Source organism: Brevundimonas sp. (assembly GCF_035998205.1).
GTDB lineage: Bacteria > Pseudomonadota > Alphaproteobacteria > Caulobacterales > Caulobacteraceae > Brevundimonas.
Window position 1 is genome coordinate 552375 of record NZ_DASYHT010000004.1, and the last position, 337048, is coordinate 889422.

Sequence of the window (337048 nt, forward strand, 5' to 3'; positions counted from 1 at the left end):
CGTCGCTGGGCCAAGTCTCACAGTGGCTGGTCAACGACAGCATCCCCGCGGGCTGGTTCGCGCCAATCGAGCGAGCCGCCAAGACGCGCGGGTTCACCGACATCACGGCGGCATACCTCGCGTATCTCGCCGAGCTGCGCCGGCTGGACCGGCCGCACACTCGCCGCGCCCGCGCCGGAGTCGCCGCCTGACATGGCGACCGGGGGCATCATCATTCAGCTACGCGCGGCGGACACCCCGCCCCCCCGACCCGTCGCGCGTGGGGAGGGGGTGGCCGGGCTGAACACCGGCCGCCCCCGTCTCCGCATACTCTCGCACCAGCGCCGTTGCCGCGGCGCTCCGGTGCCTGGCCAGACGCATGAAGCGCTCGGCCACAGTACGGCCCTCGCAACGGGCCGCGTAACGCCAGCGGGAAGCCGCCACGGCGTGTTCGATCGCCAAGCCTATCCGGGTGTCTGCCTCCATGTCTCCGCGCCTCCGTGCGCCCTCGCTCTCCGGGTTCTTCAATGACCTGTACGAGTGAGATTTTCATGGGGCTGGATACCCACGAACCGCGAGGACGCCTCGCGCTGTACCTGCGCCGGCAGTACGCCGATGGCCACGCCGTCAAGCGGCTGGCCCGCGACATCGAGTGCACGCCGAAGACGGCGGAAAACATCATCGGCGGGTGCTGGCCGAACTCCCGACACTGGGCGGCGATTGCCCGGCGCTTCGGCGCCGACGTGCTTGATGCCGTCTTTGCTCCCGAGATCGACGACACGCTCGCCCGACTGGAAGCGGAAGCGAATGCCCTTGAGCGTGCTCTTGAAGAGAAGCGGGCGGCTGCTCGCCAGATGGCGGGCCGTCGCGCTCGCGTTGCGGGTCGCATGGCTCCGGGCTCGGAGGGCATGGAGCCGTGACCACTGACGCCCTGTCGAACGAACTGCCCTCGGCCGTGATCGCCGTGCACACGCACCGGGTCCACGTCGCCCGGGCCGCGGTGCAGCGGGCCAAGGCCGAGATGCGGCTGCGCGAGGCCCATGCACAGGCGGCCGGCGTCCCCATGGGCGGGCTGAAGCGGGCCCTGCGGATGATCAGCGCAGATCCCGAACGCCTCGCCAGACAGGAAGCCGAGACGGCCATGATCCTCGCGGCCACCGGGTGCGGGGTCCAGGTCGAGCAGCCGACCCTGTTCGACACCACCACCGACGAGTCCGAGGAAGTGCGCGCCAAGCGGCTGCGCGCCGAGGGCTACTCGGCCGGCGTTTACGACATGGGCCTGAGCGCCTGTCCCTACGACGACGGGCCCGACCGCGCCGCGTGGCGTGCGGGCTTCGACGCCTTCGCCGCCGATCTGGCGGCCTACGAGCTGACCGAGAAGAGGAGAGGCCGCCGATGAGCGGACGTGCTGACAACGCCAAGTCGCCGCGCTGGACGCCCGAGGAGGTCGAGAGCGCGCGGCGCATGTGGCAGGCTGGCAAGTCAGCCCGCATGATCGCTGGCCACCTCGGCAAGACCCGCAACGCCGTGATCGCCAAGGCGTCGACCTCAGGCTTCGGCGTGCACCCGGCCAAGCGCGGGTGGGTGTCGTGACCGAGATCGTCGCCTTCACCTACTACGGCGTGGCCGTGCCGAAGAAGCGCCCGCGCGTGACCATGGTCGGCGGGTTCGCCCGCGCCTACACCCCGAAGGTCACGGCCGCGTTCGAGGGCAAGGTGCGCGCGGTCGCGGCCGAGGCCATGATCCGCGCCGGCGCCGACGTGTGCCCGGACGCGGTCATGGTCGAGATTGCGTTCGACCAGAAGATGCCGAAGTCGTGGTCGCGCAAGAAGAAACTGGCCATGCGCGGCGAGCCGGTGGTCACCCAAAGTGACACGGACAACCTGGCCAAAGCTGTCCTCGACGCCCTGAACGGCATCGTCTGGGAAGACGACCGGCAGGTGTCCGACCTGCGCGTGTCCCGCCGCTGGGCCGACGAGGACGCCTTCCGCATGCGCGTCAGCCTCGCCTCCGGGCCGGGCGAACTGGCCGAGGTGGCGTGATGCTGCAGTTCACGCTTTCGCGCCGGCTCGTGCTCGGCGGGCTGGCCGCGTTCGCTGGCGCGCATGAGTTGGTCAAGACTCGCGTCGAGCTTCCGACGCTCTGGGGCGACATGCTGCATGACGACGCGCCTGCCTTGAACGCGTTGTTCAGCGGGAAGCCGGTGCGCATCGTCAGTGGCCGCGCCGTATCTGGCGCTGCGCCGGCGCTACTGGACGCGCGGTGCCTGATCGCCTCGACAGTGCACGTGACGGTCGATGACGCGCTCCTCGCGCGGGTCGAGCTCAAGGCGGCGCCCGGGTTCTGCGGGCACAACCTCATTCGGTTCACTGGTGATCGAGTGGTCCTGACGAACTCACACTTCAACATGGGCGCTTCGGTCGCGGCGCTGGGGGGGGGGCGCATGACCCCCCGCGAGGAAGTCGTCGCCTCCATGCCGGGCGCGTGGATATGGCGCCAACTCTGCGCGGGCCGGTCCATGGCCGAGATTGCCGAGGGTGTGCGCGTCACAGTCGAGGAGCTGGACATCGCCGTCTGGCGGTATCGCACCGAGCGGACCGGATCCCGAGCGCCGACGCGGCAACCGAAAGCGTCACCGCCCCGCCGCTTCAGCTGGCAGCAGCCCGAACAACGAGCCTGACCCCATGTCCACGCCCGAACCGCGCGGCACCGTCGCCCGCGTGTACTCCAACCGCGACGGAAACCTCGTCGCCGTCATCACCTGGAAGCGCGGAGACGGCCCCGGCTCCGTCGTCGCAGACCTGCGCGAAGGCCAGCTCGTCACCGTCCGAGGCGGGAAGGTGGTGGCGGTGTGACGGCAACCGCCGACATCGCCCCTCCGCACGCACTGGAGGCCGAACAGGCGCTCCTCGGCGGGCTCATGTTCCAGAACGACGCGCTCGCCAGTGTCGCCGGGATCCTTGACGCCGAGCACTTCTACGAGCCGCTGCATCGCGACCTGTATGGCCTGATCCGCGACCGTGTCGCAGAGGGCAGGCTGGCCGAGCCGACCACGCTCATGGCCTCGCTGCAGGCGCACCCGGCATTCGCGCCCATGGGCGGCCTGCGATACCTGGCCGAGCTCGTCGACCGATGCCCGCCGCCGTCCAACGCGCCGGAGTATGCGCGGCTGATCGTGGAGGCATGGACGCGGCGGCGCGCCTGCGAGATCGGTCTTTCGCTGCGCACGCTGGCCGCCACCGAGCCGGACCCCGTGAGCCTGCTGTCAGCCACGGCCGAGACGATCGGCGGGCTCATCCAAGGCGCGGCGCCGGACGGCCAGCACCTCGTCGACGCCAGACAGGCGGCCGGCGAACTGGTCGACGAGCTGGACGAGCAAGCGGCGTCCGGACACTCGCCGGGCCTGCTCATCGGGCTGGACTGTGTCGACAAGGCCCTCGGCGGCCTGTTCCCTAACGAGCTCATCGTGCTGGGCGGCCGGCCGGGCATGGGCAAGTCCGCCCTCGCGCGCAACATCGCCTTCGCCGCGGCCCGCCGTCACCCCGGCCTGCTGTTCCCGTTCTTCGCCTTGGAGATGGACCGGCGCCAGATCAGCCGGCGCAACCTGTCCGCCCTCTCGCACGAGATCAGCGGGCAGGGCGTCGCCTACCAGTCGATGAAGCGCGGCCGTGACCTCACGTCCGAGGAGCGCGCGCTGCTGTCTCAGGCCAAGGCGCGTGTGCCGCAGAACCTGCTGCTCGACGACACGTCCGTGCTCACGCTAGACCATGTGCGCCGGCGCCTCATCGCCCTGTCCCGCCGCGGCCGCATCGGGCTGGCCGTGATCGACTACCTGCAGATCATGGAACTGCCCCGCCTCGGCGACGGCATGAACCAGACCATCGCCTTGGGGCAGGTCACGAAGGGGCTGAAGCAGCTGGCCAAGCAGTTGGCCTGCCCCGTGCTGCTCCTGTCGCAGCTCTCCCGCCGGGTCGAGGAGCGCGACAACAAGCGCCCGACACTGGCCGACCTGCGCGAGTCCGGATCCATCGAACAGGACGCCTCGGCCGTCCTCTTCACCTACCGCGATGCCTACTACCTGCAGCGCGAGGGGCCCCGTCGCGGCACGTCCCGCGAAGATCACGAGATGGCCGTGCACGACGCCCTGCGCGTCATGGAGGTCATCTGCGCCAAGAACCGCGAGGGCAGCGTCGGCACGACCCGCCAGCGGTACCTGGCCGAGTTCGACATCATCGAAAATGAGGAGAGGTACTGATGGGCAAGACCGACGTGTGGATGCCCCTCTACGTGTCCGACTACCTGCGCAAGACGATGCACCTGTCGACCGTCGAGCACGGCGCGTACTTGCTGCTCATCATGCATGCCTGGACCAACGACGGCATGATCCCGTCAGACGATGCGCAGCTGGCGCGCATCACGCGGATGCCCCTCGCGCAATGGCGGAAGATCAAGGCCGAGGTGCTGTCCTTCTGGACGATGCCGGGCGGCGCCGGCGCTCCGATCTACATGCACGACCGCATCGAGGAGGAACTGAAGCGAAGCCGGGAGGTGAGCGAGAAGCGTCGCAAGGCCGGTGCCAACGGTGCGGCAAAGCGGTGGCAGGACGATAGCAAATGCTATGGCGATGCCATCGATTTGCCAGTGGCCGACGCATCGCAAATCGATAGACAGTCACAGTCACATAACTCTCCTTCGGAGAGTAAACGCGCGCGAGGCGCTGCGCTCCCCGATGGATTGATCGACAAGGTCTGGTCGTCTGCCCCCCAGAAGGCCCGGGAGAGGTCCAGCCGAGCCGACACGACCAAAGCGCTCGCTGCAGCCATCAAGCGCGGCGGCGACCCCGACGAGATCGTGGCCAGCCTGAACCGCTACTGGCAATCACCGGACGCCTCGAAGGACGGCGGCGCCTACGCCAAGGGCGTGCACCGCATGATCGCCGAGGACAGGTGGCGCGAGTGGTCGACCGGGCAGGCGGCCAAGTCGGAGAGCGATGACGCCGAAACCGACGCCGACTGGCGCCGACGCCTCAGCTGGTGGCAGGCCGACCGCTCATGGATCGAGGCGATGTACGGCCCTCGCCCTGGGGAGCCGGGGTGCCGCGTGCCGAAGCACCTGCTGGAGGAGGGCGCGGCATGAAGCGCCACCACCGCGACGCACTCGCCGTCATCGCCGGCATGCTGGAACCGCGGGGCCTCGTCTGCACCTTCCAGCACGGCCGCACCCATGCCGCCGTCGTCGTCACCACACGGTGCGGCCAGCTGCGAGCGAAGTTCCCGATCAGCGGATCCCCGCGTGACCCGGACGCCCAGCTCAACCAGGTCCGCCAGCAGGTCGCGCACTGGATGGACGAATGCGGCATGGGCTCACGGCGAGGCAGGGCAGGGAAGCGCGCCGACAAGCGCCGGCCGATCGCACGGGGAGCCACAACGCAGACGCCCCCGCAGCTCGTCGAGCGCTGCGAGGGCGGGCCGATGCGTGATCCGTGGGCGGTGCTGGCGGCGTGGCGCGGATGACATGGGCGAGCCCAGTCAAAGCGCCTGTGCGCCTATGCGGGCGGCGCGACTCCGGCCGCGTTCTGCAGCCGCTGCGCCATGTCCCGGCATTCGTCCGAGCGCCTGGCCAGCAGGCCGGCCACCTCGGCGAGCATGGTCGCGGGCGGCTGGCGAGCGTCGGCGGCGTAGTACTGGACCCGGCGCAGGCTGACGCCGAGGGTTCGAGCCAACTCCGATTGCCAGGCTGGCCCGAACAGCAGCCGCCCCGCTTCGCATAGCAGGGCGGCGTTAGAGGGTTGATCGGTCAAAACAGGCTCCCTTGGTTGATGGCGGTTTCATCCCATAGCCCGCCGCATGGCAAGGCGGCATGGCCGCGGCGAGCCTCACGGCGCCGGCGTTCCTGTTCGCACTGGCGCGCCGTGAGAGGGACGGGAGCGACGCCGGGTATCAGGGATTGATCTGCGGCGCCGTCTGCGAGGGTGACGGGTTCGGAGGCCAAGCGGGCCAGCCATTGCCCCTCAATCCAATGGCCTGGGCCGCATGATGCGACCATGTCGCGGGCGTGCCTCATGGCCTCGGCATGGGCGCCCCAGTAGTGGCAAACCACGCCGGCCCGTCCGGGCTCGATCCATGCCATGACGCGACAAAGGAACTCGGAGCCGCGGGCGCGCTCGATCATGTCAGGGGCAAAGGGGGCGCGGACGTACATCAAGCGGCCTCCGCATAGAACGGGTCGTCGCCCGGAAACGCGTAGTCGATCGGCGGCGCCCATGGATCGTCCAGCGCGTCCAGCTCCGGCGCCTCGCACGCATACACCGGGCGGCCGGCCAGCTCGCGCCGGATGGCCTCAAACAGCATGGCCGGCGTAACGGCGTGCATGTTCTCGGATCCGCTCCAGGTCGGCGCCGGGACGTGGTCGAAATAGCCCCGTTCCCATGCCGCATCGCACGCGGCGTCGTACGTCATGCCGTCGGCCCGGATCAGCCGACGCCGAAACGCGCGGTCGCGGTGCCATAGCTGCGCATCCATGCGCGCCAGCTCGCCACCCTCGTCGCGCATGCCCGCAACGGCCAGAAACTCGACCAGGGAGGGGCCTTGCGTGGTTCGGACGGGTGCGGATACCGGACGGGCCGCCTCGGCCATCTGGCGGCCCTCCAGAGCCGCCGCAAGGGCACGGGCCGCTAGACGCCAGTCATGGCGCTTGTGAGAGGCGCAGGCCGTCGCATAGGCGACCTGTGCAGCGGCGTCGTCTGTGAGCGGCGCCAGGGCATGCGCGGCCATGCGCCAGCGCTTGCGGCTCCCCTCTTGCCCGGCCATGGCCTCGGCCTTGCGATAGAGGGACAGGGCGGCTTGTTTCGTCATCGTCTTTCGCTCCATAGCGTTCGCCCCGCTCCATTGCGGGACGCGGTCTAACCGACCGGCAAGCCCGCCAGCGCATCGGCTGGCGGGTAAGCGGGGCGGTCAGGCGGCTTTCAGCACTCGTTCAGCAGCCCAGCGGCTCGCGTTGTTGAGGTGGCGTTGCCATGCGCCCTCCCGCGGGCTCCAGCGAAAGCCGTTCTCTTTCAGCTTGGCGATCGTCGCGGCGTCAGGCTTGCCGGGGAAGATCAGCTGAAGGCGGGCCGCCTCGGCATTCTCGACAATGCGGACGCCCTCCGCTTCGCGCTCCACAGTCCCGCGCGCCTTCATGCGCTCAAGCCCGGCGATGCGATCTTCAATCCGCTTGACGCGGGCGAGGCTGTTCGCCGTGTTGAGGCCCCACGGCTTTCCGTTGGGCGCCAGCCACATCGCCCGCTCAATCACGTCGGCGCGAATGCCGGCGGTCTGCAGGTGGGGGCGTGCATCTGCGCCGTGCTTGCGCAGAATGACATTTGCGGCCTTGGCCATGTCGTGCCACTGGCGCGCATCGGCGAGCTCAGCGCGCAGCTTGTCCAAGGCGTCAGGATCGGCCGATCGGATGGCGTCGCCAATGCCATGCGGGAAGGCGATGCGCTCCAGTCGACGCTTTGCGGCCTGCAAGTGCGCCTGCACTTCGTTCATGCGCTTGTGCGCCACGTCCAGGCGCTTCTGGTTCCGCGCCACAGGGAAGTTGGCCGGGCCCGTGATCATAGAGGACATGCACCGGCCTTCGGCGGCCCAATAGGCACGCGTGGCCGTGATGTGACGATCGCGCAGGTTCGCGACGATGTCGGCGCCGATCTCGCCGGCCCCGGGCATCGCCTGCAGCTCGGCCGCCCTTGCGCTGATCTCGTCAAGGCGGCGGTCCAGCTCCTCGCATTCCAGCTTCGCGCGACGGTCAGGGTAGAACGTCAGCGCGTGAAACAGCGGCTCAATGGATTTGGGGTCAATGGTGGTCACTTCATCGTCTCCATGCGTTCCCCGCCGCTCCATGCGGTCAGGGTGAGGGTCTAGCCGCTCAATGGACCGGAGGCGCGCGGCGTCCGGTCGGTTGAGGGGTTAGGCTTTGATCGGCTCGACGCGGGCGTTCGGATGCGCCAGCATGTAATCGAGCACCGCGCGCGGCGTCATGGTCGCGCCGATCTTGCGCTTCGTGCTGCGGGCCATGAGATAGCCGCCCTGCAGCTGGCCAGTGAAGGCGTTGAAGTGCGCGACTAGGGTTAGGTCCGACATGGTCAATATCCCGCCCAGGCTTTGAGGTCGCGCGAGTTGGTGAACGTCGGCCGCTCCACCGTGCTGGAGCCGTCGCGGTGCGACACCAGACAGGAAACGCCGGTCAGGCGGCCGTCTTCCGTCATGCGGGCATTGCGCCCCCAATCGTGCTCGCGGGCCCACAAGAGCCAACCCAGGCGGGCGTTCGCGGTCATGTCGGAAAAGAGGGTCATGGTTTCGTCTCCATGCGTTCCGGCTCGCCCCGTGGCGAACCATGCGCAACACTACGCACAAGCCCCGCGCCCTGTCAAGCGCCTTGTGCGCATTTTTCCGCACAAGCCCGCGGCCCTACATGGCGCCGCATGCCCGTACATAGGGCCGCGCGCGTGACACACAGGCCGAACAGCGGTAGCGATGCGCCATGGCCCTGAACTGGACCCGCGCCAAGCCGCTGAAGCCGAGTGACGCCGCTCGCCCGGTCGGCGCCGTCGTGGCCGGCGCATGGACACACACCAAGCGCCAGCCCGCCCGCGTCATGTCGCCGGAGGAGCGGGCCGCGTTTCTCGCGAGCCGTCCGGACCTGCGATAGGCGCCACCTTCGCCCGCCTGTGGCGCTTCCGGGTCGGCTGCACCGGCGCCATCGCCTCCGCACTGGCCATGAGTGTCGCCACCGCCTCGGCCAGTCTCTCCGCAACGTCAGCCGCCCTGGGGTGCTCGCGGCCCTCTCTGGCCGCCTCGCGGATCCGCTGCACCGTCCGAACATGGGCGCCGGTCAGCCGCGCCACGTTCGCCGCCCACACCGGCCCGAACAGGGCTTCGGAGAACGCCGCCAGCGCGACTGATTTGGGCGCTCGGGGGGCCATAGTGTCCGATCAGGCGACATTCGCAGACCGCGTGTCAACCCCGCCTGATCCGGCTCAAACCCAGTAGCGGCGGGCATTTGGCCAGAGTGCATTGTCGCCGCTTCGAAAAATCGCGCATCCTTCGCGAAGGCCGCCCGACCCACGCCTCGCGCGCCCCCGCCATCCACCACGGCAACCGCACCCACAACACCACCAGCAGGCACCGCAACCCATGGCCGGCCGACCCCTCGCACAAGCCAGAGCACAAGCCGCCCTGGAACGCATCCGCGAGGCCAACACCACACCGACCGAACGACGCGCCACCCCCGTCACCTACACCCCCGACCTCTGCGACGAAGCCATCCAGCTCGCCGCAATCGGAATGACCTTCGTCGAACTCGCCGACCACTGGGCACTCTCCGAAGAGGGGCTGGCAGAGATGGCGAAGGCGCATGCCGACTTGCAAACCGCGCTCCAACGCGCGCGCACGACGGCCAAGGCCTGGTGGACGCGGCAACCCCGGCTGGCCATCGGCGAGAAAGACAACAAGTTCCCCGCCGGCGCGTGGTCGCAGCAGGTCCGCGCGCTGTTCCCGGAGTACGACGACAAGGCGTCGGTTATGATCAACGTCGGCAACGCGGATCGGCTGGTGATCGTGACCCGGCGCGACCCGTACGGCGAGCAACTGACAGGCGGTCAGTCTCCCTGCGAGGCTAAGGTGTTGATCGAAGGCGAGACATCCCGACTGGATACGGGTCCGGAGGCGTCAGGGAGGCCAGCCGGCGGGTTCATCGCGGGCCCTGACGGCGACCAGTGACCGGCGCGGCCTCGGCGCCCCGACACCCCCCCGGGGGGGAAAAGCCGGGCCCATGACACACCAACGGGGGTCCCGCGCAAAACTCTGCCCCCCTACCCCTCATGAGGGCGGTCTGGATGTCTGGAGGGGTGTCGCGGATTTTTTGTGCGCCCCCACCCCTGATGCGCGGTCGGTCTGGCGGTCTGGCGGCGGTATGGTAGGGTGATCGCGCTGAGAGCGGCGTGGAAAGCTGCCAGCGCACCAGTCCCGGTCGAAGAGCGTCCGGGCGCGCGAGGCTGGAGACACGCGGAAAGACCCCCGACCGGCAGTCCTGTGCCGAGCGCAAAGTCGGGGAACGATGAACAGGACAGCCGGAGTAGCGCCCGGCCTCTCAGCGACCTCCCCCTCGGTGCATTCAGGGCGCCGCGCTGACCGCGCATGTTGGGCTGAAGGAGGCTCCCATGCCGATTGTCAGCTTCACGCGCCCTGCGGACACGACCGCGTACGCTTCGGGTGATCTGGTGGCGAACAGCACGACCGCGGGGTCTGTGCAGCGTCTGGTGCTTCGTCCGGCGCAGGAGGCGGGTGGTTCGCAGCTGATCCGGCGGGTGCGGCTGGTGAAGAGCACGTCGGGTCTGACGGGTGCGGCGTTCCGGGTTCACTTCTACGCGCTGGTGCCGGGTGTGGGGCTGACGTTTGCGAACGGGGACAACGCCGCGTGGTCGACGAACCGGGCGCTGGGGTACTTCGGGGCGTCGGACATCACGATGGACCGGGCGTACACGGACGGGGCGCTTGGGATCGACGTGCCGCTTCGGGGCGGCGAGATCGTGACGCCGCGGGATCTGGACCTGGTGGTGGCTCTGGAGGCTCGCGGCGCCTACACGCCTGGGAGCGCCGAGGTGTTCACGATCGACGTTGAGACGGTGGAGCTGTGAGGTCGGCGTCGCTGAGGTATGCCGCCCTCAACCCTGGCAAGGGCGGGGGGGCTCAGACGCCCGTCTCCGTTCTCGGCGCTGCGCTGAAGGGATGGTGGTCGAGCGACAACCCGGCGCGCACGACGGTATCGGGCGTTTCAGTTACCGCGTGGGCCGACGAGGTCGCCGGGTACGTCGTCAATCCTGGCACATCGTCGACACGGCCCGCCGTGAGCGATGCGGGCTTCGGCGGTGCGCGCGCTATCCAGTTCGACGGCGTGGACGACTATCTGAACATGTTCGCGCCGACGACCTTCCCGGCCGGGGGCAGCGCGTCCGAAATCTGGTTGATCGGCCAGAACACGGCGCTCGTCACCGACGCTGGCGCGCGCGTGGGGGCCTCATACGGCGACGGTGTTTTCAGCTCTGACCGCCGCCTGCGGCGCAACACCTCGACCACGAACATCCTGCAAGCCACGTCGGGCAACATTTCCGTAGCTGGCGGTGGCGCGGCACTGACGACGCGTCACGTTCTTCGCGCGATCTTCGGCGTAAGTAGCATCGCCGTGGAAGTCGACAATCTGTCCCGAGACACTGCCGCCGCGACGCTTTCGACCAATCGAAATCAGTTCGCCATCGGCGCGATCCCCAACGGGTCGTTGCAGTTCTGGCAGGGCCTGATCCGAGACGTGCTCGTGACCGATCCGCTCACGGCCGAGCAAGCCGCATGGCTTTATCAATGGGCGCTTCCGCGAAGGAACCTGTGACCATGTCCAAGATCGTACTGTTCCCGTCGACCCGGCAGGCCGAGGCGACCGCCTACAAGGACGCCGCCAACGCCCACTATCAGGCCAACATCGAGCCGGGCACCGACTACGCCTACATCCGCAACGACGCCTTCGGTCAGTGGGCTGTGCCCTACTACGGCGAGGTCGTGAACGGCCTGCCGTTCGAGGAGCCGGCGTCGATGGTCCCGCTTCGGGCCGAGGGCGTCCTGGTCGACGGCCTCGGCGTCGTCTGGTCGTTCGGGGAGGAGTAACCCCCTCACCCCCAAGTATTTTGTGGGGGTCTCCTGTGCCCGGTGGTGATCCCGCCGGGCACAGTGCATTCAGGGCGCCAGTGCGCCGCGCCAGTGTGCGGCCATGGCAACGCGCAGGCAGTACGAGCCGGACGGCATCAACCTTGAGCGCTACCTGGCCAGCAACCCGTACACCGCGGCGCCGGGCCGGGCGAAAGACCTGTCGTGCATTCAGGGGCCGATCCGCTCCGGCACGTCGACCGCAAGCATCATGCGCATCTACGAGGCCATGCAGGCGGTCCCGCCGGACGATGACGGGATCCGCCGCTCGCGGTGGCTGATCGTCCGGAACAGCTACCCGGACCTTGAGGCGTCGACGATCCCGACGTGGTTGAGCTGGTTCCCCGAGAAGGTCTACGGCCGGTTCTACTGGACGGCGCCGTTCAAGCACGAGCTGAAGTTCGGCGATGTCGAGGCCGAGGTGACGTTCGAGTCCTTCGCCGGCGAGGAGGACATCCCGAGCCTGATGTCGCGGGAGTACACCGGCGCCTGGATCAACGAGGCGCAGTTCTACACCCGGCGCTTCTGTGTGGTGCTGCTGTCGCGGACGGGCTGGTACCCGCGGCCGGACGGGCCGAAGTTCCTGCAGCTGGACATGAACGCGCCGCCGCTCGGCCACTGGGTGCCGATCATGCGGGGCGACACGCCCATGCCGGAGGAGTGGACGGACAGCGAGCGCAGGGCCCACGAGAAGCCGGAGGAGTGGGAGTTTCTGATGCAGCCCCCGTGGTTCATCGAGGAGGTGGACCCCCAGGGCAACGTCGTCGACTACCGGATCAACCCGGCGGCCGAGAACCTGAAGTTCATCGGCGAAAAGGCGGTGCGGGCGCTGCTGGCCGGCCGGACCAAGGACGAGATCGACGCCGAGCTGATGAACCGGGTGCTGATCCAGCAGTCGGGCCGGCCGGTGTTCCCGCAGTTCGTCCGCGACACCCACATCGCGAAGCAGCCGCTGCGGGCCATGCCGGACGTGCCGCTGCATGTGGGGCTGGACTTCGGGCGCCAGCCTGCCGCGGTGGTGATGCAGAACGTCGGCGGTCGCTGGTTCGTGCTGGGCGAGAAGGTGGCGCAGAACATGGCGGCGGTGGAGTTCGCGCCGATCGTGAAGCGCTGGCTGACGCAGAACTGGCCGGCGTGGATGCGGCCGGACGGCCCGACGATCGAGTTCTGGGGAGACCCCTCGGGCGAGGCGAAGCGCAGCGAGGTCGACGACCGGACCGCGTTCGATGTCTGGAAGGCCGAGGGCATGTTCGTGCGCAAGGCGGACAGCGGCAACCGGCGGACACCGCGGATCGAGACGATGACGCACCTGCTGAACCGCATGGTGCATGGCCAGCCGGCGATCCTGTACGACCCGAAGGCGTGCCCGGTGCTGACGACCGGCATGGGCGGCGGCTACTGCTACCGGCGCAAGAAGGTGTCCGGCGCCCCGGTGTACGAGGACGAGCCGCACAAGGGCCCGTTCTCGCACCCGGTCGACGCGCACATCGAGGTGCTGATGGGCGCCGGGGAGAGCCGCGCCATGGTCGGCCGGGACGTGCGGCCGAAGCCGGTGAACACGCTGGCCAGCGCGAACGTCTATGCGAGGGGCGCCGCCCGGCCCGGCCGGTATCAGGTGCTGCGCCGGTGATCACGGACGCCGTCGAGCGCATCGGGCCGCTGAACTGGTACGTGGCCATCCGCCCGGCCCGGACGCCGTGGGGCCATGTGTTCGCGTTCGCCTTCGACGGCCGCAGCTGGATCGTGGTGGACCCGCACCTGCGCTTTACCGAGGTGTTCACCCTGGCGCCGGGCGCCGAGTTCGACGCGTGGGTGGCCGGGGTGCGGCAGGTCGCCGAGGTGTGGAAGCTGGCCGGCCGGCGCGAGGCGAGCGTGCTGACGCCGGGCCTGTTCTGTGTCGGCACGGTGAAGCGGCTGGTCGGTCTGAGGTCCGGTGCATTCACGCCGAGGGGCCTGAGGCGCGACCTTGTACGGGCAGGCGCAGAACAGGTGTTCCCCCGTGGTCCGAGCGAAAGCCCCAGCTGAAGATCCGTCGCTGAAGGCGGCTCGTGAGCGCGAGGAAGCTCGTGCCGAGTCCGCGTTCGTGACTCAGACCCAGAGCGTGCTGGACGACGAGACGCGCCGGCGCACCCGGCGTCTGGGCCGTCGCGCCGCGCTGTCGGGCGTCTCGCCGGGCGGCGGCAACGCGACTGTCGGCGGCGGCTCGTTCGTGCCGCTGTCCAGCTACTCCGGCGGCGGCTCGTTCTTCGGCGGCGGCTCCAGCGGTGACTTCGGCTCGTACGAGTCGGCGAGGGTCGTGGCCTGATGGCGAAGATGCCCCCCGATCTGGCGGCGCACGTCACCCGGGCGAAGAGCGACCGGCGTAACCGTCAGGAGCAGATCAACCGCTTCCTGCAGCTGGCCGACCCGTCGCGCCCCCGTATCGGAGACAACCTCGTCACGGCCAACGACCGCGGCGAGGAGATCGACGACCTGTTCGATACGACGCTGCAGGAGGTCTACGAGGACTTCGGGTCGGACCTGATCGGCAAGCTGATGCCCCGGCATGCGGACTGGCTGACGTATGCGCCGCTGGAGGGCCTGCGCGACGAAGAGAAGAAGCGGCTGAAGGAGCCGCTGAAGGAGCGCTCGACCGCGATCTTCGACGCCATCCGCGGTTCCAACTTCTACGACGAGGCGGCCGGGGAGTGGGCGCTTGATCAGGCGCATGGCACGTCCGGCCTGATCATCACGGACCCCGGCGCCGGCCAGCCCATCTACTGCGAGGCCATCCCGCCGTCGCAGCTGCTGATCGGCCGCGGCGCCAAGGGCGTCAACTTCCGGGCCCGCGAGTGCGTCTGGACGATCGCCGAGGCGGTGGCGTTCTGGCCGACCTACAACTGGTCGCCGAAGGACCGGAAGGACGCGGCGAACCCCGAGCAGGGCCAGCGCAAGGTCCGCATGCTGCTGTCCGCGACGCTGGTGCCGGACCCGGGCGACGAAATCTGGCTGTGGCGCGTCTGCGCCGACGACGTGCTGGTCTACGAGGAGAAGCTGAAGGGCGTCGGCTCCTGCCCCATCCTCGTCAGCCGCTGGCGCACGCACTCGGCCTCGGCTTGGGGGCTGGGCCCGCTGCTGAAGGCGGTGCCGGACGCCCTGACGCTGGATCAGGAGCGCTATCTGGTCCTGAAGAACCTCGGCAAGGTGGTCGACCCGCCGACCGTGTACGACGACGACGGCGTGCTGAACCCCGAGGGCGGCGTCGGCGCCGGCATGTGGATCCCGCGCCTGCCCGGGTCGAAGCTCGACCGGCTGGAGCCGGGCCGGATCGAGGCGGCCTACTACGAGCAGGGCTACTTGCAGGACAGCATCCGCCGGGCCGGGTTCCAGTACGGGCCCCGCCAGCGCGGCAAGACCCCGCCGACCCTCGGACAGTGGATGGACGAGAAGGCCGAGGAGGGGCGCCGGCTGGAGATGCCGACCGGCAAGCTCTACTCCGAGGGCGTCATCGCGATCGTCCAGCGGTTCGAGTACCTGCTGGTGAAGCGCGGCTCGATCGAGCCGTACATCGCGCTGGACGGCCGGGCGCCGGTGCGGGTCCGCCCGCAGAACCCGCTGTCGCGTCAGCAGGACTTTGAGGAAATCCAGACGGCGCAGCAGCTGCTGCAGTTCGGCAACGCCGTGTTCGGCCCGCAGGTCATGGCCGCGTATGTCGACGGCGCGCAGACGCTGGAGCAGATGCGCTCGCGGCTGAACGACAAGCTGATCGTGGTGCGTGAGGCTGAGGCGGTCGACCCGCTGCTGGGCGCTGTGCTCGGTCAGGCTGACCCCGCCGCTGCTGGTGCGCCTGCCGGCCCGCCGCCCGGAGCCGCCTGATGCCGAACCGCCTCGACGAGATCAAGGCCAGCCGGCGCCAGACCCCGCCGCCGGTGTTCGACGACAAGATGCTCAACGCCCTGGTGCGCCTCACGTCACACCCGGAATGGGACGACCTGCTGGCCTATTTCGGCGAGCGGATCGACGGCGAGACGGTCGACCGGGCCGCGCCGAACGTGAGTGCATTGTTGATGATCGAGGGTCGCCGCACGCTTTTCGCAGAGCTCAAGAAGCTCCGAGAAAAGGTGAACGATGACCGACGCCGCCGCGAACCCGACGAGTGAAGCCGCCCCGGCCGAAGCTGTCGCCGCGCCCGTCGCAGCGGTCGAGGGAGGCGCGGCTGAAACCGCCGCCGCCGCCCAACCCGTACAAGCCGAAGCGTCCGCCGCCGCTGCCGGCCCCGTCCGCCCCGAGCGACTGCCCGACGAGTTCTGGGATGACGCCGCCGGCGTGAAGGTCGCCGACCTGCTGGACGCGCATCTGACGCTGAAGGCCGAACTGGACGCCGCCCGGGCCGACGTGCCGGAAGCGGCCGATGGCTACGAGCTGGCCCTGTCCGAGGCCGTGACCGTGCCGGAGGGCTTCAAGGTCGACCTCGACGCCGACGACCCCTTCACCAAGGAGATCCGTGACTGGGCGCACGAGCACAAGCTGCCGAAGACCGCGTGGCAGAAGCTGCTGGACGCCGAGGCCCGCCGCCGGATCGGCGAGCAGCAGGTCGCGGTCAACGAGTTCGTCGAGGACAAGAAGGCCCTCGGCGAGAACGCCGACCAGCGCATCGCCGCCGTCCAGAACTGGGTGAAGGCGAACCTGCCGACCGACAAGGCCGGCGCGCTGCTGGACAACATCGGCCTGCGCGGTGTCGCGGCGCTGGAGGCGATCATCGCCCTGCGCTCCGACCCCTCGGCGCCCGGTGGCCTCGCGGCCGCCAAGGCCAGCGAACTCGACAACACTTTCGGCCTGTCCCGCCTTGAGGCGATCAGGCGCAACAAGGCCGCTTAAGGAGACTCCCAATGGCCACCGCCATGACCCTCGGCGAATACGCCAAGACCCTGCCCGCCGACTCTGTCCAGCGCGCCTATGTCGAGCTGTATGCGCAGTCGTCGGACCTGATCGCCGCCATGCCGTGGGAAACCGTGGCGGGCGGCCTGTACCGCTACAGCCGCGAGGACACCCTGCCGGGCATCGCCTTCCGCGGGATCAACGAGACGTACACGCCGACCACCGGCGTCATCAACCCGCTGATCGAGCAGACCTTCATCGCCGGCGGCGAGATCAAGGTCGACAAGGCGCTGGTGCGCCGCCACGGCGAAAGCCAGCGGTCGCGTCAGGAGCGCATGCAGGTCAAGGCCCTGACCCGCGGCATCACCACCGCGATCCTGTCGGGCAACAACGCCACGAACCCCAAGCAGTTCGATGGCCTGCGCCGCCGCATCACCGGCACCGCGCTGCGCCACAACACCGCCTCGTCGGGCGGCGCCGCGCTGTCGCTCTACAACCTCGACCGCTCGATCGACACCTGCACCGAGCCGACCCACCTGCTGATGTCGAAGGCGCTGCGCACCCGGCTGACGCAGGCTGGCCGCAACACCGGCGTCGGCGGCTACGTCGACCAGACCAAGGACGACTTCGGCAACCTGATCACCTCGTACCGCAACCTGCCGATCCTGGTGGGCTACGAGAACGAGGCGGACGGCGCCCTGCTGCCGTTCGACGAGGTCGCTCAGGGCGGCGGTTCGGCCGTCACCGGCTCGATCTACGTGCTGTCGATCAAGTCCGGCATGTTCTCCGGCTTCCAAGCGGCTCCGCTTGAGGCCGAGGATCTGGGCGAGATGCAGACCGAGCCGAAGTTCCTGACCCGCACGGAGTGGGACTGCGGCATCCGCCTCGAACACCCGTTCTGCGCCATCCGCCTCACCTCGATCACCGACGCCGCGATCACCGCCTGATCGCCCGACCACAGGAGACAGGGCCATGCCCATCCAGTACCCCTACGACGCGTCGCTGCTGCTGCACGATGGCGCCGCTGCCGTGACCTCGTCGGCGGCCGGCGTCGTCGCCAGCGCGGCCCGCATCTTCGACACCGAGTCGACCGCCTCGCCGGTCGGCCGGTTCCCGGTCGCGGTCGTCATCAACGTGTCGGCGCTCGATCTGGCCTCGACCGATGAAACCTACGACTTCATCTTCGAGGGCTCGAACAGCGCGACCTTCGCCTCGGGCAACCAGCAGCTCGGCTCCATCGCCGTGGGCGCGACCGGCCGGTACACCATCCTCGCCGACAACGAGCAGGGCGGCACGGTCTACCGCTATTTCCGCATCCGTGCGGTGCTGGCGGGCACGACCCCGTCCGTCACCTATGTCGCCTTCATGGCGCCGGCGGTGGTGGCCTGAGCCATGCACGTCAAGGTCTATGATCGCGTCACCGGCGAGGTCTGGCTGACGACCGAGCTGAACGCCGAGGACATCGTCGCCCGCGGCGATGGTCGCTACGGCATCGGCGAGTCCTGCCCGGCCGATGAGCGGATCGAGGAGGCGGACTGGCGCAAGCGCGCTGGTCTGCCGGCCCCGGTCGCTCCGGCGCCCGAGGTCAACAAGGTCATGGCCGGCGAGGGCCTGCCCATGCCGGTTGATGATCTGGCCGACGCGCGCACCGTCCCTGGTGGCGGCACCGAGAAGCTGGAGGCCATCGAGCGCGAGGTCGACGAGGCCAACGGCAAGCTGACCCCGGCCCAGGTCGAGGCGCTGGACCGCGACGGCGACGGCAAGCCCGGCGGCTCCAAGAAGCGCACGCCGGAGGAAGAGGCCGAGCGTGCCGAGATCATCGCGTCGCTGCGCGAGAAGGGCGTGACCTTCTTCGCCGGTGCGTCGACCGAAAAGCTGAAGGCCCTGCTGGCCGAAGGCTCCCCCGAGTAAGCGTCCCTCCCTCCCTGAAGACTGGCCCGCTGGTTCACGCCGGCGGGCCTTTTTCGTGGGCGCGGGTGCATTCCCGCATGTGCGGCCATGCGTGAGGGTGCTGACATGGCCACCTCCAAGATCGAGATCATCAAGCGCGCGGCCTCCATCACGGGCAACGGCGCCCTCGTGTCGATCGACGACAACGAGGAGGTCGCCCGCCTGACCGATGAGCACTACGAGGCCATCGTCGAGGAGATGCTGTGCGAGCACACCTGGCCGTGGGCGCGCCGGGCGGTGGCCATGACGGCGATCGAGTTCACGCCGGAGCGGCCGTGGCGGAAGGCGTGGGGCAAGCCGGTGGGCCTGCTGGCGCTGACCTATGTGCAGGACGCGAATGGCCTGCGGGTCGATCACGAGGAGCGCGACACCGACACCATGGCCGCGGTGCTGACCATGGTCGAGGACGACGTGGTGTACGCGCTGGGCACGTACCGGGTGGACGAGGACCGTTGGTCGGCGGACTTCGCCATGGCGGTCCAGAAGCGCATGGAGGCGGTCTTCCGCAAGGCGATCGCCGAGCAGACGACCGAGGGCAACCGCGACGAGCAGGCCGGCATGGCCAAGGCGCAGAAGGCGCGGGTCCGGTCGCAGCGGTCCAGCACCTCGCCGGACGCGAGCGAGTGGGATCTGACGCGGGCCCGGATGCGCAGCCGCTCGTGGGACATCGGGCGCTGACCGATGCAGTATGAGCAGCGGACCTACGAGAGCGGCGAGGTCAGCCCCGACCACCTGTGGCGGGCGGACCTGAAGGCGCGTGCGACTAGCGCCAAGCGCATCCGCAACATGCGCATCACGATCGGCGGCGCGCTGGAGAACCGGCCGGGCTCGTCGCGCTTGGCCACGCTGGACGGCGACGGCTGGGTGGTCGACATGACCGTCGACGATGTCGCCTACATGCTAGTGCTGACGGCCGAGAACCTGAAGGTCTACCGCCGCAGCGACCGGACGCAGATCGCCAACCTGACCGCCGCATGGACCGCGGGCGTCGTGCCGGGTCTGGTGGTGGCGCCGTACGGGTCGGAAGCGTTCGTGACGGCGCTGGGCATGCCGCCGCAGAAGATCACGCGCTCGCCGGCCGGTGTCTGGAGCGTGGGCGCCGCGACGTTCGGCTCCGGCATCGGCGGCTCGATCCGCCAGCTCTACTACCGCTTCGCCGATCCGGGCGTGACGCTGACGCCGAGCGGGGTCACGGGGTCGATCACCCTGACGGCCAGTGCGGCGACGTTCGTGGCCGGGCATGTGGGCACGCGGTTCCGGCTGCAGAAGCGCGAGGTTGAGATCACGGCGGTGGCGTCCGGCACGTCGGCGACGGCGACTGTGATCCAGCGCCTGCTGCCGACCGTGACGCTGCCGGTCACGTCCAGCGCTGGGTTCAGCGTCGGCGAGGTGGTGACGGGCAAGGACAGCAGCGCCGAGGCCGAGGTGGTCGGCGTGCCGAGCGGCACCAGCCTGACCCTGCTGCTGCAGAAGTTCACCGACTTCCTCTGGGACGGAACCAAGGGCGAGACGATCGTCGGCCCGTCCGCCACCACGACGAACACCGCCGCCCAGACCACCACGACCAACGCGGCCGTGCTGGACTGGGACGAGCAGGCGATCAGCGCGGTGCGGGGCTATCCCGGGACCGCGGCCGTGCACAAGGGCCGGCTGTGGCTCGGCCGGTTCCCGCAGGTGCCGTTCGGCATCGCGGCCTCGGCGCAGTTCGCCCTGGACGATTTCTCGGTCGGCGAGAACGACGCCGATGCGTTCTTCGAGGAGCTGGGCAACGAGGCGGCCGGCGCGGTGCGGCACATCATGCCGTCCGAGCAGCTGCTGGTGATGACCAGCCGCAAGCTGTTCTACTACCCGGAGTCGGAGTCGAACCCGATCCGCCCGACCGCCTTCCAGCTGATCGAGGTCGGCCCGGACGGCGCGAACAACTGCCGGCCGGTGGCGATCAGCGAGGGTGTCGTCTACGCGGAGGAGGGCGGCGGCTCGCTGCTGGGCGCGTTCCCGACCGGCGACGTGCGGCGTTCCTGGCGGACGGCGGACGTGACGCAGCTGTCGGCGCATCTGGTGTCTGAGCCGCGGTCGCTGGCCTATGTCAGCGGGCAGGCCATTGGGCCCGAGCGCTACGTCTATGCCGTCAACGACACCGGCGAGCTGGTGGTGGTCTACTACAGCGACGGCGCCGAGGTGTTCGGCGTGGTGCGGTGGGAGACGGACGGCGACTATCGGTCGGTGGCGGCGGCGGATGGCGAGGCGTGGGCCATCGTGCGCCGCAGCGTCAACGGCTCCGATGTCTACTTCCTTGAGGTGATCGACCACACCCGGTTCATGGACGCGGCCGTGACGGTCGGCTCCGGCGCCTATCAGGGCCTCGCCACGACGGAGACGATCCTGACGCCGTCCGGGCCCATCCCGGCCGACAAGGTCTATCGCTTCGCCGCGCTGGCGAACGCGACGTGCGACCTGATGATCGGCGACTCCTACGTCGGACAGGTCGAGCTGGACGGTGACGGCGACTTCGGCGTGCCGGACGTGGCCGGCGCCATCCAGATCGGCCGGCGCTGGGAGAGCGTGGTCGAGCCGTGGCCGGTGATCGACGCGTCCGACGACCGCAACCGCCGGCGCAAGATGCGGATCACCCGGGCGCACGTCCGCTGGAAGGGCCGCTATCTGGCCGTCGACGGCAAGCTGCAGCCGGTCTACCGCGGCGGCGAGGACGCCAACGCCGCGCCTCCGCTGCGCGACGAGCTGACCAGCGCCCCGTGCTTCCGCGGCTGGGCCTATGAGCCCTTCGTCGCCTTCACCCATCCCTATCCCGGCCCGTTCACGCTGCTGGGCCACAGTCTTGAGGTCGCCCGCTGATGGCCTTCATGATCCCCCTCCTCGCCGGTGCGTCGTTCGTCTCCAGCGTTCTGGGCGGCGTGCAGCAACGCCGTGCCGCGCTGGCGCAGGAACAGGCCGCGCGCATCGAAGGCCAGATGGCCGGCATCCGGTCCAACCAGATCGGCGAGCAGTCGCGTGCGGCGCTGGCCGCCACGCTGGGCAACATCGACACGATCCGGGCGGCGCGAGGGCTGGCCGAGAGCAGCCAGACCGGCGACGTGATCCGGCGCGTCACCATGGATGACGCCTACCGCGCCGAGGCCATCGCGCGCCTCGGGGAGATGAACCGCCAGAGCTCGGCGAACATGGCGGCCCGCGGGTACCGCAGCGCGGCCCGGTGGGCGGTGCCGATGTCGGCGCTGGAGGGCGGCATCAGCGCCGGCCGTATGTTCGCGGCGGGCAGGGGGAACTGACATGGCGATCAGGCAGGGCACCGGCCTCCCGGGCGGCACCGCTGGCGGTTCGCTGACCCCGCTGGCGGACTTCAGCGGCTCGGCCGGCATCGGCGAGCGCGCGGCTGCGGAGGCGCTGGAGCGTGTCAGCCGCATCACGGAGTCGGCGTTCGAAGAGTTCGTGATGCCGAACCTTCAGGAGGCGGCGGCGCAGCAGGCCGAGGCGGATGCGGCGGCCGGCCGGTTCGAGCGTCGCATGGCCATCACGGGCGTCGGCCGGGAGTACAACCGGGCGCTGGAGCGCGGCGCCGCGGCCAAGTTCGACAACGACATCGAGCGCGAGCTGGACGCCCTGCGGGTGGCCAACCCCTTCGACCCGGACGCCTTCCAGCAGCAGGCCGAGGCGCGCCGGGCGGCCCTGATCGAGCAGTCGCCGGAGTGGCTGGTGGGCAACGTCGCCCAGACCTTCGATCGCCGTGCGACCGCCAACCTGGGGGCCATCCAGAGCGCCCGGGCCGAACGTGACCTGACCGAGGCCCGCAATGGCATCGACGCCCGGCTGGACCGGCTGGTGTCGGAGGCCGTCGCGTTCGGGCAGACCACCGACTTCGCCACCGCCCTGAACAGCGATCAGGTGCAGGGCAACATCCTGCAGGTGCGCCTCCTCATTGATGAGCTGGAGAGCAACCCGGCGTTCGGCCTGTCCTCGGAGGAGGCGCTGGCCAAGCGCGAGGAGATCACCGGGCGGCTCAAGGCGGGGCTTATCGCGCAGGACGCGCTGCAGGCGCTTCGCACCGGCGGCGCCGATGCCGCTCTGGCGCGGGTGCAGTCGCTGGTGGCGGACCCCGAGATGGCCCTGACGCCGCAGGAGCGCCAGCTGGCCGTAGCGCAGGCGACCGAGGCGGTGCAGCGCGAGACGCAGCTGGAGCGCGCCCGGGCCAATCTGGCGGCCGAGGAGGAGAACCGCCGCCAGCGCGAACTGAACCGCATGATCGAGGAGGACGCCGCCAGCATCGAACTCGGCGAGGGCGGGATCGGTCTAACCGAGGAGCAGGTGCGCCAGATGGGCGGCGCCCCGGCGGTAGCCCGCTGGTACCGCGCCCGCGCCGATGCCGCCGAGTTCAACGGGCTCGTCGGCGACCTGTCCGGCCTGTCGCCGGAGGCGGCGGCCGAGCGCATCCTGACGCGGACCGCGGCGCGCGGGTTCAACGCCATGCCGGTGGTCGCCGGCGACGAGGATCTGGACGCCCTGACGAATGCGGTGATCCAGGTGGAGTCCGGCGGCCGCACCGGGCTGGTGAGCGCGGACCCGGACGGCCCGGGCCCGGCTGGCGGCGGCGCCGTCGGCATCATGCAGCTGCTGCCCGAGACGGCGCAGCGCATGGCCGAGCGGCTGGGCGTGCCCTACGACCGCAACCGCCTGTTGAACGACGCCGATTACGGCCGCCAGCTGGGGCAGGCGTACCTGTCGGAACTGCTGGACCGCTACAACGGCGACACCTTCCTCGCCGTCACGGCCTATCACGCCGGACCGGGCAATGTGGACGGCTGGCTGCGGAGCGTCGGCGACCCGCGGTCGGGAAGCATCACGCGCGAGGCGTGGCTGGACGGCGTCGAGGCGCGCGGCAATCCCCGCTCGGCCGAGTACCCGCGCAAGGTGCTGGAGGCGCTGAACGGCGGCCGGGCGACGCGGGCGTGGGACGCGTACCGCGGTCAGCGTCAGGCGCAGCGGAATGACCCGGCCGGGTCGGTCCTGCGGGACACGGCCGTGCGCGCGGCTGGGCAGGCGTGGGCGTCCCGCGTGCAGCAGCTGCAGGCCAACGGCGGCCGTGCGGTCAGCGCGGCGCGGGAGGGCGAGGCGTACGTGAGCGCCCTGCTGTCGGCGCAGGACCGGGCCGGTGTCCGCCAGGGCGACCGCCGGGCCCTGCCGGTCAACATGCTGGTGCGGTATGCCGGCGAGCTGGAGCGCTACGAGCAGGCCAACGACATGGAGTCGTGGCGGGCGGTGTCGCAGGACATCGTGCGCCAGTTCGGCCGGTACGGCGATCGCGTGCTGCAGGACGTGCTGGAGATTGGCGGCTCGACCCGCTACGCCTCGCAGGTGGCGGCGGCGGCCACGCGATCTGCGGCCACTGGCGCCGCACCGCCGCGGCCGGCCGAAGTCCAGACGGCGCAGCGGACGCAGGCGATCGCCGGGGCCGCGACGGGCCAGCGACCGGCCGTGCGCCAGATGAGCGATGAGGAAGTTCTGCGCGCGGCGGGTCTGCAATGAGCGAGCGTCAACAGGCCCTGGCCGAAGCCTACCGCCGGGGCATCATGCAGCCGGAGCAGAAGGCGGCCTATGAGGAGGCCATGCGCCGCGGGCTGGTTCAGGGGCCGGAGCGCTCGCTGGGCCAGCGGTTCATGGACAACGCCGCCGAAGGGTTCGGGCGCTCGATCTTCGGCGCCGCGGCGCGCTCGCTGGACTCCGAAGGCGACGGCCTGCTGAACGTGCGCGACCTGACCCGCGTCCGGACCGACACGTTCCTCGGCCGCCAGTTCGACCGCGCGCTCGACGCCACGGTCGGCGAGAACCGCAGGTGGTTTGAGGGCGTGTCGCGCGCCGACACCGTCGCCTCTCGCCGGGAGCGCCAGCGCCGCGAGCTCTACAGCGCCCGGGCAGCGGCTGACCCGATCGACAATCCGGCCGAGTTCGGCGCGTTCCTGGCGGGGCAGGTGGCCGGTGGCGGCCTGTCGCCGGAAAACATCGTCGGCGGCGGCGTGGTGCGTGGCGGCTCGCTGGCGGTCAGGCTGGCGCGAGGTGCTGGCCAGCAGGCCCTGATCGCTGGCGCTGTGGACGCTGGCCTGCAGGTGTCCGACATCAACGCCGGCATTCAGGACGAGTTCAGCGCGGCGCAGACCGGCGGTGCGGCGCTCCTCGGCGGGGGCATCAGCCTGACGTTCGGGCTGGCGCGCCCCGTGGCCGACACCGTGCGCCGGGCCTACACCGACCGCGTGCCGCCCCGCGTGGAGCCCGTTTCCGATGGGCCCGGATCGCGCACGACGGTCGAGATCGACGGAGAAACCGTCGTGGACGTTCGCAGCGGCTCCATGAGGGATACAAGCGACACCCCGGTCATCCCCGCCCGCCCCGACAACAACATGGACGTGGTGGTGCCGCTGGAGCGCCGCGGCATGATCGCCGAGGGCTCGCGCATCGTGAAGGAGCGTCGCGCCGGCCGGGCCATCGCGGACTGGTTCGCGCGGCGCTACACCGACGTGATCGACGCCCGGCACCCGCTGACGCGCCTGCAGTCGCAGATGCAGGAAGCCATCGAGGCCGCCACCGGGAGCCCGCTGGACATTCGCCCTGGCGACGACGCCGCCAAGCTCGCCCGGGCCGGGTTCGACGCCTACAACATCGGCATGCAGAACATCCTGCATGGCGTGCACGGCTACCGGAAGCTGGCGCCCGAGACGCCGGCACTGGCCGACGCCCTGACGGCGGTGGTGGTGCGCGAGACGCGGGCCGGCGCCAAGCCCGAGGCGGCGCTGCAGATGTTCGACCAGTACCTCGTCGCCCGGCGCGCGGTGATCGAGTGGGACCGCTTCGCGAAGGGAGAGCTGGAGAACCCGCCGCTGGCCCGGACGCGCGAGCAGGCCGAGGCGTTCATCGCCCGCATGGACTCGGAGCGGCCGGAACTGCGCGAGCTGTCCGACCAGATCAACCAGTACGCCAGCGGCCTGCTCAAGCTGCGGCTGGACTCCGGCCTGATCTCCCGCGAGACGTACGACGCCGCGCTGGCCGGGCGGGACTTCTACGTGCCGTTCCGCCGCGAGATGGATGACCGGCCGGCTGGCGTGTCCCGGTCAGGGGCCAACGCCGGGCCCGAGGTCAAGCAGTTCCGCGGGTCCGACCGCAACATCCTGAGCCCGGTCGAGGTGCTGGCGCAGGACAGCCTGCGACTGGCGCAGCGTGTCCGGCAGAACGACATCAACCGCTCGATCGTCTCCATGGCCAAGCGGCTGAACGCCCTGTCGCCCGACGGCGAAAACCCGTTCATGCGCAAGGTGAAGGCCCCGATGCGCAAGACCGTCGTCGCCAACGACGAGCTGGCCGCCCAGGCCCGCGGCACGCGCGACGATGTCGACGCGCTGTTCGACGACGACGTGGAGGTCTGGCGCCCGGGCGAGGTCAACGCCAACGGCCGGCCGATCATCTACGTCTGGGAGAACGGCCAGCGCGAGGCGTGGGAGCTGCTGGACCCGGAGTGGGGCCAGCTGACCTACGAGGCGATCACGAACATGACGCCGGCGCAGGCGGACGTGTTCGGGGCCATCGTGGGCGCCGTGACCAACTTCGTCGCCCGGACCGTCACCACCACGCCCGACTTCATCCTCGCGAACCTGATCCGCGATCAGGTTGCCAGCGCCGCGTATGTCCGCGGCTTCGTTCCGGGCGAGGGGCTGGCCGGCTCCGTCGACGAGGCGGTGTCCCGCGCCACCGGCCGTGTCAGCGAGGCCGGCCGCCTCTACAACGTCGCCGGGGGCATCAGCGGCGGCGCGACGACCGCCCAGATGAGCGAGCTGCTGATCCGCCAGGACGCGCTGGAGCTGACCCGGCGCGGGTGGAAGGCCCGCTATTTCGAGGACTCGCGTGGCTTCCTGCGGGCCTTCGAGGACGTGGCGCGCTGGACCGAGCTGACCGAGGTCGGCAACCGGCGCACCGTGTTCCAGAAGGTGCTGAAGCGCATGAAGGCCGAAGGCTTCGACGACTGGGACGCCATCACCGAGGCCGCCTTCGCCAGCCGCGACCTGATCGACTTCGGCCGCAAGGGCTCGCGCGTGCACGGCGCCGTGCGCGTCTTCATGTTCCTGAACCCGTACCTGCAGGGCCTCGACAAGCTGGTGCGCACGGCGATCACGGATCCGGCGTCGGCGGTCGGCCGGGCCCATGCCGCTGGCGGCAAGGAGGCGGCGCTGAAGGCCATCGTGGCGCCGCTGTTCCAAGGGCAGGCCGCGCCCGGCCAGCGTGTCGCCGACCGGCAGGCCATTCAGGCGGCGGCCCGGGCGTGGACGACCATGGCCGCCATCGGCGCGTTCGGCTTGTCCCTGAGCGCCATGTTCATGGACGACCCGGAGTATCAGCAGGCCAACGAGATGACCCGGTCGACGCACTGGATCATCCCGGTGGGCGACTACATCGTGAAGGTGCCCAAGCCGTTCGAACTGGCGTGGATGTCGAACGTGCTGGAGCGCTGGTGGGAGGCGACCAACGCGGCCGCCGGCGAGGACGCCGAGGTGGCGTGGGGCCGCATGTGGAACGGCGTCGGCACCCTGTTCGCCCCGCCGACGAGCATCCCCCTGCTGGCCGGCGCAACCGGGCTGGCTACCGGCGTCGATCCGCGCACCGGCCGGCCGATCGTGTCGGAGTCGCTGGAGGCCCTGCCGCCGCAGCAGCAGTACAACGCCTGGACCTCGAACTTCGCCACGTGGCTGGGCGAGAACACCGGCATGTCGCCGGCCTACATCGACTACGTCATCCGCACCTTCGGCGGGCCCATCGGCACCTACGCGCTGGCGGCGGGCGATGCGGCGGACCCGGACCGGCCGAGCGGATCGTGGGTCGACGCGCCGGTGGTGCGCCGGTTCGTCACGCCCTCGTTCCGCGGATCGCAGGACAAGCGCGACTTCTACGCCCGCGCCGGCGCCCGGACTTCGGAGCTGGAGCGGGCGCTGAACGGCGTCGAGTCCTTCATGGACATGGGCCGCCTTGCCAATGCCGAGCGCGACCTTGCCGCTCTCGACGAGTCCGGCCGCCTCTACGTCCTGTCGCAGCTTGGCGAGGTCGCGACCAAGCGCCTGCACCCGCTCGCCCGGGCCAAGGTCGTCGGCACCGAGGCGTCGCGCATGATCGGCGAGCTCAACGGCGCCCTGCCGAAGGACGACGGCGTGCCCCTGCCGGCCATGAGCCGCAACCGTCGCCAGATGGTCGAGGACGCGCTGGAGCGGGTGGCGCTGGCCGAGATGCGCAACGCCATGATCGCCAGCAACCAGCCGGGGTTCCAGGGGCGCGCCATGATGGACCGCGACGCCATGTGGTCGGAGCTCAACGACCTCGCGCCGGAGGTGGCCGCCGAGTTCGACCGCCGCCTCGCGACTGGCCGCGATCGGACCTACAGCTACGAGGCCGTCATGACGGCATGGCCGGAGGCGCAGCGCCGCCTGCAGGCCGAGGGCACGGCGGCCTATCTGGACGACCTCGCCGACAGCGCGGCGGCCAGCACGCCGCTGTGGGGCGACCGCATCCATGAGGAGGACGAGCTGCCGGTGACGCTGCGGTTCTAAGTGCGCGGCCGGGCGACGACCCCGACCCCGCAGACGACGGACGCCACCGCCCATGCTATCGCCATCCACCGGACCACGTGGCCAGACCATGCCGCCTCAGGCGCCAGCCAGAAGAGCAGGGCGGCGACCGGCAGAAGCGCAGTGCCGAAAATCACCGCAGCGAAGAAGGTCATGACACAGCCGAAGGAGATGACGAGCGCGCCGTCGCGAACGATCTCGGCGGCGCTCGGCATGTTCACGCCCCCGGCTCCTTGAGGCCCATCTTCTCCAGCGCCTCGGCGACCAGACGGCGCACGGCGTCAGAGCGGGTCATCGGACGGCCCAGCGCGGCCTCCTCCTTCATCCACCGGTCAACTGCGCCGAGGAGGTCGTTGTGCATTCGAACCGTAACGGTCACGCCCTGGCCAGTGGCCGGGCGGCCTCGCTTTTTCGTGTTCGTTAAATCTTGCCCGCCCATTGCCCTTCATGGTAGCGGAAGGGCGGCCCGGAGGGAAGTTAGCAGCTTCCGCACCGGGCCTAACCGCCACGCGACCTACAGAGGAGGATCGCCATGCCGGCTGACCGGGCCGATACCACAGGCGAGGATCGCTCGCCCATCCCCCATCACGTGCGGAGTCTCGCCGATGCTGCGGTCGCCGCCGCCTCGACGCCGGGCTCGCACCGCGTCATGGGCATCTACCTCGCCTGGCTTGAGGCCGAGGCCGCTACCGTCCGCAGGGCCATGGGGCTTGATGTGCCCCACGTCACCAAGGACGGCCGCGAGCTCTACTTCACGCCCGTCCACGGCTCCGTCCATCGCATGATGAACTGGGAGCCCAGCCCCGTCGCCCGCGGCGTGGGCACTCTCGCCCTGATCGACCTGCTCCCTACCGCCTGACAAGGCCGCCGCGCTCGGTCTGTAGCGGCAGTCCCGAGCAGGTGAACCCGATGTGCCGCTCCCGGTCTGGCAGGCTCCCGTCCCCAAAGCCCGCCGATGTCGCCCCCGCGAACTTTGCCCGCAAGCCAATGCGGGATTTCCGAGCGCCCGACTGGCCCTGCGGCTTGAGGGACAACCTGACCAACGACCCCCTCTTGCGGCCTGGGCATATCAGGCAGGGGACGGCTGGCCCCCGTTATCGGGCAGTCAGGCTATAGGGGCGAGGAAGAGCAGGCTCCCAACCGCGTCCTCCCGTAGGGGAGGGGAGATCGCGGAAAGCGGACTATTGCCTGTTGAAAAGACGGGTGCATTCAAGCCCGCCGCCGTTGCGCCGAACGTGCGCCCATGGCCCGCCACGTCCAGATCCCTGAGTTGGTCGACCCGATCACGTACGTGGTGGGCGCGACGCCGCAGTCTGCGTTCGCGATCACCTTCCCGTTCTGGGCGGCCGAGGACATCATCGTGTCGGTCGACAATGTGGTGGTGGCGCCGTCCGAGTATTCGGTCGAGGGCGCGTTCCTGCAGGACGGCGACACGGTCGAGGGCGGCTACGGCTCCGGCACGCTGACGCTGGACGCGGCCGTGAGCAGCACGACGGTCACGATCGACCGTCTGGTGCAGCCGCTGCGTGAGACGGACCTGTCGGCGACCGGGCCCCTGCCGACCCGCGTGCTGAACAGCGACCTCGACAAGCTGACCGCGCGCGATCAGGACATCCTGCGCATCGCCCGTCGTGGTGGTGGTGGCGGCGGAGGTGCAGGCTCTGTGCTGTTCGCCTCGCAGGATGAAATCCAGGCTGGCCTTTCGTCCACCAAGGCCATCGCCCCGGATCAGGCGTTCCTCGGGATGCCGGTGGTCAACCGCTACATCACCTGCGACGAGCGCCCTGACCCGCGTGTGGCCAACGGTGTAGGCGGCATCGCCGCGGCGTTTAATGGCGACCAGAGCTACAACGCCGTGCGCGTTCGGTCGATCCTTACGGGGGACGTGCTCGGCGCGCCTGAGACCGGATACCTCTACACGGAGGAGACGGTTCCCTGTCGCATCTACTTCGTGAACCGCTCGGGTCACAACGAGGAGACTGACGGCAACGACGGTCGAACCGGGGCGGCGGCGATGCGTATTTCCGTCACCGCCAACCAGACGGTGCAGGGCGACACGATGGCGTTCAACGTCACGGCGTCGGTGGGGGGCGCCAAGGACGGGGCCACGCACTTCCTCGCCAACCCGGCAGTGGGCATGTTCGCGGGCGATGCGGTCGCCCTGAACGCCGGCGTGTACCTGAACCCGCGCGAGATCATCCTGCGGGATGGCGGCTACGACGTGGCCGCGGCCGGCGACGTGGTGAACATGGTGCGCGACAACGCCACCGGGGCCTTGGGGGCCACCTGGTTCGGCTATCGCGTCCAGAACCAGGGCACTCAGGCGATCGATGCCGGGTACTCGCTGGCGGGCACATTCAAGACCGGGGTCGACTTCACGGCGACCACCTTCACCGGCGCCGCCATTGCCCTGAAGGCCGGGCAGGCGATCCACATGAACGCCACCAACTCTGACGCCCTGAGCTTCCCGAACGGAGTGCTGGCTGGCGATGAGTTCTTCCGGTGGAACGCCAGCACGTCGGCCTTCGAGTTCGCCATCGACAACACGGTGCGCGCCAGCCTGGGGGCGACTTCGGCGCTGGTGGGCGGCATTCAGTTCTCGACCGGAACGGGCTCGCCAGAGGGTGTCGTGTCCGGCGCGCGCGGCGACCTGTACGTCGACACCTCCGGGGCTGTTGGCTCGACCCTGTGGGGCAAGCGGGACGGCACCCGCGCCTCGCCCACGACGACCAACTGGGAAACCCTCGGCGCGCAGCCGTCGCGCGCCCTGATCGCCAAGGCCGGGATCATCGTTGACGACAACCAGACCCTGAACGGCCGGGTCAGCGGTACGGCGCGGCGAATGCTGTCCTACTTGGCGGACGGGTTTCTGCAGCTCGGAGACTCGCTCGCATCGAACCCGATTGCGGTATTCCAATCGATGGTGCCAGACACGGCGTCGGGCGCAAAAAACCTCGGCGGCAACAGCACTGCGCTCCGCTGGGGTACGATCTATCTGACCAACGCCCCGAACGTCTCGTCGGACGCCCGGCTCAAGACGGACGTGCAGGCGCTGGACGGCGCGGAGTTGATCGACGGGGTCGCCGCGGTCAGCTTCCGCCGCACCGACGCCGAGGACACGGAGCGCCGCCACTACGGCTGGCTGGCGCAGGACGTGGATGCTGCGGCCGAAGCGGCCGGGCTCCCGGACATCACGGGCGTTGGCGACGACGGCATGTACAGCCTGACGCCCGACGCCATGCTGGCCGTGCTGTGGAACGAAGTCCGGGTGCTGCGAGCGCGGGTGGCTGAACTGGAGGGCGCGGCATGAGCGACAAACGAACCATCGCCGGAGCTTACCAGAAGATCGAGGCCCACGAGGATTTGTGTGCGGAGCGCTACCGCAACATCAACTCCTCCATTTCGGACCTGAAAGGCCTGCTCAAGTGGGCCCTTGGCTTCGTCGCTTCCACATGCGTGGCCGTGATCGGCTACCTCGGACATCAGGTGATCAGCGGATGAGCGAACTTAACCGCAAGCTGCTGGAGCATGTGGACGCCATGCGCGCCCTGCTGACAGCGCCGCAGCCCCCGGCGACGCCCGCTGCACCGCCGCCGGCGGCCGGTCGCCTCTCCGAGAACTTCACCCTCGCGGAGATGACGCACAGCAACACCGCCGTGGCGCGCGGCCTGAACAACACCCCGCCGGCCCAAGTGCTCGACCAGCTGTATCTGACGGCCGACCGCATGGAGCGCGTCCGGTCGATCCTCGGCAACAAGCCGATCCGCGTCACCTCCGGGTATCGCAGCCCCGAGGTCAACCGGGCGGTCGGCGGCAGCGCGAACAGCGCGCATGTGACCGGCCACGCCGTCGACTTCACCTGCCCGGAGTTCGGCACGGTGGCCGAGGTGGCGCGCGCCCTGGCGAACGCCGGCACGGCGCTGGGCCCGTTCGATCAGATCATCGAGGAGTTCGGCTCGTGGGTGCACATCGGCTTCGGCCCGGGTGATCGCCGCCAGCTGCTGACGGCCCGGAAGGTCAACGGCAAAACCGTCTACAAGCCGGGGATCGCCTGATGACCGCGCGGATGACCGGCGGCTGGCACTACCGGCTGCTCAACGAGGCGAAGAACGGGCTGGAGAAGGTCGAGACGCTGGAGGATCTGGTGTGGGGCGTCGAGGGCCCGGACGGGCCGACCTTCGTCGTTGTGCCGGCCGGCGAGGTGACGGACTTCGCAAGCATGCCGTGGGCCGCGCGGCGCGTCCTGCCGTCGTTTGGCCCGTGGGCGCGCGCGGCGGTGCTGCATGACTACCTGTACCGGACGCGCGGGGAGGGCGGCCGGTGGACCCGGAAGCAGGCCGACGACATGTTCGCCGAGGCCATGGCCGCCATCGCCGCCACGCGCTCCGACGGCCAGCCGGACGCCTTGAAGCGCGCGATCATCCACCGGGCCGTGCGGGCCTTCGGCGCGGGCGGCTGGGGCTCCTGAACCTCCGGACCTGCGCCGTCCGCCCGTGACATTTCAGGGCCTTAGCTGGCCGGAACTGGCCGTGAACGGTCGGGGCTCGGCAAGCGATTTCAGGCGCTTGGCACTCCCTCTTAATCAGCGGGTCGTAGGTTCGAACCCTACATCACCCACCATCGTCCTTTCCTGCACAGCCGCGACCAACTGACGGGGAGCCTTTGCGGCTCGGGTCCGCTAGGGACCGCGCATGTTCCAGGACGTCCCGCCCCCCGTTCCCTCCGCCACGCCCACTGTCGAGCAGGTGGTGATCACCGGCGCGCGCCTGCCCACCGCCGCCTCGGAGGCGGCCTTCGCCCGGATCCGGCTGGACGCGGCCGATCTGGCGCGAACCCCGCGGCTTGACGAGGCGCTGCGGCAGGTCCCGGCGGTGTCCCTGTTCCGGCGCACCACCAGCCTGTCGGCCAACCCGACCACCCAGGGGATCAGCCTGCGCGCCATCGCACCGTCGGGGGCCGGTCGCACCCTCGTCACGCTGGACGGGGCGCCGCTCAATGATCCCTTCGGCGGCTGGGTGATCTGGTCCCAGGTCCCGCCGGAGAGCCTGCAGGCGGTCGATCTGGTGCGGGGCGGCGGCTCGGGGCCGTGGGGCGCGGGGGCCCTGACCGGGGTGATCCGGCTGGCCGAGCGGGACCGGGGCGCGGTGTTCGACCTGTCGGCCGGGGAGGATGGCGGTCGGCGCGCCGTCGCCTCGGGCGGGACGACCGTCGGGCCGCTGCGGGTCGTGGCCACGGTCGCCGCCGAGGACAGCGACGGCTATCTCGCGGTGCGGGGGGCGCGGGCCGGGGCGGCGGATCAGCCGCTCGACTTCACCAGCCGCAGCGCCGCCGCGCGTCTGGAGGCCCCTGGCCCGCTGGAGACGGTGATCGCCGCCCGCGCCGGAATCTATGACGAGACCCGCGGCGGCGGCCTGGCCGGGGTCGGCTCGGCGGTGCAGGGCACACTGCTGAGCCTGGCGGCGGCGCGGGCGCCGGCCGCGGGGCGGCCCGGCTTCCGGGCGCTGGTCTGGCGGCACGACAGCGACCTGTCCAACCGCTTCGCCGCGGTGGCGGTGGACCGTTCGGGCACGACGCCGGCCTCGGTGCAGTTCGGCAGTCCGGCGACCGGCTGGGGCGCGACCCTCGCGGGCCGCTGGACCGGAACCCAGTGGGAAGCGGAGGCCGGCGTCGACGCTCGCCGCTTCGAGGGCGAGACGCGCGAGCTGTTCCGCTTCATGGGCGGGGCCTTCACCCGCGGCCGTGTGGCGGGCGGCGAGAGCGCCGTCACCGGGGCGTTCATCGACGCCTCCTGGCGCGGCGGGCCCTGGCTGCTGGTCGGGGGGCTGCGCGCCGACCACTGGAGCACCGGGGCGTCGCTGCGCCGCGAGACCGACCTGACCAATGGCGCGACCGTCCTCGACCTGCGTCCGGCGGACCGGTCCGGCGAGATCGTGACGGGCCGGGCGGCGCTGCGGCGCGACCTCGGCGAGGCGCTGGCGCTGCGGCTGGCGGCCTATTCCAGCTTCCGTCCGCCGACGCTGAACGAGCTGCACCGGCCGTTCCGGGTCGGCAACGACATCACCGAGGCCAACGCCGCGCTCGAGCCGGAGCGGCTGGAAGGCGTCGAGCTGGGGCTGGAGGGCGACGGCGCCCTGCGCTGGACGGCGACGGTGTTCGCCACGCGCCTGAGCGACCCGATCACCAATGTCACGATCGGGCAGGGGCCCGGAACCTTCCCCGTCGCCGGCTTCGTGCCGGCGGGCGGCGTCCTGCGCCAGCGCCAGAATGCGGGCCGGATCGAGGCGGTCGGGGTCGAGCTGTCGGCGCAGCGCGATCTGGGGCCGCTGTCGTTGCGCGGTGCGGCGGCCCTGACTGATGCCGAGGTCGACGGCGGGGCGGCGGCCCCGCAGCTGACCGGCCTGCGCCCGGCCCAGGCACCCGAATGGAGCGTCACCTTCGGGGCCGACTGGCGCGCCACGGAGCGGCTGACCCTGTCGCTGGACGGCCGGTACGAGAGCCGGCGCTTCGAGGACGACCTCAACAGCCGCGTGCTGGACGCGGCGACGACGGTGGACGCCCGGGCCCGCTACCGGCTGTCGGGCGCGGCCGAGGCCTGGGTGGCGGCGGACAACCTGTTCGACGCGGATGTGCCGACCGGCGTCACGGCGGACGGGGTGGAGAGTCTCGTGCCGCCCCGCACCCTGCGGCTGGGCGTGACCCTGACCTATTGAGCTTGGCGCCGCCGCCGCGAGCGGGCATCGATGGACGATGAGTCCCGACGCCCCTCTCGAGGATCGCCTGTTCATCCCGGCCGTGGGCACCCCGCCGCGGCCAGCGCCCGGGCGTCTGGTCTGGACCTTTGAGGATTCCCGGGCCCAGGTGCGTCTCGTCCCGCCGCCGGGCGCTCTGGAGCGCCCGTACCGCGAGACGGTGACGCGGGTGCTGGACGAGACGTTCGCCCTTCTGGACCGGCGCTCGCCCGCGTCGGAACTGGCGCGCTTCAATGGCGCTCCCGCGGGGACCTGGCGGCTGTCGGATCCGCTGTGGGCGATGCTCAACAGCGCTCTGGACCTTGCAGACGAGGTGAACGGGGCCTGGGACCCGACGCTCGGCGCCCTGACGGACTTCTGGATCGCCGCCGGCCGGGCCCTGTCGCTGACGCCGCCGGACGAGGCGGCGATCGCACCGGTGCGGGCCGTTTCCGGATGGCAGGGCCTTCGTCTGCACCGGCCGGGGCAGGCGGCGGTGCAGCCGGGCGGAACGGTGCTGGATTTTGATGATGTGGCCGCAGCGCTCGCCTGTGACCGGGTCATGGCCGCGCTGACGGAATCGGGCGTGGAGGCCGCCTGCATCCGCAGCGGTGACAATGCGCTCGGGCGCGGGCTGCTCTGGGATGGCCAGCCCTGGTGGGCCGATCTGTGGCCGGCCGGCGCGCGGAGCGAGCCGCGGCTGGTCGGCGCCCTGCTGAACCTCGGTCTGGGCGTCAGCGGCCTCGATCCGGACGCGCCGTCGCCGGTGGACGGCGCCGCCGGCCGGCGCGTGGCGCACGGGCTGGTGGGGGTGGCGACGCTGGATCCCTCCTGTTTCCGGGCCCAGGCCCTGGCGAGGGCGTTGCATGTGCTTGGCCCCTATGAGGGGCCGGCCTTCGCCGAGGCCATGGACCTGCCGGCCCTGTTCGTCGAGCGCGGACCGGGCGGGCTGCTGTACCGGCTCTCGCCGGCGCTGGCGGCGATGGAAGGCTAGTCCGCCGCCCCGTCGCCGGGATCGCGTTTCGCGCCGTCGAGCCGGCGGGTTTCCAGCTCCGAGGTCCGCGCCGCCTGCTCGCGCTCGGCCTTGCTGCGTCCGAAGGCGGCCCGGTTGGCGGCGGCTCCGGCCTTGTCCGCCGCCCGCGCCTTCGCCTTGCGCGCCCGGTTCAGGTTGATGATTTCGGCCATCCGGCGCTCCTGCGACGCTCCGAGGCCCTGTCTAACGCGCCTTACGCCGAATTCACACCGGAGCCGCGCGGCCTCGCGTATCCATGGGCCTCGGCCCGGTCCGGGAGAGCGCGTCCATGATCCGTCTGATCCTCAACATCCTGTGGTTCATCCTCGGCGGCTGGCTCAGCGGCCTGCTGTGGCTGCTGGGCGGGGCGCTGCTGGCGCTGACCGTGGTCGGTCTGCCCTGGACTTTCGCCGCCTGGCGGATCGCCAGCTACTCCTTCTGGCCGTTCGGGCGGGAGGTGGTCTGGCGCGAGCCGGACGCCACAGCCCTGGGGGCCGGATGTCTCGGCATCGGCCTGAACGTGATCTGGTTCGTCTTCGCCGGCTGGTACATCGCCCTGTCCCACGTGCTGATCGCTGTCGCCGAGGCCATCACCGTGATCGGCATCCCCTTCGCCATAAAGGATCTCGAGCTGGCCAAGCTGGCGCTGGCCCCCATTGGCCGGACGATCCGCGACAAGCCGTGAGGCCCTCAGTCGGGCTTCAGCAAGACCTCCAGCATTCTCTCCCGCCGGGTCAGGAAGCTGCGCGTGACCCGATAGTGGTCCGTGTCTTCATAGGCGACCCGCTGAAGGCCGGTGTCCGAGGCCTGGTAGATCCAGGCATGGGGGTACGCCAGTAGAATGGGCGAGTGGGTCGCGATGATCAGCTGGGAGCGCGCGAGGACCAGCTCGTGCATCCTCGCCAGGAACGCCAGCTGCCGCGTTGGCGACAGCGCCGCCTCGGGTTCGTCCAGAATATAGAGCCCGTCGCCGATGAAGCGGTTGTCGAACAAGGCGAAGAAGCTCTCGCCATGCGACTGTTCGTGCAGGGATTTGTCGCCGTACCGACTGGCCCCGGCGCCCTCGAGGTAGCTGGCGACGGTGAAGAAGCTCTCGGCCCTGAGGAAGAACCCGTCCTGGAGGCGTCCGGACGACCGGATGGGGCGAACGAAATGATGCAGCGGGGAATGCGAGGGCCGGGTGCCGAACCGATGCTCGCGTCCCCCACCCTCGGCGTTGAAGCCCCAGGCCACGGCCAGGGCCTCGATCAAGGTTGATTTGCCCGAGCCGTTTTCACCCACGAGGAAGGTGACGTTCGGGTGGAACGCCAGCCGCTCGAGCCCCTTCAGGACTGGAAGGTTGAAAGGGTAGGCGTCGGCGTCCCAGCCGTCCCGCCGCTCGAACACGGCCTCGGTCCAGTAGGGACGCTCCAGCGCCGTCATGGCCTCAGCCCGGCGAGATCATCTTCTCGGGGCGGACGTACTGATCGAATTCCTCGTTGGTCAGATAGCCGCCGCCGACCGCCTCCTCGCGCAGGGTGGTGCCGTTCCTGTGCGCCGTCTTGGCGATCTTGGCGCAGGCGTCGTAGCCCAGCTTGCCGTTCAGGGCGGTGACCAGCATCAGGCTGTTCTCGACGCCCTTGCGGATGTTGTCGACGCGCGGCTCGATGCCGACCACGCAGTTGTCCGTGAAGCTGATCGCCGCATCGGCCATCAGGCGCACGGACTGCAGGAAGTTATAGGCCATCACCGGGTTGAACACGTTCAGCTCGAAGTGGCCCTGCGAGCCGGCGAAGGTGATCGCTGCGTGGTTGCCGAACACCTGGACGCACACCTGGGTCAGGGCCTCGCACTGGGTCGGATTGACCTTGCCGGGCATGATCGACGAGCCGGGCTCGTTCTCCGGCAGGGACAGCTCACCGAGACCGGCGCGCGGGCCGGAGCCGAGGAAGCGGATGTCGTTGGCGATCTTGAACAGGCTGGCGGCCACCGTGTTGATCGCCCCGTGGCTCATCACCATGGCGTCGTGGGCCGCGAGGGCCTCGAACTTGTTCGGCGCGGTCGTGAACTTCAGGCCGGTGATCTGGGCGATCTTGTCGGCGACCCCTTCGGCGAAGCCGACCGGGGCGTTCAGGCCGGTGCCGACGGCGGTGCCGCCCTGGGCCAGCTGCATCAGGTCCGGCAGGGTCGCCTCGATCCGCTCGATGCCCTTGGCGACCTGCTGCACATAGCCGGAAAACTCCTGGCCGAGGGTCAGGGGCGTGGCGTCCTGGGTGTGGGTGCGGCCGATCTTGATGATCTCCTTCCACGCCTGCGCCTTGTCGTTCAGCGCGTTGTGCAGCTTCTGCAACGCGGGCAGCAGCCGGTGCACCACCTCCTCGGCGCAGGCCACATGCATGGCCGTAGGGTAGGTGTCGTTCGACGACTGGCTCATGTTGACGTGGTCGTTGGGATGGACGGGCTTTTTCGAGCCCATCTCCCCGCCAAGGATCTCGATTGCCCGATTCGAGATCACCTCGTTGGCGTTCATGTTCGACTGGGTGCCCGATCCGGTCTGCCAGACCACCAGCGGGAAGTGGTCGTTGAGCTTGCCCTCGATGACCTCGTTGGCCGCCTGGACGATGGCGCCGCCGAGCGCCGGGTCGAGGCGGCCGAGCGCCATGTTGGTCTCCGCGGCGGCGCGCTTGACGATCCCGAGGGCGCGCACGATCGGCAGGGGCTGCTTCTCCCAGCCGATGCGGAAGTTGCCGAGGCTGCGCTGGGCCTGGGCGCCCCAGTAGCGATCGGCCTGGACCTCGATCGGGCCGAAGGTGTCGGTCTCGGTGCGGTGCGCGCTCATCGAAATCCTCCGCTTGGATGGCGCCCGCCCTGTAGCATGGCGGGCTTTTCGAACAAGGCGCGTTTGCCTCGTCCGGGGGGCTGTGCGAACGGGGCGTGAGCCGCCTCTTCTGAGCTCGGAGTCCCTGATGCTGGCCCGACCCGCCCCGACCCTCGTGAAGTACGATCCAGCCCGTCCGCTGATCTCCCTGCACGTGCCCAAGACGGCGGGAACCAGCCTGAGGCGTCATCTGGAGGCGTGGTTCCGTCCGGAGGACCTGCACTTCCACTACCGCGGCTGGAACGGCGAGGCTCCCGAAGCGACTAGGCCGAGGCCCGGCCTGTGCGTCCACGGCCACTTCAACCGCCTGCGCGGCGTGGGGGCGCTCCAGTACTATCCCGACGCCTCCCAGTTCATCATCTTCCTGCGCGACCCGTTCGACCGGTTTGTCTCCCTGTGGCGCTATCTGCACTACCAGCTGCAGTCCGGGATGACGGTCGACGGCTTCGAGGACGCGCCGCCGCTCGAGGCCTGGCTGGATCGTCGCGCAGCCGCTGACCCCGCCGCCGATCCGTTCTCCTTCCTCGCCCAGTTTCCGGAGGCGCCTGACCTGTCGGACCCCGGCAGTCCGTTTCGTTCCGGGTTCGTGTCGATCGGGGTCATGGAGGCCTATGCGGCCTCGCTGGATCAGCTCGCGCGCCGACTCGGTCGCACGCCGCCGGAAGAGCCGGCCCATCTCAATGTGGGCACGGGACCGACCGGCGACTTTGCCCATTTCCGCGGCCGCCACGAGGCGGCGTTCGCCTTCGAACATGAGGTCTACGCCCGGGCCGCCAGTCTCGTCCGGCAGGCGACGCCGGCGTGATCCGCGTCAGGGCATTCCGGCGATGACCGGCGGCTGGATCGGCGCCGGCAAGGTGAGGGCGCGCGAGGTCGGCCCCGCGGTCGAGATCACCATCGACGGCCTGACCACCCAGGCGAAGTACTACAAGCCGCTGGTCTATGAGTTCATGCGCAAGGAATGGCGCGGGGCGCGGCCAGCGTGGGGCGACCATGTGGTCGAGATCGTCATGGAACACGTCGGGGAGCCGCCGTGGATGGACCTCGACAACCTCGCCAAGGCGCTGCTGGACGCCATCAAGGGCTATCTGTTCCACGACGACTCGCAGGTCGCCCGGCTGGTGGTCGAGCGCCGGCCGGGTGAGCGCGAGCGCATCACCATCCGCGCCTTTCCGCGTCAGGCGTCCGGCGGCCCGCCGGGATAGCGTTCGAAGCTGGGCAGGTGCTCAAGCCGGTTCATCCAGGCGATGCGCTCGGCGGTCTGGATCTGGCCCTGCAGCGGGATGGCGTCGGGATCATCGAGCGTGGCGCTCTGCACGTCGATCTGGCCGGGGAAGATCTCGGCGTTTGTGTAGAACAGGCCTGTGCCGCAGCGACCGCAGAAGCCTCGCCGGCCATGTTCGGACGAGGCGTACCAGACCGGCTCGCCGGTGATCTTCACCTGGTCCGCCGGGGCGAGGGCCCAGGCGACCGCGGGCGCGCCCGACGCCTTGCGGCAGTCGAGGCAGTGGCAGAGCGCGTGATGGATCGCCTCGTCGGCGGTTTCGTAGCGGATCGCGCCGCAGTGGCAGCCCCCGGTGAGCATGGTTCCCTCCCAAATGTTGCCGGTTTGTTCTATACGGCCTGTGGCCGTGCGGCAACCTCAGGGCGCGATCGGGGGGAAGCGCAGCGTCGGGGCGAGCAGCTGCAGGGTGGCGCCGACCCGTAGCTGGGGCTCCGACGGCGGCGTCGCCCCTTCCTCATCCTCCCGACGCGCGACGCACGTCCGGGTCAGCCGGGCCAGGTCGAGGAGGTCCCCCGCCGCCGGCAGGCTCTCGATGAGGCAGCCGTCGAAGAAGGGATAGACCTGGTCCTCGCCGCAGCCGAACGAGTTGCGGTCGGGACGGGCGGCGGTCAGGACCATGCGGTTCGGGCCGGACAGGGCCCCCAGGAAGACGCCGGAGTAGCAGGCCGAGATCACGGCCACGGTCGGTCGCTCGCCGCAGGTCCGGCGCAGCAGGATCGCCAGCTGGCCCGGCGTCAGCTCGCCGTCGCCGAAGACGACGCCGTCGGTCGAGCCGTGGGAGGTCAGGTAGAACAGGCATCCGCCCCGCTCGGCGGGCGTCCCGAGGGCGGTCGCCGCGCGCAGCAGGGCGGCGTCCGGGGTGATCTTGGGCCTGGCGTCGGGGCGCAGGGTGAAAACATCGACCTGACCGAGCCCGCGCGCCTCGAGCCCGGCGGCGACATCGCGGATGGCGTTGTCGAAAGCGCGGATCGGCCGACCGTCCGTGGTCCGCCAGTCACCGGCGATCACCACCGCCCGCCAGTCGGCAAAGGGCGAGGGGCGGAGCGGCGAGGTCTGGGCGGCGGCAAGCGGGGCTGTCAGCAGCCAGATGAGCAGGATCGCCGCCAACCCCCGCATCGTCTCGCCCTACTTCTTGCGGAACTGGTCCAGCGAGATGACCTTCGGGCCTTCGTCGGCGGCGTCCCCGTCGGCGGCCGGCACAGCGGCTTCGGCGGCCGGCGCGACGGCCGGGGCGGGCGCGGGCGGCGGCGGCTCGAACTGCAGCAGGAACTGCACCGACGGATCGTAGAAGCGGACGATGGCGGCGTACGGCGTCGACAGGGTCTTGGGCGCGCCCCCGAACTTGAGCATCACCGAGAAGCCGTCCTCGCGCACGTCGAGGTCCCAGTACTGGTGTTGCAGGACGATCGTCATCTCCTCCGGGTATTTGGCCCGGATGTCCTCGGGCACGGACACGCCCTCGGCGTCGGTGCGGAAGGTGATGTAGAAGTGGTGTGCGCCGGGGATGCCTTCCGGGCTGGCGGCCCGATCCAGCGCGGCGCGGATGACCCCGCGCAGGGCCTCCTGGGCCAGCGCCTCGTAGTGCATCTCGTCGACCGGTGGCCGTTCCTGCGCCATGTAAACCTCACCCTTGAGCGGCCACAGATAACGCTCCCGACGGCGCGGCGGAAGGCGTCATCAAGCGGGGGCGGCGAAGAGTCTGCGGGGCGGGAAAGTCCCGGGCCTCTGTTGCCAGGCGCATGAGGGAAAGTGGGGGCTTCTGTTGCCAGGCGCCCCCGGGCCCCGCCCCGGGATCTGAACCCCGAGGACTTAAGTGTTCGAAATCAACCGAACCGCATTACGCGGCGAGGCGGACTTCACCAGCGAAGTTATCGTTCGCAGTTAGAAAATGGCCCGATACGGTGGGCCAGGACGAGCGAAAGCAATCCTCTTTACACGTCCGTCGATGCTAGTCGGCCCCGCACAGTCCCGCCGATAACGCGGAAGAGATTGGTGGAGCCGCCGGGATTCGCACCCGGGTCCGGTCCGCTTATTGCAGGCGCGTTTATCGCCATAGTCCGGGCGAACCCGGACAGGGCCAATATAGGCGCGACGGCTCAGGCTTCCAAGCCCGCCGGGCCAATCCGCGCCCAGTCGGGGGTCTGGTTCCTGAACCAGGTCAGCTGCCGTTTGGCGTAGTTGCGCGTCGCCTGCTGCAGCTGGACCAGCGCCTCATCCAGCGACGCCTCGCCACGGATGACGGTCGCGAGCTCGCGAACGCCGACCGCCTTCATCGCCGGCAGCTCCGGCGACAGGCCGCGGGCTAGCAGGGCCTCGACCTCGGCGAGCGCCCCGGTCTCGATCATGGCGACGGCGCGCGCGTCGCAGCCGGCGTAGAGCGCGGCGCGGTCCGGCTCCAGCACATGCCCGCGCCAGCTGCCCCGCGACAGCAGGGGAAGCGTGGCCGCCTGCCAGGCGCTGAGCGGACGTCCGGTGCCCTCGGCCACGGCCAGCGCCCGCACCAGCCGCTGGCGGTCACGCGGGCCGATCGTCGCCTCGGCGGCCGGGTCCAGCGTGCGGAGCCGCTCCCGCACGACGCTTTCGCCGGCGTCGTCAAAGAGGGTCGCCGCCGCGGCGCGGGCGGCTTCGCCCGGCTCGGGCACCTCGGCGAGGCCTCGGGTCAGGGCGTGGAAGTACAGGCCGGTGCCGCCGACCAGCAGGACGGGGCGGTTCTCGCCCGTCGCCGCCGCGATCAGCGGCAGGGCGGCGCGGGTCCAGCGCCCGACGGACCAAGCTTCGGCCGCATCGGCGATGCCGTAGAGGGCGTGGTCGGCCGTGGCCTCGTCCTGCGCGGACGGCCGGGCGGTCAGCACCCGCAGGTCGGCGTACAGCTGCTGGCTATCGGCATTCAGGATCAGCCCGCCGTTGCGCTGCGCCCAGTCCAGCGCCAGGGCGGACTTGCCCGAGGCGGTCGGGCCGGCCAGCAGGGTGATCAGGGGCGACGTCATGGGGGCTTAAACCGCGTCCCGAGCGGCGATAGAAGCCCCTGACCCCTGCGATCCGTTCCCGGAGCCCGCCTTGCCCGACCGCGCCGCCGTCCTCGCCGCCCTCGAGGCGATCCCCGATCCGCGCACCGGACGGGGGCTGGTGGAAGCCGGTATGGTGCAGGGGCTGATGGTGGCCGACGACCGCGCCGGCTTCGTGCTGGAGGTGCCCGCAGCGGAGGCGGCGCGCTACGCCCCGGTGCGCGACGCCGCCGAGGCGGCGCTGAAGGCCCTGCCGGGGATGGCCCGGGTGTCCGTGGTGCTGACGAGCGAGGCGCCCCCTGCCGCGGCGCCCGCACGCAAGGCGGGCCTGTCGCCCGCCGCGCTCGATCAGGGCCGCGCCCGCGCGCCCGTGGCCAACGACCGACCCGCCCATGTGCGCCGGGTGCTCGCGGTCGGCAGTGGCAAGGGCGGGGTCGGCAAGTCCACGGTCGCGGTGAATCTCGCTGCAGCCTTCGCCCGGCGCGGCCTGCGCACCGGCATTCTCGACGCCGACGTCTACGGCCCCAGCCTGCCGACCATGCTGCGGCTCTCCGGCCGCCCGGATTACGTTGATGGGGCCATGGTTCCTCTGGAGGCCCAGGGGCTGAAGGCCATGTCGGTCGGCCTGCTGATGAAGGGCGACGACGCCATGATCTGGCGGGGCCCGATGGCGTCGCAGGCCCTGACCCAGATGCTGACCCAGACTCGCTGGGGGACCGAGCCGGAACCGCTCGACATTCTGGTGGTCGATCTGCCGCCCGGCACCGGCGATGTGCAGCTGACCCTGATCCAGAAGACGCCGCTGGACGGAGCGGTCATCGTCTCGACCCCGCAGGAGGTGGCGCTGGCCGACGCGCGGCGCGCGCACACCCTGTTCCAGCGCGTCAACGTCCCGACGCTGGGACTCATCGAGAACATGACCGGCCCCGTGTTCGGCCAAGGGGGCGCAGTGGCCGAGGCCGGCCGTCTGGGTGTCGATCTGCTGGGCGAGCTGCCGCTTGACGCCGCAGTGCGCGAGGCCGGCGACGCCGGCGCGCCGCTGGCGTCGGGCGAGATCGCCGGACGGTTCGACGCCATGGCCCACAGGCTCGCGCAAAAACTCGGCCTCTGAGGGTTTTCAAAGGCAACGGCAATCGCCACCTTGGCGGTTCCATTCGCTGCCCGGATTGCCCCAAGGATTGTCGATGAGCGTCGAGACCCTGTTCCGCCCCTTCACCATCAAGGGCCTGACCCTGCCCAACCGCATCGTCATGGCCCCCATGACGCGCTCCTTCAGCCCGGGCGGGATCCCGACGAAGGATGTGGCGGCCTACTACCGTCGCCGCGCCGAGGGGCAGGTGGGTCTGATCGTCACCGAGGGGACGGTCGTCGACCGTCCGGCGGCCCGCAATGACGCTAACGTGCCGGTCTTCCACGGCGAGGCGCTGCCGGCCTGGAAGAAAGTGGTCGATGAGGTGCACGCCGCCGGCGGCCTGATCGCGCCGCAGATCTGGCACGTGGGCGCCGCGCGCGGTCAGGGACCGGACTGGACGCCGCTGGGCAAGGTCGACAGCCCCTCGGGGCTCGTCGCGCCGGGCAAGCAGAAGTACGAGCCGATGACCGAGGAGGACATCGCCGACACCATCGCCGCCTTCGGCAAGGCTGGCCGCGCCGCCCGCGAGCTCGGCTTCGACGCCGCCGAGATCCACTCGGCCCACGGCTATCTGATCGACCAGTTCTACTGGCCGGGGCTGAACGTCCGCACCGACCGCTGGGGCGGCCCGACCATCGCCGAGCGCGCCCGTTTCGGCGTCGAGGTGGTCAAGGCCGTGCGCGAGGGCCTCGGCCCGGACATCCCCCTGATCATCCGCCTGTCGCAGTGGAAGCAGCAGGACTACGGCGCGCGCATCGCCGGGACTCCGGACGAGATGGCCGACTGGCTGCTGCCGCTGTCGGACGCCGGCGTCGACGTCTTCCACTGCTCGCAGCGCCGCTTCTGGGAGCCCGAGTTCGAGGGCTCGGACCTCAACTTCGCCGGCTGGGCCAAGAAGATCACCGGCAAGCCGACCATCAGCGTCGGCTCTGTGGGGCTGGATGGCGAGTTCATCGCGGCCTTCGGCGGGGCCGGCTCGCAGCCGGCCTCGCTGGACGGGCTGATCGCCCGCATGGAGCGGGACGAGTTCGACCTGATCGCCGTCGGCCGGGCCCTGCTGTCCGACCCGAACTGGGTGGTGAAGGTGCGCGACGGCCGCCACGACGAACTGGCCGCCTTCGATCGCCGTCACATGGCCGAGCTGACCTGACCGACGTGTCGGGCGAGGTCGCTTTGCGGCGATCTCGCCCCTCGTCACCGGCGCCCCGTCGCCCTAGGCTGGCGTCATGACGTTAACCGGCGTCCTCATCACCACGCTCTGGCTCAGCCTCATCATCGGGGCCCGCTACCTGTTGGTCGCCGGGGCGGTGCACGCCTGGCTGTGGCGCGGCAAGGGCGCCGGGACCCGGCTCAGCGCCACCCGGCCCTCGGCCCGGCTGATCCGCCACGAGATCACCTATTCCCTGATTTCCACGCCGATCTACGCCCTGCCGGCGGCGATCGTGCTGGAGGCGTGGAAGGCCGGCGGCACGCGCATCTACCTTGATCCCGGCCAGTACGGCCTGTGGTGGCTGCCGGTCAGCTTCCTGCTGCTGCTGATCATCCAGGACGCCCACTACTACTGGACCCACCGGCTGATGCACGACCGGCGCATCTTCGGCTGGGCCCATGCGGCGCACCATCGCTCGCGTGACCCCAGCCCCTTCGCCAGCTTCGCCTTCGATCCCGCCGAGGCGGCCCTGACCGCCTGGGTCATCCCGGCCCTGCTGTTCGTGCTGCCGGTCAATCTCTGGGTGCTGGTGGCGCTGCTGACCTTCATGACCGCCACGGCGGTGATGAACCATTGCGGCTGGGAGGTCTGGCCGGAGCGCTGGGTGCGCGGCCGGGTCGGGCGCTGGCTGATCACCGCCACCCACCACAGCCGCCATCACACTCACATGAAGACGAACTTCGGGCTCTATTTCCGTCTGTGGGACCGGCTGTGCGGCACCGACGCCATGCCGCCGGTCAGGCCTCAGGCGGGCTCGACGACCACGGCGGTGCCGTAGCACAGCACCTCGGTGATGCCGGGCATGATGTCGTTAGCGTCGTAGCGCAGGGCGATGACGGCGTTGCCGCCGGCCTCGCGGGTGTGCTGCAGCAGCGCCTCATAGGCCTCCGCCCGGCCGGTCTCGGCCAGCTTCACATAGGCCCCGACCCGCCCGCCGATCATCGACTGCAGGCCGCCGATGGCGTCGGACACGACGTTGCGCGAGCGCACGGTGATGCCGCGCGTCACCCCGATCACCCGCACGATGCGGTAGCCGGGCAGGTCATTGGCGGTGGTGGTCAGCATGCTCAGTCTCCCGGGGTTTGCGTGACGATGTCGAACCCTCGCTGCACGACCCGTCCGTCGGCGTCCAGCCAGGCGCGGCCCGAGGCCGTGCGCGAGAGGGTGGCGATCCTGAACCCGGGCCAGGGCCCGGGCACGGGGTCCCAGTCGGGGGTGATGCAGGGCACCGCCAGCCGGATCTGCTGGCCTGCGGTGTACTGGCCGCCGCGCTCCACGGCCGTGACCCTGCCTTCAACCTGACAGGTCGCGTTGCCTCGCGGACTCGCCGGCCCCGCTTCCACGGCGGCGACCTCGAGCACGATCACCGCGGCGGCCTGGGCGCGGATCTGGTCGTAGTAATGCGGGGGCAATTCGGCCGGCGGCATCAGGACAGGCATGGCGGCTCTCCTCGGTCAGCGTCGTCCGCGCTGTCAGCGGCGTTCCAGGATGCGGAAGACAAAGGCGTGATCGTCCTTCTCCCCCGGAGCATGCGCCTCCGCGGCGATCTCGACAAACTCGCCCTCGTCGAAGGGCGGAAATGTGACGTCGCCCTCCGGTTCGGCCTCGACCTCGGTGATGTAGAGCCGGCGGGCCTTGGGCAGGGTGGCCGCGAACAGGGCCGCGCCGCCGATGATGCAGACCTCGTCGACGCCGTCCTCGGCCGCCTGCTCGCGCGCCATCTCCAGCGCCTCAGTCAGGCTGTGCACCACGACGGCGCCCTTCGCCGTGTAGGACTCATCGCGGGTCAGCACGATGTTGAGCCGGCCGGGCAGGGGCTTGAGCGGCAGGCTCTCCCAGGTCGCCCGGCCCATGACGCAGGGCTTGCCGACCGTGATGGCCTTGAACCGCTGCAGATCCGACCGCAGCCGCCACGGCAGGTCGCCGTCGCGGCCGATGACGCCGTTGCGCGCGCGGGCGACGACCTGGACGAGGGCGGGGCCGGTCATGCCGCCGGCTCGAGCCAGCGCAGCCACTTGCGGCGCATGGCCTGCTCGAGGTCGACGCCGGCCCGGTCGCAGTAGATCAGCAGCATGCCGAGGACATCCGCCGCCTCGTCCGCCAGCGCCCCGGGATCGGCGGCGCCGCGCGCCCGGCCATCGGTCCTCAGATGCTCGGCGGTCAGCTCGCCCAGCTCCTCCTGCAGCTTCAGCAGCGCCCAGTCCCCCGACCGGTCGATACCGTGGCGGGCGGCGTAGAGGTCGGAAATCCGCAGCACGTCGCTCTGCAGCCCGGCGAGGGTCATCGCCATTACTTCGACACCTCGGCCTTGATGTGCGGCCACGGGTCGTAGCCCTCAAGGGCCACGTCGCCGAGCTCGTAGGCGAACAGGTCGTCGCGCTTCGCCAGCTGCAGCGTCGGGAACGGGCGGGGCTCGCGGGTCAGCTGCAGCCGGGCCTGGTCGAGGTGATTCAGATAGAGGTGGGCGTCGCCGAAGGTGTGCACGAACTCCCCCGGCTCCAGACCGACCACATCCGCCACCATGTGCGTCAGCAGGGCGTAGGAGGCGATGTTGAACGGCACGCCGAGAAAGACGTCGGCCGAGCGCTGGTACAGCTGGCAGCTGAGCTTCCCGTCGGCGACGAAGAACTGGAACAGGCAGTGGCAGGGCGGCAGGGCCATGTCGTCGACATCGGCCGGGTTCCAGGCCGAAACGATGTGGCGGCGGCTGCTCGGGTTGGTCTTGAGCCCCTCCATGACCCGGCTGATCTGGTCGATGACGCGGCCGTCGGGCGCCGCCCAGCTGCGCCACTGCTTGCCGTAGACGGGCCCCAGCTCGCCCTCGGCGTCGGCCCACTCGTCCCAGATGCTGACGTTGTGATCCTTGAGGTAGGCGATGTTGGTCTCGCCGCGCAGGAACCACAGCAGCTCGACGATGATCGAGCGCAGGTGCAGCTTCTTGGTGGTCAGCACCGGGAAGCCGCGCGCCAGATCGAAGCGCATCTGGCGGCCGAACACGCCGAGGGTGCCGGTGCCGGTGCGATCCTCGCGGCGCACGCCGGTGTCGAGGATGTCCTGCAGCAGGGCCAGATACTGCCGCTCCGGATGGTCGGCGGGCGCGGCGGCGTGGACGGCCGGATCAGGCAGGACGACGTGAGCGTTCATGGTCCCGAGCATGCCGCCGATTCGTCATGTCCGGCAGGCGTCCGATTCGCTCACCCACAGCTATTCCACGTTACGTTCCCGCCGGCGCCGCGCCGCCTCGATGCGCTGGCCGACGGCCCGCTCGCGCCGGGTGGTCAGCGGCTTGGGCAGGCCGGCCGTGGTCGGGGTGCGGCGCTTCACATTGGGCTTCAGCTTGCCGTAGCGCTTGCGCGAATAGGCGCGCGCGCACTCCATGCAGTGGCGGTAGTTCCGCGCTGCATAGGAGGCGTGCCAGTTGCGCCCCTCGCTCAGGATCACTCCGCATTCGCGGCAGCGCTGCATGTGGTCTCAGCCCTTGAAGCCTTCCTCGGCCAGCCAGGCGAGCTCCTCCGGCGTCGAGTCGCGCCCCAGCGCCGGGTTGCGGTGGGGGAAGCGGCCAAAGCGGACGATGATGCCCCGATGATGCTCGGCCCAGCGATCGTCGGGGGCGCGGGTCATGCGGGTCTGGAACAGCTCGACCTGACGGTCCTGGTCCTCCATGCCCTCGGAATGCTGCAGGGGCAGGTAGACGAAGCGCCGCAGGTCGTTCTCCAGCGCCAGATCGAGGTCCGCGGCGACCGTCTGAAGCGCTACCCGGCGGCCGAGCGGATCGGTGGCGAAGGCGTGCCCCGTGCCGCGCCAGACGTTGCGCGGGAACTGGTCCAGCAGGATCAGCAGCGCCAGCGCGCCCTCGGGTGTGGCGCCCCAGTCGTCGAGGTCGCGCCGGGCGGCCGCCAGATGCGCCGCCATGAAGCGCCGCCCGAACTCGGCATCGAAGGCGTCGTCCTTCGCAAACCAGCGCTCCGGACCGGCGGCTTTCCAGAAGGCGACGACGGCGTTTGGGTCTATATCCTGGGTCATGACCGAGACCCTGAGCCCGCCGCTTCCCGTTTTCCATGAACAGGATTGCGACCTGTCGCTGATCCGGGGCCGCCGGGTGGCGGTGATCGGCTACGGCAGCCAGGGGCGCACCCACGCCCTGAACCTGCGCGACTCGGGCGTCGCTGACATCGTGGTGGGCCTGAAGGCCGACTCGGCGACCCGGGCCCGGGCGGCGGAGGACGGGTTCGAGGTGCGGACCGCGGCGGAGGCCACGCGCGACGCCGACGTGGTGGCATTGATGGTTTCCGATGAAGCGCACCGCGACCTCTGGCGGGAGGAGATCGCGCCGAACCTGCGGCCGGGCGCGGCGGTGATCTTCGCTCACGGCCTGTCGGTGCGCTTCGGCCTGGTGACGCCCGGCCCGGAGGTCGATGTGATTCTCGCCTCACCCAAGGGCATCGGGCCGCGCATCCGCGAACTCTACGAGGCCGGGGAGGGGGTGTTCTGCCTGTTCGGGGTGCATCAGGACGCCACCGGTCAGGCTCATGCGCTGGGCCTGTCCTATGCGGCGGCGCTGGGCTGTGGCCGCAAGGGCATCCTGGAGACCACCTTCGCCGCCGAGTGCGAGAGCGACCTGTTCGGCGAGCAGGTGGTGCTGTGCGGCGGCACGGTCGAGCTCGTCGACGCCGCCTTCATGAAGCTGGTCGAGGCCGGCTATCCGGCCGAGGTCGCCTGGTTCGAGTGCTTCTACGAGCTGAAGCTGGTGACCGACCTGCTGCACCGGCTCGGGCCGGCCGGGGCCTTTGCGCGCATTTCGAACACGGCCGAGTACGGGGCCTATCTGACCGGGCCGCGGGTGATCGGTCCGGCGTCGCGGGCGGCGATGGACGAGGTGCTGGCCGAGGTGCGTTCGGGGGCCTTCGTGGACCGGCTGATGGCGGACTATGACGCAGGGTCGCCGGAGCTGACGGCGCGGCGGCAGGGCCTGTCGCAACGGCTCATCGAGCAGGCCGGCGCCCGCCTCGCGGCGGCGGCGCAGCGCGCCGACAACAGGAAAAATTGACCGGGAAAAGAATGGTCGGAGTGGCAGGATTCGAACCTGCGACCCCTGCGTCCCGAACGCAGTGCTCTACCAGACTGAGCCACACTCCGACTTGGAGGCGGGCTTATAGCCATGGCCTCCCGGGGCCGCAAGCACGCCTTTTGAGAGGACGCAAAATTTCGCGTCGTTCTGCCTGTTGCAAGCGTCCGGGGCCTGAGCTATCTGACCGCCTCCCGCCGCCGAGGCGGGTGCGCCGGACCTTCTGCTGGGGAATGGTGTAATGGTAACACTACGGTTTTTGGTACCGTCATTCTAGGTTCGAGTCCTAGTTCCCCAGCCACCGGCCGCGGTCTCTCTAACTCTCCTGAAAAACCAGGCCTGATTGATCGGACGACACGCGCGTTCCGCTTGCGGCGTCGCGGTTTTCGACGTCGTGGAACCAGACCGGTCTCCGCGCATTAGCTGTGTCCGGTACCGTACGCAGCTGTGTTGGCGATGGCGGGTCGAGTCGAGGTCGCCCCCGTGGAGAAGAACCCGCCCCTGAGAGTTCTCGTCGTCGAGGATCAGGCGCTGCTCGCGCTGCAGCTGGAGATGACCCTGCTCGATCTCGGCTGCGAGGTGGTCGGCTGCGCCATGGACAAGGCCACGGCGCTGGAGACGGCGGCCCGCGAGGCGCCGGATCTGGCGTTCGTCGACATCAATCTGAGAGACGGCTGCACCGGCCCGGAGATCGCCGCCGCGCTCGGCAGGGACTTCGGCGCCGCCAGCGTCTTCGTCACCGCCAATCCGGAGCAGGCGGCCGGAACGACCAGCGGCGCGCTCGGCGTGATCTGCAAGCCGTTCGACACCGACACCATTTCCGGCGTGGTCCAGTTCGTCGAAGTCTACCGGCGGGAACGGCGTCTCGCTGCGGTCCCGCCCCGGTTCCTCATGGACCCGGGCCTGCTGGCCGAGCGGCCGCCTGCGGATGGCGCCTGAGGTCAGCCGAGCTCGAGCCCCGCGGTCGCCGGTGGCGTGTCGCCGGGGTGAAGGTCGAGCTGCAGCAGATGCACATCGAGCCACCGACCGTGCTTCCAGCCCACGCGGGCGTAGTGGCCGGCGCGGCGGAAGCCCTGCCGTTCGTGAAGCGCGATCGAGGCTTCGCTCGTTGCGCTTTCGCTGATGGCCGCGATCACGTGCCTGAGGCCGCGCGACCTGACCCGATTGACCAGCGCCGAGAGTAGGGCCCGTCCCACGCCCTGACCCCGCGCAGACTCCTCGACATAGATCGAGCCTTCCACCCCGTAGCGATAGGCCGGTCTCGGCCGGAATGGCGAAGCGTAGGCGTAGCCGGCGAAACCTGACCCCGTCTCCGCCACGAGCCAGGGCAGGCCATGCGTCTGCACCGACTCGAAGCGGGCCGTCATGACCTCCAGCGACGGCGCCTCCAGCTCGAAGGTCGCGGTGCCGCCGAGCACCTCCCGGCCGTAGAGGGCAGTGATGGCCGGGAGGTCCTTCGGAATGGCGTCGCGGATCATGCGTCCCAGCTGCGCTCCAGCGCCCAGACGGCGAAGGCGTAGTCGTGGGCGATCTCCTTGAGATAGTCGAAGCGCCCGGAGGCCCCGCCGTGCCCGGCTTCCATGTTGATCTTGAGGAGCACCGGATTGGTCGAGGTCGTCGCCGGGCGCAGCTTCGCCACCCACTTCTGCGGCTCCCAGTAGGTCACCCGCGGGTCCGACAGACCGCCGGTCGCCAGGATCGGCGGATAGGCCCGGGCGCTGACCTGATCATAGGGGCTGTAGCTCATCATGTAGTCGTAGGCGTCCGGGTCCTCGAGCGGGTTGCCCCACTCCGGCCATTCCGGCGGCGTCAGCGGCAGGGTGGTGTCGCTCATGGTGTTGATCACGTCGACGAACGGCACCTGGGCGATGACGCCGCCCCACAGGTCCGGCCGCATGTTGGTCACCGCCCCCATCAGCAGGCCGCCGGCGGAGCCGCCCTGGGCCACGATGCGGCCGGCGCGGGTGTAGTTGCGCGCGATCAGGTGCTCGGCGGCGGCGACGAAGTCGGTGAAGGTGTTTTTCTTGGTGAAGCGGCGCGCCTGCAGGAACCAGTTCCAGCCCTTGTCCGAGCCGCCGCGGATATGGGCGATGGCGTAGATGAAGCCGCGGTCGACCAGCGACAGCCGGCTGGTCGAGAAGCTGGCCGGCATCGGAATGCCATACGAGCCATAGCCATAGAGGAGGAGCGGGGCCGACCCGTCGACCGGCGTGGTGCGACGGCGCAGCACCGTCACTGGCACCAGCTCGCCGTCGGCCGCCGGGGCGTTGAGGCGCTCGACGACATAGTCGGCCGGATCATGGCCCGACGGCACCTCCTGCACCTTGCGCAGGGTGCGGGTGCGGGTCGCCAGATCATAGTCGTAGGTCGAGGTCGGGGTGGACGGCGAATTGTAGCCGTAGCGCATGACCGTGGTGTCGAACTCCGAGGCGCCGCCCAGCGACAGGGCGTAGGCGGGCTCGTCGACGGCGATCTCGTGCTCCGCGCCGGCCCGGTCGCGGATGACGATGCGGGTGTTGGCGTCGGCGCGCTCCTGACGGGCGATGAAGTCCTTCACCAGCGCCAGGCCCTCGATGTAGCGGCCGGGGGTGTGGGGCACCAGGTCGGTCCAGTGCGCCTTGCCCGGCGTCGCCGTGGGGGCGGTGACGATCTTGAAGTCGATGGCGTCGTCGGCGTTGGTGTGGATGACCCAGCGGTCGCCCCAGTGGTCGGCGTCGTACTTGCGATCGACGACGCGGGCCTCCAGCAGGACCGGGGTCGCGGTCGGAGTGTCTCCGGGGATGTAGCGGGCTTCCGAAGTGACCTGGTCGCCGATGCCGATGATGATGAAGCGGTCGTCGGACGTGCGCCCGACGCCGATGAACATGCCCTCATCAAGCTCTTCATAAACGAGGGTGGTGTCGCCGCCGAGGGCAGGACGGCGGAAGATCTTGTCGGGGCGGCCGTTCTCGTTTCGGTTTGTCCAGAAGATCCACTGGCTGTCGGGCGAGAAGGTGAACCCCCCATAGGCCGACTCGATCGGCTCGCCGACGAGCTGGCCCGTGGCCAGATCCTTGACGAAGATGCGGTAGAATTCCGAGCCTTGGGCGTCCTCGGAATAGCCATACAGGGCGTGGTCCGGGCTGGCGCTGGCCTGACCGACCTCGGAGTAGGCCTTGCCTTCGGCCAGCACATTGGCGTCGAGCAGCACCTGCTCGCCGCTCTCCTGGCCACGCGGACGACGGCAGTACAGCGGGTGCTGGTCGCCCGTGCGGTAGCGGAAATAGTACTCCCACGGGCCGTCGGGAGAGGGGACCGAGCTGTCGTCCTCCTTGATGCGGCCGCGCATCTCCCGGAACATCTCGTCCTGCAGCGGCAGGGTCGAGGCCATCATCGCCTCGCGATAGGCGTTCTCTTCCTCGAGGTGCGCCTTGACGTCCGCCTTGATCAGGCTCGGGTCGCGCAGCACGGCCTGCCAGTTGTCGTCCTTCATCCACTGATAGTCGTCGACCCGGACGCGCCCCAGCTGCTCGATACGGACGGGGATCTTCTTGGCGACAGGCGGGACAGGCATCGAGGCTCCGGTCTGATGGGCGAGGGCGGGCGTGGCGGCGACGGCCGCGAGCGCGGTGGTGGTCTGGACGAACTGGCGACGGTTCATGGGGGGCAATCCTGTAACGGCGGCGGCACCTTGTGCGGGCGCGCGCGGCCGGTCAAATGAAAGCGCTGACAGACAGAGATGGTGGCCGCGTGCTGTTCGATCCCGCCCTGATCCAGGACCCGCCGGCGGTCGTCCGTCCGCTTGAGGCGACGCCGGCCCCGGCGCCGGCGTGGGACCTGACGCTCGGCATGATCAACGCCACGGTGATGCTCGATCAGCCGCTGGCGGATGGGGCCCGTACGGTCGGCACCGGCTTCCTCATCGCTGACGAGGCGGCCGACGGGACTCCGCGCGTCCTGCTCGTCACCGCCCGGCACGTGCTGGACCGCATGCCGGCCGACGAGATGCGGATCGGCTGGCGGGTCGCGTCGGAGGACGGCGCCTGGCGTTTCGACCCGCAGATGGTTTCCATCCGACAAGACGGGGAGCCCCTCTGGGTCGAGCACCCGCTGCAGGATGTGGCGGTGATCCCGATCACGCCGCCGCCGACCTTCGCCGCCGCCGCCATGCCGATCGGCTGGCTGGCGGACAGCGCGACCTTCGACCGGCTCGGCGTCGGGCCGGGCGACGAGCTCTACAGCCTCGGCTTTCCGCAGGGGCTGTCGGCCAACCGCGCCGGCTTTCCGATCCTGCGCGTCGGCAAGGTCGCGTCGTGGCCGGTTGCGCCGGTCGACGCCTATCCGACCTTCCTGCTCGATTTCGCTGTATTTCCCGGCAACTCTGGCGGCCCGGTGTTCTGGGCCCCGGCCGCCCGCCGTCGGCCGGACGCACCGACGCCGGAGCACCCGTTCATCGGCGGGGTGCTGACCCAGGCGGTCGAGGTCGGGGGGCAGACGCTCGGGCTGGCGGTGGTGGCCCACGCCCGCTTCGTGCGCGAGACCATCGCCCTGCTGGATCAGCCGCGGCCGTCGGAGCTGGCCGGGACCCTGCCGGTCGACTGACGTCAGGCGGCGCCGAGCGCCTCGCGCGTCATGCGGCGGAGCAGGGCGCCGCCCTGACCGATCGCCGCCAGACGACTGGACGCATGGCCGAGCACGTTCGCGGCATAGACCTCGTACAGCGCCAGCTTGCCTTCCAGCCAGGCGGGGGCGCCCTCGCCGGCCTTGAGCCGGCGCGCCGCCTCAATGGCCCCCTTGGCCAGCATCCAGCCGCCGATCACGTCGCCCATCAGCTTCAGATAGGCGTCAGCCCCGGCCAGCACGTCGTCCGCCGCGTTCGGGTCCGACTTGCGATCGAGCAGCCACAGGGTCGCGTCGCGCACGGCCTCGATGGCGGCGGCAAAGCGCTCGACGGGCTTGCCCTCGAAGACGTGCTTCAAGTCGGTGAGGGTAACGGTCATCTCGGCGATCACCGCCCGGGCCGCCTCGCCGCCGTCCTGGCCCAGCTTGCGGCCGACCAGGTCCATCGCCTGAATCCCGTTGGTGCCCTCGTAGATCGGGGCGATGCGGGCGTCGCGATAGTGCTGGGCGGCGCCGGTCTCCTCGACGAAGCCCATGCCGCCGTGGACCTGCACGCCGAGGGAGGCGACCTCGACCCCCATGTCCGTCGACCATGCCTTGGCGATCGGCGTGAACAGATCCTCGCGGCCCTTCCAGAAACGCTTGTCGTCCTCGCTCGCCGCATGTCTGGCGAGATCGGCGGCGACGCCGGTGGACAGGCAGATGCCGCGGCCGGCCTCGATGCGCGCCTTCATCACTGACAGGGTGCGGCGCACGTCCGGATGATCGAAGATCGGCGCGCCGGCCTCGCCGGTCCAGGGCGAGCGACCCTGACGGCGGTCCAGGGCATAGGCCAGCGCCTGCTGATAGGCGCGCTCGGCGATGGCGACGCCCTCGACACCCACGGCCACCCGCGCGGCGTTCATCATGGTGAACATGTGCGCCAACCCCTCGTTGGGGCGGCCGATCAGCTCGGCCGTGGCGCCCTCATAGGCCATGACGCAGGTGGGCGAGGCGTGGATGCCCAGCTTGTGCTCGATGCCGACCGGACGGAAGGCGTTGCGGGCCCCGGGATTGCCCGCGTCATCCACCATCACCTTGGGCGCGAGGAACAGGCTGATGCCCTTGGGGCCGGGGGGGGCGTCGGGCAGGCGGGCCAGCACCAGGTGCAGGATGTTGTCGGTGGCGTCGTGGTCGCCCCAGGTGATGTAGATCTTCTGGCCGGTCAGGCTGTAGGTCCCGTCACCGTTGGGGACCGCCTGGGTCGTGAGCGCCCCGAGGTCCGAGCCGGCCTGGGGTTCGGTCAGGCACATGGCGCCGGTCCATTCGCCCGAGATCAGGCGGGTCAGGTACAGGTCCTTCTGCCGGGCGTCGCCATGGGCCTCCAGCGCCTCGATGGCGGCAAGGCTCAGCATCGGGCACAGGCCGAAGGCCATGTTGGCCGAGTGCACCGGCTCGAAGGCCGCCAGCTCAAGCGCCTTGGGCAGGCCCTGGCCGCCGTGGGCCGGGGAGGCGGCCAGGCCGGTCCAGCCGCCGGCGGCGAACTCGCGATAGGCCTCGGCGAAGCCAGGCGCCGCCGTTACCGCGCCGTTGGCGTAGCGGGCGCCCTGCTGGTCCCCGACCCGGTTGAGCGGCGCGAGCAGGGTTTCCGCGACCTGGCCTGCCGCCTCCAGCACCGCGCCCATGACGTCCCGGTCGTAGTCCGGGAAGGCCCCGGTGGCTGCGACGGCGTCGATTCCGGCCACGGCTTCGAGGCTGAAGGCGAGATCGCGAACGGGGGCGCGATAGGTCATGACAGGCTCCCTTGAGCTCGGCCCCGTCGCCGGGTCCGTTTTCTTTGACCTCTCACTGCCGCGCCGCCTCGCCGGGTGCAAGGCCGGGCTTGGCGGTGGCGGGGGCATGGGGCAAGCTGCCGCGTGGCCCTCGGGCCGAGAGGGGAACGCCATGGCTGCGCCGACTGACCGATATTCCACCGTCGCGATCGCCTTGCACTGGGGGATCGCCGTTCTGGTCCTCATGCAGATCGGTCTCTACTTCGCGGCCGATGCGGTCGAGGGGCCCGCGGCGCGCACCTTCATCGACGTGCACAAGGCCAGCGGCCTGAGCATCCTGGTGCTGACCCTGATCCGGTTGCTGTGGCGGGTGCGCCATCCCGCCCCCCCGCTGCCGGCCGCGACGCCCGGCTGGCAGCGCTACCTCGCGCGCATCACCCAGGTGCTGTTCTATGTGGTGCTGATCGCCCTGCCGCTCGGCGGCTGGGCCGCATCGTCGGCGGCGCAGCGCCCGATCGACTGGTTCGGCCTGTTTAACTGGCCGCTGCTGCCGCTGCCGGCCGACCGGGAACTGGCCGGCGCCCTGATGCAGATGCACGAGAACGGGGCCAAGGTGCTCTATGTGTTGCTTGCCCTGCACGTGGCCGGGGCGCTGAAGCACCAGTTCATCGACCGGGACAGCGTCCTGCGGCGCATGCTGCCGATCCTTCCGCCGCGTTGAGGGGCCGGTTGCGGTTGCTCAGGCTGTTGCGTTGAGCAGTCGGGAGTAGCTGTCCACCAGACTGGTGTAGGTCGGCACGAAGATGACCGCCGCCGTCTCGCCGTCTGAAACTGGCGCCTTGATCTCGAAGTGCAGGTGAATGGTGGTGGCGTTGCCGCCGAAATCGTCCGAGACGCGACCCAGCCGCTGGCCCCGTGTGACGGTCCGCGACGCCAGCGTCGGGAACAGGGCGTTCACCTCGGCCATATCGAGGTGCAGGTAGCGGTAAATCCGCCCGGAGTCGCCCAGAAGGGTGAGGGTGTAGCTGCCGATCGAGCTGATGCGGCCGGCCTCGGCGGCGACGGCCCAGTGCACCCTCTTCTCGCAGGTGGCTGGCCGGATATCCTGGCCCTGGTGCCCGCGCCCGGCCGGGCACTTGCTGTTCGACCAGGAGCGGGTCTCGCAGAAATTGTCGCGCCACGGATAGGCGTAGTTGCGAGGATCGCATTGACCGCCGGGGCCGGGCGCCTGCCAGCCGCCGTAGCCGTACACCTGGGAGTTCGCGTAAGCCGGTCCGGCCTCCAGTGGAAAGCGCATGCCGGCGGCCCACAGGGTCGGATCCGTCGCGCCGCTGCCCGAGCCAGGATGCAGCGCTCCGGCGGGTTCGTGCGGCCAGGTGACCGGCTCAGGGGCCGGTGGCTCGGGAGGAAGCTCGGCCGGTGTCACGGGACCGTCCGGCCCGGCCGGGACAGGCGGCGCGGCGTCGCCGCTGCATCCGCCGGGCGCGCAGGCGGTGAGCGTCAGCAGGGCGGCGACCGTCGCGAGGCGGCGCATCAGTCGCCCCCGCCCAGCAGGACGAGGCTGGCTGCGAACCCCGTCGCCTCGGCCTCGCTGCAGCTGGCGCCGTTCGGCGCGGTGCAGATGAAGCTGACGCTGTAGACTGCGCCGTAGCGGCTGAAGGCGACGTCGACGCCGTACTCTGTACGCTCGACCTGCACATCCTGCGGCCGGTCAACTCCCGGGGCGCGAACCGCCGTGCGCGGGGCGCCGGACGGGACGCGGGGCGCGGCCCCGGCCTCAGGAGCTGCAGGCCGGTCGGGCAAGCCGGTCGATCCTGCGGCGCCCGCGGCGGCCGGCGCTCGGAAGGCCTGGGTTGAACCATAGATTTCGATGATACGGCCTGGCTGCTCGATCACCAGCATGTAGTGCCGCTCGCCGCCGAGGAAGGTCGCGGCCTGCAGAAGGGCTGGCGTCGGTGGTCCGAGAACCGGCACGTCCGAGGCCGAGATGGACGCGAGGGTCTGTTGTCCGCCCGGCGACTGGGACAGCACGCCGCGCAGGCGCGCCGTCAGCGGATCCTGCCGGGCGACGGTCAGCGCAGACCGGCCGGCGGGGGAGGGCGGCAGTTCGGCGACGGTGGCCGCGAGCGGCGGCGTGAGGGGCTGTCGCGAGCTCGCCACCCCGGCGATGCCGGCGGCGAGCACCACGACCATGGACAGCACTGTCGCGCGCAAGGACATGACCCTTCTCCCTCAAACGCAATGTAACAGCGTTCTTCGGCGGTGTCGCCCGGGAACCGTGACGCTTGCTTTCCGGCGATGTCTTCCCTAGAAGCGCGGCGCACTTCGCACGCGGGCGTGGGGCGTTCCGGGGAGACATCCCGGGTCGTTCCGTTCCGAGGGCCGGATCTTCGGCCTTTTATCGCCCGCGCCAGGATTGATCGGAAGAAGGATAGACGATCGATGGCTCTGCCTGAATTCTCCATGCGCACGCTTCTGGAAGCCGGCGCGCACTTCGGCCACCAGACCCACCGCTGGAACCCGAAGATGGAGCGCTACATCTTCGGCGCGCGCTCCAACATCCACATCATCGACCTCTCGCAGACGATGCCCCTGCTGCACCAGGCGCTCGTCGCGGTGCGCGAAGTGGCCGCCAAGGGCGGTCGCGTGCTGTTCGTCGGCACCAAGCGCCAGGCCGCTGACCCGGTCGCCGAAGCGGCCAAGCGCTGCGCCCAGTACTATATGAATAACCGCTGGCTCGGCGGCACCCTGACCAACTGGAAGACCGTGTCGGGTTCGATCCAGCGTCTGCGCGAACTGGACGCCGTGCTCGAGTCCGGCGGCGAGGGCCGCGTGAAGCGCGAGCTGCTCAGCCTGCAGCGCGAACGCGACAAGCTGGAAGCTTCGCTGGGCGGCATCAAGGACATGGGCGGCATCCCCGACATCATGTTCGTGATCGACACCAACAAGGAAGCGATCGCGATCCAGGAAGCCCGCAAGCTGAACATCCCGATCATCGCCATCCTCGACACCAACTGCGATCCGGACGGCATCACCTACCCGATCCCGGGTAACGACGACGCCGCCCGCGCCATCCAGACCTACTGCGACCTGATCGCCGACGCGGTGCTGGACGGCCTCGCCGCCGGCGCTTCGGCCCAGGGCATCGATCTGGGCGCCTCGGAAGCCCCGGTCGAGCCGGCCCTGCGTGAGGCCGCCCCGGCCGCCGCTGAACCGGCCCCGGCCGGTGCGGAAGGCGCCGCCGAGGAAATGCTGGCCGCCGACGCCGCCCCCGAGGCCGCCGCCGCCGAAGAGACCGCCGGCTGATCCGCCGCGCCCCCGTTTCGGGGCGCGTCAGAGCCGAAGCCGGAAGGGCCCTGTGTGGCGGTCGTCGCAGGACGATTGTCGCACAGGGCCTTTATCGAACACCGACCGACCCTTTCACGGCCAGGCCTCCGGGCCCGGCCGTTCCGCTACGAGACCCAATCCAGGAGAGACACAATGGCCGAGATCACCGCCGCGCTCGTCAAGGAGCTGCGTGAAAAGACCGGCGTCGGCATGATGGACTGCAAGAAGGCGCTGGCCGAGAACAACGGCGACCTGCAGGCCTCGATCGACTGGCTGCGCGCCAAGGGCCTGTCCAAGGCCGCCAAGAAGGCCGACCGCGTCGCCGCCGAAGGCCTCGTTGCGGTCGCCACCCGTCAGGACGGGAAGGGTGAGATCGGCGCCGCGATCGAGTTCAACGCCGAGACCGACTTCGTCGCCCGCAACGAGCTGTTCCAGAACGCCGCGAGGCAGTTTGCGCAGCTGGGCCTTGAGCATCACCACCTCGAAGGCCTGCACGGCGCCGAGCTGGAGAATGGCAAGACCGTTCAGGATGAGGTGACCAACCTGATCGCCACCGTTGGCGAAAACATGCAGCTGCGCCGCGCCGCCCGCCTGTCGGTGAGCGAAGGCGTCGTCGCCTCCTACGTCCACAACGCCGTGGCCCCGTCGCTGGGCCGCATCGGCGTGCTGGTGGCGCTGGAAGGCGAGGGCGACCAGACCCAGCTGCGCGAGCTCGGACGCAAGATCGCCATGCACGTCGCCGCCACGGCTCCGCTGTCGCTCAACACCGACGACCTCGACCCGGCGGCGATCGAGCGCGAACGCGCCGTGCTGATCGAGAAGGCCAAGGAAGAAGGCCGTCCCGAGAACATGATCGAGAAGATCGTCGACGGTCAGATCGCCAAGTTCCAGAAGGACGTGGTCCTGTCCAAGCAGCCGTTCGTCATGAACCCGGACCAGACCATCGAGCAGCTGGTGGCCGACACGGCCAAGAGCCTCGGCAGCGCCAACCTGAAGCTGGCCGGCTTCGTGCGCATGGCGCTCGGCGAGGGCGTCGAGAAGGTCGACGGCCCGGACTTCGCGGCGGAAGTCGCCTCGATGACCAAGGGCTGATCTCCCTTCTCGTGGATCAATGAGGGCGCGCCGGGCTTTGAAGCCGGGCGCGCCCTTCGTCTATAAGACCCACGCCGATTCCGGCGGCACCGCCTGCAAGATGGAAGACCCATGCCCGACGCGCCCAGCGAGTTCCGATACAAGCGCGTCCTGCTGAAGGTGTCCGGCGAGGTCCTGATGGGGGACCAGGGCTACGGCATCGACATGCAGACGGTCGCCGAGGTCGCCCATGCGGTCGCCGAGGTCGCTCGCGAGGGCGTCGAGATCTGCCTCGTCATCGGCGGCGGCAACATCTTCCGCGGCCTGAGCAAGGCGGCGGGCGACATGGACCGCGCCTCGGCCGACTACATGGGCATGCTGGCCACGGTCATGAACGCCCTCGCCATGCAGGCGGCGCTGGAGAAGATCGGCGTTCAGACGCGGGTGCAGAGCGCCCTCGTCATGAACGCCGTGGCCGAGCCCTATGTGCGCCGCCGCGCCCTGCGCCACCTCGAGAAGGGCCGGGTCGTGATCTTCGCCGCCGGCGTGGGCGCGCCGTTCTTCACCACCGACTCCGGCGCAGCCTTGCGCGCCGCGGAAATGGGCTGCGACGCCCTGCTGAAGGGCACCAGCGTGGACGGCGTCTATACCGCCGACCCGAAAAAGGACCCGACCGCCACGCGGTACGACGAGCTCACCTACCACGACGTGCTGGCGCGCGACCTGAAGGTCATGGATGCGTCCGCTGTCGCCCTGATGCGTGACTCGGGCATTCCGATTGTGGTGTTCTCGATTCGCGAAAAGGGATCGTTCCGCCGGACGCTGCGGGGCGAGGGCGCCTTCACGGTGATCCGCAACCCCCGGCCCGCCTGATACGTCCCGATCCCGCCGCCACCTGACCACGACGACACAAGAGATACGCTCATGGCCAAGCCCGACCTGAAGACCTATCGCGACCGCATGGACAAGGCGGTTTCGGCGCTCAAGGAGGAGTTCGCCGGTCTGCGCACCGGCCGGGCCAACGCCGGCCTGCTGGAGCCGGTGATGGTCGAGGCCTATGGCTCGACCTCGCCCCTCACCGCCGTGGCCGCCATCAGCGTGCCCGAGCCGCGCATGATCTCGGTCAGCGTCTGGGACAAGGGCATGGTGGTCTCGGTCGAGAAGGCCATTCGCTCGGCCGGGCTCGGCCTCAACCCGGTCGTCGATGGCCAGACCCTGCGCATCCCGATTCCGCCGCTGACCGAGGAGCGCCGCAAGGACCTGGTCAAGCTGGCGTCCAAGTACGCCGAGCAGCAGAAGGTGGCCGTGCGCAACGTGCGCCGCGACGCCAACGACGAGCTGAAGAAGGCTGAAAAGGCCGGCGACATCAGCCAGGACGAGCAGAAGAAGATGGAGGCCGAGGTCCAGAAGGACACCGACGCCGCCGTGAAGCGCATTGACGAGGCGCTGAAGGTCAAGGAAGCCGAGATCATGCAGGTCTGACGGACCTGAGCGCCCGGGAATGCACGCGATGACCGACGCCCCCGACGCGGGTGGCCCCGACGGGCCCGCCCACGTCGCCATCATCATGGACGGCAACGGCCGCTGGGCCGAGCGTCGGGGTGCGCCCCGCGCGCTGGGGCACCGCGAGGGCGTCCAGGCTCTGAAGCGGACGGTGCAGGCGGCCCCGGACTTCGGCATTCGCTGCCTGACGGTGTTCGGGTTCTCGACCGAGAACTGGCGTCGGCCGGCCGAGGAGGTCTCGGACCTCATGGGGCTGGTGCGGGCCTATGTGGCCAGCGACCTCGAGCGTCTGGCCCGCGAGGGCGTCCAGGTCCGTATCCTCGGGCGTCGCGCGGGTCTGCCGGCCGACATCGCCGAGATCGTCGCGCGCGCGGAGCAGCGCACCGCGCACAACGACCGTTTCCGTCTGCAGGTGGCGTTCAACTATGGCGGCCAGGCCGACCTCGTCGACGCGGCCCAGGCCCTGGTCGACCGCGCCGCGCGCGAGGGACGCTTCGAGGTGGTCGAGGACGACCTGGCGGCCGGCCTTTCCGGCGCCGGGGCCCCGCCGCTGGATCTGATCGTGCGCACCTCGGGCGAACAGCGCCTGTCGAACTTCTTGCTCTGGGAAGCAGCCTACGCCGAGCTGGTGTTTCAGGACGTGCTCTGGCCGGACTATGGCGCGGAGCCGCTTGCGGCGGCCGTGGCCGAGTATCGCCGCCGCCAGAGGCGGTTTGGCGGACGTCCGGCGCAGCCCGTGCTGGCGGCCGGTTGATGCCGGGGCGGATCGGCGACATAGGCCCGCGCGCCGTCTCCGCCCTCGTGATGGCCCCCGTGGCCGTCTTCGCGGTCTGGCTCGGCGGCCTCTGGACCGCGGCTGTCATTGCTCTGGTCTGCGTGCTGCTGGCCTCCGAATGGTCGCGCATGAGCGCGCCCTCGGCGTGGCGCGGCATCCTCGCCGCCGTGGCGGTCGCGCTGCTTGCGGCGGTCGCCGCGACCCATGCCTTCGGTCTGTCCGAGGGACTGATCGCGCTGGTGGCGGGGGCGGGGCTGGCGGCCCTGTTCGCCTGGCGGCTGGGGCGTTCGCGCACGGATGCCGCCTATGGCGTGCTCTATATCGGCTGGCCGGCGGTGCTGTTCCTGTGGCTGCGCGACGGAGCCAGCGCCGAGGGCTTCTACTGGGTCACCCTGACGTTCGCCGTGACCTGGTCGGCGGACATCGCCGCCTTCCTGACCGGCTCCCTGCTGCGGGGGCCGAAGCTCTGGCCGCGCTTCTCGCCGAACAAGACCTGGTCGGGCTTCCTCGGCGGGCTGGCGGCCGGCACCCTTGCCGGGGCGCTCATGACGGCCCTGCCCGAGCAGGGCACGGACAGCGTCGTGATCGGCGCGCTGCTGGGCCTCGCGGGCGGGGCTGCGGCCATGGCGGGCGATCTGTGGGAGTCCGCGCTGAAGCGGCGCTTCGGGGTCAAGGACGCCGGCGACATCATTCCGGGGCATGGCGGGCTGCTTGACCGGGTCGACGGGCTGATGTTCGCCATCGTCGTCATTGCCGCCGGGCGCTTCCTGATCGAGCTGGGCCAGGTCGGATGAGTTCCGTGCGTCGCGTTTCCGTTCTCGGCGCCACCGGCTCCGTCGGCGTGTCCACGCTGGAGGTGATGGCGGCCATCGAGGCGGCGGGTGGGGAGCCCTTCGAGGTCGAGGCCCTGACCGGGGCGGGCAACATCGCCCGGCTGGCCGAACAGGCGCGCCGCTGGCGTCCGCGCCTCGTGGTGACGGCCGACCCCGCGCGCCTGCAGGATCTGCGCGACGCCCTCGCGGGAGAGCCGGTCGAGGTGGCGGCCGGGCCGGAGGCGCTGGTCGACGCCGCGGTGCGCCCCGCCGATCTGGTCATGGCCGCGATCGTCGGCGCCGCCGGCCTGCGTTCGGCCTGGGCCGCGGCGGCGACCGGCGCGACGCTGGCGCTGGCCAACAAGGAAAGCCTCGTCTGCTGCGGCCCGGCCCTGCGCGCCCGGGTCGAGAGGGCCGGCGGACGGCTGATCCCGGTCGATTCCGAGCACTCGGCGATCTTCCAGGTGTTCCCGCACGACCGGCCCGACACCGTGTCGAAAGTCATCCTGACAGCGTCCGGGGGGCCGTTCCGGAGCGCCACGCTGGCGCAGATGGCGGCGGTGACGCCCGAACAGGCGGTGGCGCACCCGAACTGGAGCATGGGAGCCAAGATCTCGGTCGACAGCGCCACCATGGCCAACAAGGGTCTCGAGATGATCGAGGCGGCCTATCTCTTCGACCTGCCGGCTGACCGGATCGACGTGGTGGTCCATCCCGAGTCGATCATTCACAGCATGGTCGAGATGATCGACGGCTCGACACTGGCCCAGATGGGGCCGCCGGACATGAAGACGCCGATCGCCTGCGCCCTGGCCTGGCCGGGGCGGGCGGCGTGGGATGCGCCGAAGCTCGACCTCGCGCGGCTGGGCCGCCTGACCTTCGAGGCGCCGGACCTCGAGCGCTTCCCGGCCCTCGCGCTCGCCCGGCAGGCGCTGCAGGCCGGCGGCGCCGCCCCGGCCGTGTTCAATGCCGCCAATGAGGCGGCGGCGCGCGCCTTCCTTGACCGCCGTCTGGCCTTTCTCAATATTGCCGCAGTCGTCGATCAAACCCTGCAACGGGTGTGCGGCGCAGGGGTGGAGTGCAGCGCTGTGGATGCCTGCGAGGCGGCGCTTCGGATCGATGCTGTCGCCCGGGAGACCGCCGGGGTCGTCATCGATGCGATGGCGGCTGCGGCCTGACGGACGGGAGTTGATCGGCGCGCATGTTGGACGTCCTGGGACAGGTCCTGATCTACGTTGTGCCGTTCCTGCTGGTGCTGACGGTCATCGTCACCATCCACGAACTCGGCCATTTCTGGACCGCCCGCGCTTTCGGCGTGAAGGTCGAGCGGTTTTCCATCGGCTTCGGCCGCGCCATCCTGAGCCGGCATGACCGTCACGGGATCGAGTGGCGCCTCGCCTGGCTGCCGCTCGGCGGCTACGTCAAGTTCGCCGGCGACCTCGACGCCTCCAGCGTTCCGGACCGCAAGGGCCTCGATGAGCTGCGCGAGCGGATCGCGCGGGACGAGGGCGAGGGGGCCGTCAGCGACTACTTCCACTTCAAGCCCGTCTGGCAGCGCGCCCTGATCGTGGCCGCGGGCCCCTTCGCCAACTTCGTTCTGGCGGTGCTGATTTTCGCCGTTCTGTTCAGCGCCCTGGGCGTCCAGGTGAACCCGCCGCGGGTCGCCGGCGTGGCCCCGGACGGCGCAGCCGCCGCGGCCGGGTTCGAGACCGGCGACCTCGTGGTGGCCATCGACGGGCGGCGCATCGAGGACGCCAACGAGATGATCCGCATCGTCAGCCTCAACGCCGGCGAGGCCCTGACCTTCCGGGTCGAGCGCGACGGGCAGCCGGTCGAGCTGATCGCCACTCCCGCCCGCTCGGTCGAGCAGGACCCGATCGCCGGCCGCGTCACTGTCGGGCGCATCGGGCTGCAGCTGGGCTCGCTGCCCGGCGAGACGCGGTTTGTCCGCTATGACCCCATCGCCGCCGTTGGCCGGGGGGTGCAGGAGGTCGGCGATGTGATCGGGACGACCCTGCACTATCTCGGCCGCTTGCTGACCGGCCGCGAGAGCGGCGACCAGCTGAGCGGCCCGCTGGGCATCGCCAAGGCCTCGGGCGCGCTGACCGATCGCGCGGTCAGCGCCAATCCGGACCCGGTCTTCACCGCCCTGAATGTGCTGCTGACCCTGGTCCAGTTCGCCGCCATCCTCTCGATCGGAATCGGCTTCATCAATCTGATGCCGATCCCCGTTCTCGATGGCGGACACCTCGTGTTTTACGGCTATGAAGCTGTGGCCGGAAAGCCCGTCGCCGCTGCTGTCCAGGAGGCCGGCTACCGCGTCGGGCTTGCCTTGGTCGCGGCTTTGATGTTGTTCGCCACCTGGAACGATCTGCAAAAGCTCGATCTGTTCCGTTTCCTCGGCGGGCTCGCCAGTTGAGCCGACGCCAGCCCCCGATGGTAGACCGCATGACCCGAACCCGTTCCCGCGCTGCGCTCCGTCTGGGCGCCTACGTCAGCGTCGCCGCCCTGGTGGCCGCCGCCGGCCCGGCTCCGGAGCAGGCCGCCCCGGCGCCCCAGGATGGCGCTGCGACCGGTCCCGCGCCGGCCCAGGCCGCGCAGCAGGCGCGCGTCAACCGCATCTTCGTGCGCGGCAACCAGCGCATCGATCCGTCGACGGTGCTGTCCTACCTGCCGATCCAGCCGGGCGACGTCGTCGACCCGCTGACGCTCGATGTGGCGGTCCGCACCCTTTATCGCACCGACCTGTTCGCCGACGTCCAGATGGGCGTGCAGCCGAACGGCGACCTGATCATCGACATCGTCGAGAACCCGATCATCAACCAGGTGGTGTTCGAGGGGAACAGCGCGGTCCGTGAGGACAAGCTGCGCGAGGAAGTCACGCTGCAGCCGCGCGGCATCTTCACCCGCGCCCGGGTGCAGGAGGATGTGCAGAGCATCGTCGAGCTCTACCGTCTGCAGGGCCGCATCTCGGCCTCGGTCACGCCCAAGCTGGTGCAGCTGGAGCAGAACCGCGTCGATGTGGTGTTCGAGATCGACGAAGGCCCCCAGACCGGCGTCCGCCAGGTCACCTTCATCGGCAACGAGGCCTTCTCGGACGGCGACCTGCGCGAGGTGATGGTCACCAAGACCTCGCGCTGGTGGCAGTTCTTCTCGTCGAACGACAACTACGACCCGAACCGGCTCGACTACGACCGGGAGCAGCTGCGCAAGTTCTACACCAACCGCGGCTACTACGACTTCCGCATCCTCTCGGCGGTGGCCGAGCTGTCGCCGGACAATGACTCCTTCGGCATCACCCTGACCGTCGAGGAGGGCGATCGCTACAACTTCGGCGAAATCACCGTCGAGACGACCAGCGACCGGCTGAACGAGGACTTCCTGCGCGCGCTCGTGCCGATCCGCAGCGGCGACCTGTACGAGAGCGACCGCATCGAGAACGCGGTCGACGCCCTGACCTTCGCGGCCGGCTCGGCCGGCTACGCCTTCGTCGAGATCAACCCGACCTATCGCGCCAATCCGGAGACCGACACGGTCGACGTGGTCTTCAATGTCACCGAAGGCGAGCGTGTCTACGTCGAGCGCATCAATGTGGTGGGCAACACCCGCACCGTCGATCCGGTCGTGCGCCGGGAACTGCTGCTGGTCGAGGGCGACGCCTTCAACCGCCGCCTGATGGACCTGTCGCGCAACAACCTGCGCGCCCTCGGCTTCTTCGAGGAGGTCGAGATCGAGGAGGCCCGCGGCTCGGCGCCGGACCGCAGCGTGCTCAATGTGAATGTCACGGAGCAGCCGACCGGCGAACTGTCGGTCGGGGCCGGTTTCAGCTCGGTCGACTCCTTCGTCGTCAACCTCGGCATCTCGGAGCGCAACTTCCGCGGCCGCGGCCAGAACGTCGTAGCGCGCGTCGAGTGGGGCTCGCTGCGCCAGCAGATCGATTTCCGTTTCACCGAACCGCGCTTCCTCGGCCGCAACCTGCGCGCCGGCTGGGACCTGTTCCACTCGCGCTATGACTTCCAGCAGGAGTCGTCGTTCGACTACCGCTCGACCGGCGGCGGTCTGCGGATCTCCTATCCGCTCAATCGCTACACCCTGTTCAGCGCCCGCTACTTCCTGCGCGACGACGAGATCATCGTCCCGCGCGGCTACTGCAACGGCCAGGGCTCGCGGGCCCTGTGCGAGCAGGTCGGCGCGTCGCTCAACTCCTCGGCCGGCTACACCCTGTTCGTCGACCAGCGGAACGACCCGATCCGTCCGACCCGCGGCTGGACCACCAGCCTGCGGCAGGATTTCGCCGGCATCGGCGGCGATGTGAACTACATCAAGACCGAGGTCGAAGGCGCCTGGTACTGGGGCATCACCCCGTCGTGGGTCGTCAGCCTGCAGGGCTCGGCCGGTTATGTGTCGGGCTGGAACGGCGACGCGGTGCGGATCAACGACCGCTTCTTCAAGGGCGGCAACAGCTTCCGCGGCTTCGAGACCGCTGGCATCGGCCCGCGCGACCTGGCCACCAACGACGCCCTGGGCGGCAACTACTACGTGGTCGGCACAGCCGAGCTGACCGTGCCGAATGGCCTGCCGGAACAGTACGGCATCCGCACCTCCCTGTTCGCCGACGTCGGCACGCTCGGGGGGCTGGATGACCGTTACACGGTGAACAGCAACGGCGTGCGCGACGCCAATATCGTCGACGACACCTCGCTGCGCGCCTCCGCCGGCGTCAGCATCCACTGGCGTTCGCCGATGGGCCCGATCCGCTTCGACCTCAGCAAGATCCTGTCGAGCGAAGACTACGACGAGTCGGAAACCTTCCGCTTCTCGACCTCGACCCAGTTCTAAGGGAACCGGCCAAGCCGGACATGTAACATGAAGACGACCCTCGCTCTCGCCCTCGCGGCGCTCACCACCCTCGCCGCCGGGGCCGCCTCGGCCCAGACCGCCGGTCCCGCCAACCCCGGCCCGGTGATTCCGGGCGTGTGCGTCTACCACAACGAGCGTGTGGTCGGTCAGTCCACGGCCGGCCAGGCTCTGAACGCCGGCATGCAGCGCCTGTTCGAGGAAGTGCGCGGCGAGCTCCAGCCCTACGCCGCCTCGATCGAGACCGAGGCCCAGACCCTCGCCCAGGGCCAGGCCACCATCCCGGCGGCCGAGATGCAGCAGCGCCGCCAGGCCCTGCAGCAGCGCCTGCAGGAAGCCCAGCAGCTGGAGCAGACCCGCGATGCGGAGCTGCGCTACACCCGTGCGGTGCAGCTGCAGGCCATTGCCCAGGCCGTCGACCCCATCATCGTCGCCGTCTACCAGGAGCGCGGCTGCGGCCTGCTGCTGGACCGCGAGAGCGTCTACGTCATGAACCCGGCGATGGACATCTCGGATGTGGTCATCCAGCGCCTCAATGCCGCCCTGCCGACGCTGAGCTTCAACCGCCTCGCGGTTCCGGCCGACGTCCAGGCCCAGTAAGGCCCGCATGCCCGACCGCCGCTTCTTCGACCAGGGCCAGCCCCTGACGGTCGCTGCAGCGGCGGCGGACTGGGGCGAGGTCGTGCGCGGCGGCGAGACGTCGCTGACCGGGGTCGCGCCGCTCGATGCGGCCGGACCGGGGGACCTAGCCTTCCTGTCGGACCACCGGCTCGCGCCCCGGCTGGAGGCTACCCGGGCCTCGGCCGTCGTAGTCGCGGCCGAGATGGTCGACCGCGCGCCCCCCGGCGCCGCTTTGATCATCAGCCGTTACCCGCAGGCCCTGTGGGCGCGCGCCGCCGGCCGACTGTTTCAGCCCCTGCCGGCGCTCGATCCCGCCCTGCCGGCCGAGGCGTGCGAGGACGACAGCGTCCGGATCGCGCCCGGCGTCTTTCTCGGGCAGGGCGCCCGGATCGGTCGCGGCAGCGTGATCGGACCGGGAACCGTGATCGGGCCGGGGGTTCAGATCGGCCGCGACGCCCGCATCGGCGCCCATGTCAGCGTCTTCTGCGCCCTGATCGGCGATCGGGTGACGCTGCTGTCCGGCGCCCGCATCGGCGAGGCCGGCTTCGGGGCCGCGCCGTCGCCCGCCGGCCCCATGGACGTGCCGCAGCTGGGGCGGGTCGTCCTGCAGGACGGGGTCACGCTCGGGGCCAACAGCTGCATCGATCGTGGAGCCTATGACGACACGGTCATCGGCGAGGGCACCAAGATCGATAACATGGTCCAGATCGGCCATAACTGCCGCATCGGCCGCTTCTGCCTGATGGCCGCCCACACGGGCATCTCCGGCTCCGTGATCGTCGGCGACGGCGTGATGTTCGGCGGCCGGGCCGGGGTCGGCGATCACATTACCATCGGGGCGGGGGCGCGGATCGCCGGGGGAGCCGGCGTGCTGGCCGATGTTCCGGCCGGCGAGACCTGGTCCGGCTATCCGGCCAAGCCCCTGCGACAATCCTTGCGTGAAGCCGTCTGGCTGGCCAAACAGGCGCAGGGAAAGACTCGCAGCGGGACCGACGGGCATGGCTGAGGACACGGGCAGGATCGACTACGCCGAGGTGATGCGGCGGCTGCCGCACCGGTATCCCTTCCTGCTGGTCGACCGGGCCGAGGACTTCGTGCCGGCCACCTCGATCACCGGCATCAAGAACGTCACCCACAACGAGCCCTTCTTCCCGGGCCATTTCCCGATCGACCCGGTCATGCCGGGCGTGCTGATCGTCGAGGCCATGGCGCAGACGGGCGCGCTGCTGATGTCCAAGTCGCTGGACGTGGCCGTGGCCGACAAGGTCATCATGTTCATGTCGATCGACGGCGTGCGCTTCCGCAAGCCGGCCCGGCCCGGCGATCAGCTGCGCATGGCGGTTCAGGTGATCAAGGCGCGTGGCGACGCCTACAAGTTCCGCGGCGAGACCTTCATCGACGGCAAGCTGGCGGCCGAGGCCGAGTTCATGGCCATGGCCGTGACCGTCGAGGCGCCGGTGAGCTGAGCATGGCCATTCATCCCAGCGCCCAGGTCGACGCCCGCGCCGAGCTGGCGGCGGATGTCGAGATCGGCCCCTGGTGCATCGTCGGGCCCGGGGTGCAGCTGGCCGCCGGCGTTCACCTGGTGAGCCATGTGGTGGTCCAGCAGGACACCTCGGTCGGCGAGGGCACGGTCATCCATCCCTTCGCCGTGATCGGCGGCGACCCGCAGCACAATGGCTACAAGGGCGAGCCGGTCCGCCTCGAGATCGGCGCCAACAACGTCATCCGCGAGCATGCCACCTTCAACCGCGGCACGCCGCAGGGATCGGGCGTGACCCGCGTGGGCGCGAACAACCTGTTCATGACGGGCGCTCACGTGGGGCATGACGCGATCGTCGGCGACAACGTGGTCATGGCCAACAACGCCACCCTCGGCGGCCACGCCCAGGTCGGCGACCGGGTCTTCCTCGGCGGCCTGTGCGCCGTGCACCAGAACGGCCGGGTGGGGCAGGGCGCCATCGTCGGCGGCCTCGCCGCCGTCACCCGGGACGTCATCCCGTACGGCTCGGCCTGGGGCAATCACGCGCGCCTGCACGGGCTCAACCTCGTCGGCCTCAAGCGCAAGGGCTACGGCAAGGACGCCATCCGCCGCCTGCTGGCCGCCTACCGGGACCTGTTCGAGGGCGAGGGCGTGTTCGCCGACCGCATCGACCGCACGGCCGCGGCCTATGGCGACCTGCCGGAGATCGGCGAGATCATCGCCTTCATCCGCGAGGATGCCCGCCGGCCGCTCTGCCTGCCGGGCGAATGAGCGCGGGCGCGCCTCGCCTGGGCCTGATCGCCGGGGGCGGTGACCTGCCCCTGCGCATCGCGGCGCGCTGCGACGACGAAGGCCGGAGCCTGTTCGTCATCCGGCTGAAGGGGTTCGCCGATCCGCATCTGGCGCGCTGGCCGGGCGTCGATCTGGGCATGGCCGAGATCGGGGGGATCCTGGCGGCCCTGAAGCGTGAGGGCTGCGGCGCCGTCTGCTTCGCCGGCATCGTCGCCCGCCCGGACTTCCGCAGCCTCAAGCCGGACCTCAAGGGCGCCACCCTTCTCCCCGGCATCGTGGCGGCGGCGACGAAGGGCGACGACGCCCTGCTGCGCAAGATCCTGTCGATCTTCGAGGCCGAGGGCTACGCCATCGAGGGCGCCGACGACCTGCTGGGCGGGGAGACTCTGCCGGCGGGCGCGCTGGGCCGGGTGACGCCGACGCCGGAGCAGCTGGCTGACCTGAAGAAGGCGCTGCATGTCGCGGAAAAGGCCGGGGAACTGGACATCGGGCAGGGCGCGGTCGTGGTCGACGGCCTCGTGCTGGCGGTCGAGGCCCAGGAGGGCACCGACGCCATGCTGCAGCGAACGGCGGGGCTGCCGGCCGACCTGCGCGGCGCGGCCGGCGCCCGCAAGGGCGCTCTGGGGAAGGCCCCCAAGCCGATCCAGGACCTCCGCGTCGACATGCCGGTGATGGGCGTGCGCACCGTCGAGCTGGCCGCCGCCGCCGGCCTCGCCGGGGTCGGAGGCGTGGCGGGGCAGCTGATCCTGATCGACCGCGAGGGCATGGTGGCCGCCGCGGACCGGCTGGGCCTGTTCGTCTGGGGCGAGGACCGATGAGCGGACCCCTGACCGTCATGCTGGTCGCTGCCGAGGCCTCCGGGGATGCGCTCGGGGCCGGGCTGGCGGCGGCCCTGAAGCGGCGGCTGGGGAAAGACGTTCGCTTCGTCGGGACCGGCGGCGCGCGTATGGCCGCCGAGGGGGTTGAGAGCCCGTTCGACATCGCCGAGCTGTCGATCCTTGGCTGGATCGAGGGCCTCAAGGCCTATGGCCGCGTCAAGCGGCGGGTGGCCGAGACGGCGGCGCTGGCCGCCCGCGAAAAGCCGGACGTGGTCGTGCTGATCGACAGCTGGGGCTTCACCATCCGGGTGGCCAAGGCCATCCGCGCGGCCTCGCCGCAGACGCCGCTGATCAAGTACGTCGGCCCGCAGGTGTGGGCCTCCCGCCCGGTGCGGGCGAAGACGCTGGCGAGGGCGGTGGATCATCTGCTGGCGCTCTACGCCTTCGATGCGCCGTGGTTCGAGCGGGAAGGCCTGAAGACCACGGTCGTCGGGTCCCAGGCGCTGCATGTCGATCTCGACGGGGCCGACCCGGAGGCCTTGCGCGCCGAGCTGGGCCTCGCCCCGGAGGCGCGCGTTCTGCTGGTGCTGCCCGGCAGCCGCCCGGCCGAGATCACGCGGATGACCCCTGTGTACGAACAGGCGGTCGCCCGGCTGCGCGAGGGGCGTCCCGACCTCGAGGTCATTCTCGCCGCGGCCGGGCCGGTGGCCGAGAGCGTCCGCACGCGGGTCGCCGCCTGGCCGTTCCGGGTGCATCTGGTCGATGAGGACCGCAAGTACGCGGCCATGCGGCTGGCCGACGCGGCGCTGGCCACCTCCGGCACCGTCTCGACCGAGCTGGCCCTGGCCGGCGCGCCGATGGTCATTGCCTACCGCATCGATCCGCTGGGCTACCGGATCATGAAGCATTTTGTGACGGCGCGGCATGTGACCCTGTTCAACATCGCCGCGGATCGCCGTATCGCCCCGGAGTTCATCCAGGATGCGGCGACGCCCGAGGCCCTCGCGGGGGCTGTCGGCCGGCTGCTGGACGATCCGGCCGCCGCCGCGCAGCAGGCGCAGGACCAGACCGAGGCGCTTTCGCTGATGGGGCGGGGCGGCGCGGACCCGTCCGAACTGGCGGCGGACGCCGTGCTCGATGTGCTGGCCGCGCGCCGCGGTTGAACGCAGCGTTTGCTTTCCGGAGGCGACCCGCCTATAGGGGCCACGTCGATCTCTGTGCGTAACGCCCCGTTCTCTCTGCGCACGCACGAGTTTTCCGGCCGATCCATTCAGAACCGACACGTCGTCCGGGGTCGTCCCGGCGGCGAACGCCATGTGGAGATCTGAAATGGCGACTGGAATCGTTAAGTGGTTCAACCCGACCAAGGGCTACGGCTTCATCCAGCCGGAAGACGGCGGCAAGGACGTGTTCGTCCACATCACCGCCCTGGAGGCCGTTGGCCTGCGCAGCCTGAATGAAAACCAGCGCGTCTCGTACGAGCTGGAGCGCGACCGTCGCACCGGCAAGGAATCGGCCGGCAAGCTGGTCGTCGAAGGCGCCTGAGACGCCCGAAACGCTTCGGCGCAAGCCGGACATGAAAACGCCGGGGTCGTGGACCCCGGCGTTTTTTGTTTGGTCGTGAGGCGGGCGGCTCAGCCGCGGCGCTCGACCGGCACGTAGTCGCGCTGGGTCGGGCCCGTGTAGAGCTGGCGCGGGCGGCCGATCTTCTGCGACGGGTCGGCCATCATCTCCTGCCACTGGGCGATCCAGCCCACGGTGCGGGCGAGGGCGAACAGCACGGTGAACATGGTGGTCGGGAAGCCCATCGCCGACAGGGTGATGCCCGAATAGAAGTCGACGTTCGGATAGAGCTTGCGCTCGATGAAGTACTCGTCGTTCAGCGCGACCTGCTCCAGCTCCTTGGCGACCTGGAACAGAGGATCGTTCGGGTCGCCGACCGCGGCCAGCACCTCGTTGGCGCTCTCCTGCATGACCTTCGCCCGCGGGTCGTAGTTCTTGTAGACCCGGTGGCCGAAGCCCATGAGCTTGTACTTGCGGTCCTTCACCCCGGCGATGAACTCCGGAATCTTCTCCGGCGTGCCGATCTCCTTCAGCATGTTCAGCGCCTCCTCGTTGGCGCCTCCGTGCGAGGGGCCCCACAGGCAGGCGATGCCGGCGGCGATACAGGCGAACGGATTGGCCCCCGACGACCCGGCCAGACGCACCGTCGAGGTCGAGGCGTTCTGCTCGTGGTCGGCGTGCAGGATGAAGATGCGGTCCATGGCGCGGGCCAGGACCGGGTTCACCTCATACTCCTCAGCCGGCACGGCGAAGCACATGCGCAGGAAGTTCTCGGCGTAGTTCAGGTCGTTCTTCGGATGGATGAACGGCTGGCCGACCGAGTACTTGAAGGCGCGGGCGGCGATGGTCGGCATCTTGGCGATCAGGCGGATGGCCGAGATGTTGCGCTGGACCGGGTCATGGATGTCCAGGCTGTCGTGGTAGAAGGCCGACAGGGCCCCGACCGTGCCGACCATGATGGCCATCGGGTGGGCGTCGCGGCGGAAGCCCTCGAAGAAGCGGTCGAACTGCGAATGCAGCATGGTGTGCATGGTGATGCTGCGCTCGAACTCGGCGTACTCGCCGGCCGAGGGCAGCTCGCCGCGCAGCAGCAGGTGGCAGACCTCGACGAAGTTGGAGTGCTTGGCCAGCTGGTCGATCGGGTAGCCGCGGTGCAGCAGCGTGCCCTTGTCGCCGTCGATGAAGGTCAGGCCCGACTCACAGGCCGCCGTCGAGGTGAAGCCCGGGTCGTAGGTGAAGGCCTCGGTGGCGCCGTAGAGCTTGCGGATGTCGATGACGTCCGGACCGGTTGTGCCGGACAACACCGGCAGGTCCACCGTCTTGCCGGCGTAGGAGAGGGTCGCCGAGCCGGCGGTTTTGGTCTGGTCAGTCATCTGGCCCCCTGAGAGGTTCCGGGTCTGAAATGGCGGCGACCGGACGTCGCTCGTCTGTGTTGATGGCGATCACTTAGTCTGTTGCAACGCATCATCCAAGCGCCCGAGCGACTCTTCCCGCCCCAATGCGGACAGGGTCTTGCCCAGATCGGGCGAGGGCAGGCCGCCGGTCAGGGCGGCGCGCAGCACCGGGCCGACCTTGCCGAAGCCGACGCCCTCGGCCTCTGCAAAGGCCTTGAGGGCGGCGTCGAGCGCCGTCGGGGTCCAGTCGTCCTGGCCCGCCAGCACGGGAACGAGACGCGACAGCCGGTCGCGGGCCTCGCCGGCCAGCTGGCCCTTCGCCTTGTCGCCGAGCGCGAGCGGACGCACGGCGCGGGCGAAGGCGCTCTGTTCGGCCAGATCCAGCACGGTGCGGGCGCGGTCCTTGATCAGGGGAAGGGTGGCGGCCAGCCGGTCTGCGACGGGGCCGTCCGCCGGCTGACCGGCGCGGGTCAGGGCCTCCAGCGTCAGGGTCACGAGACGGGCGTCGTCGGCCTGACGCAGCCAGTGCGCGTTGACGTGGGCCAGCTTGTCGAAGTCCAGCCGCGCCGGCGCCTTGCCGATGCCGGTGAGGTCGAACCAAGCCTGGGCTTCGGCGTCGCTGAACAGCTCGGCGTCGCCATGGGCCCAGCCGAGCCGGGCGAGGTAGTTGCGCATGGCTTCGGGCAGATAGCCCATCTCGGCGTACTCATGGACCGCCTGGGCCCCGTGGCGCTTGGACAGCTTGGCACCGTCCGGCCCGTGGATCAGCGGAATGTGGGCGAAGACCGGCCGGGCCCAGCCGAGGGCGTCATAGATCAATGATTGACGGGCGGCGTTGTTGAGGTGGTCGTCGCCGCGGATCACGTGGGTGACGCCCATGTCGTGGTCATCGACCACCACGGCCAGATTGTAGGTCGGGGCCCCGTCCGAGCGCAGCAGCACCAGGTCGTCGAGCGCGCTGCTTTCCCAGCGCACGTCACCCTGCACGGCGTCGGCGACGATCACCGGCGTGTCGAGCGGGCGGCGGAAGCGGACGGTGTGCGGCTGGGCAGGGTCGCCCTCGGACGGGTCCCGGTCGCGCCAGGGCGACTCGAACGGCCGGCCCTCGGCCCGCGCCGCATCGCGCAGGGCGCCGGTCTCCTCGGCCGAGAGATAGTCGCGGTAGGCTGCCCCGCGCGCCAGCAGCTCGGCCACGACCTCCCGATGGCGATCGGCCCGACTGAACTGGAACACCGGCGGCTCATCCGCCGCCAGGCCCAGCCAGTCCATGCCGTCGAAGATGGCCTTCACCGCGGCCTCGGTGGAGCGCTCGCGATCCGTGTCCTCGATGCGCAGCAGGAAGCGCCCGCCGCAGCCCTTCGCGTAAAGATAGTTGAATAACGCCGTTCTTGCGCCGCCTATGTGCAGATAGCCGGTGGGAGACGGGGCGAAGCGGGTGACGACGGGGGAGGTCATGGCGTCCGGAAGCAACGGGCCCTCAGCGGCCCGGGCGGCCCTTATACCCCCCGACGGGCCGGCGCCCAGCCTCGCGTCCCGCCTGCTGCGCCGCGTCCCGGGCTGGCTGGGCGACCAGCTGGCGCGGCAGGCGGATCGCTGGCGCCTGTGGACCCCGGTAGCGCTGGGCGGCGGGGCGGCGACCTGGTTCGCCCTGCCGGTGGAGCCGCCGGGCTGGCCGCTGATGCTCGGCGCCGTCCTTCTGCTCGGCGGGTGGGGTCTGGTGCGCTGCCGGGGGGCGACGCGGGGCGTGACCCTGCCGCTGCTGCTGGCGGCCGCCTTCGCCGCCGGGCTGGCGCTGGCCGACGGGCGCAGCGCCCGGGTCGCCGCGCCGGTCGCGCCGGCCCCGGACGGTCCGGTCCGGATCGAGGGCTGGGTGGTCGACGTCGACGGCCCGGGCGCCAGTGGCGCGGCGCGTGTGCTGCTGGCCCCGGTGCGCGTTTCCGGCCTGTCACCAGAGGCCACGCCGGTGCGGGTGCGGCTGACCCTGCGCGGCCAGCCCCCGCGGCCGGGGGCGGCGATCGCCGTGACCGCCCTGCTCAATCCGCCGCCGGGGCCGGCCAGCCCGGGCGCCTATGACTTCGGGCGGGTCGCCTGGTTCCAGAGCCTTGGCGGGGTGGCCTTCGCCCTGACCCCGCCGCGCGACATCGCCTTGCCGCCGCCCGGCGCGCGCCTGCGGCTGTCGCTCTGGATCAACGCCCAGCGCTACGCCCTGGCGGAACGGATCGTGGCCCGGGTCGGGCTGCCGGCGGGCGGGGTCGCCGCCGCCATGGTGACGGGCCACGAGACCTGGCTGGCCCCGGCGGAGGTCGAGACCATGCGGGTCTCGGGCCTCGCCCACATCCTGTCGATCTCCGGTCTGCACATGGCGGTCGTCGGCGGCTTTTCCTTCTTCCTCGCCCGGTTGCTGATCGCGGCCTGTCCGCCGCTGGCCCTGCGCATCAACGGCAAGAAGGCTGCGGCCCTGTTCGGCCTCGCGGCGGTCGGGACCTATCTGGTGGTGTCGGGCGCGCCCCCGCCGGCGGAGCGGGCGGCCATCACCGCTTCGATCGCCTTCCTCGCCATCCTGCTGGACCGGCAGGCGATCAGCATGCACGCCCTGGCCGTCGCCGCTGTGGCCGTGCTGGCGCTGCAGCCCGAGGCCATCGTCACCCCGGGCTTCCAGATGTCGTTCGCGGCCACCGCCGCCCTCGTCGCCCTCGCCGAGGCCTGGCCGCGGCGGACGGCGGAGATCTCGGTGCCCTGGCCGATCGCGGTCGTCCAGCGGGCCGGCAGCTGGCTGGTCATCGCCCTGCTGGCCAGTCTCGTCGCCGGGGCGGCGACCGGCCCCTTCGCCATGCAGCACTTCAACCGCACCGCCATGTTCGGCCTGCTGGCCAATCTGATCGTCGCGCCCCTGTCGGATTTCCTGATCATGCCGATGCTGGCGCTGGGGGCGGTGTTCGAGCCGCTGGGGCTCGGCGCGCCCTTCCTGTGGGTGGCGGGCGTCGGCATCGACGCCATGCTGGCGGTCGGCGCCTGGATCGCCGGTCTGCCCGGCGCGGTCGTGACCATTCCCAGCGCGCCGACCGCGGCCCTGCCGATCGCCTTCCTCGGGGTGCTGGTCATCTGCCTGACGCGCGGGCCGCTGCGCTGGGCCGGGCTGCCGCTGGCCTGCGCCGTCCTGCTTTGGCCGCGCGCCCCGACGCCCGACCTGTGGATCGGCGAGCAGGTGGGGGCCGCGGCGATCGTCGCGGACGGACAGGCGATGCTGGCGCGCGGGACGGCGGGCAGCTTCGCCGTCGATGTCTGGAGCCGGCGGCGGGGGCTGGAGGTGAGGCCGCGGGATCCGGCCGACTGGCGCTGCGACCGCACCAGCTGCCTACCGGTTGATGGCGGCCCGCTGGCGGTATCATGGGCGCGGCGGGCGCCGGCGCCGGAACGCCTGTCGGCGCTGTGCGCGGTGGCGGAGGTGGTCGCGGTGCGGGCCGTCGTCCCAGCCTTGCCGCCGGCCTGCGACGGTCGTCTGGTGCTGGACGGCGGGGACTGGGCGCGCGGCGGCGCGGTGGAGCTGTGGCGCACCCCGGACGGCTGGCGCGCGCTCAGGGTCGCCGATCTGCGAGGGGACCGGCCGTGGAGCGGGGGCGGCGGGTAGGCGGGCGTCTCCTCAACACCCCGTCACCCTCGGGCTTGACCCGAGGGTCGAGGGCGCCGTCGCACAGCGGCGGAGGACTATGGCGCGGGACCCCGGGCTGTGCAGGCCTCTGGCGGACTGCCCGCGGACCGCCCGATCCTCGGGTCAAGTCCGAGGATGACGGATCTGGAAGGGGAACCCGTGTCCGGCTGATGCCCCCGGGGAACGACACGGTTGGGCGCCCCGCCGACGAGGCTCAGTGATACCGGCGGATCAGCCCGACCAGCTTGCCCTGCACCTCGACCTGGTCCGGGCCGAAGATGCGCGTCTCATAGGCCCGGTTGGCAGGCTCCAGGGCGATCGACTGGCCCTTCTTGCGCAGGCGCTTGAGAGTGGCTTCCTCGCCCTCGACGAGGGCGACGACGATCTCGCCCGAGACGGCGTTGTCGACGCGCTTGATGACGACCATGTCGCCGTCGAGGATGCCGGCCTCGATCATCGAATCGCCCTCGATCTCCAGCACATAGTGCTCGCCGGCGCCCAGCATGGCCTCGGGGACGGGCAGGCGGTCGCGCTCGTGCTGGATGGCGGCGATCGGCGTGCCGGCGGCGATCTTGCCGAGCAGCGGCAGGTCGCGGACGTCATTGGCCGGCTCGGCGACCGGCGCACGCGCCGCCCGGGCCCCGCCGCCCTCGATGACGTCGGGCCGGAAGCCCGCCACCCCGCGCGGGGCGCCGGCGGTGGCCTGGTCCGGAAGCTTCAGCACCTCCAGCGCCCGGGCCCGGTGGGCCAGGCGGCGGATGAAGCCGCGCTCCTCCAGCGCCGTGATCAGCCGGTGGATGCCCGACTTGGACGCCAGATCCAGCGCCTCCTTCATCTCGTCGAAGGAGGGCGACACGCCCGTCTCCTTGATGCGCTCATGGATGAACATCAGGAGCTCGTGCTGCTTGCGCGTGAGCATCGGGCGGAAACCTTCCAGAACAAGGCGTGAACCGTTGCCGATGTTCTGTAAGTGTTCTTCCTTAATGTCAACCTAACGACAGGAGGGCCCGCGTCGCCGCCGTCACGTCGGTCTGCCGCATCAGGCTCTCGCCGACGAGGATGGCCGTGGCGCCGGTCCGGGCCACCTCGGCCACGTCCTCGGGGGTGAAGATCCCGCTCTCGGCGACCAGCAGGGCCTGCGGCGGGGCCATGTTGGCGAGTCGGCCGGTCGTGGCCAGATCGACCTCGAAGGTCCGCAGGGAGCGATTGTTGACCCCGACCAGATCGCCGCCCAGTGCCGCCGCGCGGGCCATCTCGGCCTCGTCGTGGGTCTCGATCAGGGCGTCCATGCCGAATCGGCGGGCCTCGGCCAGCAGCTCGGCCGCCAGCGAATCGTCGATCATGGCCAGGATGATCAGGATGCAGTCGGCGCCCAGCGCCCGGCTCTCGGCCACCTGCCAGGGGTCGACGAGAAAGTCCTTGCGCAGACAGGGCAGGGCGGTCGCGGCGCGGGCCTGCCCCAGATAGGCGTCGTCTCCCATGAAGCTGGGGCCGTCGGTCAGCACCGACAGGCAGGCGGCGCCGCCGGCCTCGTACGCCTTCGCCAGCGCCGGCGGGTCGAAGTCGGCGCGGATAAGCCCCTTGGACGGACTGGCCTTCTTGATCTCGGCGATCAGGGCCGGGCGACCGGGCGTCGCCTGGGCGACCAGAGCCCGGCGGAAGCCGCGCGGGGCGTCCGCAGCCGCGGCGCGCGCCTCGATGACATCCTGCAAGGTCGCGGCCTTCCGCGCCGCCACATCCTCGCGCTTGTAGGCGGCGATGCGCGCCAGCACGTCGGTCACGACGAAGGCTCCTCGAAATTACGGTGACTGGCGGCGACGAGGCCCTCGAGCGCGCGGGCGGCGCGGCCGTCGTCGATGGCGGCGGCGGCCAGCCCGGCCCCGGCGCGCAGGTCGGGGGCCAGATCGGCCACGACCAGCGCCGCGGCGGCGTTCAGCAGCACCACGTCGCGATAGGGGCCGCGCTCGCCCGCCAGCAGACGCCGGATGGCTTCGGCATTGGTCTCGGCGTCGCCGCCGCGCAGGTGCTCCAGCCGGGCTTCCGGCAGGCCGGCGTCGGCGGGGGTGACGGTGAAGCGGGTCACCTTGCCCTCGCGCCATTCGGCGACCTCGCTCAAGCCCGTGGTGGTCAGCTCGTCCAGCCCCTGGCCGTGGACGGTCCAGGCGCGCACCGCCCCGAGGCGCCCCAGCACCTCGGCCAGAGGCGCCAGCAGGCGCGGGTCATAGACGCCCATCACCTGACGCCGCGCCCCGGCCGGGTTGGTCAGCGGCCCCAGCAGGTTGAACACGGTGCGAAAGCCCAGCTCGGCCCGGATCGGGGTGACGTGGCGCATGGCCCCGTGGTGCGAGGGGGCGAACAGGAAGGCGATGCCGGCCTCGGTCAGGGCGGCCATCTCCTGCCGGGCGCTGGCCTGCAGATTGACGCCCAGCGCCGCCAGCACGTCAGAGGAGCCGGACTTCGAGCTCAGCGCCCGGTTGCCGTGCTTGGCCACCTTCGCCCCGGCCCCGGCGGCCACGAGCGCGGCGGCGGTCGAGATGTTGAAGGTGTGGGCCCCGTCGCCGCCGGTGCCGCAGGTGTCGATCACCTCGAACGGCGGCTCCAGCCGCGCGGCGGCGGCGCGCATGGCCTCCGCAAAGGCGGCGATCTCCTCGACCGTCTCGCCGCGGACCCGCATGGCGGTGACGGCGGCCCCGACCTGGCCCGGGGTGGCCTCGCCGGCGAGGCAGGCGGCGGCGAAGGTGCGGGCCTGCTCCGGCTCGAGGCTGCGGCCCTCGGCGAGGCGCGCCAGAATCGGCTTCAGGGCGTCCGACACGGCCGGGTCAGGCCGCCGCGAGGCGGCGCACGCCGGCCAGGTCGAGGAAGTTGGCCAGCATGGCGTGGCCGTGCTCGGTGGCGATCGATTCCGGGTGGAACTGCACCCCGTGGATCGGTCGGGCGTGATGCATCAGCCCCATGATCTCGTTGTCGGCGGTCCATGCTGTGACCTTCAGGGTGTTCGGCAGGGTTTCGCGGCGCACGGCGAGGCTGTGATAGCGGGTGGCGGTAAAGGGGCTGGGCAGGCCGCGGAACAGGCTCTCGCCCTCGTGGTGGATCGGCGAGGTCTTGCCATGCATCAGCGCCTTGGCGCGGATCACGTCGCCGCCGAAGGCCTGGCCGATCGCCTGGTGGCCGAGGCAGACGCCGAGGATCGGCAGGTCTTCCGGCGCGTCCCGGATCAGGTCGAGACAGATGCCGGCCTCGTTCGGCGTGCAGGGGCCCGGCGACAGCAGCAACGCCTCCGGCTTCAGCGCCAGCGCCTCGGCCGCCGTCAGGTCGTCGTTGCGGATGACATGCGTCTCCGCGCCCAGCTCCGCGAGGTAGTGGACGAGGTTGTAGGTAAAGCTGTCGTAGTTATCGACGACGAGGATCATGGTCGCGCTTGTAGGCGGGCCCGGGCCTCCCGCCAAGCGGGCGCGGCGATTGGCGTTTCCTTAAGAGCTGGCGGCGAGGCTTGGGTCATGGCCGATCAGATTTCCGCCCGCCGCCTGCTGGCCGAAGCCCGTGCGTTGCTGCAGGCCCCCGAACCCGCGGTCTCGGCCGCGCCGGTGCTGCTGGCCGCCAGCCTGATGGCCGCCTCGGCCCTGCTCATGGCCTGGGTCGTGATCCTGGGAGTCTAGAGGTCGTCGCGGTCGGCCTCGCTCGCCGGCGCCGCCTCGGCCGGATCGAAGTCGTAGTCGAGCAGGTCGGCCGGCTTGCATCCCAGCGCCGCGCACAGCCGCGCCAGGGTGCGGAAGCGGATGCCCTTCACCTTGCCGGAGCGGAACAGCGACAGCTGGGTCTCGCTGAGGCCCACCTGCTCGGCCAGATCACGAGCCTTGAGGCCGCGGCGGACGATCAGCTCGTCGAGGGTGACGCGGATCGGCATCAGACCATCTCGTCCAGCTCGGACTGCACCGCCGCGGCGCGATCCATCACCCGGCCCAGCAGGAACATCGCGCCGCCGACCATGCCGAGCGTCATGCCGCCGATGTCGAAGTGCAGGTAGCCGCCGGCGCCCGGCATGACGAGGCGCATCAGATTGACCACCACGAAGACGCTGAGCACCCCGCCGACGCCCAGCGCCAGCCCGGCCCGGCGCAGCCCTTCCGCGGTGGCGGTCTGGATCAGACGCCCGCGGCCGATCTGGCCCACGGCCTCGCCAATGGCCCAGACCCCGTAGAGGTAGAACAGCGCCGGCAGATGCCAGACCAGCCCCCTCAACATGGAAGCCTCTGCGGCGCGCTCGCCCGTGGCCACGAGATAGGCCGGCCCCACCACTGTCATCAGCGCGAGAAGGCCGCCGACCGAGGCGATCATGAACCACGCCAGGAGCCGGAACTGGCGGCAGCGGCGGCGGAAGCCATCGCGTTCGAGCGACATGGTCGACCTTTCAGAACTTTAATCTTGACTTAAAGAAGCATCCCGCGCGTCTTTAGGCAAGACTTAAAGCGCGGAGGGCGGATGAACGCGATCGAAACCGAGGGACTGGCGCGGCGGTTCGGCGCGCGCTGGGCCGTTCAGGACCTTGACCTCGAAGTGCCGAAGGGCGCCGTCTACGGCTTCCTCGGACGCAACGGGGCGGGCAAGACGACCACTATCCGCATGCTGCTGGGGCTGTGTCGTCCCACCGCCGGGCAGTTGCGGGTGGCCGGGGCTGACGTGCGGACCGACCGTCTGGCGGCGGCGCGTCGGACCGGGGCGCTGCTCGAGCATCACGGCCTCTATGGCAATCTCACCGGACGGCAGAACCTCGACCTGACCCGGCGCCTGCTCGGCCTGCCGCCGAGCGAAATCGACCGGGTGCTGGAGGCGGTGGACCTCAAGGCCCGCGGCGGCGATCGGGTCGCCGGCTACTCCCAGGGCATGCGCCAGCGGCTGGGGCTGGCCCGGGCCCTGATGGGCCGACCGGAAATCCTGATCCTCGACGAACCGACCAATGGCCTCGACCCCGAGGGCATCGCCGAGATGCGGGCCTTTCTGCGCGACCTGCCGGCGCGCAGCGGCGCGACGGTGCTGCTGTCCAGCCACCTGCTGGGCGAGATCGAGCAGACCGCCAGCCATGTCGGCATCCTCGTCGCCGGCCGGTTGAAGGTGCAGGGCGCCCTGGCCGAGCTGCGCGACCGGACGCCGCCGGAACTCGAGGTGGACTGCGACGACGCGGGCAAGGCGCGGGCGCTGCTGCAGTCGGCCGGGCTGCAGTTGCTGGACGGCGATGCGGGCGTGACCGTCAGGCTGGCGTCGCGGGACGGGCCGTGGGTCGCCCAGGCCGCCGCGCTGAACCGCCGTCTGGTCGAGGCGGGACTGGCCGTCTCGCGTCTCGCCCCGCGCCAGCGCTCGCTTGAACGCCTCTACGCCGAGGCCGCCGCTTCCCCGGAGACCGCCCGATGACCGCCGTCCTGATGGTTGAACTTCTGAAGCTGCGCCGCAGCCTTGCCCTGCTGCTGGCGGTCGTCGCCCCGGGGCTGATCGCCGTCTTCCTGACGCTCAGCGCCCTGCGCGCGGACGACGCGCGGCCGTGGGAGATGTGGATGATGCAGGGGGCCGGCATCTGGGCCTTCTTCATGCTGCCGATGAGCGTGACGGCCCTGACCGCCCTGATGGCCCATATGGAGCATGGGCCGCAGAGCTGGAGCCACCTTCGCGCCCTGCCGGTGCCGCGCTGGCGGCTGTATGCGGCCAAGGCCGTGGCGACCCTCGGACTGATCGCCCTGATGTCGGCGGCGGCCCTGATCCTGCCCTGGGCGGGGCTGGAGCTGGCGGCGCGGCTCAAGCCGGCGATCGTTCCGACCGGGGCGCTCGACGTCGGGGCCATGGCGCTCATGATGGCGAAGGTGTTCGCCGCCGGCGTGCTGCTGGTCGCTGTCCAGCTCTGGGCCGCGCTGCGCTTCCAGAGTTTCGTGCCGGGCCTGACGCTGGGCATCGGCGGCACCTTCTTCGCCGTCGTCGCCACCTCGGCGAAGGAGGGGGTGTTCCTGCCGTGGCAGATGCCGGTGAACGTCTTCGCCAGCGACCCGGCGCGGGCCCAGCTGGCCCTGACGCTGGGCGGCGTCGGCGGGCTCGTGGCGCTCGCCCTCGCGATCGCTCATTTGGCAAGGCGAGACCCGGCGTGAGGATCGCGCCGGCCTGGCGGGTCAGACCTCGCCGGGCCGGTTGGCCGGGGCGCCGAGCTCGAAGCGCCAGGCGTCGTCGGCGGCCTTCATCGGCGCGCGCGCCTTGGCCACGGTCTCGCGGTACTCGGCCGAGGGATCGGAGTCGGCCACGACCCCGGCGCCGGCCTGGATGAAGATGCGGCCGTCGGCGAACAGGGCGGTGCGCAGCACGATGCAGATGTCAGCCTCGCCGCCGGCCGAGATGTAGCCCACCCCGCCGCCGTAGCCGACGCCGCGCTTGTCGCGCTCCAGCTCGTCGATGATCTCCATGGCCCGCACCTTGGGGGCCCCGGACAGGGTCCCGGCGGGCAGGGCGGCCAGCAGGGTGTCCACCGCGTCCAGCTTCGGATCCGCCGCACCCTCGACGTTCGAGACGATGTGCATCACCTGGCTGTAGCGCTCGACCACGAAGCTCTCGGTCACCTTGACCGAGCCCGGGGCCGAGACCCGGCCAACGTCGTTGCGGCCAAGGTCGAGCAACATCAGGTGCTCGGCGCGTTCCTTGGGATCGGCCAGCAGTTCGGCCTCGAGGGCGCGATCCTCGGCCGGGGTCTCGCCCCGGGCGCGGGTGCCCGCGAGCGGCCGGATGGTGACCCGACCGTCCTTGAGGCGGACGAGGATCTCGGGGCTCGACCCGGCCAGCTGGAAGCCGCCGAAGTCGAGGAAGAACAGATAGGGTGAAGGGTTCTGCCGCCGCAGGGAGCGGTAGAAGGCGAACGGGTCGCGGTCCCAGGGCGCGCTGAAGCGGTGGCTGAGCACGACCTGGAAGATGTCGCCGGCGGCGATGTAGTCGTGCGCCTTCGCCACCATGGCGCGATAGCCCGCCTCGTCGACCGGCGAGACGAAGGCCGGGGTCGGCAGGGGCTCCGGTGCGGTCCGCGCCAGCAGCGGCTTGCGCAGGTCGGCCTCGAAGGCGTCCAGCCGGACCTCGGCCGCGGCATGGGCGGCGGCCGCGTCGGAGCCGTCGGGGAAGCACGGGGCGATCATGACGATCTCGCGGCGCACGGAATCGAACACGGCGATCAGGGACGGCCGCGCCAGTTCGGCGTCGGGAAGCGCGAGAGGGTCGGGGCGCGCCGGGCCGAGCGGCTCCAGCAGACGCACCATGTCGTAGCCGAACACGCCGAAGAGGCCTGCGGCCATCGGCGGCAGGTCTTCGGGCAGGTCGAGGCGCGTCTCGGCGATGAGGGCGCGCAGGGAGTCGAGCGCCGGGCGCCCATCAGACTCGAACCGGCCGGCGGCGACGGCGTCGCGGCCGCGGGCGATCTCCGCCTTCCCGCCGCGGGCGCGCCAGACCACGTCCGGATCGAGGGTCAGGATGGAGTAGCGCCCGTTGAGCGCGCCGCCCTCGACGGATTCCAGCAGGAAGGACCAGCGGCGGCCCCGGCCGACCTTGAGGAAGGCCGACACCGGGGTCTCCAGATCGTCGACGATCCGGCGCACGACCAGCTGCGGCCGACCTTCCGCCCAGCCGGCGACGAACTCCGCCGGCGCCGTCGTCGCCGTCATCGGGCGGTCGGCGCCGGTTCGGCGGCGAGCCCCAGGGCCGACCGGGCGCGGGCCGGGTCGGACTCGGCCTTGACCCGGGCCGCGGCCGAGGCGGCGGCGCTCTGCACCATGTCCTGCACCAGCTGCTGGGTCAGGGCCGGGCGGATCTGCTCGACCAGCGGGGCGGCTTCGGCCGGCGTCGCGGCGCGGATTTCGTCGACCCGGCCGATGACGCGGCGGTCGGCGGTCTGGGCTTCGGTGAACACCTGGCCCTTGGCCTGACCGAACAGGCCGCGCAGCACGCCGCCGCCGATCTCGGTCTGGGTCTCCTGGGTGGCCTGCAGGCGCTGGCGGGACACCAGCGGCGCATTCACCGAAGCGGCCACGGCGGCGATGTCCTCGCCGCCGCGGATGCGGCCGGCAAGCTGGTCGGCGAGGGCGGCCAGACGGCGACCGTTCTCGCGCTGAACCCAAGCCTGGGCCAGCGGCGCGCGAACCTCGGCCAGCGGCGGCAGGGCGGCCGGCTGGATGCGGTCGACGCGCAGCGCGAAGTACTGACCCTGACCGGCGTCCACGACCTCGCTCTCGCCATTGGCGGGCAGGGCGAAGGCCGTGGAGAACACCTCCGGCGGGGCCTGCAGCGGCTGGCCGTTGGGCAGGGCGCCCTGGGCGGTAAAGGGCGGCAGCTGGACCAGGCGGGCGCCCGCTCGTTGGGCCGCGTCGGCCAGGTTCGCGCCTTCGTTGCGCGCCGCCTCATAGGCCTCGACGCGCTCGTAGACGGCGGCGCGCTGGGCTTCCTCGGTCAGCTCCTGCACGATCTGGTCGCGCACCTGGGCCAGCTCCGGCGTGGAACCGGGCAGGACCTGGTCGAGGCGGGCCACGACGAAGCCGACGGCGGTGCGGATCGGGTCGGACACCTGGCCCGGCTGCAGGCCGAACACGGCCTCCGCCACGGCGGCGTCGGCGATCTGCGAGCGGGCACGCGCGGAGTTGGTGGTGGCGCTCACGCCGTTGGCCTCGGCCACGGCGGTCGGGCTCTGACCGGCGCGCAGGGCCCCGGCGATGCGGGCCGCAGCGGCCTCGCTGGATGCCGGCACCGTGGTGAAGGCGCGCTGCTCGGGCATGGACAGCGACTCCCGGCGGAAAGCGTAACGCTCGGCGATCTGCGCCTCGGTGACGGCCGGGGGCTCGCCGCTGTTGAACAGCACCAGCGTCACATTGCGGAACTCGGGGCGGCGCAGCTGTTCGGCGTTCTCGTTGAGGAAGGCGTTCAGCTGGGCGTCGGTCGGGGCCGGCGCGGCGCCCGCCATGGCCTGGGTGACCTCGAACCAGCGGCCGTCGCGGCTTTCGCGCGCCTGACCGGCGGCCAGGGCGCCATAGACGCGCGGCGCGCGGATGCCGGCGAACAGGGCCGAGGTGAAGTGGCCGATGGCGACGTCGTCGCGCAGCCCCTGCTCGAAGTCGGCCACCGTCAGGTTCTGCTGGGCGAGGGTGTTGCGGTAGGCCTCCTCATCGAAGCGGCCCGTGATCTGGTTGAAGAAGTTCGGGATCTGGCGGACCTGATCAGCCACGAGGGCGGCTCCGGGGCGCACGCCGGCGTTCCAGGCCCAGGCGAGGAAGCCGAGCTCCTCGGTGCGGGCGTCGAGCATCTGCGTCAGCACGCCCTCTTCGGCCATCCGCTCGAAGGTGACCGACTGGCCCGGCGCCCGCTCTTCCAGATTGGTCCGGACGCGTTCGGCGTAGGTGCGGAACTCGGGGGCGTCCACCGACCGGTCGCCGGCGGAAATCACATGTTGCGGGCCCAGCGCGCCGAGCACGTCAACCTGGCTGCCGCCGGTGACCAGCAGGGCGATGGCCGTCAGGGCGATCAGGCCGATCGCCCAGGGCGACTTCGCGAACTTGCGGAACAGGGTGATCATGACCGACCTTCGGTAAGGGCGCGCGCCCGGACGTGGCCTCCGCCTATAGGGGAGGGGCGCCGGGGGCCGCAAGCGACCGCTTGGCTTGCCGCAGCGCCGCGCCTAAAGAGCCGGCATGAAACAATCCGTGAAGTTGATCGCCGGGAACTGGAAGATGAACGGCTCGGCCGCCAGCTTGGCCGAGATCGAGGCGCTCCGGGCCGACGCCGGCAGGGGCGAGTGGCGGGTCGAGGTCGTGGTCTTCCCGCCGTCGCCGCTGGTGGAGCGCGTGGCGCGCGCAGCCGGCGGGTCGCCGATTGAGGTCGGGGCCCAGGACTGCCGGGCCGAGGCCGCGGGGGCCTTCACCGGGTGCGTCTCGGCCGAACTGCTGCATGACGCCGGGGCGCGCTGGGTCATCCTCGGCCATTCCGAAAGGCGGCAGGGGCTGGGCGAGACCAGCGCCGGGGTCGCGGCCAAGGTCGAGGCCGCCCTGCGCGCCGGGCTGCACCCGATCATCTGCGTCGGCGAGACCCTGGCCGAGCGCGACGCCGGCGAGGCCGAGACCGTGGTCGCCGCCCAGGTCGGCGCCTCGCTGCCGGACTCCCTGCGGGACCAGACCTTCACCCTGGCCTATGAACCGGTCTGGGCCATCGGCACGGGACGCACCCCGACGCCGGCCGACATCGCCCGCATGCATGAGGTGATCCGCTCGGCGGCCGCGGCGCGTCTTGGTCCGGTCGCGGCGGACATGCGCGTGCTCTACGGCGGGTCGGTCAATCCGGCGAACGCCGCGACGATCCTGGCCACGCCCGGCGTCGACGGCGCGCTGGTCGGCGGCGCCTCGCTCAAGGCCGCCGACTTCCTCGCCATCATCCACGCGGCTTGACCTCTCAGGGTTGCCGGGCGAGCCTCCTGGCCCAAGGAGGCTGGCATGTCGGTTCCCGCTCTGGCTGAAGGAGTCTGGCGCGTCGTCATCGGTCGGGGGCGGCTGGATCGTCGCGGGTTCCTGCTCCGATGCGTCGGCTGGTACCTGGGGCTGGTCGTACTGACTTGGGCCGCCGCCTCCAGCCCCGATTTCGAGTCGGCAGGCGCTCTGTTGGACCGCGGCTTCTGGCACGGGGATGTCGTGGCCTACCTTGAGGGCCTCGGTGTCCTCGATCCTGCCGCCCAGGTTCGCACCGGCCTCGCGCATCTCCTTTTCGCCCTTTACTGCCAGCGCTGGATCGCGGCCCGGCTTCGCGATCTCGGGCAGCCGGGAGGGTTCGCCGTGCCGGTCATGGCGGCGGCCCTCGGGCTGTTCGGGCTCGGGCCGTTCGTCCTGCTGCTGGCGCTGCTGCCGGGTGATCGCGAGGCCAACCGCTTTGGCGCGCCCTGCCGTCAGGCGCGGGCGAGGTCTGCACCGTTTGCCGCGGCCGAGGTTCGGTGATAGAGGCCGCCGCTTGATCGGCGGGGTCCCTCGCCACATCTGAATGCGGCCATGCTCCAGACCATTCTCCTTGTCGTCATGATCCTGATCTCGCTGGCGATGACCGGCCTGATCCTGCTGCAGAAGTCCGAGGGCGGCGCCCTCGGCATGGGCGGCGGCCCGTCGGGCTTCATGACGGCGCGCGGGGCCGGCAATCTGCTGACCCAGCTGACCTGGTTCCTCGGCGCGGCCTTCTTCGCCTGCGCCATCGCCCTGACCGTGGTCGGCAACCTCGAGCGCCGCACCGAGTCGCTGATCGACGCTGACGCCGTCGGGGCCATCGCCCTCGACCCGCCGGCCGGCGAGACGTCGGCCCCGGCCGCCCCTGCGCCGCTGCCCGGTCAGGCCCCGGCCGCCGCCGCCCCGTCGCTCGACGACCTCGAGGCCAGCCTGCCGGCCGTGGCCGCGCCGGCCCCCGCTCCGGCGGCCGCGCCGCAGCCGGCGCCGGCGGAGTGATGTCGGGGCGACGCCCCCGTCGCCCCCTCGCACCCGAAAAGTCTTCGCTCTCCGGCCGGGATCCGTCCCGGCCGTCCTGTTTCCTGTATGCGCCGGCCCGGCTTCGTCCCGACCGGCCGAATCGTCGGTAAGGTGGTCGCCCATGGCTCGCTATGTGTTCATCACCGGCGGCGTGGTCTCCTCGCTGGGCAAGGGTCTCGCCTCCGCCGCGCTCGGCGCCCTTCTGCAGGCCCGCGGCTACAAGGTCCGGCTGCGCAAGCTGGACCCCTATCTCAACGTCGATCCGGGCACGATGAGCCCGTACCAGCACGGCGAGGTGTTCGTGACCGACGACGGGGCCGAGACCGATCTCGACCTCGGCCACTACGAGCGCTTCACCGGCGTCTCGGCGGCGAAGAGCGACAACATCACCACTGGCCGCATCTATCAGACGATCCTCGAGAAGGAGCGGCGCGGGGACTACCTCGGGGCGACGGTGCAGGTGATCCCGCACGTCACCGACGAGATCAAACGCTTCGCCATCTCGCCGGCGGTCACCGATGACGGCGAGGCCGTCGACTTCGTGCTGGTCGAGATCGGCGGCACGGTCGGCGACATCGAGGGCCTGCCCTTCTTCGAGGCCATCCGCCAGCTCGGCCAGGACCTGCCGCGCGGCCGGAGCTGTTTCGTCCACCTGACCCTGCTGCCGTTCATCAAGACGGCCGGGGAGATGAAGACCAAGCCGACCCAGCACTCGGTCAAGGAGCTGCGCTCGATCGGCATCCAGCCGGACATCCTGCTGTGCCGCTGCGAGCAGCCGATCCCGCCCGAGGAAAAGCGCAAGATCGGCCTGTTCTGCAATGTCCGCGAAAGCGGCGTGATCCAGGCCATGGACTCTGCCGACATCTACGCCGTGCCGCTGGACTATCACCGCGAGGGGCTGGACCGGGAGGTGCTGGCCCACTTCGGCCTCACCGACGCGCCGGAGCCGGACCTGTCGGGCTGGGAGGAGATCGTCCGTCGGCGCACCAGCCCGGACGGCGAGGTCACCGTCGCCGTGGTCGGCAAGTACACGGTGCTCAAGGACGCCTACAAGTCGCTGATCGAGGCCCTGCACCACGGCGGCGTGGCCAACAACGTCAAGGTCAACATCGACTGGGTCGAGGCCGAGACCTTCGAGGGCGACCGCGACGCCTGCAATGCGCGTCTGCAGGGGGCTCACGCCATCCTGGTGCCCGGCGGCTTCGGCGAGCGCGGGGCCGAGGGCAAGATCGAGGCGGCGCGCTTCGCCCGCGAGAACAACATTCCCTACTTCGGCATCTGCTTCGGCATGCAGATGGCGGTGCTGGAGGCGGCGCGGAACCTCGCGGGGATCGCGAAGGCGTCCTCGACCGAGTTCGGGCCTGCCGGCGAGCCGGTGGTCGGCCTGATGACCGAGTGGATCCAGGGCAACCAGCGGGTCCAGCGTCAGATGGGCGGCGACCTCGGCGGCACCATGCGGCTCGGCGCCTACGAATCGGCGCTGACGCCGGGCTCGCGCATCGCCGACATCTACGGAACCACCACCATCAGCGAGCGGCATCGCCACCGCTACGAGGTCAACATCAACTACCGCGAGGCCATCGAGGCCACCGGTCTGGTGTTCGCCGGCCTGTCCCCCGACGGGGTGCTGCCGGAGACGGTTGAGCGGCCCGACCACCCCTGGTTCATCGGCGTGCAGTACCATCCGGAGCTGAAGAGCCGCCCGTTCGCGCCGCACCCGCTGTTCGCCGACTTCATCCGCGCGGCGCTGGTGCAGAGCCGGCTGGTGTGACGGTCCTCGTCACCGAGCGCCTGCGGCTGCGGCCGGCCACGATGGACGATGTGGCCGCGTTTCACGCGGTGCTCTCGAATGTCGAGGCCACGCGCTACTGGTCAACGCCGCCGCACCGGACCCTCGAGCAGACGCGCACCTGGGTCGAGGCGATGATCGCCTCGCCGCCCGAGGACAGCGCGGACTTCGTGGTGGAGCTGGATGGCCGCGCCATCGGCAAGGCGGGATTCTATCGGCTGCCCGAGTTCGGCTTCATCCTGCATCCGGACACCTGGGGCAGGGGGCTGGCGCGGGAGGCGCTGACGGCCCTGTTCGACCACGTTTTCAGCGACCGGGGGCTCCCGTGCGCGATCGCCGATGTCGATCCGCGCAACGCCCGATCCCTCGCCCTGCTGGATCGGCTGGGCTTTGTGCGCACCGGATATCGCGAGCGCACCTACCGGCTCGACGACGGCTGGGCCGACAGTGTCGATCTGGCGCTGGAGCGCACCGCCTGGCTCGAACGCACGCGCCCTTGAAACCGGGCGCGAGTTCCGGCATAAGCCCGCGCTCACGAGGCGGCCCTGCGGCCGCCCCTGTCGTTTTATGGCGTGTCCGCCCGGGCAGGCCCTGACCAGAGATTGAGACGGACATGGCCGTTCCGAAGCGCAAAGTATCGCCCTCCCGCCGCAACATGCGTCGCGCCCACGACGCCCTCGGCGCCAACACCTACGTCGAGGACAAGGACACCGGCGAGCTGCGTCGTCCGCACCACGTCGACCTCAAGACCGGCATGTACCGCGGCCGCCAGGTCCTGACGCCCAAGGAAGACTGAGTCCGGTCCACGCCGACTGACACAATCTGACGGCGCGCGAGGTCGCTCGCGCGCCGTTTTCGTGCATGCTGGGCGGATATCCTTCCGGAGCCGTCCCATGATCCGCCGCCTGCTGACCGTGTCCGTCGCCGCCCTCGTCGTCGCCTGCAGCCCCGCGGCCTCGCCCGGGGATGGTGGCGAAGCCGGGGCCGATCCGGCCGCCGCGCCTGCGGCCGACGCGCAGACCCTGCGCCCGGACGGCTGGGGCTCGCTGCGCATCGGCATGACCCGCGCCGAGGTCGAGGCCGCCCTTGGCCCCGACGCCAATCCCGATGCTGTGGGCGGGGCGGACCCCGAGGCCTGTGACGAGTTCCGTCCCGCCCGGGCCCCGGCGGGTGTGCTGGTGATGGTCGAGAACGGGGTCCTGACGCGCGTCTCGGCCACCGAGCCGGGCCTGACGACCGCGGACGGCTTCGGGGTCGGGGCCGCCGCGGAGGCGGTGCGAGCAGCGCTCGGCGACCGCGCCCGCTTCGAGTCGCACAAATATGCCGAAGCCCCGGCCGGCTACATCCTGAGCTGGACCACGCCGCAGACCGCGCCCTACGTCGAGGACCCGGCCGCGCGCGGCGTCCTCTATGAGGTCGGGGCGGAGGGGACGGTTGTGGCCGTGCGCGTCGGCGGGCCGGCGATCCAGTACGTCGAGGGCTGTCTCTAGGCGGGTTGGCGGCGGAGGCGGCGCGCGCTAAAGCCCGGAGCCTGCCAAGGAGCCTCCCCATGACCGACATCGCCGACATCGTCGCCCGCCAGATTCTCGACAGCCGCGGCAATCCCACGGTCGAGGTCGATGTCGTGCTGGAGGACGGCTCGGTCGGTCGCGCGGCGGTGCCGTCGGGGGCCTCGACCGGGGCCCATGAGGCGGTGGAGCTGCGCGACGGCGACAAGTCCGTCTGGGGCGGCAAGGGCGTGCAGAAGGCCGTGGATGCGGTCAACGGCGAGATCTTCGACGCCCTGTCGGGCCTCGACGCCGAGGACCAGCGTCATATCGACGAGGTGCTGATCGCGCTCGACGGCACCGAGAACAAGGGGCGGCTCGGGGCCAACGCCATCCTCGGCGTGTCGCTGGCCTGCGCCAAGGCCAGCGCCGTCAGCGCCAACCTGCCGCTGCACCGCTACGTGGGCGGCGTCTCGGCCCGCATCCTGCCGACCCCGATGATGAACATCATCAACGGCGGCGCCCATGCCGACAATCCGATCGACATCCAGGAATTCATGATCCTGCCGACCGGCGCGGAGACCTTCACCGAGGCCCTGCGCATGGGCACGGAGATTTTCCACGCCCTGAAGGGCGCGCTGAAGGCGGCCGGTCACAACACCAACGTCGGCGACGAGGGCGGCTTCGCCCCGAACCTCGCTTCGGCCGAGGAGGCGCTGGCCTTCATCACCAAGGCGGGCCAGGCGGCCGGCTACCTCGCCGGCGAGGACTTCCACCTCGGGCTCGACGTCGCGTCGACCGAGTTCTTCAAGGACGGCAAGTACAACCTCACCGGCGAGGGCAAGATCCTCGACCACGAGGGCATGGTCGCCTACCTCGCCGACCTGTGCGAGCGCTTCCCGATCGTGTCGATCGAGGATGGCTGCGCCGAGGACGACTTCGATGGCTGGAAGGCCCTGACCGAGCGTCTCGGGGATCGCGTCCAGCTGGTCGGCGACGACCTGTTCGTGACCAACCCGGCCCGCCTGGCCGCGGGCATCGGCGAGGGCCTGGCCAATTCGATCCTGATCAAGGTCAACCAGATCGGCACCCTGTCCGAGACCCTCGATGCGGTCGATATGGCCCACCGCGCCGGCTACACGGCGGTGATGAGCCATCGCTCGGGCGAGACCGAGGACGCCACCATCGCCGACCTGGCCGTGGCGACCAACTGCGGGCAGATCAAGACCGGCTCGCTGGCCCGCTCGGACCGCACGGCCAAGTACAACCAGCTGCTCCGCATCGAGGAAATGCTGGGAGAGCAGGGCGCCTACTACGGCGACGGCATGCTGCTGCGCTGATCCGGTAACCACAAATTTACCCGTTTCCTTCAGGGCTTGCTCATCTTGAGTCGCGCTCAGAAGGAGCGGTCAGTGTGTTTGAACGGTTGAAGCCGTACCTGCCGACAGCCTGTCTGGCCCTGCTGGTGTTCTACCTCGGGGTCCAGGCCCTCACGGGCGAGCGCGGTCTGCTGAGCGGACCGGAACGGCACCGCTTGCTGGCCCAGCGCGAGGCCCAGCTGACCGATCTGGCCGAGACCCGCGCCGAACTGGAAACCCGCGTGCGGCACCTGCGGTCGGATCGGCTGTCCCGCGATCTGCTGGAGGAGCGGGCCCGGGTGGTGCTCGGACTCGTCGATCCGCGCGACGTGATCGTGCACGTTTCGGCCCCCGCGACACCGTCCGCCGCGACGAACCGCCCCCCTGAACTTTCGTAACAGCGCCGTCCGGCTCCTTTGCCAGACCGGAACGAAGGCTGCTAAAGCCCCTTTCCGTAACGACAAGAGGCCCCGTTCCGGGGCTCAGCCGGGAGATGCCGGATGGCGAGAGCCGCCGCTCAGAAGACCTCGAAACCGTCGTCCGACAAGAAGCTGCCGAACCGTCCGGCGGCGTCGAAGGAGGACCTGCTCCGCTACTATCGCGAGATGGTGCTCATCCGCCGCTTCGAGGAGCGCGCCGGCCAGCTGTACGGCATGGGCCTGATCGGGGGCTTCTGCCACCTGTACATCGGCCAGGAGGCCGTCGCGGTCGGGGTGCAGGACAGCCAGCGCCCCGGCGACGGCGTCATCACCGGCTACCGTGACCACGGCCACATGCTGGCCGCCGGCATGGACCCCAAGGCGGTCATGGCGGAGCTGACCGGCCGCATCGGCGGCTCGTCGCGCGGCAAGGGCGGCTCGATGCACATGTTCGATGTGCCGACGGGCTTCTATGGCGGCCACGGCATCGTCGGCGCCCAGGTGGCGCTCGGCACCGGCCTGGCCTTCGCCTCGAAGTACCGCAACGACGGCTCGGTCGCCTTCATCTACTTCGGAGACGGGGCCGCCAACCAGGGGCAGGTCTACGAGAGCTTCAACATGGCCCAGCTGTGGAAGCTGCCGGCCATCTACATCATCGAGAACAATCAGTACGCCATGGGCACGTCGATCGAGCGCGCCTCGGCGACGACCGAGCTCTACATGCGCGGGGCCAGCTTCGGCATTCCGGGCGAGCAGGTCGACGGCATGGACGTGCTGGCGGTCAAGGACGCCACGGAGCGCGCGGTGAAGCGCGCCCGCGAGGGCGGCGGCCCTTTCATCCTCGAGGTTAAGACCTACCGCTACCGCGGCCATTCGATGAGCGACCCGGCCAAGTACCGCACCAAGGAGGAGGTCGACGAGGTCAAGAAGACCCGCGACCCGATCGATCACATCAAGGCGCTGCTGGCCGAGGCCGGCGCCGCCGAGGACGAGCTGAAGGCCATCGACACCGACATCAAGGCGATCGTCGCCGAGGCGGTCCAGTTCGCCCAGGAAAGCCCGGAGCCGGATCCGTCCGAGCTCTACACCGACGTCTACGTGGAGGCCTGATCCGTGACCGACATTCTGATGCCGGCGCTGTCCCCCACGATGGAGGAGGGCACGCTCTCGAAGTGGCACGTCAAGGTCGGCGACACCGTCTCGGCCGGGCAGGTCATCGCCGAGATCGAAACCGACAAGGCGACCATGGAGGTCGAGGCCGTCGATGAGGGCGAGGTGCTCGAGATCCTCGTGGCCGAGGGGTCCGAGGGCGTGAAGGTCAATACGCCGATCGCGCGCCTGTCGGGCGAGGGCGGCGTGTCCGGCCCCGCTCCGACCGCGGCCGCCGAGCCGGCTGGCGAAGCCGCGCCGCAGTCCCAGGCCGCTGCGCCCTCGACGCCGAAGGTCGAGCTGCGCGACCCCGAGCTGCCCGCCGATGCGAAGATGGTCCGCACCACGGTCCGCGACGCCCTGCGCGACGCCATGGCCGAGGAGATGCGCCGCGATCCGTCGGTGTTCCTGCTCGGCGAGGAAGTCGCCCAGTACCAGGGCGCCTACAAGGTCAGCCGTGAGCTGCTGCAGGAGTTCGGCGACCAGCGCGTGGTCGACACCCCGATCACCGAGCATGGCTTCGCCGGTCTCGGCGTCGGCGCGGCCATGGCCGGGCTGAAGCCGATCGTCGAGTTCATGACGTGGAACTTTGGCATGCAGGCCATCGACCACATCATCAATTCGGCGGCCAAGACCCTGTACATGTCGGGCGGCCAGATCCGGGCGCCGATCGTGTTCCGCGGGCCAAATGGCGCCGCCAGCCGCGTCGCCGCCCAGCACAGCCAGGACTATTCGTCGTGGTACGCCCATGTCCCGGGGCTGAAGGTCGTCGCGCCCTATGATGCGGCCGACGCCAAGGGTCTGCTCAAGGCGGCCATCCGCGATCCGAACCCGGTCGTCTTCCTCGAGCACGAGATGATGTACGGGCTGGAGTTCGACGTCCCCGAGGTGGACGACTGGGTCCTGCCGATCGGCAAGGCCAAGGTCCGCCGCGAGGGCACGGACGTCACCATCACCGCCCACAGCCGCATGGTCGGGTTCGCCCTGCAGGCGGCAGAGAAGCTGGCGGAGGAGGGCATCTCGGCCGAGGTGATCGACCTGCGGACCCTGCGTCCGCTCGACATCGACACGGTGATCGAGAGCGTGAAGAAGACCAGCCGCCTGGTCTCGGCCGAGGAAGGCTGGGGCCCGATGGGCGTGGGCGCCGAAGTGGTCGCCCGGGTCGTGGAGCACGCCTTCGACTGGCTCGACGCCCAGCCGGTGCGGGTCCACCAGGAAGACGTGCCGCTGCCCTATGCGGCGAACCTCGAAGCCCTGTCGCTGCCGGGCGCCGACAAGATCGTCGCGGCCGTCAAGGCGGTGATGGCGTGACCCAGGAGCCCGCCGAGTTCCAGATCCGCACGCCGGACAGCGTCATGAACGACCCGGGCGCGGTCGAGATGCTGCGGTTCTGGTGGTCGCGCGGCGAGCCGGTCATGGCCATCAAGCCGGCCTTCGAGGATCCGGCGCGCTACGGGGCCATGCTGGCGATCGCCGCCCGCAATATCGCCCACGTCTACCATCAGTCGCGCGGCGACGATGAGGCCCAGACCTACCGCGCCGTGCTGAAAGGCTTGAACGAGGCCCTCAAGGGGCCCGGCTACGAGACGATCGCCGAACCCAGGACCGAGAGCGACGCATGACCGACATCCTGATGCCCGCCCTGTCGCCCACCATGGAAGAGGGCGTCCTCGCCAAATGGCATGTGAAGGTCGGCGACACCGTCTCGGCCGGCGATGTCATCGCCGAGATCGAAACCGACAAGGCGACCATGGAGGTCGAGGCCGTCGATGAGGGCGAGGTGCTCGAGATCCTCGTCGCGGAAGGCTCCGAGGGGGTGAAGGTCAACACCGTCATCGCCCGGCTGAAGGGGGAGGGCGGCGCGGCCGCCCCGAAGGCGCCGAAGGCGGAACCTGCCGCCCCTGCCGCCGACGCGGGGAAGGCGACGCCCGCGCCCGCCCCGGCTGCGGGGCCCTCCACCGCTTCGCGGTCTCCGTCCCCGCTGCGTGGGGAGGAAAAGAGGGTCTTCGCCTCGCCGCTGGCGCGGCGCATCGCCCGTGACGCCGGGCTCGATCTGTCAGCCATCAAGGGGACCGGCCCGCGCGGCCGGATCGTCCGCGCCGATGTCGAGGCCGCGGCGAAGGGCGGCGGCGCGAAGGCGGGTTCTGCGGCGGCGGCTTCGGCCGAACCGCGCAAGGTCCAGTCGCTCGAGCAGATGGGCATCGCCCCGGGCAGCTACGACCTCGTCCCGCTGGACGGCATGCGCAAGGCCATCGCCCGGCGCATGACCGAGAGCTTCCGCGACGTGCCGCACTTCCCGCTGAGCATCGACTGCGAGCTGGATGCCCTGCTGGCTGCGCGTACGAAGATCAACGCCGTGCTGGAAAGCCAGGGCGTCAAGATCTCGGTCAACGACATGGTCATCAAGGCTGCGGCCCTGGCCCTCAAGGCCGTGCCGGAGGCCAACGCCAGCTACACCCCCGAGGGGCTGGCCATGCATCACCACGCCGACATCGCCATGGCGGTGGCCATCGACGGCGGGCTGATCACCCCGATCATCCGCCAGGCCGAGCTGAAGTCGCTGGCCCAGATCGCCACCGAGGCCAAGGACCTGGCGAAGCGGGCGCGCGAGCGCAAGCTGAAGCCCGAGGAGTTCCAGGGCGGCACCTTCAGCGTCTCCAACCTCGGCATGTTCGGCATCAAGTCTTTCGCCTCGATCATCAATGAGCCGCAGGGCGCGATCATGTCGGTCGGCGCCGGCGAACAGCGGCCGGTCGTGAAGAACGGCCAGCTGGCGGTGGCTACGGTCATGACCGTGACCCTGACCTGCGATCACCGGGTCGTGGACGGGGCTGTGGGCGCGCGCTTCCTGCAGGCGTTCAAGCCGCTGATCGAAGATCCCATCACGATGCTGGCCTGACGAGGACCTCATGGCTGCCGAATTCGACCTCATCGTCATCGGCTCGGGTCCGGGCGGCTATGTCGCCGCGATCCGCGCCAGCCAGCTGGGCCTGAAGACCGCGATCGTGGAACGCGAGCACCTCGGCGGCATCTGCCTGAACTGGGGCTGCATCCCCACCAAGGCGCTGCTGAAATCCGGCGAGAAGTACGAAAGCCTCAGCCATCTCAAGGACTATGGCCTGTCGGCGGACAAGGTCGGGTTTGACTTCGACGCCATCATCCAGCGCTCGCGCGGGGTGGCCAAGCAGCTGAACCAGGGCGTCGGCTTCCTGATGAAGAAGCACAAGATCGAGGTGATCGAGGGCAATGCCCGCCTCGACAAGGGCAAGGACGCGCCGAAGGTGGTGATCGCCCTGACCAAGGGCGGTGAGCGGACGGTCGAGGCCAAGTCGGTGATCCTGGCGGTCGGCGCCCGCGCCCGGGCCCTGCCGCAGATCGGCCTGGAGGCAGACGGCGAGCGCATCTGGGCCTACCGCGAGGCCATGGTTCCGAAGTTCATGCCGAAGACCATGGTGGTGATCGGCTCGGGGGCTATCGGCATCGAATTCGGCAGCTTCTATCGCGCCCTCGGGGCCGAGGTGACCGTGGTCGAGGCGCTCGATCGCATCATGCCGGTCGAGGACGAGGAGATCTCCAAGGCGGCGCAGAAGGCCTTCGAGAAGCGCGGCATGACGTTCCGCACCGGGGCCAAGGTGACCAGGGTCACCAAGGGCAAGACCGGGGTCGAGGTCGCCATCGAGGTCGGCGGCAAGGCCGAGACCCTGTCGGCCGAGGTCTGCATCTCGGCGGTCGGCATCACCGCCAACACCGACGGCATCGGGCTGGAGGCGCTGGGCGTCAATCTGGACCGCGGCCATGTGAAGACCGGGCCGCACGGCGAGACCGGGGTGAAGGGGCTCTACGCCATCGGCGACTGCGCCGGCGCGCCCTGGCTGGCGCACAAGGCCAGCCATGAGGGCATCCATGTGGTCGAGCATATCGCCGGCCAGAAGGCGGCGACCCTGCACAGTCCGATCGCCGGCTGCACGTACGCCCAGCCGCAGGTGGCTTCGGTCGGCCTGACCGAGCAGGCCGCCAAGGCCGAGGGCCGCGCCGTAAAGGTCGGCCGCTTCCCCTTCCGGGTGAACGGCAAGGCCATCGCCTCGGGCGAGACCGAGGGCTTCGTGAAGACCATCTTCGACGCGAAGACGGGGGCCCTGATCGGCGCCCACATGATCGGCGCCGAGGTCACCGAGATGATCCAGGGCTATGTCACCGCGATCACGCTTGAGGCGACCGAGGAAGAGATGCACGGCATCGTCTATCCGCACCCGACCATGTCGGAGGCGATGCACGAAGCTTCGCTCGACGCCTACGGGCGGGTCCTGCACATCTGAGGCGTCAGGCCCGGTAGGGGGAGTATTCCGCCTCCAGCGCCGCCATCTCGGCCTCGACCGCCGGCCGCTCCTGGTCGAGATAGCGGGCCACCGGTGTGCGCAGGGCCGGGTCGGCGATCCAGTGCGCCGAGCGCACCCGGGCCGGGAGGTAGCCGCGCGCGATCTTGTGCTCGCCCTGCGCCCCGGCCTCGACCCGCTTCAGCCCCCGGGCGATGGCGAACTCGATGGCCTGGTAGTAGCAGAGCTCGAAGTGCAGGAAGGCGACGTCCTCGACGCAGCCCCACTGGCGGCCGTACAGGGCCTCGGCCCCGATCAGGTTCAGCGCCCCGGCGATGGGCCGCTCGTCCCGGTAGGCCATGACCAGCGCGATGCGGTCCGCCATCGTCTCGCCGATCTGGCTGAAGAAGGCGCGGCTCAGATAGGGCCGCCCCCACTTCCGGTCGCCGGTGTCCATGTAGAAGGCGAAGAAGGCGTCCCACGCCGCCTCGGTCAGATCCGACCCGGTCAGCACCCGGATGTCCAGCCCGGCCCGGGCCTCGCGCCGCTCGCGCCGGATGGTCTTGCGGCGGTTCGAGGACAGGGCGGCGAGGAAGTCGTCGAAGCTGGCGTAGCCGCGGTTGTGCCAGTGGAACTGCTGGTCCTGCCGCAGCAGCAGGTCGTGGTCTTCCAGCGCCCGCCAGTCGGTCTCGGTCGGGAAGGTGACGTGCAGCGAGGAGACGCGCAGGCTCTCCGCCAGCTGCAGCGCGCCCTGGATCAGGGCGCTGCGCACCCGTTCGCCGTCCGCGCCGGGCGCGACCAGCAGGCGCGGGCCGGTCACCGGGGTGAAGGGCACGGCCGACAGCAGCTTGGGGTAATAGCGCCCGCCGGCGCGCATATAGGCGTCGGCCCAGGCGTGGTCGAAGACGTATTCGCCCTGGCTGTGGCCCTTGAGGTAGAGCGGCACGGCCCCCAGCAGGCGGCCGTCGTCGTCGTTCAGGGTCAGGTGCTGGGCCGCCCAGCCGGTGTGCCGCACGGCCGACCGCGACGCCTCGCAGGCGTGCAGGAATTCGTAGCTGACGAACGGGTCGCCCGTCGGGTCGGCCAGCGCGTTCCACGCTTCCCGCCCGACGGTGTCGATCCCGACGTGAACCTGGACCGTGAGACTCACTTCACCGCGACGACGGCGTCGATCTCGACGGCGAAGCCGAGCGGCAGGCGATAGACGCCGACGGCCGAGCGGGCGTGGCGGCCGGCGTCGCCGAACACCTCGACCATCAGGTCCGAGCAGCCGTTGATCACCTTGGGAATGTCGATGAAGTCCGGCCCGGCCTGGACGAAGCCGCCCAGCTTGACGATCCTGGCGACCCGGTCGAGGTCGCCGCCCAGCGCCGCCTTCATCTGGGCCAGCAGGTTGACGCCGCATAGGCGGGCGCCGGCCACGGCGTCCTCAAGGCTGACGTCGACCCCGACCGTGCCCTTCAGGCCGCCCGAGGCGTCGTTCGACAGCTGGCCGGAGATGTACAGCAGCTCGCCGGAGCGCACCGCAGGCACATAGTTGGCCACGGCGGCGGCGGGTTCCGGCAGGACGATGCCGAGGGTGGCGAGACGGGCTTCAACGCTCATGAGGGGGCTCCGCAAACAGGTCTGGCGCCGATGTAGCGGCCCGCGGCGGCGCTGGCCACCGGGTCGCTTCGCCGCTAGTCATCCGGCCAAAGAAACGACATCGGGAGCAAGCGTCATGACCTTCCAGCGGATCGCCTTCATCGGCCTAGGCAACATGGGCGGCGGGATGGCCGCCAACCAGGCGAAGGCCGGGCGCGAGGTGCGCGCCTTCGACCTCAGCCCTGCGGCGCTGGAGCGCGCCGCCGCCGCCGGGTGTCGGCCGGCGACCTCGATCGCCGAGGCCGTCGCCGATGTCGACGCCGTGATCACCATGCTGCCGGCCGGGCCGCATGTGCGGTCGGTCTATGCTGATCAGGTGCTGGGCCAGGCGCCGAAGACGGCCCTGCTGCTCGACTGTTCGACCATCGACGTCGACAGCGCCCGCGCCGTGGCCGTTCAGGCCCGCGAGCAGGGCTATGTCTTCGCCGACGCCCCGGTGTCGGGCGGCACGGCGGCGGCGGACGCCGGAACCCTGGCCTTCATGGTCGGCTGCGACGAGGGCGAGTTCGCCCGGGTCGAGGCGGCGCTCGCGCCGATGAGCCGCATCACCATCCGCGCCGGCGATCACGGGGCCGGGCAGGCGGCCAAGATCTGCAACAACATGCTGCTGGGCATCTCGATGATCGGGGTGTGCGAGGCGGTGGCCCTCGCGGAGCGGCTGGGGCTGGAGCCGGAACGCTTCTTCGAGATCGCCTCGAAGTCCTCGGGCCAGTGCTGGAGCGTGACCAGCTACTACCCCTGGCCCGGGCCGGTGCCGGCGGCGCCCTCCAACCGCGGCTTCGCCGGCGGTTTCGCCACGGCCATGATGCTGAAGGACCTGAAGCTGGCCCAGGACGCGGCCGCCCGCGCCGGCGCCACGACGCCCCTCGGGGCCCAGGCCGAGGCCCTCTACGCCCTGTTCGACCGGCTCGGGCACGGCGGCAAGGACTTCTCGGCCCTGATCCAGATGCTGCGGGGGCGACTCGAGGATCTGGATTGATCCGGATCAAGGTTCCGGCAACCCGGTCGGGCCACAGTCGGGCATGGACCACGCCGCCCTTGAGAACCGTTATCGATTAAGTGGTTGCGGCCATTTGCGCGCCCCGGTTTCTGGACATTCGGTGCGGCAGGAGTCACATACGGCCGCCGGGGCCATAAACGAAAGATCACGCCCGTTGTTCGACTATAAAGCCGCCTTCGAACGCTCGGTAGAGCAGGTCCGGACCGAGGGACGCTATCGCGTCTTCGCCGACCTGAAGCGCGTGCGTGGGCGCTTCCCGCGGGCGGTGCGCCGCCGCGAGGACGGCAGCGAACAGGACGTGGTCGTCTGGTGCTCCAACGACTATCTCGGCATGGGTCAGCATCCCTCGGTGACCGAGGCCATGCGCACCGAGGTGGCCGAGACCGGCGCGGGCGCCGGCGGCACGCGCAACATCTCCGGCACCACCCGCTCGGCGGTCGACCTCGAGGCCGAGCTGGCGGACTGGCACCAGAAGGAAGCCGCCCTGCTGTTCACCTCGGGCTATGTGGCCAACGAGGCGACGCTGGCGACCCTGCAGAAGATCCTGCCGGGGCTGATCATCTTCTCCGACGCCCTCAACCACGCCTCGATGATCGCCGGCATCCGCCACGGCGGCTGCGAGCGGCATGTGTTCCGCCATAACGACCTGGAGCATCTCGAAGCGCTGCTGGCGGCGGCGCCGGCCGAAGCGCCCAAGCTGATCGCCTTCGAGAGCGTCTATTCCATGGACGGCGACATCGCCGACCTGAAGGGCACCATCGCCCTTGCTCGCAGGTACGGGGCCATGACCTACCTCGATGAGGTCCACGCCGTGGGCCTATATGGTGCGCGCGGCGCCGGGGTGGCCGAGCGCGACGGCGTGCTGGACCAGATCGACATCATCGAATGCACCCTCGGCAAGGCCATCGGCGTCATGGGCGGCTACATCGCCGCCGACGCGGTGATCATCGACGCCATCCGCAGCTGGGCCTCGGGCTTCATCTTCACCACCAGCCTGCCGCCGGCCCTGACCGCCGGCGCCTTGGCCTCGGTGCGCCACCTCAAGGCCCACCCGGAGCTGCGGGAAGCCCATCAGGAGCGCGCCGCGACCCTGAAGCGCCGCTTCGCCGAGGCCGGCATTCCGGTGATGCCGTCGGAGAGCCACATCGTGCCGGTGTTCGTCGGCGATCCGGTGCACACCAAGATGATCTCGGACATGCTGCTGGAAGAGCACGGCATCTATGTCCAGCCGATCAACTATCCGACGGTGCCCAAGGGCACCGAGCGGCTGCGCTTCACCCCGTCGCCGGATCACGACGACGGCATGATGGACGACCTGGTCCGGGCGATGGACAAGCTGTGGACCCACTGCAATGTCGCCCGCCGGCCCGCCGCGGCCTGACGCCGCCCTCGGCGAGGTGATCTTCGAGACCACGCGGCAGGGGGCCTATGTCCGCTGCGCCGCCATCCATGTCGCCACCGGCATCGAGGTCTCGGCCTTCGGGCCGGTGCATGAGCCGCATGGCGTACAGCAGGTGGCGCTGGCCAAGCTGCGCCGGGCGCTGGAACGCGCGGGCCGCCTGTGAGCCGCTTTGATCTGACGACCCGTATCGGCCGCTTCCGGGTCTGGCTGGACTATCTGCTGCACGACCACGCCTTCCTGCGGTTCGGCTTCAACAACGCCCACTGGCTGGGGCCGGACCTGGTGCGCACCAACCAGCCGTCGCCGGGCCAGCTGGCCTACTGGAAGCGACGCGGCGTGCGGACGGTGATCAACCTGCGCGGCGCGCGGGACGAGAGCTACTACGCGCTCGAGCGCGACGCCTGTGAGCGGCTGGGGCTGACCCTGATCGACGCGCCGCTCGACTCCCGCGATCCGCCGGCGGCGGACCGGGTCAGGCGCGCGGCCGAGCTGTTCCGGACCATCGCCTATCCGGCGCTGATCCACTGCAAGTCCGGCGCGGACCGGGCCGGGCTCATGGCGGTGCTGTACCGCCATGTCCATCTGGGCGAACCGATAGCGGTTGCCCGGGCAGAGCTGGGAAAGCGCACCCTCCATAGCAAGGAGGGGCTGACCGGCGTGCTGGACTATACGCTCGACCGCTACGAGGCCGAGGGGGCACCGCGGGGCCTAGATTTCCTGCAGTGGGTCGAACGGCCGGACTATGACCCGAAGAGGGTGCGCGGCGACTTCAAGGCCAGCTGGTGGGGCACGCTGCTGACCGAGCGGCTGCTGCGCCGCGAGTAGGTCGTCAGGGCTGGCCGTCGCGGTCCTGCTTTTCGCGTCGACGGTCGGCCATACGGCGGTTCAGGACCACCAGCAGATAGGCCAGCATGGCGACGCTGCTGATGGCCGCGAAGATGCGCTGGCCGTCGGCGTCAACGAGTTCCGTCATCATGGTCCTGTCGCTCTCCCACCTGGCGCTGGCCGACGGGATCGCTCCAGGCCGTGTCGGTCTCGGCGCGCTCCAACGGCGTCGGCGGACGGCGGCGCACGAACAGAATGATCGCGACGGCCGCCGCGGCCAGCATAAGGACGATCAGAACGGACGTCATGGGCCTCTCCTCTCACACTCGGGTGAGGGGAAAGCGCAGCGGGCGACCGAACCGTTCCGTATCAGCCGCCCTGGCCGTCGCCGCGCGGGTCGATCAGGCGGTGTGCATGCAGGATGAAGTAGCGCATGTGGGCGTTGTCGACGGTCGCCTGGGCCCGCGCCTTCCACGCCTTGCGGGCTTCCTCGTAGTTCGGGAAGGCGCCGACGAACTCGACCTGGGTCAGGTCGCGGAACACCGGCTGGTCGAGGTGACGGAGCTCGCCCCCGATCACCAGGTGGAGCAGTTGCGGGGACTCGGTCTCGGCCATGGGCGCACCGTGGGTCATGAGGTCAGATGGCGAGCGGGATAGACGCGACGCGCCGTACGATCAACGGGTGCAGCGCCGGCGCCGCGCAGATCAGGCTCGACTGCCGCGGATCGGGCCGGTTGAAGCGCCACGGCTGGCCGTGATGATCGCTGACCACGGCCCCGGCTTCGGCGGCGATCAGGGCCCCGGCGCACACGTCCCAGTCCCACTTCGGCGTGAGGGCGATGGCGGCGTCGAAGGCTCCGGCGGCGACCAGCGCCATGCGGTAGGCGAGGGCGTTGCGCTTCGAGAACCGCATCGCCGGCCACGGTTCGGGCCAGTCCCGCCCTTCGATAAGCCGGGCGTCGGCCAGCACCTCGGCGTCTTCAAGATCGTCAGCATCCGAGGCCCGCAGTCGCCGCCCGTTGAGCCAGGCGCCGCCGCCCCTGACGGCCTCGAAGGTTTCGCCCGTCACCGGAGCATGGATCACGGCGGCGACGGGCTGCCCGTCCTCGACGATGGCGATCGGCACGCACCACCACGGCGCGTCGCGCAGGAACGCTGCCGTGCCGTCGATCGGATCGACGACGAAGACCCGACGACGCGACAGGCGCTCCTCGCTGTCGGGCGTCTCCTCGGATAGCCAGCCATGGTCGGGCCGCGCCGGCAGCAGACGCTGGCGGAGCAAGGCGTCGACGGCGAGGTCGGCGTCCGTCACCGGCGAGCCGCCCGGCTTGGCCCGCGGCTCCAGCCCCCGGGCGCGCATTTCCAGGGCGAGGGCGCCGGCCTCCCGGGCTGCGTCGCGGATCAGGTCGAGGTCGGCGGCGAGCGCGGGCCCGGTCATCACTTCCCGGCGATCGCCACGGCGTCGATCAGCAGCGACGGCGAATCGAGCCCGCCGCGCAGCTCGAGATCCCGGCCGGGGACCAGACGCAGGTAGAGCTCGGGCAGGGCCCCGGCGACCGTCACCTCATTGACCGGATAGGCGATCGCGCCGTCCTCGAACCAGAAGCCGTTCACCCCGGCCGACCAGTCGCCGGTGTTGGGGTTCAGGGACGGGCCGAACATGCCGGTGATCAGCAGGCCGAGGCCGGCGGCTCGCATCAGCCCGTCGAGATCGAGCTCGCCTGTCGACAGGCGGCCGTTATGCAGGCTCACGCCGGAGGGGCCGGCGCCGCCGCGCGCCGCATGGCCGGTGCTGCTCAGCCCCAGTTGACGCCCGGCGGCGCTGTTCAGCAGCCAGGTCGTCAGCAGGCCGTCCTCGACCGGGGCCATGGCGCGAACCGCGACGCCCTCGTCGTCGAAGGCGGTCGAACCCAGCGCCCGCGGCGCGAAGGGGTCGTCGGTCAGGGAGACGCCCTCCGGCAGGACGCGCTGGCCCAGCCGGTCCTTGAGGAAGGAGACGCCCCGCGCGACGGCCGGGCCGGACATGGCGCCGACGAGGGGCGACAGCAGCTGGCCGGCGAGGCGATTCTCGAAGATCACCGGCGCCGTCGTCGAGGCGATCTTGCGCGCCCCGACCTTGGCGGCGGCGCGGCGGCCGATGTCGGCGCCCAGCGCCTCCGGCGTGATCAGGTCCTCGAGATGGCGGGTGGTGCGTCCGTCGCCGGAGCGCTCCATGGCCCCGTCGCGCTCGGCGATCACGCTGGCGCTCAGGGAGAAGCGGCTGCGGCGACGGAACAGGTCCACGCCGTGCGAGGTCACCAGTCGCCAGCGGCCGACCGACCAGCCCGCATCGGCCCCTTCCGAACGGCTGACCCCGGGCACGGCGACGGCGGCGGTCTCGGCGGCGCGCGCCGCGGCTTCCAGCGCTGCGGCGTCGCGCGCCGTGGGGTCGTGCTGGTCCAGCTCGGCGAACGGCGCGACCGCGAGGCTGTCGGGGTCGGCGAGCCCCGCGTAGGGATCCTCCGGGGCCAGTCGCGCCATGGCCACGGCCCGCTCGACCAGCCGGTGGGCGGCGCTGTCGGACAGGTCGGAGGTGGAGACGATGGCCTGGCGGCGGCCGACGAAGACGCGCAGCGACAGGTCGCGGCTTTCCTGCCGTTCCACATCCTCCAGCGCGCCGTTGCGCACGCCGACCGACAGGGCCTGCCGGTCCGACAGCACCGCCTCGGCCTGGTCGGCCCCGGCCTTCAGGGCGGCGGCGATGAGATCGGGCAGGCGAGGGTCGCGGGCGGCGGCGTCCGGAATGTCAGGCATGGCTGGCATATGGCCGACCGGCTCTGTCGACGCAACGCGTCAGCGGGTCTCCCGACCGACCGGGTAGAGGCGGAACCGGTCGTCGTGGAAGGGCGTCCGGGCATAGAACCACTGCAGCCGGGCGTCGCCGTCGGCGGCAAAGGCCGGCTCGGCGGCCAGCTTCGCCTCGAACTCGGCGCGCAGGGCTGGATCGGCCGCCAGCATGCGCTCGGCCAGCGGAGCGATGGCGTAGCCCTCGATGTACTCCACCCGGTTCAGCACCTCGGTGAACATGCCCCAGGCGAAGAAGCTCTCGCTGGACTGGGGTTCAAGGAGCAGGACCGCCACGTCGCCAAGCGGCTGGTCGGTGGAGACGCGGGCCGAGCCGGCCGGGAAGGTCCATGAGCGCCGCTCCGGGGTCACGGTCCTTACGGTCACCGGCACATGGCCTTCATTGCTGCGACCGGAGACTTGGGGGTCGACGAGACGAAGCATCTCGATCTCGACCGTCCGGGGGGCGTCCAGTACCTCCATGGCGATGCCATGCAGCCGCAGGCGCTCGATGATGTCCGGACGGTGGGCCGGCACCCAGTAGGCTTCGGGCCGGGTCAGGGTCAGGGTCGGGCGGGAGCCGTAGAAGGGCAGGTCCCACGGCTCGGGGTCCGGCTCGCCCAGCCAGCGGATCTCCTCGCGGCCCGACGCCGGGCTCAGATACGTCTCGTAGCGGATGCCCCGGAAGCTGCGGCGGTAGGCGGGCTCGGGGTCGGTCGTGAAGTTTGCCGGGATCGCCTGCAGCCGCAGCGCCGAGTCCTCGGCCACGGCCTGGCGCAGTTCGGCCCCGCGCTCGGCCAGCAGCCGCAGGGAGGTCTCCATCAGCACATAGGTGCCGAGCACCCGTTGGGCGAAGGGCTTGAGGCTGTGGTTCTCGATCAGCACCGTCGGCACCCGGGCGGCGGCCCCCCAGCCGTTGGAGAAGCGCTCGCCGAGGCCGCCGTCGGACAGGCCGGCGCGCGGGTTGGCGTCGTCGATCCCGAACACCAGCTCGCCGGGGATATGGCCCTGCGTCTCGAGGGCGGCGTTGAGGTCCGGCTTGTAGCGATTGTCCAGCCAGCGGGCGATGGCCGGGCTGCGCGACCAGACGCCATTTTCGCCGTTGAATCCGTAGGTAACGTCGTACTGATAATCCATGCCGTCGGTCACATGGACGTCCAGATACAGGTCCGGCCGGTACTTCAGGATCAGGCCGCGCATGGCGCGCATCTCGGCCTGGTCCAGCTTCATGTAGTCGCGGTTGAGGTTCTGGTTGGTCGCCGTGTTGCGCCAGCCCTGAATGCGCGGCCCGCGCTGGTTGGGGCGGCTGTAGGGCGAGGCGCGCTCATGGCCGTCGACCGACAGGATCGGCACGAGGATCAGGTTGACCCGGTCCAGCAGCCCGTCACGGCCGTAGAAGGCCATGTCCCGAAGCAGCATCATGCCGGCGTCCTTGCCGTCGATCTCGCCGGGGTGGATGCCGGCCTGGACCAGCAGCACCGGCTTGGCCGGATCGAGCGTGGCGCCGTCCTTCGAGGCGATCACGGCGAAGATGTCGCGGCCTTCCGGTGAGGTCCCGAACACCTCGAGGCGGATCAGCTCCGACGCCGCGTCGAGTCGCTCGAACCACGCCCGCGTGGCGGCGTAGTCGGGGCTGAAGTCGAGCTCCGGATCGCGCTCGAAGTCGGTCGCCCACGGATCGCTGGCGGGCCGCAGCAGGGCCCGGCTGGCGCCGTTCCACGCCGGAGCCGGGGGCAGGAACGCCTGATCCCAGGGCGCGACAGGGGAAGGCGACTGGGACATGGCGGGGCTCGCGAGCGAGAGGGTCAGAAGGATCGGTAGAAGGGCGCGCATGGGCCTTCCTCCACCAATGCAAGGGGGAGTTCAACCTGTCGCGCGGCGTTCCGCCACGTCAGCACAGTGGAACACGATCCCCATGTGGGGCTTCCGGCGACGGCTGTGTTCGATCGCCGACACAGTAACCAGTCAGGAGTTTCCCATGTCGAAGACTTTCGCCGCCACGGCGGCCCTCGCGGTGCTCGCCCTCGCCGGGGCGGCCAATGCCCAGACGGCCCCCGGAACCTGGACCCTTTCGCTCGAGGCCGGCTCTGAAATGGCCACCGACGGCGACGTGCATGAAGGCGCCATCGCCCCGGTCGCGGACCTCGGCCCGCTGAACCCGGCGCTGGCCGGCGTCGCCGCCGAGCTGCGGATCGAGCCGCGCAGCTATGACGACATTTATGGCGACGCCTTCAACGTTGGCTTCGAGGCCGCCTATGGCGTCAGCGAGAATGCCGAGGCCTTCGGGTCGGTCCGGTACGTCAAGTCGGACGAGGGCACGGTCCAAGTCGGCGGCGCCTTCGTGCCGGCGCTGGCCACGACCCTGCCGGTGTTCGGCACCTTCGGCGATGTCGAAACCTGGGCCGTCGAGGCGGGCTACCGTCAGTATTTCGGCGCTGGGGCCATCCGCCCCTATGTCGCCGGCCGCCTCGGCGTCGCCTTCACCGACTCGGTAGCGGCGACCTTCGCCATTCCCGACGCCAACATCCTGATCTCGGACGCGCCGTTCTATGACGGCAGCACCAGCCTGTCGGCCGGGATCGACCTCGGCGTCTCGTGGCGGGTCAACGACACCCTCAGCCTGCAGGCGGAGACGGGCTACCGCTACGTCGGCGAGCTCGAGGACGACGACAGCGCCATCGGCGGCCTCGGCCTCGCGTCGATCAACAACGTCGGGGACCGGACCTATGTGCCCGTGACCCTGCGGGCGAAGTTCGCCTTCTGACGCCGGCGCTGCGGGAGGCCCTCAAGCCTCCCGCAGCCTTCCGCGGCTCAGTCGGGACGGCGGGTGAAGTCCATGATCCAGTTCATCTCCCAGGTCGCGCCACCGTCGTAGGAGAAGGCCTGACTCCACTGTGGCGCATCGTCCGCCGGCCGCGTCCAGGTGTAGCGCGCGAGGATCGGCCGGTCGCCGTCGACATCGGGCCCCTCGAAGACCCCCACGCCATCCTCGAAGCGGCCGCGGACCGGGGGCTGCAGCCGGCCGTCAGCGTCGCTGATCCAGTAGATCGACCACTCGCGCCGGGCGAGGTCGAGGCAGCGCACCGCGGCGCCGCGCCAGCCCCGGTCAGCGCAGACCTGCTCCTCGACATTGGCCACGCCGCCCAGCAGCGGGCGGCACTCAGCGACGCTGGCGAACGTGTCCCAGTCCGTTGCGGCGATGCCGCGCGTCCTGAGGCGGCGGTGACGCACCGTCCAGCGCCCTATGAAGAAGTCGAAGTCCTGCGCCTCGGCCGGCAGGGTCGGAAGGGTCATGGCGGGCTCCTGTGATTGCCGCCGGCACCTTGCGCCCGGTAAGATGACAATCTGCGTCAGGTATTCCGGAGCTGTCGACGATGCGGGCGAGCCGACTGCTGTCGATCCTGATGATCCTCCAGACCCGCGGCGGCGCCACGGCGCGGACGCTGGCCGAGGCCTTCGAGGTGTCGGAGCGAACCATCCACCGCGACATCGACCAGCTCTCCGCGGCCGGCGTGCCGGTCTATGCAGACCGCGGTCGCAATGGCGGCTTCCGCCTGCTGGACGGCTACCGGACGCGGCTGACAGGTCTGACCGAGGCCGAGGCGGAAGCCCTGTTCCTCGCCGGCCTGCCCGGCCCGGCGGCGGATATGGGCCTGGGGGATGTCGTCGCCGACGTGCAGCTCAAGCTGCTGGCCGCCCTCCCGCCGGACCGGCAGGCGGCGGCGGAGCGGATCGGGGCGCGTTTCCATATCGATCCGGTCGGCTGGTTCCAGGCCCCGGACGAGGCCGCCCGCCTGCCGGAGATCGCCCGCGCCGTGCTGACCTGTCGCCGCCTTCGCGTGGACTACGACAGCTGGCGGGGCCGCCGGACCCGCGACCTCGAGCCGCTGGGGCTGATCCTCAAGAGCGGCCGCTGGTATCTGGCGGCGCGTCCCGGCGACGGGACCGTGGAGCCGAGAATCTATCGCGTCGGAGCCGTCGCGTCCCTGACGGTCTCGGACCAGACCTTCGAGCGGCCGGGCGACTTTGACCTCGCGGCGTGGTGGCGCGGGGCGGCGGCCCGTTTCGAGCGGGACCGCTTTGTCACCACCGCCCGGGTCCGCCTGACGGCCGAGGGACTGAGACGGCTCAAGGCGCTGGACCCCGCCTACGCGCGTCACGCAGCGACGGCCGCGAGCGAAAGTGACGGGCGCCTGACCCTCGACGTGCCGATCGAGGGCACGGAACAGGCGGCGCTCGACCTGCTGCGTCTGGGGGCCGAGGCCGAGGTGCTCGCTCCGCCCGAGCTGCGCGCCGCCATGGCGGAGACGGTGCGGGCGCTGGGCAGAGTCTACGGGGGCGCCTGACGCCTACCAGCGCAGCGGCTGGCCCGGGTCCCTGAGAGGGCCGACATAGAGGCCTGCCTGTCGGCGCCGCGCCTCCAGGTCGGTGAAGCTGTACTGGCGCCAGACCTGATCGAACCCGGCTTCATGGCTGGAGCGGGCGGCCTCGTTCATTTGCGCCCAGGTCGCCTCGTCGATCCCTTCAGGTCGTCCTGCGTGGTAGGGCAGGCGCTTCTCGAAGGCGATCGCCCGAGCGCCCGTGTCCCGCCAGGTGGCCGGATCGCTTCCCAGCCACTCGTTGATCGGCGTGCCGAGGGCGTAGGTGATCGAGCTGCGCAGCGCGGCGGCGCCGCTACCGCCGGTCTGCGCCAGGTCAGCTTCTGCCCAGGGTCGGGAGCGTGTCTGAAAGACGTAGTACCAGAAGGCCGCCTGCAGCCGGTCGCCACGCTGCCAGAGCTGGGCGATGGCCTCCACCCACTCGAACGGGTTCCGGACCTCGGGGTCGTCGAGGATAGCGTAGGGGTCGGACGCTTGCGCCAGCGCCGCACGTGGCAGGCCGAGACCGGTGAGAGCGCCCAACCCGGCGGCGATGGCGGTACGGCGCGACGGGGTCCAATGAGCTGTCGACATGGGCGGCGTTCCTACTTCCAGATCGGCTGCCCGGACCCCGGCAATCCGAGACGGTCCCACATCTCCGAGACCCGGTCGACCACGGCCTCGTCCATGCGGATCACTTCGCCCCATTCGCGCTTGGTCTCGGGCTCCCACTTGTCGGTGGCGTCGAGGCCGATCTTGGAGCCCAGCCCGCTCTCGGGGCTGGCGAAGTCCAGATAGTCGATCGGCGTGCTCTCGATCAGGGTGATGTCGCGGGCCGGGTCCATCTTGGTCGAGATGGCCCACATCACGTCCTTCCAGTCGCGAGCGTTGACGTCGTGGTCCACGACGATGACCCACTTGGTGTACATGAACTGGCGCAGGAACGACCACACGCCGAGCATCACGCGCTTGGCGTGGCCCGGGTAAGCCTTCTTCATCGACACCACGGCGATGCGGTAGCTGCAGCCTTCGGGCGGCAGCCAGAAGTCGACGATCTCGGGGAACTGCTGGCGCAGCAGGGGGATGAAGACCTCGTTCAGCGCCTCGCCCAGCACCGAGGGCTCGTCCGGCGGCCGGCCGGTGAAGGTGGTCAGATAGATCGGGTCCTTCCGCATGGTGATCGCCGTCACCTGGAAGACCGGGAAGGTCTCGACCGAATTGTAGTAGCCCGTGTGGTCGCCATAGGGCCCTTCCGGCGCGTGCTCGTCCAGCAGCACATGGCCCTCCAGCACGATCTCGGCCTGGGCGGGGACCATCAGCGGCACGGTCTTGCAGGGGACCAGCTCGGCCTTGGCGCCGCGCATCAGGCCGGCGAACTGGTACTCCGACAGGGTGTCCGGCACCGGGGTGACGGCGGCGAGGATGGTGCCCGGGTCGGCTCCCAGCACGACGGCGCAGGGCAGGGGCTCGCGCTTGCCGGCCCTCTTGTGCCGGGCGTAGTGCTGCGCCCCGCCGCGGTGGGCCAGCCAGCGCATGATGGCCTTGTCCTTGCCCAGCACCTGCATGCGGTAGATGCCGAGGTTGAAGTCGTCCTCGCGGTCCTCGGACGGCCCTTTGGTCACCACGAGGCCCCAGGTGATCAGCGGCGCCGGCTCGCCCGGCCAGCAGCCCTGGATCGGCAGGGCCCCGAGGTCGATGTCATCGCCCTTCAGCACCACCTGGTGCACCGGAGCGGACTTCACCACCTTCGGCCGCATGGCCATGACCGTCTGGGCCAGCGGCAGCATCTGCACGGCGTCGGCCAGCCCGCGCGGCGGCGTCGGGTTCTTGAGGAAGGCCAGCAACTCGCCGACCTCACGCAGCTCCGCCGCGGTCGTGCGGGTGCGGTTCTCGAGAGTCACCCCCATGGCCACCCGCTTCACCGTGCCGAACAGGTTGACGAGACAGGGGATCGGGCTGACCGAGCCGTCGGGCTTCACCGGGCGTTCGAACAGCACCGCCGGGCCGCCGTCGCGCAGCAGCCGGGTCTGGATCTCCGTCATCTCCAGATGGGTGGAGACGGGCTCGGACACCCGCACCAGCTCGCCCTCGGCTTCGAGGAGATCGAGGAAGTCTCTCAGGGACTTGTAGGCCATGGCCCGTGCTTAGGCGGGGCGAGGGGACCTGTCACCTGCGATCAGGTCGCGGGTGGCGGGGCCCCCAGGGCCCAGGCCGGCACGCCCAGCCGACGCCCCAGGGCCTCGACCTCTGGCGGGGCAAGCCGTTCGCGCCCGGCCTCGACGCGTCTCAGTCGGGCCACGGCGATGCGCGCGCCGCGGGCCAGGTCCTCCAGCGAGACATTGCGCCGCTCCCGCCAGAGCCGGAGGCGTTCGCCGACCCGGACGGCCTCGGGATCGGCCTCCGGGAAGGCTACAATGCTCACGCCGCGGCGTCCCACTGGAAAGCCGGGTCCAGCCAGTCGCCGATGCGACCGTCGGGGCGGGCCAGCCCCGAGATGCGCTGCATCTCGTCGCCGCTCAGCTGGAAATCCCAGATGTCGAAGTTCTCGCGGGCCCGGTTCTCCTTCTGCGTCCGCGGAATCGCGATGATCCCCTGCTGCACGAGCCAGCGCAGCGTCACCTGGCCCGGCGTCTTGCCGTGCGCCTTGCCGATCTCGATCAGGGTGGCGTCATCGGCGATCTGGCCCTGGGCCAGCGGCGACCAGGCGGTCAGGGTCGAGCCCAGCGTCCGCGCCGTCTCGATCAGCGGGCGGTTGGACAGATACGGGTGGTGCTCGACCTGGTTGGTGATCAGCGGCGCGTCGGAATAGCCCTGCGCCTCCTCGAAAGCAGCCGAAGGGAAGTTGGACAGGCCGATATGCCGGGTCAGACCGCGCGCCCGCGCGTCGTTGAGCGCGCGCACCGTTTCCTGCATCGCCGGTTCCCGCTTGGGCCAGTGCAGCAGCAGCAGGTCGGGGACCGTGCCGAGGCTCGTCGCGGACTCTTCGGCCTGACGCTGCAGGTCGCCGTCGGCGAAGTGCGCCACCCAGATCTTGGTCGTCAGGAAGATCTCGTCGCGCGGCACGCCGGAGTCGCGGATGCCCTCGCCGACCGCCTGCTCGTTCTTGTAGATCCAGGCCGTGTCGATGTGCCGGTAGCCGATCTCCAGCGCCGTGCGCACCATCCGGCGGGCATCGTCGGGCTCCAGCTGCCAGGTGCCGAATCCCAGCAGGGGGATCTGTATGCCAGCGGCCTCGGCGGTCACGGTCGGATTGGGCATCGGCGACTCCTTCTCGAACGGGACGCCCTATATGGGACGGCCTTGCCGGGGCTCAACCGTCGAGCCAGTCCCCGATCTCGTCCCACAGGGGCTCGAGGCCTCGCCGGAACGCGCCCTCGTGACCGATTCGCCGGACGCCGTAGTCCGAAGGCGCACGCTCCACCAGGCTGGACGGCGCGGCCGGATAGAGCGCCAGCATATCGGCTCCGGTGCGCGGCGTGGCGATCGGGTCGTCCGGAAAGATCCAGGAGCGGATCGGGGCGCTGACCGCGGCGAAGGCGTGGGGCTGCAGCGACCCGGCCAGCTCGTCGGCGAAATAGCGCGGGTTGAGGCACCAGCGCCGCCAGGTCTCGAAGACGCCCCGTGGCAGGTCGGCCCCGCGCCAAAGGTTCCCGCCCTTCACATAGCCATGGCGCGCGAGGCTCCACGGTCCGTAGCCGAACCAGAAGAACAGCTCGAGGGGATTATAGGCCCGGTGATGGTGGCCCCAGTAGCCTGACCCGACCGCGACAAAGGCGTGGCGATTGATCCGCGCGTGATTCGGCATGAAGCCGACGAAATGTCCGCCGACGCTGTGGCCGACGTGGACGAGGGGCAGGTCCGGGGCGTGGGCGGCGAGCGCGTCGAGCGCCGCCGGCATGTCGAGCCGGCCCCAGTCGGGGTAGTCCATGGTCATCGCGGCCAGATCCGCCGGGCGGGAACCGCCAATGCCGCGAAAGTCATAGGTGAGCACCGTGGCTCCCCGCGCCGCGAGGTGGCGGGCGAAGCGGTCGTAGAAGCCCTGCGGGAAGCCGGTGCCCGAACTGACCAGTACGGCCTTGCCGGGGGTCGGTCCGCGGAATAGCCGGGCGGCGAGCCGCTGGCCGTCGGCGGCCTCCAGTGTCAGATCTTCAGCGTGGACCGGGATCACGCGGCCGCCCCCATGTGCGTCTTGATTAAAAACGTACACGCGCATCCGTCAAGCGGGGCAGGGAGGCGCGCAAAGAAAAAGGGCCGCCCCCGAAGGGACGGCCCTGATCCGTGGTCCTGACGTACGAGGTCAGGTGATGTCTTCGTTCAGCAGGCCGACCTTGAGGAAGCCGTTCTCCTGCAGGGTGTTCATGACTTCCATGAACTGCTCGTAGCGGACTTCGGCCTGGGCGCGGACGAACACGCGCTCTTCCTGGCAGACGCCGCCGCCGAGGGCGGCGCAGACGTCGGCCGGCAGGGTCGCCAGCGAGGTCTGCTGGTCAGCGATGAACAGGTCGCCGCCTTCCTGGATGGTGATGTAGACCGGCTCTTCCTGCTCCTGGTTCGGCGCGGGCGGCGTGGCCGGCGGCAGGTCCAGACGGATCGACACGGTCGCGAGCGGCGCCGCCACCATGAAGATGATCAGCAGCACCAGCATGATGTCGACGAACGGCGTCACGTTGATGTCGGAGTTTTGTTCAACCGTCTTGCCGCCCTGGCCGGCCGGTCCCGAAAGCTTCGCGCCCATTCGCACTCTCCGTTCAGCCCGGACCGCTCCGGGCGTTTCCATCGTCCTTTGGCGGGACGCGCGTCGCTTGTAAAGCGCCCAGCGCCCGTGAACAGCCGTCGCCTCCCCGGATTTCTCCGGAGAGGCGAATGGCCTCAGCCCTTGGCCAGCTTGACGAAGCGTTCAACCAGCGCCGGATCGTCCTTGAAGGCCCCGGTGAAGCGCGTGGTGATGGTCGAGACGTGGCGGTGATGCACGCCGCGGGTCGTCATGCACTGATGCTCCGCATCGATCATCACGGCGACGCCGCGCGGGTCGAGGTGGGTCTCGATGGCGTTGACGATCTCCTGTGTCAGCGTCTCCTGGGTCTGCAGACGGCGCGAGAAGATCTCGACGACGCGGGCGATCTTGGAGATGCCGACGACCTTGTCCTTTGGTAGATAGGCGACATACGCCTTGCCGAGGAACGGAGCCATGTGGTGCTCGCAGTGGCTCTCCACCTCGATGTCGCGCAGCAGCACGATGTCGTCATAACCCTGCACGTCCTCGAAGATGCGCGACAGCTCCTTGCCGGCGTCGGCCGTGTAGCCGTCGAACCACTCGCCATAGGCGTCGACAACGCGCTTGGGCGTGTCCTTCAGGCCTTCGCGTTCCGGATCATCACCCGCCCAGGCGATAAGGGTGCGGACGGCCGCGAGGGCTTCTTCACGGGTCGGGCGTCGGGCGTCGCGCGCAGCGACGAGGGTGGGCTGGCTCACCTGAGCATCCATGTCATGACATCAGCGGCGAAGTAGCGCCGGAACGATGGTTCCGGATGGACGCGCGCCGCGCTCCCTTTCAGTGTCGGCAACCGGACGTTTGGGCCCGGGCGACGACCTCGCTATATGGGCCGGACCTCCTCCCCCGCAACACCCGGTGCCTGCGCGAAATGACGCTGTATCTTCACGACACCCTGCAACGCGAGAAGCGCGCCTTCACGCCGCGCGACCCCGACCGGGTGACGCTCTACGTCTGCGGGCCCACCGTCTACGACTACGCCCACATCGGCAACGCCCGCCCGCCGGTCGTTTTCGACGTGCTCGTCAGGCTGTTGCGCCGCACCTACGGGGCCTCTGCGGTCGTCTACGCCCGCAACGTCACCGATGTGGACGACAAGATCAACGCCAGGGCCGCGCGCGAGGGCGTGCCGATCGGCGAGGTCACGGCCCGCTACGAGGCCGCCTATCTGGCCGACATGGCGCAGCTGAATGTCGCGCCCCCGGACCTCGCGCCGCACGTCACGGATCACATCCCGGCCATCGTGGCCCAGATCCAGGCCCTGGTCGACGCGGGGGCCGCCTACGTGGCCGAGGGCCATGTGCTGTTCGATGTGGCCGCCTATCCGGCCTACGGAGCCCTGTCCGGCCGCAACCTCGAGGACATGATCGCCGGGGCCCGCGTCGAGGTCGCCCCCTACAAGAAGAATCCCCACGACTTCGTGCTGTGGAAACCGTCCAAGGTCGACGAACCGTCGTGGGACAGCCCTTGGGGCGCCGGCCGTCCCGGCTGGCATATCGAGTGCTCGGCCATGATCGAGGCTCGGCTGGGGCTGCCGATCGACATTCACGGCGGCGGCATCGACCTGGTGTTCCCCCACCATGAGAACGAGATCGCCCAGGGCGTCTGCGCCCACGGCCACGAGTCGCCGGATGCCTACGCCCGCTACTGGATGCACAATGGCTTCCTGACCGTCGACGCGGAGAAAATGTCCAAGTCGATCGGCAACGTCCTGCTGCTGCATAACCTCGTGCAGTCCATGCCCGGCGAAGTGGTCCGCTGGGCCCTGCTGAGCGCCCACTATCGCCAGCCCCTGGACTGGAACCCGGGCCTGCTGGAGCAGAGCCGCAAGAACCTCGACCGTCTCTACGGCGCCCTGCACCGCGCCGCCGCGGTCCCGGCCTCGACCGACGAGCCGCCGGCGGAGTTCCTCAAGGCGCTCAACGACGACCTGAACACGCCAGGCGCCATGGCGACCCTCTTCGCCCTGTCGAGCGAGATCGAGCGCGGCATGACTGCGGGCGACCATGGCGTGGTGGCGCGGGCGCGGGGCGAACTGCAGGCCGCCGCTAACCTGCTCGGCGTGCTGCAGAGCGACCCGGAAGTCTGGTTCGGCGGGGCCGACGCCGGACTCAAGGCCGAGGTCGAGGCCCTGCTGGCCGAGCGCCAGGCGGCGCGGGCGGCGAAGGACTGGCCGGCGGCCGATCGGATCCGCGACCGGCTGAATGCGCTGGACGTGGTGGTCATGGATGGACCCGACGGGGCCACCTGGCGCCGGCGCTCTTGACGCGGACAGGAGCGGGGTCCATGCGACCCCGCTTCGCGCGTGCGCGCCCGCCGGGGCGCTGATGCGGCGTGTGGTTTCACAATTGAGGGTGCGGGATGCTGGAATCCCTTCCGTTTCTGTCGGCGACCTACGTCGGCCAGCCGATCTGGCTGTGGATGGCCTTCCTGGCCTTCATCATCTTCCTGCTCTGGGTCGACCTGGGCCTCGTGAACCGCAAGGACGGCGTCGTCTCGGCCAAGAAGTCGGCGGCCATGTGGGCCTCGTTCGCCTCGCTGGCCATCGCCTTCGGGGCCTACGTCTATTTCGTCTACGAGCCTGACCCGGTCTACTACATCAGCGCCGAAAACCTGAACCAGCAGGCGGTGATCCAGTATTTCACCGGCTACCTGCTCGAGACGGCGCTGGCCTTTGACAACATCTTTGTCATCGGCATGATCTTCACCTTCTTCGCCGTGCCGCGCGAGTACCAGCACCGGGTGCTGTTCTGGGGCATCCTCGGCGCCATCGTGTTCCGGGCGATCTTCATCTCGCTGGGCGCGGCCGTGGTGAACCAGTTCACCTGGGTCCTTTTCATTTTCGCCGCGTTCCTGATCTTCACCGGCTGGAAGATGATCTTCGGCAGCGATCACGAGATGGACCTGGCCGAAAACAAGGTCCTGAAGTTTCTCAAGAAGCGCATCCGCGTCACCGAGACGATCGAGAACCACAACTTCTTCGTGAAGCGTCCGGACCCCAAGGGCAGCGGCCGGCTGGTCCTGTTCGCCACCCCGCTGTTCCTGTGCCTGATCATGGTCGAGGTGGTGGACATCATCTTCGCCGTGGACTCGGTGCCGGCGGTGTTCGCGGTCACCAAGGACCCGTTCATCGTCTACACCTCGAACATCTTCGCCATCCTCGGCCTGCGTTCGATGTACTTCATGCTCGCGGAGGCGGTCGTGCGCTTCAAGTACCTGAAGTACGGCCTGTCGCTGGTTCTGGTGCTGATCGGCGTGAAGATCATCTGGAACTTCGGCCTGTACAAGGCGGCCAAGGACCTGACCGGCGCGCCGCTGGTGCCGTATCTCGAGCCGCAGTGGTCGCTGGTCGCTACCCTGCTGCTGCTGGGCGGCTCAATGCTCTACTCCTGGATCAAGACCCGCGACCACTGAGGTCGCCACAGGTCCGTACGCTCACGGGGCGCGTCGCCAGACGCGCCCCGTTGTCGTGGGCGCGTCAGCCTGCAGCGCTTTTCTGGCCGAGGGGCGGGGCTCGGGCCCGGTCGCGCTACTGCGACGGGTCCGTCACGCCGGCGCGGCGGGCCAGCAGGATCGCCGCCTTGATCCCCAGCAGCACTCCTCCGGCCCCGGCGAGCATCGCCCAGGCCGACCCGGCCAGCAGCGCCCACGCGACCAGAGCCATCCCGGCCAAGATCGCCAGCACAAGAACAGCGGCGGGGAGTTGAGGGAGCTCACGCATGGGTGGCAGGGTGGCGCCGACAACGAGCCGGCGCAAGGCGCGGGGCGCAGGATGGCGGACAGGGTGGGATTCGAACCCACGGTGGGCGTGAACCCACGGCGGTTTTCAAGACCGCTGCCTTAAACCACTCGGCCACCTGTCCCCGGGCGCTGATCTAGCGGGCGAGGGGCGTTAACCAAAGCGGAAATCGCGCGCGCGAAACTGGGACCATGCGGTTTGTCAGGCTCATGGTCATCGGGGCGGCGGCGCTGGCGGCCTCGGCCTGCGCCAGCGTCGGCGCGCGCCCGGGAACAGGGGGCGGGCGCCCCGCCGATGTCCCCGCGCCGGTCACGGATCCGGCCCCGATCGTGCCGGGGACGCTGCGGCCCTACCAGATCCGCGGGCGCTGGTACCGGCCGGCGGAGCAACCGGACTATGACGAGGTGGGGCTGGCCAGCTGGTACGGCGACGCCTTCCACGGGCGGCCGACCGCCACCGGCGAGCCGTTCGACATGCATGCCCTGACCGCGGCCCACAAGACCCTGCCGCTGCCCGGGCTGGTGGAGGTGACCAACCTCGCCAACGGCCGGCGGGTGGTGCTGCGCATCAACGACCGCGGCCCCTTCGTCGAGGGCCGCATCATCGACCTGTCGCGCGCCGCGGCCGACGCCCTCGACCTGCGCCAGGCCGGCGTCGGACGGGTGCGGGTGCGCTACCTCGGCCGCGCCCCGCGCCTGGGCGGCGGGCAGCCCCTGACCCCGGCGACAGCCGCCGCCGCCGTGGCGCCGGCAGCTCCGACCCCGCCAGCCGCGGCCCTGATACCGGCCCCGATACCGGCCTCGACCCTGCCCGTGGCCTCGGGCCCGGTCTGGGTGCGCGGCGGGGCCTTCCTCGACCGCGCCGAGGCCGAGCGGCTGGCGGCGGATTTCCCCGGCGTGGCCACGGTGCGGCGCGACGGCGAGCTGTTCCGCCTGACCCTCGGCCCCTATCCGGACGCGGAGACCGCCGCCCGGGCCATCCGCGGGCTCAGCGACCGCGGCGTGCGCGGCGCCGAGGCGTCCGACACCCCCTAGGGGCCCGATCATCCCCGGCCGGGCGCCGCCGCGGCCGCATCGGCCCTTGCCTGACGCGCCCGCGCCGCCATTGTGCAGCGCATGACTCGTGGACGGTTCATCACCCTGGAAGGCGGCGAGGGCGCCGGCAAGTCGACCCAGGCCGCGCGGCTGGTGGCGGCGCTGGAGGCCGCCGGCCGCCGGGTGGTGCGCACCCGCGAGCCCGGCGGCTCGCCCGGAGCCGAGGACATCCGGGCGCTGGTGGTGCGCGGCGAGGCGGCGCGCTGGTCCCCGCGCACCGAGGCCCTGTTGATGTTCGCCGCCCGCTCCGACCATCTGGAGCGGACCATCCGGCCGGCCCTCGCCGCCGGCGACTGGGTGGTGTGCGACCGCTTCGCCGACTCCAGCCGAGTCTACCAGGGCGTGGCCGGGGGCGTGGACCCGGTCTTCATCGAAGCGCTGGACGCCGCCGTGGTCGGCCCCGACCAGCCGGACCTGACGCTGGTGTTCGACCTGCCGCCGGACGTCGGCCTGTCCCGCGCCGGGGCCCGCGCCGGGGAGGAGGCGCGTTTCGAGTCCAAGGGCGACGGCTTCCACGGCCGTCTGGCGGCGGGCTTCCGCGACCTGCCGCGCCGCTTTCCCGATCGCTGCGTGGCCATCGACGCCTCGGGCGACGCCGACGCCGTCTTCGCCCGGGTCTGGGCGGCGGTGACGGAGCGACTGGGATGACCCACCCGCGCGAGCGCTTCGACCTGGTCGCCGACGTCGGGGCCGAGGCGGCCTTCCTCGACGCCTGGAACCGCGGCCGGCTGCACCATGGCTGGCTGCTGACCGGGGTCGAGGGCGTCGGCAAGGCCAGCTTCGCCTACCGCGCCGCCCGCCGGCTGCTGGGGGCCGAGCCGGACGCCGCGCGCGGGCCGCTTGGGGCTTCCCCGCAGGATCCGGTCAGCCGCCTGGTGGCGGGCCGGGCCCATCCGGACCTGCTGGTGCTGGAACGGGCGGAGGAGGGGGGCCGGCTGCGCCGCACCATCTCCGTCGACCAGGCCCGGGCCCTGCCGGAGTTCTTCGCCAAGAGCCCGTCCCAGGCCCGCTTCCGGGTCGCCATCATCGATGCGGCTGACGACCTGAATCTCAACGCCGCCAACGCCTTGCTGAAGGTGCTTGAGGAGCCGCCTGAACGCGGCGTGCTGTTCCTCGTCTGCCATGCGCCCGGCCGGCTGCTGGCCACCATCCGCTCGCGTTGCCGCCGGCTGGCCTTCCCGCGCTGGTCCGAGGACGAGCTGGCCGCGCTGGTGGCCCAGCGCGCCGGGCTGGATGCGGACGCCGCCGCCCGCATCGCCGCCCTCGCGTCCGGTTCGCCGGGGCAGGCGCTGGCGCTGGCCTCCGGGCCGATGCTGGAACTGGATGCGGTGGCCGAGCGCTGGGTGGCCGAGGGCCTGACGCCGGCCGAGCAGGTCGCCGCCGCCGACAGCTTCCGGGGCGGGGAGGGGGCCGCGCGCTTCGAGGCCCTGATGGAGCGCCTGTCCGCCGCCGTGCGCCGCCGCGCCGGCGACAGCGGGCCGCAGGCCGCGGCGCGCTGGAGCGAGCTATGGAGCCGTCTCGAGGCGCTGCGCGAACAGGCGCTGGGCCTCAACCTCGACAAGGCGGACGCCCTGGCCGCCGCCGCCGCCGACCTGAACCGGACCCGCGCCGCATGCTGATCGACAGTCACGTCAACCTCCACGCGGCCCAGTTCGACGAGGACCGCGACGACGTGATCCGGCGCGCGCGCGAGGCCGGGGTGCGGCTGATGGTCGAGATCTCCGACCGCGTCTCCAGCTTCGAGACCACCCACGCCCTGGCCATGGCGCACCCGGACATCTGGTGCACCGTCGGCACCCATCCGCACGAGTCGAAGGAAGATCCCGACCTGTCGCCGGACACGCTGATCGCCCTGGCGCAGCGGGAAAAGGTCGTCGGCATCGGCGAGTGCGGCCTCGACTTCCACTATGATCTCAGCCCGCGCGAGGTGCAGGTGCAGGTGTTCCGGGCCCATGTGGCGGCGGCGCGCGAGACCGGCCTGCCGCTGGTGGTGCACACCCGCGAGGCCGACGAGGTGATGGCCGACATCCTGCGCGAGGAGCACGCCCGAGGCCCGTTCAGGTTCCTCATGCACTGCTACACCAGTGGCCCTGAACTGGCGAAAACAGCGGCGGAAATGGGCGCCTGGTTCTCGGTCTCGGGCATCGCCACCTTCAAGGCCGCCGAGGAGGTGAGGGCGCTGGTGCGCGACATGCCGGCCGACCGCATCCTCGTCGAGACCGACTGCCCCTATCTGGCCCCGGTCCCGCACCGCGGCCGGCGCAACGAGCCGGCCTACATCGGCCATGTGCTGGACAAGCTGGCCGGGCTGCGTGGCTGGTCGCGCGACGAGGCCGAACACCGCACCGCCGAGGCCTTCTTCACCCTGTTTGACAGGATCCCGCGCCCATGATGCTCGAGGCGGTGATCCTCGGCTGCGGCTCGTCCGGCGGCGTGCCGCGCGGCGACGGCGACTGGGGCGCCTGCAATCCGGACCAGCCAAGGAACCGCCGGACGCGCTGCTCGCTGCTGCTGCGCCGCGCCGGGCCGGACGGCGTCACCACCGTGCTGATCGATACCTCGCCGGACCTGCGGGCGCAGATGCTGGCGGCCGGGGTCCGGGCCGTCGACGCCGTGCTCTACACCCACGACCACGCCGACCAGACCCACGGCATCGACGATCTGCGCGTCTTCGCCATGCGGCGGCGCGCCCGGATCGACGCCTGGATGGACGCCCCGACGCGGGACGCCCTGACACAGCGATTCCGCTACATCTTCGAGCCGGTCGAGGGCTATCCGGCCATTCTGACGGCGCGTGACCTGCCGCCGCTCGGCCAGACGTTCGCGGTGACCGGTCCCGGCGGACCGCTGGAGGTCGCGACCTTCGACCAGGCCCACGGGCCGATCCGTTCGGTCGGCTACCGCATTGGCCCGGTGGCGTACTCCAGCGACGTCTCGGACCTCGATGACGCGGCCCTGGCCGAGGTGGCGAAGGCCGAGCTCTGGATCGTCGACGCGCTGCGCTACACGCCGCATCCGACCCATGCGCACCTCGACCTGACGCTCGACTGGATCGCCCGCAGCGGCGTGCGCCGCGCCGTCCTGACCAATCTGCACCTCGACCTCGACTACGACGAGCTGCGCGCCCGTGTGCCGGAGAATGTCGAGGTGGCGTATGATGGCTGGAGCGCGCACTTCGCCTGATACGCTAGCTCATATTTCGCATAATATATCTTAGGCGAGGATTGTCGACGTCTGCGCCTGTCGGTTTCCCTGAACTCTGAGAATCCCGTGAGAATGACGTTCTCACATGGGAAAGCGTACGGTCTGCGCCCGGGAATTTCCCTTAAGCCCCCTCCCGGGCTCCCGGTGCCGGCCCGCCGACGTCGCCCCTGAACGGTCCGGCGCATCGACATGCCGACCGGTTTGGCCCGCACGTACCCCTGATCCATTCGCCACCGGTCGTCGGCTGTTGAGCGCGCATGCGTCCTGGCTGCTGCCATGCCACGGCCAACCAACCTCGACTGTTGGTTGAGCTCCTCTGGCGACCGGGTTACGCAAGGCCATGCCCTCGCACGACGCCGGTCTCGACCTGTCCCGGGATGGTGCCCAACTGGCCCCGTCAGCTCTGGGCGCGGCTCGGTTGGCCGAGCTGGAGCGCCTGCTGGCGGATCAGCCGCGGGATGTCGCCGGCGTCCGGCTTTTCGGGATCGAAGGCCTCCGGCCAATGCTTAACGTCGATGGCCCGGTCGGCCGGCTTGCGGCTGAGGGTCTGGGCTCGGCGGCCCGGCCGGTGCGCGCCATCCTGTTCGACAAGACCGCGGCGGCCAACTGGGCGCTGGCCTGGCATCAGGACCGGGTCATCGCGGTACGGGAAAGGATCGAGGTCGCTGGCTTCGGCCCCTGGAGCCGCAAGCACGGTAGTGCCCCCCTTCCCTCTCCTGGAACGCATGCTGACGCTGCGCGTGCACCTCGATCCCGTGCCGGAGACCAATGCGCCGCTGCGGGTGGCGCCCGGATCCCATCGTCTCGGCCGCATCGCCGAGACGGACGTGCCCGCCGTCGTCAGCGCCTGCGGCGTGGTCCCCTGCCTCGCCGACGCCGGCGACATCTGGCTCTACGCCACCCCCATCCTGCACGCCTCCGACCGCGCCACGGCCGTCAGCCGCCGCCGGGTGCTGCAGGTGGACTATTCGGCCGACGCCCTGCCCGGAGGGCTGGACTGGCTGGGGGTCTGGGGGGCGCCGGCAGCGGACCTTACTCGGCTGCCTGAAAGCAGTTGTCTCAACGGTCGGCGAAGTTGATGAGGGCGTTAGCGACCCGTCGCCGACGTCCCCGCCCCTCGCAGATGTGCGACGCCTCCTCGAACGAGGACCGGATCACGTCGGGGATCACTCTACTCGGACTGCTTGAGCGGAGACACATTATCGTGGGTAAGCTCCACCCGTAAGTCATCCCCGATGAGCGCGAGACTCCCAAGGTTTGAGCGAGATGGAGCAAGCGTTTAGCTAGGAGATCGATGTCCTCACGAGCTCGACCAGCTTGGGGGAGAGCACGCTGTGTTCTACCTCACCACGGAGCAGACTGTAGACGATCTCGAGGACCCCGTAGCCGAGAAGAACCTGAAGCGATCCGCCTCGGCCCTGGCCCACGGTCAAGCCCTCGACGAAGTTCTCTCCGATGAAGACTGCCGTCGGCGCGGGCGGCTCCAATGCCGGATCTGTCTGCCGCGAGACCATGCTCGAACGCTCGCCGATCGCGTCACGCACTGGCTGGGCGATGTCGTTCGGTGCCTCAGCGAGGTCCACCACGTAGATGCAGAGCTCCGGTCGCGGCTTCAGAGTGCCGAAGACCTTCTTCCGTAGCTCGCCCTCGAACCCCTTAAGGAAGAAGGCCAAGGCCATAGCCGCGAATGTGATCGCCGGCTGCTCGTCCATAGCGGTGATCGACAGGACCACCGGTTCCGCCATATCGAGTTCGACAACCCAATGCAGGCCGGCGTCCGGAATCGAGCGGTGGTGCAAACCCGGGACGACGTCGCTGACCGCCTCGGCGATTACGGTCAGGTTGGCGGCGGTCAGCATTTCAGCGCCGACGGCGGCGACCGTCATCGAGGGGTACAGGATTTGCCAAGGTTTCGGCGCGGCTGAGGGCCGGAAGGCGTTCACGATGGCCTCGACTTGGCGGATGAAGAGGTTACGCCGGACCGGAGGGGGAAGTCCCTCGAACATGGCGCGCATATGCGCGCCGTAGAACGGCAGTGCGATGGCCGCAGGGATCGCCGGCATGACGTCCGACAAGGTTTTGAACATCCGCGGCGTCAGGGCACCGTCGCTTTCTGGTTCCGGTGCCAGCCCGAACACCCGACGAATACCGCGGATGTACGCGTCAGGATCGTCATCGATGGTGTTCCAGAGCGCCGTCATAAAGACGCCCTCAAGCCGGCCCCACCGCTGAAGCGTGACGATGATCTCTGCCGCCTCGAACTGAGCTTCGGCTGCCTCCTTTCCTCGTCCCTGAGCGAGCAACGCGTCGCCCAGGGCCTCCAGCGCGCGGGATAGGTGGTCGCGCGCGACCGTGCCCCTGACCAGATCGACTGCGTGGCGCGCGCTCTTTTCGGCCAGCACCGCCGCATCCTCCGGACGTCCCTCGTCGTCGGGCCATTCGTTGTAAATCTGCGCCCTCAGGTAGGAGGCGTGCGCCTCAATGTCAGGCCGTCCACAACTCCGCGCACTCGCGGCCGCGGCCTCATAGTCGCTGATGGCACCTGGGTAGTCGCCCAGATCGGATTTGACGTTCCCCTTGCTCGTCTGGTTCACGGCTATCAGCATGCGGTCGCCCAAGGCTTCGCCGATGGAGATCGCCTCTTCCGCGCGCTCGAGGGCCTCCGCCGTCCGACCGGATCGGCGCAGCTTCCGCACTAGAAGATTGCAGAGCCAGGCACGGTGTCGTTGGCGCGCGCTCGGATCGACGTTCGCGCTGAGCCCGCGAACGATCGCGTCGGCCTCCTCCTCGCGATCGGCCTGCATGAGGATCGCCGCTGCGAGGTTTCGGCTCGCGATTTCCACGCCGTAGGCATCTCCTAGGTCACGGAACGTGTCGCGGGCGTAGCGGGCGTTCGCTTCCGCGGCAGGGTAGTCCTGCGTCCCCATGAAGATGACGCACAACTCCGTCGCCGTCCGCCCGGCGACCGGCAGGTTGCCCTTGGCCTTCGCTGTCTCGTGCAGCGCCTGAATAGCCTCCACCACGCTCGGCGACAGCGTGCGGCGTGCATCAAAACCCAACCGGGTTTCCTGCACGCGCAGCGCCGTATTCTCGTCCATGGTCTCGACTAGCCGCTCGGCGTCCTCCAGCTGCGTCCTGGCCAGGTCCAGATCGCCGATCGCCTCCGCGGTCTGGGACAGGGCGAGCGCCCAATAGAGAGCCTCGGACCGGTCGGCGTGACGGAAGGCGCGTTCCCTCAGTTTGAGCTGGAGCGCCAGCGACGCCTTCTGATCTCCGGACCGACCCGCTTCGTAGGCTGCGGCCTCCAGCAGCTCGCCATCTGGATCTTCGCCGATCGGATCGAGCACCTCGAACGCCCGCACCATAGCGCCTTCGTCCGCCAGCTGGCGACCGAGGCGGGTCGCCGCGTAGCGGTAGCGCTGTTGGCTCTCTTGGACGAGCGCAAGAAGTTCGCGCCGAACCTCGTCGTGGACGACCACGTAGCCCATCGGCGTATCCGCGACCAAGCCGGAGATCCGCGCCATTTCGTCGGCCAGTTCGTCCGGCCGGCATGACGGATCCGCCCGGAGCTCTAGGAGCTGTTCGAGAGTTAGGGGAAAGCCCGCGATAACGACGTAGGACAGCAGCTCCCGCGCGGTCGGCTCCAGCGACGTGAAAGTCTGGGTAGCCGTCGCCGTTTCAAACGCGAGTTGTCTGATGCGAAGCGGCTGGCCGTGAGCGGATTGAAGCGCGCCCGAGCGAGATAGGGCGCGAAACCGGGTCGGTCCAAGCCAATCCTGAATCTGTTGGTCGGACAGGGAACCCATCTCGACGATCGTGGTGGCCTCCGCGAGGCATGGCTCGCGGGACGCCAGCACGAGCCGGGGCCCGGGTTCAGTTAGGTCGGGCGGGATAGCCTCCAGCAGAATCCTCGCGTCCTTGGGATCGTCCACTAGGACCGTCGCCGTCCCGGCAGCTCGCCACCCTTCGGCAAATGCGTCCCGCGCGCCGTCCAGCGTCGCGAACTGCAAGGCCTCGCCAGCGCCGCGGCCGGCCAACAGATTGGCAAGAACGCCGAACAGCTCCTTGGGGCTCAAATAGGTGGCGTTGACGAGGGCGCTGCTGGACAGACGTGCGTACTCGGCCAATGCCACGCTCTTGCCGCTCCCCGCTGGTCCGGTCAGCTGCACAACGCGGGCGGCTGCGAGACCTTGAGAGATCGCCGACATAACATTAGGGCGGGGTACTAGGCCGCCCACCAAATCCACCAGCCCGGATTTCGCGCGCGAGGTTTCCAGGAGGGCGGCGTCCTGCATCGAGGTGTCCAAGAACCGCTGCGTGACGAGGGCTGTGAGATCGTCGCGGATCCGGTCCGCGAGCTCGTCAGCCTCTTCATAGAACGAGACTGTCAGGCCGCCGGCGAGAATGTCCTGCACGAGGGCGGCGAGCTCTGCGGTGCGGGTGCTATCGTCTTTTCGGACGTAGGCGAGAACGGGCTTTCCCCACTGCCGGGCATGTCGATACTCGTCTTCAAGGCCTGAAACGGTCATGCCGCCCGGCTCGTCGATCCAGCCGTAGCTGTCTCGATAGATGGCGACAACGATTTGAGAGCTCCGCAGGCGGGAGAGATATAGATCGCGGGGCGGATGGGCCCGTGCCCCTAGATGCTCGAAAAGGATGGGCTCGTTGTTGGTGGCCTGAACGCCCGCACGGGCCGCCAGGCGTTCAGCCCAGCATTCGGTGATGGTCGAACTGATAAAGACCTTGAGCCGATCCTGGTCAGAAAGGGTCGCGACGAAATCAGGCATCTATCAGCCGCCGCCGCCGCAGTTCACCGAGCGTCGCCGCCACCCCGTCCCGCTTCGGTTGGTGGCCGAAAATGCGGAGGAGATCACGCCCATCGAGATCGATCTGGCGCTCGAGGATTTCGGGCGCGATGGTAAACTGACTAAGGTCTCCGTCGGCGAACTCCACGTGATTGAACGCGCCTTCCACGACCGCGCGCTTCAGCGACTTGCTCTCCAGCGGGGCATAGTGATCCTCGCCACATATCTTGCGGCTCAACACGACGTTGGCGATGGCCTGATCCACCTGCCACCGCTGGACGCCCAAGGGCGCGAGTTGTTCTATCATCCCCGCGGTCACGCCGGTCCGCTCGGCGCGGCGACGCGAAACGGTGAAGAGCGAAGCCAACACCTGCTCTCTCTTCGCCTGGATACGCTTGATGTCCGGACGCCCCGGCGCCTCTCCGCCGCCTGAACGTTTGGCGCGCCCCGGTTTGCCGGCGCGTTTGGAGGTGGCGAGCATGGCGGCCGCCTGCGCTCCCGGCTGGACCGAGTCCTCGTCCGCAAACGTGCATTGAAACTTCAAGAGAGACAGGCTCTGTTCGAGGTGATCGATCTGCGTTTGGTGCGGCCGCCGCTGATCCGGCGGAGATCCACGCCAGACCGCCGCGCTCAGGATGAACGGCGCGAACATCGCCTCGTGATATTGCTCGAAGCGCCGCATGAAAGGGTCGGTTGAATCGAGCGTCTTGATCCAGGTGGGCGCAAAATAGAGAGGATCGAGGAGCAGGTCGGCGGTCTTGGTTCGCGCGGCGAGGCGGCGAGGTTCCGGCGACAGTCCAAGAAGCCATCCGCCATTCTTCATGAAGACTACGGTCATCTCGACCGCATCACCATCGACGCCGTCGCCCCAGGACCTCAACTCGGACATCGCTGCGCGAAGCGGCTCCTCGTGGCGCGCAAGAATAGTCACTACCGGGATAGCGGTGCCCACCTCAGCCGAACGGACAAAACCGTAGGAGCAGCCTCCGACCTCGGCCTCAGCGAAATGGTCGAGATGGCCGAGACCAGCCTCCACGAAGGACGTGAGCGGTTGACCGAAGTCAAAGCCCTTTCCCCCGTTCGCCGACGAAATCTGCGATCCGGATTTTCTGCGCTTTCCCATGTGATGGTCGCACCGAATGCGATATTTGCTTGAAGTGAGGTCTACGGTTGCATGATTCTATAAGTCAGATGTTTGTCACGAAACGCCACCTTGACGGCAGATGCCGATAAGACGAACCCCGATCACCGGCTTCCGCCCGCGTGAGGAACTCAGGCGTCAGCTTCGGCGAAACATGAATGTCGGCTTGACGTTAACCGCGTGTCGTAGCTCGACGAGCGACAGGAGGGGCGCAAGGCGATGCGGAAGGACGTATTCATGGCTGATGAGCTAGAAGTCCTGCAAGGCAACGGTTGGACTTTGATCGACTGTTGCGCCGAATAGGCCATCGTTCTGGGTATCGCTAGCCGTCGCTTGCGGACGGACAAAAAGCGGCTCTTTCTGAAGGTCGCTCAAGAGCTCAATGCAGCCAATGGGGGCCGCATGCTCGAATTTCTACCCGAGGTCGCCAGACCTCCCAATCAAGAGAACGCGACAGGTTCCGCAGGTCACTCCTCGCGCCCCCTCCCCCGCGCTTCCGCCCTCAGCCGGCTGATCATCGCCTCGCTCACGTTGTAGAGCCGCGCCAGCTGGGCCGCGGTCCGGCGGCCGCTTTCGAGGTTCTCCAGGATGTCAGCCTGCTGACCGGGGGTCAGCTTGCGGCGGCGGCCCCCTACCCTGCCCTCGGCGCGGGCCGCGGCGAGGCCGGCGCTAGTGCGCTCGCGGATCATGGCGCGTTCGAACTCGGCGAACGCCCCGACCATCTGCATCATCATGCGGCCGGCAGGCGTCGTCGTGTCGATCGCCTCGGTCAGGGACCGGAAGCCGGCGCCGGCTCCCTCCACCTTCTCCAGGATATGGATCAGGTCTTTCAGGGAGCGTGACAGCCGGTCCAGCTTCCAGACCACGACCACGTCGCCGGGGCGCAGGTGGTCGACCATCCTCAGAAGCTCGGGCCGGTCCCAGCGGCCTCCGCTGGCGGCCTCCTCGAACACGCGCTCGCAGCCCGCCTCTTTGAGCGCGCGGAGCTGGGCCGAGGTCGACTGGTCGTCGCCTTTGGAGACGCGCGCATAGCCGATCAGCATGGTCGACCGCCTTTCGGAAACGGTCGTTTGTGCAAGGCTGCGGCAAGAACCGACGACGCTGGCCGCCCGGGTTGCGAAAACCTCTTGCGCAAGGCCTTCGTATGGCAACCGGATTTTGCAACGGCGATCATAATCTAGGCTCTCCGCGCGAGGGCCGCGACGACAAGGGCCGCGCCCCAGCGCTGCCGAACAGCCGAAGGCCATGCTTCCGAGCGTCGTCCGAATTCGAGCAACGCGGACTCATTCAGGGCGGCGGCGATCTCCATCAGTCTGTCGGCTGTGGCCCCGACCAGCTGACGCTGGTTGCTGGCCCCCCGGCGGTGCGTGAGTGAACGCAGCCAGCCAGGGGGCTCTGCAGCCACGAAGTCAGGGTTGCGTAGGAGCCCGGCGACCTTCCCGAGCACCTTCAGCCGTATCTGTGCCGGCTGGTGGTAGAGCCACATATGCGGAGGACGCACGCTCCCCGATGACGCCCCGCTCCTTTCCAGGCCAACGAGGCTGGCGAGCAGAGGCGCAGCTGCCCCGTTCGGTCCCGATCTCGTCGCCATCGCGTCGACTAGATCAATGACAACCCGGGCATGGTCTGGCCACGTCTCCCTGGTCGTCACCAGCAGCCGCTTGCCGAACTCCAGATCCTCATCGGAGGCCGGCCGATGAGGCGCGTCGCCAGGCGTCGGCCACCAGGGGACTACGCGGCCGCTGGCGAGGACGACCTCCCGCCCCCGCGGCCAAGCTTGGAGGTAGGCCTGATGACGCAGGCAGACGAAGGCGAACGGCTGACACCAGTCGGCTCGCAGGAACGGCTGACCTGTTTCCAGACAGCGCGGGCAGAAGCTCCACCAGTCCTGCGCCGGGACGCGTGGCGCCGCCGGGGGCATCAGACCCAACTCCCGCAGACTGTCGACTACGTGGGAGGTCGCCGGCCACCCTCGGACGGCGCTCTTCACCGCCACATACTGCATGGCGGCGTCGGCATAGCCGAGGTCCAGTTCGCTCGCCGACGAGCCGAAGTGCGTAACCAGCTCTGCTTCGGTCAGATCGTGCGACACTGCTACGCGCGCCATCCAGCCAGAGGGCGCCTCTTCCGCAAACGGGGGTGGCGCTGCCGGGAGTTGTCCTTTTCTTCGCGGCTCACGCATGGGCGTCGTCCACGCTTCGATCTGCGAGGTCTTCAAGTGAAGCCTCCGCCAGGAAGGGGGCCTCCACACTTGCTAGCAGGTGGTCGTCGATCCTCTCGCGCTTCGACTCGATGGCCTCACGGGCGGCGGCTTTCAGCAAGGCGAACACCGCACCGGGGCGCCCCCGTGTCCGGCCGAACAGGGTCGCCATGAACGCTGGCGTTACGGGACTCGGCTGACGAAGGGGGTAGCGCCGCAAGGCCGCTACGACCGTCCCAACAGCTCCCCGGTTTGGCGTCCAGGGATCGACCTTGATGACGCTGAAGCGCGCTGCCAGCTCAACCTCCTTCGAGAGCGACCGCTTCAGGTGCCTGCCCCCCGTCAGCAGGAGGTGGCAGCGAGTTTTCTCGCAGAAGGTCTGCAGGTAAAGCGCAAGGCGCGTTTGCTGTCTGCTTTCCAGCCGATCAACCTTCCGGACCATGATGAGGCGCGTGTTGCAGTCCCGCAGGGCTCCAACCGCCTTGAATTCGCTCCTCATGGCGCCCGGCGCCGGACTGCCGACGGCGTCCAGCGCGGCGCACAGGGCGTGGCTTACGCGAACGGGTTCGAACTTCGCTGGCGCGTCGATCAGGACCGCCGCGCGGACCAGGCCCGACCTTGCCATCCCCCGGCGCTCGATCTCCCGGAGCAGTGACGACACCCCGCAGCGCGGGGGGGAGATGATCGCCTGCTGGACCAACTCCTGCGAGCTATCACCCAGCAAGAACTTGTCAGCCTGATCCAGAATGCCGCTGAGCCCCGGCCAGGCGACAAAGCCCGACTTCGCGAGGAATGCGATACGAGTAGCGGCTCCTTCTACGGCGATCTCCCGCACATCGGCATCGAGATGAAGAAGGTTCATGGACGCGACTCCATGATCCGTTGCCAGACCTCAACGCTGTGGTGATCCCCGACAACGACGTGGCCGTGCCCCCGGACTCGTTCAACTCGACGCGCCTCCCTCGGACCCCGCGGCCGGCTTGTCTGGTCTTGCTGGCGCTGTCTCAGGATCTCATCGAGGGCGGCCGAGCCCCGAGGTGAGCCGAGCCGGAGTCGCCTGCGTCGCTGAAGCTCAGCCTGGACTTCGCAGAGGGTGACGCGCGGTGCGCCAGCATGCCTGAGAGGTACAGGCGCCCATGCTCCTGATCGTGCCTGGACAAACACGGCGGAAAGGTCGCCAGGATCAAACCGGAACTCGACGCTCTCCGCGCCATACCGTCGAAGCTCGGCCAGGTCTGCGCTGGCGTACTCCAGGGTCTTGAACTGGATGCCCTGCCTCTGGAGTCGAGCGGTCTTGCTCGGAAGAAAGCTGATGTAGAATTGCCCCGGATCCCTTGGAGCGCGAGGAACCAGGTTCTGCTCGCGACACATGGTGCGCCAGGCGTCGAGGGGTGAGCACCCCAGCATGCTGTGGGGGCGGCCGTGGTACTCCAGAACCTCGTTTGCAAACCATCGTTCAAGCTCGGCAATCGTCAGGGGCGCCTTGCCCGCGCTGTCATACTGCTCGCGCGCCTTCGGGTTTGAATAGGTCGTCCCGGGCAGGAAGTGTGTCCTGCCCATCATCGTCCCGATCAGCCGCTCGATATGTCCCCCCTGATGCGGTGCGCCGAGGTCCCGAAGCTGGAGGTCGATGCCGTAGTTTGCGCAGCCGCGTCGGTACGCAACGGCTTCCGAGAACTCTTTCGCATTGTCGCTGTGCAGGGCGTCGGGCAGGCCATGGATCGGCCAGTCGCCCTCCAGCCCGAGGTTGCTCAGTAAGAGCTCCTTGGGAGAGACCGCGTTCAGCAGCGCGCTGGCGACGCTATGCGATGACGGCGCGTCAAGGGACAGATGGTAGCCGGCGACCATCCTCGTCGCGACGTCGATAATCAGGGTTAGCCACGGACGCCCGATGTTGATGCGGTCGCGGGCGCTGACCAGCATTATATCCATGAGCGTGTGGTCGATCTGCCAGACGGCCATCGGCGTCCTGACATCGAAGGCGCCGGATCGGATACTAAGGCTTTCGGCCGCCACGAGTTGCCCGCGCGCGCGGGCGACCTTGCGCTGATCCAACAGGTTTAGCCGCGCCTGGACGGCCTTTCTGCTCGGCGGAGCGAGCCCTCTCGCTTCGCAGTCCGCCCCTATTCGCCGAACGGTTTCGGCCAGCGTCAGGCGCGGTTGCTTCGTGAAGTAGCGTCGCAGGCCGTCATCGATCAGGGCGCGCACCTCCGGGGATAGCCGGGGCGCCCTGGGCCGGCCGGAAGGCGAGCCAATGAGATCATCAATCTGCCCGTCATAGGCCTTTAGCCAGCGGTACACCGATGCAGGCGACGCTCCGAGCATTGCCGCTGCCTGCAGGGTTGCGCGGCTCCGCTGACGGGAGTGTGGGCGGAGCTTCGCAACAGCGCCAAGGACCCGTGCGCGCTGCTCCAGCGTCGACCAACGTTCCTCCGACAGGGGCACGTAGGCCAGCGCGGCGCCGACATAGCTCTCCGGGGACAACGCCCCCGGGGTGTCGATGAACATCGACATGGAAATGCCTCCTTGAGGCAGGCTTCCGGCCGCAGAAAATCGGGCGGCCGCGCTGGCGCGCCGCTTGACAAGCCGTCTGCTGGCAGGGAGTATAGATTTAGATGGATGTGTGATTTGACAGATGGCCTCGCCGCGCCAACGGCGGGGCCTCTTTGCGTTTGGACTCATCCGGACGGCATGCTGACCTCCAGCAAAAAACAGCCGTGATGATTCCGCGCTCAGGGCGTTTGATCAACTGGAAAGCGGCAGAGAATGATTCATCCCGGCTGAACGGATGGCTCAATAGTCTATCGACTATAGGCTTGCGGGATCTTCTATACTGACTTTAAGCGCCGATTTTGACCCCAGTCGGCCGTGCTGCTTCGGCTCGGCTACACCACTTGATTAACCTCTGGACGCGCGAAATCGTCGACAGACCCCGGAGACCTCTTCCGCGGACGGACTGCTCGGTGTGTCTCGCCAACCAGCAACGCCCTCCGCAGCCGCAGGAGCATGGTTCCGCGTCGATTTCGGAGGGCAGCGTTTCATGCGGCCATGCGAGCGGGCGGCGGCATGGCTGCCTTTCACAAGCGGCCGTCAGATGAGCTCATCGCTCCAGGATCCAGCCTACCGGGACCTCGTCCGCCACCTGGTCGCGCTCCGGCGGGGCGCAGGCGTCACCCGGAGCGCGCTGGCGGATCGGCTCGCCAAGCCCCAGTCGTGGGTGTCGAAATCGGAGCGGTTCGAGCGCCGGATTGACGTGCTGGAGTTCGCTCAGGTGGTCGAGGCGCTGGGGCGGCACCCGGTCGCCGAGCTCGCCGCCGTTATGCGCAGGCGCGGTTGAGCGGGTGGGGGCTTGAGCGCAGGGGTGGTTGCGCACATCCCGGAGCCGCACTCATGAGCACGGCGCAGGCGGAGGTTGATCACGGCCGTCCTGACCGGTTCGCCAGACCACCGACGAGCTAAAGCGGCGGCTTTTGCACTTGCAGCAGGGCCCCCGCACTTACGGCAATCGAGCGCAACCTTTAGCAAAGGCGCGAAATTGTCCCCATCAAGCGTCAGTATTTCGATGCGTCACCAGCTTTCGATTTGCGGAAGAAGCAGTCCATTTGCTCCATTAGGTCCGGCCCTCATCGAAATTTCAATCTCGGCTTCCGTGTTTCGAACTCCGATAACTCATCTCAACAACAACAGCAAAAATGGAGAGCGCGACCGCAACCAACATGGCGCCAACTTTGGCTTCTGAAGAGCCCAAGCCTGATGAAATGCGGAAAAATATCAACCCCAGAAAAAGCAGCGTCGCAAAAATGCATACGGCGACGACTTTGATTGGGCCAACATATCCGAACTCAAAATAACCAAGGCGGCGAGCCATAATCCAAATCGAACAGGCCGAAACACAGATTGAAAATGCATATATCATTGGCAGTTCACGATGTTTGATAGGCCTGCGCGCGAAGTTAGGTTTGCCATTCCGGCTTCGGCCAAACTGGAAATCTGTCCCACCATAACATCTTCGATGCCATCGGGAATAAAGTTTCTCCCTACAGGGCCGATCATACCCGTAACCGTTAGCCCTATAGCGGGGGACATATCCCCGCCAGCGAACGAGAATGTCGCTCCAGCAACCGATGCGCCCAAGGCGCCGATCGAATAAATAGAGGTCGCGATAAGTAGCTCCGGAGTGGCAACTGGCGCAACCGCTATAGACGCTATGCTAAGAGTGCCTAACGACAATGCGCCAACCTCAAGCGTATCGGCCGTACGTGAAAGTCGTTGGCCGATGTCTTGGAGGTCGCATGAGCTTGGAGTATTTATTGTGTAGGGGCCAACGTTAATGATTTCGCCTGGCAGCCCTCTGCTACCACCCGTTTCTCCGGTTTGGGGGCTAGTGGGCCGGTATCCCCAACCTAAAGATGGCGCGCCGGAGCTCCCGCCAGTGTCAACCCACACACACTCAGTAGTCATCTCTCCCGAGTCGATGATTTTCCCATCAGCAGAGGAACGAAGACCACCTCCACTGAGCGCAGAGCATTTGAGCTTTTTGGCCATCCCCGTCGGATCGACGAAGTTCACCGGATCTCCGCCGACGTAGGCGTAGAGGTTCATCCCGTCGCCGTAGCCGATGGGGTCGGGCTGCAGGAACCGGCCCAGCACCGCGTGATAGGCCCGGGCCTTGTAGTGATAGACCTGCGCGTCCGGCAGCCACAGCTGGCCGGTGTACTGGAAGCGGCCGGTGTTGGTGCCCTGGGGCACCCCGTACTCGTCATAGGCCAGCCGGTTCTGGATTGATCCGGTCGGGCTGGTCAGGGCGATGGTCGAGTTCTGCGGGTCCAGCAGGGTGTAGGTTGGCTGCCCCGTGACCGGGTGCACGGCGACCGTCTCGTCCGGCCAGGGGCCGCGGATCACGCGGTTAACCATCGTCGTGGTGCCGTTCTGGACCACGCCCGCGATCTCCGAGCCGTCGTAGAGGTAGGAGCCCGCGCCCGTGCCAGTGATCGAGAACAGGCGGCTCAGCGGATCATAGGTCAGGGTGTTGGTCGCCCCACCGCTGACCCCGCCGGAGGTCAGGCGATTGGCCTGGTCGTAGGTGTAGGTGCGGGTCAGATCGCCCAGCAGATTGCCCTTGGCGTCATAGGGCAGCGGGACAGTGTTGACCGCCGTCTGGTTCAGGCCGTTGGGCTGATACGTCGTCGTGCCGTTGGCCCCCTGCGTCCAGGCGTAGAGGTCATTGTCACGGGTCTGGCTGACGATCTGGCCGGCCGGATTGTAGCTAAAGCTCCAGCTGACATCGTTGGTCGTGCCCGACAGGTCGTGGCTGAGCGAGGTCAGGCGCGAAACGCCGTCGTAGCCGTAGCTGGTCGAGGGACCGGAGCCCCGCGTCACGGACGTGCGGCGGCCGAGGTTGTCGTAGCCGTAGCTGGCCACGACCGCCGAGCCGGTCGACGTCAGGGACGTCATCGCGTCGGTCAGGTCGTAAGTGTAATCGACCAGGTACCCGTCGGGCCACGTGAGGCGCGTGCGTCGGTCGGCGATGTCGTAATCCATCGCCATGGCCCCCAGCGGCGTCGTTTCGGTCAGCTGGCGGCCCAGCGCGTCCCAGGTCATCGACACGGTGCGCACGCCCGGCTGGACCGCTGTCAGCGGGCGGCTGAGGAGGTCGTAGGTGTAGCTGATGTCCCCGACATTGGTCGGATTGTCGGCGAAGGTCAGCCGGTTCAGCTGGTCATAGGTGTAGGCGAAGGTCTGATTGTTGCGAGTGATGTAAGTCGAGATGTTGCCCGCCGGATCGTAAGTCCAGCGCTGACGGTCCGTCGTCGAAGACCCGCCGCCATTGGGCAGCGGGTAGCGCAAGGTCACCAGCCGGTCGAAGCCGTCGTACTCCAGCGTGGAGACGTTGCCGTTGCCGTCGGTCAAGGTCTGGGTCTGGCCGTTGAGCGTGTAGGTCAGGCTCTCGGTGATGGCCTCAACCGTCCCCAGACCGGTCGTCACAGAGATTGGGCGCGAGGCATCATCATAGGTGGTCTGGCTGATCCGGTCCGGCCCGAAGCTGCCCGCGGTGGCGGCGGTGCAGGCCGAGGCAGGCGGGCTGGAGAGGGTCGCCGGGTTCATCCGCAGCGCCGTGCAGTCGGGACGACCGGCGGCGTCATAGGAGGTCTGGACCAGGCTCTCGGTGGCCCCGGCCGCCGTCTGGGCGCGGACCGCGATGGGACGGCCGTAGCTATCGTAAGTGGTCTGCTGGCGCTGCAGCACCGTGAAGGCCGCCCAGTTCGGGTCGGTGTAGCCCGTTGTCGTCCCGGCCTCGATCAGGGTCACCTGGCCGCGCGGGCTGTAGGTGTAGCGGGTCGCCCGGTTCAGCAGCGCTCCGCCACCGTCCGGATCCGGGCCCACCACGCCGATCAGCTGGCGCGCGTCATCATAGCGGTACTGGGTCGTGTCGCCCGCACCCGGCAGCGGGCCATCGACCGTGGCGAGGTCGCCATTGGGCGTCCAGGTGAAGGTGCTGACCTGATTGAGCGATAGGTCGCCCGAAGCGTTGGTCAGGCTCAAGGGTTGGAGGTTATTGGGCGTGCCATTGGCCGGATAGGCCGTGACCGACAGGCTCTCGTCGGCCGTTCCCGTGCAGCTCATGCTGCTGGCGCAGGCCGAGACAGCCACGGGCACCGTCACCGCTGTCCCGGCCGCAAAGCTGGTCGGGGAGTTGCGGAACCAGGCGGTGCGCGAGGCATAGCTGTAGCGCGTCTGGGGACGGTCACCTGAGCCCGAAGGCGCTGGCGCCGTCACCGATGTCAGGCCGCCGTGGGTCGGGTCCCAGGTGTAGTTGGTGGTGAAGCCCCGCGCGTCCGTCGTGCTGGTCGGCCGATTGCAGGTGACGACGTTGGTGCAGGCGCCCGGATAGGCGGCGGAGGTGACGATGTTGGCCAGACCACTGCCGGGCTTCGCGACCTGGGTCGTGGTCGTGACATTGCCGCGGGTGTCGTATGCGAGCTGGACATAGTCCCCTTCGGGCGCGGTGACCCGGGTGACGCGGCCCTGGGCGTACTGCCATGCCGTGGTCTGGCCTTCGGCATTGGTCGCCGAGGTCGCGCGTCCGATATTGAGGTCCGAGGAGACGGTCAGGGACTGGCTGTCCGGCCCGGTTGCGCTTGTGGTCCGGATGTTTCCGGCGTCGACATAGCTATAGTTCCAGGTCCCGATGCCGGATGTAACCTGCGAGACCTTCCCGGCCGTGTAGCTCACGGCGACATCGTCGCTGGTTGAGCCCGGAAGGCGGACCCCTGTCAGGCCGCCTGAGCCATAGGTGTAGCTCGTCGTTCGGCCGGACTGATCGGTCACCGAGTCGATTGAGCTGCCATAGGCTCCAGAGGTCACGTAGGTGACCTGGGGCCAGTTTCGGCTGCCGGTGCAGGCCCCGTCGTAGGGCGAGCAGTAGTCCACCGCCAGATTGATGCCGATGGCCCCGGTGCGCCGAAGCCACTCGTTCGTGACCTCGCCAAAGTCTTCGGGCACGGCGTCGCTGGCGTATCGGAAGTTGACCTGGAAGCCGCGGTTGCTGGTGACCCCCTCAAGACGGGTCGCGTTGGCGTAGTCGGTGCATTCGCCGTCGAGGTCGCGCAGCCTGCAATAGGTCACGCCTTCCCAAGCGTAGTCCAGGCGGTCGCCGTTCGGGCGCTGCAGGCTGACGAGCGCCGCGTTGTTGGCGGCATAGGCTACCGTCGAGCCGCTGTAGGCAGTGGAATAGACGGCGACTGTCCCGTCCGAGGCCGTGAAGGTCAGCGCCGAGCCCGTCTGGGCCAGGGTCGAGCCGTTGTTGGCGACCGAGGTGAAGGGGCCCGTCGAGCCCGCCCGCGTGAAGACCTCGCTGACGCCTTCGAAGCTGACGGTGTAGGTGTTGCCGCTGACGGCGATGGTGCCCGCCAGGGTGTCGCGCCAACCGCCATTGGTCCAGACGCGGCCGTGGACGATGCCTCCCTCGCCCGGCGGCCCTATGGCCACATCCACGGTGGAGTGGTTGAAGGTGCCGCGCACCAGATCCACGCCCTGGGCGTCGACGGTGTAGTACTCCGGCGGCGTCGGCTGCTGCTGCGCCAGCGCCGGGGTGGCCATCAGCGCCGTGGACGCCAGCAACAGGCCCTTCAGTGCGGTCTTCATGTGTCGTCTCCGGGCGCGCGCCATCGCCTCGCCGCAGAGGGGCGGCGATGGTCGTCAGATGGATCAGTGGGAGCGAAGGTGACGGCGCGCGGTCAGGCGCCGGTCGTCTGCTTTCGCGTTCGGTTGTCGGCCTTGTCCTGCTGGTACTCGACCGTCTCACCGTTGTTCACGGTGCCGGATCGCACCACGCGCACCAGCCGCCCTTGGGCGTCATAGGTGTAGGTGATGGTCTCGGTGGCCTGGACCGGCGAGCTCAGGGACAGGCAGGCGATCAGCCCGGCGGTCCCGATGGCGAGCATGAGCGTAGATCGCATGACATTCCCCTCCAACGCGAGAAGGCTCGCCTGAAAAGCGACCGGAGTCAACCGCACAGGTTGCGCTACCTTCGCGCGGGGGTGGCGCGGGGTTGGGGCGGGCGTGTTCTGGAGCACAATCAGTGGTTTGGCGCCAAATGGCCAACAATGCGCCAGACGCGAGACTGCCCCCCCTTGCCAGCGAGCCACGAAAAGAGGGGCGCCTCGGTGCGGCGTGGCGTTCGTCCATCCACCAGCGCGTTCTCGGGCACCCGGCTTGGGGGGTAATGACGCGAATCCGGCATTCTCACCCTCAAGGACAAGCCAAATGAGAAAGCCGACCTTAGGGGAAATTCAGAATCCGGAACGGCCGAAAATTCATAGGCCTAGATTCTCAGGACCAAGGGAAAACGACAGCGCCTGTCGGTTTTCCTCAACTTTGAGACTCCCGTGAGAATGACGTTCTCACATGGGAAATCGTACGGTCTGCGCCCATCTCCTGCGCACGCTTCGACGCGTGCGACAAGGCCTGCATCCGCCGGCCGGCCCCGACGGCGGCGATGGCCTCCCGCGAACGGGCCAGCGCGTCTGCGTCCGGCGGCGACGCATGGGCGCCTGGCGCGAGCGCCAGCGGGACTGCCAGGCTTATTGCCTTTGTCCCCACCCTCCCGATCCCCTGCCACGGGAGGCCGACCAGCGGCCTCCCCCGTTTTCCCCAAGCCCCGGTTCCAGCGCTCAAGGCCGGACAGGAGCCCGGTAAGCCGGGATTAATCCGACCGGCATAAGCTGTGACAACCTGTCCCTGCGATCGTCGGTGCGCGCCCTGCGCTCTGGCGGGCCGCAGCTGGCGCCGTTGACGTGCTCTGCGTAACCCGGGTCGCGTATCGTAAGACCGCCTTCCCTGCTGACCGCATGCGGCCCGCGTTCCGGGGCCTCAGCCCTTTGCGAAGTCGCGACGCATGAATTTCCGGACGTCCGTTCGTTGGCTTCTGCGGCTCCTGCGCCGCTCCAACCCGGGCACCGTGCCTTCGGCGGTTCTCAGCGCGGCCCTGACCCCCATCCTGCGCGGCTATCTGGTCGGCGCCGGCGCCTATTACGCCGTCATCACGGTGGCCCACCCCTTCTACGAGACCGGCTGGGCGCTCGTGCTGTTGCCGGCGCTCGCGGCCCTGTCGTCAGTATTCGCCTTCACGGCGTGGCGGTGGCTGGGGCAACCGGTGTCGCTGAAGGGTCTGGAGGCGGTCGCCCTGGTGATGAACGGCCTGTTCCTGGCCAATGTCGTCACCTACCAGCTGATCCATCTCGAAACGGACAAGCTGATCTATTTCGTCCTGATGGGGCTGGTGTTCGCCACCACGGCGCCGACCTTTCGCACAGCCTTCGTCAGCGTCTTCGCGGCCATGGCCTTCCTCGTCTGGATCGTCCATCGTGCACCGGAAGTCAGCCTCGACCAGTACGCCTTCATCGGACTGGCCAGCACCTTCGCGGCGCTGGGGATTTCCAACGTCATGCGCGGCGCGGTGATGCGCGAGCTCAAGGCCCGGGTCAGAAGCGAGGGGCTGACGACGGCGGCCGAGGCGGCGAACCGCGCCAAGACCGAGTTTCTGGCCAATATGAGCCACGAGATCAGGACCCCGCTGAACGGGCTCTACGGCATGATCCAGGTGCTGGAGCGCGACAGCAGCCTGACCCGGGCGCAGCGCGATCGCATCTCGGTTCTCGGCAGTTCCAGCCGGGCCCTGCTGGGCCTGATCGACAGCGTGCTCGATCTGTCCAAGATCGAGGCCGGTCGCGTCGAGCTCCAGCCGGCCCCCTTTTCGGTCAACGCCCTGCTGGACGGCCTTGCTCAGCTCTATGGCCCGACCGCACGCGACAAGGGCCTTGAATTCACCTTCACGCGGGACCGGCAGCTCGACGACTGGCGCCGGGGCGACGAGGGTCGCCTGCGTCAGGTGCTCGGCAATCTGATCTCGAATGCGCTGAAGTTCACCGACGAGGGCCGGGTCGCCGTCCACGCCTGGGCGGCGGGCGACCAGCTGTGGTTCAGCGTCTGTGACACCGGGCCGGGCGTGCCCGACGACCTGCGCCAGACCGTTTTCGAGCGCTTCTCGCAGGTCGACGGCTCGGCGACGCGGCGCGCCGGGGGCGTCGGCCTCGGGCTGACCATCTGCCGCGAACTGGTGGAGATGATGGGCGGCGAGATCACCTGCGTCCGCGCGAAGACCGGGGCGCGGTTCGAGTTCTGCATAAACGCCCCGGCCTGCGCCGCTTCAGTCGAGCCGACCGTCGAAGACCTGGCCCCCCTCCCCGCTGACAGCCTGACCGCGCTGATCGTCGACGATAACGCCACTAACCGGATGGTGCTGGGGACCCTGCTCGGCAGTTTCGGCATCGCCCACGCCAGCGCGAGCGACGGCGCCGAGGCGATCGAGGTCTGGCAGGCGGGGCGGTTCGACGTGATCCTGATGGATGTGCACATGCCGGTTCTCAGCGGCCCGGACGCGACCCGCGCGATCCGCGAGCGCGAGCAGGCGCAGGGCCGCCCCCGCACCCCCATCCTCGCGGTGACGGCGAGCGTGCTGTCGCACGAGGTCGCCCGCTACGAGGCGCTGGGCATGGACGGGATCGTGCCCAAGCCGATCGAGGTCGGGACCCTGCTGGCGGCGCTCGAGACGGTTCTGGCGGCGAAGGCGGCGGCGTAGGTGAGAGACGTCGTGCCGCATAGCGCTGCGCGTCACCGTAGTTCGCACACGGGTATCTGGCGAGTTGTCGGATGAAAGGGCCGGCTGCGGAGCCGGCGTGGTTTCCTTGCATGGCGGACTGCAGCCCCGCATTGTCAGTTTCCCGTAAAAGCGGCACGATGCCGCCGTAGGCGCGAGCTTGCTGCAACCGTGCGGGTGCCCCCCATGCTGCTGATCTCCATTTCTGCGGCCGTCCTTGCGCTGGACACCCCGGGGTGCGCCGCAGCCGTGGCCGCTGCGCCGGCGTGGCCGCGATGCGCGCAGGCCGGCTTGGGCGTCGCGCTCTCCTCGGAGCAAGCCGAGGCTGATGCGTTGATGGCCTACGCAACGGCGGCTGAGCCCCGCTTTCTTGCGCACTTTCCCACTACGCTACGTCCCTACGCCGTCCTCTATGCGCAGGCGGATGCGCCGGTGGCTGAACTCCGGGCGGCGGGCTTCGCCACCGTACTGCCGTGGGCATCGCCGCAGACCATCGCGCGCGCGATGAGGGAAGCGCTAATTCAGAACGCCAGGAGCGAGCATGGGGCGGCGCTCTCGGCCGAGGCAGAGGCGGCCCTTGAGGCCCGCGTCGCCGGCGCCGTTGAGGCGCTTACGGAACGTCAGGGAGGGGTGATCTCCCATGAGCTGGCACACCTCTGGTACATCGACGCCTATTGGCGGGGCAGCCGACTGCAATGGGACGGATACGGCAGTCCGGCCCCCGACTGGGTCGACGAAGCGGCGGCCATCCTCAGCGAACCGGCTCCAATGGCGGCCGAACTTCGTGAGCGGTTCTTTGCCAGCTGGGCAGCCGCAAGTCCGGAGGATCGGGTAGCGGCTGGCGGCATCGCTCATCTGCCGGGTCTCCTGTCAGCGAGGCGGAGTGGTCATCGCGCGGCCCCCGACGCCAGCGCAGCCGGCGGAAACGCGGAGCAGGCGGGCGTGACGGTGCGCCTTGCGCCCGGCAATCCAGTCTCGCAGCCCAGCCAGATACGTCTCCTCGCGGACTATCTCATGGAAGCCACGGGGGACCCTTACGTTTTCGCCCGCATCACCGAAGGACTCGTCGGCGGAGCCACCTTCGAGCAGTGGCTCGCCGATCAGTCCGCCTATCCGCAGCTCCCCCGGAACGTGGACGAACTTCAGCGCCGTTGGATGGACTGGATTGAAGGTCAGCCCCGGCTCTCCTCTTCCCCCGCCCGCGACCTGTCGCGCGGCGCTTGAACGGGGCCGAAAGGCGACCGCATATGGCGGTCATGTCCGCTGACGCTCCGCCGCACCCTTTGGCGCCCCTGCTGCCGCCCCTGCTTCCGCTCGAGCGCGCCTATCTGGGCGTGATGCGCCTGCGCGCGGTGATCCTGTGGACGATCCTGACGCTCCTCGCCGGCGCCGGCGATGCGGCGCTGGTCTGGCGCTTCGGGACCCTGCCCGGACTGGTCACGGGGCCGGTGCTGCTGCTGGGCCTGCTGGCGGTGTTCTGGTTGGCGCCCGGGCGCTGGAACCGCTGGCGCTACGCCTTCACCGGGACGGAGCTGCATGTGGCGCGCGGGTGGCTGTTCCGGCTGCACACGGTCGTGCCGGTCGTGCGGGTGCAGCACATCGACATCAGCCAGGGGCCGCTGGAACGCGGCGCCGGGGTGGCGACCCTGCAGGTCCACACCGCCGGCACCGAGCACAGCCTTGTGGTCCTGCCCGGACTCGCCCTGGCGCGCGCCGGGGAGATCCGCGACGCCATCCGGGCGCAGATCCGGGACACCGCCGGGTGAGCCCCCTCCCCGCGGCGCCGGACGACGCGTCGGCCCCGCCCGTCCCGGCGGTTGAGGGGCCGCGGCGGCTCGATCCGCGCACCCTGCTGCTCTACGGCGTGCGAGGCGTCGGTCCGGCTCTGGCGGTCTCGGCGCCGGCCATCATCAGCCTGTGGCGCGAGGACGACCCGCGCCGCACCCTGATCGGCTTCGCCATCGTCGGCGTTGTGGCCCTCGTCGTCCTGGCGCTGACCGCCCTTTTCACCTGGCTCAGCTGGCGCGCCTTCACCTATGAGGTGCGGCCGGGCGAGGTGGTGATCGCGCGCGGCGTGATCCACCGCTCGCGGCGTTCGATCCCGGTCGAGCGCATCCAGGACGTGTCGATCACCCGGGCCCCGCTGTCGCGGCTGCTGGGCCTTGCCGAGGTGAGGATCGAGACTGGCGGCGCGGATGCGGACGAAGGCCGGTTGAACAGCGTCAGTCTCGCCGAGGCGCACCGACTTCGGGCGGTCCTGCGGGCGCTCGGGGCCACGGCGGCGGTCCACCCGGTCGATGCCGCCGCGCCGGGGCCGGTTGCACCGGTCGAGAGCGGCCACGACGACGAGACGCTCATCTTCCGTCTGGGGATGCCGCGCCTGCTCCTGGCCGGCCTGTTCAGCTTTTCGCTGGTCTGGCTGTTCGCGCCGCTGGGCCTGCTGGAGTACGTCGGACGGGTCTTCGACCTCGACAACGCCCGCTGGGTCGACCTGCTGCGTGACGCGGGCCGCGAGGCGCAGTCGCGCCTGTCGCCCGCCATTGCGCTGGCGGTGGCGGGGACGGTGTTCGCCGCCGGCGTGCTTGCAGGCATGGGGCGCACGGTGCTGACCGACTTTGGCTTCACCCTGACCCGCGCCGACGGACGGCTGCGCACCCGACGCGGCCTGCTGACCCGCAGCGAGGTGGTGGTGGCGGTGCGCCGCATCCAGCTGGGTCTGATCGAGCGCGGCATGCTCAGCGGCCGGCTCGGCTGGCGGGTGCTGCGGGTGCAGACCCTCGGCGGCGGCGGCGAGGCCGGCTCGGGACGGCAGACGCTGGCGCCCTTCGCCCGCATCGCGGAGGTCGCCTCCATCCTGCCCCTGACCGGCCTGCCGGACTGGCAGGACGAGGACCTCCGGCCGGTGTCGCCGCGTCACGCCGTCGGCGGCGTGCTGGAGGCCCTGCCCCTGGCCGCCCTGCTGATCGCCGGCAGCGTCGCCTGGGCCCCGGCGGCCTGGGCCGGTCCGGTTCTGCTTCTGCCCCTGTGGGTGGCGCTCAGGCGGCCGTGGGCGCATCGCTACAGGCTCGCGGCGGAGGCCCTGCAGGTGCGCCGCGGCGTGCTGACCCGGCGCGACTGGATCGTGCCCTGGCATCGGATCCAGTCGGTCACCCTCTGGCGCGGGCCGATTCAGCGCCGTCTCGGACTGGCCACCGTCCGGATCGACACGGCTGGCGCGCCCCAGGGCTTCAGCGGGCCGCACATCCACGACCTTCCCCAGGCGGAGGCGGTCGCGGTCGCCTCCGCCCTGCTGGCCCGGGTGGAGGCGGCGCGCGGCTGAGTTCGGGGCGCGACCGCCATCCTCTCCGCCCCTGCCGCCCCCGCGCGCCTCGTCCGGAGGCCGCGCAATTGTCACGGGGGATTCACATTTCTTGAGGGGCTGCCGCGCGGATGCTACCTGTCGATGTCAGTGGCGCGCCCTGCGCCGCGGTCGTTACGCGGGTCTCCCGAGGCCGGGCCCCCACTTTCAAGAGCGCCTTCGGCATGTCCCTCCGTCCTTCCCTCCCGGCCGCGGCGCCGAACCATGGCGTTCCGGGTCTGGTCCGCGTCGGCGAGAACCTGCAGCGCGGTCTGCCGGCGGTGGCCATCTGCACCTTGGCGCTGGCGGCCGGTCTGGCGCTCGCGGGCCTGTTTCCGGATCAGGCGCTGGCGTGGACCGCCGAGCACGGCCCCGTGGAGACGGTCACGGTCATCGCCTACGCCCTGACGTGCGGGATCGCCCTTCTGGCCTGGCCGCGGGTGGGGGCCGTGGCCGCGCTTGTCGCGCTCCTCGCCCTGCTCATGGCCCTGCGCGAGGTGGATGCCCACGCCGCCTTCACACGCTTCGGCATCTTCAGCTCCCGCCTGTACTTCCGGCCGGATGTGCCGCTGGCGGAGAAACTCGGGGCGGCCGGGGTCGTGCTGGGCCTGGGCTTCCTTCTGGTCGCAGCGATCCGGAGCGCCTGGCCCCGTCTCGTGGCCCAAGGCGGTCGCGTCGGGATCAGCCTTGGCGCCCTGTTCCTGTTCGCGATCCTGCTGAAGCAGATGGATGCCCTGCCGCGCCAGCTGATGGCCCTGGGCGCGCCGCTCTCGCCAGAGGCCCTCGCCCTGTCAAAGGCCGTCGAGGAGACCGGAGAGGCCTTCCTGCCGGTCCTGCTGCTGCTGGCGCTGCGGCAGGCGGCGCGGCGCGCCGGATAAGACCGTCAGAAAGATGGTGCCGGTTGCAGGGCTCGAACCCGCGACCTTCGGTTTACAAAACCGCTGCTCTACCAGCTGAGCTAAACCGGCCAGAGCGCGCTTATGCGGGCGCGGGCCCGAGGGCGCAAGCGCGGGGTCAGAAGGCCGCGGCCAAGCGGGCGGCGATCGGCGAGAGCACCGCCGCATCGGCCATGCCGGCCTCGCCATGACCCGCCATGCGGCGGTCCGCCCAGCGCGGGATGACGTGGAAGTGCAGGTGGAACACCGTCTGCCCCCCGGCAGCGCCATTGAACTGCATGATGCTGACGCCGTCACAGCCCAGCGCCGTCACCGCGGCCCGGGCGGCCTGCTGCGTCACCGCCGTCAACCGGGCCAGAACGTCCGGTTCGACCCCGAGCAAGGTCTGCGCCTGGCTGGTCTTCGAGATCACCAGCATATGCCCCTCGGACTGGGGGAAGACGTCCATGAACACCAGCACGGACTCATCTTCCCAGACCCGCACCGACGGCAACTCCCCGCGCAGGATGCGGGCAAAGACGTTCTGCGGATCATAGGCGGCGTGCAGGCTCATCAGCGGACTCCCTCGAGAACGGCGAGCATAGCGTCGGCGTCGGCGCGGGAAAGGCGCCCATGGCCGCGGGCCGCATTGCGCCGTCTCACCTTCGGCGCCAGACAGGAGCCAGCCTCCCGGAGACCTCCTCATGCGCCCTGCCCTCGCCCCGTCGGTCCTGTCGGTCCTGACGATCGCCGCCGCTGCCGCCTTGACCGGCTGCGGTCAGGCTCCGGCCTCCGACGAGACCGCCGCGTCGGCCCCTGCACCTGCGGCGGCGGCGCGACCGGCCCCTACGCCCGAGGAAAAGCTGGCCATCCTCGCCACCCTGCCAGCGCCCTATGCCGAGGGGGATCTGGAGAACGGCCGGCGCGTCTTCGCCCGTTGCCGCTCCTGCCACACCCTGCCGGAAGGGGCGCCGAACATGACCGGGCCGAACCTGTGGGGCGTGTTCGGTCGACCGGCCGCCTCGCACCCGGACTACAACTATTCCAACGCCCTGAAGGACTCGGGGATCGTATGGGACGCGGCGCAGCTCGACGCCTGGCTGGCCAATCCGCGGACCTTCCTGCCAGGCAACAAGATGAGCTTCGCCGGCATCCCCGACGCCACCGACCGGCGCGACGTGATCGCCTGGCTGAAGGTCGAGACGGGCTATACGCCGCCCGCCGCCTGAGGCTTCCCCCGCCCGCAGCGCTGACGACGCGGCCTGAAGCCGCGCCGTCGGCCGCCGGTTACTCCGCCGCCAGCGGCCGGCTGTCGTTGGCGGTGACCTCCTGGGCCTCCCACTCCTCGATCCGGCGCGCCGTATACTCCGGGGAGCGGGTGAAGCGCGCCAGGGCGCCATAGATCACCGGCACCACGAACAGGGTCAGCAGGGTGGCGAAGATCGCCCCGGCGAAGATCACCACGCCGATGGTCTGGCGGCTGCCGGCCCCCGCCCCCTGCCACAGGGCCAGCGGCAGGGCGCCGAAGGCCGTGGCGATCGAGGTCATGATGATCGGCCGCAGGCGCAGGGCCGAGGCCTCGATGATCGCCTCGCGCACCGACCGTCCCTGGTCGCGCAGCTGGTTGGCGAACTCGACGATCAGGATGCCGTTCTTGGCGGCGACGCCGATGAGGATGATCAGCCCGATCTGCGAATAGATGTTCAGGCTGGACCCGGCCATGACAAGGCCGAACAGGCCGCCGGCCGCGGCCAGCGGCACGGTCAGCATGATCACCGCCGGGGTGATCCAGCTCTCGAACTGGGCCGCCAGCACGAGGAACACCAGCAGCAGCGCCAGGCCGAAGGCTGCAGCGACGGCGCCGCCGGCTTCGCGCTGATCGCGCGCCGTCCCGCCCCACTGAACGTTGACCACGCCCTGCGGCTGCTCCGCCGCCACGCCTTCGAGGAAGGCCACGGCGTCGGTGATGGTCATGCCGGGATTGAGGTCCGCCGACAGGGTGATCGCCCGCTGGCGATCGAGCCGGCGCCGGTCCGGGGTGTCGCCGCTGGTCTGGGTGTTGACCACGGCCGACAGGGGCACGAGGCCGCCGGCGCCGGTGTTGACGTACAGGGCCTCGAGGTCGGCGACATTGCGCCGGTTCTCGCGCCGGGTCTGCAGGATGACGTCGTACTCCTGACCGCCCTTGATATAGGTCGTGGCGCGACGGGAGCCGTAGAGCGTCTCCAGCGTGCGGCCGACCGACTGGGCCGAAACCCCCAGCGCCGCCGCCGTCTCGGGATCAACCTCGACCAGCAGGCGCGGGGCGTTCGGCTCATAGTTCAGGCGGGGCCGTGAAAAGCCCGGGTTGGACAGGGCGGCCGCCATGACCGGCTGGATCCAGGCGTAGATGTCCTCGTACTCGGCCCCCGTCACGATCATCTCGACCGAGTTGGACCCGCCGCCGCCGCCGCGCTGGAAGGCGCCGGGGGTCGAGGCGTTGACCTGGGCGTCCGGCTGGGCCCGCAGGGCCTGGTTCAGCTCCTGGGCGATGCTGGCCGCGTCGCGATCGCGCTCGCTCCAGTCGGCCAGGTTGAGCACGGCGTTGCCGGAATTGAAGCCGCTGCCGCCCCAGCCCGGGGCCGAGATCAGGAAGTTGTCGGCCTCGCCGGATTCCCGGTACGCCGCCAGCAGCGGCTCGATCCCGAGCATGATCTGGCGGGTGTAGTCATAGCCGGCGCCCTCCGGGCCCTGGACCCGGATCTGCACCCGTCCGCGGTCCTCGTCGGGCACGAGGGTGCTGGGCAGGGCCACGAACATGGCCGCGGCGCCGCCCATGATGGCGACCATCAGGACCCCGACCCCGATCACCGCGATGCGGCGGCCCAAAAGCATCTCGAGCGAGGCTTCATAGCTGCGGCGCACCGCGTCCATGGCCCCGTCGATCCGCCGCGCCAGCCAGCCCTCGCCCGAGGCGGGGCGCAGGATTTTGGAGGCCAGCATCGGCGACAGGCTGAGGGCGAGGAAGGCCGAGAAGCCGATCGCCGCGGCGATGGCCACCGCCAGCTCCACGAACAGCCGGCCGGTGTAGCCCGGCAGGAACATCAGCGGCGCGAACACCGACAGCAGCACGATGGTGGTGGCGACCACGGCGAAGAACACCTGCCGCGCCCCCCGCTCCGCGGCCACCAGCGGCGGCTCGCCGTGGTCGATGCGCCGCTGGATGTTCTCGGTGACGACGATGGCGTCGTCGACCACGAGGCCGATGGCGAGCACGAGGGCCAGCAGCGTCAGCAGGTTCAGCGAGAAGCCGAGCGGGGCCAGGATGATGAAGGTCGACAGGATGCAGATCGGCGCGACGATCGACGGGATAAGCGCGGCCCGCAGGGTGCCGAGGAACAGGAAGTTGACCAGCGCCACGAGGGCGAGGGCGATGCCCATGGTCACCCACACCTCGTCGATGGCGTGCTTGGTGAAGACCGAGTTGTCCGTACCGACCTCGAGCTCGACGCCCGCCGGCAGGCTGGGGCGGAGCTCCTCGATCAGGGCGCGGACGCCCTCGGAGATCTGCAGGTCGTTGGACTGGGCCTGCCGGGTGACCGCAAGGCCGATCTGGTCCAGTCCGTTGCCGCGGAAGATGCGTCGGTCCTCCGCCGGTGCCTCCTCGACCCGGGCGATGTCGCCAAGGCGGGTGACATAGGCGGCGTTGCTGAGCAGCGCGCCGCCAGCCCCGCTGGGCAGGGCCTGGATCGCCGCAGAGCCGGTCGTCGCGGTCGGGGCGGCCCCCCGGGCCGTGATCGGCAGCTGGCGGAACTGCTCCGCCGTGGCGTACTGGCGCGCCACGCGCACCGTGTAGTCCTTCTGGGTCGATTCCAGCTGCCCCGCGGGCAGCTCGACGTTCTGGGTCTGCAGGGCGCTCTCGACATCGGTCACCGTCAGGCCACGGGCGGCAAGCTCGTCCGGATTGAGCCAGATGCGCATGGCGTAGCGCTGCTCGCCATAGATCTGGACGTTGGCCACGCCGGGCACCGTCGCCAGCCGGTCGACGATGTAGCGGTCGGCGTAGTCGGTCAGCTCCATGCGGTTCAGGTTCGGCGACCGCAGGAACAGGATCATGATCGGCGCGCCGTCGGAGTCGGCCTTGGCCACCTCCGGCGGATCCGCCTGGTCGGGCAAGGCGCCCAGAACGCGCGAGATGCGGTCCCGTACGTCGTTGGCGGCGTCATCGATGTTGCGATCCAGCGAGAACTCGATGTTCACGCTCGAGCGACCGTCGCGGCTGGTCGAGTTGATGCGCTCGATGCCCTGGATGCCGGCGACCTGCTGCTCGATCGGCTCGGTGATCCGGCTCTCGATCACCTCGGCCGAGGCCCCGGCGTAGCGCGTCGACACGGAGACGATGGGCGGATCGACGTCCGGCAGCTCGCGCACCGGCAGGAAGAAGAAGGCGGCGACGCCGATCACGCACAGGACGATGGCGGCGACCGCCGCAAAGACCGGGCGGCGGACGGAAAGGTCTGAGAGCATCATCCGCGGGCGCCCCGCGGCGCGGCGTCGGCCGTGCGGATGGGCGCGCCCGGCTGGATCCGGTTCAGCCCGGAGCCGACGATGCGATCGCCGACATTGAGCCCCGAGACGATCTCGACATAGCCGTCGGCGACCGCGCCGGTTTCGACCTCGACCCGTTGGGCCACCGAGCCGTCTTCACTGGTCGCGATCCGGTAGACGAAGGCGCCCTGCCCCTCATACTGGACCGCGGCTTCGGGCACCGCAGCGGCCTCGCGCTCGCCCTGGGCCACCGCCACCCGCACGGCCATGCCAGGCCGGATGCGCGCCCCGGGGTTGGGGATCTCCGCGCGCGCCGTCACCGACCGGGTCTGTTCGTTGACGCGCGTGTCGATCAGGGCGATCCGCCCGGTGAAGGGGGCGTCGCCGTAAGCGTCCACCGTGGCCGTCAGCGGGGCCCCGACCCGCAGCACGCCGAGCAGGCGCGCGGGGACCGGGAAATCCACACGGATGACGTCGATGTCGTCGAGCGTGGCGATCACCGCGCCCGGCGCCACATAGGTCCCGGGGGTCACCGTCGACAGCCCCATCATCCCGGCGAACGGCGCGCGAATCACGCGATCGCCGCGCCGGGCCTCCGCCGCGGCCAGCAGGCCGCGGGCGGTTTCCAGCTCGGTGCGATACTGTTCGATCATCTGGGCCGGGGCGAAGCCCCGCTCCCCCAGTTCGCGATAGCGCTCGTACTGCGACTCGGCCTGGGCGACGCGCGCCCGGGCCTGCAGCACCTCGGCCTCCTCCGCGCGCGCCTGCAACTCGAACAGCGGCTCGCCCGCCCGGACGCGCTGGCCATCCCGGAAATGCACCTCGGTGATCAGCTGGCTGGTCGGCGAGGTGATGTTCAGCGAGCGCTGCCCGCGAGCCACGCCGATGACCCGAATCTCGTCCGAGAAGGTGCGGGGCTCCGCCGCCACGTCCGACACGACCTGCGCCCGTCCGCCCGGCCCGCCGGGGCCGCCCGGCCCGCCACGCCCGCCGCCATCGTCGGCGAACGCCAGACGCATGACCACAGCCACCGTCATCAGGCCGACGAGCACGGCCGCCCCGAGGAGCAGGAAATGACGCTTGATCACAATGAGGCCTCCGGTCCGCCGTGGGGCTAGCGCGGGCGCCCCACGGTGACAACACAAAGTAGCTCAAACGCGCACCCGCCCCGTGTCCGTCGCGCGCAAACGCCGCAGTCGTCTGCGGCCCTCAAAAACGACGCCAGAGCCCCACCACGGGGCCTCGTGGCGCGGGCGTGTCGCGCCCTGCGACCGCCTCGCGCCAGCCCAGCTGAACGCTCCAGTCGCCGAACTCCCGGACCACGGAGGTCTCTGCGTTGACCCAGCGCGGCCCGCCGTCCGCCGCGCCGGCATAGACCTGCGACATGAGCAGCCAGTCGCGATGGGGGCGCACGCCGACGGTAAGGTCCATGCGGGTCTCGTCGGCCAGGTCCTCGCGCCCGCGGCGCGCCAGCTGGACCTCGACGAAGCCGCCCTCGGCGGCGAGCGGGTGGAGCGGCCCGGCGACGGCGCCGAAGCTGCGTCCGGCGGCGAGGCGCACCTCCACATCCCGGCCGCCCGCGCCGGGCGCGGCGTAGCCGGCGTTGCGCCCCTCCCCGCCATCGGCCACACCGGCATAGATGGCGACCGCGGCTCGATCCGTCCGCCAGGCCTGCCAGGCGACCCCGACCTCCAGCGGCCCGCGCCCCTCGTAATCGACAAAGGCGTCCCGGCCGGACTGCCAGTCGGTCTTGAGCCGCAGGGTCCAGCGCGGCGCCAGGCCATACTCGGCGAAGACCGACGCGAATCGTTCGGCCCGCGGCGCCGGCAGGCGCACACGAGCCCCGTCAGCGTCGAACCCGCGGTTCGCCTCGACGTCCTCATACTTGATGATGACCTGCCCCTTGCCGGCCGGCTGGGTCCAGGCGCCCCCGTGGCAGGGCGTCGCGGCCGCCGCCAGCACGAGGGCGGCGGCCGCGGCTCTCACGCGTCGTATCCGGGCGAGCGGCGGTCCAGCTGGCGCAGGGCCCCGGGCCAGGCGAGCCCGGCGACGAAGCTGATCGCCTTGCCCTGTTCGCGCGTCTCCGCCTGAGCCTCGTCCGGCGCATCGAGCGCGTGCTCCCGCCCGCCCGACAGGGCCGCGACCTGCTGCCGGCACGCCCGCTCGAGAAACCAGATGCCGATCCACGCCTCCGCCGCTGTGCGGCCGACGGCCAGGGTGCCGTGGTTGCGAAGGAGCATCAGCGGCTTGTCCCCGAGGTCGGCGACCAGCCTTTCGCGCTCGTCGTGGTTCAGGGCCAGCCCCTCATAGCCGTGGTAGGCGACCTGATCGCGGATCAGGCAGGCGTTCTGGCTCAAGGGCAGCAGGCCATGCGCCTGGGCCGCCACGCCGACGCCGGCGTCCGTGTGCAGATGGATGACGAAATGGGCGTCGTCCCGCGCCGCATGCACCGCCGAGTGAATGGTGAACCCGGCCGGATTGATGAAGTGCGGCGTCTCCTGAACGACGTTACCCTCCAGATCGACCTTGACGAGGCAGGAGGCCGTCATCTCCTCGAAGTAGAAGCCGTACGGATTGATCAGGAAGTGCTTTTCCGGCCCGGGGACGCGCGCGGAAATGTGCGTGAAGATCATGTCGTCCCAGCCGTGCAGAGCGACCAGACGGTACAGGGCGGCGAGATCGACCCGGGTCGCCCACTCGGCTTCCGAGACGCGCGACTTGAGGGATGCGGCGGCGCCGTCTGCCATGACTTCCTCCGGGACTGTTGTTCTGCCGGCGAAAGCTCCTCCTGCGCGCCGTTTCCGTCAAGTCGCCCAAGTTAACGCCGCCTTCACCCTGGCGGGTCCATATGTCCACAGGCAAGCTGCACCGGAGCCCCCATTGGCCGCCGCGTTTCACCTCCCTACCGGCGCTGAGCCAGGCAATGGCCTGGACCTGCTGGATCTCGCGCGCAGCCGCGAACCGGGGGACCGGGAGCGCCTGCTGCTCGGCCTCACGAGCCTGTGTCGCGCCAGCCCCGACGCCGCCGCAGCCCAGTCCAGCCTGCTGTCCGAAGTGTTCGTCACCCTCGTCCGGCAGGCCGAACGGGACATCCGTCGCGCGCTGGCCAGGGACCTCGCGTCCGCAGACTGGGCCCCGGTGGCCCTGGTCAACATGCTGGCGCTGGACGAGATCGACATCGCGCGTCCGATCATCGCGTCGAGCCCGCTGCTGAGCGAGGAGCAACTGCTCCACATCCTGATCACGGCGACGCTCGAGCACCAGATCGAGATCGCCCGGCGGCCGTCCATCAGCGGGCGCATCGCCGACGTCATCATCGAGGACGATGAGCCGGCCGTGATGACGGCGCTCGCCTCCAATCCGACGGCCGAGATCAGCGAGGCCGGCCTCGCGCGCCTTGTGGAAAAATCCCGTCGCGTCGCGGCCCTGCGTGCGCCCCTCGTGCGCCATCCGCGGCTGTCCACAGACCTTGCCGGCGAGCTCTACGGCTGGGTCGGCGCGGCGCTGCGTCAGGCCATCGGCGAACGTTTCAGCGTCGATACCGACCGGATCGGCGCAGCCATCGATGCGGCCACCCGCGAGGCGCTTGCGCCCGCCCCCGAGGAACCGGCCCTCAGCGCCGCCCAGCGCGAGGAGATGGATCGCCGGCTCGTCGACAAGCTGCTGCAGAGCGGCCAGTTGCGCCCCGGCTACGCCATCCGCGCCCTGCGCGACCAGAACCTGTCGCTGTTCGAGCACGCCATGGCGGCGCTCGCTGACGTCACCCTGGCCCAGGTTCGCTCCGCTGTCCGCGCCGAGACGCCGGAGCCGCTCGCCCTGGCCTGCACGGCCGCGGGCATTGATCGCGCCGTCCTCCCGGCCCTGCTTGAGGCCCTGCGGCCGCTGACCGGCGGCTTCCCGGCCGGCGAGCTCCCGCCGACCCCCAGCGTGCTGCCGTCCCCGGAGCAGGCGCGTCGCCGCTTCAAGGCCGGCTTCGGGCACAACCTGCGGGTCTGACGCCCATTTCCGACCTGCGGGTTTGACAGCCGGCCGCGGCTCGGCTCGATTGCCGCCGTGACCGCCCCCCTCCGCCTCGCCTTCAGCGCCAGCGACCGTCCCGAGGCCCTTGAGGCGCTCGCTCGCCTGTCGTCGCTCTACCCCTCGGTGCCGATCGCCGAGGCCGATGTCATCGTCGCGCTCGGGGGCGATGGCTTCATGCTGGAGACCCTGCACCGCACCCTTGATCGTCCGGCGGCCGTCTACGGCATGAACCGCGGGTCGGTCGGCTTCCTGATGAATGACTACGCCGAGGAGGACCTGCCCGAGCGGATCGCCGCGGCCGGCCGCGCCCGCATCCACCCGCTGCAGATGGACGCGTGGTCGGGCGAGGCGGATCTCACCTCGGCCCTCGCCATCAACGAGGTGTCGCTGCTCCGGCAGACACGGCAGAGCGCCAAGCTACGCATTCTGGTCGACGGGCAGGTTCGTCTGGACGAGCTGAGCTGCGATGGCTGCATGCTGGCCACCCCGGCCGGCTCGACAGCCTACAATCTGTCGGCCCATGGCCCGATCATCCCGCTTGATGGTCAGGTGCTGGCGCTCACCCCGATCAGCGCCTTTCGTCCCCGCCGCTGGCGCGGTGCGCTGCTGTCGCATCGGGCGCGCGTGCGCTTCGAGGTGCTTGAAGCGGACAAGCGCCCGGTCAGCGCCGTGGCCGACAGCGTCGAGGTCCGTGGCGTCACTGCCGTGGAGGTGCACGAGCGCCGGGACATCGCCCTGACCATGCTGTTCGACGCCGGGCGCTCGTTCGAGGAACGTGTACTGGCGGAACAGTTCACAGCGTAACGTCGCGGTGAAACGCTTTCTTTAGGGGGCGCGAGGCACCCTGCAAGCCTCGGAGTATTGCAAGGAGTGCGTACGTGACCTCCCCCGTCCAGGTGATCCAGCCGCCGAACCCCCTGCGCGCCAAGCTCGGAGGCGGTATTGGCGCGGACGCTATCGCCAGGGCCGAGGAAGCGCTGCAGGCCATGTCGGCCCAGTTCGATACCTGGCTGCAGGACGAGATGGACAAGCTGGAAGCGGCTCGCGCCGCCATCCAGGCCGAGGGGTACACGGCGGCGACCGCCGAAGGCCTGTATTTCCGCGCCCACGATCTCAAGGGGCTGGGGACGACCTACCAGTATCCCCTCGTCACCCGTCTCGCCGGCTCGCTCTGCCGCCTGCTGGACAAGCCGGATCAGCGCATGGCGGCGCCGATGCCGCTCGTGGACGCCCACGTCGAGGCCATCCGCGCCGTGGTCCGGGACAAGATCAAGACGGACGAACATCCGGTCGGCCGCGCCCTGGCCGAAGAGCTCGAGCGCCGGGTCGCCGACCTCGGCGCCTGACGCGTCAGGCGGCGCTGCGGCGCGCCGCCGCCGGCTCGACCCGATCCAGCCGTTCCATGAGATAGGCCAGGTCCTCCCGCGAGGCATGCGGACGCTGGGTCAGGAACCGCTCCAGCATGCGCTGCTGGAAGGTGGCCGGATCGTAGGGCGCGCCCTCGGCCTGGAGACCGCGCCAGGTGTCCACTCCCGACCGGAAGGCCGGGAACAGACGCGGCGGCAGACCCGCGCGATCGTAAAGCGCCCGAAGGCCCAGCGGGCCGGCGTCATGCACCATCAGCCAGGCCCGGTGATGCGGCGTCCCCGCCAGCACGGCGAGGCCATGCTCGACAAAGGGCATCACGCCCGTGGCGAGGGCGCGGAGCAGCAGGGAGGCGTTGAGCGCCCCGCGGGCCTGCAGTCGGGTGGCGAACTCGGCGAGATCCTCGGCCGTCCGGGCCTGGTCCAGCAGATCCACCGTCGCCCGCTCGCGCGCGTCCCCGGCCAGGCGGATCACCGTTTCCGGCGCGACCGCATGGCGTGAGATCAGGTGCTCGCGCACCTGGGCGCTGACCAGGCCGATCAGACGCTCGCTGATGTCCAGTGGCAGGGCGGCGCGATAGGCCAGCGCCGTGGCGACCTCCGGCGAGCCGCCGAAGCGGTCGAGCATCGCGCCCATGGAGATGGGCGCGATGTCGGCATTGTCATTGGCGGCGAGGGTGCGGACAGCCGGCTCGCCGGCCTCGAAGGCGATGACTTCCGACACCTGGCGCGAGACCCGAGGGCGCGCCGCGATCGCCACCTGGCGCACGACGGAGCCGGCGCGCACGATCTCGATCAGGTCCTCGTCGGTGAACACCGGCGACCCCTCGAGCAGCGGAAGGGCGACGCTGTCCACATCAGCCGCCAGACGCCGGGCCACATCGCGCGGCAACAGGGTCGAGTTCTTCAGGGTCACCGCCATGGCCCGACGCACCATCTCGGCGGCGTCTCCGGCCATCAGCCGCAGGATGTCCTGCGCCGCTTCGCGCTCCTCGGCGCTCAGCGTCGCCGTCTCCATCGTCCGGCACAGCTTGTGCGCCGCCGTAGCGCGATCATCCTCATCCGTCGCCTTGACCAGGCGGCGGATGTCCGTGTCGGTGAGCTTCGAGCGGTAGTCGATCATGCGGCCCGGTCCTGCAGCGAGGCCGTCACGCTGGCATGGTCAACCTTAACGGCGCGTTCACTACGCCCGGTCCGGGTTCCCGAAGGCCTTCCGCCAGGCGTCGCCGGCGCCCTCCCCGTCCCGATCCATGAGCAGGCCCAGCAGCGCCTGGTCCTGGCGGATCCGGTCCAGCCGCGCCGCCAGGGCCTGGTCCTGCGGGCTTAGCGCCGGCGCAGCCGGTGACGGTCCATCGCCGGCGCCCGCGGCCGGGGCCCCGGAGCCCGCCAGACGTCCGAGGTTGGCGCTGAGCTCGCTGACGGTGATCGGCCGACCGTCGCGGTAAAAAATGCTACGGTTGGCGGCCGCGGCCTCGGGAAACAGGGCGACGGCGCTGACGCCCGGGCGGCTGGCCATCGCCTCCATCATCCGGGCGGCGCCGGCGGCGCCCAGGAAGTGGGCGGCGTAGAGGTCGCCGGCGCCCGGTTCCTGGCCGGTCCGGCCCCGCAGATAGGCGGCGTTCTGGGCGGTGAACTCGGCCGCCATGACCGAGGCGGCATGAGGATCGAGCCGTAGATCAAGGATGACGTTGCGGGCCGCGCCGCTGACGCGCCAGCGCCCGTCGGCGCCCTGGTGGATGAGGTCGGCATACTGGCCGTAGCCGTGCTTGGGCCCATGCTGCTTCAGCGTCGCCAGCCAGGTCTGCTCGATGAACTGGAACAGGCCCGCGGCGCTGGAGGTGCGGGCGCGGGCCGCCGGGTTCATGCTGCTTTCGCGGCGCGCGGTGCGAATCAGGAAGTCGGAATCGACGCCGGTCGCGCCGGCGGCACGCCGGATCGCTGCCTCCACGCCGCCCGAGCCATTGACCGCGCTGATCGTCATGACAGCAGGCTCGGTAATCATGGTTAACAAATCCTTGCCGATCTTCCGCAGGGGAAGCTGCCGCAATCCCGCCGCAACTGAAGCGCGCACTGACCTCACCGCCGGTCAGCGGCGGACAACCGGAGGAGACGCGCCATGATGATCCGCACTGCCGGCGGACCGGGCCTGATCAGCCCCATCGACCATGCCGAGCGCCGCAAGCCCCTGCCCCGATGGGTTCTGCTCGCCATCGCCGGATCCGTTCTCGCCCACGGCGCCCTGGGCGTCGTGCTCTATACCCAGAGGTTCAGCCTGCCGACGCCCCTGCCGGCCCCGCCGGAGCCGGACGCCACGATTGTCACCCTGTCCCGCCCGGTCCCGCCGCCCCTGCCGACCCCCACACCGGCGGCGCCGACGGCCAGCGTGCGTCTCAATCCCACACCGGTCCCGGCCACCCCGACCGAAAGCCTTGCAGTCATGCCGGTGGATGTCGCGCCGTCGGCCGGTCCCGTCGTCACGCTCGCCCCGGTCACGGTCCCGCCCTCGGCGTCCGGAACGGGCCCGGCCACAAGCCCCCCGGCCGCTGCCCCGGTGATCGCCAATCCAGACTGGCGACGGAGACCGACGGCGGACCAGCTGGCGCGCGCCTACCCCGAGAACGCGCTCGCCCGCGGTGTCAGCGGCGCGGCGACGCTGACCTGCGCCGTCACCGCCAGCGGGACCGTCACCGGGTGTCGCGTCACGGCCGAAACTCCCACCGGACAGGGCTTCGGGCGGGCCGCAGAGCGTCTTGCCCGCTACTTCGTCATGAACCCCCGCACGGTGGACGGCGCGCCGGTGGAGGGCGCCCAGGTCTCGATCCCGATCCGCTTCAACGCCCCGGAGTGAGAGGCGGCCGACGCGGGACCATCAGGTCCCGCGTCAACGCCCGCGGGTCAGCGCCCGGTACTCGACCAGCCGCTCCTTGTCGCGGCGGACCTGGTCAGCCACAGCGTTGTCCACGTCGAGCGAGGCGTAGCGGACCCAGCCCTCGACCCCCAGCTTCTCCTGAATGGCCTCGGTCGGCGTGCGCCAGCGCACATACGACAGCCAGCTGACCGCGACGGCGAGCCCGAGCGCCAGCAGCTGCAGCCCGCGGAACGCCAGGGCGCCTTCGGGGGCGGGCCAGAACGCAAAGGCCGCCAGCCAGACGAGGAACACCAGCGGGGTCAGGAAACGCGCCGCCCAGATGCTCCAGTAGCGTTCACGCCGGACCCGCCACAGCTCCATCTGGACGTACTTCTCGAGGTATTCCATGCGCGCGCCGATCCACATGGTCAGGCGCGTCAGATAGAGGGCGCGTCGGCCCCAGCCCTTGCCGTCCATCTGGAACTGGGTCTCGGCCTGGTCGGCCATGGCCCGCGCCGAGGTGAACAGGTTCTGCAGCTCGCGCGTACGCTGCACGATCTCGCGCGACAGCTCGTAGGAATCGTTCTCCAGCCGGAAGCGGTACTGGATGAACAGGATCGCCTGCACCGCCCACCAGGCGCCGAAGGCCGCGGCCATGCCGGCGATCGCGAGGGCCAGGCCAAGCGGCGGCGACCCCGTCCAGGCGGCGAACCAGCCCGGCCCCAGCACCGCCAGCGCGGCGAAGGCGATCATGGCCAGGCCCTGGTTCATGCGCTTGACCCAGATGTGCACCATCAGGGCCCGGAACACCCGACGGCCATAGCTGTGGATGTTGGACCGCAGGTCGCCGTCGATCGGGAAACGCTCCTCGATCTGACGCGCGAACAGCACGTGGAAGCGGTCCGGCTTCCTGCCCGTCTCCCAGAAGGGGAAAATGTCCAGCGGCTGGTTGAAGTACTCGTCGATATGGGCCGACACCATGGCTTCCGCCGCCGGATCGGTATCGAAGTACTCGCTCTCCTGGATCGGGTGCAGGATGCCGTCAGGCCCGCGCCGCACCGGATCCACAGGGCGGACCGGCGGCGCCGCGCGATCGGCGACGTCCGCTGCACCCGGCGGCGGTGCGCCTGCAGAAGGCGGAATGCCGGCCGTTTCGTTTCCGGCCCCCGACTGCTGTTCCTCGGACATGTCCCGGCCCCCGATTGGCGATGCGCAACTCTAGGCGGAACGCCCGCTTCACCGCACCGCGTTCGCCCGCTGCGCGAAGCTATCGCCATTAACCGGCCCCGTGGGCAAGTGAAGTTTCGGTCAGAACGGCCAGCGGGCCATGGCCGCGGCGAAGCTGATCAGCGGCGCCAGCAGCGCGAGTTCGATCAGCGTCCAGCGGCGGACGGCGGCCATCTGGCCCGCAGGCGGGGTCCAGGCGGCGTCCGCCCGTGCGGCCCGGCGCCACCTCAGAAAGGTCAGGGTCGGCGGGAGCGACGCGAGGCCGATCAGCAGGAAGGTCGCGATCTTGGCCCAGAAGAACGGATTGGCCTCATAGAAGGCCCACCCCTTGCCGCCCCACACGACGCGCGCCGCGCCCACCAGCAGGACCAGCACCGAGAGCGCCCCGTACATGGCGTCCAGCCGCGCCAGCCGGGCCACGTCCGGCCGATCCGCCCTGAGAAGCAGTCGCTCGCCGAACAGGGTCGCCGCGAGGCTGAACACCAGCAGGTGGTGGGCGATGGCCAGCGCCATATCCGGCATGACGAGCTCCTCGCGCCGGCTTCGCCCCGACGCAGACAGGGTGTATGGGCCCATCATGACACGACTTCTCCTCGTCGCCAGCGGCGGCGCCCTCGGCGCCCTCATGCGCTATGGCGTCGGCGCCGCGGCCGCGCGCTGGTGGCCCGGCGCGGCCTGGCCGTGGGCCACTTTCAGCGTCAACATCGCGGGCGGCCTGGCCATGGGGCTGCTGGCCGGCTGGCTGGCGCTGCGCGGCGGGCTCGGGCAGGACGCGATCCGCCTGTTCGCCGCCGTCGGCCTGCTCGGCGGCTTCACCACCTTCTCGGCCTTTTCGCTTGAGGCGGCCCTTCTGATCGAGCGACGGCAGACCGGCCTCGCCCTCGCCTATGTCGCGGCCTCCGCCCTGCTGGCGATCGCCGCCGTCTTCGCCGGGCTCTGGCTGGCGCGACGCGCCTTCGGAGGCCTCGCATGAGCCGGGAAGTGAAAACCCTGTACGTCGCCGAGGCCGAAGATGGCATCCGGCTGGATCGCTGGTTCAAGCGGCGCTGGCCGCAGCTGAGCCACATCCAGGTGCAGAAGCTGGCCCGCTCCGGCCAGATCCGCGTCGACGGGGCCCGGGTCAAGCCCGAGGCGCGGCTCACCGCCGGCGCGGCCGTGCGGGTCCCGCCCCTCCCCGACGCTCCGGCCGAGGGCGAGCGCCGCACGCCGGAGCTCAGCGACCGGGACGCCGCCTACGCCCGCTCCCTGGTGCTGCATGAGGACGAGCTGGTCATCGCCCTGAACAAGCCCGCCGGCCTGGCGGTGCAGGGCGGCACCAAGACCACGAAGCACGTGGATCGCCTGCTCTCGGCCTGGGGCGAAGGGCTGGAGCGTCCCCGCCTGGTCCACCGTCTCGACCGCGACACCTCCGGCGTCCTGCTGCTCGGCAAGGGACCGGAGGCGGCCAAGCGACTGGCGGGCGCCTTCGCCCGGCGGCAGGCGAAGAAGACCTACTGGGCCATCGTCGCCGGCAATCCGAAGCCGCCGCAGGGCATTATCGACCAGCCGCTGAAGAAGACCGGGGTCAATGACTACGAGATGATGCGCTTCGCCGACGCGGGCGATCCGCGGGCGGAGAGCGCCGAGACCGCCTACGCCACCGTCTCGCGCGCGGCGCACCGGGCGGCGTGGATGGCCCTGCGCCCCTTCACCGGCCGCACCCATCAGCTGCGCGCCCACATGGCCGGCATCGGCCACCCGATCCTTGGCGACCCCAAGTACGGCACGCCCGAGACCGCCGAGCTGTCGGGCCCGCTGAAGCTGCAGCTGCACGCCCGCCGCATCGAGCTGGACCACCCCGGCGGTGGCCGGCTGATCGTGGAGGCCCCGATCTCGCCGGAGATGAAGGCCGGCTTCGACCGCTTCGGCTTCGCCCTCGACGAGGCCGAGGGCGATCCCTTCGCCGAGCTGCGACGGCGATGACGCCCCAGGCGGTCCGGGCCCTGCTGGCGCGCGGCGACACCGCGGCGGCCCTCGCCGCCAGCACGGCTGGCGTCGCCGGACCGGACAGAGCCGCCTGGCTGATGCTGCACGCCGAGGTCTTGCGTGCTGCGGGACGCGACCTCGAGGCCGAGCCGGTGCTGCGCCGGGCGATCGCGGCCTCGCCCGAGAGCCCCGTGCGTCGGCACAATCTCGCCGCCCTGCTCGGCGACCTCGGACGCGACGCGGAGGCCGAGACCGAGGCGCGCACGGCGCTGGCGGCCGGCGGCGACGCCCCCGAGACCTGGCTGGTGCTGGCCCGGGCGCTGCAGGGCCAGAACCGCTTCGACGAGGCGGACGCCGCCTATGGCGAGGCGATCCGGCGACGCCCGGACTATCTGCCGGCCCTGCAGGAGCGGGCCCAGCTGGTCTGGATGCGGACCGGCCAGCTGGCCCCGGCGCTGGCGGTCACGCACCATCTGCCCGAGGCGGCTGCGACCCGGCGCCTCGTGGAGGCGGCGCTCTACGAGGCGGCCGGTGACCCGGACAGCGCCTTCGCCGCCTGTCGGCGCGGCCCGCTGGACGCCGCCCTGACGGTGCGCAGCGTCGGCCTCGGCACGCGGGTCGACCCGACCGCCGCCCTCCGGCTGGCCGAAGAGGCGCTGCGCGCCTTCGGTCCGCAGCGCCCCGTGCTGCTCGCCCTCGCCGAGGCGCGGCTGGCGACGGGAGACGCGGCCGGGGCCGAAGCGCCGGTGGCCGAAGCGCTCGATCAGGACCCGGCCGACCAGTACGCCCTGGCCCTGCTCACTACCATCTGGCGGCTGCGCGGCGACCCGCGCTACGCCGCCCTGCACGACCATGAAGGCCTGGTCTCGACCCGGACGCTCGACACGCCGCCTGGCTGGGCCACGCTGGACGCCTATCTGGATGACCTCGCCGCCGCGCTCGGCCGCATCCACGCCTTCGACGCCCACCCGCTGAACCAGTCGGTGAGGGGCGGATCCCAGGCCAGCGTCCGGCTGGAGAGCCATCCCGATCCCGCCGTCAGGGCCTTCTTCGCCGCCATCGACGGCCCGATCCGGCGGCATGTCGCTATGACGGGGCCAGGCGACGACCCCTTCCGTCGCCGGCACACGGGCGACTATCGCCTGGCCGGCCTGTGGAGCGTGCGGCTGACGGCCGGCGGCAGCCATGTCGACCACGTCCACCCGCGCGGCTGGATCTCTTCGGCCTGCTACATCGACCTGCCCGAGGCGGTCGCCGGCGACGATCGCCAGGGCTGGCTGCGTTTCGGCCGCTCCCCCGTGGTCACGGGCCAAGACCTGCCGCCCGAGCGCTGGGTGCAGCCACAACGCGGGCTGCTGGCCCTGTTCCCCTCCTACATGTGGCACGGCGTGCAGCCCTTCTCCGAAGGCGTGCGCCTGACCATCGCCTTCGACGTCGTGCCCGCATGAGACCGCTGGCGGTGTTCGACATCGACGGCACCCTGGTGGACAGCCGCGCCTCGATCTTCCAGGCGGCGACCGAGGCGGCGCGGGCCGTCGGCCTGCCGGACCCGCCCTACGACCGGGTGCGCCAGATCGTCGGCCTGTCGCTGCACGAAGCGCTGCGGACGCTGGAGCCGGACCTGACCGACGCCGAGCTGGCGGAGTTCGTCACCGCCTTCCAGACCAGCTTCCGCCTGATGCACGAGGCCGGCTACGAGGAGCCGCTGTATCCGGGGGCGACGGAGCTGCTGCAGCGGCTGCACCGCGATGGCTGGCGGCTGGCCCTGGCCACCGGCCAGAGCCGCCGCGGCCTCGCCCGCAACCTCGCCCGCACCGGCTGGGCCGAGATGTTTATCTCCGCCCACTGCGCCGAGGACGGCCCGGGCAAGCCCGACCCGGCCATGCTGCTGGCGGCGATGCACGCCTGCGACGCCCGTCCCGAACAGACCGGCATGATCGGCGACACCGGCCACGACATCCGCATGGCGCTGGCGGCCGGAGCTGCGCCCCTCGGCGTCGCCTGGGGCTTCCACACGCCGGACGAAATTCTCGCCGCCGGGGCTCGCTCGGTAGCGCAAGACTTCGCCGAGCTGGAGGCCGTGCTCGCCGCCTTCGCGGCCTGAGCCCGCCTCAGTCCCGGAACACCACGGTCGTCGCGCCGTTCAGCAGCACCCGCTGGTCGAGGTGGTAGCGCACGGCCCGGGCCAGAACGCGCTGCTCGATGTCGCGCCCCTTGCGGACGAGGGTGTCCGGCGTGTCCGCGTGGGTGATGTGCTCGACGTCCTGGGCGATGATCGGCCCCTCGTCGAGATCGGCGGTGACATAGTGGGCCGTGGCGCCGATGATCTTCACGCCTCGGGCGTGGGCCTGGTGGTAGGGGCGCGCGCCCTTGAAGCTGGGCAGGAAGCTGTGATGGATGTTGATGCAGCGGCCCTCGAGGTGCGCCGCCAGATCGTCCGACAGGATCTGCATGTAGCGCGCCAGCACCACCAGCTCGGCCCCTGTCTCCGCCACCAGCGCCTTGATCTGCGCCTCCTGCGCCGCCTTCGTTTCCGGCGTTACGGGCAGGTGATGGAAGGGGATCTTGCCGAAGTCCTGCACCGCCAGCCGCTCGGCCGGATGGTTCGAGACGATGCCGACGATGTCCATGTTCAGCTCGCCGACGCGGCTGCGGTACAGCAGATCGCCGAGGCAGTGGTCGAAACGCGAAGTCAGGATCAGCACCCGCATCCGGTCAGCCACGGCGCGCAGCCGGCCGTCCATGCCCAGCTCGGCGCACAGGGCCTTCACGGCGGCCTCGAGCGTCGCCGGCGCCGCGCCCGTCTCGAAGGCGATGCGCATGAAGAAGCGGCCGAACTCGAGGTCGTTGAACTGCTGGGCGTCGAGGATGTTGGCCTCGAGCTTGAGCAGATCGCCGGCGACGCGGGCGACGAGGCCGGGCCGGTCCGCGCAGGACAGGGTCAGGATGTAGCTGGGATTCATGGTCACGCTTCCGGGGAGGAGCGCCTTCTCTGACGATCCCGGCGAACGCCGTCCAGTCAGAACCGCGCCGGATCGAACGCGGCGGCGTCGTCCGGCAGGGGCCGCCCCTGCACGGCCGCGGTCAGGATCTCCGCGGCCAGAGGCGCGAGCAGCCAGCCATTGCGGCGGGGCGCGAGCGCCAGAAACAGCCCCGGTGCGCCCGCTCCGCCGACCAGCGGCAGGCCATCCGGGCTGGCGCCGCGGAGGCCCACATCGATGCGGGCCACCTGCGCCAGATCACCGAACGCCGCGCGCGCCGTGGCGATCAGGGGCGCAAGCGCCTCCGGCTCAGGGGTCAGGTCGCGCCGTCCGGCTTCCATGGTGGCGCCCAGGCGGTCCCCTCCGGCGCCTGGGGCGACATAGACCCCCGGCGCGCGCCGCACCGGGCCGTCGCCGGTTTGCCCCAGTCGGGCGATCTGGCCGCGGATCGGCGTGATGACGGCCAGACGCGCGGCGACCTCGGCCGGCAGCCCCGGCAGGGCCGGCGCGACCCCGGTGGCGAGGATCAGCCCCTCGCCCGAGAGCGCGCTCCCGCGCGCCAGGGTCACAGTCCAGCCCCCGTCCGCCCGGCTCACGGAGGTCGCCCGATCCTCGATCCGGGTGGCGCCGTCAGCCAGCCGGTCCAGCGCCGGGCCGGCCTCGATACGCCAGTCCTCGTCAGTGCTCAGCTGTTCCCCGGACGCCTCGGCGGCAAAGCCCAGGCCCTGCAGCTGCGCGGCCCGGGCAGCGGCGTCCGGGCTGACCCACACCGTCGTCGTGCGCTGAAGCGCCAGACCGTGGCGCGCCGCAAAGGCCGGCCACAGGTCGCGCGCGCGGCGCAGCAGGGCCGCATGAGGCCGGGCCACCGGGTCCAGCAGGCTCTCCATCGCCGGCGCGATCATGCCCGCGGCCACGCGCGAGGCGTTGACCCCGCCGTCATCAATCACCGTGACCGCATGACCCGCCACGGCGAGGTCTGCGGCCGCGGCGAGGCCGAGGACGCCGCCCCCCACGACGATGACGCTGGATCGGGTCGACACGCCCCGCTCTTCGGCCGCGGGGCGCGCGATTTCAAGGCCCTATTCGGCCGCCAGACGGGCGGCCCGCGCCGACTCCAGCCGCACCACGAGGTCCGCATGCTGCGCCCACAGCGCGGCCGGCAGCCGCTCGCCGAACTGTTCGAAGAAGGGCGGAATGAGCGCCGCCTCCTCCAGCCAGACCTCGGGATCGACCTCCAGCAGGGTGTCGAGCGCCGCCGGCGACAGATCCAGGCCCTCCAGATCCAGCGCCCCGGGGGCCGGCACCCGACCGACGGGCGTGTCGATCGCCGCCGCACGCCCATCCAGCCGCTCGACGATCCACTTCAGCACCCGGGCGTTCTCGCCGAAGCCGGGCCACAGGAAGCGACCGTCGGCCCCCTTGCGGAACCAGTTGACGAAAAAGATGCGCGGCAGGCGCGCCGGATCACTGCGTCCGGCCATGGACAGCCAGTGGGCGAAATAGTCGCCCATGTTGTAGCCGCAGAAGGGCAGCATGGCGAAAGGATCGCGGCGCAGCTCGCCGACCCGGTTCTCGGCCGCGGCCGTGCCTTCGGAAGCCACGGTCGAGCCCATGAACACCCCGTGGCTCCAGCCGAAGGCCTCGGTCACCAGCGGCACCGCGCTGGCCCGGCGGCCGCCGAACAGGATGGCGTCGATCGGCACGCCGCGCGGATCCTCCCACTCCGGGGCGATGGCCGGACACTGGCCGGCGGCGACCGCGAAGCGGGCATTGGGGTGGGCCGCCGGTTCGCCCGAGGCCGGGTCGTGCGGCTGGCCCTTCCAGGTGGTCAGGCCCTCGGGCGGCGTGTCGGTCAGACCCTCCCACCAGACGTCGCCGTCCGCGGTCAGAGCCGTGTTGGTGTAGATGACGTCGCGCGACAGGGTGGCGATGGCGTTGCGGTTGGTACGCAGTCCGGTCCCCGGGGCCACGCCGAAGAAGCCCGCCTCCGGGTTTACGGCGTAGAGCCGCCCGTCCTCGCCGAAGCGCATCCAGGCGATATCGTCGCCGACGCACTCGGCCTTCCAGCCCGGCAGGGCTGGCTCGATCATGGCCAGGTTGGTCTTGCCGCAGGCCGACGGGAAGGCGGCGGCGACGTACTTCGACACGCCTTCCGGGCTGGTGAGCTTGAGGATCAGCATGTGCTCGGCCAGCCAGCCTTCGTCGCGGGCCATGACCGAGGCGATGCGCAGGGCATAACACTTCTTGCCCAGAAGGGCGTTGCCGCCATAGCCCGAGCCGTAGGACCAGATTTCACGCGTCTCGGGGAAGTGAACGATCCACTTCTCGTCGTTGCAGGGCCAGGGGACATCCGCCTCGCCGGGCGCAAGCGGCGCGCCGAGGGAGTGGACGGCCGGGACGAATACGCCGTCGTCGCCCAGCTGGTCGAGGGCGGCCTGCCCCATCCGGGTCATGATGCCCATGGAGGCGGCGACATAGCCGCTGTCGGTGATCTCGACGCCCAGAGCGCTGATCTCCGACCCGAGCGGGCCCATGCAGAAAGGCACGACATACATGGTCCGGCCGCGCATGCAGCCGTCGAACAGACCATCCAGCCGGGCGCGCATCTCGACCGGGTCGGCCCAGTTGTTGGTCGGGCCCGCATCGGCGGGGTCGGCCGGGCAGATGAAGGTGCGGCTCTCGACGCGGGCGACGTCGCGGGGGTCGGACACCGCATGGTAGCTGCCGGGGCGCTTGACCGGGTCGAGCGGCCGAAGGGTTCCACGCGCCACCAGATCGCCGAGGATGGTCTGCTTCTCGCCCTCGGAGCCGTCGCACCAGTGCACGCGGTCGGGCCTTGTCAGGGCGGCGATGCGCTCGACCCAGGCGATCAGGCCGGCGTGGCGGGTGGGCGCCGGACGGAGTCCGGGCGCGATGTGGTCGGTGGACACGTCTTGCTCTCCTGAACCTCTGGCCCGGCGGTCTTGAACGCCGCCGTGACCCACTCCCCGAGCGATCACGCTCTGTAACAAGCAAGAGCATGATGTCCCGGGCAGCGTCAAACGCTGCACGATCCGGCCTGTCAGACCGCATTCGGAGAGATTTTGCGCCCCGGCCCGTCGCGATCCCGCCGGTCAGTCGCTATGTCCGCCCCATGCACACCATGGATCCGGCCACCGAGGCGCCCGACGGCGCCCGCAGCTCCCCGGCGGCGACGCGTAACGCCACGGCCATTCTCGACGTCCTGAAAGGGGCCCTGCCGGCGCGGGGCGACGTCCTGGAGATCGCGGCGGGCACGGGCCAGCATGCAGCTGTCTTCGCAAGCGCCCTGCCCGGCCTGACGTGGCGTCCCACGGACGTCAGCGACGAGGCCCTGGCCTCGATCGCCGCCTGGCGCGCCGGAGGACCGACCAATCTCGCTGCGCCGGTGCGGCTCGACGTCATGACGGCTGAAACCTGGCCGAAAGACCCGGTCGACGCGATCGTCGCCATCAACCTGCTGCACATCAGCCCCTGGGCGGTCACCGGCGCCCTGATGGACCGGGCGTCAGCCTGTCTGCCGCGCGGCGGGCTGCTGTTCCTCTACGGCCCCTTCCGCGAGGCCGGCCAGCCGCTGGCGGAGAGCAACGCCGCCTTCGACGAGTCGCTGAAGGCTCGTGACCCGGACTGGGGCCTGCGGGAGGTGGAGGCCGTGGCGGCCGAGGCCTCCGCGCGCGGCCTCGCCCTGACCCTGCGCAAGGCAATGCCGGCCAACAACCTCAGCCTGCTGTTCCGACGCCCCTAGCTGATCGCTGCAGCCGCCAGACCGAGCTGGTCCTCATCGCGGATCGGCAGGGTTTCCGCCCCGGTGAAGACGACCCCGGGGTGGTCGGCGAGGGAGCCCGGATCCACGTCGAAGGCGCGGGCGGCCTGAACCACACCCTCACCGAAGGCGAGCACCGGCAGGCTGCGGGCGCGCGCCGCCGCCATCAGCTCGGCAATGCGCCGCTCGGATTCTGCATCCGGCGCGCCGCCGGGCACGATAAGCGCCGCCAGCCTGCCCTCGGTGACGTCCCCGAGCGTCGCCGTCGGAATGACGCTGACGCCGCCCATGGCGAGACTGGCGTCGCTGGTGGCGATCGGCGCCAGCGACAGCCCCTCGCCCTGCATGACCCGCTCCACATCGCCCAGCGGCCCGAAGTTCATGGACCGGCGCATGGCCAGTCCCACGCGGGCGCGGATTGATCGGCGCTGGAAATGACCGCGGCGGTTTCCGTTCTGGCTTTTGTGGGCGCGTTGCTGTTGCAATGTTTCTCCAATCAAGGGTCAGTTTTCAGACGCAGGATTTACGCCGCTGGCCGACATCTCTGCTGTCAATGAACGGGCCGCACCCGGCGCGTGGCGGCGTCGGGGGCGAACAGGTCTCAGACATGTGGCTGTGATATCAACCTAGGACTTTGTAGCCGGCGTTTCAACCTTGGCCATTGGCGTCCTTCGCCGGACGCCGCTAGAGAGCGCCATGACCTTTCGCCGAACCTATGACGGGGCCGAGCCGCAGCGGATCAACAAGTGGCTGGCCCAGAGCGGCGTCTGCTCGCGGCGTGAGGCCGAGGCGCTGATCGCCGACGGCCTGGTGCGTATCGACGGCGAGACCGTGACCGACGCCGGCCGCAAGATCCTGCAGGGCCAGATGCTGGAACTGGCCGAACCGGCCCAGGCCGCGCTGGCGGCGGTCACCATCGTGCTGAACAAGCCGGTCGGCTATGTCTCGGGCCAGCCCGAACCCGGCAAGATTCCGGCGGCGCGGCTGCTCACCGCCGCCAACGCCGTCGGCGACCTGCAACCGCCGGGCCGTGACGCCCTGCCCCCGCTGGGTCGACTGGACGAGGATTCGCGCGGCCTGCTGCTGCTGTCCTCGGACGGGGTGCTGGCCAAGGCCGTGATCGGCCCGGAGTCGCGCCTCGACAAGGCGTACCGGGTGCGGGTGGCCGGACGCATCAGTCCGTCGAAGATCGCCCGGCTGCGCTTCGGCCTGTCGCTGGACGGACGCCCGCTGAAGCGCGCCGAGGTCGAACAGGTCGGTGACCAGGACCTGACCTTCGTCCTGACCGAGGGCCGCAACCGTCAGATCCGCCGCATGGCCGAGATGGTCGACCTGCGCGTGGTCGACCTGCAGCGGGAGCGGATCGGGCCGCTCCACCTGGGGGATCTGCCGGAAGGGCGCTGGCGCATCCTCGAGCCTGCCGAACGGGCCGCGATGATCGCCGCCAGCTGAGGCGGCTTAGCCCGGCTTGCGGAAGCGGTAGACGAACTGGTCGGTGCGGCCGCGGATGGCCGGATCAAACACGTTCAGACTCAGGTCGTCGTCCGGGTTGCGCACCGCCTCGCTGGCCCCGTCGAAGACGAAGCCGGCCGCCTCGACTTCACGCCGCAGGTAAGCGCCCTCGATGCGATGCAGGGTCTGCACCACGTCGCGGCCGGCCCCCTCGGCGGCCTCGTGGTCGATGATGACGTAGAGACCGCCCGGCTTGAGCGCCGCGAAGATGCGCCGGTTCATCTCGGCCACGTCGGTCTGGAAGCCCGGAATGTGGAAGTCGTGGTACTCCTGCGCCGAGAACACCACGTCCAGCGGCTCCGGAAAGGTCATGGCGTCCAGCGCGCCGGTGATGCGCTCGACATTGCCGTAGGTCGCCGCCAGCGCGTCGGCATAGGCGTTCTCGCGCCCCGCCGTCCGGGTCGGGACAAAGGCGTAGACCTTGCCCTCGGGCCCCACGGCCACGGCGAACAGACGGGCGAAGAAGCCTTCCTCCGGGCGGACGTCGGCGACCCGGGCGCCCGGCCGGATCTCCGAAAAGCTCAGCATCTCGGCGCTGGCGCGCACCTGATCGCGCGCCACGTCCTCGGCCGGCCGCCGGGGATCGGTCAGCGCCGCCTGGATCGGGTCGGCGGACTGGGCCATCGCCGACGGGGCGACGGCGAGCATCAGGGCGGCGAGAGCGGTCACGGCGCGCATGAAGGGTCTCCTGTGTGCGGGCGGACCCTGCGCGCCTCTCCGCGCCGGATCAACCCTCGGCCAGACCGGGCAGCGGCGTCCATTCGTCACCGGACGGCAGGGGGGCGAACAGGGCTGCGATGGCGGCGTCATCGACGGCTTCGACCGAGGCGGGCGACCACTTCGGGGCGTTGTCCTTGTCGACGATGACAGCGCGCACCCCCTCCTGGAAGTCGTGGGTCTGCACCACCCGGCCGCCGAGGCGATACTCCAGCGCCATGTTGTCGGCGAAAGACGTCAGGCGCCGCCCCTCGCGCAGCTGGCGCAGGGTGACCTTCAGCGACTGCGGCGACTTGGTCAGTAGCAGGTCGCGCTGGGCCGACGCCCAGTCGGTCCCCTCGGCCGCCAGCGCCGCGAGGATGTCCTCGACCCGGTCATGGGCGAACAGCCGGTCGATGGCCTCACGGTGCGCCGCGTGCGGCGCCTCGCCGGCAGGGGCCGCGAAATTGGCCACGACCGCCGCCGGATCGGCCGGCGCCACCGCCAGCGCCGCCTTGAGGTCGGCGATCCGCTCCGCCGGGATGAAGTGGGTGTGGATGCCCAGCGCCACCGTATCTGCCGCCTTGAGCCGCACGCCGGTCAGAGCGATCCAGGTCCCGGTCTCGCCCGGCAGGCGCGGCAGGAACCAGCCGCCGCCCACGTCCGGGAACAGGCCGATGCCGGTCTCGGGCATGGCGTAGGTGGTGCGCTCCGTGGCCACGCGTACGGTCGCCGGCTCCGAGATCCCGACGCCGCCGCCCATGACGATGCCGTCGACCAGCGCCGTGACGGGCTTGGGATAGACGAACAGCAGGTGGTTCAGCCGGTACTCGGTGTGGAAGAAGGCGCGCGCCTCGACCGCATCCCCCGCTCCGCTCTCGGCGATCATGCGGATGTCGCCGCCGGCGCAGAAGCCGCGCTCGCCGGCGTGGTCGATCAGGACCGCAGAAACCGCCGGATCGTCCCGCCAGGCCAGCAGGGCCGCAGTCATCGCCTCGCACATCGGCCGGGTGAGGGCATGCAGGGCGGCGGGGCGGTTCAGCGTCAGGCGGCCAAGGGCGCCCTCGATGCGGGCGAGGACATGGGGCTCGGGAGCGGCGGTCTCGGTCATGGGCGGCTGTCTAGACCGCCCCTGCCGGAGCGTCGAGCCGTCAGGCCGGGGCGGCCATGCCCGCCGCGCGCAGATAGTCCTCGTGCAGCGGCAGACGGGTGGTCGCCTCGGCGAAGGCCGTTTCAACCTGCTTCAGGCGCGCCGCCTGGGTCGTCGGATTGTTCAGGTCGTAGAGGGGGTTATGGGTCCGCGGCTGAACGCCTTGCCCGATCATCACCGCCAGCCAGGAGGTCGGCGAGAAATAGTCGTCGGCGCTCTGCGGCGACAGGATGCCCCGCTCCCGGAACAGCTCGACCCGCTCGGCCAGGGCGTCCGGGATCGGCATGTCCGCCACATACCGCCACAGCTCGACGTCGCGCCGCTGGGTCAGGTGGTAGTGCAGGATGACGAAGTCGCGCACCTGCTCCACATCCCGGCCGACACGGCGATTGTAGGCGGCGATGTTGCCGGGGCTGAAACCGCTGTCCGGGAAGTGTTGCAGCAGCCGGTTCAGGCCGACGTGGACCAGGTGGATGCTGGTCGACTCCAGCGGCTCGATGAAGCCCGACGACAGGCCCAGCGCCACGACATTGCGATCCCAGTAGGCCTTGCGGCGGCCCGTGACGAAGCACAGGTGGCGCGGCTCGGCCAGCAGCTCGCCGTCCAGCGTCTCCAACAGGCGCGCGGTCGCCGCCTCCTGATCGAGGAAGCGCGAGCTGTAGACATAGCCGTTGCCCGTGCGGTGCTGCAGCGGGATGCGCCAACGCCAGCCGCCCGCGTCCGCCGTCGCCCGGGTATAGGGGGTGATCGGCCCGGCCTTGGCGCAGGGCGCGGCCACCGCCCGGTCCATCGGCAGCCAGTGCGACCAGTCCTCGTAGCCCGCCTTGAGCGCCCCCTCGATCAGCAAGCCCCGGAAGCCGGTGCAGTCGATGAAAAGGTCCGCCGAAAGCGTGCGTTCACCCTCCAGCCTCACGTGGTCTATGAAGCCGTCAGGGCGCTGGGCGACATCGACGATCCGGCCCTCGACACGCTCGACCCCGCGCGCCTCGCAGAAGCGGCGCAGGTGCTGCGCGTACAGTCCGGCGTCGAAGTGGAAGGCCGCCGGGATCAGGGCCTCGGGCGAGCGCGGGTCCGGGTTCAGCGCCCCGACCCGCCCGGCGAAGGCGGCCCGGGTGCACAGCGAATAGGCGTCGAGGCCTGACGCCAGGCCGCGGGCCCGCAGCGACAGCCAGACCTGGTGGAAATCGCCCAGCTCCCGCCCCGCGCCATAGGCTCCGAACGGATGGAAATAGCTTGAGGATTCAGCACCCCAGCCGACGAACTGAATTCCCAGCTTGAGGCTGGCCTGCGTCTCCCGCATGAAGGCGACCTCGTCGAGGCCGATCATGCGGTTGAAGTCGCGGATGGTCGGGACGGTCGCCTCGCCGACGCCGACGATGCCGATGTCCTCGGACTCCACCAGCCGCACCTGGCAGTGCGGTCCGGTGGCGGTCTTCAGCGCGGCGGCCGCCATCCAGCCGGCGGTACCGCCGCCGACGACGAGGATCGACCGGATCGGTTCAGCCATGCCCGCGCCCCTCGCCTGCGCCGCCTATTGCCGCATCATCTCGCGCGCCGTGATGACGCGCATGATCTCGTTGGTCCCCTCGAGGATCCGGTGCACCCGCAGGTCACGCACGATCCGCTCCAGCGGATAGTCGCGCAGGTAGCCGTAGCCGCCATGCAGCTGCAGCGCCTCGTCGGCGATCTCGAAACCGGCGTCGGTGGCGAGGCGCTTGGCCATGGCGCACCACTTGGTCTTCTCCGGATGGCCCGTGTCCAGCGCCCAGGCCCCGCGCAGCACCATCAGCCGGGCGGCGTCCAGCTGGGTCGCCATATCGGCCAGCTTGAACTGAACATTCTGGAACTCATTCAGCGCCTTGCCGAACTGCTTTCGCGTGGCGACGTAGTCCTGCGCCGTCTCCAGCGCGAGCCGCGCCCCGCCCAGCGAGCAGGCGGCGATGTTCAGGCGGCCGCCGTCCAGGCCCATCATGGCGTAGCGGAAGCCGTCGCCCTCCTTGCCCAGCAGGTTCTCGACCGGCACGCGGCAGTCGTCGAACTGCACCACGGCGGTCGGCTGGCTGTTCCAGCCCATCTTGCGCTCCTGACCACCGAACGACAGGCCGGGCGTGCCCTTCTCGACGACGATGGCGCTGACGCCCTTCGGCCCCGCCTCGCCGGTGCGGCACATGACGACATAGACGTCGCTGGTCCCGGCGCCGGAGATGAAGGCCTTGGAGCCATTGAGGACGAAGTGGTCGCCGTCGCGCCGGGCCGTGGTGCGCAGGGCCGCGGCGTCCGAGCCGGAACCGGGCTCGGTCAGGCAGTAGCTGCCGATCTTCTCCATGGTCGCCAGGGCCGGGACGAAGCGCGCCCGCAGGGCGGCGTCGCCGAAGCTGTCGATCATCCAGGTGACCATGTTGTGGATCGAGATGAAGGCGGCGGTCGAGACATCGCCGCGCGACAGCTCCTCGAAGATCAGGGCCGCCTCGACGCGGCCCAGAGCCATGCCGCCATGCTCCTCGCCGGCGTAGATGGCGGCGAAGCCCATCTCGGCCGCCTGCCGCATCGTCTCGACCGGGAAGTGTTTGGTTTCGTCCCACTCCGCCGAGTGCGGGGTCAGCTCGGCCTCGGCGAAGGCGCGGGCCGCGTCCTGGATGGCGCGTTGGTCGTCGGTCAGGGCGAAATCCATACTCGGGCTTCCTCGTCGTTTTGCGGCGCTTCTAGCCGATGACGGCCCCGGATGACGAGACGCCCCGGCTGCGTTAAGCCGACGCGATGAGCATGCCCTTCCCGCCCGCCCCCTTCCCCCTCGCCCGGCCCCGCCGGCTGCGCGCCTCGCCGTGGATCCGGCGGCTGGTGGCGGAGACCACCCTGACCCCGGCCGATCTGGTCTGGCCGCTGATCGTCCATGACGGCGGCGAGGACGAGCAGCCGGTGCCGTCCATGCCGGGCGTCAGTCGCCTGTCCCCGAAGGCGGCCGCGCGGGCGGCGGTGCGCGCCCGTGACCTCGGCATCCCGGCGGTGGCCCTGTTCCCCAATGTCTCGACCGTGGCCAAGGACGGCGTCGGCACCGGCGCGACCGATCCCGACGGACTGGTGCCGGACTGCATCCGCGCCATCAAGGACGCGGCGCCCGAGATCGGGGTGATCACCGACGTGGCGCTGGACTGCTACACCGACCACGGTCACGACGGAGTGCTCGAGGACGGGCGCATCCTCAATGACGCCACGCTGGAGCGGCTGGCGGAACAGGCCTTCATCCATGCCCACGCCGGGGCCGATATCGTCGCTCCCTCGGACATGATGGACGGCCGCATCCAGGCTGTGCGCGAGGCGCTGGAGGCCAACGGCTTCCAGGACACCCTGATCCTGTCCTACGCCGCCAAATACGCCTCGGCCTTCTATGGGCCCTATCGCGACGCCGTGGGCTCGGCCCGGGCTCTCACCGGCGACAAGAAGACCTACCAGATGGACTTCGCCAACGGCGACGAGGCGCTGAAGGAGGTGGCCATGGACCTCGCCGAAGGCGCCGACATGGTCATGGTCAAGCCGGGCCTGCTCTATCTCGATATCGTCCAGCGCGTGGCGGAGACCTTCCGCGTGCCGACCTTCGCCTACCAGGTGTCCGGCGAGTACGCGATGATGAAGGCCGCCGTCGCCAACGGCTGGCTGGACGAGGACCGCGCCATCCTCGAGAGCCTGACGGCCTTCAAGCGGGCCGGCGGGGCCGGCGTCCTGACCTATTTCGCGCCCCGGGCGGCCGAGCTTCTGGGCGGCTAGTCGTCGCGCAGCTCGACCGCGAGGAAGGGCGCCTGCCCCCGTTCGATGCGGATCAGGTCCAGCACGCCGACGATCTGGTTCGCCCGCCAGGTCCCGAGGTAATAGGAGACCGTGCCGAAGGTCATGCCCGCCGCCGCGGCGATGACGTAAGGCGCCTGCTCGCGCGCGAACGACAGCACGCTGTCCCCGGCCACCTCGGCGATCACCGCCAGCACCGTGATCGGCACGGTCAGATAGGCGATGACGACCGCCTTCAGCAGCTGCTCGTGGCGTCGGACGTTCAGGGCCGCGAGGGCGCACAGGGCGTCAAATGTCGCGGCGTCGACGTCGGCCAGGAGCTCGAAGGCGCGCCGCGTCGAGGGATTGGCGCGAAAGCCGCTCAGGAAATCGACCCCGACATAGCCCCAGGCGCCCGGGGTGACGAAGGCCGAGGGCAGGACGCCCCAGACCGGGAAATCCGCCTTCAGAGCGCGCCAGAGCGCCCAGAGCCGCGCGTGGCCCGATCCTGCAGTCGCGCCGTCAGGCTCGACGTGTCCCATCGCGATCCCCCCATCGCCTGCACCTCGGCGTAGAACTGATCGACCAGGGCAGTGAGGGCAAGGGTTGATCCATTGCGACGGGCTTCATCGAGCACGAGCCCGAGGTCCTTGCGCATCCAGTCGACGGCGAAGCCGAATTCGAACTCGCCCTTCGCCGCCGTCTTCCAGCGGTTGTCCATCTGCCAGGACTGGGCCGCGCCCTGGGACACAGCTTCGTAGACAGCGTCGGTGTCCAGACCGGCCTGCTGGGCGAAGTGCACCGCCTCGGCCAGTCCCTGCACCACGCCCGCGATGGCGATCTGGTTGACCATCTTGGTCAGCTGTCCGGCCCCGGCCGGCCCCATGTGCCGGATCGCCTTCGAATAGGCCTCGAGCGCCGGGCGCGCCGTCTCCAGCGCCGCGGCGTCGCCGCCGACCATGACGCTCAGCTGGCCGCGCTCGGCCCCCGCCTGACCGCCGGACACCGGGGCGTCGAGGAAGCTTCGGCCGCTCGTGGCGGCCAGGGCCGCCATCTCCCGGGCCACGGCCGCCGAGGTGGTGGTGTGGTCCACAATGACGGCCGCCGCGGCGAGGTGCGGCAGGGCCTCCCCGACGACGCTGCGCACATCCTCGTCGTTGCCGACGCAGAGGATGAAGAGCTCCGCGCCCGCCGCCGCCTCGGCCACGGTGGCGGCCGCCTGCCCGCCGGCGCCTTCCGCCCACGCAAGGGCCTTTGCCGGCGAGCGGTTGAAGCCGGTGACCGCATGCCCCGCCCTCTGCAGGTGCCCGGCCATGGGCGCGCCCATCACGCCGAGCCCCGCGAAGCCGATCTTCATGCGCCCGTCTCCGTCACGCCGAACCGGCCGCGATGGAAGGTCAGGCCCTCCCCGGCCGACGCCTCATGGGTGAGGACGCGGCCAAGGATCATCAGATGGTCGCCGGCCTGGATCTGACGCTCGGCCTCACAGGCGAACCAGGCGAGCGACTCCTTCAGCCGCGGAGCGCCTTCGACGCGCCGCACCTCGTGCTCGCCGAGGGCCCAGTCGCCCTTGGCGAAGCGGGCCGCGGCGTCACGCTGATCGGCCCCGAGGACCTGGATGACATAGCGTTCGGCGGCGGCAAACAGGGGCGCACGTTCAGAACGATCATCGAGACACCACAGGAGCAGTCGCGGCTGCAGCGATACCGAGGTGAAGGAGTTGACGGTGATCCCGACCGGGCCGGAGGGCGTATCGGCCGTCACCACGCAGACCCCGGTCGCAAAGGCGCCGAGCGCCTGACGATAGGCCTTGAGATCCTCGACGGGGGGGACGGCGACTTGGGACACGGCGGCTCCTGGACCGGACCGACCTAGGCGGAGCCCGGAAACGGCGCAAGGGCGCGAAACATCGCCTTAACCTTGTTCGCCGAAGACTACGGCTCTCCATTTCCGGGGTCGCCCGAGTCGCGCATGGCCGCCAACGAACGTCCTATCCTCATCAAGAAGATCAAGAAGGGCGGCGGCCATGGGCATCATGGCGGCGCCTGGAAGGTCGCCTATGCCGACTTCGTGACGGCCATGATGGCCTTCTTCCTGTTGATGTGGCTGATCAACACGACCGATCCAGAGCAAAAGCGCGGCATCGCCGAGTACTTCGCCCCGGCCAGCGTCGCCGAGTCGACCAGCGGCTCCGGCGGCGTGCTCGGCGGCACCGCGCTGGGGGCCGATGGACCGGCCGGCCAGGGGGCCATGGACATGGTGTCGCAGCTGGCTCCGGAACCGCCCGTCGACGCGCCCGAGGACATCGGCCAGAGCCAGAACCTCGCCGCCGCCAGCGAGGAAGCCCTGCGCGAGGAGATCATGCGCCGGGAGTCGGCGGACTTCGCCTCGGCCGCGGCGTCGCTGCGTCAGGCCATGCAGTCGATGCCGGAACTGACCGAGCTGTCGAAACAGATCATCGTCGACCAGACGCCGGAGGGCTTGCGCATCCAGCTGGTCGACCAAGAGGGGCGCTCGATGTTCGAGGAGAACTCGGCCCGCCCCAACGCCCGCGCCCAGGTGCTGCTGCGCGCCGTCAGCCGGGTCATCAACCAGCTGCCCAACCGGGTCTCGATCAGCGGCCACACCAGCGCCCGGGCCGGGTCGGGCGTAGCGAGCTCCGCCGGTGACTGGACCCTGTCCGCCCAGCGCGCCAATGCGGCGCGGGAGATCCTGCAAGGCGCCGGCGTTGACGCCGACCGCGTCTTCCAGGTGGCCGGCAAGGCCGGGTCCGATCCGCTCTATCCCGACGATCCGGCGCTCGCCGGCAACCGGCGCATCGCCATCGTCCTGCTGCGGGAAGCGCCGGTGCTGCCCCGCGACACGAGCCTCTGACATGCGCTGGATGACGCCCGAAACCCTTGCAGGGACGGGCGTTTTCCCGCCTTATCAACCTATGCTGAAGCGGTCGCCGCGCGTGGGGTGGAGTGATACCGGGGGGCGTGCGTGACCCGCCACGTCCCGTCGCGCCAGCTGCGCTTCTTCATGACCGCTGCGGCCGCCTGTCCCTATCTGCCCGACCGACTGGAACGGAAGGTGTTCGCCAACCTGCCGTTCGGCGACGCGGCGCGCGTCAATGACCAGCTGACCCACGCCGGCTTCCGGCGTAGCCAGAACATCGCCTACCGTCCGGCCTGCGAGGCCTGCGACGCCTGCGTCTCGGTGAGGCTGCCGGTCGCGGACTATGTGTTCAGCCGGTCGGAGCGGCGCAGCCTGCGGCGCAACGCCGACCTGCAGCGCTGTCTGGTCGAGGCCGAGGCCACCGCCGAGCAGTTCGACCTGCTCAAGCGCTACCTCGCCCACCGGCACCCCGGCGGCGGCATGAGCGAGATGACCTGGCCCGACTATGTGGCCATGGTCGAGGACACGACGGTCCGCACCCATCTGATCGAGTATCGCCTGCCCGACCCCGACGGCCCGGGGCGGCTGGTCGGCGTGGCACTGACGGACCTGCTCGGGGACGGCCTGTCGATGGTCTACAGCTTCTACGATCCCGACCTCGCCGGGCGCGGCCTCGGCGTGTTCGCCATCCTCGACCATCTGCGCCAGGCCGGGGCGGTGGGCCTGCCCTACCTCTATCTCGGCTACTGGGTGCAGGGCTCGCCCAAGATGGACTACAAGGGGCGCTTCCGGCCGATGGAGCGGCTCACGCCGTTCGGCTGGCAGACCCTGGCCTGACGCGCCGCCTCAGAGCAGCGAAGGAAACTGCCGCTCGAACCGGCCCAGCGCCGCGGGGTGCAGGCGCACCACCAGATGGGTGCGCCCCTCGGCGTCGGTGTCGCGGAAGGTGACGCGGCCATGCTCGTACAGCCAGGCCAGCGCCTGGCTCTGGTGCGGCTCAAGGGTGAGCCGGGTCTCCGGATCGTCGTCGATCAGGCCAGCGATGGTCTGCCGCAGGACCTCGATCCCCTCCCCGGTCCAGGCCGAGACCGCAACCGCCGTGCCCTCGCGGGCCTGACGCATGGCCTGGCCCAGCACGCTCTCGCGCGCCTCGGCGTCCAGCAGGTCGATCTTGTTCCAGACCTCGAGCACCCGTCGGGTCCGGCCTTCGGGCACGGGAATCTGCTTCAGCACCGCCTCAACGTCCCGCGCCTGGGCGTCTGTGTCGGGAGAGGCGATATCGCGGACGTGCAGGATCAGATCCGCCTCCCCCACCTCCTCCAGCGTGGCGCGGAAGCTCTCGACCAGTTCGTGCGGCAGGTCCGAGATGAAGCCCACTGTGTCGGCGATGATCGCCGGCCGGCCCTGCGGCAGGCGAATGGTGCGCTGGGTCGTGTCGAGGGTGGCGAAGAGCAGGTCCTTGGCCAGCACTTCGGACCCGGTCAGCCGGTTGAACAGGGTCGACTTGCCGGCGTTGGTGTAGCCGACCAGCGCCACGGTCGGGAACGGGACCTTGCGCCGGGCCTTGCGGTGGAGGGCGCGCGTACGCCGCACCTCCTCCAGCTCGCCCTTGAGCCGGACGATGCGGTCGGCGATCAGACGCCGATCGAGCTCGATCTGGGTTTCCCCCGGACCGCCGGTCGAGCCGGTGCCGCCCCGCTGCCGCTCGAGGTGGGTCCAGGTCCGCACCAGCCGTGACCGCTCATAGTCGAGCCGCGCCAGCTCGACCTGCAGCCGGCCTTCCTTGGTCCGGGCGCGGCGGCCGAAGATTTCGAGAATCAGCCCGGTGCGGTCGATGACCTTCACCTCCCAGGCCTTCTCGAGGTTGCGCTGCTGGACCGGGGTCAGGGCGTCATCGACCACCACCACCTCGGCGTCGGCCGCCCGGATCAGGGCCGCCAGCTCGTCCACCTTGCCAGCCCCGAACAGGGTGGCGGGCGTGATCTTGCGCACGCGGACGAGCTCGGCCGCGCGCACCTCGAGGTCGAGCGCCCGGGCGAGGCCGGTCGCCTCGTCGAGTCGCTCCTGGGCCAGCCGCGACCCCGTCTCCCGGCCGTCCGGATGCAGGACGACCGCCTTGAGGACGGGAACGGCGTGGTCGATCAGTTTCTGGGTCAATCGGTCTCGTCGGCCTCGGGCTCGTACAGCTGCACGGGCTGGGCGGGCATGATGGTGGAGATGGCGTGCTTGTACACAAGCTGGGACTGGCCGTCGCGGCGCAGCAGCACGCAGAAGTTATCGAACCAGGTCACGATGCCCTGCAGCTTGACCCCGTTGACCAGGAAGATGGTCAGCGGCGTCTTCGTCTTGCGAACGCTGTTCAGGAAGGTGTCCTGGAGGTTCTGTCTCTTGTCTTGCGACATGGCAGGTTGATCCTGTCTTGGTTGGTTCGCCGCGAAGGCTGGGGCTGCGGGGCCGGATTGCGGCTCGCCGAGACCTTAGACGGCGCCGCACCGCCGTCGCAACGGTGACGTCCGCTTTTTCCAGTTGGTCGTGGCGCTTTCGGTCGTCAAGCGGGATCAGGCTGTACGACGGCCGCGAATGGACGCGCCATGGAAGCCGCCATGGTCTGTGTGGGACAGTTCCAGGTCGGTAATTCCGGCGTTGAACAGGATCGCGCAGATGACCGTGAGGTCATAGTCGAACATTACCATCTCGCCCTTCGCCAGGTCGCGGAGAGCTTCGATATTCGACACAGTGGTGAGGTCTTCGCCCATGACAATACGCCCGCCGGGCACAGAGGCGTGCCGCAGATCCCGGTAGAGGGCGAACTGAAGCGTGATGAACCCGCCGACCGCCAGTCTTGCCATCAAGGCCTTTAACAGCGGGTACCCCCGCTCGGGCGGTATGTGCTGGAAGACGATCAGGGAAACGATCCAGTCGAAGTGCCGGTCGGGCAGATCCCGCCCGAAGGTCGCGCCCTCGCACTCCTGCCGGCGGGCCTCGGCCAACATCGATTCCGCGATGTCGACCCCGAAGGCGTCGCCCGTCATCAAGGCAAGGGGGCGCGTCAAACGACCGACCCCACAGCCGAAATCAAGCGCCGACCTGGGCGCGAAGTCAGGGTAGCGTCCCCTCAGCAGACCGGCCTCGTGGTTGATCTGGTGCTCGCCTGACCGGAAGAAGTCCGCAAGGCTCTCCTCGGTAAGGTTCTCGGACCTGAAGCGAGGGTCGGTGAGGACGCCGAAGTAGGGGTGGGTCCGTCCGATCTCTTCCCAGTCCGCATCCGTATCGCGGGGCGTCTGTTCCGGCGCAGGACGCCGGTTGAAAAGAGCGTGGAACACCATTTTGCGCCTCAGACTGCGTCGCGCCGCGCTTGCTCGAGATAGAGCTGGCGCAGCTTCAGCGTGGCGGCCCCGGGCTTGCCGTCGCCGATCTTCGCCCCGTCGATCGACACCGCCGGCATGACGAAGGCTCCGGCGGCGGTGAAGAAGGCCTCGCGCGCCTGCTTCGCGTCGTCGACCGAGAACGGTCGCTCGTCGAGCTCCAGCCCCTCCTGCTCCAGCAGGTCGAGGATGGCCGTGCGGGTGACGCCCTTGAGAATGTTGGCCTGGGTGTCGCGGGTGCGGACCTTGCCGTTCTGGTCGATGATCCAGGCGTTGGTCGAGGAGCCCTCGGTCACCAGCCCCATCTCGTCGACCATCCAGGCCTCATAGGCCCCCTGCTCGCGCGCCGCCTGCTTGGCCAGCACATTGGGCAGCAGCCCGACCGTCTTGATGTCGCAGCGTCCCCAGCGGATGTCCGGCTGGGTGATCACGGCCACGCCCTTGCGCGCCATGGCCTCCGCCCTGGTCTGGTCCACGGAGCGGGAGGTCACGACCACGCTCGGCGGCGTGCCGGGCGCCGGGAACGGGTGATCGCGCCGGGCCGCCCCCCGGGTGACCTGCAGATAGACGATGCCGTCGCGCACCCGGTTGCGCCGGATGGTTTCCTTGAGAACGACCGTGAGCGCCTGGCGCGTCATCGGAATGTCGATGCGGAGCTCCGTCAGGCTGCGCGCCAGCCGGCTCATGTGGCCGTCGTAGTCGGCCATCCGACCATCGAACACGGACCAGACCTCGTAGACGCCGTCGGCGAACTGGAAGCCGCGGTCCTCCACACTGACCGCCGCATCCGACAGCGGCCCGTAAGAGCCGTTCACATAGGCCACGCGCGACATCAGTCCGCCATCTCCTCGTCGTCCTCGCCGCCCCGCGCGGGCGACACGCCCAGCGACTTCAGCTTCCGGTGCAGCGCCGAACGTTCCATACCGATGAAGCTGGCGGTACGCGAGATATTGCCGCCGAAGCGCATGATCTGGGCCGACAGATACTCCCGTTCGAACACCTCCCGGGCCTCGCGCAGCGGCAGGGAGATGACGCGCTCGGCGCCCAGTCCCCCGCCGGCGCCCGGCTGCGACACCTCCTGCGGCAGCATCTCGGCGGTGATCGGCTCGCCCGGCTCGCCGGCGGCGAGGATCAGCAGACGTTCGATGTTGTTGCGCAGCTGACGGACATTGCCGGGCCAGGGATGGACCTGCAGCACGGCGATGGCGTCGTCGCCCAGCGGTCGTCGGGGCAGCCCCTGGGACTCCGCCAGGGTCTCGACGAAGTACTCGCACAGCTCGGCGATGTCCTCGCGCCGCTCGGCCAGGGGCGGCACCCGGATCGGCACCACATTGAGCCGGTGGAACAGGTCCTCGCGGAACCGGCCCTCGGTGATCTCGGCCTTCAGGTCGCGCGAGGTCGAGGAGATGACGCGGACGTCCACCTGGACGTCCTGCTCGCCCCCGACGCGGCGGAAGCGCTGCTCCACCAGAACCCTCAGGATACGTCCCTGGCTCTCGCGCGGCATGTCAGCGACATCGTCGAGGTAGAGCGTGCCGTTATGGGCGCGCTCGAAGACGCCGATCTTGGACGGACGGCCGTCGCTGCCCTCCTCGCCGAACAGCTCGAGGTCCAGCCGCTCCGGCGTCATGCCGGCCGAGGAGATGGCGACGAAGGCGCCGCGCGCCCGCGCGCTCGCCTCGTGGATCTGCCGCGCCACCAGTTCCTTGCCCGAGCCCGGCGGACCGGAGATCAGGATGCGGCTGTTGGCCGGGGCGACCTTGGCCACCGTCGCGCGCAGCTGCTGCGCCGCCGCCGACCGCCCGATCAGGCCGCTGGGCAGGCTGGCCCGGGCTCGCAGCTGGCGATTCTCACGGCGCAGGCTGGCCGCCTCCAGCGCCCGTTCGACCACCACCACCAGCCGGTCCGACTTGAACGGCTTCTCGAGAAAGTCATAGGCCCCGCGCTTGAGGGCGCTGACCGCCGTCTCGATGTTGCCGTGCCCCGAAATCATGATCACCGGCAGGTCGGGGTCGAGGGTCTTGAGCAGGTCGAGCAGCTCCAGCCCGTCCATCCCGCCGCCTTGCATCCAGATGTCGAGCAGGACGAGCGACGGTCGCCGCGCCCGGATCGCCGCGAGGGCGGACTCGGAGTCGGCCGCGGTGCGCACCGCATGCCCCTCGTCCTCCAGCAGGCCCGAGACGAGTTCGCGGATGTCCGCCTCGTCATCCACCACCAGAATGTCAGCTCCAGACTGTCGCATGACGCCTCTCTAGTTCGCCGTCGCCGCGGGCGTCTCGGGACGGGACGCACGCCTCTCGGGACGCAAGGGAAAGACCAGACACACCCGCGCGCCCGAAAGCTCGACCGCGTCGGCCAGACGCAACGCGCCGCCGTGGTCCTCGCAGATGCGTCGAACGATCGCGAGACCGAGGCCGGTGCCCTTCTCGCGGGTCGTCACATAGGGTTCGATGAGCCGGTCCCGGTCCTTGTCCGGCAGACCGATCCCGTCGTCCTCGACCACGAAGACGGCCGCGCCGTCCTCGATCTCCAGCCCCACCGCCATGGCCCCGGCGGCGGAGGGATCAGCGGCCCGCCGTGCAAGGATCGCCTCGCCGGCGTTCTTCAGCACATTGGTCAGGGCCTGACCGACCATGCTGCGGTCGCAGATCAGGCTGGCCGCCGGCAGGGGTTCGGCCAGACGCACCTCGATGCCGGGCGCCGCCACCCTCTGGGCGAAGGCCGCCTCGCGCAGCAGCTCGGCCGGGTTGGCGGCGGCGAAGCGCGGTGCCGGCATGCGGGCGAAGGCCGAGAACTCGTCGACCATGCGGCCGATGTCCCCGACCTGTCGGATGATGGTTTCGGTGCAGCGGTCGAACACCTCGACATCCTCGGCCACGCGCGCGCGGTACTTGCGGCGCAGGCGTTCGGCCGACAGCTGGATCGGCGTCAGGGGGTTCTTGATCTCGTGGGCGATGCGTCTGGCGACGTCCCGCCACGCCGCATTGCGCTGGGCCGTGACCAGCCGTGTGATGTCGTCGAAGGTCATGACCGCCTCGCCGCCGAGGCCGCCCTGCACCCGCACCCGAAGGCGCCGGGTCTCGCCCTCCCGGGTCACGTCGACGTCTTCCTCGATCTGCGGCTCGCCTCGACCGATCAGGGCGTCCAGCTCGGGGGCCACGTCCGCCAGCGGCCGTCCGGTCAAGGCCTCGCCCGGCAGGGCCAGCAGCTCGCGCGCGCTGTCGTTGAGCGCCGAGACGCGCCCCTCGCGGTCCAGACCGATAACGCCGGCCGAGACCCCCGACAGCACCGTCTCGGTGAACAGGCTGCGCGCCTGGGCCTCGTCGCTGGCCCGGCGCAAAGCTTGCTGCTGAACTTCAAGATCGTCCGCCATCCTGTTGAAGGCGTTCGACAGAAGCGTGATCTCCGCCACCGCAGGCTGGGTTCCGACCCGGGCGCGCAGATCGCCGGCGGCGAGGGCGTTGGCGGCGGTCACGAGATCGGCCACCGGTCGGGAAATGGCGTTGGCGGCGGACATGCCGAGCCAGACCGCGCCGATCAGCACCAGCAGCGCTGTCTGGCCATAGCTGAGGACAAAGGCGGCCTGGATGCGGTCACGGCTTTCCTCCGCCTGGCGATAGGCCTGGATCGCCTGGTCGCTCTCGCGCAGCCGCGACACCAGCCCCTGCTCAAGCGGGCGCACGACATAGAGGAAGGCGTCGGGATACCCTGGCAGCAGGGTGACGGCGCGAATGGCGTCGGGGGACTCGGTCACTTCCAGAGAGACCTCCTCTCCCCCGGCGGCGCGGGTGAAGGCTTCCGGCGGTGGCGCGACATAGGGCGGCGCGCCCGCCACCTCGCCCTGGGCCAGCACCTCGCCCTGGCCGTTCAGGACATAGACGGCCGGATAGCCGAAGAAGGCGCCGATCTGGGTCAGGGCCGTGCTGAACTGCAGACGGCGGTCGAACAGGTCGCGCACCGCGCCCAGCTCGGTCGTCATGGTGGCGAGGTCGACTTCCAGCTCGGCGGAGACATCGCCGACATAGGCGCGCCCGATGTCGGCCCCGTTCTCCACCGCCGCGACGACCGTCTCACTGAACCAGCCCTCGACACCGCGATTGACCAGCACCCCGAACACCAGCGCGATCAGCACCGCCGGCACCACGGCCACGGCGGAGAACAGGGTGACGAAGCGCAGGTGCAGACGAGCTCCGGCGTCGCTGGCCCGCTCGCGGGCGAGGTCGAGCACCCGCACCCCGACGATCGCGCCCAGCAGCGCGAGTGGCGCGAGATTGAGCAGCAGAAGGAGGAGCACGACGCGACTGGCGGTAGCCCGGGCGCCCGACTCCGCCGCCACCGAGGGCGCCGCCGCCAGCAGCCAGACCGCGGCGGCGACCAGGCCAAGGGCCAAGACAAACAGAGCGAGGAAAACGTAGCGGGCCCGCTCGTCCCGCGCATAACGCCAAAGGCGCCGCCACGCGGGCGGCGTCCCGGGCGCAGCATCGGCCTCGCTGGAGCGCATGGCGCGAGCTTAGGCCGCCCTGTGACCTGAAATCAACAGGTCGTCACCCGAATGCATCAGTGGCGCTTCGACATTCCAGGCGGCGGCCAGTCCGGCCATCACCGCGGCCGGATCGTCGAGCCGGCACAGCGCGGCCTTCAGGACGCGGCGTTCGGCGGCCTCCGCCGGCCAGGGCGCGGCCTCGACGTACCAGCCGAGGTGCTTGCGAAACATCTTCAGACCGGGCCCCGCGCCGTAGAAGGCCAGGCTGTCGGCCAAGTGACGGGCGACGAGGGCAAGGCGCGCCGGAGCGTCCGGCTCCTCCAGCGGCGTGTCGCCGGCCAGCGCCGCCTCCAGCGTCGCCGGCAGCCATGGCCGACCATACACGCCCCGTCCCAGCATCAGGGCGTCGGCTCCGGATTGTTCTAGGGCCGTCCGGGCATCCTCGACCGAGCGGATGTCGCCATTCACGATCACCGGAATGCCCACCGCCGCCTTGACCCGTCCGACGGCCGTCCAGTCGGCGACGCCGGTGTAGAACTGGCTGCGGGTGCGACCGTGGACCGTGACGGCGCGTACGCCGAGACGTTCCGCCGCCTGCGCCAGCTCCGGCGCATTGATGGACGCCTCGTCCCAGCCGAGGCGCATCTTCACCGTCACCGGCCGCGTGACCGCCTCGACCACGGCGGCCATGATGGCCCGGGCGCGATCGGGCGTGCGCATCAGGGCCGAGCCGGAGGCGATGCCGGTGACCTCCTTGGCCGGGCAGCCGAAGTTCAGGTCGATGATGTCGGCCCCGGCCTGCTCGGCCATCCGCGCTCCCTCGGCCATCGCCGCCGGATCGGCCCCCACCAGCTGGATGACCGTCAGGGGCAGCCCGTCGCCCACAGCCGCGCGCCGGACCACATCCGGCCGACCGCGCGCCAGCTCCTTCGACGCGACCATTTCGGTGGCGACGTAGGGCGCGCCGAGCGAGGCGGCGAGCCGACGGAACGGCAGGTCGGTGACCCCGGTCATCGGCGCAGCCAGCACCCGTCCGGGCACACGCACGTCGCCGATCCAGAAGTCGCGGGCGGTCGAGGTCATGCGGCTCTGTAGCGCGGCTCTCGCCAGCCGCCAAAGCCCGGCCTAGAAGGCGGTCCATGGAATTTGCGGGTGTTGTGGTGGCGGCGGGCTCGGGCTCGCGCGCCGGGGCGGGCGCCGCCAAACAGTGGCGCACCCTTGGCGGACGGCCCGTTCTGCGCTGGTCGGTCGAAGCCCTTCTCGAGGCCGGCGCCGCCGAGGTGGTGGTGGTCATCCCCGCAGGCGCGGACGCCGAGGCGGCCCGGGCGCTGGACGGCCTCGTCGGCTGGCGCACCGTCGCCGGCGGCGCGACCCGGACCGCCTCGGTCCAGGCCGGCCTGGCGGCCTTACAGCTGGACGAGACGGCCGCCGTCCTGATCCACGACGCCGCCCGGCCGCTGCTGACCCGCGAGGTGGTCGACCGGCTGCTGACCGCGCTCGGGACGTCGGAGGCCGCCCTCCCCGTGCTGCCGGTGGCCGATTCGCTGAAGCGCGACGCGGGCGGGATGTCCGGCGGGGCCATTGAGCGCGAAGGCCTCGTCCGCGCCCAGACGCCCCAGGCCTTCCGCCTCGGGGCTCTGCGCGGCGCCTACGCCGCCTGGCCCGATGACGCCGCCGCTACGGACGATGTCGCCGTGTTCGAGGCCGCCGGCGGTCGTGTCGTGCTCGTTCCGGGCGACCCCGCCCTCATGAAACTGACCTATCCGGAGGATTTCGCCATGGCCGAGGCCCTGATGACCTGGGAGACCCGCATGGGGCTCGGGCTGGACGCCCATCGCTGGGGCCCCGGAGACACGGTCTGGCTGTGCGGCGTGCCGATCAGCCACGACCAGACCCTGATGGGGCATTCCGACGCCGACGCCGGGCTGCACGCCCTGACCGACGCCATCCTCGGGGCCATCGGCGACGGCGACATCGGCGACCACTTCCCGCCCACCGATCCGCAGTGGAAGGGCGCGCGATCCGACCAGTTCCTCGTCCACGCCGTGGAGCGCGTCCGCGCCCGCGGCGGTCGCCTGGTCAACGTCGATGTGACGCTCGTGTGCGAACAGCCCCGCATCAAGCCGCACCGGGCCGCCATGAAGGCACGTCTGGCCGAGCTGCTGGGGCTCCCGCTCGACGCCGTCAGCGTCAAGGCGACGACGACCGAAGGCATGGGCTTCGCCGGCCGTCAGGAGGGCCTCGCCGCCCAGGCCATCGCCGCCGTGGCCCTGCCGGTGCGCGCCGCCGGCTGAGACGCGTCAGCGGACGAGGCTACGCCACAGCGCCCCGACCAGATTGACGTAGTCGTCCGTCCAGGGCCGCACCTCGGTCTCGGCCAGCTGCCGCCAGCGGCCGTCCTCGCGGAACGGGGTGATGCCGGCTTCGGTGGGCGACAGGATCAGGGCCTCGGTCGAGGCTTCTGACAGCCCGCCGCCCGACTGCTCGAAGTAGATCTGGTGCAGGGCCGGCACCCCCAGCCTCTGCGCCGCGGCCTGGGCCGGCAGGGTGATCTCGAGGTTGCGGTTGGAGAGGTGCAGCACCACGGCGCCGTCGTCGCTGACGACGCGCAGGTACTCGGCGATGGCCTCGACCGTCAGCAGGTGCGTCGGCACCGCGTCGGAGCTGAAGGCGTCGACCACCAGCACGTCGTAGCTGTCATCCGGCACATCGCGCAGGGACAGCCGCGCGTCGCCCAGCACGGTCGTGACCGGCCCCTCGGCGCAATGGCTGATGAAGCTGAACCAGCGCGGATCCCGGGACAGACGATCGACCATCGGGTCGATCTCGTAGAAGGTCAGCCGGTCGCGCGGACCGACATAGGCCGCCAGCGCCCCCGCCCCCTGCCCGATCACCGCGATGCGCGTGTCCGGAGCCCGGGCCTGGGTCTGCTGCACCGCCTGACCGAGCGGCGTCTGCGGCGTGTAGTACAGCGTTGGCCGGCAGCGCTGCGACGGCGCCAGGGACTGGGCCCCGTGCAGGGTGGTGCCGTGCATAAGCACATGCGCCTCACCGCCCAGCCCGGCGTCCGGGGTTCGGGCCACGCGCATCACGCCGAAAAAGCTGCGCTCGCTGTACGCCCAGTCATAGCCGCGCGAGATGTGCTGCGACGACCAGCTCATCAGCCCCAGCACAAGCACGAACAGCAGCGCCCGGTCGCGCAGCAGGAAGGCGCCGATGGCGGCGCTGCCGAGGATCAGGGCCGACAGCCGCATCAGAGGCTCCCCCCGCATCTGCGGCAGAAACTCGGCGTTGTAGCGCATCATCTCGAGCAGCAGCGGCGGGGTCAGGGCGATGGGGATGGCCACGAACAGGGCGATGCGCTCGACCCGGTCCAGCGGTCCGCGGCCCCAGTGGCGGGCCAGCCCGACCAGCACCAGCACCAGTGGATACTCCCAGACGGCGTCAAACAGCACCGGGGCGACGAGCGCGGTGAAGGCGCCGCCCAGCACTCCGCCCAGCGAGATCCACAGATAGAACTCGGTCAGCCGGTCAGGCGGCGGTCGCCGGCCGGCCAGCCGCTGGTGACACAGCAGCGCCGTCAGGGTGAAGGCGGTCAGGTTGGTGACCACCAGCAGCAACCACTCGCCGGTGCGGAAGGCGATGAAGATGACCGCCACCGCCACGGCGGCCGCCTGCAGCACGAGGGTGACATGGAACGGCGGCCATGGCCGGTCGCGGAAGGCCAGCACGAAGGTCAGCAGATAGAGGGCCAGCGGCGCCACCCACAGGAAGGGCGCCGAGGCCACGTCCGTCGACATGTGCGCCGTGACGCCCAGCATCAGGCTGGACGGCGCCGCCGCCAGCAGCACCAGCATGGCCCGCTCGCGCCAGGTCAGGGGCGGACTGGACGGCGGCCGGCTGTCCGTCTCCGCCGCCGCCGACCGCCCGGGTCTCAGCCGCCAGCCCAGCCACAGGATCACTGCAACAAACCCGCCATAGCCGACCGTCCAGCCCAGTCGCTGGGCGTCCAGCGCGGCCAGCGGCTCGACCAGCAGGGGATAGGCCAGCAGCGCGAGAAAGCTGCCAAGATTGCTGGCGGCGTAGAGGGCGTAGGGATTCCGTCCCGGCTGCGCCCGGGCGAACCACGCCTGGATCAGCGGGGCGGTCGCCGACAGGATGGTGAAGGGCGCTCCGAGCGACAGGGCGAGCGTCGCCAGCAGCCAGCCGATCGGCCGGCTGGGGTCCGGATCCCCGGTCAGCCCGGTGATCGCCAGCGGCAGGCTGAACGCGGCCAGGACCAGCAAGACCAGATGCACCGCCACCTGCGCCTCGACCCGCCGGATGCGCTGCAGCAGATGGGCGTACAGATAGCCGGCCAGCAGAGCCGCCTGGAAGAACACCATGGCGGTGTTCCAGACCGCCGGCGACCCGCCGAGCGTCGGCAGCACCAGTCGCGTGGCGATCGGCTGCAGCAGAAAGACGAGGCCGGCCGAAACGAACACCGCCGCCACGAACGGCGCGACGGTGATTCCGGGGAGGTCCTTTTCGGCCGTCGCCGCTGGCGTCATGATCGGTCTCCGGCGAAGCAGCGCGGGTCAGTCTGGCCCGCCCCCCCAGGGTCGTCCGCTGTAGCCCGTTTCGCCCCGACCTGAGGAGCCCCCGCCATGTTTCCCGAGCAGATCAACAGCCTCGCGCAGGCGGTTGTCGAGGGGGCCCGACGTCGCGGCTGGACCGTCACCGCCGCCGAGAGCTGCACCGGGGGCCTTGTGGCGGCCGCCCTGACCGAGGTTCCGGGCGCTTCGGAGGTGCTGGAACGCAGCCTTGTGACCTACAGCAATGCCGCCAAGACCGCGCTGCTCGGCGTGCCCGGACCGCTGCTCCGCGCCCACGGGGCCGTCTCGGCCGCCACCGCCGAGGCCATGGCCGCAGGGGCGCGCACGGCGGCGGCGGCCGACCTGGCCGTGGCGGTCACCGGGATCGCCGGCCCCGGCGGCGGCTCTGCCGAAAAGCCGGTCGGGCTGGTCTGGTTCGCCATCGCCGACCGGGAGGGCGTGATCACCCACGAGGCCCGGTTCGACAACGCCGGTCGCAGCGCCGTGCGGCTGGCGGCGACGACCCGGGCGCTGGAACTGCTCGCCATGAGGCTGAAGGCGTGAGCCGGACCGTCGACGCCCGCGGCCATCGTTGCCCCGTACCCTCGCTGAGGCTGCGGCGCGCCCTGGCCGAGGCCGGGCCGGGCGAGACCGTGACCTTGCTGGCCACGGACCCCATGGCGCGCATCGATGTGCCGTGGCTGCTGGAAGAAACCGGCGACCGGCTGCTCGACATCCGGGAGGCGGACGGGGTGCTTACGATCCGCGTCGAGACGCGCGCCGCGCCTGCAGGCTGACAACGTCCGCCGCCGGGGCCGGACCGGCGTCCGCCTCCGACTCCGGTTCCGCGTCCCGGCGACGCGACCGCCAGATGGTCTCCATCTCGGTGGCGAAGGCCCCGCCATAGAAGACCGCATTGATGTTCCACGAGAGCCAGATCAGCAGCACCACCACGGCGCCGACCGAGCCGTAGGTGGCCCCGAAGGTCGGCATCTGCTCGACATAGATGGCGCACAGCCACGACGAGATGGCGGACAGGACCGTCGCCACGGCGCCGCCGGTGATGGCCGGCACCCAGGCGACCTTGACCTTGTGGCTCATGGCGTAGCGATAGAGGGCGGTCAGCCCGATCCACAGACCGAGCGTCGACACCACCCCGCTCAGTCCCGAGCCCGCGCCCACATCATCGACGTGCGCCGCCAGCCGCGCCGTCACGACTGCGCCGGACACCACGGTGAAGAGGGCGAAGGCGAACAGGGCGACGAAGAAGGCCAGCAGGTTGAACCTGAGAAAGCCGTGCGGCTCCTGTTCGTCATGAATGAGGTTCAGGCCCGCCAGCAACGCCTTGAACCCCCTGTGGGCGGCGTAGGCGCCGATCACCAGGGCGATGGCGCTCTGGGTCGAGATGGCGCGCGCCGAGGCCGTGGTCAGTCGGGCCACCTCGCTCTCGAACACCGCCCGCGCCGCATGGGGAATCGCGCCCGCCAGGGCAGCGACCTGCTCGGAGGCCTGACCGGTCGACAGGACCACCTTGTAGAAGCCGATCAGGATGGCGATCGCCGGAAACACGGCCAGCAGGGCGAAGAAGGCCACCCCGCCGGTGTAGAGCATCACGTCCCGCCCCCAGCTCCGCGCAAAGGCCCGCCCCGAAAGGCGCAGCCAGAAGGCGATGGAGGTCAGGTCGGGGGAGGATGCGGTCAATCTCTGTCTCCGGGCGGCCCGTCCAGTGCGACAATCTACTCCCTTGAGCGGACGAGGGAAGTCTTCGCGTTGCGTCGCCCCCGGCGGCCTCGCTATGGTCGCCCTGCGCGCGAACAGGGCGCCACCCGGGGGGATTCGAGGTTGATTGGCGAACCGCGCCTGCTGCTGCTCGGTCAGGATGACGCGCGCATCGGCCCGCTTGCGCGGGGGCTGGATGCGCTTGGCTGGCGCACGCTCACCGGCCGCACCGTCGACGCCGCCGCCATGGCCCTGACCGATCTGCCGCTCGAGGGCGCGGTCATCGACACCCGGGGGTTTGATACCTCCGCCGTGGAATCGCTGAAGCGCGCCGCCAGCCCGCGCAGCCTGCCGGTCATCACCCTTGGCCACGGCGACCCGATCGGCGGCGACCTGCACATGACCGGCGCCCCGCACCCGGTGCAGATCGGCCTGCGCCTCGAGCAGCTCATGCGGGCGGCTGTGGCCGAGGAAGAGTTCACCCTGCGGCGGGCGACCTTCTCGAATCGCGGCCAGTCTCTCGAGATCCCCCCCGACGACAGCCCGATCCGCATCCTCGCGGCGGGCGCGCCGGACCGTCGCTTCCTCGGCCTGTCGAACGCCCTGCGCGACTCAGGGGCCGAGGTCGTGGCGGCCCCGACGCCCTACACGGCCTTCGATTACCTGCACGAGGCGGCCTTCGACGCGGTGATCCTGTGGGGTGGCGAAGACCACGCCCCGGCCCTGTCCATCGCCTCGGGGATGAAGCGGAACACCCGCCTGTTCCACATTCCGGTCATGCTCTACCTGCGCCAGAGCGGCGAGATCGACCTGCCGGAGATCTTCCAGCGCGGCATCGCCGACGTCGCCAGCGCCGAGACGCCGGAGGCGGAGACGGCCCGCCGGGGCCTCGCCCTCGCCGGGTCTTTCCGGCGTCAGCAAGCCATTCGCCGCGCCCTCGACTCCGTCCGCACCTCCGACCTCACGGACCCGGCGACGGGGCTGTTCACCCGCGACATGTTCGCCGTCCACCTGTCGCGCATCGTCGAGGCGGCCAGTCGCCGGCGGCGTCCGGTCTCCGTTTGCGTGCTGCGGGTCGCCGGTTCTGACGAGGTCACGCGCGCCCGACTCGGCGGCTGGCTGGACCGGGCCCTGCCGCAGATCGGCTCCATGACCTCGCGTCTGGTGCGCTCGGAGGATACCGCCGGGCGGCTGGCCCAGGAGGTGTTCGCCCTCGCCCTGCCCGCCACCCGGGCGGAGGAAGCCCGCATTGCAGCCGAGCGGATCGCCGCCGTGATCGGCTGCACCGCCTTCGACGCCGGCCCCGACCAACCGCCGTTCGTGCTCAACTTCGACCTCGGGGTCGCCGAACTGCTGCCGGGCGAACCGGCCGCCGGCCTGCTGGAACGGGCCAGCGCCGAACTGAAGCGGCTCGGCGGCGGCGACTGATCAGCCGGCGGTCGCCACCCGGGCGAGGTCCGCGGTAATGCGCTCCGCCACCTTCAGGCGCTCGTCCGCGTCCGGCCAGTCGCCCTTGACCACGATCTTCTGGTCCGGCCGGATCTTCCAGCTGGCGTGGTTCTTCTGGATCAGACCGACCAGGCCGACCGGGTTGGGGAAGCGGTTATCCCGCAGTGACAGCACGGCGCCCTTCGGCCCGACGTCGATCTTCTCGATACAGGCCACGCGGCAGTTGGCCTTGATGCCGACGATGCGCAGCAGCTGCCGCGCCTCGTCGGGCAGCGGCCCGAAGCGGTCGATCAGCTCGGCCGCCAGCGCCTCGCGCGTGTCGGTGTTCTCGGCGTCAGACAGGCGACGATAGAGGCTCAGACGGACATTGAGGTCCGGGACATAAGTCTCTGGAATCAGGACCGCGGCCCCGACATTGATGCTCGGTGACCAGCCGCGGTCGACCAGCTCGCCAAGGCCCTTCTCCTTCAGCTCGGCGACCGCATCCTCCAGCATCTGCTGGTAAAGCTCGACGCCCACCTCGCGGATGTGACCCGACTGCTCCTCGCCCAGCAGATTGCCGCCGCCACGCTGGTCGAGGTCGTGGCTGGCCAGCTGGAAGCCGGCGCCGAGGTTGTCGAGCGACTGCAGCACCTGCAGCCGGCGCTCGGCCGACAGGGTCATCGGCTTCTCGGGCGGGGTGGTCAGATAGGCGAAGGCGCGGGTCTTGGAGCGCCCGACGCGTCCGCGGATCTGGTACAGCTGGGCGAGGCCGAACATGTCGGCCCGGTGCACCACCAGGGTGTTGGCGGTCGGGATATCGAGGCCCGACTCGACGATGGTGGTCGAGACCAGCACATCGTACTTGCCGTCGTAGAAGGCGCTCATCACCTCCTCGAGCTGGGTCGCCGACATCTGGCCGTGGCCGACCACGAAGCTGACCTCGGGGACCTGCTCCCGCAGGAAGTGCTCGATGTCCGGCAGGTCCTTCAGCCGCGGCGCGACATAGTAGGCCTGGCCGCCGCGGTACTTCTCGCGCAGCAGGGCCTCGCGTACGGTCACCGGGTCCCACGGCAGGACATAGGTGCGCACGGCCAGCCGATCGACCGGCGGGGTGGCGATGATCGACATCTCGCGGATGCCGGTCAGGGCCATCTGCAGGGTCCGGGGGATCGGCGTCGCCGTCAGCGTCAGCAGATGCACGTCGGCGCGCAGGGTCTTGAGCTTCTCCTTGTGCTTGACCCCGAAGTGCTGCTCCTCATCGACGATGACGAGGCCGAGGTTGCGGAAGCCGACCTGCTCGCTCAGCACCGCATGGGTGCCGACCACGATCTCGATCGAGCCGTCCTTCAGCCCGGCGCGGGTCTCCGAGGCGTCCTTCGCCCCGACCATCCGCGACAGCTGGCGCACCTTGACCGGCCAGCCGGCGAAGCGCTCCGAGAAGGTCTTGTAGTGCTGGCGCGCCAGCAGGGTCGTCGGGGCCACCACGGCCACCTGCTGGCCCGACAGGGCGACGACGAAGGCCGCGCGCAGCGCCACCTCGGTCTTGCCGAAGCCGACGTCGCCGCAGATCAGCCGGTCCATCGGCTGGCCCTTGCCGAGGTCCTCCAGGACATCACCGATGGCGTTGAGCTGGTCCTCGGTCTCCTCGTAGGGGAAGCGGGCGCAGAACTCGGCGAAAAGGCCCGGCGGCGGGGTCACCGCCTCGCTCTCACGCAGGGCGCGCTGGGCCGCCAGGGCGATCAGCCCCTCGGCCATGGCGCGCAGCCGCTCGCGCGCCCTGGCCTTGCGCGCCTGCCAGCCCGCGCCGCCCAGCCGGTCCAGCTGGACGCCGTCCGACTCCGCGCCATAGCGGGTCAGGAGATCAATGTTTTCAACGGGCAGGAAGAGCTTGCTCTCACCCGCATAGAGGATTTCCAGGCAGTCGTGCGGGGCCTCCTGGATGTCCAGGGTGCGCAGGCCCTCGTAGCGCCCGATCCCGTGATCGAGGTGCACCACCAGATCCCCGGTAGTCAGCGCCGAGGCTTCCGCGAGGAAGTTCGACGCCCGCCGCTTCTTGCGCGGCCGCGCCAGCCGGTCGCCGAGGATGTCGGTTTCCGAGATCACCGCGAAGCCGTCGGCGACGAAGCCATGCTCCACCGGCAGGACCGCCCGCAGATACAGGTGCGACGGCGCCGCGAGGACATCCTGCCAGTCGCGCACCGCCACGACCGGCTCCAGCCCGTGGTCCGACAGCATGGCCGCCAGACGCTCGGACGAGCCCTCGCTCCACGAGGCGAACACGACGTTGCGTCCCTCGGCCTGCAGGGCTTCGGCGTGGCGGGCCACGGCCTCGAACAGGTTGACGCTGTCCTGGGCCCGTTCAGCGGCGAAGCTGCGCCCCGGCCGTCCGGCGGTCTGTCCGGCCACCTCTTCGACGGCGAAGGGCGAGAAGCGCCGCACCGGCCGTCCGGCCAGCGCGCCGTGCCAGGCCGCCGCGTCGAGGTACAGCAGGTCCGGCGCGAGCGCCCGGTAGGCCTGCCCCCCCTTGGCCTTCGCCGCCTCCGCGCGGGTCTCCCATGCGTCGGCGATCAGGTCCCAGCGCTCGGCGCGCGCGTTCTCGACCTGATGGTCAAGGAAAACCGGGGCCGTGTCCGGCAGATAATCGAACAGGGTGTCCAGCCGCTCGTAGAACAGCGGCAGGAAGTGCTCGAAGCCCTGACGCCGGGCCCCGTCGGAAATCGCGGCATAGAGCGGATCATCCCCCGGCGCGCCGAAGCGCTGCAGATAACCGGTGCGGAACCGGCTGATCGCCGCCGCATCGAGCAGGGCCTCGGACACCGGGGTCAGCTCGACCGAGGTCAGCTGCCGGGTGGAGCGCTGGGTCTCGGGGTCGAAGGCCCGGATTGATTCCAGCTCGGCCCCGAACAGGTCGAGACGCACCGGCTCCTCGAAGCCCGGAGGGAAGACGTCGATGACGCCGCCGCGCACGGCGTATTCGCCGCGGTCCGACACCGTCGAGGCGCGCACATAGCCGTTGCGCGCGAAATAGGCCTCGAGCGCCGTCGTATCGAGCTCATGCCCGACCCGGGCCGAGAAGCCGGCGCCGCTGGTGATGTCGCGGGCGGGCGTGCGCTGCGTCGCCGCCGCCACGGTCGTGACGACGAGGAGCGGTACGTCGTCGGTCTGCCGGGCCAGGCGCGCCAGGGTCGCCATGCGCCGGGCCGAAACCCCCACGGTCGGACTCAGACGGTCGTAGGGCAGACAGTCCCACGAGGGATACTCAAGAACTTCAATGTCCTTGGCGAAGAAGCCGAACGTCTGGACGAAGGCATTCGCGTGCGCCTGATCGCGCGCGATGAACAGGGCGGGCCCGCCGCAGGCCGTCAGCGCCTCGGCCACAGCGAGGGCGTCGAGACCCTCCGGGCGGCCAGCCAGCTCGAGCTCGCGTCGTTCCATCACCGGTCCGCCGCCGTCCATCAGCCGGCGCCGTCGGCCACGGCAGCCGCCACATGGGTGCGGACATAGGCCTGCAACCGGGCCATCAGCGGGGTGTCATGCTCGGCCGGCGGCGCGTCGCGGCCGATGATCCAGCCGTAGCTGTACTGATCGTCGACATCGAGCAGGGCCTCGAAGGCGGCGAGCTCGGCCTCCTCCAGCTCCGGGCCGACCGCGTCGGCGAACGGGCCCATGGCCATGTCGGCCTCGCGGAAGCCGCGTCGCCAGGCGCGGAAGCGGATGCGGTCCAGCCGCGTCTTGGGGGTCATGGGCTCTGCGGTCACGTGGCGATCAGGCCTCTGCAACGGGGGCGTTCCCATAGCGTTCCCTGTAGCCGTACGCCAGCTATGCTGGGCGCGACATGCGGCCCGAGATTCTGTTTCCCCTGTTTGCGCCGGTCGACCGCCTGAAGGGGGTCGGCCCCAAGGTCGCGCCCCTGCTGCACAAGCTGGCGGGACCGCTGGTGCGCGACCTGCTGGCGCTGGCCCCCACCGGGCTGATTACCCGGCGGCGCACGACCTCGGCGGAGGCCATCGAGGGCGAAACGGCCATCTTCGAGGTGGTGATCGACCGACTGATCCGGCCGGGCCGCCCCGGGGTGCCGATCAAGGTGCGCGCCTCGGACGACAGCGGCTTCGTCCACCTCGTCTGGTTCCACGGCTCGCCGACCCACATCGAGCGGCTGGCCCCGCCCGGCGAGCGCCGCCTCGTCAGCGGCAAGGTCGAGCGTTTCGGCGGCGAGGTTCAGATCCCTCACCCCGACCACATCGTGCCGCTGGACCGGGCCGAGGAATTGCCGACGGTGGAGCCGGTCTATCCCCAGACCCAGGGGCTCACCAGCCGCCAGATCCGTCGCCTTGTCGAGGCGGCGCTGGCGCTGGCTCCTGAGCTGCCGGAGTGGCAGGACCCCGCCTGGCGGGCGAAGCAGGGCTGGCCCGGCTGGCGCGCGGCGCTGCAGGCCCTGCACGCCCCGACCGGACTGGCGGACCTTGCGCCCGAGGCCCCCGCCCGGGCGCGTCTGGCTTTCGACGAGGCGCTGGCGCACCAGCTGGCGCTCGCCCGCCGCCGCCGCGCCCGGCAGGTGGTCGCCGCGCCGCGCATTGTCCCGGGCGCGGTCTCGGACGCCCTGCTGGCCGCCCTGCCCTTCACCCTGACCGGCGCCCAGTCCGGGGCTCTCACCGAGATTCGCGCCGACCTGGCTTCGGGCGAGCAGATGGGGCGGCTGCTGCAGGGCGATGTCGGCTCGGGCAAGACCGCGGTCGCCGCCCTCGCCCTCGCCGACGCCGTCTCCAGCGGCTTCCAGGCGGCCCTCATGGCCCCGACCGAGATCCTCGCCCGTCAGCACGCCCTCAAGCTGATCCCGCAGTTCGCCGCCGCCGGGGTCGAGGCCGTCCTGCTGACCGGGCGCGACAGCGCCGCCGAGCGCCGCGAGACCCTCGCCGCCCTCGCCGACGGCCGCGCCGCCGTGGCCATCGGCACCCATGCCCTGTTCCAGGACGCCGTGACCTTTCGCAACCTCGCGCTGGCCGTGATCGACGAGCAGCACCGCTTCGGCGTCGGCGAGCGGCAGAGGCTGCAGGCCAAGGGCGATGCGGCCACGGGCGGCGTGCACCTGCTGACCATGTCCGCCACGCCCATCCCGCGCACGCTGGAGCTGACGCAGTACGGCGATCTCGACGTGTCGCGGCTGCACGAGAAGCCGCCGGGGCGCACGCCGGTGACCACGGCCGTCCTGCCGCAGGCGCGGATCGGCGACGTCGTACAGCGGCTCGGAGCCGCCCTCGACCGCGGGGCCCAGGCGTATTGGATCTGCCCCCTGGTGGCCGAGAGCGAGGCCATCGACCTCGCCGCCGCCGAAGCCCGGGCCCAGGACCTGTCGCGGGCGCTGCGGCGGCCCGTCGGGCTCGCTCACGGTCGTATGGCCGGGGCGGAGCGGGCCGCCGTGATGGACGCCTTCGCCCGCGGCGAGCTGCCCTTGCTGGTGGCCACCACGGTGGTCGAGGTCGGTGTCGACGTCCCGAACGCCAGCATCATGGTGATCGAGCACGCCGACCGCTTCGGCCTCGCCCAGCTGCACCAGCTGCGCGGCCGGGTCGGACGCGGCGCGGCGGCCAGCGCCTGCACCCTGCTCTACGGCGGCGAGGACGCCGGCCTTGGCGAGACGGCGCGCGAGCGGCTGGAGATCCTGCGCCGCACCGAGGACGGGTTCGAGATCGCCGAGGCCGACTTCCGGCTGCGCGGCGGCGGCGACCCGCTGGGCCTGCGCCAGAGCGGCTTCCCGGCCTACCGCTTCGTCGATCCGGTACGTCACCGCGCCCTGATGCAGGCCGCCTTCGACGACGCCCGTCTGATCCTCGCCCGCGATCCGGAGCTGACCAGCCCGCGCGGCGCCGCGATCCGGGTGCTCGAGCATCTGTTCGACTGGCGGCCGGACCGGCCGGGCGCCGACTAGCGGCCCTGCGCCGCGCGCCAGGCCGTCAGCCTGACCTCCACGTCATGCTCAAGATCGGCATAGAACAGATTGTAGGGATTGACTTTCCGGCGATCGGCCCAACCTCCCGCCGGGCGGAAACTGTCCGACTCCGGACGCGTGTGCCGCAGCAGACCGTCCCGACACTGGGCGGCCACCTGCCGGTCGAGGAAGGCCGGGCGCACGCCCCACTCCAGCTGGCTGGCGTTGGCGGCCCCGCGGTGCTGCCGCGCCTCCACCAGCGCGTCGGTGCGACCGCCGGCGAGGGGATTGACGCACAGGAGCGGACGCTCGCCGATCTCCACCAGCCGCCCCCGGGCATCCCAGGCCAGGGCCCGTTTGCGCAGCCGGTCCAGCCGGCCGCTCTCGTCCTCGGGCACGGCGACATAGGCCACGAGGCAGCCGGTCTGCTCCGGCCGCTCGCACGGCGGGACGCCGGCGCGATCCTCGGGGACCGTCGTCTGGATCAGATAGGCGGCCACCACCCGCCGGCGCAGGGCCGGATCGGGGGCGATGCGCTCGCTCAGCAGCCGGTCGGCCAGCTCGCCGCCCTGCTCGACCCCGGCGATGACGATCGGACCCTCGGGCCGGGCCGCCAGCCAGGTCTCGAAGGCCCTCTCGATATCCCCATAGGCGAAGGCGCGCGCCTCGCGTGCGTCCTGCCGGATGGTCAGCCGCGTGTAGAGGCTGGCCTCGCGGTAGCGCGGCGCGCTGACCGGACCGGCGCGGCCGAACGGCGCCGCATAGTTGGGCAGGATGACCCGCTGCAGGAAGCGCTCCGCTACCGGGTCGCCAGGCGGGGCGTTCCACTCCCGACCCCCGTCATAGGCGGTGGCGTGGACGAAGAAGACGCCGGCGTCGCCGCCGGAACCGAGGCTCGCCTCGCGCAGCGCCCACGCCGTCGGGGCGCTGTAGTCCGGCGCTGGCGGCGGGTCATAGGCCGGATAGGGGATCTCCGGATCGAGCAGCGCCTGCAGGATGTCGCTGCGCCAGACGAGGGCCGCGACCGCCACCACAGCCACCGAGGCCATGGCCACGACCAGCGCCGCGCGGCGAAGCGACCAGCGCCTCACCGGTAGGGATCCGGCCGGCTGAGGAAGTCCTGCACGTAGCGGCGCACGCCTTCCTCCAGCGGGGTCGACTGGCCGTCGTAGCCGGCCGCCCGGACCCGGCTCATGTCTGCCTCGGTGAAGTACTGATACTTCTCCCGCAGCACCTCCGGCATGTCGATGTACTCGATCCGGGGCTCGCGCCCGGCGGCGGCGAAGGTGGCGGTCGCCAGGTCGGCGAAGCTGCGGGCGCGGCCGGAGCCGGCGTTGAACACGCCGCTGATCTCCCGCGACCCCAGCAGCCAGGCGATGATGTCGACCACATCGTCGACGTAAACGAAGTCGCGCAGCTGGCCCCCGTCGACATAGCCTTCGCGGTGCGAGCGGAACAGCTGGACCGGCTCGCCCGCGGCGACCTTCGGCCAGATCTGGGCCACGACCGACTTCATGCCGCCCTTGTGGCCCTCGTTGGGGCCATAGACGTTGAAGAATTTCAGGCCCGCCCACTGGCGCGGCGCCTGCCCCCGCCCCGCCTCGCGCACCGCGTAACGGTCGAACAGGGCCTTGGACCAGCCATAGGCGTTGAGCGGCCGCAGGGCGTTCAGCGCCTCGGGTGCATCGTCGTCGACAAAGCCCTGCGCGCCATCGCCATAGGTGGCCGCCGAGGAGGCGTAGATCAGCCGCGAGCGCCGCTCGGTCGCCCAGGTCCACAGGTCCCGGCTGAGCGAGAAGTTGGTCCGCGCGATCAGGTCGGCGTCCTCCTCGGTGGTCGAGGAGATGGCCCCCATGTGCACGATGGCCGACACCCGGTCGGCGACGCCCTCCAGCTGGTCGAACAGCTCCTCGGGCGCCCACAGGTCGGCGATGTCGTGCTTGGCCAGATTGCGCCACTTGCCCGACGAGGCCGTCTCCAGACGGTCGCAGACGACCACGTCGTAATTGTCCTCGGCGGTCAGCCGGGCGACGATGTTCGAGCCGATGAAGCCGGCCCCGCCGGTGACGACGATGACGCGGCGGCTCATCGGGCGGCGATCCTTTCGAGGGTGCGGGTCGTCGAAAAGCCGTCGGTGAAGCTGGCCAGCCGCACTTCGCCGCCCCAGCTCTCGACCAGATCGGCCCCGACCACCGTCTCGCGGGTGTAGTCGGCGCCCTTGACCAGCACATCGGGACGCAGCCGCTCGATCAGCCGGATCGGGGTCGGATCGTCGAAGGCGGTGACCCGGTCGACGCTGGCCAGCCCGCCGATGACGACGGCCCGGCTCTCCAGATCATTGACCGGTCGGCCTTCGCCCTTGAGCGCCCGCACCGAGGCGTCCGAGTTCAGCGCCACCACCAGCCGGTCGCACCACGACCGGGCCTGGGCCAGATAGGCGACATGGCCGCGGTGCAGCACGTCGAAACAGCCGTTGGTGAAGCCCACCTTCAGGCCCTGACGCCGCCAGGCCTCGACTTCGACCGCGAGGTCGTCCAGCGCCATGACCTTGGCCAGGGCCGCGCCGGCATGCTGGCTGACCTCGGCCTCGATCAGCTCGGCCGGGGTGACGACGGCGGTGCCGCTCTTCCCCACCACCACGCCCGAGGCGAGGATGGCCAGCTGAACCGCCTGCTCCAGCGAGGCCCCGGCGCCCAGCGCCAGCCCCAGCGCCGCGAGGCTGGTGTCGCCGGCGCCGGACACGTCAAACACCTCGCGCGCCCGCCCCGGAAAGTGCTGCGCCGGCTCGCCGCGTCGCATCAGGCTCATGCCCTTGCCGGCGCGGGTGACGACGATGGCCTTGGCCGTGGTCGCGGCCAGCAGGGCCTCGAGCGCGGCCTCGATCTCGGCATCCGTCCCGACCGGCAGGCCGGTGGCCCCGGCCAGCTCGGACGCATTGGGCTTGATCAGATCGACCGCGCCGTAGCGGGCGAAGTCGCGCCCCTTGGGGTCGACGATCACCGGAACACTCGCGTTCTGCGCCTGCCAGACCGCCGAGCGGATCAGCCGGTCCGACACCACACCCTTGGCGTAGTCAGACAGGAGAATGGCAGAAATGCCTGAAAAGACGTCATCTCTCTCGAAGGCGCCGGCCAGAAGCTCCTCCTCGTCCAGCCGCATGAGCTGCTGGCCGCCGGAGACGTAGCGGGTCTTGACGATGGTGCCGGCGGTGGCGCTGCGGGCGATGAAGTCCTCGATCCGGGCCTCGTCGGCGACCAGCGCCGCCAATTCCGCCCCGGCCGCATCCTCGCCGACGACCCCGCCCAGCCGCGCCGTGCCGCCCAGGGCGGCGACGTTGCGCGCCACATTGCCGACCCCGCCCGGCATGGCCACCGTCCGCCGCGCCCGCAGCACCGGGATCGGCGCCTCGGGCGAGATGCGGCTGACGTCGCCATAGACGTAGCGGTCGAGCATGAGATCGCCGACGCAGGCCAGCGTCAGCCCGCGCGCGGACTCCAGCAGCGTCTGGAGCGTCGCGAGGTCGAGTCCCTGAGCCCCCACGACGGTCAGGCCGCCAGGGTCGGGGCCGCCTTGACGCCGGTCTGGCGCGCCAGGTCGTCGAAGGCGATCAGCTCGCCGGCCAGACGCTCGAACTGGTCCATCGGCACCATGTTGGGGCCGTCCGACGGGGCGCGGTCCGGATCCGGGTGGGTCTCCATGAACACGGCGTCCACGCCGACGGCCACGGCCGCCCGGGCCAGCACGGGCACGAACTCGCGCTGACCGCCCGAGGAGGTGCCCTGCCCGCCCGGCTGCTGCACGCTGTGGGTGGCGTCGAACACCACCGGACAGCCGATCTCGCGCAGCACCGGAAGGGCGCGCATGTCGGAAATCAGGGTGTTGTAGCCGAAACTTGCGCCGCGCTCGCAGGCCAGCACGTTCGGATTGCCGGCCCCGGTGATCTTGGCGACGACGTTCTTCATGTCCCAGGGGGCGAGGAACTGACCCTTCTTGACGTTGATCGCCTTGCCGGTCTTCGCCGCGGCGACCAGCAGGTCGGTCTGGCGGCACAGGAAGGCCGGAATCTGCAGCACGTCGACAGCCTGCGCGGCGATGCCGCACTGTTCCTCGGAGTGGACGTCGGTCAGGACGGGCATCCCCGTGACCTCACGGATCTCGGCGAACACCGGCAGGGCGCCTTCGAGCCCGATGCCGCGCGCCGCATTGGCCGAGGTGCGGTTCGCCTTGTCGAAGCTGGTCTTGTAGATGATGCCCACGCCCAGTCGGTCGCCGATCTCCTTCAGCGCGTGCGCGGTTTCCAGCGCGTGCTGGCGGCTCTCCATCTGGCAGGGGCCGGCGATGAAGACGATGCGGCCGCCGCCGCCGATGTGGACGGGGCGCGCGGTGTTGAGGCTGACGACGGCGTTGGGAGTCACGTTGGACAAGGTCTTCTCGATGATGGGGCGGCGAGACTGCCGCACGGCTGTGGCCTTCAGGTGGCCCGGCCCGGGCGATCATGCAAGCTACCACGGAGGCGCGCGCCATGGCCACTGAGGCCCCCGTCCTGCTGTGGTTCCGGCGCGACCTGAGGCTGGCCGACCATTCCGCCCTCGCCGCCGCCCTGGCCACCGGCCGGCCCGTCGTGCCGGTCTTCATCCTCGACGAGGCGCTGGAAGGGCGCGCCCCCGGCGGGGCCAGCCTCTGGTGGCTGGACAAGTCGCTGCGCCGCCTCGGCGAGTCCATCGCCGCCCGCGGCGGCCGGCTGATCCTGCGGCGGGGGCCCGCGGAACGCGTGCTGCGCGACCTGGCGAACGAGACCGGCGCGGACCGCATCTTCCTCAGCCGCCTGTTCGAGCCGGTCGCCGCCGCGCGGGACAGGGACCTCGCCCACGCCCTGAAGGCCGAGGGCGTCGAGGTGAAGGGCTACAACGGCACGCTGCTGACCCCGCCCGGGACGGTGCGCACCGGAAGCGGCGGGCCGTACAAGGTCTTCACCCCCTTCCTGCGCGCGCTGCTGGCGGCGACCACCCCGCCCCCGACCCTGCCGGACAGCGCCGGCGCGACCTTCGCTGGCGCCGGCGTGGCCAGCGACGACCTCGAGCGCTGGGGCCTGCACCCGACAGCGCCCGACTGGTCCGGCGGCTTTGACTGGACCCCGGGCGAGGCCGGGGCGCTGGAGGCGCTGCGCCGCTTCACCGCCGGGCCGCTGGCCGACTACGCCCGCCTGCGCGACCTGCCGGGCAAGGCCGGCACCAGCCGTCTGTCGCCGCACCTGCACTGGGGCGAGATCAGCCCGTGGCGGGCGGTGCAGGCGGCGCGCGAGGCGGGCGAGGCCGGCAAGGTAAGCGCCGCCAAGGCCGACAAGTTCATCGCCGAGATCGGCTGGCGCGAGTTTTCGGCCCACCTGCTGGCGGAGTTTCCGCACATCACCGCCGAGGCCTTCCGCCCCGAGTACGACGCGATGCCCTGGCGCGAGGATCCGGCCGGTCTCCGGGCGTGGCAAAAGGGACAGACCGGCTACCCGGTCGTCGATGCCGGCATGCGCCAGCTTTGGGCCACCGGCTGGATGCACAACCGGGTGCGGATGATCGTCGCCAGCTTCCTCGTGAAGCACCTGCTGATCGACTGGCGCCACGGCGAGGCCTGGTTTCATGACACCCTGGTGGACGCCGACACGGCCGCCAATGTGCAGAACTGGCAGTGGGTGGCCGGCTCGGGAGCGGACGCCGCGCCCTACTTCCGCATCTTCAATCCCATCACCCAGGGCCAGAAGTTCGACCCGGACGGCCGCTATGTCCGCCGCTGGGTCCCGGAGCTGGCGCGCCTGGGCGACCGCTGGCTGCATGCGCCCTGGACCGCCCCGCCCGAGGTGCTGCGCGACGCCGGCGTGCGGCTGGGGAGCAGCTATCCCCGCCCGATCGTCGAGCACGAGATCGGCCGCAAGCGGGCGCTCGAGGCTCTCAAGACCATCGGCGAGACTCGCGCCGCCGGGCAGGACGCCTAGGCCCGGGGCGCGGCCCCCAGCTCGCGGCGGCAGGCCTCGGCCTCCTCCAGCAGCGCCTGTCGCCGCGCCGGCCCGAAGCCGTCGAGGGTGCGGTAGGGCATGGCCAGGCGGGGATTGTCCCGCAGGCGGTCGCGGTTGCGCTCGAGGAAGCCCCAGTAGAGCCGGTTGAAGGGACAGGCGCGCGGGCCGGCCTTGGCCTTCACATCGTAGCGGCAGCCGCCGCAGTGGTCGCTCATCCGGTCGATGTAGGCCCCGGAGGCGGCATAGGGCTTGGAACCCACGATCCCGCCGTCGGCGAAGGTGGCCATGCCGCGGGTGTTGGGCATCTCCACCCACTCGAAGGCGTCGGCGTAGACGGTCATGTACCAGTCGTCGATCTCGTCCGGGTGCACGCCCAGCAGCATGGCGAGATTGCCGGTCACCATCAGCCGCTGGATATGGTGGGCGTAGGCGTGGGCACGCGTCTGGCGCACCGCGTCGGCGACGCAGGCCATGCCCGTCGCCGCGGTCCAGTAGAAGTCCGGGAGCGTCCGGTCGGCAGCCAGCGCATTGCGGGCGCGGTATTCCGGGACCTTGAGCCAGTAGATGCCGCGCACGAACTCGCGCCAGCCGAGAATCTGGCGGACAAAGCCCTCGACGGCGTTGAGCGGGGCCCGACGGGCCTCGTAGGCTGCCGCGGCGCGCCGGCAGACGTCCAGCGGGTCCAGCAGCCCGAGGTTCAGCGAGGTCGAGATCATGCCGTGCCACAGCCACGGCTGCCCCTCGGCCATGGCGTCCTGCCAGTCGCCGAAGCCGGGCAGGATATCCGTCAGGAAGGCGGCGAAGACCTGTTCCGCCTCCTCCGCCGTGGTCGGCCAGCCGAACTTCGCCGTCTCGCCGAAATGCTCCGGGAACAGGCGCTCGACGTCGGCGATCGCCTCGCGCGTCAGCCCATCGGGCGGGATGCGAACCCGGGCCGGCGGACGCACGTCCTTCGGCAGCTTGCGGCGGTTCTCCTTGTCGTAATTCCACTGCCCGCCGACCGGCTCGCGGCCGTCCATCAGCAGGCCGGTGTCGCGCCGCATCTCGCGGTAGAAGAACTCCATGCGCAGCTGACTCTTGCCGGCGGCCCAGCGCCGGAAGCGGTCATGGCTGCACAGGAAGCGGTCATCCTCGCGCACCTCGACCGGAACCGGAGCCGCCGCCGCGAACCCGGCCAGGGCCTCGGCCAGCCGCCATTCGCCGCATTCGGTCAGCACGACCCGCGCGAAGCGCCCGTCCCCCAGCGCCCGGTCCAGCTCGCCCGCGATCGACCCGGTGCTGTCCGGATCGTCGATCCGCACATAGCGGACTCGCACGCCACGCGCCTCGAGCCGCACCGCGAACTTGCGCATGGCGGCGAAGACGAGGGCGATCTTCTGCTTGTGATGCCGGACATAGGTGGCCTCGTCGCGCACCTCGGCCATCAGTACCTCATCCGCGGCCGGATCGAGATCGCGCAGGGCCGACAGCCCGTCGGACATCTGGTCGCCGAGGACCAGTCGGAGCGCGCCGGTGCGCGTGCTAGGTTCAGTCATGACCTCTCCCCTGATCTCCGCCGTAGAGCTGCGCGACCGTCTGGGCGCCCCGGACCTGAAGGTGCTCGACGCCAGCTGGCATCTGGACGGGACCGACGCGCGCGCCGTCCATCACCGAGGCCACATCCCCGGCGCGCCGTTCTTCGACCTGGACGCCGTATCGGATCAAGCGACCGACTTGCCGCACATGCTGCCCGGGGCCGACGCCTTTGCGGCCGCGATGGGCGCACTGGGCCTGAAGGAGAGCGACGAGATCGTGGTCTATGACACTGTCGGTCTGTTCTCGGCGCCGCGGGCCTGGTGGATGCTGCGCACCTTCGGCGCCGCGCGCGTTCGGGTGCTGGACGGCGGCCTGCCGGCCTGGATCGCGGCCGGCGGCGCGCTGGAGAGCGGCCCGGTAACGCCCGCGCCACAGACCTTCCGGGCGGCCCTCAAGGCCGATCAGGTCGCGGACGTCGACGCCGTGAGGGCCGCCCTCGCGGCCGGAACGCCGGTGCTGGACGCCCGGGGCGGACCCCGCTTCCGGGGCGAGGCCCCCGAACCGCGGCCGGGCCTGCGCGGCGGTCACATGCCGGGCGCCGTCAATCTGCCCTTTGCGGATCTGCTCACGCCTGACGGTCGCCTGCGCCCCCGGGAGGAGCTCGCGGCGCGCCTCGCGGCCGCGGCGCCGGAAAGCGCGGGCGGTCCCGTCGCCACCTGCGGCTCGGGCGTGACGGCCGCCATCCTCGTGCTGGCGCTCGAGGTGCTCGGACGCCCGGCCCGCCTCTATGACGGCAGCTGGGCCGAGTGGGGCGCCCGGGCGGACGCCCCCGTCGTGACGGGTCCCTAGCTCGCCGGAACCGGGGCGGGCTCCGGAGCCTCCGGCGGCAGGTCCTTCTCGCCGCGCGAGACCACCGTGGCGGCGACGAGGTCGCCGACCACGTTCAGCGTGGTCCGGCACATGTCGAGGAAGCGGTCGACGCCGAGCACCAGGGCGATGCCCTCGGCCGGCACCCCGACCATGACAAGGATCAGCGCCACCACCGGCAGGGAGCCTGCGGGCACCCCGGCCGTCCCGATACCGCCGAGGATGCAGACCAGCATGACCACGACCTGCTGGGTCAGGCTCAGCTCGATGCCGAAGAACTGGGCGAGGAACAGCACCGTGACGCCCTCGAACAGGGCCGTACCGTTCTGGTTGGCGGTGGCCCCGACGGTCAGGACGAAGCGGGCGATGCGCCGCGGCAGGTTGAGCTGCTCCTCCGCCGCCTTCAGCGCCACCGGCAGGGTGGCGTTGGACGAGGCGGTGGTGAAGGCCACAAGCATCGGCTCACGCACGCCGAAGAAGAACTTGAACGGGTTGCGACCCGCCAGCACCGCCACCGCCAGCGGGTAGACGATGAACATGTGGATCGCCATGGCCCCGATGGCCACGGCGGCATAGCCGGCCAGACGCACCAGCAGGTCCCAGCCGAACAGGGCGGCGAGGTTGAACATCAGGGCCGCGATGGCGATCGGAGCCAGTTTGATGACGAGGTTGATGAGCTTCATCATCACCTCGAACAGCCCCTGCAGGCTCTCCTGCAGCCGGTCGGTGGCCTTCGAGCGCGCCATGACGAGGCCGATGCCGAAGAACAGGGCGAACACCATCACCGGCAGAATCTGGTTCTCGGCGGCGGCGGTGACGACGTTCGACGGAATCAGGTCGAGGAAGAACTGGCCGGCCTCGATCGACTTCGGCGCATTGCCGACGATCGCCCCGGCGGCGTCACGGCTCTGCTCCAGCAGGGCCGCCGCGAGCGCCGGATCGACCCCGTCGCCGGGCCGGAAGACGTTGACCATCACCAGACCGATGATCACGGCGGTCGCCGACAGGATGATGGTGAAGCCCAGCGTCTTGAAGCCGACCCGGCCAAGCGTCGACAGGTCGCCCATCTCCGCCACCCCGACCGCGAGGGCCGAGAACAGCAGCGGGATGACCAGCATGAACAGCAGCTTGAGGAAGATCTGGCCGATCGGTCCGGTGACGTTCTGGGTCACCGACTGCACCCAGGGCGTCTCCGCCCCGACATAGAGGTTCACATAGAGGCCGGCCCCCAGGCCGATCAGGAATCCCAGCAGGATCCAGGCATAGAGCGGCGCGCGGCCGCGCGAGCTGGTCATGGTCGAAATTCCCCCGATAGGCGCGCCGTTCGGCGTCAGGCTGACAGTCTAGCGGATCGGCAGGGCGTACATCAGCCCCGCCGGTCGTGCGTTCCATTGTGCGTTGAGACCCCGCGCCAGGTCGAGAGGGGAATCGGGGCCCAGATGCCGGGCGAAGATCTCGCCATAGTTCCCGCCGGCGGCGATGGCGTCCCGGGCCCAGCTGTCGCGCAGGCCCAGCGACGAACCGAACTCGCCCTGGCCCCCCAGCAGGCGCCGCACCTGGGGATCGGCGGAGGTCTCGGCCAGCTCGGCCACATTGGCCTGGGTGACCCCCAGCTCCTCGGCCAGGATCAGCGCGTTGAGCGTCCAGCGCACAATCTCGGTCCAGGTGGCGTCATCCTCCCGGACCACCGGCCCCAGCGCCTCCTTGGAGATGACGTTGGGCAGGATCACGTGATCGCGCGGCGAGGCCAGGGTCGTGCGCGCCGCCGCGAGGGCGGAGACATCGGCGGTGAAGGCGTCGCAGGCTTCCCGGGCGTACATCTCGCGCGCCTGATTCTCGGAGTCCGCGACCACCGCCGTGTAGGTCAGGCCTCGGGCGCGGAACCAGTCGGCCAGATTGTCCTGGCTGGTCGAGCCGGCCTGGACGCAGATCCGCGCCCCGTTCAGGTCGGTCGCGCCGGCCAGCTCCAGCGCCCGGCGCGCGAGGAAGCCCTGGCCGTCGTAGTAGTTGACCCCGGCGAACTCCACGCGGCCGCGGACATCCCGGTCCATGGTCCAGGAGGTGTTGCGCCACAGCACGTCAATGCGGCCGGTGCTCAGGGCCTCGAAGCGCTGGCCGGCAGTCAGGGGCACGAACCGCACCGCATCCGGATCGCCGAGCACGGCCGCGGCCGTCGCGCGACAGAAGTCGACGTCGAAGCCGCGCCAGCGGCCGCGATTGTCCGTATAGGCGAAGCCAACCAGCCCCTCATGGACGCCGCAGTTCAGCCGTCCGCGCCGCCGCACAGCTTCGAGGGTGGCGCTCGCCGGCCGCTCGGTGGCCTGCAGGGGCGCCTCCACCGGCCCGGGGATTGGCGCGGGCGACGGGGCCTCGGATCGCTCACCGCAAGCCGCCAGCACCGTCAGACCGACCAGAACCGCCACGCGACGCATCGCCGACTCCACTTCACCCGTCGCCCCGGTGGCCGTTAGAACCGCTGGGGGGCCACGATGCAACCCGCCCCGGCGAGACCCGTATGACCCGAACGCCCGGCCCGCGCACCCGCCTGATCGCGACCGCCACTGCCCGCGGACGCGGGCGACGCCCCGTCAACCCGCCGCTTGAGCGCGGCTCGACGATGCTCAGCGATCGGGCCGAGGACATGCGGGACGAGACGCCGGGCCCGGTCTACGGCCTTGAGGGCCTCGCGCCGCAGCGCGCCCTGGCCGCCGCCCTCGCCGATCTTGAGGGGGCGTCGCGCACGGTCCTCGCCCCCTCCGGCCTGGCCGCCGTCACCCTGCCGCTGCTGGCCCTGCTGCGGCCGGGTGACGAGGTGCTGACCACCGACGCCCTGTACGGCCCCAGCCGCCGGTTCCTGACCCGCTTCATGGCCGCGCGCGGCGTCACCGTGCGCTTCCACGACCCGGCCCTGACCGCAGAAGAGATCGCCGGACGGATCGGCCCCGCAACCCGCCTGATCCTGATCGAATCGCCGGCGTCCCTCACCTTCGAGATTCTGGACGTGCCGGCCCTCGCCGCCCTCGCCCGCGAGCGCGGCGTGCTGACGGTGATGGACAACACCTGGGCGGCCGGCCTGACGTTCCGGCCGCTGGCGCACGGCGTCGACGTCAGCGTCCAGGCCGTGACCAAGTATGTCGCCGGCCATTCCGACGTCCTGATGGGCGCCGTCTCGGTGGCGGACCCCGGCCTCGAGCGGGCGCTGGCACACGCCGTGGAAGATCTCGGCTGGCACGTCTCGCCTGACGACGCCTGGCTGGCGCTCAGAGGCCTGCGCACCCTGCCCGTGCGCATGGCGGCCCACGCCGCCTCGGCGCTGGTGGTCGCCGCCTGGCTGGCGGCGCGGCCGGAGGTGGCCGAGGTGCTCTATCCGCCCCTGCCCGGGTCGCGCGGTCACGATCTGTGGCGGCGCGACCATGACGGGGCCGCGGGCCTGATGGGCGTGGTCACGCGGGGCTGGAGCGAGGCCCGCGCCCGCGCCTTCCTCAACCGTCTGACCATGTTCGGCCTCGGCTATTCCTGGGGCGGGTTCGAGAGCCTGATCACCCACGAGACCGGCCAGATGGCCCTGCGGCAGTCGCCGCCGACCCTGCCGGGCGCCCTGCTGCGCCTGCATGTGGGTCTCGAAGATCCGGCGGACCTCATCGCCGACCTGGATCAGGCTTTCAGCGCGACCGCCGACCTGTAAGCCGTCGCACCATGCGCTTAAACGGCCCCTTGAACCGGGAGCGTCGCGCCGGCGCCGGAGCGACCGACTCCGCCACCGGCTCCGGCGTCGGAGGCTGAGGCGCCGGAGCCTCCGACGGAGCGGCCGGCCCCAGCCAGGCGTCGATCTGGTCGCGCAGCTCGGCCATGACCCGGCGGTGGAGCTCCAGCCGTCGCGCCGCCAGCTCCGCGTCGGCGAGGCGCACGGGCCGGACCTTGCGCAGGGTGACGAAGAACTCGAAACCCTCGGTCGGGAAGCTCTGCGCCACCTCGAACTCGATCAGACCCAGCTGGCCGCACTCGAACACCAGCAACTCGAAGCTCGACGGCGTGAAATAGGACGCGTGGCAGTCGACATAGGGCGCGTCCGGCCCCGGCGGCCGGGGCCAGTCAAAGCCGGCCTCCACCCAGCGCAGATCGGAGGGCGGAGCCGCCGACGGCCAGGCGATCGCCTCGCCGTTCTTCACCGAGACCACGGACTGCTCGAACAGCGTGCGGACGCCATGGCGCTGACGGCCCTCGACATGAGCCTCGATCCACTCGCCCGCCCCCGTCACGGGCTTGAGCGCGTCGAAGCAGTAGCGCTTGTCCGGATTGGCCAGCGACAGCACGCCGCCATCGCGCAGCAGGACAGCGGCCGACTTCAGCAGGCCGATCGGGTCGGGGCTGTGCTCCAGAACATGGCTGAGAATCATGGCGTCGAACCGCCCATGAAGCTCCGCCGGCACCGCCTCATGCACCGGCCCCCCGCGCCAGACGAAGTCGACCGGCTCGATGCGGTCCAGGTCCACGCCATGACCGGCGTACTTGGCCTTCAGCTCATCGGCGTCGGCGTGATCGAGGGTCAGCACATCCCGGCCAGACGCCTTGGGCAGGATCGGCGAAAAACTCGGCCCCACCTCGAGGACGCGGGCGTCCGGCGCGACGAGGGCGAGGATTCTGGCGTTGCGATCCATGCTCCGTCTCCCTCGGGCGGCCCGTCAGTCGCGCCGGCCGCCGGTGGCGCGCCCTGCAGGACTCGAACCTGCGACCCCATGCTTAGAAGGCACGTGCTCTATCCAGCTGAGCTAAGGGCGCCCGACGGACCCCGGCCGCTCAGTGCGTCCAGGGCTGTTTGCGACCGTAGGCGAAGTTGTCGGCGTAGGCCTTGAGAATCACCGGCGGCTGCTGCGGTTCGTGCAGGCGGAAGGGGATGCCGTGCTTCTCGGCATAGGCGATCGCGTCTTCCTTGCTGTCGAAGCGCAGCCGCACCTGGCCGTTCATGTCGGTCGAGGAGGTCCAGCCCATCAGCGGGTCTAGGGCCCGCGCCGAGGCGGGTTCGAACTCCAGGATCCACTCCCGGGTCTTGGCCTTGCCGGACTGCATGGCGGTCTTGGCCGGCTGGAAAATGCGCGCGAGCATGGTCGAACCTCTTCTGCCCCGCCCTGATACAACGGTTTGGCCCCGGCTCAAGGCCTGTCGTTGCGGCGCGCCGCCGCCCGTGCCATGAGGTCCGCCCTCGGGGTGTAGCGCAGCCTGGTAGCGCATCTGCTTTGGGAGCAGAGGGTCGCAGGTTCGAATCCTGCCGCCCCGACCAGCATCCGGGCCGTGCTTGTCGGACGGAGAGGACCGCATGACGTCCGCCCTGTCAGCCGATCTGGCCGAGCCGATCGCGGCCATTCATGTCCGGGCCGGAGCCGGCGGCGACCTCACCCTCGCTCCCTGGATCGGCGGCGCCTTCTGGCAGTCCCGCACCGACCAGCCTCAACCGGTTCAGTACACGGCGGACGTTCCGGCCGGCCTTCACATCGGGGTCGGCCTCGCGCGACTGGCCAGCCATTCGGACACCCTGGGCGGCTTCGATGTGGATGGCCCGATGGTCAGCGTCGTGCGCTGTACCCGCCCCGCGCCGTTCAGCTCCGCCCTCGGGATCGGCCCGGCGCATGCCTGCGGCATCTGGATCCCCCCGGACCGCCTCGACGAGACCAGCGGATCGGCCGTGGTCGCCCTCCTCAGGGCTTTCCCGCAAGCCGACGGCCTGTGGAGCAGCGCCGCCCTCCCGGCCCGCGTGGCGCTACGCCTTTGCGCCCCGCTAGAGCCCGACATGTCGTCGACGGCGCTCGCCCTCGCCCGGCAGGCTCGCGTCCTCGATCTGATCGCGGCGGCCCTGACATGGATCGCAGAGACGGGACCAATCCTGCTCGCACCCAGCCCTGCCATTCGCGACGCCCGGCGCCAGATCGACCAGCGCCTGCAAACGCCGCCGGACCTCGACACCCTTGCGGAGTCCTGCGGCCTGAGCCGCCGCGCCCTCACCGAAGGCTTCCGGCGCGCCTACGGCATGTCGGTCGGGGCCTACATCCAGGACAAGAGGCTCGACCTCGCCGTAACCCTGCTGGCGAGCGGCCTCAGGGTGAGCGAGGTCGCCTGGCGGATCGGCTACGCCCCGGCGCACTTCGCCGCCGTCTATCGGCGCCGGTTCGGCCATCCGCCATCCCGCGCCCGGCGGTGAGCCCAAGGCTGAACCCGCGAGCGACAGGAATCCGCCCGATCGCACAAGTGATCGTTATTGTGTAACGCAGCGCCGCGGCCTAATTGCGACCGTCTCGCAATTGGAGTCCGTCTATGCGCCGCGCCACCCGCCCTCTGACCTTCTGCGCCACCGTCGCGGCCGCCGGGGGGCTCGCTTCGCTCGCCGTCGCCCAGTCGGGCGCGCCGCAGCCCACGACCGAGGTTGAAGAGATCATCGTCACCGCAACCCGCTTCGATTCCGCCCTGTCTGACGCCCCGATCGCCGCAACGGTCCTGACCGCGCGACAGATCGAGGACGCGCGCATCACCAGCCTGCGCCAGATCGATGACGCCGTGCCCAATCTGTCGTTCAACACACTCGGACAGGTCGGGGCGACCTATGTGACGATCCGCGGGATCGAGTCGAACCCGTTCATCGTCAACCGCGCCGCGGTCTATGTGGACGGGATTCCCTACCGCCGGCTGCGCAACCAGACCCTCGGGGAGATCGCCCAGATCGAGGTGCTCCGCGGGCCGCAGGGAACCCTCTACGGGGCCAACACGGAAAGCGGCCTGATCGTGATCCGGACGCGTCAGCCGTCCGACGCCTTCGAGGCCGAGGCCGAACTCGACGCCTACAGCTTCGACACCGGCGACGGCGCCGCCGGTCGGCTGTACCTCGGCGGGCCGCTGCAGCCCGGGGTCCTCAGCGCCAGCGTAACGGCCAGCCATGAAGAGGCGGACGCCTATGTCCGCAATATCGCCTCCTCGATCGGGGCGGAAGGCGCGATCCGCGAGAGCTATCTGCAAGGAAAGCTTCGCTGGACCCCTTCGGACCGCACCGCGGTCGATGTGGTGGCCGCCCGTTCTCAGCTGCGCGCCCCCGGGGTCTACGAGCAGGAGTTCCTGCCCATGAACCGGGCCGCCTACAACGCGGTCTATGCGGCGTTCAATGGCGGTCGCCTGGCCGAGCCCTATCGCCTGATCAACGATGCGCCGAAACGCACAGAAGAAGACGAAAGCCTGATCGGCGTCAGCCTCAGCCACGCCCTCGACGCCGCCACGCTGGAGGTCAATGCGTCCTGGCGCGACCTGCGGGCCGACAGCGCCGGGACCGATATCGACCTCACCGCCCTGCCCGCCGTCGCCGGCGCCAGCGACGACAGCGAGACCTCCTGGAACCTCGAGGCGCGGCTGGTCTCGCCGCGCGGCGCGCGCATCGCGTGGGTTGTCGGCGTCAACCACTACCGGGAAGAGGAGCGCCAGCTCCTGGCGACGCTCGTGGGCCCCGGCGGCCTCGACGGCTACCGGCCCGCGCCGCCCCAGACCGCCGAAGGCCGTGATCTGGCGCTGTTCGGCCAGATCACCGCGCCCGTGGGCCCCGACCTGCGACTGACCGGCGGCCTGCGCTGGGAGCGGGCGGACCGGAGCAAGCTGCAGGCGGCGGGCGTTCTCGATCTCGGCCCCTCCGGTCAGTTCAGCTTCCCGGCGGAGGACCTGGACGACAGGTATGAAGTCGTTCTGCCCCGCGTCGCCCTCGACTGGCGCCCCCACGACAATCTGCTTGTCTATGCCTCCGCCGCCCGGGGCTGGGTCCCCGGCGGCTTCAACCTCGCCGCCACCAGCGCCTCGCAGATCGGCGCACGGGACTACAGCCGCTACGGCGCGGAGACGCTGTGGAGCTATGAGGTCGGGGCCAAATGGACCCTTGCCGATCGCCGGCTGCTGCTGTCCGGCGCCGCCTTCCACATCGAGGCCGACAGCTGGCAGGAGTACAATGTGCTCGTGAACGCCCAAGGCCAGGCGATCTCGACCAACCTGATCACCTCTGACGCCGCCATCTCCAGCCGTGGCGTGGAGATCGAGCTCGTGGGCCGACCCACCGACCGGCTCGACCTCGCCGCATCGCTGGGCTGGGTCGACTCGACCTATGACCGCTACGTCTTCTCCGCCACCCAGACCTTCACCGGCAACAAGGTGAAGCTTGTGCCCGAGTACGATCTGGCCCTCTCGGCGACCTGGCGGCCCTGGCGCGGACTGGTGTTGCGCGGCGAGGCCAGCGCTACCGGCGATACCCCGCTGAACGCCGAGAACGCTGTCTTTCAGGACGCCGTCGTCCTGCTCAACGGCCATATCGGCTGGGAGACGGATGACTGGACGGCGCGGCTGTATGTGGAAAACCTGACCGACGAGCTGGTCTTCACCAGCAGCGCCTACACCAACTTCGCCTTCGGGTTTGATGGCGGCTACTACGCTGGCGTCGGCCAGCCGCGCGTGGTCGGTCTGCAACTGACCCGACGCTGGTGACGGGCTCCGGGACGGCCAGGCCGTCCCGCGCCCCTACCGCCCGAAGTGCGGGTGTTCCACGCGGTCGCCGGGCTTGGCGCCGATCTCCTCGGAGCGGCCGGCGCGCAGTTCAACCACGCCGGTGGCCGGGCCGTTCGACGGGTAGATGCCGTCCGAATAGGGCGTGGTGTGCCGGGCGATCGAGACGATGCGGCCGTCGGCGGCGACATAGATGATGTCCAGCGAGCTGGGGGTGTTGCGCATCCAGAAGCCACGCTCGGCGGCGTCGGGGAACTTGAACAGCATGCCCTGGTCGTCCGGCAGCGGCGGCCGGAACATCAGGCCGCGCTGACGCTCAGCCTCGTCGTCGGCGATCTCCATCCAGAAGGTGTGGCGACCGCTGTCGGTGACAATGGTCAGCTGTTCCATCGGCTCGCCGCGGGGATCCAGCGGCGGCTTTTCGGACGCACAGGCCGCCGTGGCCAGGGCGACCACGGCGAAGGACAGCATCAGACGACGGTTCAACGGCATACGCCCTCCAGCGGGCGGCCGGAGTCAGCCGCCCTGATCGATCTCGGCCACCACCAGGCCCTTGGGCCCGCTGGCGAAACGCACCCGGACGCCGTCGCCCGGCTGGAGGTCCTCCAGCCCGCAGCGGCGCAGCGTCTCAATGTGCACGAAGATATCGCCCGGATTGGTCTCGCAGACAACGAAGCCGTAGCCCTTGGTGCGATTGAACCACTTGACCGTGGCCGGAACGAACGGCCCCTCGGCCGCAGGCGTGTCCACCCGGGTCTTTTCCAGGGGCGCGCGGCGCAGGCTCTCGTAGCCGCGGCGCGGTTCCTGGCCGGGCCCGAGGTCGACCACCGCCACGACCTGCCAGCCCTTGGGCCGCCGGGCCACCTCACAGGTGATGGGCGCGCCCTCCTCGGCCGTGTCCCGGCCCAGGTCCCTCAGGCTGCTGATGTGGAGCAGGACATCCTTGGTGTCCGTCTGCCCCGGGTCGTCCGGTACGATGAAGCCGTAGCCCTTGCCCGGATCGAACCACTTGACGTGTCCGCTCACGCGGACCGTCGGTTGCACATCCGTCTCTCGCGAATCCAACTGACTAATCCCCTCCCCCCGTCTTTGCGGGTCGAAACGTGTTTATCACGGTTACGTAACGGGGAGGCAGGCCCAAAAAACGTCAGTTTCTGACAGAGATTCGCAGATAGATTGCGCGAACGCGGATCGCCTGACCCCGCAGCCGCGCGGCAGGCCGCGCGTCTCACGAGCGCCCGCGAGGCTCGGACAGCGCGAAACGCTGCCGCGAGGGTGCGACGCTGAAGCAGATCGGGATGTCGGGGAGAGCGCCCCGCGCTGGCAGTCCCTAGGGGAATCGAACCCCTCTTTTCAGGTTGAAAACCTGACGTCCTAACCGATAGACGAAGGGACCGCTGCGCGGGAGCCGGCGATATAGCCGCCGATTCCGAAGCGCGCAAGCGGCAATCTTCAAACGATTTTCGAGCGCCGTTCGACGAGCCGGAGGGCCCCGCGGGTCAGGCCCGGCGGGGATCGTGGACGTCCTCGATCTCCAGCTGAACGCCGCGCCGACCGTTCCAGTCATCGGCCTTCAGCCGCCCCACCACGGCCAGGCCGCCGGCCCCCGACAGCAGGGCCTCGCCCGCCGGCTGGTCGGCCAGTCGCCAGCCCACGGCGCGCAGGGCGCTGCCGTCCGGGGCGGTGAGCCGGCAGCGGACATGGCCGCCGTTCATCATCGCCGGATCGCGCGCGGTGACCCCGCTGAGGGCGAACAGCGGCTCGGGATTGCCGGGACCGAACGGCTGCATGGCGGCGAAGCCGTCGAGCAGGGCGCGGGTCGCCGCCGCCGGCTCCACCAGCACGTCGATGTCCACCGTGTCGGCCTGTCGCGCCTCGGCCTGCTGACCGGCCAGCCGCGCGTTGAGAAAGGCCTCGAGCGCCGGCAGGGCGTCGAGCGTCACGGTCAGGCCGCAGGCCATGGCATGTCCCCCGCCCGCCAGCAGCAGCCCGGCTTCCCAGGCCGCCTGGACGGCCCCGCCGAGGTTGACGCCCGCCTGGGACCGGCCCGAGCCCTTGGCCACCCCGGCGACCGGATCGACGCCCGCCACGATCACCGGCTTGCGCCAGCGCTCGCGCAGCCGGCCGGCCACGACCCCGACCACGCCCGGGTGCCAGCCCTCGCCGGCGACGACGATCACCGATCGGCTGTCGACGTCGCCCCGCGCCTCGACCTGGGCCACCGCCGCCTCGGCCACGGCCGCCTCGACCTCGCGCCGCTCGCGGTTGAGCTGGTCGAGCTGCTGCGCCAGCGCCGCCGCCTCGGCGGGATCGTCGGTGGAGAGCAGGCGCGCGCCCAGATCCGCGCGGCCGATGCGTCCGGCCGCGTTGATTCGCGGGCCCAGCGCAAAGCCGACGTGGGTCGCGGCCACGACATCGGGCAGCCCGCCGGCCACCTCCATCAGCGCCTTCAGCCCCGGCGTGCGCCACTGGCCCAGCACCCCGAGGCCCAGCCGCGTCAGGGTGCGGTTGAAGCCGGTCAGGGCGGTGACGTCGCAGATGGCTCCCAGCGCCGCCAGATGCAGCCACTGGCGCAGGTCCGGCTCCGGCCGCTCGGCGAACAGGCCGCGCCGGCGTCCCTCCCGGTTGAGCGCCGCCAGCAGGACGAACACCACCCCCGCCGCGGCGAGGTTGCCCTGCCCCGAGCCGCAGCCCGGCCGGTTCGGATTGACCACGGCGGCGCATGCCGGCGGCTCCTCGCGCATGAGATGGTGATCGATCACCACCACCTTCAGTCCGATGGCGGCGGCGTGAGCCACGGCGGCGTTGGCCGCGGCGCCGCAGTCGACGGTGATGACCAGCTCCGCCCCGGCCGCCTTGAGCCGGTCGAAGGCCGGGGCGCTGGGGCCATAGCCCTCGGTCAGCCGGTCGGGCACATAGACCGGCACCTCGCGCCCGAGCGCCCGGAACCAGCGCACCAGCAGGGCCGCGCTGGCGGCGCCGTCGACGTCATAGTCGGCGAACAGGTGCAGGCTGGCGCCGGCCTGGTGCGCGTCGAGGATCGCCGCCGCCGCCGCGTCCATGTCGAGGAAGCTGGACGGGTCGGGGAAGGAGTCCCGCAGGGTCGGCGCCAGAAAGGCGCCGGCGTCCGCCGCCGTCACGCCCCGCGCGGCCAGCACCCGGGCCAGGGGCTCGGACAGGTCGTGCCCCTGCGTCAGCGCCCGGACCTCGGCCGGATCGGGGTCGCGCCGCCGCCAGGCCCGGCCGCTCAGCGAGCGTTCGACCCCGAGGAAGGCCGTCTCCGGACGTGGCGGGGCCCCGTCGGCCATGGCTCAGACCGGCCGCGTCATGTGGATGCGCCGCACCGTGCGGCTGGCGGAGTCCATGACCAGGGTGTGGGTGGTGATGAAGCCGCGCTCCACCCGCACCCCGTCCAGCATGGCGCCCTTGGTCACGCCGGTGGCGGCGAACACCGCATCCTTCGACACCAGCTCGTGCAGGTCGTACTTGCGCTGGAAGTCGGTCACGCCCGTGCGCTCGGCCCGGGCCCGCTCGTCATCGTTGCGGAACACCAGCCGCCCCTGGAACTGGCCGCCGACGCACTTCAGCGCGGCGCAGGCGAGCACCCCCTCCGGGGCCCCGCCCTGGCCGAGATAGATGTCGATGCCCGTCTCCGGCTCGGCCGTATGGATCACGCCGGCCACGTCGCCGTCGGTGATCAGCACCACGCGGCAGCCGACCTGACGCAGGGCGGCGATCAGCTCGGCGTGGCGGGGCCGGTCCATGACGCAGGCGGTGATCCGGTCCGGGCTGACGCCCTTCGCCTTCGCCACGGCGGCGATGTTGTCCTGCGGCGCGGCGTCCAGATCGACAATACCGGCGTCATAGCCCGGGCCGACGGCGATCTTGTCCATATAGGTGTCGGGCGCGTGCAGCAGCCCGCCGCCCGGCGACATGGCCAGCACCGCCAGGGCGTTGGCCATGGCCTTGGCTGTCAGGGTCGTGCCCTCCAGCGGATCCAGGGCGATGTCGATGGCCGGGCCGGCGCCCGTGCCGACCTTCTCGCCGATGTAGAGCATCGGCGCCTCGTCGCGTTCGCCCTCGCCGATGACGATCTTGCCGTCGATCGGCAGGGCGTTCAGCGCCGTGCGCATGGCGTCGACGGCGACCTGGTCGGCGGCCTTCTCGTCGCCACGCCCGATCTGGGGATAGGCGGCGATGGCGGCGAGTTCGGTGACGCGCGCCGCGTCGGCGGCGAGGGCGGTGAAGAAGGCCGGATCGGCCATGGCGGTCTCCTGGGATGCCGGCGGTTCTGGCGACCGCGCGGTTTGGGATCGTGGCCCGTCAGGGCTGCTGTCGGCGGGGAATCGGGGGCGGCGCGCGGCCGCGCTCGCGCAGGCTCTCGGCGAAGGCCTCGAGGGTTTCGGCAGTCTGCTCGGTCGCCGGCGCAGCGCGGGCGGCGTCGACCCGCGCCCGCGTGGCCGCGGCGAAGCCTTCCGCGTCCGACAGCGTCCACGCGATCGTCGAGGTTTCCCGCGCGAGCGCCGCCTGCTCCGCGCCGAGACGCGTCACCGATCCAGCCACGACGCTGTCCGACGGCAAGGGCCCGGGGGCCGCCGGAAACTCCGCCCAACGCGGATAGGACCGGTTGGCGTCGACCAGCGCCTGCACCCGGGCATCCATCGGCGAGCCCCCCGGCGCTGGCCCGGGGCTGGCGCAGCCGGCGGCGCCCGCCGCGGCCGCGGCGCTGATGACAAGGATTTTCATGACACGGGCGTTCATCTCGCGACCGGTCATATGCCATGATCGTGACGGCAGAAAGGGCGGGTGCGACCGCCTTCGACGGAGGACGTCATGGCCACGACGCCGAAGCCCCCTTCCCGCACCGCCCCGACCCCGGCCCGGGGCGGGCGCAAGCCTGGCCGGCCGACCTCCGCCCGGACGGCGGCAAAGCCCGCTGACGCGCCCACGGAGCCGGTCGCCGGGACGCCGCCGACGCCGCGGCCGCCCCGCAAGTCGGGCCGCCCGACCTCGCGCAAGCCGCAGCCCGAGCCGACCCCGGCCGTCGAGGCCGCCGACGCGTCCCGTTCACAGGGGGCCGCCGCCGGAGCCCCGCCGCCGGAGCCCGCGGTCGAATCGCCGTTCGACCTGCTCGGGGCCGAACAGCGCCGCCTGATCGAGACCCTGTCGCTGAATCTGGCGAAGGCGGCGATGACCGCCCAAGGCGCCCTCGCCGGCGCCGCCATGACCGGCGGCGACCGCGGCGGGGCCATGTCGCCGGACCCGTTCAACGCCGCCCCGGCCATGACCGCCGTGATGTCCAGCCTCGCCGCCCGGCCCGAGCGCCTGTTCCAGGCCCAGGCCGACCTGTTCGGGCGCTACATGGACCTGTGGGCCTCGGCCACCCGCCGCGCCGCCGGCGAGACCGTGGCCGAAGGCCCGACCGACAAGCGCTTCAAGGACCCGGCGTGGAGCGAGACGCCGCTGTTCGACATGATGCGACAGTCCTACCTGATCACGGCGGACTGGATGAACGGGCTCGTCGCCCAGGCGGAAGGCGTCGATCCGCTGGTGCGCCGCCGCGCCGAGTTCTTCGTCAAGCTGCTGACCGACGCCCTGTCCCCGGCCAACTTCCTCGCCTCCAACCCCGCGGCCCTGAAGACGCTGATGGAGACCGGCGGCGAGAGCCTTGTCCGCGGCATGGAGAACTTCGCCGCGGATCTGGAGCGCGGCGGCGGCCGGCTGAAGATCAGCCAGGCCGACTACGGCCGGTTCGAGGTCGGCCGCAACGTGGCCACCGCCCCCGGCCAGGTCGTCTGGCGCGACGAGCTGTTCGAGCTGATCCAGTTCGACGCCGCCAGCGAGACCCAGCACGCCATCCCGCTGCTGATCTTCCCGCCCTGGATCAACAAGTTCTACATCCTGGACCTGCAGCCGGAGAACTCGATGATCCGCTGGCTGTCCGCCCGCGGCTTCACCGTCTTCGTCTGCTCCTGGGTCAATCCCGACGCGGACAAGGCGGACTTCGGCTTCGAGCAGTACCTGCACAGGGGGATCTACCGCGCCGTCGACAAGGTGCTGGAACAGACCGGCAGCGCCCGGCTGAACGCCGTCGGCTACTGCATCGGCGGCACTCTGCTGGGGGCGGCGCTGGCGCACATGGCTGCTCATGACGACCGGCGCATCAACGCCGCGACCTTCTTCGCCGCCCAGCACGACTTCGCCGAGGCCGGCGACCTCTTGCTGTTCACCGACGAGCACTGGCTGGCCGAGATCGAGCGCCAGATGGACGCCGCCGGCGGGGTCCTGCCCGGCGCCGCCATGGCCGACACCTTCAACGCCCTGCGCGCCAACGACCTCGTCTGGTCGTTCTTCGTGTCCAACTATCTGATGGGCAAGTCGCCGCCGGCCTTCGACCTGCTGTTCTGGAACGCCGACCAGACGCGCATGCCGAAACGGCTGCACCTCGACTATCTGCGCAGCCTGTACGGCCGCAACGCCCTGTCGCAAGGCGAGTTCGAGATTGGCGGCGAGCGCATCGACCTGACGAAGGTGCGTATCCCGCTCTATTTCCAGGCCAGCCGCGAGGACCATATCGCGCCGATGAACTCGGTCTACCGCTCGGCGCGCGCCTTCACCAACGCCGAGGTGACCCTGACCCTCGCCGGGTCGGGGCACATCGCCGGCGTCATCAATCCGCCGGCGGCGCGCAAGTATCAGCACTGGGTCAATCCGGCCCTGCCCGAGACGCTTGACGCCTGGCGCGCCGGCGCGGTCGAGCACCCCGGCAGCTGGTGGCCGCACTGGGCCGACTGGCTGGCGGCCCGCTCTGGCGGCCAGGTCCCCGCCCGCGACCCGTCCGCCGGGCCGCTCCCGCCGCTCGAACCCGCCCCCGGCAGCTATGTGAAAGTGAAGTCTTGAAGCGTCTTGATGCCAACCAGCTGCTGGCCCTGTCCACCGGCTGCGCCCTGATCGTTCTGGTGCTCTCCGCAGTGGTCAACGCCCCCGAGGGCAAGGCCGTGCGCTATCCCATCCTCGCCGGGGTCTGTTCGGTGGCCTATGTGGTGCTGAACGCCTTCTGGGCCCGTCGCACCGGGATCCGGCGCCCGCCGATGGTCCACCCGGACAACCCGGGCACAGCGGTCTGGTCCAGCCTGTTCCCGCTGGCGATCCTGATCTCCGCCGCCATCCCGTTCCTGTTTCCCGGCGTCGACTTCGGCCTGCTGGTGATCATCGGCGCCATCTTCTTCGGCGTCACCATGGAGAGCGCCATCAAGGCCGCGCGGATGGGCGACGAGTAGCGACGCTCACGCCGGCCGGAAGGTCAGCGCCAGGCCGTTGTTGCAGTAGCGCAGGCCGGTCGGACGCGGCCCGTCGTTGAAGACATGCCCCTGATGACCCAGACAGCGGGCGCAGTGGTACTCCCGGCGCGGGATGCCGATCAGATAGTCGATCTTGGTGCCGATGTTGGCCTCCATGACCCGCCAGAAGCTGGGCCAGCCGGTGCCGCTGTCGTATTTCCAGTCCGAGCGGAACAGCGGCAGGTCGCAGCCGCGGCAGACATAGACCCCGCGCCGGGTCTCATCGTTGAGGGGCGAGCTGTAAGGCCGTTCGGTCGCCTCGTGGCGCAGCACGCGCCAGGCGGGGTCGCCCAGCCGGCGTCGCCACTCCGCGTCGGAGATGCGCCTGAAGGGGTCGGCGGCGTAGCGGCCGGTGTTGGCGTCTGCGGCCTGGGGTCCGCAGGCGGCGAGGGTCAGGGCGGCGGAGCCGAGGATCAGGCGGCGGCGATCGAACATGGCCATGTCTCCAGCTACGCTGCGGGGCCCGCTGTGGTTTCAGCCGATCTTGCCGGCGGCGCGCGCGAGGCGGTCGTTGATCGCCTCGCCCAGACCGGCGTGGGGCACCGGGGCGACGGCGATCCCGGCCGGACCGGCGGCGTCGGCGCGGCGCAGCAGACGGAACAGGTTGGCCGCCGCCTCCCGCAGGTCGCCGGACGGGCTCAGGCTCCAGGCCGGATCCCCGACGCCGGGGCCGAAGCCGAGAAGGATCTCGCCGGGGCGGGCCGTCCCCGCCTCCAGCCGGACCGGCGCATCCGGGGCGTAGTGGCGGGTCAGCCGGCCCGGCGAGCGATGCCCCTCCCCCGCCTCCGTCAATGGCCCCACCACGGCAGCCAGCTCCTCGCGGGTCACGGCGCCGGGACGCAACAGGGCCACCCCGCCGTCGAGCACGGAGACGACCGTGCTCTCGACCCCGACCGCGCAGGGGCCGCCATCCAGGGCGGCTGCGACCTCGGCCCCGGTCTCGGCCAGGGCATCCTCGAAGGTGGTCGGGCTGGGCCGGCCCGAGCGGTTGGCGGACGGGGCCACGACCGGGCCGCCGAAGGACGCCAGGAGCCCGCGCGCCAGCGCATGCCCCGGCACGCGCACGGCGACGGTGTCGAGACCGGCGCGGGCGAGGTCGCACACGGCGTCCGGCCGTGCAGGCAGGACAAGCGTCAGCGGTCCCGGCCAGAAGGCCTCGGCGAGACGGCGCGCGCGGGCGTCGAACACGGCCACCCGCTCGGCGGCCGCGGCGTCGGCGACATGGGCGATCAGGGGATTGAAGCGCGGCCGGCCCTTGGCCTCGAAGATGCGCGCCACAGCCTCGGGCCGCGTCGCGTCGGCGGCAAGCCCATACACGGTCTCGGTGGGCAGCAGCACCAGGTCGCCGCGCTGCAGCGCCGCAGCGGCGGCCGTCACATCCGCCGCACGTTGGTCCGCCCGCGCCTCATCGGTCCCGTTCAGGCCGCCCATGACTCTCCGCCGTGCCCCGCACCTCCGGGGCTCAGGGCATCTGCACCCCGCGCCGCAACCTTGGCAAGGTCAGCGCCGCGGGGCCAGAGGGTGACGACTCGGTCAGCGCGCCGTGTCGAGCGCCTCGGCGCGCTCGAGGTGCGCGCGGATCCTCGGCAGAACCGCGGTGGCGTGCTGCGCCAGGGCCGTGGCGTCCCGGTTGTCGGCAAAGCCCTCATGCAGGGTCACGGCCTCCCGGTGCGCGGCCACCTGCTGGTCGATCCAGACGCCGTCGAAGGCCTCGGCCGAGGCATCGCGGAGATTGTCCAGCATCCCCTGGCGTCGCTCGTCGAGCTCGGCCGGGACCTCAAGCGTCGTCCCACCCGGGCCCTGGGTCTGGCCCGCCGCGGCGCGCAGGCGTTCGCTCGCCGCCGTGTGGTCGGTGCGGATCATCTCGGCCAGCTGGCGCACCTCGGCGTTCCGGCTGCGCTCGAGGGCGATCTCCGCCGCCCGGATCTCGTACAGATCGCCCATGGCGGCGTTCTCCACATAGCCCTCCGCCGAATTGGCCCCGAGCGTGGCGGCCGACATCTGGCCGACCGGCACGGAGGCGGCGTCCTGGACGGCGTTCACGGGGTCCTGGTCCGCGCGGTTGTCACCGCAGGCGGCGAGGAGAAGGGCCGAGGTCGAGGCGGCCAGCAGCAGTCGGGTCATGGAGGGGTCTCCCTTGTGGATGTCGCCCGCCAACCGCGACATTCCGTCAAGGTTCCCGCCGCGACCTCAGGCGTCTTCCAGCATCAGCACCCCGGGCGCGGCCTTCAGCGCCCCGCGCAGGGCCCCGTCCAGCCGGTAACGACCGGGCAACTTCAGCTCGACCTCACGGCGGCCGTCCAGCGAGGCGACCAGCGAGACCGTGCCGCCCTTGCTCTCGGCTTTCGCCCGCTCGAGCCGCGCACGGATCGAGTCCGGGTCGGTCCCCCGCGCCGAGACATGGACCCTGAGCCCCGCCCCGGTGTCGTCGAGCACAGCATCCATGCGACTGACGTCGTCGCCGAAGAAGCGCACCTCCCCGTCGGCAGCCTTGGCCCGAACCTTGACCAGCACCGAGGCCCCCGGCTCCAGCAGGTCGCGGCAGCGGCGCAGCGAGTCCGGGGTGAACAGGCACTCGAACTCGCCCGTCGGGTCGGAGAAGGCGACGAAGGCGAACTTCTCGCCGGTGCGGGCGCTGGTGCGCTCCTGCTTGCGGCGGATCACCCCGGCCATCTGGAAGGCCTCGTGCCCCTGCTCGGCCCGGACCACGGCCTCGGCCACGAAGGTCACACGCTTGCGCCGCAGCTGGCTCTCGAGGTCCTCCAACGGGTGGCCGGACAGGTAGAAGCCCACCGCCGACAGTTCCTGGTCCAGCCGTTCCGGCCCGACCCAGGGCTCGACCGGCTTGAGGCGCGGCCGGGCAGCATGGGCCTGGTCGGCGCCGAACAGGCTGACCTGGGACGAGGCGCGCTCGGCCGCCACGCTCTGGCAGTAGGCCATCAGCACATCGGCCTGCTCGACCAGCTGGCGGCGGTTGGGATGGATGGAGTCGAAGGCGCCCGCCCGGGCGAGGTTCTCCAGCGCCCGCTTGTTGACCGCGCGCGGATCGACCCGCTCGAGGAAGTCGAAGATGTCGGCGAACGGCCCGCCGGTCTGGCGCACCTCGACCACATGCCGCATGGCCTCGAGCCCGACGTTGCGGATGGCCCCGAGGGCGTAGAGCACGGCCCCCTCGCCTGCCTCGTCATACGCCACGTCGAAGTCGGCCGAGGCGCGGTTGACGTCCGGGGCGATCACCTTGACCCCGAAGCGCCGGGCGTCCTGGTAGAACACCGCCAGCTTGTCGGTGTTGGACAGGTCGAGGCTCATGGAGGCGGCCATGAACTCGACGGGATGGTTGGCCTTGAGCCAGCCGGTCTGGAAGCTGATCAGCGCATAGGCGGCGGCGTGCGACTTGTTGAAGCCGTAGCCGGCGAACTTGGCCACCAGGTCGAAGATGCCGCCGGACTGGGCCTCCGGCACCCCCTTTTCCGACGCGCCCTTGATGAAGCGGGCGCGCTGGAAATCCATCTCCTCCTTCTTCTTCTTGCCCATCGCCCGGCGCAGCAGGTCGGCCTCGCCGAGGCTGTAGCCGGCCAGGATCTGGGCGATCTGCATCACCTGCTCCTGGTAGATGATGACGCCGTAGGTCTCCTTCAGCACCTCGGTCAGCGACGGGTGCAGATAGTCGATCTCCGCCCGGCCGAACTTCCGGTCGATGTAGGTGTCGATCATCTCCATCGGCCCGGGCCGGTAGAGCGAGATCAGGGCGGTGATCTCCTCGATCGACCCGCAGCGCATCTTGCGCAGGGTGTCGCGCATGCCCTGGGATTCCAGCTGGAACACCCCGACCGTCTGGCCCGAGGCCATCAGCTCGTAGGTGCGGGCGTCATCGAGCGGCAGGCCGTTCCAGTCCGGGGCCAGCCCGCGCCGCTCCAGATACGCTCGCGCACGGTCCAGCACGGTGAGCGTCTTCAGGCCGAGGAAGTCGAACTTCACCAGCCCGGCGGGCTCGACCCACTTCATGTTGAACTGGGTGGCCGGCAGCTCGGAGCGCGGATCCTTGTACAGCGGGCACAGCTCGACCAGCGGCCGGTCGCCGATCACCACCCCGGCGGCGTGGGTCGAGGCGTTGCGGTACAGCCCCTCCAGCTCCAGCGCCGTCGACAGCAGGTGCGCCACCGCCGGCTCGGCGTCGCGCGCCTCCTTCAGGCGCGGCTCGATGTCGATGGCCTGGGCCAGGGTCACCGGATTGGCGGGGTTGGCCGGCACCATCTTGGCCAGCCGGTCGACCTGGCCCAGCGGCATCTGCAGCACCCGGCCGACGTCGCGCAGCACGGCCCGCGCCTGCAGGGTGCCGAAGGTGATGATCTGCGCCACCCGGTCCCGGCCGTAGCGCTGCTGCACGTAGGCGATCACCTCCTCGCGCCGCTCCTGGCAGAAGTCGACGTCGAAGTCGGGCATCGACACCCGCTCCGGATTGAGGAAGCGCTCGAACAGCAGGCCGAACCGCAGCGGGTCGAGGTCGGTGATGGTCAGGGCCCAGGCTACCAGCGAGCCGGCCCCCGAGCCCCGCCCCGGCCCCACCGGAATGCCGTTCAGCTTGGCCCATTTGATGAAGTCCGACACGATCAGGAAGTAGCCCGGGAACCCCATCTGCTGGATGATCCCGACCTCCCACTCGAGGCGTTCGAAATAGGTCTCGGCCGGGGCCACCGGCTCGACCTGGGTCAGGCGCGCCTTCAGCCCCTCGCGGGCCTGGTGCAGCAGCTCCTCGCCCTCGGTGCGGCCCGCCCCGGTGTCGAAGCGCGGCAGGATCGGCTTGCGCGTCTCGACCATGAAGGCGGTGCGCCGGGCGATCTCCAGCGTGGAGTCGCAGGCCTCGGGCAGGTCGGCGAACAGCCGGCGCATGGCGGCGGCGTCCTTGAACCAGTGCTGGTCGGTGATGCGGCGCCGATCGTCCTGGCCGGTGAAGGCCCCGTCGGCGATGCACAGCAGGGCGTCGTGGCTCCGCGCCTGCTCCGGCTTCGCATAGTGGACGTCGTTGGTGGCCACCAGCGGCACGTCATGGGCGTAGGCGAAGCCGACCAGCCCGGCCTCGACCGCGGCCTCGCCGGGCGCGCCATGGCGCTGAAGCTCGACATAGAAGCGGTCGCCAAAGGCCGCCTGCATGGCCGCCAGCGCCGCCCGGGCCTCGTCGCCCCGCCCTTGCGCGAACAGGGGATCGACCGGGCCATCCGGGCCGCCGGACAGCAGGATCAGCCCCTCGGCATGGGCCGCCACCTGATCCCAGGCCACGCCCGGCTCGCCGGTCTCGTCCGCGGCCATGTAGGCGGCGGTCGACAACGCCGACAGGTTGAGCCAGCCGGTCTCGTCCTGCACCACCAGACAGACGGTCGGCATGCGCGCCCAGCGCGCCTCGATGCGGCCGCCGATCCCCGTCACCGGCAGGGCGCAGGCGATCACCGGCTGCACCCCGGCGTCGCGCGCCGCCTGGCTGAACTCCAGCGCGCCGCACAGATTGGCGCGGTCCGCCACCCCCACCGCCGGCATGCCGTGGTCAGCCGCCAGCCGGCCGATCTTGCCGGCCTTGATGGCGCCTTCCAGCAGCGAATAGGCGCTGCGCACGCGCAGGTGGACGAAACCCTCGGCCATACTGGTCTTCATTCCCGTCCGGCGACAGGCCGGGCCCCCACCCTATCGCGCGCCGCCGATTCGCGGGCCAGCGGCGGGCAGCAAGGAGCTGTGGACAGGGGGGAGTCGGGAGCTGGTAGGGGTAGGCGGCAGGGTCGGATGCGCCCCCGCTCCACGACTCCCTCCCCCTCAAGGGGGGAGGGTCGGGGTGGGGGTGGGAGCGCCGCCGCTGACAGAGAAGGCGCACGCGGCGCTCCGGCAAAGATCACCCGCGCCGCGCCAACGGTCCCGCCTCCCGCGCCACGTCCGGCGCCGTGGCAGGCCCACCCCATCCCCTGCCCCTTCCCCCTCGAGGAGAAGGGGAAAGCGGATCACCTCAGGCCGCAGTGGCCAGCAGGGCCGCGTGCCACACCATCCAGACAAAGCCGCCGCACGACGCCAGCGACATCAGATCCCGAGCCCAGCGACGCATGTTGAACCTCCCGACGCTTGTTCCGGGAATGTTCTATGTTGGCATTTTGTTCCCGTCAAGGTAGGTTGGCTGGGTGGACTTGCGGAGGATACATTCCGTGTTGAGTTGGGAATCGCGCCTGCCGAGGCGCATCTTTGGTCCTCGCAGGTGCTCTTCACGGTCGGCAGCCACAGCGACCCGGCGGATATTGCTTGCCTGTCTGTCGCCCATCCTGTTGGCGGCTACCGCCTGCGCCTCCGAACGTGAGGTTGCGTCTTGCGGGTTACTGTTCCAGGAGCCACGAGGTGGAGCGGATGCGTTAGCTGCAGGCTTGACGGTTGAGTACGCGCCGGTCGGCGGGAGGGACGTTCTAACGCTGTGGCTTTGCAGTGCCCACGAGTGCATGCCTGCAGTGAGAGTGCGCGATCAATCGGGGCTGTCTTTCAGATGGCAATCCGACGGTGTTTTGTCCGTCGCTACCTTCAGTCAGGAACCCGAACTTCTACGAGGCGCGGCGTATTTCAGTCAGGAAATCGTTCTGGAAAACGAGCGGGATGGCTCTCTGGAGTTGGAGTCGAAGCTGCCCGGCACCGGTCAGATTGGTGGCTTCAGGCATAGCCGATGCGTGTTCGGCAAATCGCCTAGCTTCGCTGGCCGCGCAATTCTAGGCGAGTAAGTCTTGGGCTGATGCCTTGCAGGGCGTCGGAGCGCGCCGAAGCTCAGTATGCTCTCCCCTCCGCCGGGCGCTCCTCCAGATGGCCGTCGCGCAGGGCGAACACCCGGTCCATGTGGCCGGCCAGCTCCATGTTGTGGGTGGCGATCAGGGCGGCGACGCCGGTCTCGCGCACGGCGGCCTGAAGGGCCTCGAACACGGCCTGGCTGGTGGCCGGGTCGAGGTTGCCGGTCGGCTCGTCGGCCAGCAGCAGCCGCGGCCGGTTGGCCAGGGCGCGGGCCAGGGCGACGCGCTGCTGCTCGCCGCCGGACATCTGCGCCGGCTGGTGCAGGGCCCGGTCCTTCAGCCCCAGCGTCTCCAGCAGGGCCTCGGCGCGGGCCTGCGCCTCGCGCGCGGGCACGCCGCCGATGCGCATCGGCAGGGCCACATTATCGCGCGCGTCGAACTCGGGCAGCAGGTGGTGGAACTGGTAGACGAAGCCGATCTTGCCCAGCCGCAGACGGGTGCGGGCGCGCTCGTCGAGGCTGCCGACCGCCTCGCCCTCGATCAGGATCTCGCCGGACGTCGGCCGTTCCAGCAGGCCGGCGGCGTGCAGCAGGGACGACTTGCCCGAGCCCGACGGCCCGATCAGGCCGACGATCTCGCCGGGAAAGATGTCGAGGTCGACGCCCTTCAGCACCGTCAGCCCGCCGCGGGCGGTGGCGTAGGTGCGGGTCACGCCACGCAGGGACAGGACAGGGGCGCGCTCACTCATAGCGAAGGGCCTCCACCGGATCGAGGCGGCTGGCCCGCCAGGAGGGCGGCAGGCTGGCGACGCAGGACATCAGCAGGGACCAGAACACCACCCAGGCGACGTCGATCGGGTCGACGAGGGCCGGCACCCGCGGCAGCAGATAGACCTCGGAGTTGAACACGCTGGCCCCGGTCAGGGCCTCGATGGCCGCCTGGATCGAGCCGACGTTCCAGCAGAACAGCAGGCCGAGGATGACCCCGGCGATCGTCCCGCCGATGCCGATGGCGGCCCCCGCGAGGAAGAACACCCGCAGGATGGCCGAGGGGCTGGCCCCGATGGTGCGCAGGATGGCGATGTCGCGGCCCTTGTTCTTCACCAGCATGACGATGCCGCTGATGATGTTCATGGCGGCGATGGCCACGACGAGGCTGAGGATGATGCTCATGGCCACGCGCTCGACCTTCAGCGCCTCCCAGAAGGCCGCCGAGCGGTCGCGCCAGTCGGTGACCACGGCGCGCGGGCCGGCCGCCTGGCGCACCGGCGCGACGAGCTCGCCGACCCGGTCGGGATCATCGACCTTCATCTCGATGACGTCGATCAGGCCGTCCTTGCCGAAGAAGATCTGGGCCTGCTCCAGCGGCATCAGGATGAAGGCGCGGTCGTAGTCGGCCATGCCGGCGGTGAAGGTGGCGCTGACCACATAGGTCTTCTCGACCGGGCCGAGCGAGCCCAGCGCCGAGCCGCCGCCGGTCAGCGAATAGATGGTCAGCGGGTCGCCCGGGCGGAGGCCGAGGCTGTCGGCCAGGGCCTGGCCGATGATCACCCCGTCGCCGCCGAAACGGCCCGACCCGAAGGCGGCGAGGGCCTCGGCCGGAACGCTCTCCTGCAGGAAGGGCTGGGCCCGTACGTCCTCGGGCGTCATGCCGCGCACGATGGCGCCCAGCACCTGGCCGCGGGCGCGGATCGCGGTCTGGTTCTCGACCATGGGCGTGGCCGAGGCGACGCCGGGCACGGCGCGGATGCGCGCCAGCACCTCGTCGCGGTCCGGCCCGTTGATGGCCTCGCCCTGCACATACATGTGCCCGTTGAAGTCGAGGATCCGGCCCATCAGCTCGGCGCGGAAACCGCCCATGATGCTCATCACGCTGATCAGCACCGCCACGGCCAGCATGATGCCGACGAAGCTGATGATGGCGATCAGGGCGACCCCGCCCTCACGGCGTTTGGCCCGCAGGTAGCGCAGGGCCAGCCCCAGCTCCCAGGCCGAAAACGCGCCGGCGGGCGTCATGCGCGCCTCTCCTTGCAAGACGCGGCGCAAGAACCCCTCCACCCCTTCGGGGTCCCCCTCCCCACTCCGTGGGGAGGAAAGGCGCTCTCCTCCCCATGCAATGGGGCGGTGGATCGACGGCGAAGCCGGCGAGACGGAGGGGCGAGCAACACCACGACGTCCGCCCTCATCCGATCAGCCTTGCGAGAGCGTCTTCCAGCGGCAGGGACGTCTTCTCGCCGGTGGCCCGGCGCTTCAGCTCGACCACGCCGTCGGCCAGGCCCTTGGGCCCGATCACCAGCTGCCAGGGGGTGCCGATCAGGTCCGCGGTGGCGAACTTGCCGCCCGGACGCTCGTCGGTGTCGTCGTAGAGCACCTCCAGCCCGGCGGCCTCGAGCCGCGCCAGGGCGTCCTCGCAGGCGGCGGCGACGTTGGGATCGTCGGGCCGCAGGCTGATCAGCTGCACGTCGAACGGGGCCACCGCGTCCGGCCAGATGATGCCGCCGGCGTCGTGGCTGGCCTCGATGATGGCGCCCAGCAGGCGCGACACGCCGACGCCGTAGCTGCCCATGTGCACCTCGGTGTCCTGGCCGTCCGGCCCGGCCACCTTCGCCTTCATCGGGGCGGAATACTTGGTGCCGAAGTAGAAGATGTGCCCGACCTCGATGCCGCGGGCGGTGAGCCGGTCATCCGCCGGCGTCTCGGTCTCGAAACGGCCGGCGTCGTGCATCTCCTCGGTCGCGGCGTACATCGAGGTGCGCTCGTCGACGATCGCCTGCAGGTCGTTCCAGTCGACGTCGCCGCCGGGAGCCGGCATCTCGACAAGCCGCCGGTCGCAGAACACCTGACTCTCGCCCGTATCGGCCAGGACGATGAACTCGTGGCTCAGGTCGCCACCGATCGGGCCGGTATCTGCGCGCATCGGGACCGCCTTCAGCCCCATGCGGGCGAAGGTGTTCAGATAGGCCACGAACATGCGGTTGTAGGCCTTGCGCGCCGAGGCCTCGTCGAGATCGAAGGAATAGGCGTCCTTCATCAGGAACTCGCGGCCGCGCATCACGCCGAAGCGCGGGCGGCGCTCGTCGCGGAACTTCCACTGGATGTGGAAGAGGTTCAGCGGCAGCGCCTTGTAGCTCTTCACATAGGCCCGGAAGATGTCGGTGATCATCTCCTCGTTGGTCGGACCGTAGAGCAGCTCGCGCTCGTGCCGGTCGGTGATGCGCAGCATCTCCGGGCCGTAGGCGTCGTAGCGTCCCGACTCGCGCCACAGGTCAGCCAGCTGCAGGGTCGGCATCAGCAGCTCGACGGCCCCCGCGCGCACCTGTTCCTCGCGCACGATCTGCTCGATCCGCTTCAGCACCCGCAGGCCCAGCGGCAGCCAGGCGTAGATTCCGGCGGCCTCCTGGCGGATCAGCCCGGCCCGCAGCATCAGCTGGTGCGAGACGATCTGGGCGTCCGAGGGCGCCTCTTTCAGCGTGGGCAGGAAGTAGCGCGACAGGCGCATGCGATCTCTCGGGCAGGCAGGAACGGGCCTCCCGTTTAGCCGGGAGGTCGGGGCGAAAGCTAGGCGGTCGTGCAGGCAATCCGCCGTCGGCGGACCGGATCAGCCGATTTCCGGCAGCGGGATCAGGCCGGTGGCGAGGATGACCATGATGCCGGCCCAGACGATGCCGGAGACCCAGGTCGTGGTCAGGAACTTCTGCTTCAGCTTCGGATCCGCCGGAGCGCCCCACTGGCTGCCGTCGGTGGGGCGCTCGAGGTCCTTCTGCTCCATGCCCAGCGGCAGGACGGCGAACAGCACCACCCACCAGCAGACGATGTAGATCGCGACCGCGGTAAACCAGCCCACCGGCATCAGTGCGTCTCCCCTTTCGGCGTTTCCATCAGTTCGACCAGCACGCCGCCCATGTCCTTCGGGTGCAGGAAGAGGATCGGCGTGCCGTGCGCGCCGATGCGCGGCTCGCCCGTCCCGAGGATGGTCACCCCGCGCGCCCTGAGCGCGTCGCGGGCGGCGAGGATATCCTCGACCTCGAAGCAGACATGGTGCTGACCGCCCTTCGGGTTCTTCGCCAGGAAGCCGTGGATCGGGCTGTCCTCGCCCAGCGGCTCGATCAGCTCGATCTGGCTGTTGGGCACATCGACGAAGCAGACGCGCACCCCCTGCGCCGGCAGGTCGAACGGCGCGCCGTAAACCTTGCCGCCGAGCAGGTCGCGATAAAGCTTCAGGCTGTCGTCGATGGACGGGGTGGCGACCCCGACATGGTTGAGACGTCCGATCATGGCACCGCCGTAGCGCGCGCCTCGTCCCCTGTCGATGCGGTCTCCAGGTCGCAGTCGGCGCCGAACCCCGGCGCGCGCAGCGCCAGCAGCATGGACGACCGTCGTCCGTCGCTGATGTCGCCGGAGGCCTCGAGGATGCAGCCGATCACGGTGTTGGAGTTGGGGGCCAGCAGGCCGTAGCGGATCTGCAACCGCTCCAGCGCCGCCCGCGCGGCCTCGAGACTGGCCACCACGTCGCGCTTGTCTGCCGGATCGGTGACGATCCGGGTCATCTCGTGCAGGGCCTGACCGGAGCTGGGGAAGTCGTAGGCGTCGTAGTCGAACGGGACCATCTCCGCACGCAGGTGGTCCCCGTCGACGCCGCTCACGCCCAGCTTGTCGACCGTGCTGGCGGAGAAGGCCACCGCCCCACCCTCCCGAGGCACCACGAGGATGTAGGCGTGGCGCGGGAACAGCAGATAGTGGGCCAGATACTTGGTCACCGGCACGAACGGCAGGCCGTCCGGGCCAAGGGCATGGGCCCCGACATAGACCCCGGGCGGCACGGTGCGGGCGTCGATCCGGCCGAAGCGCCGCAGGATATGGTCGGCCAGGGCGTGGTCGAACAGGAACTCGCCGTCCCGAGCCTGCGTCTCCAGATAGGCGCGGATGGCGGCGGCGGTCGGCCGGGGGCCCAGCTCCGGATAGACGTCGGCGAAGGCGGCGTCGCTGACCGCCTGCCCGTCCAGCGGACTGTGCCACAGGGCCTTGAGCTCATGGACCATCCGCCCTGCAGGATCGTCGCCACGGAAGGTCGACAGGCTGAGCGCGAGATTCACCGCGGCGAACAGGCCCACCAGCCCGGCCAACGCCTGGCCGGCGATCACCGCCGCGCGCCGCCACCCCGTCCAAGGATGACGCGCGCGACGGAGGCGGTCGAGCAGCCGGCGACCCAGCGCTCGACCGGTCCCGGACATCAGGGCGCGAACGGATCGCTGGCCGTCGGACGGGTCGGCAGCGGCATGCGCGGCAGCGGCTCGTCGGCGTTGGCGGCGGTCAGCAGCAGCCCGGCCAGCACCACGGCGGCCTGACGCAGGTCCTCGGGCTTCAGCTTGTCATAGCTGTCGAGCGAGGTGTGGTGCAGGCGGCTGGAGTAGTCGAGCGGGTCCTGGATGAACTGGAAGCCCGGCACGCCCACGGTCTGCATGTAGACGTGGTCCGTACCGCCGGAGTTGCGCAGCGACACCGTGGTCGCGCCCAGCCCGTGGAACGGCTCCAGCCAGCGCTCGAACACCGCGGCCGCGGCGACATTGCCCTCGACATTGATGCCACGAATGCGGCCCGAGCCGTTATCGAAGTTGAAGTAGGCGACGAGGTCGTCATGGCCCTCGCGCGGCTGGATCGGCCAGCGGGCGCGCCAGGTCCGGCTGGACGGCAGGGCGTCCAGCTCGGCGTCCCCGAGCGGCGCGCGCGTGGCGAGGTGCCGCTCGACATAGGCGAACGAGCCATGAAGCCCCTGCTCTTCCCCGTTCCACAGGGCGAAGCGGATGGTCCGGCGCGGGCGCACGTCGAGGGCGCGCAGGATGCGGGCGGCCTCCATCACCACGGCGGTGCCGGCGGCGTTGTCCACCGCCCCGTCCGAGGCCACCCAGCTGTCCATATGCGCCCCGGCCATGACGTACTCGCCATTGCGCGACGTCCCCGGAATGTCGGCCAGGATGTTGTAGGCGTTGACGTCCTCGTCGTGGAAACGGACGTCGCTCATCATCTCCACGACCGGCTCGGCCCCGGCGACGACGAGACGGACGAGCCGGCGATAGTCCTCGGCGGCGACCTCCATGCCCGGCAGCTGCGGCGTGCGCCCGGCGCTATGGGTGTAGCCGGCGCCATGCACCAGGCCGCCCTCGCGGTAGGACATGCGCATCCAGCCCAGCGCCCCTTCCTCCCTCAGGAAGGCGTCCATGCGCAGCGGGAAGTCGTCCCGGGCGCCGGTGCGCACGGCGCGCTCGGCCGCAGCGGGATTGTGGGTGGGCTGCACATAGGCGGTGCGTCCGGCCAGCTCCTCGTCGGTCCAGCGGCGGAAGGCCGGCTCGGTCGGATCGGTCGGCGGGGTCGGCTGGGTGATCAGCACGATCTTGCCCGCCAGCTTGCCGCGGTGGCGCTCGAAATCGGCCGCCGTCGTCATCGGCGCCAGCACGACCGGAGCCGAGATCACGCCGTTGGTGCCCGGCGTCCAGGCCACCGGGATGGCCCGCATGTCGATCGGACGCGGCGCGATCAGGCGCGCGTCGGAGGCGACGATCGACCAGCCGCGGCCGAACTCGAAGCCCTCGGCCCTGACGTTGGACAGGCCCCAGTCGCGGAACTGCTGCTGCGACCAGCGCTCGGCCTCGCGCATCTGCGGCGAGTTGGTCAGCCGGCCGCCGATCCGGTCGGTCAGATGGGCCGCCGTGGTCATGACCTCGGAGTGGTTCATGCCCTGGTCGAGGATGCGGTTGACCGCATCGAGATCGACCTCCTGGGCCGCCGCCGCGACAGGCGCCACGGCGAGCAGGGAAACGGCGGACAGAAGAACGGCAAGACGACGCATGACACCCCCGGAGAGAATCCTGAACAGGCCGGGGATAAGAGGCGAGCGCGTCGCCGGGCGCAATGGGCGATCAGAGGCGCAGGACGATCGTCTCCACGATCGGCCGGCGGTCCCAGATGCGCTGGCTGGCCTTTTTCAGGGCCCGGGCCACCGCCTGCTCGATCACCAGCTCGTCTTCCAGCGCCTCGCCCTTGAGGGCCTTGACCGCCTGCTCGGCGCGCTCGGCCAGCTCGTCGAGGGCGTCGCCCAGCGGGCTGTCGGCGTCGCCCGGCAGGCCGATGCCGCGCACGTCGATGTCCGAGACGATGCGGCCGCGCTTGTCGAGCGCGAAGCTGACGACCAGCACCCCGTTGGTCGAGGCGTGTCGACGCTCGCGGATCGCCTCCCCCTCCTCGCTGACCAGCCGCCCGCCGTCGACGTAGAGCCGGCCGGCCGGCACCTCGTCGATGACCTGCGCCGCCCCGGGCCACAGGCGCACCAGATCGCCGTTGCGCGGCGTCACCGTCTCCGGGATGCCGAGATCGCGGGCGAGGTTGGCGTGCTCCACGAGGAAACGCCGCACGCCGTGAGTCGGCACGGCGATCTTCGGGCGCACCCAGCGGTACATCTCGCGCAGCTCCTCGCGGCACGGGTGCCCTGACACGTGGATGCCCGGATGATCCTTTTCGGTGTAGAGCCGCACACCGCGGTCCGACAGCCGGTCCTGCAGGGCGCCGATCGACAGCTCGTTGCCGGGGATCACGCGCGACGAGAAGATGCAGTGGTCGCCCTTGCCGAGGCGGACGTAGGGGTGGGTGCCGTCAGCCACCCGCGACAGGGCGGCGCGCGGCTCCCCCTGGCTGCCGGTGCAGAGGTAGAGGATCTCGTCGGCCGGCCATTCCCGCGCCTGCTGGTCCGACAGGAAGGGCTGCAGGCCGGACAGCAGCCCGACCGACTTGGCCGCGGCGGCGATGCGGTGCATCGAGCGTCCGGCAAGGGCCACACGGCGGCCCGCCGCCTCGGCGGCGCGGCAGACGCTGTCCATGCGCGCCACGTTGGAGGCGAAACAGCCGACGGCGATTCGGCCCGACAGCGAGGCGATCAGCTTGCCCAGCGCCTCGCGCACCTCGCCCTCCGAGCCGGCGCGGCCCTCGACGAAGACGTTGGTGGAATCGCACACCATGGCCAGCACGCCCTCGTCGCCGAGCGCGCCCAGCGTGGCCGGATCGGTCACCGCCCCGGTGATCGGGTCGGGGTCCAGCTTCCAGTCGCCGGTATGCAGCACCAGCCCGGCCGGGGTGCGGATGGCGAGCCCGTTGGGCTCGGGGATGGAGTGGGCCAGGGTCACCAGTGTGATGTCGAACGGCCCGAGCTGGATGTTGCCGCCCAGCGGCACCTCGATGATCTCGACCTCGTCCAGCAGGCCCGCGTCCCGCAGCTTCTCGCGGATCAGGAAGGCGGTGAACGGCGTCGCATAGACCGGCGCCTTCATGCGCGGCCACAGCCACGACAGCGCCCCGATGTGGTCCTCGTGGGCGTGGGTCAGCACGATGCCGAGGATATCTTCCCCCTCGACAAAGGCCGGATCCGGCGTGATCACATCCACGCCCGGCGTGGAGAGGTCGCCGAAGGTCACGCCGACGTCGACCACGATCCACTGGCGCTTATGCTCCGGACCGAAGCCGTACAGGTTCAGGTTCATCCCGACCTCGTCCGAGCCGCCCAGCGGCAGGAAGACGAGTTCGTCAGTGTTTTTCTTGCTCATGTCGTCCCGATATGGGGGTTGCGTCGCCAGATTTCGAGCAGCCCGCGGATGGTCAGGTCCGGATCGAACCGGTCAATGCTGTCGGTGGCGCCCTCGAACAGGCTCACCACGCCGCCGGTGCCGATCACCGTCATGGGCCTGCCCCACTCGGCCTTGATGCGCGCCACCAGCCCCTCGATCAGGGCGATGTAGCCCCAGAACACGCCCGACTGCATGTTGCTGACGGTGTCCTTGCCGATCACCGTGGCGGGGCGCTGGATGGCGATCCGCGGCAGCATGGCCGCCGCCTCGTGCAAGGCCTGAAGGCTGAGATTGACGCCCGGGGCGATGATGCCGCCCTCGAAGGCGCCGTCAGCGGCCACCACATCGAAGGTGGTGGCAGTGCCGGAATCGATCACGATCAGATCGCCGGGATAGGTCAGGTGCGCGCCGATGGCGTTGACCAGCCGGTCGGCCCCGGCCTCGCTCGGCTTGGTGATGCGCACCGCGATGCCCAGCTCGACGTTCTCGCCGATGACCCGCGGCTCGACGCCCAGGTAGCGTCGCGACAGGTTGCGCAGGTTGAAGATCGACTGCGGCACGACGCTGGAGATGATGCAGCCCTTCAGGGACGCCAGCGACAGGCCGCGCATCGACAGCAGCTGGGTCAGCCAGACCGCATATTCGTCCGCGGTCCGGCTGGCCTCGGTGGCGCTGCGCCACTGGGCGATCCAGTCCTGCCCGTCATGGACGGCGAACAGCGTGTTGGTATTGCCCTGTTCGATCGCCAGCAGCATCAGGCGGCCTCCCCGAAGAACACATCCCCGGCCGAGATCAGGCGCAGGGCGCCGTCCTCAAGCCTCAGCCGCAGCGCCCCGTCAGGCGCGACCCCCTCGGCCGTGCCGCTGAGGGTCTCGCCGGGCAGGCGCGCCACGCACGGGCCGACCGGCCCGCCGGCCCGCGCCCGCCACGCCTCCAGCACCGGCTCGAAGCCATAGGTCTCCCAGCGCGCGGTCCAGACGTCGAAGGCCCCCGCCAGCACCTCCAGCGCCGCCTCCGGCGACGGCGCATAGGCCACATCCGGGCGCAGATGCGCGCGCAGGGCGGTCGCTGGCCGCTCCGTGCCCTCCGGGGCATGGGCGAGATTGACCCCGATCCCGACCGCCAGCCACAGGCCGCCGTCGGGGCGCGCGCCGGACTCCAGCAGGATGCCCGACGCCTTCAACCCTCCCAGGGTCACGTCATTGGGCCATTTGATCGCCACCGCGCCCGGCGCCGCGAAGGCGTCGAGCAGATCGGCGACGGCGAGGGCCGCAAGGAAGCTGGCCTGGGCCGCCTCCGCCGGCGGGCGCGCCGTCGTCAGCAGCAGGGTGGCGAACAGGTTGCCGGTGTCACTGGCCCACGGACGCCCGCGCCGGCCGCGGCCGGCGCTCTGACGCCGCGCCGCAAGCCAGACCGGCCCGGTCTCGCCGGCCTCGGCGCGACGGCGCGCCTCGGCGTTGGTCGAGTCGATCTCGTCGAACCAGAGCGCCGGGGTCGTCACCCGAGGCCCGCAGCGGCCACGCGGGTCAGGGGCTCGATCCAGGTCAGACCGACGATGACCAGCGGGAAGGCGAAGGCCGCGGCGGCCCAGGCCGTCCACTGGGCCTCGACGGGCGCCGGATCGGTCGCCGCCTGCTCGGGCGCCGGGTCGAACCACATCACCTTGATGATGCGCAGGTAGTAGAAGGCGGCCACGACCGAGGCCACCAGACCCGCCGCGGCGACCTGCCAGTAGCCGGCGTCCGCGGCCGCGCCGAAGACGTAGTACTTGCCCCAGAAGCCCGAGAACGGCGGCATGCCCAGCACCGACAGGGCCAGCACCGTCAGGGCGATGGCGGTCAGCGGCCGGGTGTGGCGCAAGCCGGCGAGGTCCTGAACCGTGCGCATCGGCCGGCCATTGCGCGACAGGCTGAGCAGGATGGCGAAGAAGCCGAACTGGTCGATGACGTACAACGTCATGAACACCAGCATGGCCTGCAGGCCCGCCTCGGTCCCGGCGACGATGGCCAGCAGGGCGTAGCCGATGTTGGCGATCGAGGAGTAGGCCAACAGGCGCTGCAGGTCCTTCTGCACCAGACCGCCGATGGCGCCAACGGCGAAGCTCATCAGACAGATCAGCACCAGCACCTGGGCCCACTGGCTGTGGGCGTCGCCGAAGCCGAGCTCCATGGTGCGCGCGAACAGCACCATGGCGGCGACCTTGGGGGCGGTGGCGAACAGGGCCACGACCGGGGTCGGCGCGCCCTCGTAGACGTCCGGCGTCCACATGTGGAACGGGGCCGCCGAGACCTTGAAGGCCAGACCGCAGATCAGGAACACCAGGCCGAAGATCAGGCCCGGGGCCGGGTCGGCCGTGGCCACCGCGGCGATGTCCTCGAAGCGCATGGAGCCGGCGAAACCGTAGATCAGGCTCGCCCCGTAGAGCAGCAGGCCCGACGACAGGGCGCCCAGCACGAAATACTTCAGGCCCGCTTCCGAGGCGCGCGCGTCGTCGCGGTGGAAGGCGGCCAGCACATAGAGCGCCAGCGAATGCAGCTCGACGCCGATGTAGAGCGAGATCAGGTCGCCGGACGAGGCCATCATGGCCATGCCGACGGCGGCCAGCACGATCAGGATCGGATACTCGAAGCGGGCGATGCGGGTGCGCTGCATCCAGCCGCCGCCGAGGACGATGGCCACGGCGCTGGCCAGATAGATCAGCACCTTGGCGTAGACGGCGAAGGGATCGGCGACGAAGGCGCCGTTGAAGGCGGCGCCCAGCGGCGCGTGGGCGACCACGGCGGCCCCGGCGATCAGCAGCGCCACCGACAGGATCGAGATCAGCCGGGCGGACTTCTCGCCGATAAAGGCGCCGAGCATCAGCAGCACCATCGCCCCGACGGCGAGGGTGATTTCCGAGGCGGCGAGCGGGAGGGCTTGGGACAGGTCAGGCATGGTCTCTCACCCGCCGATCGCGGCGCGATAGGTGGTCGTCAGGGCCTCGACCGAGGCGGCGGTGACATCCAGCACCAGACCGGGCTGCACGCCCAGCCACAGGGTGCCGAGGATCAGCGGGGCGAAGATCACCAGCTCGCGCGTGTCGATATCGGTGATGGTCTTCAGCTTCGGGTTCTCGATCTCGCCGAACATGACGTTGCGGTACAGCGTCAGGGCGTACATGGCCGAGACGATGACGCCGAGCGCGGCGACGAAGGCCGTCCAGGTCGAGACCTCGTAGGCCCCGGTCATGGTCAGGATCTCGCCGATGAAGCCCGAGGTGCCCGGCAGGCCGACATTGGCCATGGTGAACAGCAGGAAGATCGCCGCGTACCAGGGCATGCGGCTGGTCAGCCCGCCGTAGAAGGCGATCTCGCGGGTGTGCATGCGGTCGTAGACGACGCCGACGCAGAGGAAGAGCGCGCCCGAGATCAGGCCGTGGCTGATCATCTGGAACACGGCGCCCTGCACGCCCGTGTCGTTGGCGGCGAAGATGCCCATGGTGACGAAGCCCATGTGGGCCACCGACGAATAGGCGATCAGCTTCTTGATGTCGGTCTGCCGGAAGGCGACCAGCGAGGTGTAGACGATGGCGATCACCGACAGGGCGAACACCAGCGGCCGGAAGGTCTCCGACGCGTCCGGGAACATCGGCACATTGAACAGCAGGAAGCCGTAGCCGCCGAGCTTCAGCAGGATGCCGGCGAGGATCACCGACCCGGCGGTCGGCGCCTGAACGTGGGCGTCCGGCAGCCAGGTGTGCACCGGCCACATCGGCATCTTCACCGCGAAGGAGGCGAAGAAGGCCAGCCACAGCAGCGGCTGCACCGCCGGCGAGAAGGCGTAGGTCTTCAGCTCGGGGATGCTGGTGGTGCCGGTCTCGAAGGCCATCCACAGCATGGCCAGCAGCATCAGCACCGAGCCCAGCAGGGTGTAGAGGAAGAACTTGTAGGCCGCGTAGATCCGGTTTTGCCCGCCCCAGACGCCGATGATCAGGAACATCGGGACGAGGGTGCCCTCGAAGAAAATGTAGAACAGGAACAGGTCCAGCGCCGTGAAGACGCCGATCACCAGCGTCTCCAGCACGAGGAAGGCGACCATGTACTCGACCACCCGGTCCTTGATGGTGGTCCAGCTGGCCAGGATGCACAGCGGCATCAGGAAGGCCGTCAGCACCACGAACAGGATGGAGATGCCATCGACGCCGAGGTGATACTCCGCGCCCGCGAACCAGGCATGGCGCTCGACGAACTGGTAGGCCGGGTTCGAGGCGTCGAAGCCGGCCAGCATCACGCCCGAGACCCCGAGGGTCGCCAGGGTGGTCAGCAGGGTGATCCAGCGCGCCGCGCCGTCGGCGGCCCCGCCCTTGAGGGCGAAGCGCGCGGCCAGGACGAGGGCGACCCCGACCAGCGGCAGGAAGGTGACGATGCTCAGGATGTGAGGCACGGGATCAGGCTCCCCACGTGGTGATGGCGAAGGCGAGCAGACCCGCCACCCCCAGCAGCATCACGAACGCATAGTGATAGACGTAGCCGGACTGCAGACGCGACAGCCAGCCGGCCGACTTGAGCGAGGTCCAGGCGGCGCCATTGGGCCCCAGACCGTCGATGATCTTCACGTCGCCGACCTTCCAGAACAGGTCGCCCAGCGCCTTCGAGCCCTTGACGAACACCGCGTCGTAGATCTCGTCGAAGAACCACTTGTTGTAGAAGAAGGTGTGCAGCGGTCCGCCGCGCTCGGCCATGCGCCGCGCCATGCCTTCCTTGAGGATGTAGACATAGACGGCGATCGCCGTGCCCAGCAGGGACACCACCAGCGGGGCCCACAGCACCCAGCGCGGCACGTCATGGCTGTCGTGCAGGACGTGGTTGTGGGCGGCGGTGTAGATGGCCCCGCGCCAGAACTCGTGCTCATGGTAGCCGACGAACTGGTCGTAGAAGGCGAAGCCCGAGGCGATCGCCCCGACCGACAGCACGATCAGCGGCACGAGCATGACCCACGGGCTCTCGTGCGGCTTCAGCGGGCCATGGTGGTGGCCGTGATCGTCGTGATGGGCATCGGCGTGGCCGTGATCGTCAGCATGGGCCTGGGCGACAGGGGCGTGGGCCGCATGGGCGTGGTCATGACCATGATCGTCGGCGTGGCCGTGCTCGTCCTTCCACACCGGCTTGTTGTGGAAGGTCATGAAGATCAGGCGCCAGGAATAGTAGGCGGTCAGGCCGGCGGCGAAGAGGCCGACGAAGAAGGCGAACATGCCGGCCGGGTTGCTGGCCCCGGCGGCGAAGGCCGTCTCCAGCACGGAATCCTTGGAGTAGAAGCCGGCGAAGCCCCACTTCAGCTCCGGGATGCCGAGGCCGGTGATGGCGATCGTGCCGATCATCATGACGGCGTAGGTGACCGGCAGCAGCCGCCACAGGCCGCCCATCTTCCGCATGTCCTGCTCGTGGTGCATGCCGTGGATCACCGAGCCGGCGCCCAGGAACAGCAGCGCCTTGAAGAAGGCGTGGGTGAACAGGTGGAACATGGCCGCCTGGTAGGCCCCGACGCCCGCGGCGAAGAACATGTAGCCGAGCTGCGAACAGGTCGAATAGGCGATGACCCGCTTGATGTCGTTCTGGGTCAGGCCGACCGTCGCGGCGAACAGGGCGGTGACGGCGCCGACGATGGCGACGATCTGGGCCGCCACCGGGGCGTACTCGAACAGCGGGCTGAGCAGGCAGACCATGTAGACGCCGGCGGTCACCATGGTGGCCGCGTGGATCAGGGCGGACACCGGGGTCGGGCCCTCCATCGCGTCCGGCAGCCAGGTGTGCAGGAAGAACTGCGCTGACTTGCCCATGGCCCCGATGAACAGCAGGAAGGCCGCCAGATCGAGCGCCGACCAGGTGTAGCCGAGGAACGACCAGCCCTCCCCGGCCCGCTCGGCGATCAACGGGAACAGCTCGGCGAACTCGATGGTGCCGAACATCCAGAACACGGTCATGATGCCCAGCGCGAAGCCGAAGTCGCCGACGCGGTTGACCACGAAGGCCTTGATCGCCGCGGCGCTGGCGGTGCGCTTCTTGAACCAGAAGCCGATCAGCAGATAGGACGCCAGGCCCACGCCTTCCCAGCCGAAGAACAGCTGCATGAAGTCGGCGGCGGTGACCAGCGCCAGCATGGCGAAGGTGAACAGCGACAGATAGGCGAAGAAGCGCGGCCGGCTGTCGTCCTCGGCCATGTAGCCCCAGGAGTACAGGTGCACGAGGGCCGAGACCGTCGTCACCACGATCAGCATGACCGCCGACAGCCCGTCGATTCGGATCGACCAGTTGGACTGGAAGTCGCCGACGTTGATGAACGGCGCCAGCGTCACGGTGAAGGGCTCGAGCCCGCCCCAGGTCCACTGCACGAACACGGTCCAGGACACGGCGCAGGCGAAGAACAGCAGGCCGGTGGTCACCGCCTGGCTGGCGAGGTCGCCGATGCGGCGGCCGAACAGGCCGGCCACGACCGCGCCCAGCAGCGGCGCGAAGACCCCGAGAGTGACGAGAAGTTCGATGGTCACGGTCAGCCCTTCATCACCGAGGCGTCGTCAACGGCGATGTCGCCGCGGTTGCGGAAGAAGGTCACCAGGATGGCCAGACCGATCGCCGCCTCGGCCGCCGCCACCGTGAGGATGAACAGCGCCATGATCTGCCCGGCGATGTCGTTCAGATAGGCGGAGAAGGCCACGAAGTTGATGTTCACGGCCAGCAGGATCAGCTCGACCGACATCAGGATGATGATGACGTTCTTGCGGTTCACGAAGATGCCGAACACGCCGATGGTGAACAGCATGGCCCCGACGGCCAGATAGTGGGCGAGCCCGATTTCCATCAGTTCAGCTCCTCGGGCGTGACGCCGGCGCCGACGGCCGGGGTGCGCACGGCGATGGCCTTGCGCCGGTCGCGGTTGACCTGGGCGGCGGGATCCTGGCGACGGATGTGCGGCTTGTGGCGCAGGGTCAGGGTGATGGCTCCGATCATGGCGATCAGCAGCACGATCCCCGACGCCTGGAAGAAGTAGACGTAGTCCGTGTAGAGCACCCGGCCGATGGCCTCGACATTGCTCATCTCGGCGGTGGGGGCGACCGGGCCGATGGCCCCGCGCGCCGCCCCGCCCTGCACCACGGCCATCGAGACGACGATCATCTCGGCCAGCAGGATGCCGGCGATGATGCCGCCGAACGGCAGGTAGCGGGCGTAGCCCTCGCGCAGCCGGACGAAGTCGACGTCCAGCATCATCACGACGAACAGGAACAGCACCGCGACGGCGCCCACGTAGACGACCACCAGCAGCATCGCCAGGAACTCGGCGGCGAGCAGCACGAACAGACCCGCCGACGAGAAGAAGGCGAGGATGAGCCACAGCACGCTGTGAACCGGGTTGCGCGCCGTCACGACGAGCAGTCCGGAGACCACGGCGGTCGCCGCCAGCAGATAGAAGGCCAGGCCTTGCAGCATGTCCGGGACGACGCCCCCTTGAGACCGTTGGCACGGCGGAATCGCCGCGCTTCTTAGACACTGATCGCTCCGAAATGAAGCGACCTCATACCCCTCGACCGTCGCCCCTCCGGCGACGGGTGACGCGCTTTACCGGTACGGCGCGTCCAGCTCCAGATTGCGGGCGATGACCCGCTCCCAGCGATCGCCGTTCGCGAGCAGGCGCTCCTTGTTGTAGTAGAGCTCCTCCCGCGTATCGGTGGAGAACTCCTGGTTCGGCCCCTCGACGATGGCGTCCACCGGGCAGGCCTCCTGGCACAGGCCGCAGTAGATGCATTTCACCATGTCGATGTCGTAGCGGGTCGTGCGGCGGCTGCCGTCCGGCCGCGGTTCCGATTCGATGGTGATCGCCTGGGCCGGGCAGATCGCTTCGCACAGCTTGCAGGCGATGCAGCGCTCTTCCCCGTTGGCGTAGCGGCGCAGCGCATGCTCGCCCCGGAAGCGCGGCGAGATGGGGTTGCGCTCGAACGGATAGTTCACGGTGGCCTTGGGCCGCAGCATGTACTTCACGGACAGGCCGATGGCGCCGATGACGTCCAGCATCATCGCGCCCTTGGCCGCCTGGACGATACGAGTGAACATCAGTCTGGGTCTCCGCGGCGCGTGCAGTCGCGCTCGTAACGTTCGGTGCTCTTGTCCATCATGGCGCAGAGGCGCCGGCGTTCGTCCTCGCGCCGGACGATCTCCTCCTGGCGCCGCTCCCACTGCCACGAGCTCTCGGGCATGCGCTCATAGGCCGGCGCACAGCCGGTCAGGCCGACGCCTGCGCCGATCATCGCCGTCATGAGCCGGGCCCCGCGCATCAGGCGCCCACCGCGAACACGCGCCAGGCGGCCGCCGCCACCACGGCCACCAGCGAGGCCGGCAGGAAGATCTTCCAGCCCAGCCGCATCAGCTGATCGTAGCGGTAGCGCGGCACGAAGGCCTTCACCATGGCGATCATGATGAACCAGAAGACGATCTTCGAGGCGAACACCAGGAAGTAGAACAGGTTGGCCAGGAAGGGCGGCCACGACTGCAGGAAGTCGGTGGGGAAGCCCGGGTGCCAGCCGCCGAAGAACAGCAGGCTGATCATGGCGCACATGAAGACGATGTTGGCGTACTCGCCGATCATGAACAGCAGGTACGGGGTCGAGCTGTACTCGACCTGATAGCCGGCGACGAGCTCCGACTCCGCCTCGGGCAGGTCGAACGGCGGACGGTTGGTCTCGGCCAGGGCCGAGATGAAGAAGACGATCGCCATCGGGAACATCAGCAGCACGGTGGGCCAGGTGTCGGCCCCGCCGCCGAAGGCGAACCAGTTCCAGATCCAGCCCTGCTGCTCGGTGACGATGGCCGTCAGGTTCATCGTGCCGGCCAGCAGGATGACGTTGATGATCACCAGGCCGATCGAGACCTCGTAGCTGACCATCTGGGCCGCCGACCGCAGCGAGCCGAGGAAGGGATACTTCGAGTTGGAGGCCCAGCCCCCCATGATGATCCCGTACACGCCGAGGCTCGAGATGGCGAAGATGTACAGGATGCCGACGTTCAGGTCGGAGATGACCCAGCCGGGCGCGAACGGGATCACCGCCCAGGCGATGAAGGCCAGGATGAAGGTGATCAGCGGCGCCAGCAGGAACACCGTCTTGTCGGCGCCGGCCGGGATCACGACCTCCTTCAGCACGAACTTGAAGAAGTCGGCGAAGGACTGCAGCAGGCCGAACGGCCCGACCACGTTCGGGCCCTTGCGCAGCTGCACCCCGGCCCAGACCTTGCGGTCGGCCAGCAGCAGGAAGGCCAGCGAGATCAGGATCCCGACGGTGACCAGCAGGATTCCGCCGGTGGTGGCCAGGGTCCAGCCCAGCGGCGAGGACCAGAAGGAGGTTTGGGCGTCCATGACTTACTCCGCCGCCAGCAGGGTCGGCCGGGCGCGCTGGGCGCTGAGCTCGGCCATGGTCGCGCTGGCGCGCTGGATGGGGTTCATCAGATAGGGGTCAGCCACCGCCGACCGGAACGCCGTATCGCCCGGTTCGCCCTTGTTTCCAAGGGCCTCGACCTTGAAGGCCGCCGCCGGCGCCAGATAGTCGATGCGCCCGAACGTCGGGTGGTCGGCCATCAGGCGGGCGCGCAGCTGCTCGAGGCTGTCGTACGGCAAGGTCTTGCCGACCCGCTCGGACAGGGCGCGCAGGATGGCCCAGTCCTCCTTGGCCTCGCCCTTGGGGAAGACCACCCGCTCGGCCATCTGCACCCGGCCCTCGGTATTGACGTACAGGCCGGACTTCTCGGTCCAGGCGGCGGCCGGCAGGATCACGTCCGCGCCGTGCGCGCCGCGGTCGCCGTGGCTGCCGAGATAGATCTTGAAGGCCTTGGTCGCCGAGGCGTCGATCTCGTCGGCGCCCAGCAGGAACAGCACGTCCACCGCGCCCTTCTTGGCCATCTCGACTGCCGACAGACCGCCTTCGCCCGGGACGAAGCCCATGTCGAGGCCGCCGACGCGGCTGGCCGCCGTGTGCAGCACGTTGAAGCCGTTCCAGCCGTCGCGCACCACGCCGGCCTTGGCCGCCAGCCGCGCCACGGCGTTCAGCAGGGCCGGCCCGTCCGGGCCCGCCAGCAGACCGGCGCCGATGATGATCGCCGGGCGCTGCGCCGCCGCCAGGGCGTCCGCCGTCGCCTTGGGCAGGCGCGACAGGGTCTTCGAACCATGGCCCACGAAGTCATAGTCGTAGGTCAGGTCGGCGCGTTCGCCGATGACGCTGACCTTCAGGCCGCCCTTCAGCCACGCCTTGCGAATCCGGGCGTTGAGTAGGGGAGCCTCGAGCCGCGGGTTGGTCCCGACCAGCAGGATGTGGTCCGCGTCCTCGATGCCGGCAAGGCTGCTGTTGAACAGCCAGCTCTCGCGCGGCCCGTCCCCGAGGACCAGGCCGTCCTGACGGCAGTCGGTGTTGGCCGAGCCCAGGGCGCGGAACAGGTCCAGCGCCGCCTTCATCGACTCGGCGTCCTGCAGGTCGCCGGCGATCACGCCCATGCGTTCCGGCTTCGTGGTCTTGAGCTTCAGGGCCACGGCGTCCAGCGCCTCGGTCCAGCTGGCGGGGCGCAGCTTACCGTTCTCGCGCAGCCACGGCCGGTCCAGCCGGCGCACGTTCAGGCCGTCGACAACATAGCGGCTGCGGTCGGCCAGCCACTCCTCGTTGATGCCCTCATGCACCCGCGGCAGGATCCGCATCACCTCGGCGCCCCGGCTGTCGGCCCGGATGTTCGAGCCCAGCGCGTCCATGACGTCGATGGTCTCGGTCTTCTTCAGCTCCCACGGGCGGTAGTGGAACGACCACGGCCGGTGCGTCAGGGCGCCGACCGGGCACAGGTCGTTGACGTTGCCCGACAGTTCGCTGTCGATGTTCTTTTCCAGATAGGTGGTGATCTCGGCGCTCTCGCCGCGGCTGATCATGCCGATGTCCGGCACGCCGGCGACCTCGCTGATGAAGCGGACGCAGCGCGTGCACTGGATGCACCGCGTCATGAAGGTCTTCACCGTCGGGCCCATGTTCTTTTCTTCGACGGCGCGCTTGTTCTCGGCGTAGCGCGAGCCGTCGCGGCCATAGCCCATGGCCTGGTCCTGCAGGTCGCACTCGCCGCCCTGGTCGCAGATCGGGCAGTCCAGCGGGTGGTTGATGAGGAGGAACTCCATCACCCCCTCGCGCGCCTTCTTCACCATCGGCGTGTCGGTGAAGATCTCCTGGCCCTCGGCGGCCGGCAGGGCGCAGCTGGCCTGCGGCTTGGGCGGCCCGGGCTTCACCTCGACCAGACACATGCGGCAGTTGCCGGCGATCGACAGCCGCTCATGGTAGCAGAAGCGCGGAATCTCGTGCCCGGCGCGCTCGGCGACCTGCAGCACGGTCATGCCGGGCTCAAACTCGGTTTCGACGCCGTTGACCTTGGCGATGGGCATTATTCGCGGACTCCGCCGTAGGGGTGATCGGCCAGCTCGAGACGCCTCTCGATCCGGTCGACGCGTTCGTCAATCCGGTCCAGCCGACGGTTCACACCGGCCAGGCCTTCTTCCACATGGGTCATGCGGACCTTCAGACCGTGGACGTCCTCGACCACGCGGTCGAGCTTGGTCTCAATGGTCGTCAGACGCATCTCCACCCGACGCAGAATCTGCAGGACGAGGTTGTCGGGTTCGTCAGCCATCGGCGCCGCCCTCCTCCACCCTCAGCATCGCCTGTTCGCGCGTCCCGTCCGGGAACGTCTGGTTCACTTCAATCTCTTCGCCGCGCAGCACGACGCGCACGACCGGATCCTCGGCAGTGTCCATCCAGCGCTCCTGCGCCGGATCCGGCAGGCCGGTCGGCCGCCAGGTCACCACATCGCCCTGCACCCGGCAGTCGGCGAACAGGCGGCCGCCGTCAACAGGGGCGCGCCAGGACGTCTTGACGATCTCGCCCTCGACGCCCTCGATCTGGATGTCGGCCACCCGCTGGCCGTGGATGGCCGCCAGCCCCGCGCGACACACGCGCGGCAGATCGGCGGGCGTCATGACCCCGGGCGCCGCCGCGGCCATATCGGCCACGGGCGCTTCGGCGGCCGTCGTCGCCTCAGCCTCGGGCGCAGGGGCTCCCTGGCCGCAGGCGGCGACAAGGGCGGCAAGGCCGATGATGGAAAGCAGGCGTCTCATCCGCAGGCCCCCTCGCGCACGCAGCGCGCGATGAGCCCGGCCCAGCGCGCGTAGCCGACCGACGTCAGGTGCAGCTCGTCCCGGGTCACGGCCGGATCAAGACGGCCGCCCTGCACCACGAAGGCGGGATGCAGGTCGACGAAGGCGGCGCCGTGGCGCGCCGCCGTCTGGCGCAGCAGGGCGTTCAGCTCGCGGATCGCGGCGTCGAACTGCGGCTGGCGCGGCAGCACGCTCTGGACCACCAGCTGGGTCCCGGGCAGGGCCGCGCGGAACCGGTCGAGGGTCGCCGATACATCCGCGTCGACCGCCGCCGGGCTGACGCCGCGCGACAGGTTGTTGGTGCCGATCAGAAGCAGGATCCGGCCCGGCCGCGCCGCCACGACCTGGGCATGGCGCGCCAGCACGCCCTCGGCCCGGTCGCCGCTGATGCCGTAGTTGCGCAGCGTCACGCCCGGGAACAGGGCGGCCCAGTCGCCGCCCTCGGTCAGGCTGTCGCCGACGAAGGCCACGCCCCCGTCGAGCGGCGGGTAATCGGCGAACAGCGCCGTGCGCGCCTCATAGTGAGTGATCACCCGCGGATTGTCCGCAAAGCTGGCCGGAGCCGGCAGGCCGCGACCGGCGGGCGCCGCCGCCTGGGGCTCGGCCGCCGCCGTCGTCTCCGCCCAGCCGGCCGCGACGACGCACGCGAAGGCGGCGACGGCGATCCGGACCAGAGGGGCGGAGAGTCCAGCCAAAAGGTCTACTCCGCGGCGATGGCGTGGCCGGCGAAATTCGCGCGGCGGCTGCGGTAGTTGGCGATCCGCTCCTCGATCTCGTGGCGGAAGTGCCGGATCAGGCCCTGCACGGGCCAGGCGGCGGCGTCGCCGAGGGCGCAGATGGTGTGGCCCTCGACCTGGCCGGCCACCTCGAGCAGCAGATCGATCTCGGACGGATCCGCCTCGCCGATGGCCATGCGCTCAAGCACGCGCCACATCCAGCCGGTGCCCTCGCGGCACGGGGTGCACTGGCCGCAGCTCTCGTGCTTGTAGAAATAGCTGATGCGGGCGATCGCCTTCACCAGGTCGGTCGACTGGTCCATGACGATGACCGCCGCGGTGCCGAGGCCCGACCGCATCTCGCGCAGGCTGTCGAAGTCCATCAGCGCCGTCTCGGCCATCTCGGCGGTGATCAGCGGCACCGAGGAGCCGCCCGGGATCACGGCCTTGAGGTTGCCCCAGCCGCCCCGCACGCCGCCGCAGTGATCCTCCAGCAGCTGACGCAGCGGGATCGACATCGATTCCTCGACGTTGCACGGCGTGTTCACATGGCCCGACACGCACATCAGCTTGGTGCCGGTGTTGTTCGGCCGGCCGAAGCCCGCGAACCACTCGGCGCCGCGCCGCAGGATGGTGCCGACGACCGCGATCGACTCGACGTTGTTGACCGTGGTCGGGCAGCCGTAGAGGCCGGCCCCGGCCGGGAACGGCGGCTTCAGGCGCGGCTGGCCCTTCTTGCCTTCGAGGCTCTCCAGCAGCGCGGTTTCCTCGCCGCAGATGTAGGCCCCGGCGCCATGATGGACGTAGAGGTCGAAATCCCAGCCGTGGATGTTGTTCTTGCCGATCAGCCGGGCCTCGTAGGCCTGCTTGATGGCCTCCTCCAGCACCTCGCGCTCGCGCACGTATTCGCCGCGGATGTAGATGTAGCAGGCGTGCGCCTGCATGGCGAAGCTGGCGATCAGGCAGCCCTCGATCAGCAGGTGCGGATCATGGCGCATGATCTCCCGGTCCTTGCAGGTCCCGGGTTCGGACTCGTCGGCGTTGACCACCAGATAGTGCGGGCGGTCCTTCACCTCCTTGGGCATGAAGGACCACTTCAGGCCGGTGGAGAAGCCGGCGCCACCGCGGCCGCGCAGGCCGGAGTTCTTGACCTGGGCGATGATCCAGTCGCGGCCCAGGGCCAGCATGTCCGGCGTGGCGTTCCAGCAGCCACGACGCTTCGCGCCCTCCAGACCCCAGTCGTGCAGGCCATAGAGGTTGGTGAAGATGCGGTCCTTGTCTTCCAGCATGCCGATCATCGGGCCGTCTCCTGAACGTCCGCCGCCGCCCAGGCCGCGACCACGCGGGCGAGACAGCTCGCTTCGCCGGTCACGGGTTTCGCGCTCGACGGGAACCGGCGTCCGGTCGCCGGGACTGGGTTTCTGGGGAGCTTGGCTGGGCGCATCAGACGATCCGGAAGTCGAGGTCGGCGAGACGGGGGCGACGGGCGCCCGCGAGGCGGGTTGCGGCGGTTGCTGCGGCTGGGCCTGGGCTCCGCCGAGGGACAGCGAGGCGGCCCCGGCCAGATTGGTCAGGAACAGGCCCGCCTGACGGGCCCCCTCGACCAGGCCCCTGCCCGGCTTGTCCTTGCGTTCCGAACTCATGACGCCGCCCCCAACGCCTGACCCTCGTGATCGCCGCGGAGCATGCCGCGCCCGTGCGAAGGGCGCGCGACGTTTCGCCTGAACGGATCATCGCGCCACCCCGTCGAGCTCGGCCATGCGGCGGCGATGGTGCCGCGTCCGCATGGCGATCGAGGAAATCACCATCACCCAGCCGGCGGCCAGCAGGCCGTAGGCCACGATCACGCCCTGCTCCGCCCAGGCCTGGGCTCCGTCGCGGGCCAGCGCCACCCAGATGGCGGCCAGCACGATCAGGCCCAGCCCGCTCCAGCGCCAGCGCCAGCCGACGCGTCGCAGTTCGCGCCGGTAGGCGGCGCGACCGTCCTCAGTGCTGAGGTCGGGCGGGGTCATGCCGGGGTCGGCTCCGCGTTCGGCAGCTTGCGGATCGGCTTCGCGGCCGAGCCGTCATACAGCTTCGGATCGGTCAGGGTCAGCGGGCCGCCGGCCGGCGCGGAGTTGGTGCGCTCGACGTACGTCCCTGCCTTCGGCGCCTTGCCCGCCGCGAAGTCGTCGATGATCTGCGCCAGGGTCTCGGGCGTCAGGTCCTCGTAGTAGTAGTCGTTGATCTGGGCCATCGGCGCGTTCACGCAGGCGCCGAGGCACTCGACCTCCTGCCAGGTGAAGCGGCCGTCGGCGCTGAGGTGGTCCTTCGGCCCGATCTTGTCCCTGCAGACCTTCATCAGGTCATTGGCGCCGCGCAGCATGCACGGGGTGGTGCCGCAGACCTGGATCAGGGCGGTCTTCCCGACCGGCTCCAGCATGAACATGGTGTAGAAGGTCGCGACCTCCAGCACCCGGATGTAGGGCATGCCCAGCAGTTCGGCGATGGCGCGCAGGGCCGGCTCGGAGACCCAGCCCTCCTGCTTCTGCACCAGCCACAGGATCGGGATCACCGCCGACTGGCGGCGATCGGCAGGATACTTGGCGATCCACCAGTCGCACTTGGCCTTCGTCGCCTTCGAGAAGGCGAAGCTGGCGGGCTGGTCCTTGGCGAGACGACGGACGGACATCGATCAGGCCTTCACGAAATCGACGCGGGCGATCTTGTCGCCGGCAAGGGTGTAGATGGCCGCGACCTCGAAGGGCGCGACGTCGGGGGCGCGGAACACGCGTTCATGGTCGATCACGGTCGAGCCGATGACCATGCGCGACAGCAACTCGACCCGGTTCTGAGGATACTGCGCGAACAGGTCGGCATAGCGTGCACGATAGGCGTCGCGGCCCTGCAGGTTCGGCGCGGCGTTCAGGTCGGCGACCGCCACATCGTCGGCGAACCAGCCGACGAAGGCGTCGAGATCCTGGGCGTTGTAGGCGTCCAGCTGACCCTGGGCGATGGCTTCGGGGCTCACCGGTCCACCTCCCCGAACACGATGTCGAGCGAACCGAGGATGGCGGAGACGTCGGCCAGCATGTGGCCGCGGTTCATCCAGTCCATCGCCTGCAGGTGGCGGAAGCCCGGCGCCGAGATCTTGCAGCGGTACGGCTTGTTGGTGCCGTCGGACACCAGATAGACGCCGAACTCGCCCTTCGGGGCCTCGACCGCGGCGTAGACCTCGCCTTCGGGCGTCTTGAAGCCCTCGGTGTAGAGCTTGAAGTGGTGGATCAGCGCCTCCATCGAGCGCTTCATCTCGCCCCGGCGCGGCGGCACCACCTTGTTGTCCTCGACCATGACGGGCGCGCCGACATAGTTGCGCAGGCGGTGGATGCACTGCTCCATGATCCGCACCGACTGCTTCATCTCCTCGATGCGCACGAGGTAACGATCCCAGCAGTCGCCGTTCTTGCCGACGATGACGTCGAACTCCAGGTCGGCGTAGCACTCGTAGGGCTGCGACTTGCGCAGGTCCCAGGCGATGTCCGAGCCGCGCAGCATGACGCCGGCAAAGCCCCAGGCCAGGGCCTGCTCCTTCGACACCACGCCGATGTCGACGTTGCGCTGCTTGAAGATGCGGTTCTCGGTGACGAGGCTCTCGATGTCCTTCAGCGCCGCCGGGAAGGTCTTGCACCAGCGGTCGATGTCATCGATCAGGTCGGCCGGCAGGTCCTGGTGGACGCCGCCGGGGCGGAAGTAGTTGGCGTGCAGGCGCGCCCCGCAGGCGCGCTCGTAGAACACCATCAGCTTCTCGCGCTCCTCGAAGCCCCAGAGCGGCGGCGTGAGGGCGCCGACGTCCATGGCCTGGGTCGTCACGTTCAGCAGGTGCGACAGGATCCGGCCGATCTCGCTGTAGAGCACGCGGATCAGCTGGGCGCGGTAGGGCACGTCGATGCCCAGCAGCCGCTCGATGGCCAGGCAGAACGCGTGCTCCTGGTTCATCGGCGAGACGTAATCCAGCCGGTCGAAATAGGGCACGTTCTGGAGGTAGGTGCGGGCCTCCATCAGCTTCTCGGTGCCGCGGTGCAGCAGGCCGATGTGCGGATCGACGCGGGTGACCACCTCGCCGTCCAGCTCCAGCACCAGACGCAGTACGCCGTGCGCGGCCGGGTGCTGCGGACCGAAGTTGATGGTGAACTTGCGGTCGTCCATGGCCCGCGCGTGATCGTTGCGGGTGTCGACAGCCCAGTCGCCGGCCGTCTGCACAGGGGGGTTGGCGCCGTCAGCCATCAGACAGTTCCTCGTCCAGAGACTCGCGCCGCCGCGTCAGCGCGACCAGCCAGCCGAGCGCGAGCGTCAGCACGCCCATGCCCGAGACCGCGGCGGTCGAGATTTCCCAGTCGCCCGTCAGCACGGCGATCGCCAGCGGCGTCGACAGCAGCACCGCCGAAGCCCCCAACAGCGCGCTCTGCAGCTCGCCGGCCGACAGCCGCCGGATGCCGGCGCCCACGGCCAGACAGACCACGGCGACCATGATCGCCACGCCCAGCGCCTGCAGCTGCTCCGGCGCCACCTCGGGCGCGCGGGTGAACCAGCCCGTGAGCCGCGCTCCGAGCGTGAACAGGAAGGCCGTCGAGAAGGTCACCAGGAAGAAGGAGGCTGCAGACCGGGCGGCGGAGCGTGTCATGGCCGGTCATCCCTTCCCCTTGCCCTTGCCCTTCGCCTTGGACGCGGCGGGAGCGGGGGACGGCGCGGGCGGCGGCGGGGCCGCCTTTTCGTCGCCAGGCAGGACCGGCGCCGGATACTCGGCGCCTTCCCAAGGCGACAGGAAGTCGAAGTTGCGGAACTCCTGCTGCAGGCGCACCGGCTCGTAGACCACCCGCTTCTGGGCCTCGTCGTAGCGCACCTCGACGTAGCCGGTCATCGGGAAGTCCTTGCGCAGCGGATGCCCCTCGAAGCCGTAGTCGGTGAGGATGCGGCGCAGGTCGGGATGGCCCGAGAACAGCATGCCGTACATGTCGAACGCCTCGCGCTCGAACCAGTCGGCGGCCGGATAGACGCTCACGGCGCTGGCCACCGGCGTGGTCTCGTCCGTCGACACCTTGACCCGCACCCGGGCGTTCCGGGTCAGGCTGAGCAGGTGGTAGACCACCTCGAACCGCTCGGCGCGGTCCGGATAATCGACGCCGCAGACGTCGATCAGCTGCTGGAAGCCAAAGCGGTCCCGCAGGGCGCCCAGCACCTCGACGATCCGCTCGCGCGGGGCGACCAGCGTCAGCTCGCCAAAGGCGACCTGGGCCTCAACGCCCAGCTCGGCGACCATTTCCGTCCCCAGCGGGGTCAGCGCCGCCTCGGTGGCCGCGATCTGCTCCAGCGCGTTCATCGCTCGATCGTCCCCGTGCGGCGGATCTTCTTCTGCAGCTGCAGCAGGCCGTAGATCAGGGCCTCCGCGGTCGGCGGGCAACCGGGCACATAGACGTCGACCGGCACGATGCGGTCGCAGCCGCGCACGACGCTGTAGCTGTAGTGGTAGTAGCCGCCGCCATTGGCGCAGCTGCCCATGGACAGGACGTAGCGCGGGTCCGGCATCTGGTCGTAGACCTTGCGCAGGGCCGGGGCCATCTTGTTGGTCAGGGTGCCGGCGACGATCATCAGGTCCGACTGGCGCGGACTGGCGCGCGGGGCCATGCCGAACCGCTCCATGTCGAAGCGCGGCATCGAGGCCTGCATCATCTCCACGGCGCAGCAGGCCAGACCGAAGGTCATCCACATCAGCGAGCCCGTGCGCGCCCAGGTGATGACGTCGTCCAGCGCGGCCGTCAGGAAGCCGTGCTCGGCCAGCTCGGTGTTGACCGCCTCGAAGAACTTGTCGTGGACGGCCGGGTCGTAGCCCTCGACCGACGAGCGGGCGCCCGCGCCATAGGGCGTCAGCGCCGAGGTCGGCCCCTGCAGTCCGGGGGTGATCACTCCCATTCCAGCGCGCCCTTCTTCCACTCGTAGAGGAACCCGACCGTCAGCACGACCAGGAAGGTGAAGCCCGACCAGAAGGCGAAGATCATGCCCTCGCGGCTCAGGTCGAACATCGACACGGCCCACGGGAACAGGAACGCCACTTCAAGGTCGAAGATGATGAAAAGGATCGACACCAGATAGAAGCGCACGTCGAACTTCATGCGAGCGTCGTCGAAGGCGTTGAAGCCGCACTCATAGGCCGAGAGCTTCTCGCTGTCGGGGTTCTTCGGGGCCAGCACCAGTGCGGCCACGATGAACAGCAGGCCCAGCACCGCCGCGATCCCCAGAAAGATCACGATCGGCAGATATTCGAGAAGGAATTCGGTCATCGGAACGCCTCGGGCCGCCGAGGGGGAGGCGGCGGATTCGGCGCTTTCTAGACCTACTCCCCGCGCCGTTCAAACCCATGCGTCGAAACGTTTTTCTTGCGATTGGCTCGCAAATTCCCGCGGAATCCCGCTTGCCAAGCCAAGCTGCTGACGTTCCTTATCTCTCCCGCCAGTTTCAGCCAGTCACGGGAGGCATGCTTGGGCATCGGCAACGGGATTCTCACCTTCGTCGAAAAGGCGGGCAACCGCCTGCCCGACCCGGTCTTCATCTTTGTCTGGCTGATCGGCGCGCTGGTGGTCGGCAGCGTCGCGGCGGCCGCCTATAATCTGAGCGCCATCAATCCGGTCGACGGCCAGGCCGTGGTCGCCCAGAGTCTGCTGTCGAGCGAGAACCTGCGGCGGCTGTTCGTCGACATGCCGAGGACGCTCACCGGCTTCGCGCCGCTGGGCTATGTGCTCGTGGTCATGCTGGGCGCCGGGGTGGCCGAGCGGACCGGCCTGTTCTCGGCGGTCATGCGCGCCGGCATCCGCGATGCGCCCAAGGCCTTCCTGACGCCGATCGTGGTGTTTGTCGGCATCGTCTCCAACCACGCCGCCGACGCCGGCTATGTCGTGCTGGTGCCGCTGGCGGGCCTGATCTTCGCCGCCGCGGGACGTCACCCGGTCGCCGGCATCGCCGCCGGCTTCGCCGCGGTCTCCGGCGGCTTCTCGGCCAACCTCTTCCCCGGCCACCTCGACGCCCTGCTGCTCGGCATCACCCAGCCGGCGGCGCAACTGATCGAGCCGGGGTGGACCGCCAACATCGCGGGGAACCACTTTTTCATCATCGCCATGACGTTCGTGTTCGTGCCGCTGGCCTGGTTCGTCACGGACAAGATCGTCGAGCCGCGCCTCGGCCCCTGGACCCCGTCCGCCGACGCCCCGATCCAGCTGAGCGAATCGGCCCTCAGCGGCGCCGAGAAGCGCGGCCTGTTCTGGGCCGGCCTCGCCACGGCACTGGTGATCGGCGCCTGGGCCGCCATGACCCTCCTGCCGGACGCCGCGCTGATCAACGCCGAAGGCCCGGCCGATGAGCGGATGAACCCCTTCTACAACTCGCTGGTGGCCGGCTTCTTCGTCCTGTTCCTCGCCGCCGGCGTCGCCTACGGCGCGGCGGCCGGTACGCTGAAGAACCATCGCGAGCTGGTGCGGATGATGACCGAATCGATGGCGGTCATGGCGCCGTACATCGTGCTGGCCTTCGTCGCGGCCCACTTCGTCGCGATGTTCAACTGGTCAAACCTGGGGGTCATCACGGCGATCACCGGAGCCGAACAGCTCAAGGCCAGCGGGCTGGAGTCGTGGCAGCTGCTGGTGGCCATCGTGCTGCTGGCTGCGGCGATCAACATTCTGGTCGGATCGGCATCGGCCAAGTGGGCCGCCATGGCCCCGGTGCTGGTGCCGATGCTTATGCTCCTCGGCGTCAGCCCGGAGATGACCACGGCCGCCTTCCGCATGGGTGACTCGGTGACCAACATCATCACGCCGCTGATGGTCTATTTCCCGCTGATCCTCGGCTTCTGCCAGCGCTGGGTGCCGGGCTTCGGCATCGGCAACCTGATGGCGACGATGCTGCCCTACTCGTTCTTCTTCCTGATCGGCGGGCTGATCATGACCGGAATCTGGGTCTATTTCGGCCTGCCTCTCGGCGGCGGCGAGGTCGTCACCTACGACCTTGAGCAGGCCCGTCAGGCGGTGGCGGCGACCGCGGCGCAGTGAGGCGAAAAAGGGCGCTTGACAGGTTCGGGCGCCCCCGCCTAAACGACGCCCCTCGCCGGGGAGAACTTGCTTCTCCGGCCGGGAAACGCGGGTGTAGCTCAGTTGGTTAGAGTGCCGGCCTGTCACGCCGGAGGTCGCGGGTTCGAGCCCCGTCACTCGCGCCACTCCCCTCCGGGGAGTGGCGCTTCGCTTTTCTGAACATCGCTGGTGTGAAGGCCCGCCGCCGGCGGGTCGGCGCGCGCCTCAGTGGCTCGCGACGTCGACCGACGGCTGGACGAAGGCGGTCTCGCCGCTGACCTCGCCGTAGACCATGAAGAGGTCCTCGAACACGCGGTTCCAGGCGAAGCGCTCCACGGCCCGCACGCGCGCTGCGGCGCCCAGCGCCTCGATATCGCGCTCGAACAGGGCCTCGATCGCCGCCGCATAGGCCGCCGGCTCGGCGGCGTCCGCCAGCTGCCCGACCGTATTGTCGACGGTCTCCGCCACGCCGCCGGCGTTGACGCCGACGACAGGCCGCCCGCAGGCCATCGCCTCCAGCACGATCAGGCCGAACGGCTCCTTGTCGTTGGCGTGCACGAAGACGTCGCAGCCAGCGATGATCCTCGCGACCGCTCTGGGATCGCGCTCGTACGGCAGGCTGATGACGCGGTCCTCGTGCGGCAGCCCCTGCCCCGCCCCCACCAGCACCAGATGGTAGGGATCGCCCAGGCGCTGAACCGCGTCGATCAGCACGTCGACGTTCTTCTCCCGCGCGGGCCGTCCGGCGAAGCAGAGCAGCCGGGCGTCGGCGCCCAGCCCCAGCTGACGTAGCAGCGAGGCGCGATCGCCGCGATCCGGGCGGAAGGTGTCGATTTCCACGCCCAGCGGCCGGATGACGATGTCGCTCACCCCGGCCTCCTCCAGACGGCGGGCGATGTAGCGGCTCGGGGAGACGACCCGGTCGAACTGTTTGAACAGCCGGGCCCAGCGCTTCTCGACCGGCTTCTTGGCCCACTCGCCGAGGTGCAGGGCGGCCAGAGCCGCCGGATCCGAGTGGCAGAAGCCTACCACGGGGCAGCCGACCCGCTGGCCGGCCTCGAGCGCCGCCTGACCGGGCGTATAGGGATCTCCGGCCTCGATGACCGCCGGATTCATCGCCGCGACCCAGGCGCTCCAGCGCCGGACGCTGGTGGGCCAGCGATAGCCGTCGCCGAAGGGCAGCTTGGTGGCGTGCAGGTGCACCGTCCCGTCCGCCGCCACCCGGTGCCGGGCTCCGGGCACCACCAGCCCGTGGCTCACCGCCGGCCGGTTTGCCGTCAGCCAGCTCTTCTTCGACATCAGATAGCGTTTGACCCCGCCCGATCGCGGCGCGAACAGCATTGTCGTGTCGACCAGCCGAGGACGAGCGTCTTCGGTCGCCCGGGTCACGGCGCGCAGGGTCGCCGACACCTCCTCGGCGCGCCCGGGAATCGGCCAAAGCTCGCTCTCGAGCGCTTCGTAGGTCAGCATGCGTTCCGTCGACAGGGGATCCATCCCCGATCCAACGGTCGACCGCGGCGACAGGATGCGACGGGCGGGCTTTCTGGGGGTCATCCGAAAGGCCCCTACGCCCGCGCACGGCGAAGCTCAAGCGCTTGCACCAGGGCGGGGCTTGCGAGGCCCTCCCGAGGGGCTAAAGCGCCCCCGCCGATGCCTTTAGCCTTGCATTCGCCTCAAATTCGCGAAAGTTGGCGACTGTCGGCTGACGCTCCGGGAGGGCCGTCGACGCCCGGCGTGCGTGTCACCTGAAGGGTTCTTCTGAATGCGTATCCTGCTCGCGACCGCGGCGGCGCTCGCTCCGCTCATGGCCGCCGCCGGGGCTCACGCCGAGGTGGTCGTCTCGACCAGCCGGACGACCGTGATCCGCACCTCCAACGCCACGGGCACGGCGCCTGACAACATCCGGCTGGCCAGCGGCGGCGCCATCAATGTCACGTCCGGTTCGGCGATCACGCTCGATTCGAATCACACGGTCGATCTCGACAGCGGTTCGCAGATCACCATGAGCAACGCCGCGAGCGGCGCGACGGCCATCGAGGTCCAGGGCGGAACCACGGGCGGCGTCACCCTCGGCGGCGCCGTCACCATCACCGACGACATCGAGAGCTACGAGGACACCGACGACGACGGCGACGCCGACGGGCGGTTCGCCAGCGGCGACAACCGCTATGGCGTGCGCGTCACCGGTCCGGGGACGTTCGCCGGCAACATCCTCGTCGAGAACACCGGCTCGATCTCGGTGCAGGGCAACAACTCTGCTGGCATCCTGGTCGAATCCGACATGGCCGGCAGCCTCGACACCCGCGGGACCATTTCGGTGGTCGGCGACAACAGCTATGGCGTGCGCACCCAGGGTGACGTGCAGGGCGTCCGCATTGGCGCAGCGGTCAATGTGCTGGGGGCCGGCGCCGTTGGCGTCGCCGTCGACGGCGATGTTTCGGGCCAGGTGAGATTGCAGGGAGCGGTGTCCGCGACGGGCTATCGCTATACCTCGCGCCTGGTGAAGGCCAACGGCGAGCAGATCCGCGACGAGCTGCTCTACTACGAAGATCTCGACGCCGACGACATCCTGCAGGGCGGACCGGCCGCGCGCGTCGCGGGCGACGTCGGCTCGGGCATTCTGCTGGATATCGCCCCGCGGTACCTTGGCGGCCTCGAGGGCGACGACGACGGCGACGGCGTCAAGAACGGCGACGAGGACGACGACGGCGACGGCACCGCCAACCGCACAGACACCGACCGTGACGGCGACGGCGTGCCCGACGCGCAGGAAACCGATTCGAGCCTCTCGGTGTTCGGCGGCGCCCCGGCCCTGCTCGTCGGCTCGGATACCCGCACCACCACCATCGGCGCGGTCGGGACCGGCGAAGACGCCTTCGGCCTGATCAACCGCGGCACCATCACCTCGCAAGGCCTGCTCGATGGCGTGACGTCGACGGGGGTCCAGCTGGGCGCCGGACAGGCGGTCAACATCGCCGGCGGCTTCCGCAACACCGGCGTGATCTCCTCCACCGCCTACGAGGCGGAGTCCCGGGCCGTGGCGATCGCGACCGGGGTCTCGGCGCCCGCGATCGTCAACAGCGGGACCCTTCAGGCCAGCGCCCTGACCGAACAGGCCCATAGCGCGGTGGGCCTCGACATCGCCGCCGGGGCCACAGTCACCAGCCTGACCAACAGCGGGTCCATCGGGGCCAATCTGGCCGGCGAACGCGGCGACGCCATCGGCCTGCGCGACGCGTCCGGCGGCCTGACCTCGATCACCAACTCGGGCCGGATCTTCGGGGTCGTCACGCCGACGGACGACGAAGACGACAACGACGACGACAACCTCGATGCGTCGGACGAGGTCGTCACCGGCCGCGCCATCGCCATTGACGTCAGCGCCAATACGACCGGGGTCACCCTGGTCCAGACCGGCGACACCACGGTCGATCGCTACAGCGACTTCGACGGCGACGGCACGCCGGACCTGACCGACACGGACGACGATGGCGACGGGATCCCGGACGCCGAGGACAATGCCGACAACGACGACGACAACGACGGCGTGCCGGACGAGCGCGAGGCGATCATCTCGGGCGCCGTTCTGTTCGGCTCGGGGGCCGACACCTTCGATGTGCGCAACGGCGAGGTGTTCAGCGACATCAGCTTCGGCACGGGCGCGGACCGCCTGCTCATCAGCGGCGGCGCCGAGGTGCGTGGCGAGATCACCGACAGCGACGGCCTGCTGGACATCTCGGTCAGCAACGGCGTGCTGGAAACCCGGCAGTCGAGCACGCTGAACCTGACCAGCCTCAACGTGGGCGCCGACGGCACCCTGCTGGTGGCCGTGGACCCGGCCAGCGGTTCGGGCGGCCTGAACGTCTCCGGCGCCGCGACCCTGGCCCAGGGCGCGACGCTCGGCGCCCGCTTCAACTCCCTGATCCAGGACCAGGAGCGCCTGACCCTGATCCGCGCCGGCAGCCTGCAGGCAACCGGCGTCGACCTCAGCGACATCAGCGAGAACTCGCCGTTCCTCTACAGCGTGGCCGCTGGCATCGACGCCGCCGCCAACGAAGTGTTCGTCGACGTCCGCCGCAAGAGCGCGGACGAGCTGGGCTTCATCGCCTCCGAAGCGGCGATCTATGACTCAGTCTACGAGGCGCTCGGACTGAACGACACCCTGCGCGGCGCGGTGCTGAACCAGCTCGACCGCGAGGGCCTGATCGATCTGTACGAGCAGATCCTGCCCGAGCACTCGGGCGGCGCCCTGACCTCGCTGGCCTCCGGCGTCGACGCGGTGACGCGCGCCCTGACCGGCCGCAACGAGGTGCTGGCGGCCGGCCAGACCAGCGCCTGGCTGCAGGAGATCAACTTCTACGCCGACAAGGACAAGACCGACAGCTACGGCTTCCGCGCCGAGGGCTTCGGCGTGGCCGGCGGCGTCGAGCGCGGCACCGGCTTCGGCAACGTCGGCCTGAGCGTCGCCTTCACCTCCTCGGATATCGAGGACCCGGAGGCCGCCGCCGAGGAGAACCTCGCCGCCAACCTGATCGAGCTGGGCCTCTACTGGCGCGCCCAGGGCCAGTACTGGACCACCTGGGCCCGCGCCGCGGCCGGCTACGCCACCATGGAAGGCACGCGCCAGATCGTCGGCGAGAACCTCAACCTGACGACCGAGGCGGACTGGAACGGCCTGACCCTGGCCGCAGCCGGGGGGGTCTCCTACCGCCGCACCTTCGGCCGCTATGAGGTCCGGCCCGAGCTGTTCGCCGAGTACTTCTGGCTGAACGAGGACGGCTACACCGAGCGCGGCGCCGGCGACGGCTTCGATCTGTCGGTCGACGACCGGGACGGCCACATGTTCACCGCCACCGCGGCGATGAACATCGGCGCCCGCTTCGGCCGCGACGGCTGGATCCGGCCGGAGCTACGGGTCGGCTGGAAGCAGTACATCTCCGTCGACGGCGGCGAGACCGTGGGCCGCTTCTCGGGCGGCACCCGCGAGTTCCTGCTGGCCAACGGCGCCATCGAGGGCGGCGGCCCGATCCTCGGCCTGCGCCTCGGCATCGGCAACGACCTCGGCCTGCTGACCATCGAGGCCAGCGGCGAGTCGATCGAGGACTACGTTCGCTACAGCCTGCTGCTGCGCGCCAGCTTCCGGTTCTAGGACCGACGCAAGTCAGCCGACAGAAAAAGGCCCGCCGGAGCGATCCGACGGGCCTTGTGCTGTCTGGTGGGCGGCGAGGGGTTCGAACCCCCGACCCCCTCGGTGTAAACGAGGTGCTCTGACCAGCTGAGCTAGCCGCCCCGGAGGAGGAGATGCCCGCCTCCGGCGCGCCGATCAAGACCGGCGCGAAAACGGCCGGGGCGACCCCCGGCCGCTGGTCGTCTCAGGGCCTCAGTGGGTGGCCACCGCGCCCGGCGTCTCGGGCGGCGGCGCGGCCGGCAGCGGCTCGGCCGCCTCGTCCCACTCCACCGGGGTGAGCTCGCCGGTCAGGGCCCACTTGAGCGCCTCGTCGGCGGTGGAGACCGGAACGATCTCCAGCCCCGCCTTCACATTCTCCGGCACGTCCGCAAGGTCCTTCTCGTTCTCCTGCGGGATCAGCACCGTCTTCACGCCCGAGCGCAGGGCGGCCAGCAGCTTCTCCTTCAGGCCGCCGATGGCGGTGACGCGCCCGCGCAGGGTGATCTCGCCGGTCATGGCGATGTCCTTGCGGATCGGAATGCCGGTCAGGACCGAGACCATGGCCACGGTCATGGCCACGCCCGCCGACGGGCCGTCCTTGGGGGTCGCCCCGTCCGGCACGTGCACGTGGATGTCGGTCTTCTCGAACACCGGCGGCTTGACGCCGAAGGCCAGCGACCGGGCCCGCACATAGGACGCGGCGGCCGAGATCGACTCCTTCATCACGTCCTTGAGGTTGCCGGTCACGGTCATGCGCCCGCGGCCCGGCATGCGGATCGCCTCGATGGTCAGGATGTCGCCGCCGAACTGGGTCCAGGCCAGGCCGGTGACGATGCCGACCTGATCCTCGGCGTCGGTCTCGCCGTAGCGATACTTCCGCACGCCGGCGTAGGCGGCCAGCTTCTCCGCATCGACGGTGATCGCCGTCGCGCCGGTCTTGGCCATCTCGCGCACGGCCTTGCGCGCCAGCCCGCCCAGCGCCCGCTCCAGCGAGCGAACGCCGGCCTCACGAGTGTAGTAGCGGATCAGGTCGCGGATCATCTCGTCGGGCACGACCAGTTCGCCGGCCTTCAGCCCGTGATCCTTCATCAGCTTCGGAAGGACGTGGCGGCGGGCGATCTCGACCTTCTCGTCCTCGGTGTAGCCGGACACCTGGATGATCTCCATGCGGTCCAGCAGGGGCTGGGGCATGTTCAGGCTGTTGGCCGTGGTGACGAACATCACCTGGGACAGGTCGTAATCCACCTCCAGATAGTGGTCGCCGAAGGTGCCGTTCTGGGCCGGGTCCAGCACCTCGAGCAGCGCCGACGACGGGTCGCCGCGCCAGTCGGCGCCCAGCTTGTCGATCTCGTCCAGCAGGATGAAGGCGTTGGTGGTCTTGGCCTTCTTCATGGCCTGGATGATCTTGCCCGGCATCGAGCCGATGTAGGTCCGGCGGTGACCGCGGATCTCGGCCTCGTCCCGCACCCCGCCCAGCGACATGCGCACGTACTCGCGCCCGGTCGCCTTGGCGATCGACCTGGCCAGCGAGGTCTTGCCCACGCCCGGCGGGCCGACGAGGCAGAGGATCGGGCCCTTGAGGCTGTTGGTGCGCGCCTGCACCGCCAGGTACTCGATGATCCGCTCCTTGACCTTCTCCAGGCCGAAGTGATCCTCCTCGAGGATGTCCTCGGCCTTGTTCAGGTCGATCGGCTTCTGGCGCGCCTTGCCCCACGGGATCGACAGCAGCCAGTCGAGGTAGTTCCGCACGACGGTCGATTCCGCCGACATCGGGCTCATGTTGCGCAGCTTCTTCAGCTCCGCCTCGGCCTTGGTGCGGGCCTCCTTGGACAGCTTGGTCTTGCGGATGCGCTTTTCCAGCTCGACCAGCTCGTCGCGCTGGTCATCGCCCTCGCCCAGCTCGCGCTGGATCGCCTTCATCTGTTCGTTGAGATAGTACTCGCGCTGGGTCTTCTCCATCTGCCGCTTCACGCGGCTGCGGATCTTCTTCTCGACCTGGAGGACGCTGATCTCGCCCTCCATCAGGCCGTAGACCTGCTCCAGCCGGCGCGGCACGGAGATGGCCTCCAGCAGCGCCTGCTTGTCGCTGATCTTCACCGACAGATGGGCAGCCACCGAATCGGCCAGCTTGGACGGATCGGTGATCTGCGGGATCGCCGACAGCGCCTCCGGCGGCACCTTCTTGTTCAGTTTGACGTAGTTCTCGAACTGCTCGACCACGGCCCGCATCAGGGCTTCGGCCTCGCTGGCTTCGCCGGCCTCATCGGGAATCGGCTCTGCCTCGGCCTCGAAATACTCGCTGCGGTCGGTGAAGCGGACCAAGCGGGCGCGCGACTTGCCCTCGACCAGCACCTTGACCGTGCCGTCAGGCAGTTTGAGCAGCTGCAGCACCGTGGCCAGCACGCCGGTCGTGAAGATGTCGGCGGGGGCCGGATCGTCGTCGACGCTGTTCTTCTGCGTGGCCAGCAGGATCTGCTTGTCGCCGCGCATGATCTCGTCGAGCGCCTTGACCGACTTCTCGCGACCCACAAACAGCGGCACGACCATGTGCGGGAAGACGACGATGTCGCGGAGGGGCAGGACGGGGAGGACTTGGGACTCGGACATGATGCGGATCTCCGGGGCCCTTGAGGATCGCAGGCCCGCGCGGTCGCTTGTCAGGGGCTGGCCCTGATCGCCCGATCGCGCCCGCCCCGGGGGCGGCCTTTCAGGGAACTATGTGGCGCGTCGCCCGACCGGTTCAAGCGCCACCGTCCGGGGTGCGGCAATCACCGGTGGACGAGCGGCAGGAACGACACGGGCCCGGCGTCGGAAACGCCGGGCCCGTGCGATCAGGACAGGCCGGCCGCTCAGGCGGCGCCGTCGGCCTTCTTCTTCGTCTCGGCGTAGATCACCAGCGGCTGGGCGCGGCCCTCGACCACCTCGGCGTTGACCACAACCTCCTCGACGCCCTCGTAGCTGGGCAGTTCGAACATGGTCTCCAGCAGGATGCCCTCCATGATGGAGCGCAGGCCGCGGGCCCCGGTCTTGCGGGTGATGGCCTTCTTGGCGATCGCCGACAGGGCGTCGTCGGTGAAGGTCAGGCCGACATTCTCCATCTCGAACAGGCGGCGGTACTGCTTGACCAGCGCGTTCTTGGGCTCGGTCAGGATCTTGACCAGCGCCACCTCGTCCAGGTCTTCCAGCGTGGCGATGACCGGCAGACGCCCGATGAACTCGGGAATCAGGCCGAAGCGCATCAGATCGTCCGGCTCGACCTCCTTGAGGATCTCCCCGGTGCGGCGCTCGTCGACGTCCTTGACCTTGGCCCCGAAGCCGATCGAGGCCCCGGTGCCGCGGGCCGAGATGACCTTCTCCAGACCGGCGAAGGCGCCGCCGACGATGAACAGGATGTTCGAGGTGTCGACCTGCAGGAACTCCTGCTGCGGATGCTTGCGCCCGCCCTGCGGCGGCACGGAGGCGACGGTGCCTTCCATGATCTTCAGCAGGGCCTGCTGCACGCCCTCCCCGCTCACGTCGCGGGTGATCGAGGGGTTGTCCGACTTGCGGCTGATCTTGTCGATCTCGTCGATGTAGACAATCCCGCGCTGCGCCCGCTCGACGTTGTAGTCCGAGGCCTGCAGCAGCTTGAGGATGATGTTCTCGACGTCCTCGCCGACATAGCCCGCCTCGGTCAGGGTCGTGGCGTCGGCCATGGTGAAGGGCACGTCGATGATGCGCGCCAGCGTCTGGGCCAGCAGCGTCTTGCCCGAGCCGGTCGGCCCGATGAGCATGATGTTGGACTTGGCCAGCTCGACGTCGTTGTTCTTCGTCGCGTGGTTCAGCCGCTTGTAGTGGTTGTGGACCGCGACCGAGAGCACCTTCTTGGCGTGGTGCTGGCCGATCACATAGTCGTCGAGGACCTCGCGAATCTCCTTCGGCGTCGGGACCCCGTCCTTGGACGCCTTGAAGGAGATCTTGTGCTCCTCCCGGATGATGTCCATGCACAGCTCGACGCACTCATCACAGATGAACACCGTCGGTCCGGCGATAAGCTTGCGCACCTCGTGCTGGCTCTTGCCGCAGAAGCTGCAGTAGAGGGTGCTCTTGGCGTCCGTGCCGGCTGCTTTGGTCATCGACCCTTCTCACTCTCGCGCCCGATCCCGCCGATCCGTGACGCGCTTCCCATGCGTTGCGATCCCATGATGGGCGCACAGGTCTTCAAAAAATGACAATCACCCATCCCATTCGCGACCACAACCCCGATGTCCTGCGACGTCGGCGCTGCGCGGTGGGTCAGACGATGTGGCTGGGGATTGCGGCGAATGGCTGACATGGGGGTTGAAACGATGGTGCGCCAGAGCCCCAGCAAGGGCCGGGCCATCGTGGCGTTTGATTTCGACGGCACCCTGACCGTGCGCGACAGCTTCACCGCGTTTCTGCGCTGGCACGTCGGGAAACGTCGCTGGACCAAGGGCTTGCTGCGCCTGACCCCGGCCCTTGCGGCCTACGCCCGCGACCGCGACCGGGAGCGCATCAAGGCCGCGGCCACCCGCGAGTTCCTTGAGGGCCTCGACCGTGCCGAACTGGAACGCCGCGCCGAGACCTTCGCCGCGAAGCGCTGGTCCGGGCTGATGCGACCCGACGCGCTCGCCACCTGGAAGCGCTGGGGCGAAGCGGGCGCACATCGCGTGATTGTGACCGCCAGCCCCGAGACCACGGTCGCCCCCTTCGCCCGCCGACTCGGGGCGGAAGCGCTGCTCGGCACGCCGCTGGTGTTCGACGGAGCCGGCCGGGTCACCGGCGCCTTCGCCGGCCCCAACTGCCGCGGCGAGGAGAAGGTGCGGCGCCTGCGCGCGGTCTATGGTCCGGATGTCCGCCTCGTCGCCGCCTATGGCGACACCTCGGGCGACACAGAGATGCTGGCCATCGCCGACGAGGCGGGTTTCAGGGTGTTCCGCCAGAGGCCGTGAGCGTCGCCCCGCGCGGCGGGGCGACGATGCCGACGGCAGGGATCAGACCGACTTGACCCCGTCGTCCTCGGCCTGCTCGCGACGGTCATAGACGTGGTCGACGATGCCCCAGGCCTTGGCTTCCTCGGCGTTCATGAAGTGGTCGCGGTCCAGCGTCCGCTCGACCTCCTCATAGGTCCGGCCGGTGTGCTTGACGTAGATCTCGTTCAGCCGGCGCTTGGTCTTGATGATGTCCTCGGCATGGCGCTCGATGTCCGAGGCCTGGCCGCGGAAGCCGCCCGAGGGCTGGTGCACCATGATGCGGGCGTTCGGCAGGGCGATGCGCTGCCCGGCGGCGCCGGCGGTCAGCAGCAGCGAGCCCATCGAGGCCGCCATGCCCATGCACACCGTCGTCACCGGCGACTTGATGTACTGCATGGTGTCGTAGATCGCCATACCCGAGGTCACCACCCCGCCCGGGCTGTTGATGTACATGGAGATTTCCTTCTTCGGGTTCTCCGACTCAAGAAACAGCAGCTGGGCGCAGATCAGCGACGCCATGCCGTCCTCGACCGGCCCGGTCAGGAAGATGATCCGCTCGCGCAGCAGGCGCGAGAAGATGTCGAAGGCCCGTTCGCCGCGGCTGGATTGCTCCACCACCATCGGCACCAGGTTCATGGTGAGGTTGTCGATCGGATCGCGCATGAAGGCCTTCTCGGAGTGCGAAAAAAGCGCGGGACGACTCATCGCCGCCCCGCTTGCTCCAGATATCGCGTCCCGAAGGCCGCGGCGCAACCTGCGACCGGTTTACGCCTCGTCCTCGTCCTTGAGCAGCTCTTCCTTGGAGATCGGGGCGTCGGTGACCTCCGCCAGGCCGAAGATCAGCTCGCACACCTTCTCCTCGTAGATCGGCGCGCGCATCTGGGCGGCCGCGCCCGGGTTCTGGCGGTAGAAGTCGAGCACCGCCCGCTCCTGACCCGGATAGTTGCGGGCCTCGGCCAGGATCGCCTGGTTCAGCTCCTGGTCGGAGACGGTGACATTGTTGGCGCGGCCGATCTCGGCCAGCACCAGACCCAGGCGCACGCGGCGCTCGGCGATCTTGCGGTACTCGGCCTTGAGGTCGTCGTCCGATTTCTTCGCATCCTCTTCCGGCAGACGGCCGGCGGCCTTGTCGGCCTCGACCTGGCGCCAGATGCCGTCGAACTCGGCTTCCACCATCTTCGGCGGCAGCGGGAAGTCGTGGGCGGCGTCCAGCTGGTCCAGCAGGGCGCGCTTCAGCTTGAAGCGGGCGGCGCCGGCGTATTGCTGGTTCAGGTTCTGCCGCAGCAGGTCCTTCAGCTTGTCGAGCGACTCCAGACCCAGACGGGTGGCGAACTCGTCATTGATCTCGGCGTCCTTGGCGGCCTTCACGGCCTTGACCTTGACGTCGAAGGTGGCCGGCTTGCCCGCCAGATGGGCCGCCTGGTAGGCCTCGGGGAAGGTGACCTCGAGGGTCTTCTCCTCGCCGACCTTGACGCCCTTGAGCTGCTCCTCGAAGCCCGGGATGAAGGTGTTCGAACCGATCACCACGGCGGCGTCCTCGGCCGTGCCGCCCTCGAAGGCCTCGCCGTCGATCTTGCCGACGAAGTCGATGATGACCTGGTCGCCGTCCGCGGCCTTCGGGGCCTTGCCGCCCTTGTCCTCATAGCTCTTGGCCTGGCCGGCCAGTTCCTTGAGCGCCTCGTCGAGGTCCTCGTCCGAGGCCTCGTAGACCGGACGCGACAGCTTCAGGGCCTTGGGATCGGCCGGGGTGAAGTCCGGCATCACCTCCAGCGACATCTCGTACGAGAGGTCCGCCTCGCCGGCGACGACCTTGTCGATATCGCTGACCATGGTCATCTCGGCCGGGGCGGCCGGGCGCAGCTTGGCATCGTCCAGCGCCTTCTGGCTCGACTGGTTCAGCTCGGTGTTGACGATCTCGCCCATCAGGTCGCGACCGAAGGTCTTCTTCACGTGCGAGACCGGCACCTTGCCCGGGCGGAAGCCCTTGAGGCGGACCTGCGGGGCCACTTCCTTCAGGCGAGCATCCAGCTTGGCGGTCAGCTCGGCGGCGGGGATGGTGACCGCGATCACGCGGCTCAGGCCTTCGTTCGACTTTTCGACGACTTGCATGGAGTGGGGTCTGACGCTCTGGGGCGGCCTGGACGGCGGCGCGCGGATTGCAGGAAACACAAGGGCCGCCCCCGTCAGGGAGCGGCGCCTCGAAGCCCGCCCTTATGTCGAGAACAGCCGCGAAGGTCAACGCGAGGTTCCGTCCCGGCGCGTCAGGGGCTAACGGAGAGGCATGACCGCCTCCCCTGCCCCCCTCGGCGTCTTCGTCACGCCGGTCACGCCGCTCCAGCAGAACTGCACCGTCGTCTGGTGCACGACGACGCAACGCTGCGCCGTGATCGACCCGGGCGGTTCGGTTGACGCCGTGCTCGGCGAGGTCGCCCGCCGCGGCCTGACCGTCGAGGCCATCTGGATCACCCACGGCCACCTTGACCACGCCGGCGGCGCGGCCGAGATGCAGGAGAAGACCGGGGTGGAGATCATCGGCCCGCACCGGGCCGACCAGTTCTGGATCGACGGCATCGCCGCCCAGGGACAGATGTATGGCGTGCCGGAAGCCCGAGGCTTCACCCCGACGCGCTGGCTGGCCGATGGCGACACGCTGACGCTCGGCCAGACCCGCTGGCAGGTGTTTCACACCCCGGGCCACACCCCGGGCCATGTCATCTTCCATTGCGCCGAGGCGCGCTTCGCCCAGGTCGGCGACGTCCTGTTTCGCGGCTCGGTCGGCCGGACCGACTTCCCGCAGAGCGACCCGCAGGCGCTGATCCGCTCGATCGTCGAGAAGCTTTGGCCGCTCGGGGACGACGTGACCTTCGTGCCCGGCCACGGGCCGGTCTCGACCTTCGGCCAGGAGCGGCGCGACAATGCCTTCGTCGCCGACCGCGTCCTGGCGTCCCGCGCCTAGCGCCGCAGCATCAACCCGACGATCAGGCCGGCCCCGAGGCCGTAGGCCAGCGCCCGGGTCGGGGCCTCGCGGATGTGCTCGCGCGTGGCCTGGACCCGCCCGTCAGCCCAGGCCCGCCCCTTGCGCAGGTCCTCGCGCACGCTTTGCCTGAGCGAGGGCGAACGGGTCGGCGGGGCCACGGAGTCAAGGTCGACGCCAGGCGCGAAGCCCGGCCCGGACATCGGGCTGTCGGCGGGCGCCGCGAGGGCGTCGTGGTCGCGGGGGGTCGGGTCAGTCATCGGAAGGTCTCCTCTCGGGTGTCCCGGGGTGAACACGACGGAGCGTCCGGCCGTTCCCTATCGGCAAGGAGACATTCCCATGACCCACACAGACCCCTTCGCCCCGCCCCTGCCCGAGCCGGAAACCGGTCCGCCGGGCATCGACCTGCCCGGGGTGGACGCGCCGGCGGTCCCGGACGAGTCCCCGCCGCCGACACCGGCGCCGACGTCGCCCATCCGGTCGCCGCAGGACCCCGGCTGAACCGTTCGGCGCGGCTTGAGGCGTCCTTCACCGAACCCTGTGCGTTGCGGAACCGCGGCCGTTTCGGGGGGTTTGCTGAAGATCACATCCATCCACGGAAGGAGCCACGAATGGCCGACAGCTCAACGCCCCGCGCTTCCGGCGTCTCCAAGCGAGGCTTCGCTTCGATGGACCCCGAGCGCCAACGCGAGATTGCTCGCAAGGGCGGGGCCAGCGTTCCCAGCGAGAAGCGCAGCTTCTCGCAGGACCGCAACCTCGCTGCCCAGGCGGGCCGAAAGGGCGGCGAAGCTTCCCACGGCGGCCGCAATCGGCCTGACGGCGAACGTCCCGCCACCGGCGGCTAAGGTCAGCCGGCTCCACGCGACGACGAGGCGCAGCGGTTTCGCCGCTGCGCCTTTTCTCTGCGCCGGACGTCAGGCGGCCGACAGCAGCGCGAGCGCGACCGCGGGCGCGGGACTCTGGTGAAACGCCTCCAGCCGCCAGCCGCTGCGGGCCGCGAGCGCCTCGACCATGGCCCGGTCGAACTTGTGCGCGCTCTCGGTGTGAACCGACTCCCCCGCCGCGAACACCACCTCGGCGTCGCCGGCGAGGAAGCGCAGAGGACGCCGGGCCACCAGGTGCATCTCGATCCGTCGCAGGTCGGCGTTCCACACGGCACGGTGATCAAAGTCGTCCGGCGAAACCGCCGCGCCGAGATCCCGCTGCATCCGGGCCACGAGGTTGCGATTGAAGGCCGCGGTGACGCCCGCCGCATCGTCGTAGGCGGCGACGAGGGTCGCCTCATCCTTGATCAGGTCTACCCCGAGCACGAACAGGGCGTCGTCCCCCAGCAGACGTCGGGCCGCGGCGAGGAACCGGCGTTGCTCGCCCGGCGCCAGATTGCCGATGGTCGAGCCCGGGAAGAAGCCGATCCGACGGCCGCGGGGCGTACCTGTCGGGAGCTGCACCGCCGACAGGAAATCGGCCTCGAGGGGCAGCACCTTCAGCCCGGGATAGGCGTCCGCCAGCCTGGCGGCGGCGCCGTCCAGCGCCGCAGGACTGATGTCGATCGGCACATAGGCGGCCAGATCCGGCGCTGCATCCAGCAGAAGACGCGTCTTTTCACTCGCCCCGGAACCGTATTCGACCAGCACCGCCCCCGGACCGAAATCGGCCGCGAGATCCTTCGCGGTCTGCCGCAGCAGTCCGAGTTCCTGACGGGTCGGATAGTATTCCGGCAGGTCGGTGATCTGCTCGAACAGCTCGGAGCCAACGGCGTCGTAGAACCACTTCGGCGAGACCTGCCGGGGCCGTCGGGTCAGCCCCGCACCCATGTCGTGGGCGAAGCGGCGGGCTTCGGCGCCGGCGTCCCGGGCCAGCCGGACGCCGCTGAAGGCCCAGCGCTGGTGCGGGTAATAGAAGTTCCGGTAGCTGGCGCGGGCGTGGCTGTCCGGCGTGGCGAAGGCCGAGCCGCGCAGCACCATCTGGTTGGCCATGAACTTGCCATTGTACTCCGAGGCCGTGCCGGGCGTCGGCCGGAACCCCGGATAGGGCGCATAGGCCGAGCCGGTCCATTGCCACACCTCGCCGAACAGGCCTGACAGCCCTGCCGGCGAGGCGGTGGCCGCATGTTCCCATTCCGCCTCGGTCGGCAGACGGGCCCCGGCCCAGCGGGCAAAGGCGTCCGCCTCGTAGAAGCTCACATGGCGCACGGGAGCCGCCGGATCCACCGGCCGGCGTCCGGCCAGGGTCATGACGCTCCAGTCGCCATCGCCCTCGTCGCGCCAGTACTGGGGCGCATTCCAGCCATTGGCCTGAACCGCCGCCCAGCCGTCCGCCAGCCAGAGCTCGACGCGCCCGTACCCGCCGTCCTCGATGAAGCCGAGCCAGTCGCCGTTGGTGACGAGGTCATGCGCCAGCTCGAAGGGCTGGAGCCAGACGGGGTGCCGCGGCCCCTCGTTGTCGAACGCAAAGCCCGCGCCCGCTGCGGCGCCGATCTCGACCTGCCCGCCGGCCAGGGCCGTCCAGCCGCCCGGCGTCGACGGGGCAGCCGGCTTCGCCAGACGCGGTTCCCGGGCGTAGGCTGCCGGGTCCAGCGGCGAGGCCGCCATCAGCGCAAGCAGGTCCGACAGGAACAGTTCCTGGTGCTGCTGGTCGTGATGCAGCCCCAGCTCGAACAGATAAGCCTCGAGCGGCGAGCCCGGACCGTCCTGCAACCAGGCGCGCATGCGGGCGTCGATCTCGTCCCGGTAGGCCAGAACCTCGGCCACGCCGGGCCGGGTGACGAGTCCCCGGGAGCCTCGGGCCACCCGATGGCCGACCGAGTCATAGTAGGAGTTGAAGATGGTCTGCAGCTGCGGGTCCACCGGCAGGTAGCCGGGATCGCGCGAGAGGATCATGGCCTCGAAGAACCAGCTGGTATGGCCGAGGTGCCATTTGCCGGGACTGGCGTCCGCCATCGCCTGGGCGGAGAGGTCTTCGTCGGACAGGCCGCGCGCAAGTCCGGGCATGACGGCCCGCACCTCATCATAACGGCGGGCCTCCGGCCGGGCGAGAACCCGGATCTTCGCAGCGTGCATCGTCGACATACCCCCATGCGACAGCCTTGCTGTCACCCTAGCACCATACGCGCGGGGGGCCGTCGGGTTTCATGTTCCCGGACCGGAACCACTCCCCGAACCGCCTCGCCGCCCTGTGTCGCCGTCCTCTGTCGCCGCCCTGTGTCGGCGGCCGGATTTAGGAACGGCCGGTCGGGGGCCACGTTGGCGTTTGCAGGCCATCCGGTCCCGTCCCTGTTCCCGCGAGTCGCCATGTATGGATCCCTGCCTGAGCCCCCCGTTCGCCCCCAGCCCGGGCGCCCGCCGCGGATGAGCGAGCGGGAGTGGCGTGACGGCATGCTGGCGCTGCTGCCCTCGCTGCGCGCCTTCGCCTGGTCCCTGGCCCGCAATGGCGCCGACGCGGATGACCTGGTGCAGGAAACGCTCATCAAGGCGTGGGGGAACCGCGACAAGTTCACGCCGGGCACCAATCTTCGAGCCTGGCTTTTCACGATCCTGCGCAACACCTGGTACACCACGGTCGGCAAACGCAAGCGCGAGATCCCCGATGAAGACGGGCACTTCGCCGAAACCCTGACCGCGGCGCCGAACCAGGAATGGCGCTGCGAGCTGACGTCGCTGAAGGCGGCGCTGGACCAGCTGCCGCCCGATCACCGGGAGGCGATCGTAATGGTGGGCGCCGCGGGCCTGTCCTACGAGGAAGCGGCGGAAATCTCGGGCTGCGCCCTCGGCACGATCAAGAGCCGCGTCAACCGCGCCCGGAACCGTCTCGCGCGGGCGCTGGACATGCCGAGGCCCGGGGGCGCCTGATCCTCAGACGTCCCAGCGGCGGATCGGCGGGAGCTCGCCCGGCAGGGTCTCGACGAGCCGCGTCAGCCGCTCCGGAACCGGTTGCGCCTCGACGCTGGAGAAGGCGTCGCGGACAGCGCGGTCAACATCCTTGCGGGGCGGCTTGCGGGGCATCGGCTGTCTCCTCCCCGCCATTTGGGGAGACGGACAGCTTCCGAGAAAGGGTCAGGGCGTCTTCTGCGACAAGACGCCCTGCCTTGTTCAGCGGACCGGGCGGCCGCCGTGTTTCGCGTACTCCAGCCGGGCGATGGTGCGGTTGTGCACCTCGTCCGGCCCGTCGGCGATGCGCAGGGTGCGGACCGTGGCATAGAGCTCGGCCAGCGGCGTGTCGGGCGAGACTCCCGCGCCGCCGAACGCCTGGATGGCGTCGTCGATCACTTGCAGCGCCATGCGCGGCGCGGCGACCTTGATCTGGGCAATCTCGGACTTGGCGCCCTTGGCCCCGACCTCGTCCATCATCCAGGCCGCCTTGAGCACCAGCAGGCGGCACATCTCGATGTTGATGCGCGCCTCGGCGACGCGCTGCTCCCACACCGAGTGCTCGGCAATGGCCTTGCGGAAGGCCGTGCGGCTGAGGAGGCGCTCGCACATCAACTCCAGCGCCCGCTCCGCGCAGCCGATAACCCGCATGCAGTGATGGATGCGGCCCGGCCCGAGGCGCCCCTGGGCGATCTCGAAGCCCCGCCCCTCGCCGGCGATCAGGTTCTCGACCGGCACCCGAACGTTTTCGAGCACGACCTCGGCGTGGCCGATCGGCAGTTCGTCATAGCCGAACACCTTGAGCATCCGCTCGACACGGAAGCCGGGCGTGTCGACGGGCACGATGATCTGGCTCTGCTGCTGGTGGGTCGCGGCGCCCGGGTCGGTCTTGCCCATGACGATGGTCACGGCGACGTTCGGGTGGGCCATGTTGGTCGACCACCACTTGCGCCCGTTGATGACGTAGTGATCGCCGTCGCGCTCGATCCGGGTCTCGATGTTGGTGGCGTCGGAGCTGGCCACGCCCGGCTCGGTCATCAGGAAGGCCGAGCGGATCTCGCCCGCCATCAGCGGCTTGAGCCAGCGCGCCTGCTGGTCTGCGTTCCCGTACATATGGAGGACTTCCATATTGCCGGTGTCGGGGGCGTTGCAGTTGAACACCTCGGCGGACCACAGATGCCGGCCCATCAGCTCGGCCAGAGGCGCGTACTCGAGATTGGTCAGGCCGGCGCCATGCTCTCCCGGCAGGAACATGTTCCAAAGGCCCGCCTCCCGGGCCTCGGCCTTGAGCCGCTCCATGGTCGGCGGCTGCCGGCGCGGGGCCTCGGCCACCTCGGCACGATAGGTCTCCTCGGCCGGAATGACCCGCTCATTCAGAAAGCGGGAAACCCGCTCGCGCCAGTGCTCGGCGCGTTCGCTGGGCTGGAAATGCATGGGGCGTCCTCCTCGACGCAAAACGGCGCGGCCCCGGGGGACCGCGCCGCTCGCAAGATTACTGTGTGACCAAGGCTCAGCGCTTCAGCAGCGGAGCGAGCTTCTGGGCGATCATCATGTCGCCGTCGATCTTCAGCTTGCCCTGCATGAAGGCCATCATCGGATCGAGCTTGCCCTCGGACAGGGCGATGAAGTCGTCCCAGCTGATCCGCACCGTGGCGTCCGCCGGCTTGTCCTCGTTGGTGACCGTGTTCGGCGACGAGGCGCCGTCGATGAAGATCTTGCCGGCGTCGCCGAGGTCGAGCTTCACGGTCTTGCCGAGGCCGGAGCTGTCGCCGACGGCGCTGCGGATGTGGTCAGTCACGGAAGCCAGGTCGGCCATTCGCGTCTCTCCTTGGGAGGAAGTTGGGACGGAAGGCCTAACCCGGCCGCCGGACGGCGCCAAGATCACGTTGCGGAAAGCAACGGATCAGAACCCGATCTTGAGGCTGGCGACAAACCGGTCCTCGCTGAGCGGGGTATCCACGTCGGTGTCGTGGTAGCGGAAATCGAGCACGGCCTCGTCGGTGAGGGCGTAGCCGGCGCCGATGTTCCAGGTGGTGTAGTCGTCCGACACATCGAGGGCCTGGTGGCCGAGGGCGGCGGACACCGACCACTTGTCGGACACGGCGAAGGCGATGTTGCCCTCGTAGTAGACGGCTTCCTCGTCCGCAGTCCCGAAGAAGTCGGGCGAGTAGAACACCACCGCGCCGATCGTCGCCGGCCCCACGGCCCGCGAGGCGGCCGCCTTGAGCTCGTAGTAGGTGTAGTCGGCCGCGCCAGGCTCACCCGGATAGAAGTAGCCGACGATGCCGAAGTCGAGGGCGTAGCCGGCGGCTTCGGTGCGGTAGCCGCCGTAAAGGTCGATCTCGCCGTCCGTGTCATCGCCGAACTCGACGTTGGACGCCCAGGCGCCGACATAGAAGGACCCAAGGGTCGCGTCGACACCGCCCTGGAACGCGACGCCCTCGTCGGTCTGGCTGAAGCCGCGGAAGACGTAGTCGGAGGTGACCCCGATGTTGAACGCCACTTCCGGATCCTGGGCCGAGGCGGCGCCGGCGGCCAGCACCGCCGCAGCGGCGGTCGCGGCGAAAGCCGCGGACTTGATGAACTTCATGATTCAATCCCCTCTGAGAGATCCGCCCCCGGTCGGGCCGCGGACAGGTGGAGCCGCCGGCGCCCTCGGGCGGACGCCGGCGACAATTCGATCAGACGTGGTCGAGCGCCTCGCCATGCAGGTGCGAGTCGAGGCCCTCTTCTTCCTGGGCCTCGGTCACGCGCAGGCCAGTGGTGAACTTGCAGATCAGCAGGATCACGAAGGTGGCCACCGCGCTCCAGGCGACGGTGAAGGCGAGACCCATGGCCTGGTTGGCGATATTGGCGCCTTCCGACAGACCGTTGATGGCCGTCGAGGCGAACACCCCGGTCAGCAGGGCGCCCAGCAGGCCGCCGGCCCCGTGGATGCCGAAGGCGTCGAGGCTGTCGTCGTAGCGGAGCAGCTTCTTGATCCACACCGAGGCCGCGTAGCAGAACGGCCCCGCCGCCGCGCCGATGATCACCGCGCCCTTGGGATCGACGAAACCGGCAGCCGGGGTGATGGCGACCAGACCGGCCACCAGACCGGACAGCACGCCGATCAGCGACGGCTTCCGCTTCTCGATGACCTCGACGATCTTCCAGGTCAGGGACGCGGCCATGGCGGCCAGCAGGGTGTTGAGTAGCGCGACGCCGGCGAGCGCATCCGCCGCCCACGCCGAACCGGCGTTGAAGCCGATCCAGCCGACCAGCAGCAGCGAGGCGCCGATCATCGTCAGCACCGGGTTGTGGGCCACGATCGGCGACTGGCCATAGCCCTTGCGGGCCCCGAGGAAGATGGCGCAGACCAGCCCGGCGACGCCCGAATTGACGTGCACCACGGCGCCGCCGGCGAAATCGAGCACTCCGGCCGCGCCGAGGAAACCGCCGCCCCAGACCCAGTGGCAGATCGGCGCATAGACGAAGATGGTCCAGAGCGCCGTAAACAGCAGCAGCGCCGAGTACTTGATGCGCTCGGCGAAGGCGCCGGTGACCAGCGCGGGCGTGATGATGGCGAAGGTCAGCTGGAAGGCGATCCAGAGGAACTCCGGCAGGCCCGGGGCCGCCGAATAGGCCGTCTCCATGGTCACGCCATTGAGGAACGCGGCCTCAAGGCCGCCAATGACGGACTGAACCTCGTCCCCCGAAAACCCGAATGCCGGCTGGCCGACGCCAAACGACAGGCTGTAGCCCACGGCGAACCAGCAAAGCGTCACGACCGAGGCCACCCCCAGCGACTGGGTGATGGTCGCGATCACGTTCTTGCGCCGCACCATGCCGCCGTAGAACAGCGCCAGACCCGGCAGCGTCATCAGCAGCACCAGCGCGGTCGAGGTCAGGATCCACGAGCTGGCCGCGCCGTCGATCTCCGCGACCGCCTGGTGCGCGAGCAGCGCCGGCGCCTCAGCCGCGGGCTCGGCGACCGCCTCGGCCACCGGCGCAGCCTCCTCGGCCACAGCCGGTTCGGCCGGCGCAGCCTCCGCCGCAACCTCGGCCGCCGGCGGCGGGGCCGGCTCCTGCGCAAACGCGCCCCCGACCCAGAACAGGGCCAGGGTCAAGAAACAGAGCGCAAGCGCGCCCGGTAGACGATTCAGGATTTGCGACATGCCAGTATCCCCCTTGCTATCTCGCAGATGCGAAATGTTTACCGCATTTTCACGACGCGCAAGGGGCCGATGCGTCTTACGCGCATTTTTCATGCGTATGTCGCTCGTCGCGCCACCCAGGACGCAAGTTTGTTGCGCCGCGCCTGCGAAGGGCCTAAGGTCTTCGTCCCGCGTTTTATCTGTGGTCAGAAGAGGGGGCGCCGCCATGGCCGACGCCAACCAGAAGTTCGTCATCGTGCCGCACGCCGCGCCGGCCAAAGCGCTCGCGGACGCGCGCGTGGAGAACTTTGCTGAAATCTACGCGGGGTTTGCCGATCCGGCGGCGCGCGACCAGTCGAGCCGCTGCGCCCAGTGCGGCGTGCCCTTCTGCCAGTCGGCCTGTCCGCTCGAGAACAACATTCCCGACTGGCTCCGCCTCGCCGCCGAGGGGCGCCCCGAGGAGGCTTGGGCCCAGGCCGAGGCGACCAGCGCCATGCCCGAGATCTGCGGCCGCGTCTGCCCGCAGGATCGCCTTTGCGAAGGCGCCTGCACGCTCGAGCGGTCCGGCTGGGAGACGGTCACCATCGGTTCGGTCGAGCGCTGGCTGGGCGATATGGCCTTCGAGAACGGCTGGGTTACGCCCGTGCGCCCCCGCGTCGAGCGGGGGCAGTCCGTGGGGATCATCGGCGCCGGCCCCGCGGGCCTGGCCGCCGCCGACCGGCTGCGCTCCGCCGGCTATGCCGTGACCGTGTACGACCGCCACGACCGCGCGGGCGGCCTGCTGACCTACGGGATCCCCGGCTTCAAGCTGGAGAAGCCTGTGGTGATGCGGCGCGTGGATCGCCTTGTGGACGGCGGCGTCACCTTCCGGCTGGGCGTCGAAATCGGCCGCGACCTGTCGTTCGAAGACCTGCGGACGGCCCACGACGCCGTGCTGGTCGCCACCGGCGTCTATCAGGCGCGGCGGCTGACCGCCCCGGGCTGCGGCTCGCGCGGCGTGATCCCGGCGCTCGACTATCTGATCGCGTCCAACCGCAAGGGCTTCGGCGACGAGGTTCCGGCCTTCGACGACGGCCAGCTCAACGCCGCCGGCAAGCGCGTGGTGGTCATCGGCGGCGGCGACACCGCCATGGACTGCGTGCGGACCGCCATCCGCCAGGGCGCCACCTCGGTCATCTGCCTCTACCGGCGGGATCGCGCCAACATGCCCGGCAGCGCCCGCGAAGTCGGCAACGCCGAGGAAGAGGGCGTCCGTTTCGAGTGGCTGGCCGCCCCACGGGCGATCCTCGGCGGCGCTGATGGCGTCACCGGCGTGCGTGCGGCCCGGATGGCCCTGGCCAGCCAGGACGCTGAAGGTCGCTGGACCGTCGAGGAGGTCGCGGGCGGCGACTTCGAGGTCCCGGCCGATCTCGTCATCGAGGCGCTCGGCTTCGAGCCGGAAGACCTGCCGACCCTGTTCGAAACGCCCGACCTTGCTGTGACCGAATGGGGCACGGTGCGCACGGCGCGGCGCACCAAGGCGACGACGCTGGAGGGCGTATTCGCCGCCGGCGACATTGTTCGCGGCGCCTCGCTGGTGGTCTGGGCCGTCCGGGACGGTCAGGACGCCGCCGCCGAAATCGACGCCTGGTTGGAGTCCCGTCTGTCTGAAAGGGCCGCGGCATGACCCGCCTCCCCGCCCCGCCTGTGGTCGCCTGTCCCTCGGACCAGGATTTCGATCCGGCCGTCTACCGCGCCGCGCGTCAGGCGCTGGCCGACGCCCACGCCTACGACCCGGCGTCGGAGCACGACGCCTGCGGCGTTGGCCTCGTGGCGGCCATCGACGGTCAGCCGCGCCGCGACGTCGTCGAGCTGGCCCTCAAGGCGCTGAAGGCCATCTTCCACCGCGGCGCCGTGGACGCCGACGGCCGCTCGGGCGACGGCGCCGGCATCCTGATCGGGCTGCCCCAGGCCTTTTTCGCCGCCCAGGTGCGCGACACCGGCCACGAGCCGCGCGATACGCCCCTGTGTGTCGGCATGGTGTTCCTGCCGCGCCTCGATCTCGGGGCCCAGGAGCGCGCCCGGACCATCGTCGAAGGCGAGGTGCTGAAGGCCGGATTCTACCTCTACGGCTGGCGCCAGGTGCCCCACCGGATCGAGGCGCTGGGGGCCCGCGCCGCGGCGACCCGGCCCGAGGTCGAACAGGTCATGCTGGCCGCCCCCGAGGGCCTGACGGGCGAGGCGCTGGAGCGTCAGCTCTATCTGGTGCGCCGTCGCATCGAGAAGCGCGCCCAGGCCAAGGGGCTGTCGGACTTCTACATCTGCTCCCTGTCGGCCCGCTCGGTCATCTACAAGGGCATGATGCTGGCCGAGGCGCTGGACGACTACTACCCGGACCTGCTGGACCCGCGGGTCACCGCCAATGTGGCCCTGTTCCACCAGCGCTACTCGACCAACACCTTCCCCGAGTGGCGGCTGGCCCAGCCGTTCCGGATGCTGGCGCACAACGGCGAGATCAACACGCTGCGCGGCAACGCCAACTGGATGAAGAGCCACGAGATCCGCATGGCCGCAGACGCCTTCGGCGACGACCAGGCGGCGGTGAAGCCGGTGATCCAGGCTTCGGGCTCGGACTCGGCCGCGCTGGACAACGTCTTCGAGGTGCTGGTTCACGCGGGTCGTCCGGCCCCCATGGTCAAGGCCCTCCTGATCCCCGAGGCGCGCGTCGAGGGGGTGATGAAGCCCGAACACCAGGCGTTGTACGAGTACTGCAATGCGGTGATGGAGCCGTGGGACGGCCCGGCCGCCGTGTGCGCCACTGATGGCCGCTGGGTCGTCGCCGGCAAGGACCGCAACGGCCTTCGCCCCCTGCGCCTCGCGCGGACCACGGATGGCCTGCTGATCTGCGGCTCGGAGGCCGGCATGACCGGCGTGGCCGAGGACCGCATCGAACAACGCCTGCACATCGGCCCCGGCCGCATGGTCGCCGTCGATCTGGAATCCGGCCGCTTCTACGACGAGGCCGAGCTGGTGGACCGGCTGGCCGAGGACCACCCCTACCGCGAATGGCTCGGCAACATGGTCGAGCTGGAGAACCGCGTCGGTCCCGGCGACGAGCCACGCCGCCTGTCCGGCGAGGCGCTGGTGCGCGCCCAGCTGGCGGTCAGCTGGACCGACGAAGACATCGAGGCCCTGCTCGACCCCATGGCGGGCTCCGGCAAGGAGGCCGTCGGCTCCATGGGCGACGACGCCCCGCCGACCGTGCTGTCCGAGATCGACCGGCCGTTCAGCCACTACTTCCGCCAGGCCTTCGCCCAGGTCACCAACCCGCCGATCGACTCCCTGCGCGAGGCGGGGGCGATGAGCCTCAAGACGCGCTTCAAGAACCTCGGCAACATCCTGGCCCAGGACGAGACCCAGACGCGGGTGTTCGTGCTCGACAGCCCGGTGCTGACCACCGGCATGTACGAACGCATGCTGGACCAGGTCGGGGCCGGCGCGACGGGCGTGATCGACTGCACCTTCGACGCGCCCTCAGCCGACGCCCCGTCGGGTGCGGCGCTCGCCGCGGCGCTGGAACGGATCCGCAGCGAGGCCTCGGACCAGGCACGCGGCGGGGCCGCCCTGCTGGTTCTGACCGACGAGCATACTGGCCCCGACCGGCCGATGATCCCGATGATCCTCGCCGTCGCGGCGGTGCACTCGCGGCTCGTCGAGGAGGGGCTGCGCTCCTTCGTTTCGCTGGTGGTCCGCACCTCCGAGACGCTCGACTCCCACGGCTTCGCGGTGATGGTCGGCTGCGGCGCCACGGCGGTGAACGCCTGGCTGGCGCAGGAGACCTTCCAGGCGCGGCTCGAGGCCGGCCGGTATCCCGGCCTGACGCTGCGCGACGTGTGCCTGAACTACAAGCGCGCCATCGAGGCGGGTCTGATGAAGATCCTCGCCAAGAAGGGCATCTCGGTCATCTCCGCCTACCGCGGCGGCTATGAGTTCGAGGCGCTGGGCCTGTCGCGGTCCCTGGCCGCCGAGTTCTTCCCCGGCATGACCTCCCGCATCTCGGGCATCGGCCTGCCCGGGCTGGAGCAGAAGGCGGTGCGCCAGAACGCGCGCGCCCATGACGGCGACCGAGTGCGCCTGCCGATCGGCGGGGCCCACCGCATCCGCGCCGGTCAGGAAAGCCACGCCTGGGACGCGGAGACCATCCACCGGCTGCAGGACGCCACGACCCGCAACGATTACAAGCGCTTCAAGGCCTATTCTCGCCGGGTTCGGGAACAGCCGGCGACCTTCCTGCGCGACCTGCTGGACTTTCGCGAGCCCGCCCAGACGGTGCAGATCGACGAGGTCGAGAGCGTTAACGAGGTGCGCAAGCGCTTCGTCACCCCGGGCATGAGCCTCGGCGCCCTGAGCCCCGAGGCGCACGAGACGCTCAACATCGCCATGAACCGCATCGGGGCCCGCTCGGTCTCCGGCGAGGGCGGCGAGGACCCCGAGCGCTATGTCACCCGGCCGAACGGCGACAACCCGAACAGCGCGGTCAAGCAGGTCGCCTCGGGCCGCTTCGGCGTCACCGCCGAGTATCTGAACCAGTGCCGCGAGATCGAGATCAAGGTGGCGCAGGGGGCCAAGCCCGGCGAAGGCGGCCAGCTGCCGGGCTTCAAGGTCACCGAGTTCATCGCCCGGATGCGCCACGCCACGCCCGGCGTCGGCCTGATCAGCCCGCCGCCGCACCACGACATCTATTCGATCGAGGACCTGGCCCAGCTCATCTATGACCTGAAGCAGATCAATCCGGACGCCCGGGTGACGGTCAAGCTGGTCGCCTCCTCCGGCATCGGCGCGGTCGCCGCCGGCGTGGCCAAGGCCAAGGCCGACGTGATCCTGATCTCCGGCCACAACGGCGGCACCGGGGCCTCGGCCATGGGCTCGATCAAGCACGCCGGCATGCCGTGGGAAATGGGGCTGGCGGAGGCGCACCAGGTGCTCAGCCTGAACGGCCTGCGCAACCATGTGCGGCTGCGCACCGACGGCGGCATCCGCACCGGCCGCGACGTGGTCATCGCCGCCCTGCTCGGAGCCGAGGAGTACGGCATCGGCACCGCCAGCCTGATTGCGGTCGGCTGCCTGATGGTCCGCCAGTGCCACTCGAACACCTGTCCGGTGGGCGTCTGCGTCCAGGACGAGCGGCTGCGCGCCCTGTTCACCGGCACCCCGGACAAGGTCGTCAACCTGTTCACCTTCATCGCCGAGGAGACCCGCGAGGTGCTGGCCTCGCTGGGCCTGCGGTCGCTGGACGAGGCGGTCGGCCGGACGGACCTGCTGCGGCAGGTGTCGCGCGGCTCGTCGCATCTGGATGATCTCGACCTCAATCCGCTGCTGGTGCGGGTCAGCGGCCAGCTGAACCCGCAACGCGGGCCGGAGACGGCGCGCAATCCGGTGCCCGACACGCTAGACGCCCTGATCGTGCGCGACGCCGCGCCGCTGCTGGAGCGGGGCGAGAAGATGCAGCTGACCTACTCGGTGCGGAACACCCAGCGCGCGATCGGCACCCGCACCTCGTCGCACATCGTGCGCCGCTTCGGCGATCGCCTGCCCGACGGCCAGCTGACCCTCGCCCTGCGCGGCTCGGCCGGCCAGTCGATGGCCGCCTGGGGCATGAAGGGCCTGCGCATCGAACTGGATGGCGAAGCCAACGACTATGTCGGCAAGGGCCTGTCGGGCGCGCACCTGATCATCCGGCCGACCACCTGGCGGCCCGGTCAGGCCATCGTCGGCAATACCGCCCTCTACGGCGCCACCTCCGGCGCCCTGCTGGCGGCGGGCGTGGCCGGTGAGCGCTTCGCCGTGCGCAACTCCGGGGCCGTGGCCGTCGTCGAGGGCGTCGGGGCCCATGGCTGCGAGTACATGACTGGCGGGGCCGTGGTGGTGCTCGGCCGGGTGGGCTGGAACTTCGGGGCCGGCATGTCCGGCGGCGAGGCCTTCATCCTGCAGGACCAGCCGGACCTGGAGGCGCACCTCAACGCCGAGGGCGTCATGGCCGTGCCGGTGCACGGCGAGGCCGGGGCGCGACTCAGGGCGCTTGTGGAGCGCCATGCGCGCGAAACCGGCTCGCCGCTGGCCCGTCGCCTGCTGGAGAGCTGGCCGGAGTCGCTCAAGCGCTTCGTGCAGGTGCTCCCGCGCGAGGCCGCCGCAGCCCACGCCAAGAAGCGCGCCTGAAAGACGGCCTCTACGTCCGCCTAGCGGGTGAGCGGCCGCGCCAGCATCGCCTTCAGGCGGGCGAGAACCTCCGGCGTCATCGGCCCGAACAGGCCGCGGGCGTCCTCCGGGATGTGCGCCATCGGCTCGCCGCCGGTCTGGAAGATGTAGTGGTCGAAGAAGACCCGCCAGGCCTCGCGCTCCCGCGACGGCAGGTCGCGCAGCGTCAGCAGGGCGTGGAACAGGGTGAACATGGGCGTCGTCAGCCAGTCCGGCCCGTCGCGCCACCAGAAGTTCACCATCGCCCCCACGGGATCCAGCGACCGCACATTGTGGAACCACAGGCTGGGCACATAGATGGCGTCGCCGGGGTTCAGCTCCGCCACCTCGGCCTCGGCCCAGGCCTCGGCGAAGCGGGGGAAGCGCTCGAGGTCGGGCGCATCGACATCGACCAGGCTGATCGGCTGCCCGGCGAGGGTGAAGTCCAGCGGGCCGACATAGAGGTTGGCCACCTGTGTCGTGGGGAACAGCACGAAGCGCCGCCGCCCGGCGATGACGCAGGCGAGGTTCTGCGGCAGGTCCCAGTGCGTCGCCGTGGTCGAGCGGTTGCCAACCCACAGCGAGGTCAGGCGCTCCCGCGCCGGATCGAGCAGCGGCAGGGGATTGGCCTCGGCCAGCCCTGGCAGGCAAAGCGGGGCCGGAACGCCGCCGGCGTAGACGGACGCCGGACGCGGCTGATCGGCGAGCGCGAGGATCTCGTCCAGCAGCGCGGTCAGCCCCATCTGGCCGGGCGCGTGGTTGCGTCCCTTGAGGTCCGGCGAATAGCTGTAGCGGCCCTCGACCTCCGGGGCCGCGCGGAACACCTGCACCGGCCGCCCGGCGTCGAGGCCCGCCAGATAGTCGCGCAGGCCGGAGGGCGTGCGCCCGGCCGCCACCGCTGGCCAGTCGGCCGCCAGCCCCTCCAGCACCACCGGCCGGCCCGCGGGCGCGATCTCGGCCTCGAAACGGGCGCGGTCGACGCCACGCAGGCGCGGCAGGGGGCGGGCAGACGGCAACGGGCTCATGGTCGCGGACTCAGGGGTGGACCGGCGGCGGCGTCAAGGACTAGGTGGACCGTGATGCGCGCCCCCACGCCCTTCGACGCCCGGCAGGATCTGGCCGACGCCCCGGCCACGGGCCAGCGGCTGCGCCCGAAGGACGCCGCCACGCTGATCCTCGTGCGGCAGGCGCGCGGCGCCCCCGAAGTGCTGATGGGCCGCCGCGCCCCGGGCCATGTGTTCATGGCCTCCAAGTGGGTGTTCCCGGGCGGCCGGATCGAACGGGCCGACTTCGGCGCGGCGTCGGCCACCGATCTGCCGGCAGAGGTCGCTGCCCGACTGGAGCGCGAGGCGCCGCCGCGACGGGCCCGCGCGCTCGCCCTGGCGGCGATCCGTGAGACCTTCGAGGAGACCGGGCTGATCCTGGGCCGATCGGCGCCGCCGGCCTCGGTCGCCGGTCCATGGCGGGCCTTCCGCCAGTCTGGCGCCCTGCCCGACCTCGCCGCCCTCACCTATGTGGCGCGCGCCATCACCCCGCCCGGCCGGACGCGCCGCTTCGACGCGCGGTTCTTCATGGCGGACGGCAAGGCGCTTCTGGCTCACGGCGCCGCCTCGGGCGAGCTGGACGAGGTCGCCTGGTTGCCCCTGCCCGAGGCCCGCGCCCTCGACCTGCCGGCGATCACCCGCTTCGTGCTGGGCGAGGTGGCCGAGCGGCTGGAAGGGGGACCTCGCCCCCTGCCCTTCGTGCGCTGGCGGCACGGCCGCCACGCCGTCGACTACGACTGATCAGTCCGCCAGCGGCCGCGTCAGGTCGAACTCGACCCGCAGGAAGCGCCCCGACGGCCGGCGCAGCTCGTAGGCGAAGATGTCGCCCGGGCGCACATCCACGGACCAGACGTTGGTGGTCGAGGCCTCGGCCCCGCCGTCGCGGAACATGGCGATCGATTCGGCGTCGACGGGGAAGCTCTGGCGCTCGGCCGTGCCCGGGGCGACCGTGTCGCCGCCATACATGTGCCAGCCGTGGATCTCGCCTTGCGGATCACGGTGGTCGTGCTTCAGCCGCAGTCCCGTTTCCGTGCGCGTGATGACCCACCGCCGCGAGCGATCCTCGCCCACGGCGAAGGGAATGCCGACCTCGTCAGCCGCGCAGTCGCGCACATGCATGACGAGGCGGCTGTTGCGGAAGTCGTCGTCCGCCGGATCGGTGGTCACGACCCGCCCCTCGAAGCGCTGGCCGCACAGGGCGTTCAGGCGGGCGAGGAAGACATCCTGGGGCGTGTCAGCGACAGGCGTGCTGGCGCAGGCCGGCAGGCCGAGCGCGAGGACGAGGGCGAGGGCAGCCGGGGCGAAGGATCGGGACATGGGCGACATCCTGACCCCGAAACGGGACCGGAGCCACCCCCTGCAGCGGGCCGTTGACTTCGCGGCCGGCCTGAGTATGTTCCGCGCCTCCCATTTCCGCGGCTTCAGGCCGTCGCAGAGGTATGTCCGATGGCCAAACCGGCTTCCATCAAGATCCGTCTGAATTCGACCGCCGACACCGGCTTCTTCTACGTCACCAAGAAGAACGCCCGCACCATGACCGAGAAAATGGTCGTGAAGAAGTACGACCCGGTCGTGCGCAAGCACGTCGAGTTCAAGGAAGGCAAGATCAAGTAAGCGGATGTCGCGCCGCCCGCGGCGCGCCTGCTGATCTGCAGCTCACGCCCGGCCTTGGCCGGGCGTTTTGCGTTGCGGACTACCCTGCCGGTCAGGCGGCGCGGGCGATGACCCGGTTGCGGCCGCTGGACTTGGCCTCATAGACCCCGTCATCGGCGCGCTTGAGCAGGCTTTCGGGAGTCTCCTCGTTGCCGCGCGTGGCGGCCACGCCGATCGAGACGGTCACCGGCAGGCTTTCCTGGCCGCCGAGGATGCGGAACGGGGCGACCTCGACATTGATGCGGATGCGTTCGGCGATGCGCTGGGCATCCTCGAGCCGCGTCCCCGGCATCACCACCACGAACTCCTCGCCGCCCATGCGGCACGGCAGGTCCACGGCCCGGACATTGGTGGCCAGACGCACGCCGAACTCGCGCAGCACCTCGTCGCCGGCGTCGTGGCCGAACAGGTCGTTGACGCCCTTGAAGTGATCGATGTCCAGCAGCAGGACGGCCACGGGCTCGCCGCCATGGTTGGCCCGCCCGATCAGGGCCTGCAGCTGGTTCGCCATGTAGCGGCGGTTATGCAGCCCTGTGAGGGCGTCAGTGACCGCCATCTCGAGGCTGAAATCCAGCTTCTCGCGGAGGAAGTCGGCATAGCGCTTGCGCTTCACCTGGGTGCGGACCCGGGCGGACAGCTCCTCCGGGTCGACCGGGCGCGGCAGCAGGTCGTTGACGCCGATCTCCAGCGCCCGAACCATGCGACCCCGGTCTCCCGGATTGACGATGGCGAGGATCGGCAGGTTGCGCGACCCCTCCTGGGAGCGGACCTGGGCGGCGAGGCGCAGGCCATCGAAGGAGTCCGCCGCGGCGTTGATGATCAGCAGATCGACGCGGCCCCGACTGGCCGCGAGCGCGGCGGCGGGGTCGCCCTCGTGGCTGACCCGGTGCTCGTCGGCGAGGCCGGCCATGAGCCGCCCGGCGCGCGCGGCGTCGTCATCGACCACGATGATCCGGCCGCCGGAGGCGCGCAGCCGCCCCACCCCCTCGATCAGACCGAGGCGGCGTCCGCTCTCCTCGCGCTCCCGCAGCTCGTCGGTGACCAGCTTGAGCCGGGCCAGCGAGCGCACCCGCGCCATCAGGATGACGTCGTCGATGGGCTTGGTGATGAAGTCGTCCGCCCCGGCGTCCAGCCCGCGAATGCGTTCCTCGCGCCCGTCGAGCGCCGTCACCATGATGATGGGGATGTGGCGGGTGTCGGCGTTGGCCTTGAGCCGCCGGCACACCTCGTACCCGTCCATGCCCGGCATCATGACGTCGAGCAGGATGATGTCCGGCGCGTCCCGGGCCGCGACCTCAAGCGCCGTGGGCCCGTCGGGGGCGGTCAGGACGTCATAGTACTCGAACGTCAGCTTCGCCTCGAGCAGGCGGATGTTCGCCGGCACGTCATCGACCACAAGGATACGCGCGGTCATGACCTACCCCAGATGCCTGCGGACCGTGTCGAGGAAGGCGCTGATGGAGATCGGCTTGGAGATGTAGGCCTCGCAGCCGCCCTGACGGATCCGCTCCTCGTCGCCCTTCATGGCGAAGGCCGTGACGGCGACGACCGGGATGTGGGCCAGCTCCTCGTCTTCCTTGAGCCAGCGGGTGACCTCAAGGCCGGAGATCTCGGGCAGCTGGATGTCCATGAGGATCAGGTCGGGCCGGTGCTGGCGCGCCAGGGCAAGCGCCTGCAACCCTTCGCGGGTCTGCAGGGTCTCGTACCCCTGGGAATCGAGCAGATCATGAAAAAGCTTCATGTTCAGCTCGTTATCCTCGACGATGAGGACCTTCTTCGACATCATCACCCGGACGTTGCCGCGACGCCGGCCTGTCGACCGACCCCGCGGGCCCCCATCTGTTTTCGCAGGGCACAGTGCCCCGACATTCTTTAAGTTGACGTGAAGTCGGACCCGGCGCGCTGGAAAGCCCTCCCATGAAGGCCCTTTGTCGCGAATGTCTGTGGCAGGCGGAGCAGGCGCCCGAGCCGCGCCGCTGCCCGGCCTGCGGCTCGCCCCGGCTGCTGGGCCACGACGAGCTCGGCACACTCGGCATCGCCCACATGGACTGCGACGCCTTCTACGCCTCGGTGGAGAAGCGCGACCGGCCGGAACTGCGGGACAAACCGGTGATCGTCGGCGGCGGCCGCCGCGGCGTCGTCACCACCGCCTGCTACATCGCCCGCCTGTACGGCGTCGGCTCGGCCCAGCCGATGTTCAAGGCGCTGAAGGCCTGTCCCGACGCGGTGGTGCTCAAGCCGGACTTTGCGAAGTACACCGCCGAGAGCCGCCGCATCCTCGGGGCGCTGGGCGAATTGACGCCGCTGGTGCAGCCCCTGTCGCTGGACGAGGCCTGGGCCGACCTGTCCGGCACCGAGCGGCTCAACGGCGGGCCGCCGGCGCTGCAGCTGGTTCGGCTGCAGCAGCGCATCGAGCGCGAGATCGGCCTGACTGTCTCGATCGGCCTCGCCCCCAACCGCTTCCTCGCCAAGGTGGCCTCGGAGCTGGACAAGCCGCGCGGCTTTTCGGTGATCGGGGCGGCTGAGGCTGAAGGCTTCCTCGCCCCGCGGCCCGTCTCGATCCTGCCCGGTGTCGGGCCGGTCTTCGCCCGCGCCCTGCGCAGCGACGGCTTCGATACCGTGGGTCAGCTGGCCGCGGCCGAGCCGCGGGATCTGGCGAAGCGCTATGGCGAATGGGGTCTGCGCCTGTCGGAGCTGGCCCACGGCCGCGACGCCCGGGCGGTCAATCCCGAGCAGGACCGGCGCGGCATGAGCGCCGAGACCACCTTCAACGCCGACCTCGCCGACCGCGAGGCGCTCGAGGCCGAGCTCTGGCCCCTGTGCGAGAAGCTGGCGGCCAAGGCGCGGCGCTCGGGACTGGCGTCGCGGACGGTGCAGCTCAAGCTCAGACGCACCGACTTCCGCATCGTCACCCGCCGCCGCACCCTGCCGGAACCGGTGCAGACGGCGCGCGGCCTGTTCGCCGCCGCGCGTGAACTGCTGGGGCCGGAGCTGGGCCGGCCCTATCGCCTGATCGGCGTCGGCATGGCCGACCTGATCGACGCCGAAGACGCGCCGTCGGGGCTGTTCGACACCGCGGAGGCGCGGGCGCTCAAGGCCGAAACCGCCATCGACGCCCTGCGCGCCCGCTTCGGCGCCTCGGCCGTGGTCGCCGGGCGGGCGCTGAAGAGCTAGGGCGTGACCTTAAGGAACAGCACCCGCGCCGCGCCATAGTCGCGGGCGTCGAGGCGGTCGTAGCCCGGCGTGTCGATCTCGGGCTCGTCCGAGCCGCGCTCGAACACCACCAGCGCGCCCGGGGCCAGCCAGCCGCCTTCCAGCAGCCGGGCGAGGGTCTGCTCGCCCAGCCCCTGCCGGTAGGGCGGGTCGAGGAAGGCGAGGGTGAAGGCCTCGCCGGCCGAGCCGGGGCGCGGCCCCAGGTCGGTGGCGCTGCGCCGGTGCACGCGGCAGCGGCCGAACAGGCCGTAGGCGTCCATGTTCTCGCGGATGGCCCCGCGCGCCCCGTCGTCGGTCTCGACAAACAGGCAGAAGGCTGCGCCGCGGCTCAGCGCCTCGAAGCCCAGGGCCCCGGACCCGGCGTAGAGGTCGATCACCCGCGCCTCCTGCAGACCTTCGGCCCAGGGCGCATGTTCCAGCACGTTGAAGATGGCCTGCCGGGCCCGGTCGCTGGTCGGCCGGGTCCCCTGCCCCTCCGGCGTGGCGATGGCCCGGCCCTTCAGGCTTCCGCTGACGATTCGCATCGTGATCCTTGCTCTTGGCGCGCCCGACCCGGCAAGGTCCGGTGATGACCCATCAGGCCTTCCCGTTCCTGTCGCCGCTGCGCGATTCCGACCGCAATCTAGCGCGCGCCGCCGGCTGCGGGGGTATCTTCCTGCTCGTGGCGGTCGTGGCCTTCATCGGGCTGACCGTCGCCGGTCTTGTCCTCGGCGTGTCGCCGGAGTCGCTGGAGGCCATCCAGACGCTGGACTCGCCCGTCGCCCTGCTGGTCGTCGGCGGCATGCTGGCGGGCCTCGGGGCCATGGTGCTGGTGTCGGCCCGCCTCGCCTTCCGCCGGCCGTTCGCCAGCTTCCTGTGGCCGCAGGGGTTCCGCGGCCTGCACCTGCTGGCCGGGATCGCTGTGGCGATTCCGGTGGTCGTGGCGGCGGTCGGCGTCGCGGCCCTGATCGCGCTCGTCACCGGTCAGGATACCGGCTTCGGCGCGGACGCCGGCCCCATTCCGCTGCTGCAGGGCGACCTGGCCTATCTCGGCGCGGCCGTGGCGGGAATGGCGCTGGTGGCGCTGGGCGAGGAGGCGATCTTCCGCGGCGTGCTGCTGCAGCTGCTGGCCGCCTGGTTCCGGCGCGCCCTGCCGGCGCTGGTGCTGGCCGCGATCCTGTTCTCGGCCGTCCACGGCGACCCGGACCCCGTCGCCTTCGCCATGCGGGTGATCATGGGCCTGACCTGGGGCTGGGCCACGCTGCGGCTCGGCGGCATCGAGTTCGCCACCGGCCTGCACTTCGGCAACAATCTGCTGCTGATCCTGATGATCCCCGCCGGCGAGGCGCTGCAGACCGGCCGTGAGCTGCCGGTCAGCGCCCTCGCGGCCCAGCTGGCTTCGGCCGCCGTGGCGATCACCGCCGTCGAGCTGATGGTGCGCCGGCGACACCGCAACGCCGCCGGCTGAGCCTTACCGGTCCGGGCGCGGCGGCCGCGGGCCGCGCGGCCCGCCAGGCCCCCGGGGTCCGCCCTTGCCCGGCCCGGAACGCGGCCCCGAGGACGGCCCGGAGCGCGGCCCCGAGCGCGGACCACCCGGCCCACCCGGCCCACCCGGCCCACGGCCCTCGCCGCGCGGCCGGTCGCTCTGGAAGCGATCCCCGGCCGGACGGTCGCGCTGCGGCCGCTCCGGACGATCGCCGTAGGGCCGGTCGCCCTGCGGGCGGGGACCGCGCGGCCGATCCCCCTGCGGACGGTTACCCTGAGGCCGGGTGCCCTGCGGACGGTCTCCCTGCGGACGGGGCGCGCGCGCCGGACGCGCGCCGTCGGCGCCTTCGGCCCGGGGCGTGAAGGCCCGCCGCGGCCGCTCGTCGCCGCTGGGACGCTCGCCGCGGTCGAACCCGCCCTCGCGGGGCTTGAAGGTGCGGGCCGGGCGTTCGCCCTCCGCCCGTTCAGGGCGAGGCCGCGCCGGACGTCCCGGCCGCTCGGGCCGCGGTGCGGCCTTGGCCCAGCCGGGCTTCTTCTGCGGGCGTTCAGCGCGCTCGGCCCCGTCCGCCGCCGCCGCAGCCGCCGCACGCACGCGGCTGGGCTTGCGCGACGGATCCGACAGAGCCGACCCGGAACGGCCCTTGACGATGGGCGTGGAGAGGCGGCGGCCGGGGATCGGCGCCGGGGTCTCGACCGTATCGCCGGTCGGCAGGTTCTCCGGGCGGATATGCTCGGCGAGCAGCTCGCGGATCACCCGGGGCCCGACCTCCTCGACCGCCCCGACCGGCAGGGTGCCCAGCTGGAACGGCCCGTAGGCCAGGCGGATCAGCCGGTTGACCCGGAGCCCCACCGACTCCAGCACCTTGCGCACCTCGCGGTTCTTGCCCTCGGCGATGGAGACGCTGACCCACAGGTTGGCGGCCGCCTTCTCGTCTTCCCCCGACGGCGTCTTCACCTTGTCGAGCGTCGCCTCCATCGGGCCGTAGCGGACGCCGTCGACGAAGGCGCCCTCCTTCAGCCGGTCCAGCTGCTCCTGGGTGATCTTGCCCCGGGCGCGGGCGCGGTACTGGCGCACCCAGCCGGTGGTCGGCATCTCCAGCGCCCGGCTCAGCTCGCCGTCGTTGGTCAGCAGCAGCAGGCCCTCGGAGTTGATGTCGAGGCGGCCCACCGAAATGGTGCGCGGCAGGGTGCTGGGCAGGGCGTCGAACACCGTCGGGCGGCCCTGCGGATCATTGTGGGTGGTCAGCAGGCCGACCGGCTTGTGATAGCGCCAGACGCGCGTCGACTGGGCCTGACCGATCAGCTTGCCGTCGACGGTGATCTTGTCCTCGCGCGTCACCAGCGTCGCCGGGGTGTCGAGGATGCGGCCGTTCAGCGCCACCTTGCCGAGACCGATCAGCCGCTCGACCTCGCGCCGCGAGGCGTAGCCGGCGCGGGCCATGACCTTGGCGATGCGCTCCTGGCGCAGCGGGGCGGCGTCGCCCTTGGCGGCCGGCTTGGCCGGCCCCTTGCCGGGCACCCCGGCCTTGCCCCACGGATCATCCGACTTGCCGCCGGCCTTGCGCGAGCCGCCCTTGCCCGGCCCCTTGGCGAAGCCGGCCCTGGCCGCGCCGTCCTTGTCGAAGCCCTCCTTGCGAGGACCGCGCGGGCGGTCGTCGCCGGGGCCGCCGGAGCGAGGACCGGAACGGGGCGGACGGGGACCGTCGGCGCGGGAATCGGGACGACCGCCTTGACGCGGGCGGGGGTTCTTGTCGTTGTCGGAGGGATGACGGACCATGATCAGCGGTTCATGCGCATGGCGCTCGACCTCGCGCAAGCGGCGGCCGACGCCGGCGAGGCGCCGATCGGGGCGGTGATCGTCGATCCGGCGACCGGCGAGGTGGTCGCCACCGGGGCCAACGCCCCCATCGCCGGCCACGATCCAACGGCTCATGCCGAGGTGGTCGCCCTGCGCCGCGCCGGGGCGGCGACCGGCAACTACCGGCTCACCGGCCTGACCCTCTATGTCACGCTTGAGCCCTGCGCCATGTGCGCCGGGGCCATCAGCCACGCCCGCATCGGCCGCCTCGTCTATGGCGCAGACGACCCCAAGGGCGGGGCGGTGGCGCATGGTCCGAAGCTGTTCGAGCAACCGACCTGCCACTGGCGGCCCCAGGTGGAGGGCGGCCTGCTGGCGACGGAGTCCGCCGCCCTGCTGCGCGGCTTCTTCCGGGCGCGGCGGGAACAGGCCGGCAGGGGACGCGTTGCGGCGGGGGAGACCGCATGACCCGATCTTACCTCGCCCTCGCGTCCGTCCTGCTCCTGCTGCCCCTCGGCCTCGCGGGCTGTGGCCCCGACGCCGGCGCCGCCCCGACAAGCGCCGAGGCGGTGCAGCGGCGCGCCGAGCAGCACCAGGCGCCGCGACGCCCGACCGGGGCGGAAATCCAGGATCGCGCGGTGAACCGCGTCATCCAGGCGGTCTATCTCTGCGACAATGGCGAGCGCCTCTCCGTCGATTTCGACAACCGGCGCGGCATGGCCACCGTCCGCAACTCGCTCGGCGAGGCGGTCGACCTGCGTCAGGAGCGCGCCGCCAGCGGCATCTGGTATCTCGCCTCCGGCCACGAGCTGCGCGGTCAGGGCACCGAAGCGACCTGGACCGCCGACGGCCTGCCGCCGACCGCCTGCCGCGCGGTCGACTGACCCCGGGTCAGGCCGGGCGCGCCCCTTCGCTGACGAGGAAGGCGGCCACCGCATCCCGGTCCACGTCTTTCTGGACAAAGGCGTCGCCGATGGCGCGGGCGAGGATCAGGGTCAGGCGACCGCCTTCCGCCTTCTTGTCGCCGGCCATGCGGGCGATCAGCCGCCCGGCGTCGAAGGGCGCATAGCTGTCCAGCCGGGTCGGCAGGCCGGCGCCGGCGAAGGCGCGTTCCGCCGCCCCTGCATGGTCAGCCGGGCACAGGCCCTGCGCTACCGAGAAGCGGAAGGCCAGGGCGCAGCCCAGCGCCACCGCCTCGCCGTGGGTCATCACCGTCTCGTCGAAGCCGAGCTCGGCCTCCAGCGCGTGGCCGAAGGTGTGGCCGAGGTTGAGCAGGGCGCGCGCCCCGGCCTCCTTCTCGTCCTCCGACACAATAGCCGCCTTGATCTCGACCGAGCGGACGACCGCCGGCTCCAGCGCCGCAACATCGCCCTGAGCTCCGGCCGCCCCCTCCCCCGCCAGCCAGCCGAAATAGGCCGCGTCGCGGATCAGGCCGTGTTTCAACACCTCGGCCCAGCCCGAGCGCAGCTGTCGCGCCGGCAGGGTGGCGAGGGCGTCGATGTCCGCCAGCACCCGACGCGGCTGGTGGAAGGCGCCGATCATGTTCTTGCCGGCGGCGGTGTCGATAGCGGTCTTGCCGCCGACCGAGGAGTCGACCTGGGCCAGCAGGCTGGTCGGCAACTGCACGAAGTCGACGCCGCGCATGTAGAGGGCCGCCGCCAGACCGGCGAGGTCGCCGACCACGCCGCCGCCGAGGGCGAGAATCACATCCTTGCGGTCCAGCCCCTGCGCCAGCAGGGCGTCACAGAGCGTCTCCAGCCCGCGCCAGGACTTGGACGCCTCGCCGGGGGGCACCGGGATGATGGACACGGCGACGCCCGCCGCCGTCAGCGCCGCCGCCACCGTGCGCGCATGGCTCGCGACCACATTGCCGTCAGCGACGATCACCGTGCGGCCGCGCACCAGGTCTGACAGCTGCCCGCCCGCGTCGGCCAGGAGCCCGCGCCCCACCCGCACCTCGTAGGGACGAAAGCCCGTCCCGGCCACCTGCACCACCTGCGTCACCAGCTCTTCTCCGGATGGGCCTGACGATGGGCCTCGAGCGCCTTGAGGACACGGCCAACGGCCTGGCCGTGCGGCCCGGCCCCGACATCGACCACGACATCGGCCTCGGCGTAGATCGGATAGCGCGCCTCGGCCAGCGCCGTCAGGGTCGCCAGCGGGTCCTTGCCCCTGAGCAGCGGCCGCGTGTCGCGCCGCGCCACCCGTTCGACGATGACCGGTAGCTCGGCCCGCAGCCAGACGCTGACCGCGTGGCTCTTCATCAGCTTGCGCGTGTCGGCGTTGAGCACCGCCCCGCCGCCCGTCGCCAGAACCACCGGCGGGCCGGTCAGCAGCCGCCGCATGACCCGGGCCTCGCCGGCGCGGAACTCCGTCTCGCCCAGATCGGCGAAGATTTCCGAGACCGAGCGGCCGGCGGCGCGCTCGATTTCCTCATCGCCATCCACGAAGGGTCGACCGATCCGCGCCGCCAGACGACGGCCCACGGTCGATTTGCCCACGCCCATCAGCCCGATCAGGGCTATGGTGCGGGGACCGGCTTGGGGCGGGGCGGCGGGAACGGCGTCAGACATCGGGCCGGGTGATCCTACACAAGCGGGACCATGAGCGAACCCCGGATTGAAGCCTTCCTCGAGATGATGGCGGTGGAGCGCGACGCCTCGCCCCATACGCTCGCGGCCTACGGGCGCGATCTGGCCGACGCAGCGTCAGGTCTGGCGGCGGCGGGCGGCCTCATGGCGGCCGATCGCGAGGCGGTCGAGGCCTGGTTCGCCGACCTGTCGCGGCGCGGGCTGTCGGCGGCGACGGCCGCCCGGCGGCGCAGCGCCCTGCGCCAGTTCTACCGCTTCGCCCTCGCCGAGGGCTGGCGGACGGATGATCCCTCGCGCCGGCTCGACGCTCCGCAGCGCGGCCGCCCCCTGCCGAAGGTGCTGGACCGCGATGAGGTCGAGCGCCTGATCGCCGCCGCCGCCGCGCGCGACGGCGCCGCCGGGCTCCGCCTCATCGCCCTCGTGGAGCTCACCTACGCCGCGGGGCTGCGGGTGTCGGAGCTGCTGGCCCTGCCGGTGGCGGCGGCGCGACGCGACCCCGCGTATCTCGTGGTGCGCGGCAAGGGCGGCAAGGAAAGGCTGACCCCGCTGAACGGCCCGGCCCGCGCCGCCCTCGCCGCCTGGCTGGCCGCCCGCGATGCGGCGCGTTCGAAGGACGCGCCGGACAGTCCCTGGCTGTTTCCCTCCCGCGGCCGGACAGGCCGGCTGACCCCGCGCCGCTTCGCCCAGCTGCTCGATCAGGCTGCGGTCGACGCCGGAATCGATCCGGCCCGGGTCAGCCCGCACGTCCTGCGCCATGCCTTCGCCACCCATCTGCTGGAGGGCGGGGCCGACCTGCGCGTGGTGCAGACCCTGCTGGGCCACGCCGACATCGCCACGACCCAGATATACACGCACGTCACCTCGGACCGGCTGGTCGAGATGGTGCGCAGCAAGCACCCACTGGGCCGTCGCTGAGCCTCGCCACCGCGGGCGCTTGCCGCGCGGCACGCGCCCCATTAGGTTCCGCCGCCTTGTTCCGGGCCCCTGCCCGCCGCTTCCGGACGCCTTGATGGCCACCCATTACCTCGACTTCGAAAAGCCGATCGCCGAGCTTGAAGCCAAGATCGAGGAGCTGAGCCTGCTGTCCTCGACCGCCGGCTCGTTCGAGTCGGAAATCGAGGGCCTGCGCAAGAAGGCCGAGCAGCTGCGGCGCAAGACCTACGCCGACCTCGACCCGTGGAAGAAGACCCAGGTCGCCCGGCACCCGCAGCGGCCGCACCTCGTCGACTATCTCGAGGGCCTGTTCACCGACTGGACCGAGCTGCGCGGCGACCGACAGTTCGGCGACGATCAGGCCATCCTCGGCGGTCTCGCACGCTTCCGCGGCCAGGCCTGCGTGGTCATGGGCCACGAGAAGGGCCACGACACCGCCACCCGCCTGACGCACAACTTTGGCATGGCCCGGCCGGAAGGCTACCGCAAGGCGGTGCGCCTGATGGACATGGCCGAGCGCTTCGGCCTGCCGGTCCTCACCTTCGTCGACACCGCCGGCGCCTACCCGGGCCTCGGGGCCGAGGAGCGCGGCCAGGCCGAGGCCATCGCCCGCTCCACCGAACGCGGCCTGACGCTGGAAGTGCCGGTGATCGCCACCATCACCGGCGAAGGCGGCTCCGGCGGGGCCATCGCCCTGGCCGCCGCCAACCGGGTCCTGATGCTGGAGCACTCGATCTACTCAGTGATCTCGCCCGAGGGCGCCGCCTCGATCCTGTGGCGCGACGGAGCCCGGGCCCAGGACGCCGCCGCGGCCATGAAGATCACCGGGCCCGATCTGATGGGCCTGAAGATCGTCGACCGTATCATCGAGGAACCGATCGGCGGGGCCCATGCGGACCGCGAGGCCGCCATCCGCGCTGTGGGCGACGTCCTCGAGGACGAACTCCGGACCCTCTCGGCCCTGTCGCCCGAGGCCCTGCGCCGTCAACGTGCGGATCGCTTCTACGCCATCGGTCGCGCCTGACGCGAACAACTCCGGCCAGAACGCCGCACTTTCTGGGTGCAACCGCTTAGCTTACGCTCGCGCTGGTCGAGTGATTCTAGCGGGGTGGCGGGCATGGTGGTGCATGGGCGTACGGGCCGCGCGGACAACGTCGCCGTCAATCTGACGGAGGCGGTCACCATGGTGATCGAGGACTCGCCTTTCGTCCTCGAACTGACCTCAAGCGTGCTGGCCGGCTTCGGAATCCGGCGGCGACGGGCTTGCCAGAAGCCGGATGAGGCGATGGCCGCGCTCAGCGCCCAGCCCGTGGACCTTGTGCTGGTCAACGCCGATCTGCCGGGCACGTCAGGCTACGAGCTGGTTCGCTGGATCCGGCGCTCCGCCCATGAGGCCAACCAGTTCGTTCCCGTGATCATGACCGCCACGCACGTGGTGCCCTCAACCCTCGCGCGCGCCCGTGACAGCGGCGCGAGCCTGATCCTCGTCAAGCCGTTCAGTCCGATGAAGTTGCTGGAGCGGATCGTCTGGGCGGCGCGTGACACCCGCCCTTTCCTGGAAGCCGGTCCTTACCGGGGACCAGACCGTCGCATCCGCAAGCTGAACTACGGCGGTCCCGAGCGCCGGGTCGCCGCTGCACCCGTCATCGCCCGCCCCGGCGACCCTCTCGGGGCGCTCACGTGAGCGCCGTCATGTATCCCGGCCGGGTCTCGCGCCTCGGCCAGCTGATCGATCTCCCGGGCGGCATGACGATCGCCGACGCCCTGAAACAGGCCGAGACCAACCTCGCGCCCCTGCGGGCGCCGGCCCTTGAACGGATCGAGACCTGCGTCGCCGAACTGGAAGCGCTTGATGCGGCGACAGGCGAGCTCGACAGGGTCTACGCCCTCGCCTCGGCCATCATCGACTGCGCCAGCCTGTTCGACCTGGGGGAGGTGTGCGCCGTCGCGGCGGGGCTGTGCGACCTCGTCGAGGACGCTTCCTCCGAACGGCCGTTCGACTGGCGCATGCCTGCCCTGCACGCCCGCACCCTGAAGCTGCTGCTCAGCCTGCCCAGCTACGCCGCCGAGGAGCGCCTGAGGCTGCGGGACGAGATCGCGGCCGTTGTGGCCCGCAAGCGGGCCGCACGGCCCTAGCCCTCCGTCGTCGCCTCGGGCCGCCGCGCGCCGCGGGTCTGCTTGCGCCAGAGGGCCGCGTACTCGCCGCCCACGCGCGCCACCAGCTGATGGTGCGCGCCCTGCTCCACCACCCGCCCGGCCTTGAGCACGAGGATCTGGTCCGCGTCGGCCACGGTCGAAAGCCGGTGGGCCACGACCAGCGTCGTCCGTCCGGCGCGGGCGCGCCGCAACGTCTTCTGGATCGCCTGCTCGGTGCGGCTGTCCAGCGCGCTCGTCGCCTCGTCGAGGATCAGCAGGGACGGGTCCGCCAGCAGCGCCCGGGCGATGCCGACCCGCTGGCGCTCGCCGCCGGACAGCTTGAGGCCGCGCTCGCCGACCATGGTCGCCATGCCCTGGGGCAGGCCGCGGATGAACTCGCCCAGCTCGGCCGCCTCGGCCGCCGCCAGAATGTCCGCCTCGCTCGCCTCGGGCCGGGCGAAGGCGATGTTGGCCTGCAGGGTGTCGTTGAACAGCGCCACGTCCTGCGGCACCAGCGCCACCGCCGACCGCAGCGAGGCCTGCTGCACCTCGCGGGCGTCAAGCCCGTCGATCAGCACCCGTCCGGCCTGGGGGTCGATGAGGCGCAGCGCCAGCTTCACGATGGTCGACTTGCCGGCTCCCGAGGGCCCCACCAGGGCCACGGTGGTTCCCGGCTCGGCGACGAAGCTGACGTCCTCGAGCCCGTTGGCGCGGGCGTCGTGCCGGTAGCCGACCCCCTCGAAGACGATGCGCGCGCCCCGGGCGTCCATGCGCCGCGGCAGCGCCACCGCCGCCGGCGCGTCGGCGACCAGCGGCTGCTGGCGCGTGACCTTCAGCATTTCCTCCATGTCGATGAAGGACTGGCGCACCTCGCGATAGGCGAAGCCGAGGATGTTCAGCGGCTGGTAGAGCGAGATCATGATCAGCACCGCGGCGGTGACGTCGCCGGGCCCCATGCGCCCCGCCGCCGCCTCCATCCCGGCCATGACCGCCATGACCCCGAGGCCGAGGTTCATGATCCCCGACTGGATGACATTGAGCAGCGCCAGCGAGCTGTTGGCCTTCAGCGAAGCCCGGGTGTAGGTCGCCAGCGCCGCGTCATAGCTGGCCGCGGCCCGCCCCTCGGCCCCGAACGCCTTGACCGTCTCGTAGTTGAGGAAGGCGTCGACCGCCTGCCCGGCCGCCGCGCTGTCGGCCTGGTTCATGATCCGGCGGTGCTCCAGCCGCCAGTTCGACAGGGCGAAGGTGGACACGGCGTAGACCGCCACCACCACCACCGCGACGGCCCCGAAACGCCAGTCATAGCGCCCGGCCAGCACTCCGGCGGCGAGGACCAGCTCGAGACCGGTAGGCACGAGGTTGAAGGCCAGCACCCGCAGCAGGAAGTCGACGGCGCGCGACCCGCGCTCGACGGTTCGCGACAGGGAGCCGGAGCGTTTCGTCTGATGGAAATCGAGCGACAGGCTGAGGGCGTGGGCGAAGGCTTCTGCCGCGGTCCGGCGCTGGGCGGCGGCGCGCACCGGCGCGAACACCACGTCCGACAGCTGCGGCGCTGCACCGCTGAGGAAACGGATCAGGGCGTATCCGACGGCGAAGGCCGTGAAGCCGAGGCTGAGCGCCACCGCCGGCCCCTGCCCGGCCGCCAGCGCATTGACCGCCGCCCCGAGCGCCAGCGGCGCCAGAACCCCGAGGGCGCGCCCGCCGAGGGTCAGCAGCACCGCGGCAGCCAGCCTGAGCCTGAGTTGCGGCGCCCCCGAGCGCGCCACCAGCCGCACCAGATCGGTCAGCGCGGCCCAGGTGTTCACCTCGGGAGTCCCCGCGTCCGCCGTCACGCCGCTGTCCCGGCGTCTGGCGCCCCGCTCCCCTCGCATCGTCATCGTCCCGATATGGCGGGGACGCCGGGTCCCCGCAATGCGCGCCTCAGCCCGAGACCGCGACGATCGCGGCGATCAGCTCGTCGACCGCGGCCTCGGTGGTGGCCCAGGAGCAGACGAACCGCACCGAGCCGTCATCGAAGCGATAGCAGGCCCAGCCCGCCGCATTCAGCGCCGCGTGAGCGGCCGCCGGCATGCGGACGAAGACGGCATTGGCCTCGACCGCATGGGCCAGAACCCAAGGCGTGGCGCCGACAATGCCGGTCGCCAGCCGCAGGGCCATGGCGTTCGCGCGCGCCGCCCCCGCCTCCCACGCGCCGCTCTCCAGCAGGCCGAGCAGCGGCGCGGCCAGAAACCGCGTCTTCGAGGCCGTCTGACCGGCCTGCTTCAACCGGTTGTCGAGCCGGCGGGCGAGGCTCTTGTCGAACAGCACCAGCGCTTCGGTGCACAGGGCCCCGGCCTTGGCCCCGCCCAGCACCAGCGCGTCGACGCCCAGCCGGCTAATGGCCTTGAGATCGAACCCGGCGGCCGCGGCGTTGGCCAGCCGCGCGCCGTCCAGGTGCACCCCGTAGCCGCGCGCCTTGACCGGGGCGATCAGGGCTTCGAGCTCCTCGACCGTGTAGACCGCGCCATACTCGGTCGACTGCGTCAGGCTGAGGGCGGCCGGCGGCTGGCGGTGGCCGACCTCCGGTTCTTCCAGGGCGGCGGCGAGGGCGCGCGGATCGATCTTGCCCGAGAAGCCCGGCAGCCCGATCAGGCCGACGCCCTGACCGAAGAAGCCCGGCGCCCCGGTCTCGTCAGTGCAGACATGGGCTGCCTGGTGCGCCAGCACCGCCTCGAAGGGCCAGGCCAGCATCGACAGGGCGATGGCGTTGGCGGCGGTGCCGGAAAAGACGAACCGCACCTCGGCGTCGGCGTCGAGACGCTCCCGGATCAGGTCGGCCGTCCGCGCCGTGACCTCGTCGGCGCCATAGGCGCGCGCATATCCGGCGTTGGCGGCAGCGAGCCCCTCAAGGGCCGCCGGAGCCATGCCGGCGGTGTTGTCGGACGCAAAGTCGTAACGCATGGCTCAGGCCTCGCCGGATTCGCTCGGAACCGCCACGACGCGGGCGAAGGCGGCGTTCTTGCCCGGCACCTCGACCTGATGCGGGAAGGGAATCTCGATGCCCGCCGCGTCCAGCGCCTCCTTGCCGCCCTGCATCAGGTCGGCCTGGGTCTGCCACCAGTCGCCCGAGGCGACCCAGGCGTGCAGGGTGATCTGCACCGCGCTGTCCAGCAGCCCCGTCACGCCGGTCCAGGGCTCGGGATCCGCGAGCACCCGCTGATGGGCGGCCGCCACGCCCCGCAGCACCTCGCGCGCCGCGTCGAGATCCTCGCCGTAGCCGACGGTGAAATTGATCTCGACACGCCGGGTCCGCTGACCCGACAGATTGATGATCACGTCGCCCAGCACCTGCGAGTTGGGCACGACGATCTTGTGATTATTGGCGTTCGACAGCTGGGTGGTGAACAGGTCCAGCTTCTGGACCGAGCCGGCCACGTCGCGGATCTGCACCACATCGCCTACCCGGTAGGGCCGCAGCACCAGCAGCAGGACGCCGGCGGCCACGTTCGACAGGGTACCCTGGAGCGCGAGCCCGACGGCCAGCGACGCCGCGCCCAGCACGGCGATGATCGAGGTGGTCTGCACCCCCAGCCGCTGCAGCACCGCGATAAGTCCGACGATGATGACGCCGACGCGGATGACCTGGACGAGGAAGTTGAGGACCGTCTGGTCCTGGCGGAACCCGCGCAGCCGGCCAAGCCCCCGTCGCGCCGCGTGGCTGGCCCAGCGGGAGGCGAGCAGGGTCGCCGCGAGGATGAGGGCGGCAATCAACAGATTGACGGCGAGGTCGCCGGTCATCTCGACCAGCTTGGCGACCAGCGCCGCGTCGACGGCGACAGCGCGCTCGCCGGCGGCGATCGCCTCGGTCAGGGGCAACAGGGAGGACATGGGCCCGGTCTAGCGCCTCGGGCCGGGATGTGAACCCCTGACCTCACCGGACAAGGCGACCGCCGCCGCGCTCCATCGCCGCGAGGAGGTCCAGCACCTCGACCAGCGTCGCCGCTTCGCCTGCCGGCTTGTCCCAGCGAATCCGGCTGATGCGGGGGAAGCGCATGGCCACGCCGGACTTGTGGCGTGGCGAGCGCTGCAGCCCTTCGAAGGCGATCTCGAGCACCAGTCCCTCGGCTGGGCCGGCCCGGACCGACCGGACCGGGCCGAAGCGCTCAACCGTATGGTCGCGCACGAACTTGTCGAGCTGCTTCAGCTCGGCATCCGTGAAGCCGAAATAGGCCTTGCCCACCGGCGTCAGCGCCCCGGCCTCCGTCCAGACGCCGAAGGTGAAGTCGGAGTAGAAGCTGGACCGTTTGCCGTGGCCGCGCTGGGCATACATGAGAACGGCATCGATCACGTGCGGATCGCGCTTCCACTTGAACCACGGCCCCTTCGGCCGCCCGGCGAGGTAGGGCGAGTCCCGATGCTTGAGCATCAGCCCCTCGGCGGCGGCCCCGACCGGCGGATCCGCGCGGAGCTGCGCAAGGCTCTCCCAGTCTGAAAAGGGCACGAGCGGCGACAGGGTCAGCCGGGCAGGATCGGCCCGTTCCACGAGACCTTCCAACGCGGCCCGACGCGTCAGAAGCGGCCGGGACCGCCAGTCCTCTCCCGCCTCCGCCAGAAGGTCGTAGGCGATGATAGCCGCCGGACTCGCCGCCTGCAGCCGGGCGTCAGCGCTCCGGCGATTGAGGCGGCTCTGCAGCTCGGCGAACGGGGCGACCTGACCGTCGCGCAGGATCACCAGCTCCCCGTCTATGGCCCCCTCGAAGTCCAGCGCCGCCATGACGTCCGGGAAGGCGGCCGAAATCTCGTCCCCGGTGCGCGAGTACAGCCGCGCCACGCCGGCTTCCCGCACGGCCTGGACGCGGATTCCGTCCCATTTCCACTCCGCCACATAGTCGGCCGGCGAAAGACGCTCGAAGTCGACCGTCTCGTCCAGGGCGGTGGCCAGCATGACCGGCCGGAAGCGCCCCGGCGCGTCAGTTGAGGGGCGCGCGCCCCGCCCGTCCAGCCAGGCGAACAGATCGACATAGGGCGGCGACAGGGCGTGCCAGACCTCCTCGACGCTGGCCACGTCGATGGCCTGGTCCGCCGCAACCTGAGCCGCCGCCGTCTTGGCCAGACGCGCGGACAATCCGACCCGCAAGCCGCCCGTCAGCAACTTCAGCAAGGCCCAGCGTCCGGTCGGCTCCAGCCCATCGAGCCAGCGCTCGATCAGGCCGGGGACCTCCGCCCGCCCCGCGGCGGCGAGGGTCTCGACCACCTCGTTGAGGTCCGGGGCGCGGTTGGGCCGGGAGGCCGGCGCGGGCCAGATCAGGGCGACTGTCTCGGCGAGATCCCCGACATAGTCGTAGGACCAGCCGAACAGCACGGGGTCGACCCGCGCCTCGACCGCCCGGCGGATCATGGCCGGCTTGGCCGCGTCGAAGGCGAGGTCCCCGGTCAGGGCCGCCAGCGCCCAGCCCCGCTCGGGATCGGGTGTCGTCCTGAGATAGTCGCGCACCAGAACCAGCTTGGCGTTGCGTGACGACGTCAGCGCCAGCCGGTCCAGCAGCTCTGCGAAGGCCTTCATGCGGCGGCGAGACCGGCCAGGGCGGCGATGAGGACCACAAGCGGCGTTGGCAGGCGAAATACGGTCAGCATCAGCAAGGCCCCGAGGGCGATCAGGACGGTCCCCGGAGAGCGAAACGCCTCGGGCGCAACCGTGTTCAGGAAGGCCGCTCCCAGCAGGCCGGTCGCCGCCGCCCCGGCGAGCGCAAGACTGCCCCGCACCCGCGCCGACCGGCGCAGGCGAGGCCACAGGGGCTCCAGTCCCAACACCAGCAGCGCCCCCGGCAGGAACAGGGCGAGCATGACCGCAAGCCCCTGCAGCAGCCCGCCCTCCACCGCGCCCAGATAGGCCCCGAAGGCGAACAGCGGCCCGGGCAGGGCCTGGGCGGCGCCATAGCCGGCCATGAAGGTGTCGCGGTCCAGCCAGCCCTGGCCGACGAACTCGCCCTCAAGCAACGGCAGCACTGCATGGCCGCCGCCGAACACCAGGGCGCCCGACACATAGGCTGCCGCGGCCGGCGTCGGCGGCAGGGCGACCGCGAGGGCCAGCAGGGCGGCGGCGCCCCCGAGCAAAAGGCCGCCAGTCATCAGCGCCTGCCGCGAGGGCGGGTCGGCGTCGCCGCGCGCCGCTCCGGCTGGCGCGACAAGCCCCGCCGGCGGGAGGATGGCGCCCATCACGAGCGCGACCGTGAGGATCCAGAGCTGCCCCGCGGCGCCGTAGCCCAGCGCCGCCAGCGCCGCGACGAGCAGAACGATGGCGCGCTGCAGATCAGGGGCCGTCTGACGCGCCATCTGCACCACCGCGATCAGCACGATGGCGGCGGCCGCCGCCTTGAGACCGCTCGCCCACCCGGGGCCCAGCGTCCCGAGCAGGCCGGGGGCTGCAAGGGCGAGAACCAGCATCAGAACGGCCGAGGGGGCCGTAAAGCCGACGAAGGCGGCCAGTGCGCCGCGCCAGCCCGCCAGTCGCCAGCCGATCGCCAGCCCCGCCTGGCTCGACGCCGGTCCCGGCAGCGCCTGGCTGACGGCGACGATCTCGGCGAAGCCGTCCGGCGCGATCCAGCGTCGGCGGTCGACGATGTCGCGATGAAAATGGCCGATGTGCGCCACAGGGCCGCCGAACGCGGTCAGGCCAAGGCCGAGGAAGGCCCGGCCAACCTCGATCCAGCCGGGCCGGGGCGTCTCGCTGTCCATGCCGCAGCTATAGGCCCGGGCGGACCTCCGGGGAACGCCGACAGGCGCAGGAAGCGGCGGGCCGATGGCCGCAGCTGCGACGCCTGCCGGACGTCAGGCCGCCGCCGACTCGCGGGTCTCCGGACTGCAGGCGCGCACGCCCTCGCGGCCCTCGCCAACCCGGGCCATCAGCTGGGCCAGGGCCTGGAAGTCGATCGGCTTGTTGAGATAGGCGTCCGCGCCGGCGGCCAGACCCGCCTCATGATCTTCATGACGGGCCGAGGCGGACAGCACGACGATGGGCGTCTCGCGATTCGGGCCGGCGGCCGAGCGCAGCCGCCGCGTGGCGGTCAGGCCGTCCATGACCGGCATGTTCACGTCCATAACGATCAGGTCGAAGGCCTGGTCACGGGCCAGATCCAGCGCCAGTTCGCCATTCTCGGCCGAGGCCGTGACGTGACCGGCGGAGGTCATCCACGCCTCCAGGATCATGCGGTTGACCGGGTGATCCTCGACCACCAGCACCTTGAGGCTGGCGCCGCCGCCCACCTCCGCGGTGATCGCCGCGACCGGCTCGGCCTCGGCCCAGCTGACCACCTCGGCCTCGCAGCTGAAGGTGAAGGTCGACCCGACGCCCGGCTCCGACGTGACGCTGATGTCCCCGTTCATGATCTGCGCCATGCGGCGCGCGATGGTGAGCCCGAGGCCCGTGCCCCCGAAACGGCGCGTGGATGAGTTGTCCACCTGGGTGAAGGGCTGGAACAGCCGGGCGAGGTCTTCCGGCGCAATCCCGGTGCCGCTGTCGGACACCTCGAAGGCCAGTCGGCAGCGACGTTCGCTCAGCCGCTCGCCACGGATGATGTAGCGGACCTCGCCCTGATCGGTGAACTTCACGGCATTGGACAGCAGGTTCTGGATCACCTGCCCCACCCGCAGCGGATCGCCGCGGACCACCTTGGGCACCTCGCCCTCGGTCGCCATGGTGAAGCGGATGCCCTTGGCCTCCGCCTGGGCGGCGAAGGCCGCCGAGCCGCGACGCGCCAGTTCGGCCATGTCCACGTCGACGACCTCGAAGGTCATCTTGCCCGCCTCGATCTTGGTCATGTCGAGGATGTCGTTGAGCAGGCCCAGAAGGCTGTCGCCCGAATTGCGGATGATCGACAGATACTCCCGCTGGGTGCTGTCGAGATTGGTCGCGCTCATGAGCTGGGCGGCGCCGAGAACCCCGTTCATCGGCGTGCGCAGCTCGTGCGAAATGACGCCCAGGAAACTGGACTTGGCGGCGCTGGCGGCATTGGCCTTGTCGCGCGCCGCTTCCAGTTCGGCGATCAGGTGGGCCTGATGGTCCTGGAATTCGTTGATCCGCGCCTCGCGGATCAGGCCCATCGTCACCAGCACGAACAGGCCGGAGCCGATCGGCGGGATCATGCCGACCAGCGGCCAGAAGGTGGGCGTGCCCCAGCTCGACACGAGGAACCAGACGGTCACCACCGAATAGGGCGACGAGATCAGGAGGGCCTGCTTGGGCGACTGACGCAGTTGCGAGAAAACAAGCACATAGCCTGAAACGATCAGGGCGATTGCAAGCGCCTGGCTGAACGGATGAGGTGCATGCCACGCCAGCACCGGCGCGACCGCCCAGGCGCAGGTCGTGATCGTCGCCACCGCCGGAAAAACCAGTCCCCAGCCGTCGCCGACCCGGGTCTGCACCTGACGCTCCACGGCGCTGCGCAGCAAGCCCGCCGCCGTCGTCGCCACAAACCAGGCCGCCCCGGCAAGAGGGCCGACGGTGGTGATCAGGCCCAGCGCCCAGGTGGCGATGATCAGGTAGCGGAGATACTGGGTCTGCAGGATCGCCGTCAGCGCCTGCGCCGCCTCGCTGGCGCGCGCGCTCCCGGCGCCGGCCGTCGCGGTCTCACCCCCCACCATACACGTCTCCCACGCACTGTTCACCCAGAACGCTAGGGGAAACCTGCTAAGGCGGGGTGAACAAAAAAGCGTCGCAATCTGGGCGCTTGCGCGCCTCAGCTGACCTCGTCCGGCGCGAGCGCCCGAATGGACAGGGCGTGGACCGGCCCGGCAAGCTCCTCACGGAGGGCCGCATTGATGCGTCGCTGCCGCTCAACCCGGGATAGACCAGCAAAAGCCTGGGCCACAATCTCGAGGTTGAAGTGGCTTTCGCCGCCGGGTCGGGCGTCGATCCCCCCCTCATGGTGATGACCGGCGTGCCGGGCGCTGTCGTCGACCAGTTCGAGGCGTTCCGGCGCGAAGGCGACGGTCAGTTTTTCGTGGATGGCGCGCGCCACGGGCCCTTGCGTCATTGCGGCTTCCTTGAAGACGTCCAAATCAGCCTTACACTTCGGGCGATGGCCGCCGCGTTTCAATACAAGCCGCGCTTCACCGACATCCGGGTGAAGCCCCCCCGCCCCGAAGAGGAGGCGGCGGAAGCTGATGTCACGCGCCTGAAGCCCGGCGAGGTGCGCTGCGAATGGCCCGACTGTGTCCGCGCCGCCGCGGCCCGGGCCCCGAAATCGCGCGAGCGCCTGAACGACTTCTACCAGTTCTGTCAGCCGCACGCGGGCGAGTACAACAAGAGCTGGAACTTCTACGCCGGCATGAGCGAGGGCGAGATCCGCGCCGCCCAGGAGAACGAGGCGATGACCGGCGGTCGCCCGACCTGGGAGATGAAGGCCGGCAAGATGAGCCGCGAGGCCGCCGCCTTCGCCGCCAAGATGGGAACGGCCAACACCGAAGGCGCAGGCACGTGGCGCGACAGCTTCGGCCTGTTCGGCCGCCGCGGGGCCTATACGCCGCCGAAAGAAGAGGCCGGGGCCCACCTCGGGCGACTGGAGCGCCAGGCCCTCGCCGACCTCGACCTCGACGCCGGCGCGGACAAGGCGGCGGTCAAGCGGCGCTATCACGAGATGCTCAAGCGCTTCCATCCGGACACCAACGGCGGCGATCGCACGGCGGAGGCCAAGCTGCAGCGGGTCATCAAGGCCTGGAAGACGCTGAAGAAGGCCGGGATGGCCTAGCGATCCGCCGCAGGGCGCCTAGGTCTCTGGCTCAACCCCAAGGAGCCTCCCATGGACCTTCTCTATATCGCCCACGCCACCGCCTCCGGCGGCGGTCGCGCCGGCCGGGCCGCCACCGATGACGGCAAGATCGACGTCTCCCTCTCCGTGCCCCAGGGCATGGGCGGCGATGACGGACCGGGAACCAACCCCGAGCAGCTGTTCGCCACCGGCTACGCCGCCTGCTACCTCGGCGCCCTGCGGCTGGTGTCCGGCAAAGCCGGCACGCCGGTCGGCCCCGATACCCGGGTGCACGCCTCGGTCGGCATCGGCCCGAACACCCGCGGCGAGGGCTTCAACCTCGATATCGCGCTGAAGATCACCGATCACGGCCTCGATGAGGCGGCCATCGACGCCCTCATCCAGGCGGCGCATCAGGTGTGCCCCTACTCCAACGCCACCCGCGGCAATGTGGACGTTCGGCTGAGCGCGGGCTGAGTTGCGGGTCCAATCGCCGCGCGCGTGTTGAGCCGCGCGCGGCGGGCCTCTAAGTGGGGCCCATGACCTCTCCTCTCGACTCCACGCCCGATCCGCTGCTGACCCTTGAGCCGCACCGCAAGGTGACGGTGCGCGAGGCCTTCGGTGTCGATTCGGACATGCAGGTCCCTTGCTTCGCCGAACGCGACAGCCATGTGCCGGAGATCGACGAAGCCTACCGGTTCGACCCGCAGACGACGCTGAGCATCTGCGCCGGCTTCGCCTTCGACCGCCGCGTGATGGTCCAAGGCTATCACGGCACCGGCAAGTCGACGCACATCGAGCAGGTGGCGGCCCGCCTCAACTGGCCTCTGGTGCGCGTCAACCTCGACAGCCACGTGTCGCGGATTGACCTCGTCGGCAAGGACGCCATCGTCCTGAAGGACGGCAAGCAGGTCACCGAGTTCCGAGAGGGCATGCTGCCCTGGGCGCTGCAGCGCCCGATCGCCCTGGTGTTCGACGAGTACGATGCGGGCCGCCCGGACGTGATGTTCGTCATCCAGCGCGTGCTGGAGGCCCAGGGACGGCTCACCCTGCTGGACCAGAACCGGGTCATTCGCCCCAACCGCTGGTTCCGCCTGTTCGCCACCTCCAACACCATCGGGCTGGGCGATACCTCGGGGCTCTACCACGGGGCCCAGCAGATCAATCAGGCCCAGCTCGACCGCTGGAACATCGTCACGACGCTGAACTACCTCGACCACGACGTGGAGGCCGAGATCGTGGTGGCCAAGGCGCCGGAGTACGCCACGGCCGAGGGCCGCCGGCAGGTGGCCGCCATGGTCCGCGTTGCCGACATGACCCGCAACGCCTTCATGAACGGCGACATCTCGACCGTGATGAGCCCGCGCACCGTGATCACCTGGGCCCAGAACGCCCTGATCTTCAACGGCGACCTCGGCCTCGCTTTCCGCCTGACGTTCCTGAACAAGTGCGACGAGCTGGAACGGCCCCAGATCGCCGAGTTCTATCAGCGCGCCTTTGGCGAGGACCTGCCGGAAGCGGCCACGCGCGTGAAGGTGGGCTGACTCCTACCTGCGCGGCTTTGACGCGATTTTAAGTCGCACCGCCCAGGGTGGCGGCATGAGCGACGGGCTGAACACAGCGGGCGACTCCGCCGAATATCTGCGGGCCTATGCTGGCCGCTACCGGGACATGTTCGCGATCCGGCTGGCGACCATCGCCGCCGTCAGCGTGCTGGCCGTCTGGCTGCTCGGGTGGAGCTGGGGGGCGAATTTCGCCCTGTGTCAGCTCGCCCTTTACGCCCTGCTCTGGCGCGAGGTCCAGGTCGTCGAGCGGCGCGCTGACGCGCCATCGGCACACCGCCGATTGAGCACAAGCACCGAGCTGATCACGCTCGGCCTCGCGACCCACAACGCCCTGTTCGCCCTGGCCGTCTGGCTTGAGCACCCCGAGCTGGCCCCGCACATCGCGCTGCTGCTGGCCGGCAATCTGATGGTCGGCGCGCTCCAGGTGCACGTCAGCCGACTTGGCTTCGCGGCCGCCGTCGTGCCCCCGTCGGTCGCCATGCTGAGCATGGTCACCACAATTGCCCCGGACAACACCGGCCTCCAGATGAGCGTGGTCGCCTTCCTCCTGGCGATGATCGGGGCGGCCTGGCGTCAGTGGATCACGGACCGCCAGACCGTCGACATGGCGGTGGCGGCTACCGGCCGCTCCGCCCAGCTGCAGGCGGCGCTCGCCGAGGCTGAAGCCGCCCGGATTTGCGCCGATCAGGCCAGCGCGGCCAAGTCACGTTTCCTCGCCATGATCAGCCACGAGGTCCGGACGCCGCTGAACGTGATGCTCGGGCTCACCGAGGTGATCAAGGCCCGCCCGAGGCCTGCGGACGAAGCGGCGCTCGTGTCCGATATGGGCGAGGCCGGCGAGATGTTGCTGCGACTGCTGAACGACGCTCTGGACCTGTCCAAGATCGAGTCCGGAAAGGCCGAGCTTCATGCGGCGCCCGTCGATCTCGGCGAGCGGGTCGAGGCGATCGCCCGCGTCTGGCGCTCGCGTGCGCATGAAATGGGCCTGACCCTGGCATTTGACCTGGAGGGCGCCGCCGGGGACTTTCAGGTCTTGACGGATCAGGCGCGTCTCGAGCGGGTCCTGATCAACTACCTGTCCAATGCGCTCAAGCTCACCGCCGCAGGCGTGGTCCGGCTGGTCGCGCGGGCCGAGCCCCGGGACGACGGAAGGGTCGACCTCACCTTCGAGGTCCACGATCAGGGCCCCGGCGTCCCGGCGGGTCAGCACGACAGGATTTTCCAGCCGTTCGAGCAGCTGGAGGCCGGGCGCGAGGCTGGCGGAACGGGCCTCGGCCTCGCCCTGTGTCGCGCGGCTGCGCAGGCGCTGGGCGGCGAGGTCGGGGTTCGCGATGCGGCCCCCCATGGCGCGATCTTCTGGATGCGATTCTCGGCCGATCGGGCTGTGCCCGCGCAGGTCTCCGAGGTCCGCACTGGCGGGGCGCCCCTCGACGGCGAGATCATCCGCCCGCTGAAGGTGCTTGCCGCTGAAGATCATCCGGCCAACCGCAAGCTGCTGACCCTGCTGCTCGGAACCCTGGGCCAGGATCTGGTGGTGGTCGAGAATGGCGCCGAGGCCGTCGCCGCGCTGCGGCGCGAGACCTTCGACCTCGTGCTCATGGACGTGATGATGCCGGTCATGGACGGCGTCGCCGCCCTCGCCGCCATTCGCGCCGAGGAAGCTGCAAGCGGGCGTACGCCCGTCCGCATCCACATGCTGACGGCCAATGTGTTCGACGAGGACGTGGCCCGCTATCGCGCGGCCGGCGCCGACGGCGTGCTGCGCAAGCCGATCGAGATTCCGGCGCTGCAGGCGGCGCTCGAGGCGGCGGCGGCCGACGCCCCCGCGGCTGCGGAACCGGACCTTCGCCTGCGGGCCTGACGCGCCGTCAGCCGCCGCCGACGAACTGCACGATCTCGATGCGGTCGCCCTCGGCGACCGGGGTTTCGCCGTGCAGGCTGCGCGGCACGATCTCGAGATTCCGCTCGATCGCCACCTTGCGCGGATCGAGCCCGAGGGTCTCGACCAGCTCCAGAAGCGTCACGGACGACACCTCCCGCGGTTCACCGTTGATCTGGACCCGCATAACCTCGCGTCACCTTTCCTGAACGCGCCGCTTTGACCGGCGATGCGGGTCCGCTAAAAGGCCCGCCCGACTCTGCGGCTGGAGCGCATGCCCCACACCCCTGTCCTCTACGTGCTGAACGGCCCCAACCTCAACCTGCTGGGGACCCGGGAACCGGACGTCTACGGCCGCGACACCCTCGCGGACGTCGAGGCCCTGTGCCGCACCGCGGCCGAGGGGGCCGAGGTCGTGTTCCGCCAGTCCAACGACGAGGGGCGGCTGATCGACTGGCTTCACGAAGCCGGCGAAAAGGCCGACGCCGTGGTGTTCAATCCGGCAGCGTACAGCCACACCTCCGTCGCCCTGCACGACGCCATCAAGGCGCTCGCCATTCCCGTGGTGGAGTGTCACCTGTCCAATCCGGCGGCGCGCGAGGCGTTCCGTCATCACTCCTACGTCTCGCCGGTCGCGGCGGGCGTGGTTTCGGGCTTCGGCCCCTTCAGCTACGACCTGGCCGTCCGGGCCGCGCTGCGGCTCGCCCGCGCGCGCGCCGCGCGGTCCTGAGGAGCTTGCCTTCCATGTCCGATTCCAAGAAAGCCGAAGCCATCGACGCCGCTCTCGTGCGGCAACTGGCCGATATCCTGAAGGAAACCGAGCTGACCGAGATCGAGGTCGAGCGCGGCGACCTGAAGATCAAGGTCAAGCGCGAGATCACCGTCGCGGCCGCCCCGGTCACCTATGCCGCCGCGCCGGCGCCGGTCGCCCACGCGGCGCCGGCCGCCGCCCCCGCGGCCGCCCCTGCCGCCCCTGCCGCCCCGGCGCCCGCTCCGGCCCGCGCGGGAGAAGAGGTAAAGTCGCCGATGGTCGGCACCGCCTATCTGGCCCCGGCCCCGGGCGCCGACGCCTTCATCAAGCCCGGCGACAAGGTCAAGAAGGGCCAGACCCTGCTGATCGTCGAGGCCATGAAGACGATGAACCCGATCACCTCGCCGCGCGACGGCGTGGTGGCCGAGATCGTCGTCGGCGACGCCCAGCCGGTCGAGTTCGGCGAGCCGCTCGTCGTCCTCGAGGCCTGAGCGGCGAAGGGCTGATCCATGTTCACCAAGGTCCTGATCGCCAACCGCGGCGAAATCGCCCTGCGCATCCACCGCGCCTGCAAGGAGATGGGCATCTCCACCGTCGCGGTGCACTCCGAGGCGGATCGCGGGGCCATGTGGGTCCGCCTCGCCGACGAGAGCGTGTGTATCGGGCCCGCCCAGGCGTCGAAGTCGTACCTCAACATCCCCTCGATCATCGCCGCGGCGGAGATCACCGGGGCCCAGGCCATCCACCCCGGTTACGGCTTCCTGTCGGAGAACGCCCGCTTCGCCGAGATCGTCGAGGCGCACGGGATGACCTTCATCGGTCCGCGCCCCGAGCACATCCGCATCATGGGCGACAAGATTACCGCCAAGCAGACGGCCAAGGACTCCGGCATCCCGGTCGTCCCCGGCTCTGACGGCGAGGTCGAGACCGTCGAGGCGGCGATCAAGGCCGCCAAGGCCATCGGCTTCCCCCTGATCGTCAAGGCGGCGGCCGGCGGCGGTGGGCGCGGGATGAAGGTCGCCCTGACCCCCGAGAGCCTGACCGAGGCGGTGCAGACCGCCCAGTCCGAGGCCCTCGCCGCCTTCGGCAACGGCGCCGTCTACATGGAGCGCTACCTCCAGAAGCCGCGCCACATCGAGATCCAGGTGATCGCCGACAGCCACGGCAATGTGGTGCACCTCGGCGAGCGCGACTGCTCGCTGCAGCGTCGCCACCAGAAGGTGCTGGAGGAGGCCCCCTCCCCCGCCCTCGACGCCGCCGGCCGCGAGAAGATCGGCAAGACCGTCACCGACGCCATCCGCAAGATCGGCTATCTCGGCGTCGGCACCATCGAGTTCCTGTGGGAGGACGGCGAGTTCTTCTTCATCGAGATGAACACCCGTCTGCAGGTCGAGCATCCGGTCACCGAGATGATCACCGGCGTCGACCTGGTGCGCGAGCAGATCCGCATCGCGGCGGGCCTGCCCCTGTCCTTCACCCAGGAGGACGTGGTGTTCGAGGGCCACGCCATCGAGTGCCGCATCAACGCCGAGAACCCCGAAACCTTCACCCCCTCGCCGGGCAAGGTGAACGACTTCCACGCCCCGGGCGGCCTCGGCGTGCGGCTGGATAGCGCCATCTTTGCCGGCTATTCGATCCCGCCCTACTACGACAGCCTGATCGGCAAGCTGATCGTCCATGGCCGCGACCGCGAGGAATGCCTCGCGCGCCTCAAGCGCAGCCTCGGCGAGATGGTCGTCGGCGGCATCGACACCACCATTCCCCTGTTCCAGAAGCTGCTGCAGGAGCCGGACATCCTGTCCGGCGACTATGACATCCACTGGCTGGAGAAGTGGGCCAAGCGCCAGAAGGGCGAGGCCTGACGCGCCACATGTTCGGCCCGGACCAGCTCCTGGCCGCCTATGCCTCGGGCGTCTTCCCGATGGGCGAGGCGCGCGACGACCCGCGCGTCTTCCTCGTCGAGCCCGAACGGCGCGGCGTCATCCCGCTGGACGCCTTCCACATTCCGTCACGGCTGCAACGCACGGTGCGCGCCGAGCCGTTCGAGGTGCGGGTCGATACGGCCTTCCCGGCGGTGCTGGATGCCTGCGCCGCCCCGGGGCCCGGGCGCGAGGACACCTGGATCAACGGGCCGATCCGCGGCCTCTATCTGGAGCTGGCGCGGCGTGGCCACGTCCATAGCGTCGAGTGCTGGCGCGACGGGACCCTCGTGGGCGGCCTCTACGGCGTGACGCTCGGCGGCGCCTTCTTCGGCGAAAGCATGTTCAGCCGCGCCACCGACGCCTCCAAGGTCGCGCTTGTGCATCTGGTCGCGCGCCTGCGCCGCGGCGGCTGGGTCCTGCTGGACGCCCAGTTCATGACCGACCACCTGCAGCAGTTCGGCGCGCAGGAGATCAGCCAGGCGGAGTACCTGCGCCGGCTGGCGCCCGCGCTGGGCGTTTCGCCAGATCCCGCCGGTTTCGCCGCACCGATGGCCGGGGCGGAGGCCGTCCCCTATGCCCGGCAGCCCACGACCCAGGCGTCATAGACCGGGTGATCAATCGTGCTGAGGCCGGGGGTGGAGGCGAACATCCAGCCTCGGAACAGCTGGCGCGTCTGCGGCTGTACCGCCCCGCGCGGCTGCAGGCTGACCTCGAGATAGGCCACCGCGTCCTCGTCGCGCTCATCGGCCGCCGACACCTCGCAGGCGCGGGCCGTGACGATCAGGGCGTTGTTGAAGCGCACCGGACGGCCGCCGACCTCGACCTCGAACCGCATGGTCTCGGCGGTAATCTTGTCGAGCGCCTGGACCACGACGATCGGGCGGCGTTGACGCGGCTGAGGCGTCTCCGGCTCCTCGGGCTGGGCAGCCGCCGCGGTCTCGGTGTCCTCGTCCTCGCCCTCCGGCGCGACCTCGGCGGTCTCGACGGCCGGAGCCGGGGTTGCAGCCGGCGCAGGTACGGCGGGCGGCGTCAGTTCCTGCAGGGCGGCCCCGACGGGATCCGCAGGCGCGCTCTGGGGCTCGGCCGGCGGGGTCTGCGGTACAGTCGGATCCTGAACAGCCTGGGCCAGACCGGCCGCCGACGCCGCCAGAGCGACGAGCGCGGCCCCCAGCAGCCAGCGGCCCCGGCCGGTCATTCCGGCCTCCAGGCCTCATAGTCGCCCGTCGCCGCCGGGCGTTGTCCGCCGGCGGCCAGCGAGCCGGGCGGCCGCCACGCCATCGGGGTGCCCGACAGGTTCGGCAGATAGGGGCGTTCCCACGACTGGGTCGGCAGCGGCTGCTCGGTCGGCGGCAGGTCGAAGGTGTAGTGCAGCCAGCCGAACCAGTCCGGCGACACCTTCGAGGCGTCGGCATAGCCGTTGTAGATCACCCAGCGCCGACGACGGCCGTCGTAGCTGACGTTGTCCTTGCTCTCGTAGTAGCGGTTGCCGAACTCGTCCGATCCGACCAGCCGACCGCGACGGCCCACAGTGAACAGGGTGCCGATGGTCGCGCCGTTCCACCAGGTGAAGATCTTGTCCAGCACAGCTCGTCGCTCGTCTCGGGAGGGGGCCGGGAATGCGGCCCGACGTCGGCGCGGATCATAGAAACCGCAAGCCCCGGCGTCCAGCGGCGCGACGCCGCCCGGCACGCCCACATCTTGGGGGTAAGTCCAAAGCGACCCCCCAGATTTATTGTCGGCTCCCGGCAGACGCTCTAGTCTCGACCGAGACCCGTCGAGGGGGAGTCCGCCGTGCGAGTCCCGACCCGTTTCGTTCCCCTGGCCGCCGCCGTGCGCCGCACGCCGCGCGAGGTCGAGCGCGGCCCTCAGATACTTGAGATTTCCGCCCCCGCCGGCTGGACCACCGCGCGTCTCGACGCCTGGCTGGACTGGGCGGCGCAGCAGCCGTCCGATCTGCCGCGAATCGCCTCGGCGGGAACCGCGGCGGTGACAGACGCCCTCGGCGTCGAGGCCTGGGCGGGGCGACTGGCCGCCTGGGGCCGCGCGATCGGCATTTTCGGCGGGGCGAAGGATACCGACGTCTTCGCCGCCGAACTGGCGGCCGCGGTGTGGCTGGGCCTGATCGCCCCCGGAGCCGGTCGGCGCGACGGCCTGCGCGCCCACCCGGTGGCCGACGACCTGCTGTCCCCGCCACAGGTCGGGCGGCTGCTCGATCTCGGGGAGCCTGACGGCCTCGTCCGGCTCGCGGATCGCGCCGCCGCCCTGGAGGCCCGCGCGCTGGAGGCGGACGCCGTCGCCGCAGCCGCCGCCGCCCTCGCCCAGGTGAGCGCGGCCGTGCGCCGCTGCGACGGGCCGCCGGACGCCTGCGCCGACCCGGCCCGGAACCCGGCGCTTGCCCGCGCCGCCTGGACCGCCCGCCGGACCGGGGCCAGCGACGCCGCCATCCTCGGCGCCATCGCGGCGCCGCCGGTCGAGGCGCTGTCGACTCCGCGCCCCCCCCTCCCGGCCCTCGTCGCCCTGGCCGACCCCGAACGGCTCGCGGCGGGCGCCCCGGAGGCCGCCGCCGCCATCGCCGCGGCGCGCGACGGTCGCCTGACCCTCGCCTTCACGCCCGACGACGCCGAGGCAGCGGCCCTCCTTGAGGCCGCACCGACCATCGCCATCGCCCTGCCCGCCTGCGAGCACTGGCTGGGCGACAGTGCCGACGCCTTCGAGGGCCTGGTCCGGCTGGCGACCCTGGCGGCGGAGATCGAACTCGCCGCCGGCTACGCCGACACGGACGAGGCGGCCGCGGCGCGGCGGCTCGCCCGCCCCCTGGCGCTGGCGCTGTCCGGGGCCACGGAGGCGCTGCTGGCCCGCGGCGTCGCCGCCGACAGCCCGGAGGCGGGACGCTGGCTGACAGCCCGCGCCAGCCTCGTCGCCGCCGTCGCCGGCCGGACCTCGGTCGAGCTGTCCGCCCGGCTCGGCCCCTGCCCGGCCTGGGCCGCGGATGCCGGCGAAACCCTTCAGGCCCTTGAGACCCGACTGCTGGCCGCCGAGGCGCCGGACCATCCGATGGCGCAGCGGGCGGCGGCCCTGTTCGAGCAAACCCGCGAGGCCCTCGGGCGGGACGGCCGCCGGCACCAGATCATCGCCCTCACTGAAGCGGACGGGGAACTGGCCCTCCGCCTCGGTCTCGACGGGGGCTGGGCCCGGTCCTTCGCCGAGACCGGTGATGGCGAGGTGATCGCGGTGCTCGCCCCGGCGATGGCGTCCGGTCTGGCCGCCCATGACGCCGACCTCGGCGAGGCGGAACGCCATCTGTTCGGCCGCCGCACCCTCGCCGGTGCGCCCGGTCTGGACCACGAGCGGCTGCGTGGTCTCGGCTTCACCGACGCCGAGCTCGCCGTGGTGGAGGTCGCCCTCGGCGCCGCCGACAGCCTTGAAGCGGCCTTCGCCGCCCTAGACCCGGGATTCGTTCGGGACGTGCTGGGCGTCACGCCCGACAGCCCCGGCGACCTGCTGGACCACCTCGGCGTCTCCCTTGAGGATCGGGCCGCCGCCTCGGCCCATGCGCTCGGCGCCGGCGACCTCACCGACTGGGCGGGCGCGCCGGCCGCCGCCGGCCTGCTGGCCCCGCCGTCCCCCGAGACGCGGATGTCCCTGAGGCGGATCTGCGAGCGCTTCAGCGACGCCCCGGACCTGACCCCGCTGGTCCTGCCGTGGTCCGTCGATGGCCAGGCCGGCGCGCGTCGGCTGGCCATGGCCGTGCAGGAGGGTCGTCGGGCGATCCGGCTGCACCCGGCTGCGCCTCCCTCCAGCCTCCAGCTGACCCTGCCTGATCCTGTCGAGGCCCGGCCGGCCGCGGCCGTGTCTGCGCCGCCGCCCGCGGAACCGCGCATCGTCGAGCGGGTGGTCGAGCGCGACCGGGCCCGCCGCAAGCTGCCCGACCGCCGCAAGGGCTACATCCAGAAGGCGGCCGTCGGCGGCCACAAGGTCTACATCCATACCGGCGAGTATGAGGACGGCGAGCTCGGCGAGATCTTCATCGACATGCACAAGGAAGGCGCCGCCTTCCGGAGCCTGATGAACAACTTCGCCATCGCCATCTCGATCGGCCTGCAATACGGCGTGCCGCTCGACGAGTTCGTCGACGCCTTCGTCTTCACCCGCTTCGAGCCCTCCGGCCGGGTCACCGGCAACGACTCGATCCGCTCGGCGACATCGATCCTCGACTACATCTTCCGCGAGCTGGGCGTGTCCTATCTGGGCCGCAGCGAGCTGGCCAACGCCGACCCGGACGCCCTCAATCCCGACGGGCTCGCGCCCGGCGCCGGCGCCGACGCGGCCAACGAACCCGTGCCCGCCGCCCGCTACATCTCGAAGGGCTTCGCCCGCGGGGCGGCGCCGGACAATCTCGTCGTACTGCCGTTCGGCCGGCGGGACGAGGCGACGCCGGCGGCGGCCAATGTCGAGGCCGAGGCCTGCCCGGCCTGTGGCGACCTCGCCCTGCAGCAAAAGGGCGGCGGCTGGGTCTGCGACACTTGCGGGGCCGCGCCCTCGATGCAGGGCTGAGGCTCGCATGAGCGTCTCCCCGTCCCTCTTCCGCCACGCCCTGCGGGTGCGCTGGAGCGAGGTCGATCCTCAGGGCGTCGTCTTCAACCCGAACTACTTCGTCTACGCCGACGTGGCCGGGACCGAGTTTTTCCGCAGCATCGGCGTGCTGCAGACCACCGTGCCCGATCTGCTGGAGTGCTATGCGGTCGACGCCCAGGCGCAGTTCAAGGCCCCGGCGCGCTTCGACGATCTGCTCGACATCACCGTGGCGGCGGAGCGGCTGGGCCGCTCGAGCTTCACCCTGGCCATCGACATTCACCGCGACGGGACCCTGCTGGTAGCCGTGCGCATGGTCTATGTCCGGGCCCACGACGGCGTGTCCGTGGCCCTGAGCGACGACTTCCGGGCCCGGCTGGCGGCGGCGGGAGGTCAGAACGCCGCCTGACCGCTTCAGCGAATGGTAAACTCCCGGCGCGATCATGGCAGGGAAGGAGCCCGCCATGACCCGTCGCCCCGTCGCGATCACCGCCATCCTGCTCGCCATCGCCGCGGCGAGCGCCCCGGCCCAGGCCCAGAATGCCGGCCAGATCGACCGCGTGCGCAGCGGCGGGGCCTGTCCGGGCTGCAACCTGTTCCAGGCGGACCTGACCGGCCTTGAACGCAGCGGCCTCAATCTCGCGGGCGCGCGGCTACGCCAGGCCGAGCTGTCGCTGGTGGTGCTCAACCGCGCAAACCTGTCACGGGCCGACCTGCGCGATGTCAACGCCTATGGCGGCGTGTTCGGCGGCGCCAGTTTCAGCGGCGCGAACCTCACCAATGCCAGCTTCGTCGGGACCTATCTGGAGGGCGCCAACTTCTCCGGCGCCACCCTGACCGGCGCGAACTTTTCGGGGGCCGAGATGGCCACGGCGCGCGGTCTGACCCAGGCGCGTCTGAGCGCCGCCTGTGGCGACGCCACGACCCGCCTGCCGGCTGGCCTGCACATTCCGACCTGCTGACGGCCTTGAAACTTACCGCGATTTAAGTAGGCGCCCCCCGCCGTCGGGCGCATCTAGAGACCATGACCGCCGCTTCCCGCGCCCCCTTCTGGCTTTCCGCCCTGGCCGTTCTGGCCCTCGGCGGCGCCGCGCACGCGGAACAGCTGTCCGCCTATCAGGACCGCGACGTCGCCCGCATGGTCTCGTTCGGGGGCAGCTGCCGCGGCTGCGAGCTGTCGGGCCGAAATCTGTCCGGCGCCTCGTTCGTCGGCGCCACCTTCACCGACGCCAATCTGGTCGGCGCCAACCTTCGCGGCGCCGAGCTGCTGGGCTCCAACTTCTCCGGCAGCGACTTCACCCGCGCCGACCTGCGCGGGGTGTCGGTCATGGGCGCGGATTTCAGCCGCGCCGTGTTCCACGACGCCGACCTGTCGGACGCGGACGCCCAGGGGGTCCGCTTCCGCGACGGCGACCTGCGGGACGTCAACCTGCGCGACGCCGATCTGGTCGGCGCAGACTTCTCCGGCGCCGACCTGCGCGACGGGCGCTTCGATTCCAGCGAAATCTTCGGCGCGAACCTGCAGCGGGCGCGCGCCGCGGGCGCCTCGTTCCGCGATGCGGACCTGACGGGCGCCAATCTCTCGAACGGGGATTTCGCCGGCGCGTCGTTCCGCGACAGCAATCTGTCAGGCGCTCGCCTGGGCGACGCCCGGCTTGTCGGTGCAGACCTTCGGGATGCGGAGATGAGCCGCACCGACCTGCGCGGCGCTGATCTCAGCCGGGCGCGAAACCTGACCCAGAGCCAGCTCAACCAGGCCTGTGGCGACAACGCCACACGGGTTCCGCGAGGGCTGGAGGTCCGCACCTGCCGCGGCGGCCGCCCGGTGGTGGTCATTCCCGTCCGGCCGCCGGCGCCGCCCGCCACGCCCCGTAATCTCGCCGCCAACGGCGGCTGAGGCCGCAACCCCGATCAGACCTTGATCGGGGGCGCCAGGCGGATGTGCACGTCCTTGAGCTGACGCTCGGCCGCCTCGGTCGGGGCGTTCATCAGCAGGTCCTCGCCCTGCTGGTTCAGCGGGAAGGCGATGACCTCGCGGATGGCCGTCTCGCCGGCCAGCAGCATGACGATGCGGTCGATGCCCGGGGCCAGACCGCCGTGCGGCGGGGCGCCGTACTTGAAGGCGTTGAACATGCCGCCGAACTGCGCCTCGACGACTTCCGGCCCGTAGCCGGCGATCTCGAAGGCCTTGAGCATGATCTCCGGCTTGTGATTCCGGATTGCGCCCGAGCACAGCTCGTAGCCGTTGCAGACGATGTCGTACTGATAGGCGAGGACCTCGAGCGGATCCTTCGACGTCAGCGCCTCCATCTCGCCCTGCGGCATGGAGAAGGGGTTGTGGCTGAAGTCGACCTTCTTCTCGTCCTCGTTCCACTCGAACATCGGGAAGTCGACGATCCAGCAGAAGCGGAAGGCATCGTCGCCGATCAGGCCCAGTTCCTGGCCGACGCGGGTCCGGGCCGAGCCGGCGAACTTGTAGAAGGCCTTCGGGTCACCGGCGACGAAGAAGGCGGCGTCACCCTGGCCGAGGCCGAGCGCGGTCATCAGGGCCTGGGTCTGGTCCTGGCCGAGGTTCTTGGCGATCGGGCCGCCCCAGGCGCCCTGGTCATCCGACCAGAAGATATAGCCGAGGCCCGGCTGGCCCTCGCCCTGGGCCCAGCTGTTCATGCGATCGCAGAAAGCGCGGCTGCCGCCCTTCGGGGCCGGGATGGCCCAGACGGCATTGCTTGAGGTCTCGAGGATCCGGGCAAACAGCCCGAAGCCGCCGCCGCGGAAATGCTCCGAGACATCCGACATTTCGATCGGATTCCTGAGGTCCGGCTTGTCGGTGCCGTACTTCGAGATTGCGTCGCGGTAGGGGATGCGCACGAACGGATAGGGATCGACCGCCTTGCCGTCGGCGAACTCCTCGAACACGCCATGCATGACAGGCTCGATCGCCGCAAAAACATCCTCTTGCGTCACGAAACTCATCTCGACGTCGAGCTGGTAGAACTCCAGCGAGCGGTCGGCGCGCAGGTCCTCGTCGCGGAAGCAGGGGGCGATCTGGAAGTAGCGGTCGAAGCCCGACACCATCAGCAGCTGCTTGAACTGCTGCGGCGCCTGCGGAAGGGCGTAGAACTTGCCCGGGTGCATCCGGCTCGGCACCAGGAAGTCGCGCGCGCCTTCCGGCGAGGAGGCCGTCAGGATCGGGGTCTGGTATTCGAGGAAGCCCTGCTCGACCATGCGCTGGCGGATCGAGGAGATCACCTTCGAACGCAGCACAATGTTGCGGTGAAGCGTCTCGCGGCGCAGGTCGAGGAAGCGGTTCTTGAGGCGGATCTCTTCCGGGTACTCCGGCTCGCCGAACACCGGCAGCGGCAGCTCGGCGGCTTCCGACAGGACCTCGACCGCCTTGACCCGCACCTCGATCTCGCCGGTCGGCAGGTTGGCGTTGACCGTCCCGGCCTCCCGCGCCACCACCTCGCCGTCGATGCGGATGACGCTTTCGGCGCGCAGCCGTTCGACCACCGCAAAGCCCGGCGTTTCCGGGTGCAGCACCAGCTGGGTCAGGCCGTAGTGATCGCGCAGGTCGATGAACAGCAGGCCGCCATGGTCGCGCTTGCGGTGAACCCAGCCGGACAGGCGAACCTGGGCCCCGGCGTCGGTCAGTCGGAGAGCGCCGCAGGTATGGGAGCGATAGGCGTGCATGATCAGGTCTTCGGCTCAGCGGGGAAGGACATCGACCGCCGCAGGCGGCGGAAAGCGGCGTAGGGCGCATCAACCTTCCGCCTTGTCAAGCAAGCTCATCCACAGGCCGGCGCGGCTTGTCCACGATCCCGGACAGGCGCGCTGATTCGGGACCGCAACCCTCTGGTAAAGGTAGGGAATGGCAGACCCGGGCGTCATGTCGCAACTGAAGCTGCCGCTCCCGCTGGAGCCGGCGGTCGAGGGGCCGTTCATCCTGTCCGACTGCAACCGGACGGCCGCAACGGCGCTTGCCGCGTGGCCTGCCAGCGATCCGCGCGGCGACGAGCGGGTGCTGGCGCTGGCGGGTCCGGCCGGCGCGGGCAAGAGCCGGCTGGCCGCCGCATGGGCCGAGCGCGTCGGGGCGGTCGCCGCCCATGGCGCCGAGGCCGCGCTGATCGATCCGCTCGAGCTTGAGGGCCGCCCGCTGCTCATCGACCGCGCCGCCGAAGCCGACGACGAGAGCCTGTTCCACCTCATCAACCTGGCCCAGTCCGGCGGCGGGGCCCTGCTGCTGGTGTGCCGGGCCGAACCCCGGAAGTGGGAGGTCGCCCTGCCGGACCTGCGCTCCCGGCTCGACGCGGTGCGTGTGCTGAGGATCGAGGCGCCGGACGACGAGATCCTGGCCGCCATGCTGCGGGCCCGGCTGGCCGAGCGCCACATGGCCTTTCCGGACGAGGTCATCTCCTATCTGGTGCGCCGGATCAGCCGCTCGCCCGAGGCGGCGGAGGAAATCGCCGCGCGCCTCGACGCCCTCGACCGCCCGCCGACCCGCGCCGCCGCACGCGAGGCCCTTCGCGGTCTCGCCGACCCCGAGGTCGCGGCATGGTCGTCCCGCGAACCGGCCGGCCCCGACGCGGCCTCCGAGAGCTGCGACCGGACCTGCTGCCGCGCCGCCAAGGGCTGATGCGGCGTTCCCTGACTTGCAGCTGTCGCCAAGCCGCCCCACAACCGGGTCATGAGCGACACCGCCATCACTGACGCCTCGACCGGGGCCGCCGTGCCCGCCTCGCGCGCGCCGCGGCTCGCGCTGGATCCCGAGCTGTCGACCGCCCCCGAGCGCTTCTTCAACCGCGAACTGTCGTGGCTGCTGTTCAATGCCCGGGTGCTCGAGGAGGCGGCCAACCCGGCCCATCCCCTGCTGGAGCGGGTGCGCTTCCTGTCGATCTCGGCCAACAACCTCGACGAATTCTACATGACCCGGGTCGCCGGCCTGAAGGGGCAGGTGCGCGAGCACGTCCGGGTCGTCTCGGCCGACGGGCTGACCCCGGAGGAAACGCTGGTCCGCGTCAACCGCGCCGCCGGCGAGCTGATGACGGAACAGCAGAAGCGCTGGCGGGCCTTGCGCCGCGAGATGACCGAGGCCGGCATCGAGGTGGTCGAGGCGGCGCGGCTGTCGAAGGCCGAGCGGGACCGGCTGGAGCCGGAGTTCCTGTCGCAGCTGTTCGCCGTCCTGACGCCGCTGGCGATCGACCCGGCCCATCCCTTCCCCTTCCTGCCCAACCTCGGCTTCACCCTCGCGCTGAGGATGAAGCGCAACCGGGACGGCCGGCGCTTCTACGCCCTGGTGCCGGTGCCGACCCAGGTGCGGCGCTTCTGGGAGCTGCCCGCCGGTCCGCGGGCCACGCGGCCCCGGCGCCGCTTCATCCCGCTGGAGCAGCTGCTGCTGCTGTTCATCGACCATCTGTTTCCCGGCTGCGAGGTCGAGGAGACCGGGGTGCTGCGCCTCATCCGCGACTCGGACATCGAAATCGAGGAAGAGGCCGAGGATCTGGTCATGGAGTTCGAGGAGGCGCTGAAGCAGCGCCGTCTCGGCTCGGTCGTGCGGGTCAAGATCGAGGCCGGCATGCCGGAGGACCTGCGAAACTTCATCGTGGGTGAACTGAAGGCCGCGCCCGAGGATGTGGTGCTCGTCGACGGCATGCTGGGCCTCGCCCAGCTGAGCGAGCTGATCGCCTACGGCCGCCCGGAGCTGAAGTTTCCCGGCTATGAACCGCGCTATCCCGAACGGGTGCGCGACCAGGGCGGCGATGTCTTCGCCGCGGTGCGCGAGAAGGACATCCTGATCCACCACCCGTTCGAGAGCTTCGACGTGGTGGTGCAGTTCCTGCGTCAGGCGGCGCGGGACCCGAACGTCATCGCCATCAAGCAGACGCTCTACCGCACCTCCAAGGACAGTCCGATCGTCGCCGCGCTGATCGAGGCGGCGGAGAACGGCAAGAACGTCACGGCGCTGGTCGAGCTGAAGGCGCGCTTCGATGAGGAAGCGAACCTGCGCTGGGCCCGGGCCATGGAGCGGGCCGGCGTCCACGTCGTGTTCGGCTTCGTCGAATACAAGACCCACGCCAAGCTGAGCATCGTGGTCCGGCGCGAGGGCGAGGCGCTGAAGACCTACTGCCACTTCGGCACCGGCAACTATCACCCGATCACCGCCCGCATCTACACGGACCTGTCGCTGTTCTCGTCGGATCCGGTTCTCGCCCGGGACGCCACCCGGGTGTTCAACTACATCACCGGCTACGCCACGCCCGACGAGATGGAAGCGCTGGTGGTCAGTCCGCTGAGCATGAAGACAAAGCTGCTGGCGCTAATCGAGGCCGAGATGGCCGCCGCCGCCAAAGGGCTGCCGGCGGCGATCTGGGCCAAGCTCAACGCCCTCGTCGACTCCGACATCATCGACGCCCTGTATCGCGCCAGTCAGGCCGGCGTGCGCATCGAGCTGGTGGTGCGCGGCATCTGCTGCCTGCGCCCGGGCGTGAAGGGACTGAGCGAGAACATCCGGGTCAAGTCGATCATCGGCCGCTTCCTCGAGCACAGCCGGGTGGTCTGTTTCGCCAATGGCCGCGACCTGCCCCACGACAAGGCGAAGGTGTTCATCTCCTCGGCCGACTGGATGACCCGCAACCTTGAGCGTCGGGTCGAGGTCATGACCCCGGTGACCAACCCGACGGTGCACGACCAGGTGCTGGACCAGATCATGGTCGCCAACCTCAAGGACGATGTGCAGAGCTGGGAGCTCAGACCGGACGGGACCTACGTCCGTCTCACCCCGGACTCGAAAAAACCTTTCTCGGCGCACCGCTATTTCATGACCAATCCGAGCCTGTCGGGACGCGGCCGCAAGGTGAAGACCCTGCCCGGCCGCCTGCGCTACGAGCGGCCCGCGTCGTGATCGTCGATCCGGGGGCGTCGCCGCGCGAGGTCGCGGTCATCGATATCGGCTCAAACTCGGTGCGTCTCGTGCTGTACCGGGTGGAGGGCCGCGCGGTCTGGACAGTGTTCAACGAGAAGGTGCTGGCCGGCCTGGGCCGGGACGTCCGGGCGAGCGGCCATCTGTCCGCCGAGGGCGTCGGCGTCGCCATGACCGCCCTGCGCCGCTTCGCGGCCGTGCTCGAAGGCGTCGCCCCGGAGGCCGCGCTGGTGGCGGCGACGGCGGCCGTCCGCGACGCCGGGGACGGCCAGACCTTCTGCGATACGGTGGCGGCGGTCACGGGCCTGAAGGTGCGCGTCCTGTCCGGCCCGGAAGAGGCCCGGTACGCCGCCCTGGGCGCCCTGGCCGGGGCGCCGGACGCGATGGGCGTGGTCGCCGACATGGGCGGGGCCTCGCTGGAGCTGGTCCGTGTCGCCGGCGGCCGGATCGGCGACGGCGTCACCCTGGCGCTCGGCCCCTTCGCCCTGGCCCAGGGCGAAGGCTTTGACGCCGACCGGCTGCGCCAGACCGTGGCGGAGCGGCTGAAGCCGGCCGCCGCGCCGTTTGCGACCGATGAGCTCTATGCCGTCGGGGGCGCATGGCGCAGCCTGGCCCAGGTGCACATGGCCCTGGGCGACTACCCGCTCCGGGTCGTGCACCAGTACGCCATGAACGCCGCCGACGCCCTCGACGTGGCGCGCTTGGTGGCGCGCCAGTCCCGCGCGTCGCTGGACAAGCTGCCCGGAGTGTCGCGCAAGCGGGCGGAGACCCTGCCCTACGCCGCCCTCGCCCTTGAGGGGCTGATCGAGCAACTGGGGCTGAAGCGGATCAATTTCTCCGCCTGGGGCCTGCGCGAGGGCCTGTTGTTCGAACACCTGGGCGAGAGCAACGCGGATCCCTTGCTGGCGGGCTGCGCCGCGCTCGGGGCCCGTCAGGGCGTATCGCCCCATCTGCCCGCCGCCCTCGAGGCGTGGATCACGCCGGTCACGGCAGCCCTGCCGCCCCTGTTCGGGGCCGCCCGCGACGCTGTGCTGACCGCCGCCGCCTGCCGGCTGGCGGATCTCGGGGCGCGACTGCACCCGGATCACCGGGTCGACCTGGTGTTTGACCAGGTGCTGCGCAGTCCGATTCCAGGCCAGACCCACCCGGAGCGGGCCTATCTGGCGGCGGTGCTCAACGGGCGCTACGGCGGGCCGGAGGCGACGCCGGAGCCGGCGCTCGTGGCCCGTCTGCTGGACGATGCGGGCCGGCGTCGGGCGCGGGCCCTGGGGCAGGCCCTGCGACTCGCCTGCGACCTGTCCGGGCGCTCGCCCCAGCTTCTGGCCAATGCCAGCCTCAGCCTCGACGCAGAGCGGCTGCGCCTGACCGCTTCGCCGGAGTACGCCGACCTGCTGCTGGGCGAACAGACCCGGCGTCGGGCCAAGGCGCTGGCCGAAACCCTCGGCCTGCGCCTGATGCTGGACGGCGCGAGCTAGGGCCTTTCGCCCTGCTTGCGGGAGGCCTCGTAGAGCGCCACCGCCGCGGCGTTGGAGACATTCAGGCTCTCGAAGCCGCCGGGCATGGGAATGCGCGCAAGGGCGTCGCAGTGCTCGGCCACGAGGCGCCGCAGCCCTTCCCCTTCCGAGCCCATGACCAGCACCGTCGGCCGGGCGTCCAGCGCCTCGTCGAGGGTCGCCTCCGCGCCGCCGTCAAGGCCCACAGCCCGCCAGCCCAGGTCCGCGAGGGCCTCCAGCGCCCGGCTCAGATTGACCACCCGGGCGCAGGGCAAACGCTCGGTCGCCCCCGCCGCCGCCTTGGCCAGCGCCCCGGCGAGCGCCGGCGAGTGGCGATCCTGCACGATGACGCCCCGCGCCCCGAACGCCAGCGCCGAGCGGAAGATGGCCCCCACGTTCTGCGGATCGGTCAGCTGGTCCAGCATGACGATCACCCCCTCCGCCGGCTCGGCCAGCGCCTCGAGCGCGACGCCCTCCAGCGGGGCCACCTTGAAGGCCAGGCCCTGGTGCACCGCGCCGGGGGGGAGCATGCGGTCGAGGTCGCGCGCCTCGATCCGCTCGACCTCGCGCCCCTGCAACAGACCGTCGCGCGCCAGCTCCTCGGCCCGGTCCGGCGTGGCGAACAGGCGACCGCGGCCCTGCCGGGCGGGATTCGCCAGCGCCGCCAGCACCGGGTGCCGGCCCCACAGGACCTGGTCCGGATCCAGCCGTCCGCGCGCCCCGCGCGGCGCAGCGCCGCCGCTGGCCTGTACCGCCGGAGACCAAGCCTGACCGGGGCCGGAAGCCCGGCCGCGCGGGCCTTCCGAAGCCGGTTTCCGGGGCGGCTTTTTCCCGCTTTTCCGGTCGTTGCGTTCGCGGTTCGACGACACTATAAGACGCGCTCCGATTTGGGGCCCTAGGGCTTTCGGGTCTGGCGCTCCCTCTATCCCAGGCGTTGCCGGATCACGAAGACCTTTGTGCGGAAACGCCTTTCGAGGTGTCTCCGACGGGCCCTGACCGGTTCGAAACCCGTGCGGGGGAATGTCCCGAGCGGCAAAGGGGGCGGACTGTAAATCCGCTGCGTAAGCTTCGCAGGTTCGAGTCCTGCTTCCCCCACCACCGGTTTCGACACAGGTCAGGGCGAGGCGCCGGGTCGGACCGACGCGGCCCTCCGCTGGAGGTTCCGCGCCGTTCGCGCGGGTATAGCACAATGGTAGTGCAGCAGCCTTCCAAGCTGAGGATGTCGGTTCGATCCCGTCTACCCGCTCCATTCACCCTTTGACGAACAACCCGCCTTCGGCGGTCAGGAGTTTTGGCCATGGCCAAGGAAAAGTTCGAACGCACGAAGCCGCACTGCAACATCGGCACGATTGGTCACGTTGACCACGGCAAGACGACGCTGACGGCGGCGATCACGATGACGCTGGCGAAGGCGGGCGGCGCCAAGGCGATGGCCTAT

The 337048-nt window shown here is 70.4% G+C and carries 334 protein-coding genes, 11 tRNA genes, 1 other RNA gene and 2 pseudogenes (1 of these 348 running past the window's edge); 166 read left to right on the plus strand and 182 right to left on the minus strand.

Annotated features, from left to right (window positions below; genetic code table 11):
• From VGN74_RS05490 to VGN74_RS05535, 10 genes are all read left to right on the plus strand, one after another.
• Window positions 1–191 carry the 3' portion of a hypothetical protein gene (locus VGN74_RS05490; protein WP_327446350.1) on the plus strand. 79 nt of this gene lie to the left of the window's left edge, so 191 of the gene's 270 nt are visible here — the last part of the coding sequence; its start codon lies beyond the left edge, outside the window; it ends in the stop codon at window positions 189–191.
• A gap of 339 nt (window positions 192–530) precedes the next feature.
• Window positions 531–899 (plus strand): hypothetical protein, encoded by a 369-nt coding sequence (locus tag VGN74_RS05495; RefSeq protein ID WP_327446351.1) that lies wholly within the window; start codon window positions 531–533, stop codon window positions 897–899.
• On the plus strand, window positions 896–1378 hold the full coding sequence (locus VGN74_RS05500; protein WP_327446352.1) for a hypothetical protein: 483 nt from the start codon (window positions 896–898) through the stop codon (window positions 1376–1378). Before VGN74_RS05495 ends, VGN74_RS05500 begins: the two co-directional genes overlap by 4 nt.
• The gene (locus tag VGN74_RS05505) at window positions 1375–1572 is read left to right on the plus strand and encodes a GcrA family cell cycle regulator (protein WP_327446353.1); all 198 of its coding nucleotides are present in this window, start codon (window positions 1375–1377) and stop codon (window positions 1570–1572) included. Before VGN74_RS05500 ends, VGN74_RS05505 begins: the two co-directional genes overlap by 4 nt.
• Window positions 1569–2021, plus strand: a complete 453-nt coding sequence (locus VGN74_RS05510; RefSeq protein WP_327446354.1) for a RusA family crossover junction endodeoxyribonuclease — start codon at window positions 1569–1571, stop codon at window positions 2019–2021. The genes VGN74_RS05505 and VGN74_RS05510 overlap by 4 nt, the downstream gene beginning before the upstream one ends.
• A complete protein-coding gene (locus tag VGN74_RS05515) occupies window positions 2021–2659 on the plus strand; it encodes a hypothetical protein (RefSeq protein ID WP_327446355.1) in 639 nt (212 codons plus the stop codon). The genes VGN74_RS05510 and VGN74_RS05515 overlap by 1 nt, the downstream gene beginning before the upstream one ends.
• A 4-nt stretch (window positions 2660–2663) precedes the next feature.
• The gene (locus VGN74_RS05520) at window positions 2664–2834 is read left to right on the plus strand and encodes a hypothetical protein (RefSeq protein WP_327446356.1); all 171 of its coding nucleotides are present in this window, start codon (window positions 2664–2666) and stop codon (window positions 2832–2834) included.
• Entirely contained in the window at window positions 2831–4234 is a 1404-nt protein-coding gene (locus VGN74_RS05525) for a replicative DNA helicase (protein ID WP_327446357.1), read from the plus strand. The genes VGN74_RS05520 and VGN74_RS05525 overlap by 4 nt, the downstream gene beginning before the upstream one ends.
• The gene (locus VGN74_RS05530; protein ID WP_327446358.1) at window positions 4234–5115 is read left to right on the plus strand and encodes a YdaU family protein; all 882 of its coding nucleotides are present in this window, start codon (window positions 4234–4236) and stop codon (window positions 5113–5115) included. Before VGN74_RS05525 ends, VGN74_RS05530 begins: the two co-directional genes overlap by 1 nt.
• Window positions 5112–5492: a hypothetical protein gene (locus VGN74_RS05535; RefSeq protein ID WP_327446359.1), complete on the plus strand. Its 381-nt coding sequence runs from the start codon at window positions 5112–5114 to the stop codon at window positions 5490–5492. The genes VGN74_RS05530 and VGN74_RS05535 overlap by 4 nt, the downstream gene beginning before the upstream one ends.
• Window positions 5493–5524: 32 nt before the next feature.
• On the opposite strand, the gene VGN74_RS05540 is transcribed toward VGN74_RS05535, so the two are convergent.
• The 5 genes from VGN74_RS05540 to VGN74_RS05560 all read right to left on the minus strand — a co-directional run bounded on the left by VGN74_RS05540 (window position 5525) and on the right by VGN74_RS05560 (window position 8311).
• Window positions 5525–5701, minus strand: a complete 177-nt coding sequence (locus VGN74_RS05540; RefSeq protein ID WP_327446360.1) for a hypothetical protein — start codon at window positions 5699–5701, stop codon at window positions 5525–5527.
• Window positions 5702–6179: 478 nt separating this feature from the next.
• Complete coding sequence (locus tag VGN74_RS05545) at window positions 6180–6833, minus strand: hypothetical protein (protein ID WP_327446361.1); 654 nt, start codon at window positions 6831–6833, stop codon at window positions 6180–6182.
• Between the two features lie 99 nt (window positions 6834–6932).
• Complete coding sequence (locus VGN74_RS05550; protein ID WP_327446362.1) at window positions 6933–7826, minus strand: hypothetical protein; 894 nt, start codon at window positions 7824–7826, stop codon at window positions 6933–6935.
• 99 nt (window positions 7827–7925) lie between these two features.
• Entirely contained in the window at window positions 7926–8099 is a 174-nt protein-coding gene (locus VGN74_RS05555) for a hypothetical protein (protein WP_327446363.1), read from the minus strand.
• Window positions 8100–8101: 2 nt separating this feature from the next.
• The gene (locus VGN74_RS05560) at window positions 8102–8311 is read right to left on the minus strand and encodes a hypothetical protein (protein ID WP_327446364.1); all 210 of its coding nucleotides are present in this window, start codon (window positions 8309–8311) and stop codon (window positions 8102–8104) included.
• Between the two features lie 188 nt (window positions 8312–8499).
• Here VGN74_RS05560 and VGN74_RS05565 point away from each other — a divergent pair, with 188 nt between their 5' ends.
• The 19 genes from VGN74_RS05565 to VGN74_RS05655 all read left to right on the plus strand — a co-directional run bounded on the left by VGN74_RS05565 (window position 8500) and on the right by VGN74_RS05655 (window position 28111).
• Complete coding sequence (locus tag VGN74_RS05565; protein WP_327446365.1) at window positions 8500–8667, plus strand: hypothetical protein; 168 nt, start codon at window positions 8500–8502, stop codon at window positions 8665–8667.
• A 485-nt stretch (window positions 8668–9152) separates the two neighbouring features.
• A complete protein-coding gene (locus VGN74_RS05570; RefSeq protein ID WP_327446366.1) occupies window positions 9153–9737 on the plus strand; it encodes a hypothetical protein in 585 nt (194 codons plus the stop codon).
• A 440-nt stretch (window positions 9738–10177) separates the two neighbouring features.
• Entirely contained in the window at window positions 10178–10654 is a 477-nt protein-coding gene (locus VGN74_RS05575) for a hypothetical protein (protein ID WP_327446367.1), read from the plus strand.
• A 209-nt stretch (window positions 10655–10863) separates the two neighbouring features.
• On the plus strand, window positions 10864–11400 hold the full coding sequence (locus tag VGN74_RS05580; RefSeq protein ID WP_327446368.1) for a hypothetical protein: 537 nt from the start codon (window positions 10864–10866) through the stop codon (window positions 11398–11400).
• Window positions 11401–11402: 2 nt separating this feature from the next.
• Complete coding sequence (locus VGN74_RS05585) at window positions 11403–11672, plus strand: hypothetical protein (protein WP_327446369.1); 270 nt, start codon at window positions 11403–11405, stop codon at window positions 11670–11672.
• A 103-nt stretch (window positions 11673–11775) separates the two neighbouring features.
• Window positions 11776–13341, plus strand: a complete 1566-nt coding sequence (locus tag VGN74_RS05590) for a hypothetical protein (protein WP_327446370.1) — start codon at window positions 11776–11778, stop codon at window positions 13339–13341.
• Window positions 13338–13736 carry a hypothetical protein gene (locus tag VGN74_RS05595; RefSeq protein ID WP_327446371.1) on the plus strand — a complete coding sequence of 133 codons (399 nt, stop codon included), beginning with the start codon at window positions 13338–13340 and terminating at the stop codon, window positions 13734–13736. Before VGN74_RS05590 ends, VGN74_RS05595 begins: the two co-directional genes overlap by 4 nt.
• A 58-nt stretch (window positions 13737–13794) precedes the next feature.
• A complete protein-coding gene (locus VGN74_RS05600; RefSeq protein WP_327446372.1) occupies window positions 13795–14016 on the plus strand; it encodes a hypothetical protein in 222 nt (73 codons plus the stop codon).
• On the plus strand, window positions 14016–15566 hold the full coding sequence (locus VGN74_RS05605) for a portal protein (protein ID WP_327446373.1): 1551 nt from the start codon (window positions 14016–14018) through the stop codon (window positions 15564–15566). The genes VGN74_RS05600 and VGN74_RS05605 overlap by 1 nt, the downstream gene beginning before the upstream one ends.
• Window positions 15566–15850 carry a hypothetical protein gene (locus VGN74_RS05610; RefSeq protein ID WP_327446374.1) on the plus strand — a complete coding sequence of 95 codons (285 nt, stop codon included), beginning with the start codon at window positions 15566–15568 and terminating at the stop codon, window positions 15848–15850. The genes VGN74_RS05605 and VGN74_RS05610 overlap by 1 nt, the downstream gene beginning before the upstream one ends.
• Window positions 15819–16568, plus strand: a complete 750-nt coding sequence (locus VGN74_RS05615) for a hypothetical protein (protein WP_327446375.1) — start codon at window positions 15819–15821, stop codon at window positions 16566–16568. Before VGN74_RS05610 ends, VGN74_RS05615 begins: the two co-directional genes overlap by 32 nt.
• 11 nt (window positions 16569–16579) lie before the next feature.
• A complete protein-coding gene (locus VGN74_RS05620; protein WP_327446376.1) occupies window positions 16580–17515 on the plus strand; it encodes a major capsid protein in 936 nt (311 codons plus the stop codon).
• Between the two features lie 25 nt (window positions 17516–17540).
• Window positions 17541–17957 carry a hypothetical protein gene (locus tag VGN74_RS05625; RefSeq protein ID WP_327446377.1) on the plus strand — a complete coding sequence of 139 codons (417 nt, stop codon included), beginning with the start codon at window positions 17541–17543 and terminating at the stop codon, window positions 17955–17957.
• A 3-nt stretch (window positions 17958–17960) separates the two neighbouring features.
• Window positions 17961–18479, plus strand: coding sequence for a hypothetical protein (locus tag VGN74_RS05630; RefSeq protein ID WP_327446378.1), 519 nt, complete (start codon window positions 17961–17963; stop codon window positions 18477–18479).
• A 105-nt stretch (window positions 18480–18584) separates the two neighbouring features.
• The gene (locus tag VGN74_RS05635; RefSeq protein ID WP_327446379.1) at window positions 18585–19196 is read left to right on the plus strand and encodes a hypothetical protein; all 612 of its coding nucleotides are present in this window, start codon (window positions 18585–18587) and stop codon (window positions 19194–19196) included.
• 3 nt (window positions 19197–19199) lie between these two features.
• Window positions 19200–21371, plus strand: coding sequence for a hypothetical protein (locus VGN74_RS05640; RefSeq protein ID WP_327446380.1), 2172 nt, complete (start codon window positions 19200–19202; stop codon window positions 21369–21371).
• Window positions 21371–21805 (plus strand): hypothetical protein, encoded by a 435-nt coding sequence (locus VGN74_RS05645; protein ID WP_327446381.1) that lies wholly within the window; start codon window positions 21371–21373, stop codon window positions 21803–21805. Before VGN74_RS05640 ends, VGN74_RS05645 begins: the two co-directional genes overlap by 1 nt.
• 1 nt (window position 21806) lies before the next feature.
• Window positions 21807–24056 (plus strand): transglycosylase SLT domain-containing protein, encoded by a 2250-nt coding sequence (locus VGN74_RS05650; RefSeq protein ID WP_327446382.1) that lies wholly within the window; start codon window positions 21807–21809, stop codon window positions 24054–24056.
• The gene (locus tag VGN74_RS05655) at window positions 24053–28111 is read left to right on the plus strand and encodes an LPD38 domain-containing protein (protein ID WP_327446383.1); all 4059 of its coding nucleotides are present in this window, start codon (window positions 24053–24055) and stop codon (window positions 28109–28111) included. The genes VGN74_RS05650 and VGN74_RS05655 overlap by 4 nt, the downstream gene beginning before the upstream one ends.
• On the opposite strand, the gene VGN74_RS05660 is transcribed toward VGN74_RS05655, so the two are convergent.
• On the minus strand, window positions 28108–28350 hold the full coding sequence (locus VGN74_RS05660; protein WP_327446384.1) for a hypothetical protein: 243 nt from the start codon (window positions 28348–28350) through the stop codon (window positions 28108–28110). The two genes, VGN74_RS05655 and VGN74_RS05660, sit on opposite strands and share 4 nt — an antisense overlap.
• A complete protein-coding gene (locus VGN74_RS05665) occupies window positions 28347–28490 on the minus strand; it encodes a hypothetical protein (RefSeq protein ID WP_327446385.1) in 144 nt (47 codons plus the stop codon). The genes VGN74_RS05660 and VGN74_RS05665 overlap by 4 nt, the downstream gene beginning before the upstream one ends.
• A gap of 171 nt (window positions 28491–28661) precedes the next feature.
• On the opposite strand from VGN74_RS05665, the gene VGN74_RS05670 reads away from it, so the two are divergent.
• From VGN74_RS05670 to VGN74_RS05700, 7 genes are all read left to right on the plus strand, one after another.
• Window positions 28662–28988 (plus strand): hypothetical protein, encoded by a 327-nt coding sequence (locus VGN74_RS05670; RefSeq protein ID WP_327446386.1) that lies wholly within the window; start codon window positions 28662–28664, stop codon window positions 28986–28988.
• A 384-nt stretch (window positions 28989–29372) separates the two neighbouring features.
• The gene (locus VGN74_RS05675; RefSeq protein ID WP_327446387.1) at window positions 29373–31439 is read left to right on the plus strand and encodes a tail fiber domain-containing protein; all 2067 of its coding nucleotides are present in this window, start codon (window positions 29373–29375) and stop codon (window positions 31437–31439) included.
• Window positions 31436–31630 carry a hypothetical protein gene (locus tag VGN74_RS05680; protein WP_327446388.1) on the plus strand — a complete coding sequence of 65 codons (195 nt, stop codon included), beginning with the start codon at window positions 31436–31438 and terminating at the stop codon, window positions 31628–31630. Before VGN74_RS05675 ends, VGN74_RS05680 begins: the two co-directional genes overlap by 4 nt.
• The gene (locus VGN74_RS05685) at window positions 31627–32184 is read left to right on the plus strand and encodes a D-Ala-D-Ala carboxypeptidase family metallohydrolase (protein WP_327446389.1); all 558 of its coding nucleotides are present in this window, start codon (window positions 31627–31629) and stop codon (window positions 32182–32184) included. The genes VGN74_RS05680 and VGN74_RS05685 overlap by 4 nt, the downstream gene beginning before the upstream one ends.
• Window positions 32184–32597: a DUF1353 domain-containing protein gene (locus VGN74_RS05690; RefSeq protein ID WP_327446390.1), complete on the plus strand. Its 414-nt coding sequence runs from the start codon at window positions 32184–32186 to the stop codon at window positions 32595–32597. Before VGN74_RS05685 ends, VGN74_RS05690 begins: the two co-directional genes overlap by 1 nt.
• Window positions 32598–32820: 223 nt before the next feature.
• Window positions 32821–34839, plus strand: coding sequence for a TonB-dependent receptor (locus VGN74_RS05695; protein ID WP_327446391.1), 2019 nt, complete (start codon window positions 32821–32823; stop codon window positions 34837–34839).
• A 37-nt stretch (window positions 34840–34876) separates the two neighbouring features.
• Window positions 34877–35851, plus strand: a complete 975-nt coding sequence (locus VGN74_RS05700) for an FAD:protein FMN transferase (protein WP_327446392.1) — start codon at window positions 34877–34879, stop codon at window positions 35849–35851.
• Here VGN74_RS05700 and VGN74_RS05705 read toward each other — a convergent pair.
• Entirely contained in the window at window positions 35848–36042 is a 195-nt protein-coding gene (locus VGN74_RS05705; RefSeq protein ID WP_327446393.1) for a DUF4169 family protein, read from the minus strand. The two genes, VGN74_RS05700 and VGN74_RS05705, sit on opposite strands and share 4 nt — an antisense overlap.
• Window positions 36043–36158: 116 nt before the next feature.
• Here VGN74_RS05705 and VGN74_RS05710 point away from each other — a divergent pair, with 116 nt between their 5' ends.
• Entirely contained in the window at window positions 36159–36554 is a 396-nt protein-coding gene (locus VGN74_RS05710; protein ID WP_327446394.1) for a YccF domain-containing protein, read from the plus strand.
• Window positions 36555–36559: 5 nt separating this feature from the next.
• On the opposite strand, the gene VGN74_RS05715 is transcribed toward VGN74_RS05710, so the two are convergent.
• Together VGN74_RS05715 and fumC are read right to left on the minus strand one after the other, a co-directional pair.
• Window positions 36560–37291: an AAA family ATPase gene (locus tag VGN74_RS05715; RefSeq protein ID WP_327446395.1), complete on the minus strand. Its 732-nt coding sequence runs from the start codon at window positions 37289–37291 to the stop codon at window positions 36560–36562.
• Between the two features lie 4 nt (window positions 37292–37295).
• The gene (fumC, locus tag VGN74_RS05720; RefSeq protein ID WP_327446396.1) at window positions 37296–38687 is read right to left on the minus strand and encodes a class II fumarate hydratase; all 1392 of its coding nucleotides are present in this window, start codon (window positions 38685–38687) and stop codon (window positions 37296–37298) included.
• A gap of 127 nt (window positions 38688–38814) precedes the next feature.
• Here fumC and VGN74_RS05725 point away from each other — a divergent pair, with 127 nt between their 5' ends.
• Both VGN74_RS05725 and VGN74_RS05730 read left to right on the plus strand, forming a co-directional pair.
• On the plus strand, window positions 38815–39531 hold the full coding sequence (locus VGN74_RS05725) for a sulfotransferase family 2 domain-containing protein (protein ID WP_327446397.1): 717 nt from the start codon (window positions 38815–38817) through the stop codon (window positions 39529–39531).
• 22 nt (window positions 39532–39553) lie between these two features.
• Window positions 39554–39931, plus strand: a complete 378-nt coding sequence (locus VGN74_RS05730) for a RusA family crossover junction endodeoxyribonuclease (RefSeq protein WP_327446398.1) — start codon at window positions 39554–39556, stop codon at window positions 39929–39931.
• Here VGN74_RS05730 and VGN74_RS05735 read toward each other — a convergent pair.
• The 5 genes from VGN74_RS05735 to miaA form a co-directional block, all read right to left on the minus strand.
• The gene (locus VGN74_RS05735) at window positions 39904–40311 is read right to left on the minus strand and encodes a GFA family protein (RefSeq protein WP_327446399.1); all 408 of its coding nucleotides are present in this window, start codon (window positions 40309–40311) and stop codon (window positions 39904–39906) included. The genes VGN74_RS05730 and VGN74_RS05735 overlap by 28 nt on opposite strands.
• Before the next feature lie 57 nt (window positions 40312–40368).
• On the minus strand, window positions 40369–41127 hold the full coding sequence (locus tag VGN74_RS05740; protein ID WP_327446400.1) for a C13 family peptidase: 759 nt from the start codon (window positions 41125–41127) through the stop codon (window positions 40369–40371).
• 9 nt (window positions 41128–41136) lie between these two features.
• A complete protein-coding gene (locus tag VGN74_RS05745) occupies window positions 41137–41628 on the minus strand; it encodes an SspB family protein (RefSeq protein ID WP_327446401.1) in 492 nt (163 codons plus the stop codon).
• Window positions 41629–41759: 131 nt separating this feature from the next.
• Window positions 41760–42123: a transfer-messenger RNA gene (gene ssrA, locus VGN74_RS05750) on the minus strand.
• The gene (miaA, locus tag VGN74_RS05755; protein WP_327446402.1) at window positions 42108–42998 is read right to left on the minus strand and encodes a tRNA (adenosine(37)-N6)-dimethylallyltransferase MiaA; all 891 of its coding nucleotides are present in this window, start codon (window positions 42996–42998) and stop codon (window positions 42108–42110) included. The genes ssrA and miaA overlap by 16 nt, the downstream gene beginning before the upstream one ends.
• A gap of 70 nt (window positions 42999–43068) precedes the next feature.
• Between miaA and VGN74_RS05760 the strand changes: the two genes are divergently transcribed.
• The 3 genes from VGN74_RS05760 (at window position 43069) to VGN74_RS05770 (ending at window position 46136) form a co-directional block, all read left to right on the plus strand.
• Window positions 43069–44127 carry an Mrp/NBP35 family ATP-binding protein gene (locus VGN74_RS05760; protein ID WP_327446403.1) on the plus strand — a complete coding sequence of 353 codons (1059 nt, stop codon included), beginning with the start codon at window positions 43069–43071 and terminating at the stop codon, window positions 44125–44127.
• A gap of 73 nt (window positions 44128–44200) precedes the next feature.
• Window positions 44201–45298 (plus strand): NADH:flavin oxidoreductase, encoded by a 1098-nt coding sequence (locus VGN74_RS05765; protein ID WP_327446404.1) that lies wholly within the window; start codon window positions 44201–44203, stop codon window positions 45296–45298.
• A 76-nt stretch (window positions 45299–45374) separates the two neighbouring features.
• Window positions 45375–46136 carry a sterol desaturase family protein gene (locus VGN74_RS05770; RefSeq protein ID WP_327446405.1) on the plus strand — a complete coding sequence of 254 codons (762 nt, stop codon included), beginning with the start codon at window positions 45375–45377 and terminating at the stop codon, window positions 46134–46136.
• Here VGN74_RS05770 and VGN74_RS05775 read toward each other — a convergent pair.
• From VGN74_RS05775 to VGN74_RS05805, 7 genes are read right to left on the minus strand one after another with little or no spacing between them, the layout of a single operon-like run.
• Complete coding sequence (locus VGN74_RS05775; RefSeq protein ID WP_327446406.1) at window positions 46103–46423, minus strand: YbjQ family protein; 321 nt, start codon at window positions 46421–46423, stop codon at window positions 46103–46105. The genes VGN74_RS05770 and VGN74_RS05775 overlap by 34 nt on opposite strands.
• A 2-nt stretch (window positions 46424–46425) precedes the next feature.
• Window positions 46426–46797, minus strand: a complete 372-nt coding sequence (locus tag VGN74_RS05780) for a hypothetical protein (protein WP_327446407.1) — start codon at window positions 46795–46797, stop codon at window positions 46426–46428.
• A gap of 33 nt (window positions 46798–46830) precedes the next feature.
• A complete protein-coding gene (locus tag VGN74_RS05785) occupies window positions 46831–47346 on the minus strand; it encodes a dihydrofolate reductase (RefSeq protein WP_327446408.1) in 516 nt (171 codons plus the stop codon).
• Window positions 47343–47648 carry a phosphoribosyl-ATP pyrophosphohydrolase gene (locus VGN74_RS05790; protein ID WP_327446409.1) on the minus strand — a complete coding sequence of 102 codons (306 nt, stop codon included), beginning with the start codon at window positions 47646–47648 and terminating at the stop codon, window positions 47343–47345. The genes VGN74_RS05785 and VGN74_RS05790 overlap by 4 nt, the downstream gene beginning before the upstream one ends.
• Window positions 47648–48502 carry a thymidylate synthase gene (locus VGN74_RS05795; protein ID WP_327446410.1) on the minus strand — a complete coding sequence of 285 codons (855 nt, stop codon included), beginning with the start codon at window positions 48500–48502 and terminating at the stop codon, window positions 47648–47650. Before VGN74_RS05795 ends, VGN74_RS05790 begins: the two co-directional genes overlap by 1 nt.
• Window positions 48503–48562: 60 nt before the next feature.
• Complete coding sequence (locus tag VGN74_RS05800) at window positions 48563–48823, minus strand: hypothetical protein (protein WP_327446411.1); 261 nt, start codon at window positions 48821–48823, stop codon at window positions 48563–48565.
• A gap of 6 nt (window positions 48824–48829) precedes the next feature.
• Window positions 48830–49381: a DUF924 family protein gene (locus VGN74_RS05805; RefSeq protein WP_327446412.1), complete on the minus strand. Its 552-nt coding sequence runs from the start codon at window positions 49379–49381 to the stop codon at window positions 48830–48832.
• Between VGN74_RS05805 and ilvC the strand changes: the two genes are divergently transcribed.
• Window positions 49380–50405 carry a ketol-acid reductoisomerase gene (gene ilvC, locus VGN74_RS05810; protein ID WP_327446413.1) on the plus strand — a complete coding sequence of 342 codons (1026 nt, stop codon included), beginning with the start codon at window positions 49380–49382 and terminating at the stop codon, window positions 50403–50405. The genes VGN74_RS05805 and ilvC overlap by 2 nt on opposite strands.
• A gap of 12 nt (window positions 50406–50417) precedes the next feature.
• Here the strand turns inward: ilvC and VGN74_RS05815 are convergent.
• A tRNA-Pro gene (locus VGN74_RS05815) sits at window positions 50418–50494 on the minus strand.
• A gap of 156 nt (window positions 50495–50650) precedes the next feature.
• On the opposite strand from VGN74_RS05815, the gene VGN74_RS05820 reads away from it, so the two are divergent.
• Together VGN74_RS05820 and VGN74_RS05825 are read left to right on the plus strand one after the other, a co-directional pair.
• Window positions 50651–50724: transfer RNA gene (locus VGN74_RS05820), tRNA-Gln, on the plus strand.
• Window positions 50725–50879: 155 nt separating this feature from the next.
• A complete protein-coding gene (locus tag VGN74_RS05825; RefSeq protein WP_327446414.1) occupies window positions 50880–51362 on the plus strand; it encodes a response regulator in 483 nt (160 codons plus the stop codon).
• 2 nt (window positions 51363–51364) lie between these two features.
• Here the strand turns inward: VGN74_RS05825 and VGN74_RS05830 are convergent, their stop codons facing one another.
• Window positions 51365–51901, minus strand: coding sequence for an N-acetyltransferase family protein (locus VGN74_RS05830; protein ID WP_327446415.1), 537 nt, complete (start codon window positions 51899–51901; stop codon window positions 51365–51367).
• A complete protein-coding gene (locus VGN74_RS05835) occupies window positions 51898–54063 on the minus strand; it encodes a S9 family peptidase (RefSeq protein WP_327446416.1) in 2166 nt (721 codons plus the stop codon). The genes VGN74_RS05830 and VGN74_RS05835 overlap by 4 nt, the downstream gene beginning before the upstream one ends.
• Before the next feature lie 89 nt (window positions 54064–54152).
• On the opposite strand from VGN74_RS05835, the gene VGN74_RS05840 reads away from it, so the two are divergent.
• On the plus strand, window positions 54153–55004 hold the full coding sequence (locus VGN74_RS05840; RefSeq protein ID WP_327446417.1) for a serine protease: 852 nt from the start codon (window positions 54153–54155) through the stop codon (window positions 55002–55004).
• 2 nt (window positions 55005–55006) lie between these two features.
• On the opposite strand, the gene VGN74_RS05845 is transcribed toward VGN74_RS05840, so the two are convergent.
• Complete coding sequence (locus tag VGN74_RS05845) at window positions 55007–56794, minus strand: acyl-CoA dehydrogenase (protein WP_327446418.1); 1788 nt, start codon at window positions 56792–56794, stop codon at window positions 55007–55009.
• 151 nt (window positions 56795–56945) lie between these two features.
• Here VGN74_RS05845 and VGN74_RS05850 point away from each other — a divergent pair, with 151 nt between their 5' ends.
• Window positions 56946–57494: a cytochrome b gene (locus VGN74_RS05850; protein ID WP_327446419.1), complete on the plus strand. Its 549-nt coding sequence runs from the start codon at window positions 56946–56948 to the stop codon at window positions 57492–57494.
• 18 nt (window positions 57495–57512) lie between these two features.
• Here VGN74_RS05850 and VGN74_RS05855 read toward each other — a convergent pair whose 3' ends face one another.
• Window positions 57513–58307 (minus strand): M23 family peptidase, encoded by a 795-nt coding sequence (locus tag VGN74_RS05855; protein ID WP_327446420.1) that lies wholly within the window; start codon window positions 58305–58307, stop codon window positions 57513–57515.
• The gene (locus VGN74_RS05860) at window positions 58307–58993 is read right to left on the minus strand and encodes a hypothetical protein (protein WP_327446421.1); all 687 of its coding nucleotides are present in this window, start codon (window positions 58991–58993) and stop codon (window positions 58307–58309) included. The genes VGN74_RS05855 and VGN74_RS05860 overlap by 1 nt, the downstream gene beginning before the upstream one ends.
• Window positions 58994–59215: 222 nt before the next feature.
• Here VGN74_RS05860 and rpsB point away from each other — a divergent pair, with 222 nt between their 5' ends.
• From rpsB to VGN74_RS05940, 16 genes are all read left to right on the plus strand, one after another.
• Window positions 59216–60079: a 30S ribosomal protein S2 gene (rpsB, locus tag VGN74_RS05865; RefSeq protein WP_327446422.1), complete on the plus strand. Its 864-nt coding sequence runs from the start codon at window positions 59216–59218 to the stop codon at window positions 60077–60079.
• 174 nt (window positions 60080–60253) lie between these two features.
• Entirely contained in the window at window positions 60254–61192 is a 939-nt protein-coding gene (gene tsf / locus VGN74_RS05870) for a translation elongation factor Ts (protein ID WP_327446423.1), read from the plus strand.
• 111 nt (window positions 61193–61303) lie between these two features.
• Window positions 61304–62044, plus strand: a complete 741-nt coding sequence (gene pyrH / locus VGN74_RS05875) for a UMP kinase (protein WP_327446424.1) — start codon at window positions 61304–61306, stop codon at window positions 62042–62044.
• 51 nt (window positions 62045–62095) lie between these two features.
• Window positions 62096–62653: a ribosome recycling factor gene (gene frr, locus VGN74_RS05880; RefSeq protein WP_327446425.1), complete on the plus strand. Its 558-nt coding sequence runs from the start codon at window positions 62096–62098 to the stop codon at window positions 62651–62653.
• A 19-nt stretch (window positions 62654–62672) separates the two neighbouring features.
• Window positions 62673–63428, plus strand: a complete 756-nt coding sequence (gene uppS / locus VGN74_RS05885; RefSeq protein ID WP_414643527.1) for a polyprenyl diphosphate synthase — start codon at window positions 62673–62675, stop codon at window positions 63426–63428.
• Window positions 63428–64243, plus strand: a complete 816-nt coding sequence (locus VGN74_RS05890) for a phosphatidate cytidylyltransferase (RefSeq protein ID WP_327446427.1) — start codon at window positions 63428–63430, stop codon at window positions 64241–64243. The genes uppS and VGN74_RS05890 overlap by 1 nt, the downstream gene beginning before the upstream one ends.
• Window positions 64240–65439: a 1-deoxy-D-xylulose-5-phosphate reductoisomerase gene (gene dxr, locus VGN74_RS05895; protein ID WP_327446428.1), complete on the plus strand. Its 1200-nt coding sequence runs from the start codon at window positions 64240–64242 to the stop codon at window positions 65437–65439. Before VGN74_RS05890 ends, dxr begins: the two co-directional genes overlap by 4 nt.
• A gap of 23 nt (window positions 65440–65462) precedes the next feature.
• Window positions 65463–66680 (plus strand): RIP metalloprotease, encoded by a 1218-nt coding sequence (locus VGN74_RS05900; RefSeq protein WP_327446429.1) that lies wholly within the window; start codon window positions 65463–65465, stop codon window positions 66678–66680.
• A gap of 29 nt (window positions 66681–66709) precedes the next feature.
• Entirely contained in the window at window positions 66710–69100 is a 2391-nt protein-coding gene (gene bamA / locus VGN74_RS05905) for an outer membrane protein assembly factor BamA (RefSeq protein ID WP_327446430.1), read from the plus strand.
• A 27-nt stretch (window positions 69101–69127) separates the two neighbouring features.
• Window positions 69128–69718 carry an OmpH family outer membrane protein gene (locus VGN74_RS05910; RefSeq protein WP_327446431.1) on the plus strand — a complete coding sequence of 197 codons (591 nt, stop codon included), beginning with the start codon at window positions 69128–69130 and terminating at the stop codon, window positions 69716–69718.
• Window positions 69719–69725: 7 nt separating this feature from the next.
• Window positions 69726–70745 carry a UDP-3-O-(3-hydroxymyristoyl)glucosamine N-acyltransferase gene (gene lpxD / locus VGN74_RS05915; RefSeq protein ID WP_327446432.1) on the plus strand — a complete coding sequence of 340 codons (1020 nt, stop codon included), beginning with the start codon at window positions 69726–69728 and terminating at the stop codon, window positions 70743–70745.
• Window positions 70738–71205, plus strand: coding sequence for a 3-hydroxyacyl-ACP dehydratase FabZ (gene fabZ / locus VGN74_RS05920; protein ID WP_327446433.1), 468 nt, complete (start codon window positions 70738–70740; stop codon window positions 71203–71205). The genes lpxD and fabZ overlap by 8 nt, the downstream gene beginning before the upstream one ends.
• 2 nt (window positions 71206–71207) lie before the next feature.
• Entirely contained in the window at window positions 71208–71993 is a 786-nt protein-coding gene (gene lpxA, locus VGN74_RS05925; RefSeq protein ID WP_327446434.1) for an acyl-ACP--UDP-N-acetylglucosamine O-acyltransferase, read from the plus strand.
• A complete protein-coding gene (lpxI, locus tag VGN74_RS05930; RefSeq protein ID WP_327446435.1) occupies window positions 71990–72832 on the plus strand; it encodes a UDP-2,3-diacylglucosamine diphosphatase in 843 nt (280 codons plus the stop codon). Before lpxA ends, lpxI begins: the two co-directional genes overlap by 4 nt.
• Window positions 72829–73995: a lipid-A-disaccharide synthase gene (gene lpxB / locus VGN74_RS05935; RefSeq protein ID WP_327446436.1), complete on the plus strand. Its 1167-nt coding sequence runs from the start codon at window positions 72829–72831 to the stop codon at window positions 73993–73995. The genes lpxI and lpxB overlap by 4 nt, the downstream gene beginning before the upstream one ends.
• Before the next feature lie 166 nt (window positions 73996–74161).
• Window positions 74162–74377, plus strand: coding sequence for a cold-shock protein (locus tag VGN74_RS05940; RefSeq protein ID WP_291119962.1), 216 nt, complete (start codon window positions 74162–74164; stop codon window positions 74375–74377).
• Window positions 74378–74466: 89 nt separating this feature from the next.
• On the opposite strand, the gene gltA is transcribed toward VGN74_RS05940, so the two are convergent.
• Window positions 74467–75768, minus strand: coding sequence for a citrate synthase (gene gltA, locus VGN74_RS05945; RefSeq protein WP_327446437.1), 1302 nt, complete (start codon window positions 75766–75768; stop codon window positions 74467–74469).
• 69 nt (window positions 75769–75837) lie between these two features.
• Complete coding sequence (gene gltX / locus VGN74_RS05950) at window positions 75838–77244, minus strand: glutamate--tRNA ligase (protein WP_327446438.1); 1407 nt, start codon at window positions 77242–77244, stop codon at window positions 75838–75840.
• Here gltX and VGN74_RS05955 point away from each other — a divergent pair.
• The gene (locus VGN74_RS05955; protein WP_327446439.1) at window positions 77243–79417 is read left to right on the plus strand and encodes a ComEC/Rec2 family competence protein; all 2175 of its coding nucleotides are present in this window, start codon (window positions 77243–77245) and stop codon (window positions 79415–79417) included. The two genes, gltX and VGN74_RS05955, sit on opposite strands and share 2 nt — an antisense overlap.
• Before the next feature lie 235 nt (window positions 79418–79652).
• Here the strand turns inward: VGN74_RS05955 and lexA are convergent, their stop codons facing one another.
• From lexA to VGN74_RS05975, 4 genes are all read right to left on the minus strand, one after another.
• On the minus strand, window positions 79653–80357 hold the full coding sequence (gene lexA / locus VGN74_RS05960) for a transcriptional repressor LexA (protein ID WP_327446440.1): 705 nt from the start codon (window positions 80355–80357) through the stop codon (window positions 79653–79655).
• A gap of 67 nt (window positions 80358–80424) precedes the next feature.
• Entirely contained in the window at window positions 80425–81219 is a 795-nt protein-coding gene (gene trpC, locus VGN74_RS05965) for an indole-3-glycerol phosphate synthase TrpC (protein ID WP_327446441.1), read from the minus strand.
• A complete protein-coding gene (trpD, locus tag VGN74_RS05970) occupies window positions 81216–82250 on the minus strand; it encodes an anthranilate phosphoribosyltransferase (protein ID WP_327446442.1) in 1035 nt (344 codons plus the stop codon). The genes trpC and trpD overlap by 4 nt, the downstream gene beginning before the upstream one ends.
• A gap of 7 nt (window positions 82251–82257) precedes the next feature.
• Window positions 82258–82848 (minus strand): aminodeoxychorismate/anthranilate synthase component II, encoded by a 591-nt coding sequence (locus tag VGN74_RS05975; RefSeq protein ID WP_327446443.1) that lies wholly within the window; start codon window positions 82846–82848, stop codon window positions 82258–82260.
• Between the two features lie 87 nt (window positions 82849–82935).
• On the opposite strand from VGN74_RS05975, the gene VGN74_RS05980 reads away from it, so the two are divergent.
• The gene (locus tag VGN74_RS05980) at window positions 82936–83094 is read left to right on the plus strand and encodes a hypothetical protein (protein WP_327446444.1); all 159 of its coding nucleotides are present in this window, start codon (window positions 82936–82938) and stop codon (window positions 83092–83094) included.
• Here VGN74_RS05980 and VGN74_RS05985 read toward each other — a convergent pair.
• Together VGN74_RS05985 and VGN74_RS05990 are read right to left on the minus strand one after the other, a co-directional pair.
• Window positions 83091–83342, minus strand: coding sequence for a helix-turn-helix transcriptional regulator (locus VGN74_RS05985; protein ID WP_327446445.1), 252 nt, complete (start codon window positions 83340–83342; stop codon window positions 83091–83093). The genes VGN74_RS05980 and VGN74_RS05985 overlap by 4 nt on opposite strands.
• Complete coding sequence (locus tag VGN74_RS05990; protein ID WP_327446446.1) at window positions 83342–83836, minus strand: DUF2975 domain-containing protein; 495 nt, start codon at window positions 83834–83836, stop codon at window positions 83342–83344. The genes VGN74_RS05985 and VGN74_RS05990 overlap by 1 nt, the downstream gene beginning before the upstream one ends.
• Before the next feature lie 81 nt (window positions 83837–83917).
• On the opposite strand from VGN74_RS05990, the gene VGN74_RS05995 reads away from it, so the two are divergent.
• On the plus strand, window positions 83918–84844 hold the full coding sequence (locus tag VGN74_RS05995) for an ABC transporter ATP-binding protein (RefSeq protein WP_327446447.1): 927 nt from the start codon (window positions 83918–83920) through the stop codon (window positions 84842–84844).
• A complete protein-coding gene (locus tag VGN74_RS06000) occupies window positions 84841–85566 on the plus strand; it encodes an ABC transporter permease (RefSeq protein WP_327446448.1) in 726 nt (241 codons plus the stop codon). Before VGN74_RS05995 ends, VGN74_RS06000 begins: the two co-directional genes overlap by 4 nt.
• Before the next feature lie 21 nt (window positions 85567–85587).
• Here the strand turns inward: VGN74_RS06000 and trpE are convergent, their stop codons facing one another.
• Together trpE and VGN74_RS06010 are read right to left on the minus strand one after the other, a co-directional pair.
• Window positions 85588–87114, minus strand: coding sequence for an anthranilate synthase component I (gene trpE, locus VGN74_RS06005; RefSeq protein ID WP_327446449.1), 1527 nt, complete (start codon window positions 87112–87114; stop codon window positions 85588–85590).
• On the minus strand, window positions 87111–89012 hold the full coding sequence (locus VGN74_RS06010; RefSeq protein ID WP_327446450.1) for a peptidylprolyl isomerase: 1902 nt from the start codon (window positions 89010–89012) through the stop codon (window positions 87111–87113). Before VGN74_RS06010 ends, trpE begins: the two co-directional genes overlap by 4 nt.
• A gap of 115 nt (window positions 89013–89127) precedes the next feature.
• Here VGN74_RS06010 and tpiA point away from each other — a divergent pair, with 115 nt between their 5' ends.
• The 14 genes from tpiA to lpdA all read left to right on the plus strand — a co-directional run bounded on the left by tpiA (window position 89128) and on the right by lpdA (window position 101451).
• Window positions 89128–89877, plus strand: a complete 750-nt coding sequence (gene tpiA, locus VGN74_RS06015; protein ID WP_327446451.1) for a triose-phosphate isomerase — start codon at window positions 89128–89130, stop codon at window positions 89875–89877.
• Between the two features lie 45 nt (window positions 89878–89922).
• Window positions 89923–90417 carry a hypothetical protein gene (locus tag VGN74_RS06020; protein WP_327446452.1) on the plus strand — a complete coding sequence of 165 codons (495 nt, stop codon included), beginning with the start codon at window positions 89923–89925 and terminating at the stop codon, window positions 90415–90417.
• A 51-nt stretch (window positions 90418–90468) separates the two neighbouring features.
• The gene (gene secG, locus VGN74_RS06025; protein ID WP_327446453.1) at window positions 90469–90912 is read left to right on the plus strand and encodes a preprotein translocase subunit SecG; all 444 of its coding nucleotides are present in this window, start codon (window positions 90469–90471) and stop codon (window positions 90910–90912) included.
• Between the two features lie 142 nt (window positions 90913–91054).
• A complete protein-coding gene (locus VGN74_RS06030) occupies window positions 91055–92704 on the plus strand; it encodes a CTP synthase (protein ID WP_327446454.1) in 1650 nt (549 codons plus the stop codon).
• Window positions 92701–93222: a GNAT family N-acetyltransferase gene (locus VGN74_RS06035; protein WP_327446455.1), complete on the plus strand. Its 522-nt coding sequence runs from the start codon at window positions 92701–92703 to the stop codon at window positions 93220–93222. Before VGN74_RS06030 ends, VGN74_RS06035 begins: the two co-directional genes overlap by 4 nt.
• 113 nt (window positions 93223–93335) lie before the next feature.
• Window positions 93336–93518 carry a 50S ribosomal protein L32 gene (rpmF, locus tag VGN74_RS06040; protein ID WP_327446456.1) on the plus strand — a complete coding sequence of 61 codons (183 nt, stop codon included), beginning with the start codon at window positions 93336–93338 and terminating at the stop codon, window positions 93516–93518.
• Window positions 93519–93615: 97 nt separating this feature from the next.
• Window positions 93616–94212: a hypothetical protein gene (locus VGN74_RS06045; RefSeq protein ID WP_327446457.1), complete on the plus strand. Its 597-nt coding sequence runs from the start codon at window positions 93616–93618 to the stop codon at window positions 94210–94212.
• 59 nt (window positions 94213–94271) lie between these two features.
• The gene (eno, locus tag VGN74_RS06050) at window positions 94272–95549 is read left to right on the plus strand and encodes a phosphopyruvate hydratase (protein WP_327446458.1); all 1278 of its coding nucleotides are present in this window, start codon (window positions 94272–94274) and stop codon (window positions 95547–95549) included.
• 74 nt (window positions 95550–95623) lie between these two features.
• The gene (locus tag VGN74_RS06055; RefSeq protein ID WP_327446459.1) at window positions 95624–95965 is read left to right on the plus strand and encodes an FtsB family cell division protein; all 342 of its coding nucleotides are present in this window, start codon (window positions 95624–95626) and stop codon (window positions 95963–95965) included.
• Window positions 95966–96067: 102 nt separating this feature from the next.
• Window positions 96068–97096, plus strand: coding sequence for a pyruvate dehydrogenase (acetyl-transferring) E1 component subunit alpha (pdhA, locus tag VGN74_RS06060; protein WP_327446460.1), 1029 nt, complete (start codon window positions 96068–96070; stop codon window positions 97094–97096).
• Between the two features lie 3 nt (window positions 97097–97099).
• The gene (locus VGN74_RS06065) at window positions 97100–98446 is read left to right on the plus strand and encodes a pyruvate dehydrogenase complex E1 component subunit beta (protein WP_327446461.1); all 1347 of its coding nucleotides are present in this window, start codon (window positions 97100–97102) and stop codon (window positions 98444–98446) included.
• Window positions 98443–98757 (plus strand): DUF5076 domain-containing protein, encoded by a 315-nt coding sequence (locus tag VGN74_RS06070; protein WP_327446462.1) that lies wholly within the window; start codon window positions 98443–98445, stop codon window positions 98755–98757. Before VGN74_RS06065 ends, VGN74_RS06070 begins: the two co-directional genes overlap by 4 nt.
• The gene (locus VGN74_RS06075; protein WP_327446463.1) at window positions 98754–100034 is read left to right on the plus strand and encodes a pyruvate dehydrogenase complex dihydrolipoamide acetyltransferase; all 1281 of its coding nucleotides are present in this window, start codon (window positions 98754–98756) and stop codon (window positions 100032–100034) included. Before VGN74_RS06070 ends, VGN74_RS06075 begins: the two co-directional genes overlap by 4 nt.
• A 10-nt stretch (window positions 100035–100044) precedes the next feature.
• A complete protein-coding gene (gene lpdA, locus VGN74_RS06080; RefSeq protein ID WP_327446464.1) occupies window positions 100045–101451 on the plus strand; it encodes a dihydrolipoyl dehydrogenase in 1407 nt (468 codons plus the stop codon).
• Between the two features lie 4 nt (window positions 101452–101455).
• On the opposite strand, the gene VGN74_RS06085 is transcribed toward lpdA, so the two are convergent.
• Window positions 101456–102598: a GNAT family N-acetyltransferase gene (locus tag VGN74_RS06085; RefSeq protein ID WP_327446465.1), complete on the minus strand. Its 1143-nt coding sequence runs from the start codon at window positions 102596–102598 to the stop codon at window positions 101456–101458.
• Window positions 102595–103053: a RidA family protein gene (locus tag VGN74_RS06090; RefSeq protein ID WP_327446466.1), complete on the minus strand. Its 459-nt coding sequence runs from the start codon at window positions 103051–103053 to the stop codon at window positions 102595–102597. Before VGN74_RS06090 ends, VGN74_RS06085 begins: the two co-directional genes overlap by 4 nt.
• A 115-nt stretch (window positions 103054–103168) precedes the next feature.
• On the opposite strand from VGN74_RS06090, the gene mmsB reads away from it, so the two are divergent.
• From mmsB to VGN74_RS06110, 4 genes are all read left to right on the plus strand, one after another.
• Window positions 103169–104071, plus strand: coding sequence for a 3-hydroxyisobutyrate dehydrogenase (gene mmsB, locus VGN74_RS06095; protein WP_327446467.1), 903 nt, complete (start codon window positions 103169–103171; stop codon window positions 104069–104071).
• 175 nt (window positions 104072–104246) lie between these two features.
• Window positions 104247–105473 carry a 5-aminolevulinate synthase gene (gene hemA / locus VGN74_RS06100; protein WP_327446468.1) on the plus strand — a complete coding sequence of 409 codons (1227 nt, stop codon included), beginning with the start codon at window positions 104247–104249 and terminating at the stop codon, window positions 105471–105473.
• Window positions 105445–105657, plus strand: coding sequence for a DUF6898 family protein (locus VGN74_RS06105; RefSeq protein WP_327446469.1), 213 nt, complete (start codon window positions 105445–105447; stop codon window positions 105655–105657). The genes hemA and VGN74_RS06105 overlap by 29 nt, the downstream gene beginning before the upstream one ends.
• A complete protein-coding gene (locus VGN74_RS06110; RefSeq protein ID WP_327446470.1) occupies window positions 105654–106319 on the plus strand; it encodes a fused DSP-PTPase phosphatase/NAD kinase-like protein in 666 nt (221 codons plus the stop codon). The genes VGN74_RS06105 and VGN74_RS06110 overlap by 4 nt, the downstream gene beginning before the upstream one ends.
• Before the next feature lie 4 nt (window positions 106320–106323).
• Here the strand turns inward: VGN74_RS06110 and VGN74_RS06115 are convergent, their stop codons facing one another.
• The 6 genes from VGN74_RS06115 to VGN74_RS06140 all read right to left on the minus strand — a co-directional run bounded on the left by VGN74_RS06115 (window position 106324) and on the right by VGN74_RS06140 (window position 110975).
• The gene (locus VGN74_RS06115) at window positions 106324–106470 is read right to left on the minus strand and encodes a hypothetical protein (protein WP_327446471.1); all 147 of its coding nucleotides are present in this window, start codon (window positions 106468–106470) and stop codon (window positions 106324–106326) included.
• Window positions 106451–106627: a hypothetical protein gene (locus VGN74_RS06120; RefSeq protein ID WP_327446472.1), complete on the minus strand. Its 177-nt coding sequence runs from the start codon at window positions 106625–106627 to the stop codon at window positions 106451–106453. The genes VGN74_RS06115 and VGN74_RS06120 overlap by 20 nt, the downstream gene beginning before the upstream one ends.
• Window positions 106628–106688: 61 nt before the next feature.
• Window positions 106689–106934 carry a DUF4170 domain-containing protein gene (locus tag VGN74_RS06125; RefSeq protein WP_327446473.1) on the minus strand — a complete coding sequence of 82 codons (246 nt, stop codon included), beginning with the start codon at window positions 106932–106934 and terminating at the stop codon, window positions 106689–106691.
• A 22-nt stretch (window positions 106935–106956) separates the two neighbouring features.
• Window positions 106957–107757, minus strand: coding sequence for a 3'(2'),5'-bisphosphate nucleotidase CysQ (locus VGN74_RS06130; RefSeq protein ID WP_327446474.1), 801 nt, complete (start codon window positions 107755–107757; stop codon window positions 106957–106959).
• Entirely contained in the window at window positions 107757–109112 is a 1356-nt protein-coding gene (locus VGN74_RS06135) for a TldD/PmbA family protein (protein WP_327446475.1), read from the minus strand. The genes VGN74_RS06130 and VGN74_RS06135 overlap by 1 nt, the downstream gene beginning before the upstream one ends.
• Window positions 109113–109151: 39 nt before the next feature.
• A complete protein-coding gene (locus VGN74_RS06140; protein ID WP_327446476.1) occupies window positions 109152–110975 on the minus strand; it encodes a M14 family metallopeptidase in 1824 nt (607 codons plus the stop codon).
• A 145-nt stretch (window positions 110976–111120) separates the two neighbouring features.
• Here VGN74_RS06140 and VGN74_RS06145 point away from each other — a divergent pair, with 145 nt between their 5' ends.
• Window positions 111121–111906 carry a hypothetical protein gene (locus VGN74_RS06145; protein WP_327446477.1) on the plus strand — a complete coding sequence of 262 codons (786 nt, stop codon included), beginning with the start codon at window positions 111121–111123 and terminating at the stop codon, window positions 111904–111906.
• 47 nt (window positions 111907–111953) lie between these two features.
• Here VGN74_RS06145 and VGN74_RS06150 read toward each other — a convergent pair whose 3' ends face one another.
• A complete protein-coding gene (locus VGN74_RS06150) occupies window positions 111954–112436 on the minus strand; it encodes a DUF1579 domain-containing protein (protein ID WP_327446478.1) in 483 nt (160 codons plus the stop codon).
• Window positions 112437–112516: 80 nt separating this feature from the next.
• Between VGN74_RS06150 and VGN74_RS06155 the strand changes: the two genes are divergently transcribed.
• Window positions 112517–113488, plus strand: a complete 972-nt coding sequence (locus VGN74_RS06155) for a helix-turn-helix transcriptional regulator (protein ID WP_327446479.1) — start codon at window positions 112517–112519, stop codon at window positions 113486–113488.
• Window positions 113489–113491: 3 nt separating this feature from the next.
• Here VGN74_RS06155 and VGN74_RS06160 read toward each other — a convergent pair whose 3' ends face one another.
• The 7 genes from VGN74_RS06160 to folE form a co-directional block, all read right to left on the minus strand.
• Complete coding sequence (locus VGN74_RS06160; protein WP_327446480.1) at window positions 113492–114094, minus strand: hypothetical protein; 603 nt, start codon at window positions 114092–114094, stop codon at window positions 113492–113494.
• Window positions 114095–114105: 11 nt separating this feature from the next.
• Window positions 114106–115635: a UbiD family decarboxylase gene (locus tag VGN74_RS06165; RefSeq protein ID WP_327446481.1), complete on the minus strand. Its 1530-nt coding sequence runs from the start codon at window positions 115633–115635 to the stop codon at window positions 114106–114108.
• A gap of 41 nt (window positions 115636–115676) precedes the next feature.
• On the minus strand, window positions 115677–115922 hold the full coding sequence (locus VGN74_RS06170; protein ID WP_327446482.1) for a helix-turn-helix transcriptional regulator: 246 nt from the start codon (window positions 115920–115922) through the stop codon (window positions 115677–115679).
• Window positions 115919–116758, minus strand: coding sequence for an aldo/keto reductase (locus VGN74_RS06175; protein ID WP_327446483.1), 840 nt, complete (start codon window positions 116756–116758; stop codon window positions 115919–115921). The genes VGN74_RS06170 and VGN74_RS06175 overlap by 4 nt, the downstream gene beginning before the upstream one ends.
• A 52-nt stretch (window positions 116759–116810) precedes the next feature.
• Window positions 116811–117668, minus strand: coding sequence for an alpha/beta fold hydrolase (locus VGN74_RS06180; RefSeq protein ID WP_327446484.1), 858 nt, complete (start codon window positions 117666–117668; stop codon window positions 116811–116813).
• Between the two features lie 129 nt (window positions 117669–117797).
• Complete coding sequence (locus VGN74_RS06185) at window positions 117798–118235, minus strand: biopolymer transporter ExbD (RefSeq protein WP_327446485.1); 438 nt, start codon at window positions 118233–118235, stop codon at window positions 117798–117800.
• Window positions 118236–118369: 134 nt separating this feature from the next.
• A complete protein-coding gene (folE, locus tag VGN74_RS06190) occupies window positions 118370–118984 on the minus strand; it encodes a GTP cyclohydrolase I FolE (protein WP_327446486.1) in 615 nt (204 codons plus the stop codon).
• Window positions 118985–119142: 158 nt separating this feature from the next.
• On the opposite strand from folE, the gene cysS reads away from it, so the two are divergent.
• Window positions 119143–120537, plus strand: coding sequence for a cysteine--tRNA ligase (gene cysS, locus VGN74_RS06195; RefSeq protein WP_327446487.1), 1395 nt, complete (start codon window positions 119143–119145; stop codon window positions 120535–120537).
• Window positions 120538–120632: 95 nt separating this feature from the next.
• A complete protein-coding gene (locus VGN74_RS06200; protein WP_327446488.1) occupies window positions 120633–121685 on the plus strand; it encodes a TerC family protein in 1053 nt (350 codons plus the stop codon).
• Window positions 121686–121800: 115 nt separating this feature from the next.
• On the opposite strand, the gene VGN74_RS06205 is transcribed toward VGN74_RS06200, so the two are convergent.
• Together VGN74_RS06205 and VGN74_RS06210 are read right to left on the minus strand one after the other, a co-directional pair.
• Window positions 121801–121935 carry a hypothetical protein gene (locus VGN74_RS06205; protein WP_327446489.1) on the minus strand — a complete coding sequence of 45 codons (135 nt, stop codon included), beginning with the start codon at window positions 121933–121935 and terminating at the stop codon, window positions 121801–121803.
• A gap of 109 nt (window positions 121936–122044) precedes the next feature.
• Window positions 122045–122134, minus strand: a tRNA-Ser gene (locus VGN74_RS06210).
• Between the two features lie 67 nt (window positions 122135–122201).
• Between VGN74_RS06210 and VGN74_RS06215 the strand changes: the two genes are divergently transcribed.
• From VGN74_RS06215 to VGN74_RS06235, 5 genes are all read left to right on the plus strand, one after another.
• Window positions 122202–123044 carry a septal ring lytic transglycosylase RlpA family protein gene (locus VGN74_RS06215; RefSeq protein ID WP_327446490.1) on the plus strand — a complete coding sequence of 281 codons (843 nt, stop codon included), beginning with the start codon at window positions 122202–122204 and terminating at the stop codon, window positions 123042–123044.
• Window positions 123045–123125: 81 nt separating this feature from the next.
• The gene (gene tmk / locus VGN74_RS06220) at window positions 123126–123752 is read left to right on the plus strand and encodes a dTMP kinase (protein ID WP_327446491.1); all 627 of its coding nucleotides are present in this window, start codon (window positions 123126–123128) and stop codon (window positions 123750–123752) included.
• A complete protein-coding gene (locus VGN74_RS06225) occupies window positions 123749–124723 on the plus strand; it encodes a DNA polymerase III subunit delta' (RefSeq protein WP_327446492.1) in 975 nt (324 codons plus the stop codon). Before tmk ends, VGN74_RS06225 begins: the two co-directional genes overlap by 4 nt.
• Window positions 124717–125496, plus strand: a complete 780-nt coding sequence (locus VGN74_RS06230) for a TatD family hydrolase (protein ID WP_327446493.1) — start codon at window positions 124717–124719, stop codon at window positions 125494–125496. The genes VGN74_RS06225 and VGN74_RS06230 overlap by 7 nt, the downstream gene beginning before the upstream one ends.
• On the plus strand, window positions 125493–126287 hold the full coding sequence (locus tag VGN74_RS06235; RefSeq protein WP_327446494.1) for an MBL fold metallo-hydrolase: 795 nt from the start codon (window positions 125493–125495) through the stop codon (window positions 126285–126287). The genes VGN74_RS06230 and VGN74_RS06235 overlap by 4 nt, the downstream gene beginning before the upstream one ends.
• 418 nt (window positions 126288–126705) lie before the next feature.
• Here VGN74_RS06235 and VGN74_RS06240 read toward each other — a convergent pair whose 3' ends face one another.
• Window positions 126706–126933: a hypothetical protein gene (locus tag VGN74_RS06240; protein WP_327446495.1), complete on the minus strand. Its 228-nt coding sequence runs from the start codon at window positions 126931–126933 to the stop codon at window positions 126706–126708.
• 100 nt (window positions 126934–127033) lie between these two features.
• Between VGN74_RS06240 and VGN74_RS06245 the strand changes: the two genes are divergently transcribed.
• Window positions 127034–127387, plus strand: a complete 354-nt coding sequence (locus VGN74_RS06245; protein WP_327446496.1) for a phytanoyl-CoA dioxygenase family protein — start codon at window positions 127034–127036, stop codon at window positions 127385–127387.
• Window positions 127388–127591: 204 nt separating this feature from the next.
• On the opposite strand, the gene VGN74_RS06250 is transcribed toward VGN74_RS06245, so the two are convergent.
• The 6 genes from VGN74_RS06250 to VGN74_RS06275 form a co-directional block, all read right to left on the minus strand.
• Window positions 127592–131095 carry a DUF4062 domain-containing protein gene (locus VGN74_RS06250; protein ID WP_327446497.1) on the minus strand — a complete coding sequence of 1168 codons (3504 nt, stop codon included), beginning with the start codon at window positions 131093–131095 and terminating at the stop codon, window positions 127592–127594.
• Complete coding sequence (locus VGN74_RS06255; protein WP_327446498.1) at window positions 131088–132236, minus strand: hypothetical protein; 1149 nt, start codon at window positions 132234–132236, stop codon at window positions 131088–131090. The genes VGN74_RS06250 and VGN74_RS06255 overlap by 8 nt, the downstream gene beginning before the upstream one ends.
• 485 nt (window positions 132237–132721) lie before the next feature.
• Window positions 132722–133297 (minus strand): recombinase family protein, encoded by a 576-nt coding sequence (locus tag VGN74_RS06260; RefSeq protein WP_327446499.1) that lies wholly within the window; start codon window positions 133295–133297, stop codon window positions 132722–132724.
• A gap of 134 nt (window positions 133298–133431) precedes the next feature.
• Entirely contained in the window at window positions 133432–134472 is a 1041-nt protein-coding gene (locus tag VGN74_RS06265; RefSeq protein WP_327446500.1) for a TniQ family protein, read from the minus strand.
• Window positions 134429–135316, minus strand: coding sequence for a TniB family NTP-binding protein (locus tag VGN74_RS06270; RefSeq protein WP_327446501.1), 888 nt, complete (start codon window positions 135314–135316; stop codon window positions 134429–134431). The genes VGN74_RS06265 and VGN74_RS06270 overlap by 44 nt, the downstream gene beginning before the upstream one ends.
• Window positions 135313–136968 (minus strand): Mu transposase C-terminal domain-containing protein, encoded by a 1656-nt coding sequence (locus tag VGN74_RS06275; RefSeq protein ID WP_327446502.1) that lies wholly within the window; start codon window positions 136966–136968, stop codon window positions 135313–135315. The genes VGN74_RS06270 and VGN74_RS06275 overlap by 4 nt, the downstream gene beginning before the upstream one ends.
• Before the next feature lie 580 nt (window positions 136969–137548).
• Between VGN74_RS06275 and VGN74_RS06280 the strand changes: the two genes are divergently transcribed.
• Window positions 137549–137791, plus strand: a complete 243-nt coding sequence (locus VGN74_RS06280) for a hypothetical protein (RefSeq protein ID WP_327446503.1) — start codon at window positions 137549–137551, stop codon at window positions 137789–137791.
• A 297-nt stretch (window positions 137792–138088) separates the two neighbouring features.
• Here VGN74_RS06280 and VGN74_RS06285 read toward each other — a convergent pair whose 3' ends face one another.
• The 3 genes from VGN74_RS06285 to VGN74_RS06295 form a co-directional block, all read right to left on the minus strand.
• The gene (locus VGN74_RS06285; RefSeq protein ID WP_327446504.1) at window positions 138089–138322 is read right to left on the minus strand and encodes a hypothetical protein; all 234 of its coding nucleotides are present in this window, start codon (window positions 138320–138322) and stop codon (window positions 138089–138091) included.
• Between the two features lie 44 nt (window positions 138323–138366).
• Window positions 138367–142599, minus strand: coding sequence for an RHS repeat-associated core domain-containing protein (locus tag VGN74_RS06290; protein WP_327446505.1), 4233 nt, complete (start codon window positions 142597–142599; stop codon window positions 138367–138369).
• 92 nt (window positions 142600–142691) lie between these two features.
• Window positions 142692–142913 (minus strand): hypothetical protein, encoded by a 222-nt coding sequence (locus VGN74_RS06295; RefSeq protein WP_327446506.1) that lies wholly within the window; start codon window positions 142911–142913, stop codon window positions 142692–142694.
• Window positions 142914–143851: 938 nt separating this feature from the next.
• On the opposite strand from VGN74_RS06295, the gene VGN74_RS06300 reads away from it, so the two are divergent.
• From VGN74_RS06300 to VGN74_RS06320, 5 genes are all read left to right on the plus strand, one after another.
• Window positions 143852–145594, plus strand: a complete 1743-nt coding sequence (locus VGN74_RS06300; protein WP_327446507.1) for an ATP-binding protein — start codon at window positions 143852–143854, stop codon at window positions 145592–145594.
• 204 nt (window positions 145595–145798) lie between these two features.
• A complete protein-coding gene (locus VGN74_RS06305) occupies window positions 145799–146836 on the plus strand; it encodes a hypothetical protein (protein ID WP_327446508.1) in 1038 nt (345 codons plus the stop codon).
• 32 nt (window positions 146837–146868) lie between these two features.
• Window positions 146869–147378 (plus strand): PH domain-containing protein, encoded by a 510-nt coding sequence (locus tag VGN74_RS06310; protein ID WP_327446509.1) that lies wholly within the window; start codon window positions 146869–146871, stop codon window positions 147376–147378.
• Window positions 147375–148931: a PH domain-containing protein gene (locus VGN74_RS06315; protein WP_327446510.1), complete on the plus strand. Its 1557-nt coding sequence runs from the start codon at window positions 147375–147377 to the stop codon at window positions 148929–148931. Before VGN74_RS06310 ends, VGN74_RS06315 begins: the two co-directional genes overlap by 4 nt.
• A gap of 203 nt (window positions 148932–149134) precedes the next feature.
• Window positions 149135–149827, plus strand: a complete 693-nt coding sequence (locus tag VGN74_RS06320; RefSeq protein ID WP_327446511.1) for a hypothetical protein — start codon at window positions 149135–149137, stop codon at window positions 149825–149827.
• Between the two features lie 14 nt (window positions 149828–149841).
• Here the strand turns inward: VGN74_RS06320 and VGN74_RS06325 are convergent.
• Together VGN74_RS06325 and VGN74_RS06330 are read right to left on the minus strand one after the other, a co-directional pair.
• Window positions 149842–149917 (minus strand) — tRNA-Thr (locus tag VGN74_RS06325).
• 46 nt (window positions 149918–149963) lie between these two features.
• Window positions 149964–150398: an HIT family protein gene (locus tag VGN74_RS06330; protein WP_327446512.1), complete on the minus strand. Its 435-nt coding sequence runs from the start codon at window positions 150396–150398 to the stop codon at window positions 149964–149966.
• A 130-nt stretch (window positions 150399–150528) separates the two neighbouring features.
• Between VGN74_RS06330 and VGN74_RS06335 the strand changes: the two genes are divergently transcribed.
• Entirely contained in the window at window positions 150529–151053 is a 525-nt protein-coding gene (locus VGN74_RS06335; RefSeq protein ID WP_327446513.1) for a cytochrome c family protein, read from the plus strand.
• 58 nt (window positions 151054–151111) lie between these two features.
• Here VGN74_RS06335 and VGN74_RS06340 read toward each other — a convergent pair whose 3' ends face one another.
• The 4 genes from VGN74_RS06340 to VGN74_RS06355 all read right to left on the minus strand — a co-directional run bounded on the left by VGN74_RS06340 (window position 151112) and on the right by VGN74_RS06355 (window position 157098).
• A complete protein-coding gene (locus tag VGN74_RS06340; RefSeq protein WP_327446685.1) occupies window positions 151112–154330 on the minus strand; it encodes an efflux RND transporter permease subunit in 3219 nt (1072 codons plus the stop codon).
• The gene (locus VGN74_RS06345; protein ID WP_327446514.1) at window positions 154330–155439 is read right to left on the minus strand and encodes an efflux RND transporter periplasmic adaptor subunit; all 1110 of its coding nucleotides are present in this window, start codon (window positions 155437–155439) and stop codon (window positions 154330–154332) included. The genes VGN74_RS06340 and VGN74_RS06345 overlap by 1 nt, the downstream gene beginning before the upstream one ends.
• Window positions 155440–155560: 121 nt before the next feature.
• Entirely contained in the window at window positions 155561–156337 is a 777-nt protein-coding gene (locus VGN74_RS06350) for a hypothetical protein (protein WP_327446515.1), read from the minus strand.
• Window positions 156334–157098 (minus strand): class II aldolase/adducin family protein, encoded by a 765-nt coding sequence (locus VGN74_RS06355; protein ID WP_327446516.1) that lies wholly within the window; start codon window positions 157096–157098, stop codon window positions 156334–156336. Before VGN74_RS06355 ends, VGN74_RS06350 begins: the two co-directional genes overlap by 4 nt.
• A 133-nt stretch (window positions 157099–157231) precedes the next feature.
• Between VGN74_RS06355 and VGN74_RS06360 the strand changes: the two genes are divergently transcribed.
• The 3 genes from VGN74_RS06360 (at window position 157232) to VGN74_RS06370 (ending at window position 159717) form a co-directional block, all read left to right on the plus strand.
• Entirely contained in the window at window positions 157232–158347 is a 1116-nt protein-coding gene (locus VGN74_RS06360) for a DUF2336 domain-containing protein (RefSeq protein ID WP_327446517.1), read from the plus strand.
• Between the two features lie 57 nt (window positions 158348–158404).
• Window positions 158405–159175 carry an NAD kinase gene (locus VGN74_RS06365; protein ID WP_414643528.1) on the plus strand — a complete coding sequence of 257 codons (771 nt, stop codon included), beginning with the start codon at window positions 158405–158407 and terminating at the stop codon, window positions 159173–159175.
• A gap of 74 nt (window positions 159176–159249) precedes the next feature.
• The gene (locus VGN74_RS06370; protein WP_327446518.1) at window positions 159250–159717 is read left to right on the plus strand and encodes an Hpt domain-containing protein; all 468 of its coding nucleotides are present in this window, start codon (window positions 159250–159252) and stop codon (window positions 159715–159717) included.
• 4 nt (window positions 159718–159721) lie between these two features.
• Here the strand turns inward: VGN74_RS06370 and VGN74_RS06375 are convergent, their stop codons facing one another.
• Together VGN74_RS06375 and VGN74_RS14590 are read right to left on the minus strand one after the other, a co-directional pair.
• Window positions 159722–160858: a DUF2336 domain-containing protein gene (locus tag VGN74_RS06375; protein WP_327446519.1), complete on the minus strand. Its 1137-nt coding sequence runs from the start codon at window positions 160856–160858 to the stop codon at window positions 159722–159724.
• 714 nt (window positions 160859–161572) lie between these two features.
• Window positions 161573–161737, minus strand: a pseudogene (locus tag VGN74_RS14590) (hypothetical protein); the annotation flags it as partial.
• A 114-nt stretch (window positions 161738–161851) separates the two neighbouring features.
• Here VGN74_RS14590 and VGN74_RS06385 point away from each other — a divergent pair.
• On the plus strand, window positions 161852–162583 hold the full coding sequence (locus tag VGN74_RS06385; RefSeq protein ID WP_327446521.1) for a TonB family protein: 732 nt from the start codon (window positions 161852–161854) through the stop codon (window positions 162581–162583).
• Window positions 162584–162616: 33 nt separating this feature from the next.
• Here VGN74_RS06385 and VGN74_RS06390 read toward each other — a convergent pair whose 3' ends face one another.
• The gene (locus VGN74_RS06390; RefSeq protein ID WP_327446522.1) at window positions 162617–163771 is read right to left on the minus strand and encodes a hypothetical protein; all 1155 of its coding nucleotides are present in this window, start codon (window positions 163769–163771) and stop codon (window positions 162617–162619) included.
• Between the two features lie 120 nt (window positions 163772–163891).
• Window positions 163892–164332, minus strand: a complete 441-nt coding sequence (locus VGN74_RS06395; protein ID WP_327446523.1) for a DUF2214 family protein — start codon at window positions 164330–164332, stop codon at window positions 163892–163894.
• Window positions 164333–164387: 55 nt separating this feature from the next.
• Between VGN74_RS06395 and crcB the strand changes: the two genes are divergently transcribed.
• Genes crcB through VGN74_RS06415 form a run of 4 tightly spaced genes read left to right on the plus strand, consistent with a single transcriptional unit; the run spans window position 164388 to window position 167879 of the window.
• Window positions 164388–164783 (plus strand): fluoride efflux transporter CrcB, encoded by a 396-nt coding sequence (gene crcB / locus VGN74_RS06400; RefSeq protein ID WP_327446524.1) that lies wholly within the window; start codon window positions 164388–164390, stop codon window positions 164781–164783.
• Complete coding sequence (locus VGN74_RS06405; RefSeq protein ID WP_327446525.1) at window positions 164780–165772, plus strand: RluA family pseudouridine synthase; 993 nt, start codon at window positions 164780–164782, stop codon at window positions 165770–165772. The genes crcB and VGN74_RS06405 overlap by 4 nt, the downstream gene beginning before the upstream one ends.
• Window positions 165769–167223, plus strand: a complete 1455-nt coding sequence (locus VGN74_RS06410) for a putative 2OG-Fe(II) oxygenase (RefSeq protein ID WP_327446526.1) — start codon at window positions 165769–165771, stop codon at window positions 167221–167223. Before VGN74_RS06405 ends, VGN74_RS06410 begins: the two co-directional genes overlap by 4 nt.
• On the plus strand, window positions 167220–167879 hold the full coding sequence (locus VGN74_RS06415) for an HAD-IA family hydrolase (RefSeq protein ID WP_327446527.1): 660 nt from the start codon (window positions 167220–167222) through the stop codon (window positions 167877–167879). The genes VGN74_RS06410 and VGN74_RS06415 overlap by 4 nt, the downstream gene beginning before the upstream one ends.
• 7 nt (window positions 167880–167886) lie before the next feature.
• Here the strand turns inward: VGN74_RS06415 and purU are convergent, their stop codons facing one another.
• The 3 genes from purU to VGN74_RS06430 are packed head-to-tail and all read right to left on the minus strand — an operon-like array spanning window position 167887 to window position 171686.
• Window positions 167887–168738 carry a formyltetrahydrofolate deformylase gene (gene purU / locus VGN74_RS06420; protein WP_327446528.1) on the minus strand — a complete coding sequence of 284 codons (852 nt, stop codon included), beginning with the start codon at window positions 168736–168738 and terminating at the stop codon, window positions 167887–167889.
• A 56-nt stretch (window positions 168739–168794) separates the two neighbouring features.
• Entirely contained in the window at window positions 168795–169796 is a 1002-nt protein-coding gene (locus tag VGN74_RS06425; protein ID WP_327446529.1) for an NAD(P)/FAD-dependent oxidoreductase, read from the minus strand.
• A 39-nt stretch (window positions 169797–169835) separates the two neighbouring features.
• Window positions 169836–171686: a phosphoenolpyruvate carboxykinase (GTP) gene (locus VGN74_RS06430; protein ID WP_327446530.1), complete on the minus strand. Its 1851-nt coding sequence runs from the start codon at window positions 171684–171686 to the stop codon at window positions 169836–169838.
• Between the two features lie 203 nt (window positions 171687–171889).
• On the opposite strand from VGN74_RS06430, the gene VGN74_RS06435 reads away from it, so the two are divergent.
• Window positions 171890–172519 carry a DUF938 domain-containing protein gene (locus VGN74_RS06435; RefSeq protein ID WP_327446531.1) on the plus strand — a complete coding sequence of 210 codons (630 nt, stop codon included), beginning with the start codon at window positions 171890–171892 and terminating at the stop codon, window positions 172517–172519.
• On the opposite strand, the gene VGN74_RS06440 is transcribed toward VGN74_RS06435, so the two are convergent.
• On the minus strand, window positions 172516–172932 hold the full coding sequence (locus tag VGN74_RS06440) for a hypothetical protein (RefSeq protein WP_327446532.1): 417 nt from the start codon (window positions 172930–172932) through the stop codon (window positions 172516–172518). The two genes, VGN74_RS06435 and VGN74_RS06440, sit on opposite strands and share 4 nt — an antisense overlap.
• A gap of 301 nt (window positions 172933–173233) precedes the next feature.
• Between VGN74_RS06440 and VGN74_RS06445 the strand changes: the two genes are divergently transcribed.
• Window positions 173234–173989, plus strand: coding sequence for a pseudouridine synthase (locus VGN74_RS06445; protein WP_327446533.1), 756 nt, complete (start codon window positions 173234–173236; stop codon window positions 173987–173989).
• A gap of 6 nt (window positions 173990–173995) precedes the next feature.
• On the opposite strand, the gene VGN74_RS06450 is transcribed toward VGN74_RS06445, so the two are convergent.
• The 4 genes from VGN74_RS06450 to VGN74_RS06465 are packed head-to-tail and all read right to left on the minus strand — an operon-like array spanning window position 173996 to window position 178566.
• Window positions 173996–174727 (minus strand): hypothetical protein, encoded by a 732-nt coding sequence (locus VGN74_RS06450; protein ID WP_327446534.1) that lies wholly within the window; start codon window positions 174725–174727, stop codon window positions 173996–173998.
• A 49-nt stretch (window positions 174728–174776) separates the two neighbouring features.
• Window positions 174777–175856, minus strand: coding sequence for an enoyl-CoA hydratase/isomerase family protein (locus VGN74_RS06455; RefSeq protein ID WP_327446535.1), 1080 nt, complete (start codon window positions 175854–175856; stop codon window positions 174777–174779).
• A 40-nt stretch (window positions 175857–175896) separates the two neighbouring features.
• On the minus strand, window positions 175897–177402 hold the full coding sequence (locus VGN74_RS06460; RefSeq protein ID WP_327446536.1) for a tryptophan halogenase family protein: 1506 nt from the start codon (window positions 177400–177402) through the stop codon (window positions 175897–175899).
• A gap of 24 nt (window positions 177403–177426) precedes the next feature.
• A complete protein-coding gene (locus tag VGN74_RS06465; protein ID WP_327446537.1) occupies window positions 177427–178566 on the minus strand; it encodes an isobutyryl-CoA dehydrogenase in 1140 nt (379 codons plus the stop codon).
• Window positions 178567–178652: 86 nt separating this feature from the next.
• On the opposite strand from VGN74_RS06465, the gene hemB reads away from it, so the two are divergent.
• Window positions 178653–179657, plus strand: a complete 1005-nt coding sequence (gene hemB / locus VGN74_RS06470; RefSeq protein ID WP_327446538.1) for a porphobilinogen synthase — start codon at window positions 178653–178655, stop codon at window positions 179655–179657.
• Here hemB and VGN74_RS06475 read toward each other — a convergent pair.
• Genes VGN74_RS06475 through VGN74_RS06485 form a run of 3 tightly spaced genes read right to left on the minus strand, consistent with a single transcriptional unit; the run spans window position 179654 to window position 181502 of the window.
• Entirely contained in the window at window positions 179654–180196 is a 543-nt protein-coding gene (locus VGN74_RS06475; protein WP_327446539.1) for a hypothetical protein, read from the minus strand. The two genes, hemB and VGN74_RS06475, sit on opposite strands and share 4 nt — an antisense overlap.
• A complete protein-coding gene (locus VGN74_RS06480) occupies window positions 180121–181011 on the minus strand; it encodes an NAD(P)-dependent oxidoreductase (RefSeq protein WP_327446540.1) in 891 nt (296 codons plus the stop codon). Before VGN74_RS06480 ends, VGN74_RS06475 begins: the two co-directional genes overlap by 76 nt.
• A complete protein-coding gene (locus tag VGN74_RS06485; protein ID WP_327446541.1) occupies window positions 181008–181502 on the minus strand; it encodes a flavin reductase family protein in 495 nt (164 codons plus the stop codon). The genes VGN74_RS06480 and VGN74_RS06485 overlap by 4 nt, the downstream gene beginning before the upstream one ends.
• Before the next feature lie 123 nt (window positions 181503–181625).
• On the opposite strand from VGN74_RS06485, the gene VGN74_RS06490 reads away from it, so the two are divergent.
• Window positions 181626–182528, plus strand: a complete 903-nt coding sequence (locus tag VGN74_RS06490) for a flagellar motor protein MotB (protein WP_327446542.1) — start codon at window positions 181626–181628, stop codon at window positions 182526–182528.
• A gap of 111 nt (window positions 182529–182639) precedes the next feature.
• Window positions 182640–183484: pseudogene (locus VGN74_RS06495) on the plus strand (arginyltransferase).
• Here VGN74_RS06495 and hflX read toward each other — a convergent pair.
• The 7 genes from hflX to dusB all read right to left on the minus strand — a co-directional run bounded on the left by hflX (window position 183381) and on the right by dusB (window position 191465).
• Window positions 183381–184691 (minus strand): GTPase HflX, encoded by a 1311-nt coding sequence (gene hflX, locus VGN74_RS06500; protein ID WP_327446543.1) that lies wholly within the window; start codon window positions 184689–184691, stop codon window positions 183381–183383. The pseudogene VGN74_RS06495 and the gene hflX sit on opposite strands and share 104 nt — an antisense overlap.
• Complete coding sequence (hfq, locus tag VGN74_RS06505) at window positions 184688–184936, minus strand: RNA chaperone Hfq (RefSeq protein ID WP_327446544.1); 249 nt, start codon at window positions 184934–184936, stop codon at window positions 184688–184690. The genes hflX and hfq overlap by 4 nt, the downstream gene beginning before the upstream one ends.
• A 156-nt stretch (window positions 184937–185092) precedes the next feature.
• Entirely contained in the window at window positions 185093–185860 is a 768-nt protein-coding gene (locus VGN74_RS06510) for a class I SAM-dependent methyltransferase (protein WP_327446545.1), read from the minus strand.
• Between the two features lie 8 nt (window positions 185861–185868).
• The gene (locus tag VGN74_RS06515; RefSeq protein WP_327446546.1) at window positions 185869–186732 is read right to left on the minus strand and encodes a D-amino-acid transaminase; all 864 of its coding nucleotides are present in this window, start codon (window positions 186730–186732) and stop codon (window positions 185869–185871) included.
• A complete protein-coding gene (locus VGN74_RS06520) occupies window positions 186732–188141 on the minus strand; it encodes a sigma-54 dependent transcriptional regulator (protein WP_327446547.1) in 1410 nt (469 codons plus the stop codon). The genes VGN74_RS06515 and VGN74_RS06520 overlap by 1 nt, the downstream gene beginning before the upstream one ends.
• Window positions 188142–188150: 9 nt before the next feature.
• Entirely contained in the window at window positions 188151–190400 is a 2250-nt protein-coding gene (locus VGN74_RS06525) for a PAS domain-containing sensor histidine kinase (RefSeq protein WP_327446548.1), read from the minus strand.
• A 9-nt stretch (window positions 190401–190409) separates the two neighbouring features.
• Window positions 190410–191465 carry a tRNA dihydrouridine synthase DusB gene (gene dusB / locus VGN74_RS06530; protein ID WP_327446549.1) on the minus strand — a complete coding sequence of 352 codons (1056 nt, stop codon included), beginning with the start codon at window positions 191463–191465 and terminating at the stop codon, window positions 190410–190412.
• A gap of 56 nt (window positions 191466–191521) precedes the next feature.
• On the opposite strand from dusB, the gene VGN74_RS06535 reads away from it, so the two are divergent.
• On the plus strand, window positions 191522–192676 hold the full coding sequence (locus tag VGN74_RS06535) for a bifunctional 2-C-methyl-D-erythritol 4-phosphate cytidylyltransferase/2-C-methyl-D-erythritol 2,4-cyclodiphosphate synthase (protein ID WP_327446550.1): 1155 nt from the start codon (window positions 191522–191524) through the stop codon (window positions 192674–192676).
• A gap of 6 nt (window positions 192677–192682) precedes the next feature.
• Here VGN74_RS06535 and VGN74_RS06540 read toward each other — a convergent pair whose 3' ends face one another.
• Window positions 192683–194932, minus strand: a complete 2250-nt coding sequence (locus VGN74_RS06540) for a fused MFS/spermidine synthase (RefSeq protein WP_327446551.1) — start codon at window positions 194930–194932, stop codon at window positions 192683–192685.
• A 96-nt stretch (window positions 194933–195028) separates the two neighbouring features.
• Between VGN74_RS06540 and VGN74_RS06545 the strand changes: the two genes are divergently transcribed.
• A complete protein-coding gene (locus VGN74_RS06545) occupies window positions 195029–195520 on the plus strand; it encodes a CinA family protein (RefSeq protein WP_327446552.1) in 492 nt (163 codons plus the stop codon).
• Window positions 195517–195753, plus strand: a complete 237-nt coding sequence (locus VGN74_RS06550; protein ID WP_327446553.1) for a sulfurtransferase TusA family protein — start codon at window positions 195517–195519, stop codon at window positions 195751–195753. The genes VGN74_RS06545 and VGN74_RS06550 overlap by 4 nt, the downstream gene beginning before the upstream one ends.
• Here the strand turns inward: VGN74_RS06550 and VGN74_RS06555 are convergent.
• Window positions 195713–196657 carry a YihY/virulence factor BrkB family protein gene (locus tag VGN74_RS06555; RefSeq protein ID WP_327446554.1) on the minus strand — a complete coding sequence of 315 codons (945 nt, stop codon included), beginning with the start codon at window positions 196655–196657 and terminating at the stop codon, window positions 195713–195715. The two genes, VGN74_RS06550 and VGN74_RS06555, sit on opposite strands and share 41 nt — an antisense overlap.
• 141 nt (window positions 196658–196798) lie before the next feature.
• Here VGN74_RS06555 and VGN74_RS06560 point away from each other — a divergent pair, with 141 nt between their 5' ends.
• Window positions 196799–198103, plus strand: a complete 1305-nt coding sequence (locus VGN74_RS06560) for a diguanylate cyclase domain-containing protein (RefSeq protein ID WP_327446555.1) — start codon at window positions 196799–196801, stop codon at window positions 198101–198103.
• On the opposite strand, the gene mfd is transcribed toward VGN74_RS06560, so the two are convergent.
• A complete protein-coding gene (gene mfd / locus VGN74_RS06565) occupies window positions 198104–201541 on the minus strand; it encodes a transcription-repair coupling factor (protein WP_327446556.1) in 3438 nt (1145 codons plus the stop codon).
• Between the two features lie 20 nt (window positions 201542–201561).
• Window positions 201562–201849: a succinate dehydrogenase assembly factor 2 gene (locus VGN74_RS06570; RefSeq protein ID WP_327446557.1), complete on the minus strand. Its 288-nt coding sequence runs from the start codon at window positions 201847–201849 to the stop codon at window positions 201562–201564.
• Between the two features lie 92 nt (window positions 201850–201941).
• Between VGN74_RS06570 and recG the strand changes: the two genes are divergently transcribed.
• Entirely contained in the window at window positions 201942–204032 is a 2091-nt protein-coding gene (recG, locus tag VGN74_RS06575; protein WP_327446558.1) for an ATP-dependent DNA helicase RecG, read from the plus strand.
• Here recG and VGN74_RS06580 read toward each other — a convergent pair.
• From VGN74_RS06580 to kdsA, 4 genes are read right to left on the minus strand one after another with little or no spacing between them, the layout of a single operon-like run.
• A complete protein-coding gene (locus VGN74_RS06580; protein ID WP_327446559.1) occupies window positions 204029–205123 on the minus strand; it encodes a DUF3089 domain-containing protein in 1095 nt (364 codons plus the stop codon). The genes recG and VGN74_RS06580 overlap by 4 nt on opposite strands.
• On the minus strand, window positions 205120–206121 hold the full coding sequence (gene rfaD / locus VGN74_RS06585; RefSeq protein ID WP_327446560.1) for an ADP-glyceromanno-heptose 6-epimerase: 1002 nt from the start codon (window positions 206119–206121) through the stop codon (window positions 205120–205122). The genes VGN74_RS06580 and rfaD overlap by 4 nt, the downstream gene beginning before the upstream one ends.
• Entirely contained in the window at window positions 206118–207572 is a 1455-nt protein-coding gene (gene rfaE2 / locus VGN74_RS06590) for a D-glycero-beta-D-manno-heptose 1-phosphate adenylyltransferase (RefSeq protein ID WP_327446561.1), read from the minus strand. Before rfaE2 ends, rfaD begins: the two co-directional genes overlap by 4 nt.
• A gap of 5 nt (window positions 207573–207577) precedes the next feature.
• Window positions 207578–208456 carry a 3-deoxy-8-phosphooctulonate synthase gene (gene kdsA / locus VGN74_RS06595; protein ID WP_327446562.1) on the minus strand — a complete coding sequence of 293 codons (879 nt, stop codon included), beginning with the start codon at window positions 208454–208456 and terminating at the stop codon, window positions 207578–207580.
• A 98-nt stretch (window positions 208457–208554) separates the two neighbouring features.
• Between kdsA and VGN74_RS06600 the strand changes: the two genes are divergently transcribed.
• Window positions 208555–210015, plus strand: a complete 1461-nt coding sequence (locus VGN74_RS06600; protein WP_327446563.1) for a deoxyribodipyrimidine photo-lyase — start codon at window positions 208555–208557, stop codon at window positions 210013–210015.
• On the opposite strand, the gene VGN74_RS06605 is transcribed toward VGN74_RS06600, so the two are convergent.
• Entirely contained in the window at window positions 210012–211571 is a 1560-nt protein-coding gene (locus tag VGN74_RS06605; protein WP_327446564.1) for a cryptochrome/photolyase family protein, read from the minus strand. The two genes, VGN74_RS06600 and VGN74_RS06605, sit on opposite strands and share 4 nt — an antisense overlap.
• Between VGN74_RS06605 and sseA the strand changes: the two genes are divergently transcribed.
• Entirely contained in the window at window positions 211570–212400 is an 831-nt protein-coding gene (gene sseA, locus VGN74_RS06610) for a 3-mercaptopyruvate sulfurtransferase (RefSeq protein WP_327446565.1), read from the plus strand. The two genes, VGN74_RS06605 and sseA, sit on opposite strands and share 2 nt — an antisense overlap.
• Here the strand turns inward: sseA and VGN74_RS06615 are convergent.
• Both VGN74_RS06615 and VGN74_RS06620 read right to left on the minus strand, forming a co-directional pair.
• Window positions 212397–213713: a dicarboxylate/amino acid:cation symporter gene (locus VGN74_RS06615; RefSeq protein ID WP_327446566.1), complete on the minus strand. Its 1317-nt coding sequence runs from the start codon at window positions 213711–213713 to the stop codon at window positions 212397–212399. The genes sseA and VGN74_RS06615 overlap by 4 nt on opposite strands.
• A 48-nt stretch (window positions 213714–213761) precedes the next feature.
• Window positions 213762–214850 (minus strand): amino acid ABC transporter substrate-binding protein, encoded by a 1089-nt coding sequence (locus VGN74_RS06620; protein ID WP_327446567.1) that lies wholly within the window; start codon window positions 214848–214850, stop codon window positions 213762–213764.
• Between the two features lie 83 nt (window positions 214851–214933).
• Between VGN74_RS06620 and metC the strand changes: the two genes are divergently transcribed.
• Window positions 214934–216103: a cystathionine beta-lyase gene (metC, locus tag VGN74_RS06625; protein ID WP_327446568.1), complete on the plus strand. Its 1170-nt coding sequence runs from the start codon at window positions 214934–214936 to the stop codon at window positions 216101–216103.
• On the opposite strand, the gene VGN74_RS06630 is transcribed toward metC, so the two are convergent.
• The 3 genes from VGN74_RS06630 to VGN74_RS06640 all read right to left on the minus strand — a co-directional run bounded on the left by VGN74_RS06630 (window position 216081) and on the right by VGN74_RS06640 (window position 217521).
• On the minus strand, window positions 216081–217076 hold the full coding sequence (locus VGN74_RS06630; RefSeq protein WP_327446569.1) for a methyltransferase domain-containing protein: 996 nt from the start codon (window positions 217074–217076) through the stop codon (window positions 216081–216083). The two genes, metC and VGN74_RS06630, sit on opposite strands and share 23 nt — an antisense overlap.
• 44 nt (window positions 217077–217120) lie before the next feature.
• A tRNA-Arg gene (locus tag VGN74_RS06635) sits at window positions 217121–217197 on the minus strand.
• Window positions 217198–217215: 18 nt separating this feature from the next.
• A complete protein-coding gene (locus tag VGN74_RS06640) occupies window positions 217216–217521 on the minus strand; it encodes an ETC complex I subunit (RefSeq protein ID WP_327446570.1) in 306 nt (101 codons plus the stop codon).
• 98 nt (window positions 217522–217619) lie between these two features.
• On the opposite strand from VGN74_RS06640, the gene VGN74_RS06645 reads away from it, so the two are divergent.
• From VGN74_RS06645 to VGN74_RS06655, 3 genes are all read left to right on the plus strand, one after another.
• Window positions 217620–217696, plus strand: a tRNA-Pro gene (locus tag VGN74_RS06645).
• Window positions 217697–217732: 36 nt separating this feature from the next.
• Window positions 217733–218611 carry an AraC family transcriptional regulator gene (locus VGN74_RS06650; protein ID WP_327446571.1) on the plus strand — a complete coding sequence of 293 codons (879 nt, stop codon included), beginning with the start codon at window positions 217733–217735 and terminating at the stop codon, window positions 218609–218611.
• 113 nt (window positions 218612–218724) lie between these two features.
• Entirely contained in the window at window positions 218725–220917 is a 2193-nt protein-coding gene (locus VGN74_RS06655) for a TonB-dependent receptor (protein WP_327446572.1), read from the plus strand.
• A gap of 33 nt (window positions 220918–220950) precedes the next feature.
• On the opposite strand, the gene VGN74_RS06660 is transcribed toward VGN74_RS06655, so the two are convergent.
• From VGN74_RS06660 to VGN74_RS06685, 6 genes are all read right to left on the minus strand, one after another.
• Window positions 220951–221427 carry a DUF192 domain-containing protein gene (locus tag VGN74_RS06660; protein ID WP_327446573.1) on the minus strand — a complete coding sequence of 159 codons (477 nt, stop codon included), beginning with the start codon at window positions 221425–221427 and terminating at the stop codon, window positions 220951–220953.
• Between the two features lie 24 nt (window positions 221428–221451).
• Entirely contained in the window at window positions 221452–222009 is a 558-nt protein-coding gene (locus tag VGN74_RS06665) for a cold-shock protein (RefSeq protein ID WP_414643531.1), read from the minus strand.
• A gap of 247 nt (window positions 222010–222256) precedes the next feature.
• A tRNA-Glu gene (locus VGN74_RS06670) sits at window positions 222257–222331 on the minus strand.
• Window positions 222332–222434: 103 nt separating this feature from the next.
• Window positions 222435–224243: a single-stranded-DNA-specific exonuclease RecJ gene (gene recJ / locus VGN74_RS06675; protein ID WP_327446575.1), complete on the minus strand. Its 1809-nt coding sequence runs from the start codon at window positions 224241–224243 to the stop codon at window positions 222435–222437.
• Window positions 224244–224246: 3 nt separating this feature from the next.
• Complete coding sequence (gene glpX, locus VGN74_RS06680; RefSeq protein ID WP_327446576.1) at window positions 224247–225200, minus strand: class II fructose-bisphosphatase; 954 nt, start codon at window positions 225198–225200, stop codon at window positions 224247–224249.
• 58 nt (window positions 225201–225258) lie between these two features.
• Complete coding sequence (locus VGN74_RS06685) at window positions 225259–225681, minus strand: hypothetical protein (protein ID WP_327446577.1); 423 nt, start codon at window positions 225679–225681, stop codon at window positions 225259–225261.
• A gap of 87 nt (window positions 225682–225768) precedes the next feature.
• Here VGN74_RS06685 and phaC point away from each other — a divergent pair, with 87 nt between their 5' ends.
• Both phaC and VGN74_RS06695 read left to right on the plus strand, forming a co-directional pair.
• A complete protein-coding gene (phaC, locus tag VGN74_RS06690) occupies window positions 225769–227835 on the plus strand; it encodes a class I poly(R)-hydroxyalkanoic acid synthase (RefSeq protein WP_327446578.1) in 2067 nt (688 codons plus the stop codon).
• On the plus strand, window positions 227832–228215 hold the full coding sequence (locus tag VGN74_RS06695) for a hypothetical protein (protein WP_327446579.1): 384 nt from the start codon (window positions 227832–227834) through the stop codon (window positions 228213–228215). Before phaC ends, VGN74_RS06695 begins: the two co-directional genes overlap by 4 nt.
• A gap of 6 nt (window positions 228216–228221) precedes the next feature.
• On the opposite strand, the gene msrB is transcribed toward VGN74_RS06695, so the two are convergent.
• From msrB to VGN74_RS06870, 35 genes are all read right to left on the minus strand, one after another.
• Window positions 228222–228710 (minus strand): peptide-methionine (R)-S-oxide reductase MsrB, encoded by a 489-nt coding sequence (msrB, locus tag VGN74_RS06700; protein WP_327446580.1) that lies wholly within the window; start codon window positions 228708–228710, stop codon window positions 228222–228224.
• A 39-nt stretch (window positions 228711–228749) separates the two neighbouring features.
• Window positions 228750–229706: an L-threonylcarbamoyladenylate synthase gene (locus VGN74_RS06705; RefSeq protein WP_327446581.1), complete on the minus strand. Its 957-nt coding sequence runs from the start codon at window positions 229704–229706 to the stop codon at window positions 228750–228752.
• 102 nt (window positions 229707–229808) lie between these two features.
• Window positions 229809–230399, minus strand: coding sequence for a DUF4142 domain-containing protein (locus VGN74_RS06710; RefSeq protein WP_327446582.1), 591 nt, complete (start codon window positions 230397–230399; stop codon window positions 229809–229811).
• Between the two features lie 66 nt (window positions 230400–230465).
• On the minus strand, window positions 230466–233921 hold the full coding sequence (gene dnaE / locus VGN74_RS06715) for a DNA polymerase III subunit alpha (RefSeq protein ID WP_327446583.1): 3456 nt from the start codon (window positions 233919–233921) through the stop codon (window positions 230466–230468).
• Between the two features lie 1137 nt (window positions 233922–235058).
• On the minus strand, window positions 235059–235766 hold the full coding sequence (locus VGN74_RS06720; RefSeq protein WP_327446584.1) for an ABC transporter ATP-binding protein: 708 nt from the start codon (window positions 235764–235766) through the stop codon (window positions 235059–235061).
• Window positions 235759–237033, minus strand: a complete 1275-nt coding sequence (locus VGN74_RS06725) for a lipoprotein-releasing ABC transporter permease subunit (RefSeq protein ID WP_327446585.1) — start codon at window positions 237031–237033, stop codon at window positions 235759–235761. Before VGN74_RS06725 ends, VGN74_RS06720 begins: the two co-directional genes overlap by 8 nt.
• A 166-nt stretch (window positions 237034–237199) precedes the next feature.
• On the minus strand, window positions 237200–238516 hold the full coding sequence (proS, locus tag VGN74_RS06730) for a proline--tRNA ligase (protein ID WP_327446586.1): 1317 nt from the start codon (window positions 238514–238516) through the stop codon (window positions 237200–237202).
• Between the two features lie 99 nt (window positions 238517–238615).
• The gene (locus VGN74_RS06735) at window positions 238616–238867 is read right to left on the minus strand and encodes a DUF1467 family protein (protein WP_327446587.1); all 252 of its coding nucleotides are present in this window, start codon (window positions 238865–238867) and stop codon (window positions 238616–238618) included.
• Window positions 238867–239292, minus strand: a complete 426-nt coding sequence (gene mce, locus VGN74_RS06740) for a methylmalonyl-CoA epimerase (RefSeq protein WP_327446588.1) — start codon at window positions 239290–239292, stop codon at window positions 238867–238869. Before mce ends, VGN74_RS06735 begins: the two co-directional genes overlap by 1 nt.
• Complete coding sequence (locus tag VGN74_RS06745; protein ID WP_327446589.1) at window positions 239289–240248, minus strand: hypothetical protein; 960 nt, start codon at window positions 240246–240248, stop codon at window positions 239289–239291. The genes mce and VGN74_RS06745 overlap by 4 nt, the downstream gene beginning before the upstream one ends.
• The gene (locus VGN74_RS06750) at window positions 240248–241861 is read right to left on the minus strand and encodes a M20/M25/M40 family metallo-hydrolase (protein WP_327446590.1); all 1614 of its coding nucleotides are present in this window, start codon (window positions 241859–241861) and stop codon (window positions 240248–240250) included. The genes VGN74_RS06745 and VGN74_RS06750 overlap by 1 nt, the downstream gene beginning before the upstream one ends.
• A 70-nt stretch (window positions 241862–241931) precedes the next feature.
• Complete coding sequence (locus VGN74_RS06755) at window positions 241932–243605, minus strand: ribonuclease J (RefSeq protein ID WP_327446591.1); 1674 nt, start codon at window positions 243603–243605, stop codon at window positions 241932–241934.
• Complete coding sequence (locus tag VGN74_RS06760; protein ID WP_327446687.1) at window positions 243602–244384, minus strand: type III pantothenate kinase; 783 nt, start codon at window positions 244382–244384, stop codon at window positions 243602–243604. Before VGN74_RS06760 ends, VGN74_RS06755 begins: the two co-directional genes overlap by 4 nt.
• Window positions 244381–245127 carry a biotin--[acetyl-CoA-carboxylase] ligase gene (locus VGN74_RS06765; RefSeq protein WP_327446592.1) on the minus strand — a complete coding sequence of 249 codons (747 nt, stop codon included), beginning with the start codon at window positions 245125–245127 and terminating at the stop codon, window positions 244381–244383. Before VGN74_RS06765 ends, VGN74_RS06760 begins: the two co-directional genes overlap by 4 nt.
• Window positions 245124–246560, minus strand: a complete 1437-nt coding sequence (gene nuoN / locus VGN74_RS06770; RefSeq protein ID WP_327446593.1) for an NADH-quinone oxidoreductase subunit NuoN — start codon at window positions 246558–246560, stop codon at window positions 245124–245126. The genes VGN74_RS06765 and nuoN overlap by 4 nt, the downstream gene beginning before the upstream one ends.
• Window positions 246561–246566: 6 nt before the next feature.
• Complete coding sequence (locus tag VGN74_RS06775) at window positions 246567–248048, minus strand: NADH-quinone oxidoreductase subunit M (protein ID WP_327446594.1); 1482 nt, start codon at window positions 248046–248048, stop codon at window positions 246567–246569.
• A 4-nt stretch (window positions 248049–248052) separates the two neighbouring features.
• Window positions 248053–250143, minus strand: coding sequence for an NADH-quinone oxidoreductase subunit L (gene nuoL / locus VGN74_RS06780; protein ID WP_327446688.1), 2091 nt, complete (start codon window positions 250141–250143; stop codon window positions 248053–248055).
• A gap of 8 nt (window positions 250144–250151) precedes the next feature.
• Complete coding sequence (nuoK, locus tag VGN74_RS06785; RefSeq protein ID WP_175359535.1) at window positions 250152–250460, minus strand: NADH-quinone oxidoreductase subunit NuoK; 309 nt, start codon at window positions 250458–250460, stop codon at window positions 250152–250154.
• Window positions 250460–251086 carry an NADH-quinone oxidoreductase subunit J gene (locus tag VGN74_RS06790; RefSeq protein WP_327446595.1) on the minus strand — a complete coding sequence of 209 codons (627 nt, stop codon included), beginning with the start codon at window positions 251084–251086 and terminating at the stop codon, window positions 250460–250462. The genes nuoK and VGN74_RS06790 overlap by 1 nt, the downstream gene beginning before the upstream one ends.
• Window positions 251087–251215: 129 nt before the next feature.
• Entirely contained in the window at window positions 251216–251707 is a 492-nt protein-coding gene (nuoI, locus tag VGN74_RS06795) for an NADH-quinone oxidoreductase subunit NuoI (RefSeq protein WP_327446596.1), read from the minus strand.
• Window positions 251707–251910, minus strand: coding sequence for a hypothetical protein (locus VGN74_RS06800; RefSeq protein WP_327446597.1), 204 nt, complete (start codon window positions 251908–251910; stop codon window positions 251707–251709). The genes nuoI and VGN74_RS06800 overlap by 1 nt, the downstream gene beginning before the upstream one ends.
• A 17-nt stretch (window positions 251911–251927) precedes the next feature.
• Window positions 251928–253004 carry an NADH-quinone oxidoreductase subunit NuoH gene (nuoH, locus tag VGN74_RS06805; protein WP_327446598.1) on the minus strand — a complete coding sequence of 359 codons (1077 nt, stop codon included), beginning with the start codon at window positions 253002–253004 and terminating at the stop codon, window positions 251928–251930.
• A gap of 3 nt (window positions 253005–253007) precedes the next feature.
• Complete coding sequence (nuoG, locus tag VGN74_RS06810) at window positions 253008–255053, minus strand: NADH-quinone oxidoreductase subunit NuoG (RefSeq protein WP_327446599.1); 2046 nt, start codon at window positions 255051–255053, stop codon at window positions 253008–253010.
• Complete coding sequence (locus VGN74_RS06815; RefSeq protein WP_327446600.1) at window positions 255053–255298, minus strand: hypothetical protein; 246 nt, start codon at window positions 255296–255298, stop codon at window positions 255053–255055. Before VGN74_RS06815 ends, nuoG begins: the two co-directional genes overlap by 1 nt.
• On the minus strand, window positions 255291–255782 hold the full coding sequence (locus VGN74_RS06820; RefSeq protein WP_327446601.1) for a hypothetical protein: 492 nt from the start codon (window positions 255780–255782) through the stop codon (window positions 255291–255293). Before VGN74_RS06820 ends, VGN74_RS06815 begins: the two co-directional genes overlap by 8 nt.
• Window positions 255779–256516 (minus strand): GDSL-type esterase/lipase family protein, encoded by a 738-nt coding sequence (locus VGN74_RS06825; RefSeq protein ID WP_327446602.1) that lies wholly within the window; start codon window positions 256514–256516, stop codon window positions 255779–255781. The genes VGN74_RS06820 and VGN74_RS06825 overlap by 4 nt, the downstream gene beginning before the upstream one ends.
• A gap of 5 nt (window positions 256517–256521) precedes the next feature.
• Entirely contained in the window at window positions 256522–257835 is a 1314-nt protein-coding gene (gene nuoF, locus VGN74_RS06830) for an NADH-quinone oxidoreductase subunit NuoF (RefSeq protein WP_327446689.1), read from the minus strand.
• A 432-nt stretch (window positions 257836–258267) separates the two neighbouring features.
• The gene (locus VGN74_RS06835; protein WP_327446603.1) at window positions 258268–258549 is read right to left on the minus strand and encodes a hypothetical protein; all 282 of its coding nucleotides are present in this window, start codon (window positions 258547–258549) and stop codon (window positions 258268–258270) included.
• A complete protein-coding gene (gene nuoE / locus VGN74_RS06840; RefSeq protein ID WP_327446604.1) occupies window positions 258546–259208 on the minus strand; it encodes an NADH-quinone oxidoreductase subunit NuoE in 663 nt (220 codons plus the stop codon). The genes VGN74_RS06835 and nuoE overlap by 4 nt, the downstream gene beginning before the upstream one ends.
• Window positions 259209–259211: 3 nt before the next feature.
• Complete coding sequence (locus VGN74_RS06845; RefSeq protein WP_327446605.1) at window positions 259212–259547, minus strand: nuclear transport factor 2 family protein; 336 nt, start codon at window positions 259545–259547, stop codon at window positions 259212–259214.
• Entirely contained in the window at window positions 259544–260722 is a 1179-nt protein-coding gene (locus tag VGN74_RS06850) for an NADH-quinone oxidoreductase subunit D (RefSeq protein WP_327446690.1), read from the minus strand. The genes VGN74_RS06845 and VGN74_RS06850 overlap by 4 nt, the downstream gene beginning before the upstream one ends.
• Before the next feature lie 70 nt (window positions 260723–260792).
• Window positions 260793–261197 (minus strand): hypothetical protein, encoded by a 405-nt coding sequence (locus tag VGN74_RS06855; protein WP_327446606.1) that lies wholly within the window; start codon window positions 261195–261197, stop codon window positions 260793–260795.
• Between the two features lie 6 nt (window positions 261198–261203).
• On the minus strand, window positions 261204–261893 hold the full coding sequence (locus VGN74_RS06860) for an NADH-quinone oxidoreductase subunit C (RefSeq protein ID WP_327446607.1): 690 nt from the start codon (window positions 261891–261893) through the stop codon (window positions 261204–261206).
• A complete protein-coding gene (locus VGN74_RS06865) occupies window positions 261890–262504 on the minus strand; it encodes an NADH-quinone oxidoreductase subunit B family protein (protein WP_327446608.1) in 615 nt (204 codons plus the stop codon). Before VGN74_RS06865 ends, VGN74_RS06860 begins: the two co-directional genes overlap by 4 nt.
• Window positions 262474–262851: an NADH-quinone oxidoreductase subunit A gene (locus VGN74_RS06870; protein WP_291120496.1), complete on the minus strand. Its 378-nt coding sequence runs from the start codon at window positions 262849–262851 to the stop codon at window positions 262474–262476. The genes VGN74_RS06865 and VGN74_RS06870 overlap by 31 nt, the downstream gene beginning before the upstream one ends.
• 198 nt (window positions 262852–263049) lie before the next feature.
• Between VGN74_RS06870 and VGN74_RS06875 the strand changes: the two genes are divergently transcribed.
• Entirely contained in the window at window positions 263050–264609 is a 1560-nt protein-coding gene (locus VGN74_RS06875) for an AbgT family transporter (RefSeq protein WP_327446609.1), read from the plus strand.
• Window positions 264610–264696: 87 nt separating this feature from the next.
• Window positions 264697–264773, plus strand: a tRNA-Asp gene (locus VGN74_RS06880).
• 79 nt (window positions 264774–264852) lie between these two features.
• On the opposite strand, the gene VGN74_RS06885 is transcribed toward VGN74_RS06880, so the two are convergent.
• Window positions 264853–266097 (minus strand): glycosyltransferase, encoded by a 1245-nt coding sequence (locus VGN74_RS06885; RefSeq protein WP_327446610.1) that lies wholly within the window; start codon window positions 266095–266097, stop codon window positions 264853–264855.
• A 292-nt stretch (window positions 266098–266389) separates the two neighbouring features.
• Here VGN74_RS06885 and VGN74_RS06890 point away from each other — a divergent pair, with 292 nt between their 5' ends.
• Window positions 266390–269776 carry an autotransporter outer membrane beta-barrel domain-containing protein gene (locus tag VGN74_RS06890; protein ID WP_327446611.1) on the plus strand — a complete coding sequence of 1129 codons (3387 nt, stop codon included), beginning with the start codon at window positions 266390–266392 and terminating at the stop codon, window positions 269774–269776.
• A 64-nt stretch (window positions 269777–269840) separates the two neighbouring features.
• Here VGN74_RS06890 and VGN74_RS06895 read toward each other — a convergent pair.
• The 3 genes from VGN74_RS06895 to clpX form a co-directional block, all read right to left on the minus strand.
• Window positions 269841–269917, minus strand: a tRNA-Val gene (locus VGN74_RS06895).
• Window positions 269918–270007: 90 nt separating this feature from the next.
• A complete protein-coding gene (lon, locus tag VGN74_RS06900; RefSeq protein ID WP_327446612.1) occupies window positions 270008–272401 on the minus strand; it encodes an endopeptidase La in 2394 nt (797 codons plus the stop codon).
• Between the two features lie 242 nt (window positions 272402–272643).
• On the minus strand, window positions 272644–273909 hold the full coding sequence (clpX, locus tag VGN74_RS06905; RefSeq protein ID WP_327446613.1) for an ATP-dependent Clp protease ATP-binding subunit ClpX: 1266 nt from the start codon (window positions 273907–273909) through the stop codon (window positions 272644–272646).
• A 189-nt stretch (window positions 273910–274098) separates the two neighbouring features.
• Between clpX and VGN74_RS06910 the strand changes: the two genes are divergently transcribed.
• Window positions 274099–274746 (plus strand): HAD-IB family hydrolase, encoded by a 648-nt coding sequence (locus tag VGN74_RS06910; protein ID WP_327446614.1) that lies wholly within the window; start codon window positions 274099–274101, stop codon window positions 274744–274746.
• A 42-nt stretch (window positions 274747–274788) separates the two neighbouring features.
• Here the strand turns inward: VGN74_RS06910 and VGN74_RS06915 are convergent, their stop codons facing one another.
• Together VGN74_RS06915 and tig are read right to left on the minus strand one after the other, a co-directional pair.
• Window positions 274789–275430, minus strand: a complete 642-nt coding sequence (locus tag VGN74_RS06915) for an ATP-dependent Clp protease proteolytic subunit (RefSeq protein WP_298277239.1) — start codon at window positions 275428–275430, stop codon at window positions 274789–274791.
• A 102-nt stretch (window positions 275431–275532) separates the two neighbouring features.
• Window positions 275533–276876, minus strand: coding sequence for a trigger factor (gene tig / locus VGN74_RS06920; protein WP_327446615.1), 1344 nt, complete (start codon window positions 276874–276876; stop codon window positions 275533–275535).
• Between the two features lie 172 nt (window positions 276877–277048).
• On the opposite strand from tig, the gene VGN74_RS06925 reads away from it, so the two are divergent.
• A complete protein-coding gene (locus VGN74_RS06925) occupies window positions 277049–277723 on the plus strand; it encodes an MBL fold metallo-hydrolase (RefSeq protein WP_327446616.1) in 675 nt (224 codons plus the stop codon).
• Here the strand turns inward: VGN74_RS06925 and VGN74_RS06930 are convergent.
• Window positions 277720–278001: a hypothetical protein gene (locus VGN74_RS06930; protein WP_327446617.1), complete on the minus strand. Its 282-nt coding sequence runs from the start codon at window positions 277999–278001 to the stop codon at window positions 277720–277722. The two genes, VGN74_RS06925 and VGN74_RS06930, sit on opposite strands and share 4 nt — an antisense overlap.
• 79 nt (window positions 278002–278080) lie before the next feature.
• Between VGN74_RS06930 and VGN74_RS06935 the strand changes: the two genes are divergently transcribed.
• Both VGN74_RS06935 and VGN74_RS06940 read left to right on the plus strand, forming a co-directional pair.
• The gene (locus VGN74_RS06935; RefSeq protein ID WP_327446618.1) at window positions 278081–278242 is read left to right on the plus strand and encodes a hypothetical protein; all 162 of its coding nucleotides are present in this window, start codon (window positions 278081–278083) and stop codon (window positions 278240–278242) included.
• Window positions 278243–278352: 110 nt separating this feature from the next.
• Window positions 278353–278586: a general stress protein gene (locus VGN74_RS06940; protein WP_327446619.1), complete on the plus strand. Its 234-nt coding sequence runs from the start codon at window positions 278353–278355 to the stop codon at window positions 278584–278586.
• A gap of 69 nt (window positions 278587–278655) precedes the next feature.
• Here the strand turns inward: VGN74_RS06940 and egtB are convergent, their stop codons facing one another.
• Window positions 278656–280800: an ergothioneine biosynthesis protein EgtB gene (egtB, locus tag VGN74_RS06945; RefSeq protein WP_327446620.1), complete on the minus strand. Its 2145-nt coding sequence runs from the start codon at window positions 280798–280800 to the stop codon at window positions 278656–278658.
• Window positions 280801–281115: 315 nt separating this feature from the next.
• Between egtB and VGN74_RS06950 the strand changes: the two genes are divergently transcribed.
• On the plus strand, window positions 281116–281589 hold the full coding sequence (locus VGN74_RS06950; protein ID WP_327446621.1) for a sigma-70 family RNA polymerase sigma factor: 474 nt from the start codon (window positions 281116–281118) through the stop codon (window positions 281587–281589).
• Between the two features lie 3 nt (window positions 281590–281592).
• Here VGN74_RS06950 and VGN74_RS06955 read toward each other — a convergent pair whose 3' ends face one another.
• From VGN74_RS06955 to VGN74_RS06975, 5 genes are all read right to left on the minus strand, one after another.
• Window positions 281593–281742 (minus strand): hypothetical protein, encoded by a 150-nt coding sequence (locus tag VGN74_RS06955; protein ID WP_327446622.1) that lies wholly within the window; start codon window positions 281740–281742, stop codon window positions 281593–281595.
• 87 nt (window positions 281743–281829) lie between these two features.
• Entirely contained in the window at window positions 281830–283041 is a 1212-nt protein-coding gene (locus tag VGN74_RS06960; protein ID WP_327446623.1) for an acyl-CoA dehydrogenase family protein, read from the minus strand.
• A gap of 76 nt (window positions 283042–283117) precedes the next feature.
• Complete coding sequence (locus VGN74_RS06965; RefSeq protein WP_327446624.1) at window positions 283118–283423, minus strand: SCP2 sterol-binding domain-containing protein; 306 nt, start codon at window positions 283421–283423, stop codon at window positions 283118–283120.
• Between the two features lie 87 nt (window positions 283424–283510).
• A complete protein-coding gene (locus VGN74_RS06970; protein WP_327446625.1) occupies window positions 283511–284197 on the minus strand; it encodes a TorF family putative porin in 687 nt (228 codons plus the stop codon).
• Between the two features lie 91 nt (window positions 284198–284288).
• Window positions 284289–285761, minus strand: coding sequence for an ammonium transporter (locus tag VGN74_RS06975; RefSeq protein WP_414643530.1), 1473 nt, complete (start codon window positions 285759–285761; stop codon window positions 284289–284291).
• Between the two features lie 205 nt (window positions 285762–285966).
• Between VGN74_RS06975 and VGN74_RS06980 the strand changes: the two genes are divergently transcribed.
• Both VGN74_RS06980 and gltB read left to right on the plus strand, forming a co-directional pair.
• Window positions 285967–287406: an NAD(P)-dependent oxidoreductase gene (locus VGN74_RS06980; RefSeq protein WP_327446626.1), complete on the plus strand. Its 1440-nt coding sequence runs from the start codon at window positions 285967–285969 to the stop codon at window positions 287404–287406.
• Window positions 287403–291935, plus strand: coding sequence for a glutamate synthase large subunit (gltB, locus tag VGN74_RS06985; RefSeq protein WP_327446627.1), 4533 nt, complete (start codon window positions 287403–287405; stop codon window positions 291933–291935). Before VGN74_RS06980 ends, gltB begins: the two co-directional genes overlap by 4 nt.
• 20 nt (window positions 291936–291955) lie before the next feature.
• Here the strand turns inward: gltB and VGN74_RS06990 are convergent, their stop codons facing one another.
• Window positions 291956–292978, minus strand: a complete 1023-nt coding sequence (locus VGN74_RS06990) for a cupin-like domain-containing protein (RefSeq protein ID WP_327446628.1) — start codon at window positions 292976–292978, stop codon at window positions 291956–291958.
• A 54-nt stretch (window positions 292979–293032) separates the two neighbouring features.
• Between VGN74_RS06990 and VGN74_RS06995 the strand changes: the two genes are divergently transcribed.
• On the plus strand, window positions 293033–293737 hold the full coding sequence (locus tag VGN74_RS06995) for an NUDIX hydrolase (RefSeq protein WP_327446629.1): 705 nt from the start codon (window positions 293033–293035) through the stop codon (window positions 293735–293737).
• Here the strand turns inward: VGN74_RS06995 and VGN74_RS07000 are convergent, their stop codons facing one another.
• Window positions 293738–294313: a hypothetical protein gene (locus VGN74_RS07000; RefSeq protein ID WP_327446630.1), complete on the minus strand. Its 576-nt coding sequence runs from the start codon at window positions 294311–294313 to the stop codon at window positions 293738–293740. It abuts the gene before it with no gap.
• Between the two features lie 129 nt (window positions 294314–294442).
• On the opposite strand from VGN74_RS07000, the gene rpmG reads away from it, so the two are divergent.
• Entirely contained in the window at window positions 294443–294610 is a 168-nt protein-coding gene (gene rpmG / locus VGN74_RS07005; protein ID WP_003164451.1) for a 50S ribosomal protein L33, read from the plus strand.
• Between the two features lie 91 nt (window positions 294611–294701).
• Here rpmG and VGN74_RS07010 read toward each other — a convergent pair whose 3' ends face one another.
• Together VGN74_RS07010 and VGN74_RS07015 are read right to left on the minus strand one after the other, a co-directional pair.
• Window positions 294702–296063, minus strand: coding sequence for a PleD family two-component system response regulator (locus tag VGN74_RS07010; RefSeq protein ID WP_327446631.1), 1362 nt, complete (start codon window positions 296061–296063; stop codon window positions 294702–294704).
• Window positions 296064–296066: 3 nt separating this feature from the next.
• Window positions 296067–296435, minus strand: coding sequence for a response regulator (locus VGN74_RS07015; protein ID WP_327446632.1), 369 nt, complete (start codon window positions 296433–296435; stop codon window positions 296067–296069).
• A 131-nt stretch (window positions 296436–296566) separates the two neighbouring features.
• On the opposite strand from VGN74_RS07015, the gene VGN74_RS07020 reads away from it, so the two are divergent.
• Window positions 296567–297823, plus strand: a complete 1257-nt coding sequence (locus VGN74_RS07020) for a DNA polymerase IV (RefSeq protein ID WP_327446633.1) — start codon at window positions 296567–296569, stop codon at window positions 297821–297823.
• Here the strand turns inward: VGN74_RS07020 and rsmD are convergent.
• The gene (gene rsmD / locus VGN74_RS07025) at window positions 297820–298386 is read right to left on the minus strand and encodes a 16S rRNA (guanine(966)-N(2))-methyltransferase RsmD (RefSeq protein WP_327446634.1); all 567 of its coding nucleotides are present in this window, start codon (window positions 298384–298386) and stop codon (window positions 297820–297822) included. The genes VGN74_RS07020 and rsmD overlap by 4 nt on opposite strands.
• A gap of 44 nt (window positions 298387–298430) precedes the next feature.
• Here rsmD and VGN74_RS07030 point away from each other — a divergent pair, with 44 nt between their 5' ends.
• A complete protein-coding gene (locus tag VGN74_RS07030) occupies window positions 298431–299309 on the plus strand; it encodes a type II CAAX endopeptidase family protein (protein ID WP_327446635.1) in 879 nt (292 codons plus the stop codon).
• A gap of 3 nt (window positions 299310–299312) precedes the next feature.
• Here the strand turns inward: VGN74_RS07030 and VGN74_RS07035 are convergent, their stop codons facing one another.
• On the minus strand, window positions 299313–301103 hold the full coding sequence (locus tag VGN74_RS07035) for a pseudouridine synthase (protein ID WP_327446636.1): 1791 nt from the start codon (window positions 301101–301103) through the stop codon (window positions 299313–299315).
• Between VGN74_RS07035 and tadA the strand changes: the two genes are divergently transcribed.
• Complete coding sequence (tadA, locus tag VGN74_RS07040) at window positions 301092–301592, plus strand: tRNA adenosine(34) deaminase TadA (protein WP_327446637.1); 501 nt, start codon at window positions 301092–301094, stop codon at window positions 301590–301592. The genes VGN74_RS07035 and tadA overlap by 12 nt on opposite strands.
• Window positions 301589–302008 carry an MliC family protein gene (locus VGN74_RS07045; RefSeq protein ID WP_327446638.1) on the plus strand — a complete coding sequence of 140 codons (420 nt, stop codon included), beginning with the start codon at window positions 301589–301591 and terminating at the stop codon, window positions 302006–302008. The genes tadA and VGN74_RS07045 overlap by 4 nt, the downstream gene beginning before the upstream one ends.
• Before the next feature lie 7 nt (window positions 302009–302015).
• Here the strand turns inward: VGN74_RS07045 and aroB are convergent, their stop codons facing one another.
• Entirely contained in the window at window positions 302016–303128 is a 1113-nt protein-coding gene (gene aroB / locus VGN74_RS07050) for a 3-dehydroquinate synthase (RefSeq protein ID WP_327446639.1), read from the minus strand.
• Complete coding sequence (locus VGN74_RS07055) at window positions 303125–303697, minus strand: shikimate kinase (RefSeq protein WP_327446640.1); 573 nt, start codon at window positions 303695–303697, stop codon at window positions 303125–303127. The genes aroB and VGN74_RS07055 overlap by 4 nt, the downstream gene beginning before the upstream one ends.
• A 30-nt stretch (window positions 303698–303727) precedes the next feature.
• Between VGN74_RS07055 and VGN74_RS07060 the strand changes: the two genes are divergently transcribed.
• The 4 genes from VGN74_RS07060 to VGN74_RS07075 all read left to right on the plus strand — a co-directional run bounded on the left by VGN74_RS07060 (window position 303728) and on the right by VGN74_RS07075 (window position 306784).
• Window positions 303728–304630, plus strand: coding sequence for a tyrosine recombinase (locus VGN74_RS07060; protein WP_327446641.1), 903 nt, complete (start codon window positions 303728–303730; stop codon window positions 304628–304630).
• 94 nt (window positions 304631–304724) lie between these two features.
• A complete protein-coding gene (locus VGN74_RS07065) occupies window positions 304725–305672 on the plus strand; it encodes an acetyl-CoA carboxylase carboxyltransferase subunit alpha (RefSeq protein WP_327446642.1) in 948 nt (315 codons plus the stop codon).
• A 93-nt stretch (window positions 305673–305765) separates the two neighbouring features.
• Window positions 305766–306332: a response regulator gene (locus VGN74_RS07070; RefSeq protein ID WP_327446692.1), complete on the plus strand. Its 567-nt coding sequence runs from the start codon at window positions 305766–305768 to the stop codon at window positions 306330–306332.
• Entirely contained in the window at window positions 306329–306784 is a 456-nt protein-coding gene (locus VGN74_RS07075; RefSeq protein ID WP_327446643.1) for a chemotaxis protein CheE, read from the plus strand. Before VGN74_RS07070 ends, VGN74_RS07075 begins: the two co-directional genes overlap by 4 nt.
• Here VGN74_RS07075 and VGN74_RS07080 read toward each other — a convergent pair.
• The 7 genes from VGN74_RS07080 to VGN74_RS07110 form a co-directional block, all read right to left on the minus strand.
• A complete protein-coding gene (locus tag VGN74_RS07080) occupies window positions 306781–308655 on the minus strand; it encodes an ABC transporter ATP-binding protein/permease (RefSeq protein ID WP_327446693.1) in 1875 nt (624 codons plus the stop codon). The two genes, VGN74_RS07075 and VGN74_RS07080, sit on opposite strands and share 4 nt — an antisense overlap.
• 49 nt (window positions 308656–308704) lie before the next feature.
• Entirely contained in the window at window positions 308705–309724 is a 1020-nt protein-coding gene (locus VGN74_RS07085) for a beta-eliminating lyase-related protein (protein ID WP_327446644.1), read from the minus strand.
• A gap of 3 nt (window positions 309725–309727) precedes the next feature.
• Window positions 309728–310651, minus strand: coding sequence for a mechanosensitive ion channel family protein (locus tag VGN74_RS07090; RefSeq protein ID WP_327446645.1), 924 nt, complete (start codon window positions 310649–310651; stop codon window positions 309728–309730).
• A 43-nt stretch (window positions 310652–310694) separates the two neighbouring features.
• Window positions 310695–312326, minus strand: coding sequence for a cisplatin damage response ATP-dependent DNA ligase (locus tag VGN74_RS07095; protein ID WP_327446646.1), 1632 nt, complete (start codon window positions 312324–312326; stop codon window positions 310695–310697).
• Window positions 312323–313498: a chromate efflux transporter gene (chrA, locus tag VGN74_RS07100; protein WP_327446647.1), complete on the minus strand. Its 1176-nt coding sequence runs from the start codon at window positions 313496–313498 to the stop codon at window positions 312323–312325. Before chrA ends, VGN74_RS07095 begins: the two co-directional genes overlap by 4 nt.
• A gap of 93 nt (window positions 313499–313591) precedes the next feature.
• Entirely contained in the window at window positions 313592–315406 is a 1815-nt protein-coding gene (locus VGN74_RS07105) for an ATP-binding protein (RefSeq protein ID WP_327446648.1), read from the minus strand.
• Window positions 315407–315501: 95 nt separating this feature from the next.
• Window positions 315502–315798 (minus strand): BolA family protein, encoded by a 297-nt coding sequence (locus VGN74_RS07110; protein ID WP_327446694.1) that lies wholly within the window; start codon window positions 315796–315798, stop codon window positions 315502–315504.
• Window positions 315799–315843: 45 nt separating this feature from the next.
• Between VGN74_RS07110 and VGN74_RS07115 the strand changes: the two genes are divergently transcribed.
• From VGN74_RS07115 to VGN74_RS07130, 4 genes are all read left to right on the plus strand, one after another.
• Window positions 315844–316512 (plus strand): J domain-containing protein, encoded by a 669-nt coding sequence (locus VGN74_RS07115; RefSeq protein WP_327446649.1) that lies wholly within the window; start codon window positions 315844–315846, stop codon window positions 316510–316512.
• 51 nt (window positions 316513–316563) lie between these two features.
• Window positions 316564–316989 carry an organic hydroperoxide resistance protein gene (locus VGN74_RS07120; protein WP_327446650.1) on the plus strand — a complete coding sequence of 142 codons (426 nt, stop codon included), beginning with the start codon at window positions 316564–316566 and terminating at the stop codon, window positions 316987–316989.
• Window positions 316990–317051: 62 nt separating this feature from the next.
• Window positions 317052–318056, plus strand: coding sequence for a cobaltochelatase subunit CobS (gene cobS / locus VGN74_RS07125; protein ID WP_327446651.1), 1005 nt, complete (start codon window positions 317052–317054; stop codon window positions 318054–318056).
• 55 nt (window positions 318057–318111) lie between these two features.
• Complete coding sequence (locus VGN74_RS07130; RefSeq protein ID WP_327446652.1) at window positions 318112–319938, plus strand: ATP-binding protein; 1827 nt, start codon at window positions 318112–318114, stop codon at window positions 319936–319938.
• Between the two features lie 7 nt (window positions 319939–319945).
• Here VGN74_RS07130 and thiS read toward each other — a convergent pair whose 3' ends face one another.
• The gene (gene thiS, locus VGN74_RS07135; protein ID WP_327446653.1) at window positions 319946–320143 is read right to left on the minus strand and encodes a sulfur carrier protein ThiS; all 198 of its coding nucleotides are present in this window, start codon (window positions 320141–320143) and stop codon (window positions 319946–319948) included.
• Between the two features lie 87 nt (window positions 320144–320230).
• Between thiS and aroQ the strand changes: the two genes are divergently transcribed.
• From aroQ to aat, 4 genes are read left to right on the plus strand one after another with little or no spacing between them, the layout of a single operon-like run.
• On the plus strand, window positions 320231–320686 hold the full coding sequence (gene aroQ, locus VGN74_RS07140) for a type II 3-dehydroquinate dehydratase (RefSeq protein WP_327446654.1): 456 nt from the start codon (window positions 320231–320233) through the stop codon (window positions 320684–320686).
• Between the two features lie 14 nt (window positions 320687–320700).
• The gene (gene accB / locus VGN74_RS07145; RefSeq protein ID WP_327446655.1) at window positions 320701–321198 is read left to right on the plus strand and encodes an acetyl-CoA carboxylase biotin carboxyl carrier protein; all 498 of its coding nucleotides are present in this window, start codon (window positions 320701–320703) and stop codon (window positions 321196–321198) included.
• An 18-nt stretch (window positions 321199–321216) separates the two neighbouring features.
• The gene (gene accC, locus VGN74_RS07150) at window positions 321217–322569 is read left to right on the plus strand and encodes an acetyl-CoA carboxylase biotin carboxylase subunit (protein ID WP_327446656.1); all 1353 of its coding nucleotides are present in this window, start codon (window positions 321217–321219) and stop codon (window positions 322567–322569) included.
• Window positions 322570–322577: 8 nt separating this feature from the next.
• Window positions 322578–323234, plus strand: a complete 657-nt coding sequence (gene aat / locus VGN74_RS07155; RefSeq protein WP_327446657.1) for a leucyl/phenylalanyl-tRNA--protein transferase — start codon at window positions 322578–322580, stop codon at window positions 323232–323234.
• Here aat and VGN74_RS07160 read toward each other — a convergent pair.
• Both VGN74_RS07160 and VGN74_RS07165 read right to left on the minus strand, forming a co-directional pair.
• Window positions 323201–323824: a DUF2155 domain-containing protein gene (locus VGN74_RS07160; RefSeq protein ID WP_327446658.1), complete on the minus strand. Its 624-nt coding sequence runs from the start codon at window positions 323822–323824 to the stop codon at window positions 323201–323203. The genes aat and VGN74_RS07160 overlap by 34 nt on opposite strands.
• Window positions 323821–324213 carry an NADH:ubiquinone oxidoreductase subunit NDUFA12 gene (locus tag VGN74_RS07165; RefSeq protein WP_327446659.1) on the minus strand — a complete coding sequence of 131 codons (393 nt, stop codon included), beginning with the start codon at window positions 324211–324213 and terminating at the stop codon, window positions 323821–323823. The genes VGN74_RS07160 and VGN74_RS07165 overlap by 4 nt, the downstream gene beginning before the upstream one ends.
• 207 nt (window positions 324214–324420) lie before the next feature.
• On the opposite strand from VGN74_RS07165, the gene VGN74_RS07170 reads away from it, so the two are divergent.
• The 4 genes from VGN74_RS07170 (at window position 324421) to VGN74_RS07185 (ending at window position 329098) form a co-directional block, all read left to right on the plus strand.
• Window positions 324421–327183, plus strand: a complete 2763-nt coding sequence (locus tag VGN74_RS07170) for a TSCPD domain-containing protein (protein ID WP_327446660.1) — start codon at window positions 324421–324423, stop codon at window positions 327181–327183.
• A gap of 7 nt (window positions 327184–327190) precedes the next feature.
• Entirely contained in the window at window positions 327191–327610 is a 420-nt protein-coding gene (locus tag VGN74_RS07175; RefSeq protein WP_327446661.1) for a thioesterase family protein, read from the plus strand.
• 55 nt (window positions 327611–327665) lie between these two features.
• Complete coding sequence (locus tag VGN74_RS07180; protein WP_327446662.1) at window positions 327666–328163, plus strand: pentapeptide repeat-containing protein; 498 nt, start codon at window positions 327666–327668, stop codon at window positions 328161–328163.
• Window positions 328164–328225: 62 nt separating this feature from the next.
• The gene (locus VGN74_RS07185) at window positions 328226–329098 is read left to right on the plus strand and encodes a pentapeptide repeat-containing protein (protein WP_327446663.1); all 873 of its coding nucleotides are present in this window, start codon (window positions 328226–328228) and stop codon (window positions 329096–329098) included.
• A gap of 14 nt (window positions 329099–329112) precedes the next feature.
• Here the strand turns inward: VGN74_RS07185 and aspS are convergent, their stop codons facing one another.
• On the minus strand, window positions 329113–330891 hold the full coding sequence (aspS, locus tag VGN74_RS07190) for an aspartate--tRNA ligase (RefSeq protein WP_327446664.1): 1779 nt from the start codon (window positions 330889–330891) through the stop codon (window positions 329113–329115).
• A gap of 196 nt (window positions 330892–331087) precedes the next feature.
• Between aspS and VGN74_RS07195 the strand changes: the two genes are divergently transcribed.
• Genes VGN74_RS07195 through VGN74_RS07205 form a run of 3 tightly spaced genes read left to right on the plus strand, consistent with a single transcriptional unit; the run spans window position 331088 to window position 335592 of the window.
• A complete protein-coding gene (locus tag VGN74_RS07195; RefSeq protein WP_327446665.1) occupies window positions 331088–331834 on the plus strand; it encodes a DnaA ATPase domain-containing protein in 747 nt (248 codons plus the stop codon).
• Between the two features lie 51 nt (window positions 331835–331885).
• Window positions 331886–334099: an RNA degradosome polyphosphate kinase gene (locus tag VGN74_RS07200; protein ID WP_327446666.1), complete on the plus strand. Its 2214-nt coding sequence runs from the start codon at window positions 331886–331888 to the stop codon at window positions 334097–334099.
• Window positions 334096–335592, plus strand: a complete 1497-nt coding sequence (locus tag VGN74_RS07205) for a Ppx/GppA phosphatase family protein (RefSeq protein ID WP_327446667.1) — start codon at window positions 334096–334098, stop codon at window positions 335590–335592. Before VGN74_RS07200 ends, VGN74_RS07205 begins: the two co-directional genes overlap by 4 nt.
• Here the strand turns inward: VGN74_RS07205 and rlmB are convergent.
• Window positions 335589–336479: a 23S rRNA (guanosine(2251)-2'-O)-methyltransferase RlmB gene (gene rlmB, locus VGN74_RS07210; RefSeq protein ID WP_327446668.1), complete on the minus strand. Its 891-nt coding sequence runs from the start codon at window positions 336477–336479 to the stop codon at window positions 335589–335591. The genes VGN74_RS07205 and rlmB overlap by 4 nt on opposite strands.
• Before the next feature lie 145 nt (window positions 336480–336624).
• Between rlmB and VGN74_RS07215 the strand changes: the two genes are divergently transcribed.
• From VGN74_RS07215 to VGN74_RS07225, 3 genes are all read left to right on the plus strand, one after another.
• Window positions 336625–336708: transfer RNA gene (locus VGN74_RS07215), tRNA-Tyr, on the plus strand.
• Window positions 336709–336785: 77 nt separating this feature from the next.
• Window positions 336786–336859: transfer RNA gene (locus tag VGN74_RS07220), tRNA-Gly, on the plus strand.
• Window positions 336860–336907: 48 nt separating this feature from the next.
• On the plus strand, window positions 336908–337048 hold a 141-nt coding region (locus VGN74_RS07225; protein WP_240007774.1), incomplete at its 3' end, for a GTP-binding protein.

What these genes read in the sequence shown, in the direction of transcription:
- VGN74_RS06030 (WP_327446454.1), top strand. Translation starts at nt 91,055, where the DNA reads ATGGCTCGCTATGTGTTCATCACCGGCGGCGTGGTCTCCTCGCTGGGC.
- VGN74_RS05980 (WP_327446444.1), top strand. Translation starts at nt 82,936, where the DNA reads ATGGCCGATCAGATTTCCGCCCGCCGCCTGCTGGCCGAAGCCCGTGCG.
- eno (WP_327446458.1), top strand. Translation starts at nt 94,272, where the DNA reads ATGACCGACATCGCCGACATCGTCGCCCGCCAGATTCTCGACAGCCGC.
- VGN74_RS07060 (WP_327446641.1), top strand. Translation starts at nt 303,728, where the DNA reads ATGAGCGAACCCCGGATTGAAGCCTTCCTCGAGATGATGGCGGTGGAG.
- nuoH (WP_327446598.1), bottom strand. Translation starts at nt 253,004, where the DNA reads ATGGACGCCCAAACCTCCTTCTGGTCCTCGCCGCTGGGCTGGACCCTG.
- VGN74_RS07160 (WP_327446658.1), bottom strand. Translation starts at nt 323,824, where the DNA reads ATGACCGGCCGGGGCCGCTGGCTGCTGGGGGCCGCGCTCGTCGCTCTG.
- VGN74_RS05990 (WP_327446446.1), bottom strand. Translation starts at nt 83,836, where the DNA reads ATGTCGCTCGAACGCGATGGCTTCCGCCGCCGCTGCCGCCAGTTCCGG.
- fabZ (WP_327446433.1), top strand. Translation starts at nt 70,738, where the DNA reads ATGGCTGAGGACACGGGCAGGATCGACTACGCCGAGGTGATGCGGCGG.
- thiS (WP_327446653.1), bottom strand. Translation starts at nt 320,143, where the DNA reads ATGCGGGTCCAGATCAACGGTGAACCGCGGGAGGTGTCGTCCGTGACG.
- VGN74_RS05800 (WP_327446411.1), bottom strand. Translation starts at nt 48,823, where the DNA reads ATGCAGCGCTGCCGCGAATGCGGAGTGATCCTGAGCGAGGGGCGCAAC.
- VGN74_RS06405 (WP_327446525.1), top strand. Translation starts at nt 164,780, where the DNA reads ATGAGCCGGGAAGTGAAAACCCTGTACGTCGCCGAGGCCGAAGATGGC.
- VGN74_RS06225 (WP_327446492.1), top strand. Translation starts at nt 123,749, where the DNA reads ATGACCCACCCGCGCGAGCGCTTCGACCTGGTCGCCGACGTCGGGGCC.
- VGN74_RS06510 (WP_327446545.1), bottom strand. Translation starts at nt 185,860, where the DNA reads ATGGTGTTCCACGCTCTTTTCAACCGGCGTCCTGCGCCGGAACAGACG.
- VGN74_RS05825 (WP_327446414.1), top strand. Translation starts at nt 50,880, where the DNA reads ATGGCGGGTCGAGTCGAGGTCGCCCCCGTGGAGAAGAACCCGCCCCTG.
- VGN74_RS07115 (WP_327446649.1), top strand. Translation starts at nt 315,844, where the DNA reads ATGGCCGCCGCGTTTCAATACAAGCCGCGCTTCACCGACATCCGGGTG.
- VGN74_RS06755 (WP_327446591.1), bottom strand. Translation starts at nt 243,605, where the DNA reads ATGAGCAAGAAAAACACTGACGAACTCGTCTTCCTGCCGCTGGGCGGC.
- VGN74_RS06650 (WP_327446571.1), top strand. Translation starts at nt 217,733, where the DNA reads ATGACGTCCGCCCTGTCAGCCGATCTGGCCGAGCCGATCGCGGCCATT.
- hfq (WP_327446544.1), bottom strand. Translation starts at nt 184,936, where the DNA reads ATGTCGCAAGACAAGAGACAGAACCTCCAGGACACCTTCCTGAACAGC.
- VGN74_RS06340 (WP_327446685.1), bottom strand. Translation starts at nt 154,330, where the DNA reads ATGCTCTCAGACCTTTCCGTCCGCCGCCCGGTCTTTGCGGCGGTCGCC.
- pyrH (WP_327446424.1), top strand. Translation starts at nt 61,304, where the DNA reads ATGCCCGACGCGCCCAGCGAGTTCCGATACAAGCGCGTCCTGCTGAAG.
- VGN74_RS06935 (WP_327446618.1), top strand. Translation starts at nt 278,081, where the DNA reads ATGACCCACACAGACCCCTTCGCCCCGCCCCTGCCCGAGCCGGAAACC.
- VGN74_RS07090 (WP_327446645.1), bottom strand. Translation starts at nt 310,651, where the DNA reads ATGTCCTCCCTGTTGCCCCTGACCGAGGCGATCGCCGCCGGCGAGCGC.
- VGN74_RS06290 (WP_327446505.1), bottom strand. Translation starts at nt 142,599, where the DNA reads ATGAAGACCGCACTGAAGGGCCTGTTGCTGGCGTCCACGGCGCTGATG.
- recJ (WP_327446575.1), bottom strand. Translation starts at nt 224,243, where the DNA reads ATGGCCGACGGGGCCCCGCCACGTCCGGAGACGGCCTTCCTCGGGGTC.
- clpX (WP_327446613.1), bottom strand. Translation starts at nt 273,909, where the DNA reads ATGACCAAAGCAGCCGGCACGGACGCCAAGAGCACCCTCTACTGCAGC.
- ilvC (WP_327446413.1), top strand. Translation starts at nt 49,380, where the DNA reads ATGACCGAGACCCTGAGCCCGCCGCTTCCCGTTTTCCATGAACAGGAT.
- VGN74_RS06885 (WP_327446610.1), bottom strand. Translation starts at nt 266,097, where the DNA reads ATGCTGACCTACGAAGCGCTCGAGAGCGAGCTTTGGCCGATTCCCGGG.
- VGN74_RS05830 (WP_327446415.1), bottom strand. Translation starts at nt 51,901, where the DNA reads ATGATCCGCGACGCCATTCCGAAGGACCTCCCGGCCATCACTGCCCTC.
- sseA (WP_327446565.1), top strand. Translation starts at nt 211,570, where the DNA reads ATGACCTCTCCCCTGATCTCCGCCGTAGAGCTGCGCGACCGTCTGGGC.
- VGN74_RS06200 (WP_327446488.1), top strand. Translation starts at nt 120,633, where the DNA reads ATGCTGGAATCCCTTCCGTTTCTGTCGGCGACCTACGTCGGCCAGCCG.
- VGN74_RS07055 (WP_327446640.1), bottom strand. Translation starts at nt 303,697, where the DNA reads ATGTCTGACGCCGTTCCCGCCGCCCCGCCCCAAGCCGGTCCCCGCACC.
- dnaE (WP_327446583.1), bottom strand. Translation starts at nt 233,921, where the DNA reads ATGAAGACCAGTATGGCCGAGGGTTTCGTCCACCTGCGCGTGCGCAGC.
- VGN74_RS07000 (WP_327446630.1), bottom strand. Translation starts at nt 294,313, where the DNA reads ATGTCCCGATCCTTCGCCCCGGCTGCCCTCGCCCTCGTCCTCGCGCTC.
- VGN74_RS06310 (WP_327446509.1), top strand. Translation starts at nt 146,869, where the DNA reads ATGTCCGCTGACGCTCCGCCGCACCCTTTGGCGCCCCTGCTGCCGCCC.
- VGN74_RS05700 (WP_327446392.1), top strand. Translation starts at nt 34,877, where the DNA reads ATGAGTCCCGACGCCCCTCTCGAGGATCGCCTGTTCATCCCGGCCGTG.
- VGN74_RS06990 (WP_327446628.1), bottom strand. Translation starts at nt 292,978, where the DNA reads ATGAGCCCGTTGCCGTCTGCCCGCCCCCTGCCGCGCCTGCGTGGCGTC.
- VGN74_RS05555 (WP_327446363.1), bottom strand. Translation starts at nt 8,099, where the DNA reads ATGTCGGACCTAACCCTAGTCGCGCACTTCAACGCCTTCACTGGCCAG.
- VGN74_RS06140 (WP_327446476.1), bottom strand. Translation starts at nt 110,975, where the DNA reads ATGCGCGCCCTTCTACCGATCCTTCTGACCCTCTCGCTCGCGAGCCCC.
- VGN74_RS06390 (WP_327446522.1), bottom strand. Translation starts at nt 163,771, where the DNA reads ATGTCCGAGGAACAGCAGTCGGGGGCCGGAAACGAAACGGCCGGCATT.
- VGN74_RS06640 (WP_327446570.1), bottom strand. Translation starts at nt 217,521, where the DNA reads ATGCTCGCGCGCATTTTCCAGCCGGCCAAGACCGCCATGCAGTCCGGC.
- VGN74_RS06480 (WP_327446540.1), bottom strand. Translation starts at nt 181,011, where the DNA reads ATGAAGATCGGCTTCGCGGGGCTCGGCGTGATGGGCGCGCCCATGGCC.
- VGN74_RS07195 (WP_327446665.1), top strand. Translation starts at nt 331,088, where the DNA reads ATGTCGCAACTGAAGCTGCCGCTCCCGCTGGAGCCGGCGGTCGAGGGG.
- accC (WP_327446656.1), top strand. Translation starts at nt 321,217, where the DNA reads ATGTTCACCAAGGTCCTGATCGCCAACCGCGGCGAAATCGCCCTGCGC.
- proS (WP_327446586.1), bottom strand. Translation starts at nt 238,516, where the DNA reads ATGCGCCTGTCGCGCTACTTCCTGCCCACGCTGAAAGAGGCGCCCTCG.
- VGN74_RS07175 (WP_327446661.1), top strand. Translation starts at nt 327,191, where the DNA reads ATGAGCGTCTCCCCGTCCCTCTTCCGCCACGCCCTGCGGGTGCGCTGG.
- VGN74_RS05890 (WP_327446427.1), top strand. Translation starts at nt 63,428, where the DNA reads ATGCCGGGGCGGATCGGCGACATAGGCCCGCGCGCCGTCTCCGCCCTC.
- tpiA (WP_327446451.1), top strand. Translation starts at nt 89,128, where the DNA reads ATGAAACAATCCGTGAAGTTGATCGCCGGGAACTGGAAGATGAACGGC.
- VGN74_RS07185 (WP_327446663.1), top strand. Translation starts at nt 328,226, where the DNA reads ATGACCGCCGCTTCCCGCGCCCCCTTCTGGCTTTCCGCCCTGGCCGTT.
- VGN74_RS06300 (WP_327446507.1), top strand. Translation starts at nt 143,852, where the DNA reads ATGAATTTCCGGACGTCCGTTCGTTGGCTTCTGCGGCTCCTGCGCCGC.
- VGN74_RS07200 (WP_327446666.1), top strand. Translation starts at nt 331,886, where the DNA reads ATGAGCGACACCGCCATCACTGACGCCTCGACCGGGGCCGCCGTGCCC.
- VGN74_RS06750 (WP_327446590.1), bottom strand. Translation starts at nt 241,861, where the DNA reads ATGCGTCGTCTTGCCGTTCTTCTGTCCGCCGTTTCCCTGCTCGCCGTG.
- VGN74_RS06820 (WP_327446601.1), bottom strand. Translation starts at nt 255,782, where the DNA reads ATGAGACGCCTGCTTTCCATCATCGGCCTTGCCGCCCTTGTCGCCGCC.
- VGN74_RS06275 (WP_327446502.1), bottom strand. Translation starts at nt 136,968, where the DNA reads ATGTCGATGTTCATCGACACCCCGGGGGCGTTGTCCCCGGAGAGCTAT.
- VGN74_RS06860 (WP_327446607.1), bottom strand. Translation starts at nt 261,893, where the DNA reads ATGAACGCGCTGGAGCAGATCGCGGCCACCGAGGCGGCGCTGACCCCG.
- VGN74_RS06545 (WP_327446552.1), top strand. Translation starts at nt 195,029, where the DNA reads ATGTTTCCCGAGCAGATCAACAGCCTCGCGCAGGCGGTTGTCGAGGGG.
- VGN74_RS06165 (WP_327446481.1), bottom strand. Translation starts at nt 115,635, where the DNA reads ATGGCCTACAAGTCCCTGAGAGACTTCCTCGATCTCCTCGAAGCCGAG.
- VGN74_RS05845 (WP_327446418.1), bottom strand. Translation starts at nt 56,794, where the DNA reads ATGACCTATCGCGCCCCCGTTCGCGATCTCGCCTTCAGCCTCGAAGCC.
- VGN74_RS06385 (WP_327446521.1), top strand. Translation starts at nt 161,852, where the DNA reads ATGATGATCCGCACTGCCGGCGGACCGGGCCTGATCAGCCCCATCGAC.
- VGN74_RS06130 (WP_327446474.1), bottom strand. Translation starts at nt 107,757, where the DNA reads ATGACCGGGCCCGCGCTCGCCGCCGACCTCGACCTGATCCGCGACGCA.
- VGN74_RS05715 (WP_327446395.1), bottom strand. Translation starts at nt 37,291, where the DNA reads ATGACGGCGCTGGAGCGTCCCTACTGGACCGAGGCCGTGTTCGAGCGG.
- phaC (WP_327446578.1), top strand. Translation starts at nt 225,769, where the DNA reads ATGGCCACGACGCCGAAGCCCCCTTCCCGCACCGCCCCGACCCCGGCC.
- VGN74_RS05770 (WP_327446405.1), top strand. Translation starts at nt 45,375, where the DNA reads ATGACGTTAACCGGCGTCCTCATCACCACGCTCTGGCTCAGCCTCATC.
- VGN74_RS05860 (WP_327446421.1), bottom strand. Translation starts at nt 58,993, where the DNA reads ATGTCCTTGCGCGCGACAGTGCTGTCCATGGTCGTGGTGCTCGCCGCC.
- VGN74_RS05995 (WP_327446447.1), top strand. Translation starts at nt 83,918, where the DNA reads ATGAACGCGATCGAAACCGAGGGACTGGCGCGGCGGTTCGGCGCGCGC.
- VGN74_RS06090 (WP_327446466.1), bottom strand. Translation starts at nt 103,053, where the DNA reads ATGAGCGTTGAAGCCCGTCTCGCCACCCTCGGCATCGTCCTGCCGGAA.
- VGN74_RS05850 (WP_327446419.1), top strand. Translation starts at nt 56,946, where the DNA reads ATGGCTGCGCCGACTGACCGATATTCCACCGTCGCGATCGCCTTGCAC.
- purU (WP_327446528.1), bottom strand. Translation starts at nt 168,738, where the DNA reads ATGAATCCCAGCTACATCCTGACCCTGTCCTGCGCGGACCGGCCCGGC.
- VGN74_RS05610 (WP_327446374.1), top strand. Translation starts at nt 15,566, where the DNA reads ATGCCGAACCGCCTCGACGAGATCAAGGCCAGCCGGCGCCAGACCCCG.
- VGN74_RS05775 (WP_327446406.1), bottom strand. Translation starts at nt 46,423, where the DNA reads ATGCTGACCACCACCGCCAATGACCTGCCCGGCTACCGCATCGTGCGG.
- VGN74_RS06600 (WP_327446563.1), top strand. Translation starts at nt 208,555, where the DNA reads ATGGCCACTGAGGCCCCCGTCCTGCTGTGGTTCCGGCGCGACCTGAGG.
- VGN74_RS06465 (WP_327446537.1), bottom strand. Translation starts at nt 178,566, where the DNA reads ATGGATTTCGCCCTGACCGACGACCAACGCGCCATCCAGGACGCGGCC.
- gltX (WP_327446438.1), bottom strand. Translation starts at nt 77,244, where the DNA reads ATGACCTCCCCCGTCGTCACCCGCTTCGCCCCGTCTCCCACCGGCTAT.
- VGN74_RS06010 (WP_327446450.1), bottom strand. Translation starts at nt 89,012, where the DNA reads ATGATCACCCTGTTCCGCAAGTTCGCGAAGTCGCCCTGGGCGATCGGC.
- rpmF (WP_327446456.1), top strand. Translation starts at nt 93,336, where the DNA reads ATGGCCGTTCCGAAGCGCAAAGTATCGCCCTCCCGCCGCAACATGCGT.
- tmk (WP_327446491.1), top strand. Translation starts at nt 123,126, where the DNA reads ATGACTCGTGGACGGTTCATCACCCTGGAAGGCGGCGAGGGCGCCGGC.
- VGN74_RS06295 (WP_327446506.1), bottom strand. Translation starts at nt 142,913, where the DNA reads ATGCGATCTACGCTCATGCTCGCCATCGGGACCGCCGGGCTGATCGCC.
- VGN74_RS06230 (WP_327446493.1), top strand. Translation starts at nt 124,717, where the DNA reads ATGCTGATCGACAGTCACGTCAACCTCCACGCGGCCCAGTTCGACGAG.
- VGN74_RS06145 (WP_327446477.1), top strand. Translation starts at nt 111,121, where the DNA reads ATGTCGAAGACTTTCGCCGCCACGGCGGCCCTCGCGGTGCTCGCCCTC.
- VGN74_RS05530 (WP_327446358.1), top strand. Translation starts at nt 4,234, where the DNA reads ATGGGCAAGACCGACGTGTGGATGCCCCTCTACGTGTCCGACTACCTG.
- VGN74_RS05835 (WP_327446416.1), bottom strand. Translation starts at nt 54,063, where the DNA reads ATGAACCGTCGCCAGTTCGTCCAGACCACCACCGCGCTCGCGGCCGTC.
- VGN74_RS05985 (WP_327446445.1), bottom strand. Translation starts at nt 83,342, where the DNA reads ATGCCGATCCGCGTCACCCTCGACGAGCTGATCGTCCGCCGCGGCCTC.
- glpX (WP_327446576.1), bottom strand. Translation starts at nt 225,200, where the DNA reads ATGGCCGATCCGGCCTTCTTCACCGCCCTCGCCGCCGACGCGGCGCGC.
- mce (WP_327446588.1), bottom strand. Translation starts at nt 239,292, where the DNA reads ATGATCGGACGTCTCAACCATGTCGGGGTCGCCACCCCGTCCATCGAC.
- VGN74_RS06235 (WP_327446494.1), top strand. Translation starts at nt 125,493, where the DNA reads ATGATGCTCGAGGCGGTGATCCTCGGCTGCGGCTCGTCCGGCGGCGTG.
- VGN74_RS06320 (WP_327446511.1), top strand. Translation starts at nt 149,135, where the DNA reads ATGTCCCTCCGTCCTTCCCTCCCGGCCGCGGCGCCGAACCATGGCGTT.
- VGN74_RS07095 (WP_327446646.1), bottom strand. Translation starts at nt 312,326, where the DNA reads ATGAAGGCCTTCGCAGAGCTGCTGGACCGGCTGGCGCTGACGTCGTCA.
- aat (WP_327446657.1), top strand. Translation starts at nt 322,578, where the DNA reads ATGTTCGGCCCGGACCAGCTCCTGGCCGCCTATGCCTCGGGCGTCTTC.
- VGN74_RS06245 (WP_327446496.1), top strand. Translation starts at nt 127,034, where the DNA reads ATGCTGACGCTGCGCGTGCACCTCGATCCCGTGCCGGAGACCAATGCG.
- VGN74_RS06620 (WP_327446567.1), bottom strand. Translation starts at nt 214,850, where the DNA reads ATGCGTCGCGTGGCGGTTCTGGTCGGTCTGACGGTGCTGGCGGCTTGC.
- gltA (WP_327446437.1), bottom strand. Translation starts at nt 75,768, where the DNA reads ATGACTGACCAGACCAAAACCGCCGGCTCGGCGACCCTCTCCTACGCC.
- tsf (WP_327446423.1), top strand. Translation starts at nt 60,254, where the DNA reads ATGGCCGAGATCACCGCCGCGCTCGTCAAGGAGCTGCGTGAAAAGACC.
- VGN74_RS06475 (WP_327446539.1), bottom strand. Translation starts at nt 180,196, where the DNA reads ATGGGACACGTCGAGCCTGACGGCGCGACTGCAGGATCGGGCCACGCG.
- VGN74_RS07030 (WP_327446635.1), top strand. Translation starts at nt 298,431, where the DNA reads ATGACCCATCAGGCCTTCCCGTTCCTGTCGCCGCTGCGCGATTCCGAC.
- VGN74_RS06850 (WP_327446690.1), bottom strand. Translation starts at nt 260,722, where the DNA reads ATGGACGACCGCAAGTTCACCATCAACTTCGGTCCGCAGCACCCGGCC.
- VGN74_RS06835 (WP_327446603.1), bottom strand. Translation starts at nt 258,549, where the DNA reads ATGACCCCGCCCGACCTCAGCACTGAGGACGGTCGCGCCGCCTACCGG.
- VGN74_RS06395 (WP_327446523.1), bottom strand. Translation starts at nt 164,332, where the DNA reads ATGCCGGATATGGCGCTGGCCATCGCCCACCACCTGCTGGTGTTCAGC.
- VGN74_RS06205 (WP_327446489.1), bottom strand. Translation starts at nt 121,935, where the DNA reads ATGGCTCTGGTCGCGTGGGCGCTGCTGGCCGGGTCGGCCTGGGCGATG.
- VGN74_RS06870 (WP_291120496.1), bottom strand. Translation starts at nt 262,851, where the DNA reads ATGACCGAATTCCTTCTCGAATATCTGCCGATCGTGATCTTTCTGGGG.
- VGN74_RS05735 (WP_327446399.1), bottom strand. Translation starts at nt 40,311, where the DNA reads ATGCTCACCGGGGGCTGCCACTGCGGCGCGATCCGCTACGAAACCGCC.
- VGN74_RS06150 (WP_327446478.1), bottom strand. Translation starts at nt 112,436, where the DNA reads ATGACCCTTCCGACCCTGCCGGCCGAGGCGCAGGACTTCGACTTCTTC.
- VGN74_RS06240 (WP_327446495.1), bottom strand. Translation starts at nt 126,933, where the DNA reads ATGCCAGGCCAGCGCCCAGTTGGCCGCCGCGGTCTTGTCGAACAGGAT.
- VGN74_RS05740 (WP_327446400.1), bottom strand. Translation starts at nt 41,127, where the DNA reads ATGCGGGGGTTGGCGGCGATCCTGCTCATCTGGCTGCTGACAGCCCCG.
- VGN74_RS07065 (WP_327446642.1), top strand. Translation starts at nt 304,725, where the DNA reads ATGGCCACCCATTACCTCGACTTCGAAAAGCCGATCGCCGAGCTTGAA.
- VGN74_RS06515 (WP_327446546.1), bottom strand. Translation starts at nt 186,732, where the DNA reads ATGTCGCGCGTGGCCTATGTGAACGGCTCTTACGGGCCGCTGTCGGAT.
- aroQ (WP_327446654.1), top strand. Translation starts at nt 320,231, where the DNA reads ATGCCCCACACCCCTGTCCTCTACGTGCTGAACGGCCCCAACCTCAAC.
- lon (WP_327446612.1), bottom strand. Translation starts at nt 272,401, where the DNA reads ATGTCCGAGTCCCAAGTCCTCCCCGTCCTGCCCCTCCGCGACATCGTC.
- VGN74_RS06950 (WP_327446621.1), top strand. Translation starts at nt 281,116, where the DNA reads ATGCTGGCGCTGCTGCCCTCGCTGCGCGCCTTCGCCTGGTCCCTGGCC.
- VGN74_RS07130 (WP_327446652.1), top strand. Translation starts at nt 318,112, where the DNA reads ATGAGCGACGGGCTGAACACAGCGGGCGACTCCGCCGAATATCTGCGG.
- dxr (WP_327446428.1), top strand. Translation starts at nt 64,240, where the DNA reads ATGAGTTCCGTGCGTCGCGTTTCCGTTCTCGGCGCCACCGGCTCCGTC.
- VGN74_RS06255 (WP_327446498.1), bottom strand. Translation starts at nt 132,236, where the DNA reads ATGGGAAAGCGCAGAAAATCCGGATCGCAGATTTCGTCGGCGAACGGG.
- VGN74_RS05650 (WP_327446382.1), top strand. Translation starts at nt 21,807, where the DNA reads ATGGCGATCAGGCAGGGCACCGGCCTCCCGGGCGGCACCGCTGGCGGT.
- VGN74_RS06535 (WP_327446550.1), top strand. Translation starts at nt 191,522, where the DNA reads ATGGAATTTGCGGGTGTTGTGGTGGCGGCGGGCTCGGGCTCGCGCGCC.
- VGN74_RS05680 (WP_327446388.1), top strand. Translation starts at nt 31,436, where the DNA reads ATGAGCGACAAACGAACCATCGCCGGAGCTTACCAGAAGATCGAGGCC.
- pdhA (WP_327446460.1), top strand. Translation starts at nt 96,068, where the DNA reads ATGGCGAGAGCCGCCGCTCAGAAGACCTCGAAACCGTCGTCCGACAAG.
- msrB (WP_327446580.1), bottom strand. Translation starts at nt 228,710, where the DNA reads ATGTTCGATCGCCGCCGCCTGATCCTCGGCTCCGCCGCCCTGACCCTC.
- VGN74_RS05505 (WP_327446353.1), top strand. Translation starts at nt 1,375, where the DNA reads ATGAGCGGACGTGCTGACAACGCCAAGTCGCCGCGCTGGACGCCCGAG.
- VGN74_RS05690 (WP_327446390.1), top strand. Translation starts at nt 32,184, where the DNA reads ATGACCGCGCGGATGACCGGCGGCTGGCACTACCGGCTGCTCAACGAG.
- VGN74_RS06335 (WP_327446513.1), top strand. Translation starts at nt 150,529, where the DNA reads ATGCGCCCTGCCCTCGCCCCGTCGGTCCTGTCGGTCCTGACGATCGCC.
- VGN74_RS05665 (WP_327446385.1), bottom strand. Translation starts at nt 28,490, where the DNA reads ATGCACAACGACCTCCTCGGCGCAGTTGACCGGTGGATGAAGGAGGAG.
- VGN74_RS05730 (WP_327446398.1), top strand. Translation starts at nt 39,554, where the DNA reads ATGACCGGCGGCTGGATCGGCGCCGGCAAGGTGAGGGCGCGCGAGGTC.
- VGN74_RS05910 (WP_327446431.1), top strand. Translation starts at nt 69,128, where the DNA reads ATGAAGACGACCCTCGCTCTCGCCCTCGCGGCGCTCACCACCCTCGCC.
- VGN74_RS06965 (WP_327446624.1), bottom strand. Translation starts at nt 283,423, where the DNA reads ATGGCCGACCTGGCTTCCGTGACTGACCACATCCGCAGCGCCGTCGGC.
- VGN74_RS06490 (WP_327446542.1), top strand. Translation starts at nt 181,626, where the DNA reads ATGGCCGCCAACGAACGTCCTATCCTCATCAAGAAGATCAAGAAGGGC.
- VGN74_RS05620 (WP_327446376.1), top strand. Translation starts at nt 16,580, where the DNA reads ATGGCCACCGCCATGACCCTCGGCGAATACGCCAAGACCCTGCCCGCC.
- VGN74_RS06120 (WP_327446472.1), bottom strand. Translation starts at nt 106,627, where the DNA reads ATGACGTCCGTTCTGATCGTCCTTATGCTGGCCGCGGCGGCCGTCGCG.
- VGN74_RS06260 (WP_327446499.1), bottom strand. Translation starts at nt 133,297, where the DNA reads ATGCTGATCGGCTATGCGCGCGTCTCCAAAGGCGACGACCAGTCGACC.
- VGN74_RS05655 (WP_327446383.1), top strand. Translation starts at nt 24,053, where the DNA reads ATGAGCGAGCGTCAACAGGCCCTGGCCGAAGCCTACCGCCGGGGCATC.
- VGN74_RS05575 (WP_327446367.1), top strand. Translation starts at nt 10,178, where the DNA reads ATGCCGATTGTCAGCTTCACGCGCCCTGCGGACACGACCGCGTACGCT.
- VGN74_RS05725 (WP_327446397.1), top strand. Translation starts at nt 38,815, where the DNA reads ATGCTGGCCCGACCCGCCCCGACCCTCGTGAAGTACGATCCAGCCCGT.
- VGN74_RS07010 (WP_327446631.1), bottom strand. Translation starts at nt 296,063, where the DNA reads ATGACCGCGCGTATCCTTGTGGTCGATGACGTGCCGGCGAACATCCGC.
- VGN74_RS06930 (WP_327446617.1), bottom strand. Translation starts at nt 278,001, where the DNA reads ATGACTGACCCGACCCCCCGCGACCACGACGCCCTCGCGGCGCCCGCC.
- VGN74_RS06435 (WP_327446531.1), top strand. Translation starts at nt 171,890, where the DNA reads ATGCACACCATGGATCCGGCCACCGAGGCGCCCGACGGCGCCCGCAGC.
- lexA (WP_327446440.1), bottom strand. Translation starts at nt 80,357, where the DNA reads ATGCTCACGCGCAAGCAGCACGAGCTCCTGATGTTCATCCATGAGCGC.
- VGN74_RS06155 (WP_327446479.1), top strand. Translation starts at nt 112,517, where the DNA reads ATGCGGGCGAGCCGACTGCTGTCGATCCTGATGATCCTCCAGACCCGC.
- VGN74_RS07105 (WP_327446648.1), bottom strand. Translation starts at nt 315,406, where the DNA reads ATGGTGGGGGGTGAGACCGCGACGGCCGGCGCCGGGAGCGCGCGCGCC.
- VGN74_RS05780 (WP_327446407.1), bottom strand. Translation starts at nt 46,797, where the DNA reads ATGCCTGTCCTGATGCCGCCGGCCGAATTGCCCCCGCATTACTACGAC.
- VGN74_RS05640 (WP_327446380.1), top strand. Translation starts at nt 19,200, where the DNA reads ATGCAGTATGAGCAGCGGACCTACGAGAGCGGCGAGGTCAGCCCCGAC.
- rsmD (WP_327446634.1), bottom strand. Translation starts at nt 298,386, where the DNA reads ATGCGAATCGTCAGCGGAAGCCTGAAGGGCCGGGCCATCGCCACGCCG.
- lpxI (WP_327446435.1), top strand. Translation starts at nt 71,990, where the DNA reads ATGAGCGCGGGCGCGCCTCGCCTGGGCCTGATCGCCGGGGGCGGTGAC.
- VGN74_RS06540 (WP_327446551.1), bottom strand. Translation starts at nt 194,932, where the DNA reads ATGACGCCAGCGGCGACGGCCGAAAAGGACCTCCCCGGAATCACCGTC.
- VGN74_RS05685 (WP_327446389.1), top strand. Translation starts at nt 31,627, where the DNA reads ATGAGCGAACTTAACCGCAAGCTGCTGGAGCATGTGGACGCCATGCGC.
- VGN74_RS06995 (WP_327446629.1), top strand. Translation starts at nt 293,033, where the DNA reads ATGCGCGCCCCCACGCCCTTCGACGCCCGGCAGGATCTGGCCGACGCC.
- VGN74_RS06045 (WP_327446457.1), top strand. Translation starts at nt 93,616, where the DNA reads ATGATCCGCCGCCTGCTGACCGTGTCCGTCGCCGCCCTCGTCGTCGCC.
- recG (WP_327446558.1), top strand. Translation starts at nt 201,942, where the DNA reads ATGCGGCCCGAGATTCTGTTTCCCCTGTTTGCGCCGGTCGACCGCCTG.
- VGN74_RS06355 (WP_327446516.1), bottom strand. Translation starts at nt 157,098, where the DNA reads ATGGCAGACGGCGCCGCCGCATCCCTCAAGTCGCGCGTCTCGGAAGCC.
- trpE (WP_327446449.1), bottom strand. Translation starts at nt 87,114, where the DNA reads ATGACGGCGACGACGGCGCCGGCGGAGTTCGTCGCCGGCTGGGCGGAA.
- VGN74_RS06660 (WP_327446573.1), bottom strand. Translation starts at nt 221,427, where the DNA reads ATGCCGTTGAACCGTCGTCTGATGCTGTCCTTCGCCGTGGTCGCCCTG.
- VGN74_RS06115 (WP_327446471.1), bottom strand. Translation starts at nt 106,470, where the DNA reads ATGATGACGGAACTCGTTGACGCCGACGGCCAGCGCATCTTCGCGGCC.
- hemB (WP_327446538.1), top strand. Translation starts at nt 178,653, where the DNA reads ATGAGCATGCCCTTCCCGCCCGCCCCCTTCCCCCTCGCCCGGCCCCGC.
- cobS (WP_327446651.1), top strand. Translation starts at nt 317,052, where the DNA reads ATGACCTCTCCTCTCGACTCCACGCCCGATCCGCTGCTGACCCTTGAG.
- nuoK (WP_175359535.1), bottom strand. Translation starts at nt 250,460, where the DNA reads ATGGAAATCGGGCTCGCCCACTATCTGGCCGTCGGGGCCATGCTGTTC.
- miaA (WP_327446402.1), bottom strand. Translation starts at nt 42,998, where the DNA reads ATGACGTCGCCCCTGATCACCCTGCTGGCCGGCCCGACCGCCTCGGGC.
- VGN74_RS05615 (WP_327446375.1), top strand. Translation starts at nt 15,819, where the DNA reads ATGACCGACGCCGCCGCGAACCCGACGAGTGAAGCCGCCCCGGCCGAA.
- VGN74_RS05675 (WP_327446387.1), top strand. Translation starts at nt 29,373, where the DNA reads ATGGCCCGCCACGTCCAGATCCCTGAGTTGGTCGACCCGATCACGTAC.
- VGN74_RS05520 (WP_327446356.1), top strand. Translation starts at nt 2,664, where the DNA reads ATGTCCACGCCCGAACCGCGCGGCACCGTCGCCCGCGTGTACTCCAAC.
- VGN74_RS06075 (WP_327446463.1), top strand. Translation starts at nt 98,754, where the DNA reads ATGACCGACATCCTGATGCCCGCCCTGTCGCCCACCATGGAAGAGGGC.
- cysS (WP_327446487.1), top strand. Translation starts at nt 119,143, where the DNA reads ATGACGCTGTATCTTCACGACACCCTGCAACGCGAGAAGCGCGCCTTC.
- VGN74_RS05535 (WP_327446359.1), top strand. Translation starts at nt 5,112, where the DNA reads ATGAAGCGCCACCACCGCGACGCACTCGCCGTCATCGCCGGCATGCTG.
- VGN74_RS06330 (WP_327446512.1), bottom strand. Translation starts at nt 150,398, where the DNA reads ATGAGCCTGCACGCCGCCTATGATCCGCAGAACGTCTTTGCCCGCATC.
- frr (WP_327446425.1), top strand. Translation starts at nt 62,096, where the DNA reads ATGGCCAAGCCCGACCTGAAGACCTATCGCGACCGCATGGACAAGGCG.
- VGN74_RS05855 (WP_327446420.1), bottom strand. Translation starts at nt 58,307, where the DNA reads ATGCGCCGCCTCGCGACGGTCGCCGCCCTGCTGACGCTCACCGCCTGC.
- VGN74_RS05585 (WP_327446369.1), top strand. Translation starts at nt 11,403, where the DNA reads ATGTCCAAGATCGTACTGTTCCCGTCGACCCGGCAGGCCGAGGCGACC.
- VGN74_RS06415 (WP_327446527.1), top strand. Translation starts at nt 167,220, where the DNA reads ATGAGACCGCTGGCGGTGTTCGACATCGACGGCACCCTGGTGGACAGC.
- VGN74_RS07020 (WP_327446633.1), top strand. Translation starts at nt 296,567, where the DNA reads ATGAAGGCCCTTTGTCGCGAATGTCTGTGGCAGGCGGAGCAGGCGCCC.
- VGN74_RS07085 (WP_327446644.1), bottom strand. Translation starts at nt 309,724, where the DNA reads ATGCGTTACGACTTTGCGTCCGACAACACCGCCGGCATGGCTCCGGCG.
- VGN74_RS06305 (WP_327446508.1), top strand. Translation starts at nt 145,799, where the DNA reads ATGCTGCTGATCTCCATTTCTGCGGCCGTCCTTGCGCTGGACACCCCG.
- VGN74_RS05710 (WP_327446394.1), top strand. Translation starts at nt 36,159, where the DNA reads ATGATCCGTCTGATCCTCAACATCCTGTGGTTCATCCTCGGCGGCTGG.
- VGN74_RS05790 (WP_327446409.1), bottom strand. Translation starts at nt 47,648, where the DNA reads ATGGCGATGACCCTCGCCGGGCTGCAGAGCGACGTGCTGCGGATTTCC.
- VGN74_RS06525 (WP_327446548.1), bottom strand. Translation starts at nt 190,400, where the DNA reads ATGCGCTCCAGCGAGGCCGATGCTGCGCCCGGGACGCCGCCCGCGTGG.
- VGN74_RS06615 (WP_327446566.1), bottom strand. Translation starts at nt 213,713, where the DNA reads ATGACCAGCTCGCGCGGCCGCGCGCCGCTCTATGCCTGGATCCTGCTG.
- VGN74_RS06105 (WP_327446469.1), top strand. Translation starts at nt 105,445, where the DNA reads ATGTCGCCCGCCGGCCCGCCGCGGCCTGACGCCGCCCTCGGCGAGGTG.
- VGN74_RS06185 (WP_327446485.1), bottom strand. Translation starts at nt 118,235, where the DNA reads ATGGGCGCGAAGCTTTCGGGACCGGCCGGCCAGGGCGGCAAGACGGTT.
- tadA (WP_327446637.1), top strand. Translation starts at nt 301,092, where the DNA reads ATGACGGACCATGATCAGCGGTTCATGCGCATGGCGCTCGACCTCGCG.
- VGN74_RS06280 (WP_327446503.1), top strand. Translation starts at nt 137,549, where the DNA reads ATGAGCTCATCGCTCCAGGATCCAGCCTACCGGGACCTCGTCCGCCAC.
- VGN74_RS06735 (WP_327446587.1), bottom strand. Translation starts at nt 238,867, where the DNA reads ATGCCGGTGGGCTGGTTTACCGCGGTCGCGATCTACATCGTCTGCTGG.
- lpxB (WP_327446436.1), top strand. Translation starts at nt 72,829, where the DNA reads ATGAGCGGACCCCTGACCGTCATGCTGGTCGCTGCCGAGGCCTCCGGG.
- VGN74_RS05795 (WP_327446410.1), bottom strand. Translation starts at nt 48,502, where the DNA reads ATGAACGCTCACGTCGTCCTGCCTGATCCGGCCGTCCACGCCGCCGCG.
- VGN74_RS05940 (WP_291119962.1), top strand. Translation starts at nt 74,162, where the DNA reads ATGGCGACTGGAATCGTTAAGTGGTTCAACCCGACCAAGGGCTACGGC.
- VGN74_RS06270 (WP_327446501.1), bottom strand. Translation starts at nt 135,316, where the DNA reads ATGAACCTTCTTCATCTCGATGCCGATGTGCGGGAGATCGCCGTAGAA.
- VGN74_RS05900 (WP_327446429.1), top strand. Translation starts at nt 65,463, where the DNA reads ATGTTGGACGTCCTGGGACAGGTCCTGATCTACGTTGTGCCGTTCCTG.
- VGN74_RS06915 (WP_298277239.1), bottom strand. Translation starts at nt 275,430, where the DNA reads ATGCGCGATCCGATCGACAACCTCACCATGAACCTGGTGCCGATGGTG.
- VGN74_RS06605 (WP_327446564.1), bottom strand. Translation starts at nt 211,571, where the DNA reads ATGACTGAACCTAGCACGCGCACCGGCGCGCTCCGACTGGTCCTCGGC.
- secG (WP_327446453.1), top strand. Translation starts at nt 90,469, where the DNA reads ATGCTCCAGACCATTCTCCTTGTCGTCATGATCCTGATCTCGCTGGCG.
- VGN74_RS07070 (WP_327446692.1), top strand. Translation starts at nt 305,766, where the DNA reads ATGGTGGTGCATGGGCGTACGGGCCGCGCGGACAACGTCGCCGTCAAT.
- tig (WP_327446615.1), bottom strand. Translation starts at nt 276,876, where the DNA reads ATGCAAGTCGTCGAAAAGTCGAACGAAGGCCTGAGCCGCGTGATCGCG.
- aspS (WP_327446664.1), bottom strand. Translation starts at nt 330,891, where the DNA reads ATGCACGCCTATCGCTCCCATACCTGCGGCGCTCTCCGACTGACCGAC.
- VGN74_RS05955 (WP_327446439.1), top strand. Translation starts at nt 77,243, where the DNA reads ATGGCGTCCGGAAGCAACGGGCCCTCAGCGGCCCGGGCGGCCCTTATA.
- VGN74_RS06135 (WP_327446475.1), bottom strand. Translation starts at nt 109,112, where the DNA reads ATGCCTGACATTCCGGACGCCGCCGCCCGCGACCCTCGCCTGCCCGAT.
- VGN74_RS06460 (WP_327446536.1), bottom strand. Translation starts at nt 177,402, where the DNA reads ATGGCTGAACCGATCCGGTCGATCCTCGTCGTCGGCGGCGGTACCGCC.
- VGN74_RS06980 (WP_327446626.1), top strand. Translation starts at nt 285,967, where the DNA reads ATGGCCGACGCCAACCAGAAGTTCGTCATCGTGCCGCACGCCGCGCCG.
- fumC (WP_327446396.1), bottom strand. Translation starts at nt 38,687, where the DNA reads ATGAGCGCGCACCGCACCGAGACCGACACCTTCGGCCCGATCGAGGTC.
- VGN74_RS06815 (WP_327446600.1), bottom strand. Translation starts at nt 255,298, where the DNA reads ATGGCTGACGAACCCGACAACCTCGTCCTGCAGATTCTGCGTCGGGTG.
- VGN74_RS06800 (WP_327446597.1), bottom strand. Translation starts at nt 251,910, where the DNA reads ATGACGGCGATGATCGGCGCAGGCGTCGGCCTGACCGGCTGTGCGCCG.
- VGN74_RS06000 (WP_327446448.1), top strand. Translation starts at nt 84,841, where the DNA reads ATGACCGCCGTCCTGATGGTTGAACTTCTGAAGCTGCGCCGCAGCCTT.
- VGN74_RS06910 (WP_327446614.1), top strand. Translation starts at nt 274,099, where the DNA reads ATGGCTGACATGGGGGTTGAAACGATGGTGCGCCAGAGCCCCAGCAAG.
- VGN74_RS06790 (WP_327446595.1), bottom strand. Translation starts at nt 251,086, where the DNA reads ATGCTGCAAGGCCTGGCCTTCTATCTGCTGGCGGCGACCGCCGTGGTC.
- VGN74_RS07035 (WP_327446636.1), bottom strand. Translation starts at nt 301,103, where the DNA reads ATGGTCCGTCATCCCTCCGACAACGACAAGAACCCCCGCCCGCGTCAA.
- VGN74_RS06655 (WP_327446572.1), top strand. Translation starts at nt 218,725, where the DNA reads ATGCGCCGCGCCACCCGCCCTCTGACCTTCTGCGCCACCGTCGCGGCC.
- nuoF (WP_327446689.1), bottom strand. Translation starts at nt 257,835, where the DNA reads ATGATCGGCATGCTGGAAGACAAGGACCGCATCTTCACCAACCTCTAT.
- VGN74_RS06455 (WP_327446535.1), bottom strand. Translation starts at nt 175,856, where the DNA reads ATGACCGAGACCGCCGCTCCCGAGCCCCATGTCCTCGCCCGCATCGAG.
- VGN74_RS06285 (WP_327446504.1), bottom strand. Translation starts at nt 138,322, where the DNA reads ATGGCTCGCCGCCTTGGTTATTTTGAGTTCGGATATGTTGGCCCAATC.
- VGN74_RS05605 (WP_327446373.1), top strand. Translation starts at nt 14,016, where the DNA reads ATGGCGAAGATGCCCCCCGATCTGGCGGCGCACGTCACCCGGGCGAAG.
- VGN74_RS06445 (WP_327446533.1), top strand. Translation starts at nt 173,234, where the DNA reads ATGACCTTTCGCCGAACCTATGACGGGGCCGAGCCGCAGCGGATCAAC.
- VGN74_RS06125 (WP_327446473.1), bottom strand. Translation starts at nt 106,934, where the DNA reads ATGGCCGAGACCGAGTCCCCGCAACTGCTCCACCTGGTGATCGGGGGC.
- VGN74_RS05495 (WP_327446351.1), top strand. Translation starts at nt 531, where the DNA reads ATGGGGCTGGATACCCACGAACCGCGAGGACGCCTCGCGCTGTACCTG.
- VGN74_RS05805 (WP_327446412.1), bottom strand. Translation starts at nt 49,381, where the DNA reads ATGACCCAGGATATAGACCCAAACGCCGTCGTCGCCTTCTGGAAAGCC.
- VGN74_RS07045 (WP_327446638.1), top strand. Translation starts at nt 301,589, where the DNA reads ATGACCCGATCTTACCTCGCCCTCGCGTCCGTCCTGCTCCTGCTGCCC.
- bamA (WP_327446430.1), top strand. Translation starts at nt 66,710, where the DNA reads ATGACCCGAACCCGTTCCCGCGCTGCGCTCCGTCTGGGCGCCTACGTC.
- VGN74_RS06940 (WP_327446619.1), top strand. Translation starts at nt 278,353, where the DNA reads ATGGCCGACAGCTCAACGCCCCGCGCTTCCGGCGTCTCCAAGCGAGGC.
- VGN74_RS05515 (WP_327446355.1), top strand. Translation starts at nt 2,021, where the DNA reads ATGCTGCAGTTCACGCTTTCGCGCCGGCTCGTGCTCGGCGGGCTGGCC.
- VGN74_RS05545 (WP_327446361.1), bottom strand. Translation starts at nt 6,833, where the DNA reads ATGACGAAACAAGCCGCCCTGTCCCTCTATCGCAAGGCCGAGGCCATG.
- chrA (WP_327446647.1), bottom strand. Translation starts at nt 313,498, where the DNA reads ATGGACAGCGAGACGCCCCGGCCCGGCTGGATCGAGGTTGGCCGGGCC.
- VGN74_RS07180 (WP_327446662.1), top strand. Translation starts at nt 327,666, where the DNA reads ATGACCCGTCGCCCCGTCGCGATCACCGCCATCCTGCTCGCCATCGCC.
- rpsB (WP_327446422.1), top strand. Translation starts at nt 59,216, where the DNA reads ATGGCTCTGCCTGAATTCTCCATGCGCACGCTTCTGGAAGCCGGCGCG.
- VGN74_RS05975 (WP_327446443.1), bottom strand. Translation starts at nt 82,848, where the DNA reads ATGATCCTCGTCGTCGATAACTACGACAGCTTTACCTACAACCTCGTC.
- rpmG (WP_003164451.1), top strand. Translation starts at nt 294,443, where the DNA reads ATGGCCAAACCGGCTTCCATCAAGATCCGTCTGAATTCGACCGCCGAC.
- VGN74_RS06020 (WP_327446452.1), top strand. Translation starts at nt 89,923, where the DNA reads ATGTCGGTTCCCGCTCTGGCTGAAGGAGTCTGGCGCGTCGTCATCGGT.
- VGN74_RS06440 (WP_327446532.1), bottom strand. Translation starts at nt 172,932, where the DNA reads ATGCGCCGGTCCATGAACTTCGGGCCGCTGGGCGATGTGGAGCGGGTC.
- VGN74_RS07015 (WP_327446632.1), bottom strand. Translation starts at nt 296,435, where the DNA reads ATGATGTCGAAGAAGGTCCTCATCGTCGAGGATAACGAGCTGAACATG.
- lpxD (WP_327446432.1), top strand. Translation starts at nt 69,726, where the DNA reads ATGCCCGACCGCCGCTTCTTCGACCAGGGCCAGCCCCTGACGGTCGCT.
- VGN74_RS06720 (WP_327446584.1), bottom strand. Translation starts at nt 235,766, where the DNA reads ATGAGTGAGCGCGCCCCTGTCCTGTCCCTGCGTGGCGTGACCCGCACC.
- VGN74_RS05635 (WP_327446379.1), top strand. Translation starts at nt 18,585, where the DNA reads ATGGCCACCTCCAAGATCGAGATCATCAAGCGCGCGGCCTCCATCACG.
- VGN74_RS05625 (WP_327446377.1), top strand. Translation starts at nt 17,541, where the DNA reads ATGCCCATCCAGTACCCCTACGACGCGTCGCTGCTGCTGCACGATGGC.
- VGN74_RS06410 (WP_327446526.1), top strand. Translation starts at nt 165,769, where the DNA reads ATGACGCCCCAGGCGGTCCGGGCCCTGCTGGCGCGCGGCGACACCGCG.
- VGN74_RS06570 (WP_327446557.1), bottom strand. Translation starts at nt 201,849, where the DNA reads ATGACCCCCAAGACGCGGCTGGACCGCATCCGCTTCCGCGCCTGGCGA.
- VGN74_RS05560 (WP_327446364.1), bottom strand. Translation starts at nt 8,311, where the DNA reads ATGACCCTCTTTTCCGACATGACCGCGAACGCCCGCCTGGGTTGGCTC.
- VGN74_RS06960 (WP_327446623.1), bottom strand. Translation starts at nt 283,041, where the DNA reads ATGCATTTCCAGCCCAGCGAACGCGCCGAGCACTGGCGCGAGCGGGTT.
- VGN74_RS06725 (WP_327446585.1), bottom strand. Translation starts at nt 237,033, where the DNA reads ATGACGCCCGCCGGCGCGTTTTCGGCCTGGGAGCTGGGGCTGGCCCTG.
- VGN74_RS06160 (WP_327446480.1), bottom strand. Translation starts at nt 114,094, where the DNA reads ATGTCGACAGCTCATTGGACCCCGTCGCGCCGTACCGCCATCGCCGCC.
- lpxA (WP_327446434.1), top strand. Translation starts at nt 71,208, where the DNA reads ATGGCCATTCATCCCAGCGCCCAGGTCGACGCCCGCGCCGAGCTGGCG.
- nuoN (WP_327446593.1), bottom strand. Translation starts at nt 246,560, where the DNA reads ATGCCTGACCTGTCCCAAGCCCTCCCGCTCGCCGCCTCGGAAATCACC.
- VGN74_RS06975 (WP_414643530.1), bottom strand. Translation starts at nt 285,761, where the DNA reads ATGTCGCAAATCCTGAATCGTCTACCGGGCGCGCTTGCGCTCTGTTTC.
- gltB (WP_327446627.1), top strand. Translation starts at nt 287,403, where the DNA reads ATGACCCGCCTCCCCGCCCCGCCTGTGGTCGCCTGTCCCTCGGACCAG.
- VGN74_RS05565 (WP_327446365.1), top strand. Translation starts at nt 8,500, where the DNA reads ATGGCCCTGAACTGGACCCGCGCCAAGCCGCTGAAGCCGAGTGACGCC.
- VGN74_RS06710 (WP_327446582.1), bottom strand. Translation starts at nt 230,399, where the DNA reads ATGACCCGACTGCTGCTGGCCGCCTCGACCTCGGCCCTTCTCCTCGCC.
- VGN74_RS05745 (WP_327446401.1), bottom strand. Translation starts at nt 41,628, where the DNA reads ATGGCGCAGGAACGGCCACCGGTCGACGAGATGCACTACGAGGCGCTG.
- dusB (WP_327446549.1), bottom strand. Translation starts at nt 191,465, where the DNA reads ATGACCTCGACCGCCCGCGACTTCTGGATCGGCGACGTGCGTGTGCCC.
- VGN74_RS07080 (WP_327446693.1), bottom strand. Translation starts at nt 308,655, where the DNA reads ATGCGAGGGGAGCGGGGCGCCAGACGCCGGGACAGCGGCGTGACGGCG.
- VGN74_RS06215 (WP_327446490.1), top strand. Translation starts at nt 122,202, where the DNA reads ATGCGGTTTGTCAGGCTCATGGTCATCGGGGCGGCGGCGCTGGCGGCC.
- VGN74_RS05670 (WP_327446386.1), top strand. Translation starts at nt 28,662, where the DNA reads ATGCCGGCTGACCGGGCCGATACCACAGGCGAGGATCGCTCGCCCATC.
- VGN74_RS06705 (WP_327446581.1), bottom strand. Translation starts at nt 229,706, where the DNA reads ATGGGCGGCCTGAACGGGACCGATGAGGCGCGGGCGGACCAACGTGCG.
- VGN74_RS07120 (WP_327446650.1), top strand. Translation starts at nt 316,564, where the DNA reads ATGGACCTTCTCTATATCGCCCACGCCACCGCCTCCGGCGGCGGTCGC.
- VGN74_RS05645 (WP_327446381.1), top strand. Translation starts at nt 21,371, where the DNA reads ATGGCCTTCATGATCCCCCTCCTCGCCGGTGCGTCGTTCGTCTCCAGC.
- VGN74_RS06250 (WP_327446497.1), bottom strand. Translation starts at nt 131,095, where the DNA reads ATGCCTGATTTCGTCGCGACCCTTTCTGACCAGGATCGGCTCAAGGTC.
- VGN74_RS06685 (WP_327446577.1), bottom strand. Translation starts at nt 225,681, where the DNA reads ATGAAAATCCTTGTCATCAGCGCCGCGGCCGCGGCGGGCGCCGCCGGC.
- VGN74_RS06890 (WP_327446611.1), top strand. Translation starts at nt 266,390, where the DNA reads ATGCGTATCCTGCTCGCGACCGCGGCGGCGCTCGCTCCGCTCATGGCC.
- VGN74_RS05590 (WP_327446370.1), top strand. Translation starts at nt 11,776, where the DNA reads ATGGCAACGCGCAGGCAGTACGAGCCGGACGGCATCAACCTTGAGCGC.
- VGN74_RS06450 (WP_327446534.1), bottom strand. Translation starts at nt 174,727, where the DNA reads ATGCGCGCCGTGACCGCTCTCGCCGCCCTGATGCTCGCCGTCGCCCCG.
- folE (WP_327446486.1), bottom strand. Translation starts at nt 118,984, where the DNA reads ATGGATGCTCAGGTGAGCCAGCCCACCCTCGTCGCTGCGCGCGACGCC.
- accB (WP_327446655.1), top strand. Translation starts at nt 320,701, where the DNA reads ATGTCCGATTCCAAGAAAGCCGAAGCCATCGACGCCGCTCTCGTGCGG.
- VGN74_RS06855 (WP_327446606.1), bottom strand. Translation starts at nt 261,197, where the DNA reads ATGACACGCTCCGCCGCCCGGTCTGCAGCCTCCTTCTTCCTGGTGACC.
- nuoI (WP_327446596.1), bottom strand. Translation starts at nt 251,707, where the DNA reads ATGTTCACTCGTATCGTCCAGGCGGCCAAGGGCGCGATGATGCTGGAC.
- VGN74_RS06745 (WP_327446589.1), bottom strand. Translation starts at nt 240,248, where the DNA reads ATGTCCGGGACCGGTCGAGCGCTGGGTCGCCGGCTGCTCGACCGCCTC.
- VGN74_RS06630 (WP_327446569.1), bottom strand. Translation starts at nt 217,076, where the DNA reads ATGGATCGCAACGCCAGAATCCTCGCCCTCGTCGCGCCGGACGCCCGC.
- VGN74_RS06520 (WP_327446547.1), bottom strand. Translation starts at nt 188,141, where the DNA reads ATGCGACAGTCTGGAGCTGACATTCTGGTGGTGGATGACGAGGCGGAC.
- VGN74_RS06925 (WP_327446616.1), top strand. Translation starts at nt 277,049, where the DNA reads ATGACCGCCTCCCCTGCCCCCCTCGGCGTCTTCGTCACGCCGGTCACG.
- VGN74_RS05695 (WP_327446391.1), top strand. Translation starts at nt 32,821, where the DNA reads ATGTTCCAGGACGTCCCGCCCCCCGTTCCCTCCGCCACGCCCACTGTC.
- crcB (WP_327446524.1), top strand. Translation starts at nt 164,388, where the DNA reads ATGACACGACTTCTCCTCGTCGCCAGCGGCGGCGCCCTCGGCGCCCTC.
- egtB (WP_327446620.1), bottom strand. Translation starts at nt 280,800, where the DNA reads ATGCACGCTGCGAAGATCCGGGTTCTCGCCCGGCCGGAGGCCCGCCGT.
- VGN74_RS06955 (WP_327446622.1), bottom strand. Translation starts at nt 281,742, where the DNA reads ATGCCCCGCAAGCCGCCCCGCAAGGATGTTGACCGCGCTGTCCGCGAC.
- metC (WP_327446568.1), top strand. Translation starts at nt 214,934, where the DNA reads ATGACCCGAACGCCCGGCCCGCGCACCCGCCTGATCGCGACCGCCACT.
- mmsB (WP_327446467.1), top strand. Translation starts at nt 103,169, where the DNA reads ATGACCTTCCAGCGGATCGCCTTCATCGGCCTAGGCAACATGGGCGGC.
- VGN74_RS05570 (WP_327446366.1), top strand. Translation starts at nt 9,153, where the DNA reads ATGGCCGGCCGACCCCTCGCACAAGCCAGAGCACAAGCCGCCCTGGAA.
- VGN74_RS06375 (WP_327446519.1), bottom strand. Translation starts at nt 160,858, where the DNA reads ATGATCGACTACCGCTCGAAGCTCACCGACACGGACATCCGCCGCCTG.
- uppS (WP_414643527.1), top strand. Translation starts at nt 62,673, where the DNA reads ATGCACGCGATGACCGACGCCCCCGACGCGGGTGGCCCCGACGGGCCC.
- VGN74_RS05630 (WP_327446378.1), top strand. Translation starts at nt 17,961, where the DNA reads ATGCACGTCAAGGTCTATGATCGCGTCACCGGCGAGGTCTGGCTGACG.
- mfd (WP_327446556.1), bottom strand. Translation starts at nt 201,541, where the DNA reads ATGGAACGACGCGAGCTCGAGCTGGCTGGCCGCCCGGAGGGTCTCGAC.
- VGN74_RS05765 (WP_327446404.1), top strand. Translation starts at nt 44,201, where the DNA reads ATGAGCGTCGAGACCCTGTTCCGCCCCTTCACCATCAAGGGCCTGACC.
- VGN74_RS06175 (WP_327446483.1), bottom strand. Translation starts at nt 116,758, where the DNA reads ATGCCCAATCCGACCGTGACCGCCGAGGCCGCTGGCATACAGATCCCC.
- VGN74_RS06970 (WP_327446625.1), bottom strand. Translation starts at nt 284,197, where the DNA reads ATGAAGTTCATCAAGTCCGCGGCTTTCGCCGCGACCGCCGCTGCGGCG.
- VGN74_RS07110 (WP_327446694.1), bottom strand. Translation starts at nt 315,798, where the DNA reads ATGACGCAAGGGCCCGTGGCGCGCGCCATCCACGAAAAACTGACCGTC.
- nuoE (WP_327446604.1), bottom strand. Translation starts at nt 259,208, where the DNA reads ATGTCCGTCCGTCGTCTCGCCAAGGACCAGCCCGCCAGCTTCGCCTTC.
- nuoG (WP_327446599.1), bottom strand. Translation starts at nt 255,053, where the DNA reads ATGCCCATCGCCAAGGTCAACGGCGTCGAAACCGAGTTTGAGCCCGGC.
- VGN74_RS05705 (WP_327446393.1), bottom strand. Translation starts at nt 36,042, where the DNA reads ATGGCCGAAATCATCAACCTGAACCGGGCGCGCAAGGCGAAGGCGCGG.
- VGN74_RS05785 (WP_327446408.1), bottom strand. Translation starts at nt 47,346, where the DNA reads ATGACCGGCCCCGCCCTCGTCCAGGTCGTCGCCCGCGCGCGCAACGGC.
- lpdA (WP_327446464.1), top strand. Translation starts at nt 100,045, where the DNA reads ATGGCTGCCGAATTCGACCTCATCGTCATCGGCTCGGGTCCGGGCGGC.
- rfaD (WP_327446560.1), bottom strand. Translation starts at nt 206,121, where the DNA reads ATGAGCCGCCGCGTCATCGTCGTCACCGGCGGGGCCGGCTTCATCGGC.